This is a genomic window from Calothrix sp. NIES-2098 (genome assembly GCF_963875125.1).
Taxonomy (GTDB): Bacteria; Cyanobacteriota; Cyanobacteriia; order Cyanobacteriales; family Nostocaceae; genus Aulosira.
Genome location: NZ_CAWNKJ010000001.1, coordinates 2258775 through 2720147, shown reverse-complemented (window position 1 = coordinate 2720147; position 461373 = coordinate 2258775). Strand labels below are relative to the sequence as shown.

The 461373-nt window shown below is 41.6% G+C and carries 382 protein-coding genes, 1 tRNA gene, 3 pseudogenes and 1 other annotated feature (1 of these 387 cut by a window edge); of the genes and pseudogenes, 194 read left to right on the top strand and 192 right to left on the bottom strand.

What is annotated here, in order from left to right; genetic code table 11:
* The first annotated feature begins 42 nt into the window (after nt 1-42).
* The 4 genes from AACU33_RS11430 (at nt 43) to AACU33_RS11415 (ending at nt 10929) form a co-directional block, all read left to right on the top strand.
* Complete coding sequence (locus tag AACU33_RS11430; protein ID WP_096588615.1) at nt 43-1023, top strand: aldo/keto reductase; 981 nt, start codon at nt 43-45, stop codon at nt 1021-1023.
* Between the two features lie 147 nt (nt 1024-1170).
* Nucleotides 1171-5991: a PAS domain S-box protein gene (locus AACU33_RS11425; protein WP_096588614.1), complete on the top strand. Its 4821-nt coding sequence runs from the start codon at nt 1171-1173 to the stop codon at nt 5989-5991.
* 533 nt (nt 5992-6524) lie between these two features.
* Nucleotides 6525-8915 (top strand): hybrid sensor histidine kinase/response regulator, encoded by a 2391-nt coding sequence (locus tag AACU33_RS11420; protein WP_096588613.1) that lies wholly within the window; start codon nt 6525-6527, stop codon nt 8913-8915.
* Nucleotides 8916-9099: 184 nt separating this feature from the next.
* Nucleotides 9100-10929 carry a serine/threonine-protein kinase gene (locus AACU33_RS11415; protein WP_096588612.1) on the top strand — a complete coding sequence of 610 codons (1830 nt, stop codon included), beginning with the start codon at nt 9100-9102 and terminating at the stop codon, nt 10927-10929.
* 75 nt (nt 10930-11004) lie between these two features.
* Here AACU33_RS11415 and rplL read toward each other — a convergent pair whose 3' ends face one another.
* The 8 genes from rplL to rplS form a co-directional block, all read right to left on the bottom strand.
* Nucleotides 11005-11397 (bottom strand): 50S ribosomal protein L7/L12, encoded by a 393-nt coding sequence (rplL, locus tag AACU33_RS11410; RefSeq protein ID WP_096588611.1) that lies wholly within the window; start codon nt 11395-11397, stop codon nt 11005-11007.
* Nucleotides 11398-11463: 66 nt separating this feature from the next.
* A complete protein-coding gene (gene rplJ, locus AACU33_RS11405) occupies nt 11464-12015 on the bottom strand; it encodes a 50S ribosomal protein L10 (RefSeq protein ID WP_096595221.1) in 552 nt (183 codons plus the stop codon).
* Between the two features lie 62 nt (nt 12016-12077).
* Nucleotides 12078-12247, bottom strand: a sequence feature (ribosomal protein L10 leader region).
* 48 nt (nt 12248-12295) lie between these two features.
* The gene (gene rplA / locus AACU33_RS11400; protein WP_096588610.1) at nt 12296-13012 is read right to left on the bottom strand and encodes a 50S ribosomal protein L1; all 717 of its coding nucleotides are present in this window, start codon (nt 13010-13012) and stop codon (nt 12296-12298) included.
* Between the two features lie 130 nt (nt 13013-13142).
* Nucleotides 13143-13568, bottom strand: a complete 426-nt coding sequence (rplK, locus tag AACU33_RS11395) for a 50S ribosomal protein L11 (protein ID WP_096581430.1) — start codon at nt 13566-13568, stop codon at nt 13143-13145.
* 6 nt (nt 13569-13574) lie between these two features.
* Entirely contained in the window at nt 13575-14207 is a 633-nt protein-coding gene (nusG, locus tag AACU33_RS11390; RefSeq protein WP_096588609.1) for a transcription termination/antitermination protein NusG, read from the bottom strand.
* Entirely contained in the window at nt 14207-14428 is a 222-nt protein-coding gene (gene secE, locus AACU33_RS11385) for a preprotein translocase subunit SecE (RefSeq protein ID WP_096588608.1), read from the bottom strand. Before secE ends, nusG begins: the two co-directional genes overlap by 1 nt.
* A gap of 190 nt (nt 14429-14618) precedes the next feature.
* Nucleotides 14619-14691, bottom strand: a tRNA-Trp gene (locus AACU33_RS11380).
* Nucleotides 14692-14842: 151 nt separating this feature from the next.
* The gene (gene rplS, locus AACU33_RS11375) at nt 14843-15205 is read right to left on the bottom strand and encodes a 50S ribosomal protein L19 (RefSeq protein ID WP_096588607.1); all 363 of its coding nucleotides are present in this window, start codon (nt 15203-15205) and stop codon (nt 14843-14845) included.
* Between the two features lie 231 nt (nt 15206-15436).
* Between rplS and AACU33_RS11370 the strand changes: the two genes are divergently transcribed.
* Entirely contained in the window at nt 15437-16390 is a 954-nt protein-coding gene (locus AACU33_RS11370; RefSeq protein ID WP_096588606.1) for a glycosyltransferase family 2 protein, read from the top strand.
* A 163-nt stretch (nt 16391-16553) separates the two neighbouring features.
* Here AACU33_RS11370 and AACU33_RS11365 read toward each other — a convergent pair whose 3' ends face one another.
* Complete coding sequence (locus AACU33_RS11365; protein WP_096588605.1) at nt 16554-19799, bottom strand: efflux RND transporter permease subunit; 3246 nt, start codon at nt 19797-19799, stop codon at nt 16554-16556.
* Between the two features lie 139 nt (nt 19800-19938).
* Nucleotides 19939-21354 (bottom strand): efflux RND transporter periplasmic adaptor subunit, encoded by a 1416-nt coding sequence (locus tag AACU33_RS11360; RefSeq protein ID WP_096588604.1) that lies wholly within the window; start codon nt 21352-21354, stop codon nt 19939-19941.
* Between the two features lie 488 nt (nt 21355-21842).
* On the opposite strand from AACU33_RS11360, the gene AACU33_RS11355 reads away from it, so the two are divergent.
* Together AACU33_RS11355 and AACU33_RS11350 are read left to right on the top strand one after the other, a co-directional pair.
* Entirely contained in the window at nt 21843-22397 is a 555-nt protein-coding gene (locus AACU33_RS11355) for a phycobiliprotein lyase (protein WP_096595220.1), read from the top strand.
* A gap of 457 nt (nt 22398-22854) precedes the next feature.
* Nucleotides 22855-23160, top strand: coding sequence for an RNA recognition motif domain-containing protein (locus AACU33_RS11350; RefSeq protein ID WP_096588603.1), 306 nt, complete (start codon nt 22855-22857; stop codon nt 23158-23160).
* Between the two features lie 120 nt (nt 23161-23280).
* Here AACU33_RS11350 and AACU33_RS11345 read toward each other — a convergent pair whose 3' ends face one another.
* On the bottom strand, nt 23281-24993 hold the full coding sequence (locus AACU33_RS11345; RefSeq protein WP_096588602.1) for a diflavin flavoprotein: 1713 nt from the start codon (nt 24991-24993) through the stop codon (nt 23281-23283).
* 97 nt (nt 24994-25090) lie between these two features.
* Nucleotides 25091-26815, bottom strand: coding sequence for a diflavin flavoprotein (locus AACU33_RS11340; protein ID WP_096588601.1), 1725 nt, complete (start codon nt 26813-26815; stop codon nt 25091-25093).
* Nucleotides 26816-26925: 110 nt separating this feature from the next.
* Here AACU33_RS11340 and AACU33_RS11335 point away from each other — a divergent pair, with 110 nt between their 5' ends.
* From AACU33_RS11335 to AACU33_RS11325, 3 genes are read left to right on the top strand one after another with little or no spacing between them, the layout of a single operon-like run.
* Entirely contained in the window at nt 26926-27741 is an 816-nt protein-coding gene (locus tag AACU33_RS11335) for a pantothenate kinase (RefSeq protein WP_096588600.1), read from the top strand.
* A 48-nt stretch (nt 27742-27789) separates the two neighbouring features.
* The gene (locus AACU33_RS11330) at nt 27790-28467 is read left to right on the top strand and encodes a potassium channel family protein (RefSeq protein WP_096588599.1); all 678 of its coding nucleotides are present in this window, start codon (nt 27790-27792) and stop codon (nt 28465-28467) included.
* Between the two features lie 5 nt (nt 28468-28472).
* Nucleotides 28473-29036 (top strand): DUF3124 domain-containing protein, encoded by a 564-nt coding sequence (locus tag AACU33_RS11325; protein ID WP_096588598.1) that lies wholly within the window; start codon nt 28473-28475, stop codon nt 29034-29036.
* Between the two features lie 13 nt (nt 29037-29049).
* On the opposite strand, the gene AACU33_RS11320 is transcribed toward AACU33_RS11325, so the two are convergent.
* From AACU33_RS11320 to AACU33_RS11310, 3 genes are all read right to left on the bottom strand, one after another.
* On the bottom strand, nt 29050-30603 hold the full coding sequence (locus AACU33_RS11320) for a cation:proton antiporter (protein WP_096588597.1): 1554 nt from the start codon (nt 30601-30603) through the stop codon (nt 29050-29052).
* 80 nt (nt 30604-30683) lie between these two features.
* Entirely contained in the window at nt 30684-31511 is an 828-nt protein-coding gene (locus AACU33_RS11315; RefSeq protein ID WP_096588596.1) for an alpha/beta fold hydrolase, read from the bottom strand.
* 236 nt (nt 31512-31747) lie between these two features.
* Nucleotides 31748-32242, bottom strand: a complete 495-nt coding sequence (locus tag AACU33_RS11310) for an NUDIX domain-containing protein (RefSeq protein ID WP_096595219.1) — start codon at nt 32240-32242, stop codon at nt 31748-31750.
* A gap of 1078 nt (nt 32243-33320) precedes the next feature.
* On the opposite strand from AACU33_RS11310, the gene AACU33_RS11305 reads away from it, so the two are divergent.
* Nucleotides 33321-33485 (top strand): hypothetical protein, encoded by a 165-nt coding sequence (locus AACU33_RS11305; protein ID WP_009457656.1) that lies wholly within the window; start codon nt 33321-33323, stop codon nt 33483-33485.
* A 167-nt stretch (nt 33486-33652) separates the two neighbouring features.
* On the opposite strand, the gene argH is transcribed toward AACU33_RS11305, so the two are convergent.
* The 8 genes from argH to trmD all read right to left on the bottom strand — a co-directional run bounded on the left by argH (nt 33653) and on the right by trmD (nt 40657).
* Nucleotides 33653-35047 carry an argininosuccinate lyase gene (gene argH / locus AACU33_RS11300; protein WP_096588595.1) on the bottom strand — a complete coding sequence of 465 codons (1395 nt, stop codon included), beginning with the start codon at nt 35045-35047 and terminating at the stop codon, nt 33653-33655.
* 167 nt (nt 35048-35214) lie between these two features.
* On the bottom strand, nt 35215-35418 hold the full coding sequence (locus AACU33_RS11295; RefSeq protein WP_096588594.1) for a hypothetical protein: 204 nt from the start codon (nt 35416-35418) through the stop codon (nt 35215-35217).
* Nucleotides 35419-35523: 105 nt separating this feature from the next.
* Nucleotides 35524-36306 (bottom strand): nickel pincer cofactor biosynthesis protein LarB, encoded by a 783-nt coding sequence (gene larB, locus AACU33_RS11290; RefSeq protein WP_096588593.1) that lies wholly within the window; start codon nt 36304-36306, stop codon nt 35524-35526.
* Nucleotides 36307-36381: 75 nt separating this feature from the next.
* On the bottom strand, nt 36382-38166 hold the full coding sequence (locus AACU33_RS11285; RefSeq protein WP_096588592.1) for an ABC transporter substrate-binding protein: 1785 nt from the start codon (nt 38164-38166) through the stop codon (nt 36382-36384).
* A 25-nt stretch (nt 38167-38191) separates the two neighbouring features.
* Nucleotides 38192-38788 carry a PIN domain-containing protein gene (locus tag AACU33_RS11280; protein ID WP_339375930.1) on the bottom strand — a complete coding sequence of 199 codons (597 nt, stop codon included), beginning with the start codon at nt 38786-38788 and terminating at the stop codon, nt 38192-38194.
* 13 nt (nt 38789-38801) lie between these two features.
* Nucleotides 38802-39308 (bottom strand): hypothetical protein, encoded by a 507-nt coding sequence (locus AACU33_RS11275; RefSeq protein ID WP_096588590.1) that lies wholly within the window; start codon nt 39306-39308, stop codon nt 38802-38804.
* Nucleotides 39309-39405: 97 nt separating this feature from the next.
* Nucleotides 39406-39891: a 2-C-methyl-D-erythritol 2,4-cyclodiphosphate synthase gene (ispF, locus tag AACU33_RS11270; protein ID WP_096588589.1), complete on the bottom strand. Its 486-nt coding sequence runs from the start codon at nt 39889-39891 to the stop codon at nt 39406-39408.
* 37 nt (nt 39892-39928) lie between these two features.
* Complete coding sequence (trmD, locus tag AACU33_RS11265) at nt 39929-40657, bottom strand: tRNA (guanosine(37)-N1)-methyltransferase TrmD (protein WP_096588588.1); 729 nt, start codon at nt 40655-40657, stop codon at nt 39929-39931.
* A gap of 511 nt (nt 40658-41168) precedes the next feature.
* Here trmD and AACU33_RS11260 point away from each other — a divergent pair.
* The 3 genes from AACU33_RS11260 (at nt 41169) to cphA (ending at nt 45025) form a co-directional block, all read left to right on the top strand.
* Nucleotides 41169-41300, top strand: a complete 132-nt coding sequence (locus AACU33_RS11260; RefSeq protein ID WP_339375929.1) for a hypothetical protein — start codon at nt 41169-41171, stop codon at nt 41298-41300.
* On the top strand, nt 41288-42151 hold the full coding sequence (locus AACU33_RS11255) for a cyanophycinase (RefSeq protein WP_096588587.1): 864 nt from the start codon (nt 41288-41290) through the stop codon (nt 42149-42151). Before AACU33_RS11260 ends, AACU33_RS11255 begins: the two co-directional genes overlap by 13 nt.
* Nucleotides 42152-42322: 171 nt before the next feature.
* Complete coding sequence (gene cphA / locus AACU33_RS11250; protein WP_096588586.1) at nt 42323-45025, top strand: cyanophycin synthetase; 2703 nt, start codon at nt 42323-42325, stop codon at nt 45023-45025.
* 66 nt (nt 45026-45091) lie between these two features.
* Here cphA and tatA read toward each other — a convergent pair whose 3' ends face one another.
* Both tatA and AACU33_RS11240 read right to left on the bottom strand, forming a co-directional pair.
* A complete protein-coding gene (gene tatA, locus AACU33_RS11245; RefSeq protein WP_096588585.1) occupies nt 45092-45265 on the bottom strand; it encodes a twin-arginine translocase TatA/TatE family subunit in 174 nt (57 codons plus the stop codon).
* Nucleotides 45266-45636: 371 nt separating this feature from the next.
* Nucleotides 45637-47031, bottom strand: a complete 1395-nt coding sequence (locus AACU33_RS11240) for a serine/threonine protein kinase (RefSeq protein WP_096588584.1) — start codon at nt 47029-47031, stop codon at nt 45637-45639.
* A gap of 95 nt (nt 47032-47126) precedes the next feature.
* Here AACU33_RS11240 and cbiT point away from each other — a divergent pair, with 95 nt between their 5' ends.
* Entirely contained in the window at nt 47127-47729 is a 603-nt protein-coding gene (gene cbiT / locus AACU33_RS11235; protein ID WP_096588583.1) for a precorrin-6Y C5,15-methyltransferase subunit CbiT, read from the top strand.
* A gap of 158 nt (nt 47730-47887) precedes the next feature.
* The gene (locus AACU33_RS11230) at nt 47888-48781 is read left to right on the top strand and encodes a phosphatidate cytidylyltransferase (RefSeq protein WP_096588582.1); all 894 of its coding nucleotides are present in this window, start codon (nt 47888-47890) and stop codon (nt 48779-48781) included.
* Nucleotides 48782-48944: 163 nt separating this feature from the next.
* Here the strand turns inward: AACU33_RS11230 and AACU33_RS11225 are convergent, their stop codons facing one another.
* On the bottom strand, nt 48945-49658 hold the full coding sequence (locus AACU33_RS11225; protein ID WP_096588581.1) for an LmeA family phospholipid-binding protein: 714 nt from the start codon (nt 49656-49658) through the stop codon (nt 48945-48947).
* 137 nt (nt 49659-49795) lie between these two features.
* On the opposite strand from AACU33_RS11225, the gene AACU33_RS11220 reads away from it, so the two are divergent.
* Both AACU33_RS11220 and AACU33_RS11215 read left to right on the top strand, forming a co-directional pair.
* Entirely contained in the window at nt 49796-50611 is an 816-nt protein-coding gene (locus AACU33_RS11220; protein WP_096588580.1) for a pseudouridine synthase, read from the top strand.
* Nucleotides 50586-51398 carry a helix-turn-helix domain-containing protein gene (locus AACU33_RS11215; protein WP_096588579.1) on the top strand — a complete coding sequence of 271 codons (813 nt, stop codon included), beginning with the start codon at nt 50586-50588 and terminating at the stop codon, nt 51396-51398. Before AACU33_RS11220 ends, AACU33_RS11215 begins: the two co-directional genes overlap by 26 nt.
* A 154-nt stretch (nt 51399-51552) precedes the next feature.
* Here the strand turns inward: AACU33_RS11215 and malQ are convergent, their stop codons facing one another.
* Nucleotides 51553-53061: a 4-alpha-glucanotransferase gene (gene malQ, locus AACU33_RS11210; protein WP_096588578.1), complete on the bottom strand. Its 1509-nt coding sequence runs from the start codon at nt 53059-53061 to the stop codon at nt 51553-51555.
* Between the two features lie 170 nt (nt 53062-53231).
* Here malQ and AACU33_RS11205 point away from each other — a divergent pair, with 170 nt between their 5' ends.
* The 6 genes from AACU33_RS11205 to AACU33_RS11175 all read left to right on the top strand — a co-directional run bounded on the left by AACU33_RS11205 (nt 53232) and on the right by AACU33_RS11175 (nt 59604).
* The gene (locus AACU33_RS11205) at nt 53232-53663 is read left to right on the top strand and encodes an NUDIX domain-containing protein (protein ID WP_096588577.1); all 432 of its coding nucleotides are present in this window, start codon (nt 53232-53234) and stop codon (nt 53661-53663) included.
* A gap of 107 nt (nt 53664-53770) precedes the next feature.
* The gene (locus tag AACU33_RS11200; protein ID WP_096588576.1) at nt 53771-54958 is read left to right on the top strand and encodes a Rid family detoxifying hydrolase; all 1188 of its coding nucleotides are present in this window, start codon (nt 53771-53773) and stop codon (nt 54956-54958) included.
* Between the two features lie 150 nt (nt 54959-55108).
* Complete coding sequence (locus tag AACU33_RS11195; protein WP_096588575.1) at nt 55109-55375, top strand: ribbon-helix-helix domain-containing protein; 267 nt, start codon at nt 55109-55111, stop codon at nt 55373-55375.
* A 144-nt stretch (nt 55376-55519) separates the two neighbouring features.
* Nucleotides 55520-55789 (top strand): hypothetical protein, encoded by a 270-nt coding sequence (locus tag AACU33_RS11190; protein ID WP_339375928.1) that lies wholly within the window; start codon nt 55520-55522, stop codon nt 55787-55789.
* Nucleotides 55790-56020: 231 nt separating this feature from the next.
* Nucleotides 56021-58912: a pentapeptide repeat-containing protein gene (locus tag AACU33_RS11180; protein WP_096588574.1), complete on the top strand. Its 2892-nt coding sequence runs from the start codon at nt 56021-56023 to the stop codon at nt 58910-58912.
* Nucleotides 58913-59121: 209 nt separating this feature from the next.
* Complete coding sequence (locus tag AACU33_RS11175) at nt 59122-59604, top strand: cupin domain-containing protein (RefSeq protein WP_096588573.1); 483 nt, start codon at nt 59122-59124, stop codon at nt 59602-59604.
* A 94-nt stretch (nt 59605-59698) separates the two neighbouring features.
* Here the strand turns inward: AACU33_RS11175 and AACU33_RS11170 are convergent, their stop codons facing one another.
* Nucleotides 59699-60121: a hypothetical protein gene (locus tag AACU33_RS11170; RefSeq protein WP_096588572.1), complete on the bottom strand. Its 423-nt coding sequence runs from the start codon at nt 60119-60121 to the stop codon at nt 59699-59701.
* A gap of 195 nt (nt 60122-60316) precedes the next feature.
* On the bottom strand, nt 60317-60724 hold the full coding sequence (locus AACU33_RS11165) for a hypothetical protein (protein ID WP_339375925.1): 408 nt from the start codon (nt 60722-60724) through the stop codon (nt 60317-60319).
* Between the two features lie 157 nt (nt 60725-60881).
* Between AACU33_RS11165 and pgl the strand changes: the two genes are divergently transcribed.
* The 5 genes from pgl to AACU33_RS11140 all read left to right on the top strand — a co-directional run bounded on the left by pgl (nt 60882) and on the right by AACU33_RS11140 (nt 64804).
* Nucleotides 60882-61604 (top strand): 6-phosphogluconolactonase, encoded by a 723-nt coding sequence (gene pgl / locus AACU33_RS11160; RefSeq protein ID WP_096588570.1) that lies wholly within the window; start codon nt 60882-60884, stop codon nt 61602-61604.
* 216 nt (nt 61605-61820) lie between these two features.
* Nucleotides 61821-62723, top strand: coding sequence for an FHA domain-containing protein (locus AACU33_RS11155; RefSeq protein ID WP_096588569.1), 903 nt, complete (start codon nt 61821-61823; stop codon nt 62721-62723).
* Between the two features lie 131 nt (nt 62724-62854).
* Complete coding sequence (locus AACU33_RS11150) at nt 62855-63592, top strand: M50 family metallopeptidase (protein ID WP_096588568.1); 738 nt, start codon at nt 62855-62857, stop codon at nt 63590-63592.
* A gap of 138 nt (nt 63593-63730) precedes the next feature.
* Nucleotides 63731-64348: a hypothetical protein gene (locus AACU33_RS11145; protein WP_096588567.1), complete on the top strand. Its 618-nt coding sequence runs from the start codon at nt 63731-63733 to the stop codon at nt 64346-64348.
* Nucleotides 64349-64504: 156 nt separating this feature from the next.
* Nucleotides 64505-64804 carry a WGxxGxxG family protein gene (locus AACU33_RS11140; RefSeq protein ID WP_096588566.1) on the top strand — a complete coding sequence of 100 codons (300 nt, stop codon included), beginning with the start codon at nt 64505-64507 and terminating at the stop codon, nt 64802-64804.
* A 75-nt stretch (nt 64805-64879) separates the two neighbouring features.
* Here AACU33_RS11140 and AACU33_RS11135 read toward each other — a convergent pair whose 3' ends face one another.
* The 3 genes from AACU33_RS11135 to acsF form a co-directional block, all read right to left on the bottom strand.
* Nucleotides 64880-67549: a chloride channel protein gene (locus AACU33_RS11135; protein WP_096588565.1), complete on the bottom strand. Its 2670-nt coding sequence runs from the start codon at nt 67547-67549 to the stop codon at nt 64880-64882.
* Nucleotides 67550-67739: 190 nt separating this feature from the next.
* Nucleotides 67740-69140, bottom strand: coding sequence for a hypothetical protein (locus AACU33_RS11130; RefSeq protein ID WP_096588564.1), 1401 nt, complete (start codon nt 69138-69140; stop codon nt 67740-67742).
* A 162-nt stretch (nt 69141-69302) separates the two neighbouring features.
* Nucleotides 69303-70379: a magnesium-protoporphyrin IX monomethyl ester (oxidative) cyclase gene (gene acsF, locus AACU33_RS11125; protein ID WP_096588563.1), complete on the bottom strand. Its 1077-nt coding sequence runs from the start codon at nt 70377-70379 to the stop codon at nt 69303-69305.
* A gap of 285 nt (nt 70380-70664) precedes the next feature.
* Here acsF and AACU33_RS11120 point away from each other — a divergent pair, with 285 nt between their 5' ends.
* Nucleotides 70665-71159: a TM2 domain-containing protein gene (locus AACU33_RS11120; RefSeq protein WP_096588562.1), complete on the top strand. Its 495-nt coding sequence runs from the start codon at nt 70665-70667 to the stop codon at nt 71157-71159.
* 73 nt (nt 71160-71232) lie between these two features.
* On the opposite strand, the gene AACU33_RS11115 is transcribed toward AACU33_RS11120, so the two are convergent.
* Both AACU33_RS11115 and AACU33_RS11110 read right to left on the bottom strand, forming a co-directional pair.
* Nucleotides 71233-71922, bottom strand: coding sequence for a DUF2996 domain-containing protein (locus tag AACU33_RS11115; RefSeq protein ID WP_096588561.1), 690 nt, complete (start codon nt 71920-71922; stop codon nt 71233-71235).
* A 392-nt stretch (nt 71923-72314) separates the two neighbouring features.
* Nucleotides 72315-73349, bottom strand: a complete 1035-nt coding sequence (locus AACU33_RS11110) for a threonine aldolase family protein (protein WP_096588560.1) — start codon at nt 73347-73349, stop codon at nt 72315-72317.
* A 578-nt stretch (nt 73350-73927) separates the two neighbouring features.
* Here AACU33_RS11110 and AACU33_RS11105 point away from each other — a divergent pair.
* Both AACU33_RS11105 and AACU33_RS11100 read left to right on the top strand, forming a co-directional pair.
* Nucleotides 73928-74869 (top strand): N-acetylmuramoyl-L-alanine amidase, encoded by a 942-nt coding sequence (locus AACU33_RS11105; protein ID WP_096588559.1) that lies wholly within the window; start codon nt 73928-73930, stop codon nt 74867-74869.
* Between the two features lie 366 nt (nt 74870-75235).
* On the top strand, nt 75236-76312 hold the full coding sequence (locus tag AACU33_RS11100) for a peptidoglycan-binding domain-containing protein (RefSeq protein WP_096588558.1): 1077 nt from the start codon (nt 75236-75238) through the stop codon (nt 76310-76312).
* 108 nt (nt 76313-76420) lie between these two features.
* On the opposite strand, the gene AACU33_RS11095 is transcribed toward AACU33_RS11100, so the two are convergent.
* Nucleotides 76421-77005: a hypothetical protein gene (locus AACU33_RS11095; protein ID WP_096588557.1), complete on the bottom strand. Its 585-nt coding sequence runs from the start codon at nt 77003-77005 to the stop codon at nt 76421-76423.
* A gap of 244 nt (nt 77006-77249) precedes the next feature.
* Here AACU33_RS11095 and AACU33_RS11090 point away from each other — a divergent pair, with 244 nt between their 5' ends.
* Both AACU33_RS11090 and AACU33_RS11085 read left to right on the top strand, forming a co-directional pair.
* Nucleotides 77250-77906: a hypothetical protein gene (locus tag AACU33_RS11090; RefSeq protein WP_096588556.1), complete on the top strand. Its 657-nt coding sequence runs from the start codon at nt 77250-77252 to the stop codon at nt 77904-77906.
* Nucleotides 77907-77992: 86 nt separating this feature from the next.
* On the top strand, nt 77993-78397 hold the full coding sequence (locus AACU33_RS11085; RefSeq protein ID WP_096588555.1) for a hypothetical protein: 405 nt from the start codon (nt 77993-77995) through the stop codon (nt 78395-78397).
* A 9-nt stretch (nt 78398-78406) separates the two neighbouring features.
* Here AACU33_RS11085 and AACU33_RS11080 read toward each other — a convergent pair whose 3' ends face one another.
* The 5 genes from AACU33_RS11080 to AACU33_RS11060 all read right to left on the bottom strand — a co-directional run bounded on the left by AACU33_RS11080 (nt 78407) and on the right by AACU33_RS11060 (nt 84007).
* Entirely contained in the window at nt 78407-80341 is a 1935-nt protein-coding gene (locus AACU33_RS11080) for a S9 family peptidase (RefSeq protein ID WP_096588554.1), read from the bottom strand.
* An 882-nt stretch (nt 80342-81223) separates the two neighbouring features.
* Entirely contained in the window at nt 81224-81904 is a 681-nt protein-coding gene (locus AACU33_RS11075) for a PAS domain-containing protein (RefSeq protein ID WP_096588553.1), read from the bottom strand.
* Nucleotides 81885-82340, bottom strand: a complete 456-nt coding sequence (locus AACU33_RS11070) for a hypothetical protein (RefSeq protein ID WP_096588552.1) — start codon at nt 82338-82340, stop codon at nt 81885-81887. The genes AACU33_RS11075 and AACU33_RS11070 overlap by 20 nt, the downstream gene beginning before the upstream one ends.
* A gap of 408 nt (nt 82341-82748) precedes the next feature.
* A complete protein-coding gene (gene purN, locus AACU33_RS11065; RefSeq protein WP_096588551.1) occupies nt 82749-83426 on the bottom strand; it encodes a phosphoribosylglycinamide formyltransferase in 678 nt (225 codons plus the stop codon).
* Nucleotides 83423-84007, bottom strand: coding sequence for a hypothetical protein (locus AACU33_RS11060; protein WP_096588550.1), 585 nt, complete (start codon nt 84005-84007; stop codon nt 83423-83425). The genes purN and AACU33_RS11060 overlap by 4 nt, the downstream gene beginning before the upstream one ends.
* Before the next feature lie 86 nt (nt 84008-84093).
* Between AACU33_RS11060 and AACU33_RS11055 the strand changes: the two genes are divergently transcribed.
* On the top strand, nt 84094-84981 hold the full coding sequence (locus AACU33_RS11055) for a carbohydrate ABC transporter permease (RefSeq protein ID WP_096588549.1): 888 nt from the start codon (nt 84094-84096) through the stop codon (nt 84979-84981).
* 113 nt (nt 84982-85094) lie between these two features.
* On the top strand, nt 85095-85865 hold the full coding sequence (locus AACU33_RS11050) for an FkbM family methyltransferase (RefSeq protein WP_096588548.1): 771 nt from the start codon (nt 85095-85097) through the stop codon (nt 85863-85865).
* A 6-nt stretch (nt 85866-85871) separates the two neighbouring features.
* Here AACU33_RS11050 and AACU33_RS11045 read toward each other — a convergent pair whose 3' ends face one another.
* Together AACU33_RS11045 and AACU33_RS11040 are read right to left on the bottom strand one after the other, a co-directional pair.
* On the bottom strand, nt 85872-87143 hold the full coding sequence (locus tag AACU33_RS11045; protein WP_445291785.1) for an ABC transporter substrate-binding protein: 1272 nt from the start codon (nt 87141-87143) through the stop codon (nt 85872-85874).
* A 48-nt stretch (nt 87144-87191) separates the two neighbouring features.
* Nucleotides 87192-88268: a glycosyltransferase family 4 protein gene (locus AACU33_RS11040; protein ID WP_096588546.1), complete on the bottom strand. Its 1077-nt coding sequence runs from the start codon at nt 88266-88268 to the stop codon at nt 87192-87194.
* Nucleotides 88269-88627: 359 nt separating this feature from the next.
* Here AACU33_RS11040 and AACU33_RS11035 point away from each other — a divergent pair, with 359 nt between their 5' ends.
* Entirely contained in the window at nt 88628-88948 is a 321-nt protein-coding gene (locus AACU33_RS11035) for a hypothetical protein (protein WP_096588545.1), read from the top strand.
* A 55-nt stretch (nt 88949-89003) separates the two neighbouring features.
* Here the strand turns inward: AACU33_RS11035 and AACU33_RS11030 are convergent, their stop codons facing one another.
* Both AACU33_RS11030 and clpS read right to left on the bottom strand, forming a co-directional pair.
* On the bottom strand, nt 89004-89297 hold the full coding sequence (locus AACU33_RS11030) for a DUF2103 domain-containing protein (RefSeq protein ID WP_096588544.1): 294 nt from the start codon (nt 89295-89297) through the stop codon (nt 89004-89006).
* Nucleotides 89298-89300: 3 nt separating this feature from the next.
* Nucleotides 89301-89606, bottom strand: a complete 306-nt coding sequence (gene clpS / locus AACU33_RS11025) for an ATP-dependent Clp protease adapter ClpS (protein WP_096588543.1) — start codon at nt 89604-89606, stop codon at nt 89301-89303.
* Nucleotides 89607-90139: 533 nt separating this feature from the next.
* Here clpS and AACU33_RS11020 point away from each other — a divergent pair.
* Complete coding sequence (locus AACU33_RS11020) at nt 90140-90319, top strand: hypothetical protein (RefSeq protein WP_096588542.1); 180 nt, start codon at nt 90140-90142, stop codon at nt 90317-90319.
* A gap of 27 nt (nt 90320-90346) precedes the next feature.
* Here AACU33_RS11020 and AACU33_RS11015 read toward each other — a convergent pair whose 3' ends face one another.
* Nucleotides 90347-91639 (bottom strand): dicarboxylate/amino acid:cation symporter, encoded by a 1293-nt coding sequence (locus tag AACU33_RS11015; protein WP_096588541.1) that lies wholly within the window; start codon nt 91637-91639, stop codon nt 90347-90349.
* A 175-nt stretch (nt 91640-91814) separates the two neighbouring features.
* Here AACU33_RS11015 and AACU33_RS11010 point away from each other — a divergent pair, with 175 nt between their 5' ends.
* Complete coding sequence (locus tag AACU33_RS11010; RefSeq protein ID WP_096588540.1) at nt 91815-94445, top strand: DNA polymerase III subunit alpha; 2631 nt, start codon at nt 91815-91817, stop codon at nt 94443-94445.
* A 38-nt stretch (nt 94446-94483) separates the two neighbouring features.
* Here AACU33_RS11010 and AACU33_RS11005 read toward each other — a convergent pair whose 3' ends face one another.
* From AACU33_RS11005 to AACU33_RS10985, 5 genes are all read right to left on the bottom strand, one after another.
* On the bottom strand, nt 94484-94672 hold the full coding sequence (locus tag AACU33_RS11005; protein ID WP_339375924.1) for a hypothetical protein: 189 nt from the start codon (nt 94670-94672) through the stop codon (nt 94484-94486).
* Nucleotides 94673-94738: 66 nt separating this feature from the next.
* Nucleotides 94739-97501, bottom strand: a complete 2763-nt coding sequence (locus AACU33_RS11000; RefSeq protein ID WP_339375923.1) for an S-layer family protein — start codon at nt 97499-97501, stop codon at nt 94739-94741.
* 68 nt (nt 97502-97569) lie between these two features.
* Entirely contained in the window at nt 97570-100083 is a 2514-nt protein-coding gene (locus tag AACU33_RS10995) for a two-partner secretion domain-containing protein (protein WP_096588538.1), read from the bottom strand.
* Between the two features lie 68 nt (nt 100084-100151).
* Nucleotides 100152-102803 carry a two-partner secretion domain-containing protein gene (locus AACU33_RS10990; RefSeq protein WP_096588537.1) on the bottom strand — a complete coding sequence of 884 codons (2652 nt, stop codon included), beginning with the start codon at nt 102801-102803 and terminating at the stop codon, nt 100152-100154.
* Between the two features lie 68 nt (nt 102804-102871).
* A complete protein-coding gene (locus AACU33_RS10985; RefSeq protein ID WP_096588536.1) occupies nt 102872-105361 on the bottom strand; it encodes a two-partner secretion domain-containing protein in 2490 nt (829 codons plus the stop codon).
* Nucleotides 105362-105996: 635 nt separating this feature from the next.
* Between AACU33_RS10985 and AACU33_RS10980 the strand changes: the two genes are divergently transcribed.
* The 3 genes from AACU33_RS10980 (at nt 105997) to AACU33_RS10970 (ending at nt 110239) form a co-directional block, all read left to right on the top strand.
* Nucleotides 105997-108981 (top strand): CHAT domain-containing tetratricopeptide repeat protein, encoded by a 2985-nt coding sequence (locus AACU33_RS10980; protein ID WP_096588535.1) that lies wholly within the window; start codon nt 105997-105999, stop codon nt 108979-108981.
* On the top strand, nt 108978-109514 hold the full coding sequence (locus AACU33_RS10975; RefSeq protein ID WP_339375922.1) for a hypothetical protein: 537 nt from the start codon (nt 108978-108980) through the stop codon (nt 109512-109514). The genes AACU33_RS10980 and AACU33_RS10975 overlap by 4 nt, the downstream gene beginning before the upstream one ends.
* A 524-nt stretch (nt 109515-110038) precedes the next feature.
* The gene (locus AACU33_RS10970) at nt 110039-110239 is read left to right on the top strand and encodes a hypothetical protein (RefSeq protein ID WP_096588533.1); all 201 of its coding nucleotides are present in this window, start codon (nt 110039-110041) and stop codon (nt 110237-110239) included.
* Nucleotides 110240-110268: 29 nt separating this feature from the next.
* Here AACU33_RS10970 and AACU33_RS10965 read toward each other — a convergent pair whose 3' ends face one another.
* From AACU33_RS10965 to gndA, 3 genes are all read right to left on the bottom strand, one after another.
* On the bottom strand, nt 110269-111024 hold the full coding sequence (locus tag AACU33_RS10965; RefSeq protein ID WP_096588532.1) for an amino acid ABC transporter ATP-binding protein: 756 nt from the start codon (nt 111022-111024) through the stop codon (nt 110269-110271).
* 61 nt (nt 111025-111085) lie between these two features.
* Nucleotides 111086-111277 carry a hypothetical protein gene (locus tag AACU33_RS10960; RefSeq protein WP_339375921.1) on the bottom strand — a complete coding sequence of 64 codons (192 nt, stop codon included), beginning with the start codon at nt 111275-111277 and terminating at the stop codon, nt 111086-111088.
* 158 nt (nt 111278-111435) lie between these two features.
* Nucleotides 111436-112866: an NADP-dependent phosphogluconate dehydrogenase gene (gene gndA / locus AACU33_RS10955; protein ID WP_096588531.1), complete on the bottom strand. Its 1431-nt coding sequence runs from the start codon at nt 112864-112866 to the stop codon at nt 111436-111438.
* A gap of 225 nt (nt 112867-113091) precedes the next feature.
* Here gndA and AACU33_RS10950 point away from each other — a divergent pair, with 225 nt between their 5' ends.
* On the top strand, nt 113092-113871 hold the full coding sequence (locus tag AACU33_RS10950) for a Ycf66 family protein (protein ID WP_096588530.1): 780 nt from the start codon (nt 113092-113094) through the stop codon (nt 113869-113871).
* Nucleotides 113872-113971: 100 nt separating this feature from the next.
* A complete protein-coding gene (locus AACU33_RS10945) occupies nt 113972-114157 on the top strand; it encodes a DUF6887 family protein (RefSeq protein WP_096588529.1) in 186 nt (61 codons plus the stop codon).
* A gap of 118 nt (nt 114158-114275) precedes the next feature.
* On the opposite strand, the gene AACU33_RS10940 is transcribed toward AACU33_RS10945, so the two are convergent.
* Together AACU33_RS10940 and AACU33_RS10935 are read right to left on the bottom strand one after the other, a co-directional pair.
* On the bottom strand, nt 114276-114500 hold the full coding sequence (locus tag AACU33_RS10940; protein ID WP_339375920.1) for a DUF4288 domain-containing protein: 225 nt from the start codon (nt 114498-114500) through the stop codon (nt 114276-114278).
* Nucleotides 114455-114667: a hypothetical protein gene (locus tag AACU33_RS10935; protein WP_339375919.1), complete on the bottom strand. Its 213-nt coding sequence runs from the start codon at nt 114665-114667 to the stop codon at nt 114455-114457. Before AACU33_RS10935 ends, AACU33_RS10940 begins: the two co-directional genes overlap by 46 nt.
* Before the next feature lie 290 nt (nt 114668-114957).
* Here AACU33_RS10935 and AACU33_RS10930 point away from each other — a divergent pair, with 290 nt between their 5' ends.
* The 3 genes from AACU33_RS10930 (at nt 114958) to bchH (ending at nt 121461) form a co-directional block, all read left to right on the top strand.
* Nucleotides 114958-115500 (top strand): LemA family protein, encoded by a 543-nt coding sequence (locus AACU33_RS10930; protein ID WP_096588527.1) that lies wholly within the window; start codon nt 114958-114960, stop codon nt 115498-115500.
* Nucleotides 115501-115509: 9 nt separating this feature from the next.
* On the top strand, nt 115510-117537 hold the full coding sequence (locus AACU33_RS10925) for a DUF3137 domain-containing protein (protein ID WP_096588526.1): 2028 nt from the start codon (nt 115510-115512) through the stop codon (nt 117535-117537).
* A 237-nt stretch (nt 117538-117774) separates the two neighbouring features.
* Nucleotides 117775-121461 (top strand): magnesium chelatase subunit H, encoded by a 3687-nt coding sequence (bchH, locus tag AACU33_RS10920; protein ID WP_096588525.1) that lies wholly within the window; start codon nt 117775-117777, stop codon nt 121459-121461.
* 105 nt (nt 121462-121566) lie between these two features.
* Here bchH and AACU33_RS10915 read toward each other — a convergent pair whose 3' ends face one another.
* The 5 genes from AACU33_RS10915 to AACU33_RS10895 form a co-directional block, all read right to left on the bottom strand.
* Nucleotides 121567-123288, bottom strand: coding sequence for a ShlB/FhaC/HecB family hemolysin secretion/activation protein (locus AACU33_RS10915; RefSeq protein ID WP_096588524.1), 1722 nt, complete (start codon nt 123286-123288; stop codon nt 121567-121569).
* Between the two features lie 329 nt (nt 123289-123617).
* Complete coding sequence (locus AACU33_RS10910; RefSeq protein ID WP_096588523.1) at nt 123618-124079, bottom strand: hypothetical protein; 462 nt, start codon at nt 124077-124079, stop codon at nt 123618-123620.
* A 118-nt stretch (nt 124080-124197) separates the two neighbouring features.
* Nucleotides 124198-125016: a CAP domain-containing protein gene (locus tag AACU33_RS10905; RefSeq protein WP_096588522.1), complete on the bottom strand. Its 819-nt coding sequence runs from the start codon at nt 125014-125016 to the stop codon at nt 124198-124200.
* 625 nt (nt 125017-125641) lie between these two features.
* The gene (locus AACU33_RS10900) at nt 125642-128035 is read right to left on the bottom strand and encodes a beta strand repeat-containing protein (RefSeq protein WP_096588521.1); all 2394 of its coding nucleotides are present in this window, start codon (nt 128033-128035) and stop codon (nt 125642-125644) included.
* 658 nt (nt 128036-128693) lie between these two features.
* Nucleotides 128694-130070 carry a filamentous hemagglutinin N-terminal domain-containing protein gene (locus AACU33_RS10895; RefSeq protein WP_096588520.1) on the bottom strand — a complete coding sequence of 459 codons (1377 nt, stop codon included), beginning with the start codon at nt 130068-130070 and terminating at the stop codon, nt 128694-128696.
* A 388-nt stretch (nt 130071-130458) separates the two neighbouring features.
* Here AACU33_RS10895 and AACU33_RS10890 point away from each other — a divergent pair, with 388 nt between their 5' ends.
* On the top strand, nt 130459-133050 hold the full coding sequence (locus AACU33_RS10890; protein ID WP_339375918.1) for a CHAT domain-containing protein: 2592 nt from the start codon (nt 130459-130461) through the stop codon (nt 133048-133050).
* A gap of 55 nt (nt 133051-133105) precedes the next feature.
* Here the strand turns inward: AACU33_RS10890 and AACU33_RS10885 are convergent, their stop codons facing one another.
* The 6 genes from AACU33_RS10885 to rppA form a co-directional block, all read right to left on the bottom strand.
* Nucleotides 133106-133837 carry a DUF928 domain-containing protein gene (locus AACU33_RS10885; protein WP_339375917.1) on the bottom strand — a complete coding sequence of 244 codons (732 nt, stop codon included), beginning with the start codon at nt 133835-133837 and terminating at the stop codon, nt 133106-133108.
* Between the two features lie 395 nt (nt 133838-134232).
* Nucleotides 134233-136119, bottom strand: a complete 1887-nt coding sequence (locus AACU33_RS10880) for a sensor histidine kinase (protein WP_096588518.1) — start codon at nt 136117-136119, stop codon at nt 134233-134235.
* A gap of 28 nt (nt 136120-136147) precedes the next feature.
* The gene (locus AACU33_RS10875) at nt 136148-136861 is read right to left on the bottom strand and encodes a response regulator transcription factor (protein WP_096588517.1); all 714 of its coding nucleotides are present in this window, start codon (nt 136859-136861) and stop codon (nt 136148-136150) included.
* Nucleotides 136862-137084: 223 nt separating this feature from the next.
* Nucleotides 137085-139688: a chloride channel protein gene (locus tag AACU33_RS10870; RefSeq protein ID WP_096588516.1), complete on the bottom strand. Its 2604-nt coding sequence runs from the start codon at nt 139686-139688 to the stop codon at nt 137085-137087.
* A gap of 546 nt (nt 139689-140234) precedes the next feature.
* Entirely contained in the window at nt 140235-141563 is a 1329-nt protein-coding gene (rppB, locus tag AACU33_RS10865) for a two-component system sensor histidine kinase RppB (RefSeq protein ID WP_096588515.1), read from the bottom strand.
* Nucleotides 141564-141575: 12 nt separating this feature from the next.
* Nucleotides 141576-142313: a two-component system response regulator RppA gene (rppA, locus tag AACU33_RS10860; RefSeq protein ID WP_096579665.1), complete on the bottom strand. Its 738-nt coding sequence runs from the start codon at nt 142311-142313 to the stop codon at nt 141576-141578.
* Nucleotides 142314-142509: 196 nt separating this feature from the next.
* On the opposite strand from rppA, the gene AACU33_RS10855 reads away from it, so the two are divergent.
* Nucleotides 142510-143253 carry a bacteriorhodopsin gene (locus AACU33_RS10855; RefSeq protein WP_096588514.1) on the top strand — a complete coding sequence of 248 codons (744 nt, stop codon included), beginning with the start codon at nt 142510-142512 and terminating at the stop codon, nt 143251-143253.
* A 495-nt stretch (nt 143254-143748) separates the two neighbouring features.
* Here AACU33_RS10855 and AACU33_RS10850 read toward each other — a convergent pair whose 3' ends face one another.
* The 3 genes and pseudogenes from AACU33_RS10850 to AACU33_RS10840 all read right to left on the bottom strand — a co-directional run.
* On the bottom strand, nt 143749-144426 hold the full coding sequence (locus tag AACU33_RS10850; RefSeq protein WP_096588513.1) for a response regulator transcription factor: 678 nt from the start codon (nt 144424-144426) through the stop codon (nt 143749-143751).
* Nucleotides 144427-144467: 41 nt separating this feature from the next.
* Nucleotides 144468-146393 carry a transglycosylase domain-containing protein gene (locus tag AACU33_RS10845; RefSeq protein ID WP_096588512.1) on the bottom strand — a complete coding sequence of 642 codons (1926 nt, stop codon included), beginning with the start codon at nt 146391-146393 and terminating at the stop codon, nt 144468-144470.
* Between the two features lie 208 nt (nt 146394-146601).
* A pseudogene (locus AACU33_RS10840) lies at nt 146602-146826 on the bottom strand (penicillin-binding protein 2); the annotation flags it as partial.
* A 501-nt stretch (nt 146827-147327) separates the two neighbouring features.
* Between AACU33_RS10840 and AACU33_RS10835 the strand changes: the two are divergent.
* Nucleotides 147328-148680: a sensor histidine kinase gene (locus AACU33_RS10835; protein ID WP_096588510.1), complete on the top strand. Its 1353-nt coding sequence runs from the start codon at nt 147328-147330 to the stop codon at nt 148678-148680.
* 450 nt (nt 148681-149130) lie between these two features.
* Here AACU33_RS10835 and AACU33_RS10830 read toward each other — a convergent pair whose 3' ends face one another.
* From AACU33_RS10830 to AACU33_RS10820, 3 genes are read right to left on the bottom strand one after another with little or no spacing between them, the layout of a single operon-like run.
* Nucleotides 149131-150315: an LLM class flavin-dependent oxidoreductase gene (locus AACU33_RS10830; RefSeq protein WP_096588509.1), complete on the bottom strand. Its 1185-nt coding sequence runs from the start codon at nt 150313-150315 to the stop codon at nt 149131-149133.
* 20 nt (nt 150316-150335) lie between these two features.
* The gene (locus AACU33_RS10825; protein ID WP_096588508.1) at nt 150336-150770 is read right to left on the bottom strand and encodes a GlcG/HbpS family heme-binding protein; all 435 of its coding nucleotides are present in this window, start codon (nt 150768-150770) and stop codon (nt 150336-150338) included.
* Nucleotides 150771-150775: 5 nt separating this feature from the next.
* Nucleotides 150776-151876, bottom strand: a complete 1101-nt coding sequence (locus tag AACU33_RS10820) for an LLM class flavin-dependent oxidoreductase (RefSeq protein WP_096588507.1) — start codon at nt 151874-151876, stop codon at nt 150776-150778.
* On the opposite strand from AACU33_RS10820, the gene AACU33_RS10815 reads away from it, so the two are divergent.
* Nucleotides 151875-152054: a hypothetical protein gene (locus tag AACU33_RS10815; RefSeq protein WP_339375916.1), complete on the top strand. Its 180-nt coding sequence runs from the start codon at nt 151875-151877 to the stop codon at nt 152052-152054. The two genes, AACU33_RS10820 and AACU33_RS10815, sit on opposite strands and share 2 nt — an antisense overlap.
* 9 nt (nt 152055-152063) lie before the next feature.
* Here AACU33_RS10815 and AACU33_RS10810 read toward each other — a convergent pair whose 3' ends face one another.
* On the bottom strand, nt 152064-152843 hold the full coding sequence (locus AACU33_RS10810; RefSeq protein ID WP_096588506.1) for a class II aldolase/adducin family protein: 780 nt from the start codon (nt 152841-152843) through the stop codon (nt 152064-152066).
* A 749-nt stretch (nt 152844-153592) separates the two neighbouring features.
* Between AACU33_RS10810 and AACU33_RS10805 the strand changes: the two genes are divergently transcribed.
* The 3 genes from AACU33_RS10805 (at nt 153593) to AACU33_RS10795 (ending at nt 156622) form a co-directional block, all read left to right on the top strand.
* Nucleotides 153593-154408, top strand: coding sequence for a hypothetical protein (locus tag AACU33_RS10805; RefSeq protein ID WP_096588505.1), 816 nt, complete (start codon nt 153593-153595; stop codon nt 154406-154408).
* A gap of 32 nt (nt 154409-154440) precedes the next feature.
* Nucleotides 154441-155241, top strand: a complete 801-nt coding sequence (locus AACU33_RS10800) for a hypothetical protein (RefSeq protein ID WP_096588504.1) — start codon at nt 154441-154443, stop codon at nt 155239-155241.
* A gap of 340 nt (nt 155242-155581) precedes the next feature.
* Nucleotides 155582-156622, top strand: coding sequence for an aliphatic sulfonate ABC transporter substrate-binding protein (locus AACU33_RS10795; RefSeq protein ID WP_339375915.1), 1041 nt, complete (start codon nt 155582-155584; stop codon nt 156620-156622).
* A 265-nt stretch (nt 156623-156887) separates the two neighbouring features.
* Here AACU33_RS10795 and AACU33_RS10790 read toward each other — a convergent pair whose 3' ends face one another.
* The 10 genes from AACU33_RS10790 to AACU33_RS10745 form a co-directional block, all read right to left on the bottom strand.
* Nucleotides 156888-157559: an HAD family hydrolase gene (locus AACU33_RS10790; RefSeq protein ID WP_096588502.1), complete on the bottom strand. Its 672-nt coding sequence runs from the start codon at nt 157557-157559 to the stop codon at nt 156888-156890.
* Nucleotides 157560-157746: 187 nt separating this feature from the next.
* Nucleotides 157747-158625, bottom strand: coding sequence for a bile acid:sodium symporter (locus AACU33_RS10785; protein ID WP_096588501.1), 879 nt, complete (start codon nt 158623-158625; stop codon nt 157747-157749).
* 93 nt (nt 158626-158718) lie between these two features.
* Nucleotides 158719-161079 (bottom strand): arylsulfatase, encoded by a 2361-nt coding sequence (locus AACU33_RS10780; protein ID WP_096588500.1) that lies wholly within the window; start codon nt 161077-161079, stop codon nt 158719-158721.
* Nucleotides 161069-162025 carry a formylglycine-generating enzyme family protein gene (locus AACU33_RS10775; RefSeq protein ID WP_096588499.1) on the bottom strand — a complete coding sequence of 319 codons (957 nt, stop codon included), beginning with the start codon at nt 162023-162025 and terminating at the stop codon, nt 161069-161071. The genes AACU33_RS10780 and AACU33_RS10775 overlap by 11 nt, the downstream gene beginning before the upstream one ends.
* A gap of 421 nt (nt 162026-162446) precedes the next feature.
* On the bottom strand, nt 162447-163094 hold the full coding sequence (locus AACU33_RS10770; protein WP_096588498.1) for an HAD-IA family hydrolase: 648 nt from the start codon (nt 163092-163094) through the stop codon (nt 162447-162449).
* A 79-nt stretch (nt 163095-163173) separates the two neighbouring features.
* The gene (locus AACU33_RS10765) at nt 163174-163515 is read right to left on the bottom strand and encodes a 4Fe-4S binding protein (RefSeq protein ID WP_096588497.1); all 342 of its coding nucleotides are present in this window, start codon (nt 163513-163515) and stop codon (nt 163174-163176) included.
* A complete protein-coding gene (locus AACU33_RS10760; RefSeq protein WP_339375914.1) occupies nt 163512-165248 on the bottom strand; it encodes an FAD-binding protein in 1737 nt (578 codons plus the stop codon). The genes AACU33_RS10765 and AACU33_RS10760 overlap by 4 nt, the downstream gene beginning before the upstream one ends.
* Before the next feature lie 319 nt (nt 165249-165567).
* Nucleotides 165568-167208 carry a chaperonin GroEL gene (groL, locus tag AACU33_RS10755; RefSeq protein ID WP_096588495.1) on the bottom strand — a complete coding sequence of 547 codons (1641 nt, stop codon included), beginning with the start codon at nt 167206-167208 and terminating at the stop codon, nt 165568-165570.
* A 125-nt stretch (nt 167209-167333) separates the two neighbouring features.
* Complete coding sequence (groES, locus tag AACU33_RS10750) at nt 167334-167645, bottom strand: co-chaperone GroES (RefSeq protein WP_096588494.1); 312 nt, start codon at nt 167643-167645, stop codon at nt 167334-167336.
* Nucleotides 167646-168182: 537 nt separating this feature from the next.
* A complete protein-coding gene (locus tag AACU33_RS10745; RefSeq protein WP_096588493.1) occupies nt 168183-169193 on the bottom strand; it encodes an ABC transporter substrate-binding protein in 1011 nt (336 codons plus the stop codon).
* 405 nt (nt 169194-169598) lie between these two features.
* On the opposite strand from AACU33_RS10745, the gene AACU33_RS10740 reads away from it, so the two are divergent.
* Nucleotides 169599-170411, top strand: a complete 813-nt coding sequence (locus tag AACU33_RS10740; protein ID WP_096588492.1) for an alpha/beta fold hydrolase — start codon at nt 169599-169601, stop codon at nt 170409-170411.
* A 65-nt stretch (nt 170412-170476) separates the two neighbouring features.
* Here AACU33_RS10740 and AACU33_RS10735 read toward each other — a convergent pair whose 3' ends face one another.
* Nucleotides 170477-171430 carry a D-2-hydroxyacid dehydrogenase gene (locus AACU33_RS10735; RefSeq protein WP_096588491.1) on the bottom strand — a complete coding sequence of 318 codons (954 nt, stop codon included), beginning with the start codon at nt 171428-171430 and terminating at the stop codon, nt 170477-170479.
* An 81-nt stretch (nt 171431-171511) separates the two neighbouring features.
* Nucleotides 171512-172474: a TauD/TfdA dioxygenase family protein gene (locus AACU33_RS10730; RefSeq protein WP_096588490.1), complete on the bottom strand. Its 963-nt coding sequence runs from the start codon at nt 172472-172474 to the stop codon at nt 171512-171514.
* Nucleotides 172475-173391: 917 nt separating this feature from the next.
* Between AACU33_RS10730 and AACU33_RS10725 the strand changes: the two genes are divergently transcribed.
* The 6 genes from AACU33_RS10725 to AACU33_RS10700 all read left to right on the top strand — a co-directional run bounded on the left by AACU33_RS10725 (nt 173392) and on the right by AACU33_RS10700 (nt 180656).
* Nucleotides 173392-174465: an ABC transporter substrate-binding protein gene (locus tag AACU33_RS10725; RefSeq protein ID WP_339375912.1), complete on the top strand. Its 1074-nt coding sequence runs from the start codon at nt 173392-173394 to the stop codon at nt 174463-174465.
* A 54-nt stretch (nt 174466-174519) separates the two neighbouring features.
* On the top strand, nt 174520-175695 hold the full coding sequence (locus tag AACU33_RS10720; protein WP_096588489.1) for an LLM class flavin-dependent oxidoreductase: 1176 nt from the start codon (nt 174520-174522) through the stop codon (nt 175693-175695).
* Nucleotides 175696-175800: 105 nt separating this feature from the next.
* On the top strand, nt 175801-176880 hold the full coding sequence (locus AACU33_RS10715; RefSeq protein ID WP_096588488.1) for an aliphatic sulfonate ABC transporter substrate-binding protein: 1080 nt from the start codon (nt 175801-175803) through the stop codon (nt 176878-176880).
* Nucleotides 176881-177102: 222 nt separating this feature from the next.
* The gene (locus AACU33_RS10710; RefSeq protein WP_339375911.1) at nt 177103-178017 is read left to right on the top strand and encodes an aliphatic sulfonate ABC transporter substrate-binding protein; all 915 of its coding nucleotides are present in this window, start codon (nt 177103-177105) and stop codon (nt 178015-178017) included.
* A 79-nt stretch (nt 178018-178096) separates the two neighbouring features.
* Nucleotides 178097-179149, top strand: a complete 1053-nt coding sequence (locus AACU33_RS10705; RefSeq protein WP_096588486.1) for an LLM class flavin-dependent oxidoreductase — start codon at nt 178097-178099, stop codon at nt 179147-179149.
* A 79-nt stretch (nt 179150-179228) separates the two neighbouring features.
* Entirely contained in the window at nt 179229-180656 is a 1428-nt protein-coding gene (locus AACU33_RS10700) for an MFS transporter (RefSeq protein ID WP_096588485.1), read from the top strand.
* Nucleotides 180657-180748: 92 nt separating this feature from the next.
* On the opposite strand, the gene cutA is transcribed toward AACU33_RS10700, so the two are convergent.
* A complete protein-coding gene (gene cutA, locus AACU33_RS10695) occupies nt 180749-181066 on the bottom strand; it encodes a divalent-cation tolerance protein CutA (protein ID WP_096588484.1) in 318 nt (105 codons plus the stop codon).
* Nucleotides 181067-181087: 21 nt separating this feature from the next.
* Between cutA and AACU33_RS10690 the strand changes: the two genes are divergently transcribed.
* Entirely contained in the window at nt 181088-181510 is a 423-nt protein-coding gene (locus AACU33_RS10690; protein ID WP_096588483.1) for a GNAT family acetyltransferase, read from the top strand.
* 48 nt (nt 181511-181558) lie between these two features.
* Here AACU33_RS10690 and AACU33_RS10685 read toward each other — a convergent pair whose 3' ends face one another.
* From AACU33_RS10685 to AACU33_RS10670, 4 genes are all read right to left on the bottom strand, one after another.
* The gene (locus tag AACU33_RS10685) at nt 181559-182563 is read right to left on the bottom strand and encodes an aliphatic sulfonate ABC transporter substrate-binding protein (protein ID WP_096588482.1); all 1005 of its coding nucleotides are present in this window, start codon (nt 182561-182563) and stop codon (nt 181559-181561) included.
* 48 nt (nt 182564-182611) lie between these two features.
* Nucleotides 182612-183838 (bottom strand): glutathione S-transferase family protein, encoded by a 1227-nt coding sequence (locus AACU33_RS10680; protein ID WP_096588481.1) that lies wholly within the window; start codon nt 183836-183838, stop codon nt 182612-182614.
* 172 nt (nt 183839-184010) lie between these two features.
* Nucleotides 184011-184667, bottom strand: coding sequence for a class I SAM-dependent methyltransferase family protein (locus AACU33_RS10675; RefSeq protein ID WP_096588480.1), 657 nt, complete (start codon nt 184665-184667; stop codon nt 184011-184013).
* A gap of 331 nt (nt 184668-184998) precedes the next feature.
* Nucleotides 184999-185250 carry a hypothetical protein gene (locus AACU33_RS10670; protein WP_096588479.1) on the bottom strand — a complete coding sequence of 84 codons (252 nt, stop codon included), beginning with the start codon at nt 185248-185250 and terminating at the stop codon, nt 184999-185001.
* A 515-nt stretch (nt 185251-185765) separates the two neighbouring features.
* On the opposite strand from AACU33_RS10670, the gene AACU33_RS10665 reads away from it, so the two are divergent.
* The 3 genes from AACU33_RS10665 to AACU33_RS10655 all read left to right on the top strand — a co-directional run bounded on the left by AACU33_RS10665 (nt 185766) and on the right by AACU33_RS10655 (nt 188534).
* Complete coding sequence (locus AACU33_RS10665) at nt 185766-186371, top strand: nitroreductase family protein (protein WP_096588478.1); 606 nt, start codon at nt 185766-185768, stop codon at nt 186369-186371.
* Nucleotides 186372-186434: 63 nt separating this feature from the next.
* On the top strand, nt 186435-187109 hold the full coding sequence (locus AACU33_RS10660; protein WP_096588477.1) for an O-methyltransferase: 675 nt from the start codon (nt 186435-186437) through the stop codon (nt 187107-187109).
* A gap of 78 nt (nt 187110-187187) precedes the next feature.
* A complete protein-coding gene (locus tag AACU33_RS10655) occupies nt 187188-188534 on the top strand; it encodes an LLM class flavin-dependent oxidoreductase (RefSeq protein ID WP_096588476.1) in 1347 nt (448 codons plus the stop codon).
* Nucleotides 188535-188678: 144 nt separating this feature from the next.
* Here AACU33_RS10655 and AACU33_RS10650 read toward each other — a convergent pair whose 3' ends face one another.
* The 3 genes from AACU33_RS10650 to AACU33_RS10640 form a co-directional block, all read right to left on the bottom strand.
* A complete protein-coding gene (locus tag AACU33_RS10650; protein ID WP_096588475.1) occupies nt 188679-190121 on the bottom strand; it encodes an NAD(P)-binding domain-containing protein in 1443 nt (480 codons plus the stop codon).
* 627 nt (nt 190122-190748) lie between these two features.
* The gene (locus AACU33_RS10645) at nt 190749-191168 is read right to left on the bottom strand and encodes a GFA family protein (RefSeq protein WP_096588474.1); all 420 of its coding nucleotides are present in this window, start codon (nt 191166-191168) and stop codon (nt 190749-190751) included.
* An 80-nt stretch (nt 191169-191248) separates the two neighbouring features.
* Nucleotides 191249-191902: a peroxidase-related enzyme gene (locus tag AACU33_RS10640; RefSeq protein WP_096588473.1), complete on the bottom strand. Its 654-nt coding sequence runs from the start codon at nt 191900-191902 to the stop codon at nt 191249-191251.
* 341 nt (nt 191903-192243) lie between these two features.
* On the opposite strand from AACU33_RS10640, the gene AACU33_RS10635 reads away from it, so the two are divergent.
* The 12 genes from AACU33_RS10635 to AACU33_RS10580 all read left to right on the top strand — a co-directional run bounded on the left by AACU33_RS10635 (nt 192244) and on the right by AACU33_RS10580 (nt 202784).
* On the top strand, nt 192244-193293 hold the full coding sequence (locus tag AACU33_RS10635; RefSeq protein ID WP_096588472.1) for an LLM class flavin-dependent oxidoreductase: 1050 nt from the start codon (nt 192244-192246) through the stop codon (nt 193291-193293).
* A 26-nt stretch (nt 193294-193319) separates the two neighbouring features.
* Entirely contained in the window at nt 193320-194135 is an 816-nt protein-coding gene (locus AACU33_RS10630) for a hypothetical protein (RefSeq protein ID WP_096588471.1), read from the top strand.
* 284 nt (nt 194136-194419) lie between these two features.
* Nucleotides 194420-195520 carry an aliphatic sulfonate ABC transporter substrate-binding protein gene (locus AACU33_RS10625; RefSeq protein WP_096588470.1) on the top strand — a complete coding sequence of 367 codons (1101 nt, stop codon included), beginning with the start codon at nt 194420-194422 and terminating at the stop codon, nt 195518-195520.
* Between the two features lie 52 nt (nt 195521-195572).
* Nucleotides 195573-196472 carry a MetQ/NlpA family ABC transporter substrate-binding protein gene (locus AACU33_RS10620; protein WP_339375910.1) on the top strand — a complete coding sequence of 300 codons (900 nt, stop codon included), beginning with the start codon at nt 195573-195575 and terminating at the stop codon, nt 196470-196472.
* A gap of 110 nt (nt 196473-196582) precedes the next feature.
* A complete protein-coding gene (locus tag AACU33_RS10615; RefSeq protein WP_096588468.1) occupies nt 196583-197560 on the top strand; it encodes a methionine ABC transporter ATP-binding protein in 978 nt (325 codons plus the stop codon).
* The gene (locus tag AACU33_RS10610; RefSeq protein ID WP_096588467.1) at nt 197560-198216 is read left to right on the top strand and encodes a methionine ABC transporter permease; all 657 of its coding nucleotides are present in this window, start codon (nt 197560-197562) and stop codon (nt 198214-198216) included. Before AACU33_RS10615 ends, AACU33_RS10610 begins: the two co-directional genes overlap by 1 nt.
* 110 nt (nt 198217-198326) lie before the next feature.
* The gene (locus AACU33_RS10605; protein ID WP_339375909.1) at nt 198327-198734 is read left to right on the top strand and encodes a MetQ/NlpA family ABC transporter substrate-binding protein; all 408 of its coding nucleotides are present in this window, start codon (nt 198327-198329) and stop codon (nt 198732-198734) included.
* Nucleotides 198735-198774: 40 nt separating this feature from the next.
* Nucleotides 198775-199185: a MetQ/NlpA family ABC transporter substrate-binding protein gene (locus AACU33_RS10600; protein ID WP_339375908.1), complete on the top strand. Its 411-nt coding sequence runs from the start codon at nt 198775-198777 to the stop codon at nt 199183-199185.
* A gap of 14 nt (nt 199186-199199) precedes the next feature.
* Nucleotides 199200-200057 carry a MetQ/NlpA family ABC transporter substrate-binding protein gene (locus AACU33_RS10595; RefSeq protein WP_096588466.1) on the top strand — a complete coding sequence of 286 codons (858 nt, stop codon included), beginning with the start codon at nt 199200-199202 and terminating at the stop codon, nt 200055-200057.
* Between the two features lie 242 nt (nt 200058-200299).
* Complete coding sequence (locus tag AACU33_RS10590) at nt 200300-201376, top strand: aliphatic sulfonate ABC transporter substrate-binding protein (protein WP_339375907.1); 1077 nt, start codon at nt 200300-200302, stop codon at nt 201374-201376.
* Between the two features lie 118 nt (nt 201377-201494).
* Nucleotides 201495-202256: a class II aldolase/adducin family protein gene (locus tag AACU33_RS10585; RefSeq protein WP_096588465.1), complete on the top strand. Its 762-nt coding sequence runs from the start codon at nt 201495-201497 to the stop codon at nt 202254-202256.
* A 69-nt stretch (nt 202257-202325) separates the two neighbouring features.
* Entirely contained in the window at nt 202326-202784 is a 459-nt protein-coding gene (locus AACU33_RS10580; protein WP_096588464.1) for a hypothetical protein, read from the top strand.
* A gap of 238 nt (nt 202785-203022) precedes the next feature.
* Here the strand turns inward: AACU33_RS10580 and AACU33_RS10575 are convergent, their stop codons facing one another.
* Nucleotides 203023-204462, bottom strand: coding sequence for an aromatic ring-hydroxylating dioxygenase subunit alpha (locus AACU33_RS10575; RefSeq protein WP_096588463.1), 1440 nt, complete (start codon nt 204460-204462; stop codon nt 203023-203025).
* Nucleotides 204463-204720: 258 nt separating this feature from the next.
* Between AACU33_RS10575 and AACU33_RS10570 the strand changes: the two genes are divergently transcribed.
* Nucleotides 204721-205428, top strand: a complete 708-nt coding sequence (locus AACU33_RS10570; protein WP_339375906.1) for a deaminase — start codon at nt 204721-204723, stop codon at nt 205426-205428.
* An 8-nt stretch (nt 205429-205436) separates the two neighbouring features.
* Nucleotides 205437-205850: an Imm1 family immunity protein gene (locus tag AACU33_RS10565; protein WP_096588462.1), complete on the top strand. Its 414-nt coding sequence runs from the start codon at nt 205437-205439 to the stop codon at nt 205848-205850.
* A gap of 207 nt (nt 205851-206057) precedes the next feature.
* Here AACU33_RS10565 and AACU33_RS10560 read toward each other — a convergent pair whose 3' ends face one another.
* The 3 genes from AACU33_RS10560 to miaB all read right to left on the bottom strand — a co-directional run bounded on the left by AACU33_RS10560 (nt 206058) and on the right by miaB (nt 208469).
* Nucleotides 206058-206285 (bottom strand): addiction module protein, encoded by a 228-nt coding sequence (locus AACU33_RS10560; RefSeq protein WP_096588461.1) that lies wholly within the window; start codon nt 206283-206285, stop codon nt 206058-206060.
* Between the two features lie 78 nt (nt 206286-206363).
* The gene (locus AACU33_RS10555) at nt 206364-206882 is read right to left on the bottom strand and encodes a macro domain-containing protein (RefSeq protein WP_096588460.1); all 519 of its coding nucleotides are present in this window, start codon (nt 206880-206882) and stop codon (nt 206364-206366) included.
* Nucleotides 206883-207104: 222 nt separating this feature from the next.
* On the bottom strand, nt 207105-208469 hold the full coding sequence (miaB, locus tag AACU33_RS10550; RefSeq protein ID WP_096588459.1) for a tRNA (N6-isopentenyl adenosine(37)-C2)-methylthiotransferase MiaB: 1365 nt from the start codon (nt 208467-208469) through the stop codon (nt 207105-207107).
* A 371-nt stretch (nt 208470-208840) separates the two neighbouring features.
* On the opposite strand from miaB, the gene AACU33_RS10545 reads away from it, so the two are divergent.
* A complete protein-coding gene (locus AACU33_RS10545) occupies nt 208841-209881 on the top strand; it encodes a M4 family metallopeptidase (RefSeq protein ID WP_096588458.1) in 1041 nt (346 codons plus the stop codon).
* Nucleotides 209882-210089: 208 nt separating this feature from the next.
* Nucleotides 210090-211166 carry an RNA ligase family protein gene (locus AACU33_RS10540; protein ID WP_096588457.1) on the top strand — a complete coding sequence of 359 codons (1077 nt, stop codon included), beginning with the start codon at nt 210090-210092 and terminating at the stop codon, nt 211164-211166.
* Between the two features lie 52 nt (nt 211167-211218).
* On the opposite strand, the gene AACU33_RS10535 is transcribed toward AACU33_RS10540, so the two are convergent.
* Nucleotides 211219-212652: a carotenoid oxygenase family protein gene (locus tag AACU33_RS10535; protein WP_096588456.1), complete on the bottom strand. Its 1434-nt coding sequence runs from the start codon at nt 212650-212652 to the stop codon at nt 211219-211221.
* A gap of 316 nt (nt 212653-212968) precedes the next feature.
* Here AACU33_RS10535 and AACU33_RS10530 point away from each other — a divergent pair, with 316 nt between their 5' ends.
* From AACU33_RS10530 to AACU33_RS10500, 7 genes are all read left to right on the top strand, one after another.
* On the top strand, nt 212969-218788 hold the full coding sequence (locus AACU33_RS10530; RefSeq protein WP_096588455.1) for a trifunctional serine/threonine-protein kinase/ATP-binding protein/sensor histidine kinase: 5820 nt from the start codon (nt 212969-212971) through the stop codon (nt 218786-218788).
* Nucleotides 218789-218863: 75 nt separating this feature from the next.
* On the top strand, nt 218864-219388 hold the full coding sequence (locus AACU33_RS10525; RefSeq protein WP_339375905.1) for a hypothetical protein: 525 nt from the start codon (nt 218864-218866) through the stop codon (nt 219386-219388).
* 326 nt (nt 219389-219714) lie between these two features.
* A complete protein-coding gene (locus tag AACU33_RS10520; protein ID WP_096588454.1) occupies nt 219715-220869 on the top strand; it encodes an NAD-dependent epimerase/dehydratase family protein in 1155 nt (384 codons plus the stop codon).
* A gap of 12 nt (nt 220870-220881) precedes the next feature.
* The gene (locus tag AACU33_RS10515; RefSeq protein WP_096588453.1) at nt 220882-221526 is read left to right on the top strand and encodes a DUF4291 domain-containing protein; all 645 of its coding nucleotides are present in this window, start codon (nt 220882-220884) and stop codon (nt 221524-221526) included.
* A 6-nt stretch (nt 221527-221532) separates the two neighbouring features.
* Nucleotides 221533-222669, top strand: a complete 1137-nt coding sequence (locus AACU33_RS10510; protein WP_096588452.1) for a glycosyltransferase family 4 protein — start codon at nt 221533-221535, stop codon at nt 222667-222669.
* A gap of 275 nt (nt 222670-222944) precedes the next feature.
* Complete coding sequence (locus tag AACU33_RS10505; protein WP_096588451.1) at nt 222945-225557, top strand: GAF domain-containing protein; 2613 nt, start codon at nt 222945-222947, stop codon at nt 225555-225557.
* 91 nt (nt 225558-225648) lie between these two features.
* Nucleotides 225649-225951, top strand: a complete 303-nt coding sequence (locus AACU33_RS10500; RefSeq protein WP_096588450.1) for a Dabb family protein — start codon at nt 225649-225651, stop codon at nt 225949-225951.
* Between the two features lie 109 nt (nt 225952-226060).
* Here the strand turns inward: AACU33_RS10500 and AACU33_RS10495 are convergent, their stop codons facing one another.
* Entirely contained in the window at nt 226061-226345 is a 285-nt protein-coding gene (locus tag AACU33_RS10495; RefSeq protein WP_339375904.1) for a DUF7219 family protein, read from the bottom strand.
* Between the two features lie 668 nt (nt 226346-227013).
* Here AACU33_RS10495 and purC point away from each other — a divergent pair.
* From purC to AACU33_RS10450, 9 genes are all read left to right on the top strand, one after another.
* Nucleotides 227014-227751 carry a phosphoribosylaminoimidazolesuccinocarboxamide synthase gene (gene purC, locus AACU33_RS10490; protein ID WP_096588449.1) on the top strand — a complete coding sequence of 246 codons (738 nt, stop codon included), beginning with the start codon at nt 227014-227016 and terminating at the stop codon, nt 227749-227751.
* Nucleotides 227752-227849: 98 nt separating this feature from the next.
* Nucleotides 227850-230501, top strand: a complete 2652-nt coding sequence (locus AACU33_RS10485) for a BamA/TamA family outer membrane protein (protein WP_096588448.1) — start codon at nt 227850-227852, stop codon at nt 230499-230501.
* Between the two features lie 136 nt (nt 230502-230637).
* Nucleotides 230638-231504, top strand: a complete 867-nt coding sequence (gene lpxC / locus AACU33_RS10480) for a UDP-3-O-acyl-N-acetylglucosamine deacetylase (protein WP_096588447.1) — start codon at nt 230638-230640, stop codon at nt 231502-231504.
* Between the two features lie 87 nt (nt 231505-231591).
* The gene (gene fabZ / locus AACU33_RS10475; protein WP_096588446.1) at nt 231592-232083 is read left to right on the top strand and encodes a 3-hydroxyacyl-ACP dehydratase FabZ; all 492 of its coding nucleotides are present in this window, start codon (nt 231592-231594) and stop codon (nt 232081-232083) included.
* 268 nt (nt 232084-232351) lie between these two features.
* A complete protein-coding gene (gene lpxA / locus AACU33_RS10470) occupies nt 232352-233170 on the top strand; it encodes an acyl-ACP--UDP-N-acetylglucosamine O-acyltransferase (RefSeq protein ID WP_096588445.1) in 819 nt (272 codons plus the stop codon).
* A 202-nt stretch (nt 233171-233372) separates the two neighbouring features.
* Nucleotides 233373-234536 (top strand): lipid-A-disaccharide synthase, encoded by a 1164-nt coding sequence (lpxB, locus tag AACU33_RS10465; protein ID WP_096595212.1) that lies wholly within the window; start codon nt 233373-233375, stop codon nt 234534-234536.
* 105 nt (nt 234537-234641) lie between these two features.
* A complete protein-coding gene (locus AACU33_RS10460) occupies nt 234642-235949 on the top strand; it encodes a DNA cytosine methyltransferase (RefSeq protein ID WP_096588444.1) in 1308 nt (435 codons plus the stop codon).
* A gap of 319 nt (nt 235950-236268) precedes the next feature.
* Nucleotides 236269-237387 carry a hypothetical protein gene (locus tag AACU33_RS10455; protein ID WP_096588443.1) on the top strand — a complete coding sequence of 373 codons (1119 nt, stop codon included), beginning with the start codon at nt 236269-236271 and terminating at the stop codon, nt 237385-237387.
* Nucleotides 237388-237486: 99 nt separating this feature from the next.
* A complete protein-coding gene (locus AACU33_RS10450; RefSeq protein WP_096588442.1) occupies nt 237487-238140 on the top strand; it encodes a hypothetical protein in 654 nt (217 codons plus the stop codon).
* Here AACU33_RS10450 and AACU33_RS10445 read toward each other — a convergent pair.
* Nucleotides 238118-239134, bottom strand: coding sequence for a CHAD domain-containing protein (locus AACU33_RS10445; protein ID WP_096588441.1), 1017 nt, complete (start codon nt 239132-239134; stop codon nt 238118-238120). The genes AACU33_RS10450 and AACU33_RS10445 overlap by 23 nt on opposite strands.
* A gap of 303 nt (nt 239135-239437) precedes the next feature.
* Here AACU33_RS10445 and AACU33_RS10440 point away from each other — a divergent pair, with 303 nt between their 5' ends.
* Nucleotides 239438-240505 carry a DUF3616 domain-containing protein gene (locus tag AACU33_RS10440; protein WP_096588440.1) on the top strand — a complete coding sequence of 356 codons (1068 nt, stop codon included), beginning with the start codon at nt 239438-239440 and terminating at the stop codon, nt 240503-240505.
* Between the two features lie 231 nt (nt 240506-240736).
* Here the strand turns inward: AACU33_RS10440 and AACU33_RS10435 are convergent, their stop codons facing one another.
* On the bottom strand, nt 240737-241141 hold the full coding sequence (locus tag AACU33_RS10435; protein ID WP_096588439.1) for an NIL domain-containing protein: 405 nt from the start codon (nt 241139-241141) through the stop codon (nt 240737-240739).
* Between the two features lie 249 nt (nt 241142-241390).
* Here AACU33_RS10435 and AACU33_RS10430 point away from each other — a divergent pair, with 249 nt between their 5' ends.
* The gene (locus AACU33_RS10430) at nt 241391-241810 is read left to right on the top strand and encodes a helix-turn-helix domain-containing protein (protein ID WP_096588438.1); all 420 of its coding nucleotides are present in this window, start codon (nt 241391-241393) and stop codon (nt 241808-241810) included.
* Nucleotides 241811-241878: 68 nt separating this feature from the next.
* Here the strand turns inward: AACU33_RS10430 and AACU33_RS10425 are convergent, their stop codons facing one another.
* The 3 genes from AACU33_RS10425 to AACU33_RS10415 form a co-directional block, all read right to left on the bottom strand.
* Nucleotides 241879-242634: a phycobilisome rod-core linker polypeptide gene (locus AACU33_RS10425; protein WP_096588437.1), complete on the bottom strand. Its 756-nt coding sequence runs from the start codon at nt 242632-242634 to the stop codon at nt 241879-241881.
* Nucleotides 242635-242833: 199 nt separating this feature from the next.
* A complete protein-coding gene (locus tag AACU33_RS10420) occupies nt 242834-243112 on the bottom strand; it encodes a phycobilisome linker polypeptide (RefSeq protein WP_096588436.1) in 279 nt (92 codons plus the stop codon).
* A 386-nt stretch (nt 243113-243498) separates the two neighbouring features.
* The gene (locus AACU33_RS10415) at nt 243499-244245 is read right to left on the bottom strand and encodes a phycobilisome rod-core linker polypeptide (RefSeq protein WP_096588435.1); all 747 of its coding nucleotides are present in this window, start codon (nt 244243-244245) and stop codon (nt 243499-243501) included.
* A 503-nt stretch (nt 244246-244748) separates the two neighbouring features.
* Between AACU33_RS10415 and AACU33_RS10410 the strand changes: the two genes are divergently transcribed.
* Nucleotides 244749-245450, top strand: a complete 702-nt coding sequence (locus tag AACU33_RS10410; RefSeq protein WP_096588434.1) for a response regulator transcription factor — start codon at nt 244749-244751, stop codon at nt 245448-245450.
* Nucleotides 245451-245486: 36 nt separating this feature from the next.
* Here AACU33_RS10410 and AACU33_RS10405 read toward each other — a convergent pair whose 3' ends face one another.
* The 3 genes from AACU33_RS10405 to AACU33_RS10395 all read right to left on the bottom strand — a co-directional run bounded on the left by AACU33_RS10405 (nt 245487) and on the right by AACU33_RS10395 (nt 247317).
* The gene (locus AACU33_RS10405) at nt 245487-245861 is read right to left on the bottom strand and encodes a hypothetical protein (protein ID WP_096588433.1); all 375 of its coding nucleotides are present in this window, start codon (nt 245859-245861) and stop codon (nt 245487-245489) included.
* Between the two features lie 285 nt (nt 245862-246146).
* Nucleotides 246147-246578, bottom strand: coding sequence for a phycobilisome linker polypeptide (locus tag AACU33_RS10400; RefSeq protein WP_096588432.1), 432 nt, complete (start codon nt 246576-246578; stop codon nt 246147-246149).
* Between the two features lie 136 nt (nt 246579-246714).
* Nucleotides 246715-247317, bottom strand: coding sequence for a class I SAM-dependent methyltransferase (locus AACU33_RS10395; RefSeq protein ID WP_096588431.1), 603 nt, complete (start codon nt 247315-247317; stop codon nt 246715-246717).
* Between the two features lie 89 nt (nt 247318-247406).
* On the opposite strand from AACU33_RS10395, the gene AACU33_RS10390 reads away from it, so the two are divergent.
* The 6 genes from AACU33_RS10390 (at nt 247407) to AACU33_RS10365 (ending at nt 254598) form a co-directional block, all read left to right on the top strand.
* Nucleotides 247407-248048, top strand: coding sequence for a Uma2 family endonuclease (locus AACU33_RS10390; protein WP_096588430.1), 642 nt, complete (start codon nt 247407-247409; stop codon nt 248046-248048).
* A 162-nt stretch (nt 248049-248210) separates the two neighbouring features.
* Nucleotides 248211-249887, top strand: a complete 1677-nt coding sequence (locus AACU33_RS10385) for a hypothetical protein (RefSeq protein WP_096588429.1) — start codon at nt 248211-248213, stop codon at nt 249885-249887.
* A gap of 238 nt (nt 249888-250125) precedes the next feature.
* Nucleotides 250126-253260: an ATP-binding protein gene (locus tag AACU33_RS10380; RefSeq protein ID WP_339375903.1), complete on the top strand. Its 3135-nt coding sequence runs from the start codon at nt 250126-250128 to the stop codon at nt 253258-253260.
* Nucleotides 253261-253266: 6 nt separating this feature from the next.
* Nucleotides 253267-253656: a hypothetical protein gene (locus AACU33_RS10375; protein WP_096588428.1), complete on the top strand. Its 390-nt coding sequence runs from the start codon at nt 253267-253269 to the stop codon at nt 253654-253656.
* Between the two features lie 25 nt (nt 253657-253681).
* Nucleotides 253682-254236 carry a hypothetical protein gene (locus tag AACU33_RS10370; RefSeq protein WP_096588427.1) on the top strand — a complete coding sequence of 185 codons (555 nt, stop codon included), beginning with the start codon at nt 253682-253684 and terminating at the stop codon, nt 254234-254236.
* Between the two features lie 80 nt (nt 254237-254316).
* Nucleotides 254317-254598 (top strand): hypothetical protein, encoded by a 282-nt coding sequence (locus AACU33_RS10365; RefSeq protein ID WP_096588426.1) that lies wholly within the window; start codon nt 254317-254319, stop codon nt 254596-254598.
* Nucleotides 254599-254677: 79 nt separating this feature from the next.
* Here the strand turns inward: AACU33_RS10365 and AACU33_RS10360 are convergent, their stop codons facing one another.
* The 4 genes from AACU33_RS10360 to mrdA (AACU33_RS10345) form a co-directional block, all read right to left on the bottom strand.
* Nucleotides 254678-255364, bottom strand: coding sequence for a PHP domain-containing protein (locus AACU33_RS10360; protein ID WP_096588425.1), 687 nt, complete (start codon nt 255362-255364; stop codon nt 254678-254680).
* A gap of 319 nt (nt 255365-255683) precedes the next feature.
* Nucleotides 255684-256736: a phosphoribosylformylglycinamidine cyclo-ligase gene (gene purM, locus AACU33_RS10355; protein WP_096588424.1), complete on the bottom strand. Its 1053-nt coding sequence runs from the start codon at nt 256734-256736 to the stop codon at nt 255684-255686.
* 120 nt (nt 256737-256856) lie between these two features.
* Nucleotides 256857-258677 (bottom strand): penicillin-binding protein 2, encoded by a 1821-nt coding sequence (gene mrdA, locus AACU33_RS10350; RefSeq protein ID WP_096588423.1) that lies wholly within the window; start codon nt 258675-258677, stop codon nt 256857-256859.
* A 191-nt stretch (nt 258678-258868) separates the two neighbouring features.
* Nucleotides 258869-260713, bottom strand: coding sequence for a penicillin-binding protein 2 (gene mrdA / locus AACU33_RS10345; protein ID WP_096588422.1), 1845 nt, complete (start codon nt 260711-260713; stop codon nt 258869-258871).
* A gap of 212 nt (nt 260714-260925) precedes the next feature.
* On the opposite strand from mrdA (AACU33_RS10345), the gene AACU33_RS10340 reads away from it, so the two are divergent.
* The 6 genes from AACU33_RS10340 (at nt 260926) to AACU33_RS10315 (ending at nt 267587) form a co-directional block, all read left to right on the top strand.
* Entirely contained in the window at nt 260926-262053 is a 1128-nt protein-coding gene (locus AACU33_RS10340) for an ABC transporter ATP-binding protein (protein ID WP_096588421.1), read from the top strand.
* A 21-nt stretch (nt 262054-262074) separates the two neighbouring features.
* Complete coding sequence (locus tag AACU33_RS10335; RefSeq protein WP_339375902.1) at nt 262075-262371, top strand: four helix bundle protein; 297 nt, start codon at nt 262075-262077, stop codon at nt 262369-262371.
* 79 nt (nt 262372-262450) lie between these two features.
* A complete protein-coding gene (locus AACU33_RS10330) occupies nt 262451-263536 on the top strand; it encodes an ABC transporter substrate-binding protein (protein WP_096588420.1) in 1086 nt (361 codons plus the stop codon).
* 36 nt (nt 263537-263572) lie between these two features.
* Complete coding sequence (locus tag AACU33_RS10325) at nt 263573-264490, top strand: ABC transporter permease (protein WP_096588419.1); 918 nt, start codon at nt 263573-263575, stop codon at nt 264488-264490.
* Between the two features lie 53 nt (nt 264491-264543).
* On the top strand, nt 264544-265074 hold the full coding sequence (locus AACU33_RS10320; protein WP_339375901.1) for a DUF6174 domain-containing protein: 531 nt from the start codon (nt 264544-264546) through the stop codon (nt 265072-265074).
* A 215-nt stretch (nt 265075-265289) separates the two neighbouring features.
* A complete protein-coding gene (locus AACU33_RS10315; RefSeq protein ID WP_096588417.1) occupies nt 265290-267587 on the top strand; it encodes a site-2 protease family protein in 2298 nt (765 codons plus the stop codon).
* 59 nt (nt 267588-267646) lie between these two features.
* On the opposite strand, the gene AACU33_RS10310 is transcribed toward AACU33_RS10315, so the two are convergent.
* A complete protein-coding gene (locus AACU33_RS10310; protein ID WP_096588416.1) occupies nt 267647-268180 on the bottom strand; it encodes an HD domain-containing protein in 534 nt (177 codons plus the stop codon).
* A gap of 138 nt (nt 268181-268318) precedes the next feature.
* Here AACU33_RS10310 and AACU33_RS10305 point away from each other — a divergent pair, with 138 nt between their 5' ends.
* Together AACU33_RS10305 and recR are read left to right on the top strand one after the other, a co-directional pair.
* Complete coding sequence (locus tag AACU33_RS10305) at nt 268319-268912, top strand: REP-associated tyrosine transposase (protein WP_096588415.1); 594 nt, start codon at nt 268319-268321, stop codon at nt 268910-268912.
* Nucleotides 268913-269211: 299 nt separating this feature from the next.
* Complete coding sequence (gene recR, locus AACU33_RS10300; RefSeq protein ID WP_096588414.1) at nt 269212-269841, top strand: recombination mediator RecR; 630 nt, start codon at nt 269212-269214, stop codon at nt 269839-269841.
* A 218-nt stretch (nt 269842-270059) separates the two neighbouring features.
* On the opposite strand, the gene AACU33_RS10295 is transcribed toward recR, so the two are convergent.
* The 7 genes from AACU33_RS10295 to pntA all read right to left on the bottom strand — a co-directional run bounded on the left by AACU33_RS10295 (nt 270060) and on the right by pntA (nt 281710).
* Nucleotides 270060-273785, bottom strand: coding sequence for a CHAT domain-containing tetratricopeptide repeat protein (locus AACU33_RS10295; RefSeq protein ID WP_339375900.1), 3726 nt, complete (start codon nt 273783-273785; stop codon nt 270060-270062).
* Nucleotides 273786-274180: 395 nt separating this feature from the next.
* Nucleotides 274181-277381, bottom strand: a complete 3201-nt coding sequence (locus AACU33_RS10290; RefSeq protein ID WP_096588412.1) for a leucine-rich repeat domain-containing protein — start codon at nt 277379-277381, stop codon at nt 274181-274183.
* Nucleotides 277382-277555: 174 nt separating this feature from the next.
* Nucleotides 277556-277735 carry a hypothetical protein gene (locus AACU33_RS37570; protein WP_445291752.1) on the bottom strand — a complete coding sequence of 60 codons (180 nt, stop codon included), beginning with the start codon at nt 277733-277735 and terminating at the stop codon, nt 277556-277558.
* Between the two features lie 104 nt (nt 277736-277839).
* On the bottom strand, nt 277840-278256 hold the full coding sequence (locus AACU33_RS10285; protein ID WP_096588411.1) for a retropepsin-like aspartic protease: 417 nt from the start codon (nt 278254-278256) through the stop codon (nt 277840-277842).
* A complete protein-coding gene (locus tag AACU33_RS10280) occupies nt 278249-278464 on the bottom strand; it encodes a hypothetical protein (protein WP_096588410.1) in 216 nt (71 codons plus the stop codon). The genes AACU33_RS10285 and AACU33_RS10280 overlap by 8 nt, the downstream gene beginning before the upstream one ends.
* 198 nt (nt 278465-278662) lie before the next feature.
* Entirely contained in the window at nt 278663-280111 is a 1449-nt protein-coding gene (pntB, locus tag AACU33_RS10275; RefSeq protein ID WP_096588409.1) for a Re/Si-specific NAD(P)(+) transhydrogenase subunit beta, read from the bottom strand.
* 9 nt (nt 280112-280120) lie between these two features.
* Nucleotides 280121-281710, bottom strand: coding sequence for a Re/Si-specific NAD(P)(+) transhydrogenase subunit alpha (gene pntA / locus AACU33_RS10270; protein ID WP_096588408.1), 1590 nt, complete (start codon nt 281708-281710; stop codon nt 280121-280123).
* A gap of 1360 nt (nt 281711-283070) precedes the next feature.
* Between pntA and AACU33_RS10265 the strand changes: the two genes are divergently transcribed.
* Nucleotides 283071-283250 (top strand): hypothetical protein, encoded by a 180-nt coding sequence (locus AACU33_RS10265; protein WP_339375899.1) that lies wholly within the window; start codon nt 283071-283073, stop codon nt 283248-283250.
* On the opposite strand, the gene tftA is transcribed toward AACU33_RS10265, so the two are convergent.
* Complete coding sequence (gene tftA / locus AACU33_RS10260; protein ID WP_096588407.1) at nt 283190-284542, bottom strand: hormogonium tapered terminus morphoprotein TftA; 1353 nt, start codon at nt 284540-284542, stop codon at nt 283190-283192. The genes AACU33_RS10265 and tftA overlap by 61 nt on opposite strands.
* A gap of 178 nt (nt 284543-284720) precedes the next feature.
* Between tftA and dnaG the strand changes: the two genes are divergently transcribed.
* Together dnaG and AACU33_RS10250 are read left to right on the top strand one after the other, a co-directional pair.
* On the top strand, nt 284721-286661 hold the full coding sequence (gene dnaG / locus AACU33_RS10255) for a DNA primase (protein WP_096588406.1): 1941 nt from the start codon (nt 284721-284723) through the stop codon (nt 286659-286661).
* A gap of 44 nt (nt 286662-286705) precedes the next feature.
* Nucleotides 286706-287161 carry a DUF3592 domain-containing protein gene (locus AACU33_RS10250; protein ID WP_096588405.1) on the top strand — a complete coding sequence of 152 codons (456 nt, stop codon included), beginning with the start codon at nt 286706-286708 and terminating at the stop codon, nt 287159-287161.
* 37 nt (nt 287162-287198) lie between these two features.
* Here the strand turns inward: AACU33_RS10250 and AACU33_RS10245 are convergent, their stop codons facing one another.
* Complete coding sequence (locus tag AACU33_RS10245) at nt 287199-288464, bottom strand: plasmid pRiA4b ORF-3 family protein (protein WP_096588404.1); 1266 nt, start codon at nt 288462-288464, stop codon at nt 287199-287201.
* Between the two features lie 149 nt (nt 288465-288613).
* On the opposite strand from AACU33_RS10245, the gene AACU33_RS10240 reads away from it, so the two are divergent.
* On the top strand, nt 288614-289165 hold the full coding sequence (locus tag AACU33_RS10240; RefSeq protein ID WP_096588403.1) for a nucleotidyltransferase family protein: 552 nt from the start codon (nt 288614-288616) through the stop codon (nt 289163-289165).
* Nucleotides 289166-289279: 114 nt separating this feature from the next.
* Here AACU33_RS10240 and AACU33_RS10235 read toward each other — a convergent pair whose 3' ends face one another.
* From AACU33_RS10235 to AACU33_RS10225, 3 genes are all read right to left on the bottom strand, one after another.
* Entirely contained in the window at nt 289280-289483 is a 204-nt protein-coding gene (locus tag AACU33_RS10235) for a hypothetical protein (RefSeq protein WP_096588402.1), read from the bottom strand.
* A gap of 1132 nt (nt 289484-290615) precedes the next feature.
* Nucleotides 290616-291116 carry a hypothetical protein gene (locus tag AACU33_RS10230; RefSeq protein WP_096588401.1) on the bottom strand — a complete coding sequence of 167 codons (501 nt, stop codon included), beginning with the start codon at nt 291114-291116 and terminating at the stop codon, nt 290616-290618.
* Nucleotides 291117-291164: 48 nt separating this feature from the next.
* Nucleotides 291165-291407 carry a hypothetical protein gene (locus AACU33_RS10225; RefSeq protein ID WP_096588400.1) on the bottom strand — a complete coding sequence of 81 codons (243 nt, stop codon included), beginning with the start codon at nt 291405-291407 and terminating at the stop codon, nt 291165-291167.
* Nucleotides 291408-291635: 228 nt separating this feature from the next.
* Here AACU33_RS10225 and AACU33_RS10220 point away from each other — a divergent pair, with 228 nt between their 5' ends.
* Entirely contained in the window at nt 291636-292136 is a 501-nt protein-coding gene (locus tag AACU33_RS10220; RefSeq protein ID WP_096588399.1) for a DUF1648 domain-containing protein, read from the top strand.
* Nucleotides 292137-292159: 23 nt separating this feature from the next.
* Here the strand turns inward: AACU33_RS10220 and AACU33_RS10215 are convergent, their stop codons facing one another.
* Together AACU33_RS10215 and AACU33_RS10210 are read right to left on the bottom strand one after the other, a co-directional pair.
* Nucleotides 292160-293407, bottom strand: coding sequence for an AAA family ATPase (locus AACU33_RS10215; protein ID WP_096588398.1), 1248 nt, complete (start codon nt 293405-293407; stop codon nt 292160-292162).
* A 127-nt stretch (nt 293408-293534) separates the two neighbouring features.
* A complete protein-coding gene (locus AACU33_RS10210) occupies nt 293535-294734 on the bottom strand; it encodes an AAA family ATPase (RefSeq protein WP_096588397.1) in 1200 nt (399 codons plus the stop codon).
* 584 nt (nt 294735-295318) lie between these two features.
* Here AACU33_RS10210 and AACU33_RS10205 point away from each other — a divergent pair.
* Entirely contained in the window at nt 295319-295774 is a 456-nt protein-coding gene (locus AACU33_RS10205) for a response regulator (protein WP_096588396.1), read from the top strand.
* 190 nt (nt 295775-295964) lie between these two features.
* Here the strand turns inward: AACU33_RS10205 and AACU33_RS10200 are convergent, their stop codons facing one another.
* The 5 genes and pseudogenes from AACU33_RS10200 to AACU33_RS10180 all read right to left on the bottom strand — a co-directional run bounded on the left by AACU33_RS10200 (nt 295965) and on the right by AACU33_RS10180 (nt 300065).
* Entirely contained in the window at nt 295965-297095 is a 1131-nt protein-coding gene (locus tag AACU33_RS10200) for an ATP-binding response regulator (RefSeq protein WP_096588395.1), read from the bottom strand.
* Nucleotides 297096-297143: 48 nt separating this feature from the next.
* The gene (locus AACU33_RS10195; RefSeq protein WP_096588394.1) at nt 297144-298532 is read right to left on the bottom strand and encodes an ATP-binding response regulator; all 1389 of its coding nucleotides are present in this window, start codon (nt 298530-298532) and stop codon (nt 297144-297146) included.
* Between the two features lie 184 nt (nt 298533-298716).
* A pseudogene (locus AACU33_RS10190) lies at nt 298717-299146 on the bottom strand (response regulator); the annotation flags it as partial.
* Between the two features lie 307 nt (nt 299147-299453).
* On the bottom strand, nt 299454-299618 hold the full coding sequence (locus tag AACU33_RS10185) for a hypothetical protein (protein ID WP_339375898.1): 165 nt from the start codon (nt 299616-299618) through the stop codon (nt 299454-299456).
* 33 nt (nt 299619-299651) lie between these two features.
* The gene (locus AACU33_RS10180; protein WP_096588392.1) at nt 299652-300065 is read right to left on the bottom strand and encodes a PAS domain-containing protein; all 414 of its coding nucleotides are present in this window, start codon (nt 300063-300065) and stop codon (nt 299652-299654) included.
* Between the two features lie 388 nt (nt 300066-300453).
* Here AACU33_RS10180 and AACU33_RS10175 point away from each other — a divergent pair, with 388 nt between their 5' ends.
* Nucleotides 300454-301173 carry a response regulator gene (locus AACU33_RS10175; protein ID WP_096588391.1) on the top strand — a complete coding sequence of 240 codons (720 nt, stop codon included), beginning with the start codon at nt 300454-300456 and terminating at the stop codon, nt 301171-301173.
* 218 nt (nt 301174-301391) lie between these two features.
* On the opposite strand, the gene AACU33_RS10170 is transcribed toward AACU33_RS10175, so the two are convergent.
* Entirely contained in the window at nt 301392-302756 is a 1365-nt protein-coding gene (locus AACU33_RS10170; RefSeq protein ID WP_096588390.1) for a lipid-A-disaccharide synthase-related protein, read from the bottom strand.
* Between the two features lie 291 nt (nt 302757-303047).
* Between AACU33_RS10170 and AACU33_RS10165 the strand changes: the two genes are divergently transcribed.
* Nucleotides 303048-305204 (top strand): BamA/OMP85 family outer membrane protein, encoded by a 2157-nt coding sequence (locus tag AACU33_RS10165; protein ID WP_096588389.1) that lies wholly within the window; start codon nt 303048-303050, stop codon nt 305202-305204.
* 94 nt (nt 305205-305298) lie between these two features.
* On the opposite strand, the gene AACU33_RS10160 is transcribed toward AACU33_RS10165, so the two are convergent.
* The gene (locus tag AACU33_RS10160; protein ID WP_096595211.1) at nt 305299-307413 is read right to left on the bottom strand and encodes a catalase; all 2115 of its coding nucleotides are present in this window, start codon (nt 307411-307413) and stop codon (nt 305299-305301) included.
* 550 nt (nt 307414-307963) lie between these two features.
* On the opposite strand from AACU33_RS10160, the gene AACU33_RS10155 reads away from it, so the two are divergent.
* Both AACU33_RS10155 and AACU33_RS10150 read left to right on the top strand, forming a co-directional pair.
* Nucleotides 307964-309577 carry a serine/threonine protein kinase gene (locus AACU33_RS10155; RefSeq protein ID WP_096588388.1) on the top strand — a complete coding sequence of 538 codons (1614 nt, stop codon included), beginning with the start codon at nt 307964-307966 and terminating at the stop codon, nt 309575-309577.
* Between the two features lie 37 nt (nt 309578-309614).
* A complete protein-coding gene (locus tag AACU33_RS10150) occupies nt 309615-309764 on the top strand; it encodes a hypothetical protein (RefSeq protein WP_339375897.1) in 150 nt (49 codons plus the stop codon).
* Nucleotides 309765-309817: 53 nt separating this feature from the next.
* Here the strand turns inward: AACU33_RS10150 and AACU33_RS10145 are convergent, their stop codons facing one another.
* The 6 genes from AACU33_RS10145 to AACU33_RS10120 form a co-directional block, all read right to left on the bottom strand.
* The gene (locus AACU33_RS10145; RefSeq protein ID WP_096588387.1) at nt 309818-310438 is read right to left on the bottom strand and encodes a Uma2 family endonuclease; all 621 of its coding nucleotides are present in this window, start codon (nt 310436-310438) and stop codon (nt 309818-309820) included.
* A 36-nt stretch (nt 310439-310474) separates the two neighbouring features.
* On the bottom strand, nt 310475-310627 hold the full coding sequence (locus tag AACU33_RS10140) for a tyrosine-type recombinase/integrase (RefSeq protein WP_096588386.1): 153 nt from the start codon (nt 310625-310627) through the stop codon (nt 310475-310477).
* Nucleotides 310628-310870: 243 nt separating this feature from the next.
* On the bottom strand, nt 310871-311350 hold the full coding sequence (locus AACU33_RS10135; protein WP_096588385.1) for a hypothetical protein: 480 nt from the start codon (nt 311348-311350) through the stop codon (nt 310871-310873).
* 343 nt (nt 311351-311693) lie between these two features.
* Entirely contained in the window at nt 311694-313049 is a 1356-nt protein-coding gene (locus tag AACU33_RS10130) for a GTP-binding protein (RefSeq protein ID WP_096595210.1), read from the bottom strand.
* 294 nt (nt 313050-313343) lie between these two features.
* Entirely contained in the window at nt 313344-313928 is a 585-nt protein-coding gene (locus AACU33_RS10125) for a DUF2808 domain-containing protein (RefSeq protein WP_096588384.1), read from the bottom strand.
* 794 nt (nt 313929-314722) lie between these two features.
* The gene (locus AACU33_RS10120; protein WP_339375896.1) at nt 314723-314875 is read right to left on the bottom strand and encodes a hypothetical protein; all 153 of its coding nucleotides are present in this window, start codon (nt 314873-314875) and stop codon (nt 314723-314725) included.
* A gap of 27 nt (nt 314876-314902) precedes the next feature.
* Here AACU33_RS10120 and AACU33_RS10115 point away from each other — a divergent pair, with 27 nt between their 5' ends.
* From AACU33_RS10115 to AACU33_RS10085, 7 genes are all read left to right on the top strand, one after another.
* Nucleotides 314903-315214 (top strand): carbon dioxide-concentrating mechanism protein CcmK, encoded by a 312-nt coding sequence (locus AACU33_RS10115; RefSeq protein ID WP_096588383.1) that lies wholly within the window; start codon nt 314903-314905, stop codon nt 315212-315214.
* An 85-nt stretch (nt 315215-315299) separates the two neighbouring features.
* Nucleotides 315300-315650, top strand: coding sequence for a carbon dioxide-concentrating mechanism protein CcmK (locus AACU33_RS10110; protein WP_096588382.1), 351 nt, complete (start codon nt 315300-315302; stop codon nt 315648-315650).
* Between the two features lie 1013 nt (nt 315651-316663).
* Nucleotides 316664-317854 (top strand): HetZ-related protein 2, encoded by a 1191-nt coding sequence (locus AACU33_RS10105; protein ID WP_096595209.1) that lies wholly within the window; start codon nt 316664-316666, stop codon nt 317852-317854.
* Nucleotides 317855-318126: 272 nt separating this feature from the next.
* Nucleotides 318127-319401 (top strand): GspE/PulE/PilB domain-containing protein, encoded by a 1275-nt coding sequence (locus AACU33_RS10100; protein WP_096588381.1) that lies wholly within the window; start codon nt 318127-318129, stop codon nt 319399-319401.
* 199 nt (nt 319402-319600) lie between these two features.
* Entirely contained in the window at nt 319601-320284 is a 684-nt protein-coding gene (locus AACU33_RS10095) for a Crp/Fnr family transcriptional regulator (protein ID WP_096588380.1), read from the top strand.
* A 168-nt stretch (nt 320285-320452) separates the two neighbouring features.
* The gene (locus tag AACU33_RS10090) at nt 320453-320692 is read left to right on the top strand and encodes a hypothetical protein (protein WP_339375895.1); all 240 of its coding nucleotides are present in this window, start codon (nt 320453-320455) and stop codon (nt 320690-320692) included.
* Nucleotides 320693-320809: 117 nt separating this feature from the next.
* Nucleotides 320810-321322: an outer membrane beta-barrel protein gene (locus AACU33_RS10085; protein WP_096588379.1), complete on the top strand. Its 513-nt coding sequence runs from the start codon at nt 320810-320812 to the stop codon at nt 321320-321322.
* Nucleotides 321323-321444: 122 nt separating this feature from the next.
* On the opposite strand, the gene AACU33_RS10080 is transcribed toward AACU33_RS10085, so the two are convergent.
* Complete coding sequence (locus tag AACU33_RS10080; RefSeq protein WP_096588378.1) at nt 321445-322470, bottom strand: tetratricopeptide repeat protein; 1026 nt, start codon at nt 322468-322470, stop codon at nt 321445-321447.
* Between the two features lie 783 nt (nt 322471-323253).
* Here AACU33_RS10080 and AACU33_RS10075 point away from each other — a divergent pair.
* From AACU33_RS10075 to AACU33_RS10045, 7 genes and pseudogenes are all read left to right on the top strand, one after another.
* A complete protein-coding gene (locus AACU33_RS10075) occupies nt 323254-324111 on the top strand; it encodes an SDR family oxidoreductase (RefSeq protein WP_096588376.1) in 858 nt (285 codons plus the stop codon).
* A 203-nt stretch (nt 324112-324314) separates the two neighbouring features.
* Nucleotides 324315-324687, top strand: a pseudogene (locus AACU33_RS10070) (IS4 family transposase); the annotation flags it as partial.
* A gap of 336 nt (nt 324688-325023) precedes the next feature.
* Complete coding sequence (locus AACU33_RS10065) at nt 325024-326322, top strand: acetyl ornithine aminotransferase family protein (protein WP_096588375.1); 1299 nt, start codon at nt 325024-325026, stop codon at nt 326320-326322.
* Nucleotides 326323-326749: 427 nt separating this feature from the next.
* Complete coding sequence (locus AACU33_RS10060) at nt 326750-327661, top strand: DUF1338 domain-containing protein (RefSeq protein WP_096588373.1); 912 nt, start codon at nt 326750-326752, stop codon at nt 327659-327661.
* Nucleotides 327662-328083: 422 nt separating this feature from the next.
* The gene (locus tag AACU33_RS10055) at nt 328084-329814 is read left to right on the top strand and encodes a diflavin flavoprotein (protein WP_096588372.1); all 1731 of its coding nucleotides are present in this window, start codon (nt 328084-328086) and stop codon (nt 329812-329814) included.
* Between the two features lie 96 nt (nt 329815-329910).
* Entirely contained in the window at nt 329911-330426 is a 516-nt protein-coding gene (locus AACU33_RS10050) for a phosphate-starvation-inducible PsiE family protein (RefSeq protein ID WP_096588371.1), read from the top strand.
* Between the two features lie 70 nt (nt 330427-330496).
* Nucleotides 330497-332233 carry a diflavin flavoprotein gene (locus AACU33_RS10045; RefSeq protein ID WP_096588370.1) on the top strand — a complete coding sequence of 579 codons (1737 nt, stop codon included), beginning with the start codon at nt 330497-330499 and terminating at the stop codon, nt 332231-332233.
* A gap of 357 nt (nt 332234-332590) precedes the next feature.
* On the opposite strand, the gene AACU33_RS10040 is transcribed toward AACU33_RS10045, so the two are convergent.
* Both AACU33_RS10040 and AACU33_RS10035 read right to left on the bottom strand, forming a co-directional pair.
* Nucleotides 332591-333271, bottom strand: a complete 681-nt coding sequence (locus AACU33_RS10040) for a PAS domain-containing protein (protein WP_096588369.1) — start codon at nt 333269-333271, stop codon at nt 332591-332593.
* A complete protein-coding gene (locus AACU33_RS10035) occupies nt 333252-333701 on the bottom strand; it encodes a hypothetical protein (RefSeq protein ID WP_096588368.1) in 450 nt (149 codons plus the stop codon). Before AACU33_RS10035 ends, AACU33_RS10040 begins: the two co-directional genes overlap by 20 nt.
* A 449-nt stretch (nt 333702-334150) precedes the next feature.
* Here AACU33_RS10035 and AACU33_RS10030 point away from each other — a divergent pair, with 449 nt between their 5' ends.
* From AACU33_RS10030 to AACU33_RS10020, 3 genes are all read left to right on the top strand, one after another.
* Nucleotides 334151-334462, top strand: coding sequence for a hypothetical protein (locus tag AACU33_RS10030; protein WP_096588367.1), 312 nt, complete (start codon nt 334151-334153; stop codon nt 334460-334462).
* 98 nt (nt 334463-334560) lie between these two features.
* Nucleotides 334561-335127, top strand: a complete 567-nt coding sequence (locus AACU33_RS10025) for a GAF domain-containing protein (protein WP_096588366.1) — start codon at nt 334561-334563, stop codon at nt 335125-335127.
* 191 nt (nt 335128-335318) lie between these two features.
* A complete protein-coding gene (locus tag AACU33_RS10020; protein ID WP_096588365.1) occupies nt 335319-336692 on the top strand; it encodes a GH1 family beta-glucosidase in 1374 nt (457 codons plus the stop codon).
* Nucleotides 336693-336794: 102 nt separating this feature from the next.
* Here AACU33_RS10020 and msrA read toward each other — a convergent pair whose 3' ends face one another.
* The 6 genes from msrA to AACU33_RS09990 all read right to left on the bottom strand — a co-directional run bounded on the left by msrA (nt 336795) and on the right by AACU33_RS09990 (nt 343917).
* On the bottom strand, nt 336795-337463 hold the full coding sequence (gene msrA / locus AACU33_RS10015; RefSeq protein WP_096588364.1) for a peptide-methionine (S)-S-oxide reductase MsrA: 669 nt from the start codon (nt 337461-337463) through the stop codon (nt 336795-336797).
* 86 nt (nt 337464-337549) lie between these two features.
* Nucleotides 337550-339169 (bottom strand): ArnT family glycosyltransferase, encoded by a 1620-nt coding sequence (locus tag AACU33_RS10010; protein WP_096588363.1) that lies wholly within the window; start codon nt 339167-339169, stop codon nt 337550-337552.
* Between the two features lie 589 nt (nt 339170-339758).
* Nucleotides 339759-341051, bottom strand: a complete 1293-nt coding sequence (locus AACU33_RS10005) for a recombinase family protein (protein WP_096588362.1) — start codon at nt 341049-341051, stop codon at nt 339759-339761.
* Between the two features lie 79 nt (nt 341052-341130).
* The gene (locus AACU33_RS10000) at nt 341131-341490 is read right to left on the bottom strand and encodes a VOC family protein (RefSeq protein WP_096595208.1); all 360 of its coding nucleotides are present in this window, start codon (nt 341488-341490) and stop codon (nt 341131-341133) included.
* Nucleotides 341491-341619: 129 nt separating this feature from the next.
* Nucleotides 341620-342768: a glycosyl hydrolase family 18 protein gene (locus tag AACU33_RS09995; RefSeq protein ID WP_096588361.1), complete on the bottom strand. Its 1149-nt coding sequence runs from the start codon at nt 342766-342768 to the stop codon at nt 341620-341622.
* Nucleotides 342769-342939: 171 nt separating this feature from the next.
* Entirely contained in the window at nt 342940-343917 is a 978-nt protein-coding gene (locus AACU33_RS09990) for a carbohydrate kinase family protein (protein ID WP_096588360.1), read from the bottom strand.
* Between the two features lie 352 nt (nt 343918-344269).
* Here AACU33_RS09990 and AACU33_RS09985 point away from each other — a divergent pair, with 352 nt between their 5' ends.
* Nucleotides 344270-344533: a helix-turn-helix domain-containing protein gene (locus AACU33_RS09985; protein ID WP_096588359.1), complete on the top strand. Its 264-nt coding sequence runs from the start codon at nt 344270-344272 to the stop codon at nt 344531-344533.
* Here the strand turns inward: AACU33_RS09985 and AACU33_RS09980 are convergent.
* The gene (locus AACU33_RS09980) at nt 344517-344675 is read right to left on the bottom strand and encodes a hypothetical protein (RefSeq protein WP_339375894.1); all 159 of its coding nucleotides are present in this window, start codon (nt 344673-344675) and stop codon (nt 344517-344519) included. The genes AACU33_RS09985 and AACU33_RS09980 overlap by 17 nt on opposite strands.
* Before the next feature lie 308 nt (nt 344676-344983).
* Between AACU33_RS09980 and AACU33_RS09975 the strand changes: the two genes are divergently transcribed.
* From AACU33_RS09975 to AACU33_RS09955, 5 genes are all read left to right on the top strand, one after another.
* Entirely contained in the window at nt 344984-345679 is a 696-nt protein-coding gene (locus tag AACU33_RS09975) for a DUF6391 domain-containing protein (RefSeq protein WP_096588358.1), read from the top strand.
* 100 nt (nt 345680-345779) lie between these two features.
* Nucleotides 345780-346778 carry a glycosyltransferase gene (locus tag AACU33_RS09970; protein ID WP_096588357.1) on the top strand — a complete coding sequence of 333 codons (999 nt, stop codon included), beginning with the start codon at nt 345780-345782 and terminating at the stop codon, nt 346776-346778.
* A gap of 262 nt (nt 346779-347040) precedes the next feature.
* On the top strand, nt 347041-348300 hold the full coding sequence (locus tag AACU33_RS09965; RefSeq protein ID WP_096588356.1) for a sensor histidine kinase: 1260 nt from the start codon (nt 347041-347043) through the stop codon (nt 348298-348300).
* 177 nt (nt 348301-348477) lie between these two features.
* Nucleotides 348478-349746, top strand: coding sequence for a M28 family peptidase (locus tag AACU33_RS09960; RefSeq protein WP_096588355.1), 1269 nt, complete (start codon nt 348478-348480; stop codon nt 349744-349746).
* Between the two features lie 75 nt (nt 349747-349821).
* The gene (locus AACU33_RS09955) at nt 349822-350613 is read left to right on the top strand and encodes a trypsin-like peptidase domain-containing protein (RefSeq protein ID WP_096588354.1); all 792 of its coding nucleotides are present in this window, start codon (nt 349822-349824) and stop codon (nt 350611-350613) included.
* 383 nt (nt 350614-350996) lie between these two features.
* On the opposite strand, the gene AACU33_RS09950 is transcribed toward AACU33_RS09955, so the two are convergent.
* From AACU33_RS09950 to AACU33_RS09935, 4 genes are all read right to left on the bottom strand, one after another.
* The gene (locus AACU33_RS09950) at nt 350997-352016 is read right to left on the bottom strand and encodes an alpha/beta fold hydrolase (RefSeq protein ID WP_096588353.1); all 1020 of its coding nucleotides are present in this window, start codon (nt 352014-352016) and stop codon (nt 350997-350999) included.
* Nucleotides 352017-352139: 123 nt separating this feature from the next.
* Nucleotides 352140-352313, bottom strand: coding sequence for a hypothetical protein (locus AACU33_RS09945; protein ID WP_339375893.1), 174 nt, complete (start codon nt 352311-352313; stop codon nt 352140-352142).
* Between the two features lie 97 nt (nt 352314-352410).
* Nucleotides 352411-353373: a fatty acid desaturase family protein gene (locus tag AACU33_RS09940; protein WP_096588352.1), complete on the bottom strand. Its 963-nt coding sequence runs from the start codon at nt 353371-353373 to the stop codon at nt 352411-352413.
* A gap of 399 nt (nt 353374-353772) precedes the next feature.
* Nucleotides 353773-354021 carry a hypothetical protein gene (locus tag AACU33_RS09935; RefSeq protein ID WP_096588351.1) on the bottom strand — a complete coding sequence of 83 codons (249 nt, stop codon included), beginning with the start codon at nt 354019-354021 and terminating at the stop codon, nt 353773-353775.
* A 186-nt stretch (nt 354022-354207) separates the two neighbouring features.
* On the opposite strand from AACU33_RS09935, the gene AACU33_RS09930 reads away from it, so the two are divergent.
* Together AACU33_RS09930 and AACU33_RS09925 are read left to right on the top strand one after the other, a co-directional pair.
* Nucleotides 354208-354633: a hypothetical protein gene (locus AACU33_RS09930; protein WP_096588350.1), complete on the top strand. Its 426-nt coding sequence runs from the start codon at nt 354208-354210 to the stop codon at nt 354631-354633.
* Nucleotides 354634-355086: 453 nt separating this feature from the next.
* Nucleotides 355087-356346, top strand: a complete 1260-nt coding sequence (locus tag AACU33_RS09925; RefSeq protein WP_096588349.1) for a hypothetical protein — start codon at nt 355087-355089, stop codon at nt 356344-356346.
* An 84-nt stretch (nt 356347-356430) separates the two neighbouring features.
* Here AACU33_RS09925 and AACU33_RS09920 read toward each other — a convergent pair whose 3' ends face one another.
* Nucleotides 356431-356934 (bottom strand): 2TM domain-containing protein, encoded by a 504-nt coding sequence (locus tag AACU33_RS09920; protein WP_096588348.1) that lies wholly within the window; start codon nt 356932-356934, stop codon nt 356431-356433.
* A gap of 369 nt (nt 356935-357303) precedes the next feature.
* Between AACU33_RS09920 and AACU33_RS09915 the strand changes: the two genes are divergently transcribed.
* The 3 genes from AACU33_RS09915 (at nt 357304) to AACU33_RS09905 (ending at nt 360668) form a co-directional block, all read left to right on the top strand.
* A complete protein-coding gene (locus AACU33_RS09915) occupies nt 357304-358176 on the top strand; it encodes a hypothetical protein (protein WP_096588347.1) in 873 nt (290 codons plus the stop codon).
* A 322-nt stretch (nt 358177-358498) separates the two neighbouring features.
* Nucleotides 358499-359422 carry a phosphodiester glycosidase family protein gene (locus AACU33_RS09910; RefSeq protein ID WP_096588346.1) on the top strand — a complete coding sequence of 308 codons (924 nt, stop codon included), beginning with the start codon at nt 358499-358501 and terminating at the stop codon, nt 359420-359422.
* A gap of 121 nt (nt 359423-359543) precedes the next feature.
* A complete protein-coding gene (locus AACU33_RS09905) occupies nt 359544-360668 on the top strand; it encodes a site-2 protease family protein (protein ID WP_096588345.1) in 1125 nt (374 codons plus the stop codon).
* 65 nt (nt 360669-360733) lie between these two features.
* Here the strand turns inward: AACU33_RS09905 and hemJ are convergent, their stop codons facing one another.
* The 4 genes from hemJ to AACU33_RS09885 all read right to left on the bottom strand — a co-directional run bounded on the left by hemJ (nt 360734) and on the right by AACU33_RS09885 (nt 363885).
* On the bottom strand, nt 360734-361318 hold the full coding sequence (hemJ, locus tag AACU33_RS09900; RefSeq protein ID WP_096588344.1) for a protoporphyrinogen oxidase HemJ: 585 nt from the start codon (nt 361316-361318) through the stop codon (nt 360734-360736).
* Between the two features lie 179 nt (nt 361319-361497).
* Nucleotides 361498-362019 carry an SLOG cluster 4 domain-containing protein gene (locus tag AACU33_RS09895; protein ID WP_445291751.1) on the bottom strand — a complete coding sequence of 174 codons (522 nt, stop codon included), beginning with the start codon at nt 362017-362019 and terminating at the stop codon, nt 361498-361500.
* Between the two features lie 182 nt (nt 362020-362201).
* Nucleotides 362202-362750, bottom strand: coding sequence for a hypothetical protein (locus tag AACU33_RS09890; RefSeq protein ID WP_096588342.1), 549 nt, complete (start codon nt 362748-362750; stop codon nt 362202-362204).
* A 253-nt stretch (nt 362751-363003) separates the two neighbouring features.
* Nucleotides 363004-363885, bottom strand: a complete 882-nt coding sequence (locus AACU33_RS09885; RefSeq protein ID WP_096588341.1) for a 4-hydroxybenzoate solanesyltransferase — start codon at nt 363883-363885, stop codon at nt 363004-363006.
* Nucleotides 363886-364135: 250 nt separating this feature from the next.
* Here AACU33_RS09885 and AACU33_RS09880 point away from each other — a divergent pair, with 250 nt between their 5' ends.
* The 4 genes from AACU33_RS09880 (at nt 364136) to rsgA (ending at nt 369828) form a co-directional block, all read left to right on the top strand.
* Complete coding sequence (locus AACU33_RS09880) at nt 364136-365788, top strand: Ppx/GppA phosphatase family protein (protein WP_096588340.1); 1653 nt, start codon at nt 364136-364138, stop codon at nt 365786-365788.
* Nucleotides 365789-365900: 112 nt separating this feature from the next.
* Complete coding sequence (locus AACU33_RS09875; RefSeq protein WP_096588339.1) at nt 365901-366362, top strand: EVE domain-containing protein; 462 nt, start codon at nt 365901-365903, stop codon at nt 366360-366362.
* A gap of 494 nt (nt 366363-366856) precedes the next feature.
* Nucleotides 366857-368467 (top strand): ribosomal protection-like ABC-F family protein, encoded by a 1611-nt coding sequence (gene abc-f / locus AACU33_RS09870; RefSeq protein ID WP_096588338.1) that lies wholly within the window; start codon nt 366857-366859, stop codon nt 368465-368467.
* 299 nt (nt 368468-368766) lie between these two features.
* Nucleotides 368767-369828: a ribosome small subunit-dependent GTPase A gene (rsgA, locus tag AACU33_RS09865; RefSeq protein WP_096588337.1), complete on the top strand. Its 1062-nt coding sequence runs from the start codon at nt 368767-368769 to the stop codon at nt 369826-369828.
* On the opposite strand, the gene AACU33_RS09860 is transcribed toward rsgA, so the two are convergent.
* Entirely contained in the window at nt 369803-370126 is a 324-nt protein-coding gene (locus tag AACU33_RS09860; protein ID WP_096588336.1) for a hypothetical protein, read from the bottom strand. The two genes, rsgA and AACU33_RS09860, sit on opposite strands and share 26 nt — an antisense overlap.
* Nucleotides 370127-370170: 44 nt before the next feature.
* Here AACU33_RS09860 and AACU33_RS09855 point away from each other — a divergent pair, with 44 nt between their 5' ends.
* The 9 genes from AACU33_RS09855 (at nt 370171) to AACU33_RS09815 (ending at nt 381556) form a co-directional block, all read left to right on the top strand.
* The gene (locus AACU33_RS09855; RefSeq protein ID WP_096588335.1) at nt 370171-372432 is read left to right on the top strand and encodes a heavy metal translocating P-type ATPase; all 2262 of its coding nucleotides are present in this window, start codon (nt 370171-370173) and stop codon (nt 372430-372432) included.
* 227 nt (nt 372433-372659) lie between these two features.
* A complete protein-coding gene (locus tag AACU33_RS09850; protein ID WP_339375892.1) occupies nt 372660-373598 on the top strand; it encodes a cupredoxin domain-containing protein in 939 nt (312 codons plus the stop codon).
* Nucleotides 373599-373695: 97 nt separating this feature from the next.
* Nucleotides 373696-374109, top strand: a complete 414-nt coding sequence (locus tag AACU33_RS09845) for a heavy metal-responsive transcriptional regulator (RefSeq protein WP_096588334.1) — start codon at nt 373696-373698, stop codon at nt 374107-374109.
* A 17-nt stretch (nt 374110-374126) separates the two neighbouring features.
* Nucleotides 374127-374753, top strand: coding sequence for a class I SAM-dependent methyltransferase (locus AACU33_RS09840; RefSeq protein ID WP_096588333.1), 627 nt, complete (start codon nt 374127-374129; stop codon nt 374751-374753).
* Nucleotides 374754-375047: 294 nt separating this feature from the next.
* Nucleotides 375048-375242, top strand: a complete 195-nt coding sequence (locus tag AACU33_RS09835; protein ID WP_096588332.1) for a heavy-metal-associated domain-containing protein — start codon at nt 375048-375050, stop codon at nt 375240-375242.
* Nucleotides 375243-375342: 100 nt separating this feature from the next.
* Nucleotides 375343-376653 (top strand): efflux RND transporter periplasmic adaptor subunit, encoded by a 1311-nt coding sequence (locus AACU33_RS09830; protein ID WP_096588331.1) that lies wholly within the window; start codon nt 375343-375345, stop codon nt 376651-376653.
* Nucleotides 376654-376688: 35 nt separating this feature from the next.
* Nucleotides 376689-379844 carry an efflux RND transporter permease subunit gene (locus AACU33_RS09825; RefSeq protein WP_096588330.1) on the top strand — a complete coding sequence of 1052 codons (3156 nt, stop codon included), beginning with the start codon at nt 376689-376691 and terminating at the stop codon, nt 379842-379844.
* Between the two features lie 83 nt (nt 379845-379927).
* Nucleotides 379928-380335 carry a heavy metal-responsive transcriptional regulator gene (locus tag AACU33_RS09820; RefSeq protein WP_096588329.1) on the top strand — a complete coding sequence of 136 codons (408 nt, stop codon included), beginning with the start codon at nt 379928-379930 and terminating at the stop codon, nt 380333-380335.
* A gap of 336 nt (nt 380336-380671) precedes the next feature.
* On the top strand, nt 380672-381556 hold the full coding sequence (locus AACU33_RS09815; RefSeq protein WP_096595206.1) for a hypothetical protein: 885 nt from the start codon (nt 380672-380674) through the stop codon (nt 381554-381556).
* Nucleotides 381557-381615: 59 nt separating this feature from the next.
* Here the strand turns inward: AACU33_RS09815 and AACU33_RS09810 are convergent, their stop codons facing one another.
* Nucleotides 381616-382101 carry a DUF1772 domain-containing protein gene (locus AACU33_RS09810; RefSeq protein WP_096588328.1) on the bottom strand — a complete coding sequence of 162 codons (486 nt, stop codon included), beginning with the start codon at nt 382099-382101 and terminating at the stop codon, nt 381616-381618.
* A gap of 244 nt (nt 382102-382345) precedes the next feature.
* On the opposite strand from AACU33_RS09810, the gene AACU33_RS09805 reads away from it, so the two are divergent.
* The 5 genes from AACU33_RS09805 (at nt 382346) to AACU33_RS09785 (ending at nt 386565) form a co-directional block, all read left to right on the top strand.
* Entirely contained in the window at nt 382346-382672 is a 327-nt protein-coding gene (locus AACU33_RS09805; RefSeq protein ID WP_096588327.1) for a DUF6825 family protein, read from the top strand.
* A gap of 166 nt (nt 382673-382838) precedes the next feature.
* Nucleotides 382839-384524, top strand: a complete 1686-nt coding sequence (locus AACU33_RS09800) for an AarF/UbiB family protein (RefSeq protein WP_096588326.1) — start codon at nt 382839-382841, stop codon at nt 384522-384524.
* 18 nt (nt 384525-384542) lie between these two features.
* The gene (locus tag AACU33_RS09795) at nt 384543-385274 is read left to right on the top strand and encodes a Stp1/IreP family PP2C-type Ser/Thr phosphatase (RefSeq protein ID WP_096588325.1); all 732 of its coding nucleotides are present in this window, start codon (nt 384543-384545) and stop codon (nt 385272-385274) included.
* A gap of 154 nt (nt 385275-385428) precedes the next feature.
* On the top strand, nt 385429-385740 hold the full coding sequence (locus tag AACU33_RS09790) for a hypothetical protein (RefSeq protein ID WP_339375891.1): 312 nt from the start codon (nt 385429-385431) through the stop codon (nt 385738-385740).
* A gap of 627 nt (nt 385741-386367) precedes the next feature.
* Nucleotides 386368-386565 carry an NblA/ycf18 family protein gene (locus AACU33_RS09785; RefSeq protein WP_096588324.1) on the top strand — a complete coding sequence of 66 codons (198 nt, stop codon included), beginning with the start codon at nt 386368-386370 and terminating at the stop codon, nt 386563-386565.
* 438 nt (nt 386566-387003) lie between these two features.
* Here AACU33_RS09785 and AACU33_RS09780 read toward each other — a convergent pair whose 3' ends face one another.
* The 3 genes from AACU33_RS09780 to AACU33_RS09770 form a co-directional block, all read right to left on the bottom strand.
* Nucleotides 387004-388557 carry a serine/threonine protein kinase gene (locus AACU33_RS09780; RefSeq protein WP_096588323.1) on the bottom strand — a complete coding sequence of 518 codons (1554 nt, stop codon included), beginning with the start codon at nt 388555-388557 and terminating at the stop codon, nt 387004-387006.
* 774 nt (nt 388558-389331) lie between these two features.
* Entirely contained in the window at nt 389332-391437 is a 2106-nt protein-coding gene (locus AACU33_RS09775; protein ID WP_096588322.1) for a M3 family metallopeptidase, read from the bottom strand.
* Nucleotides 391438-391575: 138 nt separating this feature from the next.
* Nucleotides 391576-392109 (bottom strand): hypothetical protein, encoded by a 534-nt coding sequence (locus AACU33_RS09770; RefSeq protein WP_096588321.1) that lies wholly within the window; start codon nt 392107-392109, stop codon nt 391576-391578.
* Nucleotides 392110-392862: 753 nt separating this feature from the next.
* Between AACU33_RS09770 and AACU33_RS09765 the strand changes: the two genes are divergently transcribed.
* From AACU33_RS09765 to AACU33_RS09755, 3 genes are all read left to right on the top strand, one after another.
* Complete coding sequence (locus AACU33_RS09765; RefSeq protein WP_096588320.1) at nt 392863-395400, top strand: NACHT domain-containing protein; 2538 nt, start codon at nt 392863-392865, stop codon at nt 395398-395400.
* Nucleotides 395401-395624: 224 nt separating this feature from the next.
* Nucleotides 395625-395837, top strand: a complete 213-nt coding sequence (locus AACU33_RS09760) for a hypothetical protein (protein ID WP_096588319.1) — start codon at nt 395625-395627, stop codon at nt 395835-395837.
* A gap of 48 nt (nt 395838-395885) precedes the next feature.
* Nucleotides 395886-396872 carry a zinc-dependent alcohol dehydrogenase family protein gene (locus AACU33_RS09755; RefSeq protein ID WP_096588318.1) on the top strand — a complete coding sequence of 329 codons (987 nt, stop codon included), beginning with the start codon at nt 395886-395888 and terminating at the stop codon, nt 396870-396872.
* A gap of 88 nt (nt 396873-396960) precedes the next feature.
* Here the strand turns inward: AACU33_RS09755 and AACU33_RS09750 are convergent, their stop codons facing one another.
* From AACU33_RS09750 to cobU, 3 genes are all read right to left on the bottom strand, one after another.
* Nucleotides 396961-398223: an HhoA/HhoB/HtrA family serine endopeptidase gene (locus tag AACU33_RS09750; RefSeq protein ID WP_096588317.1), complete on the bottom strand. Its 1263-nt coding sequence runs from the start codon at nt 398221-398223 to the stop codon at nt 396961-396963.
* Between the two features lie 329 nt (nt 398224-398552).
* Entirely contained in the window at nt 398553-398981 is a 429-nt protein-coding gene (locus AACU33_RS09745; RefSeq protein WP_096595205.1) for a hypothetical protein, read from the bottom strand.
* A 180-nt stretch (nt 398982-399161) separates the two neighbouring features.
* A complete protein-coding gene (cobU, locus tag AACU33_RS09740; RefSeq protein ID WP_096588316.1) occupies nt 399162-399710 on the bottom strand; it encodes a bifunctional adenosylcobinamide kinase/adenosylcobinamide-phosphate guanylyltransferase in 549 nt (182 codons plus the stop codon).
* A gap of 212 nt (nt 399711-399922) precedes the next feature.
* On the opposite strand from cobU, the gene AACU33_RS09735 reads away from it, so the two are divergent.
* The 4 genes from AACU33_RS09735 (at nt 399923) to hpsU (ending at nt 403422) form a co-directional block, all read left to right on the top strand.
* Nucleotides 399923-400741 (top strand): hypothetical protein, encoded by an 819-nt coding sequence (locus AACU33_RS09735; RefSeq protein WP_096588315.1) that lies wholly within the window; start codon nt 399923-399925, stop codon nt 400739-400741.
* A gap of 170 nt (nt 400742-400911) precedes the next feature.
* Nucleotides 400912-401844 carry a glycosyltransferase gene (locus AACU33_RS09730; protein WP_096588314.1) on the top strand — a complete coding sequence of 311 codons (933 nt, stop codon included), beginning with the start codon at nt 400912-400914 and terminating at the stop codon, nt 401842-401844.
* 15 nt (nt 401845-401859) lie between these two features.
* Nucleotides 401860-402798: a glycosyltransferase family 2 protein gene (locus AACU33_RS09725; protein WP_096588313.1), complete on the top strand. Its 939-nt coding sequence runs from the start codon at nt 401860-401862 to the stop codon at nt 402796-402798.
* A gap of 60 nt (nt 402799-402858) precedes the next feature.
* Nucleotides 402859-403422, top strand: coding sequence for a hormogonium polysaccharide biosynthesis acetyltransferase HpsU (gene hpsU / locus AACU33_RS09720; RefSeq protein WP_096588312.1), 564 nt, complete (start codon nt 402859-402861; stop codon nt 403420-403422).
* A gap of 4 nt (nt 403423-403426) precedes the next feature.
* Here the strand turns inward: hpsU and AACU33_RS09715 are convergent, their stop codons facing one another.
* From AACU33_RS09715 to AACU33_RS09695, 5 genes are all read right to left on the bottom strand, one after another.
* Nucleotides 403427-403552, bottom strand: a complete 126-nt coding sequence (locus AACU33_RS09715; RefSeq protein ID WP_339375890.1) for a hypothetical protein — start codon at nt 403550-403552, stop codon at nt 403427-403429.
* A gap of 95 nt (nt 403553-403647) precedes the next feature.
* Entirely contained in the window at nt 403648-404433 is a 786-nt protein-coding gene (locus AACU33_RS09710) for a DUF928 domain-containing protein (RefSeq protein WP_339375889.1), read from the bottom strand.
* Between the two features lie 51 nt (nt 404434-404484).
* Entirely contained in the window at nt 404485-406830 is a 2346-nt protein-coding gene (locus AACU33_RS09705) for a CHASE2 domain-containing protein (RefSeq protein ID WP_096588311.1), read from the bottom strand.
* Between the two features lie 153 nt (nt 406831-406983).
* Complete coding sequence (locus tag AACU33_RS09700; protein ID WP_096588310.1) at nt 406984-407952, bottom strand: DUF1822 family protein; 969 nt, start codon at nt 407950-407952, stop codon at nt 406984-406986.
* A 329-nt stretch (nt 407953-408281) separates the two neighbouring features.
* On the bottom strand, nt 408282-411008 hold the full coding sequence (locus tag AACU33_RS09695) for a CHAT domain-containing protein (RefSeq protein WP_096588309.1): 2727 nt from the start codon (nt 411006-411008) through the stop codon (nt 408282-408284).
* 421 nt (nt 411009-411429) lie between these two features.
* On the opposite strand from AACU33_RS09695, the gene AACU33_RS09690 reads away from it, so the two are divergent.
* Nucleotides 411430-413406: a serine hydrolase gene (locus AACU33_RS09690; RefSeq protein ID WP_096588308.1), complete on the top strand. Its 1977-nt coding sequence runs from the start codon at nt 411430-411432 to the stop codon at nt 413404-413406.
* A gap of 213 nt (nt 413407-413619) precedes the next feature.
* Complete coding sequence (locus tag AACU33_RS09685) at nt 413620-414792, top strand: hypothetical protein (RefSeq protein WP_096588307.1); 1173 nt, start codon at nt 413620-413622, stop codon at nt 414790-414792.
* A 21-nt stretch (nt 414793-414813) separates the two neighbouring features.
* On the opposite strand, the gene AACU33_RS09680 is transcribed toward AACU33_RS09685, so the two are convergent.
* Together AACU33_RS09680 and AACU33_RS09675 are read right to left on the bottom strand one after the other, a co-directional pair.
* Nucleotides 414814-416022, bottom strand: coding sequence for a sensor histidine kinase (locus tag AACU33_RS09680; protein WP_096588306.1), 1209 nt, complete (start codon nt 416020-416022; stop codon nt 414814-414816).
* A gap of 16 nt (nt 416023-416038) precedes the next feature.
* Nucleotides 416039-418864, bottom strand: a complete 2826-nt coding sequence (locus tag AACU33_RS09675) for an ATP-binding protein (protein ID WP_096588305.1) — start codon at nt 418862-418864, stop codon at nt 416039-416041.
* A gap of 450 nt (nt 418865-419314) precedes the next feature.
* On the opposite strand from AACU33_RS09675, the gene AACU33_RS09670 reads away from it, so the two are divergent.
* Nucleotides 419315-419593, top strand: coding sequence for a hypothetical protein (locus AACU33_RS09670; RefSeq protein ID WP_339375887.1), 279 nt, complete (start codon nt 419315-419317; stop codon nt 419591-419593).
* Nucleotides 419594-419651: 58 nt separating this feature from the next.
* Here the strand turns inward: AACU33_RS09670 and AACU33_RS09665 are convergent, their stop codons facing one another.
* Nucleotides 419652-424928: a CHAT domain-containing protein gene (locus AACU33_RS09665; RefSeq protein ID WP_096588304.1), complete on the bottom strand. Its 5277-nt coding sequence runs from the start codon at nt 424926-424928 to the stop codon at nt 419652-419654.
* A 209-nt stretch (nt 424929-425137) separates the two neighbouring features.
* On the opposite strand from AACU33_RS09665, the gene AACU33_RS09660 reads away from it, so the two are divergent.
* The 4 genes from AACU33_RS09660 to AACU33_RS09645 all read left to right on the top strand — a co-directional run bounded on the left by AACU33_RS09660 (nt 425138) and on the right by AACU33_RS09645 (nt 428971).
* On the top strand, nt 425138-427039 hold the full coding sequence (locus tag AACU33_RS09660) for a ShlB/FhaC/HecB family hemolysin secretion/activation protein (RefSeq protein ID WP_096588303.1): 1902 nt from the start codon (nt 425138-425140) through the stop codon (nt 427037-427039).
* Nucleotides 427040-427132: 93 nt separating this feature from the next.
* Complete coding sequence (locus AACU33_RS09655) at nt 427133-427522, top strand: tetratricopeptide repeat protein (RefSeq protein WP_339375886.1); 390 nt, start codon at nt 427133-427135, stop codon at nt 427520-427522.
* A 173-nt stretch (nt 427523-427695) separates the two neighbouring features.
* The gene (locus AACU33_RS09650) at nt 427696-427899 is read left to right on the top strand and encodes a hypothetical protein (protein ID WP_096588301.1); all 204 of its coding nucleotides are present in this window, start codon (nt 427696-427698) and stop codon (nt 427897-427899) included.
* An 886-nt stretch (nt 427900-428785) separates the two neighbouring features.
* Nucleotides 428786-428971, top strand: a complete 186-nt coding sequence (locus AACU33_RS09645) for a hypothetical protein (RefSeq protein ID WP_096588299.1) — start codon at nt 428786-428788, stop codon at nt 428969-428971.
* 336 nt (nt 428972-429307) lie between these two features.
* Here the strand turns inward: AACU33_RS09645 and AACU33_RS09640 are convergent, their stop codons facing one another.
* The 5 genes from AACU33_RS09640 to AACU33_RS09620 form a co-directional block, all read right to left on the bottom strand.
* Nucleotides 429308-429820: a hypothetical protein gene (locus AACU33_RS09640; RefSeq protein ID WP_339375885.1), complete on the bottom strand. Its 513-nt coding sequence runs from the start codon at nt 429818-429820 to the stop codon at nt 429308-429310.
* Between the two features lie 287 nt (nt 429821-430107).
* Nucleotides 430108-430590 carry a GNAT family N-acetyltransferase gene (locus AACU33_RS09635; protein ID WP_339375884.1) on the bottom strand — a complete coding sequence of 161 codons (483 nt, stop codon included), beginning with the start codon at nt 430588-430590 and terminating at the stop codon, nt 430108-430110.
* Between the two features lie 34 nt (nt 430591-430624).
* Nucleotides 430625-430903 (bottom strand): type II toxin-antitoxin system TacA family antitoxin, encoded by a 279-nt coding sequence (locus AACU33_RS09630; protein ID WP_096588298.1) that lies wholly within the window; start codon nt 430901-430903, stop codon nt 430625-430627.
* 160 nt (nt 430904-431063) lie between these two features.
* Nucleotides 431064-432146 carry a photosystem II q(b) protein gene (gene psbA, locus AACU33_RS09625; protein WP_096587332.1) on the bottom strand — a complete coding sequence of 361 codons (1083 nt, stop codon included), beginning with the start codon at nt 432144-432146 and terminating at the stop codon, nt 431064-431066.
* Between the two features lie 200 nt (nt 432147-432346).
* Nucleotides 432347-433216 (bottom strand): prephenate/arogenate dehydrogenase, encoded by an 870-nt coding sequence (locus tag AACU33_RS09620; protein WP_445291784.1) that lies wholly within the window; start codon nt 433214-433216, stop codon nt 432347-432349.
* 53 nt (nt 433217-433269) lie between these two features.
* Between AACU33_RS09620 and AACU33_RS09615 the strand changes: the two genes are divergently transcribed.
* The 7 genes from AACU33_RS09615 to AACU33_RS09585 all read left to right on the top strand — a co-directional run bounded on the left by AACU33_RS09615 (nt 433270) and on the right by AACU33_RS09585 (nt 444504).
* Nucleotides 433270-434835, top strand: coding sequence for a pentapeptide repeat-containing protein (locus AACU33_RS09615; protein ID WP_096588296.1), 1566 nt, complete (start codon nt 433270-433272; stop codon nt 434833-434835).
* Nucleotides 434836-434896: 61 nt separating this feature from the next.
* A complete protein-coding gene (locus AACU33_RS09610) occupies nt 434897-435490 on the top strand; it encodes a DUF1517 domain-containing protein (protein ID WP_096588295.1) in 594 nt (197 codons plus the stop codon).
* A gap of 143 nt (nt 435491-435633) precedes the next feature.
* A complete protein-coding gene (locus tag AACU33_RS09605) occupies nt 435634-436515 on the top strand; it encodes a hypothetical protein (RefSeq protein ID WP_096588294.1) in 882 nt (293 codons plus the stop codon).
* 203 nt (nt 436516-436718) lie between these two features.
* Nucleotides 436719-439919 (top strand): HEAT repeat domain-containing protein, encoded by a 3201-nt coding sequence (locus tag AACU33_RS09600; protein ID WP_096588293.1) that lies wholly within the window; start codon nt 436719-436721, stop codon nt 439917-439919.
* 58 nt (nt 439920-439977) lie between these two features.
* Entirely contained in the window at nt 439978-441618 is a 1641-nt protein-coding gene (locus AACU33_RS09595; RefSeq protein ID WP_096588292.1) for an SWIM zinc finger family protein, read from the top strand.
* Nucleotides 441619-442072: 454 nt separating this feature from the next.
* Nucleotides 442073-443482, top strand: a complete 1410-nt coding sequence (locus AACU33_RS09590; protein ID WP_096588291.1) for a reverse transcriptase family protein — start codon at nt 442073-442075, stop codon at nt 443480-443482.
* A gap of 68 nt (nt 443483-443550) precedes the next feature.
* Nucleotides 443551-444504, top strand: coding sequence for a nucleotidyl transferase AbiEii/AbiGii toxin family protein (locus AACU33_RS09585; RefSeq protein WP_096588290.1), 954 nt, complete (start codon nt 443551-443553; stop codon nt 444502-444504).
* Nucleotides 444505-444585: 81 nt separating this feature from the next.
* Here the strand turns inward: AACU33_RS09585 and AACU33_RS09580 are convergent, their stop codons facing one another.
* Nucleotides 444586-444996: a hypothetical protein gene (locus AACU33_RS09580; protein ID WP_339375883.1), complete on the bottom strand. Its 411-nt coding sequence runs from the start codon at nt 444994-444996 to the stop codon at nt 444586-444588.
* Nucleotides 444986-445879: a pirin family protein gene (locus AACU33_RS09575; RefSeq protein ID WP_096588289.1), complete on the bottom strand. Its 894-nt coding sequence runs from the start codon at nt 445877-445879 to the stop codon at nt 444986-444988. Before AACU33_RS09575 ends, AACU33_RS09580 begins: the two co-directional genes overlap by 11 nt.
* Nucleotides 445880-446156: 277 nt before the next feature.
* On the opposite strand from AACU33_RS09575, the gene AACU33_RS09570 reads away from it, so the two are divergent.
* Nucleotides 446157-446696, top strand: coding sequence for a PadR family transcriptional regulator (locus tag AACU33_RS09570; RefSeq protein ID WP_096588288.1), 540 nt, complete (start codon nt 446157-446159; stop codon nt 446694-446696).
* 92 nt (nt 446697-446788) lie between these two features.
* Here the strand turns inward: AACU33_RS09570 and AACU33_RS09565 are convergent, their stop codons facing one another.
* From AACU33_RS09565 to AACU33_RS09525, 9 genes are all read right to left on the bottom strand, one after another.
* Complete coding sequence (locus AACU33_RS09565; protein ID WP_096588287.1) at nt 446789-447565, bottom strand: hypothetical protein; 777 nt, start codon at nt 447563-447565, stop codon at nt 446789-446791.
* A gap of 290 nt (nt 447566-447855) precedes the next feature.
* Complete coding sequence (locus AACU33_RS09560; RefSeq protein ID WP_096588286.1) at nt 447856-448446, bottom strand: flavodoxin family protein; 591 nt, start codon at nt 448444-448446, stop codon at nt 447856-447858.
* An 80-nt stretch (nt 448447-448526) separates the two neighbouring features.
* The gene (locus AACU33_RS09555; RefSeq protein WP_096588285.1) at nt 448527-449801 is read right to left on the bottom strand and encodes an ATP-grasp domain-containing protein; all 1275 of its coding nucleotides are present in this window, start codon (nt 449799-449801) and stop codon (nt 448527-448529) included.
* A gap of 477 nt (nt 449802-450278) precedes the next feature.
* Nucleotides 450279-451334 carry a 3-deoxy-7-phosphoheptulonate synthase gene (aroF, locus tag AACU33_RS09550; protein WP_096588284.1) on the bottom strand — a complete coding sequence of 352 codons (1056 nt, stop codon included), beginning with the start codon at nt 451332-451334 and terminating at the stop codon, nt 450279-450281.
* 368 nt (nt 451335-451702) lie between these two features.
* Nucleotides 451703-452173 (bottom strand): PAM68 family protein, encoded by a 471-nt coding sequence (locus tag AACU33_RS09545; RefSeq protein ID WP_096588283.1) that lies wholly within the window; start codon nt 452171-452173, stop codon nt 451703-451705.
* Between the two features lie 11 nt (nt 452174-452184).
* Complete coding sequence (gene rpsO, locus AACU33_RS09540; protein WP_086768429.1) at nt 452185-452454, bottom strand: 30S ribosomal protein S15; 270 nt, start codon at nt 452452-452454, stop codon at nt 452185-452187.
* Nucleotides 452455-452544: 90 nt separating this feature from the next.
* Nucleotides 452545-454212 (bottom strand): alpha-amylase family glycosyl hydrolase, encoded by a 1668-nt coding sequence (locus AACU33_RS09535; RefSeq protein WP_096588282.1) that lies wholly within the window; start codon nt 454210-454212, stop codon nt 452545-452547.
* Nucleotides 454213-454464: 252 nt separating this feature from the next.
* Nucleotides 454465-455319 (bottom strand): cyanophycinase, encoded by an 855-nt coding sequence (locus AACU33_RS09530; protein WP_096588281.1) that lies wholly within the window; start codon nt 455317-455319, stop codon nt 454465-454467.
* 334 nt (nt 455320-455653) lie between these two features.
* Nucleotides 455654-455857 (bottom strand): hypothetical protein, encoded by a 204-nt coding sequence (locus AACU33_RS09525; RefSeq protein WP_096588280.1) that lies wholly within the window; start codon nt 455855-455857, stop codon nt 455654-455656.
* Between the two features lie 311 nt (nt 455858-456168).
* Here AACU33_RS09525 and AACU33_RS09520 point away from each other — a divergent pair, with 311 nt between their 5' ends.
* Entirely contained in the window at nt 456169-458079 is a 1911-nt protein-coding gene (locus AACU33_RS09520; RefSeq protein WP_096588279.1) for an ATP-binding protein, read from the top strand.
* A 346-nt stretch (nt 458080-458425) separates the two neighbouring features.
* Nucleotides 458426-458938: a GNAT family N-acetyltransferase gene (locus tag AACU33_RS09515; protein WP_096588278.1), complete on the top strand. Its 513-nt coding sequence runs from the start codon at nt 458426-458428 to the stop codon at nt 458936-458938.
* A gap of 172 nt (nt 458939-459110) precedes the next feature.
* Here AACU33_RS09515 and AACU33_RS09510 read toward each other — a convergent pair whose 3' ends face one another.
* Nucleotides 459111-460154, bottom strand: coding sequence for a 3-deoxy-7-phosphoheptulonate synthase (locus AACU33_RS09510; protein WP_096588277.1), 1044 nt, complete (start codon nt 460152-460154; stop codon nt 459111-459113).
* A 256-nt stretch (nt 460155-460410) separates the two neighbouring features.
* Nucleotides 460411-461373: the 3' portion of an alpha-amylase family glycosyl hydrolase gene (locus tag AACU33_RS09505; RefSeq protein WP_096588276.1), read on the bottom strand. It continues 696 nt past the right edge of the window; the window shows 963 of its 1659 coding nt (coding positions 697-1659); its start codon lies beyond the right edge, outside the window; its stop codon occupies nt 460411-460413.

The window sequence follows — 461373 nt, the reverse complement described above, 5'->3', positions numbered from 1 at the left end:
AATTTATCGGACATCATATTCATTGCTTCAGGAGATAATGAAATGAAAACGCGAAAACTTGGTAAACAAGGCTTAGAAGTTTCCGAACTGGGACTAGGTTGTATGGGAATGTCTGAGTTCTACAGCGGACGTGACGAACAAGAAGCGATCGCCACTATTCACCGTGCTTTAGAACTGGGGCTAAACTTTCTCGACACCGCAGATATGTACGGGCCGTTCACTAACGAACAGTTAGTTGGTAGAGCGATTAAAGACCGTCGCGATCGCGTAGTGCTAGCAACCAAGTTTGGCAATGTCCGCACTGAAGATGGCGGATGGAAAGGTATTAGCGGTAAACCGGAATACGTCCGTCAAGCTTGTGATGCTTCGCTCAAACGTCTGGGAGTCGATGTCATTGACCTCTACTATCAGCATCGCGTCGATCCTACTGTCCCCATTGAAGACACTGTGGGTGCAATGGCAGAATTAGTCCAGCAAGGCAAAGTGCGCTATTTAGGAATGTCAGAAGCTGCTCCAGCGACGATTCGGCGGGCAAATGCAGTTCACCCAATTACCGCACTGCAAACAGAGTATTCCCTGTGGAGTCGCGATCCCGAAGATGAGATTTTGCCCACCGTGCGCGAGTTAGGTATCGGCTTTGTCCCTTACAGTCCCCTTGGACGTGGTTTTTTATCCGGTGCGATCGCAAGTTTAGATGACCTAGCACCGGATGACTATCGCAGAAATTCGCCTCGCTTTCAAGGCGAGAATTTCTCCAAGAATCTGCAATTAGTCGAAAAAGTCAAAGCAATGGCCAATGATAAAGGCGTAACTCCGACTCAGCTTGCTCTAGCATGGCTTTTAGCTCAAGGCGAGGATATCGTACCCATTCCGGGTACAAAACGCCGCACTTACTTAGAAGAGAACATTGCAGCCACCGAGATTACCCTCACACCAGAAGATTTAAAACAACTCGAAGCAATTGCCCCTAAAGGTGTAGTCGCAGGCGATCGCTATCCTGATATGAGTACGGTTAATCGTTAATTTGGGAAAGATAGGGGAGAGCTAAGTGTAGTTCGTTTCTCCCCACACTCCCCACCCTTGAGCAAACTTCACTCTCAAGGAAGATCCCGACCGTGACATAACTCAGATTCAATAGAAAAGACCGTGTATGCATACGGATAAAAATCAATGAAACGCGATGCCACTGGTAAGTTTGTTAGTAATTGGGACTCAGAAACGAAACAACGAGTAAGCCTATCTCTTACCAGTACAGCGTGGCGATTGCTCGATGTGGAGGCTCACAAACGCGGAATTTCTCGTTCGGAAGTAATTGAACAGATTGCCCGCAGTTTAGAAAGTGAATCTGAAAATACGGCGCTACAAGAACGCATCATTGAGCAGCAGCAAGCAATCGCTACTTTACAGCATCAAAAACAGGAGTTAGAAACTTTACTAGAAAATGCACCAGATGCGATCGCTCGTTTTGATGCGCACATCCGTTACTTATATGTCAACCGCATTGTCGAGCAAGCTTTAGGCTTTCCGCGAGATGCTCTTTTGGGTAAATCGATGTCTGAATTTATGTCAGATCCAATTTACCTATTTTGGGAAGAGCATTTACGCCAGGTATTTGCTACAGCTCAACCACAAGAAATTGAATTTGAATTTCAAACTTCCTGGGGACTAAGATTTTATCAAGCTCGGTTGGTTCCAGAATTAGATGCTGAGGGAACGCCGATATCGGTAGTAGTGATCAGCCGAGACATCACTGAAGCGAGGAAAGCCCAGCAACAGCACTCCCAACTCCTTGCTGCTCAAGAAACTGAGCGCCAAGTGACAACAATTCTCGAAAGTATTACAGATGCCTTTGTGGCTTTCGATCGCGAATGGCGCTATGTCTACGTGAATCACGCGGCAGCGGCAATTCTCCATCAAACGCCAGCAAAACTGATAGGAAAGCACGTTTGGAATGAGGTGTTTCCTGAACTGGTAGGGGGATTCGGCTACCAACAATTGCACCGAGCTGTAAAAGAACAAGTGCCAGTTTCTTGGGAAGAATTCGGCGAGCCTGTGCAGTGTTGGTTAGAAGTGAAAGCTTACCCATCTGCTCAAGGTTTGGCAGTTTATTTTCGTGATATCACAGAACGCAAGCAGGTTGAAGCAGAAAAAGAAAGATTATGGCAAGAGCTGGAAATAGAACGTACTCGATTTGAAGCCGTTTTACGACAGCTACCAGTCGGCGTATTAATTGCCGATGCGACATCTGGTAAGTTGATACTCGCTAACGAACAAGCCAAACAGATTGTCAGGTACGACTACGAACAGTCGCTTGAGCTTGAGGAATACCTACCTGTGACGCCATTTGCAGCCTTTGACCGTGATGGCAGGCTGTATGAAGCTTACGAGTATCCGCTAGCGCGATCGCTGTTTACAGGCGAAGCGATCGCTAATGAAGAAATGGGTTTACATCAAACTGATGGCAGCCATATTTTTATTAATGTTAATTCCGCACCAATTCTCGATCGCCAAAATCAAATTGTTGCAGCCGTTGCTGTCTTTCAAGATGTTACCGCACGCAAGCAGATTGAAGAAAACTTGCGACAAACTGAAGAACGCTTACAGCTTGCTTTGTCTTCTGCGCAGATGGTCGCCTGGGACATGGATTTAATCACAAATTATGTAGTGTGTTCTCCCAACGCGCCTTCAGTTTGGGGTATGCAAGCAGGCACAACAGAAGAATTTTTTGCGGTGATTCATCCAGACGATCGCCAACGGATCGTGCAAGCAGCACAAACAGCGATCGCGGGAGAATCTTCCTACGAGCAAGAGTATCGGGTAATTGCTCCCGACGGTGTAGTGCGCTGGCTCAATAGCCAAGGACAAGTTTATCTCGATGAAACTGGGCGAGGAATTCGGATTACTGGCGTTACCGTTGATATTACAGAGCGCAAACAAATTGCAGCCGAGCGCGATCGCTTTTTAGCACAAGAACAAGCTACGCTGCAAAAACTTCAGCGCAAGGAGAAACAACAGCAATTCTTGATCGAATTAAATGATGCAATTCGTGCTATCCAAGACTCGAAGGAAATTATGTGGCGGGTAGTTTCGTCCACAGGCGAACACCTCAACGTCACACGCTGTACCTATGGTGAAATTGATTCTACGCAGGAATATGTCATTGTCGATCGCGACTATTGCAATGGTGTCATGAGTGTGGCTGGCACTCACCACATGAATTCCTTTGGCCCGGAACTCATAGCTGAACTCAAGCAAGGCAAAACAATAGTCGTTGATGATGTCGATCTCGATCCGCGGACTATGGGTGCGGGAGCAGCCGCCTTTGCCGCCATCCAGACAAAATCTTTATTGTGCGTTCCTTTGGTGAAAGCCGGGCGCTTTGTTGCGTTATTTGTGTTGCATCATATTGATCCGCGCCACTGGACAGAAGACAATGTGGAACTAATGGAACGAATTGCCCAAAAAACCTGGTTAGCCGTAGAGCGATCGCGCGCTGAAGAAGAATTGCGAGAAAGCGAAGCTCACCTGCAAGTGGCGTTGAAAGTTGGACGCATGGGAACGTGGAACTGGGATATGCAGACTCGCACGCTCGTCTGGTCAGAAGGACATTTCACCATCTTAGGTTTGCAATCGCATAGATGTAAACCCAGTTATAAAGCTTGGGCAAATCAAGTACATCCTGATGATTTAGCTGAAACGAGGGCAAAATTTCAGCAAGCCATGAGTGAGAAAAAAGAGTACCACCATGAATATCGTCTGCGTTGGGCGGATGGCTCAATTCACTGGGTAGAAGCCAGAGGAAAATTTACTTACGATTCTCAGGGAAATCCCAAACACTCAATCGGTGCTGTACTTGATATCACCGAGCGCAAGCAAGCCGAACAAGAAAAAGAACAATTGTTAGAACGCGAACGCATTGCCCGTACTCAAGCAGAAGCTGCACAAAATCAACTAGCAACCATTTTTGAAACCTCTCCAGTCGGACTTGCCCTGTTAGATGCCGAGCAGCGATTTATTGCGATTAATGAAGCATTAGCAGAAATTAATGGACTGACCCGCGACCAACACTTAGGGCGTTCAATTCCCGAACTTTTTGGGCAATCAGATCCCAAAGTAGTTGCAGTCTTCCATGAAATTTATACCACAGGCCATCCCTTCATCTCACCTAACTTTGCGGTTAAAGTTCCCGGACGCCGCGATCGCTGTCCCGGTTACTTTAACGTTTACTATCTGCCAACCACAAACTCCCACCATCAGGTAGAAGAAGTTTTAGTGTATGTCGTGGATGTAACAGAAAGAGTACAGTTAGAGCGCGGTCAACGCTTTTTGGCAGAAGCGAGTGCAGTTTTAGCATCTTCCCTCGATTATCAGACTACCTTAGAACTAGTCGCCCAGCTGGCAGTACCGGAATTGGCAGATTGGTGTACAGTACACGTAGTTGCAGAAAATGGTGCGATCGAGCAAATTGCCGTAGCTCACGCTGATCGTGCCAAACTCGAATGGGCGCACAAAATCAGACAGAAATATCCTCTAAATCCGAATGCGTCTCACGGCGCTGCATTGACATTGCGAACTGGACAACCGCAATTATTTTCAGATATTCCCGACGATCTGCTCGTCCAAACAGCACAGGACTTAGAACATTTAGAAATTTTGCGGCAAGTTGGGTTTAAATCTGCAATGACAGTACCCTTAAAATCCCAAGAACGCATTTTCGGTGTAATTAGCTTTATCTCAGCCGAATCCGGGCAAAGTTACGACCAAAAGAATTTGCAGCTAGCAGAAGAACTAGCTCACCGTGCTTCCTTAGCAATTGATAATGCTCAGTTGTATCAACTAGCGCAACGCGATCGCGCTAAAGCAGAAGCCGCTAACCGAGTCAAAGATGAATTTCTCGCCGTCCTGTCCCACGAATTGCGATCGCCCCTCAACCCGATTCTCGGTTGGACAAAAATGCTCCGCAGCAAGCACCTAGATGCCACAAAAACCGACCAAGCCTTAGAAACCATCGAACGCAATGCCAAGCTGCAAGCCCAACTGATTGAGGATTTGTTGGATGTTTCCCGCATCCTCCAAGGGAAAATGACGTTAAATGTCGCACCCGTTAATTTAGCTGCAATAATTGAAGCAGCCTTAGAAACAGTACGACTGTCAGCAGAAGCTAAAAACATTCAGATCCAAACTAAATTCAACTCAATTTCTGGCAACGTTGTCGGCGATGCCAACCGCCTACAACAAGTTGTCTGGAACCTGCTTTCTAATTCTGTGAAGTTTACACCATTGGCTGGCAGAGTTGAAGTTCACCTAGAGCAGGTTGGTATATACGCTCAAATTCAAGTTAAAGATACAGGCATTGGCATCAAATCGGAGTTCTTACCTCATGTATTTGAATACTTCCGGCAAGAAGACAGTACGAGAACGCGAAAATTTGGGGGACTGGGTTTAGGGCTGGCGATTGTCCGTCATTTAACTGAACTACATGGCGGAACAGTTCAGGCAGATAGCCCAGGACAGAATTTAGGAGCAACATTTACCGTTCGGCTACCGTTAAACGTCGTCGAACAAGAACTATCTTCTAATCACACCCATTTAGAAACTGTGGCAGATCTCAAAGGTATTCAAATCTTGGTTGTCGATGATGATGCAGATATGCGGGAGTTAGCAGAATTCATCCTGACAGAATCTGGCGCACAAGTTACGACAGCCGCTTCGGCAGTACAAGCATTAACTTTATTAAATCAGTCTCTGCCAGATTTACTGTTGTGTGATGTAGGAATGCCAGAAATGGATGGCTATTCCTTAATTCGACAAATTAGAAAATGGGCACCACAACAGGGAGGAAACATTAGCGCGATCGCGCTGACTGCCTATGCAGGAGAAATCAACCAGCAACAAGCCTTAGCCGCCGGATTTCAAATGCATATCGCCAAACCTGTCGATCCAGAGGAGTTAGTGCAGGCAATTGTGCAATTGCTTCACCCTATTGGCTAAGGTAAATTATTCCAGCCTTGTTCGTTCAAACATTTTTCGGCAAGAGACACCACTAAACTGGAGAATTAAAAGTCGTTCATCGCTCAGATTAGTAATCTGTTTTACATCTGTGAATTCTCACTATCAAAAATTTAGTTAGCCAAAATGATTTACAAATTAGCTGATGTATATGACGTTTTTGCGGAAAAGTTATGACGAAAATGTGACGTTTATCAGATGCCTGCATTTAGCTATTTATACAATATTCAAATTAGTTGAATTATCAGAAATTTTTTAAAATATATGGGTAAAAAGTGCATTGCCCCCATAAATGAATCATGCTATTTTACCTGAGATATGTATAGAAATATCTTCTAGGCATTCACATCATATCCCAGTAACCATTTCCAGTCTCATATACCTTTGAAATCGAGCGTTTCTCAGCAAGTTTATTAACTTGTATGGAATGAAAACTTGATTGTGTAGTAGCAATATTAAGTGCGGACAAGTTAAACAATTATTCACAGCGTGTTTCATAACTACGAACACAGAAAATGTTGAGAGTCATAGATCCTCGAATCCTGCGTTACGGTATGGCTGTATTGAGTGTAGCAGTAGCATTGCTACTAACTCTCATATTGCAGCCAGTCCTCAACAAGAGCATATTAGTAATATTTTTTGCTGCTGTGGCTATCAGTAATTGGTATGGTGGATTCAAACCAGGATTACTAGCTACAATCTTGGCAGTATTAGTTAGTGATTATTTCTTTATACCTCCAGTTCATTCTGTTACGCCCACCAGTTGGGAGAATGTTGCTCAGTTAGTGGTATTCATATTTGTATCGGTCTTGATTAATTCCTTGAATACAGAACTGAGAATAGCTAGAAACCGATCTCAGGCGAGTTTAGCCAAAGCAGAAGCTGCACGTACAGAAGTTACCAATATTCTAGAAAGTATTACTGATGCTTTTGTCTCCTTTAACGACCAGTGGCGTTGCGTTTATATCAATGAACAAGCTCTTAGGCTATTGCACAAAACTCGCGAGCAGCTAATTGGCAAACAGGTATGGGAAGAAGTATTTCCTTCTATTTTTGAAGATCGGGTTTACCAAAAATTACATCGTGCTGTTAACGAACAGACTACTTTAGTATTTGAAGATTTTGCTCATTCTATTGGCTTGTGCCTCGAAATTCATGCTTATCCTTCTGTAAATGGACTTGCTGTTTACTTTCGAGATGTCACCGAACGCAAGCGCGCAGAGGAAGAACGTATTCAACATCTTATCCAAGCACAGCAAAATACATATCGATTGCAAAGACTGGCTGAGATATCTCTAACTATCAACTCAACCCTATCCCTGCAAGAAAGATTGCAATTGCTAACTGAGCAATCCCGTGAAACAATCGGAGCGCATCAATCAGCTACTACTATCACAGTAGATGAAAACTGGGCACAGGCGATTCATGCAGTTTCTATCTCAAATAAGTACGCACAGTCGCAAGGCTGCGAGCAAAAACCAAATAGTTCTGTGATTCACGCACTGATTAGTCGTTTACAAGGATCGATACGGATGACTCAGGCTGAACTAGAATCCCATCCGATCTGGAGTGGATTTGCTCAAGAATTTTGCCAGTCTCTACCGCTGCGCGGTTGGCTAGCCGCACCATTGATTAATAGCAATGGCAAAAACATTGGTCTGATCCAGCTTTCTGACAAATATGAAGGTGAATTTACTGAAGAGGATGAAACTATTCTGGTGCAAATGACTCAGATGGCATCGTTAGCAATCAATAACGCTCATCTTTACGAAGAATCTCAACGAGCCAATCGAGTCAAGGATGAGTTTTTAGCGATGCTCTCCCACGAACTGCGATCGCCTCTCAATGCTATTCTGGGTTGGTCACAAGTCTTGCGCTCCGGCAAGTTGAATCCAGAAATTACCATGCGTGCTTTAGAAACTATCGAGCGCAATGCCAAATTACAAACTCAACTGATTGAAGACTTGCTAGATGTCTCTCGCATTCTCAGGGGGAATCTCAGCCTGAATGCTTTTCCCATTAACCCAGCATTACCTGTGGAAGCCGCGATTGAGACTATGCGTTTGGCTGCGGAAGCAAAATCGATTCAGATATTACCTGTAATTGAATCTAATATCGGCACGATTTCAGGTGACTCAAATCGCTTACAACAAATTGTGTGGAATTTACTGTCTAACGCCATTAAGTTTACATCCCCAGGCGGTCGAGTTGAAATCCGAGTTACAGCTGTAGGCTCACAAGCACAAATTCAAGTCAGCGATACAGGTAAAGGAATTAGCTCTAAGTTTCTACCTTATGTTTTCGATTATTTCCGTCAAGCTGATGCTTCGATTACCCGTAATTATGGTGGACTGGGATTAGGTTTAGCAATTGTGCGCCACCTAGTAGAACTGCATGGCGGAACTGTTGGCGCTGAAAGTTTGGGAGAGGGACAGGGAGCCACCTTCACAGTCAGATTCCCATTACTCAAGCAACAGCCAGTGACACATCAGATCGGTTCGTTCAATAATCCCCCAAACCTCAATGGAGTTAAGGTATTAGTTGTTGATGATGATGTTGATGCACGCGAGTTTCTGGTTTTTATCTTAGAGCAGCATGGAGCGATCGCTGTGGCTTCAGCTTCAGCAACCGAAGCCTTAGAGCGCTTAGAACAGTTTCAACCAAATGTCTTGCTCAGTGATATTGGAATGCCAGGAGAGGATGGATATAATTTTATTCGCCGAGTCAGAGTACTGAAATCTCCTCACATTCAACAAATTCCCGCGATCGCACTTACAGCTTATGCGTCCAATGAAGACCGTAATCAAGCACTAAAAGCAGGCTTTCAAAGGCATATTCCTAAGCCAGTAGATCCAGCTGAGTTAATTACGATTGTTGCTAACCTGAATGCTGGCTTTGACCGCTAAATTTTCCTAGCGATTTATTGCTTTCTAAATTCAAATCAGCATTTTTATGTCTAGCTAATTATCTATTCAGCTTCAAGATAGATTAGCTGAAATTGCGATCGCGGTATCTTTGAGACTATCTGGTATACATTGGTAAGGGCAAAGTCTCACGACAAGCCACTAGGCGTCTAGGCTTTAACAGAGCATGACAATAACCCTTCTCAACAATCGGTATCAAGTTATTCAGGTACTCGGTGCTGGCGGTTTTGGCGAAACCTTTCTAGCAGAAGATACTCATATGCCTTCTCGGCGTCGCTGTGTCATCAAGCAACTCAAACCCATCAGCAATGACCCCCAAACGTACCAAATGATTCAACAGCGGTTTGAAAGAGAAGCCGCAACTTTAGAGAATTTAGGTAAAACTAGCGACCAAATCCCGGAACTATATGCATATTTTTCGGAGAACGGGCAATTTTATCTCGTTCAAGAATGGATTCACGGTCAAACCTTAAGAGATGTTGTCCAAGCTAAAGGACAAGAAAGTGAAACTGTGGTTCGCGAAATTCTCTTAAGTCTGTTGCCTGTTTTAGACTATATCCACAGCAAGGGAATTATTCACCGCGATATCAAACCCGATAACATCATTCTGCGTTTCCCTGATAACAAGCCAGTTCTGATTGATTTTGGTGCAGTTAAAGAAACTATCCGTTCTGTGGTGAGTTCTCCAGGATTACCTGCGCAATCAATGGTAATTGGTACACCTGGGTATATGCCTAGCGAACAAGTCTTAGGACGCCCAGTTTATGCTACTGACATTTATTGTTTAGGCTTAACGGCGATTTATTTATTAACTGGTAAACAACCACAAGAACTCGAAACCGACCAGCAAACTGGGGAAATTCTGTGGCAGGAATATGCTCCTAATGTCTCTGCCAGTTTAGCAAAGGTACTCAATCAGGCAGTTAAACCTCATGCAGGCGATCGCTACACCACGGCTAGTAAAATGCTTTATGCCTTGGAGTCTGCTAGTTATATTGTTCCGCCCACAGTCGCTAGACATGCTACTGCTGCTGTCTCAATTGGACAAACCCAACCATTATATTCCCCACAACCCCAAACCATTACTTCGAGAAACTGGCAAAAGCCTGCTGTCATTGTCAGCAGTTTAGTAGTCGGTGGATTACTTGCTGGGGTAGCGATTTCTAACCTCACTCGCCAACCAGCATCAGAAGCACCAATTGTTACAAATACCACCCCTTCACCAGAACCTTCAGCTATTAATACCGAACCTCCTGATACGCCTGTTGCTTCCCAACCTTCCCCAACTACATCACCATCGCCTGTAGAAATAATTCCTGCACCCATTCCTACCCTGAATCCCAAAGTAGAATCCAATCCTCCAGAATCCACAACCTCACTGCCAGAGAGAACAGAGAGAGAGCCTGTAACTTCCGATACTGCAACGCCAATCGCCACATTAGCACCACAGCCAAAAACAGAAAATCAGCCAGCTATAATTCCTACACCAGAAGCACGTTCAACCCCACCGAACAACAACCCGCCTACCAAGTCAGTTAGTAGTAACCGCAGCAAACAAAGGGTGCCAGCATTTCCTACGGGTACACAAAGAAGCAGTGTTGAAGCTACTCTTGGTCAGCCAGCTAGAGATTTAAGAGGAGTTTGGCGTAATACCCGTGCTGTCACATATAACTTAGTACCCAATCAAATCGACTTAGGCTACTTATTCGATCGCAAAACTGGTGTACTGCGCCAAACTGAAGCAGCTTTTGCCCAATCGGTAGAACCGCAGGTAATGCAGAGTACTTTAGAGGGAATGTTAGGCGGTCAAGCCAATGAAGAGATTAGGCAGGGACTACAAAAAATCCAAAGTCGTCAGTCTGATAATTTTCAGTTTTCCCAAGGGTCGGTGAAGGGTCAGATTGTTCGCCAAAACTGTGATTTTATTTACATTAGTATTTGGGATGCGGACTTACATGATTTTGTCAGTCCGTCGGCAGCTAAACAGTGTAGCTAAACAGTTTTAAGTTTGCAAGATAAAAAAAGGAGCCTAATTTGGCTCCTTAATTAACAACAGGTAATGGAATTTTGATTACTTAATTACTACCTTACCGCCAGCTTCTTCGATGCGCTTCTTAGCATCTTCAGCAGCTTCTTTAGCAATACCTTCCTTAACAGGCTTGGGCGCAGCTTCCACTAAATCTTTGGCTTCTTTCAAACCTAAACCAGTGATTTCGCGAACAATCTTCAGTACAGCAATCTTCTTATCGGCAGGAACAGAGTCAAGAATTACGTCGAATTCAGTCTTCTCTTCTACTGCTTCAGCAGGAGCAGCAGCACCAGCACCAGGAGCAGCGATCGCAACACCAACAGGAGCAGCAGCACTTACGCCAAAAGCTTCTTCGATTTGCTTAACTAATTCAGCAGCTTCTAGCAAAGTCAAAGATTTCAATTGTTCCAAAATATTATCGGTTGTAGCAGACATTGATATAACTCCTATGATGTTTGATTAGTTATTTGTCATTAGTCATTACTTTTGACTTTTGACTGTTTATTCGCCAGCACTTTCAGCACTACCGTCTTTTTCTGCTTCAGCCACCGCTTGCAAAGCACGCGCCAGCGAACCAGGAACTTCGTTGATACCCACGGCAATCTTGGTAGCCAAAGCGTTGATAGCTCCAGCAATTTGACCCATGAGTTGCTCCTTAGATGGCAAGTCTCCTAGAGCCTTAACATCGGGTTCTTTGAGGAGGCGACCTTCCATAACGCCGCCGCGAAGTTCTGTCTTCTTGGTAGCTTTTTGGAAATCTTGGTAAGCCTTAATTGCAGAAGAGAAATCATCTTTAACTAGCAAAAAGGCAGAAGACCCTTTGAGCAATTCTGACAGTGGTTGCCATTGTTCTTGATCCTGAATGGCAATACCCATCAAGGTGTTCTTTGTCACCTTACAAACAGTGCCACTCGGACGCAACCGCCGCCGCAAGTCGCTGATTTCAGCAACTGTTAACCCCTGATAATCAATTACGAGTGCCAGAGTTGACTCACTCAAAGTTTCTTTGAGATCGGCTACTATCTCTTGTTTATTTTCTAGCGTTCTACCCATGTTTATTTCACCTCCTAGGGCAAAATCATCGATTTTCCCTACTTGTGCGTTTTGTTCTGACCAACCCAAACAATAAACCCCAGCTTTTGCGGCCGGGGTTTAGTAGTAAGACTCTTGTTGCCACAGTAACTAATCCCTCATGGGTGCTACTTCAGGCAATTTAGAGCTTTAACCTCGGCAGGAAATTTAAGCCATTGGCTCCTGCTGTCTCCGGCTTTGTCTATTGAATTTTGTCTTTTGTTATTAGTCCCGTGCTGTTACACATGACTATTGACAAAAATTATGCTGCTTCGGTCAGTTTCAAATCCCGTAGGGCACTGATATCGACTTTAATTGATGGCCCCATTGTGGCAGACACGTACACTGTGCGCCAATAACGACCTTTGGCTCCGGAAGGACGATTGCGATCGATGGTCTCTTGCAACGCCTTCAGGTTAACTAACAAATCTTCTGGCGAGAAGGATGCCTTACCAAACATAACATGGACAATGCCTGTCCGATCGGCACGGAATTCTAATTTACCAGCTTTAAATTCTGCGATCGCACTGGCGATGTCAAATGTCACCGTACCACCTTTAGGTGATGGCATCAAGCCTCTAGGCCCCAGCAATTTACCCAGCTTCGCTACCTGTGGCATAACATCGGGTGTAGCGATGAGTTTGTCAAAATCCATTCTGCCTTTTTGGATCTCGTCAATCAGCTCTTCTGAACCAACGACATCCGCACCAGCATTGCTTGCTTCAGTAACTTTTTCACCTCTAGCAATTACTGCCACCCGTACCTCTTGTCCTGTACCTTTGGGCAGCGCTACCGTTGTCCGCAATTGTTGGTCTGTATACTTTGGATCGATCCCTAAGCGAATATGCGCTTCGGCGGCTTCGGGGAATTTAGCTGTTGCTGTTTCTTTCAGCAGAGCTAGCGCCTCTAAGGGTGCATAATCTTTATCTTCTACTTTCTCTTGCAAGGCCTGCAAGCGGCGTGATATTTTTTTTGCCATTTTTCTCTCCTGGGGTAATTCCGAAGCTTTGCCTCTCCCCCGATAAATTTTTGTCTGTTGTCAGTTGTCATTTGTCCTGTGTCATTTGTATTTCTTCTTTTACTAATGACCAATGACTAATGACTAATGACTAATCTGCTATGGTAACGCCCATATTTTTCGCAGTACCTTCCACGATCTTCATCGCCGCTTCGATGTCGTTGGCGTTGAGGTCGGGTAGTTTAGTTTGAGCAATCTCTTGTAATTGCGCTCTAGTAATCTTCCCAACTTTCTTTTTGTTGGGTTCATTTGAGCCGCGCTCAATCTTTGCTGCCTTGCGAATCAGTACTGATGCGGGTGGGGTCTTGAGTACAAATGTAAAACTCCGGTCTTCATAAACCGAAATTTCTACAGGAATTACCATCCCAGCTTGGTCTGCTGTTTTGGCGTTGTACTCTTTGCAGAACATCATGATGTTAACGCCATGTTGACCCAAAGCAGGGCCAACTGGCGGTGCTGGGTTGGCTTTTCCAGCATTCAGGGCCAGTTTAATGACCGCTACTACTTTCTTTGCCATTTTTATTTAGCTCTGTTTCTCTACCTGATTAAATTCCAACTCTACTGGTGTATCTCGTCCAAAAATCGACAACAAGGCTTTGAGCTTACTCCGTTCTGGAGAAACTTCAATAACCTCGCCTTCAAAGTCTTTAAACGGCCCAGAAAGCACAACTATCTTATCACCAGTCGCCATGTCAATTTTGACTACTGGTTCTTGTTCGCTAGTTTGTTTGAATATACGTTCAACTTCTGAATGACCCAGGGGTACTGGCTTCACGTGACCGCGACCTTTACCGCTGCCCCGTTTTTGTTCTGCTCCCACAAAATTAATTACATGAGAGGTGTTGCGTACTACCTGCCACGTATCATCATTCAGGATCATCCTCACCAGCACGTAACCAGGGAAAACTTTTTCCTCTGTATGCTGACGACTGCCATCTTTACGGATTTTTACCGCTGGCGTGTGCGGAATTTCGACTTGGATAATTTTGTCAGCCACATCAAAGGTTTGGATGCGCTGCTCCAAGTTTGTTTTAACGCGCTTTTCACAGCCTGAGGCTACTTGCACCGCATACCACCGCGCTTCTTTCAGTGCTGCTTCTGCGGCTTCCTCTGACTGCAACGTTGAGTCGCGTGGTTCTTCTGTTGCAAAAGTCATCAGAACACCTGTTTTGCTGCCCAGCCAAACAATCCATCAACCAAATAAATCAAAGATGCGGAGAGTGTCACCATTAACAAAACAGCTGCTGATTCGCTCACCAGTTGTTTGCGACTTGGCCAGACCACTTTTTCAAGTTCTTCTTTAGTTCCTTGAATAAAGTTATTTAAGGCTGACCCATTTGTGTTTTCTGGGATTTCCGCTTCATTTTTTTTGGCCACAGCCGTTTATCCCCCCGTTTTTTTGACAGCTAGACGCTGCTAATTTTGATTCAGGTTTACAGCTTGACTCAATCCCAACTTAAAATCTGGAAGCAAAAAAGCTGCAAAATAATTATACCCGAAATCATCAATACTAACTGCTAATATAGCAGCTGTCTTGCTATTTCGGGCTAGATTTTTTGCTTTTGAGCGCGCCCTGGAGGACTTGAACCCCCGACATCAGGTTTTGGAGACCTGCGTTCTACCAACTGAACTAAGAGCGCACAAGCTGTCTTGGATTCAGCGATCGCGCTAAACTTACTTTTAGTTTAACGCAAATCAGAATCTGATATTACCTTAATTTTGTTTAGAAAGCAAGTCAGCGGCAGATGCCGCTTTTTATTTTAAGGCTTCTCCCATACTTGTAAGCGCAAATTACAAAGCGCGATCGAAGCGTTGCTTGATCCGGGTCGCTTTACCCACACGTTGGCGCAGATAGTAGAGCTTCGCACGTCTTACCTTACCGCGACGCATAACCTTGATGCTGTCAATCCGAGGTGAATGCAGTAGAAATACCCGTTCTACGCCTACGCCTTGAAATACGCGACGGACTGTAATTGTTTCATTGATACCGCCATTACGTTTGGCAATTACTACACCTTCGTAGGGTTGGACGCGGTATTTATCGCCTTCTTTAATCTTGACGCCGACTTTTACTGTATCGCCTACATAAATTTCGGGCAGATTCGATTTTAGTTGTTCCGCTTCAATGGAACGGATGATTTCTTGAGCGTTCATTGTCTACTTTCAAAAACTCACGATCGTTAATCATAAATCTATTTCACCCTGACAGTCCAGTGATTGGAAATACAAAATTACGAGGTTATAACTGGTGTAATTGGTAACTCTATATTGATTGTGTTTTACCTAACTTAGCCTTGGGTTTGATTCTTTAGCCCAAAATTTGTCTAGACTCCTTCTTCCTAAAGAATTTGCGGAACTAAATCCCCAACTAATTACTGTTAAAATATGAAGTTCAGTGTTGTTATTACTACTTACAATCGCGTAAACTTACTGCGCCGAGCAATTGACTCAGTTCTGAAGCAAACCATTCCCTGTGAAGTCGTGGTTGCTGATGACTGTTCATCTGATGAAACTGAAACTTATCTCAAAAGCTTAGGTAACTCTGTTGTTTATCATCGCAACGAAGCGAACAAAGGTCATGCTGCTACGGTAAATGCAGGAGTTGAAAAAGCTAGCGGCGACTGGATTAAATTTTTGGATGATGACGACTACCTTGCTCCCAATTGTCTAGAAGAGATGGCAAAGGTTATCTCACTTCATCCTACTGCTGTCATCTGTTCTTGTATTGCGGCTCAAGTAGATAGTAATGAAGTTGAACTCAGCCGTACCACAGAATTTGGCCCGGGGTTAGCTTTTTATATTCCCCAAGCTGATATTCATTACGGTATGCTCTTAGAGCTTGTACCTTTTGGTACCCCTGTTCAAGTAGCTTGTCATCGCGACGCTTTTTTGCAAACAGGTGGTTGGGATTCCCATCTGGATGCTAACTGTGATGACATTGATTCTTGGATACGCATTGCTCAGTTTGGCGATGCTATCTTTCTAAATCAATGTCTTGCTTACCGCACAATTTGGCCTGGTGCTTACAATCAAAAGTTCTCTCTTTTTAAACGGTTAGAGACAAATATTTTGATGAAGGAGAAGATTTACGCTTTAGTCGATCAAAAGCACCGATCGCATCTGCCCAAGTTTGAGAATACCAAAAATTATCTCAGACTACACTGGTCTTTGGTGGCATTGAAGCAAGGACAGCTAAAGCTATTTCTGACTATGGTATATCCAGCGATTTTTTCTCCTGTTGCTTGGTGGCTTTTAGTGACTGCTGTCTTCTCTCGCCGTTTAAATCGCTCTAATTCTTATTTGCAAAAGTTGGTGTTGATTAATACTAGTTTGGGATAGCGGACAAGTATCATACATTTTGGATTGAAAAAAATTTATTGCATAGAGCTTTAGGCGTTCTATCGGTTGCAGAAATCCTAATCTGACAAAAAATAACCACAGATAAATACCAATATTTATCTGTGGTTTAATGTTCAAACTTGGATTCAGCACTAGTGAGAATTTAGTAAAAATTTTTCCGCAATAAATCCAGTCGCAGAAAAATTGGCTTCATCCAACCCCAATCGAAAATATCGTGTAGCAGAGTATAAAAACAAGGAATAATAAACAGAGTCAGCACTGTAGCTAAAGACAAACCCGAAAAAACTACTACACCCAGAGGTTGCAAAAATTCTGAACCTTCACCAATTCCTAAAGCTAAGGGAAACATTCCTAAAACAGTAGTTATTGTCGTCATTAATACTGGTCGCAAGCGTTGCGGCGCAGCTTTTAAAATCGCCGTTTTCCGGTCAACTTTCTCTCTTTCCAGAATTTGATTTGCCAGTTCAACCATGATGATGGCATTGTTAACAACAATACCTACTAACAAAACTGCGCCAACGATGACAGTTGCGCCAATGGCTGTTTTGGTAATGTAAAGACCGAAAATACCCCCAGCTAATGCCAAGGGAATTGTAAACATGATTACCAAGGGGTCAATCAGGGAATTGTATTGCACCGCCATGACGACGAAGACTAAAAAGGTAGCTAATCCTCCTAAAAGTTGTAGTGAGTTTTGCAGTTGTTGATTAGATTCAACGGCTGAACTGGGCAAAATACTGATACCCTCAGGTAAATCTAAATTATTTAGCACGTTATTTACCTGTGCTAGGGCATCACTCAGACTTGCACCTTCACTCAAGTTACCAGCAATTAGGAAAACCTGACGTTGATTAATTCTTTGAACTTCTCCAGGTGCTTGAGCTTCGACAATTTTAGCCACATCGCTCAAGCGGACTTGGCGATTGTTCTCGACAAATAAAGGCAATCTTTCTAATTGCGAAGGTTCCTGTACAGAACTTTCATTTAACTGTACTCGTACATCTACTAAACGATTTCCACGTTGTAGTTGAGTTGGTACGCTACCTTCGATCGCAGTTTGAATTGTATCGCCAATCTCTTGAGTAGTTAGCCCTAAAGCTGCAACTCGCTCCCAGTCAGGACGAATCTGAACTTCTGGTTGACGGTCATCAGCATCGGGACGAAATCTCGCTAAGGTGGCTTGTTCTTCTAAGGCTGCTAATACTTGACGCCCGGCTTGTTGTAATGTCTCTGCATTATTTCCCTGAAGAATTACGTCAACATCCGCACCGCGTACAGGAGAGTTATTGAGAATTAAACCTCTGACTTGACCGGGAGCAAGGCGCAGGCGAATTCCTGCTAAATTCAGCTTATTAAACTCCTGGGTGACACGTTCGGTATAAGCTTCGACATCAGTACCTTGTTTGAGGGTAATGTTGCTAGAACCCCGCAGTGGATTAGCATTGGTAGTATTGCCAAACAGAGCGCCACCAATTGTCGAAAAGACATATTCGGTTTCTGGTTGGTTGCGGAGAATTTCGTTCACCGCATTCATGACTTTGCGGTTAGTTTCTAGAGGAGTACCAGGCGGAAATTGAGCATTTAAGTTTGCTTGTCCGGTATTGATGCGTGGGAGAATTTCTTGCGGAATTTGGGGAGCCATCCACAAACTACTACCGCCGAATAGAAGCAGCACTAACCCAACTGTTATTAATCGCCAACGCAATATCCCAGCCAAAAACCGACCATATCCCCCTGTAGCAGCATCAAAACGGCGATTAAATTGTCGTAACAGCCAAAATTCACTTAAACGGCTAGAAAATCGCCATCCCAACATCCGAGAAGCGAGCATAGGAACAACAGTCACCGCAATTAATATTGAGGCGGCTACAGAAAAAGTGATGGTGAGAATTAATTCATTGAATAGTAAGGCGATAAAGCCACCAATTAGTAGAAATGGCAAGACGGCTACCAAGTTTGTACTAGTGGAAGCGATGAGCGCTGATTCTACTTCTTGACTACTTTGTTCGGCTTGGGAAATTAATTGACCTTGACTCAAGCGGGTTTTTGAGTCTTTACCCGGAGTCATCCCCGCGCCTTCGGCAATGTTTTCCAACATAACGATGGAGTTGTCTACTACAATACCTACACCCAGCGCCAAACCGCCCAAACTAAAAACGTTAAGCGATAAGCCAAACAGCCCCATCAAGATAATTGCAGCAAGAGTTGCTAAGGGAATGGCAAGGACAATGATAAAAGTTTGTCTTAGGGAACCAAGAAATAGTAAAACTGCGATCGCAGCTAGTAGCGTCCCAACCAAACCAGAACTAGTCACATTGGAGATGGAATTGCGGATAAAGCGCGACTCATCTAAAGTAGGTGTCAGAATTGTCCCTTCCGGAACGACACCAGATTTCCGCAGTTCTTCTAAACGTTTTTTTACACCATCAACAACGCTAATCGTGTTCGCATCCGGCTGCTTTTGAATACTAACTTTTACTGCCTCTTCGCCGTTGAGTTGGACGTAAACTCGTTGTTGTTCTGAACCATCAATAACTTCGGCAAAGTCCCGCAAATAAACGCGGCGCTTGGGTGCTGTGGATGGGGAACTGATGGTTGAGTTAGCAGCTGGAGTAGAGGATACCTCAAACGACAAATTTCTGATTTCATTAGCATTTTGGAAACGTCCAACTGTCCTGGTTAAAGGTTCTGAATTCCGACCTAAAATTCGACCGCCAGAAACATCTAGATTACGGTCTCTCAGTTCATCTAAGACATCAGTTAAACCTACACCTAAAGCTTGCAAGCGATCTAAATCTATATTGACCCTGACTTCTTCTTGCACTCCGCCGGATACGTCTACCCCCGCAACTCCAGGTACAACACCGAGTTCACGGGCTAGTTCTTCTTCGGCAAAAACTCTCAAATCCACACCTTGTAAGGATGGTGAGGTTAATGCCAATTCATAAACAGGTAGCTGGGAAGGATCGACTTTAAATAAGCGGGGTTCTTCAATAGTGTCTGGTAAGGTACTTCTAGCTCTATTAAAAGCCGCTGTCGCATCATTCAATGCTTGGTCAATATTTCCCCCTGGTTGGAAGTACAAATCTAAACTGATCTGTCCTTCACGTGTTTGAGAAAAAACCTGTATCACTCCCTCTGTTGCAGAAAAGGCTTCTTCTAGGGGTTTAGTGACTTCATCAACTGCTACCTCTGGGGAGACACCAGGAGCTTGTACCCGCACGCCAATCCGAGGATAGGTAATTGAGGGCAGTAAATCTACGGGTAACTTAACGATAAAAAAGAAACCTAAAACTATCACTGCCAAAGTGAGCATGAGTGTGCCAATGTGCTGGCGGATGGAGATAGCGCTAACACTAAATCCGCTGCTGTTGTTTACCTGCTGCATCTTTCTAATTTATTCTTCAAAAATTACTGTTGATACTAAGTTGCATAGTGAGATTGCTTTCCTTCACGGAGCCTGTTGCGATCGCAATGACAGATACAATCTTTAATTGCAACTTGGTATGATTCCCCATCAGGGTTGACTAAGATTTTTCGGAAATAATTGAAAGACGCACTGCGTCCCCATCTTTTAATGGCTTACCACTGCGAATAACATAGCGATCGCCTGGTTGTAAACCAGATAAAATTTCGACTTTGCCATCAGCCCTTTTGCCGAGAGTTACAGCACGGGCAGCTACTTTTGGTTTTTCTTCCACATTTGTAAGTACAAACAAAGTCCCATTTTGGTCGTCTGACTCTTCTTTAGTTACTGTGGTTTGGGAAGAGGCTTTATTTCTGGCTTCTTTTTGAATAGCTATTTGCGGTACTACTACTCGCTGTGCTACTTGAGTGGCAAAATTGACTCGTGCTAGCAGTCCGCTACCAATTTTGCCGTCGCTGTTGGAAATCACTACTTCCACAGGTATCAAGCGGGCTGTAGCATCAGCAGCAGGAGAAATGCGCGTGACTCTGCCAGTTAATGTTTGATTAGGAAAGGCATCCAAACGAACTTGCACAGATTGCCCAACCCGAATTTGGGCTAATTCTAATTCGGAAACTTGTACGACAACTTTGACACGGTTGAAGTCAGCAATTTTCAAGACTTCACCGCCTGCTTGCAGCAAATTGCCCGGTTCTGTCACTTTTTCGGTGACGACACCAGTGATGGGAGATGTCAACCGTGTATAGGATCGGCGTTCTTTGGCTTGGGCAACAACTGCTTGTTGGGCAACTACTCTACCTTGGGCAGCGGCGACTGCTTGCTGTTCTGTACGCACTTGTTCAATAGCAGCCCGTAGCGCTTGGGCGGCTGTTTGCGCTTCGGTGCGTGCTTGTTGGGCAGTTTGTTCGGCGATCGCACCTTCTTTGACTAGCTGCTGCTGGCGTTGGGAGTCTGCTTGTGCTTGCACTACTTCTAGCCGCGCCCTTTCCACTTGGGCGCGGGCATTACTTACTTGGTTTGTAGCTCTTGCTACTTCTGATTTGAGAGATGCTAATTCTGCTTCGGCTTGCTTTAAGTCTGTTGACAGCAAGACATCATCTAATTGGCCTATGTTTTGCCCTTGCTTAACGCGATCGCCAACATCTAGATTTAAAGCTAACAGCCTTGCTTCGACTTGCGATCGCAACGACACTGTGCGAAATGGTGTCGTAGTACCTGTATACTCTGGTTGTTTTTCTAGAGTTTCCGTCCGGGCGATCGCCACATCTACAGGTGTTGCACCACCCCCTTGTCTTGCAGCATTCGGGCCTTGAGATTGGGCATCAGCTGCTTCTTTTGGGGATGAACCACAACTTGCTGTCATTAACCCAATGCTGAGAAAACAAGCCATCAATAAATTAGACTGCGACCCCAAACCAGGGGGAGACTTGCGCCGATTTTTGATATTACCTGTGTCGTATAACTGAGACTTAATTAGCTGAGATGCAACTATGGTATTTGGTATGGTATTTGGCATATTCAACAGTTTGTGCGGCTAAATTTCCGTCCAAAAACATTGATTTTGCTACTCTTAGGGCGGCTTTGGGAGCAAATAACCGTTTCCTAATGAGTGTTTCTGACACGTTTGTTTAACAAGTGTATGTTTTCTCTCAGAAATACTCGAGTATAAAAAGTCATGTTTTTTCAAACTAGTGCGAAAGCAAGTGCAAAGAACTTTGTATTGAGAATTGTAAAGATTAGTATACGTATTTTTAGTTTTTCTAAACTCTGCCGCAAGATATAAGACCGCTCAAAACTACAAAAATACTTTTCTTTGTTTTAGCTTCTCTCTTCAGACGGAATTAACTTGCCCTTTAAAAGCCTAGCATTGTAGCCAAACTATCAGTAATTATTCTCTTATCTAGTTTAGATTAAGAATAGTAAATAAATTTGGTATTTGAGACACACCTAATGTAATGAGTCTCAACGCCAAACTGTATATTGATTTTGCGAGAGGAAGCAACAGTGACATCACCCTTAAAAATTGTAAAAGCTGCTGAAGAATGGCAGATTGGAGAATTTTTTCAAGAATCCGTTGGTAAGTGGCGATCGGAACGGCGCTATTACACCCTACCAACCGGAAATACTAAAGAAATGGTGAGTGCGATCGCCATCCGATTTTTAGAACAGGGATGCGAAGAATTGCAAAAACTAGCTCAATTGCACGAATTACCAGATTCAGTCAGTTTGGTATGCGGTACTGAAGTCATCTGGGAAACGACAAATTCCATGACCGGAAAACAAGAATCTCAAGGTTCCACACTATTTGGTGCTTTAGGAAACATTTTGTATCGCGATCGCGGTTTTGCCACATCCAAACCTGTCACCGCCGAATATTATTTTCCCAATCCCAAAACCTTGTGTTTGCGAACAGAATACAATGGCTCAGTCTTTGAGGAAGAATTAAAGCTGATTGGTAACAAATACCGTACTCGCCAGACTATTATGTCGCGTGCTAGCGAACAGTTAATGATTGGTCAGTATTTAGAGACAAGATTAGAGAATGACTATTTAAAGTAGGTAAGGCGTAGATTTGCCAGCAAAGGGAGTCCGCAAACAAGCAAATTCAAAGTTCAAAATCGCCAAGCCTAGCAATCTCAAAAACATGACCAATAATTCCTTGGTAGTACAGAGCAAGGCGATTTCTCTATGGAATCTATCGAAAATCAGAAATTCTTGAGCTACCAAAGATTGAGCTAAGACCTCAATCCAAAATCTAAAATCAAAAATTGTTTGACTGTTTATTATTACTTTTTGATAATCTATAATTATAGCAATTTCAGTTTCTTTGTGGTGCCATAATTAAAAGTTTTTTAAATTCTCCTCTTCCATAATAAGTTGCGGTATGATTATGAAGGATGAGAATTAATTCGGTGATAGTGTTTTTTGTTAGTATTGATGGGCTTTTTCCTTTTGGTATTTGCAGACTCTCTCCGAAATCTAAATCTCTACGCTCTGATGGTTTTGGAGAAGTTTTATGTCAGTTTATGTAGGTAATCTTTCTTACCAAGTTACAGAAGAAGCATTGACTGCTGTTTTTGCAGAATATGGTTCTGTCAAGCGCGTTCAAATACCCACCGACCGCGAAACAGGCCGTGTACGCGGCTTTGCTTTTGTGGAAATGGGTACAGACACAGAAGAAACAGCTGCCATTGAGGCTCTTGATGGTGCTGAGTGGATGGGACGCGACCTGAAAGTAAATAAAGCCAAGCCTAAGGAAGATAGAGGTTCCTTTGGTGGAAACCGTGGTGGCTACGGCGGTGGAAACCGCAATCGCTACTAAGTTAGAGGTTTTATAAAAAAATAAGGTTAGGGGCTGTTGATAATTTCATCAGACCCATCAACTAATTAAAATTAGCAAAAGCTCAAGCACCGATGCTTGAGCTTTTTTAATATCCTTCTTTTAGTAATGAGTACCAGACTTGCGATGATGGACGGCTGTAACACCATCTTGATTTAACACTTTACCATTCTCGACAGTCGCATAAACCAGCCAGTGATCGCCAGATTCCATGCGATTTTTTACGGAACACTCCAAATATGCCAAAGCATCATTGAGGATGGGAGAACCGTTTTCGGCTTCTTGAGTGGCGACATCAGCAAATCTGTCTTGTCCGGGGCCAAAAGGTTTGAGGAAATGCTTCATCAAGCCTAGATGATTTCCTTCTTTAAGGATATTCAAGACAAATTGATTTCCTGTGTGCGTCAAAGTTTCTACAGCACGGTCTTTGGCCACGGCTATGGTTAAACCAGGAGGGCTAAAGCTAGCTTGAGCAACCCAAGAAGCTAACATCCCACTCGATATATCGTCTTGCTTGGCTGTGAGAACGCACAACGAACCAACAATTCGCCCAACGGCTTGTTCTACAGTAGTGGCGGGAACACTTTGCGATCGCACTTTTTTCGCTTTCTTCAATGCTTGTGCAAAGTCGGTTCCGGCTTCTTCACACAGTTGCAAGGTGACATCGTTGGGTTTGAATTTGACGCGGATGGTATCAAAACCAAAGCGATAACCTGCGTCTTTGAGTTTACCTTCAATTAAATCAACGGCTTCACCACTCCAGCCGAAGGAACCGAATACGCCGGCAAGTTTATTATTAGTAGCGGTGGCGAGAACAATACCTAAAGCTGTTTGTACGGGTGTGGGCGCATGACCGCCAAGGGTAGGCGAACCGATGACAAAGCCCGCAGATTTTTCGACAGCAGCGCGAATGTCTTCAGGGTCGGTAAATTCGCAGTTAATTGATTCTACAGCCACACCAGCTTTTGTGATGCCACGGGCGATCGCTTGGGCTAAGGTTGCTGTATTTCCATACGCTGATGCATAAATCAAAGCTACTGTCAAGTCTGCGGATGTCTGCTGTTGACTCCATTCCCGATAAGCTTTGGTAAGTTCAATTAACGCATAGCGCACTAAAGGCCCGTGGCCAGTGGCGTAAATTCTCGCCGGAAAATCGGCAAGTTTATCTAAGGCTGTTTCCACTTGACGTGCATGGGGAGCCATCAAGCAATCAAAATAATAGCGGCGATCTTCGTTAATCGATTCCCAACCTTCATCAAACACCTGATCGCCACAAATATGCGCGCCAAAGAACTTATCGGAGTAGAGAATCTCGGTTTGCGGATCGTAAGTGCAGAGTAGGTCTGCATAGCGGGGGTTGGGGGTGGGAATGAATTGTAGATCGTGACCCTTACCTAAATTTAGGGTTTCGTCCCCCCGCATTATCATAATTGGTAAATCTGGGTTTTCTAACGCCCCACGTAAACCGATCGCCCCAGGATTAGAACACACAAAGGTTATCTGCGGTGCAAGTTCCAGCAAAGCTTTTAAAGTAGCGGCGCGGTTGGGATTGACATGACCCAAAATTACATAAGCGATCGCTGTGACATCAAATCTTTTTTGCAAAGCATCTAAATAGATTTGCGTAAAAGTTTCCCCCGGAGGGTCAATGAGAGCGATTTTATCGCCTTGAATCACATAAGAATTAGCAGTTGTACCCTTGGCTAAAGCATACTCAATTTCAAACCTTAACCTCGACCAACTGCGCGATCGCAGTACTGTTGTATCTGTAGCTATTGGTAAAACTTGAACGTCGCGGGGTTTGGTTGTAGACATAGTGGTTTGAGGAATGGGGAATGGGGCATGGAGAATTGGGAATAGGGCATTGTTATTTCCCTCTTGTCCTCCCTATCCTCCTTGTCTCCCTTGTCTTTTAGTAATGGTTGCCAACTTTACGGTGATGCACAGCAGTCAAGGCTTCTGGTTTAGAAACTCGTCCGGCGTAGACGGTGCTGTATACTGCCCAGTGATCGCCACAATCCATCCGGCTCTTTACTTCACACTCAATGTATGATAATGCATCGGTGAGGATGGGTGCGCCGTTTTCGGCTGGCTGAGTTTTCACACCTTCAAAGCGATCTGCACCTGGGGCGAATCGCTTCAAAAAGTGCTTCATCAGTGTTTGGTAATTACCTTCTTCCAACACGTTGAGGACAAAGCGATCGCCAACTTGCATGAGTGATTCAATCGCCCGATCTTTGGCTACTGCAATGGAAAATCCTAAGGGTTTGAAGCTGGCTTGCGCTACCCAAGAGGCTAACATCGCACTGGAGACATCGCCTTTTTTGGCGGTGATGATATATAACCCGCCGCTAAGTCTACCGAGGGCTTTGTCTAAGTCAGCACCCAGAGATTTCATCGCTTTGATACTGCGATCGCGTGTTACCCACTGAGCTAAGTCTGTGCCTGCTTCTTCACACTGTTTGTAAGTGTTTTCGCTGGGAGTTTGTTTAATCCGAATAGCTGGGAAAACTGTTGTCAGTCCTAAGTTACGGAATTTACTTGATAAAGGATCTATCGGTTCGTCATCGCCGCCGCCAGTTTCAAATATGCCGATGGCTTGTTTTTCTTTAGCAGATCCTAAAACAGTACTCAGGGCGGCTTGGGTACTAGCAGAACTAGAAACTGGCGGTACACCTACAACTAGTCCAGCACAACGACCGACCAATTCCCGCAGTTCTTGTAAATCAACGCCGGAATTCAAGTCTACCCATTCTACAGCCACCCCAGTTTTAGCGATCCCATTGGCAATTGCTTGGGCGAGGCGATCGCTATAGCCGTATTCAGAAACATAAAATATTCCAATTACTGTTTCTGGCTTGGCTTGCGTTTGACTCCAACGACGGTAACGTCCAGTCAGTTCTTCGACGTTGTGAGATAGTAGCGGCCCGTGACCGGTAGCAATCATTTTGATATCTGGGAGTTCTCCCATACGCTTAAGGGCTGACAGCACTGACCGCGCATTCGGCCCCATCAAGCATTCGTAGTAATATTTAAAATCTGGTTCAATAGCTTTTAAATCGTCATCAAAAGTACTCTCGGTACAATAATGCATTCCGAAAGCGTCGCAGGTGTAGAGAATTTGGGTTTTGTGGTCGAAACTGAAGATAGTATCAGGCCAATGAAGATTTGGGGCGATGACGAATTCAAATTCATGACCGTTACCAATATCTAAGCGATCGCCATTTTTCACAATCCGGCGCTTAAACGGCTGATGTACCAAATCCTCTAAAAACTGAATCGCCACTTTCGAGGCGACAATAGTAATTTCTGGAGCCATTTGCAGCAAATCTTTAATTAAGCCACTGTGGTCTGGCTCGGTATGGCTAACAATTAAATAATCAATCTCTGTTGGATTAATTAGCCCCGTGAGCGTGTCAAAATACAGCTGGCGAAACTTTTCGTGGGAAGTATCAACTAAAGCAGTCTGCTCACCGCGAATCAGAAATGAGTTATAGGTCGTACCGTTTTGCAGACCAAATTCAATATCGAAGCGATCGCGATCCCAATCCAAAGAGCGAATTGCTGTAGTATCTGGAGCAATTTCCACAGTTTGTATGGTGAGCCTTTTTTCAGTTCTTTCGGTGAGCGCTACCATAACTCCCTTCCTTAACACAATGAGTATATTTTCCTCTGACTTTATTGTTACACGTATCGATTGTAAATTTTTATTAAAAAAGCTATAGATAACTTAAAAAAGTTAAAAGAGTGGAACTACAAAGGCACAAAGTACACAAAGACAATATTTGGCTAGCCTTGGAAATTGGCAATTCCCGGCTACATTGGGCATTATTCAAAGGCGAAAAGCTTGACTGTACCTGGGACACTGACTATTTACCAGAGTCAGTCATCCAGCAACTAGCGCAATCTCAAACAATAGATGATTTATCCCCAGAAGTTTTCCTTACATCCCCCTGCCCCCTGCCCCCTGTCCTCCTCCCTATCGCCATCGCCTCTGTAGTTCCCAACCAAACAGCACTTTGGCAAAGTTACCCCAATTTTCAGGTAATCACCTTAGATCAAATACCGCTGAAGAATGTGTATCCCACATTAGGTATTGACCGCGCCTTGGCGTTATGGGGTGCTGGTAAAACTTGGGGATTTCCGATGCTGGTGATTGATGCGGGAACAGCACTGACTTTTACAGCTGCGGATGCTAACCAGTGTCTAGTTGGAGGCGCAATTCTACCGGGATTAGGCTTGCAATTTGCTACTCTTGGTCAACAAACAGGACAATTACCTTTAATAGAGACGCAATTGATTTCATCTCTACCGCCACGCTTTGCGTTAAATACAGCAGAAGCCATACAAAGCGGTGTAATTTATACCCTACTTGCTGGAATCAAAGATTTTATAGAGAATTGGTGGCAATTATTTCCGGAAGGCAAGATTGCAATTAAAGGAGGCGATCGCACCTTACTATTAAACTATCTCCAAGCTTTGTACCCTGCGATCGCACAACGTTTGACTGTAGAACCCAATCTAATTTTTTGGGGTATGGAAAAAATAGTAAGCGTCTCATAAAAGCCGTGTTTGGTAAAGTAAAAGTCGAACATTATCCAAAAACAACGTATGTACGTGCTAATTGGTGGATCTGGTTTGGTAGGACTAAGCTTGGCACAGAAATTGGTAGAACTAGGACATACCGTAGCCGTGATTGACATCGATCCTAATGCTTGTCGGTACGCACGCGAACAAGTGGGAGCGATGGCTTTTGAAGGTAGCGCGGTTAGTACAGAAGTATTATTAGAAGCCGGAATTCGGAAAGCCGATGCTTTAGCCGCTATGCTGCGAAGTGATGCTTTGAACTTGGCGATGGTAACTCTCGCCAAACATTATGGCGTTCCCCATATTGTGACTCGGATGCGCCATTCCGATTTCGCTGAACCTTTTCGATTAGCTGGAGCCAATCATATTATCGGCACAGTTGAACTAGCAGTTTCCACAATGGTGAATGCGATCGAATATCCGCAAGTAGAATCAATGATGCATTTTGAGCAAGGACAAATTGAAGTTTTAAAACTTTCAATCCCTAATAATTGCTATGTTGTTAATCGTAGCATTGCCGAAATTGCTCAAGATTCACGCTTTCCTACTGGTTCTTTAATTATTGGCTATCAACCCCATCCCCATGAAGATTTAGCTATTCCTAACGGGAGTACAGTATTAGAACCTGGCTCAACTGTACTGGTTGTCACTAAACCAGGGTCTTTGCATCAAATGATTGATTTTATTGAAGGCTGTAAATAAATTGAATGAAGTTATACTTACGTTTTTATTTAGTCATTGCTTTAATTTTTTTGGTTGCTTGCACATCATTAAATAATTCCCAAAAGCCACAATCCCAAACTACCCAGACACAATCATCTCAACAAGTAGTGACTCTGGATAAAAACTTGCAAATAGCAATGGGGCAAACCATTTATGTACCCATCTATTCTCATATTTATCATAACGATGAGCGCAAGATTTTAGATTTAGCAGCTACTCTGAGTATCAGGAATACAGATTTGACCAATCCGATGATTGTTACTGCTGTACGCTACTATGATTCCGATGGTAAATTAATTAAGGAGTATTTAGAACGCCCTATAAAACTTAATGCCCTAGCTTCTACAGACTTTTTTATTAATAGAACAGATACTAGTGGTGGCTCAGGAGCAAATTTTATTGTGGAATGGGTATCCCAAAAAGTAATTTCCGAGCCGATAGTAGAAGCAGTGATGATTGCAACTGAATTTCAACAAGGAGTTTCTTTTGTTAGCACTGGCAAAGTAATTAAAACTCAAAAACCTTCACAAAGTACATCTTCAAAATGAATTACGAATTAAATTAATCATCTTCTAACTTCAACAATTGCTCATCAATTTTCCTCAACCGTTCATAGACAATCTCTTCTGAGAGAATTCGCTGACGTATCGCCTCATTTAGTGCTGCTTTCTCTGCTAATAACAACCGACGGCGAATAGCATCAAGCTTACTAGGTTCGCTACTTTTGGTTTCCAACTCATCCGAACGACGATTATATAATTCTCTTAATGCCTTTTCTGCACCTGCTACTTGCACTTGATAGCTAGAACGCATCTCTTCATATACAGCTTTTGGTAACACCCCTGTTTTCAATAGAGTATCTAATTCATCCTGTGCTGCTTTAGCGGTGATTAATTGTGCTTGCAATTCTTCAACCTGCTGACGAGTTGCTGACACTTGAGACAATTGCAACCGCTTCACCAACCACGGTAAACTCACTCCTTGTCCAACTACAGACAGCAATACCGTTCCAAATACTATAGCAATTAGTTGTTCTCGTCCTGCGATCGTGCTGGGAATACTCAACGCCAACGCCATCGAAAGAGAACCCTTGATATTGCCAAAAAACAGAACGTTTTGCCAGCGCCAAGGAATTGGGCGGTCAAACCAACCCACAATAGCTAAAAGTGGATAGACAGACAGTATACGTGCTATTTGATAAGCTGCGATCGCTAACAGTACAGCAGGTAAAGTTTGCCATAAAGTATTCAGGTCAACTTCTATACCAATTAGTAGAAAAATAAAACTATTTACCCCAAAAGCAATAGATTCCCAAAAGCTTAGTAATGTCAAACGAGTAGAAGCTGATACTTTACCTGAAAGGCCTACCGTTCCCACAATTAACCCAGCAACCACCACAGCAACTACACCAGAGACGCTGAACGACTGTCCGAGTTTAAAAGCTCCTAACGCCACAGCCACCGTTAGTAAAATGCTACTAAGCGGTTCATCAGCACGGACAAATAAGCCTGTACTCAAATACCCTACAGCCAGCCCTACCAAAGTTCCACCAATAATGACTATAAATAATTCTTGTAGTCCTTCAAGAAATGAGAGCGAACCAGCTGCATGAACTTTTAAAATTAGACTAAATAAAACTAGCGCCACACCATCGTTAAATAAGCTTTCTCCCTCAACAATAGTAGAAAGACGAGAAGGGACGCGTACTTCTTTAAATACAGCAATCACAGAAACAGTATCAGTAATTGCCAAAATTACTCCAGCTAGCAATGCTGCTGTCCAATTTAATTCGAGTCCCCATTTCAAAAGTGCGGCGGTAACACCAGAGGAGATTAAGATTCCAGGCCCAGCTAATAAAGCAATTGGTTTAATAGTGCTGCGGAGGCGGCTAATATCTGTATTAATAGCTGCTTCAAACACTAAAATTGGCAGAAATAAATTTAAAATCAGGGAATCGTTTAAACCAATGCGTTGTGGTAAAAGTTCTGTAACTGCTAAACCCGCTAAAACTAAACCTGCAACATAAGAAACTCGCAACCAGCGCGACAGTAAAGCTACAACGGTGGCTACGAGCAGGAGAATAATTGAAACAGTAACTAATTCAGCAACATTCACTGTAAAATTGCGAGAAAATGGCTGGATGTACCAAAGAAGAATACCACTTCTCGGTCAATTTGTACTCTATTTTGAAAAATCTAGATCGCCCAAGAACATCTTTCTTTGATATATTCCTGAATCTCTTCAGTTACGACCCTACCACAAGATTCTAGGATATCTTTTTCCCCATGAACAATCATTTTTAACTCGACTTTAGGAATTAGTTGAGCATAAGTTTGACTCTTAGCGATCGCATCTGGAGTATCTTTACCACCTTGTAAGATTAAAGTTGGGACTTCTATCATTTGTAATCTGTTTTGTAATAATTCTGCCTCTAATTCTGGCTGTTGCCTTTGAAATAGTAATTGACAGGCTGTAGGATACTGCAACATCAACTTACGTAGCTGGAAATATTGTTGAATTTTGGCATCCAAGCCCAGAATTTTAGTTAAGGGACGAAGCAGTTTTAAGAGTTTAAATACAAAAGGTGAAAATTTTGCTAACCGCTGCATCTTTTGCCAATACTTTTCTTGTCCTACTATTTTTACGCCCTCTGGTGCAAGCAAAACTAAACCCTTAACTTGTTCTGGATACTTTAAAGCATAGCTAGCCGCAATCCACCCACCAAGGGAATATCCGACTAAATATACTTGTTCTAGCTTCAAAGCTTGCAAGAACTCAGCTAGACATTCGACTTGTAAATCAATTGAGTAGTAAATATTAGGATTTTCCGATTCTCCAAATCCTAATAAATCTGGTGCAAAGCAATGAAAACGATCGGACAAAGAATCTATTACCGATACCCATTGACTGCTATCGTTCCAAGCACCATGTAACAAAATTATCGGAGTTCCTTTACCAGCTTCGCGCCAGAATAGTAGCCCTTGTGAGAGTTTTCTCCGAGAGTTATGAAATAGCGTATCCATCTGAATTTTAAGAGTTATAGCAATTTTCAGTGGGTGATGTACCCTAATTTTGACACCAAGAAGTACCGAACAAAAAACCATTGTTCATTGCCCGTTACCCCAATACCAAAATTTGTATTACACTCAACCGTAAACCGCTTTAAGTTTTAGCATAGTTAGTCAATAGTTAATAGTCATGATTTATGAGAAACAGAATTTAAGCCCAAGACTAATGACTAATGACAAACAAAATATGGTTATGCCACTATTGTCAAGCCATTTAAATAGTCTTGCAACTGCTGAGAGTGATCGTGAGACATCGGTTCTGGAGGTAAGGAGTTAGGAGAGAACGCTTGGATTTCTATGACCTCCAACTTATCGTAAATTTCCATTGTTCCTTGTACTTCTGCTTCTACAGCAATACAAATTGAATGAATTCTAGGATCGCGGTTGGGGGAAGAATAAACCCCGACTAAACGCCTGATTTGCAGCAATTCTAATCCAGTTTCCTCATACAACTCTCGGCGGACTGTAGTCGGAATATCTTCTCCCCAGTCCACCATGCCTCCAGGTAGCGACCAGCGACCATTGTCACTGCGCCGAATCAGCACAATCCGACCATCAGGTAAAATCGGAATGATGCTAGTGCCAGTAATGGGATGGCGAAAAATTATACCCAATACCGTTTGTCCAAAACGCCATAAGCTACGTGTGGACTTTACAGCTATCGTAAAAAAAGCAAGAACGTTCAATCTACAAATGTTGGGGTTGTATTCTAATAATTCCTCACCGCTTAACATAGATGGATAAATACAAATGGATTAAGTTTTTAATTATACATCTATGATTATGGGTTTGGAGTTTTATTCTAACACTTCATTAGAATATCTCAATCTTAACATTAGCTATAATTAATCAGCGTATATCTTTATACCAAAAAAACTGATTGATGAGCTTTTTTAACTTTCATTTAGGATGTGTATAATAGCAATCTGAGATTATAAATTTAAGATTTAAACCTTTTATTAATAGGTTTTGAGAATAATTTAAGACAATATTAAATATTATAAAATAGTAACGATCGTAAAAAATAACAGAAAATTCAAAAGTTCTTTACGAGTTTCACTATTTTGAGATAAAGTTTAGCGATCGGTTAACAATGAATATTTAGATATTTAGCAAAGCTACTGAATATCTATTCACAGTAACTCTTATATCATAAGGTTTTCTCGGTTTAAAGGAAATTATGTTTAAAGAAACACATCAAACTTTACTGAGATTTTTCTACTTAATTTCTATGAGAATACAAAAGCATTATTTAAAACTTAAATTAAAACATTAAAAACCATATAACCCTGTACTTATCCCTGAAATTATTTTTAATCACATTGTTCTTGTTTAGTGATACTTAAAAAGTATAAGTTAATAGTGATTTTATAAAAATCTTGCCTTTTGTTTGATTATTACAATAAAAATCCACACGCTATTGCCGATAGTTAGGGATAAAAATCTCTACTTTTAGAATTTTCTATTTTCTAATTTCTTCTCCACAGTTTCTCATATTTAAGAGATGTGCTTATAATAGTGAATGCACAAGAGAACTGAAGAAAATCCTTACCCATTGTGCAATATCTATAACAAAAGCTGTGCTTAAAGCTGCTAATTAATACTAAAATTATCCAATATATATTGACATTTAAAATAAAAATAGGTTATAATTGCAAATTGTTCAAACTGTCTTATAGCTAGACTAGGCTAAAAATATATCAATAACAACGGTAGCTGATATTGCCTAGTAGCTCTTTTTTGTTGTTTATTAATGAGGTGAACATGGCTAAGCGCCGTAACCCGAAAAAAGAAAAGGCGCTACGGAACCAGGCATATGCCAGAAAGTTTCGTAAACGAACTACTACGGGAAGAATGCAGAGAAGGTTCCAACAAAGACCTCCTAAGAGTGAAGAGGATGAGGGCGCAGCAGCAATTGATGCTGAGTAAGCTGCCTGATACAATCCTTACTCGTTAAATTTTTGTTTTTTCAGGGCGTACACAATCTGTACGCCCTTATTTAATTTGTCAGGAGTCAAGAGTCAATAGTCAAGGGTCAAATATTTTTCCCCTGTTCCCTGGCTTCCTTGTCTTCGTTGCCCTTTATTCAAAAGCTGCTAGGCTTTCAGTTCGGCAATTTGAGTACGGGCTGCAAGAATTGCATTGCGTACTTGTGCAAAGCCTGTACCACCGTAACTATTACGGGCTGCGACAACTTGACGAGGAGATATTGCCTCATAAATATCCGCTGCAAATGCTGGATGAATTTGTTGCCACTCTTCTAATTTCAAATCTTTGAGGAGTTTACCTGCGGCAATACTGGTTTTGACTACCTTACCCACGAGGTTATAAGCTTCTCGAAAGGGGACACCTTTTGCTGCTAAATAATCTGCTACGTCTGTAGCATTAGAAAAGTCTTCTGCGACTGCTTCTGCCAAGCGCTGGGGACGAAATTCCAATCCTTCTCGCAACAAAATTGTCATTGCTTCTAGGCAGGCTTTGACTGTGTTAACGCTATCAAATAGACCTTCTTTGTCTTCTTGCAAATCTTTGTTATATGCCAAGGGTAGTCCCTTCATAATTACCAACATCGCTTGCAGATGACCAAATACACGCCCTGTTTTTCCGCGTACTAGTTCTGGGACATCAGGATTTTTCTTTTGGGGCATGATGCTAGAACCTGTGGCGCAGGTATCTTTAAGGGTAACAAAGCGGAATTCCTCAGATGACCAAAGAATCACTTCTTCTGAGAGGCGGCTGAGGTGAACCATAATCAGACTAGCCGCACAGAGAAATTCGATCGCAAAATCGCGATCGCTCACTCCATCGAGGCTGTTAGCATAAATACTCTCAAACTCTAACAGTTCGGCGGTGTAGTGCCGATTGATAGGAAAAGTTGTTCCTGCTAAAGCACCACACCCCAAGGGAGAAATATTAACTCGGCGATAAACATCTCCCAAGCGTTCCCAGTCGCGTTGCGCCATACTAAAGTACGCCAAGAGATGATGAGCTAAACTTAACGGTTGGGCGCGTTGTAGGTGTGTATATCCGGGAATCAGAGTTTCAACGTTTTTTTCAGCTATATCGAGTAAAACAGTTTGAAATTCTCGTAGTTGGTTCTTAATTTGTTGGATTTGGTCGCGCAGATAAAGTCTAGTATCAGTGCCAACTTGGTCATTACGCGATCGCGCGGTGTGCAGCTTCTTACCAACATCACCCACAATTTCTGTTAAGCGGCGTTCTACTGCAAAGTGAACATCTTCCGCATCAATACCTGGCTGAAATTTTCCTTGGCGATATTCCTGACGAATTTGTTCTAACCCAGCAACGAGTTGTTCTCCTTCTTCTAGAGAAATGATGCCAGTATGAGCCAGCATTTTCGCATGGGCTTGAGAGCCAGTGAGGTCATATTCGATTAATTCAATGTCAAAACTTATACTGGCATTAAAATGAGCGATCGCAGGATGCAATGCTGATTCAAACCGCTGGCTCCAAGTTTTTTGTTCGGTCATAAATTTTCAAAGTGGGGCAATCAATTTTAGATTTTGGATTAATCTAAATCCGTCTTGAAAAGTTCAGATCGCCGGAAGCCGGCGCTCCGACGCCAGTCGCCTCAAGTCGGCAAAGCCGCCCAAGGCGCTGGCTCGACTTTTCGCAAAATCTAAAATCTAAAATTACCTTAACCGTAGCTAGTTAGACTCCGAATCATATAGCCAATTACTAAACCAATCAACAGTGCCCAAACTTGGCCTGTCTTGATAAAGTGGCTCCAACTGTTCTGCATTTGTCCGAGAACATTAGGATCGTGAACGTATTGAGCCAACACTGAAGTTACAGGCGAATGCCAAAATAACTCAGATAGCACATCGCTGAAGTAGTTCATACTTAGTCACCTGAAGGATTTTTATGTCATAACCTTTACTTACAGGTGATGTCCAGTGAAGAGAAGGGTAAATTGGAAAATGAGGGAGACAAGCATGAGAACAAATTATCCCTCAACTTTTCTTAATTTCTCCGCTGTCCGTAAAATTTGCCCTGCTAAAACTGCTGCGCCAAAGCCGTTATCAATATTAACTACACCCACACCAGGCGCACAGGAGTTGAGCATTGTTAATAATGGTGCTAACCCGCCAAAACTTGCACCATAACCAATGCTGGTAGGGACAGCAACCACAGGACAATCTGCTAAACCTGCAACAACGCTAGGTAGCGCACCTTCCATCCCTGCTACGACAATTAATACTGATGCTGACTCGATTAAGTGGCGATTACTCAGCAAACGGTGGATACCTGCAACTCCAACATCCCAGAGCCGCTGAACCCGAAAACCAGAGAGTTCGGCTGTTACTGCTGCTTCTTCAGCAACAGGTAAATCAGCCGTTCCCGCAGACAAAATTCCGATGACACCATCAAATTGAGGTTCAATTTCCGCAGGAGTAATTGCACAAATTCTTGCCAATTCGTAGTACCGCAAACCTCTCACCCTAGATTGCAGTGCAGCATATACGGCTGGTTCAATCCGAGTCGCCATCACTACTGGGTTGCGCTGACGCATGACCTCCATAATTTGGACAATTTGGTCGGGAGTTTTACCTAAACCCCAAATTACTTCTGGGAAACCAGTTCTCAGCGCTCGATGGTTGTCAATTTTGGCAAAATCACCTACTCTTTCATAGGCTAAGTCTCTAAGCGAATTTAACGCCTTATCTGGGGTAACATGACCATCTGCAACCGATTCTAAGAGCGATCGCAAAGCTTTTTCACTAGTCATCGATCGTTAGTCCTTTGTTATTTTTCCTTATATCATTTGCTAGTTGTGCGATAACCAATGACTAATATCCATTGACTAATCTACAATTTTAATTTCATGAATATTCCAGAATGCCCCACCAAGCCCAGAGAATTTAATGCCTTCAAAACGATTGCGAACAGCTGACATCGAATAGGCATTAACTAAGTGAATAAATGGTAAGTATTCCTGAGCTAGTCTTTGAGTATCTGCATAAATTGCTTTGCGCTTTGGTTCGTCTAACTCTCTTGCTGCTTGGATATAGAGTTCACCAATTCGTGCTTCCCAAGGAGCAACTTCCCAACCCTGTATTGGTTTTTGTCCTGCTTGGGGTTTTTGATTAAACATGTGTAATCCCCCTTCAGGAGACCAAACGTTAGCACCATCATTTGGTTCTAAACCACCTGTTAAACCTAACAAAGATGCTTCCCAGTCCAAGGAATTAGAAAGTTTGTCTGTATATGTATTCCATGCCAGGGGTGTAAAATCTACTTGAATCCCAATCTTGCTCAAATCTCGTTTAATCTGCGATCCCATTGCTTCGCGAATCTTATTACCAGCATTCGTCAGCAAAGTGAAGCGAACATTGTTACCTTGTGTATCTATTAGCTGATTTTTTTCGTTATATTTAAATCCTGCTTTTATCAGTAATTGTCTCGCTTTATCGAGATTATAATTATAGACTTTTAGCCCTTCTTTAGGTGAAAGATAATAGGGACTTTGTACAGAAATAGGTGAATCTTGAGGTTGACCTAAGCCACGAAACGTATTGTTAATCATCGTTTGTCGATCGATGGCGTAGGCTACTGCTTGCCGAAATTCTACAGTATTAAACCAGCGCGATTTGATGGGATTTATTAGAGGTTTACCATCTCTTGAACCTTTATTTAAATTGAAAATTAAAAACGTTGTACCAGAACCAGGCCCGCCATTATATATCTTGAAATTACCTTGCTTTTCTTGCACTTTCAGCAACGAAAAATATTCTGGCGATACGCCTACTGTATCTAAACCGCCAGAACGAAATTGCAGTAAGGATGTATCTGTTGATTCGACAATTTGCCAAACTATTCTTTCGATATAAGGCTGGGGTTTACCTTGTGCATCTTTGCGCCAGTAGTAAGGATTGCGCCGGAAAACTACACGTTGACTAGTATCGTATCGCTCTAGCTTAAAAGGGCCATTTACGATTAGTTCATTTGGTGGTGTATCCACACCCCACTTTGACAAAAACTTGGGTTTACCTTCTTGGTCTTTTGTAGTGACTGATTCTCGTAATGCGTGGGCTGGTAAAATTGGGTATCCGGTAGCGCTACGTAAAAAGGGAGCAAAGGGTTCTGGAACAGCAAACTCAACTCGGCGATTATCGATTTTCCTCACAGTCGGTAGCTTGCGACTTTCACCAATTCGCATACCATCTCTAGCATCTGTGGGGATTGCTTCGTTGAGATAAATATCATTGTAAGTAAATACTACATCGTCTACTGTAAGTGGTTGCCCATCAGACCATTTGAGGTTGTCACGCAGGGTAAAAACAATTTTTAGTTTATCATCAGAAATTTGCCAAGATTCTGCTAAAGCTGGTTCAACTTTACCAGTTTCATAATTTTCAGTAATTAAACCTTCATAAGTTAGACCAAAAATATTCGGAAATTCAGAACTGAGAGGAAAGTTAAATGTTTTAGGATCGCTGAGAATACTAGTCACTAATTGTGGAACTTGAGCGGCTGTTGTTTTAAAATTTGAGGGGTTACAAGCAGCAACTGTTAGTGCTGTTGCCACGCTCAGAATTATTAGTAACCAAAAGCGTTTAATTGTAGATGATATGGTAGAAAATTTCATAATTTTAATTATCAAACAGTAAAGTTCAACTGGACTGGGAGTTTAGCCAACCAAGAAAATCTTTAGTATTAGTGAAATACTTTTTAATTCCCGCTTTATCCAAAGCTTGTCTAACGTCTGGTTTCCCAAAATCTTTATTATTACCGCTTATAAATACTTTGTTTTCTGTAGGGTAAGAGCTTGTGTGACTAATAATGCATTGTAAAATCAAGTTATCTATGATGTCTTTTTCAATAAGTAGTGTTTCCGGTTGAATAATTGCTGCTTCAGAAATATTCCGAATTATAGTAGTATCTAAATTAATTATTTCTGCCTTTTTAAGAAGCATATCTATAGCATTAAACAGACGATCTTGAATATCATTTAGCAATGATTTATTCAAAATTCGCGTCTGTTCTAAGTATGTCAGAAAAGAATGAGCATTAGGAGAAGTTAAATCTCGTTTTGAGTTATTAATTTGCTTATTCAATTCTTTTTCAAATTCCTGTGCATAATATTTTTCTTTTTCCCATCTATTTAGTGCTTCAACATAACAAATATTTGGTATAAATATCCGAATTGATGGAGGTAAAGAACGCAATAAATTTTCTGCTTCTGAATCCTGTCCTTTCGCAATTGCCATCAAAAAGTTAGTTTCAACGTAAAGTATCACCATCAAGATTTACCTGAGACTGAGTAGTTCCCCCTTCTAATCTTTGCAGCAAACCGATTTCTGCCAATTTTTTTGTTGCTGGTGGTGTTTCTGATTTCCAGTGATAAGCTAAGTCTCGCAGCCAAGCTTCTACTAGCGTTTCTAAGTAGAGACCCAAGATTCTTTTTTTGCTAAACTCCGGATCGTAATGACTAAGTATATTAGCAGTTTCGAGTGAAATTAGAGAATCTGAAAACTTCTTACCATCCCATTTGAAAATATCAACATTTCCTAAATCTGCTAACATAGCAAACATCTCTTGCCCTAAATGAACCCGAGTATTTCTGACATTTTGCAAATATGACTTTAGTGGTGAAATAGCTTTTTGCTTGGCATCTCTACCTTCTAATTTTCTGCCTTTAACTTCCACTAATAAAACGATTTTTTCATCCTTATCCAAGACAACAATATCAGCAACATAATTATGAATTTGAAATTTTGCAGCTTCCATTGTCCTGGTTCTCCCCAATATTTTAATAATTCTTAAGGAATATCTTGCTCGTGTATACCTATGCTATCCATTAATTAATCCTTTACCAAAATTTAAGTTAATCAGCAGCTACAAGTAAAACTACAGCATAAGCGCAGATACCTTCTTCTCGTCCAACTGGGCCTAATTTTTCATTGGTAGTAGCTTTAATACCAATTCGATCGGGTTGTAGTTCTAAAACAGCCGCTAGCTTGTCGCGCATTTTCTCAATATGAGGTTTCAATTTTGGTTGTTCTGCGACTACCACAGAATCAATATTGCCAATTTGCCAACCGCGATTGCGAATTAGCTGGTGTACTTGATTTAATAGCACTAAACTATCTGCTCCCGCCCATTGAGGATCGGTGGGAGGAAAATAATGACCAATATCGCCTAAAGATAGTGCCCCTAACATGGCATCCATAATCGCATGGGTTAGCACGTCAGCATCACTATGACCCAGCAAACCTAATTCGTGAGGAATGTTGACTCCTCCTAAAATTAAAGCGCGATCGCTCACTAGTCGATGAATATCGTAGCCGTTACCAATACGTATATTTGTCATTTATTATTTGTTATTTGTTATTGGGCATTGATACTAATTATTCTCCCTTGTCCTCCTTGTCCCCCTTGTCCCTTTTCTCCCGCTGCTGCTTCCATTTTTCCAGTAAATCGGGACGGCGATCGCCTGTTCTTTTAATTTGTTGTTCGTAACGCCACTTGGCAATTGCAGCGTGGTTTCCAGACAGTAGCACATCTGGCACTTTCCACCCGCGGAAATTGGCTGGACGAGTATATTGGGGATAATCTAACAAACCTTCCTCAAAACTCTCTGCTGTCAATGACTCTACCTTGCCTACAGTTCCAGGTAGCAGTCGTACCACCCCATTCAGCAAAGCCATTGCGGGTATTTCCCCACCTGTGAGAATAAAATCACCCAAGGAAACTTCACGGGTAACTAAATGCAGTACCCTTTCATCTACTCCCTCGTAATGTCCACAAATAACAATTAATTGGTTATAATTCTCTGCCAACTCGCGTAAAAGCGGCTGATTGATAGTTTGTCCTTGCGGACTCATCAAAATTACCTCTCTTTGCGGTAAAATCGGCAGCGACTCTACAGCAGCAAAAATGGGTTCAGGCTTCATCAGCATCCCCACACCGCCGCCATAGGGTTCATCATCGACTTTTCGATGCTTATCATTGGTAAAATCCCTTGGATTAACCAGATTGACTTGAGCAATCTGTTTGGCTAAGGCTTTAGCCAGCAATCCAGAACTCAAAACTGAGGTAAAACAATCAGGAAAAAGCGTAACTATATCAAAGCGCACAGTTATTCGTATTCAAGAACACTAATCTTAAATTTGTCTGTCTAGGAAACACAAGCAGCTCATGTCTGGTAAAACTACAGATAAAGTTTGTCAATAGTAACTAAAAGTACCAGAAAACTTAGATCTTGCGTGAGATTAAAAGTTTTTCTAATTACTTAATTTATGTTTAAATATTGTCACAACTACATTGAAATTAATATTCTGAACTTAAGTTAACAACTTCCAGGATGCATCGAGCCAGCCTCAGAACACAGCTTGTCAAGACCTGCTTGCCCTATTATCGGGTGCAGTCTACCCCCCACTTAGCCTTACTCGCACTATTCTGCCAAACTGGCAAAAGTGGACAGGTGAATAACAAGGCGCTGACTTTGAGGAACAGCATTGGATATATACAGACTGAGGCGTCGTGTAGATCGAGTGAGAAGTTGGAACGACGGCTGACGCCCATCCAAACTTCAAAAAAGTGTCCTCCCAAAGAAGCAAAGCGCGAAGATAATCAGGCTACTGAACCTTGTTATATTCACACGCCATTCGCCACAAGCCGACGGCAGTCGCTCATGGGGGAAACCACCAAGACCGTGCTGCCTCACCAAGGCGATGGCTCCTGAAGTTGTTGACAGGAGAAACACAATGCCGCAATTAAAAGCTAAATCGCTGGAAATGAGGACACCCCAAGCAACTAAAACCGCCGTTCTGGTTATCGGAGGCGCAGAAGATAAAGTTCACGGACGCGATATCCTAAGAACTTTTTTTGGTCGTGCTGGCGCTAGCAAGGCCTATATTACAATTATTCCATCTGCCTCTCGCGAACCTGCGATCATTGGTGGCCGGTATATTCGGATTTTTGAAGAAATGGGTGCTGAGAAGGTTGAAATCTTAGATATTCGCGAACGGGAACAGTGCGAAGCCCCTCAGATTAAAGCATCCCTGGAAGCCTGTAGTGGAGTGTTTTTAACAGGAGGAGATCAATTGCGTCTGTGTGGCGTATTGGCAGATACGCCAGTGATGGAAATTGTCCGACAGCGAGTGAGGGCAGGGCAATTAACCTTAGCAGGCACCAGTGCGGGGGCTGCGGTAATGGGGCATCACATGATTGCTGGCGGCGGTAGTGGAGAAACCCCAAACCGTTCGCTAGTAGATATGGCAACAGGTTTAGGATTTATTCCCGAAGTGATTGTAGACCAACACTTTCACAACCGTAATCGCATGGGGCGATTAATTAGTGCGATCGCCGCGCATCCCGATCGCCTGGGTATTGGTATTGATGAAGATACTTGTGCTGTGTTCGAGCGCGATGGTTGGCTACAAGTGATGGGTAAAGGTAGCGTGACAATAGTCGATCCCACGGAGGTAACTCACACCAACGAACCCCATGTAGGTGCCAATGAACCTTTAACTGTACATAATTTACGTCTACATATCCTCAGCTATGGCGATCGCTTTCACCTGTATCAGCGGACTGTCCTGCCCGCTGTACACCGCATCTCCAGCTGACGGAATAGAGTATCTGAGGTTACACTGAGTTGATCGCTGATTTATTTCTTACTGAATAAAAATCAGAGAAACAGCATTTAAAAAGAAAAAACTGTTCATCATAAACAGTTTAGCGATCAATTTCAGTAAGAAACTAGAATTTTGGTTCCGAATCTCCATCTACCTATTCCCATGAGAATCCTCAAGATCCAGACCTTACGCGGCCCAAACTACTGGAGCATTCGACGCCACAAGCTGATCGTTATGCGCCTCGATTTAGAAAACCTTGCCGAGACGCCCTCGAATGAAATCCCTGGTTTTTATGAGGGATTAGTAGAGGCGCTGCCAAGTCTGGAGGGTCACTATTGCTCACCGGGCTGTCGTGGTGGTTTTTTGATGCGTGTGCGAGAAGGCACAATGATGGGCCATATCGTTGAACACGTAGCTTTAGAGTTACAAGAATTAGCTGGAATGCATGTTGGCTTTGGCCGCACCCGCGAAACAGCCACACCTGGCATTTACCAGGTAGTGATTGAATACCTCAATGAAGAAGCAGGACGCTACGCTGGACGAGCAGCAGTGCGTTTGTGCCAAAGTATTGTCGATCGCGGTCGTTATCCCAAAGCAGAACTAGAGCAAGATATTCAAGACTTAAAAGACTTCTGGCGCGATGCATCTTTGGGGCCATCTACAGAAGCGATCGTCAAAGAAGCAGAAAAAAGAGGTATTCCCTGGATGTCCTTAGGGGCACGTTTTTTGATTCAGCTAGGCTATGGCGTGAATCAAAAGCGGATGCAAGCCACAATGACCGATAACACCGGCATTTTGGGAGTAGAACTAGCTTGCGATAAAGAAGCCACCAAACGCATTCTCGCGGCTGCTGGCGTACCAGTACCTAAAGGTACAGTCATCAGTTTCTTGGACGATTTAGAAGAAGCTATTGAATATGTTGGCGGTTATCCCATAGTCATCAAACCCTTAGACGGTAATCACGGACGTGGGATCACTATTGATATTAGAACCTGGGAAGAAGCAGAAGCCGCCTATGAAGCAGCCAGACAAGTTTCCCGGTCAGTTATTGTTGAACGGTATTACGTTGGGCGAGATCATCGGGTATTGGTGGTAGATGGCAAAGTTGTAGCAGTCGCAGAACGCGTACCGGCCCATGTGGTTGGTAATGGTAGATCTAGCATTGCGGAACTGATAGAGGAAACAAACCAAGACCCAAATCGCGGTGAAGGACATGACAATGTTCTCACGAAAATAGAACTCGACCGAACAAGCTACCAACTACTAGAAAGGCAAGGCTATACCCTTAATAGCATTTTGCCCAAAGGTATAGTTTGTTATCTAAGAGCCACGGCTAACTTAAGTACAGGAGGCTGTGCCCTAGACCGTACTGATGAAATTCACCCCGAAAACGTCTGGTTGGCACAACGGGTAGTTAAGATTATTGGCTTGGATATTGCCGGACTAGATATTGTCACTACAGATATTAGCCGCCCCTTGAGGGAGGTAGATGGCGTAATTGTCGAAGTTAACGCCGCCCCTGGCTTTAGAATGCACGTTGCGCCCAGTCAAGGTATTCCCCGCAATGTCGCTGGCGCAGTCATGGATATGCTGTTCCCCAACGAACAATCTAGCCGCATTCCCATACTGAGTGTTACCGGTACTAATGGTAAAACTACTACCACCAGATTACTGGCACACATCTACAAGCAAACAGGCAAAGTAGTAGGATATACAACTACAGACGGAACTTATATCGGTGATTACTTGGTAGAAGCTGGTGATAATACCGGGCCGCAAAGCGCCCATTTAATTTTGCAAGACCCTACAGTAGAAGTAGCAGTCTTGGAAAGCGCTCGTGGTGGGATTCTCCGTTCGGGGCTGGGTTTTGAAGCTGCAAATGTGGGTGTAGTGTTAAATGTTGCCGCCGATCACTTAGGAATAGGCGATATAGATACCATTGACCAATTAGCTAACCTCAAGAGTGTAGTAGCAGAAGCAGTATTTCCTGATGGTTATGCTGTACTCAACGCTGACGATCATCGGGTTGCAGCAATGGCAGAGAAAACCAAAGCGAATATTGCTTACTTCACCATGAACCCCGATTCGGAACTGGTGCGCAAGCACATTCAAAAGGGGGGAGTCGCAGCAGTTTATGAAAATGGCTATCTCTCAATTGTCAAAGGCGATTGGACGCACCGCATCGAAAGGGCAGAAGCGATTCCCTTAACAATGGGTGGACGCGCGCCATTTATGATTGCTAACGCTTTAGCAGCAAGTTTGGCAGCTTTTGTGCAAAACGTCACAATTGAGCAGATTCGCGCTGGGTTAAAGACCTTCCGCGCTTCTGTCAGTCAAACGCCAGGACGGATGAATTTGTTTAATTTAGGCAACTACCACGCTTTGATAGACTATGCTCACAACCCTGCAAGTTACGAAGCTGTCGGTTCCTTCGTCCGTAACTGGACTTCCGGCCAGCGAATTGGGGTAGTTGGCGGCCCTGGCGATCGCCGCGACGAAGATTTTGTGACCTTGGGTAAATTAGCAGCCGATATTTTTGATTACATCATCATCAAAGAAGACGATGATACTAGGGGTCGTCCTCGCGGTTCAGCCGCAGCGTTGATTACTCAAGGCATTACCCAAGTTAAACCTAATGCTCGTTTTGAGGCAATTTTGGACGAAACCCAAGCAATTACTAAAGGCTTGGATATGGCTCCAGAGAACAGCCTGGTCGTGATATTACCAGAAAGTGTCAGCCGTGCAATTCGCTTAATTAGGGCACGTGGCGTAGTCAAAGAAGAAACTCATCAACAAAATGCGACTACGGCGATCGTAGATTCTCAAAATGGCGTTGCATCTGGGATCATCAATACTCTGCTGTAGTCAATAGTAGAGATGCGATCGCTCGTATCTCTACTATTGACCCTTGGTTGCTCCCAATTGTGAATATTATTGCTCGTGTTCTGAATTGTTATCTCCACTAGAACCTTTAATTTCTTCCTTAAAACCCCGTAGAGTTTTACCCAATGCATTCCCCAGTTCGGGAATTTTTTTTGGGCCGAAAATTACGATAGCGACTATCACAATTATCGCCACCTCTGGCCATCCCAGTCCAAATAACATATGCCTCTCCTTAAAAGAATCTATAGTTAACTATAGACATTACAGTGCTTTTAATGTAAATGAAATATAGAAATCCGGTTTGATTTTTGTCAAAATCACAGTATTTGTAGTCCTATCGGCATGACAGCGATTTTTATGTGAATGTAATACAATCAAAGTTTTGTTAAAGTCATTTTTTTAATGTAACTAAGATGAACAGAGATACTTATTGGTGTTTATCTGTGTTTTTAAAGAATAAAATCATCAAACTCAGCGACAATAACTATTTGCTTGCAACTCAGTATAAAGTAGATTATTCCAAGTTTGAATGCAGTTGTTTTTTTGAATTTAACCTATAAATAAAAATAAAGAATTTGAACACAGCTAAATAGCTATTCTCGCGTAATAGGCAACCCCAACCAATCACTTAATTCATGAGCTAGCCATTGCAGTTCGGCTTCAGATTTAATCACACCATGATTGCCACCAACTTGATATTTTTCTACACCAGCCCAAAGCTCTAATTGGGCTGAAACTTGAGTTATATTACCCTCAGAGTCTTTAGTAAAGTGTTGCGGAATATAGATCAGCTTAGTAATATTTTGTCTGGGCGATGGACGGGGACGATGGAATTTAAATCCGAATAACTCGTGAGTTAAGCCTACTTTCTGCCAATCTAGACGTAGTCGAATGCTTCCCCAGATGCTAAATAAAAAACCATACATCATAAAGCAGCCAGCACCCCAAAAAGGCAGAGAGAACAAGGCAAAGGGCAGATTTATGGGGAAGGGTGCAGAAAGCGCGCCTATTGTCCAAAATAAAATAAATGAATTCCAGGCGATCGCAAACGTACCTAAGAAAATCATCGATGCTTGCCAACCACTCGGCGGAATGATAATTTCCAACACATCCGCATTCTTCGTTAGTTGAATTTTGCTGCCTGATGGTTTGCTAATTACTAATTGTGAGGAATGGGGAATTTCAGGTCTATCTAATGCTTTGAGCGCTTCCTGGGCAGAACTAACGCGCCGTTCTAGGTTAGGTTCGATTAACCACCGCAACCAATTGGTGAAGCTAGGGCTGAGATTAGCCACTGGTTCAAACTGCATCCGAAAATCCTTTTGGGGTAAATCGGCTGGCTGGATACCCATTATTAAATAAATTAATGTCGCACCTAAACTATAAAGATCGGAAGCCGGAACGGTGCGTCCACCAAATTGCTCTGGAGGCATATAACCATAGGTTCCTACTACAGTTCTAGTCGCCCCTTCAGTTGCCAAAACAGTTTGTACTGAGCCAAAATCTACCAAGTAAACTTGACCTACACTGTTACCAGAGCGATCGCCCAATAAAATATTGCTAGGCTTAATATCGCGGTGAATTACAGGCGGATGTAGCCCATGTAAGTAACAGAGAATTTCTAAAAGTGCTTTAGCTATCTGTTTAACTTCTGCTTCTGTAAAAATATGGCCAGCTTTTAAATATTGATCTAAAGTTTGTGCTGAGATATAAGTTTGTACGAGGGCAAATCCTTTAAGATTAGGCGAATTTAGCTCAAAATAATCTAAATAGCGAGGAATAGAGGGATGTGATAAGGATTTTAAAGTTTCAGCTTCCCGTTCAAATAACTTGAGATCGTCCCATTCAAAGTCACCGCCAAAAATAAGTAGCTTGACGATGACGAGTTCCTGAGTTAGCAAATCATGGGCTAATAGCGTTCGTCGCCCTGCTTTTTTTCCTAATTGCTGCTGAATTTCGTAGCGACTCCCCAATATTTCTCTAGTCATGATGATTACTAATAACGCTACGCCTAAAGCTGGTTACAGCCTACAACCGATTAATACAGACAAGCTGATATCTTTAGTATAAATATCTAAGTTCTATGCCCTCAGAAATTTGGCCTTACATTACCCCAGGTATTCCTGATGAATTGTTCGAGCATTTGCCCGGAATACCCCTGAGTCAGCGAGAAGTTAGGCTATTGCTCATCGCCCAATTACGACTGCAACCAGATTCAGTATTGTGGGATATCGGCGCAGGTACGGGTACAATTCCTGTAGAGGTAGGATTGCTGTGTCCAGGCGGGCAGATTATCGCTGTAGAAAGAGATGAAGAAGTAGCCAATCTGATCCGCCGCAATTGCGATCGCTTTCAGGTAAAAAATGTTGAAGTGATTGAAGGTAGCGCCCCGGAGTGTTTGCAAGAACTGAAAGTTAGCCCGCATCGCGTTTGCATTGAGGGAGGACGCCCAATCCAAGAAATTTTACAAGCTGTGTGGGATTATCTCCCAGCAACCGGTAGAGTTGTAGCTACAGCTGCTAATCTAGAAAGTCTGTATGCTATTTCTCAAAGTTTTGCCCAATTAAGAGCTCGCAATATTGAAGTTGTGCAATCTGCGGTCAATCGCTTAGAGATGCGGGGCTTTTCTCAAACCTTTGCCGCCGTAGATCCCATTTTTATCCTCAGTGGTGAGAAACTAGACTAAATCTGAAGGATAAAGGCTAAAGGCTAAAGTATGAAAAATAAAGGCTAACAACTAAATTACTTTTAGATTCTCTTTCATAGCTAAAACTTCATCCTAGCCATTGGCAAGCTAGTTTGCGTCTACATACTTCATACTTCATACTTCATACTTTAATTTCTATGCCTTGGTCTCGGATTATTAGTGGAATTATTGCGATCGCGCTGGCTCTAGTTTCAACCCTCTTGGGGGGTTGGTACTTTACCGTGATGATTGGGATTGTTGTCTTCTTAGGACAAGAGGAATATTTTAATTTAGTGCGAGCTAGAGGCATAGCTCCCGCTGCTAAAACTACGATATTTGTCAGCCTAGCCTTACTGGTAATTTGTACCCTAGATGGCAATTTAGCTGACGCTGTGATGCCAATAGCTGGAACATTTATTTGTTTTTACCTGTTGTTTCAGCCGAAAATGGCCACGATCGCTGATATTTCCGCTTCAATTATGGGGCTTTTTTATGTCGGTTACTTGCCAAGTTACTGGGTGCGGTTGCGATCGCTTGGTAGTATCGCTGCCAGTAATCTACCTTTAGGTGGTTACTGGCCTGCCGCTTGGACAGATATTCTAGATTCTAGAAACCTTGCCTCCCTCCCACAAGGTTTAAGAGCGACCGTACTGACATTTCTCTGTATTTGGGCAGCAGATATTGGTGCTTACACTATTGGCAAATTCTTCGGCAAAACCCGTCTGTCTGACATTAGCCCCAAAAAAACTGTTGAAGGTGCCGTGTTTGGCATCAGTGCTAGTGTAGCTGTAGGTTTAGCAGGGGCTTATTATCTTCATTGGCCCAGACCACTCTACACTGGGTTATCTTTGGGTTTACTGATTGGAATTGCTAGTCTTTTAGGCGACTTAATCGAGTCTGTACTCAAACGCGATGCTGGTGTCAAAGATTCAGGACAATTGATCCCCGGTCATGGTGGCATCTTAGATCGTACAGATAGTTATATTTTTACGGCTCCCTTAGTTTACTATTTCGTGACTTTGTTATTGCCGCTGATTAGCGAAGGGAGATGAGGAGAATGAGGCAGAGGAGCAGGGAGCAGGGAGTAGAGGGATAGAAAATGCTTGAAATTTGACTTTGGAATCTAGACTCTTGACCAATACCCAATTACCATCCACCCTGCAAAATATAAATTATTATAAATAATAAGCATTTTTAGTTTTTGATTTCTAATCATTAGGGGTTGACGTTAATCCTTCCGCGACACAATAGCTGGCCGGGGATCAAGGTGAGTTCTTGGATATCGACTTCCGATCCGAGATTGAAATTGTACTCTTGATTACTCTGTGCTAAAGTTCCCGTGTCGTATTTTATTTGCAGCGGTGCTAGTTGCAACTCGCACCCGCCGATCAAACTTAAACCTGTGCAAATCTCCACAGGCGTAGGTTTGCCTTCAGATGCTAGAATGCCACTCAGTATAATTTGATTATTCTCCAGAATAATTTTTTGCCAAGAAATAGACTTGGTTTTTGCGCATTGTTCTGGTAAAAGTTTAACCAGTACATCATTTAAAGCCGCTGTTAATAGCTCAGATGAGAGGGAATCATTCAGATCCTTCTCTTCGACGAGCAATTCACCAACCACTGGTACTGTTTCTAACAGTCTTAGGGGTTGACCTTTAACGATCGAGCCAATGTTGACCTGAATATTTTCTGCCACTAGTTGAATTTGTCCAATACGGAGGCCTTGATAAACGGCATGACTAGCAAAAATCTTTACCCAGGGAACCTTCCCAGAGAGAAGTTGGCGATCGCTCGCGCTAATTTCCACTTCTATTTGCGATACTTGACTGACTTGCGCTCTCAACCATAGCTTGAGTGCTTTTGTGAGCAGATTCGTAATTATGCGTATTTTAGAGGTACGTTTAGAATCGGAATTTTGCTCAGGCATTTAATTTTTGTGTTTATGGGTAGAAACTCAATGATTGGCTGAAGTTAATCAGTCCTTAAATGTAACATTTACGGCTATTAACGACAAAAAGCAAATATTATTATTTAAATCCTAGCTAGAGAATAAGCAATTTCCACATGGAGGCACGGTTACAAAAAGTTCTCGCCCAATGGGGTATTGCCTCACGTCGTGAAGCCGAAGAAATGATTAGGCGATCGCGTGTGCGGATTAACGGAGTATTGGCTCATTTAGGTCAAAAAGTTGACCCCCAAAAGGATAAAATTACAGTTGACGGCAAACTTGTAGTTACAAAACATCGTCCGGCTCCTATATATTTGTTACTAAACAAACCTGCTGGGGTAGTTTCTACCTGCTACGACCCTCAGGGAAGAACTACAGTTCTAGATTTATTACCAAAAGAATTACGAGAAGGTACGGGTATTCATCCAGTTGGACGTTTAGATACAGATTCCACTGGAGCATTATTACTTACTAACGATGGCGAACTAACATTTGCTCTCACACACCCAAGTCACAGCGTTCCTAAAACTTATCGTGTATTAGTTAAGGGAAAACCTCCAGAAGATATGTTACAAATGTGGCGTCAGGGTGTAGTGTTAGACGGTAGAAAAACAAGACCAGCCCAAGTACGCCTCATAGAAAGTTTAGCTACACAAAGCTATTTAGAGATTGTTTTACAGGAGGGACGCAATCGTCAGATTCGCCGTATAGCCGAACAACTAGGCTACCCGGTAATCAAGCTGCATAGGATAGCTATTGGATCGATTCAATTACAAATTCCCAAACGACCCTACTTAAAAGAGGGTAACTATCGTTCCCTGAAAGATGATGAAATGCGCTTTTTGCAACAGCAAATCAAGCACATACCTATTAAGGATTCAGCTGAGTTAAGGAGTGTAACTACGCATGAAATGGTTAAGCAGAAAAGATAATCAACCACCAACTCTCTCTGTAGAACAACAGCGGGCGGAAAAGTTGGCAGAAATAGGCGGTCAACTTTGGGCTTCGCGTCAAGAACAGGGTTTATCTCTGGAGGAAGTGGTTTTATTAACGAGAATTCCGAAACGGCTGTTGCAAGCCATTGAAGAAGGGAACTTAGAAGATCTACCAGAACCAATATATATTCAGGGCTTAATTAGGCAATTTGCCGATGCATTGGGCTTTAATGGAGTGGAATTTGCTAGCAATTTTCCGATTGTTTATCAACAGGCGAACCCCAAGCCAGCTTTGAGTGCTAAACCCATCAGCCAATTGCGTCCTCTGCATCTTTACTTGCTTTATATAGTTGTGATTATCTGCTCTGTCAGCGGCTTATCTCAACTGCTGAATAATTCTGCTTTACAAGCAAGTACTACCCCCACCCGACCCAACCCAGAAAAAGAATCCTTGGCGCAACCCCAACAGACACAATCAAAACAAGCACCAGAGGTTAACCCTTATAGCAATACTCTCCTGACTACCAAAGATGGTCAGCCAGTACAGATCGGTGTTACTTTAAAGGCTTCATCTTGGATTCGTGTTGTTGCTGATGGCAAAACAGCGTTTGAGGGTACTCTCCCAGAGGGAACTCACCGCACTTGGAAAGCTCAAGAGCAACTAACTGTGAAGACTAATAATGCTGGTGGTGTGCTGATGAGTGTGAATCAGCAGCAACCTAAGGAAATGGGAGAGCCAGGAAAGGTAGAGGAAATCCAAATTGCTGCCAAACCTAAGTTTTGAAAAGTGCTGAGTCCTGAGTCCTGAGTTGTGAGTGCTAAGTTACAGAACAACTAAAGTTAGAGAATTTAAAAGACAAAATTTCAGATTCTCTAAAACTGAAGTTTTTCTGAGAAAAACACTCATTGCTCATTACTCAGGACTCAGTACTCTCAACTCAGGACTGTCTGGGTGCGCGTCCATAGAGTGTGGTGAGAATTTTTAGCCTCTGACCTAAATCTTCAGTCAAAGCTTCTGGTTGATAGCGCCACTCCCAATTACCCTCAGCAACACTAGGGAAATTCATCCGCGCTTCTGTTCCCAAACCCAAAACATCCTGCAAAGGAATAATCGCTTGGTTGGCGATAGAACTCAAAGCTAGTCGAATTAAATCCCAATGAATACCTTCGGGACTGACACAACCTAAATAAAGTAACAAGTTTTGCTTTTCCCAATCACTAGCTTGGTTGTACCAGCCTAAAGTTGTGTCATTATCATGAGTACCTGTGTAAACTACAGCATTTCGCGGGTAGTTAAAGGGTAAAAAGGGATTAGCAGGATCGGAGCCAAAGGCAAACTGCAAGACTTTCATTCCCGGAAATTCAAAATTGTCGCGCAGTGCTTCGACTTCTGGGGTAATGACTCCCAAATCTTCTGCTAATACAGGTAGAGTGCCGAGCTTTTGTTTGATCGTTTCAAATAACTCTTCCCCAGGCGCTTTTAACCACTCTCCATTGACGGCTGTTTCTTCTCCTTTTTCCACAGCCCAGTAAGCTTCAAAACCTCGGAAGTGGTCAATGCGAATTACATCTACATAATCCAGCATTGCTTGAAAGCGTCCTAACCACCACTTAAAATCTTGTTTTTCTAATTCCTCCCAGTTGTATACGGGATTGCCCCACAGTTGACCAGTGGCGCTAAAGTAATCTGGTGGAACTCCTGCCATCAATGCTGGTTCCCCTGTCTCTTCGTCTAAACAAAAGATGTGGGGGTTAGCCCAAACATCAGAGCTATCATGAGCTACATAAATGGGGATGTCGCCAATAATTCTAATTCCACTCATATTGGCGTAGGTTTTGAGTTCAGACCACTGGCGGAAAAATTCAAATTGGATAAATTTGTGGAAGAATATCTCAGCAGTTAGCTCTCGCTGTGCCCGATCTATGGCTTGAGGTTCGCGCTTGACAAGGTCTGGCTCCCAAGTATGCCAACTTGACCCTTCGTGGGTATCTTTCAGCGCCATAAATAAGGCATAGTCATCTAGCCAATAGGCTTTGCTATGACAAAAACCAGCGAATTCCTTTTGTTGTAAAGGTGTGGCTTTAGTTTTAAAGTTCTCGCAGGCTTTTTTGAGCAGTTCAATTTTAAATGGTTTAACTTGCTCGTAATCTACCTTAGAGGAGTCAAATCCTGGTAAGTTAGCAAAGTCATCTTCTGTGAGTAAACCCTGCTCTTTTAGCTGTTCTGGGCTAATAAGTAGCGGGTTTCCTGCCATTGCAGAATAACAAGCATAAGGAGAATTACCATACCCAGTTGGCCCCAAAGGTAATACTTGCCAGTATTGCTGGTAGCTATCTTTGAGAAAATCAATAAAGCTATAGGCTTCTAAGCCTAAATCCCCAATTCCAAATCGACTGGGAAAGGAAGTAGGATGCAGCAAAATGCCGCTGGATCTAGGAAAAGGCATATTTAATCTGATGATATAGGAGGAAGCGATGTCTCATGGACTCGCTAGGCGATCGCATCGAATTTATCACGGTAGGGACTGGTTTAGAAGCTGCCTATAGTGAGAGAAGTACAGAATGTAACAAATCCCTAAAAAACCTCATAATTACTACTTAATACTTAATACTGCATATGAATTACAGAAATCCCGCTCCGACGGTAGATATCATTATTGAATTAGTGGATCGTCCTCATCTACCTATAGTGTTAATTGAGAGACATAATCCGCCTCTAGGTTGGGCGCTTCCTGGTGGTTTTGTGGATTATGGGGAAGCTGTGGAAGTGGCGGCGAAACGGGAAGCTGAAGAAGAAACGGGTTTGCAGGTGGAGTTGGTGGAACAATTTTTGGTATATTCTGACCCGAATCGCGATCCGCGTCAGCATACTATTAGTATTGTGTTTTTGGCGATCGCGAAGGGGGAGCCAAAAGCGGGTGATGATGCTAAGAATATCGGCATTTTTGAGTCTTGGCACGTGCCGGGGAATTTGTGTTTTGACCACGATCGCATTCTGCGGGATTATTGGCAGTATCGGCATTATGGGTTGCGTCCGAGGTTGGGTTAGGGGAACGAACCGCAAAGGGCGCAGAGGGCGCGGAGAGAAGAAAAAAGGAGAATACCCCTGCAAAAATATCGCGATTATACTGTGTCAGGTGTATTTAAAGGTGCATTATGGATGCTGAGGAACTTTTACAGAAATATGCCGAAGGGAAACGAAATTTTTCTAACGAACAGCTTACCGGAGTAGACCTCCAAGAAGTAGATTTAATCGGTATAGTTCTAAATGGTTCTGATTTGATTGGGGCTAATTTAAGCGGGACAAAATTGAGTGGCGCAAGTATCGATAATGCAAACTTGACTAATGCCAACTTAGCTCAAGCCAACTTGAATGGCACAACTTTCAACAAGACAAAATTAACTAATGCCATCTTAGATCAAGCAAACTTGAGTGGTGCAAGCCTAACTAATGCAAATCTCAAGGGCGCTTCTTTAATTAGGACAGACTTAAGTAGAGCTAGCCTATTAGGGGCAAATTTTACTGAGGCTGTCTTGATTGGAGCCAACTTCAATCGCGCTAACCTAACTGAGGCGAAATTTGAAAAAGCAAATCTTCAAGAGGCTGAACTTCCGTTAAGCAATCTGTCTAAATCAAATTTGTCAGGCGCGAATTTGCTGGATGCGTATCTGATAGGCGCAAATATCGAAGATGCAAACCTGACAAAAGCCTGTTTAGAAAATGCAAATTTAGAATTGGTTAGTATTAAAGGGGCTAGTTTAATAAGTGCAAACTTGGATGGCGCAAATCTGAAGAAAGCAGAATTGTTGGAAGCGAATATATATGGAGCCAGCTTTAAAGATACTGACCTAACTGGTGCGATAATGCCTGATGGAGAAGTTTACAAGCCGATCGCCACTGAGGTGGAAGTCGGTAAGCAGAATGCATCGGGGGAAAAAGTAATATCTATGACTCGTCAAGTTATTCGTACTGATAATGCACCGGAACCAGTGGGGCCATATAATCAAGCGATCGCGGCTTCTGGTCAAATGGTGTTTGTCGCTGGACAAATTGCGATCGATCCCCGCATTGGTCAAGTTGTCTACACTGATGATGTGAAAAAGCAAACTGAGCAGGTCATAGCTAATCTAGAAGCTATTTTGACAGCAGCAGGCGCAAGTTTTAAAGATGTGGTGAAAACTACTGTATTTCTTGCTGATATGAATGATTTCGCGGCGGTGAATGCGATTTACGCCAAATATTTTCCCGAAGATACAGCGCCAGCACGTGCTTGTGTGGAGGTATCGCGCTTACCAAAGGATGTTTTGGTAGAAATTGATTGTATTGCAGTCATACCTAGTTAATAGAGTTTGACATCGCATAAGTTGGAGGATGTAGGAAAGGATATCTTGAGATTCTTAGATTCTCTTACATCCACATCCCTAAGCCTTTAAACCTTTTCTAAACTTAGTACCATTTGGGTAAAGCTGATTTTGCAGTATTAGGGATAAATCATGAACATTAAACTCAAACCCGAACATGAGCAATTTATCCAAGCCCAAATTGCTACTGGTAGGTTTACAAATGCGGATGAAGTGATTGATATAGCATTTCAACTACTAGAAAAATTAAATTCTGATTATGTTCAATGGATAGAAGATACTCGGCAAAAAGTTGATACTGCAATTGCCGAAATTGAACGTGGTGAAGGATTAGATGGTGAAACTGTAGTTAATCAAATACTTGAAAGATTCCAAAAAGCTCGTGAGGCTCAACAATGAGTCTGCTAAATAAGACCTGAACATCGGGTGCGTTATAGCGGTAGCGATCGCGCATCACTAATAAAATTAGGATAGTGCGATCGCCAGGTATAACAAATTCATCAAAATCCCGATAAATTATAGATTTTTCGTAGGGGCACAGCAATGCTGTGCCCTCCTCCGTGTTTTACTTTTTGCAACCCAGACAAGGCGGGTTTTGCTTGTGTAGCCGCAAATTCCCTTCATCAAGCCATTTTTGAGCCTCTAAGGCTGAAACTTGAGCCTTTGAAGCTGACACTTGAACCTTTGAGGCTGAAACTTGAGCCTTTGAGCTTGACACTTGAGCCGTTGAGGCTGAAACTTGAGCCTTTTATCCTCGAAATTGCACCTTTTATGCTCAAAGTTGCGCCTTTTATCCTCGAAGTTGCACCTTAAAGCCTAAAATGTAGATATTGGGTAAGCTATTTTACGGCTATGTAAGGGTTTAAGCGTATGAGAAAGTAAACAGTAGCCGTAACGCACCACATTTATTAATACTGTAAACTCAGTAATAAGGCACACTACAAATTAAGCTTGAATTTACACCAGCTTTTAGAAATCTGAGTATAAACTCTTGCTTCGATAGATTAGCTAATTATTGCTAGGCGCATCACCATTAAAAAACTTATGAGCAACGAATCTGGACTGTCAGTCAGTAAGCCTGTTGCTGTTTGGAATAAATATAAATCTATCAATGCCGATTTTAAAGAACTCTTCAAATCACTAGGCAAAGCGGCGATCAATGCTGCTTTATATAAATGGGATAGCGTCGCCACAGATATTGTAGATGCTTCTACAGCACTGGGTTTAGCAGAAACACCCGCAGAAGTTGCCTATGTACTAATTTACCGTGCATTGATTCAGGCAATGGTGAGTTTAGTGGAGGGTAATGAAGAGTTATTAACCGAGACACCAAACATGGAAGAACTTGGAGTCATCGGTAATTATCGCCTTGACCTTTCCGTGGAAAACATGGAACTGCAAATCGACCAGGAATTTTTTAAACATCCCAAAAATTTACCAGTTGTGGAGGCGATTAAAGTTCCTTTTGCCCAATGGTTAGTAGGCTTTGGCGTTACTCCTGCACAAGCAGAAACAGTTAGTCATCGTTTACCCACTTATTTTGTATTTGCACTGCATGAAGAGTGGGCAAAAAATTCAGATAAGTATGCTTGTTTAAAAGATGAACTAAATACACCCTTTACTAAAGCAAATCAACGAGAACAAGCATGGCAACGTTATAGTGCTTGGCTGCAAAAACAAGTTGAAGAACCAATGTTTTTAGAAGCCTTTGGTTTAAAACAGGTTTATGTTTCTGCCTGTGCTTACTATAAAGAAAAAATAGCGAGTAAAAAAGAAGAAGATTTTGAGCGTAGGCTCACAGAAGATAAACAATATCAGCGGATTGTCGTTAACTTAGAGAACGAATTACATACTTGGTTAAATAAAGCCGACAGTAATGATGCTATCCGCATTGTCAGTGGTGGGCCTGGAAGTGGAAAATCTTCTTTTGCAAAAATTTTTGCGGCACAGATAGCAAAAAAAGGAACTATTAAAGTTTTATTTATTCCTTTGCATCAATTTAATCCTTCAGATGATTTAGTTGATTCTATAGGAGACTTTATCAACTCAGATATTTACGGAATAATCGCTCTTAATCCTCTGCTAGCCGAAAATGCTGAACAACGCCTATTAATTATTTTTGATGGATTAGATGAACTTGCAATGCAAGGGAAAATAGCAGCAGAAGTTGCCCAACAATTTGTGCGCGAAGTCCACAGAAAAGTAGATAGGTTTAATTCGCGGGAAACTCGCTTACAAGTTTTAATCAGCGGTCGTGAATTAGTAGTGCAAGCAAATAGCAGTGAGTTTCGCCAACCACGGCAAATTTTGCACATTCTGCCTTATTTTATGGTTGAAGAGGAAAGAAAAAATTATATTGATACTGAGACATTGTTAGCTGAGGATAAAAGACAGCTTTGGTGGCAAAAATATAGTAAAGCTAAGGGTTATGAATATAATGGTTTACCACTAGAGTTAGATCAAGGACATTTAACAGAAATTACTTCTCAACCTTTGCTAAATTACTTAGTAGCTTTAAGTTTTGTTCGTGGTGAAATTAAATTTGCGCAAGATAGCAATTTAAATATTATTTATAAAGATTTACTCAAAGCTGTTTATCAACGAGTTTGGGAGCTTTATCCCCATCCTTCACTCCAGGGAATTGAGGAAAAAGATTTTGTCCGCATCTTAGAAGAAATCGCTCTTGCTTCCTGGCATGGTGATGGTAGAACTACAACAGTTAAAGAAGTAGAGATTCATTGTGATAACAGTGGTTTAAGGCAGCTTTTAAATATATTTCAAGAAGGTGCAAAGTTAGGTGTTACTCGTTTGCTAACTGCTTTTTATTTTCGTCAAAGTGGATTTAAAGAAAGTGAAAAAACTTTTGAATTTACTCATAAAAGTTTTGGCGAGTATCTGACAGCTAAACGTATTGTCCACGAAGTTCAGCTGATTCATAGAAAGCTAGAAGCTCGAAAAAACGACCCAGATGAAGGATGGGATGAACGACAGGCTTTAAAACGCTGGGCAATTCTTTGTGGCGCATCTCCTATGGATGAGTACCTTTTCAACTTTGTAATTAACGAAATAAAGTTATACGATTTATCGGATGTGAGTAATTGGCAGCAGACATTATGCCACTTGATTGGTTTTATGCTGCGTTATGGAATGCCAATGGAACGCTTGAACCCTAGACCAGATTTTCAGGAAGAAAACCGACAAGCGCGTAATGCAGAAGAAGCTTTATTGGTCGTGTTAAATGTTTGCGCTAGGGTGACAGAAAAAACTTTTCAGATTAAGTGGCATTCTCCTGAAGCTTTTGGAAATTTTATTTCTAGACTGCAAGGGCAAAGAATTGATAATGTGTTTTGTGTGAATCATCTAAGTTTTTTAGATTTGCAAAATTGTATTTTAGTCTTCAAAGACTTTTATAGAGCGAATCTTAAAAAAGCAAATCTTAAAGGAGCGACTCTTAAAGGAGCGACTCTTGAAGGGGCAAATCTTGAAGGAGCCATTCTTGAAGGGGCAAATCTTGAAGGGGCAAATCTCAAAGAGGCGAATCTTGAAGAGGCGAATCTTGAAAGGGCAAATCTCAAAGGGGCGAATCTTGAAGAGGCGAATCTTGAAAAAGTGAGTCTGGAAAAAGCAAATATTGAAGGGGCGAATCTTAAAGGAGCGACTCTTAAAGGATCGTATCTTAAAGGGGCATATCTTAAAGGAGCGTATCTTGAAGGGGCGAACTTTGAAAGATCAAATCTTGAAGGTGGGCACCTTAAAGAGGCTAATCTTGAAGGGGCATATCTTGAAGGGGCTAATCTTGAAAAGGCGAATCTTGAAAAGGCGAATTTTCTAGGGGCTAATCTTGTAAAGGCTAATCTTAAAATGACGAAGAATATAGGGGCGAATTTTAGAGGGGCGAACCTGAATTTCTCAAAGCATCCATATAACCAAGATTAAGAATCATCGAATTTATAGATACATAGCTAACTCAGGCTCAAAAGTCTTATACTTTGTAATTTGATTGTGCAATTAGCCAATCTCTCCATCAACATGATTGAACTTGCTTTAAGCATAATTGTCTCAAAACTACCTGAAGAATATATCAGTTGAATAAAAGTAAGCCTATCAAGGATGCAGACTGTTTAACAAAAAACAGGAGAATCATAATGACAACCACAATAGTTCAGCCAGGTAAAGGTTCCACATATTTGGTGCTGGGTGACTTCTACACCTTTCTCGATACTGGGGAAGATACAGATGGAAAATATGGATTAGTGGAAATGGTATTGCAACCGCAAAGCTCTACACCACCCCACAATCATGCTGAAGCGGATGAAGCGCACTATATTGTTGAGGGTAAGGTTGAGTACCAGCTTGACGACCAAACTATCATCGCCACTCCCGGAATGTACCTCCACTTTCATAAAAATCAGAACCACGCTTTTAAGAACATCGGTTCAACGCCAGCAAAAATCCTTGGTTGGATTACACCCTCTGGCCCTGAGCTATTTTTTGCAGAAGTCGGACAGCCAATCAATCTGCCTTTGAGTGAAGAAGAACGCAGTCTTTTGTCTCCACCCAATCCCGCCGATATCGAAAAAGCCATTGAAATTGCCATCACAAAGTATGGTGTAAAGTTTGCCTTCTAGTAACGCAGAATTAGTTGCAGTCAGCACTACAAACAAGGGGAGCGATCGCTATGTGAACTATATTAAATGCGATCGCCCTCCTATCTCGATTCTGCTAAACCCACTCAAACCCCTGTGCTGCTAGGTATTCCTTGGCTGGTTCCAAAACATCTTTCCTCAGAATCAGCTTGATATCTGGCGAACTGAGATACAAACGAAACCGTTCCATAAACAGTTGGTTAGCTGGTTCAATTTTCCTAATTGCACTCCAAGGAATCAGCAACGGCGGAAGCCCAAAGCTAAACAAAGGAAAGATACTCAGGTAGAGTCCTTGACGGCTTACACCTACATTTAAAGTTCCTTTGTAGTAAATTAAACCCACAGAACCGCTTTCCATCCACAAGAAATTTGGTGGTGGTTTTTCATAGGTGCGATAGAGTTGAGCAAGGCGACTCCAGTCATGACGGAATGTGAGAATCATCCCTACCACGAACAATATAGGAAAAACCCCGTATATCCAATGCGGTGTTGTTGACATTAACTGTTATCAATAAAGCAAATAATTATACATAATCTTAACTATGTTATTAAGTTCGTCTATCGTCAGTGAGACTACGATTTATAAATAATTGCTAACGCCCACGGACAAGATTCCTGTGGGCATTTTTGCATAGAATTTTATGCAACCCAATTTAATGGCTACTCAAATTAGCCCAGCTAGATTCAGAAATAACTAGCTAAATAGTGAAATCGTATTAATCAAGCTCTGATACTCATTAACTAAGCTCAACTGCTGGTTAACCAAGCTCGGAACCTCATTAACCAGGCTTTGATACTCGTTAACCAAGCTCAGAACCTCATTAACCAGGCTTTGATACTCGTTAACCAAGCTCGGAACCTCATTAACCAGGCTTTGATACTCGTTAACCAAGCTCGGAACCCCATTAATCAGTCTTTGATACTCATTAACCAGTCTTTGATACTCATTAATCAGTCTTTGATACTCATTAACCAGTCTTTGATACTCATTAACCAGTCTTTGATACTCGTTAACCAAGCTCGGAACCCCATTAATCAGTCTTTGATACTCGTTAACCAAGCTCGGAACCCCATTAATCAGTCTTTGATACTCATTAATCAAGCTCGGAACCTCATTAAGTTAACGGCAAAACGAATCACAAATGACGAATGACGAATGACAAATGCCAAATGATGTTAAAAGTTTCAAAAGTTAAAACGGGGGACTGTAATAAGTTCGGTATTGTATTGCTGGAAGCAGGCAAAGTAATGAGAAAGCCATGAACAAAACGGTCGAAGTTCTACCGGATCAGTCCACTCTAGTTGCGCGGGCGCTAGACTTGATCCTGACTAAGATAGACACTGCTATTAAAGAGCGAGGGCGGTTTACCATCGCCTTAGCTGGGGGCAGTACACCTAAGCCGTTATACGAGGCGATCGCTAATCAAAAACTGCCTTGGGATAAAATTCATGTATTCTGGGGGGATGAACGTTATGTTCCACCAGATCATCCTGATAGCAATGAACTGATGGCGCGTCGTGCGTGGCTAGATCGCGTTGATATTCCAGAGGGAAACATTCACGCTATCCCAACTTTGGAAGCTGACCCCGCAGTTGCAGCAGTGAAGTACGAACGGCATCTGCAAAACTTTTTTAACATTGCATCTGGAGAATTTCCCACTCTAGATGTAGTTTTGCTAGGAATGGGTGATGATGCACACACTGCATCTTTGTTTCCACACACAGAAGCGTTAAAAGTAAGCGATCGCTTAATTACAGTGGGTAATAAAGATAGCAGCATCCGCATCACTTTCACTTACCCATTCATTAACTCGGCTCGCAGCGTCATTTTTCTCATTGCAGGTGCTAATAAACGACCAGCTTTAGCTCAAGTATTTGCACCCGTAGCCGATGAATTCACTTACCCATCGCGCTTGATTCAACCCCAAGGCGAACTTTGGTGGCTACTAGATGCGGCGGCGGGTTCGGAACTCCAAACTTAAGTTCCCTACATTTGGATATTGACTCATGAGGATCGTCCTTTGTCATTGGTCATTTGTTTTTACAAAGGACAAAAGACAAATGACAGCCTTGACGAAAAAATGTCCAATTGAAATGCGTATGAACTCGTCAGGAGTAATTGTTAGAATCGAAAGCTAGAGTCGCTCCTCTGCTTGCCAGTCCCATTTTACGATGAGCTTGAACAAAGGCTTAAATCCATGATCGTCTGCCCTAATTGCAATCACCCAAACCCAGATGGCGCTGTCCAGTGTGAAGCATGTTATACGCCATTACCAGCGACTAACAACTGTCCCAGTTGTGGGGCAACTGTGCAGGCAGATGCCGCTTTCTGTGGTCAGTGTGGCTATAACCTGCGCGCCAGTGCCGCAGCACCTCCAACAGCGGTAGCAGCAACCGTCGCACCTGACGTTCCTTTAGAAGTACCACCTTTGGTTACTCCTGACCCACTGGTAGAACTGATACAACCAGATCCCTTGGCAGTTCCTAATCCCGTTGCTGCTTCGCCTCTACCGCCAACCGCGGTGGCTATGCCTCCAGAACCAACAATGCCAGTAGCACCGCCACAGGTAGTTGAAATCAGCCCCGCACAACCTGTTGTTTCTGGACAAGGCGCTCCTACTCCACCCCCAGAACCGGAACCAGTCGCCGCAATACCAGAACCAGAACCAGTTGCCGCAGTACCGGAACCCGAACCAGTCGCCGCACCGGAACCCGAACCAGTCGCCCCAACACCACCACCAGCTGTCAGCCCTGCAAGAACTCAATTACAGCAAGTAACAGCACGGCTATTCCACGTTCAAAGCGATACTGATATAGAATTACCTCAAACGCTGTCTGTAATTCACATCGGCAAGCCTAATGACCGCATTCCCCCAGATGTGGATGTTTCCGGATTTCCCAATTCGGAAATTGTCTCGCGGATTCATGCAGATATTCGCGTTGAGGGAGATGCTCATTATATAGAAGATGTTGGTAGTTCCAATGGCACCTACATCAACAACTTGCCGCTATTACCTGGTAACAGACACCGCCTTCGTCCAGGCGATCGCATCAGTTTGGGCAAGGGAGATATGGTAACATTCCTCTTCCAACTCGCTTAAACTAATTTTGTAGTCAGGCATCTAGTCCTGACTACAAGAGTTTTGCTCCTCGATGAAAACTAAATAAGTAGATTAGGATGGAAGAAAATACACTCCAGCCATTGAGGTAATTACTCTAAGGAACGTGACCAATGAGGGAACCAGGAAAGAATTTTGAAAACTTGCTTCCCCAAGAAGCACCGCCAGAAGTAGAAAGAATGGGGCTAACTTGGTTGATTGCCGCCGCGATCGCAACTGTTGTGTTGTGGCAAGTCCCAGCAGGCGATTATATTTTATACCCCTTTACTATCCTTGCTACTTGGTTTCACGAAATGGGTCACGGCTTGATGGCGCTAATGTTGGGAGGACAGTTTCACAGATTACAGATTTTTGGCAATGGTTCCGGTGTCGCAACTTATCGTATCGCTTCATCATTGGGGCCAATCGGCCCGGCGTTAGTTGCAGCCGCAGGGCCAATGGGGCCACCAATTGCCGGTGCAGCTTTGATTTTAGCTTCCCGCAGTTTTAAAGCAGCTTCCTTAAGTTTGAAAATATTAGGGGGATTTTTGCTGCTTTCTACATTAGTGTGGGTACGTTCCTTATTTGGAATTGTGGCAATTCCCATACTGGGTTTAATTATTTTGGGTATTAGCTTGAAAGCGCCGCGTTGGGTGCAGGGCTTTAGCATTCAATTTCTCGGCGTCCAAGCTTGTATAAGTACATACCACCAACTCAATTATTTATTTAGCTATACTGCTGGGCCGTTGGGAATTTCCGATACGGCACAAATGGAAAAGTATCTGTTTTTACCTTATTGGTTTTGGGGTGCGTTAATGGCGATCGCATCTTTGGTAATTTTAGCCAGAAGTCTCCAAGTCGCTTATCGTTGAGCGTGATGCGTAATCAAAAAGGCGCGATTTTAGTGCCAAGTCTTGCGTTGCTTGTTGTTGAGTATAAACGGTGAATATTTATAGGCGATCGCTCTTTCCATTGGAAAATAAATGCAGAATGGAAGACAAAGAGCAATCATGACAACCGATCTAACATCTACCGCTACAGTTGATTTTTTACAGGTATTATCTCAAGCTGCGGCTGCTTATCGAGGCGAGGGGGGTAAGCTTCCTAATGCTGCTTTGGTAGTGGATGCATTGCTAGCGGCGGAAAAAGCTGCAAAACAGGAACGATTAGCTTATAACTTTGAGTCTCTTGTTGGCAAATGGCGGCTTTGCTTTGCAACTGGTACTCGTAAGGTAAGAAAGCGCGGGGGAATTGTCTTAGGTAAGGGTTTGTATATGCCCAAATTTGCAGCAGCGCAAATTTCCTTTGCTAGTTCAGAACAGGATTTGGGTAGAGACGAAATTGCAAATCAGGTGCAAGTCGGCGTGGTATTAGTGAAACTGACAGGGCCAACAAAATATTTAGGTAAGAAAAATTTATTGGCATTTGACTTTACCCAAATGCAAGTCAGTCTGTTTAATCGTGTTATTTACAAAGGACAGATTCGCTCTGGTAAGGTGCAAAACGGGGATTTCTACAACCAGCCTATAGCTAAATTACCGTTCTTTGCTTTCTTTGTGGTGACAAAAGATTTTATTGCAGCACGCGGTCGTGGGGGAGGATTGGCTCTCTGGATTCGGGAAATTTGAGTGAAACGCTTGCTATATAAGACTACCTTACCCAAAGGACGATAAAAAATGCGACTTCAAGTGGATAAGCATCTCCAGCCAATGAATGATTCTAGCTGCTTGATAAGTTAATAAGCTGTAACTATTGCTTACAGAAATTCAAGTGAGAGCTTAATTATGAAACACTCTAATTTGAGCAAAGTTTTGGGGAGTACTGTTCTAGCACTAAGTTTAGCTATTGTGCCTACAGTTTTACCTGCTTCTGCCCAAACAACTACCAATTCTGATGGTACTACCACAACTACAGGTACTACTACAGACCGCCCTGTAACTGATGGTAATTACGCCGATGGCGATTGGGGCTTGCTTGGTTTACTAGGTTTGTTTGGTCTATTTGGGCGCAAGAGCCGCAGAAACGATGATACCGCTTATAGTAACCGTGATGTAGTAGGCTCCTCTTCACGTTCTAACTTTTAACACTAAGACATCCTGCAATTTCCCATAAATACCAAGAAGTTTAAGTTGCAGCCTGCCTTTGCAGGCTTTGTTTTTTTAATTACTGCTAATCGCACCCCTAACTAGAATTACTGTACTTTCTACACCAGAGGCGATCGCTTCCGGAATGTTACCTTGAATTGCCTGCTGCAATAACCCCTCCCGCGAAGCCCCTAAAACCACGACATCGTAACCTTCGGTTTTCACAAGGTTAATTACGCCTTGGGGTACTGAATCAGCTTTAACTGGAGACGCAAATACAGTACTGGACAATTTGCGACGGCGGATGAGTTGACGAATGGCTTGTTCTAAAACTGTCATATCTGGTGCTAACTCAGATGGTTTAAACACTCGTGTCAGGCGGATTTGCGGATCTTGTCCCAATGTCACCAAAGCCGGAAGTAATTTAATCGCCATCCTTGCATTCGGGCCGCCCGCCATCGGTACTAACCAGCGATTAAAAGTATATTGATTGCTAAGTTTTGACTCTTGATTCTTGACTTTTGACTCTTGACAATTACCCAATTTCACCAACACTACATCGCAGGTGGCTTGGCGAATGATGGTATCGACAACTGTGCCAAAAATCCGGCCTGGGGTGGAAGTGTTACCTTTCCAGCCCATTAAAATTATGTCGATGTGTCGTTCGTTAACTGTCTCTAAAATGGCCTGAGCGACATCGTGAGCTACACGAATCTGTGTATGCAAAGGAATGTCCCACTTTTTCGCTAAAACTTCTGCTTGTCGTAATAAACGCCGACTTTTTGCTGTCCTGACTTGGGTTTCGGTGGGGGAACTGTGGCGCGATACTAAAATAACTTGGACACACTCAATTTCATAGTGGCGATCGCGCGCAATGGCTGCGGCCATTTGTAATAAAGTCCCGGCTGTCTCAGGATTAGCCACTGTCACCAGCAATCTACCTCTGCCGATGTTGGGTGCCCGTGTTTGGTAAACTACATAAGATGGTTCCGGTTGGGGCCCCATTGTGGCGTTATCACAATTGAGATGATCTGCTTCGGCGCGGATAATATCTGCGCGGGTAATAATCCCAATCAGTTTTCGTCCCTCCACCACTGGTAAGCGGCTAATTTGATAGCGATCGAGTAAATACAGCACATTACGCAGGTTGTGTTTTGGTGTGACTGTAATCGGGCTGGGCGTCATAATTTCTCGAATCGCCGTCTCGTTTGGGAAATTGCGATCGCGAAGCGTGTGCGAAGCACTCTCGCGGATTTTGAGTAAGTCTGTTTGCGTAACAATTCCTACTAGCTTGCCTTCTTCTACTACGGGAAAACCCCGGTGATGGGAACGAGAGAATGCTTGCATAGCTTCATCAATCGTCATCTCCACATCAAGAGTTTCCACTCGTTGTTGCATCACATCTTTAGCCGTTAGCGTTGTGAGTATACCCTCTACAGGAGCATTGGAAGTTAGAGTGATGCCATTTAACTGTAAAAGTTTTTCATAAAGCGAACCAGGCACTACCTTCTCTGCAACTAAATAAGAAGTCACAGACACAATCATCAAAGGAAGCACCAAGTTAAAATCTGTCGTCATCTCGAACACAATCACAATTGCTGTGATTGGTACTTTAGAAACGGCGCTAAAAAATCCCCCCATTCCGGCTAAAGCGTAGGTCATTGGGGAACCTCCGCCTAAAAGTTGGGATTCAAACACACCCACAATATGTCCTAAACAAGTACCCAAAATGAGGCTGGGAGCAAATAATCCTCCAGGTGCGCCAGAACCAAAGGCTACCAAAGTGAGAAGGAACTGAGCAACAAAAGCGATCGCAGCTAATAAAGGATTTTCTGAACCCGTAATTAAATATTCTCTTAAGCCTGTATTATCACGGAAAGAAGTAGGGAGTAATGCCACAACACAACCAGAAATAAAACCAGCTAAAGCGACTCTTAACGGTAAACTGACGTGCAATCTTCGATAAAGTTTTATACTAAAAACTAGACCCTGATTAAATAAGGCAGCCAACAACCCTGCCAAGACACCCAACAATAAGAAAAAGGGAATTTCTGGGATCGAAAATTGACTCAAGGATCGAGTCAAAGGCAGATTCAGGTCAAGACTACCACCACCTAATAACCGCGAAATTACCCCACCAATAAACGAGGCGATAATTGCAGTTCCTAAAGTTATCCCGGATAAATCTTGGAGTAACTCTTCCACGATAAAAAGTACGCCTGCGATCGGGGCATTAAACGCAGCTGCCAAACCCGCACCCGCACCTGCCGCAATCATCTGTCGCCGATGATCTGGGGAAGTAGGAACCCAACGACTCATTCCGGCTGCCAAACCAGCCCCTACTTGAACGGTGGGGCCTTGTCGCCCTAGAGTTATACCGGAACCCAACGCAATAATAGCGCTGACTAACTTCACAGCTGCCACACGCCAAGACAGAGTCATCGGCACATTAGCCAACGTCGCTTTCACTTGCGGGATACCGCTACCTGATGCTTCCGGCGCAAACCGTTGCACTAGCCAACCTGCGAGAAATCCAAAAGCCATCCCCACCAAAGGTAAAGCCAACCATGCTGGTAAAATGTGGGAACTATGGACTCGCCATGTGCCCAACCATCCCGATCCAACTTTAAGAAACACCGCCGACAGTGCAGCAACAACACCGATAACAGAAGCTTCTGCGATCGCTAAACCTCTTCTTGGCTGCCACAGACTGCGAAAGCGCTGAGTCAGAACCGGAAGCAACATATAAATCTAAATAAATTATTAATAAATAAAATCATAATTTAGATTTGGTAATCTTTATTACCGATATATATAAAAGATTTAAATAAGTGTTATTTGTCAGTTGTCAAGAGTCCAGAGTCAACGCTCAAAGGTCAAAGGTTATTAGTTATTTCTCCCCACACTTCCCACACTCCCCACCCTCCCTAGTCTCTCACCTCCTCCGAATCTGACCTTGCCAATTAATGCTTTGCTTTGCCGAACGTCCTCCTAATGAGCGAGTTGCGATCACGTCTATATCAACTTTGACACCTGGATCGAGGGCAGTAGCGGGAATTGGGAGCTTGCCTAAAGCCAGAATAAAGCGATTGTAATCCCGGGTTACGAGTTCAGCTGGGATTTCACCTTCATATACAGTCCGATAATCAGACAAGCCGGAAGAATTATCCTGTGTCCGGAATTTCACGCGAAATTGAGTTTGAAGGACATCAGATTTTGCTGCCAAATCTACTATTTTTAGGTTGAGATTTTTTTCTGCACCAGCAAATTCTGCCACGGCTAATCGCGTCACATCTTTTTTAGAAATGGCATTGTTAACAGTAAAGGTTGTCAAGTTAGCCTCAGTTTTGCTGCTACCCTCAATCCATAAATCCTCAGGGAAGGTAATTTCAACTTGTTTGTTGTCATTGAGAGTCAGCTTTGTAACTTGATTGCCAAAGCTGGTTATAGGTTGTCTCTCTTGCCAAACCAGTTGAAAAGTTGCTTCTAATCGTTGCTCAAACTCTCGGTATTCATCTGCGATCGCAGAACCAGGAGCAAGTAAAGAAGTTGCTCCTGTGCGTAAATTCCACTTGTTTTTGGAGAGGTTAAATTGCTTCCCTGAAAGTTCGGAAATTGCTGCCTGTAAAGTTGGCGTATCACCCGCCAAGGATTCTTTACCTCGAACAATACTCAAAGTTCCTAAGCGACCTCGGCTACCATCGCTACCATCAGTACCGTATCGCCCATCTCTACCATCATGGCAGCGATAAGTTTTTTCTGTACATTTATAATCTGGGCTACCAGGAGTTCCCGTACAAGTTTTGACTTCCCATCTGCGCCTGCGACAATTACAACCGACGCCGCCGTTAGCACCGCGTCCACCACGTCCGCCTTCGCCCCCAGTTGCACGGACGGATATTTTCTGCAAGTCTGCCAAGTTACTGTAATACACAGTCAGAGAACCACCATTTCCGCCATCTCCGCCTTTACCGCCATCACCACCAGCACCGCCATCTGGTGCATGGATGTCGTGACTGACATTATCTGGTTGATGACCGCAGTCAGGCCGATAACCACGTTGACCATCTTCCCCATCCTCAGCATCTTCACCTGAGAGATCGAGATTTACAGGCGAACCATTAACAAAAATAGTTTGGTTTTCACCGTTACGACCACTTCTACCAGGCCGTCCATCAGTGCCTTTGCTGCCATCTGTACCATAATCTCTATCTGTTCTACCGTATTCTTCATGAGCAAATGCAGAACACATAACTGAGCCAGAGGCAGGTAAAAAGCTAGTAGATAAGCAGAATGTTAATAAAAGCGGCAGCTTACTGGACAAACCCTTGTGCATCTGTGATATCTAAAATAGTTCTAAGTATTGCTTTATCTGACGCTGATTTTCAGTATTTTGCTCCCGATGTGTTGTGATATATGCAATGACACGCAAACTGCAATAAAAAAGTGGCTCTGTGTTAACACAGAACCACTAAAAATTAATTAAAACCGTTATCAATTAACGCGCCATACCTTGAGCAGAAACAGCATCAATCGGTTTCATTAGGTACAGCCGTAGCATCTGCCAACCAATGGAAGTGTAAAGTGGTAACTTCTGGAAGAATTGCAGGAATTTAGGAGTTTTAGAGTTAGCGATCGCGTTCAATTTTGCCATCTTTTCAACGCAATCATCTAACCGTTGATAAAACTCTGGATTATCTACATCCAGCATCAACGGGAAAACTCTTCCTGCAGTTTCGTTAGTCTTTTTGATTACATAGATATCGTATTCCCGCGCATCCAGTCCAATAGATGCATAGAAGTCTTGACGCTGGATGTCATTGAGATACATTGTCACAAACACTGACAACAGGAAGAAGCGACTCCATAGTCTTGCTTTCCAATCATTCAGCATTTGCGGCTGGGATTTCATGATTGCATCGAAGAAATCACCATGACGGTTTTCGTCCTGACACCAATTTTCAAAGAAGCGGAAAATCGGGTAAATCCGATCTTCGGGATGCGCTTCTAAATGACGATAAATGGTGATATACCGCCAATAACCAATCTTTTCAGAAAGATAGGTAGCGTAGAAGATAAATTTCGGCTTAAAGAAGGTGTAAGCCCGGCTCTTAGTCAAAAACCCTAAATCTAGGGAGAGATTAAAGTCTGACATCGCTTTGTTCAAAAAGCCTGCATGGCGTGCTTCATCTCGTGACATCAAGTTGAAGCATTCTGCCAAAACTGGGCTTTTATCTTTCAAGCGGCGTCCGAGTTCTTTGTACAGCAAAAACCCGGAAAACTCGGCTGTACAGGAACGTTCTAAAAATTCAACGAACAAACGGCGAGTTTCCCCATCAATATGATCCCAGGATTGTTCAAACTCGGCATCCCGAACAAAATGATGGCGGTTGTAGTCAGCGCGGAACTCTTCGAGAATGGCTTTTAACTCGTCTTCGTTGACGGAGATATCCATCCGCGCCATTTCATCAAAGTCGGTGGTATAAAACCGGGGTGTTAACAGTGTTTCTTTTGCCGGGACTTTGATCCCTGGGCGCAATTCTTCAAAGCCTGGTTTTTTGAGGGAATCTACCATGTCTTAATTGCTCTTTTGTCTTTATTATCTTGAGTACACCAGAAAACCCAAAATTGGGCTTTCACAAGGCGCAACTAGATGACAATAAACCATTTGTATAAAATTCAGTCTACCAAGCTGCTGGATCAAAACAGGTAGAAGAAACGTTAAGAGTTGCAACAATACTTCAATTTTGGCGGAATCAGGCACGGAAAATCGGTAGTCATCTAAGATTTGAGAAGAAACAAATCAGCATCACAAACCCGTCTCTGAGATCAAGAGTGAATCCAAGGGGATGAAAACAACATGAATGTTGAAAACAACACCAATAAAGACCGTCTTCTTGTGTCCTACATCTTGTGTGCAGCCTGGTTTTTTGGTTTGGGAGGACTGCACCGTTTATATAATGGCAAGATTGCAACAGGTGTGTTGTGGCTGTGTACCGTTGGTTTATTTGGCGTAGGACAGTTTGTGGATCTTTTGCTCATCCCCGGTATGGTTGACGAACACGAGCTGAAACTTAGAGCCAAAGCAGGCTTATCTCCCTTGGGAATACCACTCAATCAACCTGCGATCGCCTCTCAAGTTTACCGTCCCAGTGGCAACCAACTCATGGTTAAACTGATTGAAGCAGCAGAAAGAAATAATGGCACTCTCACTGTTACTCAAGGTGTGAAAGCCACAGGAGTCGGTTTTGCTGAAGTGGAAGCTAGCCTGAAGGAAATGTTCAAATCAGGTTACGTCAGAATAGATAACGACCCCATTACTGGAGCCGTCACCTACCATTTTCATGAACTTTAATAGTCATTGGTCATTAGTCATTTGTCCTTTGTTTAAAACTCTTGACTCTTGACTTTGGACTGTTGACTCTTAACTAATTTCTACCTAGCCACTTTTGACCGTTCAAGCGCTGTACTAAACCAAATACCAGCAAGTCAAGAGTGATTTTACGTTCATCAATTAAGAAGGACTCAAGAGTGCTAGGTTTTTTACCTTCATTGCAAGAAAATCCTTTTTTACCCTGAATATCTTCATCAGGGAAATAAAGGTTAAACTGGCGCAAACCATTTTGCCAACTTCCTATAAGTTGCCAGCATTCCTCAGCTGATTCAAAGCCAGTGATGGGAACCTTCTGTTTTGCAAAAGATAGCTGTAAATCTGAGACACCCTGCTGAGTAATCGCCTTTTGTACAGCTGGTAAGTACTCTTGCTGTATAAACTCTGCAAAGGGTTTATCTTCAACTGCTGGAGCTTTCTCTTTTTTTGCTGCTGCTTTAGCGGCGGGTTTTTCTTCGCCATCAGCTTTAGCGGCGGCTGGTTTTGCTCCTGGCGCTTTAGCGGCTGCGGGTTTCTCGCGCTTAGGCGGTGCAGTTGTGGTTGTAGCAGCATTGGGGTTAGTTTCTGGGTTTGCTGCTTTGGGATCTGGCGTGTTGGCAGTAGGGAGATCTGTCGCTACTGGTTCGTCAGTGCTAGGAGCGTGTTCTTCAGCGACACTGGGGGCCTGTTTGTCAACAGTGCTGGGAGCTACCTCTCCCGCTTCATTGTGATTGGTTGGGTCTGCCATTGCTCAGGTCAATCCTTTATCTAGCTTTCAGAGCGATCGCTCACCTTAAAAGTATTAATCACTTTCATTTTGGCATAGGATAGCTTGGCTATAGCCTCAGAAACACAATTTCCTAGTTATAGCCAATATTCAATCTCTAGCAAATATTAATCTTATAAAAAGAAAACCACAGATAGTTGTCTTTTGTGCATTTTGTGTCTCTATCCTGTTACTAAATTTTTACCATAAAATTTTTCGATACTTACTATAGTCACGACTGCCGAAAGTTTTCTCGCCATGTAGTAAGTGATAGGTAACTGGCGTTCAATAGCCCAAGCTAGCTTTTGAACCTGGACTATTGACTCTTGACAACCCTAACGCGAAATCTAAAATTTAAATACGTAATAGTTTACTTAAATTGCATTTTTGATATCATTAACCAGTTCATCAATTCTAGATTGTGTTGTATTCCAAGAACACATAAAACGAACTCCTCCTACACCAATAAATGTATAAAACTGCCAGCCTTTTTCTTTAAGAATTTGAATTGTATATTCAGGTAGTTTTGCAAATACAGCATTAGCTTCTCTGGGAAACATTATTTCAACACCATCTATGCCTAATAACTTATGTTCTAAATATGCAGCACATTGATTTGCATGGCGTGCATTTTTCAACCACGCACCAGTTTCTAATAAGCCCAACCAAGGGGCAGAAATAAAGCGCATTTTTGAAGCTAATTGTCCAGCTTGTTTGATACGATAGTCAAAATCTTCGGCTAATGCTTTGTTAAAGAAAAGTATTGCTTCGCCTAAAGCCATACCATTTTTCGTGCCACAAAAACACAACACATCTACACCACTCTTCCAAGTAATTTCAGCAGGACTTTTATTCATAGCGGCGACTGCATTTGCAAAGCGAGCGCCATCCATATGGATTTTTAAGTTATGCTTTTGAGCAGTTTCTTTAATACTTAAAAGTTCGTCCGGCGTATATAAAGTACCTAATTCAGTTGCTTGGGTAATGCTAATTACTTTCGGTTTAGGATAATGAATATCAGTGCGTTTAGTCACCAGCACCTCTATAGCTTCTGCTGTTAACTTGCCATTTTCACCTTTAGCTAGTAATAATTTAGAACCGTTAGAAGCATACTCTGGTGCGCCACATTCATCTGTTTCGATGTGGGATATTTCATGACAGATAACGCTGTGATAAGACTGACAAAGTGCAGCTAAAGATAGAGAGTTTGCTGCTGTACCGTTGAAAGCAAAAAATACTTTGCAATCTATTTCAAACAGTTCGCGAAAATAATCGGTTGCTTTTTGCGTCCATACATCATTACCATAAGCAGGAGCGCTCCCTTGATTGGCTTTAAGCATATACTCCCAGGCTTCTGGACAAATACCAGAGTTATTATCACTAGCAAATTGTTCGGGCTGGTTATTCATACATTCTTACTGGCATTTTTATTAAGTCATATTGTTTAGTTATAGCAATCTAGTAAGGGGCAATAGCGAACAGACTTGAATATGAGGATGTACGAAATTTTCTTGAAAATCAAATAGGAGTTATATGAAACCCCCGCAAGCGGCTGCTTTGGAAACCAGTCCAACGCACTGGCTCCCCTACAGATTGCACTTAAATATTTAGCGTCAAAATTACAACTAAGTATAAAAGAGGTATTGTAATATTCTGCGCTCTTTATTTAGCTTTTGCGATTTTCTCTAGCTGGGTGCAAGATGGGAGCCTTGAGGGTATGTTAAGTGAAAAAAAGTTTTGTTAAATTCCAGGAATTTATTTTCTGCAACTTGTAGTTAAAAATCTTTCTGTTCAAGTTTAGAAATTATTATCTATTTTATGACTTTCGTTAGAGTTAAGTTAACAACATTTGTGGTATAAATTTTTTCTAGTCACTGCGATTTTTGAGATGGAAAATTTATTTTTCTCTAGGCAAATGTATAAAAGAGGGTTATCAAAGCATATCGGACATTTAAACTAGTAGAAAAATTAAGTGGAGGATAGATTCATGAAATTTGGCGTTGATATTGGGCATAATTGCCCTCCAGACACCGGAGCGAGAGGCCTCAAATTTGAGGATAATTTAACCTTAGATGTGGGAAATAGAGTAATATCGAAGCTCCAAGCTTTAGGGCATCAAGTCATACCTTGTAAACCAGATAGAGCTAGCACAGTAACTCAATCACTTGCTCAAAGATGCGACAAAGCAAATTCTAATAAAGTGGATGTGTATGTATCCATTCACTTTAATTCTTTTAACGGACAAGCAAACGGCACAGAAGTATTTGCTGGTAGCGAAAGTAGTCGAAAAATTGCTAAACCAGTATTAGATGAAATTATCAAATTAGGATTTTTTAATCGGGGTGTTAAAAGTGGTTCCCATTTATATGTTCTGAGAAATACAAATATGCCCGCGATTCTTGTAGAAGGTTGCTTCCTCGATTCACAAAAAGATATGAATCTTTTTAATCCGGAAGCACTGGCGAATGCAATTGTCAAAGGCTTAACAGGTAAATTACCCACTACTCCTGTCAACCCAGTACCAGATGAAGAACAGAATGTAGATACTACAATTCAGAGACTACAAAAAACTTTGAATCAACTGAAGATAACTGATAAAAATGGTAAAAGTTTAGTGGAAGATGGCATAGCCGGAAGCGCTACAAGTTCTGCGGTAGCCAAATTTCAAAAAATTGTGGGAATTTCTGAAACTGGAAATGCTGACAAAGCTACATGGGATGCAATTAATCTGATTTTAGCCAAAAGAATCATTCGCCTAAATCATGCTGGGGGCCCGGTTATTCGCTATTTGCAATATCGTTTAGGTGTTGAAGTCGATGGTGTATATGGCCCGCAGACAGAGGTGAGTGTGAAAAACTTTCAAAAGCAAAATGGATTACTCGCTGATGGAATTGTCGGCCCTGCTTCTTGGCAGAAATTAATTGGTTAGTTAAGTAGCGTGGCACAAATAAATTAACTAGTTAAGGCTATGATTTATCCTTGATTACAAAGTTAGGAACGCCGATTTTTGGCATTCACTAAGTAGGGCTTTTTTATCCTCATGGTCTTAACGTAGTTAGATTTATTGCTGCCTACTTAACTTATTAAATAATTAAGTCATTTAAAATTACAAATTAGGCAAAACTATGAGAATTAAATAGCAAATGCTAGTTTTAATTCTCATAGTTTACGAATAAATAGACAGCTTGTAAAAGCGCATAATAAACATAGTCAAGGGGCAAAGTATCATTAAAATTACGAGATATATTATGTAGCCTTTTGCAAGAAGTCTATAATTTTGAGTTTGGAGAAAATTATGGCTTTTAATGTCAGCATTCTAAAATTACCAGTCATTAAACTTGGTTCAGAAGGAGATGTTGTTCGTGCTTGGCAAAGCTTTTTAAAAGATTCTGAATTTCCGATTGGGGTTGCTGATGGTGACTTTGGGAAACAAACAGACCAAGCAACTCGCAGCTATCAACAAAGAAATGGCTTAACTGCTGATGGTGTTGTTGGCAATATGACCTATGCCAAAGCGCTCGATCGGGGTTTGATTTTAAAACTGAATATTCCAGCTAATACATTGCTCAGTTATCTTGGTTTTGGAGAAGCAGAGGTTAAAGATTTACAAACATCTTTAAATAAAACTGGGCAATTAAATCCTGCTTTAAAAGTAGATGGAGACTTTGGTGATACAAGTAGTAAAGGGTTAGCCGAAGCATACAAAAAAAGAGATGTCCGCTTGCGTAGCGAACTAGAAGAGGCACTAAGTAATACTACTAAGCAAAAACTAGGGCAAGATTTAACTCAAGCATTGGATATTTTAAATAGTTATGCAAAAATTCAGAGATTTTGCCTCAGCGGCGCTCATTGGGTTGATAGCTTTCCTACCAGCAAATTAATTTCTGATTTAGCTTCACCATTTCGTCAAAGAGTAGAAGCATTTCAAAAATCACTGATTGATGCAGGATGTCAAGTAATTGTTACGGCTACTCATCGTCCTAAAGAACGTGCTTACTTAATGCATTATGCAGCCAGAATTTATAGACAAGAAATTGCTGCTAAATACGTGCCAAGTATGGCTGGAGTCAATATCGAGTGGGAGCATTACACCAATGCTGGTTCAGTACAAGCTGCGAATGAGATGTTAGATGCTTATGGAATTGGTGGCAATCCTGTTTCCTTAAATTCTCGCCATATTCAAAGACTGGCTATTGATTGGAATGTTACTTGGAATGGCAAGATTAATATTAGAGATGGTAATGGGCGAATGGTGGCTGTAGGCGACCCACCAAATGCGGCTCTCAATAGAACTTTATGGAATGTAGGTAGCACCTACGGAGTGTATAAGTTGAGTAATGACCCTCCCCATTGGTCTGTGGATGGCTATTAATGGGACAAAGGAGTGTAGGGAGTGTAGGGAGTGTGGGGAGACAAGAGAGCAGAGGAGAATAATTGATAGTTTTCCTCTGCGAGAATTGCTAGAATGAGCGACTCTTAGCTAGCCACGATTGCGTTCTAAGAGCAGCATCATCATTAAACTTAGCAAAACCTGTTCTTCTTCGCGATCGCTCATTCGATCGACAGCTTTGATCGTAAATCTTCGCGAGAGAAAAGCGGGGATTTTCTCTAAACGCATGACCACAGTACCATCAGTTCGGCTAACTAAGTAGACTGGATTGAATACATAACCAGTGAACATTCCTAGAACGGGAATCTCTGCAAATAAAGCATCTGCAACCTTTATCCAAGGATTTTTCTCTTGGATGTTGAGATTGCTAGTCTCGCCATCAAATATGTCATAGCGTGCCCGCCAAAGCGATCGCAATCCTCGCCGTTTGACTGCACCAATCTCTCTACCATTGCTATCGGTGAAGTTGTAACGTGCCGAAAAGTCAATAATTCGGTCAGCTTTGATGTAATACAAGGGACGGGTACGTTCTACGTCAGCAAAGATGGTAATTGCTTCCTTTAGCTTGAACAGTTTCTGCTTAACGTAGAAAACCAAATTACCTTGACCATCAACAATCGATATTTGTGGCGCTAAAGCCCAAAATTTGAAGGTAAGTTCTAAAGGGTACTGCATATTTCAGTGAAAACAATCAAGATGATTCACTTATTTATCCCAGTTTTCACAGTCAATTTAGTGGGTATTTGTCATTGGTCATTTGTCTTACTCCTTTGTCTCCCCACACTCCCTCATCCTCATTCCCCAGTCAGGATTTAAAAAAAATTTCCCCACAGGGTGCATAAACTAATCGCAGTCAACCTATTGAGTAAGTGTAAGGGTGAAAGCCCAAGACAAACACTTCAACTTGAGGAGAATGACCATGAAATTCCGTAACTTAACTGGCTCTTTGCTAACAGCTACTGCTCTTTTGACCTCTACACTACCAGCATTGGCAGGGCCTTTTGATGTACAGCCTGCTGGTATTTTCAAACCTGGTATTCTCACCCCTGGCGCAGCTGTAGGTAATGGTACTCCTAAAACTCCTACACCTAGCGCACCTAGTAATCCAGTTGGTAATAGTGAAATTCAAGGATTGGGCGACCATCAATCTTGGGTTGACCCGAAAACTTTGGCGAATGACCCACGTGCTTTGTGTAGTGATGTTGGTTTAGGTAGCAATACTCGTAACAGTTCTAGCAAATTAGCGCTTGCAACCTCTACTAGTACTCGTTCCAGTTCTTCTCGCAGCCACAATGATGGCGGTGGAGGCGGTGTCAGCTTCTTAGGTATTGGCGTAAGTGGTAGCGGTGCTAGCCAAGGTAGTCAAAATAATAGTGACTCCAAAGATACCCGCAATAACCGCAATGAAGAAAATACCAGCAGTTCCTCGACAGTGGTTCAAGGTAAGAATTGCGATGCTTTCGTCAACTCTGCTGCCGCTAGAGATATGAACTATCAAGATAACCTGACTCGCCGTTATGAAATTAAAACTGGTCGCCGAGGACAGCAGGTAAATCAACTGTTAGACAACAAATAACTTATACCAAAATCCTTAATTTTAGATTAATTCCACGCCGGGGTTAGCGCCCTGGCAATTACTTTCTTTACTTCTCAGGAGATATTATGAATAGCCCAACTGGAGCAAGAATTATTACCCTGAGTACAATCCTGTTGCTATCGGTAACATCTTTAGCCAGCGCCGAAACTCCTAGAAATCGGGACTCCCAAATCTTGCCTTATCTTTTAGATAACCCTAATGACAACTCCTTAGTGAGAGTGCGTTGTGTCTCTAGCCATAGGCAGCAAGTAGATAGGAATCGACGTATTATTAGAGACAGCCTTTTGCGTCCAAGCCAGAGCGACGATCGGACTGTCACAATTGAAATTGAAGGGAATTGTCAGAATCTCAAAATTCGCGTGGATGACGACGCTCAATTTTCTGATATCCCTGTCTACAATCCCGATTTAGACGACTCTTGGCTGACTCGCAAAGGTTCTGGATGGTATTGGTTCTTACATCGTCGCTAAATATCAAAGCTATGATTTAAAGTTTTCAATCACCATAGGTTCAATAGATTCGGGTAACTCAAAGCCGAAAATCTGCGAGTAGAAGTAAAGTTCTGCTTCCAAAGAACGCTTGATATTCTCTGCTTTGCGGAAGCCATGTTGCTCGCCTTCAAAGGGAAGGTACGCTACTGGTACGCCTTTAACCCGCAGTGCTGTCACCATTGCTTCGGTTTGATTTGGTGGTACTACTTGGTCTTCCAAACCTTGGAAGAAAATCACTGGAGAAGCAAGTCGTTCGGTAAAATTAATAGGCGATCGCTCTTGATAAATCTGGCGCTGTTCTGGATAAGCACCAATTAGACGATCTAAGTAGCGCGACTCAAATTTGTGAGTATCTCTCGCTAAAGCTTCTAAATCGCTAACTCCATAGTGGCTAGCACCTGCTTTAAAAGTATCGCGAAAAGTTAAAGCACACAGGGTTGTATAACCACCCGCACTACCACCAGAAATTGCTAGGCGATTACCGTCTACTTCTCCTCTTTCTACCAAATAACGCGCCCCATCAACGCAATCATCAACATCCACAATTCCCCACTGACCATCTAATCTTTGACGGTACTCTCTTCCATAACCCGTGCTACCGCCATAATTTACATCTAAAACTGCTATGCCTCGGCTAGTCCAGTATTGAATGCGAAAGTTCAAACTACTCCCAGCTGCGGCTGTCGGCCCGCCGTGGCTTTTGACAATCAGCGGCGGTTTTTCCCCTACCGGGGCAGTGTAATCATGATTTTGCGGTTGATAAAATAAGGCATATGCTGTCTTACCATCAGCTGTCGGATACTCTATTGCTTGGGGTAGGGAAAGATAACCAGCCTCAATCTTTACCTCACTAGCACGGCGTAGGACTTCCAGCTTTTTACTTGCTAAGTCTAACTGTACAATAGCTGTTGACTCAGTTGGAGAACCACCGATAAACACTACCTTACCTGGAGCTGCGTGTAGCGAAGAAATATCCGTGTAAGGTGTTGGCAGAGATTCTAGTTGTTTTGTTGTTGTGTCGAGACTAGCTAAATGCCAAATGCTTTGCTGAGTATAACTGCAAATAATGCGATCGCCTGACTCAAAATCATAGGTGGAAGTCCCTAAAACCCACAGAGGTTTACCAAACTCAGCTTCCATTTGAGTCAACGGTTCCACACTTCCATTTTGCCAGCGATAGAGATTCCACCAGCCTGTGCGGTCAGAAATAAAGTACAGCGTGCCATCTGGCGACCACTGCGGCTGAAAAATAGATTCGTCTAAACCACCTGCGATTTTTTGAGCTTTTCCTAAAAGTCCGTCTGCTTGGACTTCTGCAACCCACAGTTCCGTACCATCCCACGGCATATTCGGATGGTTCCAAGCCAGCCAAGCCAAGCGCGAACCATCGGGACTGAGGCGAGGTGAAGCATAAAAGTCGTTACCGCCAACTAGTTGCTGCGGTGTAGTATCTCTTTCTAACCCTAGGCTTACCAATGTATTGACAGCTTCTTGTCCCGCAACAGTATTATCCTCGCACACACAAATAATTCGCTGGCGTTGACGATCGAAAATAGCGTCTGCATAGCGTTTAGCTACTTCTGGTGTAATAGGTTGTGGTTCGCTATCAATAGATTGACGATAAAGGCGTTGGTCGGCAAAGTTACAAAAGTACACTGTGCCATCAACTACCAGAAAAGAAGCGCCGCCATATTCATGGACGCGGGTACGCACGTTATAGCCAGCAGGCGTCACATCCTGATTTTGACCATCTTTTAACCGTACAATTACGTTTCTACCCTTCTCTGATGGTCTTAATTCGCTCCAGTAAATATCCTGTCCGTCGAGAAAAATTTGCCCTAATCCAATAGTTTGGGAAGTAATTAAATCTGTTGTAATTGGCGATCGCCAAGCTCCATAAGATGCTACTTCTGGTTTATTCATGCTCTAGCTGCCTCCCTGCTCTCTATATATATTAGCGATCGCATCTTATGTACGAGTACAAAACTCTACCACAACAGGGGATAAGGAAGTGTGGAGGACAAAGAAGATAAGGGAGTATGACAAAGGACAAAGCGCAAAGTCGGAGCGCCGGCTTCCGGCGATCTGAACTTTGTAAGAGAGAACAAATGACCAATACCCAAAAAATGTAAGGATAGATACTATTTTTAAGTAAAAGTCAAGGTAGATTGATTCAGTGCAATGGAGTGTCAAGGGTGCATTTACCAAAATCAGAAATCAAGAAAGCAATTTACGCACCTTAGACCAGAAATTTTCAATTGTTGTGATTTTAAGTAGCTGTTATAGTTCGCAGTTGAGAAATTGTGTAATTAGTCTGGCTATCTCAAGATGGGGTGACAACATCTAAATCCGCTACATTTTTCTAATTTCCAGTCACCAAACATCGACGGCACCAGAGAATTAGTCAAAGTCCTGAAGAAAATAGAGGGATAACTGCAACATTTTTGCCTGGATGCTCATTTCCTGATGTTACCAAGCAGATTTATCTGTGGGTCAATCTCAGTCAGTTAGTGTAAATAATTATTGAAAAATCAATAAGCTTTAAACCCTTACCAATAATAACGAACAAATGACAGCCTTCTATTATCGGAGACACTACGCGTAGCTTGCTTCCCCAGAGGGGTACGCCAGTTATTTTTAATTGCACCGCCCTACATAAAACCCCGAATCGTCCCGCATCATTATCTGTAGCCCTCTTTTGTTGAATTGGTATTAAACCTGATAACTGATTCAAGGAGTGCACCCCGAAATAGAAAATGACGCACCTGATGATTTTCTAATTCGTGAAGGAGTCAAATAGTGATTTTAAGCTTGTTCAAGCACTCCTGGCGGTATTGGCACAAGTTGAGGAGTTGACAAACAAGTTCCTTGTCTGTACCAAATACCCTCAACCTCAAAAGCCTCAAATTGAGTAGTCAAGATTGCCCAAGCGCGCTCATTGAGTCCAGCGGAGTAAGTCCAGGTGAACTGTCTATCGTTACGCAATCTTTGTTCCAGTTCTGCTAAATCTTCAGGTAGCCAAAACTGGGTCATGATCCTTTCAGTGGCAATTTCTGGTGGTGTCTCTAGCATATCAGCCATTGGCTGATTAACAATGATTTGTTTGCGAGTATCTTGTCTGACAATGCTCACAGGACGCTCATTTTCAGCAGCGGCAACCATACGATACAACAACTGAGATGGTATGTATAACTGGCTACAAAATATTCCACCTTCAGATTGCAATACCCGTTCGGCTGTTTCCGCTGGTGTAGGCGCTTGTTCGCTGGCCATCCACCCAAAGAATTCAATCGGTTGCTTGCAGCCTCTCCATTGAATCCTTACTTTGCCTTTAATCTTACAAGCAGTTTCGCTAAGAGCTTCTCCATAGCTTTGAGCTAAGTCAGTAGCATCACGCTTTGTTGGGGCAACAATTGAAACCCCTTCATAAGACATTTTACAATTCCAGCCTGGTAAGTTGAGGATTCTAAGAATACTCACACTCATCTTCTTTGACGCCTCCAGAATCTTTATATACTTTTACACCCTTAGTCTCGTGATACACGGACATTTTGAATGTTTCGTCCCAGATTTTTTTTCGTTCCTCCTCTGGGATGTCTAAAACCGATGTGATGATCGCAAAGTCCCCTGGTGTTGGGAGAACTTCACCTTTTGCCAATGCGGTTAAGTTCTTAACACCACAACGCTTTAGTTCTGCCATGTTGGCTCGTACTAAATCGGCAATTGTTTGAGGAGCAGCTTTTCGAGAGTTGAGGGAATGAGTACCAGTTTTCTTCGCTACCCACTCTTGAGTCATCTCTTCGATCGCATCGCTTTGGGAAATGCCTAAACGGGCACAAATACTTTTAAACTCCAGGGCTAAATCTAGGGGGATATAGCCGCTGATTTGCTTGTAATCATCAGAACGCCTTCTGTCAGTCATATACCGAAATCCTGAATATTACGCTTGTCTTTATTTTCTATCATGAAGTCCAAAATGCAAGACATGTTTCTGCGTCACATTTAAATGACAGCTTGACAAAAAAAAATGACAAGCCTAGTATGGGAAATGGAGCAGTAAGCGGCTGAAGACAAAGAAACGGTAGATACTCTAGAAGCTAGCTGCTTTTTTGGTGGCTAGCTTCTCACCTTTTATTTAAGAATACGAAAGTTTTTTGACCCGGTTATCTTCAGTATATCTGCTTACAAGAATTTTGCAATACGATGCAGGTAACGGAACTAAGAATCTCTCAGCCCAAAGGCAAGAGAGTGTCAATAAAAACCTTGTAGCTGAGGAGTCTTAGCACTTATTAAAGAGATGGTGAAGATGGATTTGAGGATGTTAAGTTAGTCACGATGGTACCAGTTTAACCTGCGATCGCCTCTCGGCTGCTAGAGCGATCGCTTGGGGTAAAATCCGGTGTTCCTGAACTTGAATCCTGGCATGAAGCGTTTCGGCTGTATCATCTGGTAAGACTGGCACTGCTGCTTGCATTAGTATGGGGCCGCTGTCTACTTCCAAACAAACTAGATGCACCGTACAGCCAGCGATTTTGACTCCAGCTGCTAAGGCTTGTTCTACAGCATGGATACCTTTAAAACTAGGCAACAAGCTGGGATGGATATTAATAATTCGGTCAGAAAAAGCATCAATTAATACTGGCGTTAACAGCCGCATCCAGCCTGCTAAAATCACCCATTCAACATCGTATTGTCGTAAAGTTTGTACTAGTTGAGCATCAAACCGATCTCGGCTTTTGTAATCGCGGTGATTCAATAACACTGCTTCTACACCTCGATTTGCAGCCCGAACAGCAGCTTTAGCCTCTGGGTTGTTGTAAATTAAAACTTCAATTTGGGCGTTTAGTTCCCCTGTTTCAATAGCTTGGGCAACAGCCTCAAAATTACTACCATTCCCAGAAGCGAGAACGCCCAATTTTAAAGGAGTGCTGTGGGCAAATAGGTTACTAGAAATGTGAGGAGAAATCAAACTAGTAGTAGCAGTATCCGTAATGGAATAATTACTCATAAGTCAAGGTAGATGATTTTGATGTTCTCCGGCAATTTCGTGTTATCGGAAACTTTTGTAAATAAGGTTGCTGTCGGAGAGAAAGCCTTGGGTCTGGGTTGGCCTGGGTCAGTGTTTTCTAATTGCAACCGCAGCTGACCATCAGCTGTAAATTCAAAAATTGTCAGTGCCTTTTTTTCATCTTTAGAGACGACGACATCCAGATGCATTGGTTGTGGTTGTGGGTTAATGCTGTACTTAAATTCCACAGCCATTGGCTTTTGCGAATTAGGCGAAAGAATATATAGTTTACCATCCGGCGAAAAAACCAGGGTGAGTGCCAAATCCGAAGAAGGGTCTTTGCTTTGCCATTGACCTAATAGTTTCTCAGAAATTGGGCTGGTCGGCTGATTTGTGGATGATGGAGTTGTAATTGGCGGTTGTGTCGGCTGATTTGTGGGCTGTGGCGTAGGAATGGGCGATTTTGTTGCTTGAGCCAGCACAGCTGTGTCAACTGTCATTGATAATGCTATAAGTACGCTAGAGGTCAGCATTGTGCAGGCGATCGCAAATTTGCCGAAGCAGGGGAAATTTTGAGGCATTTGTTTGAGCCAATAGATTGAAAGGATCTTAGCAGTACCTCTGTGTAGAATCACACTCTACCGCATTAGATAGCAAAAATATAGCAATGAAAACAGCCCGTTCTTCAGATATGCAACTGCTCGATAATGATACAGTTGCCGCCTGGATTTTTCTGACACCAGCATTGATTTTACTCGGCCTGTTTATTATTTGGCCGATCGCCTATTTGTTTTACCTCAGTTTCACGGCTGGTAGTTTTACCTCCAAAGGCATTTATTTAGTAGGCTTAAAAAATTATTCGCGCTTGCTATTCAATTCTGATTTTTGGCAAGTTCTAGGTAACACTGTTTATTTTACCGTTGCCACAGTCATTCCCAGTTTAGTTATTCCCCTAGGCTTGGCAGCATTATTAAACCGTTCTCTAGCTTGGCGGGGCTTGATCCGCAGTGCTTATTTTTTACCTTCAATTATTTCCTTGGTAGCTGCTGGGCTAGGATTTCGCTGGCTATTTCAAACCACTGGCCCGGTAAATGCCTTATTAAATATATTTGGTATCCCATCTATTCCTTGGTTGGGAGACACTGTTTGGGCTATGCCAGTACTAATTTTATTGAGTATTTGGAAACAACTGGGTTTTAATATGGTGGTGTTCTTAGCAGGATTGCAGGCAATTCCTCCCAGTCGTTACGAAGCTGCGGAACTAGATGGCGCAAATGGCTGGCAACAATTTTGGCATATTACCCTCCCCGGTTTGCGACCTACTTTAATATTTGCCATTGTCACCACTGCAATTTTCACCTTACGAAGTTTTGAGCAAGTTTATGTGATTACAGGCGGCGGGCCGCTAAATTCTACAAATTTGCTGGTTTATTACATTTATCAAGAAGCTTTTGGGCAATTTGATTTTGGTTATGCAGCTGCGGCCGCGACGGTATTACTAGCAGTAACGTTAGTGTTTGTATATTTGCAATTGCGAACTTGGGGTGAGGAATGAGGTATCAAGCAATGCTTTTTTTGAGACTGCTGGGAATTGACCAGTATTTAGTAAAATGAGGATTGCTTTATCTATCGCTAAGTTAATCTCCAAAATTCACTAGGAAGTCAAGAATGAGCCGCAAAAAAATGTCTTTTGCTAACGAGCTGGAATTTTATTATATTAGTAGCCCCGAAGAGACCGAATATATATATTCAGAAATATTTACCGAGCAGCAATATCTCAGACATGGCATTGTCATCAATGAAGGAGATTGTATATTTGATGTTGGCGCAAATATTGGCTTATTTTCTTTGTTTGTTAACAGCATTCAAAAGCAAGTAAAAATTTATGCTTTTGAGCCGATCGAGCAAACATTTTTCATACTAAAAGAAAATACTCGTCTATATAATCTTGATAATGTTCAATTATTCAATTATGGGATCAGTTCAGAAGACAATCCTGAAAAGATATTTGTTTTTTATCCGAATATGGCTGGTAATTCCACCACAAAACCAGGAGACATCATAGCAGATGCAGATGATGTCAAGGAAGAAATAAATTCAGAGCCGATAGAAGACTTATTCGCTAGCTTTTTTCAAGAAGAACAACAAGTAAAATGTGAGGTAAAAACTTTATCTTCTGTCATCAATGAATTAGGCATTGATTCTATAGATTTATTAAAAATTGATGTTGAAGGTGCAGAATATGAAGTTCTCCAAGGTATAGCTGACAAGGACTGGCCTAAAATCAAGCAAATAGTTGGGGAAGTTCATAATAAACAAGGACGACTAGATAAAATTCAAAAATTGTTAATCTCTCAAGGATTTAAGATTGAGCTAGAAAAAAGAGCAGAGTTACCAACTACATACGTTGATACTTACAATTTGTATGCGGTGCGCTAAATGTATTTAGTAGGAATTTCCAGACCGCATTAAATCTAGATATGCTTGGAATTTTTTGAGAGCTGTTTCTGGAGGCGTACCTAGCATTGTAGCTTCAATTGCTCTACCAAGACTTTCGGAAACGCGACTGTAACCAGAAATAATTGGTCGAGAACCTGATACAGACATTTGCTCAAGAAAAACTTTCATAGCAGGCTTTTTCTGAATAAATTCTTGGTAAGCTTGGCTTTGAGCAGATTTAATATTTACTGGTAAAAAACCTGAGCCAATACTCCATTCAGTTTGGAATTCTTCACTAAGAACGTATTCTAAAAATTTCAACGAAGCTTGTTGTCTTTTGGGTGTAGTTTTCATGACAAATAAATTGCCACTAGCAAGCACTGTTGCTGGTTGGCGGTTAGCGGGAATGGGAAGTACATCAAAATCAACTTTACTTTGCATAATGAACGTCCAAGGCCCTGTTAACTGCATAGCAACCCGCCCAGCAATGAAATCATCTTCTTCATATCCCCGTTCGGGTGCAGAAAATTTAGTAGAACCATCTTTAATCAAGTTTTGCCAAAATTGTAAAGCAGCGATCGCACTTGGGCTAACTAGATTTGGATGATTATTTTCTACCAGCGTTCCCCCACTACTTAATAAAAAAGGAAACCATGTAAAAACTGTCCATTCTCCTTTACCAAGGGGCATTAACATTCCATACCGATCTGGCCTTTTGTCGCCATTCAAATCTACTGTTAGTTTTTTAGCTACTTCCCGTAATTCTTCCCAAGTTTTTGGTAATTCGGTAATCCCCGCCGCTTTAAACAGATCGCGTCTGTAAAAAATGCCGACATTACCAGCAAATAAAGGAACTGACCAAATATGTCCATTTAAAGACATCTCGCCAAAGCAATTTTGAATAATTTCCGACTTGATTGGCGATTTATTTAACCAATCCTCCAAGGGATAAATTGCTCCCAATTCTACAAATTGACCTGTAATTTGGGGATTGAAGAACAAAATATCAGGTTGAGCATTGCCAATAACTGCTGTTAAAACTTTGGGGATTTGTTGATCGAGTTGACCCGCGTAAATAGAATCTATCTGAATATCAGAATGAGTCTGATTAAATTTATCTACTAGTTTTTGAAATATATCCCGATTGCTAGGCGGATTTATCCCATGCCAAAGAGTGAGATGCACGATTTGATTGTCTGCTTGCTTAACAGTTTGACAACCGCCGAGTGCGAGTAAAAATATACACAGTAAAATAATAAATAGCGATCGCCACAACATTTGGCCAAGTTGATGATGAGGTTTTAATAGCATTGTAGATTTGAGATTTTAGAGTTTACTGAGCAACTGAGTGAATTTTTGCGCGATCGCAGGCGCATCAAATTCGACAACTTTAGCACGACCTGCTTTGCCTAGTGCCAAAGCTGTTTGTGGCGATAACAGTACTTCTGCTAACTGACGTGCCAAATCTTCGGAATCTAAAGGATTGGCTAGTAAACCTTGTACGCCATGTTCAATCAACTCAGGTGTAGAAGACGAACGACTGGCAACAATTGGCTTACAGCTAGCCATTGCTTCTGCAAACACAATACCAAACCCTTCTTGCAGACTTGGTAAACAGAATACATGACAACGGACATACTCGCGGACTAAATCTTCATAGGGGACGTAACCAAGAAACGTCACATTTTGATTTAAATCGAGTTCTTGAGTCAGACGACGGAGGTTGTTCCACTCTGGCCCCCGACTAGCAATTCGCACTTCCACATCTGGTATTTGACGACGGAGAATTGCTGTGGCTCGGATTAAAGTAGCAACATTTTTTCTGGGATACTGTACGCCGACACATAATATTGTCGGACGCGAATTTACTTTGTTTTCCTCAATATCAGTTACAGATGCTAAAGCCCGATCCCACCCTTGCACATCAATGGGAGGCGGGACAATTTCGATGTCTCCTTTATAGTTATAAAGTTGGCTGAGTCTAGCGCTGGAATACTCACTAGTAGCGATCGCCATATTTGCACGATGAACGCTAACTCGCTCTGCTTTTGCCATTAACTCTAAAGAGGTACGTACCCAACCGCGTTCAAACTTGGCTTCGTCCGCGATAATGCCGTGAATATAAGCTATAAAAGGCGCTTTGATGCGATCGCCAATCGTGTAACCATCCATATCTAGACCAATGACTGCATCGTATTGGTCGAAATCTAGCGGATCGAGTCCCCAGTTCCACCGGAAACGCTGCACCATATAACCCATCAATCCAGATGTTTGTTTTGGCGCGAACACATCAACTTTATGACCCTGCGATCGCAATTGAGCAATTAAGTGGGCATTTCCGACAAAGGTTCCGCTTCCTAATTTGGCATTTTGGGGAGTAGCTGTAATAAATGCTAGCTTCATCTTGTGCAATAGTTTAGTTAAATTTGCTTTACAAAGAGACTGGTATTTAGACCTAGATAAATCTGGCTTTTGCCCATCCTTAGGAACTTGATGGTGTAAAGCTCAGAATTGGGATTTATTTCCCGATTAGAGCAATGATTGTTTGCGATCGCAAGCAATTTGTGTTAGCTCGTGTTTTTGAGAGAAATATTGAATTTAAATGCAATTTTTCTCCAATAATTGCTTTGTTTAGCTAACATCTTTGTTGCAATTAGTTACATAATCGCGAACTTTCTATTGCAGTTTGTAACTATTTTGTGCAACCGCAAGGCCTATTCCTTTAGACTGATCTCAATTACAAAATATTGGGATCGAGACCAATGCATTCGGTAAACATTTGGTGTCATGAGTTTGTAGTTGTTGTTTCCTTTATTGCTTGTATCCTTGGTCTATTGATGCTTTGGGATAGCAAGCAGCAAAAAGATGAGATGGAGGAAACAGAGCAGATTCTATTTAGAATGAGCTTTACTTACTGGCTAGTTTATTGTGTTGCTTTTGGCTTAGAAAAAATTATCTTGCCTAGCTGGGAACCAGTAGTAATGTCTTTAAAAATAACTACGGCTCTGTCATATTTCTTAACATTTTCTTGTATCCTAAGTTTACCACTCCACAGATTTGCAGTACATCAAGTAGAAGAATAGTTGAGAGTCAACAGTGCATAGTCGATAAACTATGGACTATTGACTATGGAAGTGATTAACTTTTCATAGCGATCGCGATCGCCTCTTCAAAACTATCTCGATCTAAACTCGTCAAGATAAATACCTCCTGTACCGTCTTTCCTTGGCGGGCGATGACCTTATAACCCCCGCGAATTGGTACAGACACGCGCAGTTGCATTTTGGGAGCATGACCTTTAACTCGCCCGATGACGCCTGGTGTCACAGTTTGAATGCCATGCTGCTGACACAGACGTTCTAATATGGGAATGAGGCCGTGAATGTGGGTCGAGTGATTCCAGACTAGTCTACCATCATTAGGTTTGCCCATTATTTAAGCTGCCTCTAGCGGAGCCATTGTCAACCCCGCACGTCGCAGTTGTTGGTGATAGAGTTCTGCTGGTTCTTGTGGCCCTACCCAGACGATCGCTTGACCTTCATAATGTATTTGGTTAGTCAAATCCCAAGCGTGATCGCTGGTCATTCCCGGAATATACTTCATCAAACATTCAGCCACGTGCTGAAATGTATTAAAGTCATCATTTAAAACGATAACTTTGTAATTTGGGTATAGCTTGCGGGTAACTTGATTAGACCGTTCGGGAGCTATAGTTGGTGATGTGGAAAGTCTAGTCACCATAAAACAGTTATCAACAGGACTTTATAACACTAACACTACAAATAACTAGTTTAGTGCATACTACAGAGTCAAGAGTTGGGCACCCGCATTTTTGCTTCTATTATCTCATGCTGGCGATCGCTCACTCTCTATTTGCCACGGTGAGATATTTACTGAGATTGCTGAAGCACCATATATTTAACATTGCTATACCCTAAGTCGCTATGAGTAAGGTAATTTTATGCGATCGCATCGCCACAATTTTTAGATTCCCTGAAAATCGTTATAAATACTCTAGGCTCAAACGAATAAGCTGAGTTAGCTTACCGCGTAGTAACAGCTTCAAAACCCTAGCTTAAGTCTTCTTAGAGCCGAAATCAGCTAGATATTTGCAGAAAAAATAGCTTTGAGAGAAAATTTCTCCTGCTAAGGATATTCTCATGATTTTTGCAATAAAATTTAGTAGTTTTCCGCAATTGTCACCAGGACGATTGTGTATATCATTGTTTAATCTTTAACTAGACTGCGAAATAGCCTCTTGAGACCTTTTTCCTATGGCTCCTAAACTAAAAAAGATTCAATTTCCACTTTGGCATTATCTCAACCAGCCCTTATTTAGTAAACAGACTAAATTGATATGGAATCCTCATACTTTTGCTGCTATATGGCGAATTCAACTTTTAGAACGGTGTTGGCATAGAGAATGTGATGCCAAGGGGCCTCAACAACATTAAATGATTATTATTAAGGGTGCATATTAATTAAGCCTCGTCTAAAGTACGGGGCTTTTTACCGTCTAATAAAGCACTGACAGTCATATCTCCCATGACATTAATTGCAGTGCGACAACGATCCAAAAACCAATCAACTGTCACCAATAAAGCAATATACTGTGTCGGCAAGCCCACGGAAGTAAACACCAAAGTCATTGTTACCAATCCTGCATTTGGAATACCGGCTGCGCCTACGGATGCAAAAATCGACGTCAGGACGACAATTAACTGTTGCCCTAAACTTAAATGTTGCCCCAATACTTGGGAAATATACAATGCAGACATCGCTTCATACAGGGCTGTACCATCATTGTTAAAGTTTGCCCCAACCAATGCGCCTAAAGAAGCTGAAGATTCCCTTAAACCGATTTTGGTTTGCAAAATCTCAAAGGTAATTGGCATTGTCACCGTTGAAGAAGATGTGGAAAAAGCTGTCAAAAACGCATCAGAACCACCAGCGAGAAACCTTAAAGGATTTACCCAAGAACCGAATTGTACTCTCGTGAGATAGTAGCAAGCCTGTAATGCCAGAGCTACTAAAACCGCTACAATAAACGCCCCTAAAGATTGGAAGGGAGAAAAACCTTTTTCGGCAACAGTTTTCGCCACAATACCAAACACAGCCAAGGGGACTAGAGCAATTACCCAATTCAGAATCCGAATTACCGCCTCAAATAAAATCCCAATGACATCTTCTATTGGTTGGTATGCTGTTTTACCTTGGGCAATTTGTTCTGATTTTAATGCCCGTAGCACAATACCAAAGGAAAGGGCAATCACAATGAGTTGGATAACGTTATTATCGACTAGAGGTTTGAGGATCGCATCTGGAACAGCATCTTTAAATAAACCCCAAGGGTCAAGACTGTGACTGGTTACTTCCGTACCTGTTGGGGCTGCTAAACTTCCCCAACTACCAGGACGCAGAACGTTGGCGACAAATAACCCGACCAAAATAGCGACCGTAGTGTTTGTTAACAGCAGTACTGCTAACCGCCTACCTGCTGTACCAGGAATATTGGTAGTCATGAAGGTGTGCAGCACTGCTACCAAAATTAGCGGCGTAGCTAGGGCGCGGAGTGCCTTCAGCACCAATTCTGCTGGAATTGCTAAATTAGTAATTAAAGTGGCATTGTCTGGGCTAGGATTTCCTGCGCCGAGGGCAATTCCTAAGCTAACAGCAAGCACTAGGGCGATAACAATTTGTATTGTCAGAGGAATACGCAGCCACCAAGGACGGGTTTTGGTGTCAAGCGAAGTAATGGTCTCTGGTTCAGTCATTGCTATATGCTCGGTAACTGGACTGCTGTAACTATTTAAACATCACTTGCGGAAGTGAAATTTCCACAAAAGCGTTAATCTAAGATCCCGTTGCTTTCTTTGCAGAATCCTGCTCAAAGGGGTATGTGATTAGTATGCCCTGCGAGCTATCGTCAGCTTGTGGTTGGAGATCGATATGTCCTTTGTGCCTTTACATATTCACAGTGACTACAGCTTGCTCGATGGGGCTAGTCAGCTGCCAGAGTTGGTGGATCGGGCGATCGCCTTGGGGATGAAAGCGATCGCGCTTACGGATCACGGTGTGATGTACGGTGCGGTGGAACTGATCAAAATCTGCCGCAGTAAGAACATTAAGCCAATTCTTGGCAATGAAATGTATATAATTAATGGCGATATCGAAAAGCAAGAACGTCGTCCTCGTTATCATCAAGTTGTTTTAGCTAAAAATACTAAAGGTTATAAAAATTTAGTCAAATTAACTACAATTTCTCATCTTAAAGGTGTACAGGGAAAAGGTATTTTTTCTCGTCCTTGTATTAACAAAGAATTATTAAAAGAATATCATGAAGGTTTAATTGTCACCAGTGCTTGTTTGGGTGGAGAAGTTCCCCAAGCAATTCTTAGCGGCAGGCCAGATGCAGCTCGGAAAGTTGCTCAATGGTATAAAGATGTATTTGGTGATGACTATTATTTAGAAATTCAAGACCACGGTTCTCAAGAAGACCGAATTGTTAACGTCGAAATTATTAAAATTGCCAAAGAATTAGGTATTAAAGTTGTTGCTACTAATGATTCTCATTTTATTTCTTGTTATGACGTAGAAGCCCACGACGCTTTGCTGTGCATTCAAACAGGCAAGCTCATTATTGAAGAAAATCGGATGCGATATAGCGGCACAGAATATCTCAAATCTGCCGAAGAGATGCAGCTGCTATTTCGCGATCATTTACCAGAAGATGTCATTGCCGAAGCTGTAGCAACTACTGAAGAAGTTGCCGATAAAGTCGAGCCTTACCAGATAATGGGTGAACCGAGAATTCCCAATTACCCCATACCTTCTGGACATACAGCCGATACCTATGTAGAAGAAGTTGCTTGGCAAGGACTGTTAGAAAGATTAAATCGCAAATCCCGCAATGAAGTCGATCGCGTATACAAAGAAAGGCTGGAATATGAGTTAAAAATGCTCCAGCAAATGGGTTTCTCCACATACTTTCTCGTTGTGTGGGATTACATCAAATTTGCCAGAGATAATAATATTCCTGTGGGGCCGGGACGGGGTTCTGCGGCGGGTTCTTTAGTAGCATATGCGATGCGAATTACTAACATCGACCCCGTGCATCATGGACTGCTATTTGAGCGTTTTTTGAATCCAGAACGGAAATCCATGCCTGATATTGATACGGATTTCTGCATTGAAAAACGCGACAAAGTGATTGATTATGTCACAGAAAAATATGGTGCCGATCGAGTTGCGCAAATTATCACCTTTAACCGTCTGACTTCTAAATCAGTATTAAAAGATGTTGCCAGAGTGTTAAATATTCCCTATGGGGAAGCAGACAAAATGGCCAAATTAATTCCGGTGGTGCGAGGTAAACCAACTAAGTTAAAAGTGATGGTTTCAGATGACACCCCAGCACCAGAGTTTAAAGAAAAGTATGATAATGAACCTCATGTTCGCCATTGGATTGACATGGCGATGCGCATTGAAGGAACTAACAAAACCTTTGGCGTTCATGCAGCAGGTGTGGTAATTTCTGCCGATCCTCTTGATGAAATTGTACCGTTACAGAGAAATAACGACGGTTCCGTGATTACCCAATATTTCATGGAAGATTTAGAATCAATGGGATTGTTAAAGATGGACTTTCTCGGTCTGCGTAACTTAACTTTGATTCAAAAGACTCTCGATTTAATTGAACAAACTAACGGTTATCGCGTCGATCCTGATGAAATTACAGGACAAGAAAGAAAAGCACAGAGGATATTAGCGAAAGGCGAACATAGTACTCTACCAAAAGATGTGCAAAAAGCTTACGCATTATTAGAAGCTGGAGAGTTAGAAGGAGTATTTCAGTTAGAATCTTCGGGGATGAAACAGATAGTGCGAGATTTGAAGCCATCTAATATTGAAGATATTTCTTCAATTTTGGCACTTTATCGACCGGGGCCTTTAGATGCGGGATTAATTCCTAAGTTTATTAATCGCAAACACGGTAGAGAAAATATTGACTATGAAACTGCGATTTTAGAACCGATATTAAATGAAACCTATGGAATCATGGTCTATCAAGAGCAGATTATGAAAATTGCTCAGGATATGGCTGGATATTCGCTAGGACAAGCCGACTTGCTGCGTCGGGCGATGGGTAAAAAGAAAGTTTCGGAAATGCAGAAGCAGCAAGAAAAGTTTATTGATGGTGCGACTAAAAACGGCGTAAAAAAGCAAGTAGCTGAGAAGTTATTTGACGATATGTTGAAATTCGCCGAATATTGCTTAAGCTATGACACGGAAGTTTTGACAGTAGAATATGGGTTAATTCCGATTGGTGAAATTGTTGAAAAACAATTGGAATGCAGCGTTTATAGTGTTGATGAAAATGGCAACGTTTATACTCAACCTGTAGCACAGTGGCATAATCGCGGTCAACAGGAAGTATTTGAGTATTGTTTAGAAGATGGTTCGATTATTCGGGCGACAAAAGACCATAAATTTATGACTACGGACGGGCAAATGTTACCGATTGATGAAATCTTTGAACGGGGATTGGATTTGTTGCAAGTTCCACGATTACCAAGATAAGAACGCATAGCAATAATTAATATTGCCCCGCTTATCCTCTAGTCATGAAGCGCACGAGGAATGCTTAGGTACTGAAGCCCAGTGTTACAGCGATCGCCATTGAATAGATTAACAACTATTTCTTTCTTTCCTTTAACTGGGGACTGGGCAATAGTTCCAAGACCGATGTTAGCCACCCGAACAGTCGTGGAATAGAGAAAACAGTCGTATGCTGTCTTGTAATTCATTTGGTGGCTCCTAACCCGTTATAGGCTAATTATATGCATCTTCATGAAAAAATTTATTTAGGCAGATTAACTCTTGAGAACAGCAGCACAGGTTAATGATGGTTGCACACTCGTAGGAGAGTTATCTGCAACAAGCTCAATTTTGCCAAAGGCGTTGCGACGCCAGGAAGTAGCCTGTACAAAAACTTGCGGTGTTGTAGGTGTTTGGGCTTGTAAAGCTGGTGTGTGATGGAATGCAGAGATGTCGCGGGTATCAGACCAAGGGCGATCGCTCCTCAATTCTTGTGTGGGATTTTGTGGTATTCCCCCTCGTCCCGTTGCTACAAACGTACTACTAGTATCAGCAGCACAACCTATAGCAATTTTCTGGGATGGATCGCTGAGGTTTGCTGGTAGTTCAACTAAACCTGAGTTGGGGTCAACACCGATGGTATTAACTTGAACTGTGCCACTTAAACCAAATTGAGAACTGGCAGTAATATCGCTTTTTGGGGTGAGTTGGTCTTGAAATTGCAACCCAAAAATACCTTGAGTCGTGATTTGAATATTACCACCGCTTCCGAGTACAGCATTAGCCGAAATATCGCTGTTTTCTTTTGGCACAGCGACAATCGACCCCGCTTTGATATTTATGTTGCCGCCTGTGGAAGTCTCAAGGGCATTGGTGATGATGCTACTGCCGTGCCGTAATAGCAGCACATCATTGGCATTGAGGTGGATGTTACCTTGACCACCGCCATTCACCTCAGAACGCAGATTTGCGCCATTGTCGAGGAAGATGTTATTACCAGTAATATTTAGGTTGCCTGCATCACCACTGCTTGTATTACTGACAGTGATTTCCGCATTATCTCTGACGCGCACTGCATCTGATGTGATATTTATAGACCCCGCAGCAAAGCTAGTATCAGAAGAAGCAGCGATCGCACTCTTGAGAGAGCTACCATTGATTAAGTTTGGGGAAGTTCCTTGTACGTCAAGATTTTTCACGTGCAGGTTAACACTACCAGCACTTCCTTGACCCAAGCTAGAAGAAGTAATTTGTCCACCGTTGAACACACGTAAATTATTGGCTGTCAGGTTAATGTTGCCACCTGAACCCACAGAACCATTACCCAGAGAAGCTTTGATACCTGTGATAGTTTGGCTATATCCATCAATCATCGGCTCGCTGACTTGTATATCTTCAGCTCGAATATCAATATCTCCTGCTGTACCGTTTGCTCCTAGGAGAAAAAAGCCAAAGAAAGGTACTTGAGAACCTACTACTTCGCTGGTAATCCCCCCACCATTTGACAATACTAGATTCCCTGTATCGATGGAAATGCGTCCTCCTTGTCCTGTTGTACCAGCTTCCAGTGAAGCGAGAACTGCACTAAATATACCAACAGGGTTAGCGCCTTGAATCTCTAAACTCTCGGTAGCTCGAATGGAGACTTCTCCTCCTGTACCATTCCCTCCCAACACACTACTACTAATACGACCACCATTGAATAGGTGAACCCTTTGAGTATCAACAGTAACTTGTCCACTCTGATTATTGCTTCCAGAGAGAAGTAAATTAGCAATTGTAGTTGCAGAAGATCCAGATAAAGTTTCATATCCCAATAGATCCACATCGGTAGCGCGAATGGTGATATCTCCAGTTCTAGAGTTATCGCCAGAAGTGCTGGACACAAGCCAAGCTCCATTAGCCATCTTTAAACGTCCAGTTTCGATAGTTATATTTCCTGCTTGTCCTGTTGCTGGTGGCCCTGGAAGTACAAGTAATCCTAATGAATTGCCTACGGAAGTGCCGATCCCAGCGAAGAGAGGTTGGTTAACAAGATCGGTGGTTCCTAAAAGATCGATAAATTCTGTAGTGTGGACGGTAATACCTTTTCCTTGTCCAGCAAAGGTTGTTGCACCAATGTTCGAGCCATCCTGTAAGCTTAATCCCCGTCCCCAAATATTGATTGCGCCACCGTTGCTACCATCCGCAGTGACGAAGGAAGTTTGTTGCAGTGTAATTGTACCTCCGTTGACAGTATTTGGCTGAGAAGTGAGTTGCCATCCAGTTTCTTTGCCTAGGGCAATTTCTCCATTTTGCAGCGCCCATAATTCGATATGTCCATCAGGAGCAGAAATACTGGCACTATCAATATCAATCTGACCACCCACAAGTGCTAAAGTCTGATTGGGAATCACTGATAATGTTGGTAATCTAAGAAAGAACAAACCGAACCCGAACTCTGGATGCTTTTGCACTTGAACTGGCGATCCTTGTACTTGAATGGCTCCCGCATTACTTCCCATTTGCAACCCCACGGGTACACTCATAGTCAATAATGACGGTGCAGCATAGTTAGTTGTACTAAATTCTGTCCCATCTGCAAACTTAATGCTATTTGCGGTTGTTCCCACAAATGAACCGCTGATATTCAGGCTGGCATTTGCCCCGAATACAATACCATTGGGATTCATCAAAAATAAACTGACTGGGTTATTACTATTGAGCGTGCGAATCAACCCATCAATATTAGAAACATTACCGCCTGTCACCCGACTAAATATAGTTGTAATATTTGGCGTATTGGTTAAATCAAAGGTGGCGCTACCACCTGTCGGCACTGAGAAATTACTAAAGCTATGAAATAAATTATTTCCTTTATCAATGCCATTGAGAATGGTAAAATCATTTCCATTAACGCTGACACTGGTGTTAGTCGTCTTATCCGATGTCACTTGAGCTAAGGCTGGTGATGATATGCTTGAAGTGAAAAATCCAGCGATCCATGCTGTTAACAACAATTGAAACCAGAGGTTTGATTGTTTGTCAGTAATTCTCATCACCAATACCTTAATTTATCGAACTCGCTAAAGTTAGCGTTCCCGTAAAAATATTAAAAATAACTTTATTAAATTTGAGGAACAGCAGCGCAAGTTAATGACGGTTGCACCTGAGTCGGAGATTTATCTGCAACCAGTTCAATTTTGCCAAAGGCGTTGCGATGCCAGGAAGTAGCCTGTACAAAAACTTGCGGTGTTGTAGGTGTTTGAGCTTGTAAAGCTGGTGTGTGATGGAATGCAGAGATGTCGCGAGTGTCAGACCAAGGGCGATCGCTCCCTACTTCTCTTGTCGGATTTTGCGGCACACCACCTCGTCCTGTCGCCACGAAAGTACTACCAGTATTGGCAGAACAACCTGTAGCTATTTGTTGGGATGGATCGGTGACATTTACTGGTAATTCAACTAAACCAGAATTGGGATCGATACCAATATTATTAATTTCCACTGTACCATTGACATTAAATGCGGAACTAGCTGTAATATCATTGGTCAAATCTGCTCTAGGAGTTAGAGTATTACGGTATTCTAGACCGATAATACCTTGAGTAGTGATGTTAATATTACCACCACGACCTTGAATCGCATTGGCGATAATGTCGCTGTTTTCTAAACCTACAATCACAGGCGAGGTAATTGACAAGTTACCACCATTACCAGTGCCCGCAGATGTAGCAGAAATAACGCTATCGTGACGCATCAGCAGATAATCTTGTAAGTTTAATCTGACATTTCCCCCGTTACCAGAGGCGGTGGATGCAGTGATATTGCCTTGTTGGTTTAGAACAATTGAGTTAGCATTTATCTGTAAATCTCCAGCTTTACCAGTTCCATCATTTTTGACTGACACAATTGCCTCATCGGTAACTCGTAATGACGGCGTGTTAATCGTGAGAGAACCCGCATTTCCACTGGGAATAGGAGGAAGTACAAAGGCGGCTTGAGTGGCCCGATCGAGAATCTCGGCAGTGGAAGCGATGCGACTCGGGACGATCGACCCAGCCCCTCGACCTTTAACCTCCACCGATTGAGAAGCATTAATCGTCACGCTACTCGCCGAACCCGTAGAGAAAGTATTAGAACCGAGCAAACCCCCATCTCGAACCACTAATCTGGACGTATTGATGTAGACGTTATTGCCATTTCCCGAGCTAAGAGTTCCTGAAGTGAGATTACTCGGTGCCAAGGTAATCGGGTTGTTTCCCGCAATTTCGATGGAGTCGGCTGCGGTCACTCGCACCGTTCCCGCCTGACCGGAGCCTAGGACGGTAAGGGCTCCCAGAGCGCCACCATCTAGCAGCCTGAGATTTTTGGCTGAAACCGTCATGTTGCCTCCATTGCCGGAGTTCCACGTCCTTACAGCAATTAAGGAAAAGGTTCTGGGATTGCCGCTAGCACCGCCCTCAATATCGATGTCTCCTGTCACATCAACGTTGAGATTGCTACCGGGTGCTGGAGTGAAGGTCTGAGCAATAATTTGTCCGCCATTCTGGACGGATAGCTGCGCGGCAAAGATGCTCAAATCGCCTGTCTGTCCCGTTCCAAAGTTGTCGAGTTGGAGCAGGCTGCCCGATTGACCGTCGGATGTATTCCCCGTCAGGCTCAGGCTTCCGGTGGCACGAACTGTCATCCCCCCAGACGTTTGCGTTCCCAAGTTTTGGATGATAGCAATGGAACCTTCACTCAAGCTGATATTTTGTCCTTGAATTTGGATCGAGCCATTGCTACCACTGGCATCGAGCAGCGATTGTCGCGCCAGATGAATATCGTTAAATTGCGATACGGCGGAGTAATCCCCGACCCACCCTTGTCCTGTGGAATTGAGTCCGATCGACCCAGCGCTAACACTGCCGACTTCCAGATGTCCGCCTCCATTGGTGGCGATCGCGCCTCCAGAGAAGTTCACCCCTGAACCAATTAATGTTAAACTGTTGCCTGTTCCAACTTGTAATCCGATGGGATTTTGGCTGCGATCGGCAGGAGCAAAAAATCCGGCAGTCATGTTATGTCCACTCCCTTGTAGACTAATCCCCCCTGAATTTTGTCCCATCTGTAATCCAATCGGAACACTCATTGTTAGTAGTGGTGGTTCAGAAGCATTTACAGCACTAAATTCTGTGCCATCAGCAAACTTAATACTGTTGGCTGTTGTTCCGACAAACGAACCACTAATATTCAAGCTGGCATTTTGTCCAAAGACAATCCCGTTAGGATTCATCAAAAATAAACTCACGGGATTATTACTATTAAGAGTTTGAATTAACCCATCAATACGAGAAATATTTCCACCAGTTACCCGACTAAATATTGTTGTAATGTTTGGCGTATTGGTTAAATCAAAGGTGGCGCTGCCACCTGTCGGCACAGAGAAATTACTGAAGCTGTGGAATAAATTACTACCTTTATTGATGCCATTGAGAATAGAGAAATCATTACCAATAGCGTTGACACTGGTGTTAGTACTGCCATCGGATGTCACCTGAGCCAAGGTTGGTGATGATATGCCTGAAGTGAAAAATCCAGTAGTCAATGCTGTCAACAACAATTGAAACCAGAGGTTTGATTGTTGGTCAGTAATTTTCATCACCAATACCTTGATTTATTGAACTCGTTGAACTTAGAGTTCCCGCAAAGGTATGAAAAATCACATTATTAAATTTGAGGAACAGCCGCACAGGTTAATGAAGGTTGCACCTGAGTCGGTGATTGATTGGCAACAAGCTCAATTTTGCCAAAGGCGTTGCGATGCCAAGAAGTAGCCTGTACCAAAACTTGCGGTGTTGTAGGTGTTTGAGCTTGTAAAGCTGGTGTGTGATGGAATGCAGAGATGTCGCGGGTGTCAGCCCAAGGGCGATCGCTCCTGACTTCCTGATTGGGATTTTGCGGTACGCCACCTCTTCCTGTGGCGACAAAAGTACTACCAGTATTTGCAGAACAACCTGTAGCTATATTCTGGGATGGGTCGGTGACATTTGTTGGTAGTTCAACTAAACCTGAGTTGGGGTCAACACCGATGGTATTAACTTGAACTGTGCCACTTAAACCAAACTGAGAACTGGCAGTGATGTCACTATTAGGTGTGAGTTGGTCTTGAAATTGCAATCCAAAAATACCTTGAGTCGTGATTTGGATATTGCCACCGCTTCCTAATACAGCATTAGCCGAAATATCGCTGTTTTCTTTTGGCACAGCGACAATCGACCCCGCCTTGATATTAATGTTGCCGCCTGTGGAAGTCCCAAGGGCATTGGTGATGATGTTGCTACCGTGCCGTAATAGCAAAACATCATTGGCATTGAGGTGGATATCACCTTGACCACCGCCATTCACCTCAGAACGTAGATTTGCGGCATTGTCAAGGAAGATCTTATTAGCAGTAATATTCAAATTACCTGCATCCCCGGTTCCTGTATTGCTCACAGTAACTTCCGCACCATTGCGTACTTTTACTATATCGGATGTAATATTTACCGTCCCGGCGTTAAAATTAGTTGTCGAAGATGCTGCGATCGCACTGGGCAGAATTTGACCGTTAGTTAAAGGTTGAGAAATACCTTCCACATCAATGTTTTTAACTTGTAAGTTGATATTGCCCGCATTTCCCTGACCTAGGCTGAAAGAGGTGATCTGTCCTCCATTAAATACCTGTAGCTTATCAGCCGTTAGGGTGATACTTCCACCTGAACCTACTGCATTCTTACCCATAGAAACAGTAATACCACCGGGGAACTTGTCGAGAAGATCGATCGCTGGATCGCTAACTGCCACTTCGTTTGCCTGAATGGTGATATTTCCCGCTTTCCCTTTTCCTGATAAAGTACTGCGGATAGTCCCGCCATTAAAGAGATGCAAACGTCCAACATTAATTGAGAGATTTCCTGGTTCTCCTTCTGTTTCTCCAATTCCCGTAGACACTCCAGATAGTAGTTGAGAGGGTGTGTATCCTGAGATATCAAGGCTCTCAGTTGCTCGGATTGAGATGTCTCCAGCCTTGCCTGTGGGAGCAGAGAGAGGGTCAAAATTTATCAAAGATGTACTGACTATTCCACCATCTTGCACCCGCATTCGATTTGTTTCGATGAAAATTTTTCCACTCTCATTGTTCTTGCCACTAAAGAGATTAGTGGTAATCGAGGTGGGGATATCAAAAAATGGATTATAACCTACCACCTCTACATCTGAAGCCCGAACAGTAACATCTCCCGATCGAGAATTGTTGCCATTAGAGGAGGACTGAAGCCAAGCTCCATTTGCTAACTTTAAGCGTCCTGTTTCAACAGTAACATCTCCAGCTCGTCCAGTTGCTGGAGGTCCAAACAAGATACCTACATTAGTTCCTATACCAGGACCAATCTGTCCAGGGAGAGAAGCACCCAGTAGGTCAACAAAGTCTGTGGTGTTGACAGTAATTCCCTTACCTTGTCCAGCAAAGGTAATAGAACTAATATTTGATCCATCCTGCACGGTCAACCCGCGTCCACGGATGTTAATCCCTCCACCGTTAATTCCACTTGTATCAACCAATGAAGCTTGTTGTAAGGAAATTGTACCCCAGTTTGCTGTGTCAGCAGGACTCGTTAGTTGCCATCTAGCTTGATTGTCCATTTTAATCGATGCATTCTGCACAGCCCATAATTCAACATTCCCATCTGGTGCTTTCAGCGTTGCCCCTGTGATGTCGATTTTACTACCAACTAACGCTAGTGTTTGCCCAGTTTTAACTTGCAAACCTGTCCCTTGAACTTGAATTGCTCCCGCATTACTTCCGATTTGCAATCCCACGGGTACATTCATAGTCAATAATGGCGGTGCAGCAGAGTTAGTTGCACTAAATTCTGTCCCATCGGCAAACTTAATGCTATTTGCGGTTGTTCCCACAAATGAACCGCTAATATTCAGGCTGGCATTTGCCCCGAATACAATACCATTGGGATTCATCAAAAATAAACTGACTGGGTTATTACTATTGAGCGTGCGAATCAACCCATCAATATTAGAAACATTACCGCCTGTCACCCGACTAAATATAGTTGTAATATTTGGCGTATTGGTTAAATCAAAGGTAGCGCTGCCACCTGTCGGCACAGAGAAATTACTGAAGCTATGAAATAAATTATTTCCTTTATTGATGCCATTGAGAATAGAGAAATCATTACCAATGGCGTTGACACTGGTGTTAGTACTGCCATCGGATGTCACCTGAGCTAAGGTTGGTGATGATATGCCGGAAGTGAAAAATCCAGCGATCCATGCTGTTAACAACAATTGAAACCAGAGGTTTGATTGTTTGTCAGTAATTCTCATCACCAATACCTTAATTTATCGAACTCGTTAAAGTTAGAGTTCCCGCAAAGGTATGAAAAATCACATTATTAAATTTGAGGAACAGCAGCACAGGTTAATGAAGGTTGCACCTGAGTCGGTGATTGATTGGCAACAAGCTCAATTTTGCCAAAGGCGTTGCGATGCCAAGAAGTAGCCTGTACCACAACTTGCGGTGTTGTAGGTGTTTGAGCTTGTAAAGCTGGTGTTTGATGGAATGCAGAGATGTCGCGGGTGTCAGACCAAGGGCGATCGCTCCTGACTTCCTGATTGGGATTTTGCGGTACACCACCTCTTCCTGTGGCCACAAAACTACTGCCAGTATCAGTAGCACAACCTGTAGCAATTTTTTGAGAAGGATCGGTAAAATCTCCCGGTAATTCAACTAAACCAGAATTGGGATCGACACCAATGTTGTTAATGTCTACTGTACCATTCACTCCAAACTCTGAACTGGCGGTGATATCATTTTCTGGGGTCAGTTGCGAACGGTATTCTAAACCAATAATTCCCTGAGTGATGATATTAATATTACCGCCTTTACCTCGAACAGCATTAGCAGTGATATCGCTGTTTTCTAAGCCGACAATTATGGGTGCATTAATGTTGATATTACCACCATTACCCGTACTGCCTGCGGTGGTTGTAATTTTACTGCGATCGCGCATCAGTACCACATCTCCTACTTGCAAGGTGATATCACCACCATTACCTGATTCTGTTTGCGCCTGAATTAAAGCTTGATTTTTCAATTGGATTTGATCGGCGGTAATTTGCAGATTTCCTGCGTTCCCAGTACCTTGACTAGTAACTGTTACTGTTCCACTATCTGTGAGTGTGAGTTTGGGTGTAGTAATAGTGACACTACCTGCATTTGCAGTGAGGATATCTGGCAAACCAAACAATTGACGTAATTGCGGACTTAGACGCACAGCAGAAGAATTGATATTACTGTTATTATTGCTACTGCTACCACTAATAGCGATCGCATCACTAGCATTGATTTGGACATTACCGCCATTACCGACAAAGAAAGCAGATGAACCAATTGTTCCGCCATTTAATATTTGCAAAGTTCCAGTATCTAATCGCAAATCTTTGGCATTTCCATTGGCAAAGGTAGTTATACTAATATTGCTATACAGCCCAGAAGGATTTTCACCCATAACGGTGGTATTTTGATTGTGAATGCTCAACTTACCACTGGAGCCACTACCAAATGTCGCCGATGATAATGAAGCTCCTCCAGAGATTAGTAAATTATTTCCATTAACCAAGATATCTCCAGCCGCGCCTTTTCCATAGGTGCTAGTGGTAATGGTTGTTACGCCAGTGGGATTGAGGGGTGAAAAACCGGATAACTCTATATTTGCTGCTTGAATCTGGATGTTACCACCGTTAGCAGTTCCATAAGTTACAGTATTTATTCCTGAACCTTCTTGGAGTGTCAACTGGGGAGTGACGATATTAATATTGGCACTAGATCCGGTTCCCAAGGCATCCACACGAATCCCACTGCGAATTTTAGCATCGGGCGTGCTATCAATAAGTGCGATCGCTTCTGAAGCCTGCAAATTAATATTTCCACTAGGAAGATTGCCGTAATTCTGGGATAAAATCAACGAACCATCAGTAAAATCTATATTTCTTCCCTGGAGTTGAACTGCACCAGAGTTAAAACCACTAACATCTAATAGTGACTTTTGCGCCAGTTGAATATCACCAAAACTTTGCCCCTGCTCATACTCCAATTGATAACCCTGAGTAGTCGGTACTAAACTAACTAATCCTGCACCTCCCAAACTACCTAATTCTATTTGACCCCTTTCCGCACTCAGAGTAGCACCATTCAAAGTGATATTTCCACCTACCAATGCTAAGGTTTTTCCTGACTGTACTTGTAATTTTGTGGAGCTAGGATTGCGAATTACAGGAGAAAATGAGCTAGTCCGATCTAAGGCATATCCTGTACCTTGGACTTGTATCGGTGAGAGATGATTACCCATTTGCAATCCAATTGGTACACTCATTGTTAATAAAGGTTTAGCGGCAGGATTTACAGCACTAAATTCTGTCCCATCAGCAAACTTAATACTACTCGCCGTCGTCCCGACGAACGAACCGCCAATATTCAGGCTGGCATTTGCCCCGAATACAATACCATTGGGATTCATCAAAAATAAACTTACGGGGTTATTGCTATTAAGAGTACGAATCAACCCATCAATATTAGAAACATTACTGCCTGTCACGCGACTAAATATGGTTGTAATATTGGGCGTGTTGGTTAAATCAAAGGTTGCCGAACTACCTGTGGGTACTGAAAAATTACTGAAGCTATGAAATAAATTATTTCCTTTATCAATACCATTGAGAATGGTAAAATCATTTCCATTAATGCTGACACTGGTGTTAGTCGTCTCATCCGATGTCACCTGAGCTAAGGCTGGTGATGATATGCCTGAAGTAAAAAATCCAGTAGTCAATGCTGCTAACAACAATTGAAACCAGAGGTTTGATTGTTTGTGAGAAATTCTCATCACCAATACCTTGATTTATTGAACTCGTTGAAGTTAGAGTTCCCGTAAAATTACAAACAATAACTTAGTTAAATTGTTAAATTTTATGTAACAATCTGCATACCCTTTCGAGTAATACACCTTGATTGGGATAACAATTGCAAGGTTGCGTTGTCCAGATTTGGGTTTAAAAAATGGGGATTTATCGATGCTGTCCCAACGATTTAGATTAACCTCAACTCGTTTGTTGTCAACGAGATCGCCTTCTCTATGGATGAGTACTCGTTAATAAACAACTCGATCTGGTTGGTTACAAATGCGATCGAGTTCTCTATGGATGAGTACTCGTTAATAAACAACCCGATCTGGTTGGTTACAAATGCGATCGAGTTCTCTATGGATGAGTACTCGTTAATAAACAACTCGATCTGGTTGGTTACAAATGCGATCGAGTTCTCTATGGATGAGTACTCGTTGGTAATGAATGCTGATTGAGTGTAGACGCAGTTTGCCTAAAACTGTAAGTATTACCTTTTTTAGAGAATTGGTATGAAGTCTTGACTGCGAAAGTTTTATGTCGTTTTGCGAAATCTCAAGTTACTGAGGAGTATAAATAATAGCAAGTAGTTAAATATACACTTGCTGGAGGATTTGTAATGGGCGATCGCCTAAAATATTTCTCATTGGTAGCTGTCATACTTCCCCTGCTGTGCTTATCTCCCTTACCCACCATACCCTCTTCTCTAACAGCACAAGCGCAAACGCCGCAAGATCGCACAGATGAGGCTGAACGAATTTATAATTTAGGTCGGCAAAAATTCGATGGCGCAGAGTATCCTGAAGCTTTAAAATTTTACGAGCAAGCTTTAGTCATTCTCAGAGAAATTAAATATCGTCAAGGTGAAGCGGTAATTTTGAATGAGATGAGCGCTGTTTACCGCAAATTAGGACAATATCCCAAAGCTATTGAAATTTTGGAACAAGCTTTAGTTATTATCAAACAAACAGGCGATCGCGCTGGTGAAGGCGCAATGATTAATAATATTGGCTTGGTTTATCGTTATTTAGGGCAATATGACAAGGCATTAGAGTATTTTCAGCAAGCCTTAGCCATTACTAAAGAAGTTGGCAAAAAACCACAGCTAGCATCAATCCTCAGCAATATCGGCTCAATCTACGATAGGTGGGGAAAGTATGCTCAAGCATTGGAGTTATTTCAGCAAGCTTTAGCCATTAATCAAGAAATAGGCGATCAACCCAGGCAAGCAAACGTTTTCAACGATATAGGTTCGGTTTACCAAAGCTTAGGAGACTACACCAAAGCATTGCAATTTTTTCAGCAAGCCTACGCCATTGACAAAGAACTTGGTTATAAAGCCGAACAAGGAATCAATCTTAACAACATCGGCTTAGTCTATCAAAACTTGGCACAGTATCCCAAAGCCTTAGAATTTTATCAACAAGCTTTAGCTATTAGTAAACAAACTGGTGATATTGCACTGCAATCAACAACTCTCAATAATATAGGGTTAATTTATAATAATTTGGCAGAGTACACCAAAGCATTAGATTATTATCAGCAATCTTTAGCTATCGATAAACAAATTGGTAATCAAGCTGGACAGGGAGTAATTCTTAATAATATTGGAGCTGTCTATCGCGACTTAGGACAGTATGCACAATCATTAGAATTCCTTCAGCAAGCTTTAGCGATTCGCAAACAAATTGGTGACAAAGCCGGAGAAGGTACAAATATTGGCAATATTGGGGAAATTTACCGGAACTTAGGACAGTATCCCCAAGCACTGCAACAGTATCAACAAGCTTTAGTAATTCAACAGCAAATTGGCGATAAAGCCGGAGAAGCAACAACTCGCAATAATATTGGCGAAACTTATCGCGAATTAAAAGAGTATGACAAAGCCTTAGAATACCTTCAGCCAGCTTTAGCACTACGCAAACAAATTGGCGATAAAGAAGGAGAAGGACAGACTCTCAACAATATTGGAGAACTTTACCGCAATTTAGAAAAGTACGATCGCGCTTTGGAGTATTTTCAGCAATCTTTAGCGATTAATCAACAAATTGGCGATAAAGCTGCGGAAGCAGGAAATGTCAATAATATTGGCGAAGTTTACCGCAACTTAGAGCAATATGCTAAAGCTTTAGACTACTTTCAACAAGCTTTAGCCATTGTCAGAAAAATTGGCGACAAGGTAGGAGAAGCAAAAACTCTCAACAATATTGGATTAATTTACAATTATCAAAGTCAATATCCGGAAGCAGAAAAAACTCTGTTTGCGGCTGTAGAAATTTGGGAATCTTTACGACCGGGATTAACTGATGCGCAGAAAATCTCACTGTTTGAAAACCAGACAATTACCTATCGTTCGCTCCAACAAAGTTTAGTTAATCAGAATAAGATTAATTCTGCACTAGAAGTAGCAGATCGCGCTAGAGCCAGAGCTTTTGTTGAGTTATTAGCTTCCAAGCAATTAGAGAAGCCAAATGCTCAATTAAATATCAAACCTTTAAAACTTCCAGAAATTCAAAATATTGCCAAACAAGAAAATGCCACGCTTGTACAATACTCAACTTTAGAGGACAAATTCCTTTACATTTGGGTAGTCAAACCTACAGGCGAAATTTCTTTTGCGCAAGTTAACCTGTACAATTCTCTGAAATCTCCTCTACAAAACCTTGTGCTTAATAGCCGCAGAGGAATCGGTGCAAGAGGTAGAGGTGTTTCTAGTGAATCTACATCTGTTGATAAACAAAATCAAGGTCAGCAAAAGTCACAATTAAATAAACTATATGACATTCTAATTCAACCAATCGCTCAATATCTTCCTACAGATCCTAAAGCTCATATTGTTTTTATCCCCCAAGAATCGTTGTTTCTCGTACCTTTCCCCGCATTACAAGACGACCAAGGGAAATATTTAATCGAAAAACATACTATCTTGACTGCACCAGCAATTCAAGTTTTGGATCTCACCCGCAAACACAGACAAAACTCTAACCAGTCTTTCAAAGATGTGTTGGTAGTTGGTAATCCTACCATGCCCAAGCTACCGATTGGCAACGAACAATTACCACCTTTACCGGGTGCGGAAGAAGAAGCAATTAAAATTGCAGAGTTATTGAAAACACCAGCAATTATCGGTAACAAAGCCACTGAGACAGCGATGGTAGAAAAGATGAAGCAAGCTAACATTATTCACTTTGCTACCCACGGCTTACTAGATGATTTTAAAGGTTTGGGCGTACCGGGTGCGATCGCGCTTGCGCCTGGAGGTAAAAATGACGGTTTGCTAACATCTAGCGAAATTCTGGACATGAAACTCAAAGCCGAACTAGTTGTACTCAGTGCTTGTAATACTGGAGGTGGTAATATTACAGGCGATGGTGTGATTGGCTTATCACGCTCTCTGATTACCGCCGGAGCTAAGAGTGTGATTGTTTCCCTTTGGTCTGTACCCGACAATTCCACCGCATTGTTGATGACTGAGTTTTATCGCCAACTTCAACATAATTCTGATAAAGCAGCAGCGCTACGACAAGCAATGCTAACTACAAGACAACAGTATAGCAATCCTGTTGACTGGGCTGCATTTACTCTCATCGGTGAAGCAGAGTGAACTCTAAAAAATATTACAGAAAAAATCACATGAAACGCATTATTAAATTAATTACTTTTGCTGTCGCTAGCGTTGCAATATCCATGCAAATCGTATCTGCTCAAACGAATACTAAACCAGCAGCCGATCCGCGCATCAAAGACGCACTCGATAAAATAGGTGCTAAATATGAAATAATTGCTGATGGTGATTTTAAATTATTAGTAGAGACAGAAAACAAAAGAAGCCAAGTAGTATTTATTGAATCGAAAACTGAGAAAATTGGTAATTTAGAAATTCGCTATATCTCTTCTCCAGGGTATATATCCAAGGGGCCATTTTCAGCAGAGATTGCCAATAAATTATTACAAAATAGCGGTCTGAATAAAATAGCTGCTTGGCAATTGTTTACAAAAGACCAGACTTATATGGCTATATTTACAGCCAAAATCACAGTTAATAGCGATCCTGAAACTATTAAAAATACTCTGTTGGCTGTGGGATATGGTGCGGATGCTATGGAACAGGAATTAACAGGTAAGGATGAGTTGTAGTTAAAGAAGAAAAATTAATGATATAGAATTGAGCGATCGCTATTTATGGTTCAATAACCAGATTTCTACAGAGATGGTTTTTCGCAGTTTATACAATACCATTTTTCTCCAGCTGTTCTCTGTGGTAATGCTAGTGAGGTTTTGACCTATCTTGTGGAACATCACCAGGACTAAGTTTCATCCAGAGATTGACGCCTAGACTCAACAAATCCCCACCGTATCCAGGTTTTAGTAGACATTTTCCACCCTACTTATTTTGTAAAACTACAGTTTGACGGTGAAATGAGCTTTGATTCTCACAATTTAGATAGGATTGCTATAGTGTAATCCCTTAAATTAATCATCTTGTTGATGCATTTATTAGGGGGTTACACCCATAATTTTATTTAGCTCTAATTACAGTGCGATCGCTAATAATTTTGGGATTATTATTTACGGCTAAAGTATAATGTCCAAGTTAGAATATGATTGTTTATCAACTTTAAGAATAATTTTTTAGCAATAATAAACTCTAAATGTAGCGCGTGAATTATCAAGGAAATCTACATATATATGCTCCATCAATTACTTCCCTTGAAGAACGGGACTGGAAAGTGATGACCGAACTATTCGATCGGGAAGACAGTGATGAAATTGAAGCCGATATCAACAGCAGTCTGATGTTGATGATCCCTGAACCATGTTGGGGAGACGATCCTTTTGAGTTTTTGCGCGAATATCTTTAAGAATTCAACTCTCACAGCTTTGGGGATGTTTAAACAGCCTTCAGGCGACTGAGGAAAGTACGCAGGCGATCGCTTTGGGGATGGGTCAGAACTTCATGCGCTACACCTTGTTCTACCACCAGACCTTGGTCGAGGAAGATTACCCGGTGTGCGACTTCTCGTGCAAATTGCATTTCATGGGTGACAACTACCATTGTCATTCCCTCCGCCGCTAATTGCTGCATGACTTGCAGAACTTCGCCAACCAGTTCTGGGTCTAAAGCGCTGGTGGGTTCATCAAATAGCATAATCTGCGGATTCATACATAAACTGCGAGCGATCGCTACCCGTTGTTTTTGTCCTCCTGAAAGTTGTTCGGGATAAGCAGAAGCTTTATCAAAAAGACCCACTTTTTCGAGATACAATCCTGCCAATTGGGCACTTTCTTTCGGTGTTTTTCCCAATACTTTACGCGGAGCCAGCGTTAGATTTTCTAGCACGCTGAGATGGGGAAATAAATTGAATTGCTGAAAAACCATCCCTACTTGTGTTCTAAGTTGTCGCAGTTGACTATAGTTGATAGTAGGCTGGGATATATCGATACCATTGACTACTAAACGCCCATAATTAATGCTTTCTAAACGGTTAAAGCATCTTAGTAAAGTGCTTTTACCACAGCCAGAAGAGCCAATCACTGCAACAACTTCTCCCCGGTTGATTTCACCAGTAATTCCTTTGAGGACTTTCAGGGAGCCAAAGCTTTTTTCGATATTGTCAAAAATAATCGCGGGGATAGAATTGTTCATTGTCAGTATTAACTATTCTCAACTTGATTGTAATAGTATCTGTAGGGTGGGCAATGCCCTGTCAAGGTGAGTTTTTTGCTTGGGCTAAAAGACGTGCAGTTGAGACATGTCGGTGGCGCGGGTCTACTCTCTCCATTAAGCCTCGCACTATTACACTCATTGGACTTGCTTGCACAAATCGCGAGATTGCATCCAACATTTCCTCTTCCTCTATGATTTTTTGAGTTGGCGATCGCCTATTCCAATTCTTCATCAATACACCTTGACAGGGCTACCATTGCCCACCCTACAAATACTACTAATTTGTAAACTGTGGAATAATATTTGTTTCTTTATGATTATGAAAAAAAGTGACTCTAGATATTAGAGTCACTTAAAAATAATCTAAGAATTTAGAAAGGTGAAAGTTGATTACTTCCCAGCTTCAGCAATGGGAACCCATTCGGTATGGAAACTTCCAGGCTTATCAATACGCAGGTATGTATGCGCGCCGAAGTAGTCGCGTTGTGCTTGAGTCAAGTTTTGTGGCAAGCGATCGCGGCGATAGCTGTCAAAATAATCTAAAGATGCGCTAAATGCTGGCACTGGAATACCCAGTTTTGCAGCTGTCATGATTACTTCGCGCCAAGCTGCTTGTCTATCGAGAATTGTTTGCTTAAATTCTGGGGCTAACAGCAAGTTAGGCAATGCTGGATTTTCGTTAAAAGCCTTCTTAATCTTATTCAAGAAGCCAGCGCGAATAATACAGCCACCTTTCCAAATCCGCGCCATTTCGCTCAGATTCAAGTTCCAATTATATGTTTTTGAAGCTGTAGATAGCAGCGCCATCCCTTGAGCGTAAGAACAGATTTTTGAGCAATACAGGGCATCTCTGACTTTATTTACAAAGTCCTTAACTTGCCCATCATACTTGCCACTAGGCCCTGTCAAAATTTTGGATGCAGCTACCCGTTCGTCCTTAATTGAAGAGATAATCCGGGCATTAACTGCGGCGGTGATGGTGGGAATAGAAACTCCCAATTCTAATGCAGTCTGTACAGTCCAGCGTCCGGTTCCCTTTTGACCTGCTGCGTCAACAATTAAATCGACTAGAGGCAAATTTGTCTCTGGGTCAATGTAGGGGAAAATATTAGACGTAATCTCAATCAAAAATGAATTGAGTTCGTCAGTGGTGTTCCATTCACTGAACACTTCGTGCAACTGATTGTGGTCAAGTCCAGCGGCATTTTTCAGCAAATCGTAGGCTTCAGCAATTAGCTGCATATCACCATACTCAATGCCGTTGTGTACCATTTTGACGTAGTGACCGGAACCACCAGGGCCAATGTAAGTTACACAAGGGCCGTCATCGACTTGGGCAGCAATTTTGTTAAAAATTGGTGACAAATACTCGTAAGAGCTTTTTGTACCACCAGGCATTAGTGAGGGGCCATTGAGTGCGCCTTCTTCGCCACCACTCACACCCATACCGATATATCGAAATCCAGCAGGCTCTAATTCTTGGGTGCGTCGTTCTGTATCTTCAAACCAAGAGTTGCCACCGTCGATAATAATATCGCCTTCATCTAGCAATGGTCTGAGTTGAGCGATTACCGCATCTACTGGCTTACCAGCTTGCACCATCACCAAGATTTTGCGGGGACGTTCTAGTGCAGCGACGAATTCTTCCAAGGTAAAGGCGGCTTTGACATTCCGCCCTGGCGCACGTTGCGCCATAAAGGCATCGGTTTTTTCTCTGGAACGGTTATAAACTGCAATTGGGAAGCCATTACGCTCGACGTTTAGAGCGATATTTTCGCCCATAACGGCTAAACCAATCACACCAAAGCTTTGTAGTGTCATAAACTATGTTTGGCTAACTCTTGCAGATCCTTTTATCTTTAAGGGTAGTCCGAGATTTTCGCTTCTCTCCTAAAGAAGACATTAAGAAAGAGTTAATCTAGGGCGCAAAGATACACAGCTAACATAGATAATTAGTTTTAATTTGTATCTAAATCAACAATTTCCTTGCAAAATTTGCAAAAGTGAAATACTTAGTCAAAGGACACAGTAAGGAGTAACCAAATAATGCTGGCATATGTCCTAGCTTTGGCGGTGGGTCTTGGTAGTTTAGCCATTTATCTAGCAGCTTTCTTCTTCCCAGAAATCCATCGCAAGAATGATTTTATCTGGAGTGGTGTAGGGCTTTTTTATGCTTTGATGTTATGGGTTTTTGCACAACGCATTAATGGCGGTCTTTTGCTGGGTCATGTAGCTAGTGTTGCTCTTTTGGGTTGGTTTGGCTGGCAAACTTTCTCATTACGTCGGCAGGTTACACCAAAGGCACAACAAACACCAGTTCCCAGTTCAGATGCTGTAAAAACTTCAATTCAGCAACAGGTTACTAAGTTGTCTTTACCAGAACGGCTGGCTCAGTTGCAGCAGGGTATTGGTAATACCTTTAGTGGTGTAAAAGGTAAATTCCAAAAAACTCCTAAACAAGCACCTGCAACATCCAAAACAAAAGCTTCGTCTCTGGTGGAAATTATCGACAACACTGCGGCTACAACAGAAACCGCAGTAGAAGAAGCAGTCACCATCGCTGATACCGAGTCTCCAACTGTCATCTCAGAACAACCGACCGATGAGGTAGTCACCACTACTGACACGGAAGCAACAACTGAGAGTATCCCAGAAGTCATTCCACCAAATCCCCCATCTCCGGAGTTGGTGGAAGCAGCACAAGCACATTCTGAGACTGAGAATAAAGAACCAATTCCTGTCGAGGAAATCGCGCCGGATGCGGTACTTGCTCCCCCAGCGGAAGCACCACCAGAACAAATACCACCTAATAATCAGCCTAGCTGAATTGAGGCAAACCATACTTAGTAGGGGCACGGCATCCATAATATTCTGGTAAATACAATAACTTACTAGTGCCGTGCCCCTATAATGAGGTGACATTTCCATGACTAACCCTGATTATCAAGCAATGTCAGATGATGAATTAAGAGATTGGGTCAGGTATCACCCGCAGGACACCGAAGCATTTCATATTTTAATGGACAGGTTAGACCAGTGGCCAAAGGTCATTGCTCGCACTGATGAGGAATTTGAAATTGAATTACAACGGCGTATTAGCCAAGCTAGTTGATAGATTGAGGTTTATTGCAAAAAAAGAAGCTTCGATTCAAGGTTTTACAGCAGATTATCTTAAGGGCACAACACTGTTGTGCCCTTACTTACTCTTGAGATAATAATGGCTTAAACAATCAATAAGCGTCATAATTGCGAAAATGTCGAGTATATAAATCAACAACATCCTCAGATGAATCAATGTCATCATACAAAACTGAATTAACATCTATCACTTGCTGCAAAGACCAAGTAATAGTTTCTCCATTCTCATTTGTATAGCTGACGCTTTCATTTTTTCCATAATCCACAGCTTTTACTTTTGCCTCTTCTGACGAACCCAACGCCACAACCGCCGCCACCACCCCCAAAACCCACGCCGAGAAATTACAGGCGCTTGTGGTTGCGAAAGACGCTCCATTCTATCATTGCAATTTTGCACTTTAGCATCAAGTTCCATTGTCTGATACAGTTTGCGGGCATTGCGATTAGCACCCAGCGCGTCATATTCTCGATTGAAGTTTTCCAAAGACAAACCCAAATTAAACCCAGCGATCGCTTATATTGAAGGGTCTAACCCTCTATTCACCAGATGCGTCCCTTAGTAGAGGGAAGAGCAAAGAATTTGAGACGCAAAATCTCCAACTTCTTTGAGAAATTAGGAAGATAAATTTGGCAATTTTAAGAACCAACATTATAGACCTTATTTATACCGAATTAATTTTACTAATTTAAAATATTGTTCAGAAAATATACCATGTTTTATTGAACAAATCATTGTTAACATAATTCAATAATATTGAAATTAAACAAATAAGAATGTTTGTTTATCTAATAAGTGCGTTATTTTTATTGTTGATTATATTTATTTCCTTGTATAACAAATTAATCTATAAGAAAAACCAAGTCGATAACGCCTTTGCTACGATTGATGTGCTTCTACAAAAAAGATGTGACTTGATTCCTAGTTTAGTAGCTGTAGCTCAAATATATGTGCAGTTTGAGCAGAGAGTATTAACAGAAATTAGTAGACTTAGAACTATAGCAAATTCTCAAAAGCTAAGTGGAAATAGCCGAGTTATTGTAGAAGAGCAAATTACTCAAGTTCTAAACAAGATTCTGATAGCAGTGGAGGCTTACCCAGAATTAAAAGCAAATCAACATTTTCTGCAATTGCAATATTCATTGAATGAAGTAGAAGAACAAATTTCTGCGGCTAGACGATTTTATAATACTGCTGTCACTGAATATAATACTGCTGTAGAAATGTTTCCTACTAATTTAATAGCTTGGGGGATGAAGTATAAATTAAAAGTACACTTTCAAGCTACTTTAGAAACTAAAAGTAATTTTAAAATTTAATTTTAAAATATGCCAAAATTGACAAATGAAAAAATAAAAGAAATATTGAGCGCAATAATTAATTTGTTGAATTATCAAAATTATAATTTAGCATTGAAATTACTGGAAAATCTTCTCCAAAATGTCGAACCAAATACAAAGGAATATTTATATGCACAGGTATTACTATTAGATGCATATCATTGCACTGGTATGTCTCAACAAGCGATGAACTTATGCCAAGAATTAAGCAATAGTGAATATCACATAACACGAGTATTAGCACAATACTATCTTGGACAGATATCTCCAGAGACTAACTTAACTGAGGAAGAATCTTCTGTCAATCTTTCAAAAGATTTGCTCACTACTGCACAGGCTGCTGAATTAATAACCGCTGGGTATCAAGCCTTAACTCAAAAACAATATACAGAAGCGATCGCAAAATTAGAGAAATTCTGCCAAGGTGCTGACCCAAATACTAAACAATATTTACAAGCACATAAATGGCTAGTAAAAGCTTATCAAGAAAATGGACAAATAGATCGGGCGATCGCTCTTTGTCAGCCATTGCTAATTCATCAGTATGAAGCAATCAGAAAATGGGCTAGACATCTGTTATATACAAAACTATTCATACATAATTTTACACCTCCAGTATTAACACTCAATACTGAAGAAGCAATATTCCCAGCCAAGCTAGAAGTTTCAGATTTACCAGAAGCATCAGAAATTGATACTTTTACACCAAAAACACTCAAAGAATTTAAAACATTTTGTCAAACAACTCTTGTCGATGAATTAAAAACCTTAGAATCTCTAAGAAAACAAGTTTTATACTCTGTAATTGTCTCTCAGATAATTGCTCTATTTCTGGGATTTGCGCTCATCAAGGCTTTCCCAATTATTTTAACTGATCTTAAATTTACGCCGGACAGTCATTTAGGTTTTTGGTTTTTTAACATCGGCTCTCTACATATTGTTATACCATTTCTTTTTATTATTGTATTAGCCCATTACTTATTAATTTTTTTATTTATATTTTGGCTTTGGATATTATTTTATAATTCAGCTTTTGAAACCTTTTCTCATGGCTTAAAATCTAAAATAAATGAAAAAATATTTACTTTTTTTAATGAAAATAAAAATCTAAAATATATTAATACATTATCTTCAGAAAATATCAGCAAGAGCTTTAATTATTTTCAACATAGTCAATTATTCCAAGGATTGCTAAAACCAAACAAGATTATCCAAGATGATTATATTGAAGGTGAAGTTAACGGTGTGAATATTTGGTTTTCTAATATTCACGCCGAATTGCAACTCAAGCATTATTGGACTCACCCTTTAGATATAACATTTTTCATGAGTAACAATGATGCCACAATAATTGACGTTAATTCATTTAGAAATTTTTTATTTTCTATTTTACGCATTTTATATTTTTTTACGTTTCTCTTACCATTTACCTTTTATATAGGTTTTCTATTATTTAGATTTTTTAAGTTATCTCCCTATCTATTTAATAATATTTTGCAAGGTAAAAATATTGACTATAAAAAATTTGAATCAGAAATTTTAAGAAATGAAGTTACTCGGACAAATGTAGTATTTAAGGGAATATTTTTCAAAGCGAAATTTAACAAGAATGTCAAAACGGCAACAATTGTGCAGCCAAAATCAATTAGTCTCAATATTCATGCGCTTAATCATGGCACAAAGCAGTTAATTAAACTAGAAGACCCAGAATTTGCAAGACTATTCACTGTTTATGCTGATGACCAAGTAGAAGCACGTTATGTTTTATCAACTAGTTTAATGGAAAAAATAATAAAGTTTCGTCAGAAGACAAATAGAAATATTTATTTGTCTTTTGTAGACGATATGATTTATATCGCTATTGAACAGCTAGTAGATAATGAAATATTTGAACCCAACCTCTACAAGAGTACCTTAAGATTCGCTCCGCTTCAGGAATATTTTGAAAACATGAATTTGGTATTGGGAATTGTAGAGGATTTAAATCTGCATACACGCATTTGGCATCCAAGATAGACATAATTTTGCAATTCTAAAATTATGAAGTTGTCAGTGCTGAGTATTATTTGACACAAATGCCTAAAGAATTGAAGGAAGTGGCGAATAGAGAGTAAGAATTCCGCATGACAAGTCAGCAATTTTCAGGACGCAGGTGTGTTAAAGGTAAAACATGAGAATAAATTCTGCGTCTACAGTTTTAGCTGGAAAGGGGATTTAAGATCGAGATAAAGATATATTGTGTAGCTTACGGGCATGAAACGCATCGTCTTGATTGCTGGGTTTGAATCCTTTAACGCTGACTTGTATAGAAAAGCAGCCTTTGTCGCTAACTCTCGCTGTCCTGAGTTAGATATTTGCGTGTTTAGCGATCGCGATATTACCACCAAGCGCCAGGAAGTAGAAGCAGCACTCCAAGACGCTGATGTCTTTTTTGGCAGCTTGCTATTTGATTATGACCAGATTTTGTGGTTGCGCGATCGCATCTCCCAAATTCCCATCCGGCTAGCGTTCGAGTCGGCTTTAGAATTGATGAGTTTAACCAAGCTGGGCGATTTTGCCATTGGCGATAAACCCAAAGGTATGCCTAAGCCTGTTAAATTTATTCTGGATAAATTTAGTAACGGTAGAGAAGAAGACAAACTCGCTGGTTATATTAGCTTTTTAAAGGTAGGGCCGAAACTACTCAAATATATACCAGTGCAGAAAGTCCAAGATTTACGCAACTGGCTAATTATCTATGGTTATTGGAATGCTGGCGGGCCAGAAAATGTTGCTTCTCTATTCTGGACGCTGGCGGAAAAATATTTAGGGTTAAAAGTTGGCGATATTCCTGCACCTGTGGAAACCCCGAATATGGGGCTATTGCATCCAAATTATCAAGGGTATTTTGAATCGCCAAAAGCATATTTGGAATGGTATCAGCAGAAATTCAACTTGCAAAATCCAGTTGTGGGAATTCTGCTTTATCGCAAACACGTTATTACCAAACAGCAATATATTCCCCAACTAATTCGTCGTTTTGAAGCAGCTGAGTTAATTCCTTTACCGATTTTTATTAATGGTGTGGAAGGACACGTGGCAGTAAGAGATTGGATGACAACTGACTACGAACTTCAACAAAGACAAGTTGGCAATATTGAAACTCCCTCCCTTTCACAAGAAGCAGTGAAGGTAGATGCTGTAGTTTCTACAATTGGTTTTCCTTTAGTTGGCGGCCCGGCTGGTTCAATGGAAGCTGGGCGACAGGTAGAGGTAGCAAAACGCATTCTGACAGCTAAAAATGTCCCTTATTTTGTTGCTGCACCGTTATTAATTCAAGATATTTATTCTTGGACGCGCCAAGGTATCGGCGGGTTGCAAAGTGTTGTGTTGTATGCTTTACCAGAACTCGATGGGGCGATTGATACTGTTCCCCTTGGTGGTTTGGTGGGTGAAGATATTTATTTAGTTCCCGAACGGGTACAGCGATTAATTGGCAGGGTAAAAAGTTGGATTAATTTGCGACAAAAACCTGCATCAGAACGCAAGATTGCCATTATTTTATATGGGTTTCCTCCTGGTTATGGTGCAGTGGGAACAGCAGCTTTATTAAATGTGCCGCGTAGTCTTTTGAAGTTGTTGCAAGCGCTGAAAGAACAAGGCTACAACGTAGGAGATTTACCGGAGGATGGGGAAGAGTTAATTCGCTGGGTGAAGGAAGCGGATGAAGAGATAAAAACCGCCGATGAACGCGGATTAACGCAGATGGATATCGGCGTGCATCGGCGTTCATCGGCGGTTAATACTGTGAATGTTCGGGAGTTAGAAAAATGGTTAGGATATCTCCGCACTTCTCGCATTGAAAAACAATGGAAATCTCTCACGGGAACGGGGATTAAAACTTATGGTGATGAGTTTCAAATTGGGGGCGTACAGTTAGGAAATATTTGGATAGGTGTACAACCGCCTTTGGGTTTACAAGGCGATCCGATGCGGTTAATGTTTGAACGAGATTTAACTCCTCATCCGCAATATGCTGCTTTTTATAAATGGGTACAAAATGAGTTAGCAGCTGATGCTGTGGTTCATTTTGGTATGCATGGTACTGTGGAGTGGTTGCCTGGTTCACCGTTGGGTAATACTGGTTATTCTTGGTCGGATATTTTGTTAGGAGATTTGCCTAATCTATATATATATGCGGCGAATAATCCTTCGGAATCTATTTTGGCGAAGCGTCGCGGTTATGGGGTGTTAATTTCCCATAACGTCCCGCCTTATGGTCGTGCTGGTTTGTATAAGGAGTTGTTGGCGTTAAGGGATTTAATTTCTGAGTATCGGGAAGATCCGCAAAAGAATTATGCGCTGAAGGAAGCGATTTGTCGGAAAATTGTGGACACTGGTTTGGATGCAGATTGTCCGTTGGCAGATGCGAAGAAGTTGGGAATTCCTTTTAGTTATGAAAATGTGCGGATGTTTAGCGCCCATGTTTTTGATGACTATTTGGTGAAGTTGTACGAGTATTTGCAAGTTCTAGAAAGTCGGTTATTTTCTTCTGGGTTGCATACTTTGGGGGAGGAACCGAATGAGGAAAAAATGGCGGGGTATTTGGAGGCTTATTTTGGGGACGAACCGCGAAGGCGCGAAGGTCGCGAAGGAGAAGAAATAAGAGATTTGTTGATGCAATCTACGGAGGAGTTGACGAATCTATTAAGGGGTTTGAATGGGGAGTATATTCTGCCTGCGCCTGGTGGTGATTTGTTGCGGGATGGGCCGGGGGTTTTACCTACGGGTAGGAATATTCATGCTTTAGATCCTTATAGAATGCCTTCACCTGCTGCTTATGAAAGAGGTAGGGAAATTGCTCAAAAAATTATCGCCCAGCATTTACAAGAACATCGCAAGTATCCGGAGACTGTGGCGGTGATGTTATGGGGTTTGGATGCGATTAAAACTAAGGGTGAATCGTTGGGGATTCTATTAGAATTAGTCGGTGCTGAACCTGTGAAGGAAGGAACGGGGAGAATTGTTCGTTATGAGTTGAAACCTTTGGCTGAGGTGGGACATCCCCGGATTGATGTGTTAGGAAATCTTTCGGGAATTTTCCGCGATAGTTTTGTGAATATCATCGAATTATTAGATGATTTGTTTCAACGGGCTGCTGATGCTGAGGAACCGGAAGAGGAGAATTTTATTAGAAAACACGCTTTGGCTTTAAAAGCGCAAGGAGTGGAGAATACATCTGCAAGGTTGTTTTCTAACCCAGCGGGAGATTTTGGTTCTTTGGTGAATGACCAAGTTGTGGATGGTAATTGGGAATCTGGGGATGAGTTAGGTAATACTTGGCAAAGTCGCAATGTTTTCAGCTATGGGAGACAGGATAAGGGACAGGCTAGACCTGAGGTGTTGAATACTTTGTTGAAAACAAGCGATCGCATTGTTCAAGAAATTGATTCGGTAGAATATGGCATTACCGATATTCAAGAATATTACGCTAATACTGGTGGTTTGAAGAAGGCCGCAGAAAAACAACGCGGTAAGAAAATTACAACTAGTTTTGTGGAAAGTTTCTCGAAAGATACTACACCCCGCAACTTAGATGATTTGCTGCGAATGGAATACCGCACGAAGTTAGTAAATCCCAAATGGGCGCAAGCAATGGCTAATCAAGGTTCTGGTGGTGCTTTTGAAATATCCCAACGGATGACGGCGTTAATTGGTTGGGGCGGTACTGCGGATTTTACTGATGATTGGGTATATGACCAAGCAGCGGATACTTACGCCTTAGATGCAGAGATGGCGGAAAAATTACGCAAAGCTAACCCAGAAGCATTCCGCAATATAGTCGGGAGGATGTTAGAAGCGCATGGGCGGGGTTTCTGGCAAGCGGATAAAGATAAGTTAGATAAGTTACGGCAATTGTACGATCTAACGGATGAAGAGTTGGAAGGCGTGACAGTTTAAGATTTCGCTTGCCAAAATGGCAATTGTTGTCTCAACAGCTATTTTGGCAACTCCCGAAATTGCAATTGTAAATTAAAAGCAGAGCTTATCGGTTCATAAAAGCTATTAAAATGGCTGATAGCGTACTGAGAAGTTAAAGCCATTATCTTGCAGCGAACTACCGCGATCGCTTGTTCCAATCAATGGTAAACCATAGTCTGCACGCAATACCAAACCACTAATAGGTTGCCACTGTAATCCTAATCCTAAGCTAGCTAGGGTTTGTGTGTCGGGATTGCGATCGCGATTGTTCCAAACTGTACCAATGTCAAAAAATGGCAATAACTGTAGGGTTTCGACATTCGATGTCAGGGGAATCCGAACTTCTACCCCTCCAACTACCCCATTGTCAGCAACAAGTTGATTTTGACGATAACCACGCACCGTCTCAACTCCCCCTATGCTAATTTTTTCTAGCGTCAGTAAAGAATCAGGTGTAAGTTGAGTGTTAATTTTGGCCAGCATCAAGATGCGGGGAGATAGGCGTTGTACCCATTGAAATTGTCCCACCCAGGAGAAAAAACGCCCATCAGTACCGCTATCGTTGATAGTTGCATCTATGGCATCTATGCCAAAACTAAATTGCGATCGCGCTGCTAGGACAGTGTTAGCATTGCGTTGTAACCAATCTTGGGAAAACCGAATCACCGTCACTCTTGATTTCCCATCTTCGGGGCCTTCGGTAAAAGAGAAGGGAATATCATTGAGTATGAAGGTTTGACTGCGCCGTAAATCGAATGCGAGAGAGAGCGCAAATTCCTTGTTTGGGGTGTAGATTAACGGTTGACGAACGTTAAAAGAAAGAGTTTCAGCTTCGCTCTTGATATTCAATTCCCGAAATTCGCTTTCGATAATGCGGCTGCTACTATTGCTGTAGCGGACACCAATAGTTCCATCTAAGGCGTTGAAGGGAACTGAATAACTGAGATTGTACATATCTAAGCCTTCAGTAATGCCATATTCAGCACTGAATTCATCTCCCAGCCCTAATAAATTATCGTGAGCAACAAAAACACTCCCTTGTTCTGAACCAACGCTAGGTGATTGGTCATTTGCAAAGATAACTCCTGCATGAAAAGCTGGTGATTCAGTAATTTTGACCCGTAAAATATTGCTTCCAGAGGTGCTACCTGCGATTAACTCAGCATTGACTCGTTCAATTACAGGGTCAATTTGTAATAATTGCAGTGCTTCTTCTAGGCTATTTTTATTCAATGGTGTTCCTGCAAAACGCTGAATCCGAGAACGCACATATGCAGATTGCAACCTTTGTAAGCCTTCAATATAGATATCTTCAAGTTCGCCTTCCACAACTTGAATTTGCACGACACCATTAGCAACATTTTGATTGTTGGGAATAAATGCACCACTGGTAATGTAGCCCTTTCTAACATAGAGTTCAGTGATTTGCGATCGCAGTTGCAATAACTGCTCAAATGTAATTTTTTTATTTTCTAGGGGCTGTTTTAACTTAAAAATTTCATCCTTTAAAACAGAATAGCCTTTAACTTGGATTTCTTTGACAAAGAAACTCTCACCACTGGGAAAGATTGTGTCGGGTAGATTTTCTTGTGGAGATGATGGAAGTATCGGGACAGTTGGAGGAGATGTTGTAGGAGGAGGCTTTGGTGATGCTTGGGGTAAAGTTTCTTCCACTTTCCCTGGAGTATCGGGGGGAATTGTTACACCTGATGGGGGTCTCGATTGTGCAAAAGTTGCCATCGAAGTGATACTAATGAAAGCAAGTAATATTAAAGATAGCGTTTGAATCCGCAGGTAAAAACCCATTGTTTATCCATGAAACGTTGAAGTTTTTATACAAAATAATCTTCATTAAAATACCACAATATTTACTTTATAATTACATAAATATATAATTGTCAAACCATAATTCAGCGATTTTAGTAATACTTGATAGATTTCTGAGAAAATAAAAAGCCATTTTTAGCAGCGATCCTTGCTAGAAAATGGCTTTTTGAAACTGTCATGGCATCAGTTACTCTGTAAGAACTGCGCAGATATTGCCCTTGTTTAGATAGCAAAGAGGCTAATAATGATTGTTTTTCAGTTGCCTCAGTTATGATTAGAAGATTAAAGAGTTTGATGTTTATTTTCTCCTAGTAAGTATAGCCCACAAGAAGTTTAACACTGTCTTCTCCTGCGCAATATTTCTGAAAGGCTTTCTCAAAATCTGTGAATTCTGATTCAGGTAGCACAATGCAGCCCATACTTCCCGGTACATTTGCATCTTTATGAATCAGCAAGTCAGAACGGGTTCCTCCATCAATAGTTTTGACTTCAAAGGGTGAAATAGGGTAAGCATTACCTTCTACACCTTTAACATTTCTCAGGTCTACAGGCTTCACTGCAACAGAGTAAAAAGGCAATGGAGGATTTAATTCATGAGTAGCAGGAATTACACCACCTCGAATATTCCAATCTTTTACCCCTTGTTTATCCGCAGTGCTACTTGTAGCCACCCATCTACCCACAATTCCTTTAGTGTCATCTACGAGAAATAATCTACCTCTATTTAGTTGTGAGGTTTCATCTAATGGCATTGTAAAAAATAAAAGCATATTGTTCCTTTTGTTTATTTCTAGAGAGTTTGCTGATGAAGTTGATGGGTACAGTTAGAGATGTCTACCCCACAAGAGATAGACAAATCAAATCTGCACCTCACTCGGCTGAGAACGCTTAAAAAACGCCTTGTCCAGTTACATTTCCGCCTGGGTTGTAGTGACAAACTAGGACATCGTTACCATTACCACTCGCTAAACCACACCCAACTTCGGTTGTATTTCTCCAAATAACTTGAGTATAATGACCCACATCCATCCAATTGCCAGTACTAGAGACATTGGGGAAAGTACCGTTACTGAAATACTGCTTTTCATCACCCCACATATCTACTAGCTTCGTAACGGAAAAGAAGCCAGTACTGCCTTGTGCTAAGTTTTCTCCAGAACCATTATGACTATGTTCAAATGTTCCTGTTCCCGCCAAATGATTTGCCCATTGTTGAGCGCTTGCTGCTAAATTGTCTGACCATTGCAGTGGTGGAATTCCTACTTCGGCTCTGTACCGATTATGAGCTGCCAACATTTCTTGGATTTGAGCGTTCTGTCCACCTTGGCCGCCTTGTCCGCCTGATTCCCATATATCGTTACTGCCTGATGCCCATAAAGCATTATCCGCAGTTTCCGTTTGAGAACCTGCTCGGTAAACTACAAGATTACCGTCATCTTGAATATTAAAAAAAGCTCCAGGGTTGTTCCATGTATTACTAGCCCATCTTGGTGAACCTGAAGTATCATAAAGAACTAAGTTCCCATCAGTTTGCATGATCAACTCACGGGGTTGAATTCCCCAAGTATTCGTTGCCCAAAGAGGTTGAGAATTGCGATCGTAAAGAACAACATTGCCATCAGATTGCATAATAAATGTGTGCAGGCTATTATTTGATTGCAGACTTTGTCCTGGGTATAGACTTTGACCTGGAAAAAGAGTTGTCATATTGCCTCCAAAGTATTAAGTAAAAGGGATTGGGGATTAGCGATCGTGTAGGGAATAATCATTTGAAAATTAGAGCTAGTTTGCTTTTCATAGATTGCTAAGAAGTAGTAGACATAATTTTCTCTGTTGAAAAATAGAACCTTGAGAAAATGCGATTTTTAGCTTGTTGACTAACTCTTTCGCTCTTTCTTAATAGCAATAATATTCTTTGTTAATTAGTTATGCATCTACCTTTTCTGCTTGTTTAATTGCAGTATTAATACCTGCTGAATACATGAATGCGATCGCCTAATTGCAGGAAAATGCATAATCAATATACAAACAGCACAACGACTGTAATTTAAAGAAAAAGCTGCCATACAAAAAGCATTGACAGCGTGATTGGCAATAATAGGTAATTAACTGGATTTCTAGTACTATTTGGTAAAGATAATTTTTAATGCAAAAAAGAAGAATTTATAACATTACAACTACTTTTTTTGTTAACTTTATTTATGCTTTATTAAACCACTTTGCTACTAAGCGATCGCGCGATCCATCAAATTCCTTCACCCACATCATTAAAAGTTGAGAACAGGGTTTTTTCTAACTCTATTTTTGAGGAATCTTTGAAAATAATTGTCCTTTAACTACAAGTTCGACTTAACAGTAATTGCCCATCAGATAATCGATATAATCCTTGTGGTTCAATGATGGGATCGCCTTTTTTCCAAGTCTGCGATGTTGGTTCAACATTACGCACATCACCAGTTGAATACGTAGAAATTAAGACATCGCCTGGACTATTACGTAAAGCACCAGAACCTGTGATGGTAAAAGAGTTTTCTTGTTTTTTACTGCCGCGTGCAATGCAACTATTAGCAATCAGTGCGTTGGTGTCAATGACGTTTGGTGATAATTGGCTGAAGCTGTTTTGAAGGGAACTGTTATCCGGTTGATTGAGATTTATTGCACCGGAAATGCCTTGTTCGGAACTGGCAGTAATATCACTTTTATCGGTTGGTTTTGCACGGGACTCGATACCGAAGATACCTTGGGCGTTGATTTGAATGTTGCCACCATTTCCAGCGAAGGCATCAGCGCTAATGTCGCTATTTTCGTTGGGAATCGCCACGATGAACTTGCCATCAAAGTTGATGTTGCCGCCATCACCACCAGCAAAGGCAGTTCCAGCAGTGGTGGAGATTTGACTGCCGTTACGTAGTAATAGTAAATCTTGCACATTTAGGGTAATATTCCCACCTTTACTACTGCGGGTTTCGGCGGAAATTTTACCATTATCCAGAGTGAGGGAGCCTGCGGTAAGTTTGATATCGCCACCAATTCCTTCTCCCTGACTGTTGGTAGAAATAGTTGCCCCATCTCGAATCTTCATAATTCTGGGGTCGATGATTATACTACCACCTTTGCCAGTGGAATTTTCACTGGTGCTAGCAAAGAGTCCGGTGCCGCTACCTGTTATGGTAATATTTTCACCGACATTCAAGTTAATGTTTCCGGCTTTTCCACTACTGGAGGTAGAAGCAGAGATTTGAACCCCATCGCTGAGGGTTAGTTTTTGGGTGCTAATCTCAATATTACCTGCATTCCCTGTATCTGTGGTTTCTACAGCCAGTTTCCCTTGTCCACTAATGTTAATGGCTTGGGGGGCACTTACGAGTAAATCACCACCATTAGCACTGCCAGAAGTAGAAGCGGAAATCTTTGACCCTGGTGCTAAGGTCAAGTCTAAGGTGGATTTATTATTATCTGATTGTAACCTTAATGTGCCTGCGGGTGATTCTCCTTGGGTTTCCGCAAATACACCCACAATTCCCGCTAAGTTCATCTTGGAGGCGTTAAGGCTAATACTGCCACCACCTGAGCTATTCGTGGCGGTGGCGGTAGCAGTGGCAGTAATCCGGGCAGTATCTGATAAAGTTAAAATTGGTGTGGTAACGAAAATATCTCCGGCTTTGCCTGCACCGCTGGTTTCCACAGATAGGACAGGGACAAAATCTTGGACACCGATGCCGAGGTTTATTTCCTTGGCTGCATTCACGGTAATTGTACCGCCATTGCCACTGCCTTCGGTGAAGGCTAAAATTTCTCCACCACTGGCAACAGTTAAGGTATTAGTGTTGAGTAAAATATCTCCGGCTTTTCCAATGCTGGAGGTACTGGCAGAAATGTTACCACTGTCCCTGACAATTAATTTGTCAGTATTAAGTATTACAGTACCACCGTTCCCTGTACTATCTTTTGTGGCTTCTCCACTGATTTTACTAGTGAATATACTGTTTGTTGTTGCGGTAGTAACTTTTCCGTAGACTTCTATATAATCCTTAGCATTGATTTGCAATCTACCTGCATTACCTTCACCTTCAGTCAATACTGTGACTGCACCTCCATTTCTGACACGTAATCTGTCAGTTTCTATGGTGATAATTCCCCCAAAATCCCCTTGGGGTGGCTTTGTACTTTCATCGTTATCTACTTGAAAGCCAGCAAATATACCCCCCTGAAAGAAGTCTGCTTTACCTGGTGTATCATAGATGTCGATATCAGCAGCGCGAATTTTTAAATTGCCTGCATCACCTTTACCGAAGACAGCGACTTGGATTTTCCCGCCATCACCAATACTTAAGCTTGGGGTTTCGACCTTGAGGTTTCCCCCGTTACCTTCTCCTTGGGTATTGACTTGAGCAAACAAGCCGGCAGGATTTATAATTAGTGGTTTTGTTGGGTCTGAATTGGTTGAAGAGATTTTGCCGTAGATTTCTACAGACTCAGAAGCTTTAACGGTGACATTACCTGCATTTCCTTTGCCATTCGTCGCAGTTCCTACTTGGGAGCTTATAATCACCAACTTTTTCGTCTCGATGGTTAAATTTCCGGGATTCCCTATGCCTCCGAAGGAGACATCAGCACCCATACTACTATATGTTCCAGGCTCTTCTGTGCCTAGAACTTCTACTAATTCAGTGGCTTTGATGAACAAGTCACCTCCATCTCCTTGTCCACGCATATCTGTACTCATCCATGCTCCATTAGTGAGGGAGAGAGAGCCTGAAGCCGTATGTTCTGTGTATTAAGTAATGGCGATGGTTTACACACTTGTGACAAGCGATCGCAATTAAAATCTTGCCAGGCTTTACCTTCAGTTTCTAGAGTAAATTTCCAGCCAAAAACTGGTGATTTTTTGAATACAAGATACTATTAACCAGCTATTTATCACTATTTCAGCAATTTTGAATAGCATTGGCATTCAATAATTTTGCGATTATAACTGAATAGTGACTTGCCACCAGCCTATGAGCTGCACTCACACATAAGAACGGCTCATCTACCCAATACTACAGGTTGCTTACCTTGACCATATATAGTTGTGTCAAAGTATGCCCCATTGGTGAGGGAGAGAGAGCCTGAAGTCGTATGTTCTGTGTATTAAGTAATGGCGATGGTTTACACACTTGTGACAAGCGATCGCAATTAAAATCTTGCCAGGCTTTACCTTCAGTTTCTAGAGTAAATTTCCAGCCAAAAACTGGTGATTTTTTGAATACAAGATACTATTAACCAGCTATTTATCACTATTTCAGCAATTTTGAATAGCATTGGCATTCAATAATTTTGCGATTATAACTGAATAGTGACTTGCCACCAGCCTATGAGCTGCACTCACACATAAGAACGGCTCATCTACCCAATACTACAGGTTGCTTGCCTTGACCATATGTAGTTGTGTCAAAGTATGCGCCATTGGTGAGGGAGAGAGAGCCTGAAGTGATACTAATGTCACCTCCATCTCCTTGTCCACGCATATCTGTACTCACCCGTGCTCCATTAGTGAGGGAGAGAGAGCCTGAAGTGATAGTAATGTCACCACCCTGACCCATTGCTCCAGTATTCACCCAGCTATAAGCACCACTACCAAAATCGCCTGCTCCGTCAAAGGACACTGCGTCTCTCGCTGTAATAGTGATATTTCCGGCATTGCCTTGACCATATATAGTTGTGTCAAAGTATGCCCCATTGGTGAGGGAGACATTGTTTGCAGTGATGTTAATATTCCCTGCATTGCCTTTACCTCTACCGCCAACTATATTTTCAACAGTGCTCGCATCCAGGTTAATAGCTTCTGTGGTGTTGAGGTCAATGTCTCCCGCTTGAGCATCCACAGATCCTGAGTCTGTTGCAATACCTGCACGAAGACCTGTTCCTGCTCCTGTTCCCGTGAAGTTGCGTGCAGTAATGGCAATACTGCCGCCGCCACCAGAACTAACATCTACAAACGCATCATTCTTGATCGCCACATCATCTCTTGCCACATTAACAGGAAAACTCAAACTACCATCGTTATTCAAACCAACGGTTCCTGATGCTGAAACACCTCCTAATTCAACTTGTCCTCCGGGTGCTAGTAACTGCCCACCATCAATATTTACAGTCCCACCCACCAAGGTTAAAGTCTGACCATTAGGAACCTGTAAACTCGCTCCCTGGACTTGAATCGCCCCCGGATGGTTGCCATACTGCAACCCTACAGGCACACTCACCATCAGTAATGAAGGCGCTTGAGGATTTGTTGCACTAAACAATTGTTGATTTCCAAACTGCACTCCATTAGCTGTTGTCCCGACAAAACTTCCTTGCACATCTAAAGAAGCATTCTGCCCAAATACAATTCCATTGGGATTAATCAACAACAAATTTGCTGTACCATTTACACCCAATGTCCCGAAAATACTTGACCCATTTCCACCTGTTACCCGCGTCAATATATTTTCTACCCCAGTGGGGTTGGCAAAATACACACGTTGCCCATCTTGGATATTAAACTCGCTGAAACTATGAAAAAGATTGATGTCTCGTCTTACACCACCGTCAATTGTGTCACTCAGTACGCCATTAATTATCTGATTTTGATTGAGTCGAGAAGCTTCTGCACCGAGAGTGTTATCGGGTGTGATTTGTCCTTGAACTGGTGAAGCAAAGATGAATGTAGCGGATATTAAGTGTAGATAAAAAATACTTTTAAGACTGAGTTTTTCTGGCTGATGTAATCGATGCATAGATAAATTACCTGGGATAAAATTAAAATCCTTGATATTTCTGATGTCAATGTTTTTTCTTGGTTGCGCTCCGTCTGATTTAGACTATCATTCAAGAAATATCAGCAGATAGCTTGATTTTGCATATATGAATAAGAATAACTGTTGTGATCGCATTTTCAACATTCAAATTAAAAATAAATATTGCAAATTATTACTTTCTGCACCGCAACAGACCCATATATTGTTGAAACTGGGAAACCTTTGCCAACGAATAATTTATTGCTTTACTCAGCAATACCAAAAACTAAATTTTCATCGATTTACTAAATTATTTTTTTTGCTAACTCTTATAATTTGTTTATTGTTTGGACAAGTCGTATCTGCACAATCTCCAAATACAAATGTAGTGATTAAACAAGGAATTAAAGAGTATAATTCCGGCAATTTTTTCAATGCTATACAGAATTGGCAAGAGGCACTAAATCAGTATAAAAATAACCCGTCAGCTACGGCGGTTGTGAATGAAAATTTGGCGCGTGCTTACCAACAAATAGGAGAAAATAAAGATGCGATCGCATCTCTAGAAGCAGCAATTCGTGACTATGGTGTGGTGGAAAATATCCAGCAAGTTGGACGCATGAAGTCAGAATTAGCACAAGTTTACAGCGATTTAGGACAACCTCGCAAAGCGATCGCGCTGTTGTGCGGTCAACTGGTAGATAAATCGAAATATCCAGTCAACCAGAACATAGAATGCACTTCAGACAGTGCTGCACAAATTGCTATCAAATATAATGACAAACGCGGACAGGTTGCAGCTTTAGGGATTCTTGGTGAAGCTTATCGCTTAGTCGGTAGTTATGACCAAGCAATTAAATATTTAGACGCAGCGCAACAAGTTACTCCAGAATATCAATTTTTGGTGTTCAATAGTTTGGGTAATGCTTACAAAAGTCGCGGTCAATTGCGAGAGTTACAAGCTGATTCTGCAAAGAAGGCTGGTATTTCTAGTAAAGAACAAGAATTGACGCAAAAATCTCTAGATGACTATAAAAGAGCTTACCAATATTTTCAGGATAGTATAAAATTCGCCCGCAATCAAAAGCAAGCTGTAGCCGAGATGCGGGGATTATTAAATTTAATTCAGTTGGCTTCCCAGACAAATAAGAATAAATTTATTAATGATGAGGAGTTTAACAAAACTCTTCAAGATGCTTTAAAAGTTCTCGAAAGTTTGCCCGATTCAGCAACAAAAGTCTATGGAGAAATTGATTTAGCATACTTGCAGCGCAATAATAAAGGAACTTCACTTTTTACCGACTGTCCAACTCATCTGATTTTATCTAGTGAAAATGAAGCATTGAATTTGTTAGAAAATTCAATATTAACAAGTAAAAAAATCCAAGATAATCGCCTAATTTCCTATTCTAATGGTGCTTTAGGACATTTCTGGGAATGCCGCAGAGATAATAATAAGGCATTAAAGTATACCCAAGCTGCAATTATTGCCGCAGACAGCAAGTTGAGTGCAAAAGATAGCTTGTATTTGTGGGAGTGGCAAGCAGGACGCATTTTAGATGCACAGAATCAAAAACAAGAAGCGATCGCATCCTATCAGCGAGCATTTGATACTTTAGAAGATATTCGTCAGGATATTTTGACTGCTGAACGGGATGTACAGTTTGACTTCCGCGATGTCGTCAGACCATTGTATCGAACATTGGCACAGTCGCGGCTAGAGTTGTTAGGAGTGGGAGCAATTACAGACGAAGGACGTGCCAAGGAACTATCAAAAGTAGTTAACACTATCGATGCCCTAAAACTTGCAGAATTACAGAATTATTTTGGCAATGATTGCATTTTGAGTGGGTTGAATCCTAAATTAGTAGGCGAACTCCTCGAAGAGAATAGTGTCGCGTTTAAGAATAGTGCATTTTTGAGTTCAATTATTTTAAATAATAAAACTGGGATATTATTGCAGTTACCCGATCGAGCAACCAAATTTAAGTGGATTGAAGACCCCAATCAACAAGGTACAACTAAAATAGTTAGCAGCGACACTTTAGAGAAAAAAATTGCTGAATTTCGCAAGGGACTAATTAGCAAGGAAGAAATTAACTACGACACGACAATTGCGGCACAGCTTTATGATTGGATAATTCGCCCTTTTGCTGATGACATCAAATCACAGAAAATCAAAACCCTAGTATTTATTCAAGATGGGTTCTTGCGTAGCGTGCCAATGGCAGCACTTTATGACAGTCAACAAAAGAAATATTTAGTCGAAACCTACGCAGTTGCTACAACTCCCAGTTTACGACTTACCAAGCCAACACTACGCGATCGCAGTATACAAAAGGCATTAATTTTAGGTTTAACGCAAAAGGCTACAATCGACAGTAAGACTTTCAATCCGCTTTTTGCTGTTCCCAATGAAGTTAGTGCAGTTGAAAGTATATTCCCCAATTGTACCCCCCTGATTGACGATAACTTTACCTCTAAGAATTTTCAGCAACAACTTGAGAAAACCCCATATTCGATTATCCACATAGCTAGTCACGCTCAATTTGGCATCATTCCGGAAGACACCTTCATTGTCACAGGCAAAAACCAAAAACTAACCATCAGCCAATTAGAAACATCTCTGCGAAACCTCAAAACCAAATCCGATAATATCGAACTTCTGACATTGACTGCCTGTGAAACCGCAGTTGGCGACGACCGTGCCACACTAGGATTAGCTGGAGTTGCATTGCAAGTTGGGGTTAAAAGTGCGATCGCATCTTTATGGAGTGTCACCGATGAATCGACATCCGAACTAGTCAAAACATTTTACACAAAATATCGCAACACTAGTGTGAGTATTGCTCAAGCATTGCAAACAGCCCAAATTAGAATGATTAATGCTAAAAAATTACCGTCATCTGAAAATTTGAATCCCTTATACGATCATCCTGCATATTGGGCACCAATGATTGCGATCGGTAATTGGCTTTGACCCTAGAATTTTGACAATCTTAACGCGAAATATACCAGTTTATTTGCATAACAACTTAGATTTTTTCGCTGGCAATCTTCTGGAGATCGTCAATTCGCTGCTGAATTTTTTTGATATCTATGTCGCTACCTGTTGGTATTTCTGACTGTGCGAGTTCGTTAATTAAAGTTGCTCCAATTTGACCCAATTTACCAGTATCTGTGGCTTTCAATGCTTCTCCTAGTGCTTCATACCAAAGCTCATTTTGAGCATAATAATTTACACTGTCTGGAATGGTAGCAAAGCGCTTCTGAGGAAGTGATTGAGGGTTGATGACGGTAAATTCTGCATGGTTAATTATTGTGTCGTTGTTGCAGTCTATTGCTATTTGCCATAAATATGTTTTACCTACTGTTAGTTCGGGATAATTAAGAGGAAGTTTTAGCTGATTAATTCCAACTATTGTGGGTATTTCTTGAAATTTCCCGATTTGTTTGACACTTTTTGCACCATCCAATTCAAACAGTCGGAATCGCACATTTTGGGAACTTGACATATACCAAACTAAGATTGGACGTGTAGAAGCAGTTTTACCGATAAATGTCACAGGTGCAAGCTGCGTCATGGAAATACCATTACTTGAACATCCTCGCGAACCACCTGCACGGCTATTTCCGCTAGCGGGTTTGCGATCGCGTGGCTGAAACTGCGCAGATACAGGAAACGCAGTCATCAACAAAAGCAATCCCACAACTAAGCTGGTAAATCTGCGGCTATTTCGCCAAAATGTAATATGTTGATGTCTCATAGTACTGTTGTTGGTTGTATAGTTATCTCACGGGGCAAACGCGCCAAAATCCGCGAAAAACAAAAATCATAGCTAGTTACTTACAACATCTAGAGTTTTACGTTTTTCGGAAAAAAAATTATAATTAAATCTAATCTTTGATTGAAATATAGCGATTCTCGTTGGAATGCAATATAGAGTAAGGGTACAGAAATTCTGTGCCCCTACCCATATGTCACATTTTTTTCCAAATGTGAATCAGTTGTGAAAAATATCTATTGTAGCTGTTAACTGTTAACCGTTGATAGTCAACAGTCAACGAACTTTTATGCAATCTTTCACAAATCATTTACGATTGCTGTATTTGTATTTTATCTAACAGCTAACACCCTTAGTCTGCTGGAAAAATCTGAAATTTAAAATTTTTTCATAGGTGTCCAACTCAGTTCGCAGATAGTGCCGCGAGGAAAAAGCGATTCCCTCCGAAACTCTCCTCCCAATTGTTTGGCTAGCGTTTTAGAGTTTTTTGTGCCTTTATTTTCTAGCTTTGATTTAATTCCTAAACCGTTATCTTTGACAGACAACTTGTATTGATTTTCACTATAAATACCCGATGCTTGAACGCGCTTAACTCCTTTGGCGTGTTTACCAACATTACATAAAGCTTCTTCCAAAAATAGACATATTTCTCGTTTATCTTCCCAACTTAAATACTTCTCATCAATCGGTTCAAAATTACGAACTTTAACTTTTAAGGTTTTAAAATTTTCAAAATTTGGGCGTTCTAAAGTAGTAGAATAAACTTCATATAATAAATCGTGCAATGGTCGCTTTAATTCGAGGATTAATCCACTACCTAAACGCAAACTCTCTTCTTTAGTTAATGCTTCGAGTTTGAGAAAATCGCCAATTTCTCGAATTTCTCGATCCAGCTTTTCAAATTGTTCAACTAATTGTTCGTAAGGGATATCTTGAGCACGCAGATGTTGTAATCCATAAGCTAGAGTTTGTAAGGGGCCATTATGAATGATAGTAAAAGTGTGTTGAATTGTGTTCTGGCGTTCCTTAATTTGCGATCGCAAGAATCGATCGTGTCGGTAAAATGCAAAAGCACTTAAACCCAGACCATTTACAGCTAATATCAGCAAGTTAGGTGCTACAGGAATCCATATCCCCCACAACCACAACATCACATACCCGCAGCTAAACAGACAAAATCCGGCTACAGCAACACTCAGTAGATTTTTCCACACAGATTGAGTCAGTCTGCCAATCGCAATTGGTAACAAACCACAAATGAATATCCAGGCGTACTCTCCCATATCTCCCCAACTGTATAGCATGGGGCGACCATCGATTACAGTACTAAGGACTTGACTAATGACATGAGCGTGATAATCAATGCCATAAATTTGACCGCTTAATTTTAAGCTTGGCAACGCAGATGTATAAAAAAAATCACCTACGCTCATATTACGATTGCCAACTAACACAATGCGATCGCGCAACAATTTCCCATCAACTTTATCATTGATAATATCGAGTAGCGATACAACATAAAAAGGCTGGGAATTGTTGCGGAAGTTCATCAAGATTGACAATCCGCCATCATCAACATTAACGTATCCACCAAAATTTTTGGTGATGCGGGGTAATTCAACCCGATCGAACATAATTGTATTCGGGTCATTTTTACCTGTACTGATATTTATTGCCTGGTTTTGCAAGTAGTTATTAATTAACCGTAGCGCTAGAGAATATTTATCTTCGTTGACATTTTGCGGATTCGGCGTATACAACAAATAGCGTCGATTTTTGCTATCCTCATCATTCGGTAAATCAACAAATCCAACTTTTTGGGGTAGCAAACTTCGGGGTGGTGCAATTTCTCCAGGTGGTAATATTTTTTCAATACCAATAATATTCTGATTTTTCTGTAATACTTGTGTGAGTTGTTCGCCACCTGGTTCGACAGGAACGTTTTTAAATATATCTAATCCAATTGCTAACGGTTGATAGGTTTCTAGCTTAGTAAGTAACTGTGCAATTTTTTCATCTGGAACGGGGTATTGTCCAACCGATTGAATATCCTTTTCGTCGATACCCACAATTACGACACGTTCATCGAGTTTTTCTACTGGACGCAGACATAACATCGTATCAAGGAAAATCCATTCTAAAGATTGCATTCCTCCAGCTATACGTATCAATATCACCACAACCAGCACCATTATTCCAGGCGGTGCAGCTTGCGACCACAAACCCAGTTCTTGGCGAATGAGATTCCAGATTCTCCTTTGCATCTCGTTTTCGGTTTAACCATCCTGCATATTAATCAATTAAACCTTCTTCACGAGAACGAATTTCGGTTTGGATGCGCATATTTTTACCGCTTTGTTTGCAGTCTTCTGGATATACCCCCAACACATCCTGAATTTTCGTCCAGTAAGCGCGTATTGCTCGTTCTGATTTATACATTCGCTCGGCGATCGCTTTATCTGTCAAACTCTCTTCAAAAGCCAACCGCAACACCTCTAACCATTCGGGTTTGAGTTCGATACCAGTTTTGATGTCTTTGGTATGAGTGCCACCCTGAAGTGCTAAATTAACTCGTATGAGCATTTCCGCTTCAGGCAATCCTTTGTCTGCGATCGCAAACCCAGCTTGATGATTATCAATTTCGTGTTTAATCCGAATTAACGCCTTGACATAACTTGTTTGCACGACGAAATTGCAAACAGGATATTCTTTGAGTAAAGTTTGCAACAGTTTAATTCCCGTATCAATTTCTGCCGTCTCCCCTTGCTGATTAGGAATCGACAAATCCATCACAATCAGGTCAAACTGATGAGGACATGGAAGTAGAGTCAGTAGCTGTTGGGCTGTCTGAACCTTCTGTATATTCGCTTCGGGATAGTTTCTACTTAAGACATCAAAAGTTCCGGTCAAAATTAATTCATGGTCATCGACAATCAGAATATTTAACTTTTTATCTACTGGTAGATGCCCATAAATTTGATATGTTTCTAAGCTTAGTACTGTCATAATATTCTCCCTGTGTTAAGTAAGATGAAATTTTTTATTGTAGGAATATAAATATTGAGGTATGTGCTGATTCTAACTGGAGAGCAAGTTTTAATCTATGCACAAAAGTGCAAATCTAAATACAGGACTTTGTACATTGCCGCAAAAAGAGCGATCGCACTTCTCTACCCATATTTGAAGACTAGCTGCTACGGCGTTAAAAACGGGGAATCCTACCAAGCATTTATGCGGTGGCACTGCGTACCAAAATAACTGTGCAATTACTTCTACGAGAAATATTTTCAGGAATATTGCCATTAATCGCCTGCTTGAGAAGACTTTCACGACTAGCACCCAGGATAATCACATCACTATGGTCTTGTTGGGCGCAATCAATGACAGCCTCAGGAACCGAACTAGCACAGACTGGTGTAGCAGTTATCTGACCATTAACTCTCGGCTGAAGAAAGCGAACACAGTTGTCGAGCAATGTGGTATCAGGTTGAGATTCAGTAGGTTTGAAAACCTGATATAGCTTAATCGCAGGTGATGAACTTAGGGAAGTCAGCGCAGGTAATAGCTGAATTGCTTGGCTAGAGTTGGGGCCACCTGCCATTGGTAGCAACCAACGCTCAAAACCTTTATGGTCATTTAATTTAACTAAGACAACATCACAAGCAGCCTGGCGAATGACGGTATCAACAACTCGGCTGAAAACTCTACCTGGAGTTGAAGTATTGCCTTTCCAACCCATGAGTACTAAATCTATATGTCGCTCTTTAACAGTCTCTAATATTGCCCCTGCAACATCATGGGCAACTCGAATCTGTGTATGCACAGGAATTCGCCAATCTTCTCCTAACTGTACAGCCTGTTGCAACAGACGATGACTTTTGTGGGTGTTCACTGGTGTTTCAGAGGGAGTGCGATCGCGTGGAACTATAATTACTTGCAGACATTCGATTTCGTAATTCTTCTGTTTAGCAATCGCTGCTGCCATTTCTAGTAAGGTCTCGGCTGTCTGTGGATGGGACAATGGCACTAACAACCTGCCTTTTCTAATAGCCGGAGCGCGAGTTTGGTAAATTACATAAGAAGGTTCTAATGTCTTCGTTGGCTCCATTTTGTCTACATTGCCATTGAGTCGCTCGGCTTCAACACGAATAATATCAGTACGTGTAATAATTCCTACAAGTTTGCGACCTTCTGTAACAGGTAAACAGCTCAAGTTATAACGGTTAAGTAGATGTAAAACATAAGCCAGGGTAGCCGTGGGGCTGACTGTAACTGGCTCTGGTGTCATAATTCGATCGATCGGTGTATCGCGAGCTAACTGCTGTGAGTTAGTATTTACTACATCTTTTTGAGTAACAAGTCCAACTAGTTTGCCATTCTCGACAACTGGGAAATTGCGATGATGAGAATGGGAAAATGCCTGTACTGCTTCATCAATACTCATTTTGCTAGAGAGAGTTTCGACACGGCGCTGCATCACATCTGCGGCAGTTAACTGGGCTAAAAGTCCCTCGGCAACGGGTTCTTTTTTAATATGAATGCCCTTCCATTCGAGTAGCAGATCGTAAAGCGACCTATAATCTATCTTTTCTGCAACTAAATAAGCAACTACAGACACAATCATTAACGGTAGCACCAAATTAAAATCTGTGGTCATCTCAAACACAATGACAACAGCAGTAATTGGTACCTTAGAGACAGCACTAAAAAATGCAGCCATACCCACATGGGCGTAGGTTGTGGCTGCACTCATTGCTAGCAAGCTCTCTTGCATAGCACCTACTAGGTAGCCAAGGGCAGCACCTAAGACTAAGGTGGGAACTAGTAACCCTCCTGGTGCTCCAGAACCGTAAGTTAAAATAATTAGGCTAAATTGAACAATAAAAGCGATCGCAGCCAACAATGAATCACTACTACCTGTAAGTAACATATCTCTCAACCCAGCATGATTGCGAAAAGCTACAGGTAAAAGCGCGATAACAATACCAGTAATTAACCCAACAATTCCAATTCGCCAGGGTAAACTTAGGCGTAGCAAGCGGCGGTTAACTGCCAAACTCGCAATCACACTTTTATTAAATAGAATTCCTAGTAACCCAGCCAGAACTCCCAAAATCAAGTAGAAAGGGATTTCCTGAGCAAAGAATGTTGTATGTGTAACAGCTAAATTAACGTTCAGATCTAGGCTGTGACTGCCATAGAGCCGAGAGATAACTGAAGCAATAAAAGAAGCCAGAATTGCAGTGCCAAGGGTAATACCTGAGACATCTTGGAGTAGTTCTTCCACTACAAATAAGACACCTGCAATCGGCGCATTAAAAGCTGCGGCTAACCCTGCGCCAGCCCCAGCGGCGATCAGTTGACGACGATGTTCTGGGGAAGTTGGCACCCAATTACTCAGTTGATTGGCTAAAGCCGCCCCAATTTGCACAGTCGGCCCTTCCCTCCCTAGAGGCATTCCCGAACCAAGCACTAAAGTGGCACTGACTAACTTAACTAAAGCAATCCGCAGATTCAACGGCATCGGTACACGAGCTAGTACCGCCTTCACTTCCGACATCCCACTACCTGATGCTTCTGGTGCAAAGCGCTCTACTAGCCAACCAGCTAAGACTCCGCCTACTAGGCCAATAGCAGGTAACACCAAATAGGCAGGCCAAAGGTAGGAAATATGAACTCGCCATGCTCCTGCCCAGTCTACTGCTTGCCCTAATACAACTGCTGCCAACCCAGACACCAAACCAATCGCGCAAGCTTCAAAAAAAGCCAAGCGTCTTGGTTGCAGCATCTGGCGGTAAAGCCTCAACCAGAGAATTTTTCCCCTCACAAACATAATTTTTAGCGATCGCTCTTAATAAGTGATGGTGTTTTAGTTGTTCAAATGTTTTTTCTTCTATCAACAGCGTTTCATAAAAAAATGAAATTTAAATGAAATTTGTATATATCAAAAGATAGATGTAAAATATCCGAATTTAACTGTCTATGCCAATTTGAAAACTCACCATAATAGGGAGTACGATCGCCCCAAATGTCAGCAATGCTATCACGTGTCTGTTTCATCTTTTTACCAATTTTCTACTCATAATCTTGTCTACTGACTTGATGAATATTTCCAGTCAGTAGCATCAGCAATAACTAATTGTAAATAACAGAAATAATTAGTACTTTTCTAACTTGTTGGTCAAACTAGCTGAGGTCGGAAAATCTCCAGATAACAACACATAACTAAATTTTTGGTGGTAAAACATCTTTCCCAAGTTATAGTTAATTACAAATGAATTAAGTGACGAAAATTCCAGAATTTGGCTGAATAATGTAAAAATATATTATTAGAAAATTTGTTTTGCTTTGTTCAGTGCTAAAAAAAGTAAATTTCTAGCTATAGAGGTAGGCGGACTGTAAATTTACTCCCAAGTCCAGGTTGACTTTGAAGATGAATACTGCCTTTGTGTGCAATAGCGATCGCTATTGCTATAGCTAAACCCAAACCCGAACCACCAGAGGTGCGAGAGCGATCGCGATCGACTCGATAGAAGCGATCAAAAATTCGCGCTTGATGTTCAACAGCAATGCCAATTCCTGTATCTTGAATTTTGATAATGGCGTAATGCTCGCTAGCTTCTAAAAAAACTGTAACTTTTCCTCCACTAGGTGTTGCTTGAATGGCATTCATAATTAAGTTAGAAAATAAGCGATAAAGCTGTTCTTCATTGCCCATGACATAAATTTTTTTGCCAACTATCACTTGCTGAGAAAGATTTACTTGAGCCTCTACAGCTAAAAATGCTAATTCCTCAATTAAGTCGCTAATTAAATCATTTAAACAGCAAGATTTATATTCTCCTGTAAGTTGTTTTTGGTCTATCCTAGTCAACAGTAATAAATCTCCGACCAATTGCGACAGGCGACGATTTTGACGTTTGAGAACATCTAAAATTCCACTATTTGATTTTGGTTCTTGCTGTAACTTAATAGCAGCTTCAATAGTAGAATACATGGCAGCTAAAGGTGTGCGAAACTCATGGGCAGCATCAGCAGTAAATTGTTGCATTTGTTGATAGGAATGATATACAGGTTGCATTGCTCTCCCTGCCAACCACCAACTTGATAAACCAACAAAAATCATGGAAATTGGCAATCCCAAAATTAAAGTAAATCTTAAATAATTAAGATGTTGGTCTAAGTCACTGAGGCTGCGTACTACTTGTAAATAACCAGAAAGCTGGTTTTGAGTATATAAAGGTAAAGTGATTTGACGGTATCTAGCGCCAGAAGAATCTGTGAGGATTTGCCATTGTTTTACTGGTGCAGCCATCGGTAAATTATTAAATGACATACCTGCAATGGCAAATAGTTTTTCTGAACGATCTAATAAGCGTATATAGTAATTAACTTGATTAGCCTCTTCTGCTATTGGCTGCTTAATAATAGTTGTTTTCGGCAAACAGTTTGTGGGAGTTAAACATAATTTTAAGGAAACTTCTTTAGCCAGTTCTTCTAAATGTCTAGGTTGTTGCCAAGCTGGTTCAATACTTTTATGTATTGCCTTTGCTACTGATTCCAAACCCCGATCTATAGTTTCCTGGTAAGCATGGGCAACTACACTATAAACTCCTAGCCCAGATAAGCCTAAAATACTACCCATTACGATTGTGTACCAAGCTGCTAGGCGTAAACGAGTCTGGTGGAAAATGGGATTGTGTTCCATATTTATGTAACTTTATAGTGCAGCTTGTTTTTCGGTATGAATGTTGAGGCGATAGCCTACACCATAGATAGTTTCTATCAAAGATTCGCTATCTTCTTCTCCTAATTTACGTCTTAATAAGCGAATTTGTGCAGCTACTACATTGCTACATGGTTCTGCACCAATTTCCCAAAGTTGATTAATAATTTGGTCGCGACTAATAATTTGGTGAGGATGCCGCATGAAATATTCTAATAATTGGAATTCTTTGGCAGTTAAAGATAATAATTGCTTCTCCCCATTTGGATAATGTCGAGTCAGTTCATGAGTAATGTAATTGAGAGTTAGACAACCTACTTGTAAGCGTCGGGGTTGAATTTGGGGTGTAAATGTTGTGCCTACATAAGAAGCACGGCGTTGTAATGCCCTTAATCTGGCTAGCAGTTCTGCCATATCAAATGGTTTCACCAAATAGTCATCAGCACCGCTATCTAGACCAATAATTTTTTCCTCCATGCGGTCTTTTGCCGTTAACATCAAAACAGGCAGAATTAATTGCCGCGATCGCAACCATCTACACAACTCTATCCCCGAAATTCCTGGCAGCATCCAATCAAAAATCCCTAGCGTGTACTCAGTCCATCCAGTTTCCAGATATTGCCACGCCTGAGTCCCATCAAGAAACCAATCAACTACATAGGCCTCATGAGATAGGACTTCTTTGATTGCTGCGCCTAAATCTGCTTCATCCTCAACTAATATCAGCCGCATACTCCACTCAGTGCTAAAAGCCTTCTTTAATTACGCTGGCACAAAAAAATGAAATTTTTATGAAATTTCTCTGCTGCTTAAGAGATGAATACTTCTTATCTCAATAGTCAGAAGCAAGCACCACAGTTATTCAATAAACTAATGTCACAACTATCAATAACATAGTTGCCACAAAAAAATTTTCGTTGGTAATAATATGACTCAATTTTGGCTGTGGGTTGGCTTTATTGGCATGGTCATCGGCTGTATTTATTTTGGCATGAAAGCATCTGCCATGAGACGTAGGGAAGGAATGGAGTTTCCTCTCGAAAGCTTTTTCATTACACTATGGGCAGCAGCACTTTACCTGACAATGATTCTCGGTGAAACAGTAACGCCAATCAATGGACAAACAGTTTTCTGGGGACGTTATATAGACTGGGTAGTTACAACGCCATTGCTATTAATGGAATTGGGTGTCATCGCCGGATTACGCCCTAAATTAATTGCAGGCGTGATGGGTGCAGATATTTTCATGATTGTTACTGGCTTTATCGGTGCTGTGGAAGCTCCACCTTATAACTATCTTTGGTGGCTAATTAGTACAGGTTCTTTCTTAGCTATCTTAGGCTCTCTTCTAACTGAATATTCTGCTAGTGCTAAGAGAAGAAACGGTAGAATCAACAGTTTATTTCAAACCCTACGAAATATCCTAATTGTGTTGTGGATTTGCTATCCGATTGTTTGGATTCTCGGTGCTGAAGGCTTCCATGTGATTAGTGTTGGTTGGGAAACTCTGTGCTATTCAGTTTTAGATGTCTGCGCTAAGGTAGGTTTTGGTTTTGTTGTTGTATCTGCTGGTAATGAAACTTTAGCTCAAGCTAGCAACAGCGATCGCATCATGGAAACTGTTCACTCTTATATGCAGAGTGAGGAAAGAGAACAGAGTCCTTATCGATAAAATTTTGGGTTAGGTGTAGCTGACAAAAAGCTATTTTTTTCACAAATTGTATTACGCACCATCATCATATCTATAGCTGGGCTAATGATGGTGTGTTTGATTTATGCCGTAATTAAACCTAAAGCAGAGAATGAGTAACGCTGCTACTTAGCAGAGGCTTTTGCAGATCCCCCCTATTGAATTAGTAACAGTTGTAAGACAAGCGATCGCTTATTTAGTAGGGTAAACGGCACTTTTGATGTTTATTGTGGTTCAGGAAAAGGATAAGGAGAAAGGGTGAACTCAAACCTTTCCCTTTATCCTATGAACCAACCTGCATTAGGAATACTCCTATCGCTCAATACTCTAGCCTGATTGATTAATAATTAAATCTCCAAACTAAGTAATTAAAATGTTTGGAGAAATTGTGGTGTTCCAAAGGAGTTATTCTTTGTAGAACTTTAACAATTAATTGTGAAGCTAACGGGTAAATATCAGGTAGAAATCGGGTATTTCCTAAATCTGCTTTAAGCGATAGCCTAGTCCATGAACGGTTTCAATAAAATCGTCAGGAGCACCTATTTCTCGGAGTTTATTTCTGAGACTCTTAATGTGAGATTTCACAGTTTCTTCACTAGGTGGATCGTTCAGTGACCAGATGCGTTCAATAATTCCGGTGCGGCTGAGTACCCGCCGACCGCTAGAAACCATAAGTTCTAAAAGGGCAAATTCTTTGGGTGTGAGGTGTAGGGGTTGTTCAGCATAGGTGACTTCATAAGTGCTGGAATTTAAATGCAAATCGCCCCAACTCAAGCCTGAAAAAGATGTAGCGCTTTGATTGCGGCGTAACAGTGCGCGAATGCGAGCCATTAATTCTGGCATTTCAAAAGGCTTTACCATATAGTCATCTGCCCCGGCATCTAAGCCGGTAACTTTATCAGCCAGGGTATCGCGTGCTGTTAACATCAGGACTGGTAGGCTGTGGTGATGCGATCGCAAGCGTTGACAAAAACTTACACCGTCTAATTTAGGTAAGGTTATGTCTAGCACCACTAGGTCATATTCCAACCCCTTAATAAAATCCCATGCTTCTTCACCGTCTTGGGCTACATCCACCACATATTGACGGTCTGTGAGGGCTTCCACTAGCATTTCTGCTAATTGCACGTCATCTTCGACTACCAAAATCCGCATTTCTCAAATATTGATTGATACCTAACCTCACCTTAATATTTTCAATTAGATTTAGGACGAGGAAACTTAGAAGGTGGCTGGAATCTTTCTACTGGTACATCCTTAAGTGCCTTCTGCATAAAATCACGCCAGACAGGAGCCACTGTCCCACCACCTGTTGCGCTGTGAGCTAATTGTCGGTTGTCATCCCTCCCTACCCAGATAGCAGTAGTTAACTGTGGTACAGTGCCAATAAACCAAATATCCTTTTCTGAAGAAGTTGTACCAGTTTTGCCGGCGACTGGACGACCGATAGCTGCACCTCTACCAGTTCCCTCGTTCACTACCGATTGCATCACATCTAAAGTGGCGGCTGATGCCCAAGGGTCAAGAACTAGTTGTGGTTTTGGAGTATTATCTAGCAACACATTACCACTACTATCAGTCACACGAGCAATAATCGTTGCTGGTGATTGCCAGCCATAATTAGCAAAAGTTGCATAAGCACTAGCCATTTCTAGTGGTGTCACACCAATTGCACCCAATGGCAGAGAACTTACTGGCACCATTGGACTCATAATTCCTAAGGTACGGCAAGTTTCAATGACTTTATCCATCCCTACAGCTTTACCAATCTTGATTGCCGGAATATTACGAGATAGAGCAACGGCAGTACGAATCGATATTGCTCCCATAAAGCTATTATCATAGTTGCGTGGATAATACCAACCGCTACCATCTCGATAACTGACTGGGGTATCTAGTATCGTGGAATTGGGTGTGAATTTCCCACTTGCAAAAGCGGTGTAGTAAACAAACGGCTTAAAAGAAGATCCAGGCTGACGCTGTGCTTGTGTGGCGCGGTTGAATTCGCTAGTTTTGGCATCAATACCACCCACTAGTGCTTTAACAAAATGCGTGCGCGGATCGATAGCTACTAAAGCCATTTGATTTTTATATATCCCTTCACTCTCAAGGGTTCGATGCCACTTCTTAATAGTGTCTTCTGCCATTAATTGAAAGTTGGTGTCTACTGTAGTTTGTACCCGCATTCCAGCTTTGAGTAATGCTTCACGCCCAAACTTTTTAATTATTTCCTGGGCTACGGTATTGGTAACATAAGGCAAAGCACTACCTTGAAAAGATTTGATTTTACCAAGTTTGATTTTTTGATTGAGAGCATCATTATATTCTTGCTGGCTAATCCAATTTAATTCCAACATCCGCCCCAGTACTTCTTTCTGTTTTTGTTTAGCCAATTTCATATTCACAAACGGGCTATATTCTTCTGGCGCTGGAATTAAACCTGCCATCATTGCTGATTCAGCCAGAGTCAAATTTGCGGCTGATTTGTTAAAGTAAGTGCGTGCGGCTGTTTGTACACCATAATTATTGTGTCCCCAGTAAACTTGGTTGAGATACATCTCTAAAATTTGGTCTTTATTAATAACTTGCTCTAACCTAATTGCTAATACTGCTTCGGCAATTTTTCTGGTAACAGCACGCTTCTGGGATAAAAATAGATTTTTTACTAACTGCATGGTGATTGTCGAACCACCTTCTCGGACACCACCAGCTACGAAGTTAGTTATTGCAGCACGTCCAATCCCCACAGGATTAATACCATGATGCTCGAAGAAATTACTATCTTCGCTAGCTAATACAGCTCGTTTTAAATTGGGAGAAATTGCATCTAAAGGCACTACTTGTCGATTGGCTTCACCGTGTATGCGTGCTAAAAGCTTGCCTTGAATATCATAAATATAAGTTGTTTCTGTGGGAAAAAAGTTGCGTAATTGCCTCACATCTGGTAAATCTCGAAAACTAATAGCTAAACCAACTAAGCCGCCAGATATAGCAGCAGTTGATAACAACATAATTGATAGGAGCGTACCACCAGTTACTTGACCGACTTCTTTCCAAAATTCAACACTGGGTAAAGTTTGAATTTGTGATGGATTCTTATCAAGAATTTTAGACGAAGACATAGTAATTTCACTTCCTCACTTGTAAATGTAACCCAAATAAAAACTTGGATAATACCAAGTTGATTTATAAATAATTGAATTAAGGAATTAGTTATTGAAAATTTTAATTTCCTTATTGTTGGTAGTTGCGTGACAAAATAATTTAGCGTCCTAAGTTTTAAGATAAATTAAGAGCGATCGCCAAAGCAATATTCCCAATGTCATATATCTAATGGAATAGTTGACTAGGCGGAATCTGCTTAACTGGAATTAATGCTTCGATCGCAGATTTTACAATTGGTGCACCAACAGTACCACCATCAGCATTTGCGCCTTGGGCTTCATCTACCAATGCTAAAACTACATAATGAGGTGATTGTGCTGGTAATATCCTCAAGAAACTGGTTATATAAGCACCTCTTTGATAACCACCAGTAGAACTAAATTTTGGCGCGTAAAAGGTTAGCAATATTAACTGGAAAATGAGACATAAGAGTGTAGCAAACAATAAAATAGTCTTAGGAGTTTTTCTTTATGTTTAACTTTACAGCTTATATATCAAAAAATTGGGTAGAAATCGGTTAGAAATCGGGTAATTATCGAATAGATATTAAATATAGAGGATTTGTCTCAGAAACTTATACAACCTGTAATATTTAAAAATATGACTTACACAAGTGTCATATTTTCTTTGTTTAGGTTTGTTCAGAGTCAAATTTCAAAAGTCCAAAAAACCTATTTTTTTGACCCTTAACTCTTGACTCTTATTGCCACCAGAGTCTCACTGTGCCAGTTGCGTAGGTTCTGAAAAATTAAAATTCTCCAAACTAAATAATTAAAATAGTTTGAAGAATGTATAGTGTACAAGAGGTTAATTCAATTTTTAGCCTAACAGTAAATTGTATAAATAAGGGGCAGATATCGGGTAAAAATAGGGGAATTTAAAGGTAGCATTATGAAATGGTCGCTGGAAAGGAAATGGATTGCTTCTGGTTTTGGTTTATCTTTGCTACTCATGGGGATAGTTAGTTTGATTTCTTACCAAAATGCTACTCAGTTAATTGCAAGTAGCAATAAAGTAAAGCATACACATGAAGTAATGAAAAGCCTGATCGATATCTTTGCTACCTTGACCGATGCTGAAGCAGGACGTAGAGGGTATATTCTGTTTGGAGAGCGATCGGAACTCAAACGTTATGAACAGGCAATGCAAAGTCTTGATGCCAAAGTCACAAATTTGCAACAACAACTTGCTGATGATACTTCTCAACAGCAACAACTCATGAAGCTGAAAGTCTTAATTGCTCAAAGAGTAGAACTTTCTCAACAGTCGCTTAAACGTCAGGAATTAGGCAAATCAACCGTTGCGCTGCAAGCTACGAAAATTAACCAAACTCGTGGTGAAATTCGCCAAACTCTGATTCAGTTGCAAGCAAGAGAAGAACAGTTACTAGAAATATCTGTGAAACATTCCCAGAAAAATATTCATAACAGAATGTTAATTGAATTCCTGGGTACAGTCCTGAGTTTTGCCATTTTGTTGGCTGTTTACGCTTTGCTTTATCAACAATTGGTGAAGCGTCAAAAAGCAGAAGCTTTGCAACGGACATTAGCTCAAGAAAAAGAACTCAGCGAACTGAAACTGCGCTTTTTTTCAATGGTTTCCCATGAATTTCGCACCCCTTTGAGTATTATTTTAGGTTCGGCTCAATTATTAGCTCAAAGCGATCGGCAGTGGACAGAAGAAAAGAAAGTTAAAAATTTACATCGGATTCAATCTTCAGCTCGGTCAATGAACCAATTGTTAACCGATATTCTGACTCTGACTAGGGCAGAAGCTGGTAAGCTAGAATTTCATTCAGAACTTTTAGATTTAGAAGCCTTTTGTCTTAACTTAATTGAAGATATTCAATTTTGTAATCAACCACAACATCCAATTAAATTTATTACAAAAAATAACTGTACCCATGCTCAGTTAGATGAGAATTTGCTGTACTCAATTCTCAGTAATTTGCTTGCGAATGCCATCAAATACTCGCCAGCAGAAGCAGATATATTGTTAATCCTTATTTGTGAATCAGACACAATCATTTTTCAAGTTAAAGATTCTGGTATAGGTATACCATCAGATTTTCAGCAGCATTTATTTGAACCTTTTCATCGTGCAGAGAATGTGGGTAAAATTGTTGGGACTGGACTAGGACTAGCTGTAGTTAAAAAGTGTGTGGAATTGCATCAGGGAAAAATTTCTGTAGAAAGTGAGGTAGGTATGGGAACTACTTTTACAGTCAAGATTCCGCAAAAGTAATTCCAGGATAACTATCCGTGGTAAAGTAATATTAAGGAAATTATTTTATTTGTTAAAATAATTTGCAAATATTTTCATTAAAGATGAGGCATAAAAAGCTGTTATTTACGCCAGATTAATCATTTATCAATTAAGTTTATAAGACAATTCATTAAATAAGATGGTAGTTAAATTGGAAGGTAATTTAACTACCATGAGCGAGTAGATTTAATGGTATTAAAAATTATAATTGCATATATACTAATCAAAATCAAGATATTTTTGCTTAAATCATCAATTCTATTTAGCATTTAGAAACATGGTAAAAATTTGACAATTATTTTTCTATAAAAACTAAATAGAAAAATAATTATTCAATTAACATCCTGATTGGCTAGTAAAAAAATTACTAACTTCTATGAGGATAATCAAGGTAAAATTTTCAGTTGTAAATGTCAATTTATAGGTAATTTATAACCTGAGACCTGCCTGTTTCATGAGCGGGAGGATGCGATCGCCAAAAAATTCCAAATCAGGCTTAAAGTCATAAAAGCTTAACTGCAAGCCATCAATACCAGCCTCTTTCAACTGGACAAACTGCTCGACTACCTGCTCAGGTGTACCAATGACCTCGATGTTACCACCAATAGCCCGACGCTTTGGTTCGTCTCTACCGACGCGACCTTTCCAAGCGTGTGCGTCACTATCAAATCTGCTAAAGCCTAAAGGTGCTGCTGGGTCAGCATGAGCGACTATCGCATCGTGATATTCCCAAGTTTCGCGCTCAGTTTCCCGGCTAATTACCATTGGGTTGAGGAGTGTCCGCACTTCGCGCCCGATATCCCGTGCAGCTTGCTTTACTCTTTTAGTATGTGGGGGTAACGCTTCAATGGCACTCTCAAAATCTGAACCTGCGGGGCTAGTAATAAACACAATATCAGAATAACGTGCAGCAAAGGAAATACCCGCATCTGAGCCTGTCGCATTGACTAGCACCGGACGGCCATATTTCGGCTTAGGCGTAACATAAGCACCATTGAGTTTCCACGAAGACTTACCCTCAAATGAGAAATTCTCGTTATCACCCCATAAACGTTGCAGTACTTCGATAAACTCAGCTGCAAGTTCATAACGATGGTCATGCTCAATCCGATTCCAACCAAACATTTCATGTTCAACAGCGCGGTGTCCAGTCACCACGTTAATACCCCAGCGCCCCCCTGATATATGGTCGAGTGTTGCGCCATATTTAGCTAAGTGTAAGGGATGAATCGGCCCGTACAATACATGAATAGTGGAGATCAGCATAATCTTCTGTGTCACGCTGGTGAGTGCAGCTGTAGTCACAAAAGAGTCCAGTGCTTGACCATTGAACACACCACCATAGCCGCCTTTGGGTAACCATTGTGATAGTGCAAAGACTAAATCAAAGCCCAGCGCCTCAGTTTTTAGCACCAGATCCTTGTTGTATTCAAAGCTCCAATCAGTAGTGCGTGGTAATCTGGAAGCACTCCAACCGCCTGCTTGGATGGGGAGAAATAACCCCAACAATACAGGCTGTTGCAACGCTTGGGAGAGGGGGCTGTCGGGGAAATCTGTCGGAGCCAAAAAGCGATCGCTTCCGACAATGGAACCAGGGTAATGGCTAAGAATCATCGCTCAAATGGGGTAGATAACTAATCTATTGGTTCTGCACCGATCGCACTTAACGCGGCTTTGGCGATCGCAATATCTTGTTCAACAGTACCGCCACCAACACCAATGGCTCCTACATGGACACCACCAAAGCGAATAGGTAAACCTCCACCGAGATTCGTTAATAAATTCCCCGAAGCTAGAGGTAACGCCACAGCCAGATGATCGGCAAAGTTTCCTGTAGGGCGACGAATCGAAGCTGCTGTTTGGGCTTTGCGTTTGCTAGTCTCTACGCTGTGAGGCGGTGCGCCATCACCATGTGCAAAGGCTACCAAAGTTAAAAGTGAGTTGTAAACAGCTATCGATACATTAGCGCCTAGATTTTGGCTTTCTTTTAAACCTGCTTTGACTGCTGCTAATGCAGTATCAGCTGTAATTAATTCAATAGTTCTTGTAGATGTAGATGTTTGTACCATAATTTTTATCTCCCAACTCCAACAGCTTGACGTTCTCGTTTTGCTACTTCTGCACGTACTAAAGGAATGACTTCCCGTCCGTAATCAATAGCATCTTGTAGCGGATCGAAGCCCCGAATTAGTAATGTAGTGACACCTGCGTCATAGTAATCAACTAAAGCTTCTGCAACTTGTTCCGGTGTTCCCACTAATGCAGTTGTGTTACCTGCGGCACCAGTAGCGGCTGCGATCGGTGTCCATAAACGCTTATCATAAATCTCGCTTTTAGCTGCAAAATCCAGTAACCGTTGCGAACCTACCGCCTGTGGTCTAGCTGGGGGCGCGACTTTCACACCTCCCCGTTGTTCTTGAATTCGCCCTAAAATATTTCTGGCTCTTTCCCAAGCCTGTTCTTCTGTCACACCCAGAATAGGACGCAGAGATACACTAAAGCGAATAGAGCGATCGGGAGGTAAAGCAGCTTTAACTTGAGCAATCCGTTCTTTCACTGCGGCTATAGGCTCACCCCACAATGCATAAACATTACTATGCTTGGCTCCTACTTCTACGGCTGGGCCGGATGCACCGCCAAAGTAAAGGGGAATATGAGGCTTTTGCAGTGGTTTGATAGCAGAGAAAGCATCTTTAACACGATAGAATTCTCCTTCGTAATCGAAGGGTGTATCGCTTGTCCAAACACGACGGACAATTTCTAAATACTCATCTGTACGACGATAGCGATTGTCATGATCAAGCCAGTCACCATCTCTTTGCTGGTCTGCATCACTACCGCCAGTGATAATATGTACCGCAATCCGACCATTGGTGAAATGGTCGAGGGTAGCTGCTTTGCGTGCTGCTAAAGTTGGTGCAACAAAGCCTGGACGATGAGCAATCAAAAAGCCTAAGCGCTCAGTAAATGCAGCTGCATGGGTAGCCACGGTAAAACCATCAGGACTACTAGAGCTATAGCCGATTAGTACTTTATCAAAATCGCCTTTTTCATGAGCTTGGGCAAACTCACGCACATAGGCGGGGTCAATAATATCATCGGCCAAGCTACCTGGCACACTATTTAACTCCGAAGCAGGTTTGGTGCGGATTAACCCAATAAACTCAACTGGCATGATAAATTCTCCTGAAAATGCGCCCCTAATTCTCAATCGCCATCAATCTCAATACTTTCGGTTAAGGGGAAAAGGGAAAGGGAAAAAACCTTTAATCTTTAACCTTTCTCCTGCGGAGACGCTACGCGTAGCTTGCTTCCCCGCAGGGGTACACCTTTTCCCCAAACCAAACTTGTAGTGTTACCAATCAATCCAACAAATCTGGTTGATCGCGGGTAATTTCATCCCATAAATATTGGAATGCACGCCAACCTGATTCGTGAGTACCATTGCGTTGTTGAATACTCAAAGCCAGATCATGCTCAATAGGAATTGGTTTACCTACGGATTCAGCTAGCAACTGGGATTTAGTCGCATCTTCTAGCCGGATGAACCACCAAGCCGCCTCGTCTACAGTATGTCCTACGGTTAATAATCCATGATTGCGGAGAATTGCCGCTTTTTTATTACCTAATCCTTCAGCAATGCGTTTTCCTTCGCTGGTATCCAACACAATGCCTTTGTAATCATCAAATAAAGCATGATCTTGGTAGAAAACAGCAGAATCTTGGGTAATTGGATCGATTAAGCGACCTAGTGCTGACCAAGTTTTGCCATAGAAGGAATGAGCATGAGCCGCCGCTACTACATCTGGGCGGGCTTCGTGAATTTGGGAGTGAATAGCGTATGCTGCTTGATTGAGTGCGCCATTACCTTGAACAACTTCACCTTGAGCATTCACCAAGATTAAATCAGAAACGCGCACGCGGCTGAAATGAATCCCAAAAGGATTAACCCAAAAATGATCGGTAAGTTCCGGATCGCGGGCTGTGATGTGTCCTCCTAATCCTTGAGCAAAACCTAAATGGGCAAAAATACGTAAAGCTGCTGCTAACCGTTCTTTGCGATGACGACGTTCTGCTTCTGTGGAGGTAAAGGTTGGTGGTTTAACGAGAGTACCATTGCGGACGATGGAAGTTTGCACCATGATTCTCGATTCCTAATGAATAGAAGATTATTTAATAAATACAGCCATGAAACAGCCTGATATATTAGGCGTGACAATTCAGATGACTACACCGTCAAACTAGTAGCAGAATTATTTGGTGAGATGTTTTAACAGACGCGATCGCACAGAGTTAATCAAATCTTCTGGCTCATCACTATTTACCCAAACTTAGGTGGGAAATTATCTAGCACAGCAACTCTTTAAACTAGGTTAGTAACATTTTTTATTAAACTACGGTAAATCAGTCGAGCTACTGTATTTTGTGCAATATGAACCTACCACAGTTCACCTCAAGAAGCAAGCTTAAGAATAGTACCCCTTGTTTTTTATCGCCATATATGCAAATCTCATATTTATAAACTACGGTTTATTGGTCAATTTACCGTATTTTGTGGCTTGAAAAATTCAAGATTAACTGTCACAGACTGGTTACCAAGGTTCTCAATTTGTCTGAGCCTAGCTATAGGAATTAAATTGCCAATTTCAGCAACTAGGCTCACCATTTTCTTAAACCCTAGCTAATTATGAGCCAAAGACCATCTCACAGTTGCAAAAAATGTGTGGATGACAACAAATTTTAGATAGCGCAACACATCATTAAATTTCACGAACAGACAAAGAACAGACGCGAAATTACAACTGATAAATTCGCGTCACAAAAATTCAAGATTGGCAGATTAATCGGCTCTCTTTTACATCAGTGAACAACTCACACACAGGAGCAAAATATGACTGCTATTATCACTCGTCCAGCTTGGACAATTGAATTTGAAAATGAAACAATTGATAGGTTAATTGATAAACACGCACCACATATTCCGAAAAAGCGCTTGCAAGAGCCAAAAGCGATCGCTACAGCCGAAGAACTAGAAAATTTCTACCATTTCCGCGTTGGTGGTGCAGCCCATGATTTATTTATTGTGCAAGTTGTCGCCAACGTTATCGATAAAATTCCCGATCCAGAATTGCAGTTATTTTTAAGTCGCCAATTAGGTGATGATGGCGCACATGCAGAAAATACTCGTCGCCGTGTAGAAGCATTATTTGGTCACGATCCTATTGACGATATTCAAAAGCAAGTGCAAAAGCATTGGGATTTTATGGGAGATATACCCCGACGAGGCTGGTTAGGCTTTTTAGCTTTTGAACTGCATTATGAACATCATATTGTTGCCATTGGCTCATTAAATCGCCGTTTATCAAGGCTGTACGATCCAGAATCCTCTAGCTTTGCGACAGCGAGAATCATCCCAGATGAAACATTTCACCGTGCAGGTGTTGCAGAGTGGTGGTTACGTAAATTTGACAAAGCTTCGCCAACAGAAAAAGCTGAGTTAGCAGCCCAGGTAATCGAAGCAGACGAAGAAGTCCAACGCCGTCGCAATCCCTATTTAAAAGAGCATGAAAAAGTTAGCCGTCGGGCGCTAGGGATTGAAGTTGAGGGAACAGGTGTAATTTATGATACTTGGCGACAAGAGGTATTGTCTTACTTCTTCGATATTCCAGTTTCTCAGTTACCCAAACTTGTCAGCATTGACGATTAGGACGGAATCTAAAATATCTCAAGGAACCTATTATGGCTGCAACTTTAACTCGAAGCTGGAGTGTAGAGTTTGAAACAGAAAACCTGGAAAAACTCTTTAGTCAGCACGCGCCACACGTACCATTAACTCGCGAACATCCCAGCCGTCCGCCAGTTACAGAAGCAGAAAAAGAGCATTTCTATAAATATTGGGCTGCTACTGGTGGTCACGATTTGTCTATTGTGCAAGCTGCAAGTAAAGCAATCTTATTGATTCCCGACCCAGATTTGCATTTAATTTTGAGTAGACAAATTGGTGACGACGGCGCACATGCGATCGCTTTTCGGGAAAGAGTCATTGCTCTAACTGGACGCGATCCGATTGACGATATTCGTAAAGAAGCCGAACGCCATTGGGAATTTCTCGAAGATGTACCCTATCGTAACTGGCTAGGATTTATTGCTTGGGAACTGCATTATGAGCATCATATTTTGCCCCAAGTTTGGTTTAATAAGCTGACATCAACAATTGGTGATGCAGTATTAGCCCAACAAAGTAGCGAAAGATTTAGTGATGATGAAGCAATTCATCGAGTGACAATTGCTAATTGGTGGCGTAAGAAATTTGAGCGAGCTTCGTCTAATGAACGTGCTGAATTAGCTGCACAATTATTAGAATTAGATGAAGAAATTCAAAAGCGACGTGCTGCTTATATCAAACAACGCTGGCAAGATGCAGAAAACTTTAATGGTTCTAATAGCCAAGGTATTGAACCAATATATGATGCATGGCGCAAAGAAGTACTTTCCTACTTGCTAGATATTCCTAATCCTCAACTTACTTCTATTAAATAGAAAGTAAGCATTATTCCCCCATCTAAATTAAGAAATTTGAATGTAGGGGAGTAAACGTACCAACTTACTCAGCATTTATTTTTCCGCTTCAACCAAAGTACGTGACATGGAAACTAGTGATTCACGTTAGTTCAATCAAGAATTATCAGATGAATCATTAGTATCATTTTCCTAATATTAATAACCTCAAGAAACAGCTTGATATTTTAATAATTTTTTTAAACAAATAAAATTAAGAAAACGATAAATAAATACACACAATATGCCAGTCAGCAAAGGAATATATATGTTCAAGAAATGGCCACATCAGTTTTTTAGTTGGATAAATCAGAGGAGGTTGTTGAAATCTTTTCAGCAACCGGGAATTCGCTCATTTGCATTATTATTTTTCATCGGTTTGGGCTTGAGTTTTGCGATCGCATCTTGCGCCCCCAGTAATTCAGCAAATGCACCAGCAGAAAAACCCCAAGCCAGCAAGTTAACAGTGTTGAAAATGGGGCATCAAAAAGGGATGGCGCTGCTGAATATCCTTAAAGCCCAAGGTAGCCTAGAGAAGCGTTTGCAACCTCAAGGTATTTCTGTCACCTGGAATGAATTTTCTTCGACTGCACCTTTACTTGAAGGGATGGGTGTTGGTGCAATTGTTTTCGGTGGTGGTGGTGGTACGGGAAGTGTCTTTGCTCAAGCTGCTGACAAACCTTTTGTGCGAGTGGCTGCAAGTACAAGTAGTACTAGAAGTTCCGCCATCCTAGTGAAAGAAAATTCACCGCTTAAAACTCTTGCTGATTTAAAAGGTAAGAAAGTCGCTTTTGCTAAAGGTGCAAGTTCGCAATACATGATCGTGCGTGCTTTAGAAAAAGTCGGTTTGAAATACACAGATATTCAACCTGTCTATCTCACACCAGCTGAAGCTTTACCAGCCTTTGAACGTGGCGATTTCGATGCATGGGTAATCTGGGACCCTTATACTGCTGAGGCGGAACGTAAGCTGCGTACTCGTTTGTTGGCAGATAATACTACAGTATTTGGCGAAAAAGCTGCTGTAGAAAGCCCAGGATTTTATTACGCTGGTCCAGATTTTGTCCGCGATCATCCAGATATTGTGAAAATAATTTTGCAAGAATTGGAAAAAGCCGGTAGTTGGGCTAAAAGTAACTACAAAGATTCAGCTAAACTACTTTCCAAACTCTACAAAGTTGATTTAGCAACAATGAACATCGTAGAGGAGCGCGGAGGCGATCGCAAAGTATTACCTGTAACTGATGAAGTTCTCTCAGGCTTACAAAATATGGCAGATAGCTTCTACGAACTCAAAGTTATTCCCAAAAAAATCGATGTCAAAGATAAAAAATACAACTGGGTTCCCGATCAAAAGTGGTAAGGCAAACCTAGTACATTAATAACTAAACTCAGCGGTTGCAAATTTGCTGAGATTTTTTATAAAGATAGGGCTAAAAGGTATTAAATTGTCTTACAGCCCTATCAAATAGTGCGTTTGAAGGTAAAGCTGATTTTGTAATAGCTAATGACTAAATATTATAGCCTGTTTATTTAACTAAATTTATCGATAAACCTAGTTATATTAAAAAAAATCTCTGAAAATTTTAAAATCAAAAAAATAGACTGTATTCTTTGTTGCTTAATAGCTAAAGGAGTTGAGATAGCTGCCCCATATCGTTAAAAACTATCTTAGCTCCAGCCTCAAAAAGAGCAGTGCGTAGACGCGCAGCGGCTTGTCGTGAGACATCGCTGTGATGGGCATAGCCAAAAACAGTCATTCCTGCTGCGGATGCTGCTTGTACGCCCGGTACAGAATCTTCAATTACAGCACAATATTCTGGATTAGTATTCATTTGCTCGGCTGCATAGAGATACACATCCGGAAAAGGTTTGGGGCGTGAAACATCATTAACGCTATATATTTTGCCATCAAATTTATGTAGAAGCCCCGTTAATTTCAATACCATTTGAATATGACGATGGCTACTATTTGATGCCACACATTTGGGTAATGTAATCTGCTCCAATACTTCGATAATACCTGGAACTGGTTTTAGTTCTTTCTCTAAGGGAGCCATTTCTCGCTCTTTACAAAGTTCCATAAAGTTTTTGGGCAATGGTTTGTTGTAAGATGTCTCGATAATCTCTAAACAGGTTTTTAAGGACTTGCCAATAAATTTTTGAGTTACTTCTGCATAGGTGATAGGAAAGCCAGCTTCAGTGAGCGTTTCTGCAAAAACGCGATTAATGATTGGTTCGCTATCAACCAAAACTCCATCACAATCAAAAATCACAAGCTCGAATTGATTTTTACCCATATTTTTGCCTCAAATTTAGCATTTTATCATAAGTTTATAATTATTTATCCTTTGCTTTTGAAGAGCGATCGCCAAGGATTTTTCTAAAATATAAGACTATTTCTATTAATTAATTTTATTAAAAATCAATTTTAAAGTAAAATTTTATTTGCATATTCTTGATCTTTGATTGTTAAATAAAATACATTTATCCTGATATCTCTAACTGTTTGATGTCTCCATCCTGTGCTTGGTCTAATTCGATAAACTTTGGCCCGACAATCAAAACTGTCATCATCATTAATATACTCGTCACCATAATGATGCTCACCACGTTGGGGTCGTCAAAATTACTTGTCCCTACTAATAATGCTGCGGCAAAATTGCGTTGCGCTGTTCCGACCCCTAACACTCTTTGAGTATCAACGCCAGGCCCGCCTAAAAGATAACCAACGCTAAAGGAAAAGATAATAAATACCGCACAAACAAAGATTGCGCCTGTTTTTAATAAACCAATAATATCGTTGGTGTGAATTATTAATCTCACGACTAAACCCAACAATAATCCACTACTAGATAACTTGAAGAAAATAGGCTGGATAACAGGAGCGATCGCAGCAAATTTGGCTTTGATAAATAGTCCAATGACTAACGGGCTAATCATCATCAATAACAAAGGTTTGCCAATATCCCAAGAATTGATTTGCACACCTTGCACCACTAAAGGTAATACTAATGGCATATAAAAAATAGTGCCAAGCATCAACAACATCATTAATCCCACAGAAAAGGCTATATTGCCCTTAACTATTTGAGCAAGTTTAGGCAAAGCTGGGGGGCCTGATGCTAATGCCATAATGAGTAAACCATCTTTTAATGCTTCACTCAAAGGTACTATTTGTACTAGCAGATAAACAAAACTTGGCACCAATATAAAATTGGTCAGCAAAGACAATATGACCAGTCTAGGGCTGCGGAGTGGTTCCCAAATTTGTTTGATGGTTAAACCTAAACCTGCACCTAACATAGTGAACACAATGAATGTGAATAGTGCAAGTTTGTCGATTATTACTAATATTTCATTCATGATTTATAGGGTGGTTGGGCATGGAGCATGGGGCATGGGGCATAGTTATTTCTCCTCTGCTTTCTAATTTTCATGCCCCATATCAAATCTTAATTACTTCAACTCCAGGCTGACTTGTTGTAAGTTACCAGTGAAGTTAAAAGGTACTTGGTAAGTGTCAACTACAGGAGTACCTGTATCTCTGCCGACATCAAAGGTTTCGTCGAGGGCTAAACGGTAAGCGATGGTTTTATCAACTCGACCTTCCGCTACCTGTTGATTGTTGATGAATAATTTACCAATGCCACCTGCACCTACACCACCGTCATAATCAAAGTTGAACCGGATTGTAGATTTACCAGAGGGTAATTTTTCTGGTGATTGAATGGTATAGCGGGCAGTATTGGCATAGTTGTAAACATAAGTAGGCTTACCATCCTCAAGGAAAAAGCTCCAACCAGCAAAGCGACCACCTTGGGTTAAAATTACACCTTCTGCCCCGTTTTCGGGAATTTCTACATTAGCTGTAATCGTGAAGGAGCGATTTTTCAGATTAGGGGCGCTACCTTCGGGAATGCCCACTGTACCAGGATAGTAGGTGAATGTTGTGCGTCCTCTGGTGAGGCTGGGACGAATTTTAACATCAAATCTTTCAGCGATGCGATCGTCTAGCGGTAATACTTTATGCTTCTTGGCTTCTTTTAAAAACAACTTTTGCAGTTTTTCTAGCTTTTCTGGGTTTTTCTTAGCTAGATTATTCGCCTCGCTGAAATCTTCGGCAATGTTGTACAGTTCCCACTCATCTGTATCAAAGCTACCTTTGACAGTTCGCTCCCAAGGTAAGCGACCATGACGCGCCGCAGCTACCCAACCTTCATCATAAATGGCTCGATTACCCAGCATCTCAAAATACTGTGTTTCCCGATGAGAAGAGGCATTAGGATTATTAAATGTATATGCGAGGCTAGTACCTTCTATTGGTTGTTGCTTCACACCATTTACTTGTTTAGGAGCAGTAATTCCCGCCACTTCTAAAATTGTGGGTGTAATATCAATTACATGGTGAAATTGACTGCGAATGCTGCCTTGGTCTTTGATATTTGCGCCCCAGGAAATTACTAAGGGGTTACGAGTACCGCCAAAGTGAGAGGCGATTTGCTTTGTCCATTGAAAGGGAGTATTGACTGCCCATGCCCAAGCGGCTGGAAAATGGTTGAAGGTTTTGGGGCTACCCAAGTCATCATAAGCAGCTAGCAGTTGTTGGAGATTTTCGGGTACACCATTGAAAACTTGCAGTTCGTTGACGCTACCTGTTAATCCACCTTCGGCACTAGCACCGTTATCTCCCACAACATATATGACTAAGGTGTTATCCAGTTCTCCCAGTTGGTCAACAGCATTAATTAACCTGCCGACTTCATAATCTGTATGACCTAAAAATCCAGCAAATACCTCTGCCATGTGGGCATAGAGTTTTTGCTGTTCTGCTGAAAGGGAATCCCAAGCTGGCAATTCTTGAGGGCGGGGGGTGAGTTGAGCATTAGCGGGAATTACACCCTGTTGCTTTTGTAGGGCAAAGGTTTCTTCGCGTAATTTATCCCAACCTTGGTCAAATTTACCTTTATATTTGTCAATCCACTCTTTAGGGGCGTGGTGGGGTGCGTGGGTAGCGCCGGTGGCGAGATAGGCGAAAAATGGTTTTTCTGGTGCAATAGATTGTTGGTTGCGAATCCAGGCGATCGCATGGTCTACTAAGTCAGGTGTTAGGTGATAATCTGGCTTGTTGGGTTTATCTACACGCTTAGTATTTTCCACTAAAGCCGGACTCCACTGGTTAGTATCACCACCAAGGAAGCCGTAATAATACTCAAATCCTAACCCTGTAGGCCATCGATCAAAAGGCCCGGCGGCGCTGGTTTCAAAGTCTGGTGTATTATGCCATTTACCAAAAGCGGCTGTGTTATAGCCATTTTGTCGCAGGATTTCGGCAACAGTAGCAGCACTCTTAGGCAAAACTGTTGTGTAGCCAGGATAACCTGTAGCTAATTCTTCAACTACTCCTGTATTCACTGAATGATGATTGCGTCCAGTTAACAAAGCTGCCCTGGTAGGAGAACACAGGGCGGTGGTGTGAAACTGGTTGTAGCGTAATCCTGTTTCGGCTAGGTGGGTTAAGTTGGGAGTATCCACAGGGCCGCCAAAGGTACTAGCTTGTCCAAAACCCACATCATCTAGAATTACTAACAAGACGTTGGGGGCGTTAGCGGGGGCGGCTATAGGTTGGGGAAAGTCTGGTTGTGATTCTTTATAGGTGAGGCCGATTTTACCCTTAAACTCTGGTAAGGGCACAGGTAAAACCTCAGATGTAGCAGCTAGGGCGGGGCTATTAATCGTTAACAAAACTATCAATAATGATATAGCGATCGCCTTTGCTATTCTTGGAAATAAATTCCAGGGCTTAGATTTAAACTTCATTCTTCATCCTTTCTGTACTCAGGTTCTTTACTAAGCGAAATCCGATATGAGTTGTTCCCGTATCCGGCGCTTGAGATTCTCGCGCTGCGGGACGGAAACGGCTGCAATAGTTAGGCGCACAGAGATAAGAACCACCTTTAATTACATGTAGAGCTTGTTCGCTGGGTTTATTGGGGTCAAAACTTTGTTCCGGGCCTGTAGGATTAACACTGTGGGTTTTGTGGTTATGTCCTGGCATAAACCAATCAGATGTTAATTCCCAAACATTACCGATCATGTCATAAAGCCCATAACCGTTGGGTGGAAAGGAACCAACGGGGGCAATACCTGTGTAACCATCTTTTTGAGTATTGAAAAAGGGAAAGATTCCTTGCCAAGTGTTGGCTTTTTTCTCCGAGTATTCATCGCCCCAAGCATAAGTTGCAGCATCTAACCCACCATGGGCGGCGTATTCCCACTGGGCTTCTGTAGGTAGTGATTTTCCTGCCCAATGGGCATAAGCTACAGCATCTTCGTAAGCAATATGAACGACGGGATAGTTATCTTGATGGGCAATTCCGCTTTCTTCGCCAAATGGATGTCGCCAATTCGCCCCAGTTTGCCAATGCCACCAATTCAGTAGTTTTGCTTCTGGTTGTACTATTGCAAACACTAAAGAACCGGGTAATCTCTGCTCATCTGGTAAGTCGGGAAACTGTTCTTTTGATAAAGGACGCTCTGCAACTGTGACATAACCCGTCGCTTTGACAAACTCTGCAAATTGAGAATTTGTCACCTCGTATTTATCGATACAAAATGAACTAACTCTTACTTCTTGTGCTGAGAGTTCTTCTATATAACCGGAATTATCCGATCCCATCGTAAATGTTCCACCAGGAATCATTACCATTTCTGGGGGACAGGGATTAGCGGTAGCAGCAAAAGCGGGAGGAATCGCCGTAGACATTGCTACTCCTATAACCAATAACAGCGCTAAAAAACTTTTCCTTAACACAGTGGTGTTGACTGTTAACAAGAAGAAATCAAAATTCAGACTCAATATTGCTGATAAATATTCATCAGTCTATTAATATGCAAAAAATTAGCAATTTTTGATTAATAAAAATTGCCATGAATTTGCACTAATTTAAAAAAGTTTATCTTGTTTTAAATTAGTATCATACTATATATTGATAGATTTACCGGATTTAAGACAATATTGATAACCTAACTCTTAAGCAAAAATAAGTCAAGAACTTTGTTCGCTGACATTGATATAGCCTGACAACTCATCGACTATTGCAATAGAAGGATTCCTGATTCAGGCAACGGTTCTCGATATGCCCTGTCACCAAAAGTCATTAAATTATTACATATCCTGGGCTATTTTATGAGCGATCGCATTTCATCGCGTAAATATTATCCAGCCGCTTTTCCAGATATTTCATATGAGAAAACACATTATTTTGTGTCTCTGCTTTCTCCTCTGTTGAATATTTCAAAGCATAAATTCCGGCTGAATGTGCAGCTTGAATTCCGACATCGCTATCCTCAATGACCACACAATATTCGGGCGGGAATCCCATTTTATTAGCTGCGTATAAAAATAAACCTGGGTCGGGTTTCCACGAGCCTACCTCATAAGAACTAAACAAGCTATCGCCAAAATAATGGGATAGATTTGTGACATTTAGAGCCTTACTAATTTTGGCTATAGGCGCACTCGAAGCCACACAAACAGGATAGTCCAGATTTTTGAGCATCTCTGGAACACCTGTTACTGGCTGCAAGTAAAATTCAAATAATTCATTCACTTTCTGACGATATATTACTTCAAAATCAATAGGCAGCTTTACGCCATACCTCATTTCTATATCCGCTAAAATTAAAGCCAACTTTCTGCCACGATATCTAAGAATCAGACCGTCAATTGATTCATTGATAAAAGGTAGCAAATCGATAAATGCTTGGTTACAAAGCCTCTCGCTATCAACTAAAGTTCCATCTAAATCAAAAATGATACAAAGATGCTTCATGTATGAAAAATAACAAAAGAAATTATTCCGTTTCAAATTGTTGACGGTTAACAGTTAACAGTCAACCGTCAACAGCGAATTAACTTTGATAAGGGCGTGGTAGTTGGCGTAATTTATGAGCAGTGTCTAATTCACTATTGTTTTTTCTGCCATATCCCCAACCTAAGATGCGACGATATTCACCCATAATCCCACTGTCAATTAACTCATCCTCGTTGACCGCAACATTGGTATGAGATTGGGGTGCAACATAGAGTGCATCTGCTGGACAGTATGCTTCACACATAAAGCAAGTTTGACAGTCTTCCTGACGCGCGATCGCAGGTGGTTGGTTAGGAACTGCGTCAAAGACATTGGTAGGGCAAACTTGAACGCAGACATTGCAATTAATGCAGAGTTGATGGCTGACAAGCTCGATCATGATACTGAGGCTGTTGTTTGAGTTGTTAATACTGGTGATGTCGTAGTCTCATCTGTAATCCAATCCCGTCTTACCCACAGCTTATTTAAACCGCCTGTGGCTTGGTAATAACGCTGATTGGGATCGGTTTCGGGATAGTCTATGCGAATATGTTCGCTGCGGGTTTCTTTGCGATGTAAAGCGCTAAAATATCCCCATCTTGCTACAGCCGTCAGCGCAGCAGCTCGTCGAGAAAATTCGATATCGCGCACGGTATCTTGTTTCGGATTCCCTTGTACTTGCTGCCACAAAGTTTCTAATTTGGCGAGAGAATCCAGAAGTTTCTGTTCAGAACGCAGGTAATTCTTCTCTAGGGGGAATACCTCCGCTTGAACACCACGCACGATCGCTTGACTATCGAATGTTTCAGATGTGGTAGATTGAGAACGCATTCCCGCTTGTCCAGCAAGATACACAACTCTTTCATGAGCATGAGCGCCCAAACTTTTCGCAAAGGCGGCTGCACCTTCTCCTGCCCATTGTCCTGTAGATATTGCCCAAGCAGCATTAGGGCCACCACCCCCAGAAGCTAAACCAGCTAAAAATTCTCGCGATGCTGCATCACCAGCAGCGTATAGTCCAGGTACTTTTGTCCCGCAACTATCATTGATAATCCGAATTCCACCTGTGCCCCGGACTGTACCTTCTAAAACTAGTGTTACAGGTACTCGTTCTGTATAGGGGTCAATACCAGCTTTTTTATAAGGTAGATACGCGATGAAATGCGATTTTTCAATTACGGCTTTAACTTCAGGTGTGGCTCGATCCAAACGAGCATAAACAGGGCCTTTTAAGAGGGCGTTGGGAAGGAATGCGGGATCGCGACGACCATTGATATAACCGCCTAAATCGTTACCTGCTTCATCGCTGTAACTAGCCCAGCCAAAGGGAACTCCCCTTGTAACCGTGGCATTAAAAGCGGTCGAGATGGCATAGTGATTAGAAGCTTCCATACTGGAGAGTTCGCCGCCAGCTTCCACAGCCATCAGCAGTCCATCACCTGTATTGGTATTACAACCTAAAGCTTTACTCAAGTATGCACAACCGCCATTTGCTAAAACTACTGCGCCAGCACGAACGGTATAGGTGCGATGATTTTGCCTCTGTACACCTCTAGCACCAGCTACAGAGCCATCTTCAGCTAATAACAGTTCTAAAGCGGGGCTTTGGTCGAGAATTTGCACGCCCACACGCAACAGGTGTTTGCGAAGTACCCGCATATATTCCGGGCCATAATAACTTTGGCGCACGGATTCCCCATTTTCTTTAGGGAAACGATAGCCCCAATCTTCCACTAGGGGCAAACTTAGCCAAGTTTTTTCAATGACACGTTCAATCCAACGTAAGTTAGCGAGGTTATTTCCGATGCGGTAACGTTCTGATACAACTTTGTCCCAATTTTCTGGAGAAGGGGCCATGATGCCATTTCCACTGGCTGCTGCTGCACCGCTTGTACCCAGAAAACCTTTATCTGCAATGATGACTTTCACACCTTGGGCGGCGGCGGCTGATGCGGCCCATGCTGCGGCGGGCCCGCCACCAATTACCAGCACATCGGCGGTTAGTTGAAGTTCTGTTTCGCTATCGACTGTGAGCAATTGTTTTTCCTCCTTGTTGGTAGTTGCACCCTGTTTGGGGAATTCAACGCCTCGACTTTGCTCGGCGTTGACCCTGAGCGTAAGTCGAAGGGTCAAAATTAATAACCCCGCAGATGAGTCTGGGGGGTCGAATTTATGTGGTCACTGAGTGTACCGAAGTGTTGTTTGGTTGCGTAAGTCGGCAAGCAAGTTCAAACAGTATTGATAAAGATAAGATTTCAGATAATATGATAGCCTAATTATTAGGTTTTCAAAATTAAATTTAATGGATAATAAAACGAATCGCGAAGGCGCGAAGTACGCTAAGGAAGAGAGGAAGGAGAGAAATCGTAAGTAAAGAGGCGATCGCAATATCTGACAATCGCCCCCTGAGGATTACAAAAGAGCCAAAACCTATTGCAGTTACTACCGATGATTAGTAATCGAAATCGCCACCTAAGCCACCGCCACCGGGTGCAGCAGGAGTAGCTTCTTTGGGTTCTGGCTTGTCAACTACAATGGCTTCGGTGGTTAATACCATACCTGCAATTGACGCAGCATTCTGCACGGCGGAGCGGGTAACCTTGGCGGGATCGACAATCCCAGCTGCAAACAAATCTACGAATTCGCCAGTGGTTGCGTCGTAACCAACGTTGAATTCTTTTTCTTTGACTCGTTCTGCAATTACTGCACCGTTTTGACCGGCGTTTTCAGCAATTCTCTTTAAAGGTGCAGACAGTGCGCGAGATACAATCAATGCGCCTGTTAATTCTTCATTCACTAGGTTAGACTTTGCCCATTCTTCCAAGCCAGGTGCTAGATGTGCCAGTGTTGTACCACCACCGGGAACGATACCCTCTTCCACAGCAGCTTTAGTGGCGTTGATAGCGTCTTCCAGACGTAGCTTGCGGTCTTTGAGTTCGGTTTCTGTAGCCGCACCCACTTTTACGACTGCAACCCCACCTGCGAGTTTTGCTAAACGTTCTTGCAGTTTCTCTTTATCGTAGGAAGATTCGGTTTCTTCGATTTGGCGGCGGATTTGCTCTACTCGTGCTTTTACAGCTTGCTCGTTACCTTCTGCAACGAGGGTGGTGCTATCTTTGGTGATGGTGACGCGGCGAGCTTTGCCGAGTTGATCGAGTTTAGTAGCATCTAGTCTCAAACCAGCGTCTTCGGTAATTAACTGTCCGCCAGTGAGGATGGCAATGTCTTCTAGGATAGCTTTGCGGCGATCGCCAAATCCAGGTGCTTTAACAGCTGCTACATTCAGCACACCACGCAAACGGTTAACTACTAGGGTTGCTAAAGCTTCTTTTTCAATATCTTCGGCAATAATTACCAAAGGACGACCAGCACGCGCTACTTGCTCAAGTACGGGTACGAGGTCTTGTACTAATGCGATTTTCTTGTCGGTTAATAGCAGGAAAGGCTCATCGAATACTGCTTCCAAGCGCTCGGCATCGGTGGCAAAATAGGGAGAGATATAACCCTTGTCGAAGTTCAAGCCTTCTGTAACTTCTAGTTCGGTGGTGACTGACTTACCTTCTTCTAGGGAAATAACGCCTTCACGACCAACTTTATCTAAGGCTTCAGCAATTAAAGCACCTACGACTTCATCGTTACCGGCAGAGATTGCGGCAACTTGCGCGATCGCTTTAGAATCTTCCACAGGACGCGCATGTTCTTTGATTTTCTCTACTAGAAAACCTGTGGCTTTGTCGATACCGCGTTTGAGTTCGATAGCATTCGCACCAGCAGCTACGTTCCGCAAACCTTCTTTGACAATCGCGTGAGCCAAAACAGTTGCAGTTGTAGTACCGTCTCCAGCAGCATCGTTAGTTTTAGAAGCAGCTTGACGAATTAGAGATACACCTGTGTTTTCAACGTGATCTTCCAATTCAATTTCTTTAGCGATGGTGACTCCATCATTAACAATTTGCGGCGCGCCAAATTTCTTTTCTAAAACAACGTTACGACCTTTAGGGCCGAGGGTAACTGCTACTGCTTCAGCGAGAATGTCAATTCCTTTTTCCAAGGCGCGACGAGCATTTTCGTTGTAAATGATGCGTTTAGCCATAGCGATCCCAGTTCTCTCTAAATATTGTGTAAGTGAATCAATTTTGTTGACTGTTGACTGTCAGCAGTCACCAAGAAAAATGTGCAAATGTTTAAATGTAGAGCAGGTTAACTAATGGCAATCAACTATGAAACAATTGCCAAGATGTCCTTTTCAGACAATAGAACATAATCTTCTGTACCTAACTTGATATCGGTACCTGAGTATTTGGAGAACAGAACTTTATTGCCAACAGCAACATCTATAGTTTGAATAGTGCCGTTATCGTTGCGTTTACCAGGGCCGACGGCAACTATTTCACCCACCTGTGGCTTTTCTTTAGCACTATCAGGCAGAAGAATACCTCCCGCTGTTTTCTCTTCAGACTCACTAATCTTGATGAAAATGCGATCGCCCAAAGGCTTAACAGTAGATACGCTTAATGCTATAGCTGCCATACAAAATTCTCCAAACTAACTTTTTGAAGGTCAACAAATAGTTGTAATTAAGTAATGAACTGATGGAAAGAATTTTTGCTCAATCGGACAAGTCTAATTGAGAGGACAATGCATCATGCCTATTGTTTCTCAAATCAAACAGTAGGCATGAATGGTTTTTTCATCAAACCAATCCAACGAATAGTGAGCAAAATCAGGAATTGCTAGTCGTGGAGCTAAAATACACTAACTTTATCGAGATAGTGTACTTTACTTATATTAAGTATCATGTCATAAGGTTTTAAAAAAAGCAAGCAGTCCACAGCCGCTGAATTGAGAGCCTGACAATCTCAGAATGCTTGCTATAGGGTACGAAGAGAACCGCAAGCTATATAAGATTGTGAAAATTTAAATTTTGATATTCACCCAAAAAATAGGAAAAACCCTGAAATAATACATAATTTCAAGGTTAAAGGGGTGGTATTTAAAACTTTTCGCGTTAATTTTGTAGCTATGTCCTTCTGCCTGATTATGCCATCTGCCTTCTTCAAATCTCAGTTAGGATGCGATCGCTTTCGCCAAGGTTGTATCAATCGCTTGATCCCAATTTGGCTGTTGTTTGATCAATCCCAGACGAGTAAGTAATTGAGACTGATTGCTCAGTTCTTGGCGATACTCATCATTTGGAACTTCAAATATAAGGTTTCGACGGCCTAAAGTTAAAGCCACCGCCTGTGGTGATAACTTATTTTCTTTAACCAAAATATCTACTGCTGCTTGACGGTTATCTTTTGCCCAAGATATTGCTTGTTTATAGGCTTGCAAAAACTTCTGTATAGTCTCTGGATTCTTTTCTAGATAATCTGTTCGCCCAAACAAAGCTACATAATTTAACTGATAACCTTCTCCATCAACTAAGGGTACTACTTCTTTCGCAACTTCAGCACTGGCATAAAAAGGGTCCCACGTTCCCCAAACATCAATTGCACCTGATAATAATGCGGATCTGCCTGCATCATTCTCAATTTGTACCCACTCTATATCAGTATCTTTAAGTCCTGCACGTTCTAATACTCTAATTGCAAAATAGTAGCTTTTACCCGATGGATTACCGAGTTTTTTCCCTTTTAAATCAGCAATTTTTTTGATTGGTGAATTAGGTAGAACTAACAAAGCATGGGTTTTGGGACTACGCTCAACTAAAGCAATTATCTTAATAGGTTGACCTGCTGCAATTGCGGCTACTGGTGTGCCACCCAAACCCAAATCTATAGCGCTAGCAGATAGTGCTTCTGTCACTGGTTTGAGTGATAACATCCGGCGAAACTCAACACTAGTTGATTTTTCTGCCAAAGCTTTCTCTAATAACTTTTGTTCTCTTAATGCATATACAGCAACGTATGGTGGTTGAAAGCCTAGACGCAGTTTGGCGGAACTCACATCAGTGTTAGCTGCTACAGGGGTAGCACTATTAGATGTGTTGGATGGAGAATTAGTTAATTTACTACAAGCAGCTAAAGATGCTGTTGATATACCCAAACCCAGTAAATCGCGGCGTTTTAGCCTCATATGATTACTCTCCTCACAGATTGAAAAGGGAATAGGGAACAGAAAAATAACCGAATTTTCATTAAACAAATTTAGACAAAATTTAAAAACCTACTAACTGTGTTCTAAATATTAAGCAAGTTATTTTATTTGGTAAAAATTACGGGATTCTCTAATTATGGATTCTGCCTACAAAGGTCATATTTGGCACAGGCTTCATCATCCATAAATTTATTGTGAACTGGAATTTCTTAAAATAAGATAGTAGTTAAATTATTATCCAATTTAACTACCATAGACGAGTAGATTTCATGGTATTAAAATTTTATGATTGCATAGCTATCAGTCAAAAGCAAGATATTTTTGTTAGTATTCTTGTTTAATAGCTATGAATAATAATTTTTTGTTGGCGATATTCCGTACCAAATGTACGTTCAGTATTACGACCCAACACATAACCAAAATCCGGTTCCTATTGTGCTTTTACATGGAGGCTTTCATACAGGTGCTTGCTTTGTCCAAACACCCGATCGCCGACCAGGTTGGGGAGTGTATCTAGCAGAACAAGGCTGGAAAACCTATATTGTTGACTTACCAGGTCATGGTCGGTCGGGTTTTGTACCAAACTTTTCCGTGATGCCATATCAGACGGTAATCAATGCTACCGTTGCACTCTTGGAAGAGATTGGCCCATCTGTGATTCTGACTCACAGTATGTCTGGTGTGATTGGTTGGCAGATAGGAAAAACTCATCCCCAACTTGTTAAAGCTATCATAGGCATTGCACCAGTACCACCAGCCGATTTATTACCCGCGATCGCCAAAGACTCTGACGAGGCTTGTCCTGAAGATTGTCCACGTATCCAGTCACGTGAAGATACTAAGAAGTACTTCACCAACTCAGATACTTTTCCCAAAGAAACATTTGAAGATTATTTTCGCAGTTTGGTCGCTGAGAGTGCGCGGATGAGTAACGAACGCAGAAATGTTGAAGGAAAAGGGCTTTATATTGGCGACCCGCAGATACTATTTAATATACCCATCTGTGTAATTACAGGCGACCAAGACACGCGCCATCCTTATAAAGTAGACGCAGAAACAGCAAAATACTTTCAGGGTGATTTTATTTGGCTTCCGGAAGTTGGATTTCCTGGTCATGGTCATTTACCCATGCTGGAACAGGGTAATTTAGCTATTGCTAACGTATTTATCCATTGGTTAAAGAGTAAGGGTCTATAAGTAAATTAGAGGGCACAGCATTGCTGTACCTCTACAATCTGTCGCATTATTTTTTGAAATTGGTATTAGTATCCTGCTTGTTTATTGACTACATTCCGTAAAGGTTGACCATTTCGGAAACGCTGTAAATTATCGAGAAATAAGGCAGCAATGCGCTCTTTTAATGCTGGAGAAATTGCGGAAGTATGCGGTGTAATTAAGAGATTGGGTAATGACCACAGAGGGCTTTCTTGTGGTAGGGGTTCAATAGAGACAGTGTCTAATGCTGCACCTCCAATCCAGCCTTCAGCGAGGGCTTTAGTTAATGCTGATTCATCCACAACTGCACCGCGACCAACATTAATTAAATAACCATGATTAGGGAGCGCTCGCAGTACTTCTTCATCAATTAAAGCTTTGGTTTCTGGTGTCAGAGGTGTTGCTACAACTAAATAGTCAACTTCTGGTAATAAGGCGTGCCATTCATTTTGACCGACAATTTTATCAAAATTTGGTAGCGCTTCTGGACGACGACGACCACCCCAAACTCGCGTTCCGAATGCTTTCAGACGAGATGCGATCGCTTGTCCTATATTTCCGGTACCGAGAATTAATACAGTGGAATTTGCTAACTCTGGCAGTACTAACCAGCTTCTGCGCCAATGCTGCCGATCGTGAGCTGCTTGCAATTCTCGTAACTGCTTGGCGTGATAAAGAATCAAACTCAAAACAAATTCCGAAATGGGAATTGCATGAACCCCTGCGCCATTAGTTAGGATAATATCGTGTTCCAGAAAAGTGGGCGTGAGAATATGATTTACACCCGCACTAGGAGTTTGTTGCCAACGTATTTTAGGCGCAGTTGTTAGCACTTTATGTAGAGTCGTGGGTTTTAATTTAAACCCATTCAGATAAACTTCCGCATCGCTGGGATCGCCATCAAAATTACCATCGCTATCTACCCGGACAAATTTTGTATCTGATGGTAGATTTGGCTCAATCTCAGTAGCAAGCTCTATAGGTAAAATTAGTTTTGTCATTGGTCATTTGTCATTTGTCATTTGCTGTCAGATCAACTAGGCTGCTGATATATTTCACAGCCTAGTTGAAAACTATATGGCTTATGAAAGCACGGGTTCTCGCTGTTCGGCTTTGTTTTTCAATACAGTTGGTAATTCGCTAGTTAAAGGCTCACCTTCTACTATTTGCGATCGGAAGCCATCGGGTCCGACGGGGATATCACCAGTAATGGTGGTGCGATAAAGTACGCGCTCAACTTCTATATGATCTAGATCCTGGGGTGCTAAATGTGCGGTGGCGCGGTTATCCCAGAAGGCAATGTCTCCATTGTTCCACCGGAAGCGGGTGGTATAAGCAGGTTTGGTAATTTGATTGAAGAACAACTCTAGTAGTAAATCGCTTTCTTGTGGCGATACGTCTAGAATGTGGGAGGTAAAACCAGGATTCACAAATAATGCACGTTCGCCTGTCTCTGGATGCACCCGCACGACTGGGTGAATGGAAACTTGGGGATTGGCGGCGATACGTTGTGCAATTTTGCTATTGCTGGGTAAACGCAAGCGTGCATTGAAGTGATGTTGTGCTTTTAATGTGTCTGCTAGCGCTTTTACGGGTGCTGATAGTCCCTCGTAAGCAGCAACTAAATTAGTCCACTGTGTGTCACCACCAAAGCTAGGGACGTTAACTGCGCGCAAAATAGAACCTGCTGGTGGGTTAACAACTGCTGTGACATCAGTGTGCCACCGGTTTTCATAACTGGCACGACGCAGACCATTTTTCCGTTCGTAGCGGCTGCGGTCGATTGGCAGGATTTCAGCAAAACCTTCGATTGGTTCATCCTCGTGGGGATGTGCATAAGTCACTTCGCCAAAACGAGATGTAAAAGCAATTTGTGCTGCATGGTCAATGTTCTGATTGCGAAAGAATATGACTTTCCACTTCAACAGTGCTTGGCGAATTTCGGCTACTGCTTCATCTGAAAGAGGGCGGGAAAGGTCTACACCACCGATTTCTGCACCAATGTGACCAGCTACTGGTTTGACTTCAATATGCTTGTTGCTCATATAAATTCTCCGCGTTTTACCTGGGCGGTGTTCGCACTTGTTTACCTATTTGGTGTTGCTATCAAGTGCAAGCGATCGCGTTTCTAATATCATACACTAACTTGATAGATTTACCGTATTATTGATTTAACTAAACTTATTGGTTTCTCTGCCGCAGTCCTGCATGACTTAAGCTAGCTGATGATTCGCGTCTAAAAGAATGAATAGAAAGCTGACATTATCAACTTTGGGAATTTTACTATGTAAAGTTTTGTACGGGGATGGGCAAACGCTTCTCTTTTTTCCCCTTCTTAATCTAGCTATGTTTAATCGCTGGGTGACTTACTTGTTTTTTTTTCTCAGCTGTGAGATATTTTTTTTATTAAACTACGGTTAATTGGTCAATTTACAGTATTAAAATTTAATAGTCTACTAGACTACAACTTTTGAAGCTCCTATCTTCAAAGGAAATCTTTTAGCGATCGCCTAGCATCAATAATAATTTCCATTTTCCATAAATTCATTATTAGTATTATTGATGCTCTCATGTTGGTTGCAAAGTTCTTAAGTAGTGCGTTGCAATTAAACATAACTATCTATTACACCAAAGCGGAAATCAACATACCATTCAAAATGACACAAAATGTCATTGGTAAGAGTTTCAAGCCTATTTATATTTTGTAATTATAACGACTTACTTTAGTTGGAAATAAGTGAACTAATAATCTAAAATTTATTGTAGTGTAAAGTTTTTGCATAGTGGTAATCAATAATATATTTAACTAGATATAAAACAAAAACTATCTATAAAAATATTTTATACTGTTAATTTTATTAGAAAAAATTAAATATTGATTTCTCGTTAATTTTTTATAAAACATCTATTCTTTAGATGATATTCAGTAAACAAATTTTACTTCTTTACTTCACTTCTACCTATGTCAAATTACAGCGAAACTGCAAAAACGGCAATTACTGAATTATGGTACACTCGCTGTCCAGTTCCTACTGTATCTGGGTTGGCTTTGGATTTGGGATGGTTAAATCAGACTTTTGCTAAAGATGGTATTGCTTTCAAATCCTTACGGGCTTCTGAAGAACGTTCTGTTCGTGAATCCCATTATGACCACACACTGAAGGGATTATTTCGTGAGGGTGGTAATATTCCAGCAATTTGGGCAAAGTCTACTGGTAAAGATACCCGCGTAATTGGTTTGACATGGGTAGATGAGTACCAAGCAATATTGACTCTACCAAATTCAGAAATTAACCAACCCGCAGATTTAGCAGGGCGAAAATTGGGACTACCAAGGCGGATTGAAAGTCAAATTGACTTCTCTAGAGCAATGGCGTTACGTGGTTTCTTGAGTACTTTGTCGCTAGCAGATCTAAATGAAACTGATGTCAATTTTGTAGATATTAACGCCCAGCAAACAGACTTACGCGAAATTGCAGGTACGACTGTACGCCGGAGTAATTTCTATTATGCAGAAGTAGCAGCCTTACTGCGAGGTGAGGTTGATGCCATCTATGTTAAAGGTGCCCCTGGTGTAGACTTGACTGTAGAACATGGTTTTAAAGTAGTCTTCGATTTAGGCGCGCATCCCGATCCCCTGGTGCGGGTGAATAATGGTACTCCGAGAACAATCACCGTTAATGCAGATCTTGTAGAACAGCATCCCGATTTAGTAGTGCAATACTTAGCTTGTCTTTTCCAAACTTCAAAATGGGCAGAAACCCACGCCGAAGAGGTAGTGAGAATTGTTTCTCAGGAAACTGGAGGTGGTGAAGCAGCAGTTCGCAAAGCTTATGGTTCAAAGCTACATCAGCGCTTACAACCAGCTTTATCCGAAGAGTGGATCGCCGGACTGAAATTGCATAAAGACTTTCTATTGAAGTGGGGATTTATCCCAACAGATTTTGATATTGATGCTTGGATTGTGCGAGAACCCTTAGCAATAGCTCAAAAACTAGCTTTTAATCTTCAAGAACCCGCTTTTGCTCAACTATAAACTTGCAGCTTCTGTTCAGGACTAAATTCCTGACGACATCGGGAGGTAAAAATTATGGAAGTTCTCTGGTATTTGACTGCGCCAGATGGCCCCTATCCTTGGACTAAAAAGGGTGCAAGGAAAATTGATTATGCATATATGCAACAGCTAGCGCGGGGGATCGATCACCTGGGATATTCTGGCGCACTCTTGGCTACAGGGGTGCATGATACCTGGGTATTAGGTTCATCGCTAATTCCGTTTACAGAACGGATGCGCTTTTTGATTGCTGTACATCCGGGTTTGTTATCGCCCACATTGTTTGCAAAGATGGCGGCGACTTTTGACCAATTTTCTAAGGGTCGGTTGTTGATCAATATCATCAACGGCACATCCAACACAATGGCCGCTAATGGTTTGCACCTTTCCCACGATGAACGCTATGCCCACTGTGATGAATATCTCACAGTTTGGCGGAAACTCATGGCTGGGGAAACAGTTGACTTTGAAGGCGAATATGTCAATGTCAAAAAAGCTAAGGTAGGATTACCTGCGGTACAGTCACCCTATCCGCCTTTGTGGTTTGGTGGTTCTTCTGAAGCAGCTTTGGAAGTCGCAGCTAAACATATAGATACTTACTTAACTTGGGGAGAAACACCACCACAGATTGCAGAAAGAGTAGCCACAATGCGATCGCTTGCTGCTAAATATGGTCGTACTCTCAGATTTGGTATTCGCCTCTATGTGATTGTTCGTGAAACTGAAGAGGAAGCCTGGAAAGCCGCCGAATGGTTACTTCAGCGCATGGATGAAGAATCAGTAGCAAATATTCAAAAAATGCTCAATAGTGGCGATTCTGTAGGTCAGCAACGAATGCTGAAGTTTCATGGCGGTCAAATTCCTAAAAATGTGCGAGATTTGGAAATTTATCCGAATCTTTGGGCGGGTTTAGGTTTAGTGCGTCCCGGCCCCGGTACAGCGGTGGTAGGCGATCCTCAAACTGTTGCGGCGCGTCTTCAGGAATATGCTGATATTGGCATTGAGACTTTCATTATTTCTGGTATTCCGCTGATTGAAGAAGCTTATCGAGTTGCTGATTTATTGTTGCCACTACTACCAATTTCTCGTCCAGGCAGTAATAATCAGGTGACTACGAGTATTAATGTTCCCACTTGGAGCAGTATTAGGGAAACTGTAGGGGCTATTCCTTCTAGTAAAGAAATTGCTGAACCTGCTAAAGAATTGGGGTGAAGTTTTGAACCGCAGAGAACGCAGAGTAAAGAGATTACATTACTTGGGTTTTTGTAGTTAGCAGATGAAAATATTTAGGAATTTTGTGTTTAATTTAACAGAGAAATGAAAGATAAAGATATCTTTGAAACTGGGTTATTCAACTACCGCATTAAACGTCGTAGTTTACCTACAGCATTATTTTTCCTGACATCTGCTATTACGGTTGCTTGTAATAGTGGTTCTACTAAAACTAGCAATTCTGCTTCTCAGTCTCCTGAAGCTAATAGTTCTACACCGGCAAATGTGGCAGATACTACCGCCCAAGGTACAAAAGCAAGAATAGCGATTATTAGAGGCCCTGGGCCTTACTATCTAGCTAAGGTCAAAGGCTCATTAGAGAAATACTTAGAACCGAAAAAATATGGCGTACAGTGGTTAGGCCCTTTTCCTGCTTTTGCACCCGCCGTTGAAGGTTTGAATGCAGGTAGTATTGATTTTACAGGCGGTAGTACTACGGCTGCTATATCCGCAATGGCTGGTGGTTCACCATTCAAGATTTTTGGTTATCAAGTTAGCGGTAAAGATGGATCGGGGATTTTAGTTCAGAAAAACTCTTCGATTAAAACTGTAAAAGATTTGGTTGGCAAAAAGGTGATTGTCAATCGAGGCGGTACTGGCGAATACCTGCTAGCAAAAGGCTTAGAAAAAGCAGGAGTATCTTTAGACCAGGTTCAACGAGTCTATCTTGGCCCTGCGGATGCTGCACCAGTTTTTGCTTCAGGAAAAGCAGATGCTTGGGCTGTATGGGGTACTTTTTTTGCTAATGCAGCTGTAAAAGATGGGGCAAGAATTCTGGCTACTGCCGGAGAAATTGAATCAGAAAACGATGGGATTTATATCGTTCACAATGCATTTTTAGAGAAGCATCCGGATGTTGTAAAAGCTGTTTACGATGTTCTGGTACAAGAAAGCCAATGGGTATTATCAAATGCACCCCAAGCAATGCAAGTTTACGGTAAAGAATTTAAGCTTTCTGAAGGTGTACAGAAGTTTATGAGTGAACGAGTAGAAGGAACACCCATACCAGTCGGCGCAGCAGAAATTGAAAAGATGAATCGCGTTAGTGACTGGTTTTTTAAACTGGGCATTATTCCCAAAAAACCTAATATAGAAAACTTTGTGGTTGATGTCACAAAGTTATAGAAAGGGTAAACAATTCAAAATTGGGAAGAGGTGAATAAATACAACAATGCCCCATGCCCCATGCCCAATAATATCATGTCCGTTCAAATGCCCGTCATTGCGAACGAAGTGAAGCAATCGCAGAGTGTTTGTGATTGCTTCGCTCCACTTTGTTCCGCTCGCAATGACATATTGAGGGTAATTTGCCGGACATCACATAACAATAAAAGAAGGAGAAAAATTATGACTAATTCAATTCGTATTGGTGTTCATGTTAATAATTTGTCGGTATTTACATTGAGTAAAAAACCTGAATTATTAACAGATTTACTCCAACCAACGGGAGTATCAGCAGAGTGGATCTCGGAAACGGGTGGTAAGCAGACGGTTAAGCTATTGAAGACAGCAGAAATTGATATTGGCGCGACAGGTACAACTCCGCCCATTTTGGCACAGGCGAAGGGCGTGCCAGTGGTATATTTAGCTACGTCTCAACCTCGTCCAGTCCAAGGTGCAATTGTGGTCTTGGAAAATTCGCCGATTCAGAGTGTGAGCGATTTGAAAGGCAAAAATGTGAGCTTGAGTGAAGGGTCTTACCAACAACATTTTCTCGCGATCGCTCTTGACAAAGTCGGGCTTACTTATCAAGATGTGAAAACTATTCCTAACTCAGCAGATTCGCTCAAAGCTTTCCTCAATGGCGAAATAGATGCTTGGATCACATCAGACTTACATTTAGCAGAGGTTCAGAAAAATCACAAAGTTAGGGTACTTCTTTATAGTTCCGAGTTATTTAGCAATCGCTCTCTTTACTTTACTCATCGCAGTTTTGCCGAGCAACATCCAGATGCTTTATCAGCCTTTATTAAGGCGCTTGAAAGGGTGGATCGCTGGATTGCTACCCATTTCAGCGAAGCGGCTGAACTATTATCCAAAGAAATTAATAATGGGATTGATGCTAAAGGTTGGGAGCAATCTCTGAGAAATAGACCTTGGGGTCTTGTTCCACCTTCTGAAGAGTTTATTGCTGAACAACAATACGCGGCTGATGTATTCTATCGTTTTGGTTTGTTGCCCAATAGTATTAATGTTTCTGAAGCGCTATTAGCTGATCCTTTGAGTGTATTTGAAGCTAACCTCGCACTAGCTGGTAAATAATTGATTCGATAATGCGATCGCCTTGCTTAAATGCTGTTTGGCGACATCCCCGCATTCTCTGTTGAATTTGGAGTTCACCATGTCAAAACCACGTTATGGTATTTGGGCACCTGTTGGTGGTAACTTTGGTCCCCTAGATACTCAAGAAGAACCCATCGATGCGAGTTATGAGCGATCGCGATCGCTAATTTTAGAAGCTGAACGCTTGGGATACGCTACAACTTTGGTGGCACAGCACATCGCCAACCCACGCAGTTTAGAGTTAGAGCAGCTAGAAACTTGGACAGCTTCTGCGGCTTTAGCTGAGGCGACAGAAAAAATTGAAATTATCGCCGCCATTAAGCCTTTACTATTCCATCCGGCTGTACTGGCAAAGATGGCGTTAGGGATTGATACAATTAGTCGCGGACGTTTTGCCATCAACTTGATCAGCGCTTGGTTTCGTCCAGAAATGGAACGCACAAATATTCCCTTTCCTTCCCATGATGAACGCTACCGCTATTCTGGTGAATGGTTACGGGTGGTGAGAGCTTTGTGGAGTGGAGAGAGGGTTAACTTTGAGGGAGAATATTTCAAAATCACAGATTTAAGCTTACGTCCTACTTCCATTGCTAAACCTTATCCCCCAATTTACTTGGGAGGTGCATCCGATCCCGCCCAGATTTTAGCGGCGGAACAAGCAGATATTTACTTTATCAACGGTCAGCCAATCGAAGATGTGCGTCAGGTAATTAAGCAAGTTTTGAGCAGACCGCGATCGCTACCTCAACCAGTGCGTTTTGGTTTATCAGCCTTCGTCATTGCTCGACCTACCGATGCAGAAGCGCAAGAGGAACTCCAGCGACTTACAGAACTTCAAAAAAAGGAAGAACACTTGAAATTAAGCGTTGCGAAAGGTGTCGATCCAGATGCAGTTATGTTCCGACTCTTCGCTAAAAATCCCGCCGTTGGTGGTAATGGTGGTACAGCCGCAGGCTTAGTTGGCAGCTACGACACAGTTGCCAGCAGGGTCGCAGCCTTTGTTGATGCAGGTATCGATACATTTATGCTGCAATTCAATCCCTTTGCACGGGAAATGACTCGCTTTGCCGAAGAAATTATGCCACGTGTGAGGCATTTACAGCCTGTATAGGAAAATGAGTAATTGGTAATTAGTTATTTCTCCCTCATCTCCACTTATCCCCCAACCATCTACATAAGGAGACTAAATATTGTCCCAACTGCCAATACAATCTCTGACTTTATCAACCTCTCAAAAATCTTGGGTTTTGTTAGGTGTCGGATTAGGTGTATTCATGTCTACCTTAGATGTGGGGATCATCAATGTGGCATTACCCACCTTGGTGCAAAGCTTTCACACTAGTTTTCCTATGGCTCAGTGGGCTGTATTGAGTTATCAGTTAGTCAGTTCTGGTTTAGTTTTAGGCGCAACTCGTCTTGGGGATATGTGGGGCAAAAAACCTCTATATCAGGCTGGACTAATTGTATTCACAGTGAGTTCACTGTTATGTAGTTTTGCACCTAGCATTGAGTGGTTGATTGGCTTTCGGGCACTTCAGGGACTGGGTGCAGTATTCATTTCTGGTCTTGGTTTGGCAATTATCACAGAAGTCTTCCCTGCTTCCGAACGAGGTCGGGCGGTTGGCATTATTGGAAGTGTCGTGTCACTGGGAATTGCTTTTGGGCCTTCTGCTGGTGGGTTATTGTTGAACTTATCAGGTTGGCATAGTATATTCCTGATCAATGTCCCTCTGGGGATTATAGCCAGCTTTGTTGTTGCGCGGTTAGTACCACCATCTACCTCTAGTGAAAGTAAACAAATATTTGACCCGTTAGGAGCTTTGTTAGCTTTATGGACTTTGGGTAGTTTTGGGTTAGGTATGACCCTAGGGCAAAGCGAAGGCTTTAGCAGTATCAACACTTTAGTATTACTTGCGATCGCAGCCCTCAGCTTTTTAACTTTTCTGGTGGTAGAAGCTATCCTTGAGCAGCCATTATTAGAATTGCACCTATTCCGCAATCTTCAGTTAAGTATGAGTTTGCTCAGTGGCTGGCTGACTTTCACTGTGATTGGTGGTTCTCTACTCATTACACCTTTCTTTTTAGAGCGAGTGAAGAACTATCCCACAGCCAAAGTTGGGTTACTATTAGCTTTTTCGCCAATACTTAGCGGATTAGTTGCTCCCATAGCAGGTATACTTGCAGACCGCTTTGGCGCTCGATTGATTAGTTCAATTGGTCTGGGTTTGATGATTGGCGGTTGTTTGGGTATCAGTACCTTTGATGCTCAAATTACTGAGTTAGGTTATATATCGCGTTATTTTATTTACGGTATTGGGCTAGGTTTATTTCAATCGCCTAATAATACTACTGTAATGGGATCGGTATCACGCGATCGCCTGGGAATTGCTTCGGGATTACTCTCTTTATCACGCACATCCGGTAATACTGTAGGCGTTTCTCTGATAGGTGCAGTGTTTGGTGGTTTAATCGCCAGTGTAGCCGCAGGTGCAGATGTATCTATCGCTCCTCCGGAGGCGATCGTTACAGGCTTCCAAGGTACCTTTCGGTTTGCAGCACTAATTTTGTGTGTGTCGGTTGCTGTTTCTGTGTTGAGATTACGCAGTCAAAGTCAGTGAAATACCCCAGTGCAAAGACAGATGAAGCTTCTAAATGGCTGCTCTAAAATTTTAAATCAATATTTTTTTTAATTTCTGCTCATCGCCAATTTTTACTCTGAATAAACTATGGGAACTTCAGCATTCAACCATGCTAAAAATTTGTCATTAATATTAGTGGGTGATATCTCAGCAATAAAGTTAGTGTAACTAATGTGCTGGCTAATTAATTTTTCAATTTCATGGCGATAACCTGCTTGAGTTTTGACAATTAGCACTACTTCTGGTTCTTCTGTAATTTCTTCTTGCCATATATAAGCACAGGTAATCGGGAACCAATTTACGCAAACAGCTAGTTTTTGCTCTAACAAAGAACGACTAATCTGGCGAGCTTCATCTGTATTATTTAAGGTGATGTAATATAGTTTCATAGAAAAATATTGTACTATAAAATGCAAAACATAAATTTATTGCTGCGACCCTATCAAGAGCAAGATGAAGCACAAGTAATTAATTTATGGTATCAATGTAATTTAGTAGTACCTTGGAACGATCCTAAACAAGATATTGAATTTAAATTGCAAGTCCAACCAGAATTATTTCTTGTTGGTTTGATGGAAACAAAAGTTGTTGCTACTATAATGGCAGGGTATGAAGTCCATCGGGGTTGGCTCAACTATTTAGCCGTAGCACCAGAGTATCAACGACAAGGTATTGGTAAGTATATGGTTGCACAAGCAACTATTAAACTGAAGTCAATGAACTGCCCAAAAATTAACATCCAGATACGTAATTCAAATACAGATGTTATTGAGTTTTACGAAAATTTAGGATTCAAAATAGATGATGTTATTAGTATGGGTAAACATCTGTAAAAAACAACAATTTTTTGTTTATTAGAGTGACAATATATTATCAGCTAGCTAATGTTTCCAAATAGCATCTTTGACTTGAAAAGTTTTAGGAATCAGCTTTTGGCTGTAGAACAAATCAACTACTTGCTGTTGTTCAGCAATATATTCATCCTTCATCTCGAAAACACCAAAATAGGGGCGGTTTTTTAAAGAATATTCTAAAACCTCTGGCTTGTATTTAGTTTCTGCTGCTAGCAGTTTGGCAACTTCATTAGGATTAGCTTTGGCCCAGTCTTCTACTTTGGTTTGTTCTTCTAAAACAATTTTGACTAAATCAGGGTGATTTTTGGCAAAATTTTCTGTAGCGATGTAAAAAGCGCGTTGAGGTGCAACATCGGAACCTCTAACTAATACACGCACGCTACCATTTAATTCTTTAGAAGCCAGATAAGGATCGCCAATAGGTAAAGCATCGACATTACCACCTTCAAACGCAGTGGTACTATCGGGAATTTTTAAGTAAACAGGTTGAATATCATTTAGCGTCAGTTTTGCACTCTCTAAGGCTTTGAGGACAAAGTATTGTAGTGCTGTTCCCTTCTGAATCGCTAATTTTTTCCCCTTTAAATCGGCAAGGGTTTTAATAGGAGAATCTTTAGGGACAATAATAGCCTGAGCGCCTGCATTTGAACCCGTCGCCGCCACATAGAGGATGGGATTATCGCCAGCTTGAGCAAATACAGGTGGTAAATTTCCTACGTTGCCGATATCAACACTACCAGCTGCCATTGCTTCCATCATCGGAGGGCCACCTTGGAAGGATATCCATTTAACTTGAATACCTTCTGGTGCTAGGCGTTTTTCCAACAACCCCTGCGCCTTCAGCAAATTCAGCCCAGGTGTACCGCTTTGATGACCGATATTAATCACCTTTAGCTGTGAAGCACCAGAGGTTTGTGCAACTGGAGAAACGTTGCTTTGTGAAGTATTTTGGGAATTACAACCAGCTAGGGCTAAAAGCCAGGTTAACAAACAAGTGGCGATCGCCACTAAAATATAGCGACGGGTTTTCATATTTGCATTTATGTAGGTGGCTTAGTATCAACCAGCCACCCATAAAAATTAATAAAGAGATGCCAAAACCTTATCAGCAGCAGTGCGGAATGCAGTTGCAGCACCAGCACTCATATCTCTTGGCGCACAGATGCGATTTCTCAAATAGGCGAGGGTAATTGCGCCAATTGCCGCTATCTTGGGATCGATGGTATTACCATCTTTACCACCTGTGCGTCCACCAGGTAGGGGTGCGCCGTTACCATTGATGAGGTAATCAGCTAGTAATCTCAGGTGAAAATCAACTACTTCTTGAACTGCGGAAACATCGCCATCTACAGCTAAGGCTTGTACGCCTGAGTTTTTCAAAATATCACCAATAGCTGCTTCTCGATTATCGCTCAATCTTTCCGCCGCTTCTGCGCGAAATTGGATGGCTTCGCTTTCAGCAGGATCTAAGGGTAAAGGATTGCCAATTGGTTCTACACCCCATCTGCGACGGAGAAGTAAATTGTTGGTGATATTATCCGATTTTACCCGATGATAAGCTGGGCGTTGATTGAGTGCGTCAAACCAAGCATTGATTCGGGGGTAACGGGGATTACGTTTGATGTGATACTGTCGATACACTGGTAAATTAGCCGCCAAGCGATCGAGATGGGGACTGTAGAGGATATCTACCAAGCTAAAACTGCGAAGAAAATAGGGGCCGGGATATTTAGCTAAGGATTGTTCAAGTTCATCTAATTTAGCTTCAAACTCTGCTTTTAACTTAGCTAACTCCTGAGCATCTGTTACTTTTTCTCTGAGGAATTTGTAAGCAATATCTCTAAAACCGTTCGTTTCTGATTCTTCTACCCATTGTCTAGCAACAGCATTTTCTTCTGGGTCTTCTGGAAGTAAGGCTGGCGTAGGAAATCGTTCTTCTAAAGCTAAGAGAATATCTTTAGATTCATACACCAACTTGCCTTCAATTTTTGCACCAGGGACAAGAGTTGTTGGTACTAAATCCGTGTACCATTTTGGTTTATTGCTTAAATCAATAAACTCAGTTTCAAAAGGAATTTCCTTTTCTTCTAAAGCAAACCACACTCTCTCACAAAAAGGACACCAAGAATTAGTATCTCGATATAACAAAACTGGTGGTTGAGTATCTGGGGGAAGTTTATGTAAACTGCTGGGAATAGGTGCAGTAGATGGAGACTGTCCTGGTCTTTTTACCCGTCGCGCTGGGGTATTTTTTCGAGCAGTTTCTAACAGTTGCTCCCAATTAGATACAGCGTCTTGAATAGCCATTATTTGACACCTATTTAAAAAAATTAGGATGAGCCTCAAAAATTAGAGCAATCCTATTGGATTGGAAGGGAAAAGAAATTAATAATTCGTAATTTCGTTATGAATGGGGATTTAAACTGAGGACTCTAACCCTCAATTTAATTACGAATTACGAATTAGTAATTATGTTGAATTACCTGGCTTTATGGGGAACGCCAGAAAATACGAATAATTGTTGCTCTTTCGGTGCAGGTAAATTTTCACCAATATAACGATTAAGACCTACACCCATGTCTCCAGTGGCGGTGAGTTTAAACTTCACTTCCTCAAATTGAGATGCTTGTAAAACTTTCCGCACAGTGTCAGAGTAAGCAGTACCCTTAGAGTGTCCGCGAGTCCAGATAACAAAAGCACCTTGTTTACTCAGAAAACTCAAGTTATCTAGCAAGCGTTTGAGTTCAGCCTCATCAGCTAAATTACCAAACACACCACACACAATTACAATATCTGCGGGTACTGCTCCTACATAATTAGCAGAGATAGTTGCATCACCATTAATAAATTCTATTTGCTTGGCTAAACCCAATGATTCTATAGTTGCTTTTCCACGTTCAACTAAGTTGGGGTTTAACTCAACGAGTCTTGCATATACATCTTGAGCGCGGGGGTGATTTGCTAAGGTTCCGAGTAAATCTCTACCATCACCAGCGCAAACACTAACTACACGGATTCTTCCTGCTGGAGATGCATCCAAGCTGTAAGTGATGTATTCCCGCACGATTTCTAGGCGCTGTTGTAATTTCGGTTCCGTATTATAGAGATCGTGCCATTCAAACCAATCTTTTGGCATAAGGGGTGATTCCCATTCGTTGCAAACTGTGACTTTGCAGTGTGACGAGCACGCTGTACAATAATTAACTACAGTAAATCTATCGATTAATAGTATTTTGCAATGAACGCACAGTATCATAGAAGTAGATGCAAAATCAAGTCTGCTGATAATACTGTTTCGTGAGCGTATTTATCTTAGTCAGGAGGCTTAGTAAGAAAATCCGGTAAGAAATGGCTTTTCAATCAAAGCTATAAATCACTTTTAGTCAAGCATTAAGTTAGTCAATGCAGCGAAACTTCCTTGCTTGAAATTGATTTTTTCTCCTAAACAGGTGTAAGTATCAGGAAGATTATTTGGAACCCAATTTACAATAATCAAAAACCTGATATTTTTGGCTAATACCCCCACTACCCCGTCCGTTGTCTAAAAATTCTTGAACTTGTGTACGGTAAACGGGAGTACCACCTTGTTCTTGACAAGCTGTGATGAGAGCGTTCTTTCGGTAACTACCATACACAAATAAAACGATGATAAAAGCAAAAATAAGTAGGAGCGTCAGGATCGTTCTATTTGCTGATGATTGCAACAGACTATGCTTCATTATCTTTCTCAACAATGAAGAAAGAGGATTTGCCATATTACCTTCCGTTTATGTATGCGAATCATAGCTAAACATACTGGTTGATACAGGTTTTGATGTGTTAGTTCCAGAACAAACACCAGTACCATTAGCGCGATCGCATAATAGAGATGCGAGAGAATAGTTCCCTAAAGCATTGAGCTACTTTGATTTTTACACCTGTTTCTAAGAGCATTTTGATAATCTCCTGCAAAAAAGCGATCGCCCCAAATCAAAATTCTTGAATAAAGATTTCATAGTTGCAATTTATTTTAATATTCTGTAGTTTTCTCTGTTTTGATTGGCTGATACTTGATTAACTTCTGATCGATGCAGTACGATAAATAACAACGATTACTACAAGCATTTACTGTAGTATTTAGAATTTATTCTTCAAACAAGGTTTTCTTAGCTGCTACAAGCGTTTAGCAGGCTGCAATCAAATATTAATCAGTGATGTAGGTCTAGTCAGTTCTTACCCAAGGAAATTCATTCACATGACGCAGAAACTTGCCGAAACGCAATACCCTGTTCATGACTTCATTCGGAGTCGTTGGAGTCCTAGAGCTTTTAGCGATCGCTTAGTTGAGCAAGATAAACTACTCTCATTGCTAGAAGCAGCTCGTTGGGCACCTTCTTCCTACAATCATCAGCCTTGGAGCTTTATTGTTGCAACTAAAGAGGATGCAACAGAATACAATCGTCTACTTAGTACCTTGGTTGAGTTTAATCAAGGATGGGCGAAAAATGCTCCGGTACTGATACTTGCAGTGGCAAAAATTCGTACTGACGATGGGAAGACAAACAGACACGCATTTCATGATGTCGGACTAGCGTTAGAAAACCTAATTCTTCAGGCGACTTCTCTGGGTTTATTTGCTCATCAAATCGGCGGATTTAATCCAGAAAAGGCTAGGGAAGTATACCAGATTCCAGAAGATTATGAGCCTGCAACTGTGTTGACAATTGGCTATCCTGGCGATCCGCAAAACCTTCCCGATGGATTACGCGATCGCGAACTAGCACCCCGTGTCCGCAAGCCGTTGAAAGAATTTGTCTTTACTGGACAGTGGGGGCAGACCTTACCGTTGTTGAAAGACTAAAGATGAAGGCTGAAGTATGTAGATATGTACGTACTCTAAACACGAATGATTTAGGATTGCTATATGACCCAAGAACATTGGGCTGCGGTCGATCGCTATATCACCGACTTGTTTGTCCAGCCTGACCTCGCCCTAGAGACAGCACTGCAAACTGCGGCTGATGCAGGGCTACCACCGCACAATGTGTCACCAAATCAGGGCAAATTGCTGTTACTGTTAGCGCAGATCCAAAAAGCGCGCACCATCTTAGAGATTGGGACGCTAGGCGGTTACAGCACGATTTGGCCAGCGCGATCGCTACCTGCTGACGGTCGCTTGATCTCGCTGGAGGCTAACCCCAAGCACGCCGAAATTGCCCGTAGTAACATCGCACGCGCTGGACTTTCTCACCTCGTAGATATCCGTGTTGGACGGGCGCTGGATACATTACCACAGATCGCCACTGAAGGACACGCTCCATTTGACCTCATCTTTATTGATGCTGACAAGCCAAGCAATCCCGATTACTTAGCTTGGGCGCTGAAGCTTTCTCGTCGTGGTAGCTTGATTATTGCCGATAATGTTGTGCGTAATGGGGCGGTGGTCGATGCTGCTAGTAGCGATCGTAGCGTGCAGGGGATACGCCGTTTTAACGAATTACTGGCAGCAGAACCGCGTGTGAGCGCTACAGAGATTCAAACCGTAGGTAGCAAAGGTTACGATGGCTTTGCGATCGCGCTTGTGACTAGGGACTCTTGAGTTGCAAAAGCGATCGCCTGTGACATCGACTGTCTTTACCATAATTAAAGACTTGTATTCACTAATAACCCATTTAAGATGAGCAGATCGAAGCAATTAAAACTGGGTGCATTCATGCGTCCGGTAAGCATACATACTGGCGCTTGGCGCTATCCTGGGGCTTTGCCTGATGCCAATTTCAACTTCTCGGCACTGAAACAATTTATTCAAAAACTTGAGCAGGGCAAGTTTGATGCCTTCTTCATGGCCGATCACTTAGCGGTGTTGAATATGCCAATAAATGCTCTCAAGCGCAGCCACACCGTTACCTCTTTTGAGCCTCTCACTTTGCTTTCTGCCCTTGCCAGCATTACCGAATGCATCGGGTTGGTAGCTACTGCTTCCACAACCTATGACCAGCCTTACCACATCGCTCGCCGCTTCGCGTCTCTCGACCACATCAGTGGTGGTCGCGCAGGCTGGAACATCGTTACCACATCAAATCCCGATGCAGCGCTCAACTTCGGTTTGGAAGAAGAGGTAAAACATGACGAACGCTATGTACGAGCTAGGGAATTTTATGATGTTGTCACGGGTCTTTGGGATTCCTTTGCTGACGATGCGTTTGTTCGAGATGTGGAATCAGGAATTTATTTCGATCCTGCAAAAATACACGTTCTCAATCATCAGGGAAAACATCTCTCGGTACGAGGGCCATTAAATATTGCCAGACCTGTTCAGGGTTGGCCTGTGATTGTTCAGGCAGGTGCCTCCGAAGCAGGTCGGCAATTAGCGGCGGAAACTGCCGAGGTCGTGTTTGCATCAGCCAGTAGTCTGGAGGTAGGTAAAGCCTTCTTTGCTGATATTAAAGGGCGGGTGCGGGCGATCGGACGCGATCCAGAAAGTATCAAAATTCTTCCAGGTGCTTTGGTAATTGTTGGGGAAACAGTTGCTGAAGCCCGCGCCAAGCGTGTCCATTTAGATAGCTTAGTACACTATGACAGCGGCATCGCTAGCTTGAATAGCGCCCTTGGCTACGACGTTTCCGGCTTCGATCCAGACGGCCCCTTGCCAGAAATTCCCCAAACTAACGCCGGTCAGACATCCCGCGAACGAGTCATAGCGCTGGCACAACGGGAGAATCTAACGATTCGACAACTGGCGCAACGTATTGGTAGTTACGGTGGGTTGGCTTTCGTTGGTACACCGCAAACGATCGCCGATGAAATGGAGCAATGGCTGACCGAGGAAGGGTCTGACGGCTTCAATGTTATGTTCCCCTATCTGCCAGAGGGGTTGAACGATTTTGTAGATAAGGTTGTGCCAGAACTCCAACGGCGTGGGATTTTCCGCCAAGAGTACGAAGGCAAGACGCTACGGGAAAATTTAGGACTTGCTCGCCCCGCTAATCGCTTCTTTCAAACCACAACCGTATCTGTCAGTTAGATGCGGCCATTTCCCTACTGACAAGAGGATTCTTCTAAGGTTTTGTATAGGGCATAGGGAGAAGGGAATAGGCAATCATAAATGCAAAATTGCCATTTCTGCGTCTGTGTCCTCTGCTCCCCTGCTTCTTCATCCTACACAGACTTAGCTGACCGTAGCCTTGGCTGGCTGCTTCCACACAGCGGCGGCGTAGAGTGAGTCCTCAAAGTCCGGTGCAATGTTGTTGCCGGTGATGCGTGCCTCGTGCTGCTCCCAGTCGGCAAAGAATAAGTCGTGACTGATGCGCGAGACTATTGCAGGTACGTCGCGGCGAATGCTGGGTACATCACCAATGGGTAGCCCAAAGCTGACAAAACCAGCAGGATTGAAAACATGAATGTCTTTGAGGTAGGGTGCAGCATCAGGGACTTTCTCTAAGTATTCGTGAGCTTTGCCAAGGTAAGGGTGCGTTCCTAAATCTTCGTCACGCTGTTCGGCTGGGGGCTGATAATGATCGCGCCACAGGGCAATATGTTGGGAAAATTCGGCTAATTCTGGGCGCTTTGTGGGGTCAACGAAGTAACCTGTACCCGCGATCGCAAAATCAAACTCGAAAACATCATCGTTCACCTGAGCAACAATACGCCCGCCTTTTTCCTGCGCCGATTTCCAAGGTGCAGATAAGTGCAGGTGGAAATTAGGAAAGGCGATCGCTCGCTCAATCGCATCTGGTGGTGGTGTGGAGCCTACTTGATGAAAGCGCCAAGCTTGAAACCATCGGGCTGCATCAGATAGTTCTGGATAGTTGAAGTAAGCACCGGGATAGCCACGCACGCGATTGATTGGTAAAGATGCGATCGCCGCACGCCTTGCAAACAAATGTACTGCTTTAGCTCCTGATTCCAGCGCTACCCCTGCTGCGTCAAAAGCGGAAGCCGCCGCACCTAGCACTGCTACAGTCTTACCGCGCAGTGCTTCAAAGTCGATTAAATCGGAGGTATGGGCATACAGGGTGCGTGGTAAATTAGCCAGTACAGGCGGTATATAAGGGCCACCAGTGCCAGCGACACCGTTAGCGAAGATAATTTTGCGTGTAGTCTCCACCTGTGAGACACCGTTTATTTCCAGGTGCAGGCGAAAGAAACCATCAGCAGGTTCAACTCTGACTAACTTCGTCCGGTAACGAACTGAAATGCCAAGGATCTGCCGATACCAACTGAGGTACTCAGCCCAAGCAACTCGCGGAATTCGGTCGATTCCCGCATAGGCCTCAGCCCCGTGTCGCGCTTCATACCATGCTTGAAAAGACAGTTCTGGAATGCCTAATTCCGGGCCGGGCAAGTTCTTCGGTGTGCGGAGCTTTTTCATCCGCGCTCTTGTCAACCATACGCCAGCATGACTCTCATCCTCAGCCGCATCGATTACGGTAACGCGACCGATACCTGCACGCCGCAGCGCAAATGCAAAGGTACTACCGCTACCACTACCACCTACTATTGTCACATTGTGGTCGATGCCTGGGCGATCGCTTACCCAGTTCTCCGGATCGGGGCCGATTAAGCGTAGTGCTTCAAGAGCTTTGAAATCGGGGTTAGTCGTTGTTGTCATATGGATAGTTTTGGGAATAGGAAATAGGGAGGATGAGGAAGATATTTCTCCCTCATCTCGCTTTAACTGCCAGTACTATGCGATCTAATCGCTGTAACCTTGGGATTGGCTTTGATGTATAACTTGTAGGAATTAGGGCATATATCAGCGTGTATCGTTAATGCCTGTTCGTGAAACGTCAGTTATATGAACTGCGGCTACTATAAGTTTGGTTAATTCCTAACTGTTCAAAATTCATGTATTAACTACTAAGATCTCGATCAATTTTGGTCAAACCCTAATGAATAGCTGGTAAAGGAACGATCAACCCGCTGACATTTGCCCAAAAAACTTGGATTGCAGATTTATAAAATCCTATTGTTGTAAAGCTTTGAGGTAATCGTGTCTGCTATTCAGGCATTCACTTATTAATAGACATTTAATGATAAAGCTTACACAATAAATACAAAAAAATATGTACTGAAAAACACAATTTTCTGATATACGAATTATTAGTTTATCAAATATTAAATCTGACAAACTATCTCAGAGTGATGCAACGATGGTTTGAGATGCTTGCTTGAGCGATCGCATCCCCAATAAGTAGGCTAGATTAAAATTGCAATCTTCTTCTTTGGACTAACCAAGTCATATATTATGGCGATTTCGAGGAAAACCAGGTAGCTGAGGATCGATATAAGCCCAAGGAACTGCTGAATCAGTCCAGATTTGATGCATTGGCTTAACCAAGTAGGGATTGTCCAGACTTCCTGCTTTCAACCAGACAAATTGTGGCTTTGCTGGCGCTCTCGTAAACAGGGGTGAACCGCATTCTGGGCAGAATTCTCGAGTGATGGTGTTACCACTGTCTCCAGTTTTTGTATAACTCTTAACTTTGCCTGCTACAATATGCAGTGCAGTTGATTGTAAGCGAACGCCAATATTGAAAGCGCTACCTGTGGCTTTTCTACAATCTCGACAATGGCAATAATTCGCTGCTTCTAGTTCTTCTTTATACTCATATCGCACATAGCCACACAGACACCCTCCCGTGACGAGTTCAGTCATGGTCTTTTTCTAAAACTAATAATCTACCCAGATAATATCTGGGTAGGGATGATGAAGGCGATCGCAATATCGAATTTAGATCAGCGATACAACTTGTCATATTCGCCGGGTACTTTCCAACCAAAAGCTTTTGTCAGTCGGTTAGAAAGGCTGAATTGGGCGGCGATTTCACCTGCTTCTAAAATTGCTCGATCGGAAAGCCCTGCTTGACGTAATGGTTCGAGGTCTTGTGGTGAAAATTGACTAGAATTTTGGTTAACCTTAATCGCAAAGTTCACGAGGGCGAGTTCCCGTTCTGTAAGTGCAACTTCCTGATGGTTAAGTGCCAATGCATCCGGAAATAGTGGATCTTTAATTACCTCTCGCAGATGTGCTTTGTGGGTAATAACGCAAGACTCACAATGATTGGATGCAGAAGAGACGATCGCAATAATCTCTCGTTCCTTATGAGAAAGTTCTCCCTCACCGTACATCAGAGCATTATAGTAGTTGAACCAAAGCAGTAGATGTTCGGGGTTAAGCGAATAGCCCAGAAAAAAGCTATGAACGAAACCAAAGCGATCGCGCTGTTCTTTAAAGAGTGCTTGTACCTCTGGTGGTAAAGTAGCTTCGTCAGGTACTTGTAACCAAGAATTGACGGTAGTTTTCTTCTCTTGAATAACTACAGGATTTGGCTTGGCAACTTTGGCCTCAGGAGGCTGTAAAACCTTAGTTTTGCGACTGTTTTTAGCCATAATTGTACCTACATAGGTTAATAGGGATTAGGGAGCAAGGGTATAGAAGGATGCAGAGGAGACTGTTGACTATTTATTGCCTCTTCGTGACACATGACAACTGAAACGCCCAGCGTAATAAATCTAGGAAATTGAAACCTGATATTCAGAATGCTTTTTTTGTCAGGTAAACTTGAAATTTTAGATTTTGTTTAGCTTATCCCATTGCATTTGTCAGCTATTTATGAAATTATTATATAGCATACTACGGTAAATCGGTAGATAAAACGTATTTTATCTGCAAAAAGTATTCACCTAAAAATGCCAGAAGATTTTGACCTCTAGTTAAAGAGGGTGTAGATATGTCTCAGCCACGCTATGGGATCTGGATTCCCGTTTATGGTAACTGTGGCGCGATGAACCACCCGCACGAACCCCGTGATGCTAGCTACCAAAGAGCCAAGCAGCTAGTTCGACTAGCAGAAGCATACGGGTTTACGACCACTCTCATCGCCGAACACATCATCAATCCCAGGAATCAAGAATTAGACCAGCTAGAGACTTGGACAACCGCAGCCGCCCTAGCAGAAGCAACTCAATCAATAGAAATTATCGCCGCAATTAAACCCTTGCTATTTCATCCAGTAGTACTGGCAAAAATGGCATTAAATATTGATGCGATTAGTGAAGGACGGTTTGCAGTCAATTTGGTTAGCGCCTGGTTTATGCCGGAATTGCAAAAATCCGGCATACCTTTCCTACCTCATGATGAGCGTTATCGCTATTCCCAAGAGTGGATTGAAGTAGTCAAAGCTTTGTGGAGTGGAGAAAGAGTTAATTACCAAAGCGAATACTTTCAGATTAGCGATTTATGCTTGCGTCCGCGTCCGGTAACCCAACCCCATCCTCGCGTGTATCTGGGAGGAGAGTCGGATGCAGCGAAAAATCTGGCAATGCAAGCAGCGGATGTGTTTTTTCTCAATGGTCGGCCATTGGATGTCATTAGAGAAACTATTGCTGATGTTAGAAAGCGCGATCGCAAAAAACCCAATTCCTTGAAGTTTGCCATGTCAGCCTTTGTCATTGCCCGACCTACTGAAGCCCAAGCCCAAGCAGAATATCAATATCTTCTGGAACTTGCTAAACAGGATGACAGAACTGAACTGATGAAAGGTGTGGAACCAGAAGTAGTGATGTTCAAGAATATGGCCAAATATCCAGGTGTGGGGAGTAATGGCGGTACAGCCGCAGGGTTAGTTGGTAGCTACGACACAGTAGCAGCAAGAATTGCAGATTTCGTGAGTGTGGGTGTTGATACTTTCATGCTGCAATTCCAACCTTTCGCCCCAGAAATGAAGCGCTTTTATGAAGAAGTCATGCCGCGAGTGCGTTCTTTAGAACTAGTAGCTTAATTGCAATACTTATTAAGGAAAGCTATATGACTGCAACCTTAACTCGTCCCGCTTGGACAACCGAGTTTGAAATTGAAACTATTGATAAACTCATAGCCCAGCACGCCCCACACTTTCCTACCACTCGCGTACAAGAACCGCGACAGTTGACAACAGCAGAAGAGTTCGAGAAATTCTATCGCTTCCGTATAGGTGGTGCCGCCCACGACTTATATATTGTCCAAGTTTGCAGCAAAATTATTGACCAAATACCAGACCCAGAACTGCACCTATTTTTAAGTCGTCAAATTGGTGATGATGGCGCACACGCCCAATTTACTCGTCAGCGAGTCTGGGAATTATCAGGACAAGACCCTACAGAAAAGATTGTCGAAGAAGTAAAAAATCACTGGGAATTTATGGGAGATTTACCCATTCGTAATTGGTTGGGTTTCATAGCCTTTGAATTACACTATGAACTGCATATAGTTGCCCAGTTAATTTTAAACAGCCGTACTACAAAAATTGTCGATCCAGTAACTTCTCAATTTGCCAGTCAGACAATTTTACCTGATGAAGCCGTTCACCGTTTCGGAGTTTTAGCTTGGTGGCAAAGTAAATACGATAAAGCCTCACCAACAGAAAAAGCAGAAATAGCAGCGCAGTTATTAGAACTAGATGAAGAAGGACAACGGCGACGCAATCCTTATTTGAAAAAACATTGGCAAATTGTCCGCGATGCTACAGGCGCAGAAATTGAAGGACTAGGAATTATTTACGATGCTTGGCGACGAGAAGTATTATCTTACTTCCTCGATATTCCTATTGCCAAACTTCCCCAGCTTGTGAGTGTGAGTGAGTGATGTAGTAGTGTTTCCAAAAGCGTTCTTTTGCTCTTACCCCCCTTATTTCAGGGGGGCTTTTTGAAAAAAGTACTAATTAAGCAATTCAAAAATTCAAAATAAATTGATTTTTTTGCTCATACAGAAGCGCAAACAATCAAATAATAATGCAAGATAGCAGGATAAATATCCGTATTTTTCAAATCTTTAATCTCTAAGCAATTTCCAAAATATTAATACTTGTTTTACTTTTAAATTTAAATTTTCTGTTCTAGGAAAATCTATCCTTTAACAAAGGAGTAAATATGATAACTCAACTAGCAAATCAACTATTATCTTGGATTAAAGAGATTTATTTTAAAATAATCTCTAAATCCAACCTTAAGACATTTATTCTATTTTTTATCATTGGTTTTGTCTTAAGCCTTACCCTCGCCTCATGTACATCACATAATAATATAAATTCTGCCAATGCTGCGAAACAAGAACCGCAGAAAAGCCAGTTAACAGTGCTAAAAATGGGTCATCAAAAAGGGATGGCACTTTTAAATATTCTGAAAGCACAGGGAAGTTTAGAGAAACGCTTACAACCTCAAGGTATAACTGTGACATGGAGTGAATTTTCTTCTACTGCGCCACTTTTGGAAGGAATGGGTGTAGGTAGTATTGTTTTCGGTGGTGGTGGCGGTACAGGAAGCGTATTTGCACAAGCTAGCGATAAACCATTTGTGAGAGTAGCTGCTGGAGTTGGTAGTACTAGAGGTTCAGCTATTTTAGTGAAAGAAGATTCACCTATTAAAACACTGCCGGATTTGAAAGGTAAAAAAGTTGCTTTTGCTAAAGGTTCGGGACAGCACTATATTATAGTTCGTGCCTTAGAAAAGGTGGGATTAAAATTCACAGATATTCAACCTTTGTATCTGACTCCAGCAGAAGCTTTACCAGCATTTGAACGTGGTGATATTGATGCATGGTTGATTTGGGACCCTTACACAGCACAAGCTGAACGTAAACTTCGCACTCGTTTGTTAGCAGATAATTCCACAGTATTTGGCGATCGCGCTCCTTTAGAAAGCCCTTCATTCTATTATGCTGCTCCCGATTTTGTGCGCGACCATCCCGATATTGTCAAGATAATTTTACAAGAATTAGAGAAAGCAGGTTCTTGGTCAAAAAATAATTACAAGGATTCTGCCAAATTGCTTTCCAAACTCTACAAAATTGACGAACCAACAATGGAAATTGTGGAACAGAGAGGAGGTGATCGCAGTGTCTTACCTGTAACCGATGAAGTACTTTCAGGGTTACAAAGAATGGCGGATACCTTCTATGAACTAAAGATTATTCCGAAAAAGATAGATGTGAAGGACAAAAATTATAATTGGGTTCCCGATCAGAAATGGTGAGTTTGTCATTTGTGATTTGTGCGGGGATTTATCTATTCATGAAAGTGGGATTTTGTCAAGATTTAAGAAAGGCGATCGCATGAATATTAAACGTCGGTTTTTTGTGATAGCAACTGCATCTTTTCTAGCTACAGTCACTAGTTGTAGTTCGCAGCAAAATAATGCCACTAACACCACAAATAGTCCTACAGCCACAACGGCTGCAAATACAGTTGCAACAAAAGCAAAAGATAAAATCAAAGTCGGAGTTTCACCAGTTCCGGCTGGAGAAATTTTGGAATTTGTGAAAAAAAATCTCGCGCCAGAAGCAGGATTAGATATTGAAATTGTCACTTTTAACGATCCAGTTCAGAATAATACTGCGTTAAAAGATGGACAAATCGATGCTAATTACTTCCAACATATCCCCTATATGGAAGATTATGGCAAGCGCAAAAATCTTCAAATGTACGCTTTTACTCCCCAGATACATTTAAACCCTGTAGGGATATTTTCTAAAAAATATAAATCTCTAGCGGAGGTTCCTAACAAAGCTTTAGTCACAATTCCTGATGATATTAGCAATGCTCATCGCGCTTTAAAAGTATTAGAAGAAGCAAAGCTAATTAAACTCAAACCCAATTCCCAACCTGCTAGTCCCAAAGATATTATTGAAAATCCGAAAAACTTGCTAATTAAAGAGATACCTGGAGCGCAAGCAATCCCTACTCTTCCTGATGTGGATTTAGCAGGAATTACAGGTAATTGGGTTGTGCAATCTGGGATGAAAACAGATAAAGATGCTTTAGCAATAGAGTCTGCACAAAATCCACTTTATGCGGTGACTGTAACTACATTAGCAGGAAAAGAAAACGATCCGAGAATTCAAAAACTGCATAAATTGCTACGCGATGACAAAGTAAAGCAATTTATTAGAGAAAAATATCAAGGCGCAGTACTTCCTATTCCTTAAAAACTCTCTTCTCTTTGTGCCCTTCGTGTCTTCGCGGTTCGTATCACGCAAAGACGCAAAGGCGCAAAAAGTAAAATAATTTCACTTAATATCTATGGAGAAGTTTGTAAATGATAGAGTTTATTGATATTCGCAAAATTTACCATCAAGGCGAACATAAAATAGTCGCTTTAGATGGTGTAAATCTTCATGTTAAAGCAGGGGAAATCTTTGGCGTATTAGGACAAAGTGGCGCAGGTAAAAGTACTTTAATTCGCTGCGTTAATCAATTGGAAAAACCTACATCTGGTTACGTAAGAGTTAATGGAGAAGAAATCACATCTCTTAGCGGCGTAGCTTTGCGTCAAGCACGCCAGCGTATAGGAATGATTTTTCAACACTTTAATTTACTCAGTTGCAGAACCGTAGCTGAAAATATCGCTTTCCCGTTGGAGGTGATTGGTTATAGCAAATTACGACGCAAAGCTAAAGTCGAAGAATTGCTTTCATTGGTGGGTTTGGAAGGTAAAGCCAATGCTTACCCCGCACAACTTTCTGGGGGACAAAAGCAACGGGTGGGAATTGCGCGCGCCTTAGCGGGAGAACCTAATGTATTACTTTCTGACGAAGCAACATCAGCCCTCGATCCCCAAACGACACGCTCAATTTTAGAACTATTGCGTGACCTGAATAAACGCATGGGGCTGACAATTTTGCTGATTACCCATGAAATGGGTGTAGTCAAACAAATCTGCGATAGTGTGGCGATACTCCATGCTGGGAAGATTGTAGAACAAGGTAATGTCACTGATTTAGCATCCCAACCTGATTCTTTATTAGCTAGAGAGTTCTTTCCCCGTTCTCATAACTATATACCTAGTCCTGGAGCAGTTTTGGCAACAGTCGCATTTGCTGACGAAAGTGCGAGAAATTCTATATTTACTACCTTGGCGCGTCGCTTTGATGTTGATGTGAATATCCTCAATGGTAGCGTGGAAACGGTAGGCGATCGCCGTGTCGGTCAGTTTCAAGTTGAACTTGCAGGTATCAAGGTAACGCAAGCTTTGGAATACTTACATAACTCAGAATATGCAGTTGAGGTGCATTAATGCAAGGATGGGAATTAATTAACAGTTTATTGCTTGCAAGTCAGGAGACTTTTTACATGGTGGGAGTCTCCGCTGCTGTAGCAATACTTTTGGGTTTACCTGTGGGTTTATTGTTAGTAATGACTAGCCCTGGTAATGTTCTCTATGCCCCCAAACTCAACAAAATATTAAGTGCAATAGTTAATACTGGGCGCTCTTTTCCATTTATTATTTTACTTGTAGTCCTCACACCTTTAACGCGATTAATTGTTGGTACTTCTATCGGTAGTACCGCCGCACTTGTTCCTCTAACTCTCGCCGCGATTCCCTTCTTTGGACGCATTGCAGAAACTAGTATTCTCGAAGTAGATAAAGGGTTAATAGAAGCAGCAGAAGCAATGGGTTGCGACTATTGGCAAATTGTTTTAAAAGTTTTGATTCCAGAGGCGTTACCCTCGATTGTTTTGGGGGTGACAATTTTAATTGTGAGTCTCTTGAATTCTTCTGCAATGGCTGGGGCTGTTGGTGGCGGTGGCTTGGGTAATTTAGCAATTCAATACGGCTATCAACGTTTTGATGTGGGAGTCATGTTTGCCACAATTATTGTGCTGATTTTGCTAGTACAAATTATCCAGTTTTTTGGTGATTTGTTAGCACGACAGTTGCGGAAGAAGTAATTTTTTTAACGCAGATGTACGCAGAGTTTTTTGAGAGATACTTTGCTGCATTCTTTGCGTCTCTGCGTCTTTGCGTGAGATTTAATTAATTGTCAATTTTAAATTTGTTTATGAAGAAACAGCAAAATTTACTTTTCTTGACGAAAACTAATCGCCGTTTCTTCCTGACAGCAGGAAGTGCATTTACCGCTTCACTTTTGTTTGCAGGTTGTAGCCGAATTTCTGGAACTGTTGCTAAGGCTGAAGAAGAGGAGACTATTAAAGTAGGGGTTACTGGGATAGTTTCCGAAGATATTTTGAAATTTGTTAACAAGAATCTTGCACCTCAAGAAAAATTAGAAATTGAGGTAGTAAAATTTAATGACTGGATACAGCCTAATACAGCATTAAGAGATAAGGTAATTGATGCTAATTTCTTTCAGCATAAACCTTTTATGAATAATGCTGCGAAGGAACTGAAAATTAATCTGGTGCCGTTGAATACAATTTATCTAAATACTCTGGGGCTTTTTTTCTAAAAATCTCAAGTCAATTAATGAAATTCCTCAAAATGCCACTGTGACCATTGCTAATGATGTAATTAATAATGATAGAGGACTGAGATTATTAGCAGCTAATGGTCTCATTAAGTTAAAAGATAATATTGGCGAATTTGTGACGCAAAGAGATATTGCAGCTAATCCTAAAAGTTTGAAAATTAAAGAATTAGAAGGTGTCCAAGTTGTTCGAGCGATTAATGATGTAGATTTCATTGTTTCTTCGGCTCAAACTGTGGCTTTAGCGGGGATAGAACCTAATTCTATGGGAGCAGAAACAGTTAAGGATAAAAAATATGCTCTTGCTTTAGTCACATTGCAGGGACGAGAAAATGAACAAAAAATTCAAAAGTTAAATAACTTGCTTATAAATCCCCAAGTTAGAGATTTCATCAATCAAGAATATAAGGGCAGATTAATACCAGTATTTTAGAGGAATCATCTAAGATGAAACGTCGGTTTTTAATCATGGCTGTTAGTTCTTTTGCAGCATCTATGATTGTTTCAGCCTGTAATAACGATCGAGGCACATCATCTAACAATACTGCAAATACAACAGCCTCTCCAGTTACAGTAAATCAACAAAAAGAGGTAGTTAAAGTAGGAGTGTGGGCAGTAATTTCTGAGGATATTTTGAAATATGTAAAAGATAATTTAGCCTCTAATGAAGGTTTAGATATCCAGATAGTCAAGTTTAATGATTGGATACAACCAAATGCAGCATTGAAAGATGGAGAAATAGATGCTAACTATTTTCAGCATATTCCTTTTATGAAGAATGCTGCCAAGCAACTCAATTTAAATCTGGTGATGCTGAATCCTGGTTTTTTAACCCCACTGGGGATTTATTCTCAGAAAATTAAATCTTTAAATGACATCCCAGCTAAAGCGAAAATCGCTATTTATAAAGATAGAAGCAACGGCGATCGCTCTTTAAGATTACTGGCAGACCAAGGTATAATCAAGCTCAAGACTAATGCAGGAGAACTTGCAACTGTCCAAGATATCGTTGCTAATCCTAAAAATCTGCAATTTCAGGAGTTAGAAGGGCCTGCAATTGTGCGTTCTTTACCTGATGTCGATTTAGCTGTCTTCTCTGCTGGTTTACGTCTACAAGCAGGGTTAAAACTACAACCTTTAGTCCAAGAGACATTAGCCCAAAAACGTTATGCGGTGGGATTAGTCACTTTGCAGAATCAAGAAAACGACCCAAAAATTCAAAAGCTGAATAAACTCTTAGTTGATAGCAGAGTCAAAGATTTTATCAATCAAAAATATCAAGGCGCTGTCTTAGCTGTGTTTTAACTATAAAATTAGTCAATTACACCAGCCTTCGAGCCATAACATACATACTATAACTCTTGAGGTTTAATTCGTTGGTTCCGAAATAAAGAAATATTGACTTGATTTTGGTAGCTAATTAAAAGATGGTATCCTAATTTCAATAAACTACTGTATATCAGTCAATTTACAGTAGTTTAAGTTTTCGTATGACATCGATATGGCTGCTGCTTCAAATTTGAACCATTGAGATGAAGGAATAAATTGTGGTGAATTATTTAAAACGGCATAGCTTTCGCGATCGGCAAATGTATTCTGCCAATAAAATCTTTTTGGTTACAGTTTCATGTCTGAGTTTGATAGTTTCTAGTTGTAGCCAACAACCATCAGTTAAGGTTGCAGGTAACTCAGATTCCGCCTCAAAAGTTGTCAGTAGCAATCAAACTACAGAAAAAAGTAATGTAGTTCGCTTGGGATACCAAAAAGGTGGGATTATTCCCATTTCACGCCAGCGTGGTGATTTAGAACGTCAGCTATCAGCTCAAAATATCAAAGTTGAATGGACTGGGCCATTTGACCGTTGTGCCACACTTCTAGCTGCTCTCAATGGTAATCGAGCAGACATTGGTGGATGTGGCGATATTCCTACCATTTCCGGAATTGCTGCGGGACAGCCGCTATGTATTGGTTCTGTACAGCGTCCTAAAGCCGATTCTTTAGGTAATGCCATCTTAGTTCGCGGTAATTCTTCTATTCGTAAACCTGCTGATTTAATAGGTAAAAAAGTAGCTGTGAATCAAGGAGGTGCAGGTGAATACTTGTTGTTAAAAGTATTAGAGAAAGAAAATATCCCCAAAGAAAAAGTCCAGCGAGTGTACTTGTCGCCAAATGATGCGGCACCTGCTCTTTACCAAGGTTCTGTAGATGCTTGGGCAGTTTGGGAACCTTATATTTCCATTGCGGAACTAGAGCATAAGGCACGACGAATCACGACTACACACCCTGCTCCTACCTATGGCATTCTGGTTGTGCGTGGTGATGCTGCGAAAGAGAATCCTGTAGCCATCAAATCTGCTCTGACGGCTTTGAGTCAAGATGGTGAATGGCTGAATCAGCATAGCGATGCTGCGGCCGATTTTATGGTTAAAGAACTAAAAGTTTCTCAGGCTGTAGCCAAGCAAGCAACGAAGAATCGCGGCCCGGAGTCTTACGTCTTTCCCAGTACAGAAGATATAGCCAATCTTCAGAAAACCACTGACTGGTTACTAGAACAGAAAATTCTGCCTCAACGAGTAGATATTGCAGCTTCGGTGTGTCCTTTGGGAACTACTGCGGCGAGGTAGGAGATGAGGTAACAGGGAGCATTTTGCGACACCAACCAATATAACCCCGAACAAGGAACTACCAAGTCTTTTCGTTCGGGATATTCCAACGCACCATATAAGGAATAGAGGAAAGATCGTGCCGAGATTCGATAGACCCCAACCACCAGTTTTTCAACGAGTTGAAGAAGAACGCCTTTACCGCAAACAACGCCTTGCGGCTGCCTTTCGTTTATTTGCCCGTTTTGGTTTTAGTGAAGGAATAGCAGGTCATATTACTGCCCGCGACCCAGAATTTACCGATCATTTTTGGGTAAATCCGTTAGGAACATACTTCGGACATATCCGTGTTTCCGACTTGATTTTGGTAGATAGAGAAGGTGAAGTTGTCAAAGGCGATGCTCCGGTCAATCGCGCCGCCTTTGCTATTCATTCCCAGGTACATGAAGCCCGACCTGATGTAATTGCCGCAGCACACGCTCATTCGCTACACGGTAAATCTTGGTCAAGCCTGGGTCGCTTACTCGATCCTCTAACTCAAGATGCTTGTGCTTTTTATCAAGACCACACCCTATTTGATGACTATAAAGGTGTAGTTCTAGATACTTCTGAAGGTAAAAGAATTGCTGAAGCATTAGGCGATAAAAAAGCTGTCATCCTTCGCAATCACGGCTTTTTGACAGTAGGAAGAACAGTAGACGAAGCTGCTTGGTGGTATATTACGTTTGAGCGATCGGCTCAAGCGCAACTTTTAGCTGAAGCAGCAGGTAAACCGATTTCCATTGACCATGAAATCGCTACTTTAACTCATAGCCAAGTAGGAACCCATTCTGGAGGCTGGTTTAGCTTTCAACCACTCTACAACAGGATTGTGCGCGAAGAACCGGATTTGTTGGAGTAGTCATTGGTCAGTAGTGATTCCCCACACTCCCCTGCTCTCATCTGTAAAAGATATTTTGAGTGGTAATTTGTGTTTATTGCTTCTTTGAATGCGATCGCAGATTTTCTTTGTCGGTTACAAAAGTCGCAAAACTGGCGCGAATCTAATCTCCAAAAATGGTCGAAAATTTATGCAACTGCCATCAATCTTGATGAAGAGATTGTTTACAAGGATGTCCAAGAAGGACAACAACAGCACCCCCAAAAATTATTTCCTGTGTCTGAAGAGGCGATCTCATCTAAGCAAAAAGTTGCTGATAGCTTTTTCAAAGCAGGTGTAATTCCTACAAAAGTTGATGACAAGCACTGGAAAAAGGCCAGTTTTGGGATTGATACCCTAACCTGCGGGAACTTGCGTCTACGCTTGGTTCGCAATGACTGTAAATGTTTTTTGGCGTTGCATAATTGCGGGATAATTTTGGAATTTGCATCATATCATGTCCGTTCAAACGGCCGTCATTGCGACCGGAGGGTAGACGCGGAGCGGTGAAGCAGTGCGTTGGGCGGGTTCCCCGACTTGAAGCAACTGCTGAACCCGGAGGGCTTCTCGCAGAGTAGCAATCTCAAAAACCCTGCGATTGCGTCGTTCCACTGCGTTTCACTCGCAATGACGTATCATAAGTAATTTGCCGGATATCATATCAAAAATAATCATCGCATCTGTGCGTCAGCCTCAATCGTCCCTCTATTCAGCAACGCCCATTTTTTTAGTATCTATTTATTACCTACTACCTTCTACCTTTCTCCGGTAAATTTCGCGGTGGCGTTTCCTGTCCTTGATAAAATCGTCTCTCCAATTTACCCAAGCCTAACCAAATTCCGCCACCTAGTAAAATACCTAGGCTGGAAATAGCCACAGTTAAGGGAGACACCTGACCCTGAATCAACACTAGTAAAGGAAGCAATCCCCAAACAAGCGCTGTCACCACCGCTAATCCCATCCGCAACCGTTGCAAGTTACGGAGGGCAGGGCGGCAGCTAGCACATTTTTTCGTGTGAGAATGATATCTATCGAGCAATAATTCCTTGGGTAGCGGTGGTGAGAGAGTTTCACCAGGGAAGGACTCAGCACTATATTGATTAACCCAAGAACGCAACTGAGAAACGAAAAGATCGGCTTTAGTAGGCAAATAGAATGCCTTGTTAAAATTAGCACTGCCACCGCGTTTTTCCAGATACCTTTCTTGGTGATGTAGGAAAATCTGATCGTCTTCTAGTACATGATTTTGATTCAGGTGCGAGTACCAGCGTGGAGTCAGCTTGAGAAATAGCCCCGGTAATTTTGAGGAGAACCTAAAGGGAAAGCGAGCAAATAAGCGACATTCTCCTTTACGTATCGGAGTTGCATAAACTACTGTGAGTGTTCGGCCAAATTGCTTAGAAGTCAGGTCATGCCACATCAACCCAGGAGCAATAAAGGTAGTATCCTGACGTCCTAGAGTTCCTTTGCGCGGCCCTTCTTCCCAAACCCCTTTAAATCCCCATTTGCCTGATTCGACAATCTCCAATTCTACAGCAGAGACATTAGCTCGGTTGCCGACGGTGCGGTGGTGCGTGTAAGGGATGTGGCTGGAGTCGAGGACGTTTTCCATCAACGTCAGCGCATCATAAGGTATGTCTCGAAAGGTATTCAGGCAAACCCAGCCTTCAGATTCTTCTTCCAAAATATCAACAATTGGAACTTTGGTGTGCGGTGCATTCTCTGGACGCCCAGGATAGACAAACAACAGCCCTTGACGAACTGTAGTAGGTAGGGAAGTAACGCAAGCACGTTGAGAAACTTCTGCCTTTCCGGCTTCTGTTTGTTGCGGTATTAGTTCGCACTTACCCGTTCCAGAAAAAGCCCAGCCATGATAAGGACATTCTAGCCATCCGTCCTCATTAATTCGGCCTTCGGAAAGTGGTGCTAAACGGTGCGGACATTGGTCTGTAAAGGCTCGCCATGTCTGTTCGTTTTTATCCCACCACAGTACAATATCGCGCTCTAGCAAGGTGAAGCGAGTTAGTTGGGATTTATCTAAATCTTCGATGTAATGTACAGGATACCAAACCTCCTGCCAGTCAAAGCGCTCTGGATCGCGTCCCCCAGCAGGAAGCTCTTGTGATGCTTGAATTTCGGATGTTACGTTCAGAGAATTTTCCTCTGACTGTAAAACAGTGTTAGACATGGTGGGAGCTTTAAAAAATATTTATTCGTCTATCTATACAAAATGTAACAATTTTTGAACTGCGATCGCGCTTCAAAGTAGAGTAATCTGCCGATGCTCAAGGGGCGGGTATTACGAATTCATCAGAGAATAATCTTGAGACTCTAACAAGCGATCGCGTTCAGTTCATTCAACAAATTACTTGGTGGACATTAGGGATTAGGCTATTATTTAAATTCGAGTTTAAAGAACATAATTCTGTTTCAAGGCTATGTTGCAATGCCTCTTGAGTTACACAACTTTGAGTGGGAAGGAGAGCGTTTAGTCCAGAGGGAAACTGAAGCTCATCATATTGTTGGCGTATTAGCTAAAATTCGATGGGTGCTAGAAAACTCAGATTGCGGTTGGGAAGATGTTTACTCAGCTTATTATGAGTGTGAAGAAGATGGAACGGTTACTTTTTATGAGGGTGAAAGTGCTGAAGCAGGTAATCCAGGGATATGGACTTATGTAGTTTATAGTTGTCCTATTGGCGAGGAAGAGGTAGTAGAAAATCTAGATATCAACACTTTAGCTCCTGCCATAGAACTGCAACAGCTTATTGAGAAACTTATTTTTGCGGAATTAGCAGAGTATAGGCAACAGCTTGGTCTTCCTCCCGCAGGTAGTGAGAACGATCGCGCTACAATCGCAAAGTTAGAGATAGGTGGTAGGGTATTTTTTGGTATCAGTGCTGGCAGTAATCCCAATCGCAGAAAGATTACACTTAAAGTAAATCCAATTAGTCGCACGCACGCTGAAGCTGATGCTTTTCAACAAGCCTTTGATGCAGGATTCAAAGGAGGTCGAGCGCGTTTAACAGTTGATCGGGATCTTTGTAGAGCATGTGGTCAGAACGGGGGTGTGAAAGGAATGGCTAGACAGCTCGATCTAGAAGAAGTAGAAGTTATTAGCCCTAGCGGTCGTCAGGCGATTACACTCAAGTGAGGTTAATTATGTTCATAACACAATTTTCAACTGAAAATTGGATTGGAAATCAGAACAAGGGTTGTGTAAAGCAAGCGCATAGTTGGCAAGAAATAGAATCAGCTATTAGAGAGTTGGATGGGCATCAAAAAACGCTTGTAACATTAGAAACAGATAGCGAAACTCACATGGCGGTGGGTGGTGGTTTAGGAAAATATGTAGTTTATTTAACATTTGATAATGAAAGTTTTCACTATCTTGTTGATCCATCTAAATCAGATATAGATGAATTTGTGATAGTTGGGGGGCAAGAAGGAGTTTATCCTGCTAAATCCTGTGTTGACCTTAATACAACCCTTAAAGCTGCCAAAGCTTTCGCGGAGCTTGGAACAATGGAAAAATCAGTTATTTGGGAAAAAGATCAAGTTTTTGAGCAAGTATAACTAATAGTCAACGCGGCGCAAGTCCTGCTATTGCAGCGAACGGTATAAGGTTACTCAACATTTATCAGCGCCTCTAGTTTTGCAAGTATCTTTTCAACAAAAATCGCCAATTTAATAAAAAATATCAATATATATTATTTGAGCGTAGTATTTGGGAGTATTTGGTAAGCTCGTCTACTTTAATATCTACATGAAATACATACTTCATTACTCAAGAAGCCGTCTTACTTGAACTAGAGCTTCTTCCCCCGAAATTGGTTGTACTACACCACTTCGGATTTCATCTCGTCGCCTCTTTGCTTCAGCAGTCCAAGCTGCTTGAGTTGTAGGATCGGTATCAAACTCTAAGCTTTCTACGATTTTTTCCGCTAGCAATGCTCTTGCAGCACTGGGTAAAGACATTATTTGTTCTGTTAATTGCTCAATGGATAGCATAGTTTCACAATTTACTTGATTTGAACACCAAACTGTTGATTCCAATAGGTTGAGTTGAGGTAAGACACACGACTTTTATTAGCTTCTACTCAAACTCCACTTTTGATAAGCATTAGCCATTTCCTGTGCAGCTAATTCTGGTAATACACCACCAATACCCGTAGCAAGGCCTGGACAAAACACTTTTTTAACTATCTGAGAATAACGGGATGCAGCATTCAAAACAGCAATCATTGCATAGAAACTATTGTAGGTTGGTACTGATTCTGGTGTCAGCATTGTGGATACACAAATCATGTAAGGAATAAGTGCATTATCTGTAGGAATTAAAACGCTAGCTCCAACTGGTAAATAACCTTCATCTCTACTCTTGATTGCTTCTTGTAAGCGTGTTTGCGGAGTCATTCCAAAAAACTCTGTATACAGTAGGTCAATTCCACCATCCATGAAGCCATAACTATTAGTTGGTGAAACAATAGTATTCTCGGCTATTTCAAGAATATTGCCATGTTTGATGCAAACATTATCAAAATTTGTGAAAGCTTTCTTCCATGCTTCAACTAATGTAAGGTTAATGTCAACTAGCCATAATTCCATGCTATTAAACCAACCTCTTGAACTCTGACAATATCAATATTTGGGTTACGTCGCAGCAAGCCTCTGAATATTTTGTTATCGAGGTTTAGCTACAATCACTAATTTCATAAAAAATATCAATATATATTGTTCGAGTGTAGTATTTCAGAGTATTTGGAATGCGATCGCCTACTTTAATGACTACTAAATGATTTTATCTTTGCAGGCGATCGCATTTTACAATTAAACAGGTATTGGTTCTCGGACTTCGATGGGTTCGCCAGTCAAGCTAAAAGCGCGAACTTCGGTGATTTTGACCTTCACCAATTGCCCTTTAAGTTCCTTGATATCGCCAGTAAAGAAAGTTAGACGATTACCACCCGTGCGTCCCATTACTTGAGTTGGATCTTTGGGGTTTTGGTCTTCTACTAAAACTTCCTCAATGCGGCCAAAGTAACGTTGCGATCGCTCTGCGGCTTTAATCGCTACTAAATGATTTAATCTTTGTAGGCGATCGCTTTTTACTTCTTCACTCAATTGATTTTCCCACAAAGCCGCGGGTGTTCCGGGACGTGGCGAATAGGCGGCTGTATTCAACTGATCGAAGCCAATATCTTCTACTAGCTTCAAGGTATTTTCAAACTGTGCTTCTGTTTCCCCAGGAAAACCGACGATCGCATCGGCACTAATCGATGCATCTGGCATATAACGGCGAATTGTATCAATTATTCGACGGTACTTCTCATGGGTATAACCCCGTGACATTGCCTTCAAGACTTCGTTATCCCCAGATTGGAAGGGGATGTGGAAGTGTTCGCAAACCTTGGGTAATTCGGCACAAGCTTTAATTAAACGCTCAGTAAAATAACGGGGATGGCTAGTAGCAAAGCGGAATCTTTCAACTCCTGGCACATCATGCACGTAATAGAGTAAATCTGTGAACGTATGCAGATGTCGTCCTTCTGGTGTCACTCCTGGTAAGTCACGACCATAAGCGTCAATATTTTGACCGAGTAGGGTAATTTCCTTATAACCTTGTCTTCCAAGTTCTTCGATTTCGGCGCGAATCGCTTCTGGCGTGCGGGATTGTTCTACACCACGCACATTCGGGACTACGCAATAAGTGCAGCGTTCGTTGCAGCCATAAATCACATTCACCCAAGCCGTAACTTTGCTATCCCGTCGCGGCTGGGTGATATCTTCCATAATGTAAACTGGCTCGGTGGCTACAACTTGATTGCCTTCAAATACCGATTCCAGCAAATCTTTGAGACGGTTGGCGTGTTGCGGCCCCATCACCAAATCTAATTCGGGGACGCGGCGTAATAAACTCTCGCCTTCCTGTTGAGCAACGCATCCAGCAACAATTAATGTTAAATCGGGCTGCTCGTGTTTGCGCTTCGCCTGTCTACCCAGGTAAGAATAGACTTTTTGCTCGGCATTATCCCGAATCGTGCAGGTATTGTAGAGAATAACATCTGCATAATTGGGATCTTCAGAAAACTCAAAGCCCATGTCTTCTAAAATGCCAGCCATGCGCTCTGAGTCGGCTTTATTCATTTGGCAACCAAAAGTAGTGATGTGATAGCGGCGTTTAGAAGTGGTCATGGGAAATTATGCTTAATCAGCTTAAATTATATAGGCTTTACATCTATTCTATTAAAGTATAGAAAAGTCCACCGACAGCAGGAAGCGATCGCTTTTCTGTTTCTAGAAGCTTTACCAACTGATAATGCTCCTGTCCCAGACATCAGACACCTTAGTAATTGACCTAAACAAAAGTGCTACGTGAAGCACAGTTAAGAAAGCTGAGGAGAAAGGTGTTTATTTTTCAATGATTAAAGGAAATGTTAATTTAATACAACGATATTGTTTTTCTCAGTAAAACTGCTGTTAGTCTCTAAAATAGTAGCTTTTAAAAGCTGCTAACAAAATATTCGCTCAAAATCCGAAATTAACTCGTGAAATAGGAGAAGAGCATGAGAATCCATATCTGCAACTCCAAATGTTTTTGCTGCTTTGTTCCTCCCTTTGTTACCGAAAATTTAGCAAAAGCAGGAGTAGAACCTGCACGAGAGAGTCTTTTAAAAAGCAGGGAGCTACGTCAAAAAAGAGCTGCTAAAACTGAAAAAAAGCGGAAAAAAGCTGAATCTACTGGGACATCTGCTCGTGAAGTCTACGATTCTCAACATAAGGAGGAGCAACGAGTTCAGTTAGTGCGTAGCGAGGGCGCTCCTGTTACGGTTGATGAAGATGTCACCAAAGTTTATGAATACTCCGGTTTAGTTCGTGACTATTTTAAAAGTCTGCTAGGGCGAAACTCCATTGATAATTTAGGAATGGACTTAATTCTCAATGTTCATTTCGGAGAACTTTACATGAACGCCTTCTGGGATGGCGACGAAATGACCTTTGGGGATGGAGATGGTCAAATTTTTTCCAGTTTTGCTAAATCACTAGATGTAATTGCTCACGAGCTAGCTCATGGTGTGACTCAGCACACTGCTAGTCTAGAATACTACAGTCAGTCTGGAGCGTTAAACGAACATTTTTCTGATGTGTTTGGTACTGCTATTACTCAGTTTGCCCTCAAGCAGACTGCTGGTGAAGCAGACTGGCTCATCGGTGATGAGATTATGGGGCCAGAATTGTATGGTGAAGCTCTGCGTTCCATGAAAGAACCAGGAACGGCTTATGATAATTCCTTGTTAGGTAAAGACATTCAGCCTGGTCACATGAAAGATTATTTTCAAGGAGAAGAAGATAATCAGGGAGTGCATATTAACAGTGGCATTCCCAATAAGGCATTCTACCTAACGGCAATAGAAATTGGCACAGATAAAGCAACGTTAATTTGGTATACAGCTTTGCAAAAACTCTGGGCGACTGCTAATTTCAATGATGCAGTTACTGTGATTGTGGACTCTACTCGCTTGTTAATCAAGAGTGGACAAGTACCTGTAGGTTCAACTCAGATAGTCCGGTCAGCTTTTAAAGCAGTAGGACTGCCATCCTCATAACATAAATTACTAGCTTAGTCAGCCACAACTGACTTGTAGAAATAAGGATGCGTTAGGCTTGCCTTAACGCGTCTTTTATTCATGAAAGTTGCAGGAAAATGCTAAATTAGCAAGAAGTTTTTTGTCTAAGCGATCGCTAACAACATCCTCCTGTTTTTGTATTACAATAAGTATTACAAAAATAATTACAAGGATATTTTTGCTATTTATGGACGCAGTAGATAGCAACGTCACCGAGTGGAAGTACCTCAGCTATGAAAAAATTCCGGAGAATCCCAATAAATGGGCTTTGACAGAATCCGATTATCGCCTTTTGAACAAAACAGATTGGGTGGTAACGGAAAAAATTCATGGTGCTAATTTTGGTATAACTACCGATGGTTACGAGGTACGCTTTGCTAAACGGAAGGAATTTTTACAGCGAGAAGAAGATTTTTTTAGTTATCAATCTTTAAAAGATAAATTATCGCGCCAGGTAAAAGAGATTTATCAAATTTTAAAAGCTATAACTCTTTTCCAGAAAATATATGTTTATGGGGAATTATTTGGCGGAGAGTATCCCCATCCAGATGTACCTGCTGTGAGTCAGGTTCAAGCTGTACAAACTGGTGTTTATTATTCACCTAAAATAGAATATTGTGCTTTTGATATTGTTGGTTGGTATAGTGAAACTACAGCAACAAGATATTATTTAGATTATGAAATACTACTCAAACTCTGTCAGCACGTGGGAATGATGGCAGCAACGCCATTATTTATCGGTAAATATCATGATGCGATGGCATATAACATTGAGTTTGAGTCTACAATTCCCGCAATTTTAGGTTTACCAAAGTTACCTTGTATGAATAAGGCTGAGGGAGTTGTAATTAAACCACTTCATTCTATTTATATAGAGAAAGGTAAAGAAAAAATCCGTCCCATCATTAAGAAGAAAATTCCAGAATTTGCAGAAGATAGCAGATTTCATCAGGCGCGAAAATGGACTGTGCAACAACAGCCAATAATTACTCAAGAAATGAGTATAGAAGAGGAGTTAAGCCAGGAAATGCTATCTTTGGTAACGCCTAATAGATTGAATAATGTGATTTCCAAATTCGGGAGAGTTACAAATAAAAGAAAACAGCAACAGCAATTAATCGAATTACTAGTTAGTGATGTATTAGAAAGTTTTAAAGAAGAGTATGAAAGTATTTTTATTGCTTTAGAAGATGCCGATCGCCAAAATATGATTGAGCAATTAAATAAAGTATCGCAACAGTTAATTAATGATTACTTACAATAAATTCAGATGCCCGATTTATTGAAGAAATCGGGCATCTTGCAAACTTGTAAAATTAAGCAGGTTTCCAAGTACCGTGAAAACCTGGGGGAATGACGCTAGGTAATCCTAGTTTGCAAATCGGTGTTTCATCCAGGCGATCGCTATCAAATACCCAAACTTCGCTACTATGAGAATTGCCGTCATAGACAAGGGTTAGCAGCCAACTTTGCGCTTGATTTTGTGCATCATGAACGTGAATAGGTTCTGAGCAATAGCGATTTTCGCCTAAATCTGCCTCGGTAAAGGTTTCAGTTTGGCTATCGAAACGCGCGATCGTGTTTAATATTTCTTGGGCTATATCCGATTCTGGGCGGAATGAAGACATATATGTATAGCGCGAGGCTTGTCCGACATTTTGCTGTGGTACGCTAGGAAATTCACAATGTCTATCTATTAGTTCTTGAATTGCTGTAACTTTACCTGTGTCGGGATGTAGATGAACTCGCGTTAGAGTACTTTTAGCTGGGGTGTGAGTTTCTCCTGTGGCTACTTCTTTGAGATATTGGTTGGTCTGAAAATCTCGATAACGGGCGATATCTACAATTACTACGCCGCTAGCATCGACATAACCGTTAGCAAAATGCCATTGAAACCAAGGTTCGGTTTCTCCACGACTGACTAAAGATAAATTGTCACGGTCAATTACCAAAATTTGAGTACCTACTTCTGGATGCCATTTGAGAGAATCGCTATATGTGCTAGTTCCCAAAAGGAGAGGCCAAATATTTGCCCGCACAGCTGGAGCAAAAAATACCAGATACTGTCCCGCTAGCACGAAATCATGAATTGCGGGAAGGCCTTCTAATGTAAACTTTGCTTTTTGCAGAATTTTGCCTGTAAAGTCGCTCTTGTAAACATTGAGCGTGGCATTTGGTGCTGGACTAATGCCAAAGTTAAAAATCTCTTGAGTTTGGTAATCGACTTTGGGATGCGCAGAATAGGGTAATCCCTTATCCAAACCACCTAAATTATCTAAACCTCTAGTTTCTAAGCTTTCAAGGTCGAGGGCATAGGGATTATCGCCTTCCCAGAGTGCTAAAAGTTTATCTGGTAATGCCAATACTGAGGTATTAGCTACGTGCTTGACGGGTCTGCGCCATTGATTCCAAATTGGCCCTGATGCTTTCATGCCATAGTTACCGTAAAGCAGTTTACCTGCGGCTGCTTCTTCTTGATAACCGGCTGTTTGCACGTAGCGATAAACTCCAGTTGCTCCTGTATCGGTAAAATTCACAGCTAGAATTGCCCCATCGCCATCAAACCAGTGTCCTACGTGTATTCCACCACGTTCTAGTCGTGCGGGGCCATTGCGGTAAAGGGTGCCACGTAAGCCTTCAGGGATGTTGCCATAAAGAATTGGTAATTCCGTAGGTGGAAATTCGGTTGCAGGTTGAGCGATCGCTCCAGACCAAGCTCTTTTTGTAGGCTTTTTCTCAAGTATATGCATATAAAACTTCGCTCTCAAAATTCAAAGAACTCTTACCATTAGTAACAATTTTAAAAATGAGTAAATTTTGTCCATCCCTCCTGGTATATAACGCCTAATGTGAGTTAGAGTTTGGCAAGGGATAAATACCTCAAAATCGCTCAACATCTTCCTCAATCCACAGCTTGAAACTCTTGCTATAGCTTGGGTATTTTTAACTCACATCATGCTTATAGAAATAAATTTTTGAAAATATAATTCTTCAGATTTTCCTCAGAATTGCTACTTATAATATTTTTATACTAAAGTATAATATTTTACTAATAAATCAATTTATATGCAATCTATAAAATTATATCCAGAGTTGCTGGGCTATCAAATTACCAAGCAGATTTATGCTGGTTCCAGAACTCTGGTTTACCAAGCAACGCGAGAATCTAACCAGCAACCAGTTGTTCTCAAGTTTTTGCGAAACCCCACACCAGGATTTAGCGAATCGATCCAGTTTCGCAATCAGTTCACCATTACAAAAAACCTCAACCTGCCTGGCATTATCCAATCCTACAGCCTGGAAATCTCTGGTAATAGCTACGTTATCGTCATGGAAGACTTTGGTGGAGTTTCTTTGGCGCAATTTGTCCAGCAACAACCGCTAGATATTTCTACTTTTTTGGCGATCGCTCTACAACTAACCGACATTCTGCAAGAACTGTACCACCACCAAATCGTCCACAAAGATATTAAACCAAGCAATATCCTGATTCATCCCCAAACCAAACAAGTTAAACTGATTGACTTCAGCATTGCTTCTGTGTTGCCTAAAGAAACGCCAGAGGTCAAAAATCCCCAAAAACTCGAAGGCACTTTGGCATATCTGGCTCCCGAGCAAACCGGACGCATGAACCGAGGTATTGACTATCGCAGCGATTTCTATGCCTTGGGAGTCACCTTCTTTGAACTTCTGACTGGGCAGATCCCCTTTCCATCAGAAGACCCGATGAACTTAGTGTATTGCCATATCGCCAAGCAACCGCCTCCAGTTCACCAACTTAACCCAGACATTCCGCCGGTGCTGTCAGCGATTGTTGGCAAGTTGATGGCGAAAAATGCCGAAGATCGTTATCAGAGCGCTTTGGGATTGAAGCACGATCTGGAACTGTGCCTGACTCAGCTTGAGGAAACTGGCACGATCGAGGCATTTTCACTTGGGCAGCAAGATTTGGGCGAGCGCTTCCTAGTTTCCGAGCGCTTATATAGTCGAGAAGCAGAAGTAGAGGAATTGCTCAACGCTTTCAACCGTGTAAGCATGGGCAGCACCGAACTCATGCTAGTTGCCGGATTCTCAGGAATTGGCAAAACCGCTGTGGTGAATGAAGTACACAAACCCATTGTGCGCCAACGAGGTTACTTCATCAAAGGGAAATACGACCAACTTCAGCGTCATATTCCTTTCTCAGCTTTCGTCCAGGCATTTGGAGACTTAATCGGGCAACTTTTGACAGAGAGTGATGCCCAGCTTGCTGTCTGGAAAACCAAGATTCTCGAAGCCTTGGGAGACAACGGACAGGCGATCGTTGAAGTCATTCCCGAACTGGAACAAATTATTGGTAAACAGCCTGCTGTACCAAAGCTATCGGGGAACGCTGCCCAAAATCGCTTCAAACTGCTGTTTCAGAAATTTATTCATGTTTTTACAGCCCCAGAACATCCCCTGGTAATTTTCCTCGATGACTTGCAATGGGCAGATTCAGCTTCATTTCAACTGATCCAACTGCTAATACATGAGGTTGGTCATTTGCTGATTCTCGGTGCCTATCGAGATAACGAAGTGTCACCTGTGCATCCCTTGATATTAATTATTCAGGAATTGCAGCAAACGGGAGCCAGGGTTAACACTATTACGCTACAACCCCTAAGTCACGACGATATCAATCAACTAATCGCAGATAGCTTGAATTGCGATCGCCCTTTGGCACAACCGTTAACTGACCTGGTATATCAGAAAACTCAGGGTAATCCTTTTTTTACTACCCAGTTCCTGAAAGCATTGTATGAAGATGGATTTATCCAATTCATTCCGCCTCAGTATGGGGAACGGCGAGGAGGTTGGCAATGTGACATCAGCCAAATCAAAGCCCAAAGTTTAACAGATGATGTAGTCGAGTTCATGGCGCAGCAGTTGCAAAAATTGCCCCCAGCAACTCAAGATGTGTTAAAGCTAGCTGCTTGTATTGGGGCGCAGTTCGATCTGCAAACCCTGGCCATTGTGGCCAAGCAATCAGAAGCCGCGATCGCTAGCGCATTATGGAAAGCCTTGCAAGAACGCTTCATTGTGCCTTTGAATGAAACCTACAAGTTTTTTCAAGATGAAACAGGAGATGCCAACAGCCTGCAAACCTTGGCAGTACCCTATCGCTTTCTGCACGATCGCATCCAGCAAGCAGCCTATTCTCTAATTCCCCAGGAACATAAACAAGTCAACCACTATCACATCGGCAATCTGCTGCTAGCAAATCTCTCCATCGCCGAACAAGAAAAGCAACTGTTTGAAATCGTCAGTCAGTTAAATTGCGGTATTCCGTTGATTACCGAGTCAATAGAACAGCAACGGTTAGCGCAATTAAATCTCAAAGCCGGACGTAAAGCAAAGGACGCTACCGCCTACAGTGCAGCTATTCACTACTTTCAAACTGGAATTCGACTGCTAGCAGCTAAGGGTTGGCAAACCTCTAGCGAGTTGACTCGCCATTTACACGAAGAAGCAGCCGAAGCCGCCCTACTTAACGGTGAATTTGAATCTATGGAAACCTGGATTCAAACCGTTCTGCAACGGACAACCAGTTTACTCGACAAAATGAAGGTCTATGAAGTCAAACTTCAGGCTTATCAGGTGCAAGGGCAACAACTGCAAGCCATTGCCCTAGGGCGTGCAGTGCTGCAACAACTGGGGATAACCATTCCCGAATCTGCCACGCCTTCAGAGATTCAGCAGCAAGTGGAAACCACACTCTCCACCCTAGGCGATAGAAAAATTGAAGATTTACTGAATTTACCCAGTATGACGGATGCTCAGGCATTAGCTGCTCTACGAATGCTGGCGAATCTGGTTCCTTCAGTTCACCAGGCGGCTCCCTATTTGTTTCCTCTACTAGCTTGTGAAGAAGTTAATCTCTCGCTGCGATATGGCAATGCTCCCCTTTCTGCACCGGGATATGCAGACTTCGGTATTGTTGTGAGTACCGCTTTCAACCGACCAGAAATCGGTTATCAATTTGGGCAGCTGGCGTTAAAGCTTTTGGATCTTTTGCCTGCGCAATCTATTCAAAGCATGACCAGCTTTAAGGTAGCTGCGTTTATTCAATGGCAACAAGAGCCAGTTAAGCAGGCGATCGCCCTACTGCAAAATTCTTATATCGCTGGCTTGGAAACTGGAGATTCAATTCACGGGCCGATTTCAATGGTCTTCAAACTTCTCTACACCTATCTGAGTGGTGGCGAGATTCTAGAAGAGTTATGTGAAAAAATTCGAGTTTATGGTTCTGATTTTGCCGCAGTTAGCAGTTTTGTTGGTTGGTCTAAAATCATTGGTCAAACTATCATCAATCTGACGGAAATTCAAACGCAGCCAGAGCTTTTGGTCGGAGAATTTTGTGATGAAGAAATACTTTTAAATACATTACTAAACAGCAATGATGAGTTGGCAATTCATCTATTTTTCCTCAATAAGTTAACCCTCAGCTATTGGTTTCACGATCTCCCTGCTGCCCTGGAAAATGCCGATCGCGGCGCACAATACCTCAAAGGGGGAGCAGGGATGTTTTCTGTGCCCGTGTTTTACTATTACGATGCCCTAGCTCGGTTGGCTGCCTGTTCGTCAAATAGTAATTCTCAACAGCAACAATTGCTCTTGCAGGCAGATGCCAGTAACACAAAGCTCAAAACCTGGGCTAAATTTGCCCCAATGAATTTTCTGCATAAATCCGATCTGGTGGAAGCCGAACGCCAGCGGGTGTTGGGAAACAAAACTGAAGCCATTGAAAGTTACGATCGCGCGATCGCTGGTGCCAAGCAACAGGGATATCTTCAAGATGAAGCCCTGGCTAACGAACTAGCTGCCAAATTCTATCTAGCTTGGGGTAAAGAAAAGGTCGCCGCTGGCTATTTGCAAGAGGCTTACTATTGCTATACCCATTGGGGAGCCAAAGCCAAAATTCACGATTTAGAACAGCACTACTTCCACCTAATCCAACCGATTCTGCAACCCCAACCATTAACCTGCAATCTGTTCGAGACGCTGGCAAGTTTTACGTCCTTCAAAACAACCCATATCGCCAGTACTATTAGCGGCATTACCGATGCACTAGATTTCATAACAGCACTGAAAGCTACTCAAATCCTCTCTAGTAAGATTCAGCTCAAAGAACTTATCCATTCCCTCACCCAAATCATTTTGGAAAATTCTGGTGCAGAAACCTGTGTTTTAATCCTACCCCAAGAGGAAAACTGGCAAATTCAGGCGATCGCCACGATGCGAACAACCGCAACCGCGCCCGATGTTTTGTTGCTAACAGAAGCGTTAGAAGGAAGTTCAAAAGTTCCCTGCAAACTGATTCAATACGTCAAACACACCCTAGAGCCTGCAATTGTTGGTGACGGCAAAACCAACTTGAAAATAGAAGACGACTACATTCTGCAACATCAGCCTCAGAGTTTATTGTGTAGCCCAATTGTGAATCAGGGAAATTTGGTTGGCATTCTCTATCTAGAGCATCGCAGTACAAAAAGTGTCTTTACAGATCGTTGCTTGCTGATACTCAATTTTTTGTTTACCCAAGCTGCCACTGCCTTAGAAAATGCCAAACTCTATGCTGCACTTCAGTCTAATGAAGCTCGTTTCCAAAAGCTAGCAAATAATATCCCTGGGTTAATTTATCAAATTCGCATTAGCCCTGATGGGTCTTCTTCTATGCCCTATGTCAGTTCTGGATGCCAAAGCCTTTATGAGGTTAGCGCCGCAGATCTCATGTCCGGGAAGTGTAGCCTCCGAGATTTTGAGTACCCTGAGGATCGAGCAGAGTTGATGCAAGCAGTGATTGAATCTGCCCAAAACTTAACTCCCTTTCAGCATGAATGGCGGATTATCACCGCAACTGGAAAATTAAAGTGGGTGAAAGCTGCCTCTCAGCCAGAGCTTTGGGAAGATGGGCAGATGGTTTGGGATGGAATGCTGATTGATATTAGCGATCGCAAACACACCGAAACTCAATTACAACAAAAAAAACAAGAGGTGGAACAAACCCTCAAAGAACTAAAACAAGCTCAACTTCAGATTATTCAGAGCGAAAAAATGTCTAGCTTGGGGCAGATGGTAGCTGGAGTAGCACATGAGATCAATAATCCCGTCAACTTTATACATGGTAATTTGTGCCACATTGCTGAGTATACAGAGAATTTATTGAAGTTGATCGCTTTATATCAGCAACACTATCCCCAACCAGTGCCAGAAATTCAAGATGAGATCGCAGCTATGGATCTCGCATTCATGATTGAGGATTTGACAAAAGTACTGCAATCCATGCATGTTGGTACAAATCGGATTCGGGAAATTGTACTTTCACTACGCAACTTCTCACGGCTGGATGAATCAGAAATCAAATATGTTGACATCCATACTGGGATTGACAGTACCCTAACTATTTTGCAGAATCGCCTGAAAGCCAAGCCAGGTCATTGTGGTATTCAAGTTGTCAAGGAGTATGGTAACTTGCCCGCGATCGAATGCTACGCAGGGCAATTAAACCAAGTATTTATGAACATCCTCAGTAATGCGATCGATGCACTAGAGGAACAAGATAAACAACGCTCCCCTGAAGAAATTGCCGCCAACCCAAGCATCATTTCCATTCGGACAGAAGTGACGACAACAAACCAGGTAAAAATTTACATAGCTGATAACGGCCCAGGAATGGATGAGTTGATTCACCAACGCCTCTTCGATCCGTTCTTTACCACCAAGCCTGTAGGAAAAGGTACTGGTTTAGGACTATCGATTAGCTATCAAATTATCACGAAACAACATGGTGGTTCTTTAGAATGTATTTCATCACCAGGAAAAGGTACTGAATTTGCGATCGCTATTCCTTTGAAACAAAAATGAACATTCAAGGTGCTAAAAATTGATTTTGAGTATAAAATAAAACCAACTTTTGAGAATTTATAACTAGGTGCAATAATGTCTACTACTACGGTTAAGGCCTGTAGTTTGGGGCGAAAAATTTCTCTCAACGCCCGCAGTTTTGGCAAAGCGATCGCTTTATTGATGATGCTGTGGGGGTGTGCAACACCTGGTTTTAATGTCTCTAATATCACTTGGAAGACTTATACTAATAATCGCTACGGTTTTGAATTTCCTTACCCTAACAACTGGAATGCCTTACCACCACCGGATAATGACGATGGAATTGTCTTTGTCTCGCCTGAAAATAAAACAGTAGAAATACGCTCTTGGGCAGGTAATAGAATACCAGATGCGGTCAAGCAAGATGCCAAAGTTACTGTTAATCCCAACTTTAAAACCGCCCAAGGAATACCCGGAATAATGGTTGTAGAAGTGGGTCAGCAAGTCAGTTCCATGACCCTCACCATCACTCAAGGCCAAGTTAAATATCACTGGCAAGGACGCAGCCCCAGCCAAGAATTTACTGATTACTACCGTTTTTTTTACTACATTGCTCAACAATATAAAGTTCCTAAGTAATATTTGTCATTGGGCATGGGGCATTGGTCATTTGTCAAGAGTCAAGAGTCAATGGTCAAAAGGTAATAGTCCTTTTTTCTTCCTTGTCAACGCCACTTGCTACAACGCGGGGAACCCGCGCAACGCAGTGGCTCCTCCCTGTCCCCCCACACTCCCCCATACATGGCGATAAAAATTTTCCCACTGCGACTGCCTTGAAACCCTTTCGCCAGCTATGACAAACGGCAGTTTGAAAAAACATCTGTTGAGTACTTTCCCCCTTAGGATGGTTGAGAGGTGACACAAACCTGGTAGATTTAGCTTACAGCGAGTGAAAACAGGTAAAAATGAAAGTCCTGGTTATTGGTGGCGATGGCTATTGCGGTTGGGCGACTGCTCTTTACCTCTCAAATCAAGGTTATGAGGTTGGGATTTTAGATAGTTTAGTGCGGCGGCACTGGGATAACGAGTTAGGTGTCGAAACTCTCACTCCGATCGCGCCAATTCAACAACGTCTTCAGCGCTGGTACGACTTAACCGGTAAATCCATAGACCTTTTTGTTGGCGACATTACTAATTACGAGTTCCTCAAGAAAGCACTGGACAAATTCCAACCCGGTGCGATCGTGCATTTTGGGGAACAGCGATCGGCTCCTTTTTCGATGATCGACCGCGAACATGCAGTTCTGACTCAGGTGAACAATGTAGTCGGCACTTTGAATTTACTGTATGCGATGCGGGAAGATTTCCCCGACTGTCATTTAGTCAAGTTGGGAACAATGGGTGAATACGGTACACCCAACATCGACATCGAAGAAGGTTACATCACCATTGAACACAATGGGCGCAAAGATACATTGCCTTATCCCAAACAACCAGGTTCAATGTATCACCTCAGCAAAGTCCATGACAGTCATAACATCCATTTTGCCTGTCGGATTTGGGGATTGCGGGCTACAGACTTAAATCAGGGTGTAGTTTATGGCGTCTTAACCGAAGAAACGGGAATGGACGAATTGTTAATTAACCGCCTTGATTACGATGGAGTGTTTGGTACAGCACTTAACCGCTTCTGTATTCAAGCGGCCATTGGTCATCCCCTCACCGTCTACGGTAAAGGCGGACAAACCCGCGGATTTTTAGATATTCGAGATACAGTGCGGTGTATTGAATTGGCGATCGCCAATCCTGCACAACCTGGCGAATTCCGCGTCTTTAACCAATTTACCGAGCAATTTAGCGTTGGTGACTTGGCAGTGATGGTGAAAAAAGCCGGGAACGCAATGGGATTGAATGTGGAAATCAATAACCTCGATAATCCCAGAGTTGAAAAAGAAGAGCATTATTTCAACGCTAAAAACACTAAATTACTTGATTTAGGTTTACAACCGCACTACCTCTCTGATTCTCTGCTTGATTCACTGTTAAACTTCGCTATCAAGTATCAGAATCGAGTCGATAACAAACAAATTCTGCCTAAAGTCTCTTGGCATAGGAAATAGAGTTAATTCTGTGTGCGGCTGATAACAGAACCCTATTTAAATCAAGTAAGTCGCTGGCCAGAAACTGGTCGTCATATTCTCGCGCAATATGACGACCAATCAATTGTTGTTTATCAAGCATATCGTCCAGCTATTGGTAACTTCGCTGCCATTAATGGTTATTTTGGTGGCGAATTTAGTCTCGATCGCATGAGTTGGATCAAGCCTAACTTTTTGTGGATGATGTACCGTTCTGGCTGGGGTACAAAAGCTGGACAAGAGGTAGTATTAGCTATATGGCTGAAACGTTCGGCTTTTGATGAAATTTTGGCTTTGGCTGTTCATTCCAGCTTTATTCCCGAAATCTATGCCAGTAAAAGTGCTTGGCAAACAGCCTTGCAGCAGTCACAAGTACGCCTACAATGGGACCCCGACCATCACCCCTCTGGGGCTAAGTTAGAACGCCGTGCTATTCAGTTAGGGTTACGCGGTCAAGTATTAGCCGCTTACGCCAAAGATTGGATTTTGAATATTGAGGACATCTCCGATTTTGTTCAACAACAGCGACAAAACATTAATTCTGACTGTGCGCAATTGATTACGCCACGGGAGACAGTTTACTCTGTGATTGAGACAGAAACTCAAAAAAAGCTGGAATTATCTGCTTGGATTGAATAATTTTGCATGAAAATAGCTCTGTTCACTGAAACCTTTTTGCCCAAAGTTGATGGCATTGTCACGCGCCTGCGTCACACCGTTGACCATTTACAGCGTCATGGAAATCAAGTTTTAGTGATTGCCCCGGATGGCGGGATCGCTGAACATAAAGGAGCGAAAGTTTATGGTGTGAGTGGCTTTCCTTTGCCACTATATCCAGAATTAAAAATGGCATTACCTCGCCCAGCTATTGGTTACGCCTTAGAAGAGTTTCAACCAGATATTATTCATGTCGTTAATCCAGCCGTTTTGGGATTAGCTGGGATATTTTATAGCAAAGTCCTGAAAATTCCTTTAGTAGCGTCTTACCATACCCATTTACCCCAATATCTTCAACATTACGGCTTGGGGATGTTAGAAGGTTTGCTTTGGGAATTACTTAAAGGCGGTCACAATCAAGCCGAGTTAAATCTCTGTACTTCCACAGCGATGATGGAGGAATTAACAGCACATGGTATTGAACGGGTAGATTTGTGGCAAAGGGGTGTAGATACAGAATTATTTCATCCTGAATTAGCTAGTGACCAAATGCGATCGCGTTTATCGCAAAATCACCCAGAAAGCCCGCTACTACTCTACGTAGGTCGGCTTTCGGCTGAGAAAGAAATTGAGCGCATCAAACCAATTTTAGAGGCAATTCCAGAGGCGCGGTTGGCATTGGTCGGAGATGGCCCCCACCGCCAAGCACTAGAAAAACACTTTGCAGGGACTAATACCAACTTTGTCGGCTACCTTATGGGTAGGGAGTTAGGTTCCGCTTTTGCTAGTGCTGATGCTTTTATTTTTCCTTCCCGTACAGAAACGCTAGGATTAGTCCTCCTAGAAGCAATGGCAGCTGGTTGTCCTGTAGTCGCAGCTCGTTCGGGCGGAATTCCTGATATTGTTACAGACGGGGTGAATGGCTATCTTTTTGAGCCAACAGCAGATATTCAAGGTGCAATTACCGCTACTGTTCGCCTTTTACAGGAGAAACAAGAATGTGACCTAATCCGTCAAAATGCCCGTAAAGAAGCCGAAAGGTGGGGATGGGCAAATGCCACACGCCAGCTAGAAGATTACTATCAAAAGGTGCTTTATTCTCAAAAGTTGACTAAAGCTGTCTAGTTAGGCAGAAGATAAGGCGATCGCACGCAAGCAATATCTGGGGACGTTGAGAGGTTTGGAGAAAAATCATCCTCGCGTCCCCACTTCGGCTGATTTTCGGGTGCTGTGGTAATTCTCAGTTAAATGGTGTATAGCAGTATAAATCTAAAATCCGTCTTGAAAAGTTCAGATCGCCGGAAGCCGGCGCTCCGACGCCAGTCGCCTCAAGTCGGCAAAGCCGCCCAAGGCGCTGGCTCGACTTTTCGCAAAATCTAAAATCTAAAATTAAAATTCCCATGACACTTCCTAATCCTGGTAGCGTCTTGGCTACATTAACTGAACTTACACAAGTTAATCGTACCCACGCTTTACTGCGTCGTGTTAAAGACCTTTCTGTTAATGAATTTGTCTGTTTACTCGATTTTATTACGGCTGAGTTTCAGCAGTTTCTCAGAGCAATTGAGCTAATTAATAATGAAGCTCTAGAAACAATGCTAGAGAAAGTGCTAGAAGCAATCACATTAAAAATTGGTCAAATTCTGCAAGCAGAACACACAGCAATTTTTTTGGTAGATTATGACAAAGGTCAGTTGTGGTCAAAAGTTCCCCAAGATAATAGTCAAAAATTCTTAGAAATTCGGACTCCAATTACAGTTGGCATTCCCGGTCATGTGGCCAGTACTGGTCAATATTTAAATATAGCTGAAACCGCTACTCATCCTTTATTTAGCCCAGAACTAGAAAAACAAATGGGCTATAAAATTAGTAATCTTTTATGTATGCCAGTTGTGAGCAGTAAAAATCAAATTGTCGCAGTAGTACAACTGGCTAATAAAGCAGGGGATATTCCCTTTAATCATCATGATGAAGAACGATTTCGAGATTTTGCTGCTTCAATTGGGATTATTTTAGAAAGCTGCCAAACTTTTTATGTAGCAGCTCGCAATCAACGGGGAGCTACAGCACTTTTAAGGGCAACTCAAACTCTAGGACAAAGTTTAGATTTAGAAGCAACTTTGCAAATAGTCATGGAGCAAGCCCGGATTTTAATGCAAGCAGACCGCAGCACCCTATTTTTATATCGTAAAGAAATGGGTGAACTTTGGACAAAGGTAGCAGCAGCAGCAGATGGTACAAATGCAATCGAAATCCGGATGCCTTGTAATCGAGGAATTGTTGGTTATGTGGCTGCTACTGGGGAAGCTGTTAATATTCCTGATGCTTATCGAGATCCGCGCTTCGATCCATCTACAGATAGAAAAACTGGATATTTAACTCGCAATATTTTATGTTTGCCAGTATTTAATTCTGCTAATGAATTAATTGGGGTAACTCAGTTAATTAATAAGCAACAAGGTAGTTTTACTACCTCTGATGAAGAATTTATGCGAGCTTTTAATATCCAAGCCGGAATTGCTTTAGAAAATGCTCGCCTGTTTGAAAATGTGCTGTTAGAAAAACAGTATCAAAAAGATATTTTGCAAAGTTTATCTGATGCTGTAATTTCTACAGATATGGCAGGTCGGATTGTCACAATTAATGATGCAGCACTGCAATTATTGGGTTGTCCCATAGGAGAGACTCATCATAAAAGTAATAAACATTTGTGGGAACAAAATTTACTCGGTCGCCTAGTTTGGGAAGTAGTGCCGATTGAAAATCTGCAAATGCGGCTGGAAGATAGTTTAAAAACTGGGGCAAAACATTACGTTCCAGAGCAAAGTTTAACAGTGGGATTGTATCACGTCCAAAGTTCTGAACGAGTAAACAGTGAAAGCGATACCGGACGCAGCGGAACTCATACACCAGGATCTGGAGATACCGTAATTTTGGCAGTGGGCGATCGCCAAAATCCCGATATTTTTATTCCCTGGAATTTACCCCTAACTCCCCAATCTAAGTTTTTGAGTGCCAGTGAAGTGCAAAAAGTCGAACGCAGCACCAATCTCACTGTCAATCCCTTAACTAACCCCGAAGGTGGAGTCAGAGGTGGTTTGGTGGTGCTAGAAGACATCAGCCAGGAAAAACGCTTGAAAACTACCATGTACCGCTACCTCACACCCCACGTTGCCGAACAGGTGATGGCTTTGGGAGAAGATGCCTTAATGGTAGGAGAACGAAAAGAAGTAACAATTTTATTTTCTGATATCCGTGGTTATACTACCCTGACAGAAAATCTCGGTGCGGCTGAGGTGGTATCATTGCTCAACCAGTATTTTGAAACAATGGTAGAGGCAGTTTTTAACCATGAAGGCACCCTAGATAAGTTTATTGGCGATGCTTTAATGGCAGTGTTTGGTGCGCCTTTACCCCTCACAGAAAATCATGCTTGGCGAGCCGTACAAGCAGCATTGGATATGCGCCAACGCTTGGCAGAATTTAATCAACGGCGGATTATTCAAGCACAACCGCAAATCCACATTGGCATCGGGCTGAGTTCTGGGGAAGTGGTTTCTGGTAATATTGGTTCCCACAAACGCATGGATTACACCGTCATTGGCGATGGTGTAAATTTAAGTTCCCGTTTGGAAGGCGTCACAAAAGAATATGGTTGTGACATTGTTTTGAGTGAATTTACTTATCAACTCTGTAGCGATCGCATTTGGGCGAGACAGTTAGATAAAATTCGCGTCAAAGGTAAGTATCAAGCGGTAAATATCTACGAGCTAATTAGCGATCGCGCTACTCCTCTTGATGATGCCACCCAAGAATTTTTATTCTATTATCAGTCTGGTAGAATTGCTTATTTAGCACGTAACTTTCAACGCGCGATCGACTGTTTTACAGATGCTAAGAATATTCGCCCTCAAGACCAAGCTGTTAATATCCACCTAGAACGCGCTCGCAATTACCAAAAAACACCACCCCTTGATTCTTGGGATGGTGTCTGGACAATGACTACTAAGTAACAGAAATTTAAGTAGTCTTGCTGTCTCATCAGCAAATTGATATCTTAATTTTTACCGACAGCGAACATAAGTCTAAACAGTAGGTTTGCTTATGCCTCAGATTCAACACATGGTTTTATTTAAATTCAAACCGGAAGTTGCTGCGGAAAAGATTACAGGCTTTTTAAAACAGTTACAGAAAATTTCCCAAACGCTTCCCGGTATCACCTACTTTGCAGGCGGGCCATACTCCAGCAGTGAAGGATTGAATCAGGGTTATACTCATGGGTTTCTCATGACTTTCGAGAGTGCTGCTGCTCGCGATGCTTATTTACCCCATCCTCTTCACGAACAAATCAAAGCCGAAATCATACCATGCATTGATGGCTTGATAGCATTCGACATTGAAGCATAAATAACTATCATAACTCGTGGGTCAAGAGTCGAGAAAAGACAATAATCCTTGGTCATTTCTCCTTTGTCTCCCCACACTCCCCACACTCTCTATCTTCCCTGCTAATCCCTTAACCTTCAGGCTGCTCCTCGTTACCCTGGTCATCCTGAAAGGGGTTTTCACCAATTTTGAGTTGTTTTTTTGTCCGTTTTAAATTTTTCCAAAGCTCTTTGATTTGCTCGTAAGCTTCTTCTGGTGGTAATTTACCGCCAGTTTCTAAGTTACATATATAACTGACTCTTTGAGCAAATTCCTGTAAATTGGCATTGAAAACTAAGTTTTCTGGCTTCACGTGACCGTAGTAGCGACCACGAGGATAGAGAAAATCATCTTTACTCACTGCTTTTTTCTCCATTTATTCAACTCCCCCCTGTGTTTATATCTGAAGCTGAATTACTAACCGCGCTACATCTCTGTTTTGTCCAGTCGGGAGTAATAGCAAAATTAAATCCCTCTTGTGTAAATCTTTTGGGGAAATTTGTCAATATTAATTTACTACAGAGATTATCAAAGGTAAAAATCATTAAATAGGAAGATTCACAAAGAAGGTTTTTAATGAATATGGCAAAAGTGGGATTTTATTTCCCATCGCGGCCAATTCATTACATCTTAGTCCATGATTGCACGAAATAACGCACACCATGAACTACGCTAAAAGCCTTATTAATAAAGTATTAATATATACTGTATTACCAAAACTAAATATATTTATTTGCATAGATAAATGTAATTGGATTGTTAAAAAAAGCACCTGAACTAAAAATTGAGCTTCCCCCTCAAACAGTGGAACGCTGCGATAGGAATCTAATTGATGAAAACATGACCAACTCTGCTATCTGCCTCCTTTGCTATTGCCTATTGGGTGTATCTGAGAGTAAATTTACAAATCAAACTAGGAGTGCTGTTGCCTGTTGTAATTGACCATTGATGCATCAACAATGGCTAATTACTAATAACTAAAGATAAAATGGTTTAGCTTCGAGCGCCAAACACTGCCCATCACCTGTAAATTTACTGCTTACCATGTCTGTTAATTCCAAGTTATACGAAGGCAAAGCAAAAATCCTCTACACGACGGACGATCCTGAAGTCTTGTTAGCCGATTTTAAAGACGATGCCACTGCCTTTAATGCCCAAAAACGTGGCAGTATCCTAGGTAAAGGAAATATTAACTGTAGTATATCTAGTAAACTGTTTCAGCAGTTAGAAGCACAAGGTATAAAAACTCATTTTATTGACAACCCTGCCCCGCATCAAATGCGAGTGAAAGCAGTAAAAATTTTGCCCTTAGAAGTTGTGGTGCGAAATATTGCAGCTGGTAGTCTGTGTGAGCAAACTGGGTTGCCATTGGGCACAATACTAAAACAGCCTTTGGTAGAGTTTTATTACAAAAACGACCAACTAGGCGATCCGTTATTAACACGCGATCGCCTCTACTTGCTGGAACTAGCTACTCCGGAACAAGTTGAGACAATTACTCATCTAGCATTGCAAATCAATGAGTTCCTGCGCAGCTTTTGGCTGCGTTGCGGTATTACCCTAGTAGACTTCAAACTAGAGTTTGGCTTGGACTCAACAGGGCAAGTGCTTCTAGCAGACGAAATTAGCCCAGACACTTGTCGTTTGTGGGATGTAGCCCAAGAGGATACTAATCTCCGGGTGATGGACAAAGACCGCTTTCGCAAAGACTTAGGAAATATAGAAAATGCCTACCAGGAGGTTTTACAAAGAGTTTTACAAGCAGTAGACAACGGAAATTAAATTAAAACGGTAAAAATATTATTTTCATTTTTTACCTTTTACATGAGAGCATAATTGCCTTGTGATGGTGTGTGGATGAGAAGAGGAACTGAAATAAAATGCGTTTATCTCCCCTATTAGTGGCCGCGGTAGCAATTACAGCGCCTTTAAGTACTCCGCTAAGTACAAATGCACAAACTACTGACGATTTCCAAAAGACAGCAGAGTTGTTTCCATCGGTGACAGATGGGCAAGCTGACAATGACATCGATAAAGAACACTCTCAAGAGAAACAAGAATCTTCCACCCAGTCCCTAGAGGTGGCGGTCAAGGAAAGTGTCCATTCTTCTACTGTCGTCGCCGCATTCCCCAATCCTTCAGTGGGGACTGCCACATCAGCAGTAATAGTGCCAACCACAACAACAAAAACTACACAAACTCCTCAAGCACCGCCTAGCGCTGGGGTAAGGGCACTCAAAGGTCTTAAGCCTCGGAATCTTGTAGCAGCATTTCCTAATCGCTCATCTGGGACTATAACGCCAACAACTATACAAGTAGAAAAACCCGCTAGCGCTGGAGTAAAAGCATTAGAGGGACTTCAGCCTCGGACGATCGCCGCACTACCAAATCAGTCAGTAGAGATTGGGACACCACAGATAACACTAAAAACTGTGCAAGTCCCTCAAGAAACACCACAGCCTACTCTCCAACCAACTCCACAACCGAGAACCCCCCAACCTACTCCCCAGCCAACACCACAACAAAGAACCCCACAACCTGCTCCTCAACAACTACCATTTCCCAACCAGCCGTCTTCAGGTACGCCACAACCCTCACCCTCTCCGGCTCCTGGTAATACTCCAACCCCGGATAATACCAACCCACCTGTAGGGACACCTGTATTTCCTAGTAATCAAGAAACTACTCCAGAATCGAGCGAACCCCGTGTATTGGTATCGGAAGTAGCGGTGCGATCGCAATCTGGGCAATTAACACCAGAACTAGAAAATCAAGTTTACTCAGCAATTCGTACCCAACCAGGAAGGACAACCACCCGTTCCCAACTGCAAGAAGATATCAATGCCATCTTTGGTACAGGTTACTTCTCGAATGTTCAAGCAGTACCAGAAGATACACCTTTAGGCGTAAGGGTGAGTTTTGTTGTCCAGCCCAACCCAGTCCTCACCAAAGTACAAATCCAAGCAAATCCTGGTACTAATGTTACTTCCGTACTGCCGCAAAACACTGCCGATGAAATTTTTCGCGATCAGTATGGCAGAATCCTCAACTTGCGTGACTTGCAAGAAGGTATCAAGCAGTTAACCAAGCGCTATCAGGATAAAGGATACGTACTAGCCAATGTCATCGGCGCGCCCCAAGTCACAGAAAATGGAGTTGTTACCTTACAGGTCGCAGAAGGGGTAGTAGAGAATGTTCGCGTCCGGTTCCGCAACAAAGAAGGTCAGGAAACAGACGAGAAAGGACAACCAATCCGCGGACGGACACAGCCATATATCATCACGCGAGAATTGGAGTTGAAACCAGGACAGGTATTCAACCGCAACACCGTACAAAAAGATCTACAAAGGGTCTATGGCTTGGGAATCTTTGAAGATGTGAACGTCTCCCTTGACCCTGGTAGCGACCCCAGCAAAGTAGATGTAGTAGTGAATGTGGCTGAACGCAATAGCGGTTCGATTGCTGCGGGTGCGGGGATTAGTTCTGCCAGTGGCTTGTTTGGAACCATTAGTTATCAGCAGCAAAACCTCAATGGCAGAAACCAAAAATTGGGAGCAGAGTTACAGGTAGGCGAACGGGAACTGTTATTTGACCTGCGCTTTACAGATCCTTGGATTGCTGGCGATCCTTACCGGACTTCTTATACAGCTAATATTTTCCGTCGTCGCTCAATTTCGTTAATTTTTGACGGCAAAGATGAAAATATTGAGACTTTTGCACCAGGCCAAACCGAAGGCGATCGCCCCCGTGTTGTCCGTTTAGGTGGCGGTCTGACTTTTACCCGTCCGCTTTCGGCTAATCCCTACGCCAATTCCGAATGGACGGCTTCAGCGGGTTTCCAATATCAGCGAGTTTCCACCAAAGATGCCGATGGCAATAGCAGATCGCAAGGCACAATTTATCGGAACGGACAGCCAACAGAACTAATTCCCTTAACGCAATCGGGGACAGGTGACGATGATTTGCTGCTATTGCAACTAGGAGCGCAGCGCGATCGCCGAAATAACCCCTTGCAACCTACTAGTGGTTCTTATCTGCGTTTTGGGGTCGATCAGTCAGTTCCCATCGGACAAGGTAGTATCTTCCTCACTCGGTTACGGGGTAGTTACAGCCAATACGTTCCCATCAACTTAATTAGGTTAAGTAAGGGGCCGCAAACTCTGGCTTTTAACTTGCAAGGAGGCACGGTTTTTGGTGACTTGCCACCCTATGAAGCCTTTACATTAGGTGGTAGTAACTCGGTTCGGGGTTATGAAGAAGGCACATTAACCAGCTCCCGCAGTTATGTACAAGCTTCTGTTGAGTATCGCTTCCCCGTATTTTCCGTAGTCAGTGGGGCATTATTTTTCGATTTTGGTAGCGATTTGGGCACCAGTACCAGAGCCGCAGAAATACTGAACAAAAATGGTACTGGCTATGGCTATGGTCTTGGCGTGCGCGTGCAATCACCCTTGGGGCCAATTCGTATTGACTACGGTCTCAACGATGATGGTGACAGCCGGATTAATTTCGGGATTGGGGAAAGGTTTTAAGTTGGTCAGTTGTCATTTGTCCTTTGTCATTAGTTATTTGTAAAAAACCAATGACTAATGACCCTTGACTCTTGACCCTTGACCAGGAATCATTAATATTTTCAGGTGCAGTTCGCAGGTTTTACTAAATCTGAATATGAACAATACCAACCGCAAACAACACACAATCGCTGCGCCAATCGCTCAAACTGGAGTGGGGCTGCATAGCGGTGTGAGTACCCAAGTTCGGATATTACCAGCAGAGGTGGGTAGCGGGCGCTACTTTGTGCGAGTAGATTTACCAAATTCGCCCATTATTCCAGCGCAAGTGGCAGCAGTTAGTCAAACTCTGCTTTCAACCCAGCTGGGTAAAGGTGAGGCGTGTATCCGTACCGTAGAGCATTTATTAGCTGCTCTGACGGCTATGGGTGTAGATAACGCTCGAATTGAAATTGATGGCCCGGAAGTACCGCTACTAGATGGTTCGGCGCGGATATGGGCAGAAAGCATCGCTCAAGTTGGCTGGCGATCGCAATCCAAAACTGACACTGAAGTACCCCCAGCTATTCAAGAGCCAATTTGGATTTATGAGGGCGATACTTTTGTGGCTGCTATCCCCGCGCCAGAAACCCGTTTTAGTTATGGTATTGACTTCGATCTGCCTGCTATTGGTAATCAATGGCACAGTTGGTCGCCAAGTGCCGACTTGGAAAAAGCTTCTGCTAGCTTTGCTACAGAGATTGCTCCTGCCCGTACCTTTGGTTTGTTGCATCAAATCGAACATTTGCAGCAATCTGGCTTAATTAAGGGTGGTAGCTTAGAGAATGCTCTTGTCTGCGGCCCTGATGGCTGGTTAAATCCACCATTAAGATTTGCAAATGAGCCAGTACGTCATAAAATCTTGGATTTAGTAGGAGATTTGAGTTTACTAGGAAATCTTCCTCGTGCTCACTTCTTAGCGTATAAGGCCAGCCACAATTTACATATTCAACTGGCACAAAGGATTTTAAGTTTAGGGCTTTAGATTTGGGAATGATTCTCAAGTCGAAAATCTAAAACCTAAAATTCCTTCGCTGACTTGATTCCAGATTGAAAAATAAGCGCACAGCCAATGACAACCCTCACTGACGCCGATACCATTAAAGCTCAAAGCACGCTAGAACCGAAAAAAACCTTCTCAATTGAAGAAATTCAAAATCTCTTGCCCCACCGCTACCCGTTTTTACTGGTAGACAAAATTATCGACTATGTTCCAGGAAAACTAGCAGTTGGTGTGAAAAACGTCACCATCAACGAACCACAATTTCAAGGTCATTTCCCAGGAAGGCCACTGATGCCAGGAGTGCTAATTGTTGAAGCAATGGCACAAGTAGGCGGCATAGTCCTGACACAACTACCAGATTATGAAGCAGGTGGACTGTTCGTGTTTGCTGGTATCGATAAAGTCCGCTTTCGTCGCCAAGTCGTCCCAGGAGATCAGCTGATCCTGACGGTGGAACTGTTGTGGGTAAAACAACGTCGTTTCGGTAAAATGCAAGGTCGTGCTGAAGTTGACGGTCAGATAGCTGCTGAAGGCGAATTAATGTTTTCTTTAGTAAACTAAAAACCACCTCTTGTGGTTAGGGCACAGCCGTGAAGTGCCTTTACTGAAACCTGAAAAAGGATAGCAGTAAAACTCACTAGCCACAAGAGTAATTTATAATTTCTTAAATTTCGTCGCCCTCACACTTAACTTGCTTTGCCCGACACTTCGGTAGCTGAGTATTTATACTTCAGTAACCGAATATTTCAACGTTCCGCAACGCCAGCCGCCTGAACGGGATAACTCCCGCACGGCGCAGGCTAGTTAAGACAGTTCTGGAGATTCACCCTTGAAGACGCTTATTCACCCAACTGCTGTAATTCATCCTAAATCGGAACTCCACCCATCAGTGCAAGTCGGTGCCTATGCTGTGATTGGAGCGAATGTTAAAGTCGGCCCTGAAACTATCATTGGCTCTCATGTAGTGCTAGAAGGGCCTTGTGAAATTGGCGCACGAAATCAAATTTTCCCTGGTGCAACTATCGGTATGGAACCCCAGGATCTCAAATATGTGGGAGAACCTACCTGGGTCAAAATTGGTGACAATAATCAAATTCGCGAATACGTTACCATCAACCGCGCCACTGGTGCAGGGGAAGCAACGGTCATTGGCAACGGTAATTTATTAATGGCTTATGTCCATGTGGCTCATAACTGCGTGATTGAAGACCATGTAATTATCCCCAACTCCGTAGCCCTAGCAGGTCACGTGCATATAGAATCACGCGCTAGACTTGGCGGGGTTTTGGGAGTTCATCAATTTGTGCATATTGGCCAGCACTCAATGGTAGGGGGTATGGCACGTATTGACCGGGATGTGCCGCCATATATGCTTGTGGAGGGCAATCCAGCGCGAGTACGTACCCTCAATTTGGTAGGGCTAAAACGCTCTGGTATGGACGCCAACGAGTTGCAAATCCTCAAAAAAGCCTTTCGGATTCTCTATCGCTCTAACTTAACTTTCAAAGAGGCTTTAGAACAGCTAGAACTACTAGGCGATACCGAACAGCTACAACACCTGCGGCGCTTCCTGCTACTTTCTAAGATGCCAGGAAGACGCGGTTTAATTCCTGGAAAGGGTAAACCAAGCAGCAGTGATGAGTCGTAAGTTAGTTAGTAAGTTTGAGTTGAGGTGTAAATACCCAACTCAAACAGTAAGAAACGAACCGCCAAGGCACGAAGGACACAAAGGAAGGAGATTTGAAGAGAGATTTTGCATTTTTCTTTGCGTCTTTGCGTCTTTGCGTGAGATAAAAAGATATTTCTTTTAATTGCCAATTTCCTGTCCCTTATTTCCTCCCAATTACCAAATGCGGATATTTATCAGCACTGGCGAAGTATCTGGCGATTTGCAAGGTTCTCTACTCATTTCAGCGCTGAAGCGTCAAGCTGTGGCTGCTGGTGTGGAATTGGAGATTGTGGCGCTGGGTGGTGAAAAAATGGCAGAGGCAGGGGCAACCATACTGGGCGATACTAGTCGTATTGGTTCGGTGGGTCTTTTAGAATCCTTGCGTTATGTTGTACCAACTCTCCTAGTGCAACGAAAAGCGATCGCCTATTTGAAACAAAATCCCCCTGACTTGGTACTGCTAATCGACTATATGGGGCCAAATTTGGGTGTTGGTACGTATATGCAGCAGAATTTGCCGCAAGTGCCAGTAGTTTATTACATAGCTCCCCAAGAGTGGGTGTGGTCTGTCAGTTTGCGTAACACCAACCGCATTGTTGGGTTTACAAAGAAGCTCTTAGCCATCTTCCCCGAAGAAGCCCGTTATTTTAGCCAGCAAGGTGCCAATGTTACCTGGGTGGGGCATCCTCTAGTCGATCGGATGCAAAGCGCTCCCAGCCGCCAGGAAGCCCGCGCTAAATTGGGAATTGAGCCAGAGGCGATCGCAATAACTCTGTTACCAGCTTCTCGTCGTCAAGAATTAAAATATCTTTTACCTGTAATTTTTCAAGCTGCCCAAAATATCCAAGCAAAATTACCAGAGGTACATTTTTGGATTCCCCTGTCTCTAGAAGACTTCCGAGAACCAATTACCGCCGGAATTCAGCGTTATGGGTTACGGGCAACAATTGTATCCGGTCAACAAAAAGAAGTTTTTGCTGCGGCTGATTTTGCCATTACCAAATCAGGTACAGTCAACCTGGAACTTGCTTTGTTAAATGTACCGCAAGTGGTTGTCTATCGCCTGAATCCCATTACAGCTTGGATTGCCCGTAAAATCCTCAAAGGTTCTATCCCTTTTGCATCGCCAGTGAATTTGGTAGTGATGCGGGGAATTGTGCCAGAATTTTTACAAGAGCAAGCTACAGCAGAGAATATTACTCAAGCCGCAATGGAATTACTGCTCAATAATGAGAAAAAACAGCAAACTCTCGTAGATTATCACCAAATGCGCCAGAGTTTGGGAGAATTGGGAGTATGCAATCGCGCTGCTCAAGAAATTTTGCAAATGCTAGATAAAGGGTGAAGTATAAAGTATGTAGACACCCGGAGGGTGGCTTGCCTTAGGCTAGGATGAAGTATAAAATGGCATCTTTTAGCCTTATACTTTAACCTTTAAACTTTTTGGGTCATGGCTCATGAGTTGAGAACACAACGACCAATCGCAGTTGACTTATTCGCGGGTGCAGGTGGAATGACTCTTGGCTTTGAACAAGCTGGGTTTGATGTACTCGCATCTATAGAAATTGACCCGATTCATTGTGCAATTCATGAATTTAACTTTCCCTTTTGGACAGTATTATGCCAAAGCGTTGTGGATACCACTGGGGAAGAAATTAGAAAGCGATCGCAAATTGGCGATCGAGAAATTGATGTAGTAATTTCTGGGTCTCCTTGCCAAGGTTTCTCTATTATTGGAAAACGAAATTTTGATGACCCACGCAACTCTTTAGTATTTCACTTTCATCGTCTAGTTTTAGAGTTGCAACCAAAATTTTTTGTAATGGAAAATGTTCGTGGTATCACAATAGGCGAACATAAACAAATTCTCAAAACTTTGATTAGTGAGTTTCAAAGCGAAGGCTATCAAGTAGAAGAAAATTACCAAATTCTCAACGCTGCTCATTACGGAGTTCCCCAAGCACGAGAAAGATTATTTCTCTTAGGAGCAAGGGAAGATGTAGCTTTACCAAAATATCCCCAACGTATAACCCAAATAGCAAAGCCGCATAACTCCCCAAAGAAAAATTCATCTTTACTACCAACTAGTCCTACAGTCTGGGATGCAATTGGAGATATACCGGAAGTAGAACAATATTCAGAGTTACTATTAAGAGATTGGGTTGTTGCAGCGTATGGTAAGCCTAGTAATTATGCTCTGGCACTTCGGGGTATCAAGACTTCAGAAAATGATTATTCATACACGCGTAAATTTGATTCCCGAATTCTCTCTTCCAGTTTCCGCACCAAACACTCAAGTGCAACTATTGAACGCTTTGTTGCTACAGTTCAAGGTGAAAGAGAACCAATTAGTCGCTTTCATAAACTACATCCTGCTGGTGTTTGTAACACCTTAAGAGCAGGTACAGATATGTATCGTGGTTCTTTTACTTCTCCTAGACCAATTCATCCTTTTACGCCCAGATGTATCACCGTTAGAGAAGCAGCGAGGTTGCATTCCTATCCTGATTGGTTTAGATTTCATATCACTAAATGGCACGGCTTCCGCCAAGTTGGTAACTCTGTACCTCCTTTATTAGCTAAATCAATAGCATTAGAAATTATGAATGTGCTGGAGATAGTTCCATCTAAACCTGAGGTAATTCAAGAACTTGGTGATGAAAGTTTATTGCATTTTAAGATGTCGGAAGCTGCTAAATATTATGGAGTTAATCCAAAAGTAATGGAAATAAGCAACGATACATCCGAGCAAAGCTAAATTATTTTTGAGTTACAAAAAAGTGGCGATCGCCCGTCGCAATGAATCCTTAGATTACCTTTGATTAAATATTGAAAAAATCTCACATTCCTACCTTGCCAATGTTTCAATAAAAATATTCGTCAGTCTTAGAGAATTCCGAGCAAGATTTGCCAAGACTAAAGGCAATCGGCAATGACTGAGTATAAATAATTATGAAGCGATCGCGGCATAACAGTTCATGAAAGCGAACAAAACAGAGATAATTTGCAGTTAATGGGTGCTAAACATATCTACTGCCATTCAATTCAACCGTTAACGTCACAATATGAGAGTTTGTATGCGAGTAAAGGTTATGGCACTAACTCTGTCGATCTCAATGGCTGCGGCACAGAGTGCTTATGCACAAGACAGTGACATTACGAGTGAGCCATTCATGAAGGCGGCGCTGACTGTAATGGTATTCGATTACTTCGCCGCAAAATGCAAGCAGGGTGGAGGCTTTGCCGCTAGCGATGTGGGTAAAGTTGAAGCTTGGGAAACTACCAACAGTGTCGCCCAAATCCGCGCCCGCTTGCCTGAATTCGATCGCCACCCCACCCAAAAACAGCAACTCGAACTGGCTCTGTCTACCATCACTCAACAAATTACCAATCAATATACCAATCTCAATCCTTGCTCTGTGGCGCTGTCTGTGTCTCGGATGCCAGATGCTCAGTTCGCAAAGGTATCGCCGCAACTTCTCTCATCGGTAAGTAAACCGCCCAAAACACCCAAGAAAGCCCAACAACCACCAGCCAGCAAGCCTGGGACTGTTACTTCCTCATCGGACAGCGAAATTGTCAAGCAGATCGATAGTTTTGGTTTCAATTCGCGCACAGCGATGGGCATCGGTGGCTTCTTGACAGTCAAGATCTATCCGATTGTACTGTTTCGCAACGGTGATGCCCTCACCAATGTTGAAGGGCTTTCTTTTAACGGCGGTATTGCAGCTCACAAACGAGCCAAACCAGATGAATGGACGCGTTGGCGTCGTCAGGGTGGCAAACTAGAACTGGCAAGCAAAGACGGTTGGGAGGCGTTACCTTTCTCAAAGACATATCCGAAATTGCCAGAAAACTTCAAGCTTAACGGGTTATTTCGCTCGCTCTCTGGCACGGGGAACGTTGCGGTTGGCGGTAGCCAGTCAATCGCAGCTTGGGAGCAATATCGCTTTTCGTCTGATGGCCGAGTTATACGCGGTAATGGTGCCGGGGGAAATGCAGAGTCTGGCGACGTATCTGTTGCTACTAGCAACGTAGCGCCAAATCAACGCGGTCGCTATCGCATTCAAGGGATGATGCTGTATATCAATTACGATGATGGCTCAAGCGAGCGTCGCATCCTAATTGCCGATCCGAAAGATCCTGAGACTGCCATTTGGCTGGATGGGGTTAGCTATGTACGCCGCAAGCAGTGAATCAATTTCAGACTGCATAAACTTATGCTCTCAAACCTATTGATGGAGTGAAGGGGTTGAAACCTTGCAAACACCACTTACATCAACAGGAAAACAGTCATGAAATCACAAATCTTGTTAAGCCTTGCTTGTTCTGTGTCTTTATTAGGTGCTGTCTCAGTACCAGCTAGCGCTCAACCAGTTCCTAACGTACCACCTCAACCTACTGTGCAGCCCCAAGCAGTTAACCAAGATATTACTATTCCTCAAGATACAGCAATTATTGTCTCGTTTCCCGCACCTGTGACTGTAGATGTCGGACAAAAGAAAGATTATCCTTTGACGCTTCCTTTAGCTAGTGCAATTAAAGATGCTCAAGGTAATGTTGTAGCGCCAGAAAATACTCCCGTCACCATAGTCCTTAAACCCACTGATGGGGGCGCTAAAATTGTGGCACAGTCCTTAGTCATTAATGGTCGAATTGTCTCAATTAAAGCATCAAGCCAGATGATTCCTGGTACTACTATTACCCATAAACGAGCTAATGACAAAGCTGTAGAAAACGGTTCGGTTTGGGGTAGGCTGACTGGCAGTACTTTGGGATTTTTGAGCAATGGAGATCCCGAACAGTTTGACCGAGGTGCAATGCTGGGAAGTGCTATTGGATTAGTCTCAGGTTTGCGTTCCGCAGAAAATACTCGAATTGTGCAGATTCCTCAAAGCAGCGTTTATGTTTTATCTCTGGAAGCTCCTATCCAATTGTCTGCTCGCTAGGCGCATCTTCATTCAAAAAAGCAGATTGTTTGGGATGTAATATTGTTAAATGAAAGCCATGTCGAGTTTCGGTTTTCAAGTAGCGCTCTTGTAATGGTTGCCATTGCTGCCATAATTGGTAACGATTTTCTGCTAATAATTTAGTCAGCCCATGCAAATGACTATGCATATCTGACTTAAATACATCCTCAAGCCACTCAGTTAAAACTACGCTATCTTGCATTGCGCCCAAAATGTCTTGGATATTTTTCACATCTGCAATATAAGCGGCGTAAGATTCGCTGTAGAGATCGGAAAATAATTCTAATTGGTAGCGTACGCGTTTAGCTTGTTTACGCAAACTATGTAATGTTTCACCTCTATTAGCTAGTTGTTGTTCTATTTTTTCTGCTTCCCAGTCTTTGCGGATTTTTAACTCTGATTCTCCCACTTCGGTTCCGACAAGCCAACCGGGATGCAATAAGAATTGACTCACTTCTGGTAACAGTAAATCGGGTAAAACTTGCTGAATAGTAATAGATGCTAAATCTTTATACCTTGGTTTTTCTAACCATGTTTCTAATTCTTCTTTTAGCGACTTATAAGATTCATCTTTTAATGTAGTTTCTACTGTAGCTAGTGCATGTTCTCTTTGTTTTGCTATAGCATCAAACGCTGTATGTAAATGTTTCTGTTCTTTTTTAGATAAACGTGGTTTATATTCTTTTTCTAGGGTTTCTTTGAGTACGTCTAAATCTCGGAGATTACCAAGACGGCGAGCAATTTTACCGATATTTTTATCACTAATCGGCTTTGATAAATCCAGTGCTATTGCGAACCTACTAACAGAGGTACGTAAGCGACGCATCCCTACTCGCATTTGATGCAAAGCTTCTGGATCTTCATCTTTCTTAACTGATTTCTCCCATTTCAAGGTTTTCTTAAAATGTTTTTGAATCGCCTGGTAAGCGTAGTCTCCAAGAGTTTGGATAGTGGGATTGTTAGATAATTCCATAATTTACACCAATAAATACTGAATTAGATTCTTGCATCATAACATTAGTTAAAAAAGCATCAGGAAAATTTGATGTTAACCAAACTTAATTTAAACATATAAAAATTTTATTTTGCTATCAAATAATTCATGAACTGGAAGATTGGTAAATTACTCATAATTATTGTTGTAGCGATCGCTGATTGAAATCTACTATTATAAGTCACAAAAAATTTATTATTTTGTATTTCCCTAGGCAGATTTGTACTATTTGAAACCTTACTAAAATAAAAGCTTGACTAAGCATACTTAAGGCTATGTAATATGGATAACTGCCATTTGCTAAATCAAGTATTACTAACCTTTACAGAAAGTTTTGCTAAACACAGAAACGACCTTTCAGCACTATTAATAACCCCACAAAGATATTTATGGTTAGGATCGGATGAAAGCTCAACCCTTGAAAGGCTCTCATTTCTCGAAAATAACAAATTTGCAGAGCATCAGCAATTTCGAGTAGCAGAATTTATTGATTTACCCGCACATGAAAGTGCAGAAATTGATATTGAAGGGCTTGCTTATGCAGATTATTATCTATGGTTGACAGGTTCCCATAGCTACAAGCGCCAAAAACCTAAATCTAAGTATAACGATGTCAAAAATATTCAAAGATTAGCAACAATTACATCAGAAGCTAACCGTTACATACTAGGCAGAATTCCGCTTGTAGATGGTAAGTTATTCTCCTCCTGTCCACACCCGCAAAATCCAAATATGCAGTTAACTGCTGCTAAATTAGAGTTGACTAACCAAGGTAATTTGCTCACATCAGCATTAGCAGATGACCCTCATTTAGGATTTTATATCCAAGCAGCAATTCCCGGAAAAGACAATGGCTTTGATATCGAAGGGATCAGCATATATCAGAACCGAATTTTTCTGGCTTTACGAGGCCCAGTATTGCGAGGTTGGGCTGTAATTTTAGAAATAGAGTTAGAAGATTCTAACCCAGGATTGATGACATTGAAATCAATTGGCGCAGAAAACAAGGCATATAAAAAGCATTTTCTGTGGTTGGATGGCTTAGGAATTCGAGATTTATATTTGGATGGAGAAGACTTGTTGATTTTAGCCGGGCCGACGATGGATTTGGACGGCCCAGTGCAAGTTTATCGTTGGCAAGGTGGCGTTAAGGTAGCAGATGATGTTCTGAGTTATCCAGAGCTTATACAAAAAATTCCCTATGGAAATAGGGAAGACCATGCTGAGGGGATGACGCTATTTAATGATGTAGCAGGGAAGCCTTCATTATTGGTAGTTTATGACTCTCCAGCCAAGAATCGGCTTGTAGGCGATACTAGTGTTTTAGCAGATGTGTTTAGCTTAAGCTAGTAGGGAGCTAGGGGAGACAAGGAGTGTGGGAAGTGTGGGGAGACAAGGTGAGACCAGCGCTGCGGGAGGGTTTCCCTCCGCAGGCGACTGGCGTTAGCGCAGCGTTAGCGACGAAGGAGCGTCACCCGAAGGGGAGAAATAATTAATTGACTCTTGACTTTTGCCATTGACTCTGGACTTTGGACTCTTGACCTTAATGAATGACCATTGACTCCCCAAAGTAGAGAAAATTTAAAGATTAGTAGAAATTGCCTGTACAGGACAGGTGGGGATACACTGTTCGCAGACAATGCAGCGAGATCGCGTGAAGGTGAGCTTGTACGTTTCTGGGTTGAGAGTCAAAGCTTCCGTCGGACAAACTCCAGTACACAAGCCACAGTGAACGCAGGCTTCTTCATCAATGATAATTTCGCCCAATGTATGAGAAACATTGATATTTTGCGATCGCATCCACTCGATCGCCGCATCTAACTGATCGATGTCTCCTGACAGTTCTACAACCAATTTGCCAATTTGATTTGGGGCAACTTGGGCGCGGATAATATTAGCAGCAACATTGAACTCTTTCGCCAGTCGATAGGTAACTGGCATTTGTACAGCACGTTTAGGAAACGTCAGAGTAACTCGTTTTTTCACAGATTTCGCAGAGACTTTATCTCTAGTTCTAGCGCATGGTTTTTATTGCTGGATGTAACTTAAAGCTTAATCGTTAGCGATTTATCGAAATTATTATTAACCCATTGAGATCTGTACCTTGGTGGTAGAATCATCAGATGCGTGAGGCTAATTCATGCTTGCACTCAGCAATGCCGAGGATTACTTATTCTGCGTAATTCCTTGGACTCCGCTATATTGTAGATATTTAGATTTTCCCAATTCCGAAAAATGCCAGCAAGGTTGCAAATAAAAGCTGAAGATTGCTCCCCTTTAGGACGATTCATTCTTCAATACTTGGAAGAACAGGGTATCAGTATGAACCGTCTGGCGGAATTGTCTGGTGTTCCTCAACCTAGGCTTAGAGGTGCTTGTTTTAAGGGAACCTGTCCGACGCCGGAAACTTTAAGGAAACTGGCTAGAGTTATGGGGAAACATCACTTGGAGCTGTATACGCTAGCATACGAAGCCAGAATTGAGAAGCTTCCAGAAGATGCGGATGATAGTTCGCTGGATATGTTGATGCGGGATTTATTTGAGACTGCTAGAGAAATGGGATTAGTCGCGCCCAAAGTCCGCCCTTCTAAAGCCAAAATTCGCAAAGCTCTCCTAGAACTAGGATTTCGCACAGAGAATGATGAATGTGCTTAGAATAAAAGAGCGTATGCCGTATCTTTATAAAAGTACAACATACGCTATGGTTAAGTTGTTAGCGTAACTTACTTGCGACGATAGGGTACCGCTTTCTCAATATCGATATTTTGTACTGAGAACTGCTGAGGTGCGTTGCCTGTTGGGTTGATACTCCGAGCCATATCCAAGAACAGCTCGGGATTACCTGCTGTTGGCTTCCTTTCGGGGGGAGTAAAGCGACGCACGCTAGTCTGCCAAATGACTTGTGGGAAGCCTAACTTAGCACGATGGTAAGCATCGTAGCGGGGAGACTTGATGTTGAAAGGCAGTTCACCCTCTGTCCGACCGGGTAGTACCCGACGACGTTGGTAAGGTACTGTGTCGTACCCAAAGGCTTCTAGATACTCATCACTGTTGAGTAAGTCATCAACAAAGCCCTGAATACCCTTTGTCGCTACAACAATCGACCAAGCAATCTTTTCGCGGTTGTTGTAAACATCGCGACCGAGAACGCGCTGTACAGTTTGTTCTACAAAACGATAGTTGCTATTCAGGTCGTAGAAACTGCGCTTGTAGGTATTAGATAACAGCAAGCCACGAATGAAGTCGCGTACTGTAATCTGACCGCTGCGAAGCTGTGACTCTAGGAAACGCTCGCGATCCGCAGCAAAAGCATGGAAGAAAATCTGACGATAAGCTGCTTCAATCAGAACGTCCAAGTCTGTAGAAGAAAGCAGGTTCTCTGTAGAGAAGATTCTGGCTTGCTCGTCTCCGGGAACCTCATAGGAGGCTACGCGTTGGTTTTGAGAAATAGGGGAATATTCTAAAAGAGGAATTGCCACAAATACAAAATCTCCCTTTCCTTTATGAAATCTTACAAATTTCTCATAATCATAAAGGACAAGGGGGACATTATTCGATTTAGTTTAATAAAAATTACATAACTTAATTGAGCCGCTGAGAAGTGCTAAAAACACGCCATGAAGAAGGCTTTATGTACGCAGTCCTAGTAGACAATTTGAGGCGATCGCATCTCGCATCCTAACGTCTGCCACCACCACGGTGAGGAACTGCGCTAGGATCGTCAGTTTCTACAAACAAAGGCTCTATATTAATAATTTTGCCACCTAAACGGCTAATTCGCTGCATCTGTTCATTCATCCGAGAGTAAGGCACATTGATAAAAGTGCTACCACTATGCCGAATCTCAAATTTATTATTAGTTTCGGAAGTTTGACGCAAGCCAATAACTTCATAACGAAATACTCGACTGGCAGATGAAGAAATGCTACCAGCACCGATTTTAAATTTACCTACCATTACTTCTCAATATCTCCCCTGTATATCACTTTTGCTGAATGCTACCTACTGAACAATTCTCAGGTCAAAAGAAAGACTAGCACATCTATCTATCTCTGACACTCTTGCTCAAACAAGAGGGAGCAATCTGATTTTTACAATCGAATAGCTGACTATGAAGTCAGTAAACTTTGTAATTAAAATCACTCCAAAACATTCTACTCAAGAATTTAGAAATTGCAATTACTCAATTTGGGATTTTGCGAACAGTTGTAAAGTTGCGCGGTGTTAGCGATCGCCTATTCTGTTGTGCGTTTTTGAATGGCGATCGCAACTGGCGTTACTAGTGGCTTCATCAACTCCACTTTCTCAAAATCGATCGGCCTGTATTGTAACGATTCTCCCAATTAACCGCCTATCAAGTTGTTTGCTTCGGAAAAGAGGATGAGCAGGAAAGCTACTAGTATGAAAAAACCGATCAGACCGAAGCTGGTAGTCCAGTCAGCACGGGTAAGCAAGGTTTGCAAACTAAAACGCTCAAATTGTTCAAAAATCCCTGTAGGAATGCGGCGCAAAAGATGGGGAAGCTTGTCTCGATAGTGTTCGCCATAACGCGCCATCCGCGCAAAGGGAAGTTCGCCTTGAGTGCGTTGCGGTAAGATGCGGCGGCGCTGGTAAGGAACGGTATCATAACCAAAGTTACTCAGGTATTCATCGGCGTTGAGTAAATCATCGATAAAACCTTGCAATCCTTTAGTCGCTAGCACAATCGACCAGGAAAGTTTTTCGCGATCGCTATAAACATTACGACCCAGAATTCGCTGAATGCAAATCTCGACAAACCGATAGTTATTGTTACTGTCGTAGGTAAGTCTGCGGAAAGAATCGGACAGTACCAATCCGCGAATGAAGTCTCTCACCATGATTTGACCAGCCCGCAACTGAGACTCCAAAAATCGCTGACGATGGCTATCTAGCATCTGTTGCTCGTTAAAAACCTGGCGATAGGCTGCCATAATCAACATATCCATTTCGGAAGCAGCCAGAAGGTTGTCGGTAGTGTAAATCCTGGGTTGTTCATCGCTTGGAACTTCAAACCCTTCTACTCGATGATTTTGAGATAAAGGTGCATATTCTAATCGAGGAATCGACATCAGGGTTCTCCAAAGTCAGCTAAATATCAATCAACATGACTTACGCAAAAAACCTCTCAAACTGGAATAGCACTAAGTTAAGAGTTAAGGCTGACGTACAGAAGAGCTTGCAAAGAGTAACTCAAGACAGAGCATAGCAAGTGGCGTGGAGAAATGCTCTGACGTAGAGATATTGTTGAACGAATTTTTTCCCTATCCTGTCGTCGGCTGATTTTATACCAATCCGCCAAAATCGAGTTTTGAATTGGTATTAGTGCCATTCACCTCTGAGACTAGATAATCGCATAGCAACAGTAAGGAAACTGGTGAGAAAACGGTAAAGAAATCGGAAAGAATTACTTAAAGTAATAAATATTGATATATTGTTATATTTTTTTGAAAAAATTAGACACAAAAACTGATAAGCAAATATTTTTTCATCAAATTAGGAAGAATTCTCGTAAAATTGTGAAGGGGATCTCAGGTGTAAAGACGCAAAGTTGGCAAACCTATCCCGATTTTGTATGCGGATTCTCCTGGTTGAAGATGATGTGTGCCTTGCAGAAACCTTGGCAGCAGCTCTAAGCGAACAGCTTTATGTAGTTGATGTTGTGCATGATGGAGAAGCCGGATGGCATCAAGCCAAAACCCTAAATTATGATTTGCTATTGCTGGATGTGATGTTACCCCAATTAGATGGTATAAGTCTTTGCCAGCGTTTGCGATCGCAAAGTTATAACTTGCCTATTCTCATGCTCACTGCTTGTAACACAATCCACGATGAAATTAATGCGCTGGATGTGGGAGCAGATGACTATATAGTTAAACCATTCGAGTTACAAAAACTATTTGCGCGCATTCGCGCCTTACTGCGACGAGGATGCGTGACATCCCCGCCAATTCTCAAATGGGGCGATTTGCGCCTCAATCCCAGCACCTATGAAGTCAGTTATGGGGAAACTCCCATATATGTGACGCCCAAAGAGTACGGAATCTTAGAATTACTGTTGCGGAATGGTCGTCGCGTTCTCAGTCGTCGTGCGATCGTTGAACACATCTGGACGTTAGAATCGCCACCAGAAGAAAATACAATCAAGGTTCATATCCGGAGTTTGCGCCAAAAAATCAAAGCAGCAGGAGCCACAGAAGACCTAATTGAGACAGTTCGGAGTATGGGTTATCGTCTCAATCAACTTAATTACAACCGAGAAGTTAATAATTTCTGATGCAACTAAATTATTAAATCTCACTGCAATTCGATATCAAGCATTTTGCCTTTTCCAGGAGAAGTAATAATTTAAATCTCTGCTACTAGCCAGATAGATAGTAATGATGGCGCTGAGAACGGCTAGGATCAAACTTCCTACGATAAGAACAGTGGAGAGCTTTGAACTCAGTGCGATCGCCATTGTTACGAGAATGACAGCTAGCAAACTACAGATACCCATCATCAGCCATTTTGCCCATTTCCGCCCTTGGAGAACAAAGTACATGACTACAATTGTGAGTAAGATGCGTCCAATAGCCCATCTATCCCGTGCAATCATTACTAGCGTCGCATCTAGGATACACAGCACCAGAAACATAGCGATTAATGTATTTCGAGCTTTCAAAGCAGATTGATCGATCTGGGGCATGAGTTGTGTGCTGATAGTTGGGTATTGATACTTATTTTGTAATAAATATACGTAATTTAAATATTATTTGTAATGTTGTTTGATTTCTATAATTGGGAATTGTTCTAAATTAATCCAAAGCAGCAAAAACTAATCGCTTGCTACTGCGATCGCATACAAATCACTTGATGGCAATTCATCAAAATCGGGTCTGAAAAAGGCAAAAGCCAAAACTGAAAATGTAAAAGCAAAAATTGGTATTAACCGCCTAAATTGATTTAGAGATATTCTCTTTTGACTTTTTAATCACCACTCTTCTGTAAAGGTATACTCTACTGAGTTGGAAACTGCGTTCCTCGCAGGTATCGCTTCTTTTTCCTGCGGCGCTGGAGTTGGTTTTACGATCTCACAGGTGTCATCAGGGTGTTTCTGTTCCTGAGGCTGGGGGAATGAGAATACAGATTCATCTGGATGTGCTGAAGCTAAGACATCGCTTTCAGTTATGTGAGATGGTGTTGTTGAGACTTGAGTATGAGAAGGTGATAAGGTAACGCTGGTAATTTTGCCACCAAGGCGATTAATACTTTGAATTGTTTGAGACAGACAACTATAAGGGATTGTCTTTGTGTACTTTGCCTTCCGCATTAACCCTCGATTACAGCCCCCTGTGACTTCAATGGTCACGTGGCGACTGCTATATTCACTAAAATCGCCAGGATCAACGATTGTGCTTGCCATACAAATCACCTTGAAATTCCATCCTGTAAGCAACTTATCATCAACCTGAATCGACGGACAACCGAAGCATTCACTAAATGAATTACAAGCTTAGAACCAGTGAACGGTAAATGGCGATCGCAACTATCACAATGGTCTATCGGGTCTTTTGAGCAATAATATAAACATGATTTTCTGGATATTGATCGTATTCGAGGTGGAGACACGTACAATGATGCTCGCTCAGAATCTTGAGGAAAGCATTGACGCCCAGCGTGCTGTACTCAAATTCCTGACCTTGAAATGCTCCAGAAACCTCACATTGTCTAGCTCCGCCTCCGCAAGTGAAAATTAACACGCCACCAGGTTCAAGTGCATCGCATAATTTTTTTGTAACAGGTTCTTGCATATCTAGTGGCAGATGAAACGTGCTGTCCCAAGCAACAATCAAGCTGTAGGATTTGCTAGGAGTCCAACAGCAGATGTCTTCCCGATAGAAGGTAATATCTGGATGCAGTTGTTTGGCTAAATCTATCATTTTCTCAGAAATATCAAGTGCTTCCACTTGAAAACCATGTTCGCTTAAGATTTTGAGAAAACGCCCACTGCTTCCGCACCCTAAATCAATAGCCAAATGCTTCTTAGAAGTAAATTTAATCGCCCGTTCCAACTGTGCAATACCATAAAGCGAATCTTGATGTTGAGTCTGCCACCATTTGGCAATGCGATCGTATCGGGCTGCTGTCTCTTCTGGATGCATATTTAGCTTTACTTATGGTTGTCTAAATCCTATCGTTCGCAAGTCAAACAAAGCTACTATCAAGAGGTAAGAGCAAACTCAATTTATCTATGACTAACTTACAAACAAAAATACAAACTGATACTTGGGTAGCTGCTACTTGGGATGAATACATTCAATTAATTGAAAATCCTGCCTACGAAAAAGCTAAGGGCTACTACTACAATCGCAAAATGAGGATTGAAATGCCTCCAGTAAGTAGTGACCATGCTCGTGACCACACGATTGTTATTCTTGCCGCTAGTAACTACGCAGCTATTAAGGGTATTCCTATGAATGGCAATGATAACTGTACTTACCGTAAAACTGGCTTTAATGATGCACAGCCTGATGTTTCTTATTACATTGGTGAAAATGCCGATGTGATTCCTTGGGGAACTTCTATTATTAACCTTGACAACTATCCACCGCCAAATTTGGTTATTGAAGTTGCGAACACTTCGCTAGCAGATGATAAAGGTGAAAAACATCTGCTTTATGAAGAATTAGGAGTAGATGAATATTGGATTATCGATGTACAGAACGTCCAAGTAATTGCTTTTGCTGTTGCTAACGGTGGTAGTCGAAAAATTACTCAATCTCAAGTATTACCAGGATTACAAATCTCTCTTTTAGAAGAGGCTTTTCGTCGTAGTCGCCAAATGAATCAAAGTCAAGTGATTGCTTGGTTGTTATCGCAATTTCAGCAATAGATTATCAGAATATTAATTTTTGAAATGCGATCGCCTTCTCTCTCCTTGCTTCTGAAATAAGTCAAGGTGAGTGTTTACTTTTACCAAGTATAAACACTGAAGCTTTAATATTTTTTTGTATGTTATTTTGCATAGGCGTAGGGTATAAAATCTACCGCCGATATGAACTACACTAACCTCAAGACTGCTGGGGATATTTTGAACGCTTTCCGAGAATGCAAGAATGCAGGTGAGGAAATTGATTTATTTGAAGGGTTGGCGACTAGTGATAAACCACCTGTAGATGCGTTTGTAGAATTACTGAGAAGTATCAAATTAGAGTCGGTGCTGGCTTTGACTATTCAGGCTTTTGGCAAGATTACCAATGCTGAGGTAAAAGAACGCCTGAAACAAAGTGATGATTTATTGGTAATGCTGAGTGAACAAGCAAAGTCAGGTGCAAGTGATTTGATTCGTTGGTCTGCGGCTACCACTATTGAGAATATTAAGTTTGATTTTATTGCTGTTTCTCAACACTTGACTGAGGAACCTAAGAATATTGCTGAAAGGATAATGCAGTCTAAAATCAAGAGATTTGTTGATCAGAATCTTACGCAAAGTAATGATTACGAGGAGTATTTGCGTTTTTGGATTTATGGAAATTATAACAAGCTGAGAGAATTAACTTTACATTTAGATGGTGGTAGTATATTTCATGATTGGTCAACCAAATTACTAATTAAACTTAATAAGTATGAAGACATAAATAAATTTGATGTTTGTTGGAAAGTTATTGAATCTCTTGCTTTGAGGGGAATACAAGAAATTGTAAATTTACTGAAAAGGGCTGAAGCAATGGCAGAAAATGCTTCAGAATTAGATGAAAATGAAGTTTTTGAAAATATAGGAGACATACAATCTTTAACCCATTCAGTCAGCTTATACCCAGTAATTAAAAATTTACAACTTGAGATTAAGTTTCTTGGGTTACAAAGCAATAATTCTTTGATGAGATTTTTATGTGCTGATTCTCTTATTAAAAAAGATAATGATAGTTTTTTAGAAAAATTACGTGAAGACAACTTTATTCTTTACGTGGCTACAATTACATTTAGTAAATCATATAATTCGGTAAATTATCAATACAATACACTTTTAGATTTATCAAAAAATCTTAAATATCTTTCTGAAACTTTGAGTAGGAAAAAAGTCAAACAAGATTGTCGAGAGTGGTTAAGTAAGGTAGTACAAGAAATTCACAATCGAGAAGTAGAATTTCAAAACAGAAAAAACTTATCACTTAATTTAAAAAGTAAGTTAGAAAGCAATTTTGCCAAAATTAGAAATATTAATTTGGATACTTATGAAAAAGTAATATTACCATGTAAGGTTGCAGATTTTCCCCATGTAGACATACAAGATGAATATCAAATTATTTTAGACAAGTATGATAAATTATTGCGAGAAACTACTTCTAGTTTAAGGGAAACAGTAAGTAGTTTTTATGATATTTATAAACAAAATCAACTTGCTCCTATAATATTAAAAATTAGTCAATATGAAACAGAAAATGCGAAGATAAGTATTAGTTTAATCTACTGTATTGTAGCTGGATATATTATAATTTTTTTAGTCGCATTTCTTTTGTTACGTGGCGATATAGGAATGGCTATTTTAATTACATTAGCAACTTTTATTTTCCCCATTGGAATGTTTGTGGGAGCCGTAATTTTTCGTCTATTTTATCCCGATCCTAATTATATTGATAAAAAGATAGATGAAGCAAAAAAATACCAAATTAGAATTGCTGATATGATCGATAAACAAAAGAGAGAAATAATAGAAATCTTGCAAAAATAAATTATTTTATACCTACTCTAATTAGGTTAAATTACTGGTTGCGAAAATTAGTAATTAAAATGAATTTATTTGACATCAATTTACAATAATATATATAATCATTTAAATAAGATGAAGTGTGCATAATCATATATTTTGATAACTTTATCTAAATTAAAATTAGAATTTTTATCTTCATATAATAATTTTTTAAAAGTGAGTTTAGCATTATAAAAAATATTATTGTTAAATATATAAAATGATGTCATTATTCATATTTCAAATCCCCCAAATACCCGACCTCAAATCCCAAAAATATGTGTCACTTCATGGTCAAGGAGTTCGCCAAAAAGCCATCAGTAGCCAGAAGGATTTTCTACTCTTACTAAGTGACATCGGCAGAGTTTACAACCTGACCTTTTCCCTTCGTTACCGCTACGCACCAGGTTTACCCTTTGATAAACGATTAGGAATTTATCTGTTAGTTAGTCAATCACATACAAATACACTCACCAGTGATACACGCACTAGCGAAGATATTGAAAAAATTATTACTCAAGGATTTCTTAGCCAGTTTTATCAAATCAAACCATCAGAACAAGTTGCTCAACTGCAAAACCTGAACTGGGTAACACATATTGGCGAAGCAATAAAATATGAAGAAATAATTAGCACTCGCCCTAAAGATTCCTTAGAATCCCTCAAAAAAAAGGGATTGCAAAATTATTATGTGCCACTGCAATTAGAAGCAGATGAAACTAATGATATGTTGGTCGTATGTCAGGCGATTTCTCGCTTCAATAGTCCCCTGATGTTGGAAATCACCCTACAACCAGATACCACATCTCTGCAAGAAAAATCTAGTTGGATTAACGCCCTAGATCAAATGTTATCCCAACTCAGACAAGCTAGCAGTGGTTCTAGCTTAAGTCTTTCCAGAGAAGGAGACAGAAATGCTCAGTTAGTTTCTCGCATCTACGATAAATATCAGTCTTCTTATCTTACAGAAAGCCTCTATCGCTATAGCATCAAAGTTCTCGGCAAAGATGAACTAGCAGTTCGCAGTGTTTTAGGAACTTTAATGCTAAGTGGTACAAAAAAGAGTCGCTATCGCACCATTATTTTGACTGCCAATCATCCTACATTTACAGAAAGTCTCAATGCAACCCAGACGGGACAACTTTCCACAGCTACCCACTGGGAAGAATGGGACAAAGGACTGGGAGAAGCAGAATTTGGTGGAGATTCTATCACTGGTAAAGGCGGTGTGCGAGTTGCAGATTTAAAGCCATTGCACCGCTACGCTACTCTCAATGAAATCAGCGGTTTGTTTCGCATCGTTGTTCCCAATGATGCACCTGTACCAGGAATTAGTCAGGAAAATGACATCTCTAGCTTGGATAATAACAAGCAATGGATTGATTTTGGTGGCTACGAAATTACCCACGAAGAATACACAATTCAAATTGAACTAGAACAACTGAATAAACACACTTTTATTTGCGGGGTTCCTGGTAGCGGTAAGACGACAACAGCATTTAACTTACTAACTCAGTTGTGGAATCACGGAATCCCGTTTTTAGTTTTTGAACCTGCGAAAACTGAATACCGTTCACTTTTAGCTATTAATCCTGATATTAGTCGATTCACTCCAACAGAGGCAAAATTAATCTCGTCTTTAAAAACTCTCACTAAACAATTGCGGGTTTATACTTTAGGCAACGATTTGATTTCTCCCTTCCGGTTTAATCCCTTTGAAGTTTCCGATGAAGTGCAATTTTATGAACATATTTCTAATTTAGAAGCTTCATTTCGTAGTGCATTACCTCTTTCTTGCCCCTTACCAGCTTTACTTTCGGAAGCATTGGAAGAAATTTATTATGACCGAGGATGGACTGGAAGCGAACAAGGAACGCCAGAAAATTTGCAGATTCCCACAATGCGAGATTTGTACAACAAAATCGCTGCTTTGTTTGAAACTAAAGATTATGCTGGTGAAGTAAAATCTAACCTCAAAACTGCCCTAGAAGTTCGGATTGGCAGTTTGCTACGTCGAGGTGTAGGGGCAATGTTGAATACCCAAAAGAGTAGTCCAAAAATTTCTGATTTATTAAAATATCCGACAATTTTGGAATTGGACTATCTCAACCAAGAGCAAGCCAATTTGATGACGTTATTTTTATTAACTAAAATTCGTGAATATATCAAACGTCAGCGTATTGAAAAAGCTGGTCTTCCCGAACATATCATATTACTGGAAGAAGCACATAATTTAGTAGGAAAAAATCTTGGATCTTCATCAGCAGAAGAAGCAAATACCAAGCAAGAAGCAGCAAATTACGTGACGCGGATGTTAGCAGAAATGCGTGCATTAAGGGAAGGAATTATTATCTCCGACCAGTTACCCACAGCAGTAGCAGCAGAAGTTGTGAAGAATACCAATGTCAAAATTGCTCACAGATTAGTCTCTGCTGATGACCGCAAAGATATCGGACAAGCGATGCTTTTAGACCAATCTCAAATAGAAGAAATTGCCCGTCTTAAACCTGGTGAATCTTTCTTATATATGGAAGGGTGGTATCGTCCCCATCCTGTAAAAATTCCTTATGAAAACAGTGCTAAGGTGAAATTAAGGGTAGAAAGTTCGATCACCAATGAGCAAATTACCTCTTTAATTCAATCCTCAGATTGGTATCGTTATAGTCAAAAAATACTGCTCATTAGCGATGCCAATGAACATATCCGTATTTGTCATGATTACCAGCAAAGTTTGAAAAAATTACAAGATGCATTTAAAAAAGTTGATCAACAACAAGGAGAATTAGAAGTTAACCTGATACAACTCATCGAAGAAACATTTAATAATTTAGCGGGAGTGCTGAAATTTAGTTATGACAATAAAAATGGAGATAATTATGATGATATTTTTGAAAAAATTATATCTTTAGATTATTTAAATCAATTTAAAAAACTCACTGTTGCTCCTGAAAATGATTTGATAAATCTTGTGAAATTACAAATTAAAATAAGAAAAAATTTTAGCGGATTTGAACAAAAATTACAAGACATTGAAACTAACTATAATAATTTAGGTCGTAGTCAGTACGAGCAGCAATGGTCGCGTTGGCAAAGGGAATTAGAAAATTTGCGCTCTCGTGTAAAGCAGTTAGATAAAACTCTCAATTATGACGCTAATAGTAAGCTGTTGCTGCAATGGCAAGAAATAGAAGTTCAGTACAAAGCTATACAAAACCGAGATAGCCGATTAAAAGACAAGTTCAAGAGAATTAGAAAAGAAGCATCTCGTTATCGAGAGCAAATTGAACTAACTTTAGAGACAGTTCTAGAACTTGTGAAAAAAGCGAAAATCATTCATAACATACAAGAGATTTAAATAAATATGGATGTAATAGTTAAAAATTTATTAGAAACATGGCAGACAATTTCTCAAGAAATAATTCGGTTAAATGAGTCTGCGAACGACATGATTAAGTTGCAGAAAGATTTGGCAATATTCCCTTATCTACTAGATGAACTAATGGATGATCCTGATGAATCGCCATTGGCTATTATAGCCGCGATGAAACGCGATCAAGCTAAACTGGATGAGCAATTATTTAACTTAAATACTGCTATCGAGTCTGCGCATCTGTTATTTGCTGATTCTCCTGAATTGACAGAGTTAGAGAATCTCAAGCATAATACTGAAGTCATGAGACAGTTTTTAAATAAAATAGCTATATCTGAAATAGAAGAATCTTTAAAGAATTTAGCTGGTGGATTATTATGATAATATTCGTAAGCATCAATAAACTATGGCAGATACACAATTTGAAAATCGTGAACAGTTAGAACAAAAAGCTGAAAACCTCAGAGACCAAGCTGAAAAAATCGGTGGTGAACTGACTGAACATCAAGAAAATAAAGAAAATCTAATGGCGAAGCTAGAACGCCTCAAGCGTCGTAGCGGACTTTACACAGGTCAACAACAGAGATTAGAAGCCAAATTGCAGGAAGTAATCAATACTGAAAAAGAAGCAATAAAAGAAGGTCAAGAGCAACTTAAACCCATCCAGCACGAGATGAAACAACTTCATAAAACAGTAATAGAAGGTGTAGAGAGGATGGAGAAAAACCGTGATGATGTTCAGCAGTTACAGCAGGAACTTAAGGGAGACTCTAATCAAGTAACTTTAATTAAGGGGGATTTAAATCAAACTATCATTAACTTGAATATTGAAATACCTATTGCTAAAGAAATTGGTAATTTGCTCGGTAAAGGGTTAGAAATTATCGGTGACTTGATGCGTGGCGGTGATTCTAGTTTGCTCAAAAGTCTGTGGTCAACAATTAAGGGGATTTTTCGCTAGGGTCATGTTCATCGGGGTCTAGTTGTTACGGCTTAGAAACTAGACGCGGATGTGGCCTTATAGAAAAAATAGAAGCCTTCGTGACTATTATTGTCACTGCTCCAAGTTTAATTGGGGGATTGATACCATCTGCTCCTATTCCAATAGATGATATTAGTAACTCACAGCTATTATTATCACAAAAATATTTATATAAATCTAATGTAGAAATGTTAGGTTTCCAAAGTGCCGAAGACTTAGTTAGTAGTTCACATCAAACATCTCAAGAGGATGAAAAAAAACGCCGCGAAGAAGAGTTCGATAAGAGTGCGATCGCAGAAAACGAACAAACAGCTTCAGGCTCGCCTAATCCTGATTCTTAGCACTATTCCAGTCTCATCTAAATATAGTAAAATCCCCTGGCTAGTTAAACCAGGAGTTTCGAGTTGTGTAGACGCATGATTACAAACGCTGGAGTATGCTCAAACCGTGTGTATCAGTACCACAAGTATTGAAAAGCCGATATTCAGCAGCTAAATGTTGTATTTGTTCTGACTCTAAAGTACTAGGTTTCCAAGGGTTGGGGTTGTTGTAAGCGTAGAAGGTTTCTACACCATCGATTCCCTTTTCAGCAGCAGCGGGAATTAACTCTAAGTGCGATCGCCTGTAACGCGCCGGATGAGCGAGTACAGCTAATCCTCCAGCTTCATGAATTGCAGCAATTACATTATGTGCTTGATATTCTTTACCTGTAGTCGCTTTTCTTTGCAAATACGGTTTCATGCTCTTATGTTCTGGCTGGAAAGAGTAAGCCAAAATATGCACTTCAATATCCAAAAGATTGGCATTAATTTCCACGCCACTCCACAAGTGGGGAATCGCTGCTTCAGGATGATTCCACCTCCAGTCTTCTAACCAAGCTTTTGCCGCTTGATAACCACCAATAGTATGATGGTCGGTGATTGCCAGTCCTTGTAGTCCAATGGCGATCGCTTGTTCCATTAAGGTATGTGGTTGCAATCTGCCATCAGACTGGACAGTGTGCATATGAAAGTTAAATAATGTCGGGCAACTTTGGGCATCAATATTCTGGAATACTTGTTTTAAAATTTCCGTAGAAGCTGAAGTTCGAGCAAAATTTACAACCATAACCCCCTCTGAGATAAAAATTACATTGTTCTAAATAAACCAAAACACTACACATTTCCAGATAACAAACCACCAACACAGTAAACTAGTGCTGGTAGGTATTTTCTCGAATTCGACCGCAAATTTTTCAATATGTTAAGACTACGTTAGCAAATCTCAACGCTGACGGCGATGAGTATTTTCAATTGCAATAATCAGAATAGGTAACAAATACTGCCAAAATCCCGTTGCAGCCTAATAGAGATACTAAGCTTGATAGAGTGCTTCCCCATACCAAACTTCAATATTGTTTATTTACTTATAGTAATTGCTTCATTAATTACAGCAATCCTACTAGTGAATTAGAACCAGAAATTACTTCACCGATCGCAAAAGCTGCAATATCATGTGATTGAAAGTAGCTAATTGCTTGTTCTACTTGCTGGGGTGGAACCAATAGCACAAAGCCAATACCCATATTGAAGGTGTTGTACATTGCTTCTTTACTTACTCCTCCAGCTTCAGCCAACCACTGAAATACAGGCGGGATCGCCCAACTGTTGGGATCAATTTTAATTGCTTGACCTGTTCCTAAGCATCTGGGTAAATTTTCTGGTAAACCACCACCTGTTATATGTGCCATACCGTGAATTTCTAAACCTGCTTGACGTGCAGCTAACACAGGTTTGACGTAAATACGCGTAGGTTTTAGGAAGGTTTCGCCAATAGTTTCGCCACCTAATAATTCTGGGCGTAGGTGCGGAGCAACTTGCCGCCAGGCATCGCTCCAAGAAAATCCGCCATCGCTGACAATCTTTCGTACTAAACTTAAGCCATTACTGTGGATACCAGCACTCGCAAGCGCGATCGCTACATCTCCTATTTGTACTTGGGAACCATCTAACATTTGGCTTTTTTCGACAATTCCCACACAAAATCCAGCTAAGTCATACTCACCCACTTGGTAGAAACCAGGCATTTCTGCTGTTTCTCCTCCTAGCAAAGCACAACCAGCTTGTTTACATCCAGAAGCTATACCCGCAACCACCTCGGTTAATTGCTCTTTCTCTAGCTTACCTGTTGCCAAATAATCTAAGAAAAACAACGGTTCTGCTCCAGATGTCAACACATCATTGACACACATCGCTACCAAATCAATACCTACGGTGTCATGGCGGTTAAGAACTTGAGCAATTTTGAGCTTTGTACCTACGCCATCTGTCCCGGAAACTAATACCGGTTCCCGATAACCTCCTGGAAGCTGAAAGCACCCACCAAAGCCACCGAGTCCACCAATGACTTCCGGCCTAAAGGTGCTGTGAACCAAATTGCGAATTCGATCTACAAAGGCTCGACCAGCCTCAACATCAACCCCAGCATCGCGATAATCCATTCCTGACTGCTCTGTTATCAATTTGTTACAAACTCAGACCATCATCATACATCTTTATATGTGGTACAGATTTGGCTATGCACAATTTATCTAGGAATCTACTAAAAACCACTACAAATTTTAAGTTTTTGCTTTGGCTGCTTTTTGATACTTCCCTGGATACTTCCGTTGGAAATATTCCTCCATAATTTCTAAAATTATCGGGGCAGCAACGCTACCACCGCCGCCACCGGAATGTTCAGCAAAGGCTACTATCAATAACTCTGGCTTATCGGCTGGGGCATAAGCACCAAACCAAGCGTGATTTTGTTTTACCCCACGTTTCCAAGCTTCGGCTGTGCCACTCTTACCAGCTACAGGGGGAACTGTTGGTTGATTCAAAGCTTTACCCGTACCTTCAGCTACCACCTTCCGCAGTCCTTCTTGAAGCACTTTAATAGTTGTTGGCTTCATATCTAACGATGAACGCCAATTTTTTGCCTCTTCATTGTCTTTAAGTAAATGCGGCTGGACTCGATAACCACCATTAGCAGGTACGGCAAACATAATCGCGACTTGCAGGGGAGTGGTTTGTAAAGCACCTTGACCGATTGACATATTAATACTGTCGCCTACAGTCCAAGGCATCTTCCACACTTTCTGCTTCCAAGTCTCATCGGGAACTAGACCTTTTGTTTCTTCAGAAGCAAACTCAAAACCAGTTTTTTCCCCAAATCCATACTTACGCGTCCATTCAATTAAAGTCGGGCCGCCGACTGCCCTACCAATTTGATAAAAGAAGGTATCGCTACTCCACTGTAATGCCCCGACAAAACCTAAAGGCCCAAAGCCTGCATGGTTCCACTCCCCAAAGGTAGTACCGCCGATATTCAAGGAACCATAGGTTTGTAGCACTGTGTTGGGAGAAAATTTCCCTGATTCCAAACCAGCTGTTGTGGTGACAATTTTAAAGGTACTAGCTGGGGGAAAGGCGCTGAGGGCACGATTGACCAAGGGATGTTCTGCACCTTGTACGCTTTCCCAATCTTTTTGAGTGAGTTTCTGCTTCGAGAAAATATTGGGATCGAAGGTAGGGTGAGACACCATTGCTAAGACAGCACCGTTTTTGGGATCGATCGCCACGATCGCACCATTGCGATCGCCTAAAGCTTTTTCTGCTGTCTTTTGCATCTCCAAATCTATAGTCAAGTGTAAATCGTTACCTGCTTTTGCCTGTTTTTCTCCCAAAACCCGCAGCGGCCGACCAGCACCATCCACTTCTACCTGCTGACCGCCCCATTCGCCTCTGAGCGATTTTTCATAAGCCTTTTCCACCCCCATCTGACCGATGACGTCTCCTAAGCGATAGCCATCTTGCTTCTTATCTTTTAACTGTTCCGCCGTTAACTCACGAGTATAACCCAGTACATGGGCTACTGCTTTTCCGTGGGGATAATAACGCACCGCATCCAGATGAATTTCTACATCTGTTAGTTCGCTTTGATACTCCTTTAACGCGGTAATTTCGGCTTCATCGAGATCCCGCGCAATCCGGATCAGCGATGAAGAATTTCTACCTGCTTCTTCTAGCTTCTTTTCAATTTCTGCTTGAGGAATATCAAGAATTTTGGAGAGACGCGCCCCCACAACTGGCCAAGAAGGTTTGGTGTGAGCCATTGGCCATAAATATACAGAACGAGGATAGCGAGTACTTGCTAAAAGTTTGCCATTGCGGTCAAAAATATTACCCCTTTCTGGTTGTTTGGGTATCATTCTAATACGGTTAGATTCGGCTCGTTTGCGGTGATTTGAACCTTCCACAATTTGCAAGTATGCCAAACGCGCACCTATGGCACTTGTCATCAAGAGAGTAAATATAATCAGAAATATTGGCTGAAAGCTTCTGCCAACTGTACGTGTATTTTTCTGGTTGCCAAATGGACTTGGTTGCAATAATGCCATAAAAAAATAAGTACTACAAAATTAATATTATTTGTATACAATGATGCTGAGTTTATACCCGGCATTAATAATATTTCACTGGGAAAAGTATAAAGGATGAAGGGCTACCTATGCACTTCAGCCTTTATAGTCAAGAGTCTAGAATTGCATTAACAATAACCCTTGACTCTTGACTCTTGACTAATGACATATTAGTCTCCAGTGCTACCTCCACCATTTTGATTCTTACCTTCAGACTCAGATTTTTGATACTTGCCTGGATACTTATGCTGAAAATAAGCTTCCAGCACTTGTAAAGCCATTGGGCCGCAAACAGTACCACCATGATCCCCAGAGTTTTCACCAAACGCCACTACCACAATTTCTGGCTTATCGCTGGGTGCATAAGCACCAAACCAAGTATGATTTGGGCGACCAACACCAGCTTCAGCAGTACCACTTTTTCCTGAGGCTGGGGCAATTGTTGGCACATTCAAGCGTTTACCCGTACCATCGCTTACTACCTTCCGCAATCCTTCCCGCAGAACTTTGATAGTTGACGGCTTCATATTTAATGACACTCGCCAGCTTTTTGCTTCTTCATGGTCTTTGAGCAAATGCGGCTTGACTCGATAGCCACCATTAGCAGGTACAGAAAACATAATTGCCGATTGCAGAGGTGTCACCTGCAAAGCACCTTGACCAATTGACATATTGATGGTGTCACCTACAGTCCAAGGCATTTTCCAAGCTTTTTGCTTCCAATTCTCATCAGGAACTAGACCTTTTGATTCTTCATTGGCAAATTCAATTCCTGTTTTTTGACCAAACCCATATTTACGACTCCAGGCGATCAGATCTGGGCCGCCAACTTTTCTACCAACCTGATAAAAGAAGGTATCGCTACTCATAGCGAGTGCTCCCGCAAACCCCAAAGGGCCGAACCCAGCGTGGTTCCACTCACCAAAGGTGACTCCACCTACAGTCAAGGAGCCGAAGGTTTGTAATACTGTGTCTGGTGAAAATTTACCTGTTTCTAACCCAGCTGAGGCGGTAATAATTTTGAAGGTACTAGCTGGTGGAAAAGCACTTAAAGAGCGATTGACTAAGGGATGGTCTTTACCTTGTACGCTCTCCCAATCTTTCTGTGAAAGTTTTTGTTTAGAGAAAATATTCGGGTCAAATGTCGGGTGAGACGCCATTGCTAAAACAGCGCCGTTATTCGGGTCAATGGCGACAACTGCACCTTGATATTTACCCAAAGCTTGGTCTGCTGCTTTCTGCAAATTTAAATCTATAGTTAAGTGCAAATCGTTACCGGCTTTGGCCTGCTTTTCTCCCAAAACCCTGATCGGACGACCAGCACCATCTACTTCTACCTGCTGACCGCCCCACTCGCCTCTGAGTGTTTTCTCATAAGCTTTTTCTACCCCCATCTGGCCAATTACATCTCCGAGCCTGTAACCTTCTTCCTTTTTGTCTTTTAACTGTTCCGCAGTTAATTCTCTGGTATAGCCTAGTACATGAGCTAATGCTGCACCGTGGGGATAGTAGCGAACAGCTTCCGTGTTAATTTCCACTTCTGGGAGTTCGTTAGCATACTCTTTTAATGCTGTGATTTGCGCCTCACTGATATCGCGTGCAATGCGGATAAGTGAGGAAGAATTAGCACCAGCCTGTTTGAGCTTCTTTTCCATCTCATCTTGGGTAATGTTGAGGATTTTCTCTAGGCGCGGTGCGACTACTGACCATGAAGGCTTAGTGTGAGCCATTGGCCACAAATATACAGAATGAGGATAGCGAGTACTTGCTAAAAGTTTGCCATTGCGGTCAAAAATATTGCCTCGTTCTGGCTGTTTAGCAATCATGCGAATGCGGTTAGACTCTGCTCTTTGGCGCAGTTTTGGCCCTTCCACAATTTGCAAGTAAGCTAAACGAGCATCAATACCAGCCGTCATCACTAATGTAAATGCGATTAAAAATATTGATTGAAAACCACGACCAACTGTACGTGTATCTTTTTTGCTACCTGGTAGAGATGAGGGTAAGAAAGCCATAAAACAAGATGATGATGACGAAATTTAGTATTACTTGTATACACGATCCCATAAACGGCTACTCAGTATGAATCGTCAAAATAATTGCAAGAGTATCTTCCCAATCAATTGTTTTTGACGGATACAATGAACCAAAGTGCCATAGGTAGGCTGCTTAATAGACTACCTAAAAGGGCACAATCACGTAAGCTCATGGCATTTTACTGAGGATTATGGCTCAAACTGTGACGCAGAATCAGGGGGAGATGATGGCTTTGCAGCCGCTTGATGTTGAGCTGCGTAACGTGTTCAAGTTTTTTAACCAAGAACCAGCAGTCAACGGAGTAGACTTGGACGTTAGACAAGGAGAATTCTTTAGTATCCTAGGCCCTTCTGGTTGTGGCAAGACAACAATATTACGTTTAATTGCTGGGTTTGAACAAGCTGATGCTGGTAAGGTGTTGATTCAGGGTCAGCCCATGACTAATGTCCCGCCTTATCGCCGACCTGTCAATACGGTATTTCAAAGCTACGCACTATTTAATCACTTGAATGTGTGGGATAACATTGCCTTTGGGCTGCGGTTAAAAAAATTTCGCAAACCAGAAATCGATCGCCGAGTCAAAGAAGCTTTAAAACTGGTGAAAATGGAAAGTTTGCGATCGCGTTTTCCCAATCAACTTTCTGGGGGACAGCAGCAACGGGTAGCCTTAGCTAGGGCTTTAGTCAATCGTCCCTCTGTGGTCTTACTCGATGAACCCTTGGGAGCCTTAGATTTAAAGCTGCGTAAGGAAATGCAGGTCGAGTTAATCAATTTGCACAAAGAATTGGGATTGACCTTTATCATGGTGACTCACGACCAAGAAGAAGCGTTATCCTTAAGCGATCGCATTGCTGTGATTAATCAAGGCAAAATTGAGCAAGTTGGTACTCCCAGCCAAATTTACGAATTTCCCCGCACTGCTTTTGTTGCTGATTTTATTGGTGATACTAATTTATTTAGCGGTGAAATTGTTGCCGTAGAAGCCTCAACAGTTCAAATTGAGACGAAAACCGGACTGAAAATTATTGTTAATCGTAATGAAGAAACACCTACTGAAATATCGCAATCGGTAGTAGTCAGCGTTCGTCCAGAAAAAATTCAACTCTCACTGTATCCGCCTAATTTGCCAAATAACTGCTTTGAAGGGCGGCTTGTCAACATTATGTATTTAGGAACTCATGTTAATTATGTTGTGGAATTAATCAACGGTATTAGTATTAATGTTTTGCAACCTAACACCTTTGGTAGCTTACCAGACGCCAATACACCTATATATGCTTGGTGGGCAGGAAGTGATTGTTTGGCTATTAGTCAATAATCAGGAGTCAAGAGTCATGAGATGACTAGTAAATATTTTCAAGAATTACGGGTTTATGAATTGGCAGAGAAATTAGCTGATCAAATTTGGATAGTAATTGATGAATGGGATTTATTTGCCAAAAATACAATGCGTACACAGATAGTACGTTCAGCAGATAGTATTGGGGCAAACATAGCAGCAGGAGTTGGGAGGGGTAGTTACCAAGACAATCGACGATTTGTAAGAATGGTAAGAGGTTCTTTAAACGAAACTCAACATTGGCTAAGGCGAGCATATAGTCGTAACCTCTTAACAGGTGAACAGATAAGAACTTAGACCACAACTAAATTCCTATCTCAAATCTATAGGCAATATTACAGAAAAATAATGGCTCTTGACTTTTGACTTTTAACCAATGACTAAAAGAAGAAAATTTTTACAAGGAATAACAGCACTTTCTAGCTTATCTTTGGCTGGGTGTGGTTGGCGGCTAGCTGATGTTAGAGCTAATGCTAAAACTTCTGGTCAACGCGATCAACTATATATATATACTTGGACACAATATACTGATAATCAATTATTAAAAACTTTTAGTACTCAAACTGGGATGAAAATCCTAGCAGATGTCTATGATTCTAATGATGTTATGCTAGCTAAATTGCAAGCTGGCGGTGGTAGTAATTACAGCATTATCTATCCATCTGACTATATGGTACAGAAGATGGTAGAAAAAGATTTATTAATAGAAATCAATCACGATCGCTTAATCGGATTGGAGAATTTATTTCCCCGGTTTCAGAATCCTACCTATGACATCAAAAACCGCTACAGTATACCCTTTAATTGGGGAACAACAGGTATAGTTTATAATTCCGAAATTCTTCAAGATGCGCCAGAAGATTGGGATTATCTTTGGCAAAATCAAGAGAAACTAAAAAAACGCATGACTTTGCTCAATGATGTCCGTGAGGTTATGGGTGCAGTGTTGAGGATGCTCGGTTACTCATATAATTCGCAAGACGAAACTCAAATTAAACAAGCTTATGAAAAGTTGAAAGAACTTAAACCCGGAATTACTGCTTTTGACACTGAAGCTTGGCAAAATCAAATTCTGGCAGGGGATTTAGTATTAGCAATGTGTTATTCAGCAGATGCAATCCGAGTTAGTAAAGAAAACCCTAAATTGAAATATGTAATCCCTCGGAGTGGTTCTTCATTATGGACTGATACAATTGTAATTCCTAAAACTGCCCCAAATGTTGATGGTAGCTATGCTTGGATTAACTTTATTTTACAGCCAGAAGTAGCTGCCCAAATTAGCCAACGTCTAAATATTGCTACTCCCAATCTTTCTGGATTTGAGCAGTTACCAATCCGCTTACAACAAAATACTAGTTTGTTTCCTCCTGATTCAATTCTAGAAAAATGCGAACGTATTAGTCCTTTAGGAAAATTTGACGAGGTTTATGACCGCTATTGGACTCAATTAACTAGCAGTTAAGAATTAAATTATTTTAAAGTTATTATAAATAAAACTATGAACCAGCAAACTTCTGAAACTCAATTCAATTCAGAAAGTGACATTGCAAAAATCCAAAAATTGCACTCTTCAAATTTCAGTTGGTTACAACCTTTGATATTACTAGCACCTGCTGGTATTTGGTTATTACTTTTATTGGTACTGCCAACATTGATAATTTTCGAGTTGAGTTTAGTACCAGATATTCGACCAGGAGATTTAGTCAATCCCAGTGGATTACAAAATTATCTGCGGATATTCGATCCGCTTTATCTTCAGGTAATATTGCGTTCGATTAGTTTGGCAAGTGTCACTACAATCATTTGTTTAATTTTGAGCTTTCCTGTTGCCTATTGGATTGCTCTAATAGCACCAAAACGTTGGCGAAATTTATTATTATTAGGCTTTATTTTACCTTTGTGGACTTCTTCGTTACTTCGCTCCTATGCTTGGATTACGATTCTCCGTCCTACTGGGTTATTAAATACTTTATTAAAAGGTTTACATTTACAACCTCTAGAGTTACTAAATCGGACGCCATCTGTATTGATTGCTATGAGTTATAGCTTACTTCCTTACATGGTTTTAATTTTATATGCTTCTCTAGAAAAGTTAGATACGCGTTTATTAGAAGCAGCCGCCGATTTAGGCGCAAATCCTAGACAAGCTTTTTGGAAAGTTACAGTACCGCAAATATTACCAGGACTTACTGCTGGTTCAATACTAGTATTTATTACAGGTTTAGGAGATTTTATTAATCCAGAATTACTCGGTGGTGCTTCTAGTATGACAGCAGCACGGTTAGTTTATAACCAGTTTCTTGGTGCTACTCAAAATTGGGGGTTTGGTTCAGCTTTGAGTATGACATTAATTTTACTTGTGAGTATTGCGATCGCACTGGTAATTAAGTTTGGTGAGGCTACACCCAAGCGTTAATTTCATCGTAAGCATTAATACTGTTTTGATAGTCAGCAGGAACTTTAATTACTTTGTCAAATTCTTATGACTTAATTATTTCATTGAGTTATATGCGCTTACCTATCTTTATTAGTGCCGGATTATTGCTGACTCTTAGTTTAAATGCACCCGTAGTATCTCAAACTCCAATCCCAGCACCACAAACAAGACCGATCGCTAATTCACAGTTAAACCAATTAAATATTAATCGTCAGCTATGGAAAAAGCAAAATATCCGCAACTATCGCTATAAATTTAGCCGGAGTTGCTTCTGCGCACCCAAAGCTAGCGGCCCGGTAGTTGTCAAAGTCCGTCAAGGGCGAACTACTTCTATGACTGACGCTGCGGGTAAACCTATCGAGCGAGAATTATTCCAACAATACGATACGATTCCTAAGCTTTTCAATGTAATTGAAGATGCGATCGCCAAAAAAGCATCTAGCCTGACTGTGCAATACGATCCTAAATTCGGTTATCCAACCCAAATTAACATCGATTACAACAGTCAGATGGCTGATGAAGAACTATATCTCACAATTGAGGGCTTACAGAAGATTAGATAATACCAATTTAAAAAGGCTTTCAGCAATAGACTGAATTTATTACACAATTACGCTGATTCAGCCTCAGTAATTACCACAAGTATAGTTGCTAGTTTTTAATTTTTAAATGGTTATGGTGTAGTAGCTATAACCATTTTTGTTTTTATATTGCTAAAAAACAAAATATTTATTTAGTCTCAGGGAACACTAAGCATAGTTAAGGTTTTGTCGTTACTATGCAATACCTGCTTTATCCGATCGCCATCTACGTTTTCCTGCTTTTTATCCGCTATTTCATTACCTTTTTACAACTTTGCAAGTCTCAATTTCAATATCCAAAATACCAAGTTACACAGGCTGAGACAGTTCCTAGCTACCTGAGAGATTTGTTTCAATCTCCAATTCAAGAACTAGAACAATTAGGCTTTCAACCATTGAGCTATTTGGCATATCAACCAATGGTAAAAGTCTATCAGTCAACAAGTTGGGAAATTCTCTTATATAACAAAGCGTTTAAAAGCTATGCCTCAGTAGCTGTACGTCGTTTAGTTGAGCCTGTCAATTTATATGATATAGAGTATTATACGTTCTTTAAAGAACAAACATTGTTATTAACTGTTAACGGCAAGGCACATGGATTAATCGGTGAAATTCCTAACACAATTGTTCAGGATGTTTATACAGATCTAGTATCAGTGCAATGGCAAACTCACCAAGAGAGACTGAATCAATTAACTGCGAGTAAAACTCCTCTAGGTTTACTACCAGAAGCTTTTGCTAAGGCGCTACAGATATACATGGGTAACTATGTAAATTACCTAGTCAAAACAAAGTATATATCGCCAATTAAAGGAACAGAATTATTCCAGCTAAATTGGCTCCCAGCCCTGAAAATAGTTAACTCAATTATCCGCAGTGGTAATAAAGTAGCAAATATCATCAAACAGCGCAAACAAAAAGCCAAAACTGATGCCAGTCTTTCTAAAGAAATCCCTATCGAACTAGAAGTCGAGGGATTTCAACAAATGCAATATTTACAACAAGGTCTAGTAGGAAAAAAATTTCGTACTTGGCTTTTGTTGGGGAGTTTAGCACTATTTATTGCTAGCTATACTCACTATCTCAATGCTCAAAGTGTAGGGATTTTTATATGCGTACTCCTATTTCATGAAGGTGGACACCTATTGGCGATGAAATTGTTTGGCTATCGCGATACTTCTGTTTTATTTATACCTTTCTTGGGTGCTTTAGCAACCGCCCGCAAAGATGATGCAACACTTACGCAAAAGTTTTGGATATCTTTAGCAGGCCCGTTACCAGGGTTAATTTTGGGGATTGGGTTAGCAATTCTTGCCCCTGCTAATAGCGGCTATCCTGGTTGGGTGCGAGAAGCAAGTTGGACGCTAATCTTTTTGAATTTATTTAATTTGTTGCCAGTATATCCTTTAGATGGCGGGCAAATTGCCGATTTACTACTGTTTTCTCGCTTCCCTTACATTGGCGTTTTATTCAAAGTAATTGGCGTTATTATCTTAGGGTCTCTAGGTAAAGATAGACCAGAAATGCTGTTATTTGTATTTTTGGTAGCTTTGAGCATTCCTTACAGTTTTCGTAGTGCAAAAATTAATACAAAATTACATAAAGAACTACAGCAAAACCCACCCAGAAATGCAGACAATCTTTTACACGCCATATTCAAATATTTGCAGAAATTTGGCTATGGAAACTTGCCTTTTAATACTAAATATACTTTAGTGAAGGAGTTAATTCAAAAGCATCACGAATCAAGTGGTAAGCGAACAACGAGAGTGTTTCTGGTTATCGTTTACTGTATGAGTTTGTTCGGCGGAATAGCTGGTAGTTTCCAAGCAATTTTGCCCAATTGGGTCAGCGTTTTACCTTATTACTTTGAAAATTCGCAACAAAGACGCGAACGTTATATCAAAAATAGAGAAAAAGCAGTTGAGGAAGCGACTGCTGTGATACGTTCTAATCCCAACGATGTTAATGCTTATATCAAGCGATCGCGGGCTTATCTAGCGTTAAGCGATCGCCAAGGGGCGCTAGCAGATTATGACCAAGTGATACGCTTACAACCCCATAATATTGAATATCGCTTAACTCGTGCAAATTTGCGTCGCTGGTTAAAGAATTATCAAGGCGCTATTCAAGATTACAATGAAGTCCTACGCCTTCAGCCTAAAAAAGCTTATGTCTACCAGCTAAGGGCGCAAGTGCGCGATGAGATGCAAGACTACAAGGGTGCGATCGCAGATTACAACGAAATGATTAAATCGAATGCTCAAGATACCTGGGCTTACATCTCTCGCGGATATGCACGTCAAAAGCTACAAGACTACAAAGGCGCGATCGCTGATGCTGACTATGTAATTAAGCTAAATCCGAAAAACCCTGAGGCTTATGTTTTGCGCAGTCAAGTCCGCCATCGCATGGGAGATACTCAAGGAGCGATCGCAGATAAGCAAACAGCCCATAATCTCTATAAAACCATGTATGAGGAAGATCCAACCTGATACAATTCTGAATTTTTGGCGTTGCTGAGTAATTATGCAACGCCCACAATATTACAAGCTTAACTGCGCGACAATCTCAAATCACCCTCAGAAGCAATTGCTTCAAAGCAAGAATCCATTTCCACAAATAGTTCCCAATAATCTCGCTTGCACAATGCACTTAACCTCTCAATTACCATAGTTTCTAATTGAGAAATGCGCTTACCCTTCCAAAGTGTGTCAGCCAGAGCAACAAGTAATTCTTCAAGAGAGCATTCCATCGATTCCCATTGACCGTGAGAACGACAGCAGCGCGCAAGACTTGGCTCAACTCCATGCGCAATCAAAAGCTGTTCGCCCGCGAGTTCGTGATTATTTCCTTTTGCAGTCAGTTCTTCTGGATGGAGAATTTTACCCGCATCGTGAAAAGCCACACCTAAGCGAACAAAACCTGCATTAAAAGAAACGGGTAGTTGATGAAGTTTTGCAATCAACAATTCAGCCGCTTCACCAACCAATTTCACATGGCGAATTAGCTTTGAAGATGCTCCTAGTTGTTGGAGAAATTTATGAGCATCATGCACTGTTGAGAAATTTCTAATTTGGCTACTCATTTAGCCTCAAATACTTAAATTAAGGAAATTGTAGACTACGATTGTCTCTTAAATTATATAAATTTCCTGACATAGATGAGGTTCGTAGTTGCGCTTTAGCGCTAAATCATCCAACAATAAAAAAGCCAAAAAACATTTATGTACCAATATCGGCAGCTAACCCAAGAACAAAAAATAGCTCTTGTACAAGAAAGATTAGCTAAAGGTTATCCCCCTCATTCGCCACCACATCCAATAGAAAATAGCCAATTTTATTTGATTACTGCAACTTGTTACGAACACAAACATCGAATAAACAGTAAAGAACGTCGTCAGCAATTATTAAATCAATTATTTGAGAAATTCACCTATCAAGACATAGAAATACTTGCTTGGGCAGTACTAACAAATCACTATCATTTATTGCTTGAAAATATAAATTTCAAATTATTAAGTAAAATTCTGCGTTCAATTCATGGTTCAATTGCCAGACAATGGAATCTTGAAGATAACTTAACTGGTAAACTTTGGTGTTCTTATAGCGACAGAGCAATTCGTTCAAAGCGACATTACTATACAACTTTAAATTATATTCATTACAATCCTGTTAAACATAGTTGTGCAAAATCTCCTTATGATTGGGATGAATCTAGCGTTCATTGGTATTTAGAAAATTATGGGAGAGATTGGTTACGCAGTTGTTGGATTGAATATCCTTTAAGAGATTACGGTAAAGAATGGGATGATTTATAGTAATCCATCCCCTCGTTCATAGTTAGGCTTGTAGTAGCGCTTTAGCGCCTTCACCGTCATGTTGCTTCATTATCCCACCTCATTTGTCCACAACTTGTAGTTAAAATCAACCGTTAAAGAGCGATCGCAATTTTGGGAAAGTCTCAAACACTAATACTGTTGTTAGTTATTTCAAAACTCACATTGAAATCGGCTGACGTATAGTTTTGGGATTAAGCGGCGCTAAAGCGCAACTACGAACCAAATTTTTCGAGGCGTAATTTCAGACTTCAGCCCCAAAATGTTGTAAGAATGTCATCATAGTTAAGGTAAAACATTCGGGAGATAAGGCCACGGTTTACGCACGTCCTTTAGCACGGTTAATTGAGCAATTGCAACGCCTACCGGGAGTTGGGCCGAAGTCAGCCCAGCGATTGGCTTTGCATATTTTGAAGCGACCAGAAACAGAAGTAGAGGCTTTGGCACAAGCTCTGATTGATGCTAAAAAACAGGTGGGCTTGTGTTCTGTCTGCTTTCATTTATCTGCGGAACCAGTTTGTGAAATCTGCCGCAATCCTAGCCGCGATATCAATACTATATGTGTGGTGGCAGATTCGCGGGATGTGATTGCGCTGGAAAAAACCCGCGAGTTCAAAGGTAAGTATCATGTTTTGGGTGGGGTGATTTCGCCAATGGATGGTATTGGCCCGGAACAGTTGACTGTTCAAGCTTTAGTGCGGCGGGTGAGTCAACAAAAACCCCAGGAAGTAATTTTGGCAATTAGTCCCAGTGTCGAGGGGGAAACGACGACATTATATATTGGTCAGCTATTGAAACCATTTACCAAGGTGACGCGGATTGCTTTTGGTTTACCTGTGGGTGGAGATTTGGAATACGCTGACGAGGTGACATTAGCTAGGGCTTTGGAAGGGCGGCGAGAGTTGGATTAGGGGAAGGGACACAGAGGACAAGGGAGACAAGGAGGATTGAAGTTTTCGATTTTTTACTTGATGCAATTGAATTGCAGGGCGATGCATTAATATAACAAGGCGATGTTATGGCATAACGGGGCGATGCATTAATATAACAAGCCGACGTTATGCTATAACAGGGCGATGTTTTAATATAGCAAGGCAATGCGATCGCATATAATGTTCCCGCGTCTTCCCTAGCGCCATTCGCCCTGCAACGTAAAAGCCGCCCATTCATAAGGGCTGCGCCCCTCTTGCCATAACTTGCTTTGGGCTGCACGCAAAGCTTGGGCTGGAGTTTTACCTTGCTGCAACATTTGTTTGTAAAATTCCTGCATCAATACTGATGTACCTTCGTCGCTAACTTGCCACAGTGACACCACAACCCTCGCTGCGCCTGCATACATTAACCCGCGTGTCAATCCTACTAATCCTTCACCGTTGACGTTTTTACCCAGTCCAGTTTCGCAAGCACTCAAGACAATTAACTCGGCTGGATAATCTTGGTTAAACAAATCTTCCAAGCGCAAGTAGCCACTAATGGGATTTCCTTGTTTATCAACTAATGACAGTACAATCCCTGATAGCTCTGGTTGGTCAGAGTTAACAAAACCGTGAGTAGCAAAATGTAAGATGCGAAATTGACTTAAGGCGCTGCTGGTTGCGGTATTGTAATTAGCATCAAAATTTAAAGCTTCTAAGTTGCTGGCTGCTGGTATCAGTTTTAAAATTTCTTTGGCTTCTGTTGCAGTATTTTTTAACCTATCCCAACCATTGCGTTTTAGGCTCCTGGCAGAACGCTCCAGTGCAGAACGTTCGAGTTCAAGGTTAGAACCAAGTGAGGATTTTTCGGGTTTAGCTGTCACTCGCTCATCAGTAGCACTATATACTGGATCGGCGAGGATAGCTAAAGCTTTCGGTGCTGGTTGGCGCTTGGCGAGTTGTTGGCGTTGCAAGGCAATAGTTGAGGCTGAGGGTAAATTCACAATTTCATGATTTACCATTAATGGTTGGTATTTATTTGCACTTACGTCAGCCAACGCTGCAAAAGGAATGGTTTGCAATGCACCATCAGCAACAATTACTAAACGCTTTTGGGCTAGTTTATCGGCAACAGGTGCAAGGATGAGTTGAGTAAGTTTTTTTGCCCGAGAAATGGATAAATCGCTAGTTATTCCTGCTTGTAAACTTGAATGAAATTTTGTGGCAACTTCTTCTATCTCTTTGCGTGGCGGGAGTGGGTAAGCTTGCATTGATGTGGGAGTGACAGCCCACAAATAACTATGTTCATCTCCCAAGGAATACTGCAACAGTAAAGTGTCTTTATCGAGTTGTTGCTGAATTTGGGGTAATTTGAGAATGTCTTTTTCGGGGTCTGGATTGGTCAATTTTGCATATGCTGGACTGGTAGTACGAATTTTTGCTTGTATTTCTTGGTATTGTGCCAGGAGATTTGTAATTTCTGTAGTGAGTTTTTGAATAGATTCTTGAGTTTTTGGAGCGTTATTACTTGCTGATGTTTGTAAATCGCGCCGCAGTGTATCTTTAGCATCAATTTGCTGTTGTAAATTACGTTCTTGTGCTACTAGTTCCGGGTTTGCGCCTTTAAGAATTTTGGCATGAGCTTCGTTTAACAACTCGATGAGACTGCGAGCGCGGGAGCGTTCGCTGTAGTGCAGAGCTAATGCATCGTATCCAAGGGATGGGTCTTTTTTGTGCAGTTCCATCAGCAAGTCGATGTAGAATTTGTAAAGATTCTGCTTGGTAGCGAAGTAAGAACTCCGCAGTTCTTTGCTGTCAATTTTGGTGCGTAATTCTTCGATAATTTTGATAGCTGCTTCTACATTGGTGCGAGCTGCTTGTAAGTTACCACGACTGCGTTCTAAGTAAGCGATATTATCAAGAGTACTAGTTTCCCCACTCCTGTCACCCACCGCGCGAGACAACGGGAGAGCAGAGTTGTAATATTCCAAAGCTTTCTGCTTTTTCCCTAAACCGTCATAAAGATAGCCGATATTATTCAACGTAATAGCTTCGCCACGTCTATCGCCCACAGCACGCCGCAGTGTGAGCGCACTGTTGTAATATTCTAAAGCTTTCTGCTTTTTCCCTAAAGTGTCGTAAACATAACCGATACCAGTCAATGTAGTAGCTTCGCCACGTCTATCGCCCACTGCGCGCTGCAATGGGAGTGCAGAGTTGTAATATTCCAAAGCTTTCTGCTTTTCCCCTAAAGTGTCATAAACTCCCCCGATGTTATTTAGGGTAATAGCTTCGCCACGTCTATCGCCCACTGCACGCCTTAGTGGGAGTGCAGAGTTGTAATATTCCAAAGCTTTCTGTTTTTCCCCTAAATCTGAGTAAACTAGCCCAATATTACTCAACGTAGAAGCTTCGCCACGTCTATCGCCCACTGCACGTCGCAGTAAAAGTGCACTTTTGTAACATTCCAAAGCCTTCTGCTTTTCTCCTAAATTGTTGTAAACTGCACCGATATTATTTAAAGTGGCAGCTTCCCCAAGTTTGTCACCTACTGTCCGCAGTAGTGAGAGTGCACTGTTGTTGTATTCTAAAGCTTTTTGCTTTTCCCCTAAATCTGCATAAACTATCCCGATATTAGCTAAGGTAACAGCTTCGCCACCCTTGTCGCTCACCGCACGCTGGATTGGGAGAGCAGAGTTAAAATATTCTAAAGCTTTTTGCTTTTCCCCTAAATCGTTGTAAACTAGCCCAATATTAGTTAAGACATTAGCTTCGCCACCCTTGTCGCTCACTGCACGCTGGATTGGGAGAGCAGAGTTGAAATATTCCAAAGCTTTTTGCTTTTCCCCTAAATCTGAGTAAACTAAGCCGATATAAGTTAACGTATTAGCCTCCCCACGTCTGTCACCGACTGCACGCCGCAGTGAAAGTGTATTGTTGAAATATTCCAAAGCTTTTTGCTTTTCCCCTAAATCGGAGTAAACTGCACCGATATTATTGAGAGTAAGAGCTTCTCTACGCCTGTCGCCCACCGCACGATACATTGGAAGAGCACTGTTGAAATATTCCAAAGCTTTTTGCTTTTCTCCTAAATTTGAGTAAATTTGCCCGATATTAGTTAAGGTATCAGCTTCCCCTTCCTTGTCACCAAATGTACGCACCAGTGGAAGAGCACTGTTGTAATATTCCAAAGCTTTTTGTTTTTCCCCTAAATCGTTGTAAACTCCACCGATATAAGTTAAGGTACTAGCTTCCCCTCTCTTGTCGCCCATCGCACGCCGCAGTGAGAGTGCATTGTTGTAATATTCCAAAGCTTTTTGCTTTTCCCCTAAATCGTCGTAAACTCCTGCGATATTAGTTAAGGTATTAGCTTCCCCTCTCTTATTGCCGATCGCACGCCGCAGTGAGAGTGCATTGTTGTAATATTCCAAAGCTTTTTGCTCTTCCCCCGAATTGTCGTAAAGTGCGCCGATATTATTGAGAGTAAGAGCTTCGCCATCCTTGTCACCCGCCGCACGCCGTAGTGGGAGTGCATTGTTGAAATATTCTAAAGCTTTTTGCTTTTCCCCTAAATCTAAGTAGACCCCGCCGATATTGGTTAAAGAATTAGCTTCGCCACCCTTGTCGCCCACCGCACGCCGCAGTGTGAGCGCACTGTTGTAATATTCCAAAGCTTTTTGCTTGTCCCCTGAGTCGTCGTAAACTGCACCGATATTATTCAACGTAGTAGCTTGCCATTTTTGATCCCCTGCTTTTTGCCACAAAATTAACGCTTGTTGCCATTTTTCTAGCGCCTGCTTCAGTGATTCTGCTGTACCTTGTTGATAGAGCGCCATCCCTTCTTCATAGGCTTTTGCTGCTGGACTGTGAGTTGCATCTTGCTGGTTTGTAGTTGACTGCTGTGCAACTTGCGTCTGTTTGGCTGTAGTTTTTGCTCTCACTGAGTCGGATAATAGAACCACACTCAGCAAGCAGATTAAACTGTAAAACTTAAATTTGGGTTTTAGATATGTGAAAAAATCGCTTTTTGCGGTTTTATTCTTCATAGTCTAGGTATTAATTATGTACAGCAACATTAGTAACACACCAATGCAGGCAGGGTACAGGAGTAAATTATTGTCAAAATATATACTGGGATAGCTGGAATTTAGTTTAAGGTTGCATCAAAGATGAATGTTGCTGCTGTCAGTTTTTACAACAAAATTAGGTGCGATCGCATTTTCACCCCATGCAATTCAATTGCAGACCGATGCATTAATATAACAAGGCGATGCGATGTCTACGACAAGCTGCTCCCCGTCTACGCATTCAAGACGCTCAAATCTCCGGCATACCGCTATTTAACAGGGGGAAGCTTGAGTTCGATGTTTAATTTGCTTCCTATTTCCATAACATTGTTTGCAAAATCTGTCATACCTGCAATTGGTGCAGCAGCTACAGTAGCAGCAGTTAGTAAAGCTGTTAGACGCTTTCTGAGTTCGGGTGTATTGCGTTCTTTTTCAGGCTTTTGAATTTCTACTTCTATATCATTAATTACACGATCAATATTGGTGATTTTATTATCAATAGTTATGTCGTCGCGGATTTCGGGCGGGAATTGGGCGGCAGTTTGGCGCAGGTTGCTGATTAGTTGTAGAATTTCGTTGATGTTTGCACCGCTTGTTTGATTGAAGTTAGAGGCTTGCTGACTAGCGTTGTCTTTGACTTCGTTGGCAAAGTTGGCTATGTTTGGATTTTGAAAGTTGTTTGTGTTTTGTGTCATGGGTTTAAATTCTCCGTGGTTGTTATTGTAAATCTGGTTGACAATTGTAAAGCCGCTTTCTGGTTCGGCTTTTTGTGATTTTCGACGCGCTTCTAGTGATTCGTAGCCGTCTAAAAGTTGACGTAAATCAAGTTTTAATTTTAATTTGCCGATGGGGACTGTGCTTTCACCCATTGCCTCAAGTCCCAGAAGTTCTTGGTAGTCGAGGGGGGGATGATTGGGATAGCCAGGGACAGGAACCCATTCGGTGATTTCGAGATTGGGGAGACTTTTGTGGATTTTGTTGAAGACATCGCGGAGGATGCCGAGAAATAAGCGACGGGTTTCTTTGCGTCCGCTAATGGTGATGAAGATTTTTTTGTCTTCGGGATCGGCTTTGATGCGAGCAATGTTGTAGATTTCGTTGTGTTCTTGATATCGCAACATGACGCCACTGCGCCAATAGATTTGGTTATGAATTTTTTCGTGGGTGATGACGATGAAGCGGGAGATGATGCTTTCGGGGAGAACTTTGTAATGGTATTGAAATTCTAGGGTTTCGCCTTCTAGTTCTGTTTCGTCTGGTTGGTCTTTGGGCAGAAGTCCTGCAATCAGAAATTGTGGTTGCTGACATTCTAGGGCAAAGCAAAGCTCAAATTCTTTCATCAGCCCAGTCAGATAGCCGTGGCGCTGGGTGGGGTAACGTTTTGGATTGAGAATGCGGGTGAGATCGGCGTGTGTGAAGATGCCTTTGGTTTTAGTTTTGAGAATTTCATCGCTCAGGAGCGTGTAAATGCCTTCTGTCACCCAGTTGGGTTTGAGAACGTTGGTATCTTTGAGGATGGGATGCTCACGGAAGTTGAGAACTAAGCCGAGTCGATGCAGCAGGTCGATCAGTTGCTCTTGGTTTTGTTCTTCAGGAATCTTGTTTTCGTGGCAGATGCCGATGTAGCGGTTGTAGGTGATGAAGTCTTGGGGCATGGATTCGAGTTGTTGTTTAACCTCAAACCATGAAAGGGGTAGAAAGTCGTATACTTCTTTGAGGTTGGCGATTTGCTGGAAAATAGCGGCGCGAAGTTCATCAATGCCGATATTATCTTGGCAGGAAGTTTCGATAATGGCTTGAATGTTAGGATATTTTTCGCGTAATGCCTTGCGGTTGATGTCGAGGGGTTGTTCGTCTTTTTTGTTGCCAACGATAATCACGGGAGACTGTCCGCCGAAGCTTTCGATGAGTTTCAGCCAATATTCAATGCGGTTTTCTTCTTCACTGGTGCGACAATTACACACTAGGAGATAGAGGCTGCGCTTAGTCAGAAAAAACTGATGGGTGGCATGATAAATTTCTTGTCCGCCAAAATCCCAAACATTGAGGCGGATGTTTTTGCTATTGACCTGCACGTTCCAAGTTTGTACATTTAGTCCGTCAGTTTGGGGTTGATTTTGATCGTATTTATTGTGAATTAGTCGCTTGATGAGGGATGTTTTACCGACGCTACCTTGTCCGACGAGCAAGAGTTTGGCTTCGTGTAATGGTCGAGTTTCACTGATGCGAATTTGCCTCAAGTAATTAAAAATTTCTTTTGCATCTGTTGAATTTAGAATTTCTAATGGTATCTGGGTAATTCGGTTACCACGCAGTTCAAGCTCCCTCAGATTGGTTAAATTAGCAAGCGCCTCTGGTATCTCGGTTATTTGGTTGCCACTGAGGTCAAGCTCCCTCAGATTGTTTAAATTAGCGAGCGCCTCTGGTATCTCGGTTATTTGGTTGCCACTAAGATCAAGCCGACTCAGATTGGTTAATTTAGCGAGCGCCTCTGGTATCTCGGTTATTTGGTTGCCACTAAGGTCAAGCCCCTTCAGATTGGTTAATTTAGCGAGCACCTCTGGTATTTGGGTTATTGGGTTGCCACTAAAGTCAAGCCGACTCAGATTGGTTAATTTAGCGAGCGTCTCTGGGATCTCGCTAATTTGGTTGTCACTGAAATCAAGCTGCTTCAGATTGGTTAATTTAGCGAGTGCCTCTGGGATCTCGCTAATTTGGTTGTTACTGAGGATAAGCTTGGTTAGATTGGTTAATTTAGCAAGAGTCTCTGGGATCTCGCTAATTTGGTTTTGAAAGAGGTAAAGCTCTTTCAGATTGGTTAAGTTAGTGAGAGTCTCTGGGATCTCGCTAATTTGGTTACAACCAAGGAAAAGCTGCGTCAGATTGGTTAAGTTAGCGAGAGTCTCTGGTATCTGGCTAATTTGGTTGTTATGGAGGGAAAGCTTTGTCAGATTAGTTAATTTAGCGAGCGCCTCTCGAATTTGGGTAATTTTGTTATCAGTGAGGAAAAGCTGCGTCAGATTATTTAAATTAGCGAACACCTCTGGAATCTTGGTAATTTGGTTGCTACTAAGGTCAAGCTGCGTCAGATTGGTTAATTTAGCGATGGCCTCTGGTATCTCAGTTAGCTCTACTCGAATTAAGATAAGTTCCTCTAAATTTAGTATTTGCGTTACTACATTAGGAATATTCTTTAAAGGATTGCCACTAATATCCAACTTACGCAAATTAGGCAAACCCAATAGTTCAAATGGAAGGGTTTTTAAATTGTTGCCTGAAACTTTTTCAAAATAGTGGGTTCCTACTTTTTCATAACCTTCAACCTTCTTACCCAAAATCAAAGACTCAAGCTGCTGTAACTTACCAATTTCCCCAGGTAACTTAGTCAACTTTTGTCCCGACAAGTCTAACTCTCGCCAACCCTCAGCCACGGCGCGATCTATCAGTAGCAATAACTCATCCTGCGTCATAATTCCAAGCAAAAGGGTAAAAGGAAAGAAGATTGATGGAGATTATCTTAACTGATTAGCAAAAAATGCTACACAATCGCTTTTTGGCGATGTCTACGCGCTTTGAGATTTTGCGATTCAAAATCGGGTAAAACTATTGCAATCCTTAGCATTCACGCTTTTAAGATGTTTAACTTATATGACTACAGCTATAACGTTGTCACTCAATACAATCGCATTGTCACTCGATACAATTGAATTGTTTCCGGATACAATCGCATTGTCACTCGATACAATTGAATTGTTTCCCGGTACAATCGCATTGTCACCCGATGCAATCGAATTGTTTCCGGATACAATCGCATTGTCACTCAATGCAATTCGATCGCAGGGCGATGCATTAATATAACAAGGCAGTGCGATGTCTAAGACAAGCTGCTTGCTGTGGTTTTACGCATTACAAATTGAATATCCTCAGTTTATGACTTGGGACGCAGTTCAAATGCCATTTGAGAACGGTAAAAGCAAACATCAAATTCTAGAAAAAAGTTCATCCGCCCTAACAGTAATGGCACATTATCTGTAAGGCTCCATGCAAATACCAATCGTACAGGTGCAAAAGTACCGATTTGGGCCGATAAAACTAATCCTCTGGCTTCAACTGGTGCTAAATTACCAGCTAGTTGAACGGAAGTATTCAATTCTTCCCAAACTGCTCCTAGTTGAATACCTAAGGAGTAAGGTAAAACGTTAATGCTGGCTCCTGTATCTAGCAGTCCCCTAACTTCCACAATTGAACTCCGGTAAGCCAATGTCAAAGGTAATTGTGGTACTGCGTCAATATCGCCAAATGCATCACGTCCTTCAATGAAGGCAAACCTTTGAGCATTAACCATCACTTGCTTGTCTGTCTTCTTGCAGTAGTGCAGCTAGCTTCACAGCAGCATCATGGGAATTAAAAGGAGACCACACATGATAAGTAGCTCCTGGTTGCAGCGACAATGCTTCTTCATCTGCTAATTCTTGAACTAAAAACTGCATGACCTGCAATTTTTCTGCACGAGACAGATTTCGCAAGGTTGGGAATAATTCTGTTATGTTCATCTGGGCTGAGGAAGAATAACTAGATACGATTTTAACTTGCCGTAATTTGACAACTATCAATCAGTTCTAGATTGAGATGCGATGTCTACGACAAGCTCCTCCGCGTCTACGCATTCCCTACGCTCAAATCCCCGACTTCTTCATAGAAACCGGGGATATATTGTTGTCCGCTATATCAAATATTCTCACCAACAATAATTAAGTGGAAAATGCGGGTTTTACGGCTAGATTGAGATTGACGCTTTCTTCGCTCAACTCGGTAAGTTTGCCAACTGTAGCATCAATATTCTTCTTAGCATCGCCAAACAACATCAGGGTATTTGGCTTGTAGAATAGTGGGTTTTCTACTCCGGCGTAGCCACTCGCCATACTGCGCTTCATAACGATTACAGTACCAGCTTTCCAAACTTCCAATACTGGCATTCCGGCAATCGGGCTATTGGGGTTTTCTAAGGCGCTGGGGTTAACGGTGTCATTAGCACCAATGACTAATACTACATCTGTTTCTGGGAAATCCTCATTGATTTCATCCATCTCTAATACGATGTCGTAGGGAACTTTCGCTTCTGCTAACAGTACGTTCATGTGTCCTGGCATACGCCCAGCTACAGGATGAATACCGAAACGAACTTTAATTTTGCGATCGCGCAGTCGTTTGACAATCTCTGATACGCCATGTTGTGCCTGTGCTACTGCCATACCATAGCCAGGGACGATGATTACACTCTTGGCACGGGAGAGAATTTCTACTGTGTCTTCAACTGTGGTGGAGTTAACTTTACCTTCTGGCTGTGCGCTATCTGTTGTAGTTGTTGTCTGTGCGCCAAAGCCGCCTAAAATGACGCTGATAAAGGAACGGTTCATGGCTTTGCACATGATGTAGCTGAGGATAGCCCCGCTACTACCTACCAATGCACCTGTAATGATTAGCAAATCATTCGAGAGCATGAAACCAGCAGCAGCAGCAGCCCATCCAGAGTAACTGTTGAGCATGGAAATTACCACCGGCATATCAGCGCCACCAATTGCCATGACGAGATGAATGCCTAAAACTGAGGCAATTGCAGACATGATTAATAAAGGTTGCAGTCCAGTTGTTGCCTCTGCACCGATAAATTGGCTACCAAGCCATATCGAAGCGACAAGGATAGACAAGTTCAAAAAGTGCCGTGCTGGGAGGAGTACGGGTTTGCTGGTAATGATCCCTCGCAGTTTACCAAAGGCAATAATCGAACCAGTAAAGGTGATGGCACCAATAAATACACCAACAAAAATTTCGATTTGGTGAATTGTCGATTCTACAGGTGTGAGCGATCGCGTTTCTTGGAGATAATTGGCAATACCTACTAAAACTGCGGCTGCACCCACAAAGCTATGCAAAATTGCCACTAGTTCTGGCATGGAAGTCATCGCTACCCGCGAAGCAACAATTGCCCCAATTACGGCTCCGGGAATCACAACTGTTCCCAAGATGCCGTAAGCGTTCATATCTAGGGAAAGTGCAGTGGCGACAAAGGCAATTACCATGCCCACAATGCCGTAAACATTGCCTTTGCGAGCAGTTTCCTGGTCTGATAGTCCCCCTAAACTGAGAATGAAGAGGGCACTAGCCACAATATACGCTACTGTCAGTAAGTTATTTGACATATTTACCCTCTATTTTTGGAACATTTTGAGCATACGTTGGGTGACTAGGAAACCGCCGGAAATGTTAATTGTGCCAACAAGAATTGCGATCGCTCCCAGAATGGTAGTATACGAACTCGACCCGCCAGAGATTTGCAGCATCCCACCAATAATGATGATGCCGCTAATGGCGTTAGTCACGCTCATCAATGGTGTGTGCAAAGCAGGTTTCACATTCCAAATCACTTGCCAACCAATAAAGCAAGCAAGAACAAAGACTATGAAATGCGAAAGAAATTCTGGCGGCGCACTAATTCCAATACCAAATAAGGCAATACCAACTAACAAAAGCCAAATAAGGTTACTCCCGCTTTTGGCAGTACTGGGAACTGGGGAAGCTGGCGCAGTTGCTAGTACTGGAACCTGCTCTTTGACTTTATCTTCACTTTTGCTAGTTTTGTTTTCTGTCACCTCTACTTTTTTCTCTACCTTTGGCGGTGGATAAGTTATTTCGCCACCATGAACGACTAAAGCGCCCCTAATTACTTCATCTGCAAGATTTACTTGAAAATTCTTTGCTCCTCCCATGTCTTCTAGCAAATGGTAAAGATTCGTGCCGTAAAGTTGACTTGCTTGTTGCGCCATGCGGCTAGGAAAATCTGTTAAACCAACTATTGTGACTCCCTTGTAACGGTAAATTTCACCGGGATGAGTACAAGCACAGTTACCACCTTGTTCGGATGCTAAATCAACAATTACCGAACCTTCTTTCATACTCTCAACCATTTCCTGAGTAATTAGCACGGGTGCTTTTTTCCCCGGAATCAAGGCTGTAGTGATGATGATGTCAACTTCTTTAGCTTGCTCTGCAAACAGTTCCATCTCCGCCTTGATGAATTCGTCGCTCATCACCTTGGCGTAACCGCCCTCACCACTTCCGTCTTCAGCAAAGTTGAGTTCGAGAAATTCTGCACCTAAGCTTTCTACCTGCTCTTTCACTACCAAGCGCGTATCAAAAGCCCGGACAATTGCGCCCAATCCTTTAGCTGTACCAATGGCGGCTAATCCTGCGACACCCACGCCAATAATCATCACCTTGGCTGGTGGGACTTTGCCGGCGGCGGTAATTTGACCGTTAAAGAAGCGCCCAAAGTGGTTTGCAGCTTCAATCACCGCACGATAGCCAGCCAGATTCGCCATTGAACTTAAAGCATCCAGCTTTTGCGCCCGACTGATACGCGGGATTGCATCCATCGCTAATACTGTGGATTGACGCGCTACCAATTTTTGCAATAAATCGGGATTTTGAGCAGGCCAAATAAAACTGATTAATGTGCTTCCCGGATGCAGCAAATCTGCTTCATGCTTACATTCATCAGGATGCATTTGGGGTGGGCGTACCTTCAGTACAATATCTGCCTCTGCCCATAAACTTGGCGCATCCGGAACTATCTGGCAATTGGCTTGGGTATAGGCATCATCTGCAAAGTTTGCCCCGCGACCTGCATTTCTCTCAACCAGTACATCAAAACCAAGCTTTTGCAACCGTTTGGCTGTCTCTGGCGTGGCTGCTACACGGTGTTCGTCAGGATAAACTTCCTTTGGAATACCAACCTTCATTGGTCTTCTCCTTTTGATTTAGCTGAGTTCCCCAAATAAAGAGAGACACTAAGCAATTCAAAATTCAAAATTACGTTTATAGGAATCCGGTTTGATTCTTGAAAAAAATTCCGTACACTCTAAATCTTAAGTGTAGGGGAGCCACTGCGTTGGGCGGGTTCCCCGGCTTAAAGCAAGTGGCGTTGGCCATTGCCCACCAAAACCCTGATATGGTGGGCAATGCCCACCCTACGTTATATTTCAGAAATCAAATATGAGTCCTATATTTAATGTGAATTCAGGCTATAAATCCGAGATAAAAGACATTTCTAATTCACATCAGGCGTAAATTCAAAATTCAAATCTAGTTGTTGATGCCTATCCTGGCTGTCGGCTGTATGCAAGTTAAATCGAAACCCTGAGATAACAAAGGGTGGAGAAAATCAGGATTCTACTGTTTCTTTTTTTATATATTGCTAGTAGCGATCGCTCCTAGCCGGAGGTTTAGATCTTGCACCAACCTCAAAAATACTCTGAAATAAATTTCGGGACGCCAATCGCACGCCACTTACGGTAATCTTTCAGGTGTCTACAGCGGTAGCTGCTCCAACAACCCATATAAACAAAGTGTCTTTGCTTTTTGCCTCCCCTACTTAGGTGTTATCTTTTATTTGGTTGAATTACTTCTCTTAAAGATACTATTTCCTTTATTGTATTGTATCTATCTTTGTATTGATTCTTAACAAGATTTGAGTATATTATTTAGCCAATAAAACTGATTATAATTTTGATAATTTTGCAACTATAATTTAGTTTAAAAAATCAAAATTTTCGCCAACTTAATATTTGAATTAAGGCTAAATTTATCCAAGCAGATATCTAATTAATCAAAATATATTATGTTAAGCTAATAGCACTGAAATATAGCACTTTAGATTAGATCTTCAATCTAAGTATAGCCTAATTAATCAAATTTATAAGCATGTTAATTAATTTTTTATCATAGTTAAATATAAGATTTTATGACTAAATATAATTTATCAATTTTTAATAAATATTCCCAAAAATAAATAATCCTGAATGCTGAAATAATCATCAGCATTCAGGTAGCAAATATTGACAGAGAGAAGGATAGGTCGAAAGTTATGGTAATTATTCACAAAATCTAGAACAACCTAAAATTTTGCTGTTATTTAGCAAGACATTTTCCCAAATAACAACATTTTGATAAGTTAAATAAAATAAAGATAGACTTTTAAATTTACTATGAAAGCTTTCTAGCTTCAATTAATAAATTAGCACTATATATACATAGTGATAATTTTATTGCAACTAAACTTTACTTTTAGAAGAAATACACTCTAGAATTAGCGATCGCTCTATGACTCAAATTCCTTTCCGTACTCATGGCAGTACTGGTAACTCAATGGCGATCGCCACTGCAAGTTACGCTACTAATACCGCTAAAGATGAAAAATGCAAAAATATCAATGTCAGCACTCATAACAGCTTTGCTGACTCATACAAACGTTTGAGCATGGCAGTAATCTTTGCACCATAATCTAAATCTGCTGACCAACGCCCTGATAACTGATCGATTAATGGCGCAATACCACGCGTCACAAACCGAAACCTGGGATCGACAACTTCGTTTACCAAAGGTTCTAAACTGGCGTAAGCTTTTAAATGTTGAATGTGCGCTCTCACTCCGATTCTGGCACTTTCAAAAGATGCTGCTTGCGAACTACCGCCAATTGTGCCTAAGCCAGCAAAGTTATTTTGCTCTGGTTTGATATCACTACCAAAGCGCAAAAATCCAGTTTCAACACACATTTGGCAAAAGGCAATATCGTAGTTTATGCCTTCTGTACTCGCTTCTTCTCGATAGAGTTTTGGGATATCTGGAAATTTCACCAAAGCATTTTCATTATTATTTCTGAGAAAGACTTGTAACTCCACCTCAGAAGTATTTCCATTGGATACAATGCGGTCAAATTGACCGGAGCAAACTACTAAAATTGAACGCAAACTTACAGTGCGAGTTGCAGCGTCCCAGCCTACAGAAACATTAAAATCACGCAATTCAATGGCTTTGACGTACACCACTTTGTGATAGGTAATGCGGCGAACTTCCGGTATTTTTGATAGGTCAACACGCAAACGATCTACTAAATCAATGGGGATATAAGCATTGCCATTAATTAGTATTCCTTGTTCTGAGTATTTTTGCCCATTAATGTTGATATTAATGGGTGGATAAGTTGGTTCTGAGGGAGTTCCTTGATTAGGGTCGATCGCGCGACTCCAAGAAGCCAATCCATCAGCAATCCCCAAAGCAAAATCACGGCGACGATTTTGTAGTAAAGCACGGTCTTCTGGACTACTGAGAAAACCTACCTGCATTAACAAAGAAGCGATCGCTGTCTGTCTGCAAAATATTAACCGACCCAATCCGCTATCTGTATCTGGCTTGACGCCTCGATTTGGTATCTGGGGTACGCGACGCAACAATCCTACTAGCAATAGTTCAGCATTGCTTTTGCGCTGATTGTTATTGGCGATGTAGAAGACACTAGCTCCCCTCACACTAGGATTGCTAGCTGCATCAGCGTGAATTTCTAGCGCTACATCAGTCGAACGACCGCGAGAATTGATCCAGGCGATAGTATCAGCCGCACTCAAGTCATCGGGAACTGACAAAACTTCAAAATTACGCGCTCTCAATTCGGTTACAATCAAATCTCGCAACAGAATCATTTCTCTAGCTTCAGTTGTCCCGCCTGCGATCGTCCCTGGATCGATTCCTCCGGCTTCTTTGCCTCCGTGTGCAGCAGAAATAAAAATACGCCCCATCTTCAGTATTTCCTCTTATAAGACTCAGCCTAAGTAATATTCGATATTAATCTTGGTTGAGCAACAACAATATAATAGCCATCAGGAGTCCTTAATCATTTGTCCTTTGTTATTTTTCCCAAGTTGATAACTCATGACTAATGACATTTGACTCTTAACTCATGACTCTTGACAAAATATGCAAATTCCTCGCTTGCACCCAGATACCATTGAAGAAGTTAAACAACGTGCTGACATTGTAGATGTCATCTCTGAGTACGTAGTTTTACGCAAGCGTGGTAAAGATTTTGTGGGTTTATGCCCTTTCCACGATGAGAAATCTCCTAGCTTTACTGTGAGTCAAACCAAGCAGATGTATTACTGCTTCGGCTGTCAAGCTGGGGGAAATGCGATTAAGTTTTTGATGGACTTGGGAAAGCGTTCCTTTGCAGAAGTGACTCTAGATTTAGCACGGCGTTACCAAGTACCCGTGCAAACCCTAGAACCCGAACAAAGACAGGAATTACAACGACAGATTTCTTTGCGCGAACAGTTATATGAAGTTCTCGCTTCGACAGCACATTTTTATCAACACGCCCTGAGACAATCTCAAGGACAGAAAGCATTACAGTATCTCAAAAGCGATCGCCTACTTCAAGAAGAAACTATTCAGCAGTTTGGCTTAGGTTATGCTCCCGCTGGTTGGGAGACACTTTATCGGTATTTGGTAGACAGCAAACACTACCCAGTACAGCTGGTAGAGAAAGCGGGGTTGATCAAACCTCGTAAAGAAGGGGGCGGTTACTATGATGTATTTCGCGATCGCTTGATGATTCCCATTCGCGACGTTCAAGGACGGGTCATCGGCTTTGGTGGAAGAACCCTCAGCGATGAGCAGCCCAAGTATCTTAACTCTCCAGAAACTGAACTTTTTAGTAAAGGTAAAACTCTCTTTGCTCTCGATCTAGCCAAAGCTGGGATTTCTCAACTCGATCGAGCTGTGGTGGTGGAGGGATATTTTGATGCGATCGCTCTCCACGCAGCAGGGATTAATAATGTTGTCGCTTCCCTGGGTACGGCCTTAAGTTTAGATCAAGTTAGATTAGTATTAAGATATACCGACTCAAAGCAGCTAGTTTTAAACTTTGACGCCGATGCTGCGGGGACTAATGCCGCAGAAAGAGCGATCGGGGAAATTGCTGAACTTGCATACATGGGCGAAGTCCAGCTAAAAATTCTCAACATCCCCGATGGTAAAGATGCTGATGAATACTTGCATAGCCACACCCCAGAAGACTATCGTCAACTGTTAACGAATGCCCCATTATGGTTAAATTGGCAAATCGATCGAATCATCAAAGGTCGTGATTTAAAACAGCCTACAGATTTTCAGCAAGCAACGCAGCAGATAGTAAAATTGCTGAAGAATATAGTTAATAATGATACGCGGAATTATTACATCTCCTATTGTGCAGAAATCCTCAGCTTGGGAGATAGCAGACTGATTCCCCTGAGAGTGGAAAATCTGCTGACGCAAATTGCTCCTGCTAATAGCTACTCTCAACCTGTACCAATCAAGAGAAAATGGGAAAGTGGCGGATCTTCTCAAACTTCAGTCGCCAAATCTCAATCTACTGTTGTTGCGAGCGATCGCGGTTTGTTAGAACGAGCTGAAGGCTTACTACTACGGATTTACTTACATTGTCCCGAACAGCGTCAAGTTATTTTGGACACATTAGAAGAGAGAGATTTACAATTTAGCCTTTCTCACCATCGCTTTTTGTGGCTACAGATTGTCGAAGTACCAGGGGGAATGGAAGTAGATTTAGTCTCAACTCTGCAAGACAAATATTTAGAGTTTACAGACGAGATGCGGTTGATTTCCCATCTATTTCATCTCAACGAGAAAAGCCAGAAAGAAATATTGCGTACACCCCAGGTAGTTCAAGCTGCGATCGCCTGTATGGAAAGAGTATTGCGAGAAAAGCGCTATCGTCACTTTTTAGAATTGTGGCAAGAAACCGATCCCGAAGCAGAACCGGAGCAATGGCAATCATATTATCAAGCTTTTTATAACGAAAAATTGCGGCTTCAGGAACTAGACCGTCAACGGCAATTTTCAATTACAGACTTGCTTTAGTAATTTCAATTTAAGTATTGACATAGTAAAATTTCTCTAATTCTATGGATGATTCAAAATTCTTTCTGTTATTTGGTTCTATATTTGCTGGTATAGGTAGTATATTCGCTGTCACAGGTATTATCTTCGTCATCAATACTAATTCTTTTGTTCGCACAGCAGAATCCATACAAGGAACTGTAATTGATTTAAAGTTACGTTCTTCAACTGATAGTAAGGGTCGCCACTCTTCTGCTTACTATCCAATTGTTAGATTTACTCCAAGTTCTGGCGAACCAATTATATTTGAATCCCATACAGGTAGTAAGCCACCATCATTTACTAAAGGTCAGCAGGTAGAAGTTTTATACCACCCGCAAAAGCCAGATTCTACCACGATCAATTCTTGGTTTGAACTGTGGTTTTTACCGACGATGTTTACTGGTCTGGGGTCAATTTTCGTTTTGGTTGGAGGCTCTGTACTAGTGATACCTTTTCGGAGATGGGTAAGTTTAAAATAGATCCATAGGTTTTATTAATTAACCCATTCATTCACACTTACTCCTCTTCATCCCAATCATCATCTTCACTCCAATATTGTTGTGGTGCATCGCCGTGAATTTCTAAAATCTTAGCTTTTTTGATTTTGTTATCTGGCGGCTCAATTGCTTCTAATTGCACATTAAATTCCCAATTGTCACCAAAATCATAAAGATAAGTCATGCTTGCACCTGGTTCAAGAGGTAAATCGCCAATGCGGACTCGATCGGCAAATGGTGGTGTTTCTAGATAGGGATGACCAATTTTACAAATGCGACCAAAACGGTCTTTATAAATAAATTCGTAAAGATGATCGTAGTCAAAATCAAAAGCATCAAGAATTATACTAGCTAGCGAGCTTAATTGTCTTTTTGCTGGTATCGCAATACGTCGCCAAGATTTAGAAACAGATACTTTAAAAATATAAATGCCATCATTAAAGCCTTGCTTGGGAAGAGTTAAATTACGCTCCCATTCTGGGAAGTATGGCTGAAAATTTGGTTGTAGTTTCCCAAAATTTATATCTACTTCATCCTCAAACTTTCCTAACATCCCAATAGAAAAGAGTAACCTAAATACCGCATCACCCAAAGGTAAACGTTGCACGCTATTAATGCGCCAGCCTTTACCTTCTTGTGGTTTTCCCTGTTTGATAGTTAATAAGCCAAATAATTCTAAAAGAGCGATATTATGCAATCCAGGGTAATAGCTAACATCGTTTTGGTCTTCATATTTGGCAAACTTTAATCCTTTATCGGAAACCCGTGCCCAAAACTGAATACACTTAAATAAATTATTCCAGACATCTTGACGCTCGCCTATAGTTTCGTTATTTCCCCAAATTAACCAAGTTTCTAGTAAGGTAAAATAACGTTCTGTTAGATTTAGGCTAGACCAAGCTGCTAAGACGGCTTCATCTAATACTAAAATCTGCTTTTTACCTTGAGATTTAAGTTGAGCTATTCCCGAACTGCGTAATAACAGATACAGTCCATTGATGTAAGGATAGGATTTTTGTACGGGACGTTTAAGCTTAGTTTCGATTGGGTGACTCAATCTCAAATTAAGTTCTGATAATACTTTTAAGGGTAGAAGATTATTGACGCTACTAACTTCCACTCCTTTTGGTTGCAGAAAATCGATGAGAGTCTGAAAGTCGCGCAGAATTGTACCTGGTTGATTTTCGTCAATGCTTAGTTCTTTGAGGAGTTGCTGCTGTGACTCTGTTAGGGAAGGTAGTTCGGGAGTGAGTGTGCGTTCTAATCTCGCAAATAAGTCTTCCATAATTAAAAAACAAATTAAAAATTAGATTTCAATTTAAGCTGCAATGTAATTCTTTGCTCTTTATACTACGAATGAAGACCTGGACAAAAGTTAGCAAATGGTGAATAGTAATATTTTTGCTTGCTAGCCCTAAATCCTCAGAATTTGATATGAACAGTAACACTCGCCTCCAGAAGATTCTAGCTGACACACCTGTAGGAATGATATTACCTGCGATCGCGCAACTTAATCTACCTGATTGGTGGTTAGCAGGTGGTGCGGTGCGAAATACAGTTTGGCGTTCAATATTTGGTAATGACTGCGAGTTAGTTATCAAGGACTTTGATATTGCATTCTTCGATATCCAAGGAAACCGTTCTCAGGAATTAGCAGCAAAAGCCATCCTCACAGAACAGTTCCCTAACGATATGTTTGATGTCAAAAATCAAGCCAGTTTTGCCCGTTGGCGTCCCGGTCGCAGAACCTACAATAGTACAGAAGATGGAATTAAGGAATGGTTACATACTGCTACGGCTGTAGGAGTTCGGCTAGATGCACAAGGACAATGGCAATTTTTTACCCCTTACGGCTTGGATGATTTATTTAGTGGCATTATCCGAACTACACCTGTGCATACTTATAACCCAAATGCTCATCAAAAAGCATCTGGGTTCCTGCAAAAGTGCCCTTATTTGCAATTAGTACAAAGCAATTCTATTTGAGTTGTAATATTTTTTCTGATGTCAGGTAATAGGTTGAATAGGGTGAACAATCAGGAGAAAAATTTCCTGAAATCGACGATTTCTCCTTTAATCACCCCAAATATTCATCTTTATTTATAAACCTCTATCGGCTGCTAATTTTCGCAATTTTTGTACTAATTCTCTGCCACAACCAAACTTATGTTTAGTTCCTAAGTCAATCAATTCGCGTTCGATTTGTTGTCTATCAATAGCATCTCCATCTAAATAAAACCCAAAGACTATATCTACCATTGCATCCGTATTTTGGTTGGTTAAGTGTAACAAATTCTCTATCATTACGTATCTCCACAACTATTTCTAAGCAGCCTGGAGTGCGAAAAACAGCACGATCGCATTTATACTTCTCCCAGACTTAGGCTATTCTTCCCGTGGTTTTACCTAAAATAACAAAATATATGTTAAGAAAAATTTTGGTACTTAAATACTGAAATAGCTGTCAGTATTTTTCTATAAAAAAACCGTAGCTGGCGACTACGGTTTTATTGAGCGAACTGATTCTAACTTGCTGTGAGAAGATGGAAGTATTACAACGTAAGCCTTCTGGCGTTGTGTAATCTCTTTGAAAACATAGTCTACCTGCTCTAATTACATATGTCATTACTTAAGTAATTACATTACATTTGTAAGATATTTATCTAAATCTCCGTAATATTTTCTACAATAAGCAGTGTCAACAAAGCTTGTTTATGAAGTTTAACCGTAATAACACAGTAAATTTGATAATTTAAAATACCTTGCGATCGCGTGAGTGGCAATAGTTAGCAGAACGATCGCTCATAGCGTAATGGGAAATTCAGTAAGATAATGTAATATTTCTTTAAATTTAATTGCGCTGCTTTTAGGCAATATAAAACCCTGAGTAACCTCAGGGCAGGCTAAAAAGTAATATACCAGCGTTAAATATTATCAATTTGCTAGCGATCTGATTGTTTCGTCCATTGGGTATATTTATTTATCTATCAAAAGGCTTAAATATTTAAATGTTATATTATTAATTCTTGGGTATTAATACTTATTTTAATCTCGTATCTCATTTAGACTAATTTTTTAATAAGTAATGCGCTGCATTTTGGGTGTGTTACAGAGCTTATGGCATAACTTAAGATTGTGACAATAAACCCAGATTTTTCAAGATTTAATCTCTAAATATTTGGAATTAATGCCTTAGGTAGATATTCAATCTGCCTGCAAATTCTAAACTCATGTTTGGTAGGACACTTATGTAACGACTCACACGAATTTATCCCCACATGATTTATGTGGGGATTTTATTTTTGAGTTAGCAGTTAAGTATAATAAACAAAATAACTATAGAAAATTTGCGCAACTTAATTTGAAATAATATGAGATTTTTTACTGATATTTAACTAAAATTTAACCGACGTTTAGCAGTTTTTGTATATACAAGTTAAATTAAATTAGAATTTTCTAGGTTGAGAAAATTTGCGATCGCTCCATAAGTTTTCTCTGCACTCTTGGCTGTAAACATCGGGCCAGCAGCTAAATAGAGATTGTTGTCAGACTCTAGCCTGAAGATAATATTGTAACTGCTGGAATCTTCAACAGTAAAGGTATTGATATCAAGCCCTATTATTTCTGATATTTTAGCTTCTTCAACTTCTTTATTGAATAAGCCTTGTCTTTCAATGCTAACTTTGTTTAATCTTTTATCGAGAATACAAATTATTGTGCCATTTATCGCTATATAGATAATACAGAGCAAGCCACCTAAAATTAGAAAAATCCCCAAAGGATAAGTCCATAAGCGGCTATCTTCCTGAATAGTCAATTGAGATACTTGCACTTGCTGAATAAACTTATTTATTTGTGCAGCTTTTACTGCTTTTTGCGTACTATCTGCATTAATTAAATCTATCGGTAATGAGCCAGATTTTGTTAAGAGCAGCAAGGGATAACTACCCCATGCATTAGTAGTGTTTTTATCTAGCTTTGCTCCTTATAACTCATGAATATCCCAGCTTTTAACTTGGGAATTTAACAAACTTTTAGTCACTAATTCACAACTACCTTGTGTTGGTGTTGAACGATTACAAGTGAGACTGGTTGCTCTACCTAAAGAAGTTACCAAAACAATACCGCTAGCAATAAAGATTCCACCAAATAACCAATACAATAAGCCTCGTGGTTTGAGACTCATTTTTAATAAAGTTGGAGTTTGCTCTAGAATCTTGAATCTCATACTTGCAGGTTAAATTAGCTTAAAAACACATACTAAGGCTGTAGATTATACCAAAAATTATTTAGTACATAACTGCTGAATTACTGAAAATATTTTGCAGCTAAGAATAAGATTTGATTCCTCTGCCAAGAGAATAAATAGTCAGATTAAATCTCTGTAACAAGCCCAGGCATTTATTCTAGTTAAAGGCTAAATTGGAAACAAAATTAGCCTGCATAAGGAGTTATAATGAGTTATCAAAGACCTGTAATTCTAATTCCCCAGTCTCAGCAAGCAAGGATGCTAAATTGGATTGCGATCGCCGGAATAGTTGCATTGTTTGCCATTGCCATTCATGCTTGGTTTGCATTGCCAGAGACTATACCCATTCACTTTGGATTTGATGGCAAAGCTAACGGCTGGGGTAGTAAAAATGTCCTATGGTTATTCCCGATTTTAAGTTTGTTTATTTACGGGATGCTGACAATACTCACCCGCTATCCTCATACTTTTAATTATGCAGTGCCAATTACTGAAGAAAATGCACTGCGACAATATCAAATAGCCTGCTCAATGCTCAATTGGTTGAAAACTGAAATGGTTTGGTTATTTACTTATATTGAGTGGCAAATTTTTTACTTAGCAACGACAGAAAACCCAAGCTTAGGCATCTGGTTCCTACCAATAACTTTGATTATTATCTTCGGAACTGTTGCATACTGGTTAACGCAATCGTTTCTAGCTCGTTAATAAACGATAAATTCAAGTAAATTTTATTTATTAGCAGTCTCTAACTCCTTTGCACTTTCACTACTAGCAGTTGTGCTATTCATTTGTTCTCGCAAAACAGCAATTTGAGAAACCATAATTTCTGCTATCCCAGTGGTTGTCATTGCTCCCATCCAGCGAATCATGGATGATAGAAACAATTCTTTGAGATAGGCAAAAGAAAAGCCATCTGTCATCGCTACTATTTGATTGATAGACTCTGGCGACAAATGCATCGCAGTTTTTAGGCGATCGTTCCACAGTGCGATGTAAGCTTCTCGTACCGAGTCATCTGGTAATTCAAAATGATACTTGCGATCGAAACGGCTAGGGCGATCGCGAATCGCCGGATCTAAGCGTTCGGGATGATTCGTACTCGCAATCGTGACAATCCCCTCATTAGCAGCGAAGCCATCGAGTTCGTTTAAAAAGAAAGAACGATTATCATCAGTCAACAGAGAATCTAAATCCTCTAACACCAAAATACAAGGTGCAGATTGTCTTGCTTGTTTAAATACCTTGCGAATATTTTCGCTATCAGTGTCATATTCAGATTGGAAACTTTTAACATACAAGCATGGCTGTTGTATGTGATTGATTAATGCTTTAACTGTATGAGTTTTGCCGTTTCCAGGCGAACCGATAAACAAAATTCCCCTTTTCCAAGGGACACCATAAGTTGTATAAATTTCTTGAGAAGCAAAGAAGTTAGCTAAGTCATCTTGAATATCTTGTTTGAGATTTCCCTGCAAAATTAGGTTATCAAAAGTTGCACTCTTTATAGATTGGAAAAGCTCAGGGTTTTTTGCCCAATATCCATCTTCAAAAACTAAAACTTCCTCGCGGATTTCCGAATTCCAATCACACACAGCAGTAAAAAAGCTTTCTGCTAATTCTCGACTATCAGCGAGAATCCAGTAATATCTAGTTTTACAATAGCCTTCCTGCCAACTCATTAACAGAATATCAATTTTCTGCCCTTGCCAATGCACCTCAAATTCAGCATTTTCTGTATATTTATATAAATGATTTTCCATCCCATCCCAGCCAGTTAAAATCTGGTTGTGAATTGAGGAATGATATTGAATTTGGCAAAGATTTGCCTCGGCATACTTCTCTAAATTGAATGTAGAATCGTTACCTTCTAAAAGTACTTTTTTCGGGTAAATCGCTACTAATTCTTGACTAATATGATAGGCGATCGCATTGTTAGGCAGGCTAAGTGCTTCTGTAATCAGTTGTTGAATATTCATTCTGATTTTGCTACTTTGTTAAGTATATTGTGAATAACTACAAAATATCTGTAATAAATTTCGGAATGATAAGCCAAATTCAGGTGAGCATTGCCCACCCTACTATAATTTTGATAAACAATTATTGTTACACAAATTTTTGAGTAAACTCATATATTAAATCTACTCTCCCCTTACGCAACATTGCTGGATCTAATCTTTCTGTAGTATTACAAGTCATCAAGACAACTAAACGCTGCTTAATTTGCAGCCCTGATTCATCAATTATGCTTTGGTATAAAGTGCCATCTAACAAACTCAGAATATGTTCTGTTTTATTGTTATATTGCGCTACTTCGTAAGCACGATTTTGGGCTAAATTATCAGCTTCATTAATAATGATGCAAATTTGTTCTAAATAAGTTGGCGGGACAAAATTAGTTATTGCATCATGATCTAAGATAAAAATTACATAGCCTAAAGGTACTAAGATTTCTTTGGCGACAGCTTGCGTCCATGCTGTTTTACCTGTACCTGGTTCTCCATGCACAACAACTGCTAACTGATGTTGATTGAGAATTGATTGTTGTACTGTATCTGTAAAGCTTTGAATATCTGCGGGAAATGTCCGAATGGGAAATTGGCTGTGAACTTTACCTACACGACTTTGATAGCCACTTAACATCACAGCTAAGTCATAGGTTGCTTTGTTAATTAAGGGTGCCATATTTTTGGACATTAACGTATATTGTCGTCGTCCGCGATCGTAGGGATCGATTTGTAACCAAATATCGTATTTAGCCCAGTAAGCATAAACCGTGTTTATAACATCAATTCGTTCCCAACTGACAAATTTTTCAACAGGAAAATAAAAATCTCGCTCTGAGTAATATTGAGTAATGATGTCGGGACGTTCTAATAGTTTTAAAACTCGCAATACAGTAATTTCCTGCAATCGATTCAGCACGTAATCAATAGGAATACTATTGCGGCTAACAAATTGCATGATTGGTGTTTCAGTAGTTAAAACTTCCTTGTAGCGATTATCTGGTGTCAAAGGTTCTGGCGTGATGTAATTCCAAAACTTTTGTAGCTCACCCCGTGTATAATCTGAAGCTACATTTAATATATTTGCCCACCAGCTGTAATCTCTTCTACCTAACGCATCAGCATAATAACTTGCGAGATTAATACTTTTTTGAGTTAACTCGTGGGTATCATGAAATAAAATTTGCCAGAAAAATCCCCAATCAAAGTCGCGTTGGAATGGTCGCCAACCGCTACTCAGTAAGTTTTGACGGTTGTTTGCAGAATTGCCTTCATTACTTCTAAAATCATCAAAAACCATATTTTTTTGCTGTAGCGGTAGTTAAATTATTTGATACTGACGTAGGATATTTTAAAAAGTTTTTTCCTAATTTAATCTAGTTATCCGTTATTTGCTATTGTAACTAAGATATTTTTATCTAATCTCTTTCCCAACGCTAGTTTTCCAGAGTAAGTATAAACGAATAAGTTGTTTTTTCAAGCTGTTCAACCCTTCTCAACTGCATAGTTATTTCTACGAGGTTGGACGAACTAAATATATCTACATATAACTTTTTGCTACGAATTAATATTTTAAAAATTTTATTCAACAGTTTATGGTTAAAGCTTGAGATTCGCTACTATTCTGATTGGTAGGGAGATTAAATAATCAATTATGTAGTACATGATATTACAAAGATCCCAGCTATGTCAAGTTGTGACAGAGCTTGGGCTAGACAAATTTCTGTATGCTTCATCCTTAACTCTAAATTAATGTATTTTTATATACATTCAAACTTGTTATCGGTCAAATCTGAAAACATTCTTAAATTTTGCCTATAATCGAGAAGGAAGTGATATTGAGTATCAATCTAAGTTTTTCAGCCTGTATCCTCTGGAGAAGAAATGTATTCAACACATTCATTCATGAGTAATGAAGAGAAGCGCAACTCTCAACAACCGTTAATTTTGGCTGTAGAAGATCATGATGATAATTTGGCGTTGATTGGTTATGCTCTAGAGTCATTTGGCTGTGGATTCATTTGTCAAACCGACAGTATTAATACTTTAGTAGTGGCTAAAGAATATCAACCAGATTTAATTATGTTGGATATTTTATTGCCCAGTCTTAATGGTATTGAGGTGGTGCGTTATTTGAAACAAGACCCACTGACTTGTAAAATTCCTGTAGTTGCTGTCACGGCTTTAGCTAGCAAACAGGATAAAGAACGCATTTTTGAGGCTGGTTTTGATGGCTATCTCAACAAACCTTATATGATTGACGAATTAGAAATAATGATTCGCCGTCTACTTTGTAGTAAGCTTGAATCTCAATCGGCTTTTGAGTTATGTAAAGAGTAAAGAGTCAGAAAACCCGCCCTTACTTAGATATATTTCGCATTCTTTCTTTAACTGGGAGCAAAAAATCGTTCAACACATTATTTATAGGAATGCAAAGCCTTGCCCTATTTTTAAGTAGGTTTTATAGAGAAATTTGTTTGATTTTCAGTAAAAAGAATTAAGCAACTATTTATTTCAAATTATCAATTGTTTATGCAGTATTTTTTGGTAATCTGACTTTGAAGATGCTGCCTTTACCTACTACAGATGTGAGTTCAATATTTCCGCCATGTGCTTCTACTATTCGGCGCGATAAATGTAGCCCCAAGCCACTACCTGAGCGTTTATTTCTACCTTGGCGAAAACGCTCAAAAATGGTTTCTTGGTCTTCAGGAGCAATGCCATATCCTGTGTCTTCAATCTCAATAATTAGATAACTTTGATTTTCTGGATTAGTTGATTGTTCACAAAAGCGAATTTCTATACCGCCTGTATCTGTAAATTTAATGGCGTTGCCAACTAAATTGTTCAAAACTCTGCGTAATTCTAGGCTATCACCCATAACTACACCAGATGTTTCACCTATTGGCTCTAACTCATGGGTGTCTACTGTGAGAGTTAAACTTTTCTCCATAGCTAAAGGAGTAAGTTCGCTGACTACTTCTTGAGCTGTTTCTATGAGATTGCAACTCTCCCAGTTCAAAGTCTTTTTACCTGCTTCAAAGCGAGAAACTTCTAAGAGAGTATTCACCATTTGCATCAAATTTTGGTTGCTGCGAATCATCACGCCGATCGCTTGTTTCATTTCTGGCGAAATTTTACAGAAGGTATCTACCATAAATAAATTGAGCATCCGATCGGCGGCTACTAGGGGAGTTCGCAAATCGTGAGTGAGGCGAGAAACAAAGTCTTCTCGTTGACGTGCCATTTTTCTTTGTTCGTCCAGACTGTGCTTTAAGCGCAACAGCGATCGCACTCTTGCTAGTAGTTCATCAGTATCAAATGGTTTGCGGATAAAGTCGTCAGCACCAGCATCTAAACCTTCAACAACGCTAGATTCATGAAAAGCAGTGATCAACAAAATTGGGATATAGCCTTTTTTGTCTGGGTTATTCCGAATGCGACGCGTGACTTCATAGCCATCTATCCCTGGCATCATTACATCTAGCAAAATTAAATCGGGTGGAGATTGTTCAACTTTTTCTAAAGCTGCTATGCCATTAGAAACTAAGTCAATCTCGTATCCCTCACTTTCTAAAATTGTTTGTACTAATATAAGATTATCTACAGTATCATCAACAACAAGAACGCGATCGCGTGGAGAATTTTCTACAACAGACATGATTTATATCAACTTAACTTTATACAATTAATTTTAATTTTATAATTTTTAATTAGGAGAACTCATTGATACTTTGTCAGATTGAGGCTCTGATGAATGATGGCTCTGGTTAGATTTGGGATGAGATGAAGGCTGGTTCTGGTGCTGCACATGAGGCGGATGGGGATTTTGCGCCGAACAAATAATATAATCACTATCAAACTTTAATACTGCATTATCAACTGCTGCATTAGATACTGTTACTTGACGTGGTAATTCAATTCTAAACATTGAACCAACACCCAATTGACTTTTGAGAATGATTTTACCACCCATCATTCTGACTAAAGAATCTACGATTGCTAAACCCAAACCTGTGCCTGGATATTTACGAGTAATACTTTGATCGACTTGGCGAAAAGCTTCAAAAATTATTTTGAAGTCACGAGGAGCTATACCGATACCAGTATCCCGCACGGTAATTGCCACTTGATTGTGGGGAATTTCATTTACCTCAACCCAAATATTACCGGATTCTGTAAACTTAATAGCGTTGGAAAGTAAGTTAACTAAAATTTGTTGTACGCGGCTTGAGTCATTAAATATCAAAGGATTTTGTAAGTCAATATCAACGAACAAAGACAGCTTTTTCGCTTCAGCTAACGAACGAACTTCCGCAACTGTAACATTAATTATTTTTGGTAAATCAAATAATTCTGGTTTTAACTCAAAACGCCCTGCTTCTAATTTAGAAAAATCTAGTACTTCATTTAATAGCATCAGCAAATGTTTACCATTATTCAGGATACGTTCTACCATATCCATTTGCTGAGTAGTAAGTTGACCAAATTTCGGACGCAGCAAAATCTGAGAAAAGCCAATAATGGCATTCATGGGAGTTCGTAGTTCATGGGATATAGTTGCCAAGAACTGCGATTTGAGCCGCGATGCCTCTAATAATCTTAAATTTTGTAGGTGAATTTGTTGCCTTTGTCTTTCTAGTTCTTGGTTCTTACGAATTAATTGCTCGTTACTTTCTTTGAGCTGTTGCTGTGCCCAATCTGCTTCCATTTCAGCGCGTTGCACCCGAATTGCATTTCGCAAAACCTGCGCCAAATTTTCTGCGGATACCCTAACTTTTGATAGATAGTCTGTGGCTCCTGCTTTCATCAATTCGACAGCAATGTGTTCATTTTCTCGATCGATCAACACTACTATCGGAACTTTAATTTCCAAAGAGCGTAACTTCTGGATCGAAGTCAAGCCATCCGCATCTGGTAAGCAATAATCTAAAAATACACAGTCATAGGTAGTATTTCTCAGGGTAGAGAGCGCATCATTGCAAACGCCTACTTCTGACAGTTCTATGGGTACACCTGCTTTAGCCAGGGCACGCCGCACTGTCATGCGGTCTCCTTCATCGTCGTCTACAACCAAAATTCTCAGCGTCTCTTCCATCGGCTTTTATTTTCGCTGTCAAATACAGGCTGATATTTAGCATTACCGTTTTCAAAATTTTAAATTGATATTTTTAAATTTGAGATTGGCTAATGCTGACTATTAATTCTTCATCGCTGTTGCTCTTGATTCCCAACCTCCAATAAAAAACAGGGTGTATATTAGATTCAGTATTGGTTGAGTAAGGCATTTTGCACTTTATCCAATACCTGTTAAGAATTGCCATCATTTCTACAAACTTGAAGAAATTGATGGGCTTGAAGATATTGCCAGCAATATTTAAATTGCAAGCTACCACTCTGTTTTGGTCTTGGCTTGAGGTCGTATTGACGACCACAGAAGTTATTCTTAAATATCTGGACGGAAGGTAATTCTGAAAGAAATTCCTTGCCGCCTATTTTCGGCTTATTTAAATTTAGTAAAACCAAGTGCCTTTCTGGAGGAACAGTGGGAGGTTGAACGCTATTGCTAAGAAGCATATTTAGCGCTTCTATTCCATTACTTGTCAAATCAACTGGGTTGGTAATTTTAACTTTCTTGAATGCCCTTTTGACATTCATCACATCAGCTGCATCGTCCTCCACTAATAGAATGTTAATTACTTTCTCCGACATTTCCTCTATGCTAATTTATGCTTTTTTATACGCGATTTGCTTATTTTACTTGTATATAGGTATTAAATACCTAGTACAGCAGAGTCAGTGTGTTCGGGTTGGGAGACATCAAAAATCTCAATCCAAAATTAACTCACCCAAGCTCTGCAATCATTAGCAATCAACAAAAATGGCGGTTGTTGACCCTCCAAAGCAAACGTAGCCGATACAGAGTAAAATAAAATACTTGCATCAAGCTTCAACAGTAATTCTAAATGACCCGATTGAACCCTGTCCTCAGTCATAGGTGTGAGTTGCACACTAAACATTATGTACCATAAGCTTGAGCAATTTTACTCATCAGATTGCTTGGCTTAGGTAATGTGGAAAGCGATCGCTCGCTTTTGAGAGTTTGACTGGTATTCACTAACAATGCCAGATCCATCCTCTGCAAAGGTCTTGAACTCAGATTGTCACCATCTCTTAACCTCATGCTTGGTTAGGAAATACTTTGCTGATAATTCTGCTATGTGGCTATTTGGCGCGCGCTGATATCTCGACCTTTGAAGATCAATAGTATGATTCGCCCACTGCGATTTTTAATCGGGCGGATTGTGAAATCGATGGTAGCTACTGTATTGCCTGTACCTAGAATATCAACTTTACTCGCCGCTAATTCTCCACTTGCAGCCGTAGCGATCGCCTCTCGGATTTTCGCCCTCGTGGCTTTGCTGATTTGCCACCAACTCGCTTCCCATAATGGCAAACCCAACACATCGTTGCCAGAAAGTCCAGCAAAATCTAATGCCGTCTGATTAATTTCAATCAGAATACCATCTGGCTCCATTAACGCCATAAGCTCAAAAGTTTGATTAAATATCGCTCGCAAGGGTCGCTCAAGTTCTTCTATAGCTACTTCCGGTTGCCAGGAATTTTCCATTTATTTTAATATTTTGTTTTCCAAAATATAGTAGACTCTAACGCATTTTAATTGCATATTATTTTGTTAAGGCTGTCAATCGATGTGGAATTTTAGATTGTCCCTAACTACCAGGCTAATCCTCATGAGTGAGCGCTCACCTATTAGAGACGAAATCATTCAGGTTAGGATAATTTTGTCTCAATATTTCATTTTTTCTTGTAAAATATCTATACATCTGTGGCTAGATTTTTGAATGTATATAGTAATAAAATTAGCAAATTTATTATTTCTCTCGGTGGATGCAGTGCAGCAGAAATATCATCTATCTTTGGTGTGGGAAAAATAAATCAAGACCTTACATAAGTTAATATTTTTCACACTGGAGTCAAAAAACGTGAGCGTTGCGATGAGTGAAATTAGCATTATTTTAATTGAAGATCACGATCTCACCCGGATGGGTCTAAGAGCTGCACTCCAGTCTCAGAGTGGCCTGAAAGTGATAGGAGAAGCAGCAAATGCCACCCAAGGTTTAAAACTTTTAGAAACCGCGAAGCCAGATGTAGCTGTGGTTGATATTGGCTTACCGGATATGGATGGCATTGAACTTACCCGCAAATTTAAACGCCAGCAAGCCGAAACCGGACAAGCAACCAAGATTCTCATCTTGACAATGGATCATACAGAGGATGCGGTACTTGCGGCTTTTGCGGCGGGGGCAGACTCTTATTACATGAAAGAAACCAGCATCAGTAGATTAACAGAGGCAATCCAAGCAACTTATACAGGTAACTCTTGGATCGATCCCGCGATCGCTAACGTGGTATTGCGGAAAATGCGGCAAGGTTTGCCAGGGGAAACTCAAACCAGCGATAAGCCTAAGACAGTGAAAATAGAAGCTTTGGCTTCAGAGTACGAACAAGTTCTAGAAACCTACCCCTTAACTCAACGTGAATTAGAGATTCTGGAATTAATTGTTGCTGGCTGTAGCAATGGCCAAATTGCCGAAAAACTCTACATCACAGTTGGTACGGTAAAAACCCACGTGCGTAATATTCTCAATAAACTCTGTGCTGATGACCGTACCCAAGCTGCGGTTCGGGCTTTACGTTCTGGGCTAGTTGGGTAAGTTAATTTGCTTTTAAATTCTCTAATTCGCAGCTCTATCAAAACGTGGGGATGTGAGGATTGAATAATTATTAGCTGAATACCATGTAAGGATTCAAGTTTAACAGCCTTGACCTACTGGTAGGAAGTAGAAGGCTGATAAGTTTTACAACTGATTTTTTCAGAGATTTTTTAATTAATCAAAAAAATCCCACTGTAACAGCAGTGGGAAAATTATATTCAACCCAATTGCGCTTGCAAACACTCAGCAATGCGTTGTGCTGCACCTGGTTTACCCATCCGCAGTAAACCGTTGTCTGCAATTAACTGCAATCTGTCAGGATTTTTAAATAAGGATTGCACTACTTTGGCCACTTGTCCTGGTTGGTCAACTAAAATTAAGGATGGGCCCAATAGACGACTTTGCGCTTCAGCAAACCCAGGATTAAATTGCGGCCCAACACCGGGAATGGCGATCGCAGGTTTTCCCAAACCAACAAATTGTTCTGTGGCTGTTCCTGCCATTGCGATCGCAAAATCTGCTAAATGCAAGCAGTCGTTATAGGCATTTTGAGTCAGCACTAAATATGCATTCTTTTGCTTAAATGTCAATACATTGGCATCGGGTAATGGCACGGGAGATTCTGAGTGAGGACGCCAGCCTTGGGTTGTGAGAGTTTGAGAGAAAATGTTACAGTCCAACCCAGGAGCGATCGCCCCTAGAAACACCACCGTACCAGAAGTGTGAAATACTGAATCTCGCTCCCGAAAACTGGCGAGTAATGCAGACACAGCAACCATAATCATTTCCCAGTTATGATAAGCCTCTGGCGCGCGGGAACCAGGAAGCAGAGTCACAATTAGAGGACGAGTGATTTCTTGCTGTTGCACATCCGCAGTAAAAAACCGTTCTGTAGGAAATGATGGTTCTAAACCATCCATCATCGGATTTCCTAAATCAAAAGCTGGTACTTGCAACTTTTTTAAGATTTCTGTCGTCAGCGAATCTCTAGGAAATACTGCACGACAACGACGGCGACTCATTAACCACCTCTCCCAGGGATGATAAATCGAACCAGAGAAGTTTTCCCACTTTGCGCCTTTATTTTTGCGTGGTAATAAACCAACTTCATCGCGTACATAATATTCTGATTTTGCTGTTCCCACAAAAGCATAATTAGCACCACTAAAAGTCGCAAATAATAGCGGTACTATATCTCCCACTGCTAAAATAGCTCGCTTATTTCCTAATTTTTTTTGATGACTAACCCAACGCCGTACAGCTTTAATTTGGCTCAAAGTAAGTTGCAATAAACCACCACGGACATCTTTTACCAATTGGCGTCCATCCATATAAATAAAACCGCCAGAAGGCATACTACGCACTGAACCAATTGTTGGTAAATCTAATTTTTGATAAGCGTGTCCTTCACCCACCAGAGGTAAAACATAAATATCTGGTGGGTTTGATTGTTGCAATAGCGCTTGTAAAATTCGGACTGCAATTATGTCCTCACCATGACCATTACTTAAAACCAGTAATTGTAAACGAGAAGCCTGAGATTGTGGGTAAGCAGCTACAGATAACGGGGATACATCACTCATATATAGCAATCCGATTGATTCGCGAACTTAAAAAAGAGTAGAAGGGAACTAAAGAAGGAGAAAACTTATGAGGTTTTTTATGAGTTAGATTTTTCCAAAAAATCTCCATTCTTCAAAACTTAAACAGAATTGCGGTGAGAAACAAAAAATCATAATTAAATGTCTTGTGTAAATAAAGAGGTAGGAACGGGGATAAAAATAGCTTAAGCAGCTGGAAGTTAGTATTATCCCCGTTGACGAACCTCGCTACAAATAATTACCAGTTAATTAGGCTATATTAGGCTAAATATTATGCGAGTTTCTTCTGCTGCAATTTTTACTTTAGCGACATTGGCGGCAAATAATGCCACTCAGCAAGCAATGGCTGCACCTACTCCTAATGCCATTCCAACTGAAAAAGCAAGTAAATTGGTAGTTCCGATAATTGAAGACTCGCCAGCACCAAAACAAGCAGTTTCAGCGCCGGAAACCTTAGTTTCGCAGCAATTTTCGCAAAATCCTGTGGTTGGGGAAACAGGTGCGAAGAATAATTCCGCAGTAGTATTAACAGGGGACAAGGGGGATAAAAAGAATTTACAAGTTGTACTTTCCCGTACCGCTGCTTCCACGCCTGTTGCTTTGGAAAAGGGGCCACAGGGGAATTCTAAAGTCACGCTCCCAAAAATTCAAGCTCAGAAGGTAACTCCATCTGCTACGCCTTCCACAACTATCGACAATAATTTAGTTGTCACAGCTACAGATGTGCAAATATTGGGAGCGAATGAAGAATTACAGCAGATAATTCGCAAGGTTATTAAAACTCAGAAAGGGGGAGATACCAGTCAAAACCAGCTACAACAAGATGTGGCTGCAATTTTGGACACTGGCTTATTTAGCAGTGCAAACGTCAATAGCCGCGTTACTCCTGCTGGGTTGAATGTAGTGTATCAGGTACAACCGGTGGTAGTGCGATCGCTCCAACTTTCGGGTGCGAAGATACTTACCTATCAAGTGGCGCAAGCACAGTTCCAATCTCAAATCGGTGCTGTCATCAAACCTTCAGCACTCCAGCAATCAGTACAACAAATTAATAAGTGGTATGCCGATAATGGCTACAACTTAGCAAGGGTACTATCAATTAAACCCAGTCGTGAAGGAATTCTCACCATCAATGTCGCGGAAGGCTTGGTAGGCGATATCAAGTTTCGCTTTATCAACGAAGACGGTCAAACTGTCGATAGTAAAGGTAATCCAGTCAAAGGGCGTACCAAACCAGATTTTATTCGCCAGCAACTCAAGCTTAAGCCTGGTCAAGTATTCCAAGAAAATATTGTCCGTCAAGATGTGCAACAGCTATATCGCACTGGCTTATTTGAAAGTGTGAATGTGGCTTTGGAAGGAGATGCTAACAAGCTAGATTTAGTCTACGAACTCAAAGAAGCTGGGGCGCGGGCTGTGAACGTAGGCGGTAGTTACAACGCCGACCAAGGTCTGATGGGGACATTAACCTATCAAGACCAGAACGTTGGCGGCGCTAACAATACTTTAGGTTTAAATGTGGGAGTTGGGTTGCGTGACTTCCAATTTGATACCAAATATACCAGTCCCTATCGGGATACTGACCCCGATCGCTTTGGATATACAATCAATGCTTTTCGCCGTCGGGAACTGTCGCTGACATTTGATGACAAAATTCCTCTACCAAATGGGGATCGAGCCAGAGAAGGTCGAATTGGCGGTGGTATTAGCTTTCAAAGACCAATAGACAACTGGGATACATCTTTAGGATTTAATTACAATCGCATCAGCATACGCGATCGCCAAGGTAATGTTAGCCCAACTGATGCCCAAGGAAATGCTTTAACTGCCAGCGGTACTGGTATTGATGACCTGACTACAGTATCTTTTACCGCTACCCAAGACCGACGCAACAATTCTATCAATCCAACTCAAGGTTCACTTCTCAGGCTAAGTACAGAACAATCGGTTCCTATTGGTAACGGAAATATTTCTATGAATCGCTTGCAGGCGAATTTTAGCCAGTATGTGCCAGTACAGTTATATAGCAGCAAACAACCACAAGTATTCGCCTTAAATGTCCAAGCTGGTACAGTGTTAGGGAATTTGCCACCCTATGAAGCCTTTAACTTAGGTGGATCTAATTCTGTGCGCGGTTACAGTACTGGGGAAGTTGGCAATGGGCGCAGTTATGTCTTAGCTTCAGCAGAATACCGCTTTCCAATAGTTTCAGCGGTAGGAGGCGTGTTGTTTGCTGACTTTGCCTCAGATTTAGGTTCTGGGAGTACGGTCTTAGGAGATCCAGCAGGCGCGCGGGGTAAACCAGGTAGCGGTTTTGGTTATGGCGCAGGAGTACGCTTTGACTCACCTATCGGTTTAATTAGGGCTGACTATGGTATTAACGACCAAGGCGAAAGCCGAGTGCATTTCGGTATTGGTCAGCGTTTTTAAACTAGTCAAACAAAGACAAAATCTCAATATCCCACTCGCTATGCCTTCGCAAGTGGGATATTGAGTAAAAGTTTACCGAATCAAATCCTGATTTCTACTTAATTGAGGCAGGGACTTTATCTTTGTGGAAACGATTCCAGTGGCGATGTTGAGCGATCGCATTGATAAACGACTTGGCAATTTCATTCGCATCGGCACTGCGAGTAGTGACAACGCCTAGATCGTCTTGCGCAAACGAGTCTAACCGTCCAACACCTTGAAGATCGCAAGCTTTGAGTAACTCCACACCTTCCCCGCTAGCGGCGATCGGTTTGCAGTGCTTAAAGGCTTCATTGATGAACTCGATCGCTTCGCCATTCATCTTCAAAGCGTCAATACTCTTTGCACCACCGGGTACATACACTGCATCAAACATTACAGAAGCACTCGTCAAAAAGGTCTGATCGACCTCAATTTCTTTACCATCTGCACTCTTAATCGTGCCCTTGAACTGCGAGACAACTTCTGCTACTACGCCAGCAGCTTTCAAGGCTTGCTTGAGTGCCATAATCTGAGCTGCTTCTACTCCGTCTGCTGCCAAAATTGCCACTTTTCGACCTTTGGCAGTTTTCGTCGTCTTCTCTTGGCTGAGTGCTTCAGAGCGTTGTCCGTGATTTTGTACTGTGATGGCGCTAGGTGCGGCAACACCAATGCCTTGGGCGACTCGTTTAGCTAATTCAGGATCTACATGGTTAAAGCGATCGACCATCCGTTCGCGCACCCCGCGATCGCCAACTTTGCCTAACTCAAAATGAGCCGCCGCTATCACGTGCTCTTTCTCGATGGGTGAAAGACTGTTCCAGAACAGTGTTGCCTGACTAAAGTGGTCTTTAAAGCTGGGGCTGCGTTCCCGGACTTTATGCCCTTCTACGCGCTCTGGATAATGCACATACCCACCTTCCGCTTCTGTACTCACCGCTGGGCGATTCTCTCCGAGGGAATTGGGGGAGTAGTTAACGCGGGTGGTTTTGATTTCCATTTGCATCCGCCCGTCTTGTTGGTTGTTGTGGAACGGACAAACCGGACGGTTAATCGGCAAATGAGCAAAATTTGGACTTCCTAAGCGATGCAGTTGGGTATCGTGGTAAGAGAACAGCCGACCTTGTAACAGCGGATCGTCGCTGAAGTCAATTCCTGGCACGACATTTGAAGGTTGAAACGCCACCTGCTCGGTTTCTGCAAAGAAATTATCTGGGTTGCGGTTCAGTACCATTTTGCCGATGGGACGGACGGGAACTAATTCTTCAGGAATGATTTTGGTTGCATCCAAAATATCAAAATCGAATTTGTGCTCGTCTGCTTCTTCAATGATTTGCACGCCCAGTTCGTATTCTGGGTAATCGCCCATCTCAATTGAATCCCACAAATCGCGGCGATGAAAGTCGGGGTCTTTACCAGCGAGTTTCTGTGCTTCGTCAAAGAGGTTGGAATGTACTCCTAAAAGCGGCTTCCAATGGTATTTCACAAAGCGGGATTTACCTTCTGCATTCACCCAACGGAAGGTATGCACGCCAAACCCCTGCATCATCCGCAAGGTTCTGGGGAGAGTGCGATCGCTCAAAATCCACATAATCATGTGCATCGATTCGGGCATCAGCGAGATGAAGTCCCAAAAGCTGGGATGGGCAGTTGAAGCTTGGGGCATCTCGTGGTCTGGTTCGGGCTTGATCGCGTGAACAATATCAGGGAATTTAATCGCGTCTTGAATAAAGAAAACCGGAATATTGTTCCCGACTAAATCGTAGTTCCCATCTTCGGTATAGAATTTCACTGAAAAGCCGCGTACATCTCGCACTGTATCGGCTGAACCCCGCGATCCACCCACCGTTGAAAACCGCACAAACACAGGCGTTTTAATCGCTGGATCTTGCAAGAATTTGGCTTTGGTGAACTCTGCCATCGATTCGTAGGGCTGGAAATAGCCGTGAGCGCCCGACCCTCGCGCATGAACCACGCGTTCTGGAATGCGTTCGCGATCGAAGTGCGTCAGCTTTTCTTGAAAGTGAAAATCTTCTTTTAACGAAGGCCCGCGCGTTCCGACTTTGAGTGTATTGTCGGTATCGTTAACTTTTACACCTTGATTGGTTGTTAGTTTCTCGTCTGCATCTTTACGATAGGGTTGCAAAGCTTCATTCTTAGTGTTTTCGTTAACGTGATTCTGCTCGCTCATAAATATCGGAATTCCTAATTGTATTTGAGATAGCTCTGGAACTAATACCAATCCAAAATAAAAGCAGCCAGATTTAACAAGACTTTGTGAGTTCGGCTCTATACTTAATGCTTGCTGAACAATGCTTGACTTCTCTTTGATTACCAAACGAACTCAGCCAGTGATTAGCCTTCACCATCCTAAAAAATCCGTTAGGAAAGTGCGTCCTCCTACTGAAGGATGACAAATATGTATAAGCTATTAATTCAACATCTACCTCTCAAGCTCAAAGTTCAGTCTTTCAATTCACCTAGGAAACCGAGCGCAATATTATTCTGTCTTTGTTAATCTAATGTGACTGCTACATCATAAAAACTCTTATCTAACTCACCAGAGCTTTAAGGTTGCTTAGGCAAATGTCAATGTATTATTAAAAAGACAAAACTGTTGCGATAATAGGGAGGTTTTTCCCACTGAGGGGGGAAGCAATTTCTTCGGAAATACCTTGAAACTCAGGACTCAGTACTTATCTGCTCACTCAGGACTCAGGACTCAGGACTCAAAAATCTTTATGTTAGCAGGTACAACTTTACAGGGTGGAAAATATACCCTAACTCAAGAAATCGGGCGTGGTGGCTTTGGCATAACGTTCAAAGCTACGCATCACTACTTAGGTCAGGAAGTAGTGATAAAAACTATTAATGAACGGCTGCGACAACATCCTGATTTTGCCAAGTTCGAGCGCCAATTCCAAGATGAGGCGAGACGATTAGCTACTTGTGTCCACCCAAATATTGTGCGGGTGAGCGACTTTTTTGTCGAAGCAGGGCTGCCTTACATGGTAATGGAATATATTCCTGGTGACACCTTAGGAGATGCATTTGTCTTACCAGGGATACCGTTACCAGAAGCAACCGCAATCCATTACATCCGCCAAATTGCAGCCGCTTTGCAGGTAGTGCATAACAACGGTTTGCTGCATCGGGATGTCAAACCAGATAATATCATCCTCCGGCAGGGGACTCAGGAAGTTGTACTGATTGATTTTGGCATCGCCAGAGAATTTAATGGCGGTGTGAGACAAACACACACGGGTATAGTTTCTGAAGGATATTCTCCAATAGAGCAGTATTTGACACAAGCACCACGTACACCCGCCACAGACGTGTATGGCTTGGCTGCTACATTATATGCACTGTTGACAGGGCAGGTGCCCATGCCAGCACTGCTGCGCGATCGCGAACAAATGCCCACTCCTCGCGAACTGCAACCCCACCTGAGTGCGGCTGTTAATCAAGCAGTGATGCGGGGGATGGCGGTAGAATCTCGCTTTCGTCCCGCAACAGTTACCGAGTGGCTAAAACTGCTACCTAGCGATGGCGTAAATGCTGCACCGCAATCTGTACCAACTCACACCGTAGCAACTATTAATCTATCGCTCCAAGAACAGGAAGATTTTTTCAAAAGACCTACCAAAAAATATATTGATACATCATCCTTTATCAAGGATGCGCGATCGCTAGCTGAAAAATTAGCTTCATCTAAAGTATTTATTGGCAGTAGTATTGCTGTTGTTGCAGCCATAGCAGGTTTTGGCATTACGAGTATGCTGCCAAAATCTCAGCCACAGCCCTCAAAACCGCTGTTTGCCCAGCCCACAACAGAACCAACCCTAGAAACGCCAGTAGTTAATACTACACCTTCAGAGACAAACAAAGAAACTCAAGCTAGTTCTGAGTCGCAAACTACACCCGTTTCAACTTCCTCACGGCGCAGGCGCAGTCGCCGCGTGTATCAAGAAGAATCTTCCAGCCGCAGCAGAAATTCCCAAGCCGAATCATCCCCAACTCAAAACCCCGCACCACCCTCACCTGCACCTAGTGCTTCCCCCTCATCATCTCTCGTAGATACATTACGGGCAATTAGGTCATCTCGTTCGCGTAGTGGTTCTCCTTCACCAGCCCCAGCAAATAACTCTCCTTCTACACCGAAAAATTCTACCCCGCCAAAATCAGACAAATCCTCAAATCCCGTAGTAATTCCCTCAGCACCAGTAGAATCTAAAAACTCGGCTCCTCCACCTGTAATAGTACCTACCCAAGAAGTAAAGCAGAATTCTAGTAGTGAGAATCCATCCCAGAAAAGCGAAAAGTTACCAGAACAAGCGACAGAAAACAATAATTAGCTATCTGAACAATATAATCTCCAATTTCGTTGCCATCTTGCTTGGGAATGGTCGCGAAGCCAGAGACGATGTTGTAAATAATACCTTGATTCAGGAAGTAGTGCGAGGTTATTTATGGGGCAATAATGTCCTCAGAGAAGCGCACGTGATTGTAGCAACACGAGAAACCAGGGAATTGGAGAAGTGAAACGGCGTAAATAAACTACTCATTCCAAAATTACGAATTACGAATAAAAAAAACTACACCACACCAGCTTGAAAAATCTCGGTTGGGGTGAGATTCAATTCGGGAAAAGTTTGGGAGACTATAACATCATTATCTCGAAACTTACTTATCTGATATTCTCCATCCACTAAGTTACAGACAGAGATTGTCGGTTGTTTGGGGTTGCCGATAAAATTGCGTCCACCTAACGCTGCATAATCTATAATCCAGTATTCGGGGATACCCATCTCTTCATAATCAGCATATTTCAAGTGGTAATCGTCCCGCCAGTTAGTTGATACAACCTCAATTACCAAAGGTATTGATGCACTTAAACTGACAATAGATTCTTTTTTCCATAATTTTTCATTTGCCAGATTTACACGATTCAGCACCAACACATCGGGAAAATAACCAGAATCTTTTTCAGGAGGTCTAACTATAGCTTGGTTGGGGATAAAGTAAGGGAGGTTTAATCGGTCTATAGAAACACTAAGTTTTATCGTCAAAAAACCCTTTACTTCTTCATGGTCTCCTACTGGTTGCGCCATTTCAATAATATTCCCATTATGCAGTTCGTAGCGTACCCCTGAGTTTTCAGGTAGCCAATCAACAAATTCCTCAAAGGTTACTAGCTTGGGTATGGCTTGAGTCATAGATGATAGAGAATTACTGCTTTGGAAATATTATCTCTAATCTAGAGGACTACGGACAGCTTTACCACCACGGTTGAGAACGTGAGTATAAATCATTGTTGTTTTGACATCCTTGTGTCCCAATAATTCCTGCACTGTGCGGATGTCGTAGCCGTTTTGTAATAAATGGGTAGCAAAACTGTGCTCCACTTATTGGTGAGGCAGTTCTTGAAGGTCATTTCTTAGTAGCAAGCGGTTGAGATGCTTTGAAGTGATTACCCACTACTCCAGCGATCGCATCTTGGCAACAAGCACTCAAGTTTGACTCACAAAATGTCATTTTATTTTAGTAAAACTCAGCTGAAAGATTTTAATTTAAGAAAATACCCCGATAACTTAGACAAGTTTAACTCGGGGTATGAGTAGGATATATTTTACTATGACTTTATTTGCCTAGAAATTTTGCGGTGGCAATGGTTTTCCTTGGCTATTAGGAACGTTAACTACCTTTAAAACTTTGGTAATTGCTATAACATCATTTTCTAAACGCCGAGCTTTGATGTTACCAGGACAACTAATATCTGGCGATTGCTGACCACCTAAACTTACGGTAGTAGTCGTACCAAAAGAAGTAGGTTTGATGCAATTAGGCTTGACTGGCAAATTGCTTAATGGTTCCGCCGCTTTCAGATCTCGGAAAAATCTTTTGGTTAATTTTTCTGATAGTTTACCTTGACCAGATCCTTTGCCATATAAATAATTCACTTCTCCTGATGGCGAGACATAAATACGATAACCAATAGTGTTGGTAGAACCACTGTTGAGGATAACTCCTACATTATTGGGTACAAGTGCCATTGTTGATTGCGAAGAACAAACAAAAAATGTTAGACCTGCTAGCCCTAGTAAGCTTTTAGAAATAAGCTGATTCATATTAGTAAACTTCCTATTTTAAAAGATTTTATGAATGTGTGAATCTAATAGTCTATTGCATAAATTATGATGAGTTATACCCTTTATCTAACATCTAGCCATAGACGAATCTCCGCATATCTGCGTTATCATCTATTGCCTATTTTTAGAGAATTGGTATTAGTAGTAAGAAATTTAGTGCTTAAAAATCCAACACTAAAGTCCTGACTATTAACTTATAATTGCTAGACTCCTGATTCAAAAGAATAACTTGAATATATGTCAATGTTATGTAGTAGGTATGTCAGAAATAAAATAATTTTGAGGGGGCGCATCTATACTATCTTGTATTTTCAAACGCGCCTTAATCGCCAATTTCTATTCCTCCTAACTCTTGGCGTAATCGATAGACTATTGTGTTTGGTTCCACTTGAGAAAGGATTTCTTGAATAACGGTGTTAGCACCTAATTGTCCCCAAGTACAGCCTTTTTCCAGATAAACTTGTGCTGCTTTACCTACAGCATAGGCTCCATAACCAGCGATTCCGGCTTGAGCGATCGCACTCCCTGCGGAGGCGGTAATATTGATCGGATTATCGCCACTAGTCAGAGCCGCAGTACTTTTACCTAAACCTAACAGAAAACTACTTCCTAATTCAGTAAGTAATAAACCACCGGAACTCAATAAAATCGTTTTTAAAATTTTTCCGGCTTCATAGTTAGTGATGGGTAAACCATACAACCGCGCTAGAGAACGAATTAATAATAAATCGGCAATAGTACCGCCCAAAATATCTAAGACAGCAATCGGATTTAAGCCGACTATCAAAGCTTTATACTTGGTATATTGCCAAATAATATCTTCAGCTTCTTGTTCGCGTAATTCCAGAGTTTTTTGCGCGATCGCCGCTTCTGCTTCCCGCGCTTGGATGAGTGCATTTAAAGCTAACAGCGATCGCCCTTCACGGTTGAGAATATTCAATATTGTCTGTTGCAGTTCCTCTACTTGGGTGGGGGGAGTCTCCCATTCATAACTCACACGACCATCAGGCCACTCAACCCGCACTTCCATTGGTGCTGGTTCCGCCGCTACCATGACAATTTCATCGGGTAATAAAGGCTGGGCTTCGGGGTGTCCGGCTCCCAATTGTTGTAAATTTTGGTATATGGCTGCTCGGTCTGTATCTGGGTAGAGGTCGATTTTGTTAAACACCAAAATTAGTGGCTTTTGCGATCGCCGCAAATCCAGTAATGCTTGATACTCTGTACGTGTGATATCACCAGATACAACAAATAAAATTAAATCAGCTTGACGCGCTACTTCTCGCGCCATTTGTGCCCTAGATTCACCCTCAATTTCATCTAATCCAGGAGTATCAATTAATTCTACTTGTACTTTACCTCCTGGTTGCCAGCGTACAGAACGAGGCCATTGCGTGACACCATTTAAAGGCCCAGTTTGGAGAATTTTCTCCCCTAGTAAGGCATTCAACACCGCCGACTTACCCCGACTCACTAACCCAAAAGCAGCAATTTTAATGACATTCGAGTCTAGCTTGTTGAGTGTGGTACTCAAAGTTTCCAATTCCGGCTTTACCAAACCCGCCAATTCTGGGTTGGATGAGAGCTGTCCTGACTTGCGAAGATATCCATACCAAGACAACGCTTGTCGGAGACTAGCACGCGCACGATTTAAATGAGTTTCTTGCAGATTACGCACTGGGTTGGCTTCAGTCAAGGTAATGTTCAATGAGTTGAAAATGTGACAAAAGAAAGCTGAGACTGAAACTAGAACAAAAATATGTATGGAGTATCAGCAATCGAAACTATTTAACCATTGTATCTCGGCTAGATGTAAGGCTAATTTGTGGCAACCTAGTACCACAAAGCGGAATTCGTAATTACGGTTTCGCAAGGGTTTCAGGTATTTCCAATGGGTGGTTTATTTACGCCGTGCTGTACTAGATGATTTTTTGACAATCCCACCCTTTCAAGGGTATCGCTGAGCTGAAGGCTAATGGTAAAAGTGTAGGCGACCGTAACCTAAAAACTGGCCGATACCATTTTCTCCGGCTGGATAAGCGGTAACGCCAAATAGATACACTCCCGCAAACTGAGGATTTTCCTTGGCTACCATCTCAACCGTTACCGTGCTACCAGGGGCGATAGGCGGAGCAAATACTATCATTTGCTTGTTAGATTTGGATACTTCAGTACCGCCAATGTTAGCCAGATGTACTGCTGGACCACCAGCGAAACTGTTACCTTTAAAAGCACGGTGTTGACTCACATCAAATGCAATTGTTTCTACATTTGGACGCTGTACTATTGAGACGGCTTCTAGAGGCTCCCCAGCATCTTGAGGAACACTAATGGTAAATTGATAGATTGCGCGTACATTAGAACTGCTAAAGTTCGTAGCAGATCGAATTAATCGAGGAGGATTATTAAAGGAAATCTGCCCATTACTTAGCCGGATTGCTAAAGCAGGCGAGACTAGCAGCAATCCAGGTAGCAAAAAACTTAAAGTCCATGTACTAGCACTGAAAAGGCAGGTATTGAGGAATGATGATTTTAAATTGATAGTTTTCCCTAACATTGTTTTAATCCCAAAGAAATATTTATATGCAAATATGAATTATTAATTTAGTCGTACAAAATCAAATTTATTGGTGGAGAGAGGGAATTGCGGCAGGGAGCAGGGGAGAAAAGAAATAACTGTTGACTATTGACTGTTGACTCTTGACAAATGCCCAATGCCCAACCCTAAGATCAGCATCCTCATCACCGTGCATAGAAAAGGGACAAGGAGAATAAGTTAGGTCGGCGTGAATATTGATCGTTGAGTTAAGGCAGAGGGCGTCAGGAAAGAGGGTTTTGAGCAAATGTAATCTTCGTTACATAATGCTGTTGCTTACGCCTTTCTACTTAATTAATTACTCTTTACTTCGCACTCAGCATTCTTTCAACCTAGAGGGCATATAGTAGAAGGATTTTCAGCCTACAAGGCATTTTAGGTTGATTTAAGTCTATCTACTGAGTTTAACGACTTATCAATTTATATTATGCAGTCATTTTGATCCCAGATTCACTAGTGTAACCTATTGTAATACTTACGCTCTTTGTCACGATGCCGAGACAGTCCGTGGCGCAAGCATTTGGAATCATGCTAATGTTCTATTACTTCAGTCTAAGTGCGACAACAGATGCGATCGCTAAAAAATCTTAGACCCTTGATTCGCCATAGCTGACTCTAACGATGACTGGAATCTGCGGCGAATGGAACGCATCGCAGAGTTGGAGAAAAGCTCTCAACTGCAAAAGATACGATCGATATTCGATATTGGTTCATTTTGATTGCAATCTCAGCAATTTTCCTTCAATAAATAAAAATTAGATAATATCATCCCAATTCTGGCAAACCAGCAGTGATGATTGTACGTAGCGTTGCAACGCGATCGCTGTTGGTATGCCCGCTAAATACCATCCAAGAAAATTGAGTAAAACTTCAAAATTGGGACTAAAGCCTCGTACAATTAATATCACTTATCCTTTACTCAGGAGAGTTAAGCCATGCCAATGGCGGTTGGCGTAATTGAAACTTTAGGTTTTCCTTCAGTGTTGGCAGCAGCAGATGCAATGGTAAAATCTGCCGCAGTCACGCTGGTGTATTATGGTCAAGCGGAAAGCGCTCGGTTATTAGTCGCAGTTAGAGGTCATGTTGCTGAAGTCAAAAGAGCAGTTGAAGCAGGAATTGCTGCTGGAGAACAAGTAAAGACTGGTACAGTCATCACGCATTATATAGTTCCCAATCCTCCGGAAAATGTGGAAACCATTCTACCTATCCACTTCACTGAAGAATCAGAACCTTTCCGTATCTTCTAAGCAAGTTCGCCATTAAAATTTGTAGCGAAGCTTCGTACAATTAACTTGTAGCGCCACCTCAGTTTATTCATACAGGAGATTTCTAATGTCATTACAGGCAGTTGGATCGCTAGAGACTAAGGGTTTTCCTGCTGTGTTAGCAGCAGCAGATGCAATGGTAAAAGCAGGTCGAGTTACCCTAGTTGGTTATATTCGGGTGGGTAGCGCTCGTTTTACAGTCAATATTCGTGGTGATGTTTCTGAAGTCAAGACCGCTATGGCGGCTGGTGTGGAAGCTGCGGAAAATGTTCATGGTGGTACTCTGGAATCTTGGGTCATTATCCCCAGACCTCATGAAAACGTTGAAGCGGTTCTGCCAATTGGTTACACTGAAGCAGTTCAACAGTATAGAGAATCTGTAGAAAACCCAATTATCAGATCGTCGAATGGACGTTAGATTTTAGGTTAATTGGATATTTGATAAACAGTCCAAAGTCTTAAACCCACACTAGAAATCAATCATTTATTTGTGCGCCTTGGCAATGAATTATTGGCAAGACGCAATTGCATGTCTACGCTTTTGATTTCAAGATACGGGATGATTAATTACCTCGTAGTCAACTTTTAAGTGTCTACAAAAAGCAAATAAATATAGACTTATGAGATGTTTTTAGGCTTGATTCACGAGTAATTATCTCACATTTAACACGTTTAGTGGTAAACCCAGGTAAATTTGGCAATTACTTAACAAGCGCTTTAAGCAGATGAGGAAAGTCTAGAGGATTTTTCGCAGTTCCTCATGTCTTAGCTAAGAAACAAAATGTAATATTTATCAAGCATTGAAATGGGAAGCCGTAGAACCTAGAGAAAAACTCCACCCAGCAAGGATAAAGTTTATCGTCGGCTTTCCATCAAATCTCCATTTATGTAAACAATTGAAAACTTAGATCAACATATTACCCTGATGGGTACTATGAAATTTTCAGCCGACTTTTCAGAATAAGGTCGTATGTCTTGTCTCGAATGTAAACAATTTTGCAAAAATGTTGAGGGTGGTTAAAAAAATGTTGAGATGCTCGCCAAATAAATTCTAGAGGAGTGAAACTTATATGAATCAAACTACGTCTGGATTGAGGTGAATTATATTTACTCTTTTTGGGCAAATGCAAAATGCCTGCTTTCCTAAACCCCTATACAGTATGAGTGTATTCTAATTTACTTAAACTGGTCAGGCTGCTTTTCTGAGTTGTGAATGCATAAGTTTACAAAAATTTAAAATATGCAAAATTGAGAAAAATGCCTTAGCGAAAGGGGTTTCCAGTACTTGCAGATTAAAAGTTCAGACTAGCAAGGGATAATTTCTGCATAAGTTTAGGCATTTCAGACGTAATAAAAGTGGAATCACTCAAAAGTCTTCATCAAGAAGATAATTTAGGGGCAGCTGCCAGTTAATAAGTTTAAATGCGACAAATGGGGGTTGTGATGCAAACTTTAAAACAGGGTTTCGAGGAGCGCAATCTCGCTATGGTAACGGAAGCAGAAAAACTGGCGCAATATTGGCGAAAACGTCTAGTGGCGGAGTGTCCAGAACAAAGCGCCGCAGCTAAAGAAAGTATTATTCTTTGGTTGTTAGGACGTGACTTCCAACGGTTTGATTTGCTCAACCCCAAGGAACTGGAGATTGCCAAGCAAGCGATGGAATATCGTTACCGGATTTTACTGCAACGTTACTTGGGCATAGCACGAGAACGTGCTTATCGCAACCTAATAACTCGGCTAGCCAGCTTGATGACATTGCGGAATAAAATTCAGACTTGGGTTTCTCTGAGCCGCGATCGCCAACGCAGTGTCATGGATGTATTACAAGAAATCATCCAAGAATTACTGCAAAGCGATAACTACATTCAAGACCAAATGGCGTGTATCGCTGAAATTACCACCGATCGGCGGTTACGAGATACTCTACTGTTTGCCAGCATCGAAGAATACTGCTTGCGTCCGGTACGCAATCAGCCCTTGTTGGTTTACCGCTTTGTCAACTATCTGCGGCGGACTCAACGCGGTGGCTTAACTCAAGTCCCCAGCAGCGACTTGATTAGGCTAGTTTCCGAAGAAATTCTCACGGATGATAGCGACAATAGAGTTAACTTGGTTGATAGCCAGGCGATCGCAGAATATCAAGAAGCACAGGAACTAGAAGAGCAACAAGTATTGCGCCAAGCTGTACAAAAAGAATTTGAAGAATATTTACAAGAAAACCTCGGTACAGAAGCCGTAGAGTGGCTGCGACTATATCTGCAAGGTAAGTCCCAAGATGAAATCGCCAAAAGATTGAAGAAGCAGATTAAGGAAGTGTATCGTCTGCGGGAAAAAATTAGCTATCACGCTGTACGTGTTTTTGCGCTCAAAGGTAAGCCAGAATTGGTGGAAAACTGGCTAGCAATTTCTTTGCAAGAACACAACCTAGGGCTAACACAAAACCAATGGCAGCAACTCTACGAACAAGTGACTCAATTAGGACGGCAGGTTTTGGATTTGCGCAAAGCTGGCAACTCCATTGAAGCCACAGCGAAAGAATTAAAACTCAAAACCCATCAGGTTTTGGGTGAATGGACAAAAGTCTATCTTGTAGCTCAAAGTTTGAGAACTCAGGAGCAATAAAATTCGACTGTGACTATAGTAGATTTACTGATGTACTCAGAGCAGCCTCAAATTAGGGGTCAGTTTTTTCAGGTATGGAACAGAAATGTTCAAAATTTGATGTTATAGATTTTGGATTGGGGAGAAATCCCAAATCCACAATCCTGGATTTTCCTTCTAAATCTTGGTATATAATTAAACATCTCACAATATAAGAATGTATCTTTATTTACTACCCACTAGTTGAGAAGCACAATAGAATTAGAAGTAAATAAAGCAAATATTATAAGCGTATGTTATCTTCCGAGGGCAAAATTACTGATAACGAAGAAACTGAGCTACCAGTGTCAAATGAAACTCCGCTGGCAGGAGAGCCAGAACCCAATACTCCCAAGGAATCACTTAGCGATCGCGAGCAAATATTTTCGTTAATTGATACTATCTTGCCTTTAGAGGCTTGCCTTTACCACCAAATTTTGCCCTTGAAGTTAAAAGGCAATCAGCTTGTATTAGGTATGGTTAATCCACAAGACAGCGAGGCATTAGATTATGTTACTCGTATTTTGTCTTATATTAATTACAAGATGGTGAGTGAGCCAATTACAGGCAATGTTCACCAACATACCCTCTCAGCCTACCTCAACCACAAAAGCACTTACTCTTCAGAGAAAAAACAAACACATCGCGCAAAAGTAGGTAGTAACTCAAAAAACACGTCAGTTCCGGCGAGCGATCGCCAAAGTTCCTCTGACAATAACTACTCTAATTTAGATCGGCAAGCTTCAGTGAGTGACGAGCAACAAGAAGTTTTGCCAGCGTCCGATTCACAAGCAGATTTATCTCCCATCCTCAATTCAAATAGCGTTTCTAGAACTACCACAGCTACCTCTGTTGACAAGAGTGAAGAGGAACGGACGACTGAGGTACTACTTTCAAGTAGTTTAACTGTTTTGCCAGTGGAAATTCCAGAGACATTAAGCTCGATTGAAGTTTTAGCAACGCTACCATCAAAGAAATTACTAAAAGAGTTATTAGGTAGAGTTTTGGTTGGGGGAATTGGTCGCTTGTATTTGGAAAGACAGCATGACCAAGGCAGAATACTCTGGAGTGATAATGGAGTCTTGCAGTCAGCGATCGAAAATTTACCGCTTGCGGTTTTCCAAGACGTAATCAATGAATTCAAGCAATTTACTGGTCTACCTATCGCCACATTTACTGAACCCAAGCAGGTAGAGAAGGAATGGTTATATCAAAATAACAGTTTGTTGTTACGCTTACGAGTTATGCCTGGGATTTATGGTGAAGAAGCAACACTACAAGTATTACGAGGAGCAGCATTAAAGTTTTATCAACAGCAACAGTTGCATCGGTTAAGCCACGATACTTTAGTTATCACCCAACAACTCAGCCTCAAGTTGCACGAACTAGAACAACGGCTGCTGCTCAATCCGAATTTGCAATCTGAACAATTAAATGCTGTCCTTTCCCTAGGTCAACTAGTGGAAAACTTAGACAAACAGCTCAATGTCTTGAGTAGGGATAGCCAGCTAACAAAAAACATTAAATAACTTATCTGTCAGTAAAACCGCTGATTGCGATCTCAGACATAATTGTTATGTTGTACTAGAATATCAGACCTAAAAAGCTGAAAATTCTTAATTAATTTGTAACTATTTTACTACCGTATTCAGCCAATGATTGCGGTTATAAAACATATAATAGCTGACCTAATTTTCTCCTCCTAAATCAATTTTTTGCAGATATTTCATGCAGACTGAGGTTTTTAGTGAACTTTTCCCCCTACTCAGTACAGCCAATCCCCAAACTTTAGAGTGGCTGCTGAATGTTGCAATTGACCACGAGTACCCTGCTGAACGAGCTGTTTTGATGGAAGATGCTTGGGGTAATGCAGTTTATTTTGTAGTTTCTGGTTGGGTCAAAGTCCGACGCACATCCGGCGATAATTTTGTGGCTCTAGCAATTTTAGGCCGAGGCGATTTTTTTGGAGAAATGGCTGTTTTAGATGAATCGCCACGCTCAACAGATGTGATTGCGCTTTCACCTGTAAAATTACTGAGTGTTTCTAGAGAGCGTTTTATTCAAATTTTATTTAAAGACCCGCATTTACATCACCGAATGCTACAGCTGATGGTGCGCCGATTGCGACAAATCAACCTGCGCTTGCAAATGCGTTCTTCACCACCAGCAGTCAAACTAGCTCAGACTCTAGTTAGTTTAGGTGAAAGTTACGGTCAAAAATCAGAGAGGGGAAGAGAAATTTTTAATATTCCTTTCAAAGATTTGGCAGAAGTCACAGAAATCAGTGTTGAAGAAACTAGCAAAATCATGGAAAAGTTGCATGAAAAAGGCTGGATTGAAATTGACACTACAAATAATATTATCGACCTGGTTAATTTTAAACAGTTGATGAATTTAGCTAACAAAGTCTAATATCAATTCAAAATAAAAACGCTGATAAAATCAGGATTTATGATTTTTTAAATCTCGCTAATTTTTACAGAATTGGTCTCATATCTTTAGAAGAAGGCGACAGATATGTCGAGAATTTCTATCATGTCCGCCAAGTTGCTTATGATATGTCATTGCGAGCGTAACAGAGTGGAGCGTAGCCGCGTTAGCGACGAAGGAGCGTCAGCGGCTTCTCGAAGAGTAGCAATCACAAGGACTCTGCGATTGCTTCACTTCGTTTGCAATAACAAGTCTTTAACCGGACATGATATTATTTATAGCAAATATATTGATATTAATATCAGGAGCGATCGCTACCATATCGCATTAAATTATAGTAGCGATCGCTTCATAGCATCAGCAATTTTTAGAGATGTGTTCACCCAATAGAATGAATGACAATTCAACCATGTGGATGACCTCAATGTAGGAGGGTGAAATCTTTTAAAAAGATGATTCTAGTACTAGAGAAGATCGATCGCACTGAATTCTAGTACTGATAAAATTATGAAACTTAGAGCTTTGGCTGCTTCTGCACTTGCTGTTTCTTCTATTGTCCTCTCCGCTGGAATTGCTGCTGCTCAACCAGCAGGTACTGACAGCAATTATATAGGTGTTGGTATTGCTGCGGGTGCAACCAGTGGCGGACAAGGAAATGATGATGCTCAATTTGGTGGTAATGTCCAAGCACGGGTGGCTATGCCGAAAACACCTGTTTCACTTCGGGGTTCGGTTCTGTTTGGTGGTGACGCCACTGCAATTATGCCCATAGTGACTTATGATGCGCCCATTGCCAAAAATACTAACGTCTACTTCGGTGGCGGTTACTCATTTGTCACCGATGAAGGTAAGAACACACCATTAGGTAATCAAAATTCGCCTGTAGTTACTTTAGGTGCGGAATCACAGGTAGCGAACAACGTGATGGTCTATGGCGATGCTAAATGGGGTATTGACGCCTACAAAAATAGTGATGCGGATGCTGTTAGTTTCCAAACTGGAGTAGGTTATCGCTTCTAATTAGCGCATATCTCTTACCAAGAGATTTCTAGTCACTGCTACATAGATAAAAAAGTCCCCAAGGTTGCTACTGCACTCTTAGGGACTTTTGATTTTAATGCGATTTACACGGCCTGCTACTATCACGACAATGCATCAATGAATTGTTGTACCTTTTGCACAAGTGGTTGATATTCGATTTCTGCGGCTAATTCTTGAGCGTTGCGGTAGCATGATAGCGCCAATTTTTTGCGTCTTCTGGTGGCGTACAAGCTACCCATATTTAATAAAGTTGAGCTTTCTCCCAAGCGATCGCCCAATTCTTGATAAATTGCCACAGCTTGCTTGTATAATTTCAACGCTTGCCAGTGATTTGCCAAGTTATTGTAAGTAAAACCAAGGTTGTTTAAAGTAGTTGCTTCGCCAGCGCGATCCTTGAGCGCCCGACGTGTTAACAGCACTTGGTAGTAGATTAATAGAGCTTGTTTTGGTTGTCCTAAATCGCTGTAGACAGAAGCAATATTATTTAAGGTAGTTGCTTCACCAACTAAACTTTTAACAGCTCGTTGAATTGGTAATGCTGCTTGAAAATATTCTAGAGCTTGCTCGTATTGTCCCAAAGCGCTGTAGGCAAAGCCAATGCCATTGAATGTAGTTGCTTCACCAGAAAAATCTCCTAGCAATCGGCGCATTGTCAAAATCTGGTTTTGCAGCAACAGCGCTCGTTTTGGTTCTCCCAATCTGGTGTATATCAGAGCCACATCATTGAGAGTGGAAATTTCGCCTTGCGCATCTTCTAATTTGCGGAAAATTTGCAGCGCTTTGTCAAAAGACTCTAAGGCTTGGGCAAACTTGCCTATACGGCTGTAGGTAGAACCGATATTGCTCAGTGCTGTTGCTTCAGCTCGCGGATTACCAAATTCTTGCGCAACCGCCAGCGCTTGGTGGAAACACTCTAATGCTCTTTGTGGTTGCGAGCAACCGAGGTGAGCTAAACCAATGTCGTTCAAAGCATGACCTTCTCTGGCTCTGTCTGGGATGATGCGAGCTAGCATTAAAATTTCGGTTGCTAGCGCCAGGTATTCTTGAAATCTCCCTTGTTTGTAGTAGCCTGTTGCCTCATCACGACGTTGTTCCCACTCGGTGACTGGATTTAAAGGTTGCGACATCTGACCTCGGTTGCACTAAAGATAAGTAGGCAGGTTTTTTGGGCGGCTACACCCAAGAAGTAACCCTCCTCAGGTTATATTTCCCAAAATTAGTTAACCATTATTCTCTATCTTTAGATATAAGACGTAAATAGAGTGGTTGTAGTATAATTACATACTTAAAATTTATTTTTCCAAAAATTGCGATTTGAAAACCTAATAAACATTGCTGAGGTGGCGATGCATATGCAACTCAGGTTATGCAAAGAATTATTACAAGCAAAGTCATCTGCAAGTATTAAGGTATAAGACTTTTACCGTAGAGTTCGCTTTTAGTTCACCATCGCCAAAACTGATTGAGAATTTGATTTTGTGAATCCTATCAAAATATGGTCTCTGTTGTATAGCTTGGGGAAACAGAGAAAATAGCCCATACAGAGTAGCGAATTTAACTAAAAAATCAAATTTTGTGTTTGAAAAAGCGATCGCTTTTTTATTTATTTCAATAGAAAATAATAGGAGAAGATGGTGAAAACGCTTTGCTGGCATAGATTTGCAGTCATACAGACTGCGGCAGCAAAAATATAAAAATTAGTAGCCTTGCTAACAACTATCAGCGCGGAAAAATCTACCTACTATACACATACTCTCCTACCAATGAGAGAGAAAGTAATTAATCGTGTTTTCTAAAGTGAACTCAAAGAGCTTGAGAGGATGTTAGGAAAGTTATTGAGATGTTTCCAGCATCCTCTTAGTTGCGATTGCATCGCAGCAAATTGGAAGTTCATAGCAGGAAACAAACTTATGACTCAAGCACAAGAATTACAACCGCCGCAACAGCAAAATCCCCCTGGAAGTGAAGCTCAAATGACGCCAAAACCCCGATCTGATGATTCCAAATATCGGGGAAGTGGCAAATTACAAGGCAAAGTAGCGCTAATTACTGGTGGAGATAGCGGTATTGGTAAAGCAGTTGCCATTTTCTATGCCAAAGAAGGGGCAGATGTGGCAATTGTCTATAAAAATGAGCAAGAAGATGCCAAGGAAACAAAACGCTTGGTAGAGGCTGAAGGTAGGCGCTGTCTGACAATTAAGGGAGATATTGGCGACGAGCAAGTATGTCAGCAAGCTGTACAACAGGTTGTGAATGAATTGGGACATCTAGATATTCTGGTGAATAACGCCGCCGAACAGCATCCACAAGAAAGTATTGAAAATATTACGGCTGAACAATTAGAGCGTACTTTCCGCACCAATATCTTTAGCATGTTCTTTCTCACCAAAGCAGCAGTACCGCACCTGAAAGAAGGTAGCGCTATCATCAACACTACATCTGTAACTGCTTACAAAGGCAATCCGCAACTGCTGGATTACTCATCAACAAAAGGAGCGATCGTAGCTTTTACTCGTTCTCTATCCCAATCATTGGTAGAGAAAGGGATTCGTGTTAATGGTGTAGCTCCCGGCCCCATCTGGACACCACTAATTCCTTCTACCTTCCCTGAGGATAAAGTGAAAAGCTTTGGTGCTCAAGTACCAATGCAGCGGCCTGGACAACCAGAAGAAGTTGCACCTAGCTATGTATTTTTAGCATCTGATGATTCTTCCTATATGTCAGGGCAAATTCTGCATCCGAATGGCGGCGAAGTTGTGAATGCGTAGTAGGGGTACACAGTAATTGAATTAGGGTGTCTGGCCCTAATTCAATTAATATTTGTCACACATAAATTATTCATAAGGGCACGGTGGTGCCTATTGGTGTCAACTTAAGCTTGAAGAAACCATAAGATGTATCACTCAGAACATCTTGATTGATGTTCTGAGTGATACATGATGAGTAAAAAACCTCCAGTGCGAAACGGTAGCAAAAGCATGTACCTTCCCCGCCGATAGAGGAAATCGACAAGCAATTATATTCATTGCTCTCACCAGGCAGCTTCAAGCCACTCAAGTTGTGTGAGGGCAAAGACAAGAAAAAATTGCGCGAAGTGGATACTAACATTGCCTGTAATGATGGCAGTAGTATTAAGTTTGGTATATCGGCATATAGCCGGATTAAAGGAAGTGCAACGGGTACTCAACGAGGAAGGATGATTGTGGGTAGGCCGAATTGAAGTGAGTGCTCAAGCAATATCAAAAAGACTCAGAACACTACCAATAGAATTGTTGACGCTGATTGTTGAGCCAGTGATTGAGAGAATTCAACAGCGAGACAACACCAAGGCGATAGAGCCAAATTGACTCGATGTGAATCAAAGATTTATGAGACTGAGTAAAGATTGGAAGACACCGTGAAGTTATTGTTATGCTAAATTTAGCGGACATGGTATAAGATTGTCCGACACAGGGAGATAGGAAAGATTTTTTGGTTAATCTTTTGCTTTCGCCCCGTCTATATATAATGCGTTGACCGCAAACTTTAACTTAGTAGAATTTCGCTGACTAGCCGACCTTTGGGCTACTGCTTTACTGTATGCAGGCTGAGTATAAATCTTTTACAAAGAGAAACAAATGCTACTGCAATAGTTGAAAGCTGGGCTTTTAATCAAACATTATCTTAAAAAAATCTAAAATATGTTAAGTATTTCTGTCAATCTGGGTTTACCACAGGTGCCCAGTGTAGTAACTTCTTTACCTGGATCTCGCGCTCAAGCAATTATAGAACGCGATCGCGCTGTAACTTCTCCTTCTTACACTAGAGATTATCCCTTGGTGGTAGCTAGGGGTGAAGGCTGTATGGTAGAAGACGTTGACGGCAATGTTTTCTTAGATATGACAGCAGGTATTGCTGTAACGAATACCGGACACGCCCATCCAGAAGTTGTGGCCGCAATTCAAGCCCAGTCAGCACAGTTGCTACATATGTCGGGGACTGATTTTTATTACGAACCGATGGTAGAACTGGCAGAAAAATTAGCAGTTCGCGCTCCTTTTCCTGAAGGTGCTAGGGTATTTTTCACCAACTCTGGAGCAGAATCTAACGAAGGAGCAATTAAACTTGCCCGATATTACACCAAGCGATCGCAAATCGTCGCTTTTTTGGGCGCATTCCACGGACGCACTTATGGGGCTATGTCTTTGACTGGTTCCAAAGTAGTGCAGCGAGCTAATTTTGGGCCTTTCGTACCAGGGGTGACACATATTCCCTACGGCACTCACGCTAGCTTGGATTATTTAGAAAAACAGCTATTCTTGACGACATTACCACCAGAAGAAGTAGCAGCAATTGTAGTTGAACCAATTCAAGGCGAAGGCGGGTATATAGTTCCAGAAGAAGGCTTTTTACAACGGATTCGGGATATATGCGATCGCTATGGCATCTTAATGGTAGTGGATGAAGTGCAGTCTGGGATGGGGCGTACTGGTCGCCTATTTGCGATCGAGCATTGGGGCGTCATGCCGGATATTATCACCACAGCTAAAGGTATCGCCAGTGGTTTACCTTTGGGTGCGATTCTTTCCCGACCTGAGTTAATGACATGGTCTCCTGGCGCTCATGCCACCACATTTGGTGGAAATCCAGTAGCTTGCGTTGCTGGTATTGCCACACTGCGACTGTTGGAAAGCGGTTTGATGACCAACGCTACCCAAATGGGAGAGTTATTACAAGCTGGTTTAACCCAACTGCACCAAAGATTTCCCCAACTCTCGGCACCGCGAGGTAAAGGATTAATGGTAGCGGTGGATTTATTAGATGAAGAAGGTAATCTCGATCGTCAAATGCGCGATCGCATAATTCAAGAAGCCTTCTTGCGGGGTTTGTTATTGCTTGGTTGTGGTAAAGCCGCCATTCGTTTCTGTCCACCTTTAATTATCGATAGCGACCAAATTCAAATTGCCTTAGATATTCTCGCGGATATTTTAGGTAGTTAGGGCATAGGGCATGGAGGGAATGAGGAAAGGGAGATAAGGGGGAACTGATGATTCCTTTTGAGGCTTTTAGCTCCATTAACGCACCTTTGAACTCCGTTAATGAAGCTTTTAGCTCCATTAATGAGGCTTTTAGCTCCGTTAATGAAGCTTTTAGCTCCATTAATGAGGCTTTTAGCTCCGTTAATGAGGCTTTTAGCTCCGTTAATGAGGCTTTTTACTCCGTTAACGAGGCTTTTAGCTCCGTTAACGAGGCTTTTTACTCCGTTAACGAGGCTTTTTACTCCGTTAACGAGGCTTTTTACTCCGTTAACGAGGCTTTTTACTCCGTTAATGAGGCTTTTAGCTCCGTTAATGAGGTTTTTTACTCCGTCAACCAGCCTTTGAGCCTAAAACTTCGAGCTTGACCAATGACTAATGACAACTAATTATGAAACCCGAAATTGCTGTTCATCTTTTTTCATTACTATGGCAAGAATATAGTGCCAGAGTAAATTATGCCCGTACCTACCAGCAAATGATTACTGATGCTGGTGGGACTGTTGCCAACGATCACATTGCTTTGCGGTCTTTGCGTCTATCACTGGATACCCCAAAAGGCGAGATTAATTTAGGAATTAACTATCTAGAACAACTAGCTACAGCTTTGGGTTACGTCGCAGCTGGGGAATATGTTTTTCCTGAAACTCATTTATACGCGCGTCATTACAGTCACCCCCAGCAAGTAGAATTCGACTTGCCTAAGCTATTTATTAGCGAGTTAATTGTCGATGAATTACCTAGCAGAATTGCCGAACTCATCTATCAAACAGTATCTTCACTTCAGTACGATTCTGTAACTGATTCCCTGACAGAAGATGAGAATGTAGAAAGCATCGCCCGTAAACTCAAGAAAATCTTTACCCGTCCTTGGCTACCTCCGCAACGTTCTGTAGTGGAAGAAGTTAATCGCGTGACTCAGTATGGTGCTTGGGTATTGCTGCATGGTTATGCTGTGAACCACTTCACAGGCTACATCAACCGCCAGAACACCAGCGAATACCCAGATATTGATAGCACAGTCAGCGGTTTAGTTAAGCTGGGTGTACCGATGAAAGCCGAGATAGAAGGTGATATTGCTTGCGGTTTGCGTCAAACTGCAACTCAAGCAGTCACAGAAATGGTAACAGTATTAGACGATCGCACTAATGCAGAAATTCAAATTCCCTGGACTTACGCCTATTATGAAATTGCCCAACGCTATCCTGTAGAAACAGAATCGGGAAAACATCTACTGTTTGATGCGTTCTTAGGTAAGAATGCCCAGCAATTATTTGAAATGACACGCATTGGTAGTAAGTAATCATATTTGATTTGCAAACATTGAGAGGCTCAGATCCCCAAATTGAAGAAATCGGGGATCTTTTTGTTCTTAAGTCCTCATCAAAAAATATTTTTATTCTGTCTATAAATATATTCAATGGTTAACCTGTGACAATGCTGTGCGCGCAGACCTAATATTTTGGCAGGATTTTCACTATTGTTAGCTATTCCATATTCTCTGCCTTCAAGTCTGCGCGAATTTACTTGAATTCTCTAGGATTTTTTATTATATGAAAATTCAATGGTAAGCCTTGATATTTTTCAATGGTCGGTTGCACTAACAAAATAATAAAACTTTCTGATAACTAGCTTTAGAAATTAGCATTTTACTAATTAGCTACTTTAAGACAATTATAAGAATAAGAACATTAACTATAGAAAATTTATTTTTGGTAAAAACACATGGCATTACTCACAGAATCTACTCAAGTTCTTAGAACACCGGGACGTTTGACGGTTGAAACTGCGGAAATTGCTGCCGAAACTACTGCTATTCGTTGTCTTGATTGGGACAGAGAACGGTTTGATATCGAATTTGGATTACGGAATGGTACTACCTATAATTCTTTCTTAATCCAAGGTGAAAAAATTGCATTAGTTGATACTTCTCACCGCAAATTTGAGAATTTATATCTGGAAATTCTGTCAGGATTAATTGACCCAAGCAAAATAGATTACTTGATTATTAGCCACACAGAACCAGATCATAGCGGCTTAGTTAAAGACATTTTGGAATTAGCTCCTGATATTACCGTAGTGGGTGCTAAGGTAGCTATTCAATTTCTCGAAAATATGGTTCACCAACCATTTAAATCAATACAGGTGAAAAGTGGACAGCGTTTAGCATTAGGAAATGGGCATGAATTAGAGTTTATCTCTGCACCTAACTTACATTGGCCGGACACAATTTTGACCTATGACCACAAAACTGGCATTCTCTATACCTGTGATGTATTTGGAATGCACTATTGCGATGACCACACCTATGATGAGAATTTCAATGTCATAGAAGAAGATTTTAAATATTACTATGACTGTCTCATGGGGCCAAATGCACGTTCTGTTTTAGCAGCGTTAAAGCGAATTGAAAATTTAGAAATAGGTACAGTTGCTACAGGACACGGGCCTTTACTGCAACACTATATTTCTGAATGGTTGGGAAGGTATAAAAATTGGAGTTTAGAACAAGCAAAAGCAGAGACATTAGTCGCAATGTTCTATGCTGAAGATTACGGTTTTAGCGAACATTTAGTAAGAACAATCGCACATGGCTGTACAAAAACAGGTGTAGCCGTAGAATTAGTAGATATTAATAGTAGTGAACCGCAAGAAATTCGGGAATTAGTAGGACAAGCTGCTGGCTTAGTTATTGCTATGCCTCCTCAATCTTCTGCGATCGCTCAAGCTGCTGTTAGCATAATTTTAGCGGCTGCTCATCAGAAGCAAAGCATTGGTTTATTAGAGTCAGGTGGTGGAGAAGATGAACCTGTTTATCCCTTACGCAACAAGTTTCAAGAATTAGGATTAATAGAAGCTTTTTCACCAATTTTAGTTAAAGAAGCTCCCACACTATTGCTAGAACAACTGTGTGAAGAAGCAGGAACCGATTTAGGGCAATGGTTAACCCGCGATCGCACGATTAAACAAATCAAATCCATCAATACAAATTTAGAGAAAGCTTTAGGCAGAATTAGCAACGGGCTGTATATTATCACTACCAAAAAAGGTGAAGTTCAAAGTGCAATGTTGGCTTCTTGGGTGACACAAGCGAGCCTGAATCCTTTAGGAGTAGCCATTGCTGTATCGAAAGACCGCGCCATAGAATCCTTAATGCACGTAGGCGATCGCTTTGTTTTGAATGTTTTAGAAGAAGGCAATTATCAAGGATTAATGAAACATTTCCTTAAGCGCTTTGCTCCTGGTGCAGATCGCTTTGCTGGCGTGAAGACTTATCCTGCAATTAATGGATCTCCCATCTTAGCTGAAGCTTTAGCTTATGTGGAATGTGAAATTACTAGCCGCATGGATTGTGGAGATCATTGGATTATTTATAGCACCGTGCAAACAGGAAGAGTTGCCAAGGTAAATGCATTAACTGCTGTCCATCACCGCAAAATTGGCAATCATTATTAAACGTGATTAATCATTGGTCATTTGTTATTTGTCAGGTGGGCATTGCCCACCCTACTACTGCTTATTACCACTTCAAAAATCAATTGAGAGTGCTCTATGTATCAGCCTGCTGAAAATAACCCAGTCTCCATGTTTCAAATCAATCGAGGACGCATTGTGCGCAGCTTGGAACTTATCCAAGACATGATTGTAATTTCTTTATGTATCGGGTTATTTAGTTTCATGGTGATTCAAGTGAGAGATATGTTTTTCTCCTTGCTTCCTCCTCTAGATTTCCATGTTGTAACTGCCGATATTCTGTTTTTACTCATCTTAGTTGAGTTATTCCGACTCTTAATTATTTATCTCCAAGAACAACGAATTTCGATTGGAGTAGCTGTTGAAGTTTCTATTGTTTCCGCCTTGCGAGAAGTCATTGTTAAAGGCGTATTAGAAATCACTTCGAGTCAAGTTTTAGCCACTTGTGCATTCTTATTAGTTCTAGGAATCCTACTTTTCTTGAGAGTTTGGCTACCTCCTACCTTTGAAGGTATCGATCCGGAACAAGAAGTATCTAGACGTTATAAACGTCTCCATCTCGAAGAATTAGCGAAAAACAACGGAGGACGTTAGGAGAAAGACGCAGGGACACGAAGAAATAACAAATGACCAATTCCCAATGACAAATGACAAGGAGGATACTATGTCTACTGCTACTTTAATGCCCAATCGCCATAGAGATGTTCAGGTTGCGGAAATTGGTGTAAATACTTTGATATTGCGATCGCGTACTTGGGAACGTCTAAAATTTGAGGTTGAGTATTCCCGTCAACGAGGAACTACGGCAAACTCTTATTTAATCCAAGCTGATAAAAAGGTTTTAATTGACCCTCCAGGGGAATCTTTTACCGGAATTTTTCTAGAACAATTAGCACAGCATCTAGATTTAACTACCATAGATTACATTGTGCTTGGTCATGTCAACCCCAATCGTAGAGCTACTTTAAAGGAGTTGCTTTCTTTAGCCCCCCAAGTTACTTTAATCTGCTCTCGCCCAGCTGCTAATGCTTTAAAAGCTGCTTTTCCAGAATGGGAATCGCGGATTCAAGCTGTGCGATCGCAAGATACTCTAGATTTAGGACAGGGACATCACCTGTCATTTATCAGCGTTCCTACTCCCCGTTGGGCTGATGGGCTTTGTACCTACGATTCTGCCACCAAAATTCTCTACACCGATAAGTTTTTTGGCGCTCATATTTGTGAAGATGGTTTATTTGATGAAGACTGGAAAGCTTTAGATCCAGAACGTCGATACTATTTTGATTGTCTCCATGCTCCCCAAGCCAAACAAGTCGAAGTTGCTTTAGATAAAATCACGGTTTTGGGTGCAAAATGTTACGCCCCAGCCCACGGCCCGGTTGTGCGTTACAGCCTGAGCCGTTTTACTTACGATTACCGCCAATGGTGTCAAGGTCAAAAGTCTCAGGAGTTCAGTGTAGCTTTAATCTATGCTTCTGCTTATGGCAATACAGCAATTCTTGCAAATGCGATCGCTCAAGGTTTAATTGAAAATGGCATTAATGTCGAATCAATTAACTGCGAACTAGCAGATGCGGCGGAGATTACCCGCGTTGTCGAAGCTTGCGATGGATTTATTATCGGCTCGCCCACTTTAGGAGGACACGCACCAACCCAAATTCAAACGGCTTTAGGAATAGTCCTCTCAACTGCGGCGAAAACTAAGTTAGCTGGGGTATTTGGTTCTTACGGTTGGAGTGGAGAGGCTATTGATTTACTCGAAAGCAAGCTCAAAGATGCTAATTATCGTTTAGGATTTGAGACAATTCGGGTACGCTTCAGCCCTACTTCTTACGTTTTACAGCAGTGCCAAGATGCAGGTGCTTCCTTTGCCCAAAACTTGAAGAAAACGAAAAAACTGCGTACTCCCCGTCAAGTAGTCACAGAAGCGCAAGTAGACCGTACAGAACAAGCAGTAGGTAGAATTATAGGTTCTTTATGCGTCGTCACCACACGCGATCGCGACACCCACAAAGGTATATTAACTTCTTGGGTATCGCAGGCAACTTTTAACCCACCTGGGATTATGATTGCGATCGCTCAAGAACAAAATGCCGATTTAATGCGTCATCCCGGTGACAAATTTGTGTTGAACATTCTCAAAGAAGGTAGAAATGTCCGACGCTATTTTTCTCGTCACAGCACTTTAGGCGAAAATCCCTTTGCTAATCTTCCTACCCAAACTGCTGATAATGGATGTCTGGTTTTAACTGAAGCTTTAGCTTATTTAGAATGCACGGTACAAAATCAACTCGATTGTGGTGACAGATACTTGATTTATGCCGTAATAGATCGGGGAGAAGTATTAGAAAATGATGGCGTCACTGCCATTGAGCATCGAAAATCGGGCAGTCATTATTAAATTGGGCATGGGGGAATGGGCATTGGGCATTGAAACAATTTTGGATTTCAGTCTAAAATCCAAAATCTAAAATTTCTTGTCCTCCTTCCACATCTCCCTTCCCTTTCTCTTCTCTAGCCTCTAGCCGAACCTACCTAATATTTCCAAAATTAAATAAGAATCTAATATCAACAACTGAGTTAGGAAAATATTAATTTATTTGAGTTTTAATCCATTTTTTGGATTTCGTATCCAATATTCAAAATATAAAATAGCCTCATGCTCTAAATGCGGGATAGACTGCACCTGAATGGATTGAAGCACCTGATAACTCTTAGTCTATTTCGTGAAGGAGCTAAATTTTTTATTTAGTAGTTCCTACGCTGGTTCAAATACTCCTGGGGGAATCGGCACGAGTTGAGGAGTTGATAAGCAGATTCCCTGTCTGTACCAAATGCCTTCCACCTCAAAAGCCTCGAATTGAGTAGTGAGAACTGCCCAAGCTTGCTCATTTAGTCCAGCGGAGTAAGTCCAGGTAAATCGTCTGTCATTGTGCAATCTTTGTTCCAATTCAGCTAAATCCTCAGGTAGCCAAAACTGGGTCATAATTCTTTCGGTCGCAATTTCTGGTGGTGTCTGTAACATCTCAGCCATTGGCTGATTCACAATAATTTGTTGGCGAGTATCTTGTCTGACAATACTTACGGGGCGTTCATTTTCGGCAGCCGCAACCATACGGTACAACAACTGTGATGGGATATGTAACTGGCTGCAAAACACTGCACCTTGATATTGCAAAATGCGTTCGGCTGTTTCCTCAGGTGTTGGTGGTTTTTTGCTTGCCATCCACCCAAAAAATTCTATTGGTTGCTTGCAGCCTTTCCAACGAATCCGCACCTTGCCATTCATTTTATACGCAGTTTCACTGAGGGCATCTCCATAGCTTTGAGCTATGTACGTAGCATCACGCTTTGTTGGAGCAAATATTGAAACGCCCTCATATGATATTTTGTAGTTCCACCCCGGTAAGTTGAGGATTCTAAGAATACTCACACTCATCTTCTTTGACACCTCCAGAATCTCTATATACTTTTACACCCTTAGTCTCTTGATACACGGACAATTTGAAAGTTTCTTGCCAGATTTTTTTTCTTTCCTCCTCTGGGATGGCTAAAGCCGATGTAATGATGGCAAAGTCTCCTGGTGTGGGTAAAACTTCGCCTTTTGCCAGTGCTTGCAGGTTTTTAACGCCACAGCGTTTTAATTTTGCCATGTTAGCTTGCACTAAATCAGCAATTGTTTTTGGGGCTTGAGCTTTCTTGGAAATAGCACCTGCTTTTTTGGCTACCCACTCTTGAGTCATCTCTTCTATAGCATCGCTTTGAGAAATGCCTAAGCGGGCACAGATGCTTTTAAACTCTAGGGCTAAATCTAGTGGAATATAGCCGCTAATCTGCTTGTAATCATCAGAACGCCTTCTGTCAGTCATAAGTCCAAATTTTGAATATTATGCTTGTCTCTATTTTCTCTCATGAAATCAGAAATGCAAGACATTTGTTTATGTCATGTTTAAATGACAGCTTGACAAAAAAAAATGACAAGCCTAGTATGAGTGAGAGAGCAGTAAGCGTCTGAAGACTAAGAACGGTAGACCACCTAGAAGCTAGCTGCTTTTTAACGTAGCTAGCTTCTCGTCTTTATTTAGGAATCCGATGGTTTTTGCGCCCCTGTATTAAGTATATATGCTTGTACTTATTCTGCAACCTTTGCTCTTTGATTTGCATATTCTAATTTCAAGTTGTATTCTGCCCCGTTAGTAGAACTAAAGTTAACCGTACAAAGAATTTCGCTCCAGTAACAAAGTTAAGTCTGTTTTTTCGGTTCAGACCGCAGTACATCGCTGTAATGCCCGATCTAGGTATCGACTCAACAATAACTATGACTCAATTAACTTTTGACCAATTCCTGCACCCTTTATCAGAGTTTCCCAACATTGTTCATTTGGAAGATAATGATGAGCCGATGTTAGATATGTACACGATGGCAGGAGTGCTACTGTTTTCGGCTTGTGCAAATAACAATTTGAGTGCTAGAGAAAACATCCTCGAAACTTTAGCGACACAAGAGGGATTGGATGCGCATCTTTTATTTGAGCGTTGTCAGAGAGGCGACAAGGCAGCAATTTTACAAACGATTAGCTTGATAGTCTCTGGCTTAGAAAGTAGCCTGGAAACAGTGGAAGTATTTTAGTAAGGACAACTTGGCTGAGTTGGTTATCTGTATCGGTAGGATGATGTTTTCGATTGCAGAGCCTTGAGAAAATATCAAGGATAATTACCTAGCTTTTGATGACCAGCCAAATTCTGCCAGAAACCGTACAAAATATTCTCGACAGATACAGCGATCCGGATGCTGTTTTTAGGGCAATCCTGCCGATAATTGGAGAGGTATTGCAATGCGATCGCTGTTTCCTCTATCTTAGAAATCCCCAAACTAAGTGGGCGAAAGTTGCCTATTGCTGGCGACGAAATCAAGAAATACCAGATATTACAGACTCAGACTGGAGATTAGATCCAGAATCTTTACCCGAAGAAGACCCCTTATTTGCCGCTGCACTCCGGAATGACCCTTCTGTATATGTCGAAGATATAGAAACCGCTAGCCCAGAAGTTGTGAATAAAGAATTTGAGCGTAAACACTTTGGACATAGGGCATTAATTCACGCTCACTTGTGCCAAGATCGTAAACTGTGGGGAATTTTACAACCTGCCGTTTTTGGTAAAACGCGAGTTTGGTCAGAATGCGATCGCGCTTTTGTCACTCAACTAGAAAGTAAACTCACACCTTTAGCAGTTGCATATATTAATGCTGCAACTGATTACCCAAGCCGAGAAAGTGAGGGCTGTGAGAGTTAAAATGCGATCGCTGTTAATTCAATCATGCAGATCTTAGCCAAAAGCACGTCTGCAATGACTGTAAATATTTTTATCCAGTTACCTAAATAACATTTGAGTGCCATCTAACTTGGAGAAAGGGAACGTCTAATATTCAATGTGTTCCTCAATACTAGAATTTCTGTATTTTCTCCAAGAGTTAAATATTAAAAATGACTATCTATCAATTTCCTGAAGATTTCTATTGGGGTGTTGCTACGGCTTCCTTTCAAATAGAAGGAGCAGTTAATGAGGGAGGGCGTAAACCTAGTGTTTGGGATACCTTTAGCAATACACCTGGAAAGATTTTAAATAATGATACTGCGACTGTGACTTGCGATCACTATCATCTATACGAACAAGATGTGCAGCTGATGGCAGAATTGGGGATTAAGCACTATCGCTTTAGTATTGCCTGGCCGCGAATTATTCCCGATGGTCGCGGACAAGTCAATGAAGAGGGTGTTGATTTTTACAAGCGCCTGTTAGATTGTCTGCAAAAGCATAATATTACTCCTCACGCTACCTTATATCACTGGGATAGTCCGCAGGCTTTAGAAGATTTATATGGCACTTGGCAAAATCGCCAGATGGCTGTTGATTATGCTGATTATGTTACGGCAGTTGTGAGCCGTTTGGGCGATCGCATTACCCACTGGATGACACTCAATGAAATTTACTACTTTACTCATGCAGGTTATGGTGTGGAACTAGAACCCGTACACGCACCTGGAAAACTTCTCCGCAGTCAAAAAGAAGTTTGGCAGACTTCTCATCACGCCTTATTGGCGCACGGATTAGGATGTCAAGCTATCCGCGCTGCTTCACCTGTTCCATGCAAAGTTGCTTTAGTAGATAGCATTGGTGTCACAGTTCCGATTAACGAGTCTCCTAAACATATAGTGGCTGCAAAAAAAGCCTTCCACACTTTTAGATGCAATGGCGGTATTCTCATCCCCGCCCTAACTGGTGCTTACAGTCCAGCGCTGCTGGCAGAATTAGGAGAAAATGCTCCGGAAATCAAGCCTGGCGATTTAGAAATAATTCATCAGCCTTTAGATTCTATTGGTCTGAATATTTACAGCGGTACTTATGTGCGTGCTGTTGATAACGAAAAAGGGTATGAATTGCTCAATCTTCCTAAAGGCTACCCAAGAATGCATATGCCTTGGTTACAAATTGTACCAGAGAGTATTTATTGGGGAATTCGTCATGTCAGCGAGACATTGGGGCGTGATGATTTAGCAGTAACGATTACTGAAAATGGTTGTGCAGCCGAAGATGAATTAGATGCTAATGGTGAAATGATTGATACTGACCGGATTATGTACCTGCGGCAGTATTTAAAATCAGCTTATCGAGCTGTTAGTGAAGGCTATCCTTTAAAAGGATATTTTCAGTGGACTTTTATTGATAACTTCGAGTGGGCTTGGGGATATTCCCGTCCTTTTGGAATTGTTTATGTAAATTACAACACACAACAACGCATTCCCAAAGCCAGTTTTGAATGGTATGCAGAGTGTATACGCCAAAATCGGGTTGTTTAGCCAATCAACTTTGGATTTTGGATAGGGAAATTCTCTACAACCATTCAAGTGGTAGGGGCACGGCACAATAAGATTATTGTTGCCGTGCCCCTACAATCTTTCTTAACCACTCACTTGTGATTCAACTATTCCCACCGGACAAGAAACATTTGTTCCGCCTAAGCCGCAATAACCACTGGGGTTTTTGGCAAGGTACTGTTGATGATAATCTTCAGCGTAGTAAAACTCAGGTGCATCCAAGATTTCTGTGGTGATTTTTCCGTAGCCTGCATCTGTTAGGGCTTGCTGATAGGCTTCTAGCGATGCTTCTGCTAGCTGGCGTTGATTTTCAGAATACACGTAAATTCCTGAACGGTATTGAGTACCAACATCATTACCTTGGCGCATACCTTGTGTGGGGTTATGGCTTTCCCAAAAAACTTTCAGCAGTTGGGAATAACTAATAACTTTGGGATCGAATACCACCAATACCACCTCGTTATGGCCTGTTAAGCCAGTACATACCTCTTGGTATGTGGGGTTGGGCGTGAATCCGGCAGCGTAGCCTACTGCGGTAGTGTAAACTCCATTAAGTTGCCAGAATTTGCGTTCTGCACCCCAAAAACAGCCTAAACCAAATATAGCTTTTTCTAATCCTTCAGGAAAAGGAGGTTTTAGCGAATGACCGTTAACATAGTGTTTAGCAGGAACTCGCATTGGTTCTGCTCTTCCTGGTAAGGCTTGCTCAGGGGTGGGTATTACTGTTTTTTTGCCAAATCCAAATAATGCCATTGATTTTGATGCTGATTTCTCATAAATTTCTTTACCTTACTTAATATTTTAACTACTTTGGTTAGCGATCGCTTGATGTGCCAAATTCACAAACGATTGATATCCTTGGTAATGAGTTTCCAACCTCCAGCTTGGCCAATGAGCTTAATCGAATCTAGGTGAAGACTTTGATAAGCTGACGCATTCACGAGAAAATAGGGTTGTCCGTTGTAGTGCCAATAGTATTGCAGTTCCCCAAAAGAAGCTGGAATAATCGTGCGATCGCTATAAAAATCTAAAGAAGGACGACTGTAGGGAAAAGAGGTGTAAATCTTTTTGACTGCTGGATTTGCCTGCACTATCATACTGGCAACTGGTTTAACTGGATAAGCATCCCCTAATTCCCAAACCCAGTAGTTAGATTTCATCAACAGCAGCAGCGAAATATAAATTCCCCAAAACAGAATCTTCAGGAATTGCCCATCGCCTCGCTCGGCGTAGATTGCTGCTAAAGTCATAGTTAAAGCAACCGCCACAAAAATTACCTGTAAGTCTGTTTTAGGCGTTGCGCCGGAACTAAAAAAAATGCTTGCAGCCGAAGCCGCTAAAGCCAGTACTGCCAAACCAGCTACCCAAGATTTGGGATAGGCTGTGAGTAAAGGTAAATTTTCGGTCTCGGTAATTTGCGCACCTAAAGCTAAAGCCAAGCTTGGGTAAATGGGGAATAAATACCAGAGAAGTTTGCTACCTATGCAAGAAACTATCAGCAGATATACAGCACCCCAAACCAATACCAGTCTTGCCCAGCTAAGATTGCGATTTTCCCAGGTTAAGCGTAAGCTATGGGGTAAAAATAAGAGCCAAGGCCATGCATACATCAAAATTTCTTTGATATAGTACCAGGATAATTGGAAATTATCCTTTGTCGCTATCCCAGTGCGGTTGATGGATGGATTGATAAAAGCCATTTGCAGGAAAGTATGGCCATAGTGCAATAGCTGGGCACCATACCAACAAAGCACTGGTAAAATGCCAAGAAAGATTGCTATCCACAGATAGTAACAAGTAAGCAGTCGGGGTGTATCCCAATAAAGAAATACAATTGCGATCGCACCTAGCAAGATGCCAAATATTCCTTGAGTTAGGCAAATTAAGCCCAAACCGATGCCAATGCCCAAACAGTAACGCAAATCTCGGCGCGATCGCAAGACACACAACATCATCACCATCAGAAAACTGACTGTTGCGCCATCCAGCATTGCCAATCGCCCGTGACGTACCACTGGTAGCATTGTCAGGTAAATCAGCGCGCTATAAATAGCTACCCAACGTTGGCGAAATATTTCTCTCCCCAAGCAATACAGTAAAGGTACGGAACAAGCTGTTAAAATTGCTCCTGGTATGCGGGTTGTCCATTCATTAACACCTCCCAGGTGGTAAGCCCAAGCAATTAGCAAATGCATTAAAGGCGGCTTATGAGGATAAGGTTCGCCGCCTAAAGTAGGGTACAGCCAACCCAAAGAACCTGCTGGCGATCGCCAAATTTCACGGGCGACTTGTGCCACAGTACCTTCATCCCAATCGCGCAGTGGTACTCCTCCCAGATTGATGCTAAACAGTAACACTGCTGCCACGAGCAAGACAATTAGCCATATCCCATCAATCAATTTATCAACTGTGCGATGTTTTGTTCCTAGATGACCCCAAATAAAGCTTCTTTCTTGCATATTCTATGATAATCATTTTGTTTGCTGGTTTGATTACATAGAGATTAGAGCGAATCTCTAATGTTGCCACCCAGTAATAAGCTGTGTGTTTAGCAATTGCTAGATTCCAAATTAACTCATTTTTCCAAAATAGTAATTATTTTCTTGAGAAAATTGCCTAGGTTTTTTCGCTTACTCTTATCAAGATTTTTTTCTCAATAAAAGATATAAATAATACAGATATAAAAGGGTTTGCTGCCTTTATTATTATTCCCCTAATGGCAGAGATTTTAGCTAAAAACTCTTATGTAGTTTGAGATTTAATTGCTATTGTTTTCTGCGGTAAATTTTCAGGAACTGATAGCTACAGTGTTTCAAAGGTTAACTGTAAAGGTACGCTAGTCAATTAAATTCCGATGACTTGTAATTTGAAAAACTTATAATTAGCTAATTTAATTACAAAGTGGATATTCAATTCATGATAAATCGTTATAAAACTCTTGCGATAGTGAATCTAGACTGGATAATGCCTATCTGCCGACTTTGTGCCTTAGCGATACAATCTTGAACCACAGAGACACTAATAGGATAAATTAATTACTGGTTATTACTAAAAGATGAAAATTATTTGCAAGTTCCAGTCTGGATTTTGACGAACAATCTCAATTTGACGAATAAATTCTCGAAAATAAAATCGTCGCTCTGATTCTGACAAATCTAACCAAAATTGAGGAATTGAAACAGCTTGAGCAACAGAACGCAAATTTACTGGTGGAAGAGTTGCCAACTTTGCTTGCAGTGCAGAAATTTCTGTGCGGAGTTTGTATGCTCTTAACTTTGCTGTTTCCGTATCTAATACACCAGTTTCTATTAAAGCAGGTAACTGAGTCAGTATTTCTTGCTGACGAGCGATCGCTTCTCCTAAACTATTCTTAATTGCATCTAATTGCGGAAAATTCATCCCTGCTACAGCTAGGGGTAAGTCCTGACAAACTTTTGTAATTGTCTTATCCAAAACTTGCTGATAAGCAATGGCGCGACATTTTGGACTTTGCGGACAGCTAATCGGACGTAAATAAAGATACTCTTTATCTTGACGATGCTGGGTGACACGAGTCACAGTCATATGAGATTGACATTCTGCACAAACAACCAACCCCGCTAAAGAACGCGGTGCGCTAGCAGTTCGAGATGGTAAACGACTGTTACGGCGTAATAATCGGTCAACTTGGGCGGCTTCTTCTGGGGAAATGATGGGAATGTGGGTATTAGCAAGAATTTCGCCATCTTGGTAAGCGGTATTTCCTCGATACACGGGATTAGTTAGCCAACGTCTCCCGGTAGTAACGGAGATTTTTTTACCGTATTTTTTAGCTAAGTAACGAACTGCTCCCCGCAAGGAACCATAAAGTAAAAATTGTTCAAAAAAATCTTTGACTACTGGAGAAGTACTGCGGTCAACAATGTATTTATCCTTACTTCTGCGATAGCCATAGGGCGGCTTACCAGGTGGCGGCGCAGCTGACAAACGAGTGCGGGCGTGTCCTTGACGGATACGGCGGCTACGTTGCTGGCGTTGAATTTCCTGTAACAATTTCAGCAATTCAGCCCGGAGATTGCCTTTTTCTGAAGTGTAGGGCTGTTGGGTAGCAATTACTACTATACCCATTGCTTCAAGTTCGTTGAGGCGATCGCTCACTTCTTTGACAGTATCACCCAACTCTTCCAAGCGCCGGATTAACAGATAATTTACAGCTTCGGTTTTGCAGTCAGTGAATAATTGTTGTAATTGCGATCGCTGTCCCAAATCATGATAAACGCGATCGACATCCCATCCCCAATCCCCAGGCTCAACAGATGAGTCTATTAAGGGGTCAGTGTAACTGTAGGCAATGATTTTCATTGGTTAAGGGTCAATAGTCAATTAACTATTTCTCCCCACACTTCCCACACTTCCCACACTCCTTCCTCCCCTGTCCAATTCACTGCTGACTCAATTCGATAATATTCCCATCCGGGTCTTTGGTGAAGAGGGCGGGGCGACCAGAGGCGCTGGCTTGGATAGGGAAATTGCGATCGAGTAACTCTTGTTTAGCGATTTCTAAGTTAGCAACGCTAAAAGCAACATGAGGATTGCGTCCCCATTTTTCGTTTTGGTTGTCTGTAGGAGAGGATGGTGCAACGATCAGATGAATTTGATAGTTACCGACTTGATACCATGCACCAGGGTATTTGAGGGTGCGATCGATTTTGGTTAGCCCTAATACTGTGCCATAAAAGTGTTGTGAGCGTTCGAGGTCGGTAACGAGAATGGCGGTATGAAGACTGTTGGTAATTTGCATTGTCTGTGAGATGCGATCGCGGTTATTTAAATTTTGGCGTATTTCCACCACCAGGGAAATGGCATCAGGATTTTCGTCCATTTTCCAAGCTGGGAGTATCAAGCGATCGCAACTGATATCCCAGCCCCATCAGTAAGCTAATGGATATGCAGCATTTTTCACAGCCTGAAGTAGAGGATCGCGAATCTCTGCTTCGGGTAGCCAGCCAGCACCTAAATCCCAAATAATCACGCCTCCTAAGCCATTGTTTTCTACGTAATCAATCTTTGCTTGAATAGATGCCTCATCATCGTAAGAGATAAAACTATCCGTAGCCGAACCCAGTGTATTAATCTTCAAATAGGCTGCTTGAGCCGTTTTATCCCAGTGGTAAACTTGTTTTTTGTAATAGCGATTGATGATTTCAAAGTATGGAATTGCTCCTAATGTAGGTATCTGAGTTTTATCCCATTTCTGTAGCGGCTCAAAAACACCACCCCACTTTTTCCCTTCAAAATCAATGCCAATTGCTAACTTATTAGCTGGTACGCCTGCATCAATAAAGGCTTTGACCAGACCATCAGCTGAAGGAAGCAGTTCGCCAGTGCTAGGAAACTTGTTACCACCGTTATAAATGGGTGCATTATGCCATGTCACCGAACCGAGTTGATTATCAGCTAAGTTGTAGCTGATGATATTGATTTGCTCAAATTGCTTGTGTAATCTGGCAAATAGTTCTGGTCGCGCTTTGACAGCAGCAGTTAAGATCGGTTTGGGAGTAATGGCGCTCAATTTCTGACTCAGAAGATTGATGAACGCTGCATACTGCTCCTCATCCTCTTCTGTGACAGGTTGCCAATCAATATCGATACCATCGTATTGTTCGCCACCATAGCCTGTATTATTGTTGGTCAAAAATTTGACAAGATTAGTAGTAAAAGCTTCCAGGTTTTCTGGGCTGGTAGCGGCTCTAAATCTATTGCGTGTCGCTCCGTAAACTTCTCCTTTACCGTCTCTTCCGCCGATCGCAAACAGAACTTTGGTTCCGGCTGCACGAGCTGCTTTTAGCAGCGCCGTTGAGTTATCTAGGGTGATTTGATTAGTCTCAAAGTCCAAGCCTGCTGGATCTGAAAGCGGACTAGGCTGTTTAGTACCAGGCTTAACAGCAAAATGAATAATAGCTGTTACAGCACTGTAATCAATATTTTCAGGATGTAAATATTCTTGTCTCCAACCAGGGTAATAAGCGCTAGTCCATCGGGGAATACGTTTGTCAATAACTGGAATACTGTTGTCCATAGTGCCTCTCGAACCTACAAATTCTGCGATCGCTATCAACTATCAGAACAAACTAGGCTACAAACGTCATTGGTAGTATTCCGGATGATGGAGAAAGGCAGGGAGTGTGGGGAGTGTGGGAAGTGTGGGGAGTAGGGGAAGAAATGCCCCATGCCCCATGCCCCATGCCCGTTACAGTTGATGAGAAGCGAGAAAAGCGTCAACTTCCGCCGCCGTTGGTTGGGAGGCGATCGCTCCTGGTTTAATCGTAGTCAAAGCACCTACAGCGCTAGCATAGGTGACAATGTTTTTGGCTATTTCGGCTTTCCCCAAGCTTTGAATACCATGCTGAAGTACTTGGTAAATAAAGCCTGCCAAAAAGCTATCTCCCGCACCTGTTGTATCTACCACTGGTATAGAAAATGAAGGTAATTTGCCTTCATTCTCAGCCAGACAATAGACGCAACCGTTTTCTCCGTCTGTCACCAGCACTCCTTCAACTGAATCTAAGCGATAAGTAATTGCGCCTGCATCTTTTGTATCGAATAACCACTCCGCTTCTTCTTTGGAGAGTTTGACAAAATCGACTCGCTTCAAAATTTCTGCAATTTTTTGTCGCGCAATATTGGTATCTTGCCAAAATACAGGACGCCAATTCACATCTAGCAAAATCTTCAGATCGTAATATTCTGCTAATTCTAGGGCGCGGTGAATGGCTTTTTCACTTTCTGGATAAGCTAATTCCAAAGTACCTAAAACTAAAAAATCCGCCTCTTGAAATAAGGAATTTGGTAATTTTTCTGCTTGCAGACGCGTATCGGCAAATTCAGTGGTATTATACTTGCCGAATCCTGCAAAAGTGCGATCGCCTGCTAGATCCCTCGTCACATAAACTTGTCGCGTTGGTGCTGTCGAATGGCGTTGCACTCCTGTTGTGTCTACACCTACTTCTTGTAACACCTTGATTAATTGATTTCCTGGTTCATCCTCACCAACAGCTCCAATAAAACCTGCTGGCGTCCCTAGCTTTACTAAAGCACAGGCTACGTTAGCTGGTGCTCCTCCTGGGTAAGGAGTCCAGGACTTAACTTCTTCTAGCTTTAGCCCCAATTGATCGGCTAAACAATCAAACAAAATTTCACCGAGACACAAAACACGGGGATTGCTCATTTCATTTTAGGTTTTCGATTTGGGAGGAAGATTTTCCAGTATAAAATCTACAATAATCTGTGCTATCTGTCGCCCGTCCTTCATAGAATGAAATAGCAATTTTTGCTACTAATCCTAAGATGTATATGCTTTTTTCACCACACTTCGTTGATCGGTAAAAAATCTGATTTCGTCTAATAGGTGGTAGTATTTAGTACTAGCATTTTGTCAATTTTATTACTATGAACGAAAAATAAAAGGAAAATAATGGCAATTGTTATGCTAATGGGACGGAAAACCCCTGCCAACAAAAGAATCTTCTAGAATTAGATAGAGCGATTAAGTACATATACCAAGGAGGATAGAATAAGTCATGGCTGCTGGCGAGTCTCAGACCCCTGTTAGTCTGTCAGACAGAGAACTGCAAATTATCGACTTAGTGGCCGCTGGCTTAACTAACCAAGAGATTGCAGGAAAACTGGAAATTAGCAAACGTACAGTTGATAACCATATCAGCAATATTCTCACTAAAACCCAGACGGAAAACCGCGTGGCTCTTGTGCGCTGGGCTTTACAGTGGGGAAAAGTCTGTTTGAATGATGTCAATTGTTGTCCTCTGCCTAACCATATCGATTAGACAAGTTGCTAGTCAGGACGCGATCGATGGCGTTGAATCCGGACATCATTGATTGCGTTATCACGTTCGAGTTCTTTTGGTTTACAGCCAAGGCAAATCTGACGCTTAACAAAGAGTTCTGCTCTTCACGCATTTGTTTCATCAGTGTGAATCTCTACCACAATCTTTGATGAGCGTTGCAATTAAGTAGATTAAGACTTACGTAGGCTGACTGTAAGGGTGTAAGGGTTGCAGGTTTGAATACCTACACCCCTTACTCAAACCCTTGATTTTTTGCTGCTCGTGCACCAAAAATTTACAATCAAAAATATCCCATAGCTTTTGAAACTGGGCAAAAAACTGTAAACTGCTATGTCCGCGATCAATAAAAATTAGCAATAATATTTTGCCGCAAGCGCTACATTTGAAAGAAATCTATGTTGCTCCCTAAGCCGATGGAGCAGTGTTTCTATGAATACTTCTGCTTCTTTTGAAAGTGGCTCCTTTCCCTTTAACTTTTTTAGCTTTGATTGGACAGTACCTTTGTCTGGGAATGTTCCAAAAGTCGCATCTACCGATTTTCCCCAACCTTCACAAGATAGCGATTTACTTAAGCAGCTGTCATTTATCCCGGGATTGAAAGAAATTTTGATGCTGCGACAAGTTCATGCACTAGAACACGCTACTGTTTGGGTTCTGGGTGAATCAAACCGTGCCTATACTCGCAATAAAGAATCCCACAACGTTCAAGTTGATAACGAATTATTGAGTGGTTTGTCTACAGAGCATGGATTCTATCTCTATGGTGAAGTAAATATCAGCGATTTACGACGTGCAGTAACTCTGGCGCTACATCGCTTGACTAGTGGAGAATGGGATTTAGCTGTACATCCCCGTTGTGGCACCAATTTATCGGTAGCTATGCTGTTAACAGCTGGGCTATCGATGGGCGTGTATCTATTACTACCATTTCGCCCAGTTGAGCAGCTTATCGGTTTGGGATTAGCAGCCACAACAGCAGCGGAAATCGCACCCGATTTAGGTTCAATGGCACAGCGCTACTTGACAACTGCCATTCCTTTTAACCTCAAAATAGAACATATTAACCGTACACACGACGTTTGGGGACGCGAGGCTCATTTTGTCAAGGTGAATTGGCAAGATTAAAGTCTGGGCGATCTTTGGCTGGTAGTTAAGATCCGATCTATTAAGATAGTGACTTACCGTTAGGCGATCGCGCGTTCACGCATTTTTAGAGAGTGAAGTAATGAGAAAGCTTTATTTCTTAGTTCCAGGAACACATGGTACATTTGCTTGTGGTGGTCTTTGGGCAGAGTTAAAAACACTTAACTTGGCTCAACAGATTTGTAGTGCTGATGTGGTTACATACCGTCAACGAGAACCAGATAAACTTTTTCTAGACGATTTGCTCAAACAGCAAAACTTAGATGATGTAATTTTTGTCATCAGTTGGGGATTTGAGGTTGCTAAACTAGCAGCTAGGCTTGAGAAATATCACGTTGTCTACCATGCTCACAGCGCAGGTTACAAATTCCGATTGCCAGCTAGCGTTCCCATCATCACTGTGAGCCGCAATACAATGGGTTATTGGGGACAACAAGCTCCCAACTCTTTAATTTATTATTTACCCAATCAAATTAGTAACGAATTTCAAAATTTACATCTAAAGCGAGATATTGATGTTTTAGTTCAGGCAAGAAAATCTTCAGAATATTTAATGCAAATATTGATTCCCGAATTACATAAAAAATGTAATGTATTTGTTGTGAATTCCTATGTTGAAGATTTACCTGGGCTATTCAATCGCGCTAAGATTTATCTTTACGATTCTGCGGAATATTGGGCACAAGCAGGTGTAAGTGAAGGCTTTGGACTACAACCAATGGAAGCGCTTGCCTGTGGCTGTCAGGTATTTTCTAGTGTCAATGGAGGATTATCGGATTACTTAGATCCGGGATTTAATTGCCATAAAATAGCTGGATACTCTAAAGAGTTTGATATTCAACGTATTTTGAAAGTATTGACATCTCCAATAAATGTGACATTACCCGAACAGTTTTTTGCAGAGTACCGATACGAAAATATTATTAAGCGTTTCCAAGTTATTCTAAGCGAATTAAACGAATTTTTCGATTGTAAAATTCAGCAGCCACAAAATATCCCAGATTTAACAAAATTACGTCTTGCTAAGTTACTCACACAGAGTACATACACTAAAGTACGCAAGAAATATTTTCGGGGATAGTTTAAGTCAAGCATCTTCTATAGCTATCCTGATGGGATGCATCTCAGTTTTGATAAATGCCCACAGGTTATAAGCCTTGTTATTACCCAGATACTTCAAATCTTCTGTTGAAAAAATGCGGTAATTGGTATGACCAATGGCAAATGACTAATACCATTTCACTTGAATAATCACAAAAATGCATGGGTAAGTAAGGGTTTAGCATTGCTAAACCCCTACGAAAAATCTATCTGGATCGGGATATTTGTGAATTGGTATAAATATGTTTGCATTCAATCGTAGCCGTCGGAACTTAACTTATTTATTTGCGTTGTCGATGGGAAGTATCTTAATCGTTTTTGCTGCTATAGCTTATTACTTGGGAGTGGAAAACCAACTTCAGGTTTTTGATGAAGAACTTTACTCAACCAGCAAAGCAATTGTAGCAAATACACAACGTCGTCTTGATGCAAAACGATGGCAGGTAAAGAAAGATGATGCTCCAATTTTGAGCGATGTACTACCTTTGAATGGCAAATTGCTATATGTCCGTTGGTACAATTCTCAGAAACAATTAGTTAAATATAATGGCGAGAAAATTCCCATAAAATTAAATTTTACTTCTGGGTTTCAGACTATTCAAATTAATCACAGCAGTAAAATCTGGTTGCGAGAGTTAACATTACCAGTTATCCAAAACAATCTAGTCATTGGCTACTTGCAAATTGCAGCACCTCTGACACCGTTGCGTGACAGCTTAAACCGAGCCAGGTTATTTTTAACAATAGGCGTACCAGTAACTTTAGGTTTAATTGGAATTACTGGTTGGTTTTTGGGCGGGCTGGCGATGCGACCGACTCGACGCGCTTACGAACAACTACAACGCTTTACCGCCGATGCTTCCCATGAGTTACGCGCCCCTGTGGCTGCGGTTTTAAGTAATGCACAAGTTGCATTAATGCCACCAGAAGATGAATTAGAGCAGCGTTTTCGCTTAGAAAATATCGAGGAGATTGCAAAATCAATGAGTACATTGATTAGCAATTTACTGTTTTTAGCCCGTCATGAAGGGCCTTTAGATATCACCGCACTCAAAAGCATTGACCTTGTAGAATTACTGCGATCGCTCTTGGAATCATACCAACCGCAAGCAGCCGCGCAAAATCTCAGTTTAGAATCTCATCTCCCCCAGCAACCGCTATACGTGAAAGCTGATGGCGAATTGCTCAAACAGGCTATAGTTAACTTACTCGCCAATGCTTTTAAATACACTCCAGATGGCGGGACAGTGAAGCTAAGACTTTTCTCGCGCAGTCATCGTGCTGTGATTCAAGTAGAAGATAACGGTATTGGCATTCCATCGGAAGATTTGCCTCATATATTTGAAAGATTTTACCGCGTGGGTAATGTGCGATCGCGCCACACAGGTGGCTTTGGCTTAGGGTTGGCGATTTCCCAGCAAATAATTCAAGCACATCGCGGACAAATCACTGCCAAAAGCTTACTTGGCCAAGGTTCAACCTTTGAAATTCAACTTCTGTAGAGGATGGGGAGTGTGGGAAGTGTAAGGAGAAGGGGAAGAAATGCCCAATAACTAATGTAAATGACCAATGACCCATCACCCATTTTCAATACAGATTGACATTTTCTTGTCATTCTTACCCAACACAATAAAAATAACAGCAGCTAATCAGTATATGAACTATCTCATACAGAGTTAATGACTCCCTTAAAGAGAAAGCAAACAAATTCTTGGTTAAATGCGGCGCTAATGGCTGTGATAGTTACACTACCGACAGCTTGTGCTGTACAACCAAATCGCTTAAATAATATTGTGGAATCTCTGCCCAAAGCTGAGGCGCAAGAAGGCGCTAGCAATAATGCAATTTATGCAGATGTGCAAGCTTTGGTAAATCTCGGCCCGCGAGTAGCTGGTACGCCAGTTATGGAAAAAGCCAGCGCCTATCTCATAAATCAGTACCGTCAGGCGGGTTATGTTGCTGAAGTTCAGACTTTTAATTACGAAAAGTTTCTCGACTTAGGCTCAAACCTCATCATCAACGGTGCAACTATTGAAGGTAGGGCGCTTAATGGCACAATGCCGGGAAAGTTAAATGCACCAATGGTAGCAGTTCCTAATTTTGGGCGACCAGAAGACTTTGCTAAGGTGAATGTCAAAGGCGCGATCGCAATTGTCCAGCGTGGTGAAATTCGCTTTGCTCAAAAAGCTAACAACGCTGCGGCGGCTGGGGCGATTGGTTTGGTAATTGTCAATAACAAGCCAGATAATTTAACAGGTGCGGGATTGGGCGAGTCAGTGAAAATTCCTGTTTTAGGAATTTCCGGCGATCGCGGTAATCCTTTACTTCAGCAAACTGCACCAGTTAATGTCAACTTGAATGTTAACGCTCAACAGCAGGTAGTTACCGGACGGAATGTGATTGCGCATTTACCAGGAGTAACGCAGCCAAAACTGATACTTGGCGGACATTACGACTCCGTGCAAGGTTCCCCTGGCGCAAACGATAACGCTTCTGGGACAGCCGTTGTCTTAGGAATTGCGCGTAATTTAGCGAACACCGATCTCGCTCGTCAAGCTTGGTTTATCGCTTTTGATGGCGAGGAAGACGGGTTACATGGATCGCGGGCGTTTGTGGATAATGCCAAACCAGAGTTCCTTTCTGGCTTGAAAGGGATGATGAATTTTGACATGGTTGGCGTGAACAACGAGCTGTTAATTGGTGGTACATCCTCGTTAACTGCGATCGCTCAAAATGTGGATTCAGATATCAAAACCCTAGGTTCCTATGGCTATGGCGGTAGCGACCATGCATCATTTGCTAACAAAGAAGTGCCAATTCTATTTTTCTATCGAGGTCAGGAACCGAATTATCACAGCCCGAACGATAAAACAGTAGATCCAAAACTGCTGAATGAAGCTACTCAAGTAGGGTTAGGTATCGTCAAGCAATTACTGCAAGCTAAGTAATTTGTGAGTGAGGAAAACGGAGTTTCGTCTTTTGCCGATCGTGTTAAAACCCATTCTTTAACTTAGAAATCTGCAATGTCTGCTAATTTTTCCTTGAAAAAATCTCTAGTTAATGCATCTTTAGTTTCTGTAGGTGCGATGTCAGTGCTTGTGGGAGCGCATTTGATGCCTACAAATCCAGTGCTGTCTCAACCAACAATTGCACAGTTACCTTCTGATTCTTCGGTAGATGCTAATAATAACTTTATTGCTGATGCCGTAGCAAAAACTGGTTCAGCCGTAGTTCGGATTGACTCCACGCGCACAACTTCTAGCCGATATTCACAATCTGGGACGCGGGTGGCACGGGGAACCGGTTCGGGGTTTATTATTAGGTCAAATGGGATTATTTTAACTAACGCTCACGTAGTTTCTGGCGCAGACAAAGTAACAGTAACATTGAAAGACGGTCGCCAACTCACAGGTCAAGTATTGGGAGCAGATCGGGCGGCTGATGTCGCTGTCGTTCAAATTCAAGCAAACAATTTACCCACAGTCAGCATTGGTAATTCCGATAGTTTAAAACCTGGGGAATGGGCGATCGCAATTGGTAATCCTCTCGGTTTAGATAATACCGTCACAGTTGGAATTATCAGCGGCACAGAACGTTCTAGCCGCGCGATCGGTTCGCGTAGTAGGGAAGTAAGTTTTATTCAGACAGACGCAGCAATTAACCCTGGTAACTCCGGCGGGCCGCTATTGAATCAAAACGGACAGGTGATTGGTATTAATACAGCAATTATTCAAGGTGCTCAAGGAATCGGATTTGCTATCCCCATCAACCAAGCACAACAAATTGCAACCCAATTGATTGCTCAGGCTGGTTAAAAGTTTTCTGATAAGTAAGTCAGTGAGAAAAAACCAAACTATTTAAAGAAAAGTAAAATCTCTGTATTTGGCTTGTAGTCGCGCTTTAGCGCTAAAGCGCGACTACAAACAAGTGATGATTATTTGCACCGACTTACTTACTAACTTGCATTCCAAAATAGTGAAGATGAGGCGGATATTACACCCTCATCTTTTTTTCTTCTAACATAGGCGTTGAAATCGCCTATCTGGATGATGCTATATTTTGCGAAACCATTATGCCCGACGGCAGTATTAGAAATGATAATTGTTAAATTCAGCGTCAGCTTTACAGCACAAATATTATTAGTGGAATAGATTCATCTAAAGCTTCTGTTAAATTTGACATTTAATTGTGATTGATTTCATGGTTCTGCCAACAATCCTCGGACAGCACTGCGAATAAAGGCTGCATCTTTAGGATTGTCGTAAGGATTCCCGGTGCGGTGTCCCCAAATTGAAGAAATCGGGAGATACTTCGCTTTGGGAATTAACGCAGCTTCGGCAGCGCAGTCTTCTGGCGTAAAGTATAAATCTGTTGTAGCAGGCATTACCAATGTTTGAGAAGGAATTGCAGCCAAAGCTGCTTTATAATCGCCTTTATATTTCGGATTATCACTGATATCACAGCGCAGCCAGGTATCAATCATTGCTAACAAATTGTGTGGCTCGCGCTTTTTATAGTTAGACTCCCAAGCGCGTAGTAAGTAATCTTCTAAAGATGAATAACCAAGTTGGTAGTAAATGCCTTCACGGTAAAATGCTTGGGAAGCAGCCCAACTTGCATAAATTCGCGTAAAAGCTTTTAATCCTCGTTCAGGAAAAGCTGTAAAGCGATCGCCATTCCAAGCTAAGTCTGCTGTTAATGCGGCGCGGAGGCTGAGTAAAAAAATCCGATTGTGGTCTGTAGTGCGAGCTGTACCGCATAATGCAGCAATCCGGGTAACGCGATCGCCAAATAATGCGCCCCAATGATAAGCTTGTTGTGCGCCCATTGACCAACCGTAAATCAGCGCTAAACTTTCAACTTTAAATACTTCCCGCAATAGTTGTTCTTGAGCGCGAACATTATCTACATGAGTAAACCAAAAGCCTTGTTCGCTTAAACCACAATCTTGACAGTTGCTAGGCGAAGTTGACAGTCCATTCCCGAACATATTGGGAATAATAATGAACCAACGGCTGGGATCGAGAATGCCATCAGGATGAATTAGCCACTCAATATCGTAATGTTGCGCGCCGTAAGAAGTGGGGTAGAGAATGACATTACTGCGATCGCTCGCTAATTCGCCGTAAGTTTGATAAATCAATTGTGCTTGCGGTAGCACCGCACCACACTGTAGCTCAAAGTTCTGTAGATTTAGGCAACCAAGAGGTTTTGTCATGCCTCTAATCGTCCTAATTTTGACACAATATAGCAATTAATTTGTTTAGATCCCCAACTTCATCAAGAATTCGGGGATCTATGCATAGAGTACGCCAGAATAGACTTGATTGCTAGTAGCAAATTAGCGAACTAGTCCGAAATAAGCAGTTGCTGCCAAAACGATAATTAATAAAACTCCTAAGACAACGCTAACAGAAAATTCAACAGAAGTCTTTTGATTGAGTTCTTTTTTGCTTTCGCCTTGCTTAGAATTAGCGAACGCAATATTTTGGGGATTTGTTTTTTCAGTAGTCATGATTGTGATGTTTTACGCTTACTTATTTCTAAGTTTGCTGCAACATCCAGAAACTTCATCTTGCTTCAGGACTACCAAAAAAGTTATAAAAAACGATTTAGCAAGGTAACGTTCCTAAGTTATCAATAATATATTGGTTGACTTTGAGATAACCGGAATCAACATGAGTAAAGTGGGAACTCAATATTGGGTATGCTTGCGGCATTGCATGGAATGGAATTGATGGATATAAATGATGCACTGCATGAAGTGGCATATTCCACATCAAAAATCGCACAGGCCAGAGTGTTAGCGTGATGCGCGTATTTGTTAGCAGGTTAGCGTCAAGCGTGCAACCTGTATGTTCGCCCAGTAAAATAAAACGCAGAAGTGGTTGACCAACAATCATCGGTAGCAGCCAATAAAGTAAAAACCAAGGCTGACCTACTGCAATTGAAAGCGCGATCGCACCTGCATAAACTGCTAATTGTAATCTAGTAGAACGAATCACCTCATCTCGTGCTGTATCTGGGATAAATGGGCAATTATCCAGTTGTCCCAGTGCAGCGCGATAATGTCCTTGGATTTTATCTACCCACCAAGGTAAACCGCTAAGTACTAAGAAGTACTCACCCAGGTTGCGAGGTGTGAGATCCGTCAGTTCTGGATCTTTATCGGGAACGCGAGTATAACGGTGGTGCCATTTGTGATAACGGCGATAAAATGTGCTGTTGTAAAACGAGAGTAAACCTGCAAACCAAGCAACAACATCATTCAAGCGATTGTTGGCAAAAGCAGTTCTATGTCCGGCTTCGTGCATAGGTGCAAACATCGTAGCCAAACTGAAGCCATAGATGATTAATGCAGGGATTGCTATCAACCAATTACCAAAGTTAGTCGCCCAAACATAGCCACTACAGCCAACGATTGCTAAATGTCCTGCTAGTTGAACCAACCCTTTCGAGTTAGAGCGCTGATTTAAAATGCTTAAGTCTTCAACACTTAGAATTTGCTGAGGATTATGATGTTGCTCAGTTTTTTCATCCCGTAATTCCGGTTGAGTAATCGTATCAGTTGACATAGTTGGCACTCCACATCATCTCAGTAATTAAATCCAAGTATTCTTTGTTAGGGCTAAAAACAAAACAGAGAACTAGCAGGCTCTACGATTAAGTATCGTCCTGTAGATGCTCGGCTATAATTTAATACATCATTTACTAAATGGGTGTAAAGAATTGTAGGGAAAAGTTACCCAGAATTTAGTTACATATCACACAAAACAATACGTAATATCTATTGAAGCCAAGCGAAAAGCGATGGCTTTGCCAACACCTTCGGTAAACGCAAAAACTGTTGACTCTTATCATGTCCGTTTAAAGACAAGTCAATTGCGATCGCAGAGTAGCAATCCTAAAACTTTTGCGATTGCGTTATTCCACTTGCGACGGACATGATATTCAGATATCAAAACCCTAGCTTTCTATGGCTCTGATAGTAGCGATCGCGCATCAATTGCCATTCTGGAGTACTCAATTGCGATTTCGGGGTACTCCATTTTCATGTCCGAGTACTCAATTGCTATTTCGGAGTACCCAATTGCGATTTCGGAGTACTCCATTTTCATTTCCGAGTACTCAATTGCTATTTCGGAGCGATCAATTGCTATTTCGGAGTACTCAATTGCTATTTCGGAGCGATCAATTGCTATTTCGGAGTACTCAATTGCCATTTCGGAGTACTCAATTGCCGATTTTGTTAACCTCAAAATCACGGAAAAGAACAGATAAATTAGTAAAAATACAGTTTATTCTTTATTTTCTGCTTTTTATTGTCGATTAAATCCACGAAACTACTCATCTCAAGCACAAGAACATCCCATTATCTTTAAAAAAGAATAATTCAAGGAGGATCTTCCATGTCTCTCAAAACTCGTGGGTCTAATGCTGTAGACAAAGCTCAACGTCGTCTCGCCTTGCTGAAATCCATTGATGAGAATTTGGATTTAGGGCATGGATTAACTGTTGAAGCTTACTCTCGCTTAATTAATCATACCCGCGTTATGCTGGAAGCCCATAATACGCTGTTGTCTAATCTTGAGGAATCCCGTAAGGCAATAACCCAGATGGACAGACAACTCTCGCAAATGTCAGAACGGATGCTTACTGGAATTGTAACTGTCTACGGTAGAAACAGCATCGAGTATTCAAAAGCAGGTGGCTCTAATCGCAAGCGAGGTAAAAAACCTACTGCACAAGTTCCTCCAGTTGTAGAGGTTCCCGATGTTCAACCCGCCTCAACTGCAATTATCGAGGAGCCAACTAACGGACGAGTAAAGAATTAGTGTTGAAGATTTAGAGCGATCGCCTGTAGTAAGAGAGCGATCGCTTTTCATGCTAGCCGCTAGCAAAGCATTCCATCCGCTACTACCAATAACTGAAGACTCATTTTTATTTAAAGAAAAGCTTTTCATAAGTTAATAAAATAATTACTTATGGTAGATGCATATTTTAAAAATCTTGCTACCAACCTTAAAAGGAAATATAACCCTAGAGAGAAAAAAATTCTTATATACAAAATTCCCTTATTTTATATTGAATTGCCGTTATTTAGGAGCTTCTATATCTTAAGACATACCTCTTTGTTAAAGATTTTTTGAGCTATTTGTAGAGAAGATTATAAATAAGATCGATTAATAAATAATTTGATTCAATTTGATGATTCTTGTCTTATACTCAAGCCATTAAGAGCTTAATTTAAGAAGTTTGGAAAAACAAATTAACTCAACAATTATATTATGGCTAGACTAACTGTTTCTTCCCCTGCGCTCGTAGGCACTTCTAGTTCTGATGTCGTATTGGGACAAGAGGATAATGCATTTCCATCGATTGGAATTGAGGTTTTAAACAACGGAGTCATTAATACTAAAGCAGGCAACGACACTATTAAAGGTATTGGTAACGGAGGTAACGCATTTTCCCCCCCTATTGAAGGCCGAGGTATAGGTATTGCTAATAATGGCATCATCAAAGCAGGCCAGGGAGACGATACTATTACTGGTGCTGGCAATGGCGGTTCCCAATTTCGCGCAACTGCAACTGGTATAGGTATATTTAACACTCAGGGTGGCTATATTGATGGCGGAGATGGCAAAGATTTAATCTCCGGAACCGGAAAAGGAGGTGCAGCGGGAAGTCCGATAAATACAGGCATCAATAATAGCGAACATAGTCGCATTGATGGTGGAAAAGGAGACGACTCAATCGTTGGTAGTGGAACCGGAACAATTTTCGCATCTGCTATAGGAATTTCTAACACCCAAGGTAGCGAGATTAATGGTGGAGAAGGGAACGATTCTATTACTGGTATCGCTAAGGGTAGTGATGCGGTGTTAGCCCCCTTTAGTAGCTTCGTAGGTCAAGGTATAGGCATCTCCAACGGTGAAGGTAGCATAATCAGAGGCGGGAAGGGAAATGACTCGATCTCTGGTACGGGTACAGGTGGTGCAGGACTCGACAATAACCCTCCTGTTAAAGATATTGAACCAGGTGAAGGTATAGGCATTGTTAACAAAGGTCTAATCAGTTTAGGCGATGGTGAAGATACCCTCATTGGTACGGGTATTAGTTTGGGCGTTGGTATTGATAATACTAATGGCACGATCGATGGAGGGGCGGGAGGTGATATCCTCACTGGCTATGGCACCCGCATTGGCATTCAAGGCGGTACGATTGATGGTGGAAAAGGTGATGATTACTTTAAAGCCCGTCGAATTGATGATAATGGTAATCCAGTTTCAGACCAGAAAGGTGCGATTGCCGATGTCTTGATTAAGGGTGGATACGGATGCGACACCTTTGATGTTGGTTATGGTAATGCCACTATCGATGGTGGTCAAGGATGGGACAAGCTAATTCTGCCTGATTTTAAATGTGATTACGCGATCGCAGGCTCCTGTAACAATTACACCATCAAGCGCGATGGGTTCACCTTGAATGTCTTTGATGTGGAGGAAATTGCCTTTCTTGGCGTTTCTACACAAAATACTGTGGTTTGAGACAACAATTTAAGATTCCCGATTTTTCTCAAAAGTCGGGAATCTAAATTCATTGAGATTTGGGTAAGCGATCGCTTTTTTAGCTTAAGCCTGCAACGCCCTAAACCACCTATTCAAAACTGAGTTGATCGTTTGTTTAATCTGATGTTTGCGATTCCACCGTTGAAAAGCCCTTTCGTACTCTTCACCTTTCATCAAGAAAGTATTCCAAACATCCCACCCGACAACAGAACCGCAGAATAACAAAATATACAGCGACCAAGAAAGACCGCCACCACTAATCAAATCTGCGAGGACAAAAAAAGCATTAGCGATCGCGTAATTACCCAAACGCTTCTTAAATCTGCCTTGGCGATAGAGATTAAACACTCGTCGCTGTTGCACTTCGCTTTGTTGCAGTTGCCAGTCGCGTTCTGCTAGTTTTAAAGATTCTGGCGCAATATCTAACTCCGCAGCGATTTCTAGCAACTCATCGTAAGAAAATTCTCTATCTGTGTTGTCAGCATGAGTAGCGATCGCCAACTGGAGAATTTGCTGTACATCTTCCTGGCTATAAGAACGAATGCTTTTAGGTTCAAATGATGTCATAATTCTTACTGTGAGTCTTACTTTTAATAACTATTTACTGCTCGGTAGAAGTTGCCCAACAAAGCCAGCATCATCAGCACTATTTTCATTATCCCTACACTAACAAATCTAGATAGTGCCGTAGGTAGGAATTTCTAGAAAAATCTCCCCCAGTGCAGATTTCCTCCCTGGTAAGAAATCACAGAGTTTACCGAGTTGACTTATTCATTCTAGGAAAAAAGTAAGTAAGCCCGTGTGTAAACACCCATAAAGTTTCTTATTGGTAGGCTTTTGGTGAAGCAATGCTGTTCAACTTCCTTGTGCGGTATTAGCTATCTTAGTAAATTTATATAAATCAGTTTTGTAACTTTATCCCAGTCACAACAATCCATGACTGATAGAACTCAATACTTGTTGAAATTAGTAGAACGCAACGTCAAAGCGTATATCGCCAACCCGAAAACGAAAGCTGTAATGATTACAGGCTCGGTGGCAGAAGGCCTGTGCGATGAATACTCAGATTGCGATGTGATGCTTTATTATGATGAATTGCCTTCATTTGAAGAGTTGCATCTTGCGCGTCAGCAAAATCAAGGTTCAGAGTTGATCGAGATTTTGGGTGATCGATCTGAAGGTGCGTTTGGTGAGACTTTCTTTTTCAACGGGGTTGAATGTCAGTTTGCTCATGCGACGATCGCACAATGGGAAAAAGAAATTTCAGCCGTCTTGGAGGAATTTGATGTTCAATCTCCGGTCATGAAAGGGATGTCAGGAACACTAGTGGGAATCCCGTTGTACGGCGAAACGCTGATTGACCAGTGGAAAGCCAAAGTTGCGAATTATCCAGATGGACTCGCGCAAAAGATGGTTGAGCATTATCTCAAATTTTTCCCAATTTGGGGAATACAATCCAAGCTTACCAAAAGGGATACAACGCTCTGGTACTACCAAATCCTAGTTGAATCAGCCCAAAACCTTCTCGGTGTGTTGTCTGGATTGAACCACTTGTATTACTCAACATTTCAATTCAAGCGAATGAGCAGATTTATTGAGCAAATGGAGATTGCCCCTGAAAATCTTGCCTCACGTCTGGAAGCTTTGTTTCGTCACCAAGCCTCTGTAGCTGTTAATGAACTTGAAGCATTGGTTCGAGAAACCGTAGAGCTTGTGGAGATTCACATGCAAAGAGTAGATACTAAAGAAGCAAGACGGAGATTAGGGGAAAGACGGCAGCCGTGGAGACTGGACGAATTAGATCAGTGAGTAATTCCAGCTAACAAACGCACTTGACAACGCGTCCCAATTTCCATGTTCTCGGTTGTCCCCCCAGTAGGCACGACCGCACAATAGAGATGCACAGCACTGGCTCTCAAAACTGTTGATACGGCTCAGATGTGGCAACTAAAGTAAGAAATTAAAGACGCTCATTTTCTTACTTTTGTGCTTTTGCGAGCATTGTTACTATCTACTGCTGGCGATCGCATCTCCAAAGCTCATATGTGTTTGGGGATTTGTCATAATTACATAGGCGGCTACTTGGCATTAGGGGTGCAAGAACACTAAAAAGACTCTTCTCTAAAAGGTTATGCATCATCGTTACCAAGTTTATCTCCGACGATTTGCGATCGCAGCTTTTGTAACTCTGCTGTTATCTCCCGCAATTTTCTACGGATGGTTGTGTTTGTTACGTCCATCTCGCACTGATCGGCAGCAAGTATTATTTAAAGGCATTGTTTATCAAAGTCGTGCTATTTCTCAACCCCGTCCGGTGACAATGCATATTGTCACCGTTGACTTGACAGCACCAGGAGTCAAACCTTTAGTAACTCCCGGTTTCCCATTAGGTAAAGGTAGGAAAACTAGCGCCAGCACCACTTCAGAATTTCTGGGCAAATTTAAGCTGCAATTAGCTGTTAATGCTAGCTACTTCCATCATTATTATGAAAAAAGTCCTTGGGATTACTATCCCCATAGCGGCGATCCTTCCTATCCTTTAGGGGAAGCAATCTCTAATGGATCTCGTTATTCTCAACCCGAATCAGATCGGGCGGTAGTGTGCTTTTCCCCAAATAATCTTGCCCAAATCTTAGCGAGTGGTAAATGTCCCGCAGATACCGTTCAAGGTGTTGCAGGGAAAGAAATGCTAGTTGCTAACGGTAAGGTTGTTACTTCTCAGATTCGCGAAAATAAACCGTACCCACGTTTAGCAGTAGCGATTAACCGAGAGGGTACAAAACTTTGGCTGATTGCTGTAGATGGTAAACAACCTTTCTACAGTGAAGGACTAACTTTGCTTGAGTTGGCAATGACTGCTATCAATTTAGGTGCTGATGCTGCAATTAATATGGATGGTGGCGGTTCCGTTACATTAGTCAAGGGAGAAACTAATAGCGCCAAGGTATTAAATGCTCCTATTCATACCCGACTACCGATGCGGGAACGTCCAGTTGGCAATCACTTGGGATTTTACGCTTTGCCAGCAGATGTCAAAACATCTACTTCCAAATAACCGCACCTAAACTGACGGACACCCCTACCAATTGAAAGATTAATGTTCGTTTACATTTCGTTACACTAAAGACATCAAGAGGAAAGTAAACCTCTAGAAGCAGAAATCAAAGGTGAACGACATGAATGGCACAATACGCGTTGGTAATCTCTTTGGGATTCCCTTCTACATCCATCCGTCGTGGTTTTTAGTGCTTGGGTTGGTAACTTGGACTTATAGCAGCGGACTGATGGGGCAATTTCCTCAGTTATCTGGGGGATTAGCTTTGATATTAGGATTGATGACAGCGCTGTTGTTATTTGCCTCTGTCGTCGCCCACGAATTAGGACATAGCTTTGTTGCTCTTCGTCAAGGAATTGATGTTAAATCAATTACACTATTTATCTTTGGCGGTTTAGCCAGCTTAGAAAAAGAATCGAAAACCCCAGGTGAAGCGTTTTGGGTAGCGATCGCGGGGCCGTTAGTTAGTCTATTGCTATGTGCTGCGGTGACAGGCGTTGGTTATGCTACTGCTGCCACAGGCCCGCTAGCTGCAATTCTGGGTGTTGTGGCTGCTGTTAACCTAGCGCTAGCACTGTTTAACTTAATTCCTGGCTTGCCTTTGGATGGCGGAAATATACTGAAAGCCTTAGTTTGGAAAATTACAGGTAATCCTTATAAAGGCGTAACATTTGCCAGCCGAGTTGGACAGATATTTGGTTGGGTTGCGATCGCCTCTGGTGTAATTCCGCTAGTTTTATTTGGCAGCCTTGCTAACTTCTGGAACTTGTTAATCGGTTTCTTCTTGCTACGAAATGCAGGGAATGCGGCGCAATTTGCCAGAGTGCAAGAAAAACTTACAGGTTTAACAGCAGAGGATGTTGTCACTCCTAATAGCCCGATTGTATCTGCTAACCTAACTCTCAGAGAGTTTGCTGACGAACGCATATTAAGTGGCGAACAATGGCATCGCTTCTTAGTGACCGATGATGAGGGACAATTAGTAGGTGCGATCGCTGCTAGCGATTTACGAACCATCCCTACAACCGAGTGGTCGGAAACTCAAGTTAAACAAGTAATGCGACCCATTACAGAATCTACCACAGTTCAATCAGACAAGCCGTTAGTAGAAGTAGTTCAGCTACTCGAACAACAACAGTTATCTGCACTGACTGTAATTCGCGACAACGGTGTGCTAGTGGGAATTTTAGAGAAAGCTGCAATTATTCAACTACTGCAACGCAAATCTGAATTTAACCCTGCATAGGTTGCAACTTTACAATACTCCTTCTCCAACCTCCCTCAGAAATTCTGAGGGAGTTTTTTATGAGATTAACCTTGTTCTTGTGCAACTTGTCCTAATTGTGCTGTCAGCTTTTCTTTATCGCGCTTGCGTTTTTTAGCGTAAAGCTGAATTGTTACCGCCATTAAGATAATTGACGCAAAAACTACCCAGACCGTGATATCTGTAGGCAGATTGTTCTTGAATACAGCAAGCAGAACAATCACCATCAGCATAACTGTAGGTCCTTCATTTAAAGCCCGTAACTGCTGACTATTCCAACGGCATTCATCTACTGCTAATTTTTTCATGAGTCGGGAGCAGTAATGATGATAACCAATTAATAAAGCCACAAACACCAGTTTGATATGCAGCCAACCCTCTTTCAAGACATCCGGTTCCGTAGTTAGTAGACCGATTGCCATTGCTACAGTCACCAACATTCCTGGAGTTGTGATGATATTGTAGAGGCGTTTTTCCATAATTTGATACTGATTTTTCAGTATCGTGCGTGCTGGTTCTGGTTCTTGGTTTGCTTCAACGTGATAGATAAATAGACGTACTAGGTAGAACAAACCAGCAAACCAGACTACGAAGCCAATAATATGAAACGCTTTAAACCAGGAATAAGCCATGAATTGTAACCTGCCTGTCTCAACTTGTTGTAGAGTAGCTATTGCCTAAATAACCGCAAGTACTCTCTTTATCAGGTTACGGTAAAACCTTATGCGGCAACCCATCGCTAGTCGGCAGATGAATTAAGAAGTGTGAATTTTCGTAATAAAGCTTCATAATAAAGCCACGCAAAGGAAATCTATCCTGATTTGGCAGTCTTGTTTAAAATTAGCTTGGCAGATGCGATCGCATCTACCGCACTCTCCACAATATAAACATTCTCTGGTGACAGCTTTTTAAAGAACACTTTGCTTTCTGCATCGTCGTTCAGTAAAATCACTGCCTTATTTCCTTTCAAAGCCAAAGCGATTTCTGAAGCAGTTCCCGCACCCATCCCACAAGCAATTACCACATCGCTAGAGAGAACATTAATATTATTTCGAGCATTTCCCATATCTGTAAAAACGGCAATATCCACATCATGAGAAATACTATCTTGCTGATTTTTTGGGAGAATACCCAGCGTTAAACCATTAGCAAATTTAGCACCCTTATTTGCAGCATCCATCACTCCCGCATTTCTACCGCCAGTGAGTAAAATCCATCCTTGCTGGGCAATAAGAAGACCTAATTCATAGGCATTTTGCAAATCACTTGCTGTCGCCTTTTCTCCCGGCCCCATCACTCCAACAATAGTTGTTCTCATATAGTCATTTGTCATTGGTCATTAGTTATTTCCTCCCTTCGGGTGACGCTCCTTCGTCGCTCTAAGCGAAGCTATGCCGAAGGCTTTACGCTGCGCTAACGCCAGTCGCCTGCGGAGGGAAACCCTCCCGCAGCGCTGGTCTCACCTTGTCCCCCTTGTCCCCCCACACTTCCCACACTCCCTTGTCTCCTCATCCCCTACCACTGTTCATTCCAATAAACAATTTCTGAGGCTGAACTATCAATTGCAACCCCATAGCTATCACCATGATTCCATTTAAAGCCAGGACTACCTCTATCTTGCGCATTTAAAACTAATATTTCGTAGCTTGGCGGAAACGATTCTTCGGATGTGTCGCTAGTATAAAAAAATGTTGTAGGCACTCCATTAGGTAAGTTAGCGTGGTCATTTGTATTACCACCTCTATACTCATGTTTGGCAACACTTTTATATTGTGCTAGTAATTTTTTTATCTTTTCTGGTGACTCTTTTAATCTGACTTGAAAAAAACTACTACCTTGCGCAAACCCTGGTAAATAAGCAACTTTTACATCCTTTGCATCCGCAGGAATTGTAATTGGGAAATGTTTTACTTGGTAGTCATTATTTATTAATTTATTGCGTATCTCAGCATAACGAGATGTATCATTTACTATCTCAGGTTCCGATGAGCTACTAAAAGCTTTTCTGAGAAAAAAACTTCCCCCGACAACACCAAGACTGCCAAGGGAAAATAAAATTATCATGGCGATTTTGACGAGATGCGATCGCTTCATGAGTTGAATACGTCTTAAAGTTTAGAGTTATATATCCAACTACTAAACTAAATTCGTACTATTTCGGATATCACTCATGAAATATTGATAAAAACTTTGTGTACACAGGGGAAATACAGTTTTTTTATAAAGTTATCTTGAAGGAGTTAATACTAATACGTAAGTTGTACATACCCTTTCGTAGGGGCGAGGAAATCCCACCCTTAACTATCGTCCAAGACATTTACAAAGAACCAGCAATCATCCCAGCCAGTAAGATAAAACCAATCCAAACATTTTGCCGGAACATCTCAGCATAAGCAGGATTGGGTAAATTTGGCTTGCTTAACTGTAGTGACTGCCAAATCCAACCAATTGCGGCAATTACTAGGCTAATCCAAAAGGCAATGTGAAGGTGGATGGAAATACCTAAGCAAGCAAGTAAGGCAATTGTGCCAGCAAAGAAAATCCCAATTGCTAAAGGAGCGTAATTCCCAAAGAAGAGAGCGCTAGAATTAATCCCAATGCGTTGATCGTCCTCGCGATCGCTCATAGCGTAAACAGTATCAAATCCTAATGTCCACAATACAGTTGCGCCCCAAAGTAACCAAGTAGGTTGGGAGATATTTTGAGTTACTGCACTCCAGCTAATCAATACAGCAAAACCCCAAGCAATTGACAATACTAATTGCGGTATGGGAAAAACTCGCTTTGCCCCTGGATACAGTAAAATTACGGGCACTGCTGCCGCAGACAACCAAAAAGTTAAAGGATTAAGATAAAACGCCAGAATTGCGGCACAAAACAGCGCTACTATGCCTACAGCAATCCCGACTTTAATTGATAGTGTACGAGCAGCTAAAGGGCGATCGCGCGTTCTTTCCACTTCAGGGTCGATATCTCGATCCCACAGATCGTTGACCACGCAACCAGCCGCACTTGTGGCGAGAGTACCCAATACAATCGCGCCAACTAAAGGCAAAGGCGGTTTACCTGCGGCTGCCAAAAACAAAGCCCAAAGGGCAGGAATCATCAAAATTAATCGTCCTTCTGGTTTATGCCACCGCAAAAGCCGAAAAATCACAAGCCACATCGGTTCGGAATTGGTTTCTGGCGTGTTTAGCATAGAAGTGAAGCAGAATCAAGTAATTACTTTAGCTAGATGCATTCACACATCTTTACATCTATAGAATATCTTTATTTGCTATTTGTAAAAACACAACCTAAACTGGCATCTTTAGATACATCTAAACGAGCAATTTAGTTGTGAGCAGCAGAGTAAATCTTCTGAAATCAGGTAGAGTCACCCACTACTCAACCGCAATCACCCCGACATATTAGTTTTTACTATCCTTCTTTAACAGAGAGAAAACTAGATGCTGAGTTTAGTTTCAGCTAACTGCATGAGCCTTCCTACGCCAACAGTTAAGCAACACCGGATTATTGCTGCCATTGACCTAGGTACTAATTCTCTGCACATGGTAGTGGTGAAAATTGACACCACCCTACCAGCATTTACCATTATTGCTAGAGAAAAAGAAACTGTGAGACTAGGCGATCGCGATCTGGCTACGGGTTATCTTAAACCAGAAATTATCGATAAGGCGATCGCGGCACTAGGACGCTTTCAAGAAGTTGCCAAAACTTTTAACGCTGAAACAGTCGTAGCTGTAGCAACTAGCGCCGTCCGCGAAGCGCCCAATGGTAAAGATTTTCTCCATAGAATCGCAGTTGACTTGGGTTTGAACGTTGACTTGATTTCTGGACAAGAGGAAGCGCGACGCATTTACCTGGGTGTACTGTCGGGGATGGAATTTCACAACCAGCCTCACACAATCGTGGATATTGGCGGTGGTTCCACAGAAATAATTTTGGGCGACAGTAACGAGCCACGCACGCTTACGAGTACTAAAATTGGTGCAGTCCGCCTCACAAGCGAATTAATTAGAACTGACCCGATTAGTAACTCTGAGTTTCAGTACCTGCAAGCTTACGCACGGGGAATGTTAGAACGTTCTGTAGAAGAAGTGCAGGCAAATCTCAAGTTTGGCGAATCGCCCCGGTTGGTGGGAACTTCAGGTACGATTGAAACCTTGGCGTTGATTAATGCTAGAGAAAAATTAGGTTACGTTCCTTCTACACTCAATGGCTATCAACTCAGCCTCAAGGACTTGCGCGATTGGGTGAATCGCTTGCGGAAACTGAATAACATCGAAAGAAGTGTAATTCCTGGTATGCCAGAAAAGCGGTCTGAAGTTATACTGGCAGGCGCAGTAATATTACAGGAAGCTATGACGCTCTTAGGCGTTGATTCAGTGACAATATGCGAACGTGCCCTCCGCGAGGGTGTAATCGTGGACTGGATGCTAGCCCACGGTTTAATTGAAGATAAACTGCGTTTCCAAAGTTCAATTCGGCAGCGTAGCGTCCTTAAACAAGCTAGCAAGTATCAAATTAACTTAGAACATTGCGATCGCATAGCCAAATTTGCTCTGAGTTTATTTGACCAAACGCAAAACAAATTACACTACTGGGACACAGAAGAACGGCAACTACTATGGGCAGCTGCGATATTACATAATTGCGGTCATCATATCAGCCATTCATCTCACCACAAACACTCTTACTATATAATTCGCAATAGTGAATTACTCGGTTATACCGAAACTGAAATTGAAATCATTGCCAATTTAGCCAGATATCATCGCAAATCTGCCCCCAAGAAAAAGCACGAGAATTTCCGCAATTTACTAAGCAAACAGCACCGTCAAATAGTCAGCCAATTAAGTGCAATTTTAAGATTGGCAGTAGCTTTAGATCGGCGACAAATTGGTGCTGTTGCCAGAGTCCAGTGCGAATACTATTCCAATAATCAAGAAGTGAAGTTGCGAGTTTTTCCCTTTCATCCCGATGATGATTGTGACTTAGAAATGTGGAGTTTAGATTATAAAAAAGGAGTATTTGAGGCAGAATTTAATGTAAAATTAGTGACCTCTTTAGAACCTTATGCGATGGCCATTAGCTCATAACTGACGCTATAGCAAGAAGCTATAGTAATTACCTGGCTTCTTGCTGTGCGATCGCACTTTTGCACAAAATTAAGGTATAGGTGGTAATGAAAAAGCAAAAACCCTAAAATTGATGAATTATTGGCTAATTAAGTCAGAACCAGAAGTTTACAGTATTACTGACCTACAACAGCAAGGTCAGACTATCTGGGACGGTGTTCGTAATTATCAAGCGCGCAACTTTCTCCGCCAAATGCAGATAGGAGACTTAGCCTTTTTCTATCATTCAAATAGTAATCTTACGGGTATTGCTGGATTAACACGTGTCATTGAAACAGCTATTGCCGATCCAACCCAGTTTGACCCTACCAGCAAATACTATGACCCAAAATCCACTCCTGAATCTCCTCGCTGGCAAACAGTTATTGTAGAATTTGTTGAGTATTTTTCTCAGCCAATATTACTATCAACCCTCAAAGAGAAGTTTACTCCCGAAGAATTAATATTAGTGAGAACAGGAAATCGGTTATCAGTAATGCCAGTTCCTGAAGTAGTCGCTCAAAAAATTTTGGCAATCAAAACCTCCTTAACTTAGATACGTTCAACGTTGAAGCACTCTCAAGGGAACTCATTCCCTCTTTTGCGTTAGCATATTTGCAAAGAGAAGAGGGTTTCCACGGGATACAATAGCTGACAGCGTGGCAAAGAAGCAAATATCATTGAGTAGGCTTCTGGAATTTTCTTGTGGTAAGCTGTAGATAACTTCAGATATCACAACGCCTCAATTCACCTAATTGACATGAAGTAGTAGCAAAAAAGTGTTGCTGGAAAGCAACCGTGTCACAAAAATGATCGAGAAATTAGCAAGTTAGCTCAAAGCTTTCTTGTCAAAAATTTTTACTTACAATTCATAGTTTATCCTCAACTGCTGTACGTATAACAGACTAATGATTTAACCACTCTCAGCACAATACTTTTGGTTTTTTCGCTTGGGATATTCGATAGTTTGCCCTAGTTTGGGTGCTTGATATTCCTAGTATTTCACTGTGCGGTTGATTGGACGCTACACAATCTAAATTAGGGATTAATATGCATAAAAATTCAATTTTATTAGCTGAGAACATCAGTTACGAACTTGGCGTAGATAGAACTCTATTTCAGCGAGTTCATATCAATATTAGTATGGATCATCGCATTGCTTTGGTTGGTCGCAATGGGATAGGAAAATCCACTCTACTGAAGATACTTGCAGGTCAAATTAGCCCTAGCGGTGGGTCTGTATGTCGTAAGCATAATGTCTACTACTTACCCCAAATCAGCACCATTCGAGAAAAAATTACAGCAGATTCAGTACTCGATTTTTTAAGTTCTATTTCTGATGAATGGTGGAAAATTGAAGAAATTTTGCAAACCCAATTTCACACTACGCTTGATTTATCCCTACCAGTTACTAACTTAAGTGGTGGGGAACTTACAAAACTATTTCTAGCAATTGGTTTATCTCAAGAACCAAATCTGCTATTGCTGGATGAACCAACAAATCACATGGATCTACAGGCTTTAGAAAGTTTAAGGCTGTTTCTGCAAGATTTTGCTGGCGCATATATCATTGTCTCCCACAAGCCTTTTTTCTTGGATCGGGTGACACAAGTTACTTGGGAACTGACACCCGACGGGGTAAAAGTATACGGTGGTAATTTTTCTTACTATCGAAAACAGAAAGAAATCGAGTTAGAAGTGGCATTGCGATCGCATGAAGTTGCCAGAAAAGAACTTAAACGCGCCCAAGCTACAGCTATGCAAGAACAGCAACGCGCCGCCCAATCTCACCGCCAAGGGCGGGCTAAGTTTCTCAATGGCAGCATCGATCGGATGTCAGCCGGATTGATCAAAACCAAAGCCGAGGCTTCCGCTGGCAATGCGAAAAAGAAACACGAACTTGCAGTAGCAAAAGCTACTCAAAATGTGGCAGATACCAAAGTAAAAACCACTAAGGTGACAAGTATTCAATTAGCAGAAAGGGATCAAAAACGCAGAAATTTGATTGATATTCAGGGTGCAAATCTTTGGGTGTCAGAAAGCTTGCTGATTAAAAATATGCAGATGCATATTACCTGTGGCGATCGCATTGCGATTGTCGGCGCGAATGGTTCGGGTAAATCGACTCTCGCCAAAGCAATTCTAGAGAAAGAACAGCAAGCACTTTTGGATTCGGGTGAGGTTTTGCTCTCACCAACGATGAAAGCTGTATATCTCGACCAAACCTATGAACTGGTAAACCGCCAGCAGACAATTCTCGAAAATATGCAATCTGCGAATCCCAACCTCAGCTATCAACAGCTGCGTCAACAACTGGGACACTTTCTGTTCAAATACGATGACGTTCACAAAAGCGCATCGGTGTTGAGTGGTGGTGAATTAGCCAGATTAGCGATCGCGATCGTCAGCATCTCAGAAATTGATTTGTTAATTCTCGATGAGCCGACTAATAACTTGGATATTGAAACCGTTGAGCAAATGGTTGCAGGTATTAATGATTATCAGGGTGCCCTTTGGGTAATTTCTCACGATATTGATTTTCTCAGCCGCATCAACATTACTCAAGGTTTCAAGTTAAGCCAGCAAGCTTTACAACTAACAACTTATTTACCCAGTACACCAGAGGAATATTATCAAGAATTGCTGGCTTGTTTCAATTGATTACTGCACCTTGATTAACCAAGCGATCGCAGTATTTGATGCCAGTTTTGCCGAAATCAGATAATGTAGTAATGTAGATTATTTTTGTACTACATCAGGGAGGAAGAATGATGACTGAATTGCAAACCGTCCGGGTTCCCCTCAAAAACTCAACTCCTACAAGGCACAGAGATTTTCGTTCAGTCGTCCATTTACAGGAATAATGCTCGAATTTACAGACACTAGAGAAATTCATTTACAAAAGTGTCCGCCTCTGTGCGCCTTGTTGATAGCAAGCAGCACACATCAAGGACACATCAATGAATTTGGATTTTTTAGGCTGGAGTGACTTTTTTACTCACAGTTTTGCACCCTATAGCCAACAAGGTTTTAGCGTTGCTAGGGTTGCTATTGAATACAGAAATACTTACATAGTTTATAGCGAGCAGGGCGAACTAACAGCAGAAGTTACAGGTAAACTGCGACATCAAGCTACTCAAGCGCAAGACTTTCCTGCTGTTGGGGACTGGGTTGTCATTCAGGCGCGAGAGTCGGAAGGACGGGCTACCATTCACGGTATATTGCCGAGAAAAAGCAAGTTTTCCCGAAAAACCGTTGGTAGTAAAACCGAAGAACAAATAGTAGCAGCTAACATTGACACCGTGTTCTTGGTTTGTGGACTTGATGGTGACTTTAACCCCAGACGAATTGAACGCTATCTAATTTTGGCTTGGGAAAGTGGGGCGAATCCAGTCATTGTTTTAAATAAAGCCGACCTGTGCAACTCTTTAGAAGAGAGTGTCTCAGAAGTTGAAGCCATTGCTCTGGGAGTGCCAATTTTAGTATTGAGTGCCACCAATCATCAAGGGCTGGATGCCTTGAAATCATACCTGCAACCAGGACAAACAGTTGCTTTGCTAGGATCTTCTGGTGTGGGTAAATCTACAATTACCAACCAACTCAAAGGCGTATCAGTGCAAGCTGTACAACCAGTGCGTCGAGGTGACGACCGAGGTAGACACACGACTACAAATCGAGAATTGATATTATTACCGACAGGCGGCTTAATTATCGATACCCCAGGAATGAGAGAAATTCAAATTTGGGCAGGTGATGATAGCTTGCAAGAAACCTTTGCAGACATCGAAACCTTAGCCGCAGAATGTCGTTTTCGTAATTGCCAACACAACAACGAACCCGGTTGTGCAGTGCAACAAGCATTACTTGAGGGAGAACTTGATTTATCAAGATTTCTCAGCTACCAAAAATTGCAAAAAGAACTGAACTATCTTGTTCGCAAACAAGACAAACGGGCGCAATTAGCCGAGAAAGAACGCTGGAAGAAAATTCATAAAGCTATGCGAAATCATCCCAAGCTTTAATCGCGTTGAGATAAATAACTGATTTTATTGTAGGACGGGCGATATACCCGTCTTTTTCAGTATTGATAATGGCTGAACTTTGATAGAACTGCTGATTTGGTATAACTATAAGCAAATTGTGCCCAAGGGCGATCGCAATTTTGGTTTGCTGGCGAGTTAAGGGACTTGAACAGAAATTATTCCTGACTTCAGTTAATCTATGGGAAATAGCTGCAAAGCTAGTTGAGAATGAATTTTTTGCGTAGTTCCAATTTTCTTTCTCTACCCCCTTGACACTCCAGTGAACTGGAGGATTCAAGATGAAATCAGTCTTGAACGCGACTTGATAATTGGAGCTTTCAAATGGAGAATACTACACTTAAACTGCGCGGTATGAGTTGCGCTTCCTGTGCCAGAAGTGTTGAAGATGCTATTAGTTCTGTCCCTGGTGTAAATGAATGTAGCGTGAATTTTGGGGCAGAGCAGGCAACAGTTAATTATGACCCCAGAAAAACAGATTTACAAGCCATCCAAGAGGCAGTGGATGCAGCAGGTTATTCTGCCTATCCCCTCCAAGAACAAAACTTGATGGTGGGAGAAGATGATGAAGAAAAAAGACATCGCCTGAAAGAATCCCGCGATTTGCTGCGGAAGGTAACAGTAGGTGGCATTATTGGCACTGTGCTGGTAATTGGTTCGCTACCAACGATGACAGGGGTACGCCTACCTTTGATTCCCACCTGGTTACATAACCCTTGGCTGCAATTAGTACTTACCACGCCTGTACAGTTTTGGTGTGGTTATTCTTTCTACGTCAATAGTTGGAAAGCTTTCAAGCGCCATGCCGCTACAATGGATACCTTAATAGCTTTAGGTACGAGTGCAGCATATTTCTATTCCCTATTCGCTACTTTATTTCCTGGCTTTTTCATCGATCGGGGTTTGATGCCAGAGGTGTATTACGAAACAGCGGCAATTGTCATTACCTTGATTTTGTTAGGACGGCTATTTGAAAATCGCGCCAAAGGACAAACTTCAGAAGCTATTCGCAAGCTGATTGGTTTGCAAGCGAAAACCGCACGGTTGATTCGGAACGGGCGAGAAATCGATGTACCGATTGAGCAAGTAGAAATTGGCGATGTGGTGCTGGTGCGTCCTGGGGAGAAGATTCCCGTTGATGGCGAAGTAGTTGACGGGACATCCACAGTAGACGAAGCGATGGTGACTGGGGAAAGTATACCCGTGAAAAAGCAACCAGGGGATGAAGTCATCGGCGCAACCATTAACAAAACTGGCAGTTTTAAGTTTCGGGCGATAAGAGTTGGTAAGGATACTGTACTGGCGCAGATTGTCCAACTAGTACAGCAGGCTCAAGGCTCGAAAGCTCCCATTCAAAGACTAGCAGACCAAGTTACGGGGTGGTTTGTGCCAGCGGTAATTGCGATCGCAATCCTTACTTTTATTATTTGGTACAACATCATGGGCAATGTCACCCTGGCATTGATTACCACAGTTGGAGTATTAATTATCGCTTGTCCTTGTGCCTTGGGTCTAGCCACACCAACCTCTGTGATGGTAGGTACTGGTAAAGGTGCAGAAAACGGCATTTTAATTAAGGGAGCCGAAAGCTTAGAATTAGCTCACCAGATTCAAACAATTGTCTTGGACAAAACAGGTACAATTACCCAAGGCAAACCCACAGTTACAGATTTTCTCACAGTTGACGGTACGCTGAACGGCAACGAACTGAAGCTGATACAACTAGCCGCATCCTTAGAACGCAATTCGGAACACCCCTTGGCAGAAGCCGTTGTTCGATATGCCCAATCTCAGGAAGTAACCTTAGCAGATGTCAAAGATTTTGAAGCTGTGGCAGGTAGCGGTGTCCAAGGTATCGTTTCTAACCGTCTGGTGCAAATTGGTACACAACGCTGGATGGAAGAGTTGAGTATTAACACCCAAGCTTTGCAACAAGATAAAGAACGCTTAGAATACTTGGGTAAAACAGCAGTTTGGTTGGCAATTGATGGCGAAATCAAAGGATTAATGGGGATTGCTGATGCGATTAAACCCACTTCTACCCAGGCTGTGAGAGCATTACAAAGACTCGGTTTAGAAGTTGTCATGCTCACAGGTGATAACCGCCGCACCGCCGAAAGTATTGCCCATGAAGTTGGTATCAAAAGAGTCTTGGCAGAAGTGCGCCCCGACCAAAAAGCCGCTACAGTACAAGCACTACAAGCAGAAGGCAAAATTGTGGCAATGGTTGGTGATGGTATCAATGATGCACCAGCCTTAGCTCAAGCCGATGTGGGAATTGCAATTGGTACTGGTACAGATGTAGCAATCGCAGCTAGTGATATCACCTTAATCTCTGGCGATTTGCAAGGCATAGTTACAGCAATTCAACTCAGCCGCGCCACAATTCGCAACATTCGCCAAAACCTATTCTTCGCCTTCATTTACAACGTTGCTGGGATTCCCATCGCCGCCGGGATTCTCTTCCCCATCTTCGGTTGGTTACTCAACCCCATCATCGCCGGTGCAGCAATGGCCTTTAGTTCAGTTTCCGTAGTCACTAATGCACTGCGTTTACGCAACTTCCAACCTAAAACACTTGCATAGAGGAAATAACAATGCCCAATCAAACCATATTTTTCGGGACTTTAGTAGGATTTGGATTTCTGCTGGGAGTAATTTCAGGAACTTTAGTCTAGCTAACAACTTACTCCAATTCTCTTTCACTCTCCAAAACTCAGACCATAGCTGACTTTCTTAATTACGAATTACGTTAGCGCAGCGGGGCGTAGCCCATTACGAACTACGAATTATATCCATGTAGGAGGTTTTTAATGGTGAACAAAGCAGCACTCATCGGTAGTATAGCCAGTTTAGGAATTGTATTCGGAATTGCCTCTGGCGAAGCAGTCGCACAAAAATCCCATGATGCACACTCATCTGCAAACACCCAAACTAATCAATTTCAACGTATCGATCAGCCATTAGGTAACAAAATAGCCGTCACCCTCGGAGGCTTAGGACTACTTGGCTTAGAACTTTGGTGGTTTTTGCTGAGTAAACCCAAGTCTCAGAAAGCAGTTGCAGCGGGTGGAGGTATTCAAGAAGTCAGCGTCACTGTTGATGGGGGATACGATCCCAGTCGAATTGTGGTGCAAGCTGGTATACCAGTACGACTGAAATTTGAACGCAAAGATCCCAGCAGTTGCTTAGAACAAGTTGTCATTCCAGATTTTTACATTGCCGCAGATTTACCGCTTAATCAAGTAACCACGGTGGAATTTACACCCAAACAAGCCGGAACTTATCTCTTTACCTGTGGAATGAATATGTTTCGCGGTGAAATTCAAGCCGAAGCTTCAGACGCTCAATCAACAGTTACAAAGGAAGATGAAAAGATGATAGAAACTCAACCCAAATCCTTCAGTTCAATTGATGAGCATGAAACAACTATAGAGCAAGGAATTCAGAAAGCTACCATCACAGTAGATAAGGGATACACACCGAATCGTGTTGTTGTCCAAGCGGGGCAAAGAGTACAACTCAACTTTCTGCGCGAAAATCCCAGTAATTGCCTTGCGAAAGTGCTAATTCCTGATTTTGGTATTGCTGCTGATTTACCAATCAATCAATTAACCTCAATTGAGTTTACACCCGAAAAACCAGGCGAATATGCTTTCACCTGCGGCATGAATATGTTTCGAGGTGCAATTTCAGTCCAAGCCGCAGACGCTAGTGAAGAAACAGCTTCTACTCAACTCAGTGTCTCATGAGCTTGATGGAATGATACTTTTCTTGCTTGACTCTCCAGTGAGCTGGAGAGTTTAGTATTACGATCGGTAATCATATCTCACTCAGGGTTTGGTAAGTATGTTAGCTCAAGCAGAAGCAAAACAGATTGGTGTAGTTGCCAAAGAAAGCGGAGTACCAATTAAAACTATTCGTTACTATGAAGAACTTGGTCTACTCAAATCATCAGGAAGAACCGAAGGCGGATTTAGATTATTTAAGTCTGATGTTTTGGAGCGACTACACTTTATTAAACGCGCTCAAAGTTTAGGATTAAGCTTATCAGAGATTAAGGAATTTTTAAATGTTCATGATGAAGGAGAATTACCTTGTGAGCATATCAAAACTAAACTAGAAGATAAGGTAAAAGCTATTGATGAACAAATTCAGCAATTACTGATTTTGAGACAAGAATTATCAGGGTTGCTTTCTGGTTGGGAAATCAAGCCTGATGATTCTCATTCCACTATTTGTCCAATTATTGAACATGAATAAATTTTACAAAAAATAATATGAGTGAAACTATAGTTCGCAAACAGTACGATCAGTTAGCTGCTGTTTACGATCTACGTTGGAAAAGTTATATAACCAATACACTATCTTTCCTCAAAAACTGGGCGGAGATATCACCAACAGATACTATACTTGATGTTGCCTGTGGTACTGGTGAGTTTGAACGTTTAATGCTGGCTGAGTATTCATCGCAACAGATTGTTGGGGTAGACATTTCAGATAAAATGCTGGCGATCGCCAAACAGAAATTTAGTGCTTATCCTCAAGTATCATTTCAAATTGCGAGTGCATCAAATTTGCCATTCGACAATGATAGTTTTGATGTGATTGTGTCTGCCAATGCGTTTCATTACTTTGACGCTCCACTTGCTGCATTAAAGGAGATGAGACGTGTCCTTAAGCCTGATGGTAAAGTCATTATCCTTGATTGGTGTAGAGATTATCTACTTTGTAAAATATGTGACGTTATCCTTAAAGGTTTCGATCCGGCTCATCAGCAGTGTTATACCCAAAATGAATTTCACCGCTTGCTTGAAGATACAAATTTTGCGGTTTCTCATGCAACCAGAATTCGCTTTAGTATTGTGTGGGGATTGATGGTAGCTACAGCAATTCTCAAGACTTAAGCTGTTTTATTGCTGCTTACACACTTTTAATTTTACTAAAATTAATACTTTCAAAAGCTTTTCACTAATTACAAGAACAAAAATTCCAATTTTATATAAAACCACATATGCACACAGATAAATCATCACTGTTTATCTGTGTGCATCTATTTTTATCTGTAGTTATTTCTTCATTTTTACTCTTGACTCTCCATGCAGATGGAGAATTTAAGCTAATTCCAGGTTGAGTAAGTAAATTAAAAACTTACTCAAACAGAATCAGAATTAGTAGTAAAAAATCAGGAGTTTTCAGAGATGAAACTACAACTTACAGTGCCTAAATTAGCTTGTTCAGTTTGTGTAAATACTATCAACACTGTAATTAAAAAAATTGATGCTAATGCTACTGTCAAAGCTGACACAAAAACCAAAACTGTCAGTGTAGAAACTCAAGCATCAGAGACGGACATTAAAGAAGCCATCGCCTCTGTTGGCTATCCATCAATCTAGAGTTGTTCAAAGGTATATCAACAGTTAGTCTTTTGCTAACTGTTGATGGAAATTTCTCAATTTATTTTGGCTCAACTTAATTTACAGGAATTTCTCAAACATGAACCCCTTGGAAAATCAAACTCCTATTCTAGATTTAGACGATGATTTTGAGACTGAATTACAGTTACCACACTCAAAAAGACCTTGGCTTTGGCTATTGCTCACTCTACTATTAGCAGGTGGAAGTATTGCCGTTTGGCGTGTGCTTACTCCCAGTCAAAAACCCCCAGTAGCGACAGCTGCTGCACCTGCTGGCGTAAAAGTAAAATTATCATCGCTACAAACCAGCACAGTTGAACAAAGTTCAAATTTTATTGCTAACCTGCGATCGCATCGTTCAGTTACTCTCCGTCCCAGAATTCAAGGACAGATTGGTCAGATTTTTGTGAGATCCGGCGATGAGGTAAAAGCAGGTACACCAATTCTGCAAATAGATGCGGAAGAACAAAAAGCAGCAGTTAGCGGTATGAATGCGGCTGCAATGGCGGCGCGATCGCAACTCGAAAATGCAAAAGCAACTCTCAAATCTATAGAAGCTGAACGTTTATCCAAACAAGCTGATGTCAAGCTAAACGAGTTGGACTACCAAAGGTACTCTTACCTGGCTGCGGAAGGTGCGATATCTCGTCAGACTCAGGATCAATACGCTAACAAACTAGCTACAGCTAAAGCCAGTTTGAATGCAATTGATGCCCAAATCCAAGCCCAAAAAGCTGCGATTTCTCAAGCCGAAAAAGCCGTACAGCAAGCTCAAGCAGCTACCAAGCAACAACAAGTCCAGTTGAAATACTACAAAATTACTGCTCCCTTTGCTGGCAAAGTAGGCGACATACCCATCAAAATCGGTGATTTTGTTGATACTTCGACAGGATTAGCAACTATCACCGAAAATCAAACTCTAGAAGTTAATATCTCCGTACCAGTTCAGCAAGCAACCCGATTGCGTCCAGGAATGACATTACAGTTAATTGACGAACGGGGTAAAAATCTCGGAAGCAGTCGCATATTTTTCATCGCTCCCAACACAGCCAACGATACGCAGTCAGTCTTAGTAAAATCACTGTTTGATAATTCCCGCAGACAGTTGCGAGCCGACCAATTTGTTAAAGCTAAAGTGATTTGGGACAAGCGCCCAGGAGTATTAATTCCCACTTCAACCGTCATCCGTTTGGCTGGAGAAACTTTTGTTTATGTAGCTGAATCATCACCCAAGCGATCGCAGTTAGTAGCAAGGCTCAAACCCGTAGAGCTAGGTAGTATCCAAGGTAACCAGTATCAAGTGGTGAAAGGGTTAACCGCAGGCGAGAAAATTGTTGTTTCCGGTTTGCTCAATTTAAGAGATGGCGCACCTATTATTCCTGAACCTTAGTTAAATCCAGATTTTTACCCAGAAAGAATAAGTCTATGTTTGCGAATTTTTTTATCAAGCGACCTGTATTTGCGATCGCCTGCGCTTTAGTAATGCTCATGGTAGGTATAATCAGTATTCCGCTACTACCAGTAGAGCAGTACCCAGATATCAGCCCCGTACAAATCAATGTCACCGCTAATTATATTGGTGCTAGCGCCCAAGTTGTAGAAGATACAGTTACAACAGTTCTAGAACGACAAATTAATGGTGTCGAAGGCTTGAAATATATCACTTCAACTAGCAGCAGTGACGGTACTAGTAACATCGTCGTTACTTTTGATCAAGGGTATGACATTGATACTGCTGCGGCTGATGTGCAGAATCGAGTCTTGCTTGCAGAACCAAAATTGCCAGAAGTTGTCCGACAAACAGGCGTTTCTGTCACAAAGCAATCGAGTGGTATTGTCTTAGCGATGGCTTTATATAGTGAAGGCGATAAGTACGATGATACTTTTATTAGTAACTACGCCGACCTTTATGTTTTAGACCGCCTCAGACGCATCAAAGGTGTAGGTAACATTGCGACTTTTGGCGATCGCCGCTATGCGATGCGCTTATGGCTTGACCCGACTCAACTGGCTAATCGCAAGCTTACGACAGAGGATGTAATTAACGCCCTTAACCAACAAAACTTACAGTTAGGTATCGGTAGTATTGGACAGCCACCCGCACCAAATGGGCAAATGTATCAAATTGAGTTGCAAACCCAAGGGCGGTTAAAAGAAGCTGACGAATTTGAAAACATGGTCATCAAAGCGAGTACAGATGGCACACTTGTCAAGCTTAAAGATGTTGGTCGTGCTGAACTGGGGGCAGAAAATTATAGTTCCTTTGCTCGCTATAGTGGTCACGTTGCTGTTGGCTATCAAATCCTGCAAATTCCTGGGAGCAATGCTTTAAACATTGCCAATGCGGTAAAAGCCGAAATGGAGCAAATTGCAAAGGACTTTCCACCTGGTTTGAAATATGAATTTCCCTATGATTCTTCACTATTTGTCGAAGCGTCTCGCCAAGAAGTTGTCAAAAATTTATTGGAATCAATTGTGCTGGTTGTTTTAGTAATTTTTGTTTTCTTACAAGACTGGCGCACTACCCTCATTCCCGCAATTACAATTCCGGTTTCTTTAATTGGGACGTTTGCCTTTGTAAAGGTTTTCGATTTTTCACTTAACAGCTTGACTTTGTTTGGTTTGACTTTAGGGTCGGGGATGGTGGTAGACGATGCAATCATCATTGTCGAACAAATTAACCGCTTTATCCAGAGTAAAAGGATGAATCCGCGCCAAGCGGCTAGCGAATCAATGAAAGAACTGTTTGGGGCGGTCATTGCCACATCCCTCGTACTCATGGCTATGTTTATTCCTGTGGGATTCTTCCCTGGAACAACGGGACAACTATATAAACAATTTGCACTGACGATCGCTTTCTCAATTGTACTTTCGACTTTTATTGCTATTACCTTAACTCCTGCTTTGGCAGCTATATTGTTGCGGAAAACTCAAAAACCACGCGGTTTACTAGGCTGGATTTTTGCAGCGATTAATTGGTTACTTGACTGGATGCAAAAAGGGTATCAACAAATTCTCCGGTTGCTGATCAACTTTAAAATCGTTGTTGTGGTACTGTTTATTGCATCTTTGGTTTGGACAGGCTGGCTGTACCTGCGCGTTCCGACAGCATTTTTACCAGAAGAAGACCAAGGTTATTTTATTAATTTAATGCAGGGGCCAGATGGCACTTCTCTCAATTACACCCGTGAAGTTGCGAAGCAAGCAGAAAAAACACTGCTGAAAATCCCAGAGATTCAAGGTACTTTTGCAATGGGTGGTGTGGGTTTTAGTGGTAATACTCCCAACCGAGGCTTGATATTTGCACCGCTAAAATCTTGGGATGTCCGAAAAACAGCCGAACAAACTGCATCAGCAATTGTTAATCAAGCTAGAGGTGGGTTGTCAGCAATTAAAGACGCAGCCGTGTTTGCGGTAAATCCTCCGACTATTCAAAGTTTAGGGAGTGTGGGTGGTTTTGTGTTTCAGCTGCAAGATAGAGGAGACAGAAATAACAGTGATATCAATAATTTAGTCAAAATTAGCCACGATTTAATCGGCAAAGCTAATCAAACACCAGGACTGCAAGGAGTATTCAGTACCTACACCGCTAATGCACCACAGTTACTTATTGAAGTAGATCGAGAAAAAGCCGAAGCCTTACAAGTCCCTGTTAGAGATATTTTTAGCACATTGCAGACTTTCATCGGTTCGCGCTACGTCAACGACTTTAATGCTTTTGGTCGCACTTACCGAGTCTATGTCCAAGCAGATCAACAGTTTCGCGCTAACCCAGAAGATATTGGACAACTATATGTGCGTTCCGGGCGGGGTGAGATGATTTCCCTCAGTAGTTTGGTGAAGGTTACGCCAACCACCGGGCCGCAAACAATTAACCACTATAACCTGTATCGATCAATAGAAATCAATGGTGCAGCCGCTCCTGGTTTCAGTTCTGGACAAGCAATAGAAGCCATGAAAAATTTAGCCGCTAATGTTTTGCCAAAAAACATGAGCTACGAATGGTCGGGTATTACCTTAGAAGAATTAGAGTCTGGTGGTCAAGCACCAATTATTTTTGGTCTAGGAATTTTCTTTGTTTTCTTAGTGCTAGCTGCTCAATACAATAACTTCGTAGACCCTTTGATTATTTTATTGTCAGTTCCCTTAGCCGTTTTAGGAGCATTGTTAGCTCAATCATGGCGCGGCTTATATAACGATGTTTATTGCCAGGTTGGATTAGTCATGTTAATTGGTTTAGCTAGTAAAAATGCAATTTTAATTGTTGAATTTGCTAACCAATTACGCGAACAAGGGTTTTCGATTACTAAAGCAGCCTTGAAAGCTTCTGGCGAACGCTTACGACCAATTATCATGACTGCTATTTCTACTCTACTAGGAACTTGGCCGCTTGCTGCCGCTACAGGCGCAGGTTCAGCTAGCCGACAATCTCTTGGTACGGCTGTCTTTGGTGGAATGTTTGTTGCAACTTTCTTGAGTTTGTTTGTAGTACCTATCCTGTATATCGTCATTACCCAGATTCGCCTGCGATTTGCAAGTGTACCAAAGGCTAAATATCCAGCAGGTGAATTAGCCAAATAATCAGGAGATATTGATACTTGACTCTCCAGCTAACTGGAGAATTTAGGATAAGGTAAAGGGCTAAATCGGAGAGAGAAATCAGTATGCTAGTTCAAGAAGAATCAAAACTGATTGGTTCAGTTGCCAAAGAAAGTGGCGTACCAATCAAAACCATTCGCTACTATGAGGAGCTTAGACTACTCAAATCATCAGGCAGAACCGAGGGCGGATTTAAATTATTTAATACTGATGTTTTAGCTCGCCTGCATTTTATTAAACGCGCCCAAAGCCTGGGTTTATCTTTAGCCGAAATCAAAGAATTTTTGAATGTTCATGATGAGGGAGAATTACCTTGTGAACATATAAAAACTAAGCTAGAGGATAAGGTACAAGCGATTGATGAACAGATTCAACAGTTACTCATTCTGCGGCAAGATTTAGAAAGACTGCTTTCAGCCTGGGAAATTCAACCAGAAACCTATCATTCAACAATTTGTCCTATTATTACTTGAAGTTCAAATTTAATCTAATAAATACAATCCCAAAGCACGTTTATTTTAAATAATGGAGTGATTTTTATATCTATAAAATAAAAAACTAACTGATTTTTTATTATTTTTACCTCTTGACTCTCCAGTTAACTAGACAATTTAAAGTAATTTCATGTTGAGTAGATAATTGATAAAACTACTCAGCCATCTTCAAAAATTAGTCATTCTCAATGAGGATTAAATGTGATGAATATAAAACAGATAATTCCAAATTTTTGTAACAACTCCAATAGCTCTAATAAAACCTCTGCTTTACCTCTGCGTAAATCTTTGCGCCCCTCTGCGTTTAAAAATAAAATAAATCGATTTCTAAACGCAATTGCTATAACTACCACTTTGGTAATAGCTCAAAGTTGCTCATTATTACCTAAAGCTGAAGAAAAAGCAATATCTGTTACCACACATCAGCATGAGGAGCATTCAATGAGTGAGACCCATCATGGAGAACATTCAACAAGTAGCGCAGTTCATGGGGAGAAGAAAGCATTGACTCAAGCAAAACTCAAAGTTTCTAGTAATATCACTGCGAATAAAAGTATTCCGATATTGATTTACATTCAAGATTTAAATGGGAAGGCGATCGCCAAGTTTGACACCTTCCAAGAAAAGCTCATGCACTTAATTATTGTTAGTGACGATCTTCAATTTTTCAGTCATCTTCATCCTATATATAAAAATAACGGGCAGTTTGAAGTTGAAGCCAGTTTTCCCCAAGCAGGCGGTTACACATTTTTTAGTGATTACAAACCTGCTAGTCAAACAGAACAAATATCAGTAATAAAAACCCAAGTTCCTGGAATCACTATTGCTGCTCCAGAAATTGACATTAAGCGTAGTAAAACTTTTAATGATACTCAAGTCAATCTTGCTCTTTCTGAACCAACTGTAAAAGCAGGTAAAGAAGTCACTTTAATGTTTAAATTACAAGATGCTTCTAATAATCAACCGCTTACAGACTTACAGCCTTACTTGGGAGAAAAAGGACATTTAGTCATCCTGCGACAGTCAAACTCATTAACAGCAGCAGATTACATCCATGCTCACGCACTACAAAATGCCCCAACTGGGCAGGTTCATTTTATGACTAGCTTTCCGCAACCAGGAAAGTATAAGCTTTGGGGTCAGTTCAACCGCAATGGCAAAATCATCACTGCTGATTTTTGGATAAATGTTGCAAGCTGATACTGGAAATAATATCGAGAATTACTGACACTGGGAAAAGTCGGGGATACATCTTGGCTTTAAAGAAAGGCACAAAAGTTGATGGTAATCAGGAACATAATAAACGCGGTGCCTGAAGCACATACACGAACTAGATTCAGGATATGCCATTGCTTACGTGCCGCCTCCCAGTCTGGGGGTGGATTATTGGCTGACCAGCCCATAATCTGGTCATACAGAGGTTCATTAAAAAATCGAGATACCAAGAACATACCAATGAAAAAAATAACTATTCCTATGGAAATAAGTCCAAACGCAAGCCAGTTTGCAGATTGATAGATACCAACTAAAGCCGGAATCGGAGCCAGAAGTGAGACGAGCATCAATGTAATATTAAGAGGCGATCGCCTTGCCACTTTTAAGAATCGCTGCATCAGTTCAGCATACTCCGTTGCAGACAATTGATTAAGCAATGGTTGGAAGATAAACAACATTGTCAGCAACAGTCCTGTGAATAGCCCCGTCGAAATAGTTGCAATACTGAGCGTGAAATAAACTAGAGGCATTTCTTTCTCCTCAGAAACAGTATGAAGGATCGCACGGCGGGCGATCGCTTTGATTTGGCCTCTCAGGGACTTACCAATAAAAAAATATCTTTACTTTTCCCCTTTTCATCTAAGGTTGCCCGTGGTTGGTAAAGAATGCTATCTAGGCTAGATTTTTGCCCAGCCAATATATATCTCCACAGTAGAAGCCGCAAAGCATAGGAGCAAGTTATAATTCTCTTGCGGAGAGACGTAACAAAAATTTATGAGTAACCCCCTTTTGCAAGCTTTTTTTGTCGGCAGAGCTGTTGCTGAAGTAGTCAACGAACGCCTAGAGGTCGCCTTGACTGATGCTTTAAGCGAACTTGGCAAATTTGATGCTGAAGCTAGAGAACAATTGCGCCAGTTCACAGATGAAGTGCTAGAACGGGCAAATCGAGCCGCAGAGGCTGCTAGTGCTGGTCAATCAACCACAGTACGCGGGCCAAGCGGATCTGACCCAGTTGATTTGCAAGCCATGATTGATGAACTGCGAGCTGAAATTGCCCTATTGCGTACCGAATTACAGAAGTATCGTAGTAGTTCAGTGTAAAACAGAAAAAATCCACTAGGAAGCATATTTAGTCATTTGTCATTGGTCATTTGTCAAAATTTATGCACAGACAAAGGACAAATGATATTCGATCGCAAACAGTTTAGGAATCAGAGTGTCTTTTCTTCCAGGTGATTCGGTGAACAACCAACGGTACGCAACAAATATGGAAAAAGGTTATTCAGACAAGGCATACCGTTGGAATCGGGAAAATTATTCTAGCAGACGGCGCTTTGTAGATATTTGGTCTTTTGTGTTGACCTTGATGTTCAAGCTTTGGCGATACAACAAAGCTTGGAGTTATCCAGGCGGAATCACCGAGGCCAAACAAGCTGCAAGGCGTAAAGCGCAAGCTGTCTGGATTCGTAATACCTTGCTCGATTTAGGGCCTACCTTTATTAAAGTTGGGCAGTTATTTTCTACCCGTGCTGATATCTTTCCAATCGAATATGTCGAAGAACTGGCAAAGTTACAAGACAAAGTACCCGCCTTTAGCTACGAGCAAGTAGAGGCAATTATTCAGCAAGAATTAGGTAAGAAAATTCCGGAGCTTTTCCAGAATTTTGACCCTATTCCTTTAGCAGCTGCTAGTTTAGGGCAAGTCCACAAAGCTGTGCTTTATACTGGCGAAGCTGTGGTTGTGAAAGTTCAGCGTCCCGGACTGAAAAAGCTATTTGAAATTGATTTACAAATTCTTAAGGGAATTGCCCGTTATTTCCAAAATCATCCCAAATGGGGTCGAGGAAGAGATTGGATCGGAATTTACGAAGAATGTTGTCGAATTCTCTGGGAAGAAATTGATTACTTAAGTGAAGGACGTAACGCTGATACTTTTCGGCGTAACTTTCGTGGCTACGACTGGGTAAAAGTACCGAGAATTCATTGGCGTTACACTTCTTCGCGAGTGCTGACTTTGGAATATCTCCCAGGTATTAAAATTAGCCAATACGAAGCTTTAGAAGCTGCAGGTTTGGATCGCAAAGAAATAGCTCGTCATGGTGCCCAAGCATACTTAATTCAGCTGCTGAATAATGGCTTTTTCCACGCCGATCCTCACCCCGGAAATATTGCTGTCAGCCCAAATGGCGATTTGATATTTTACGATTTCGGGATGATGGGGCGGATTAAATCCAATATCCGCGAAGGGCTGATGGAAACCCTGTTTGGAATCGCCCAAAAAGATGGCGATCGCGTTGTGCAATCTTTGATCGATTTGGGAGCGATCGCACCAGTAGAAGACATGGGGCCAGTCCGGCGTTCCGTCCAGTATATGCTGGATAATTTCATGGATAAGCCCTTTGAAAATCAATCAGTGGCCGCCATCAGTGACGACCTGTATGAAATAGCATATAATCAACCATTTAGATTTCCCGCAACCTTCACTTTTGTGATGCGAGCTTTTTCCACTCTTGAGGGAGTTGGCAAAGGCTTAGATCCAGAATTTAATTTTATGGAAGTTGCCAAACCCTACGCAATGCAGCTTATGACCAATATGAATGGTGACCAGAGCAATAGCTTCCTCAATGAATTAAGTCGCCAAGCAGTTCAGGTCAGTACAACTGCTTTTGGTTTACCACGTAGATTAGAAGATACACTAGAAAAGCTAGAGCGCGGCGATATGCGTATGCGTGTCCGTTCTCTAGAAACAGAACGTTTGCTGAGACGGCAAAGCAATATTCAAATCGGAATTAGTTACGCTTTGCTTATCAGTGGATTTACGCTTTCAGGCACCATTTTATTGGTGAATCATTATGTATTCTTAGCAGTTTTGACTGGTTTAATTGCAGCCGCGATCGCAGTCCTACTCATCAGATTACTTTTACGTCTTGAACGTGCTGACCGTATGTATTAATTTTTGCAGTAAAAATTTATGAAACTTAATTTCGCGGGTCTGAGCGATCCGGGACTTATTCGTTCTAATAACCAGGATGCCTACTATATTGACCCAGAGAAGCGATTTTGCATAGTTGCTGATGGTATGGGCGGTCACGCAGGCGGCGAGGAAGCCAGTCGAATTGCTACTGAGCAAATTCAGACCTATTTAGGGGAAAATTGGGAATCTGCTCAGTCTTCTCAGGAATTATTAGTCCAAGCTTTATGGCTGGCCAATGAAGCGATTTTGCAGGATCAACAAAATAATCCCGAACGCGCTGACATGGGTACAACAGCTGTAGTAGTGATTTTTCGCGAACCAGAATCGCCTTGGTGCGCTCACGTTGGCGACTCTAGACTTTACCGCTTGCGGGGATCGCAATTAGAACAGATTACAGAAGACCATACTTGGGTAGCCAGAGCCATTAAACTTGGTGACATCACTTTCGAGGAAGCGCGGGTTCATCCGTTTCGCCATGTTTTATCCCGCTGTTTGGGGCGAGAAGACTTACACCAAATCGATGTGCAACCCTTAGAGGTGCAAGTTGGCGATCGCTTACTATTATGCAGTGACGGTCTCACAGAAGAACTCGTGGAGCAGAAAATTACTGACTGTCTGCAAGACAACTCTGAGCTAGAAAAGGCAGCCCATTCTCTAGTTGAAGCAGCGAAAGCTCATGGCGGACATGATAATATTACAGTCGCGCTCGTTGCAGTAGAGCAGAATTAATTCCTCACTCTCGTCATTAGTTGAAATATTCTGGCGTTAGGGCTGTCCAAGGTCAAAAGCTAGCTTAGACTTGGGAACGCTAGTCGCTTTAAGTCGGGAAACCCTTTCGGCAGTTCCTACAACGGAGGAACCTCAACGGACAGTTTGACGCCACTTGCTTCAACGAGAGGAACCCCAACGGACAGTTTGCTCAAGTCGGGAAAACCGCCCACGCAACTGTCCTCCGCAACGCAGTGGCTCCTCAAGTCGGCAAAGCCTTTCGGCAGTCGCTCATGGGGGAAACCACGCCAGTTCCTTCAAGTCGGCAAAGCCGCCCAACGGACTGGCTCCCCAAGACCGCGCTGCCTCACCACGCAACCGTCCTCCGCAACGGACTTGCCGATGCTCCTACGTCGCTACCCTACGGGTTCGCCAGTTCCTTTATGCCGGGGAACCCGTCCACCGGACTGGCTCACCGCTACGCTAACGCCACAGCGCTGGCTCCTCTTGACAACCTGAGCGCGAAATATTCAATTTGAATGTGTAACATCTTAGTGAATGTCAAATGTCTCAGCAGCTGGACTTTTGACTGTTTTGTGGTAAATATACTCAGCAATTTGTTCAGCCTGAGCATTTTTCCTATTTCTAACTTGATAAAAATATTTTTATCCTTCCAACTGACTCAGAGGAGGCTATATTTCCATATTTTGTTAGATTGACATCTTGTCGTTAATGAGGTATAGAGAATATAATAATTTACTCACATTTCTTTTTCTTTCTCTTAAGAAAAGCTTAAAAGAAATGCGAGGAAAAGTCAGGCATTGGCTAACCTCTGGTGAGCCAACATGCAAACTTAACAAAATCAGCCTTAGCGGGCAGACTTTGGTTGTATATCAGTAGAGTTAGGTGCCACCTAACCAACGACAAAACTAACCCATAAGTAAGTGGGCAAAATTAATCCATAAGGGTGTAGGCAATTTCGTCAAACTATTGTTATCTTTCTTAATAACAGAGGAACAAAAGCAAGACGAAATCAGTCCCATTATTATCCTTTTGGAACCTCTGTAACCCAAATCGATATAACCTTTACGCGTTGTTTTTTCTGGAGTTAACTATGAACGGACCAATTGAACTGTCCTTAGAACAACAATTCAGCATTCGCTCATTTGCCACTCAAGTGCAACATATGAGCCACGATCAAGCCAAAGACTTTTTGGTCAAGCTTTACGAGCAAATGGTAGTCCGTGAAGCAACTTATCAAGAGTTACTTAAGCACCAATGGGGTTTAGATTCAGGCTCCACTTTGGCATAGATTCTTTTCTATAGTCGCAGTGGGCGACCTCCTTCTCTTGCTCGGTTCCAACGAGGAAAGGAGCTGGGGATGCTGGGGCGTCAACTTCGATAGGCAATTCCAACAATTTGAGAACAACTAAACAAATAACTTATCGTAGCCCTTAAGGCTAAGTTTCCAATGTACATCTATATTAACTAGGCACGTTAGCAAAACTAATTTACTGTTAGCTAGCGTGATAGTCATAACTATGCACACTCTGACGCAAATGTAATCTTTACAAATGCATAACTTTGGAGACTCAAGTAAAAGTAGCTTTTATAAGTCTCACCGTAGCCAATTATATTTTTTCTAAATACAACTTACAACTAGATATAGATTTTTGTTAATAAAACTTAACTATTATCGTAGCAATACTCTTACAAATCGATAATTTACGTAAAGCATAGTAACATTTACTTAGCCGGAAAGGTCAAATTGGGAATTAGTGTTGATTCCTTCCAGCTTTGCCAAAATCAAGGGTTTAATTTTTTCATACTCGCGTTTGAGTAAACCTTTACTCATTTGGGGTTCCGCAGCAGAAACTAGAACTTTACTGCTTGTGGCCCACTCTTGCAATTTTTGGCATTGGGCAGGAGCGATAGTAGAAGTAAGGATATGAGAACAGCTACTTGGAGTCTCTCTGGAAAAGAATAACAGGCGATAGTAACCTGTTTGTCCTAAGAGAGTGGTTATTTCTTGGCCGAAACTGGTTTTGAGATCGAGGTAATAAGGCAACCATTTCGCCCCATGTTTGCGATTATAAATTGCAGTAATCCACAGCAGCATGGGGTGGGGAATAGTAATAAATAGAAATTGATTGTAGCGTTTACAGACTAAGCGCTTTTGAATTTCCTCTTGGTGAAGCATGATCCACAGAGAGGGTAAAGATCCAGCATTAGTACGGATGATTTGAGGAAAAACAATATCCGCAATAGGTTTATCTTCAGGCCAAGAATAGAGAGAAGTAATTTCATTCGGGGAATCGGAAATCTTTACATCAGCTGGCGTTTGCAGCGCTAATTCAGGTTTCACACCAGTATCATCAGCGATCGCCTTGCTTTCTGTAACAGTGAGGCGCGTGTGATAATGCTGTTCTATTGATGCCAGAGTCGTCAGAATTTCACTGATATTTTGGGGGCGATCGCTTGGTGCTTTGGCGAGACAACTCATCACTAAATCTTCCACTTGCTTTGGTAATTGCAAAGCCGGGGCCGCCTCAGCCAAAGGAGTTGGTTCTTTATAGCGATGTACTTTATACCATCCTCCAAACGAGGGCGTTGTTGGCACTAATGGCAGTGTACCTGTGAGCATCTCAAACATCATCACGCCCAAACTATAAATATCTGAGCGATTATCTAATTCCTTACCCTCCATCTGTTCTGGAGAAGAATAAGCTAGAGTGCCCAAATAATAGTTAGTCACATTCCCATCTGACTGTAGTAACTTAGCAATCCCAAAATCCAGAACCTTGACTAATTCTCCAAAGCTGGGATCTTGAATCACCAACATATTGCTGGGCTTAATGTCGCGATGGATAATTGGATAGACACTGCCATCAACCGGAATGCCATCATGAGCGCACTGTAACCCCAAACAAATCTGACGCACCATACTAAAAAATCTCGGTAAAGTCAGATTTTGCAGGCGAATAATATTGCTCAAACTCTGCCCTTGCAAATATTCCATGACATAGAAAGGTGTATCCTTTTCATCTACTCCATAGTCCATCACTCGGACGATATGAATACTTTTTTGCCCAAGTAAGGCACAAGTTTTCGCTTCTCGCTCGAAACGTTCTTGCAATCGCATTTTTTCATTCTGGATCGACAACGCAAGAAACTTAACGGCTACAGGTACTCCTCCCAACAAAACATCCTTAGCACGATAAACTCGGCCCATCGCTCCAGTACCGATTAATTCTTGAAGCTGGTAGCGTTTGCTGAGTAAGCGACCAATGTTGGGATCTGACATAGAAAATTTGCTCCAATGTCCACCAATTGTGGATGATTCCTGTGTAATACACAGGTTGTAAATGTTTGGGTCTAACAGTTAGATTTAAAGAACTTAATTGGTAGGCTTACCCTGAAGCTCGTATCATTAGTAACTTTATTAATGTTTAGTATGCCCAAGTTCGCCCAAGCAAATAGCTAAAAAAAACACTTAATCAGCGTTGAAAATTTATCACATCGGTTAGAGGACGCAAAAATCCTCTCCTCAGCGAAACAGAGTCGAGTTCGTATTGCACTAGCATTTTTGAACCAAACTGCGATCGCTGAGGATTAATAGCAATTCTCCCAATTACAATTAGAAATTATTCCCCCGCGCTTCATTTGTAGTGACTTTAGAATGAAATAGTATAAGTTGCAATTCCCAGTGATGTGGCTATCATAAGAATGCCCAATTGATCGCAAAAAATATCAGCGTGATGATTATGACCGCGAAAACACGTAGCTGGGAATAGGTTTATGATTTTGACCTTGGTAATTATCGCTTGTATTTGGTTGATTATTAGTATTCCTACAGCACTTTTTTTTGGTAAATTCCTTTACAATTTAAATTTAAATTATGAGTCTGAAAAGACCATACACGAAGAACACAGCAAGATTGCAAAGCAACCAGTCAAAACCAATTTAAAATGAAATCTCAGATCCAGCGTTCAGCCTTGATGTTGGCGATTTGAACTAGCCCTACTCATAGAGTAGGACTATCGTCAGCTACCACCAAGGTGCTAAAAATTCAATGACTTTAAGCTGTAGCTGCTAAACCATTGTGTTTCAGCAAGGGAGTTGTACTAGGTTCGCGACCCCGGAAGGTTTTAAACACTTCCATCGGATGTTTGCTACCACCAAGCGCCAGCACTGTATCTCGGTAGCGTCTACCTGTCGCTGCGATCGCTTCTTCGTTTTCTAGTCCAGCTTCTTCAAAAGCCGCAAATGCATCCGCACTCAGAACTTCAGCCCATTTATAACTGTAGTAGCCAGCTGCATAACCACCGCCAAAGATATGTCCAAAAGCACATAAGAATGCATCTTCTGGTAACGGTGGCAGAACGGTAGTAGTTTTGGCAATCCGCTGGCGGACATCGGCTGGGGTTTCATCGCCACCAGGGCGATAGCGAGAGTGGAGTTCTAAATCCACACTGCTAAAGTGGAGTTGGCGTAACATTCCGCTACCACTCATGTAATTGCGTGCTGCTATCAGCTTTTGATAGTAATGTTCCGGTAGAGGTTCGCCTGTTTCGTAATGTTTAGCCATGCCAAACAAGGTGGGTCGTTCGTAGCACCAGTTTTCCATGAATTGGCTGGGGAGTTCGACTGCATCCCATTCGACGTTATTTATACCTGCTGCCCCCGTATAATCCACCTTGGTAAGCATATGGTGTAAGCCATGTCCAAACTCGTGGAATAAGGTTTCTACTTCATTGAATGTCATCAAACTGGGCTTACCATCAATTGGGGGAGTTTGATTACAAACTAAATATGCTACAGGTAAGCGGATGCTAGCGACACCATTCTCGCTAGTTTTACCACGATTAATGCAGACATCCATCCAAGCGCCACCGCGCTTTTCGGCTGGGCGGCTGTAGGGATCTAGGTAGAAGTAAGCAATGGGCGCACCTGTTTCATCTGCTATTTGGAAATAACGCACATCTTCATGCCATACTGGCGCTTGACCATCAGCAGGAGTGACAGTAACGCCAAATAGCCGTTTTACCAGCCCAAATAAGCCATTGAGTACTTGAGGAAGGGGGAAGTAAGGACGTAGTTCTTCAGCAGTGAAGGCAAATTTTTCTTCTCGCTGGCGTTCAGCCCAAAAACTAATATCCCAATGTTTTAAATCAAGAGCTTCTTTTGCTCCCTTAGATAAAGCAAAGGCTTTGAGGGCTTCTAAATCTTTGACTGCTGCATCGTAACTCACACGACGCAGTTCTTCTAGTAGGGCTTCGACTGCTTCCACATTCGGAGCCATCTTACTTGCTAGGCTCAATTCAGCAAAATTTTTAAAGCCCAGCAAACCTGCTAGTTCTTGCCGCAATTCTAAAATGCGATCGATTAGAGGATTATTATCTAAATCGCCAGAAGCCGCCCGACTAATATAAGCTTTGTAAAGCTGTTCGCGCAAATCGCGCCGGGTACTGTGCTGCATAAAAGGCCCGTAACTGGGGAAATCCAATGTGATGCGCCAAGGGCCATTTTCTGGTGTGGCGTTTTCTTCACCAGCCGCACGGGCTGCTTGGGCTGCGAGACTGAGTAAGCTTTGGGGTAAGCCGTCGATTTCTTCTTTGCTGGTGAGAGTTAAGCTAAAGGCTTTGGTAGCATCTAGTACGTGATTTGAGAATTTGGTAGAAAGTTCTGCCAACTCCATTTGAATGGCGTTGAAACGTTCCCGTGCTTCTCCTTGCAAGCCTACACCAGAAAGTTCAGCATCCCGAATCGCAGCTTCGACAATTCGCTGTTGCGCTGATTCTAGGCTGTTCCAAGCGTCACTACTACGCAAAGCTTTAAAAGCATTGTAGAGAGGTTGGCTTTGACCCAGCTTGGTGAGAAACTGTACTACTTCTGGTTGTACTGCTTCATAAGCTTCGCGGAGTTCGGGGCTGTTTTTAACACCCATTAAATGGTTCACTATGCCCCAACTCCAAATCAACCTTTCGGTGAGTTTGTCTAAAGGTTCTACTAAACCACTCCAAGTAGGCTGTACATTAGTTTCTAGGGTGGCAAGCTCTGCATCAAGTTCTGTTAGCAGCTGCTTGAAAGCTGGTACTACTTGCTCTGGTTTAATTTCTGTAAAGGGAGGTAAGCCAGCGCCTTGAAGTAAGGGATTCTGAGAAATAGTCGCATTTGCATTCATGTTTGTGTGTGAGCTGCCGATCGCTATGGGCAATAATGATTTTTGTTTACATATCTTCTAATGTAGCGATCGCCGCACCATTTCGGAGATCGGGCAAAATATAAATGCGATCGCTACGCTCACATTTCAGCATGACTCCTATTTCCCATCATGATTTAACAGCTCGTTACCCGTAGGATAGAAGTCATTTTGAGTCAGACACCAGTTTAGAAGTGTATCAATAAGTTGATTTTGATATTTAGCATTGTGTTCGATGACTTCAAAAGCCTGAATTATTGTGTTGTGGTCAAGCCGACCTACACGAAAAAGATAAGTCCAGCACAGTATGCTGTTGAGAGCAAACCTAATATCAATACATAAAGGCGACTTAAATTCTTCAAATTGCTGGTTGATGTCATCTATATTGGCTAACTGACTAGTAACTTCACCACTGAGACGCCAGTTTAGTAGTTTGTCAAGCAGTAGACTTTGATGTTTAGCATTGCGTTCAATAACTTCAAAAGCTTGAATTGTAGTGTTGTGGTCAAGCCGACCCATACGCAAAAGATGAGTCCAACACAGGATATTGTTGAGAGCGAACCTAAACTCACCACACAGAGAAGATTTAAATTCATTAAATCTCTGGGTGAGAGCATCTGTGTGTATCTTAGGGCTGATCGTATTGCTGCTCATAAGACAGTTTGTTTAGAATTAAGCGGCAATTAACGGTTTTATACGGTATTTACCGGAATCTTTTTTTAGTGTACAAGTCTTTCACACAAACTTTCTATGCCTATAAGCAGATTTGTCGAGTATCTTGAGAAGTAATGGAGCAAAAAATATAACCAGCTTCGTAAAACTACAAGTATCTAAGAAAAGACCGATTTCTTTTGAGCAGCAAGAAATCTCAGCTTCAGGCCAAGCTTGAATTGTTCAATATGAATCAATTTATGAGTATTTAGATATACTTCATTTTCAATTGATTTTTTATATTTCTGAAGCTAAAGCTATGAGTGAGTATATTAATAACTAGCTTCGAGTATACGCAAGCACTATCAAGCATCTATTTGTAAAGTAAAAATAAAACTCAGGCTTTAGATGATATTTAGCTAGTAGTATGAGTATTTATACGTTAATATCTATCTACTCATGACCCTATAAAGCAGATAAAATTGACAACATCACAGCTTAAGGGAAGGTTATCAACGCTTTGACTTTCACAAACAAACTCATACCTTATTTTCAGCTGCTCCCTATCTATAAAATACTTGAACAGCTTATTTTAGATATTTGAATTTCATTAGAGAGCATAACAACCATATTTTCAGATTGAGTTTAGAACGACACTATAAAATGTTAAAGCGATTATTTACCTATTATTAGCTTTATCAATCATCTCTAATTTCTAGAATGCTTAAAGATTAAAAGGAAGTCGAGAAAATAGAAATGACAGCAATCTTAGTCAATCAGAAAGTATGGGACAAATTAAAGCAAGCATACGCTGAAAAGTTTGGTAGTTCTCCTAAACTACTAATTGCCGAGCTTAATCATGTTTATCAAGATAAAAATCAAATAAATAATACGAAAGATGTAATTTCTGATAAAACTATTCGCAACTTTTTTAATACTACTGAACCCATGAAGGTACAGGAGAAAAATCTTAACTTTTTATGCGGTGTCTTACTAGATTGCGAAAGTTATCAAGAAGCTTTACGACAACAAACAACCTTAGAAGATTTAGAACAGCCAAATACTGATAACAACGCACAGTGGATTGAGCGCTATCAAGAATATATTAGAGCCAAGTGCGGCACAATGAAAGTGCTGACCATGACTCAGCCCGTGCAACTAGATAGTATTTATGCCAATGTCAATGTTTTAGAAAGTGTTAAAGCTAAGAAGCAAAAAACAATTGAAGAAATTCTTGCTCACTTATCCAGCAAAAATCTCAGTTTTAGCCGCCTTAATTATCGGGTAAGTACCAAAACTCTACCAGCTGTTGATGCACTAAAGCATTATCAAAAGCTGCTAATTTGGGGTAGTCCGGGAGCAGGTAAGACTACATTTCTGAAACACTTGGCGATGTATGCTGCTAATTTAGACAAGCAACCTATCCCAATTTTTATTTCATTAAAAGCATTTGCAGATGCAGAAGACAAACCCAGCCTGATTGATTTAATCCATAGAGAATTTTTAGAATTTATTTCTAAACCATCGAAAATTATCCAGGAATTATTAGAGCTAGGACGGTTCATAATTTTGTTAGATGGATTGGATGAAGTTGCAGAAATAGAAAGCAACAGAATCTATCGAAATATAAATACATTAGTAGAACAGTATTCCAAAAATATCTTCGTATTAACTTGTCGTTCTGGAGCTTCAGATTATACATTTGAACACTTTACTGAGGTAGAACTAACAGATTTTAATGAAAACCAAGTTTTGCTTTTTGTCAAAAAATGGTTTGAATCATCTCCAGAACCACATTTAGCAGAGAAATTTTTGGCTGAAATTGAAAAAAATAGTTCTATCAAAGAACTAACCACAAGTCCGTTGCTACTAACTATGTTGTGTTTAGTATTTGAGGATAATTATGACTTTCCCAGAAATCGCTACTTACTAACCGAGGATGCTATCAATATACTTTTACGCAAGTGGGATGCAAGTAGGCGAATAGAGCGTAATTCAGCGAATAACTTTAACCTACCGTATCAACGCAAAGTTAATTTGCTGAGTCAGATAGCTTATGAAGCGTTTAATCAAGAACCACAAAAGTATTTTTGGCGTCAAAGGGAACTAGAAAAATTAATTGAAAATTATATTGAAAATATTCTAGAAATTGCTCCTGAAACTTTGTCAAATGATAGTCAAGAGATTTTGAAAACAATTGAAGCAAATCATGGATTACTGATTAAACAAGCTCAAGACTTATACTCCTTTTCTCATCTCACATTTCAAGAATATTTCGTTGCTCACTACATCGTGGAAAGACGCAACACTGAAACTTTACGCGAAGTTATCAAGCAGCACTTAACAAATCGTCAGTGGCGAGAAGTATTTCTCATGATATCTGGAAGGCTGGCAAATACTGATGAATTTCTCAAACTGATATTTCGCCAAATTAATAAGCTTGCTGTAGAAAATAAAGCTTTACAAGATATGTTGACGTGGTTAGATGATGTAACTAATTTACATGCGGTTAAATCTAGTTCTTGGAGAGCATTTTATCTATTAGTCGATCAGGTCTTTGAACTCTACAGCAACTTACAAACAAAAGTTGACTATAATTTGGCACAGGAACTTGCTGTCATCCTCAGAGAATTAAATAAAGAGAGAAAACGCATTTATCCTCGTTCGTTACTATCTGATTTCGCTTTTAACTTAGTTGATTTTCATGCTAATTTAGTCTCTACTAAAACTAGTGAAAAGGGATATGCATCTCAAAAGCTGAGTCCGCTGTTGAAAAAAGAACTGCCAGCTAGCGATAATCCCATGACCATGCCTCAACTACGTAGTAAAGTTAGTTTTGATAAAGATAGTAACGTTATTAGTATTACTAAAGAAGAAGATAAAAATATTTCGCACCATGAAGATTATCCTCTGGTGCAAACTGGCGCTCACAGCGCACACAGCTATCATCAGGGAAATGACTATCTTGAAAATCAAAACAATACTAATGAGGATTTGGCAGATTTTTTAGTATTTTTAAAAGAAAGTTTACCAGGCGATCGCGCTCCAGAATCAGATTGGCTCGATTGGGCTAATAGATTGCGATCGGCAATGAGATTATATTTAAATATTGGCTGGAATGACGTCAAATTTACGTTAGAGGAAATCAAGGCGATCAAAGATTATTTATATGCCAATATTTTGCTACTCAAATGCATTCAAGGAGATAGTTACTCTACTAAAGAGTTACGCAACCAAATTATTGACAATATGTTATTGCCAAGTCAACGCATTCCTTCAGAACTTTTAACTTAGTCAAGAGTCCAGCGAATCAATTCATCCTAGGATGCTGTTGGTGAATCAGTAAAGGGTGGGGAACTTCCGCCCTTACAGATTAATGATGTACATATTTCACGAAACCCGCTTCTACGGACTCTTAGTTGTGGATAGTTACCACTAATTACCGCTTATTGCCGGAGTTTACCATTTAGTACTATGATAAACAGGCAAACTACAGCATTGAACAAGTTGGTACTCTTATGGTGAGCCAGCAAATCAAAAAAGTATGCCAGCATAAACCAGGGGAACTGTGGACAGACGGCTGTTGTACTGACAATCCACCTGTCGATAATAGTGCAATCAAGTCTATTGCGTTAGCGAAGCTTACCGAAGGTATCGCCTCTACTATTGAGCAGTCTCCGACAACGCCAACAGAGGTACAAAATTTAGCAGCAGCTACTGCGCTTTCATAGAAGGGAAAATATTTGCCACCATAGTAGTAAAATCATGCTGAATTTATTATGCGTGCAATGCTATTAGAGGCACCGCATCAGCCCTTGCGATTAGCTGACTTACCAGTACCTCAACCCAACCCGGAGCAAGTGCTAATTCGCATTCATGCTTGTGCTGTGTGTCGCACAGATCTGCATATAGTTGATGGAGAATTGACTCATCCCAAGCTACCTTTAATACCCGGACACCAAATTGTCGGTACTATAGAGGCGATTGGCGATCGCGTTCAGCAATTTGATATTGGTCAGAGGGTTGGTGTTCCTTGGTTAGGGCATACGTGCGATCGCTGTCGCTATTGCCTTTCTGGTCGTGAAAACCTCTGCGATTATGCTGAGTTTACAGGTTACAATATTGACGGCGGGTATGCAGAGTATACTGTAGCTGACTATCGCTTTTGCTTTCCCCTAGACCCCAGCTTTCCTGACTTGCAAGCTGCACCTCTATTATGTGGCGGCTTAATTGGCTACCGCGCCTATAGAATGACCGATGATGCTGAAAAAATCGGTTTTTATGGCTTTGGTTCTGCTGCCCACATTTTGATTCAACTGGCTCGCTATCAAAAGCGTCAAGTATTTGCTTTTACCCGCGGTGGCGATATTGAAGGTCAAGAATTTGCCCGTCAATTGGGTGCAACTTGGGCAGGTGACTCAGAAGCATTACCACCAGAACCTTTAGACGCAGCAATTATTTTTGCTCCTATCGGCAAATTGGTTCCGACGGCTTTGCGGGCGGTTGTTAAAGGCGGTACTGTAGTTTGTGCTGGCATCCATATGAGTGATATTCCAGCTTTTCCTTATGAAATTCTTTGGGAAGAACGGGTATTGCGGTCTGTTGCCAATCTTACTCGCAAAGATGGAGAAGAGTTTCTTGCCTTAGCGCCCAAAGTTCCCATTCGCACAGAGATAAATACCTTTACCCTAACCCAGGCGAATGAAGCTTTAGATGCCCTGCGGAGTGGGAAAATTACAGGTTCGGCAGTTTTAGTGGTTGACTAGCAATTTGAAACTTTAGATAAAAATTTAGGATGGGTGAAAAAGCCCATCCTTGAAAAAATACGCTTATTAGCTAATAGCAGTCACACACTTATTGCAGTTGTTGAGTTGGGAAAGCACCAGGTCGCACAGCTAAGTTGATGTTCTGGCCATTACGACGCAACTCTAGGCGCACATCGCCACCAATTTGGCTATTATCTACAGCTTTTTGGATACTGCTAGCGTCTGTTACTGTTTGACCGTTGAGTTTTTGGATAACGTCACCAGCGCGGATTCCGGCTTTAGCAGCAGGGGAATTCGGCACGACTTTCACAACTAAAACGCCTTTATCTTCCTCAACACTCAACCCACTATTAGGATCGGAGTTGATATTTTGTTTTAATTCTGGTGTCAAACCCACCATTTGAATACCCAAATATGGGTGCTGCGCCGTACCTGTAGCTATTAATTGATTAGAAATACGTTGCGCTGTGTTGATAGGGATAGAAAAGCCTAATCCTTGCGCACCCTGGATAATAGCAGTATTCATGCCAATCACTTCACCACGGGCATTAAGTAGCGGCCCGCCAGAGTTACCAGGGTTAATCGCTGCGTCAGTTTGAATAAATTCAACTCGCTTATCAGGCGCACCGATTTGATTGCTACTGCGTCCGGTAGCGCTGATAATTCCGGTTGTTACTGTATTATCTAGTCCTAGAGGGTTGCCGATCGCGATCGCCCATTGTCCTGGTTGCAGTTGGTCTGAGTTACCGAGAGTTACTGTTGGTAAATTATTCGCCTGAATCTTTACCACAGCCACATCTGTTAATTCGTCTTTGCCCAATACCTTACCTTTAAAGCTGCGTCCATCCTTGAGGATGACTGTCACCGTATCAGCACCGTCAACTACGTGGGCATTAGTTAAAATTCGACCGTCGTTACCAATAATAAAGCCGGAACCCGTACCCCGTTGTACTTGGTTTCCTTGTGGTATCTGGGAACCAAAGAAACGCCGGAAAAAAGGGTCGTCAAATTCATCTGGTATCTGAGCTTTGACTGTGCGGGAAGAATCAATCCGCACTACAGCAGGCCCAACCCTTTGTACAACCTCTGTTACAAAGTTAGGGTCTGTAGCTGCTGGTAATGGAGGAGCAGCATTTACTGGACTAACTGCCAAATTCGATGCACTCTGAGATAGCTTTAGTTGGTGTCCCGCTAAATAGCCACCTGCCAATGTCATCCCAGATCCCAGCAGCACCAGCGATAGAGAGGCAGCTGCCTTTTTCCAGGGTGCATGATTATGGTGTTTTGTACCAGAAGCGGTCAATGAATTGTAGTTTGTGAGATTTTCTCCGTCGCGTGGTTGGTTTTGCATTTGTTATCTGGAAGGATATTAAGATGTACTACTAATATAGATATTGTTTTTGAAGCTTTTGTTGCAGGAGTATTGCGCTGGTGCGAAATGACGCTTTGTGGTATTGATTAAAATCTGTATTTTCCTAATTGTTGCAAAATATAGCTTTCTTATTTCAGTGACAATCCACTCTCCAAAACCATTGAACTTCGAGAGACTGCCAATAAAATACCCCAACTGATAGATGGGGTTGTAAGCTCTGAGGGATTGAACTTGCATAATTGGGTTGGGTAAAATGACCAACCCACAAAAGTTATAGATATGTTAAATATGCAAACTCAATCAGCAAGTTAGGGATTTGATGAAGACAACTTCTTCCAAAGGCGATCGCGAATTATCTTCAGTTGTTCTTCAGTACTGATAGGGCTGCGTGGTGAAGGTAGTTCTGTATTAGGCCAGCTAGGTAAAGTATTGCAGGGACAAAATAAAGCCGGCATTCCGACATTTCGCATTGCTATCGGCATATCGCAACGACTACAAGGTAGCATTTCCCATGCTGGTGTCAGCAGTTCGGCAATCGTTTCATCAGTTCCATCCAAGTGGCACTCACCCGCCTGAGAGCGAATTTCTTGCCAGCATTCTTCAAATTCTTCACTATAGCGATCGCCTTTTAGCACTGGCTGTGGCGACAAGTATGCCTTACCATTGCCAGAAATTACTTGTTTACCCAACTGAAACCAGTAGGCTAAATATCTTTTAACGTCTTGTTCTGTTGCCATACTATTAATTCTAGATTTAAGCTCGAAACTTTGGGTCATTAAATCTTGAATAAACCATTAAGAACATATACTCATCTGTCATTGGGTATGAGGCATGGGGCATAGGGCATTTCTTCTTCTGCTTCCTTGTCCTCCTTGTCTCACCACACTCCCCACACTCCCCACACTCCCCACACTCCCTCACTCCTCAGTCGGTGGCAATGGCGAACCAAGAACGCTGAGATTCAAAACATAACCCCCAGTAACTAAATATACAGTATCGCAGATGCCTCCTAACTGGCGTACCAAAGAACCTAAGCGATCGCGAAACTGGCGGCCACTAGGATAAGCTGGCACTACACCCCAACCTACTTCTTCAGCTACAAATAACATATCAGCCGCAACTAGCTGTACATTTTCTAACAATTCTGCTATCGTGTTTTCCCAGCTAATCGCATCTTGGTCTAGCAGATTAGCTACCCAAGTTCCCAAAGAATCAACTAAAAGGCAGGTGTTTGGCTTGGCCTCGGCTAGAGTAGCAGCCAGTTCCAGAGGTACACAAAGAGTTAGCCACTCTTGAGGACGGCGTTTTTGGTGTTGTTGAATGCGTTTTTGCCACTCTTCATCAGCTGGATCTTCAGCAGCTGTTGCTACGTAAACAACAGTTTTCCCCGATCGCATCGCGAGAGTTTCTGCCCATTCACTTTTACCAGATCTAGCTGGCCCTGTGACTAAGATAACTTTACCCAAAGCCTTTTCCTTACTATCTTTAATTGATTTGGGTTACAATGTCTGAACTAAATTTTTACCTTGCGGGATGAGATTGTTGGTTTTAAATATCTCTTAAGAGATAAAATTAGCACCAGCATCATTGATGCACAATTGGCAAAAGCCAAAAATCCCAACAACCCCATTCTGAATTATTTAACACTACTGGGGACAGCAAATTTCAGGATATTTTTATGAAAGCAGGCTGGAAACGCATTGAGGCAACTCTACACGATTTAGGGGCTAAAGGTACAGCAGATCGTGCTGAAGCAAGCGATCTGTCAAAGCGACCTTTCTCTTTTAGAATCAGCGTTGGGACAACTGAATCTAAAGATAGCGATCCTACTCCCTTAGCGGAGGAGCTAAATATACAAGGGCCAACAATCGACTTAAGTGCAGATCCCCAAGGTAACTTTTCTGACTCTGAGAATGTATCTTCTCACCATGACGGTGTTCAGACTTTTTCGGCACAAGAAATCGGTGGCAAAACACCTAGCCTACCTAAGTTTAAAACACCTAGCTTTAGTAACCATCGTCACGGAGCGAATCCGGGATTGGCAACGAATCTATTAAAGGAGATTCAAGAACATGTTGCTGGCTGGGAAAAAGAACTACAAAAAATCCTCAAGCAAATTCAAGATATTTATTTAGAAGGGCCGATTGTGAATGGCTGGTTAGAATCCAATCCCAAGGAAACAGATCGGGGAGGAAAAGCCACATTACGCCATGCAGAAGTCGATCGCCTCATGGACTATGTAGAAGAAATTTGTGCAACGGGGGCAAAAGTCTCCTATCAATCTGCACGTACTGGCTACCGCCTTTGTGGTTTGGATGCTTCCGGTAAAGTTTGGACTCGTCCCTGTCCGCCAGATCAAGTGCCGGCTGTGAGTATGGCGATCGCGCGTTACCAAAAGCTACGCCAACTTTTAGGACGCAAGCAGTACCTAGAAACTCGCCTCAGTCAACTAGCCGAAACTCTGGTGATTTTACATAGTCACATTCAACAGGCTTGAAGTTCTCAAGATTATTTCCGAAAAATCGCGGTTGGTGGGTATGTAATTTTTGGGATAGATTAGCAGGCATTAGGTAACTATTTGATGTTGTCATTAGTCAGTAGTCATTGGTGAATCCTGACAACTGACGATTGACAACTCACAACTCACAACAGCCACAATTCCTGCCTATGCCCTATACCCAAATCTCTGCCATTATCTGCACTCACAATCGAGATACCTATTTAGGTGCAGCGATTGATAGTCTTTTGGCACAGGATTTTGCGGCTAACTTTGAAGTTGTGGTAGTAGACAACGGATCGAGCGATCGCACTAGTGAAGTTGTTGCACAAAGAGCCAGCAATCCACGCCTTAAATACGTCTTTGAACCCATTATTGGCTTATCTGTAGCACGGAACACTGGTGCAAAAGTCGCTAGTGGTGAGATTCTCGCCTATCTAGATGATGATGCAGTCGCTAGCAACGGCTGGTTGCAAGTATTTGACGATGCTTATAAAAATAACTCTAAGTTAGCGATCGCTGGTGGTAAGGTCACACTTTTATGGACTCCAGGCGTTCAACAACCGCGGTGGCTATCCCCTGGATTAGCTGCCAATTTGGGTGCATACGATTTGGGTGACAGGCCAATTTATATCGAGCAGCCAGGTTTAACCCCTAGAGGCTTAAATTACTCTATACGCCGTTCCTTCTTGGAAGAGATTGGCGGTTTCGATCCCCATCTCGGTCGAGTCGGCAAAAATTTACTCTCTAATGAAGAATTGCAAATGACCGAATTTGCTCTGCAAAAGGGATGGCAAGTCGCTTATCTTCCCCAAGCGCTAGTAGCTCATAATGTTGCCCCAGAACGGCTGAAACGTTCCTGGTTTTTAAACCGAGGCTGGTGGCAAGGTATTAGTGAATGTTATCGCGAACAACTTGCGGGTAAAGCTGGTGTCGGCCAGTTGCGACGAGGCGGCGAACGATTTGTACGGGGCTTGTATAAAGCATTGCAATATTTTTCTGACCCAGCAGAACGCTTTGACAAACTTGTTTATGCTTACGGTCAGATTGGTTATTTAAATGCAGCGATTCAAGGACTCTTATCTACATCAGATAAAAAATAATATATAAAATCTTATATGTCATCTAAAATACCAGTTTCTGTACTTATTCCCGCAAAAAACGAAGAAGCAAATTTACCTGCCTGCCTGACTAGCTTGCAAATAGCTGATGAAGTATTTGTAGTTGATTCTCAAAGTACCGATAATAGTATTGCGATCGCGGAAAGTTTCGGTGCCAATATTGTCCAATTTAAATTTAATGGTAGCTGGCCAAAAAAGAAAAATTGGTCTTTAGATAACTTGCCTTTTCGTAATGAATGGGTGCTAATTGTTGATTGCGATGAAAGGATTACGCCCGAACTATGGGCAGAAATTGCTGAAGTAATTAAAAATGATGAATATGCAGGTTATTATCTCAACCGCCGTGTATTTTTCTTAGGAAAATGGATTCGCCACGGTGGTAAATATCCCGATTGGAATCTGCGATTATTTAAGCATAAACAAGGTCGCTACGAGAACTTAAATACAGAAGATATTCCTAACACGGGAGATAATGAAGTTCACGAACACGTTATCTTGCAGGGTAAAGTCGGTTATCTCAAAAACGATATGTTACATGAAGATTTCCGCGACCTTTATCATTGGTTAGCAAGACATAACCGTTATTCTAATTGGGAGGCCCGTGTTTATTACAATCTGCTTACCAATAAAGATGATGGTGGAACCATTGGTGCAAATCTATTTGGTGATGCCGTACAACGCAAGCGCTTTTTAAAGAAAGTATGGGTACGTTTGCCATTTAAACCTTTGTTACGGTTTATTTTGTTCTACATTATTCAGCGCGGTTTTTTAGATGGCAAAGCTGGATATATTTATGGACGCTTATTAAGTCAATATGAATATCAAATTGGGGTCAAACTCTACGAATTACGCGATTGTGGCGGTACGTTAAATACTGAAAAATCTCAGTCTTTACCATCATCTTTACCACAAGAAATTGGGCAAACTGCAACTTAGAGAGGGATGAGTGGTTTATACCCAATGCTCTATTCCCCAATGACAAATGACCAATGACAAATGACAAATAACCAACCTTTTGTAGATTTACGCAAGTATGACCAATCCTGGTTCGATCGGGGGCGTCCCAGTTGGTATATTTTGCTGTGGTGGTTTGTACAGGCGATCGCTTTTCCTCTGACTCCCCAACCGTTAAATAGCCTTCGTTGTATATTGCTGCGGCTATTTGGTGCGCGAATTGGCAAAGGCGTATTGATTCGACCTACTGCCCGCTTCACCTACCCTTGGAAAGTTACTATTGGTGACTATAGTTGGATTGGTGATGACGTAGTTTTATATAGTTTAGATGAGATTCACATCGGGGAACATTGCGTAATTTCCCATAAATCTTATATCTGTACTGGTAGCCATGATATGCGTGACCCAGCTTTTGGGTTGAAAACAGCGGGTATCACCATCGGTAATGGGGCTTGGGTGGCGGCGGATTGTTTTGTTGGGCCAGGGGTGGAAATTGGCGCGAATGCTGTAATTGGCGCTCGTAGTAGCGTTTTTAGTTCCATGCCCTCTGGACAAGTTTGCTTAGGTAGTCCCTGTCGCCCTCAGTATCCTAGATTAGGGAAATAGTTAACTATTCTCCATCTTCAACTGCACCTTGTTTATACTCAGCAATGATACTCCTAATTTCAGTTAAGGGACGATCTAAAGTCAGTTGTCCTTGCTCATCAATTGTGCCCATGACTTTAATTGCTTTCATTACTGCTCTAAATCATTGAGTTCGTTTTTATTTGAGCATTCATTCCACGGCTCAGGTAAATTTGAACGTGAGATGAATGCCCAAATTATCTCTAGTTATTGTGAAACAATCGGTTGCGTTGCCACATTACTTAAACCGATGCTTACTAGCAAATCGCGCCATTCTGCCTGAAGCTTGCTATCTTCAGGATTCTTCAGACGTAGTTGTGCGAGTGTAGTTAGTGTTTCGTACCAGATGCCATTTTCGGCATAGATAACAGATTGCTGTTGAGGTTTGGCTTTTTCTAGTTGTTGAGCGATCGCCTGACTCAAGTTTACTCGCTGGATGACTCCTTCAACATAAACCGGAGGCCATTGTTTTTCTTGGTCGCAGTAGATGCTGAAAAACCAACGGTAGCGTTTGTTTAATGCTAAAGGCGCAACGGTTTTAGGCAGAGGAATACCAATGACTCCAGGTTTATCTGGTAGAGCGATCGCAGTTTGATAAATAGGATTTGCAGCTTCGTCTTGCAGCACAAATTCAGCTGGATAGACTGCATTCTTAGGTAGCGGCACATAAAACCAGAAAGTTGGGTGCGCCGCTATCGTCAATCCCCAAACATCTTCAGTGTTGGGTGATTTTTTAGTAAACGGTACTAAAGCAGTCAGTTGAGGTTTGAACTGCGGACAATTACCTCGTCTGGCTCCTCCCAAAACCCGACCGCCAGGAGGTGGTTCTGGTGGCGGTTGCGGTGGATTGAAGTGGATAGTTGTGTCCACACTAGCAGTACTACTAGGCTGTCTAGCTGAGTCTGCCAAGATTAATGTCTGGCTAGCCAGCATACTAGTGCAACCAACAGCTAGTACTAAAGACAGTTTTATGCTTTTTAAAAGTGAATTCATAAAATTTATGGGGAATTAGCTGATGAAATCTAGCCACATTTTGGCCCCGCCTTAAATATTTTCTCGGATTAATTTAGAATTGAGAATTTTAAATTTTGAATTTTGGACTAAAATTCCCCCAATTGTCCCGACAAATGACAAAGCTGACGGGACAAACGGAACCCAAACACCCCAAAGTAGCAGGCCAAAACAAAATAAATACAACACGCCAGCAGCGAGACTAACTGCTAATATCAACCGGGAAATAGAAGAAAAACGCCAAGCCAAGATTCCGCCAATGCCAGCCCAAATCCAAATCCAGAGCAATTCCAGCCCCAGCGACCAAACCCTTAACAAAGGACGCCCATCTAGCACAGCACTGAGGATTTGGCTAACCATATGCGCTTGTAATATCACTCCTGGCATTTGAGAATCTAAGTGATTTCCGTAGGGTGTAGCCCAGTAGTCTGGGAAATCGCCTTTGGCAGCGACACCAATCAATACAATCCGGTCTTTGATGGCGTTGGGGTTGATAGGGCCAGATAATAATTGTGTGAGTGTTACTTGTTCGGCAATCTTTTTAGTAGAACGGTAGTTAAGTAAAAGTTGACCGCCATTAGCATCAATACTTTGATAGCCACTAGCATGAGATGACAGCCGTGGTATGACAGTCTTGCCGAGTTGCAAATTTCTTTGATCTGTAAACTTTGGTTGAATGCCTAAGGGTAAGAGATAGCGGAATGCTAGTTGGGCGCTAAGAGCATAAGGGGTAGTACATAATGATGCCGCTTCTTGATTCATGAACAATAGATGGCGGCGCACAACACCATCGGGATCGTGAATGAAGTCGCTAAATCCTAAGCGTGCTTGCGGAATTTCTGGGGGTGATGCAATACCTTTGGTCTTTTCTGTGGTATCGCTTCCCTTACAAACTCCTATCAAGTTATCGGTATGCTGAAGTAGGGGAATTAAATCTTTTTCTTCGGCAGGAAAATCACGATAGATATCCAAACCAATTGCACGGGGTTGATACTGTTGCAGTTTGAGCAGCAGTTGCATCAGAGATTTATCGGAAAGGGAAGTTCCTTTTAATTCCTCACCGTTGTGGCGTTGTACTGCTAAGTCTGCATCATCTATTGTCACCACGAGCAACCGAGGATCTAGCCCTTCAGCCGGACGCGATCGCATCATTTGGTCAAAGGCTTGCAGTTCTGCACTTTGCAACAGTCCTAAAAACCTGACGCCACAAACTAAGGCAGTCATCATCAGACTGGAGAATACAGCTACTTGAAAGCCGCGTTTGTTAAACAGCGCTGAATTTGAACTGACTACTTTTCTAGCGCGTGTTAGTCCTTCCCAAGTAGATGGCGGCTGTGCGGGATTTTGGCAAATCACAGGTAGCCAAGTTGCACAGGGAAATCGATCCTCTAATCCTTGCAAGCGTTCCCGTGCTTGTCGCACCGACTGGTATAAAGATTCGCCACCTGCAAAGCTACCGAGAAAGTACTTTAAAAACTCCTGCGCTACCAGATCGGGGACAGGTTCTCGCATAATAATCATTTGGGGTATTTGCAAATCAGCGAGTTCTTGTGCCAGTCCCAATCCATCGCAAGAGTTGAAAATTGCTAATTGTAAGCCGCGTTCAATCGCTTTTTTTAAAGCGTATTTTAATTCGCTAATACTTAAACTATCGGTTTTATTGATATAAATCCGCCCGCTACCATCTTTTCCTTGACTGGAACTATGTCCAGCGAAGAAGAGAATATCCCAGTTTTTTTCCCAAAGATGGTCAGTTAATTCTTTGCGTTCTGGTTCTACTAAAAAACAAACTTCTGCGTTTTTACAACGTTGCAGTAAATTTCGGTCAGCTTTGGTGTCAATTCCTTGGCTATTACCGACAATTGCCAAAATATTCACCAATTTGTTAGGGGTGCGTGGCTTATGAACGCGCTCATAGCTGGGTGATGATAAGGCAATTTCTGCCTTGGGATAGCGCTCTAATAAGTCCCACAGATGCCAAGGTAATCGCTGCAATTGGCTATTTTCTGCTTGCAAAATAACTCGCACTTCGTCTGAAGGCATTAATCTTTCTAGCCATTTCTCCCGCAGCGGCCGAAATTCTTCTGCGCGCAACCAGGTATTAAAGCGTGCTCGTAAAATATGAGATGTATTGAGGCAGTCTTGTGTCATGGACACATTAGTTATCTGTATCTTCTCTGCATCTAGGCGATAACCATTGCCTAAACGTCGATAACTAGATTGCCAGTGACTGTAGTATAAAGGTATTTCCGGACATGGAGGCAGCTTTCCCGTGATTTCTGTAGCGGGGCGATCGCATTCTTCACCAATTTGCAGGGTTACACCAAACCCTTGCTCAAAACTACCATCTGCAAATTTCAGAATTACTAACTTACTCATGACAGTCGCTACACTCCAATCTTAGAATTCAAAATTCAAAATTCACAAATAGTCAGCCTGGAATTTTGCTTTTTGAATCTTTCTTCCCCTACAGGTATAAAATATCAGATTTATCAGCACCAATTACTGACCAAATACGGAGTAGTTGCACCCTTAAATCACAAATTGTTCTGTAATACTGCTATCATTCAATGCCACCCTAACACTAAATGCTTCTCCGGTTTCACCTCTCAACTGCAACTGAATATAATTGTCTGCACTTCGAGCTTGAGCTTCTAGAAATACTGCTCCCGCATCATCTAAAACCGTAAGTTGCGCTCCTGGTGGCAGATAAATTTGATTACCCGTAGGATGCAACTGGAGGCGAATGCTGGTTTTTTGGTCAGCTTGGGGACTAATTTCGACAATCAACATTAAGGGTTGGTCAGCAATTTGGATGCCCAAATCAAGCAGTTTCGCCCGTCTTGTGACTGTGTCTGGCAGGCTTGACATTTGTTGTTCAAAAATCTCAGGACTGCGAAAAGCGTAAGCTAGTCCGGGTTCCTGAGAATTCCACAAAGCTTCAATAGTTTGCCAGCCTGATTCAAATATACCAGCAAACCACTGGCTCAAATGTACTAGGGTGCTGGCTGGAGATTGCTTGAGCTTTCCTAAGTGTTCGATAAATGCTTCTGGGGGTTGCAATTGACTTAAAGGTAGTTCTTCGGTAGCCACACTGGGCACAAAACCTAGTAACTTTGCTTCTTGGAGCGATTCGTCAATTTGCACGACTACATAACCCACCCGTTCTTCCCAAGTTTCTGGCGGGACGGAACAAGTATGTTCAAGCTGACCTACAGGACGACACTCCAAACGACCAACGGCTGGTATCTCCAAGTCTGCTACATCTGCAAATAGACGCATCACAGGGTTCCAACTATCACTAGCTGTCAGGTCAGTAGGAATATCCATCATTTGTAGGAACTCATTTACTACCCATACCGCTAGGGTGTTCAGCCTCACTTGCTCGGCTTTTTCGGGAGTCGGCTGTTGATTGGCAAACGTTTGGGCAGTTTTGCGTGCTGCTTGAGCGATGGGCAAAGGTACAGCGAAATTATCTTGTTTATAGGTGATGTTAGTCATATGTTTGGTTCCCACTGATTCATGCTGCTATACACATATCGGCCACATTCTCGAAATTTATGCCATAAATGTTGAATTATTAAGTTTTAGGGAATAAAAATAAGATTTCATAATTGATTCATAATTCCGATCAATTTATGAAATATAAAGTGGTAATTTCCTTGAATTAAACTGTATGGGTAAAAGCAGGACAAGTTATCAGCTGTTACGCATTTCAGTTACATAATTACTCATCAGCATTGTCCAGAGTCAAGGGTCATGAAGAGGACAAGGGGCAAAGGGAGATGAAGGAGTGTGGGAAGTGTGGGGAGAAATGACAAATGACTTTCTTATAGCCAATTCCCAATTAATACATAAGCCGACCAAAAGCTAGGTGAGTTGTAGTTGGGATGTTGCAACAATTTTAGCTGGGCGTGGCGGAGAGCTTCGGCTTTGGTAACGTTACCTTCTTTGAGTTCTTTATAGAAAGCACCGACAAACAAAGCTGTTGATTCATCATCTATTTGCCACAGCGATGCTAAGGTACTACGCGCGCCGGCTCGGACTGCGGCTCCAGCCAAGCCAAGGGCGGCGCGGTTATCTCCGGCTGCTGTTTGACAAGCACTTAAAACTAATAATTCGACGGCTTGCGGTTTGCTTTCATCTCGGCTGCGAAGCAGACTATCGAATTGCGTCACATTAATTGGGCCGTCAGCAGCTAAGATAAATGTGTTCTCGGCACGGGAACTAAACTGACCGTGAGTAGCAAGATGCACGACGTTAAAGGGAACAGAATTAACTTCTTTTTCTAGTGCTTTTTGCGTGAATTGTCGATCTAAGAGACTGGTTGTAGAGATTCCGGCTTTAGTAATTAAATCGACTTCTGATTTGATGGCAGGTAGTGGTGGAAAATCGGGGAAATTTGGCGGTGGTTGAGTTAGCCCAGCAGTTAGCGCTCTAATTTGCTGTTTTGCTAAGGGTTTTGGGTCTAGAAGTTGGAGTCTGACACTGAGAGCGATCGCATATTTCTCTATTAAATATTGCTTGCCGTCATAAAGAGAAGCCATTGGCAAGTTACGCAAAGCTCCATCCAGTACAAACACTAAGGTATTTACTTTCTTGGCTTGCAATTCTGATTCAATGGGTTTAATCAGCCAGTTATAAACTTGTTGCGATTGCGTTTTAACGGCGTTGGTAGCAGCTGGATTAACCAGATTTTTTCGGAGTTCTCCTAATATTTTGTTGATTTCTGCTTGGGAAATTTTGGTGCTGTATAGCTGTAGCGGTTGTTGGGGAATTTTGGCAATTACCTGAAGTTGGTCGGGGAGAATAATCGGATATAAAATGGCAGCGTTAGGATTGTCTTGGTCTACTACTTTATCTAAAGGTACGCTCTGACCTAAAAGACAAGCTTCGCGAAAGAAGTTATCTAATTCTGCAAGTTGTAAAGCCTCAATTCTTTGGCGGGCTTTATCTAATGTTTGATTATCGGGTTTTCCTGCTTGGGATTGCAGCAATAACTCTACTGATTGTCGATAGACTGGTTCTACACTGTCGCGAAAGTTGAATTGCACGTCTTGATTAATTGCTACCAAGTCACGCCGGAGTGATTCGAGTGTCTCTACCGCCGCATCATAAGCTGCGATTGCTCCTTTAAGGTCTTTTTGCGCCCAGAGTATTCTACCCAATTGCCAATCGACGCGATAGATAATTTCTGGTGCATTGCTTGTCTGAGCCAAGACTAACGCTTGCTGAGTCAGCTTTTGCGCTTCTGACCATTGTTGTGTCTCCTCATACAAGTGACCCAAACTCAAGAGTGCATAAGCTTCTGTTTGCTGGTCGCCCAAACTGCGGGATTGTTCAATGGCTTTGGCGAGTAGCTGTGCTACCTCTTGAGAACTAGTTGATGAGTATTCAATCTTGAGTATTGAGCCTTGAGAACTCATTGATGAGTATTCAATACTAGGTGTTGATTGAGAATTTCTACTCGGTACTTGCAACTCATTACTCAGCAATTTGTTGAGGCTTTGAGCAAAGTTAATTTGAGCGTAGATAGCAGTACGACTTTGCGGGAGTTGTGCAAGTTGGGATTGAATTGCTGGTAATAAGGTTCTAGCCGTTGTGAATTGACCGTTTTCGATTAGTAGACTGAGGAGATTTAGCTGTGCTTGGACTTTCGTTAGCGGTGAGGGAGAAACTTCCACAGCTTTTTGATATTTAGCGATCGCATCTGATATATTTTGCTGTGTGCGCGCATTGTTTCCCAAACTCAAAAGACTGGCTCCCATCTGGGCGTTCGACTGCAAATGCTCGGCAATTTCCAGACTTTGCTTTAAAGCCGTGCGCGAATTTTCCCAATCGCCGATTACCAAAAGCATATCGCCGAGCGATCGCAATCCCACTACTTTTTCTAGCGAGTCTTGCTGCGATTGTAGCTTCTGTTTTACCTCTTTCAGTATTTCTACTGCACGACGATAAGAGCCTTGATTCCGCCAAGCCTGCGCTTGGTTGATTAGCGACTTAACTACGCCGTTTTGATTTTTGAGTTGAGTATAAATTTCTCCTGCTTGTTGCCACGTGGCTAAAGCCGCCTCAGTTTGTCCGATGGCTAATTGTAGGCGTCCTTGAATATCCAAGGATTGAGCAAATACTAAAAGACTTTGGCTATTTTGTTGTCCTTTCAGCAAATTCAAGCTTTCTGTAATTACCTGCTTGGCTTCTGTCCATTTACCGAGTTGTTGGTAAGCCAGAGAAAGATTGCTTAAAGTTGCTGCTTGGCTGAGAGTATCGCCTTGAGTTTGGTATGTTTTCACTGCTTGCTGCAAAACTTGCACAGCCTCAGCAAACCTACCTGCATCGTAAAGTACTTTCCCCTGTTGTAGTTGAGAAGTTGGTGTAGCAATTTGGTTAATTATCGGTTGCGAAGCAGCGTTGATTCCAGGAACCGCCGCCATTATTGGGGAATTGAGGCTGCACAGCAAAGCCAAGAGAAAGTACAAAGCCAGACGTACAAATTTAAACTTCCGCCTGGGAAACTTGATTGCATTTAGCAAAGACAATTGAGTTGCTTTCACCATAGGATGGTCAGCCTACTGAAGGAAGCCTGCAATCAAATCCTACCGAAGATAGGGCATCACTTTACCAAGGAACTTCAAATATGCGATCGCGTTTAGGGACTGTGGGGAGATAAGGGAGAAACAACCAATCACAACTGTAACAGTTCGTAAAAAGATTGATAAGTATTGCGGAATTTAAATTTTTTAACCAGTATTTACTTCACGAATAAAACTCAGTTAATAGCTGACTTTTCTGAAATTTTTTACCTCAAAAGTAATTCGAGGTATAACGCTGATTGCATTTTCCGCAATTTCAATGGGCATTAAATAGTGGAAACAGTTGAAGTTGAAATGCTCGATTTTTTTATAAACACTAGTGAGGAAATCGATGTCAATGAACTTGATTAAGTATGGCAATTTCATAGGATAGGCAGAGCAATTAATGGTTAATAATTTTTTACTAAAAGCGGTTGCAGTGTTTGCTGGGTTAGCGTGTTTAGTCACAACTAACCCTGCTTGGGCTGGTATCCTCAAAGACGAAAAGAATCTGGGCTGGGCGTCCCGGCGCGATCTGACAAGCCAGGAATTCTCAAACGCCTTTAATGAATACCGCCAGCAGGGGTACATGATGATAGATGTCGATGCCTATCCTGACGGTAACGGCGTGCGATATGCAATGATTTGGCAGGAAAATAAGGATAACCGCGGCTGGGCGGAGCATCGCGACATGACATCCGACGGCTATCTGCAAAAGTGGGAAGAGTACAAAGCTAAAGGCTTTCGTCCACTTGATGTCGAGGCTTATCAAAGTAGCGGTCAGTTAAGATGGGCGGGTATCTGGGTCGAGAACAAGGAAGGTTTTGCCTGGTCATCCCATCGCGGGCTTGATAGCGACGCCTACGGGAAACTTTTTGACGAGAAGACCAAAGCAGGTTTCCGTTTGGCGGATATGGAAGTTTACAATACTAGCGCCGGTCTGCGTTATGCAGCTATTTGGTATCAAAATACCGATAATCGCGCATGGGCACAACTGCGCGGTATGACGCGCGAGCAATATCAAGAAGAAGTTGACAAACGCAGCGCCCAGGATATGCAGGTCGTAGATTTCGAGTCTTACCAAACAAGCAATGGTCAACGCTACGCAGCGATTTGGGAGCGCAAGCAGGGGTTTGGTTGGCAAACACGTACAGATCGAACCGAAAAGGAATTTGCCAACCTTTGGCGTCAGTACCGGGACGAAGGTTATCGTATTGTAGATTTCGAGCGCTATTCTACACCGAACGGTACGCGCTATGGCGGCATCTGGGTAGAGAATGACTCGCGCTTCCGGTATAACCGCAAGGGTAATATCGACAGCATCATCGAAACTTACCGTAAAGCGAATAATCTACCTGGCATATCTGTGGCAATTATTCGGAACGGGCAAATGATTTACCGCAGAGGTTTCGGGTTCGCAGATGTTAACGATAATAAGGTTGCGCATGGCGAAACGATTTACAACGCTGCATCTGTTTCTAAAGTAATTGGCGGTACGCTTGCCGCTAAATTAGAAAACGAACGTCGATTGCGTAATGGCGCAACATTTAATCTCGATCTCACCCGTCCAACATCAACCTACCTCACAAACATTACTAACGCCAATGGCAGCGGTACGGTCAGCTTACCGTCCTTTCATAAACATACTGTAGAGCAGTTGCTGTCACATCTAAGTTGCGTAGCCCACTATCCTGGCAATACAACACCCGGAATTTCCAACCAGACAACCCACTATACAACAGCGATCGCAGCGGTTCAGAAAATCTGGAATACTGGTTTAGTTACAAAGACGGCAAATGGCGGCTCCTGTACTATTGGCACAACTTGGTCATATTCAACCCCGGCGTTTACTTTTGTGGCTGCGGTGCTGGAAAGTGCTACAGGTCGCACGATCGATCGGCTGCTCCAAGATGAAATATTCACGCCCTATGGGTTATCGAGTATGCGCGTGCAGTACGCTTCATCAAGTTTGCCATCGGACTATGACCGGGCTAGTCCTTATGACGATGACAATAAAGAGGTGAGCTACACAGACAGCAGCTGGAAAGTCCTCGGCGGCGGTATTGAAACTGACGCTGTCGATTTGGCGCGCTTTGGTTGGAAGGTACTCAATGGAGAAATTCTGAGCGCTGACGCCCGCGATAACCGACTTTGGAGGCGTGTCAATGCCAACCAACCTCACGGATTAGGCTGGTCAGTAACCAACGATAACAATTCGCGGCGCACAGCAGAGTGGAATGGTTCTTGGACTGGAGCGCGGTCTTTCCTGCGAGCCTACCGGGATAACGGTCTTGTCATCGCCATTATGTCCAACCGTACAAACCATACGGTCGATGATGTGGCAACACTTGCAAACAAGATTGGTAACGAGGTGCTGAAATAGGCACGTTATTTTAACCCTTCCAGACTGTAGCTGAGAGCAGGCTTTTTGTAACTAGCAACTTGGGTTACATTAATGGCCTGCTTTTGCAATCGCAGTTGCACGGTAAAATCAACCGAGTGCGAAAACTAAAAATTCGACTGAAGTCTAAAAGAGTTCGCCAATCGGCAATGACATAATTGTTTTAACCTCAAGTCTTCAGTTGTGAGATTGGCGATGAAAGAAAGACTGCAAATACACAAAAAAGCTGACTCATCAACTTCTCAGTTAGAGTCAAGTCATTTAGTATCGCCCCAGTCTACGGACAAAGCTAAACTTCGCGCTAATACACCGCTGACTCAAGTAGAAATTGAGAACCAAGAATTTCAACAGCATCAGATAGAAGCGACAAAATTACAAATTCAGGCAAAGTACGGTAGCCTAAGCCCTGAAGACCAAGAACGATTGACTGTATTGCAGGCGAAGATGAATGACTTCTTGCAAAATCAGGGGTCTGGTGTTGGTCATGACTTTGAGAAAATTGCCACAAATCGTCCTCAGCTTGCTGAACAAGACGAGCAAGAAGGCGATCGCGCTGCTTCTGTAGTCACCCAAATAAATACAGCTAATTTACAAGACCAAATATTACTAGCCAAAGAGAACTCACAACCTACGGCTGAAGCAGATAAAAAACAAAAATTTCTCCAAGATTATTTAGTAGCGAAAGAACTAGTAACTGACATAGATGAAACCTTACCACCTGAGAAAATTTTAGAACTACTTTTTTACAAATTTAAAAATATTGGCTTTAACTACACTATGGTAAGTAAAAGCCATGAAAATTTGTTGAAAGGTACTAGAGAAGGCGATTGTCAAACATTAGCACGAGCTTTTAAGAAAGTAGCTGAGGAATATTTTGGCATTGAAAATCTCAGTGTTGAGAACACGCCTAAACCATTTTTAAGCGAAACGGGTAAGACACCATACCGAGGTAAAGAACCTAATTGCGATAATGGAAAGCGCTGGTTCTTTCAAAATCATTATTGGGTGACTTGGAACAACAAAGTTTATGATGTGCTATTTCTTAGCCGTAAGAAAGTAGAAGCAGATATGGCAAGACAGGTAGACCCACTTAAATCAATGCTGATGCCGGAAGAAGAGTATTATGAAACCGAAAAAGGCAAAATAGTATATCCATATAAATATCAATATTCTACGGCAGAACTTGCCATGTTTGAAAAGTTGAAAAACTTTGTAAAAAATCTGGGTAAATGGATAGCTAAAGATGCGATCGCTAATAAAATCCAGTCTCTATTTATGAGAGGTGCAAACACGAGCGACTTTGATGCACTGATGCGGGAAATCAAAAATAACCAAACTGATGAATCTGCATCCAGAGAAAGCGATTAATCTAATTCAGAAATAAAAAGTTCAAGATTGATGCACCGGAATCTGAATTAAAAACTCGCTACCTTTGCCAAGTGTAGAAAAACACTCCAGTTTACCGCCATGTTTTTCAGTAATGATTTGATAACTAATTGTCATTCCTAACCCAGTTCCTTTGCCCACAGGTTTAGTGGTAAAAAAGGGGTCAAATATGCGTTGTTTTACCGCCTCAGAAATTCCTCCGCCTGTATCGGCGATCGCAATATTCGCCCACTGAGAATTGCTCATAAAGGTGCGAATCTTAATCTGGTGCTGACGCTCTGTTTGTTGAGCAGAGAGTTCTTCTAGCGCATCGATCGCATTCGTTAAAATATTCATAAACACTTGATTGAGTTGTCCGGCATAACATTCAATCGGTGGTAACTCTCCATAATCTCTGATAATTTCAATCCCGGGAAAATCTCCATTGACTTTGAGACGATGCTGCACAATTAACAGCGTACTCTCCAACCCTTCATGGATATCAACTGCTTTCATTTCTGCCTGATCTAGGCGAGAAAAGTTCTTCAGGGAAAGTACAATTTGCTTGATGCGCTCAACCCCAATTTTCATCGAATTGATGGTTTTGGGGAAATCCTCAGCCAAGAATTCAATATCAATGCTTTCTAAGCGATCGCAAATTTCAGGGGCAGGATCGCAGCAATGTTGTTGATATAGCGACAGCAAATCTAGCAAGTCATAAGTATATTCAGTTACATGATGAATGTTGCCATGAATAAAATTTACTGGATTATTGATTTCATGAGCAATCCCTGCTACTAATTGCCCCAGAGAAGCCATTTTCTCTTCCTGAATCAGCTGGAGGCGAGTTCTCCGCAGTTCTAAATGCACTCCAATCCGAGCCAGAACCTCTTCATGTTCTAAAGGTTTGGTGATGTAGTCTACAGCACCTTGTTGTAAGCCCTTGACTTTGTTCGCTCCATCTGTGAGCGCTGTCATAAAAATTACCGGAATATCCTTCGTGCGCGGGTTCGCTTTTAAGCGACGGCAGGTTTCAAAGCCATCGATTCCCGGCATCATCACATCCAATAGAATCAGGTCAGGTAATCCAGATTGGGCTTTTTCTAAAGCGCTTTCTCCACTCTTAGCTATCGAGACGATGTAACCTGACTGTTCCAACAGCTCGAACAACACCTTAATATTCGTAGGAACATCATCAACCACTAAAATAGAAGCTTGCTGCACTATAGTCATAATTCATAGCTCACTTTTAAATGTAGGGTTGCACTAGGTTGAGGATGGCTTCATCTTCAAAGCTTTCAGCTAAGGCTAATATCTTGTGAGAAAAAGCACTATATTTGGGATCGGATTGCATGAGGCGGTTGGCTTCTTTTTGAATGACCGAGATGTAACCCCCTTTTGCCGCTGTGTAGAGAGCTACTAATTCCTCTGAGGGGGGAACGGTCATAACTTCAGAATCCTCATCCAGCATAGACGAGGGCGACTGGGAAACCAACGCTACCTCACTCTCTTCATAAATCCATTCCAACTCTAAGTACTGTTGCAATTGCGCTAATAATTCGTCGCTGTGGATCGGTTTGGGCAAAAAGTCATTACAGCCTGCATCTAGACTTTGCTGGCGATTGAAGTTGAATACACTGGCACTAGACGCCAAAATCGGCACCGCTTGAAAGTCTGGCGATGCGCGCAACTGCTGAGTCATGGCTAACCCATCCAACACAGGCATGGACAGGTCGGTAATAATCAGGTCGGGATGGTAATCTTTAGCTTTCTCTAATCCCTCTTGTCCGTGATGGGCTTGAATTACTCTGAACCCAATCGGTTCGAGTAAATCCACAAGTACAGCCAGATTTTCTTGGCGGTCGTCCACTGTGAGAATCGTGCGCGGGTTTCCTTGATAACCCACGATCGCGCGGGCTGGCTTTGTTGCTGCTAATTCTGTCTGGTCTTGGGCTGCGGTCAGCGCCAAATCCAACCAGAACCGACTCCCCTGTCCCAAAGTACTTTCAACTTTGATTTCTCCCCCCATCATTTCTGCGATCGTGCGACTGATGGCCAGCCCTAACCCAGTACCTTCCGCTTTGCGCCGATCTTCGCCCACTTGCTCAAACGGCAGAAAGATTTTCTGCAATTGCTCCGGTGTCATGCCAACTCCTGTATCTTCCACTTGAAAGCGGATGAGATAAATTGGCGGTTGAGGAGCGATCGCGCTCACCTTGAAAGTGACTCCTCCCTGTTCGGTAAATTTAATTGCATTGCTTAACAAGTTGATCAGTACTTGCCGCAAGCGTTTTTCATCAGCATGAATGGCTGTGGGTAAGGGAGTCAGCGCTTGATAGGTGAAACCGATCTCCTTTTGTTCGGCTTTGATGCGACAGACTTCTTGAACACCCTTGAGAAAACTTTCAAAATGGAAATCTGTAGGATACAGTTCTAATTTCCGCGCCTCAATCTTGGAAATATCTAAGATATCGTTAATCAGGGTCAAAAGATGCGAGCTACATTGATGAACAATATTGATGCCATCGAGTTGTTTTGGTGTCAGGGTTTTATCTCGTTGGAGAATCTGAGCGTAGCCCAGAATACCATTTAGCGGCGTGCGTAGTTCGTGGCTCATATTGGCTAAAAACTCGCTTTTCGCCTGATTGGCCGCATCGGCTGCTTCTTTGGCTGTTTCTAACTCCTGGGTACGTTCCTCAACTTGCGTTTCTAGATTGCGATTGTATTCTGCTAGTAATTTTTCAGTTTCTTGAAGGGCAGCATTTTTAGTTTCTAGTTCTTGGGTATAATTCTCCAATTGCTTGAGCAAACTGCGATTTTCACCAAATATCTGAGTAATTCGCTCAAACCAAGGACGCCAATTTACGGGTACTTCTGGACTCTCGGAAAATTGACCTTGGCTGACATTTTCAATATGTTCGACCAGATGGCGCGCTGGTAAGATAAATTCTTTGCGCGTGAGTTGATGCATCACAATTAGAGTTAATCCTAAGCCGGGTAAAAGAACCAAAAACAACCAATTTGTGCCTGCGATCGCTTTTAGTACCATCTCTTGCTGAGGCACCCATAACACTAGTTTCCAGGGCGCATTTTTGAGTTGATAGTGCAGTACCAAATACGAACCAACCGAGTTGACTTCGTTAGCGGGGGTAGCTAAGACCTCCTGATATTGGCTTTGAAGTTCTTTGGGAAATGCTATTGTCGCAGACTTGACTTGAGGATCGGCGGAACTAACTAGCGTTGGGTGGGCTAAAAGCTGATTGTACTTATTATTGATGGCAAACAGATGGAACTTGCGATCGCTCCCAATCTCTGCATTCCGCAGCAGCTGATTCAGCACGTCTAAGGTGAAATCAAGAGAAACCGTCCCCAGAAAGCGATCGCGATCGTACACTGGGGCAGAAACCGTCACCATCAGCCCTTTGCCACCTTCATCTGTGTAAGCTTTAGTCCAAAATATCTGCCGCTTTGGGTTCTTTTCCGGTAATCCCAAGCGATAAAAATCGTGGGTGTAAAAGTCATCAGTAAATAAAAAGTCTTTAGAGGAAACCCAGGGATAGATGTTAATAAATTTTTGCTTGGAGGTGTAATAAACCCAGGCAAGGTTGGGAATATTGTTTTGAGAGGATTGAAATAGAGAATTGAGACTCAACGCCATCTCCATTTCTCGCCGCATCTCTGCTGAGAGATTGTCGATTGAACCTCTACCGCTTAAGTTGGCTATCCCAGTTTTTGTAAATGGCGGTTCGATGCGATCGAGGGCATAGTAATTCTGCCCTGGTAGGTTGGCGATCTGGGAAAACAACAGAGAAGCGGGTTGTGTCTGGGGATGAGCAACCAGATAGCCTTGGGCTGCTATCTGAAGCGTGTTGACATGGTCGCTGGCACCTTTTACCAAATAATCCAGGCTCGCTGCTTCTTGCAGAAACTTAATTTTGAGTTGCTCGATCTCATCGTGATAGCGCGATCGAAACTGAACGTAAAACAGGGTGGAGGATACGATCGTTACTAGGGAAAACGTCGCCAAGATAATTCGGTTATAGCGCCCAAAGAAATTAGAGCCAGGATTGTTCATGGGTGAGATGGCAGCCGATCTACATTAGAATGCCCATATTAGTGTTCCCATTTGTTTATTAGCTGTATCTAGATATTTCCTTCTGGGTGCTAATTTTTCGAGCTAAACGCTAAGTAATGACAATTTCTCTTGGCTTTGTGGTTATGTCTGAGAAAGTTCTGAGTGCTGGAAGCTTGCGCTCGAATTGCTGCTGTGTCTGTGTGGTTTTAGATTTCTTGCTACAACAAAGTGGGTAAGGGTTGAGCAATGCTCATACCTGTCAACTTAAGCTGAAAGCTAGATCGGGCAAGCGTTGTACAAATCCTCCACGCCCTCATCCCCTAACCCCTTCTCTCACAGGAGAAGGGGAATTAAATCTCTTGCTCCCCTCTCCCAACAGGAGAGGGGCTGGGGGTGAGGGCAGAACGTTGTCGCCAAGCGGGTTTCACGTTAAGTTGACACCAATGAGCAATGCTAAACCCCTACGTACAATCTATTTGGATCGGGATTTTTTTAATTGATATCAGATCGCTAACCTCGGAAGTAACGACACTAACTTCGGGAGTAACGTCAGCAACCTCGGAAGTAACGACACTAACTTCGGGAGTAACGTCAGCAACCTCGGAAGTAACGTCAGCAACCTCGGAAGTAACGTCACTAACTTCGGGAGTAACGTCAGCAACCTCGGAAGTAACGTCAGCAACCTCGGAAGTAACGTCAGCAACTTCGGAAGTAACGACACTAATTTAGATCCCCGACTTTTTAACAAAACCGGGGATCTAAGCAAGGCAGCAATTTTTGATGCAATTTACCAAGGATTACCAACCATTGTGAACCCTGCCCAATAATAAGGATGGGCGAGAGATTGATTGGAGTCGCTGCTATCGCTAGGTACGGGCAAACTTGCAATTGGTTCCAAACCTTGAATTTGACCGTTCTTGATGTAAACCTTTCCTTCTGCCATAGCTACTTGAGCTTGTCTTAAAGCTTCTGCACGAATTGGTGAAGTCTTCAAACTCTCGTAAAATTTTGTCATCAACGCGGCTGTACCCACATCGTTGACTGTCCAAAGACTAGCAACACTGGTTTTGACGCCAGCCAGTACAGCTAAACCAGCAAATCCAATTTCTGCTTCTTCGTTCCCCAAAGCAGTACGACAAGCACTCAGTACCATCATTTCAACTTGGGGTTCGTTCAAGCGTAATTGTCGTATCTGGTTTAAACGTAACTTATCTTCCCATAATTGAATATAGGAATTACTCAAAGCGCCTGCATTAAAATCAGCATGGGTTGCCATGTGGATAATCCCAAAAGGTTGTTGACGGCGGATGGCTTTGAGATTATCTAAGGTTGCTTGTTTATCTAACAGTAATTTGCCTTGCCAGAGTTTCGATACTACTGTGGATAACTCCACAGGAACTGCTGGTAAAGGTTCTTGTCCTTGGGTACTCTGAGAAACTCCCAAGGCTAAAACTTGAGCTTTTTTAATATCTGTGTAAAGAGTATTAGTTAAGCTGAGACTGGGCATTAAACCAATACTATATTTTTCTACCAGAAACCCTTTTCCATCATGAAGCGCTGCCATTGGAGTTGAACGTAAGCCAATGTCAGGTAGAAAGATGAGATTGTTGATTCCTCGCGCTTGTAAATCTGTTTCTATTGGTGCAATTATCCAGCGATAAAGTTGTTGCGATGAAGGCAAATAAGTGGTGCGACGCCGATTTTGGGGATTGACAATTTGGTCGCGGAATTCCTGCGCGACTTTCAAAACTTTGGTTTTTGTCGCATCTGGAATCCGCTTGCGTATTGGTTCGCCCTTGCCAGTTATGACTACCAATTCCAGTTGTTCAGTATCCTTTTCGGCTGAAGTATCTAACTGTTTAAGCGATTTAATTCCGCCTAAAATTCCCCCTAAAAGTCCATCAGGTTGAATTTCTACTGGTACAAAACTCAGATAGATAAATGCAGGTTTCACGCCTGTAGCTTTTTCTATTTGAACGGCAATTTCTCTAGCTTCATCCGGTGATTTGAGTGGCGGATTAGATACGCCTAAATACCCTGCAACCCTAGCTGTTAATTTATCTTCTGGGGTGGGGTTGGTATCAAGAATACTAACACCATTTTTCGGAAGATTCGGGTTAATGTTAGGCGGTGTATCTTGATTGCACTGGAAAGCACAGGGGGAAATATTTGGGGTTGGCGTTGGTGTTGGTGTTGGTGTTGGTGTTGGTGTCGGGGTCGGTGTTGGGGTTGGGGTTGGTGTGGGTGTCGGGGTTGGGGTTGGTGTGGGTGTCGGGGTTGGAGTTGGTGTGGGTGTTGGGGTTGGAGTTGGTGTGGGTGTTGGGTTGACGTTGATTCCTATCTGTACCTGTGGTGAAGAAGAAACAAAATCGCTGGCGCTAATAGTAAAGGCAGGTAGGGAACCAGTTGCATCTGTAGGTGGCGTATAAACTAAAGTATCACCACTTACCAAAGTAGTCACACCAGGAGCAGCAGGCACACCATTAACAGTAAGGCTACCTCCATTCACTGCATCAACTCGAATGGTTGTCACATCATTATTGGCATCAGACACTACCGCAGCCAAACTACCGAAGGTAAAGGTAACTGGTTGATTAGTTTGGGTATCAGGTAAGGATGCGATCGCTGTTAGTGTAGGAGGACTGTTGACGGAATTAATAGTTATGCCGGCAGGAGTTCCACTCGCAGTCCCACCATTTGGCAAAACAGAGAAGGAATTAGCTGCGGGATTTGCTGATATTACCGAACTTCCCCCAGCATTAAGCGCGCCTGTTGTACCGTTCACGCTGGCATCACCGACAATAAATGGCACATTCTTGGGGCCACCATCATGTTTAATTGTAATCGTACCGCCTGTAGGAGGTGCAAAACTAACATTTGGTTCGCCAAGAATAATTCCATCAGTGGCGATCGTATCGCTGCCAGGGGTTGCGCCGATACCTCCTTTAATTAGTCCGTTGGTTAGCACTTGCACGTTACCACCTTGAAGAGTGCCACCAAAGTCTGCTATTGCCTGGGAGCTAATCGTACTAAACTGAATTAGGCTGCCAAAAGGATTGTTAGTCTGGAGGTTGACACTACCACCTGTAGCTTTTGAATCCGAAGCACCTATAGCGATCGCAGCGCTAATAATATTAGTAGCTGTAATGTTATTTCCGGTAGTTAAACTCACTGCACCACCTGTAGTAGTTGCAGTACCATCTACGTTAGTAGCGATCGCTGAGGAATTAATATCGCCAACTTGAATATTATTTATGGCTGTTAAGTTAACAGTACCACCTGTACCTGTAAAATTGCCTCCTCCGGTTCTAGTCAAAGAAGAGTTAATTGCACCTGTAGTAATACTGCCTGCCGTAGTCTTTAATTCAACGTTACCGCCCGCACCAGTGTTATTGAAGCTATCACCAAAAGAAGAATCAATAGCATTAGTAACAATATCACCTGCGGCACTTACAGTTACCGAGCCAGCAGTTGCTGGGGTTGTAATTGAATTAATTTCGCTAGTGTTGAGATTTCCTAAGGTAATTGCGCCGTTGGTACTAGTAACACTAATATTTCCAATTCCATAACCATTGCCACTGGCAATGATGTTACCTGCATTAATATTGCCATTAGCAGACAAAGTTACATTTCCGCTTTTGCTAAAACTAGCAACTGTGTTGAGGTTCCCCAGCGCTAAACTGGCACCGGAAATACTAATGGCTCCCCCACTAGTATTAATTGTATTGCTAAGATTAGCAAAACTTACAGACCCGCTGGTTGAGGTGAGGCTAAAACCACCGCTACTGCCTAAGTTTAATGTCGCCACACCAGCAGCAGTAGTTACTCCTGGTGTATTGCCTGTAATCGGATCGATGGTGATATTTCCAGTGGCTTGTAAGTTAATATTTGCACCAAATCCCAAAGCATTGAGCGCACCCCAAGAAACTGTGTTAGGTGGAATATCTGCAAGATTAGAGGGAATATTGCCAGCCGTACCATCAAAAGTACCTACGCCTCCATCGATAATAGTTAATGTGCTGGGGTCGAGTAATAAAGTCCCAAGATTACCATTGGCAGCTGAAGTATCTACTAAACCATTGAAAGTGAGGAAATTTTTACCCGATACTTCAACAAAACCACCATTGCCGAAATTGGCTCCACCACGAGCAGTAATTTTACCGAAGAACTGGGTAGCATCGTTACCCCAAACAATAACTTGCCCACCATTGCCATTTAATTGACTATCGGCGGCAATTACAGATTTAGCATCAACATAAGTCTGCTCGGCGTTGGGCGCAGTTCCCTGGCCTTTATAATCGCCACCAATCCGCACATTACCGCCACCATTACTGCCAGAGGCGTTAATATTGGCTCCAACTAGCCCGACTTGTTTGCCTAAAATATTGACTGTACCGCCTGTTGTTCCCGATGTATCGACTTTACCCGCCACAATGGTTGTACCGGGAGTATTGGCAATGTTAGTGTTAGAGCCAGCTACTTTCACAGTCCCATCAGCATTGGCAGTTAAGCCTGTATTACCGACTGTGAGTAATTCTGGTAAAGAGGCAATTGGCAGGTTCCAGGCGTTTGGGCCGCTATTAGCGGATTGAATTTCCAAGCTCAACAAACTTCCTGGCTGGCTAAGACGTACCCAATTTTGTCCGGGTACAGAAGTAACAGAAATTTGTCCTCCGGGTGCGGAGAGTTGACCAGTATTCGCTACCGTCCCGCCCAACAGGCTTAAACTTTGTCCGGTACCTACTGCCAAGTTGCCAGCATTAATAATCGCTCCTGGCTGACTCATCGTAAAGGCGAAGCCTGTAGGATTGCCTACTAAAATTGAGTAGTTATTACTACCTATGGCATTAAACCAATTGTTGCCAAAGGCAATACCGTTGGCTGTGGTCGCTGTAAAAGCACCAGGGACATTTAAGCTAGCGTTGGGGCCGAACACAAATCCGGCTGGGTTCATCAAAAACAGGTTAGGATTACCGCCTGTCACCTGAATTAAGCCATTGATAATGGAAGCATTACCACCTGTCACCCGACCCAGGATATTTTGTAGGTTGGGATTGGCTTGAAAGTTGGCGATTTGTTCTGGCGTCAGCCCAAATTGTTGAAAGCTGTGAAAAAGGTTGAGACCATTATTAGATGTCGTACCACCAGTAATATCTAAGCGGTTGCCATTGGGTGTAACTATCGTACCTGTACCATCAGCTGCGGGTACAATCTGCTGTCCTTGAGCCATTTGTACGGGAATGGCTGCAAGTAAAGAAAGCATTGCTAAACTAAGATGCTGAAACCGCTTCCAAGCTTGATGCAGCGGCTTGTGTCGTAAGATGAAGCGACCTGTGTTGAGTTCGACATCAATTTGATATTTGTCAGCCAGTCCTCGCCGTTGCAATGCTTGAGTAATAACCTTTTGCGAACACAGCAGCAGTTGCAACTTTCCCGATCGAGTCATATTCCCTAAATGTTGGCGGTAATAGTAGAGTGGCTGCTTTATATGTCCAACTTGGGTAACTTCTGAGAGTCGCAAACATAGATCGTAGTCTTCCGCGTAATCTGGCGCACCATTAAGTCCATTTACTAAGTCGTATACTGAACGGCGAATCAGGCGGAACTGGAAAGTCATAAAATCCACTAACAGTCGCTCTTTCGAGTAGGGAATGCGACAGCGCTGTCCGTAACTAATAACTTTACTGTTGGCGTCGATATCTAGGTAATCGGTGTAAACAAAGCCAATTTCTGGGTGACGGTTGAGGACAGCAGCAGTTTCCGCTAAGGCGGTAGGAGCAAGCAAATCGTCGCTATCTACCCAACCAATGTACTTTCCAGTAGTTTGGGCGATCGCATTTTGGCGAGATCGCTGTATTCCCTGGTGGGGTGCGGCGACTACGCGCACTCGCCGATCTTGTTGTGCATATTTTTTGGCGATCGCAACCGATCCATCGGTCGAGCCATCATCCCAAACTAGTAGCTCAAAGTCTTGCCATGTCTGCTTCAGAACGCTGGCGATCGCGTCCCCAAGATAACGCTCCCGATTGTAATTAATGATGACAATAGAAATCGGCAGTGACATGGAATTGCTCCGAAGATTTGAACCTGATTACCAGAATATAATGCTAGTGGTTATTACTGAGGGATCGTTGCGAAAAATTGTAGTGAAATACATCAAATCTTTGTACTGTTGACTGAAAAATATGGTATTCAATTATTACTGGGGCGTTATGGCATTATCCGGAGTCAAAACATGCCAGGTCGTTACATCAGACATCCCTACACAATGAAATGAGCAAAGGTACAAAAACTGGTCTTCAGCCCCAAGCCCGCTTTCAGCAAAGATTTATCTCTTTATTTCATCTGTTAGCTCGTCTGCGTATTTACCGCAACTTCGGTTTTAAGTGCAGCTTGCTGGTGCTGCATCTGGTATCGGTTATTGCTATGAACGGGCTAAAAGCGACCGCGAGCGATCGCGACATCAGCCTTTACCGCAATCATACTGAATCTCACAACAGCACTCAGGCTATTAACTCAGCAGATGAATTGAAATTGAGCAACGATGTTCGCCGCACAGCAGAACCTTTACTAGTCCAAACACCAGAGACTAACCCTCCCCTACAAGAGCCTTCACAAGTCACTGAACCTACTCAACCCTCACCAACGCCGTCAGTAACTCCTGAGCGCATCTACGTCCGCAAGATTCAGGTTGTAGATAGCACAGTTTTTAAAGAGCAGCAGTTAAATCAGGTTGTACAGCCTTTTGAAGGGCGAGAATTAACCATAGAAGAGATCAGAAAAGCTGCTGATGCTGTCACCCAGCTTTACCTAAATAACAACTATATAAACTCTAGGGCGATTCCTGTAGCGCAGAAGCCTGGAAGTACAGATGGTGTGGTAGTCATCCGCGTCATTGAAGGGCGTGTGGCGGAAATTGACGTGCAAGGAACGCGACGCTTAAATCCTAACTATGTTCGCAGTCGCATCCGCTTGGGTGCAGGGGTTCCCTTAAATACTATTCAGATGGAAGACCAACTGCGGTTACTGCGACTCGATCCGCTGTTCAAGAATGTGGAAGCCAGTCTGCGCCCTACAGGTAAAGTTGGTGAAAGTATTCTGATTGTCAGAGTTGAGGAAGCTAATCCTTTTATTAGCAGCTTTGGTATAGACAACTACTCGCCACCTAGTATTGGTTCGGAAAGATTCGGCATTGAACTGCGCCATCGCAATCTCACCGGGAATGGCGATGAACTAGCAGGTTCCTGGTATCACACGCTTACAGGTGGTTCTGATGTCTTTGATTTTAGCTACCAAATTCCCGTTAACCCGATGAACGGGAAGCTCCGCTTGCGATTTGCACCCAATCGCAACGAAATTACGCAGCCACCGTTTGACCAGTTCGGTATTAAAGCGAACCAGGATGTATATGATATTAGTTTTCGGCAGCCGTTAGTGCGATCGCCTAGAGAAGAATTTGCGCTATCTTTTGGGTTTACTTATCAAGATGGTCAAACTTTTCTCTTCGATCGACTCCCGACTCCCTTTGGGATTGGCCCCGATGCTAATGGAGTCAGCCGTACTAGCGTGTTCAAGTTTAGCCAAGACTACGTGAAGCGCGATCCGCAAGGAGCCTGGTATTTACAATCGCAGTTTAGTCTAGGTACTGGCTTACTTGATGCCACTATCAATCAAGATCCCATTCCTGATGGTCGTTTTTTCAGTTGGTTGGGTTTAATCCAGCGGGTACAAAAACTTAATCAAGATCATTTATTACTCATACAAGGAGAGTTACAACTCACACCCGATAGTCTGTTACCTTCCCAGCAATTCGTGATTGGCGGCGGACAATCTGTGCGCGGATATCGCCAAAACGTCCGTTCTGGAGATAATGGCTTTCGGGTAGCGATTGAAGACCGAATTACAGTCGAACGTAATGAAGCTGGATTACCGAGAATTGAGTTAGCACCGTTTCTCGATTTAGGCGCAGTTTGGAATCAATCTGATAATCCGAATAAGCAACCCAGTCAAACTTTTCTAGCTAGCGCTGGCTTAGGATTGTTGTGGAATCAGGCTTTGGGGATAGATCGCCTAACTATGCGCCTTGATTATGGCATTCCCTTTGTTGAGTTGAGCGATCGCGGTAATAACGCTCAAGATGATGGATTTTACTTTAGTATTCGCTATCAACCTTAGAAATAGTTGCTATTAGTTACAATCCCCAATATTGTGGGTACGCTAAAAGTATCACAACCTGCAAAATCTTATATTATTTTTATTTTCACTCAGATGAATAGCAATGCTCAAAATTTCAACCAACCACAGGCAACTCAATCATTGCAAAAAGATGCCAGCTTATATATTAAACAAGCTTACAATCATTTTGCCCAAGGAGATATAGAAGGTGCGATCGCAGATTTCAATACAGCAATCTGCATTCATCCCCACAGTGCAGAACTTTACACTGCACGCGCTAAATTTCGCAAAAAAAAATTAGGCGATCGTCAAGGCGCATTAGAAGACTACACCCAAGCGATATATATTAATCCTGATAACGCTTTCTTTTATTATTGGCGCAGTCAACTCTATCAAGAATTAGGTAATCAACAAAAAGCAATTGAAGATTACAATGTAGCAGTAACTCTGGCTCCAGAAGGCACTATGTATTATTTAATTTGACAATTATCTCTGCCGATTAGCTATTAGGAATTTAAACTATATACCTATCACATAATAATCAGAATAGGATAATCATTAAATTAAGCGATCGCAGCTAAAAAAGCGGTAGTATATGTATATAAGCTAGGACAACTGCTTTATTAATTGGTCAAATTCCAGAGAAATCAAAAATTATGAGATTAAAAAGATGGGAATCTCCTCGCCGAGAGGGAAGGAACGATAAAGGTAGAGGTGGTTCAGCCAGACAGCGACAACTTAAAAAACAAAGACAGATGTTGCGGCAAAGGCTGAAGGAAGAGAAAAAAGCAGACAATATTAAAAACAATGGCAAGGGAGAAGATGAATTTTATCTTCTCCCTTTTTATTTGGCTCTATGAGCAAACAGAAATTCCTACATTTTCAAACATAAGAATTTGTATAAGTAATAAAGTTCATTTATAGAATCAAAAAATATTAGCAATTTGCGATACAAATAGAGATTTAAATTTAAAAATATCATCAATCACCGTTAAGACAGATGAGCCACTATTGCAGAATAGCCAAAATAAATATTTAGTTGCAAAGCCTCTCTGCTAGAAAAATATGTAGTTAGGTAGCACATAAAAAACCATAAACGGCTTGGCACTAACAACCCTACACCTACTTAAAAGCCTATGAAATAAACCTTTCTTCCTTGATACCTGCTACCTTCTGCCTTGTTGAAGTAGGGGAACTCTCACTCTGCAATAACGTCCTTAGCAGAGAAAGTTGATTGAAGTTTTTGTTCAAAAAATCACTTTCAAGTTCAGAACCACAGATGCTGATAACTACATTTTGATCTATCTGTGGCTTCATATAAATACCATCGAATTACTGAGTATAAAAGCTTCTGCAAATAGGAATGTTTGAGTGTCCGAGTATTCTTTAGTAAAGAAAAAGGCTTAATCTCGCTCACAAATATCTCATCCTGCACCAAGTATACTCATTAACCAGTATTGAATCTCTGCCTGTTTTGATTTTGAGCAAAGCTTTTGATTTCCTAATTTTACAGATCGGGCGATAGTAGCTTGATTGTTTATATTGTTACTTCACAAAATAGCCATATAATCATGACAAAATTTGATTAAGTTAAGTATATTTACAATAATTGTAAAGATTGCATGAAGAAAAAACAAACTATTTATGAAGTAACTATAAAGTTTTCACGCGCGTTTAGGAAAAGCCTAGTGCCGTATCGGAAAATTAAGTTTCATATGCCTATGTCGTTTCAAGGATGTAACCGTTATGAACCAAAGGTTTAACTCAAACACTAATTTACCGAATCTAATCCTTGCATTTATCGTTGTTGTATCTATGCTTGGATTGTTAGGGTTTGCATTTATTGACGAGAGTACTAGACCTGTATTTATCGAAGTAGCAAAAGTTAGTGTTGCTGCTTATTTAGGTTATTTAATCCCTAATGGTAAGTAAAGCCCTGTTGTTAAACAAGGCTTTACATGAGTTTTATTGTGTTTTATAAGCTTCTAGTGCTGGTAACGCTAGGAGCTTCTTACTTGATTGTACAGAATATGGTGATAGTGTTCTATTAGATTTCTGTAAAGAAGTCAAAACCTTTTGAGGATTCGAGCTAGATTAAAACTAATGCCTAAAGAATAACGATCGGAGATTTGGTTAGAAAATTGGGTGCAAGGTGAAAACAAGTAATCAGAACATGTTCATACTTAGCTAGAAAGCCTTAGCTATAGGAGCATGGTTAGTTAACGTTTCGCACCTTGATAGCGAACAAGAGGTTATTGAATCAAGTTGCTAGCCACCTTGCTCTTTAATTTCTGAATGTAGATTTTTGTTGACAGAATAGCTGCTTCCCCGAAAGTTCAATTTGTAGGTTACGGGTGGTGTCGTTACTTCAGCCGACTGGAATTTAGGATCGAGACGAACTAAATAGTTACCTCCTCGAAAGCTCAATTTATGGATTACTGGTTGTATAGTAACTCCATCTGACTTGGCATTGGTTTCAGGACGATAGGAAGCTCCACGGTATATCAAGCTATGATTTGGTTCAGCAATCTGAACTGGCTGTTGTTGTTCTTCGCTTTCCTGGCTAACCAACTTACTTGTGTAGTAGTCGTAGCTGGTACTAATTACAACAACAATTAATAGTAGAAATAGGAACTGCCAAGGGGCGAATATTAAACCCAAAATCAAGCTGATAACTGCAAATACAGCCACCAAATGAGAGACTTCTTTATTAATATTTGTTAATAAAAAATAGCTAATGCTTAAACAAGCACACAGTAGAATCAAAAAGCACAAAGACATTTTTCCTCACTTCTGAACTAAAAGCAAAGATTTTATCAAACAGATTGAACTTTTTTAGAAATTGTTGTTTATTTTACTGCTCTTCGCTTGTCAATTCAATTCCCCCCTTAGCTTCAAGGGTGAGCAAAGGCAAGAAAAATTTTCATTTAGGTTTACGTCGGTAATTAGAGCTACTTAAGATTTACGCAAGAATTTTCCCAATATAAAACAATTTGAATGTTGAATTTTGCATTAAATCTTTAACATTCTTTATTTAATTAGTATGATTGTGAATCCTATAATTCAAACTACAAATTATTTGCTAAGATTTTACGAATATCCTTCAACATTAAAAATAGATGTAAAGGATCGGTAGGACTAGGTTCAAAATCGAACTTTTCATACCATCTTAATGCTTCATCATCTTGAGCATGAACTAGCAAAGCTCGAATACCTAAAATATCTGCTGCTGCATTCACGCGTTTTAAACAGTCTTTTAATAAACCGCTTCCTATTCTCTGATCTTGGAAATCTTTGCTTACCGCTAGACGAGCTAAAAGAGCTACAGGTATAGGATATTTGGGCAATCCCTTAATAATGCGAGGTGGCGCATCTTGATGAATAACAGAGGCTACAGTTAGGGTATAGTAACCAATTACAGTATTATCTAAACAGGCTACATAAGTTTTTGAACTGTCGGATTGTTGATTTTGCAAAGCATAATTAATTAAAAAGATATTTAAGGCAAGCTTCCCACAATCAAAGTCTTGAATATTGTGGGAAGCTGACAATTTCTCAATATATAAATTGTTTAATGGTGACAAATTACTCAAATACGCTCGGCTCCGTTAATAAGCGACGCAAACGGGGTTTTTCTGTGGATGGAGAATCAAGAGCATTTTGAAAAGCTTCCCACTGCTCATCATCTAGTGCAAAAAGCTTCCGATCTGTTAAAGCATTTTGAGCAGCAATTAAACCGTGTTCTAACAAAAACTCACTTACATTTTTATGACTTGCAGCAGCAGCTTGCTGCAACAGCTTTTTCACACTAGAACTAGTACGGATATCGATCCGTTCAGTTCTAGATTCAAATAAGTTGCTCATAATTTAAATTTAGATATACTTTTAACACCTAAGTTAGCATACACACATTGTCCTGACAACAAAATAAATTTGTGCAAGTCACATACAAATTAAAAAGCGCCCTCCCACTTGGGAGAGCGCTTTCGATTCACAGCAAAGCTATGACTTATTGCTCAAAAGATTAGCCGTTGATAGCAGGAGCAGTCAGAGCTACAGGAGCTTGCTCGCCAGCAGCCAAATCGAGAGGGAAGTTGTGAGCGTTACGCTCGTGCATCACTTCCATACCCAGGTTAGCGCGGTTGATGATATCAGCCCAGGTGTTAACAACGCGACCAGTAGAATCAATTACAGACTGGTTAAAGTTGAAACCGTTCAAGTTGAACGCCATTGTGCTTACACCCAGCGCGGTAAACCAGATACCAACTACAGGCCATGCCGCCAAGAAGAAGTGCAGCGAACGGCTGTTGTTGAAAGAAGCGTATTGGAAGATCAAGCGACCGAAGTAACCGTGCGCTGCAACGATGTTGTAGGTTTCTTCCTCTTGACCGAACTTGTAACCGTAGTTTTGAGATTCGTTCTCGGTGGTTTCACGCACCAAGGAAGAAGTTACTAGAGAACCGTGCATTGCACTGAACAGAGAACCGCCGAAGACACCAGCTACACCTAACATATGGAAGGGGTGCATCAGGATGTTGTGCTCTGCTTGGAACACAATCATGAAGTTGAAGGTTCCAGAGATTCCCAAGGGCATACCATCGGAGAATGAACCTTGACCGATGGGGTAAATCAAGAATACTGCGGTTGCTGCTGCTACAGGTGCAGAGAATGCTAGGCAGATCCAAGGACGCATACCTAAGCGGTAAGATAGTTCCCACTCACGACCAAGGTAGCAGAATACGCCGAGTAAGAAGTGGAAAATTACCAACTGGTAAGGGCCGCCGTTGTACAACCACTCATCCAGAGAAGCTGCTTCCCAAATCGGGTAGAAGTGTAAACCGATAGCGTTGGAGGAAGGCACAACTGCACCAGAGATGATGTTGTTTCCGTAAAGTAGTGAACCTGCTACTGGTTCGCGGATACCATCAATGTCTACTGGAGGTGCGGCGATAAAGGCAATTACGAAGCAGGTGGTTGCGGCTAGTAGGGTTGGGATCATCAGGACGCCGAACCAACCGATGTAGAGGCGGTTGCTGGTGCTGGTTATCCATTCGCAGAAGCGATCCCATACGTTGGCGCTTGAGCGCTGTTGTAGAGTTGCTGTCATGGTTCTATGATTGCGATTGCGTTGTTTGTATACGCAGGAATAATTGCTTATGTATGATGAAATTCATCATAAGAACTTTGTAAAGGATTGTAAAGAAGTTTTGCGTAAAGGTTACTTAACTTTTTGATAAGTTCAACTTATAACTTCATTCCACGGTATAGAGATGAGGTAGAAGAAGCAGGGGGAAAAATACTTGATTCTTATTCAACAAATTCAGGTCGCGCTTTTTGAGTTGATTGCAACTTCGCCTCTAAAGCTGTCCAATCTTCCTGCTCAATTAAATGAATCGCTTCATCAAGCTGATGGCGATATTGTTGCAATGACCCCAGCAATGCTTGTCGATTAAACTGTGCCATCATTACTCCCAATTCAGGATTACCACCACCAACGCGGCTAGTATCCCGAAATCCTGAACTGGCTAAGTTTTGGGCTAATTGTAAAACGGCGGGGTCGGTTTCACTTATGCAAGCTGCAATCAAAGAAGCGCTGACCATTACAGGTAAATGGGAAATCCAACTGACAGCGCGGTCATGTTGCTCTGGTTGACAATGGTAGATTTTAGCTCCCAGCGATCGCACAATTTCTTCTAACACTGAAATTGCTCTGCTCGGTGTTGTCTCTATTGGCGTCAGTACATAAGGGCGATCGACAAACAAATTATGCTGTGCAGCTTCTATACCGCTATCTGCGGTTCCTGCCATTGGATGACCGCCAATAAAATTTTCCCATAACGGCGATATCTCCTTGACTATCGGTGCTTTGACAGAACCAACATCAGTCACTACCGTAGTAGCAGATAAATGCGTAATTAACTGTTTAACTTGGGGAACAATAAGAGCAATTGGCGTACAAATAAATACAACTTCTGCCTGAGCCAAGAGGTTAATCTCGGCTGATGCTTCATCGACGCTTCCCAGAGATACCGCCTTTTGGCAGGTCGATTCCCGACGACTCACTCCGAAAACATGATGTCCTTGCGATCGCAAATCAAAACCCAAAGAACCACCGATCAGTCCGAGTCCTAAAATCCCAATTTTCATTTTTGCTTTTGATAGTCTGTCTTTACAAATATTTTCTGCGTAGTTTACCAACTATTAAAGTTGGCATCTGAGGGGTAGCATTTATGACTGTAGAAGAATTGCTAGAAAAATACGCGGCAGGAGTGATTGATTTTACTGGTATTGACCTCTCTGAAGCTAACTTAAGTGGCGTCAAACTCAGTGGTGTGAATCTTAGCCAAGCCAACTTGAGTATAGTAAATTTGAGTGGTGCAAATCTCAGCAAAGCTAACTTGAGCAATGCCACCCTCAATGTAGCGAGATTAAGTGGCGTGAATCTGGTAAGAGCCAATCTCAACAATGCCAGTCTCAATGTAGCTAATTTAATTCGTGCCGACCTCAATCACGCCCAACTCAAGGAAGCTTCGTTTGTGCGGGCTGAGTTAATTCGTGCAGACCTGAGTTGTGCAGACCTATCCGAGGCTAACCTCAGCAACGCTGACCTGCGAGAAGCTACACTCCGGCAAGCAAATCTCCGGCGTGCTAACTTAAGTGAGGCAAGTTTCCGAGGCTGTTCTTTAACGGGTGCAAACCTAGAGATGGCTAATCTCAACTCTGCCGATTTGGGTCGGGCGGATCTCAGTAGCGCTAATTTGCGAGATGCGGAACTGAGAAAAGTCAATCTTAGCCGTGCTAACCTCAGTGGCGCAGATTTAAGTGGGGCGAATCTCCGTTGGGCAGATTTGAGTGGGGCGAATCTCCGTTGGGCAGATTTAAGCAAAGCTAAATTAAGCGGGGCTAACTTAACCGGGGCAGACTTGAGCAATGCTAATTTAACTAATGCCAGTTTAGTACACGCTAATTTAACGCAAGCAAAATTAATTAAAGCGGAATGGATTGGAGCCGATTTAACTGGTGCGGCGTTAACTGGCGCTAAACTGTACGCCACGTCTAGGTTTGGTTTAAAAACCGAAGGTATAACTTGTGAATGGATTGACCTTTCTCCCACAGGCGATCGCTCGATCGTGCAAAAGTTTAATGCTGAAGATGCACGAGACTTTTTTAATGAAACTCCGCCAACCATCCGCATTATCGTCGATGCTCCCCTCGAACATGAAGCTAACTTTGCGCTAGCTGGTGCTTATTACCAAATTTCTCGGCAATATCGGGCGCTGAAACAACCGCCCACTATGGAAATTGGGCGTCGCCGGACTGTGTTTACATTCCGAGTTGATAACGACGAAGACTTATTTCCCGTTGCATATATGGCGATTCTGCCTTTTCATGATGCCACCAACACGCAAAAAAATATTGACAAGGTGGTGGAAATGCTCAAAGGTGAAGATATATCTCACATGGGTTTAAAAATACCCCATCGGGTGAGGCAATTAAGGACTGCGATCGAGGAAGCTAGAAATCAGGCTCAGTCTATTCGCGAAATTCAAAAAATTCTGGAGTTAGCAGCAAAATTAAATTTCTTCAAAACTCCTACCCAGACAATATTGACAAATTCTAGCGCGCAAACTTTGATTTTGTATGACAATGCCTACTTCGGTAAACGATTTATTAATCAATCAGATAGTAATGCGGCTTTTTTTGATAATATGTCCAATGAATCTACTCAATATAGCTTGCCTTCATTAAACATGGTTATCGATTTTGTTAAAAGTTTTCATTACATTGAACACTGAACAATTATCAGTAGAATAACTGTTCACTCACTAATAACTAATAAATTTGTGGAGGAGACAGATGCGTGATACTTTTAATAGAATGATTGGTCGGACTCGCTATGTTGTTTGCCGCTTGTTTCTGCATTTAGGCGGATCGGAAGTCGCGCCAATTTTGGGAGTATTCAATCGTGCTGCTAGGGAAGCAATTGATGCGGAAGGAGACTTACAAGTTTTAGGAGAAAGCTTAGTAGAAATCTGTGAAACCCTCTTGCGCTCTGATGAATACTGGCTTTCTGCTGCTAATGAAGGCGATGTATTTTGGAGCGAAGGCGAAGCAGGAGATTACGTCAATGAACTATTTAGCGACTCTGCTGAAAGATACGGTGCTGACCTCGATTTAAATTCTGATTCTGGCATTAATGAGCCATTATCTATACCTGTGACACGCAACATTATTGTGATGATTACAGTGGCTTTTGAAGGAGAAGTACCAGAGTTAGAAACTGACTTGTCTAACGTTCAAGCTTTAAAAGAAGCTTTAAAAGCTTTAATTAATTTGCACTACAAAAATAAACTACGGGCAGTTCAGGTGCATTTTTCACCAGCACAGTTGGGTGATGAACTCACTAACGATCAACTGATGCAATATTATCCAGAGTTAATTCCTTTGTAGATAGTCAAGAGTCAAGGGTTAATGGTTATTATTTATTTCTCCCCACACTCCCCACACTCCTTCATCCCTTATTGAGTGGGGTAGTCCGTACTTACAATGTGTAGTGAGAAATTGTTAAGCTCAAAGAGTAGGATATTAGTACAATGATCGTGACCATATTGCGTAGATTTACAGCCGTTTGTTTAGCCATGAGTTTGTGCTTGACAACAGTTGCTTGCGGTGGTGGTGCAGAACAATCAACCCCCCCAGGTAGAAATGTCAGCCAAACCTCTACGGCTACCAAGCTGAGTGATGGGCAGTATCAAGTACAACAAGCTACTTATGATGATGCTACTGGGGATTACACCCTGTTTTTAATTAACAGTAAGCCCCCAACCTTTGTCACTGAAAACTTGCAAATGGCTAGGCTGACAGATGAAGAAATTAAAGAAGGTAAAAAAAGTTACTTAAAAGTAGAAAGTGGACAGCCAGTTCTATACTTAACAGAAGACTTTAAAATTGAGTACGTTCATAACGTTACTGAGAACAAAACTAATCCTCAAACAGGACAGCAGGAAACAGTTGTTGTCCGCCGCGAAAATGGCTTCTGGGCACCCTTTGCTGGGGCGGTGGCTGGTAATATAGCAGGTCAGGCGATCGGTAGTCTATTATTTAGACCCCAGTATTATGTACCTCCTGTCTACCAATCCGGAGGAGTTTTGACTGGCTTTGGTGGATATGGCAGCAGCTACGATCAAGCGGTTTCTAGCTACCGCAGCCGCTATAATGAACCACCTGCAGCCGTGAGAAATCGCACTGCTTTCCGCACCACAGGGACAATTAGAAGAACCTATCCTAGTGGTACAAGCGTACAACGTCGTACTACTACTACTAACCGTCCTAGTGGTTCTGGTTTTGGCGGTAGCGAACTCAGACCTTCCAATAGTTCCAGATCTACCAGACGCACTCCTAGCGGTAGTAGCTTTGGTAGTGGAGGACGTAGTAGCGGTCGTCGCGCACCTGCTTTTGGCAGCAGACGCCGCTAAATTTGAGACTCCTGTCTCAGGAAGAGGTATTTTGAGATAATCTTCAATTCAGGGATGTCCGCATATATGGCTGGCATCCCTGATTTTTATTTGATCTATTTTGGTAACTGTGTAGCGATCGCCTTTTGTAAGTAATATCATAATTGCCCCAAACTCTCACCTGAGCCAGAATAGAGTTTTCCTTGGCTTAGTTGGAAGTTGCCATGAAGCTAATTAAACGCACAACCCTGCACTATCAAGAGGGTAGATCTACTAGAGTCTACGAAGTTGACTTGTGTCAGATAACTGATGACCTTTATGTAGTTAACTTCCGCTATGGGAAACAAGGTGCAAATTTAAAAGAAAGTACAAAAACTACTCAAGCTGTATCTTTAGCAGAAGCGCAAAAAATCTTTAACAACTTAGTCAAACAAAAAACGCAAAAGGGATACACAGAGGTTAATCTTGCACCTAGAAATCAACCTCTAGAGAATCAATTAGTTTCTCATGCAGACCCACGCAAACAAGCAATTCTCGACCGCCTAGCGAACAAACAGCCTAGTAAATGGAAGTTAGAAAGAGCTATTTGGCGGGCAGGAGAACTTAAAATTAGAGAAGCCACACCTTTACTCATCAAACTTATCGGTACAGGCGAACCTTTAAGAGATTATTGTCTTGCTTGGGCGTTAGGTTGGTGTGGCGATAATCAAGCTATTCAAGTTGTCACCCAGTTATATCAAAATCCTACAACACCAGATTTTGTCAAGCGTATTGCTTTTGAAGCATTGTTGAAACTAGTAGATGCAGAAACTAAAACAAGGTTGCAAATTCAAAAAATTTCTAGTTTACCTCCAGAATTGCAACCTTTAGCACAAAGCGGCTCATCAGATGCGTTTGCAATAGCATTACATACATATTTAGATAGGGGAAATTATCAAAATTTTGCCGTACTCGATACTATTTATCAAATAGATAACGCATATGTACGCCCAGTATTAATAAATATATTACGTAGCGCTCCTTTTCTCCCGAATTACTTTCAGCGAATTCGACATATTTTTAAAATAGCTGAATACCGCCACGATGCTGAAATATTTGCCATTCTTGCTTACCGTTTTGATAAGCAAAAAGCTATGTTTTCTAGTAGAAGATATACTATCAATCTGTCAGACGAGCAATATTTAAGAAAACCTGGTTTGTATTGGCATAAGGAAACAAAAAATTATTTTGAAATTATTGAAAACGAAATTGAGCGAGAACTCAAACTTCCTGATGCCAAAATTGCTTATAGTACAAAAACTCGTAATTATTTCCTCAGGCGTGTTTGGCGTACTCTCAAAAACTCAGGCGAAGAAAGAGATGCTGATTATATAAATATGGCTGTTGAGATTTTACTTCAGTATTCTGATGCCGATGCCGAGGCTATTAAAGAGTCTGTTTTCAAACGTCGAAATCCTGCTGGCGAACAAGTAACTCAATACAAGCGTACCTGGGATGCATTTGGTAGGTATTTAATTTTTAATCATATTCTTTACGAAAATAGTCCTTACTATGAACTAAAGTCAAATGCTCAAGCTTGGAGTTGCCAAGAAGGTTACATACCTGAAAATATCGAAAATTTAGAAATTGGAACATCAGAAAGAGAAGAAGCTTTTCCTCAGCTTTGGGAACAAAATCAAGCAGCATTGATCGAGTTACTCATGCAAAGTAGATGTTATCCAGTTCACTATTTTGCTGTTCGCGCTTTGAGAAGTTCTTTAAACTACTCTGATGTGCTTGATATTCAAACAACTATTAAATTACTCCAGAAACCTTATTTAATAACTGTGCAATTTGCTTTTATTGTTGCACTCATAAAATATAATTCTTCTGAACCCAATCGAGAATTAGTGATAGCAATGGCTAATTGCATTTATGACAATGCTCGCGCTCAAGCCATAACATGGATAGATGAACAACGAGAATACTTTTTACAAGATAGCAACTTTTTTGCCGATCTGCTCGTTAGTCAATATAGTGAAATTCGCAAGTTTGCTCGCAGTTTATTAAATAGTTATATTATTCGCGATCGCGAAGCTTTCACATTCATTAATAAAATAATTACTAAGCTCTTGTCAATTCAAGCTGTATCAACTTCTGATTCTGAATATGAGACAGCTAAGGAATTGATGGCAATTTTACTGATAAATTTTACCCCGCAGTTACGTAGCTTACAATTTAGTACAATTCAAGAACTAGTTGCACATCCACTGCCTTTAATCCAAGAACTTGGCGCTCGTATTTTGCTCAATCATGAGATTAAGGCTGAAAATTTACCACCAGAGTTGATAGTAAATATTTTAATATCGCCTCACGAAAGAATCAGAGTAATTGGTATAAGAATATTTGGGCTATTACCTAATGAAAAACTCATTGGAGAATATAGGTGTTTAATTGTGGCAATGGCTGCAAATGCAAGTATTGATATCCGCAATGCTATTAAACCCATTATCCAAGGTTTAGCTTCTAATTATCCAATTTTTAATATCCAGCTTGCTACAGATTTAATAGAAGTTTTACTGACTTCAGAAAAATATGAAGGTGTTCATGGCAATCTACTGAGTCTCTTACAAGAAGATTTACAAGGTTGGATGCCAAGCATAAATAAAGAAACTACTTTTAAACTTTTATTAGCCAAGTCTGCTTTTGCTCAGGATTTAGGTAGTCTGCTACTGAGAGAAAATTATCAAGCTTTAGTATTAGAGATTGAAACTAGCGAGATTATTAAAATTGCTAACCACGAAATTTTTACTGTTCGTGAAACTGCTAGACATATATTTATAGAAAAATTAGAACATTTTCGCACAGATCCCCAAGAATTGTTATTAGCAACGCGGTTATTAGAATCAAACTGGGATGATACGCGGGAATTTACTTTTAGAATATTTACTCAAGAATTTACAGCAGATAACTTTACACCAGAAATTTTAGTGAGTATCTGCGATAGCGTACGGGAAGATGTGCGTAAATTAGGTCGAGATTTGTTAACTAGAAATTTTAAATCGGAACACGGACAGGAGTATCTACTAAAATTTAGCGAACATCCATCAGCAGATATGCAGTTATTCGCTAGCAACTTTTTATCAGAATATGCAGTAGATAATCCAGTACGTTTACAGGAATTGATGCCATTTTTTATTACTGTATTATCTCTTGTTAATCGTGGCAGCGTTAGCAAGAAGAGAATTTTTGCATTTCTCGCATCTGAGGCGCAAAAAAGCGAAGCTGCGGCAAAGATTGTGGCAGAAATTATTACACGTCAATCAGTTACTATGGTAATAGGCGATAAGTCCGCTGCTATCCAACTGATGTTAAAAATTCACAAAAAGTTTCCTCATATATCTTTACCTTTTACACTAAAAGCTGTGACTGAAATTAGAACTTAGAGGATTTAGTTTTAATACTAAAGACAAATTAAAATTTATCTGAAAGTCATTTTTATATATGGAATTTAATTACACTTATAAGGGAAATTCAAAAGTAGTAGAAAGCGATCGCATTACTCAAATGAGTTTTTCTCCAGATACAAAGCGATCGCCTACTTATTTTATTGGAGAATTACAGCAAAATGTAGCTTTTCGGGAAGCAATTAGTGCATTACATGATGTTGTTGTTTCCGATATGCGGTTTAAACCAAAAGATAAAACTGCATATAAGGAATGGCGTGCCAAACAAGATGATATTGATTGGCAGATGGTTGCAGCTATGCGTCAAGATGTTGCAGATAGAATCAATCAACTACAAGCGGAATTAAAAGAACTACAAAATCGCCGTCAGCAAAGCTGGTCTAGTTATTATCAAGCTCAAAGACGTTATTTTGATTTTTTATATCAAAAAGACCGCGATGCTTGGTATGTGTTAGATCCTGTAATTACCATTCATCCAGATGAAATATTTTTTGAATGTTTTAGTGTGGATGAATCAACTTATGGACGTCTGGGTGCTAGTTACGAAGTTTTCACCAAAATTAGTGAATTCGCTTGCGGTACAACTAATGTAGATTATTCAGCATCGCTGTATAACGAATTCCAAAAAATCCGCAGCTACAAGACTACACAATTACAAGTCGATCCTTCTGGCTTTGAAGTTCAAACTACTAACGAAGACGCTTACAAAGAAGTCAAAATTGATTTACCTGATAGCTGGGTAAGAGGTTTTTTACAAGTCAGTTCGGCGATGTGTTTACCTGCAACGCAGTTCGACTTGCATCCAATGGATATTTATAATATGTGTTTTGTCCTGCGTCGTCATAAAGAAAGACAAGGGCCGCGTAGTATACGATATCATCTCAAACCAGGCGAACCCGTGCGGTTAGTGTTTGAACCGTGGGATATAGAGGTTGTTTGTCACCGTTCCCCTTATCTTGGCCATGAACCACAAACCATTCGCGTATGGGGACGCCGCCGCCTAAACATCCTAGAACGCCTCATCCCCATTGCTAGGAAATTTACAGTTCACCTTCTGGGTACAGGAATGCCTTCGTTCTATGTCGCTGACTTAGGCGATATGTCTTTTACTTTGGGTTTGTCGGGATGGACTGCTAACGATTGGTCACAAGCTGGTAATTTTGATTTAATGGCTCCGCGCACTGATGTTGATGAATGGACACAAAAAATTATTTTTGACGCGTTGCGAGAAAATTGGGTAGAAACTGCTGACAGCCTTGCACAACGTTTAGGTATCTCCCGAACAGCTATTATGGGTGCTTTAAGTGCTTACACTCAAGCTGGTAGTGTAATTTATGATTTAAATAAGCAAGTGTACAGAGTGCGCGAACTTAGCCGTGAACCATTACCAGTGGAACGCTTGCGTTTTGCTAACGAACGAGAAGAAAAAGCAGCCAGGTTTTTGCATCAAAATTCAGTGAAAGTCACATCTGTGAGCGACAAAGATGGAATTTTAATCTTACAAGGTCGTGTTAGAGGTAAAGGTAAAACTTACATACCATCCCTAACTATTGATAGAGACGAACGCATTATTCAAGCAGAATGCACTTGCAGTTGGTATCAACGACATCAACTTTACAAGGGGCCTTGCGAACATATGCTGGCATTAAGAATGCAATTTGCGCGTCAATTTCAATAAAATCATGGGTTCTGTAAATTTTCAGTTAATTGTCTACCCAGAATTAGTCACAAGCTATTAAGCTGTAAATACAAAAAATAAATAATTGGCGTGCAACTGCTAGCTAAATGTAATTACCTTGCAACCCGGACAGTGTATCACTGTCCTTGCGCTAAGTTGAAACATGCATCACTAGCCTGCTCTTTACGGCGCTCCGCCACCCAGTGTCGCGGTTTGGTTTCTGTAAAACCGACGACTAACTAGTAGCCAACTTACTCGTTAGTTGCCGAGATTTAGATACTGGTTCGATAGGTTGGGGGGTGGCTCCGCTGAGTAGAGCAGTCTAGTCCTGAGAGGTTTACGAAGGGTTTACAAGCTAGAATTTGTACGTCATTTTTTTTACATATATAGTGACAGCCTCAAAAGCCGAAAGTTAAGCTAGAGACATTAAATTTTAGGGTCTCCACAACACAATATGAGTGACCAGCGTCGTAGCCGAGAGGAATTGTCTAAACTCATTCGCGAAGTTGGGAAGGAAGAATTCATCCTCGAAGAAATGTTACGCTACGGCTTCTGGAAAGGTGAGTCACTACGGGAGTTAGATGCGGAAATTCACCGTCAAGAAGAAATCCGGCGAGAATTAGAAACGCTACGACAGCAAAGTTTGCAACTTCAAGATGAGCAACTGTTGCGTCAGCAGTCTTTGAAAAAACGCCTAGAAGAGTCGCGTCGTAAGCGCCAGGAAACTAAAGAACGCCGGGAAAGAGAACGCCAAGAACGTGCAGAAGCTTGGAAGCAGAAGAAAGAAAAAGAAATTGTTTATCTTGGTGAGGCTGTTTCCGCTGATTTAAACAATACTCAAGGTAATCAAGAAAAATTGAACTCCCTAGGTTTACCTGTTTGCAATACTGCTGAAGAGATAGCCACGGCGATGGGAGTGACTGTAGGAAAATTGCGTTTTTTAGCATTTAACCGCAATACCTCTACTGTTTCTCACTACATCCGCTTCAAAATGCCGAAAAAAACAGGGGGAGAACGTATCATCTTTGCACCTATGCCTAATTTAAAACAGGCGCAGCACTGGATATTAGAAAATATTCTTCAAAAACTAGAAATTCATGATGCAGCGCATGGTTTTCGTCGCGAACGTTCGATTGTCACTAACGCTACTCCTCACGTTGGTGCTGAGGTAATTATCAACTTTGACTTGAAAGATTTTTTTCCTTCAATTTCTTACAAAAGAGTCAAAGGACTTTTCCGTTCTTTTGGTTATTCAGGAGCAGCAGCAACTATTTTTGCGTTACTTTGTACTGCGGCTGAAGTAGAAGAATTGGAATTAGATGGACAGAATTATTATGTCGCAGTAGGAGAAAGACATCTTCCCCAAGGTTCTCCCGCTAGTCCTGCTATTTCTAACTTACTATGTCGCCGCTTAGATAGCCGCTTAACAGCAATGGCAGAAAAATTAGAGTTTATTTATACTCGCTATGCTGATGACTTGACTTTTTCTGTTTCTGGTGAAAGCCGCCGTTATATATGTAATATCCTCAGACGAACAGAATCTATTGTTATTCATGAAGGATTCACCATCAATCAAGAGAAAACTCGCATCCTGAGAAAATCTAGTCAGCAAGAAGTTACAGGTTTAGTCGTTAATAATAAGCTCAGTATTTCTAAAAAAACATTAAATCGCTTCCGGGCAACTTTATATCAAATTGAGACAGAAGGTTTAGAGGGTAAGCATTGGGGTAATTCCTCGAATTTAATTGCTGCTATCACTGGCTTTGCTAACTTTGTGGCGATGGTGAATCCAGAAAAAGGTGCTGAGTTTCTGGAGCGAATCAAGCGAATTAAGAAAAAATTTAGGCGTAACAATATTGAGTAAAATATTTATAGTATTTAGTATTTTGTGGTGTGTATTATTAACGCACATGACACTTACTCATCTTACCTATGTTAATTAAACCTACAATTCAAATACCAGAAAAATTACCTTTTTTAGAACAATTATGTTGGCAAAGAGAAGATATAGAAAATCTTACTCTTTTAGAGATGCTGAGAATATATGAACGAGGGTGGCGTTACCAAGGGGTTTTAGGCGATTTGAGCCAAATAGAAGCTTTGTTTGTGCAACAGTTAGCTCAATATTATGACTCATGGTTAGGAGCAAAAATGTTTGAAAGGGAGTTTCATCAAAAGATTTTAAACGTTCTTAACCAATTAAAGGCTGAATTTTTATTAGAATGTGGCGCGTATTTTGGCACTGATACTCTGGTTAGCTTAAATAATGGCGAATATAGATTAAGCAAAGATATAGATTTTATCTGTTCAACTGGTAGTGGTTATCGATTGCTACGACAAAAAATAGCTGAAAATCAATATAATGCTCTGTTTAATAGTCAAAACAATCTCAAATTACCAGGAGATATCAAAGCTGACCAGTACGGCATAAGATTTGCAGTTCTAGTTGATGAAACTTTAATTAAATTTGAGATTATTATGGAAGGACGTATCGAATTGGGAGAACCAGATTATCCCAGTTGGTCGCCTGTACCATGTTTAAATGAAATTGATAGTTTTGCTGAAAAACTTTTAGCTAATTCTGACAGATGGAATGATTCTTCGGTAGAGTCGAGAGATTTAATTGATTTAGCCGTCCAAAGGCTTAAGTCTCTAATTCCTCAAGAAGCGATTGAGAAAGCAGAATCAGCTTATCCTGTGATTGAACCTTTAAAAAAAGCGATCTCATTTTTCCAAAATAACCCTAATTATCGAGACAAATGTTTTACTGCTTTGCGAATTGTTGAACCCAGTAAAATTATTGATGGTATTGATTTAATGGCGGCAGATTTTTCTTTAGACAAGACAGTTAGAACATTAAGTGAATCTCAACAAGACTGGGAATGAAGGTAAGCGATCGCCAATTTAGGCTATTTGAGAGTGCGAGCATCTGGCTCAGAACGGAAACCAGATGCTCACAGTATCTTACTACTTAACAGCAAGCAGTTGTGATACCTCTGCGTGTGCTAAGACAACGCTAGGTTCGCGCTGGAGAGCAGCATAATACTTTCTAGCAAAAGCGTTACCTAACTCTGACGGTACGATTAACCTGCGAGCATCGGCAATTAACTTTTGCACAGATTCCGGTAATATGGGTTCATCTGCTGCCAGCATTTCATCAATTTGCACAACTAGCTCAGAAATGCGATGTAGCCAAGCAAATTGTTCGTGATCGATAACTAGTTGTAAAAGTTCGGCACTGGTTACTCTACCGCGTACTTGTTCGTAAGCGATGCGTTCTGTCTCCAGCAAACTGGAGTGCAAGCTGAGGAATTTGTTGCGCAAATTGCGTAAAAATTGCTGTTGGTTGATTCGTTGTAGAAGTGTGTTAGAAGTCAATGGAACCCATCCTCCCGTTACGATAGTCGTCAATTGCTTGAATAATTTCGGCTTCAGTATTCATTACAAATGGGCCGTAGCGAACAACTGGTTCGTTTAGCGGTACACCAGCGATGAGTAATACATCTAATGGTGATTTTGCGTTCGATGGATTTGCGATCGCCACTTCCTCACCGTCTTGTGCAAACAATACCATCTGCCCATCTCCCGCACGTTCTTTTTCTGCACCAAACAAGCCTTCTCCATCAAGCACATATATAAAAGCATTGTATTCTTTTGGCACAGGCTGAACTGCGATCGCATCTGGTTGAAGTGTGAAATGTAAGTACATAATCGGAGTTTGCGTCTCGATGACAGCTTTAGCTCCTAGCGCTTCTCCAGCTATAACTTTTACTTTCACCAAACCATCATTTGTTTGCGCAGTGGGAATTTTTGCAGATGGAATTTCTTGATAACGCGGCTTCATCATTTTGTCGCGACGGGGTAAATTCACCCACAGTTGTAATCCGTGAACCCGTCCGCCAGTACGAGCAAATTCCCGATCTGGCATTTCGGAATGGACAACACCTGCTCCTGCTGTCATCCATTGCACATCGCCAGCACTCAGTTTTCCTGCATGACCTTGAGAATCTTTATGTTCAACGCGCCCCTCTAGAATATAGGTGACTGTCTCAAAGCCTCTGTGAGGATGATCTGGCGCTCCCTTTGCTTTACCCAGTTCAACATCAACAGGGCCGAATTCATCAAGGAGGAGGAACGGGTCGAAGTCGGTAAAGCTGCTCTTGGGAAAAGGCCGACGTACCAGCATACCTTCACCTTCAAGCGTTTGCACGCTATTGATGATTCCTGCGACTGTTCGCATAGTTTGTATTTGAGTCGTCATTAATCTCCTCCTTGGTATGCTATTGTTCAGTTTGATACTTGGTAAAGTGCAGAATATTCGCACAGTCTGAATCTGCACTGGCAGGTCATAAAATCTAGATGGCAAAAAGTGGTGGCTTGTTTGATTGCAAACTCACTATTTATGTTCTTTAACCAAGCACACCCTAATTTCAATCTTTATGTGTTAAGCCTTATATATGATTAGTCTAATATTAGCATGAGATCATATAAAAACTAAAAGAGAGAGCTTACCCCACTTTAACTTCGGAAAACCGCCTATGTCTTTAGCTCACACAATTCTCGGTTTGCTTCAGCAAGAGGAGATGACAGGTTACGACCTGAAAACCACCTGTTTCGATCGATGCGTTGCACATTTGTGGCCCGCAGATCAGGCACAGATTTATAGAACCCTCGATAAACTGGTTGAGCAGGGTTGGATTAGTTGTAGCGTTGAGATTCAGAGCGATCGCCCTAATCGCAAGGTATATTCAATTACAGAAGCCGGAAAAGCCGAATTTATCCGGTGGTTGCAATGTCATCAGCCTTTACCGACATTACGAGAACCTTTGCTAGTGCAATTATATTTTGCTGCACAATTACCTAATGCAGCCGTGATTAAATTGTTAGAACAGCAGCTAGCTGTACGTAAAAACAAATTGGCTGAGTGTGACAATATTCACCTACCAACGCTGGATGAGTGTACAAATCGCGAGCAGATTATGCAACGGCTCGTACTAGATTTGGTAACTCAACGAGAACAAACTTATATTAATTGGCTGAAGACAGCAATTGATGTAATTGAGCGTACACCTAACTAAACCCATCGTTATTTTGTTCGCGAATTCACTACAGGTTATCAACAAAAGGTAATCATATGAATTTATTTATTAATGGAAAAAATCAGCAATATTTAATTAAAGTAAATAGGAATTTTCTTGGAACTAAACATATTCAGGAAATTCACAAATTCATGTTTACACTCTTCAAAATCTTCATTAGATGACAAAATAGGCTTTCTCGGAGTATAAAAATAATTTAAAATTTCTCCATTATCTAAAAGTTTTGTAGCAAAAAACATTATGGGAGTATGGGATAATTGAGCAAATTTCAATAAATTAGAAGAAAGAATAACAGAATCACTCCCAAAATATCTATCAATCATACATAGAATTACTTTACCTGACAGCAGTTGTTTTTTGGCATTTATCAATGCATAAGGCGAAGGCTTAATTGTGGAATAGTCAGCAGGTTCAGCATCCCATTCAATTCTGTCAGGCTGTGAATGGCCAATTATTGCATAAGGAATTTTAGATGCTTGGATAGTGTAAAATATACTCCGATTAAGTGGAAAATGAACGCTACAAATAATTACCTTATTATTTTTTTGATATATATTTAATAAATTGTCTATACCTTTATCCTTTATTTTTAGGTTTAAATTGTCTATATTTTTCTTATACAGGCTAGATAATATTTTTTTAAAAAATACTTCAGTTGTGTTTGTTAGAGGACAGATATTATGAATTTTAATGCCAAAAAATAAAGCAAATATTTTTAATTTATATAATCGACTAAATAGTTTAGATAACAACCAAGAACATATATAAATTTTCTGTTGAGGAATCAATCTAGAAAATAGATGTGTCGTATATTGCCTGAGATATGGTGCAAGGATATTTGTAGACATTTCTAATTAAGTACATACTTATTAAACCAGGTATTTAATTTAACTACAATATGAATTTTAGGAAAATTAGTAATAACACCGAAAAATCAGCGACTTGGGAGCTAGTCTACGGTAAGGGTTAGTAATAATACTGAGATTAATGTAAAAATACCCGGATCGGCTCTTTTGATATTTGAGAAATTGTTAAGAATTCTAGGTAATTGAACTATATAGCAGCTAGCGATCGAGGGTATTACTGATTGCGGTAATACCCTTAATTATGGTGATGAGCTTATTTAGTACTGAATCTTCTACTTAACCCAACGTTTAGTTGCCTCTGCAATACGTTGACCAAAGCGTTCTGAGGTGAGGCGATCGCCTTCATCCAACACTGCTGGGTTGCCACTCATATCTAGTGGACTTTGACCAAGCACACCCAGAAATCCTCCCAATCGATTTACGCCATCATCCTTACCAAACAAAAAGCTTTGCAAGTCTCCCACATTTACCCAAATCATCCCGTGCTGGGCTGCGTTTGTCGCTAAATATAAAAGCGTTCCCTGCTTATCGCCACTGGGAGAGCTAGAGTGCGTAAAACCAGCAGCAATCTTGTCTTTCCAGCCATGTCTAAACCAAACTGAGCTTGCTGCATCAATAAAAGCCTTAAACTGAGCCGCAATCCCACCCATATAGGTAGGCGAACCAAAAACGATCGCATCTGCCTGGTTAAGCTTTTCGAGAATGCCATCATCTTGCCAGCGACCATTCACAATCTGTTCGCCAGTAATCCGCAGTAGTTCGACAGTTGTATCATCAACTTGGCTAGCACCTTTGGCAACAGCTTCAGCCATTAGGTGAGTATGACCTGCACCAGAGAAGTAGACGATCGCAATAGTAGGCATAATGAAACCTTGGTTAATTTAACTACAAATTACCGAGGAATATCATAGAGACTACTTGCTCGTAAGTAAAGAAAAGTCATTTAACTAAGCCAGTGCAATCCCTTCTTTTGTAAGTTCTGCTCAATCTGCTGCATTTCCGCAAATGTTTCGCCAGTAACGATCCCGTAAATTTCGGTATAGATTTTTCCGTATTTGACTTTCTCTAAAGCCGAGAGAATAATTAAATCTTTGCGATCCAGTTCGGGTTTTAGAGTTGTTAACACAGAGTCTAATGTCCCATTCATGCGGTAGTCACTGGAATATTTAGCCACTTCCTTTCCCAGTCCTAGTAGGGTATGACGCTGCAAACATAACGGTGTTGAGCCATTAACTCGGAAATTGGCATCAATTGTATAAAGCTGTCCATCTTGGTTTTCTAGCACATCAAAGCCAATCACGCCGAAATAGCCTTGCTCATGAGCATACTTACCAATAGTGGCAATCATCTCAAAGAACTTACTCATGTCTGTTTCCCGGTAATGAATTAGTCCGCCTAAATAATTGCCTTCTGAAGTGACAAGTTGAGTTGTAGTCCCGATGAGCGTTATTTCTCCCGTCTTGCTGACATAGAACTGGACGCAATAGTTCTGTACCGCATTTTTAATGAACTCAGAAACAATAATCCAATCGAGTAATTTAATATCGAGATATTTTTTTATTTCTTCCCAGCAGTATTTTAAATCGCTCGTGCTTTTGATAATATAAGTACCTTCTCCTGAAAGTCCATGAGAAGTTTTAATTAAATAAGGAAATTGCTCTGGTAACTGAATGTCTTCAAGACTGACATTGTGAAGATTGTAGCTCTTATATTTCGGACATTCTACCCCTAGTTCAGCTAGCGTCACTTTACTTAGTAAATGGTAGTGAGTATTGGGAGCGATCGCGTGTTTTTCATATCGTAGATTATCAAAAGGAAATAGCGTGATAATTTTATCAAAGCGATCGCTCTGGCTCAGTTCTTCTAAATAAACAGAGCAATCAAACATCTTCATATTGCTGTAGCTAAAGCCAAAATGCTCTCGCCAGTAGTTAAGCAATAAGTTGTGCGGTGGAATTATAACAATTCCCGGAAGAACTTCGCCTAGCACAGCCAAATTTTTCCAAGGTTCCTTTTGGCAAATCTTATCGAAAGATGTTTTTGTAGACTCGCTACTACCATCTTGAATATAGTATTTTTTCGTATTGGGATAAGCTGCCCACTTAGCAGTCGCTGGGTAATTTGGGATAAATGCATAACTTGCATCTAAGAGATCGCGAGCAAATAAATCTGATAAAGAACTTCCTTTAAAGTAATGAAAGTTGTATTTCTGATTCATAAAAAATCTGTTTTTTAAAAGAAATTTTTGTGTTTAATAACTAGCATTACATTAACCTAACAGCCGCTAATTAGCTGCAATATAAATATGCAATAATAGCTGCAATTTATAGCTAAAACTATTATCTATAAATGTTTTAATCGCTTTGAAAAGCACTTGATAAACTTTGATTCCTAATTAAATTAACAATAAATGCTAACCTTTATTTAAACTTCTACTATAGGAAGAAGTTTCTCTATATCAAAGGTTTTATTTTTACAGCAGTTTGCGACTTCTTGAAGTAGAGATTATTGTAAACACACAACAGTTTTTCCCACTTGCGTAGGTTATATAGTTATCAAACTTTTTTGAAATGTGCATCTTCTCGCCTTCGTCAAACTATAGACAAAACTAGATGCACACAGATAAATATCTGTGTGCAGCCGTAGTTATTTTTTTGCTAATTCAGCTTTGATAAACACAAATGACTAATAACATCTAAGCTACAGCAACTGCTGTTTGCCAACGTCCTACAGCCTTACCAACTACTGCTAATTCTTGCATTAAGCGGTCAAAAGCATCTGGTGTGAGAGATTGAGGGCCATCTGATAAAGCTTTTTTCGGGTTGGGGTGAACCTCAATCATGAGAGAATCTGTACCAGCTGCGATCGCGGCCATTGCCATTGAAGGCACAAACTCAGACCAACCCGTACCATGACTGGGGTCAATCATAATTGGTAGGTGAGTTAGCTTGCGTAAAACTGGCACTACCGATAAATCCAAGGTGTTGCGAGTGTACTGACGGTCAAAAGTGCGAATACCGCGCTCGCATAAAACTACATTAGGGTTTCCCGCAGCCAAAATATACTCAGCAGCCATCAACCAATCTTCAATGGTAGCTGCCATTCCTCGCTTCAACAGCACTGGTTTTGATTGCGCTCCCACTTTTTTAAGTAGAGAGAAATTCTGCATGTTTCTGGCACCTACCTGAATCATATCGGCAACTTCGGCGATTTTATCCAGGTCGGCGGCGTCCATAACTTCTGTAATTACACCTAATCCGCTGACTTCCCTAGCTTTTGCCAATAAATCCAAAGCACTCTCGCCGTGTCCCTGGAAAGCATAAGGTGAAGTTCGGGGTTTGTATGCACCACCGCGCAAAAACTTTGCTCCCGATGCTTTGACGCGCTGGGCTGTCTCGATAATCATTTCCTCATTTTCGACAGAGCAGGGGCCAGCAACCACTACTACTGGATGATGTTCGCCAAATACAACAGACCCATCAGGAGTGTTAACCAGCACCTCAGAAGCTTCACCGTGACGGTACTGACGACTAGCCCGTTTATAAGGCAACTCTACACGCAAAACTTGCTCAATCCAAGGGCTAACTTCTTGAATTTGTAGCGGGTCTAAATCAGCAGTCTCGCCTACTAAACCAATAACTACTTTGTGCTTCCCAACAATTTTTTCCGGTGTCAGCCCCCAGCTAGTTAATTCTTCGCTAATACGATTGATTTCTACTTCTGGGGAACCGATTTTCATTACGACAATCATAATTAAATTCCCTATTACTTAACTTGCTAATTAAGGGGCGTAACCTTACTAAAAATTATTAAAACTACAAAGAATTCAGGATTCAGAATCAAGAAGACAGAATTGCTAGTGAATTCTAACTCCTCGGTGCTGAATGATTCTTCACCAACAGGTTTGAGTCCCTCACTAATTAATTCTGTATTCTGTAACTGAATTATGCATTCTTCTCTAAAGAAATATAGCGCTCAGTGGTTCTGCTACTGAAGATTGAGGGTATAAAATAATCATAAATTTTTTAATTGGCAATGTTGAAGTTATTAAATTTCAACTTCAACATTCACGCTAAAATTTACCCAACATTACAGCCTTCTGATAACTGAGCGCCAAAATTAAACTTTCTTTTGCCGAGTTTCACGCCAAACGTCCACCATGCGTCCCCAATTGGTGCCGAATTCAGCCAAACCCAGCCAATTGCCAACTCTGTTTTCATCCCAAGAGGCAGAGAGAACGCCATAGGTTATCCCCAATACACCCAACCCAAACAATCCCATGTTTACCAATAACACGGCAATTGGAGCTATTCTGATGTCGGTATAGACGTTCAGCAGATAGCTGGCAACCAAAGTAGAAATGCCCAAAGCTGTTGGTATACCACAGAATGCGGCTACTCGCCGAATCATCCGTTGACTAACCACTTTTGGGATTGCCATTTCCTCTTTGGTATAGGGTGGCTGCTTGGTTGTCTGTCCGCCAGATTCCTTTGATGGTGCTGGTGGTTGAGATTTGGCTTTTGTTGGTTTTTGGCGCTTCTTATTCGGTTCAAAAGGTAAGCGGCTGCGTTCAGATTCTTCAGCAGACATAAGCGGTATCCTTAACCACGAATTCCCAGACGAGCAATCAAGGCTTGATATTTTTCTCGGCTTTCTTGCTGAACATAGGAGAGAAGACGCTTGCGATGACCAATTAGCTTCAACAAGCCTCGGCGAGAAGAATGGTCTTTCTTGTTTGCTTGCAGATGTTCGCTGAGACGATTAATCCGTTCAGTGAGCATAGCAATTTGGACATCGGCAGAGCCGGTATCAGTTTCGTGAACTTGATAGCTGGAAATGAGTTCTTGTTTGCGCTGTTGCGTCAGAGCCATGATCGATTCAATTTCTAGTTTCTAAATTTATGCAGCAGTCTCTAATAATATCACAGCCCTCAAGCTGTGGGGTGAAAGAACTTTACTGCACTAAGAAACGAATATTTTGGCTGTGTAGGGTTGTATGTCAGTTACCAAACCATCTTTCCTAGGTTCGACTTGAGTGTTTGCAAACCAATCTTGCCAATGTTCTCCAGTGGGAAAGTTGGGAATTTGATAATCTTTGAGATCGCGATCGCAGAAGTTTACCACAACCACCACTTGAGAACCTCGCTCGTCCCAACGAACGTATGCTAGGAGTTTCGCCTGTGGATCTTCGTGGAAAAACTCTATATTCTCACTTTGCAGGGCTGGATTGTGTTTACGTAGGAGGATGAGTTTTCTGTAATACTCAAATAAATCTTGATTTTCGGGATGTTCTAGCAATGGCCAAGCGATTTTTTTTGGCTGATTAACGTTTTGGCTTTTGCGTTTGTGTTCGCCAAACTCTTCACCCATCCACAACATTGGGATACCCATTGCTGTCATTAACAGCACAGCAGCTAACTTAGCGCGTGTAAATGCTGCTTCATCAAAGATACCTTTGTTACCTAATTCTCTAAATAAACGTTCGCGATCGTGAGTTGCTAGGTAATTAATAACATTCGTACCAGTTTTATAACCCTGCTGTCTGGGGTCTAAAACCTGCTTGAGATGCTCTATTTCAAATTTCTCACCACAAATATGTGGGATGACAAAGTAGTGAAAACTTTCATGCCAGCAAGCATCTAGCGGCCCCTGTGGTGTTGTAATTTTGCTGGTATCAGGAATATGTTCGGCAATATTATAAAACGGTTTAGGTGCAGTATTTTTTTTGGCTTGCATAGCTAACCAATGCAAAAATTCAAAGTTCGCTAACTGGCGCACTGCATCAAAGCGAATACCATCAATGTGATACTCCTGCACCCAAAAACGCACTACATCTCCGACGTATTTCCAAGAAGGTTTAACATCTAATTGTTCGTCATATTTATCGTAATTAAACTCTGGCCCCCAATAATTCGCCGGGTCTTCCGGGTAGTGCATGTGTTCGTAGTACCAGTAATTTCTGTCAATCAACATTAACGGGCATTCTTCATCAGTATGGTTATAAATTCCATCCATGAAAACCCGAATACCTCTATGATGACACTCATCAATTAACCGCTTTAAATCTTCTGTTGAGCCATAACTAGATTCTGTTGCGAAAAAATGACGTACTTTATAGCCCCAGCTATAGTCGCCAGGATACTCATTAACGGGCATTAATTCAACTGCATTAATTCCTAATTCTTGAAGATAATCTAACTTTTCAATAGCATCTAAATATGTGCCGCGTTTTTCACTATCAATATCGCCACCAGTAAAATCGGCAACGTGCATTTCATATATTATTAATGCTTCATTTTCTGGTAGAGGTATATCATCGTATTGCCAACTATAACTATCAACAATTCGTTGACCGTTTTTAATGTTTACCAAGCCAAGTTTTTGTTGCTCATCAACATCGGTGGCATAAGGGTCGATAACTTCTATCCATTCATCAGGTTCAAAATTAGGACTTTGAGTTTGTACGCGGAATTTATATTGATAAATACCATCTTCTAAATTTATTTGCGTCCGAAAATAACCATCCTCGGTTTTCTCCATTGGTGTTTCCTGCCAGTCAGAGAAGGAACCGATTAACGCAGCTTTCTTATTACGAGGTGCAAACAAGTTAAATTCGATAACACCAGACATTTTGATTCCTGATATCCATTTTTAAATTAGCCAAAATAAATTTTGCAGTAAAGACTTTAAGTTGCAACAATTGCAATAAAGTCCTTACTACAATTTTTTATTTGGATGTAAAGTTAATGTTATTAATCTCCCAAACTCCCGATCGAAAGATTTTTTAATTCCTGATAAGTTAATTGGGAGACCAGCAAAAGATAAACATTACTAAAGGATTAATATTCACTTTCCAGTTAATTCATCTGCATCTACTAACAGTTAGACATTTCCTGAACCAACGGGTACAGATGAATCTGCTACTGAGGCATTATGCAGGATAGGCTTGCGGGTTTCGAGATCGAATTTATAACCATTTGGCAAGATGTGAAGTTTAGCTCCGAAAATAGCTAAAGGTTCATCCTTCAAAATTTCGTCAATATTGTTGTGTGTTGCGTCTGATTCATCAACAATTGTGACTGCACCTTCACCAACAACTTCAATTTGGTTATCAGTAACAACCATAGCGGTATTCTCATCAATACCAAATCCTAAGTCAGCGGGTTCTTGTAACAAAGCAGAAATTAAGCGTCCAAGACGACCGCGTTGTGAAAAATGTTGATCGATAATTACTCCTGGTAAAAAGCCCATACCAGGGCCAATATCGACAATTTCAATTCGCGGATTTGTTTCAGAATCACCTTCTACAATCATTGTGTCAGGCATGACGGCAGCACCCGCACTTGTACCTGCGACAACGACACCTTCAGCAAATCGCTTGTGAATAGCTTCATCAAGTTGAGTGTCTTTGAGAATGCTAGTAATGCGGGCTTGGTCGCCTCCTGTAAAAAATATTCCAGTTGCATCATTCACTGCTGCTAAAGCAGTTGATGAAGCTGCATCTTCACGAGTTTCGGTATCAACTATCCGAACTTTCTCTGCTCCTAACCTTTCAAAGACTCTAATATAATTTTCTCCTACTTCTCTTGGAAGTTCTGTTGCTGCTGTCATAATGACGATATGAGCCTTCGTACCTCCTGCACGTCGCAGAAACTCTCGCAGGATTTGACAATCTCCCTCTTTATCTTCAGCTCCACCAATTATCACTAGCTGGCGTTTAATATTGGTCGTCACCATGATCTCACCTAAAATTTTTATGTAAGTATTTTCAATAAAGCATGACAATTACAACTATAAAATCATCCATTTGGTAGATTAAATAATTAAATTTTAAATAGAGATTTATACACTGAATTTATAATACGTTAATTAAATTTTGTTTCAATTAATTGTTAGTTTACTTGTTCTAATATATTTATAAGCCTCTTGCATATTTTTTGAGAGGCTTATAAATTTGCTCTTGACAATCTACTTGATTTAGAAAATCGAAAAAATGTAGAAAGTGATTGCTTGCTAATAAATTTTTAACAAAAAATTGCAGATTTATTCAAAGTTGTTTGTTTCTAATTTTCTAATGCACTTGACTTCTGTAAAGCAAGTTGACTAAAAAAAGCCGAGCTTGTTCTAGTGGCAAATGTCTAGGTTTACCCTGATAAACAATTTGGTACTCATCGCTATCTGGTCCATCTCCATGACCAGAAATAAGTTTGAGGTGAAATGCTCGATCGGCAAGTTGCCGAACTTCATTTCTCAAAGAAAGTTGTGCGCTGTTCATACTTTGCTATCTCTGAATATGCGTATTTTAGATATATAGGAATTGTGAGGCGATCGCACCTTTCAAAGGTTATATTTTTTATGGGTAGTATCGAGTGTAAAAAGATATTGGTTTGATTATGCCCTTAGATAGCTGAAAAACTTTGTCAGGAGAGTTAAGCTGTCTCAGTGAGGGTTGAGTTTTATACTCTGATTTCATCGCCAAGCGATCGCTCCCCAAGCAATAACAAGAATTAATCGATCGTAGATAGGTCTGGGTAAACGCAACTAAGCGTCCGGACTTCAGGGTGTCTAGCTAGAGGTTTATGATCAATGCTTCAAGAAAAAAGCACCGATGCAGTCCGCATCAATGCCAGAAAAACCGACGTATTCGATATTTTCCACTTCAAGCATTACATGGGGCCAAATCCCTATTTGGAAGTAGGGGCTTTAGTATTTGATTTTGTGTTGACAGAGTATAGAAAACCTCTGCCCATTGAGGATTATGTTGCCATTATTAGCGATCGCTATCCCAATTTAGGCAATCAAGAATACGAATCCTACACCCATCTGTTTGCCCAAACTCTATCAGAGGTAGGAAAATTGGAAATGGGCTTACACCTAACCCGTTGGAGTGTACAACCAAATTCCGATTCTGTGCGTATTGCTATTCAATCGCTTCACGAACGCACAACTAGAGGGGTAGTGTACTTTGTTTGGGATTGGTTTGAGGCTATTAACCGCGATGCAGACTTTTTGTTTGAAGATGAGCTAGCACGGTTACAAAATAAATTTAGGCAATCTGTTTACGGTGGCCCCACAGTCTACTCCTTATTGCGCACAGCATACGAAAAAGGTATTCCCACTTTTTATTTGTGGGAAGAAGGACTGATGCAATACGGTTTTGGGAAAAAACATATTCGCGGTATTGCAACTACATTTGACTGTGATAGCCATATAGATTCAGACTTTACCACTCGCAAAGATGACTGCAAGGCTTTCTTAAAAACCTTGGGTTTCCCCGTACCTGAGGGTGATATCGTGATTTCTGAAAAAGAAGCCCTAGCAGTAGCCAGAGAAATTGGCTATCCCGTAGCAGTTAAGCCTGTAGTCGGCCACAAAGGCATTGGTGTGACAGCCGAGGTACAAGATTCTGAAGAACTAGAATCTGCTTATGGTAGGGCGCTGGCTGCAATTCCTGACGAACAACCTACCCGCATAATTGTCGAGAAAAGTATATCTGGGGCAGATTTTCGCTTGCTTTGCGTCAATGGTAAATTTGTCGCCGCCACAGAACGGCGTCCTGCATCGGTTGTGGGTGATGGCTACTCCACTATTGATGAGTTAATTCGCCAAGAAAACCGCAAACCTGCGCGTTGGGATACTCCCACTTCTCCAATGAGTAAAATCCAGCGCGATGAAGCAATGGAATTGTACTTAAAAGAACAGCGTTTGACATTAGATAGCGTCATTGAAAAAGACCGCACCGTTTATCTTCGCAAAGTAGCGAATCTTTCCGCTGGCGGTATCAGCATTAATGCAACCCACACAGTTCATCATGACAACATCATTTTGGCGCAGGATATTGCCCAACACTTCCGATTAACTTGTCTGGGTATTGATGTTATTACTAAAAGCCTGGCTGAATCTTGGAAATCTGGTAACTTCGCCATTTTAGAAATCAACGCCGCACCCGGAATTTTAATGCATCTTAACCCGGCAGTTGGTGATAGTGTGGATGTACCTTCTCATATCTTAGGAACCTTTTTTGAATCAGGTACAGAGGCTAGAATCCCAATCATTACCTTTAATAAAATCTCAGTTCAAGAGTTGCAAGAAACGATAGACCATATCCTGTTGCAACATCCTGAGTGGACAATAGGCGCTGTTTGTCATGATGGCGTTTTTGTGAATCGGTCGAAAAAAGTTTTGAGCAAAGATTACAACAGCAATGTGCAAAGTTTGTTGCGTAATCCCAAACTTGATTTACTAATTGCCGAATACGAAGATGAGATTTTAGAAAATTGTGGAATGTTTTATCACGGTAGTAATATGGTGGTTCTCGATAATCCCACCGAGATTGAGATGATGCTAGTACGAGATGTATTAGATGGTTCTACTGTCGTGATTAAGAAAGGAGAAAGTGTTTCTATTAGCCGTAAAGGGTTAATTGAAGAATACACCTTGGGAGAAGATGAACCATTTACAAGGGTTTATTTGAAAGAAGTTGGCACAATTTTGTGAGGTAGATAAATAGGCAATCTCAGCTTTTTAACTAATTAATGCATCAACCTCCTCAAGTTCATTTAACTGGGGAGGTTAATTAATAGTTTATAGCAGTAGGTTACGCAAACTTAACTTTTGCGGCTTTTTTCTGCTGCAAAATAGCTGTTTAAAGCTTCAAAGGCAGTAATGCTCTTATGCCTTCCAAAATGCGATCGCAAACGAGTAATTGAGCATATAAAGCAGGAAGAGACTGGTTTTCTGGGTTTTAGCATCCGTACCTTAGAGTGTTGGTTGTCCAAGTATTATGGGAAGACTATATGTAAAGTATTATTTTCGTTTCGGACAAAACCTACTGTAAAGTTTTATGGATGTACAGATTCGTTTATCAAAACCTGAAGATTTAGAGAATATTTTGAAACTACAGGCTGAGTCACTTAGCGCATTATCACCAAATTATAATTTAAGCCAGATTAAGTCTTTGATAAAAAGTCAAAGATTAGCAAGATTACAGCTAAATGAGATCGTAGTTGTAGCAGAATATCAAAATGAAATCATTGGATTTGCATGTCTTCTAAATCAGCAATCCAGGATAGGTGGTATATATGTTCATCCAAATTTTGTGCGTCAAGGTATAGGCACACAAATACTTAGCTTTATCGAAGAAATAGCTATACAAAATAAATATAAAGTCATTGATGTAATATCATCTTTGTCATCGGTAAAATTTTATCAAGCAAATGGTTATCAGATAATTGGTGAATCCGGTTTTTATTGTGAAAATAATGTTTGGATAGATTGTGTAAATTTAGATAAGCAATTAATCAATTTAACAGAAATTGAGAAGTGGTGTCTTTGGTTGAAAAGATTATTCTTCTAAATTTTCTTTAAATAAAAAACTAAATAAATAGATAGAACCTACTTGGATGTTCTATTTTCATCATTTTTAACTATTAATTTATGTAACAGCGATCGCATATTCAAAAGCCACTAGAGAAATTGGATTTATACATCCAATTTCATTGGTGGCTCTGTTCTAGGTAACACTAAAATTACTTAAGTTTTTCGTAAGCTGCCAAAATAATTCTTTCTGTTTCCTCCCAACCAATGCACTTATCTGTCACGGATACACCATATTTCAACTCATCTTTTTGGCAATTAACTGATTGATTACCTTCATATAAATTCGATTCCAGCATCATGCCGACAATCGATGTATTTCCATCAACTACTTGTTGAATTACGTTTTCCAAAACAGATGCTTGTAACTTGTAGTCTTTATTTGTATTGCCATGACTACAGTCTATTACAATTCTTGGTGGTAAATTCGCTTCTTTTAACTTCTCTTCTACCAAGCGAACATTTTCAGCATCGAAATTGGGTTGATTACCACCCCTTAAAATAACATGACCGTAGGCATTGCCTCTAGTTTGAAATACGCTGACCTGCCCATCTTGATTAATGCCAAGAAAATTGTGAGGAGTTCTAGCAGATTGTAGAGCATTTAAGGCTACTTGGATATTACCATCAGTACCATTTTTAAAACCTACAGGCATGGAAAGTCCACTCGCCATTTCTCGGTGAGTTTGTGATTCGGTGGTGCGTGCGCCAATGGCAGACCAGGCAATCAGTTCGCTAATGTATTGAGGTATGATTGGATCGAGTGCTTCTGTAGCCGCAGGTAAGCCCATTTCGGCAATTTGTAACAGTAAGCTACGGGCAATTAATAAACCATTTTCTACATGAAAAGAATCATCCATTTCTGGATCGTTAATTAATCCTTTCCATCCTACTGTTGTTCTGGGTTTTTCAAAATATACCCGCATTACCAAGAGTAATCTATCTTGGACTTTCTCTGCTAAAAGTTTTAGTCTTTGTGAATATTCGATCGCTGCTTTTGGATCGTGAATTGAACAAGGCCCAACAACGATAAATTTTCTTCTATCTTGAAAGTCTAGAATTTGTTCTAGTTCTTCCCTATATTTTAGAACTGTCTGTTCAGCTAATTTAGTTAATGGTACTTTTGCTTTTACTTCGTTGGGAGTTAATAAGACGTGAGAATTCTCAATGTTGGCATCGAATAATGTGTGGCGCATGGAGCAGATCATGTGATTTATGCTACTGTATTGAGGCTTAAAAATTATACACACTTTCTAGTACAAAATAAAATCCAAAATCAGAGAATTGTTAAAAAACTAAATTTTATAATTTATAAATTTCTATTTTTGATTGTATTTTATTAGACCAGAATTAATAGAATTAAATACTTGTATGATTTTTCTAAATTAAAAGGGGGCAATATTTCCCCCTCTTTTTGATTATTAGATTATTCCTCAGTACGAGTGTAATTAATTACTGCCAAACAAATACTTTGGCTTCATATGGCCCAATATCAGTAATGATGCCATCATCACCAGCTTCCACATCATAATTAGCTGTCCACTCGTGCCATGTGCCGCTACAAGGAAAGTTAGGAATATGATACCCACCTAGGAAGTTTTCAGAAAAATTTGCTACTACAACAACACGCGAACCTTCATCATTCCAACGGCTGTAAGCGATTACTTTTGCCTCTGGATTTTCATGAATAAAATCAATATTCTCTGTGTAGAGTGCATGGCTATTTTTACGCAAGTTAATCAAGCCCTTATAGTATTCAAACAAACTAGAATTTAGGTCGTTACCAAGTAAAGTCCAATCAATTTTGGCTGACTCAGGTTGTTTGGGTTTGTACTCCCCAAATTCTTCACCCATCCACACCAAAGGCACCCCAACAGCTGTCATTAGAATCGCTACTCCTAATTTAGCTCTTCTAAATGCTTCTTCATCAAAAATATTCCGATTACCCAATTCTACCATCAGGCGATCGTGGTCGTGGTTGGTGAGATAATTTACTACATTGGTAGCACCCATAAAGCCTTGACGTTTACTATCAATTAAGTCTTTAAGATTTTCTAAATCGAAAGTATCACTACAAATGTGTGCAATAACTGTATGGTAAAAACTGTCATGCCAGCAACCATCCATTGGCCCATCTATATTGGTAATGCTGGTAGTTTCTGGAATGTGTTCGGCAATATTGTAAAAGGGTTTTGCACCAGCAGCATTTTTCGCTTCTTGAACAATCCAGTGCATAAAATCGTAGTTAGCGATTTGCCGCGCCGCATCATAGCGAATACCATCTATATGATATTCTTCAATCCAAAACCTGACTGTATCTCCAATAAATTTTCTGGCTGGATATGTATCTAAGTTTTCGTCATAATGTTCGTAATTAAACTCAGGCCCCCAGCTATTATCGGGATCGCGAGGTGC

Coding starts and splice junctions, on each gene's coding strand:
- AACU33_RS09545 (WP_096588283.1), bottom strand. CDS start 452,173: ATGTCTGCTGAAGAATCTGAACGCAGCCGCTTACCTTTTGAACCGAAT.
- mrdA (WP_096588422.1), bottom strand. CDS start 260,713: ATGGCTTTCTTACCCTCATCTCTACCAGGTAGCAAAAAAGATACACGT.
- AACU33_RS09780 (WP_096588323.1), bottom strand. CDS start 388,557: ATGTCAGATCCCAACATTGGTCGCTTACTCAGCAAACGCTACCAGCTT.
- AACU33_RS09685 (WP_096588307.1), top strand. CDS start 413,620: ATGAAAGAAAGACTGCAAATACACAAAAAAGCTGACTCATCAACTTCT.
- AACU33_RS10680 (WP_096588481.1), bottom strand. CDS start 183,838: ATGGCTATTCAAGACGCTGTATCTAATTGGGAGCAACTGTTAGAAACT.
- AACU33_RS10170 (WP_096588390.1), bottom strand. CDS start 302,756: ATGAGTGATGTATCCCCGTTATCTGTAGCTGCTTACCCACAATCTCAG.
- AACU33_RS10030 (WP_096588367.1), top strand. CDS start 334,151: ATGACTCAATTAACTTTTGACCAATTCCTGCACCCTTTATCAGAGTTT.
- groES (WP_096588494.1), bottom strand. CDS start 167,645: ATGGCAGCTATAGCATTAAGCGTATCTACTGTTAAGCCTTTGGGCGAT.
- AACU33_RS10505 (WP_096588451.1), top strand. CDS start 222,945: ATGACACTTCCTAATCCTGGTAGCGTCTTGGCTACATTAACTGAACTT.
- AACU33_RS10045 (WP_096588370.1), top strand. CDS start 330,497: ATGTCTACTGCTACTTTAATGCCCAATCGCCATAGAGATGTTCAGGTT.
- AACU33_RS11295 (WP_096588594.1), bottom strand. CDS start 35,418: ATGAACTACTTCAGCGATGTGCTATCTGAGTTATTTTGGCATTCGCCT.
- AACU33_RS09845 (WP_096588334.1), top strand. CDS start 373,696: ATGTTAGCTCAAGCAGAAGCAAAACAGATTGGTGTAGTTGCCAAAGAA.
- AACU33_RS10055 (WP_096588372.1), top strand. CDS start 328,084: ATGGCATTACTCACAGAATCTACTCAAGTTCTTAGAACACCGGGACGT.
- AACU33_RS10290 (WP_096588412.1), bottom strand. CDS start 277,381: ATGACGCAGGATGAGTTATTGCTACTGATAGATCGCGCCGTGGCTGAG.
- AACU33_RS11120 (WP_096588562.1), top strand. CDS start 70,665: ATGAATGTTGAAAACAACACCAATAAAGACCGTCTTCTTGTGTCCTAC.
- AACU33_RS10820 (WP_096588507.1), bottom strand. CDS start 151,876: ATGCCAGTTGAGTTTATTGGGTTAATCCGCACCAAACCTGCTTCGGAG.
- AACU33_RS11070 (WP_096588552.1), bottom strand. CDS start 82,340: ATGACTGACAGAAGGCGTTCTGATGATTACAAGCAAATCAGCGGCTAT.
- AACU33_RS10520 (WP_096588454.1), top strand. CDS start 219,715: ATGAAAGTCCTGGTTATTGGTGGCGATGGCTATTGCGGTTGGGCGACT.
- AACU33_RS10745 (WP_096588493.1), bottom strand. CDS start 169,193: ATGAGGCTAAAACGCCGCGATTTACTGGGTTTGGGTATATCAACAGCA.
- AACU33_RS09640 (WP_339375885.1), bottom strand. CDS start 429,820: ATGTCTTTGTGCTTTTTGATTCTACTGTGTGCTTGTTTAAGCATTAGC.
- AACU33_RS10625 (WP_096588470.1), top strand. CDS start 194,420: ATGATAACTCAACTAGCAAATCAACTATTATCTTGGATTAAAGAGATT.
- AACU33_RS10895 (WP_096588520.1), bottom strand. CDS start 130,070: ATGCATCGATTACATCAGCCAGAAAAACTCAGTCTTAAAAGTATTTTT.
- AACU33_RS10250 (WP_096588405.1), top strand. CDS start 286,706: ATGGATGATTCAAAATTCTTTCTGTTATTTGGTTCTATATTTGCTGGT.
- AACU33_RS10450 (WP_096588442.1), top strand. CDS start 237,487: ATGAAATCACAAATCTTGTTAAGCCTTGCTTGTTCTGTGTCTTTATTA.
- AACU33_RS11015 (WP_096588541.1), bottom strand. CDS start 91,639: ATGACTGAACCAGAGACCATTACTTCGCTTGACACCAAAACCCGTCCT.
- AACU33_RS11330 (WP_096588599.1), top strand. CDS start 27,790: ATGTACGTGCTAATTGGTGGATCTGGTTTGGTAGGACTAAGCTTGGCA.
- AACU33_RS11110 (WP_096588560.1), bottom strand. CDS start 73,349: ATGAATAACCAGCCCGAACAATTTGCTAGTGATAATAACTCTGGTATT.
- msrA (WP_096588364.1), bottom strand. CDS start 337,463: ATGGCATTATTTGGATTTGGCAAAAAAACAGTAATACCCACCCCTGAG.
- AACU33_RS10615 (WP_096588468.1), top strand. CDS start 196,583: ATGATAGAGTTTATTGATATTCGCAAAATTTACCATCAAGGCGAACAT.
- AACU33_RS10405 (WP_096588433.1), bottom strand. CDS start 245,861: ATGCCCCAGATCGATCAATCTGCTTTGAAAGCTCGAAATACATTAATC.
- AACU33_RS09965 (WP_096588356.1), top strand. CDS start 347,041: ATGTTTGCATTCAATCGTAGCCGTCGGAACTTAACTTATTTATTTGCG.
- AACU33_RS11315 (WP_096588596.1), bottom strand. CDS start 31,511: ATGGATACGCTATTTCATAACTCTCGGAGAAAACTCTCACAAGGGCTA.
- AACU33_RS10415 (WP_096588435.1), bottom strand. CDS start 244,245: ATGTCGATTCCTCGATTAGAATATGCACCTTTATCTCAAAATCATCGA.
- AACU33_RS10335 (WP_339375902.1), top strand. CDS start 262,075: ATGACTAGTAAATATTTTCAAGAATTACGGGTTTATGAATTGGCAGAG.
- AACU33_RS10310 (WP_096588416.1), bottom strand. CDS start 268,180: ATGAGTAGCCAAATTAGAAATTTCTCAACAGTGCATGATGCTCATAAA.
- AACU33_RS11150 (WP_096588568.1), top strand. CDS start 62,855: ATGAGGGAACCAGGAAAGAATTTTGAAAACTTGCTTCCCCAAGAAGCA.
- AACU33_RS11140 (WP_096588566.1), top strand. CDS start 64,505: ATGAAACACTCTAATTTGAGCAAAGTTTTGGGGAGTACTGTTCTAGCA.
- AACU33_RS10010 (WP_096588363.1), bottom strand. CDS start 339,169: ATGCAAGAAAGAAGCTTTATTTGGGGTCATCTAGGAACAAAACATCGC.
- AACU33_RS09795 (WP_096588325.1), top strand. CDS start 384,543: ATGAAACTTAATTTCGCGGGTCTGAGCGATCCGGGACTTATTCGTTCT.
- AACU33_RS11230 (WP_096588582.1), top strand. CDS start 47,888: ATGCCTTGGTCTCGGATTATTAGTGGAATTATTGCGATCGCGCTGGCT.
- AACU33_RS11240 (WP_096588584.1), bottom strand. CDS start 47,031: ATGACTAGAGAAATATTGGGGAGTCGCTACGAAATTCAGCAGCAATTA.
- AACU33_RS11255 (WP_096588587.1), top strand. CDS start 41,288: ATGCCGCAATTAAAAGCTAAATCGCTGGAAATGAGGACACCCCAAGCA.
- AACU33_RS10855 (WP_096588514.1), top strand. CDS start 142,510: ATGACTCAATTTTGGCTGTGGGTTGGCTTTATTGGCATGGTCATCGGC.
- AACU33_RS11145 (WP_096588567.1), top strand. CDS start 63,731: ATGACAACCGATCTAACATCTACCGCTACAGTTGATTTTTTACAGGTA.
- AACU33_RS09630 (WP_096588298.1), bottom strand. CDS start 430,903: ATGAGCAACTTATTTGAATCTAGAACTGAACGGATCGATATCCGTACT.
- AACU33_RS10780 (WP_096588500.1), bottom strand. CDS start 161,079: ATGAAGTTTAAATCTAAGCCCTGGAATTTATTTCCAAGAATAGCAAAG.
- AACU33_RS10535 (WP_096588456.1), bottom strand. CDS start 212,652: ATGCATATACTTGAGAAAAAGCCTACAAAAAGAGCTTGGTCTGGAGCG.
- AACU33_RS09605 (WP_096588294.1), top strand. CDS start 435,634: ATGATCGTGACCATATTGCGTAGATTTACAGCCGTTTGTTTAGCCATG.
- AACU33_RS09920 (WP_096588348.1), bottom strand. CDS start 356,934: ATGACATCATTTGAACCTAAAAGCATTCGTTCTTATAGCCAGGAAGAT.
- AACU33_RS11040 (WP_096588546.1), bottom strand. CDS start 88,268: ATGAAGCTAGCATTTATTACAGCTACTCCCCAAAATGCCAAATTAGGA.
- AACU33_RS10075 (WP_096588376.1), top strand. CDS start 323,254: ATGACTCAAGCACAAGAATTACAACCGCCGCAACAGCAAAATCCCCCT.
- AACU33_RS11105 (WP_096588559.1), top strand. CDS start 73,928: ATGAAATTTGGCGTTGATATTGGGCATAATTGCCCTCCAGACACCGGA.
- AACU33_RS10215 (WP_096588398.1), bottom strand. CDS start 293,407: ATGAATATTCAACAACTGATTACAGAAGCACTTAGCCTGCCTAACAAT.
- AACU33_RS11190 (WP_339375928.1), top strand. CDS start 55,520: ATGCTGTGCCCTCCTCCGTGTTTTACTTTTTGCAACCCAGACAAGGCG.
- tftA (WP_096588407.1), bottom strand. CDS start 284,542: ATGGGGCGTATTTTTATTTCTGCTGCACACGGAGGCAAAGAAGCCGGA.
- AACU33_RS10770 (WP_096588498.1), bottom strand. CDS start 163,094: ATGAAGCATCTTTGTATCATTTTTGATTTAGATGGAACTTTAGTTGAT.
- AACU33_RS09690 (WP_096588308.1), top strand. CDS start 411,430: ATGGTTAATAATTTTTTACTAAAAGCGGTTGCAGTGTTTGCTGGGTTA.
- argH (WP_096588595.1), bottom strand. CDS start 35,047: ATGACCGAACAAAAAACTTGGAGCCAGCGGTTTGAATCAGCATTGCAT.
- rppB (WP_096588515.1), bottom strand. CDS start 141,563: ATGGAACACAATCCCATTTTCCACCAGACTCGTTTACGCCTAGCAGCT.
- AACU33_RS09560 (WP_096588286.1), bottom strand. CDS start 448,446: ATGCCTACTATTGCGATCGTCTACTTCTCTGGTGCAGGTCATACTCAC.
- AACU33_RS10285 (WP_096588411.1), bottom strand. CDS start 278,256: ATGGTTAATGCTCAAAGGTTTGCCTTCATTGAAGGACGTGATGCATTT.
- AACU33_RS09875 (WP_096588339.1), top strand. CDS start 365,901: ATGAATTATTGGCTAATTAAGTCAGAACCAGAAGTTTACAGTATTACT.
- AACU33_RS10950 (WP_096588530.1), top strand. CDS start 113,092: ATGCTGGCATATGTCCTAGCTTTGGCGGTGGGTCTTGGTAGTTTAGCC.
- fabZ (WP_096588446.1), top strand. CDS start 231,592: ATGACAACCCTCACTGACGCCGATACCATTAAAGCTCAAAGCACGCTA.
- AACU33_RS10265 (WP_339375899.1), top strand. CDS start 283,071: ATGACTCAAATTCCTTTCCGTACTCATGGCAGTACTGGTAACTCAATG.
- AACU33_RS10685 (WP_096588482.1), bottom strand. CDS start 182,563: ATGAAAACCCGTCGCTATATTTTAGTGGCGATCGCCACTTGTTTGTTA.
- AACU33_RS09650 (WP_096588301.1), top strand. CDS start 427,696: ATGAGATTAAAAAGATGGGAATCTCCTCGCCGAGAGGGAAGGAACGAT.
- AACU33_RS09555 (WP_096588285.1), bottom strand. CDS start 449,801: ATGAATCAGAAATACAACTTTCATTACTTTAAAGGAAGTTCTTTATCA.
- cphA (WP_096588586.1), top strand. CDS start 42,323: ATGAGAATCCTCAAGATCCAGACCTTACGCGGCCCAAACTACTGGAGC.
- AACU33_RS10885 (WP_339375917.1), bottom strand. CDS start 133,837: ATGAGACATCAACATATTACATTTTGGCGAAATAGCCGCAGATTTACC.
- AACU33_RS10530 (WP_096588455.1), top strand. CDS start 212,969: ATGCAATCTATAAAATTATATCCAGAGTTGCTGGGCTATCAAATTACC.
- AACU33_RS10830 (WP_096588509.1), bottom strand. CDS start 150,315: ATGATTCTTAGCCATTACCCTGGTTCCATTGTCGGAAGCGATCGCTTT.
- AACU33_RS11035 (WP_096588545.1), top strand. CDS start 88,628: ATGCATTCGGTAAACATTTGGTGTCATGAGTTTGTAGTTGTTGTTTCC.
- AACU33_RS10560 (WP_096588461.1), bottom strand. CDS start 206,285: ATGCTATCCATTGAGCAATTAACAGAACAAATAATGTCTTTACCCAGT.
- AACU33_RS10610 (WP_096588467.1), top strand. CDS start 197,560: ATGCAAGGATGGGAATTAATTAACAGTTTATTGCTTGCAAGTCAGGAG.
- AACU33_RS09530 (WP_096588281.1), bottom strand. CDS start 455,319: ATGGTGACGACCAATATTAAACGCCAGCTAGTGATAATTGGTGGAGCT.
- AACU33_RS10815 (WP_339375916.1), top strand. CDS start 151,875: ATGATAAATTCTCCTGAAAATGCGCCCCTAATTCTCAATCGCCATCAA.
- abc-f (WP_096588338.1), top strand. CDS start 366,857: ATGCATAAAAATTCAATTTTATTAGCTGAGAACATCAGTTACGAACTT.
- AACU33_RS10790 (WP_096588502.1), bottom strand. CDS start 157,559: ATGGGTAAAAATCAATTCGAGCTTGTGATTTTTGATTGTGATGGAGTT.
- larB (WP_096588593.1), bottom strand. CDS start 36,306: ATGACTAGTGAAAAAGCTTTGCGATCGCTCTTAGAATCGGTTGCAGAT.
- AACU33_RS09670 (WP_339375887.1), top strand. CDS start 419,315: ATGCTAAACCCCTACGTACAATCTATTTGGATCGGGATTTTTTTAATT.
- AACU33_RS11130 (WP_096588564.1), bottom strand. CDS start 69,140: ATGCACAAGGGTTTGTCCAGTAAGCTGCCGCTTTTATTAACATTCTGC.
- AACU33_RS11340 (WP_096588601.1), bottom strand. CDS start 26,815: ATGGTAGCGCTCACCGAAAGAACTGAAAAAAGGCTCACCATACAAACT.
- AACU33_RS09905 (WP_096588345.1), top strand. CDS start 359,544: ATGAATGGCACAATACGCGTTGGTAATCTCTTTGGGATTCCCTTCTAC.
- AACU33_RS10375 (WP_096588428.1), top strand. CDS start 253,267: ATGGATGTAATAGTTAAAAATTTATTAGAAACATGGCAGACAATTTCT.
- AACU33_RS11170 (WP_096588572.1), bottom strand. CDS start 60,121: ATGTCAACAACACCGCATTGGATATACGGGGTTTTTCCTATATTGTTC.
- AACU33_RS10690 (WP_096588483.1), top strand. CDS start 181,088: ATGCAAAACATAAATTTATTGCTGCGACCCTATCAAGAGCAAGATGAA.
- AACU33_RS09515 (WP_096588278.1), top strand. CDS start 458,426: ATGGATGTACAGATTCGTTTATCAAAACCTGAAGATTTAGAGAATATT.
- AACU33_RS10990 (WP_096588537.1), bottom strand. CDS start 102,803: ATGAGAATTACTGACAAACAATCAAACCTCTGGTTTCAATTGTTGTTA.
- AACU33_RS10200 (WP_096588395.1), bottom strand. CDS start 297,095: ATGTCTGTTGTAGAAAATTCTCCACGCGATCGCGTTCTTGTTGTTGAT.
- AACU33_RS09930 (WP_096588350.1), top strand. CDS start 354,208: ATGTCTCTCAAAACTCGTGGGTCTAATGCTGTAGACAAAGCTCAACGT.
- AACU33_RS10800 (WP_096588504.1), top strand. CDS start 154,441: ATGGCTGCAACTTTAACTCGAAGCTGGAGTGTAGAGTTTGAAACAGAA.
- AACU33_RS09715 (WP_339375890.1), bottom strand. CDS start 403,552: ATGAAAGCAATTAAAGTCATGGGCACAATTGATGAGCAAGGACAACTG.
- AACU33_RS10410 (WP_096588434.1), top strand. CDS start 244,749: ATGCGGATTCTCCTGGTTGAAGATGATGTGTGCCTTGCAGAAACCTTG.
- AACU33_RS09565 (WP_096588287.1), bottom strand. CDS start 447,565: ATGTCTACAAATATCCTTGCACCATATCTCAGGCAATATACGACACAT.
- AACU33_RS10545 (WP_096588458.1), top strand. CDS start 208,841: ATGAGAATCCATATCTGCAACTCCAAATGTTTTTGCTGCTTTGTTCCT.
- AACU33_RS10135 (WP_096588385.1), bottom strand. CDS start 311,350: ATGAATCAGCTTATTTCTAAAAGCTTACTAGGGCTAGCAGGTCTAACA.
- AACU33_RS10315 (WP_096588417.1), top strand. CDS start 265,290: ATGCAATACCTGCTTTATCCGATCGCCATCTACGTTTTCCTGCTTTTT.
- mrdA (WP_096588423.1), bottom strand. CDS start 258,677: ATGGCATTATTGCAACCAAGTCCATTTGGCAACCAGAAAAATACACGT.
- AACU33_RS10280 (WP_096588410.1), bottom strand. CDS start 278,464: ATGAACATAACAGAATTATTCCCAACCTTGCGAAATCTGTCTCGTGCA.
- AACU33_RS10630 (WP_096588471.1), top strand. CDS start 193,320: ATGACTGCAACCTTAACTCGTCCCGCTTGGACAACCGAGTTTGAAATT.
- AACU33_RS09590 (WP_096588291.1), top strand. CDS start 442,073: ATGAGTGACCAGCGTCGTAGCCGAGAGGAATTGTCTAAACTCATTCGC.
- lpxB (WP_096595212.1), top strand. CDS start 233,373: ATGCGGATATTTATCAGCACTGGCGAAGTATCTGGCGATTTGCAAGGT.
- rplL (WP_096588611.1), bottom strand. CDS start 11,397: ATGTCTGCTACAACCGATAATATTTTGGAACAATTGAAATCTTTGACT.
- AACU33_RS11080 (WP_096588554.1), bottom strand. CDS start 80,341: ATGAATAAACCAGAAGTAGCATCTTATGGAGCTTGGCGATCGCCAATT.
- AACU33_RS10065 (WP_096588375.1), top strand. CDS start 325,024: ATGTTAAGTATTTCTGTCAATCTGGGTTTACCACAGGTGCCCAGTGTA.
- AACU33_RS10360 (WP_096588425.1), bottom strand. CDS start 255,364: ATGGTTGTAAATTTTGCTCGAACTTCAGCTTCTACGGAAATTTTAAAA.
- AACU33_RS10020 (WP_096588365.1), top strand. CDS start 335,319: ATGACTATCTATCAATTTCCTGAAGATTTCTATTGGGGTGTTGCTACG.
- AACU33_RS09800 (WP_096588326.1), top strand. CDS start 382,839: ATGGAAAAAGGTTATTCAGACAAGGCATACCGTTGGAATCGGGAAAAT.
- AACU33_RS09810 (WP_096588328.1), bottom strand. CDS start 382,101: ATGCCTCTAGTTTATTTCACGCTCAGTATTGCAACTATTTCGACGGGG.
- AACU33_RS11425 (WP_096588614.1), top strand. CDS start 1,171: ATGAAACGCGATGCCACTGGTAAGTTTGTTAGTAATTGGGACTCAGAA.
- AACU33_RS10495 (WP_339375904.1), bottom strand. CDS start 226,345: ATGGAGAAAAAAGCAGTGAGTAAAGATGATTTTCTCTATCCTCGTGGT.
- rppA (WP_096579665.1), bottom strand. CDS start 142,313: ATGCGGCTGATATTAGTTGAGGATGAAGCAGATTTAGGCGCAGCAATC.
- acsF (WP_096588563.1), bottom strand. CDS start 70,379: ATGGTAGATTCCCTCAAAAAACCAGGCTTTGAAGAATTGCGCCCAGGG.
- AACU33_RS10915 (WP_096588524.1), bottom strand. CDS start 123,288: ATGGGTTTTTACCTGCGGATTCAAACGCTATCTTTAATATTACTTGCT.
- AACU33_RS10105 (WP_096595209.1), top strand. CDS start 316,664: ATGGGGGTTGTGATGCAAACTTTAAAACAGGGTTTCGAGGAGCGCAAT.
- AACU33_RS09850 (WP_339375892.1), top strand. CDS start 372,660: ATGGTGAACAAAGCAGCACTCATCGGTAGTATAGCCAGTTTAGGAATT.
- AACU33_RS10720 (WP_096588489.1), top strand. CDS start 174,520: ATGGAAGTTCTCTGGTATTTGACTGCGCCAGATGGCCCCTATCCTTGG.
- AACU33_RS09595 (WP_096588292.1), top strand. CDS start 439,978: ATGGAATTTAATTACACTTATAAGGGAAATTCAAAAGTAGTAGAAAGC.
- AACU33_RS11430 (WP_096588615.1), top strand. CDS start 43: ATGAAAACGCGAAAACTTGGTAAACAAGGCTTAGAAGTTTCCGAACTG.
- AACU33_RS11060 (WP_096588550.1), bottom strand. CDS start 84,007: ATGCCTCAAAATTTCCCCTGCTTCGGCAAATTTGCGATCGCCTGCACA.
- AACU33_RS11420 (WP_096588613.1), top strand. CDS start 6,525: ATGTTGAGAGTCATAGATCCTCGAATCCTGCGTTACGGTATGGCTGTA.
- AACU33_RS11415 (WP_096588612.1), top strand. CDS start 9,100: ATGACAATAACCCTTCTCAACAATCGGTATCAAGTTATTCAGGTACTC.
- AACU33_RS10385 (WP_096588429.1), top strand. CDS start 248,211: ATGAACTACACTAACCTCAAGACTGCTGGGGATATTTTGAACGCTTTC.
- AACU33_RS10485 (WP_096588448.1), top strand. CDS start 227,850: ATGCGTTTATCTCCCCTATTAGTGGCCGCGGTAGCAATTACAGCGCCT.
- AACU33_RS10710 (WP_339375911.1), top strand. CDS start 177,103: ATGACTAATTCAATTCGTATTGGTGTTCATGTTAATAATTTGTCGGTA.
- clpS (WP_096588543.1), bottom strand. CDS start 89,606: ATGGTGACTAGACTTTCCACATCACCAACTATAGCTCCCGAACGGTCT.
- AACU33_RS10500 (WP_096588450.1), top strand. CDS start 225,649: ATGCCTCAGATTCAACACATGGTTTTATTTAAATTCAAACCGGAAGTT.
- AACU33_RS10340 (WP_096588421.1), top strand. CDS start 260,926: ATGGCTCAAACTGTGACGCAGAATCAGGGGGAGATGATGGCTTTGCAG.
- AACU33_RS09755 (WP_096588318.1), top strand. CDS start 395,886: ATGCGTGCAATGCTATTAGAGGCACCGCATCAGCCCTTGCGATTAGCT.
- AACU33_RS09835 (WP_096588332.1), top strand. CDS start 375,048: ATGAAACTACAACTTACAGTGCCTAAATTAGCTTGTTCAGTTTGTGTA.
- AACU33_RS10390 (WP_096588430.1), top strand. CDS start 247,407: ATGACTAACTTACAAACAAAAATACAAACTGATACTTGGGTAGCTGCT.
- AACU33_RS09765 (WP_096588320.1), top strand. CDS start 392,863: ATGACAGCAATCTTAGTCAATCAGAAAGTATGGGACAAATTAAAGCAA.
- AACU33_RS10175 (WP_096588391.1), top strand. CDS start 300,454: ATGAGTGAAATTAGCATTATTTTAATTGAAGATCACGATCTCACCCGG.
- nusG (WP_096588609.1), bottom strand. CDS start 14,207: ATGACTTTTGCAACAGAAGAACCACGCGACTCAACGTTGCAGTCAGAG.
- AACU33_RS10655 (WP_096588476.1), top strand. CDS start 187,188: ATGAGCAGATCGAAGCAATTAAAACTGGGTGCATTCATGCGTCCGGTA.
- AACU33_RS10925 (WP_096588526.1), top strand. CDS start 115,510: ATGCCAAAATTGACAAATGAAAAAATAAAAGAAATATTGAGCGCAATA.
- AACU33_RS09575 (WP_096588289.1), bottom strand. CDS start 445,879: ATGACGACTCAAATACAAACTATGCGAACAGTCGCAGGAATCATCAAT.
- AACU33_RS09955 (WP_096588354.1), top strand. CDS start 349,822: ATGTCTGCTAATTTTTCCTTGAAAAAATCTCTAGTTAATGCATCTTTA.
- AACU33_RS11020 (WP_096588542.1), top strand. CDS start 90,140: ATGGCTCCTAAACTAAAAAAGATTCAATTTCCACTTTGGCATTATCTC.
- AACU33_RS09915 (WP_096588347.1), top strand. CDS start 357,304: ATGACTGATAGAACTCAATACTTGTTGAAATTAGTAGAACGCAACGTC.
- AACU33_RS09710 (WP_339375889.1), bottom strand. CDS start 404,433: ATGAATTCACTTTTAAAAAGCATAAAACTGTCTTTAGTACTAGCTGTT.
- psbA (WP_096587332.1), bottom strand. CDS start 432,146: ATGACAGCAACTCTACAACAGCGCTCAAGCGCCAACGTATGGGATCGC.
- hpsU (WP_096588312.1), top strand. CDS start 402,859: ATGACAAATAACCAACCTTTTGTAGATTTACGCAAGTATGACCAATCC.
- AACU33_RS11360 (WP_096588604.1), bottom strand. CDS start 21,354: ATGCCAAATACCATACCAAATACCATAGTTGCATCTCAGCTAATTAAG.
- AACU33_RS10085 (WP_096588379.1), top strand. CDS start 320,810: ATGAAACTTAGAGCTTTGGCTGCTTCTGCACTTGCTGTTTCTTCTATT.
- AACU33_RS10910 (WP_096588523.1), bottom strand. CDS start 124,079: ATGCTTTTATTTTTTACAATGCCATTAGATGAAACCTCACAACTAAAT.
- AACU33_RS11100 (WP_096588558.1), top strand. CDS start 75,236: ATGGCTTTTAATGTCAGCATTCTAAAATTACCAGTCATTAAACTTGGT.
- AACU33_RS10005 (WP_096588362.1), bottom strand. CDS start 341,051: ATGAAAATCATTGCCTACAGTTACACTGACCCCTTAATAGACTCATCT.
- AACU33_RS11325 (WP_096588598.1), top strand. CDS start 28,473: ATGAAGTTATACTTACGTTTTTATTTAGTCATTGCTTTAATTTTTTTG.
- AACU33_RS10440 (WP_096588440.1), top strand. CDS start 239,438: ATGGATAACTGCCATTTGCTAAATCAAGTATTACTAACCTTTACAGAA.
- AACU33_RS09675 (WP_096588305.1), bottom strand. CDS start 418,864: ATGAACAATCCTGGCTCTAATTTCTTTGGGCGCTATAACCGAATTATC.
- AACU33_RS10040 (WP_096588369.1), bottom strand. CDS start 333,271: ATGAGTGTGAGTATTCTTAGAATCCTCAACTTACCGGGGTGGAACTAC.
- groL (WP_096588495.1), bottom strand. CDS start 167,208: ATGGCTAAACGCATCATTTACAACGAAAATGCTCGTCGCGCCTTGGAA.
- AACU33_RS10110 (WP_096588382.1), top strand. CDS start 315,300: ATGTCATTACAGGCAGTTGGATCGCTAGAGACTAAGGGTTTTCCTGCT.
- miaB (WP_096588459.1), bottom strand. CDS start 208,469: ATGACCACTTCTAAACGCCGCTATCACATCACTACTTTTGGTTGCCAA.
- tatA (WP_096588585.1), bottom strand. CDS start 45,265: ATGTTATTTGGACTGGGATGGCCAGAGGTGGCGATAATTGTGATAGTC.
- cutA (WP_096588484.1), bottom strand. CDS start 181,066: ATGAAACTATATTACATCACCTTAAATAATACAGATGAAGCTCGCCAG.
- AACU33_RS11055 (WP_096588549.1), top strand. CDS start 84,094: ATGAAAACAGCCCGTTCTTCAGATATGCAACTGCTCGATAATGATACA.
- AACU33_RS11285 (WP_096588592.1), bottom strand. CDS start 38,166: ATGAAATTTTCTACCATATCATCTACAATTAAACGCTTTTGGTTACTA.
- AACU33_RS11365 (WP_096588605.1), bottom strand. CDS start 19,799: ATGCAGCAGGTAAACAACAGCAGCGGATTTAGTGTTAGCGCTATCTCC.
- AACU33_RS10235 (WP_096588402.1), bottom strand. CDS start 289,483: ATGATAGAGAATTTGTTACACTTAACCAACCAAAATACGGATGCAATG.
- AACU33_RS09665 (WP_096588304.1), bottom strand. CDS start 424,928: ATGTCACTGCCGATTTCTATTGTCATCATTAATTACAATCGGGAGCGT.
- AACU33_RS10525 (WP_339375905.1), top strand. CDS start 218,864: ATGTCTACTACTACGGTTAAGGCCTGTAGTTTGGGGCGAAAAATTTCT.
- AACU33_RS10245 (WP_096588404.1), bottom strand. CDS start 288,464: ATGGAAGACTTATTTGCGAGATTAGAACGCACACTCACTCCCGAACTA.
- AACU33_RS09735 (WP_096588315.1), top strand. CDS start 399,923: ATGAAAGCAGGCTGGAAACGCATTGAGGCAACTCTACACGATTTAGGG.
- AACU33_RS10400 (WP_096588432.1), bottom strand. CDS start 246,578: ATGGCAAGCACAATCGTTGATCCTGGCGATTTTAGTGAATATAGCAGT.
- bchH (WP_096588525.1), top strand. CDS start 117,775: ATGAAACGCATCGTCTTGATTGCTGGGTTTGAATCCTTTAACGCTGAC.
- AACU33_RS10965 (WP_096588532.1), bottom strand. CDS start 111,024: ATGAACAATTCTATCCCCGCGATTATTTTTGACAATATCGAAAAAAGC.
- AACU33_RS10705 (WP_096588486.1), top strand. CDS start 178,097: ATGTCAAAACCACGTTATGGTATTTGGGCACCTGTTGGTGGTAACTTT.
- AACU33_RS09820 (WP_096588329.1), top strand. CDS start 379,928: ATGCTAGTTCAAGAAGAATCAAAACTGATTGGTTCAGTTGCCAAAGAA.
- AACU33_RS10380 (WP_339375903.1), top strand. CDS start 250,126: ATGATGTCATTATTCATATTTCAAATCCCCCAAATACCCGACCTCAAA.
- AACU33_RS09945 (WP_339375893.1), bottom strand. CDS start 352,313: ATGACTACTGAAAAAACAAATCCCCAAAATATTGCGTTCGCTAATTCT.
- pgl (WP_096588570.1), top strand. CDS start 60,882: ATGAACAAAACGGTCGAAGTTCTACCGGATCAGTCCACTCTAGTTGCG.
- AACU33_RS09925 (WP_096588349.1), top strand. CDS start 355,087: ATGGCTAGACTAACTGTTTCTTCCCCTGCGCTCGTAGGCACTTCTAGT.
- AACU33_RS09585 (WP_096588290.1), top strand. CDS start 443,551: ATGTTAATTAAACCTACAATTCAAATACCAGAAAAATTACCTTTTTTA.
- AACU33_RS11280 (WP_339375930.1), bottom strand. CDS start 38,788: ATGGCAATTGCGAAAGGACAGGATTCAGAAGCAGAAAATTTATTGCGT.
- rplA (WP_096588610.1), bottom strand. CDS start 13,012: ATGGCAAAAAAAATATCACGCCGCTTGCAGGCCTTGCAAGAGAAAGTA.
- AACU33_RS11225 (WP_096588581.1), bottom strand. CDS start 49,658: ATGCCTGAGCAAAATTCCGATTCTAAACGTACCTCTAAAATACGCATA.
- AACU33_RS11000 (WP_339375923.1), bottom strand. CDS start 97,501: ATGAGAATTACTGACAAACAATCAAACCTCTGGTTTCAATTGTTGTTA.
- malQ (WP_096588578.1), bottom strand. CDS start 53,061: ATGCCTTTTCCTAGATCCAGCGGCATTTTGCTGCATCCTACTTCCTTT.
- hemJ (WP_096588344.1), bottom strand. CDS start 361,318: ATGGCTTATTCCTGGTTTAAAGCGTTTCATATTATTGGCTTCGTAGTC.
- AACU33_RS10195 (WP_096588394.1), bottom strand. CDS start 298,532: ATGGAAGAGACGCTGAGAATTTTGGTTGTAGACGACGATGAAGGAGAC.
- AACU33_RS10185 (WP_339375898.1), bottom strand. CDS start 299,618: ATGAGGTTAAGAGATGGTGACAATCTGAGTTCAAGACCTTTGCAGAGG.
- dnaG (WP_096588406.1), top strand. CDS start 284,721: ATGCAAATTCCTCGCTTGCACCCAGATACCATTGAAGAAGTTAAACAA.
- AACU33_RS09615 (WP_096588296.1), top strand. CDS start 433,270: ATGACTGTAGAAGAATTGCTAGAAAAATACGCGGCAGGAGTGATTGAT.
- AACU33_RS10670 (WP_096588479.1), bottom strand. CDS start 185,250: ATGAAGCATAGTCTGTTGCAATCATCAGCAAATAGAACGATCCTGACG.
- AACU33_RS11220 (WP_096588580.1), top strand. CDS start 49,796: ATGGAGGCACGGTTACAAAAAGTTCTCGCCCAATGGGGTATTGCCTCA.
- AACU33_RS10000 (WP_096595208.1), bottom strand. CDS start 341,490: ATGCAAATTACCAACAGTCTTCATACCGCCATTCTCGTTACCGACCTC.
- AACU33_RS10825 (WP_096588508.1), bottom strand. CDS start 150,770: ATGGTACAAACATCTACATCTACAAGAACTATTGAATTAATTACAGCT.
- AACU33_RS10905 (WP_096588522.1), bottom strand. CDS start 125,016: ATGACAACTCTTTTTCCAGGTCAAAGTCTATACCCAGGACAAAGTCTG.
- AACU33_RS10145 (WP_096588387.1), bottom strand. CDS start 310,438: ATGACTCAAGCCATACCCAAGCTAGTAACCTTTGAGGAATTTGTTGAT.
- AACU33_RS11095 (WP_096588557.1), bottom strand. CDS start 77,005: ATGCAGTACCCTTTAGAACTTACCTTCAAATTTTGGGCTTTAGCGCCA.
- AACU33_RS11115 (WP_096588561.1), bottom strand. CDS start 71,922: ATGGCAGACCCAACCAATCACAATGAAGCGGGAGAGGTAGCTCCCAGC.
- AACU33_RS10900 (WP_096588521.1), bottom strand. CDS start 128,035: ATGAGTACAGATATGCGTGGACAAGGAGATGGAGGTGACTTGTTCATC.
- AACU33_RS11200 (WP_096588576.1), top strand. CDS start 53,771: ATGGATGCTGAGGAACTTTTACAGAAATATGCCGAAGGGAAACGAAAT.
- AACU33_RS10740 (WP_096588492.1), top strand. CDS start 169,599: ATGTACGTTCAGTATTACGACCCAACACATAACCAAAATCCGGTTCCT.
- AACU33_RS10650 (WP_096588475.1), bottom strand. CDS start 190,121: ATGACAACAACGACTAACCCCGATTTCAAAGCTCTTGAAGCACTACGC.
- AACU33_RS10330 (WP_096588420.1), top strand. CDS start 262,451: ATGACTAAAAGAAGAAAATTTTTACAAGGAATAACAGCACTTTCTAGC.
- AACU33_RS10125 (WP_096588384.1), bottom strand. CDS start 313,928: ATGTTAGGGAAAACTATCAATTTAAAATCATCATTCCTCAATACCTGC.
- AACU33_RS10565 (WP_096588462.1), top strand. CDS start 205,437: ATGTTCATAACACAATTTTCAACTGAAAATTGGATTGGAAATCAGAAC.
- AACU33_RS10765 (WP_096588497.1), bottom strand. CDS start 163,515: ATGATCGAGCTTGTCAGCCATCAACTCTGCATTAATTGCAATGTCTGC.
- AACU33_RS09535 (WP_096588282.1), bottom strand. CDS start 454,212: ATGTCTGGTGTTATCGAATTTAACTTGTTTGCACCTCGTAATAAGAAA.
- AACU33_RS09700 (WP_096588310.1), bottom strand. CDS start 407,952: ATGACTAACATCACCTATAAACAAGATAATTTCGCTGTACCTTTGCCC.
- AACU33_RS10945 (WP_096588529.1), top strand. CDS start 113,972: ATGACTAACCCTGATTATCAAGCAATGTCAGATGATGAATTAAGAGAT.
- AACU33_RS11370 (WP_096588606.1), top strand. CDS start 15,437: ATGAAGTTCAGTGTTGTTATTACTACTTACAATCGCGTAAACTTACTG.
- AACU33_RS11350 (WP_096588603.1), top strand. CDS start 22,855: ATGTCAGTTTATGTAGGTAATCTTTCTTACCAAGTTACAGAAGAAGCA.
- AACU33_RS11050 (WP_096588548.1), top strand. CDS start 85,095: ATGAGCCGCAAAAAAATGTCTTTTGCTAACGAGCTGGAATTTTATTAT.
- AACU33_RS10960 (WP_339375921.1), bottom strand. CDS start 111,277: ATGAAGAATTGGAATAGGCGATCGCCAACTCAAAAAATCATAGAGGAA.
- AACU33_RS09830 (WP_096588331.1), top strand. CDS start 375,343: ATGAACCCCTTGGAAAATCAAACTCCTATTCTAGATTTAGACGATGAT.
- AACU33_RS11085 (WP_096588555.1), top strand. CDS start 77,993: ATGAATAGCCCAACTGGAGCAAGAATTATTACCCTGAGTACAATCCTG.
- AACU33_RS09760 (WP_096588319.1), top strand. CDS start 395,625: ATGGTGAGCCAGCAAATCAAAAAAGTATGCCAGCATAAACCAGGGGAA.
- AACU33_RS10025 (WP_096588366.1), top strand. CDS start 334,561: ATGACCAGCCAAATTCTGCCAGAAACCGTACAAAATATTCTCGACAGA.
- AACU33_RS10715 (WP_096588488.1), top strand. CDS start 175,801: ATGAAAGATAAAGATATCTTTGAAACTGGGTTATTCAACTACCGCATT.
- AACU33_RS09730 (WP_096588314.1), top strand. CDS start 400,912: ATGCCCTATACCCAAATCTCTGCCATTATCTGCACTCACAATCGAGAT.
- AACU33_RS10665 (WP_096588478.1), top strand. CDS start 185,766: ATGACGCAGAAACTTGCCGAAACGCAATACCCTGTTCATGACTTCATT.
- AACU33_RS09525 (WP_096588280.1), bottom strand. CDS start 455,857: ATGAACAGCGCACAACTTTCTTTGAGAAATGAAGTTCGGCAACTTGCC.
- AACU33_RS10165 (WP_096588389.1), top strand. CDS start 303,048: ATGCGAGTTTCTTCTGCTGCAATTTTTACTTTAGCGACATTGGCGGCA.
- AACU33_RS10875 (WP_096588517.1), bottom strand. CDS start 136,861: ATGACAGTACTAAGCTTAGAAACATATCAAATTTATGGGCATCTACCA.
- AACU33_RS10870 (WP_096588516.1), bottom strand. CDS start 139,688: ATGTTTGTGAGGGGAAAAATTCTCTGGTTGAGGCTTTACCGCCAGATG.
- AACU33_RS10725 (WP_339375912.1), top strand. CDS start 173,392: ATGTCAAATTACAGCGAAACTGCAAAAACGGCAATTACTGAATTATGG.
- AACU33_RS10240 (WP_096588403.1), top strand. CDS start 288,614: ATGAACAGTAACACTCGCCTCCAGAAGATTCTAGCTGACACACCTGTA.
- AACU33_RS11030 (WP_096588544.1), bottom strand. CDS start 89,297: ATGGGCAAACCTAATGATGGTAGACTAGTCTGGAATCACTCGACCCAC.
- AACU33_RS10445 (WP_096588441.1), bottom strand. CDS start 239,134: ATGGAATTATCTAACAATCCCACTATCCAAACTCTTGGAGACTACGCT.
- AACU33_RS09825 (WP_096588330.1), top strand. CDS start 376,689: ATGTTTGCGAATTTTTTTATCAAGCGACCTGTATTTGCGATCGCCTGC.
- AACU33_RS09910 (WP_096588346.1), top strand. CDS start 358,499: ATGCATCATCGTTACCAAGTTTATCTCCGACGATTTGCGATCGCAGCT.
- AACU33_RS09510 (WP_096588277.1), bottom strand. CDS start 460,154: ATGCGCCACACATTATTCGATGCCAACATTGAGAATTCTCACGTCTTA.
- AACU33_RS10595 (WP_096588466.1), top strand. CDS start 199,200: ATGAAACGTCGGTTTTTAATCATGGCTGTTAGTTCTTTTGCAGCATCT.
- AACU33_RS11090 (WP_096588556.1), top strand. CDS start 77,250: ATGAAATTCCGTAACTTAACTGGCTCTTTGCTAACAGCTACTGCTCTT.
- AACU33_RS11075 (WP_096588553.1), bottom strand. CDS start 81,904: ATGAGTGTGAGTATTCTTAGAATCCTCAACTTACCAGGCTGGAATTGT.
- AACU33_RS10210 (WP_096588397.1), bottom strand. CDS start 294,734: ATGGTTTTTGATGATTTTAGAAGTAATGAAGGCAATTCTGCAAACAAC.
- AACU33_RS10985 (WP_096588536.1), bottom strand. CDS start 105,361: ATGAGAATTTCTCACAAACAATCAAACCTCTGGTTTCAATTGTTGTTA.
- AACU33_RS10420 (WP_096588436.1), bottom strand. CDS start 243,112: ATGGTAGGTAAATTTAAAATCGGTGCTGGTAGCATTTCTTCATCTGCC.
- AACU33_RS09750 (WP_096588317.1), bottom strand. CDS start 398,223: ATGCAAAACCAACCACGCGACGGAGAAAATCTCACAAACTACAATTCA.
- aroF (WP_096588284.1), bottom strand. CDS start 451,334: ATGATTGTCGTAATGAAAATCGGTTCCCCAGAAGTAGAAATCAATCGT.
- AACU33_RS10645 (WP_096588474.1), bottom strand. CDS start 191,168: ATGACTGAACTCGTCACGGGAGGGTGTCTGTGTGGCTATGTGCGATAT.
- AACU33_RS11175 (WP_096588573.1), top strand. CDS start 59,122: ATGACAACCACAATAGTTCAGCCAGGTAAAGGTTCCACATATTTGGTG.
- AACU33_RS10080 (WP_096588378.1), bottom strand. CDS start 322,470: ATGTCGCAACCTTTAAATCCAGTCACCGAGTGGGAACAACGTCGTGAT.
- AACU33_RS10635 (WP_096588472.1), top strand. CDS start 192,244: ATGTCTCAGCCACGCTATGGGATCTGGATTCCCGTTTATGGTAACTGT.
- AACU33_RS11010 (WP_096588540.1), top strand. CDS start 91,815: ATGTCCTTTGTGCCTTTACATATTCACAGTGACTACAGCTTGCTCGAT.
- purN (WP_096588551.1), bottom strand. CDS start 83,426: ATGAGTAATTATTCCATTACGGATACTGCTACTACTAGTTTGATTTCT.
- AACU33_RS09855 (WP_096588335.1), top strand. CDS start 370,171: ATGGAGAATACTACACTTAAACTGCGCGGTATGAGTTGCGCTTCCTGT.
- gndA (WP_096588531.1), bottom strand. CDS start 112,866: ATGACACTACAAAGCTTTGGTGTGATTGGTTTAGCCGTTATGGGCGAA.
- AACU33_RS09890 (WP_096588342.1), bottom strand. CDS start 362,750: ATGATAATTTTATTTTCCCTTGGCAGTCTTGGTGTTGTCGGGGGAAGT.
- AACU33_RS09705 (WP_096588311.1), bottom strand. CDS start 406,830: ATGAGTAAGTTAGTAATTCTGAAATTTGCAGATGGTAGTTTTGAGCAA.
- AACU33_RS09805 (WP_096588327.1), top strand. CDS start 382,346: ATGAGTAACCCCCTTTTGCAAGCTTTTTTTGTCGGCAGAGCTGTTGCT.
- AACU33_RS09840 (WP_096588333.1), top strand. CDS start 374,127: ATGAGTGAAACTATAGTTCGCAAACAGTACGATCAGTTAGCTGCTGTT.
- AACU33_RS11205 (WP_096588577.1), top strand. CDS start 53,232: ATGAATTACAGAAATCCCGCTCCGACGGTAGATATCATTATTGAATTA.
- rplK (WP_096581430.1), bottom strand. CDS start 13,568: ATGGCAAAGAAAGTAGTAGCGGTCATTAAACTGGCCCTGAATGCTGGA.
- AACU33_RS10060 (WP_096588373.1), top strand. CDS start 326,750: ATGAAACCCGAAATTGCTGTTCATCTTTTTTCATTACTATGGCAAGAA.
- AACU33_RS09995 (WP_096588361.1), bottom strand. CDS start 342,768: ATGGACAACAGTATTCCAGTTATTGACAAACGTATTCCCCGATGGACT.
- AACU33_RS10775 (WP_096588499.1), bottom strand. CDS start 162,025: ATGTCTACGGCGATTCCTCCCGCTTTTGCTGCTACCGCTAATCCCTGT.
- AACU33_RS10980 (WP_096588535.1), top strand. CDS start 105,997: ATGGGCGATCGCCTAAAATATTTCTCATTGGTAGCTGTCATACTTCCC.
- AACU33_RS10640 (WP_096588473.1), bottom strand. CDS start 191,902: ATGGCTAAAAACAGTCGCAAAACTAAGGTTTTACAGCCTCCTGAGGCC.
- AACU33_RS11195 (WP_096588575.1), top strand. CDS start 55,109: ATGAACATTAAACTCAAACCCGAACATGAGCAATTTATCCAAGCCCAA.
- AACU33_RS10460 (WP_096588444.1), top strand. CDS start 234,642: ATGGCTCATGAGTTGAGAACACAACGACCAATCGCAGTTGACTTATTC.
- AACU33_RS10810 (WP_096588506.1), bottom strand. CDS start 152,843: ATGGTGCAAACTTCCATCGTCCGCAATGGTACTCTCGTTAAACCACCA.
- AACU33_RS10180 (WP_096588392.1), bottom strand. CDS start 300,065: ATGGAAAATTCCTGGCAACCGGAAGTAGCTATAGAAGAACTTGAGCGA.
- AACU33_RS10850 (WP_096588513.1), bottom strand. CDS start 144,426: ATGCGGATTTTGGTAGTCGAAGATGACGTGCAATTAGCAGAAATGCTA.
- purC (WP_096588449.1), top strand. CDS start 227,014: ATGTCTGTTAATTCCAAGTTATACGAAGGCAAAGCAAAAATCCTCTAC.
- cbiT (WP_096588583.1), top strand. CDS start 47,127: ATGCCCTCAGAAATTTGGCCTTACATTACCCCAGGTATTCCTGATGAA.
- AACU33_RS09885 (WP_096588341.1), bottom strand. CDS start 363,885: ATGCTAAACACGCCAGAAACCAATTCCGAACCGATGTGGCTTGTGATT.
- AACU33_RS09980 (WP_339375894.1), bottom strand. CDS start 344,675: ATGAAACAAATGCGTGAAGAGCAGAACTCTTTGTTAAGCGTCAGATTT.
- AACU33_RS09975 (WP_096588358.1), top strand. CDS start 344,984: ATGAATACTTCTGCTTCTTTTGAAAGTGGCTCCTTTCCCTTTAACTTT.
- AACU33_RS11005 (WP_339375924.1), bottom strand. CDS start 94,672: ATGAATTACAAGACAGCATACGACTGTTTTCTCTATTCCACGACTGTT.
- AACU33_RS10220 (WP_096588399.1), top strand. CDS start 291,636: ATGAGTTATCAAAGACCTGTAATTCTAATTCCCCAGTCTCAGCAAGCA.
- rpsO (WP_086768429.1), bottom strand. CDS start 452,454: ATGGCTCTGACGCAACAGCGCAAACAAGAACTCATTTCCAGCTATCAA.
- AACU33_RS10225 (WP_096588400.1), bottom strand. CDS start 291,407: ATGAGATTCAAGATTCTAGAGCAAACTCCAACTTTATTAAAAATGAGT.
- AACU33_RS09895 (WP_445291751.1), bottom strand. CDS start 362,019: ATGACAAATGACTATATGAGAACAACTATTGTTGGAGTGATGGGGCCG.
- AACU33_RS10555 (WP_096588460.1), bottom strand. CDS start 206,882: ATGGAATTATGGCTAGTTGACATTAACCTTACATTAGTTGAAGCATGG.
- AACU33_RS09970 (WP_096588357.1), top strand. CDS start 345,780: ATGAGAAAGCTTTATTTCTTAGTTCCAGGAACACATGGTACATTTGCT.
- AACU33_RS11345 (WP_096588602.1), bottom strand. CDS start 24,993: ATGTCTACAACCAAACCCCGCGACGTTCAAGTTTTACCAATAGCTACA.
- pntA (WP_096588408.1), bottom strand. CDS start 281,710: ATGAAGGTTGGTATTCCAAAGGAAGTTTATCCTGACGAACACCGTGTA.
- AACU33_RS10305 (WP_096588415.1), top strand. CDS start 268,319: ATGTACCAATATCGGCAGCTAACCCAAGAACAAAAAATAGCTCTTGTA.
- AACU33_RS10370 (WP_096588427.1), top strand. CDS start 253,682: ATGGCAGATACACAATTTGAAAATCGTGAACAGTTAGAACAAAAAGCT.
- AACU33_RS11155 (WP_096588569.1), top strand. CDS start 61,821: ATGATCGTCTGCCCTAATTGCAATCACCCAAACCCAGATGGCGCTGTC.
- AACU33_RS09950 (WP_096588353.1), bottom strand. CDS start 352,016: ATGACAAAACCTCTTGGTTGCCTAAATCTACAGAACTTTGAGCTACAG.
- AACU33_RS09610 (WP_096588295.1), top strand. CDS start 434,897: ATGCGTGATACTTTTAATAGAATGATTGGTCGGACTCGCTATGTTGTT.
- AACU33_RS11180 (WP_096588574.1), top strand. CDS start 56,021: ATGAGCAACGAATCTGGACTGTCAGTCAGTAAGCCTGTTGCTGTTTGG.
- AACU33_RS09880 (WP_096588340.1), top strand. CDS start 364,136: ATGCTGAGTTTAGTTTCAGCTAACTGCATGAGCCTTCCTACGCCAACA.
- AACU33_RS09775 (WP_096588322.1), bottom strand. CDS start 391,437: ATGAATGCAAATGCGACTATTTCTCAGAATCCCTTACTTCAAGGCGCT.
- AACU33_RS09680 (WP_096588306.1), bottom strand. CDS start 416,022: ATGACTATAGTGCAGCAAGCTTCTATTTTAGTGGTTGATGATGTTCCT.
- AACU33_RS09985 (WP_096588359.1), top strand. CDS start 344,270: ATGGCTGCTGGCGAGTCTCAGACCCCTGTTAGTCTGTCAGACAGAGAA.
- AACU33_RS10675 (WP_096588480.1), bottom strand. CDS start 184,667: ATGCCAAAAGATTGGTTTGAATGGCACGATCTCTATAATACGGAACCG.
- AACU33_RS09570 (WP_096588288.1), top strand. CDS start 446,157: ATGTCTTTAGCTCACACAATTCTCGGTTTGCTTCAGCAAGAGGAGATG.
- AACU33_RS10155 (WP_096588388.1), top strand. CDS start 307,964: ATGTTAGCAGGTACAACTTTACAGGGTGGAAAATATACCCTAACTCAA.
- AACU33_RS11135 (WP_096588565.1), bottom strand. CDS start 67,549: ATGTTGCTTCCGGTTCTGACTCAGCGCTTTCGCAGTCTGTGGCAGCCA.
- AACU33_RS10325 (WP_096588419.1), top strand. CDS start 263,573: ATGAACCAGCAAACTTCTGAAACTCAATTCAATTCAGAAAGTGACATT.
- AACU33_RS10930 (WP_096588527.1), top strand. CDS start 114,958: ATGTTTGTTTATCTAATAAGTGCGTTATTTTTATTGTTGATTATATTT.
- AACU33_RS11045 (WP_445291785.1), bottom strand. CDS start 87,143: ATGTTGTGGCGATCGCTATTTATTATTTTACTGTGTATATTTTTACTC.
- AACU33_RS09655 (WP_339375886.1), top strand. CDS start 427,133: ATGAATAGCAATGCTCAAAATTTCAACCAACCACAGGCAACTCAATCA.
- AACU33_RS11215 (WP_096588579.1), top strand. CDS start 50,586: ATGAAATGGTTAAGCAGAAAAGATAATCAACCACCAACTCTCTCTGTA.
- AACU33_RS09990 (WP_096588360.1), bottom strand. CDS start 343,917: ATGAGCAATCCCCGTGTTTTGTGTCTCGGTGAAATTTTGTTTGATTGT.
- AACU33_RS10540 (WP_096588457.1), top strand. CDS start 210,090: ATGGACGCAGTAGATAGCAACGTCACCGAGTGGAAGTACCTCAGCTAT.
- AACU33_RS10845 (WP_096588512.1), bottom strand. CDS start 146,393: ATGTCTTCGTCTAAAATTCTTGATAAGAATCCATCACAAATTCAAACT.
- AACU33_RS10510 (WP_096588452.1), top strand. CDS start 221,533: ATGAAAATAGCTCTGTTCACTGAAACCTTTTTGCCCAAAGTTGATGGC.
- AACU33_RS09770 (WP_096588321.1), bottom strand. CDS start 392,109: ATGAGCAGCAATACGATCAGCCCTAAGATACACACAGATGCTCTCACC.
- AACU33_RS09520 (WP_096588279.1), top strand. CDS start 456,169: ATGCTTCAAGAAAAAAGCACCGATGCAGTCCGCATCAATGCCAGAAAA.
- AACU33_RS10605 (WP_339375909.1), top strand. CDS start 198,327: ATGAAGAAACAGCAAAATTTACTTTTCTTGACGAAAACTAATCGCCGT.
- AACU33_RS10995 (WP_096588538.1), bottom strand. CDS start 100,083: ATGAAAATTACTGACCAACAATCAAACCTCTGGTTTCAATTGTTGTTG.
- AACU33_RS10205 (WP_096588396.1), top strand. CDS start 295,319: ATGTATTCAACACATTCATTCATGAGTAATGAAGAGAAGCGCAACTCT.
- AACU33_RS09695 (WP_096588309.1), bottom strand. CDS start 411,008: ATGGTGAAAGCAACTCAATTGTCTTTGCTAAATGCAATCAAGTTTCCC.
- rsgA (WP_096588337.1), top strand. CDS start 368,767: ATGAATTTGGATTTTTTAGGCTGGAGTGACTTTTTTACTCACAGTTTT.
- AACU33_RS09660 (WP_096588303.1), top strand. CDS start 425,138: ATGAGCAAAGGTACAAAAACTGGTCTTCAGCCCCAAGCCCGCTTTCAG.
- AACU33_RS10160 (WP_096595211.1), bottom strand. CDS start 307,413: ATGAGCGAGCAGAATCACGTTAACGAAAACACTAAGAATGAAGCTTTG.
- AACU33_RS10050 (WP_096588371.1), top strand. CDS start 329,911: ATGTATCAGCCTGCTGAAAATAACCCAGTCTCCATGTTTCAAATCAAT.
- rplS (WP_096588607.1), bottom strand. CDS start 15,205: ATGAACGCTCAAGAAATCATCCGTTCCATTGAAGCGGAACAACTAAAA.
- AACU33_RS10880 (WP_096588518.1), bottom strand. CDS start 136,119: ATGCAAAGGAGAATCTGGAATCTCATTCGCCAAGAACTGGGTTTGTGG.
- AACU33_RS10100 (WP_096588381.1), top strand. CDS start 318,127: ATGTTATCTTCCGAGGGCAAAATTACTGATAACGAAGAAACTGAGCTA.
- AACU33_RS10575 (WP_096588463.1), bottom strand. CDS start 204,462: ATGTCTAACACTGTTTTACAGTCAGAGGAAAATTCTCTGAACGTAACA.
- AACU33_RS09935 (WP_096588351.1), bottom strand. CDS start 354,021: ATGGCAATTGAGTACTCCGAAATAGCAATTGATCGCTCCGAAATAGCA.
- AACU33_RS11305 (WP_009457656.1), top strand. CDS start 33,321: ATGGCTAAGCGCCGTAACCCGAAAAAAGAAAAGGCGCTACGGAACCAG.
- AACU33_RS10095 (WP_096588380.1), top strand. CDS start 319,601: ATGCAGACTGAGGTTTTTAGTGAACTTTTCCCCCTACTCAGTACAGCC.
- AACU33_RS10570 (WP_339375906.1), top strand. CDS start 204,721: ATGCCTCTTGAGTTACACAACTTTGAGTGGGAAGGAGAGCGTTTAGTC.
- AACU33_RS11275 (WP_096588590.1), bottom strand. CDS start 39,308: ATGGAAGCTGCAAAATTTCAAATTCATAATTATGTTGCTGATATTGTT.
- AACU33_RS09600 (WP_096588293.1), top strand. CDS start 436,719: ATGAAGCTAATTAAACGCACAACCCTGCACTATCAAGAGGGTAGATCT.
- rplJ (WP_096595221.1), bottom strand. CDS start 12,015: ATGGGTAGAACGCTAGAAAATAAACAAGAGATAGTAGCCGATCTCAAA.
- AACU33_RS10835 (WP_096588510.1), top strand. CDS start 147,328: ATGAAATGGTCGCTGGAAAGGAAATGGATTGCTTCTGGTTTTGGTTTA.
- AACU33_RS10455 (WP_096588443.1), top strand. CDS start 236,269: ATGCGAGTAAAGGTTATGGCACTAACTCTGTCGATCTCAATGGCTGCG.
- AACU33_RS10430 (WP_096588438.1), top strand. CDS start 241,391: ATGCCAGCAAGGTTGCAAATAAAAGCTGAAGATTGCTCCCCTTTAGGA.
- pntB (WP_096588409.1), bottom strand. CDS start 280,111: ATGTCAAATAACTTACTGACAGTAGCGTATATTGTGGCTAGTGCCCTC.
- purM (WP_096588424.1), bottom strand. CDS start 256,736: ATGGATTATCGCGATGCTGGGGTTGATGTTGAGGCTGGTCGAGCCTTT.
- AACU33_RS10805 (WP_096588505.1), top strand. CDS start 153,593: ATGACTGCTATTATCACTCGTCCAGCTTGGACAATTGAATTTGAAAAT.
- AACU33_RS10395 (WP_096588431.1), bottom strand. CDS start 247,317: ATGCATCCAGAAGAGACAGCAGCCCGATACGATCGCATTGCCAAATGG.
- AACU33_RS09940 (WP_096588352.1), bottom strand. CDS start 353,373: ATGTCAACTGATACGATTACTCAACCGGAATTACGGGATGAAAAAACT.
- AACU33_RS10035 (WP_096588368.1), bottom strand. CDS start 333,701: ATGACTGACAGAAGGCGTTCTGATGATTACAAGCAGATTAGCGGCTAT.
- lpxC (WP_096588447.1), top strand. CDS start 230,638: ATGAACAATACCAACCGCAAACAACACACAATCGCTGCGCCAATCGCT.
- AACU33_RS10660 (WP_096588477.1), top strand. CDS start 186,435: ATGACCCAAGAACATTGGGCTGCGGTCGATCGCTATATCACCGACTTG.
- AACU33_RS09960 (WP_096588355.1), top strand. CDS start 348,478: ATGACTCCCTTAAAGAGAAAGCAAACAAATTCTTGGTTAAATGCGGCG.
- AACU33_RS10735 (WP_096588491.1), bottom strand. CDS start 171,430: ATGACAAAACTAATTTTACCTATAGAGCTTGCTACTGAGATTGAGCCA.
- AACU33_RS09745 (WP_096595205.1), bottom strand. CDS start 398,981: ATGGCAACAGAACAAGACGTTAAAAGATATTTAGCCTACTGGTTTCAG.
- AACU33_RS09785 (WP_096588324.1), top strand. CDS start 386,368: ATGAACGGACCAATTGAACTGTCCTTAGAACAACAATTCAGCATTCGC.
- AACU33_RS10730 (WP_096588490.1), bottom strand. CDS start 172,474: ATGAGCAACAAGCATATTGAAGTCAAACCAGTAGCTGGTCACATTGGT.
- AACU33_RS10115 (WP_096588383.1), top strand. CDS start 314,903: ATGCCAATGGCGGTTGGCGTAATTGAAACTTTAGGTTTTCCTTCAGTG.
- ispF (WP_096588589.1), bottom strand. CDS start 39,891: ATGACAAATATACGTATTGGTAACGGCTACGATATTCATCGACTAGTG.
- AACU33_RS09725 (WP_096588313.1), top strand. CDS start 401,860: ATGTCATCTAAAATACCAGTTTCTGTACTTATTCCCGCAAAAAACGAA.
- AACU33_RS09645 (WP_096588299.1), top strand. CDS start 428,786: ATGAACCAAAGGTTTAACTCAAACACTAATTTACCGAATCTAATCCTT.
- AACU33_RS10785 (WP_096588501.1), bottom strand. CDS start 158,625: ATGAATGAAATATTAGTAATAATCGACAAACTTGCACTATTCACATTC.